Raw genomic sequence first — 461,373 nt, forward strand, 5'->3', positions numbered from 1 at the left:
AACAGTCAAAAAAAGAACTGTCCGGGTCAGATTGAACGCAGAAAGCCGAGCGAAACCCGGTCGGTGCGACATTTTGTAGTGCTGGCAGATTGTGGATTGATTATCTCGACAGGGTGCTGCATATAATAAGTATATAAAATACCTAATTTAGAGGTTACCATGTCTCTCAATGCCTATCCAAAGACATCTTCGGATCCGCTTCATCCGTCGATCACGGAAGAGCAGATCTCTGATCTTGTTGACTGCTTCTATGGGGCTGTCAGGCAGGACGAGCGCCTGGGGCCGGTCTTTGAAGGCCGGATAGCCGGACGCTGGGATGAGCATCTGGGGCGGATGAAACTGTTCTGGGGCTCTGTTCTGCTGCGCGATGGCGGGTACAAAGGGCAACCGATGGTCATTCACAAAAGGCTGGATACAGCTGCTCCGGATGACTTCAGGATCTGGCTGACCTTGTTTCGCGCCCAGGCGCAGAAGAGCTTTGAACCGGAGGCCGCAAGGCTTGTTATCGAAGCGGCTGAACGGATCGCCCAGAGCCTTTGGCTGGGCATGTTCGGTGATCCCTTCTCCAAGCCGCCGTGCTGGATGAAATCTGAAACGGTCGAACCATCAGTTGATGTGGAGTGTGCCCTATGATCCCCGCCATTGTTCTTATCGCAGAGGTGCTGTGTTTTCTCTGGTTTGCTGCTTTCTGCACGCTTCTGACAAGCATGCACAGGGAAGCGCGCCATATGAAACCCCCGGCAATGGACAGATTCGGGCGGGTTCTCTCTGGAAGTGCCCGTATAGCCTTTGGTCTGGGTGTTGCAGCCCTGTTCGTGCTGACAGGCACACAGGTCATAGAGTTCATTCAGGTCTCTTGATGGAAACAGGTGATCTGAATCCTGAAAACAGGAGAAAACAATGCTGAAGAAAGATATCCTTCTTCCCGCCTTTCTGGTCTTTGGTGCCGCGCCCATGCCTCTGTGGCTCTGGCTGGTGGTCTGGTTGTATCTTTAGGGTTTTGACCCTAGTCCCATAAATTCCATCCGTTCAGACCCATCAATCAACGGGATTTGACCACGCGATTGCCGCGTTGAAAGCAATCATGGCGGGATAAAAGGTTATGTTTGCGATAAAACTTAATAATAATATGTATATAATGTATATATATTAAAATATACTTGTATATTATTAATATAATTTAGCACTTTATACGAAAGTATCGCGTGGATATTCACCTTCTGGGCGTGTCGTGCTTTACTGATTGCGGTTTCGTATCGGGCGAAACTGTAAAGGGAGTACGGGGAGGCTATCAGCGCGGGGGCGTATTGCAAGTACAGGTCGTCGAATAACTGGTCTTACAGGTCTCTGCGGTCGGGAGCGGGGGAAACCTGTCATTGACTTCGAAAGGAGTTCTTTCGAAGGCGGGTTTGCTGTGTCTTGTATTGTGTGTCCGCAAAGAAGCTCCTCTTTCAGAAAAGAGGAAAACAGGATGAAGGATACATTTGATCCTCTTGTCACTGCAGAAGCTATTTCGGTCCTTGCAGATGATATTCGAGAGCAGAATCTTGAGATCAGGGTCGAGTATGATTTTGATCGGCTGAACGAGGTTTGCCAGTCCTTTGAGGGCAAGGAACTGTCAGAGCAGTTCCAGACACGTTATTTCGATTTTACGCCAGCCAATGCATTCTGGCTGGCCATTTCTGAACCGGGCGGGCGTATCATATCGGTTGTTGCTGCCCGGTTTGAAGACCTTTCGGGGATCAGATTGTCTGATCACTGGCTACAGCAGCAGAAACGGATCTATATCGACCCCTATGGTGGCGATGCCCGCCTGGCGGAGCAGTCCTGTCCTGGGGCCGAACAGATTACCGGTCGGGTCGTCTATCATGGTGATATGTGGCTGGAAAAGGAATATCGCGGCGGCCCGCTGGCGATGCTGATTACACGGCTCAGCCAGCTTATGGTCTACGCCAAATGGCAGCCGGACTATATCTACTGCTTCATGTCCGAAAAACTGGTTCAGCGAGGATTCTCGACCGGGCAGGGCTACGCCCATATGCAGCCTGTGGGGACGCACTGGCTAGTGGCACCGCATCATATACCTGCCGACGATTGGCTGCTGTGGAACGCACGGTCAGATCTGACCTATCTTGCGAGGGTTCTGTCGGGGAGAGCTGTAGCGGCGCAGTCATACAGCCAAGCACACGAGCCCCGCTTGGTGTCTGCATTGGCAGAATAAGCCGTTCATAAGTGATGACGGCCTCACCAACATCGTGAAGGATGGTATGGACCGACACGGTGTCGAAATTGGCTTCGCCGTTCTGGGCTGCAAAATAGCCCGGAGCGGCGAGCTTTTCCAGCTCGCTGTCAGGCGTGACATCATTATCCAGAACAGACTGTGCCCATTCCCTGCCATAACAGCGGGATACAAAGCTGTCTTCACCGATAAACAGAAATGGTGGCGACTGGAATTCCTGTCCCTTGGCTGAGCACAAGGTGAGCTTTGGCAGAAGATCCGACCATGCTTCATCCAGCCGGCCGTTCAAGGCACGCCAGCGCTGCCAGAACGCCACCACATCCGCCTGCGCGGTGCGGTTTTCCAGACAGCTCAATGAATCGGAATGGACAAAGTTCATTGCAGTGTACTGTTTCCGGCTTCCGTATCCGACATCAGTTTGGAAATCTTGTTGATGTAAAGCAGGGTCGTTTCCACTTCATCATCGGTCAGGTCATGCAAACTGTCTTTGCCGAATGACTGTTTGAGATAGGCCTGGCCTACGGCTTCCAGGCCAAGTGCATTCAGGTTCCGTTCGATTTGGCGAATCCTCGATGTTCGGGACGCAGGTTTGGCCTGATCCAGGATATTCCAAATCTCACGACGAATATTGGTCATATGGTTGTCCGCCTGTGATGGGTCATGCCGTCCCTCATTAATGCGCCCACCATAGTTTTAGGTGCGGTCAGGGTGAAAATCAACCTGTGGGGGAGTTGTCTCCCCGCCCTCGCAACCAGTTTGTCAGGTCACCAAGCGGCAGTTCGCCGTTGATTTGCAGCGTATCGGTATCAGACTGCATGCCTTGAAAATAGTCATACAGGCGAGAAACGAGGGCTGCAAAATGATGCGCCTCAAGAGACAGCTTTTCCTGCTCAAGCCATGACTGAACCGAATAGACCACTTCGGTCAGCAGCGCTGTATCAAGCGGATCGCGATCTCGAAGCCCGAACATTGTGTCGGTGGGCTCATCAGAAAGGCCGTAGAGATATTCAGCCGTGGTGTTGAGAGCCTGAGCAATCCGGGCAATGGATTCACCGGAAGGCGACTTGCTGCGACCACGCAGAATGTTGCGGATCGTATCCTTATCAACTCCGGCGACATCACAAACAGTAGATGCCTTAAGGCCGGAAGCCTCAAGGCTGATTTTCAGACGGTCTCTTAAAGTCTCTGACATTATCTGTTCCGGAGGTTGTAATTTACCTCAGTTGAATTTTTTAGCGGTACCTGTACCTTTTTGGTTGCGGTACCTGTACCGGTACGTTAAACTATTTGTAGATGGTCGTTCAAGAAAAACTTGAACAAGGTCTTGGTAAATTTGTGTTTTCTGCCCCGAATCGGAATTCGCGATTATTTTCGACCCTGAAACCGTCAACAAAGAAATAGTTAGCTCCGTACCCCCCTTTGGTACTGCAGAAACCGCTCATCTGGGCGGTTTCTGTCGTTTGGGCACTCGTTGTTGCGTTGAATGGGATTCCCGCAACATGCTCACCACTTTTGCTGAAGCGCGTTGTTTTCGCAAACCCGGTTCCTATTTTGGCGCAACGCGCTTTAGATACATCCCCGACAAGAGACCTGCAGCTTTGAAGGAGCGGTGTTCCGGATTTGCATCCGGAGATGCATTATAGCGTCAGGAATGTTTCGGTCTGTCGAGGGTGCGACTATGCCAGTGTTTCCGGCAAAGGGACATGTAGCGGTCATTCCCGCCAATCTCGATCTGGTCGCCGTCCTCGACCACCTCGCCATGATCATTCAGCCGGACAACCATGGTTGCCTTGCTGCCACACCAGCAGATCGTGCGGATTTCGCGTAGAGCATCTGCCAGGGCCAGCAGCGCGGCGCTGCCGGGAAAGAGCTTGCCCTGAAAATCAGTTCGGATGCCGTAACAGAGAACCGGAATACGCAGCTTGTCTGCCACATGTGCCAGCTGCCAGACCTGCTTTTCCGTCAGGAACTGGGCCTCGTCCACGAAGACCGCATCGATATGCGCTGCCTCATGAGCGTGGCTAACATGGGTAAAGAGGTCGCTGTCATTGTCATAGGTGTCAGCCTCGGCCTCGAGGCCAATCCGGGACGAAATCGTCCCCCGTCCGGCCCTGTCATCAAAGGCTGCGGTCAGCAACAGGGTCCGCATGCCGCGTTCCCGATAATTGTAGGAAGCCTGCAGCAGGGTCGTGGACTTCCCTGCATTCATGGTCGAGTAGTTAAAGTAAAGCTTGGCCATCAGATATCACTGCGTAACCTGAACCCCGGAACGATGGCAGTGAGAAAGGCCACAGTGGTGCGATTCTGTCAAATGAAGCTGTTTTGGTAGCTGCCGAAAGAACTGGTTCTAAAGTCTGCTTTGGCGTTCTCAGCCATACCAACTCCTCAGTTCAGTTCTGCCTTAATGTCCGTTAACGTTTCGCGCTGAACCCGGGTATCCAGATATGGTGTCTGAAGTCGCCTGACGAGCCGGGGAAAGTATGCGTATCCGGGGGTAGGGCAGTTGAATTCACACCTTTTGAGACAGACGTTTATTGCGGCAGGACTGTCTGCGACAGTGGCAAGTGGTGCCCTGGCACAATCCGCGCCGTCCCTGTTTGCTGTTCTTGCTCTGAGCCCCGGCGATACGATCAGCGGGCTCACGTGTAATCCTGACGGAACCGTTCAGAGCGTCACTGTGAGTGGGACCTTTCCCGGTGGTGCACCGTTTTCGTTCACCTCCAACACCACGGTTCCTGTTTCTGAATGTCTGACGGGCGGTCCAACCCCTCCAACACCAACTCCTCCAACTCCGGGTGGGGGAGGCTCGACGCCTCCCACACCGTCTTCCTCAAGTGCTGCGACATCCGAGCAGGAGAGCAATCTTGCTGTGGCGGACCAGACTGCGGGCAGTGGTGTGGATGACTGGAGTGATGATATTCCGGGTTTCGATGAAGGATCAGGCAAACTTGATCCGGAGAGTCTGACCGGGGCTGATGCGGATCTCTGGGCAATTTTGTCTGGCGAGTATGATGATGTGGTTGATGCTGAGCACGAGCTAGCGGATGCGAGAAACAATTTCGGACGTCAGAGCTCCATCTATCACATGGTCAAGTCTATCGAATTCGTCGAGGATACCTCACAACCGGGCACATTCGTCATCGTCTATGATGGGTATTCGAACGGCAAACGCGATCCGTTTGGCGAAGGAATTCAGATCAGCGATGAAGATGACCGGCAGAACTTTGAGGATCTCTATGGCATAGATACCGGCCCGCTGCTGGAGGCCCTCGAAAATGGTGATCTCGGTGCAGCTCAAAGTGCCTATGGACAACTGGTCCAGTCCCAGACGGACGCCTTGATTGCAGCCGATGACAAGCAGACCAACGCTGTTCTCAACTATAACCAGCTCGTGGATAACGGCCGGGTTCAGTCCTATAACAGTGCGGCTGAATCCGCCTCGACCAGCGGGCTGGCGGAACCTCTTCTGGGTTCTCTCCGTTACGCACCCGAAAGCGTTCCTTTCAGTGGTGAAGCGAACCAGGCTTTTGATGCGATCAATCAGGCGCTTGGCCTGCCCCGCAGCTCTGGCCCGGGAGGGCAGGGGGTCGCCTATGTCTCGTCCCTGTTGCCAGGGCAGCACGCGGCCGGGCTTAGCAAGGGTGCGCGCACCTTACAGGAACAGGTCAGGGATCCGGCGCGCCGTGCCGTGCTGAGGCGGCAGCTGCGGCAGGCCTTTGCAAGACAGGCAGCCGGACAACACGGGACCGGCGTCAGCTCACTTCAGACATGGGTCTCTACAAACCATAATTTCAGCGATGACAATCGCCGCGGAGCCGAGGCGGATGGCGATCAGACCGTGATTGAGGCCGGAGCTCTGATGCGGGTGCATGAGGATGTGGTGATTGGCGCAAAACTCCGTTATCGCCATCTGGATTCGCAGCGCAGGGACAGGAGCATCTCGACAGAAGCTGATGGCTTCGGTGGTGCCGTGTTTGCCCGGTTTTCCTTGCCGCAAGGCGCCGTGCTGACACCGCTTGTCGCTCTTGAATTCACCAGAACCGACCTTGACCTTACGGCGGGCGGTACAACGCTGACCGGTACATTCGACACGGATATCCTGACCATCGGCGGCACCCTGTCGCGGGAATTCACATTCGAGGACCAGGACAATAACCGCACTTTCTATATCGAGCCGAACCTGTCCCTGTCCTATGTCACGGCCCGTCGGAGTGCCTATACCCGCTCAGATGGAGCCCAGATCCCCGGCACGCGGGTTGATACGGGCACATTGAGCTTCAACCCCACCTTCGGCGTCCGGCTCTATGATGTGGGCACGATGCTGAAGAGCGCCGAGCCGTTTATCGGCGTGAGTGGTGTCTGGAATTTCGAAACACCCAATGACTTCCTGTCCACCAGCGGCACTCTGGTGGAAACGCCAGACCTGTTCGCCGGGATCAACGGTGGTATCTCGATTGAGACAGAAGGTGGCATGCGCGGCACACTCCGGGCCACCTATTCCGGCCTCGGCTCAGACATCCGCTCAACCTCCATCTTCGGCCAACTGACCATTCCGCTGGATGGGTTTTAGGGGTGTGTTTAGCTGGCCTTCGGAAAACCTCTTTGACCCTTAGCCGAGTATGACGTTTTATGTTTAAATAAAACGTGCAGGAGGGGGGCATGGCAGAAACTGAAAATGCAAGTATCGAACTTGAAAGAGTTCGTCAAAGGTACGGTCTGTACAAGGTTCTTGCGGGAAGTGCCGCAGTCGGCATTATATCTGCGATGCTGCCGTTCATAATTGAGCAGGCCAAGATCTCACTTGATACCGAGAAGTCTCGACGCGATTTTGTTGTAGAGTATGTTAGAATGCTCGAGGAAAAACCGGATTCTCAAATTGCACTAGCGGACTATTTTTCTTTTGTTTTGCCGAGTGAGAAGCAGCGCGGCTTATGGGCGGCGTATGGCAAACATCTGGCTGAGAAAAGTGCGGCGGAAAACGCGAAAAGCCAAGAGCTTGAACGACTCTTAAAAGAGAGCGATGGCAACAAAACGGCTGAGGTCAGTAAACTTCAGAGAGAACTGTTCACGTTAAGGCAACAACTCAAGCCGCTCATCTCCACTGGCAAGCAATGCTTAAGCAGCAGAGCATTCTCGAGAACCGCAAGTGAGTATGAACGATTATTCTGGAGCATAGAAGTCAGTCAGCGTAACAAGAAACAAGTCAAAGACTTGGCTGACAGGGTTTTGGCAGAACGTGCTCGTTATGAGAACGTGGTGCAAGACACGCTGGTTCCATGGTTTTTTGTTGGCCTGATCCATATGATGGAAAGCCAGTTCAATTTTTCCGGGCATCTTATTAATGGCGACCCACTCACAAGCAGAACAGTTAATATTCCTGCTAGTCGTCCACTATCAGGTACGCCACCTTTCACATGGGAAGAGAGTGCGAAAGATCTAATCGAATATAAAAAATACAGACAGTTGAAGGACTGGTCATTGAGCCGGATACTTTATCGGCTAGAAAAGTACAATGGATGGGGATATCGGCATAAAGGGGTTTGCTCGCCTTATCTCTGGTCCTTTTCTCAGCACTACAGAGGCGGCCAGTATGTTGCTGATGGTGTCTATTCGCCCAAAGCCATATCCAGGCAGATCGGCGCGGCCGTTGTTTTAAAAGAATTGGTGGATCGTGGGGCTATTTCTTTAGACTGAGTTTCCGCACGCAGACTGCTTGTTCTCACTTATACCCGATCCGGAAGCCGCCCCAGTGACGGCCGTTTACGCGGATGGTGCAGGAGGCGTCTTTCATCAGGACGAATTTGCCGCCACCCATATCGCGACGATAAGTCTGCAGCTGGCGGCCACTGGCGTTCTTGCCGGCACCCAGGCCGACAGGGTCGTTGAAGATGCGGCGGTTGCGGCAATGGCTGGCATTCCACACCGGGTCTGACCCCTGTTTCTGGGAGAAAACCAGATTATGCGTTGGCAGATAGCCATTCCTGTCCACCGCCGCGCAGAACACCATGGCGTCATGCTGCTGGAGCAGGGGCTCCTGAACATCAGGCAGAAGGCGGTCAGTGAGCTCGGTGAACTTTGTCATCACCTGCTCAGGGTTTGTACCAGGAACGGGGGTGTAGGTGAAGTCGAACAGGTCGTGCTCGCTGATGGTCCCGGATGCGATCGCGTCTTCAAACAGTTGACCGATCTGCGCCGCTGTCCGTTCTGCGCAGCCCAGCATACGGGCGTCCAGAGTTTCAATGCCGTCAACGGCTGTGGAGCTGATCAGGCTGTCTGCGGAGCGGACGGCCCCGACGGCTTCCTCTGAAGCCTTGGAGAGCGATGCGGCATCGGCCGTCAGCTGACTGTCGAGCGTGCGGACTTCGCCCGAGAAGTCGCTCAGCGTCCGACTGTTTTCATCCACACGACTGGAAATGTCTGATGATGAGGACTGAAGCTGTCCCATGGTCTCCTCAAGGCTGACCATGACATTCTGAACTGCTTCTGTTGTGTCCTTCACGGCACTCACCTGGGAGACAGCTTCGTCGCAGACACCGATCAGGGATCCTGTTTCCTCGTCCAGGGAAGCGATGGTCTCTGCAATCTTCTCTGTGGCCTGGCTCGTCTGCTGGGCAAGCGCTTTGACCTCTGAGGCTACCACCGCAAAGCCGCGTCCGGCTTCACCGGCGCGCGCTGCCTCAATCGTGGCATTTAGGGCTAGAAGGTTGGTTTGCCGGGCAATCCCGTCAATCACATCAGAGAACGAGCGGACGCCGGTCAACGCGTTCTGCAGATCCTGTAGCTGACTGCTGATATCTCCCACAGCCTGGGACAGGGTCGCAATCGTATCGACTGCGGTATTCACCTGGGAGCGGGCCTGTCGGGATTCCTCAATGGATGCATCGGACTGGGCTCGGGTTTCCTGGACAGCCGTTGCAATCTGCTCATTGATGGATTGCACACGGTCGATGGATGCCTGAAAAGACTGGAATGTTTTGCTGGTCGATGCAGAGTGTGCAGAAGCATCCTGAAGGACGCCTGCCACATCAGCAATCTGCAGGCCGAAATGGGACATGTTTTGCGCGAGGTCCCGCGCCAGATCCAGATGTGAGCTGCACGGATCTGTGGACTGGCCTTCCATGACCTCGACGGGCTGATCTGACACCTTTTGCTCCCCACTCGGCTGATCAAACTGAACGAGATATACTGTTTTATGGTTAACAAAGCGTGTGTTGAAGGCCGGTTCCGCTTGTCACTTATACGTATAAATATCTGGTTTCTAAGTTGATTTCCGATCGTGGTCTTGGGTGGTATGTCAGTGACGGGCATATGCCTGATGATGCAGTCATAACTGATGCTGATCACCTCATTTCACGATGGTGTTCAGCTACCTTTATTTTCACGGTTTCGAAACAATATGAAGGCAAGGGCACCGGGGCATCAAGTCAGGAGATCAGCATCATGATGAGACGCTCGGCATTTTCCACACTCGCCCTTGTAGCTGGATTGTCAGTTGCAGGGTTTGGTGCCCCGTCAGGGAGCAATGCAAAGGCAGCAGAAACCGGTCTGACCGGATCTTCCTTAGTCACCAAAGCGGCGCTGAAACAGAAATCCAAGCGGCAGAAGAGGGCAGCGAAGGCCAACAGCCTGCGCAAGGGGCATAATGCCCAGAACCGCCGACAGTCTCGCGGTCATTATATAGGGCCGCGCCGGGTTCTGCGTTTCTATGGTCATTATGACACCTTCGGTCGCTACGGTGCTCGCTGATCAGTCAAGTACGTTCACGATGGCGTTTACGTAAGCGTAATTTACAGAACCGCTCCCATATGAAGAACGTAGTTAACGAACAGGCAAGCAGGAAACACCAAATAGGAAAGGTTAGAAGACATGTTCATTAAGTCATTGTTCTCAGCACTCGCCCTCGCAGTTGGTCTTTCTGCGGGATCAGTCGGCTCTGCAGCGGCGGCGCCGGTTACCTTCACAGAGCTCGCGGCCAAGGATCGCGCAAATGTGGTGCAGGCTGGTTTTAAATATAAATTCAAACGCCATCGCGGCTTTAAGAAGCATTATGGCTTCCGGAAGCATCATGGTTTCAAACGCCATCACGGCTTTAAGCGCCATCATGGTTTCAAGAAGCGTCATGGGTTCAAGAAATACTATGGCTTCAGCCGTCACAGCAGCTTCCGCAGCCGTGGTTTCGGTGGGCATCGCGGTTTCCGTGGCCATCGTGGTGGTCGCGGTCACAGCAAGCACTAAGAGTGTTGGCTGAGCGATAAGCTTTACCATCTGGCCGGCTCGTCCCTTCTGGTGCGAGCCGGTGTCGTTTGAAGAAGCCTAAGCGACTAGAATAGCTGCCGCCTCGTCAATAAGGGCAGCAGCCAGAATATCGGAGCCGAAGATTGGCTGCTGCCGTCTCTTCTGGATGAGCGCCAGATCCCGTCCGGCCTGAGGTAGATTAAGAGGGCGTAACGCGATGTCCCGGCTGTGAACACCAACGGCGGCAGTATAGATCTCTGGCAGGATAGCAACACCAACACCGGTCGCTGCCATCAACCGGATGGTGTCAAGACTGCTTCCTGTATAATCCGCTGAAATGGATGCGCCACAGTCACTGGCCAGATCATGAACGATCCGGGACAACCGATGGGATCGGTCCAGGGTAAGAAGGATCTTGTCCTTCAAGTCAGTCATACCAACGGGCCCAGTCATGTCTGCTAGCGGATCATCAAGGGCAAAGGCAATCCAGAAGCGCTCGCTGAACAGAGGCGTCTGCAGGGTGTTGGGGTGATCCTGCGGTGTCGAGATGATCAGATCCAGCTCCCCATCACGCAGCCCTGCTTCCAGGGCCGAGGTGTTCTCATCCTTCAGCACAAGACGCAGGTTGGGGTGATCCTGATGAAGCCGTCTCACCACATTGGGCAGGATGTAAGGGCCGATGGAGGGCAGGACGCCAAGTCGTAACTGGCCGTCAAAGGGCCGTCGCCCTTTGGCAGAAATCATGAGGTCATCCATCTCGCGCAGGATAGTCCGCGCACGACGCACCACGTCCTGGCCAAGGGGCGTGACCTGAGCGCCGTTGCGGCCACGATCAAAGATCCTGAGGCCCAGTTCTGCCTCGCATTCCGCGATCTGTGCCGACAGGCTTGGCTGGGCTACGTTCAGCTTCTTTGCAGCAAGACCAAAGCGCTCCGTGTCTGCCACAGTCACCACATATTGCAATTGTCGCAGGCTGATCGACATCCATATTTCCAGACTATTGTTCTTATTGTTTATATATATTGGAACTATATCAAAAGACAAGATACCAGCAGCGCCAGACAGAACCGAGCCTGCTGCACAACGCCATATGCGAGGTGTCGGCAAGCCCTCACACCCATGCTGGAGCCCCTATGGACGCCATCTTGTCGATGCTGGCGGGAAATCTTCTCGCGCCCACCATCCTGTTTTTCCTCCTTGGTCTCATTGCGGCGGTCACCCGCAGCGATCTGTCCATGCCAGAGGGGGCGGCAAAGATCATGTCGATCTATCTGCTGTTTGCCATCGGCTTCAAGGGTGGGGCGAACCTCATCAGCAATGGCCTGACTTGGCAGACATTCGCGACCCTGGGGGCAGGGGCTGCCCTCTCCTTTGTCATTCCCTTCATTGCATTTTTCCTTCTGAAGCTGATGACCAGGCTGGATGACCTCAACGCGGCGGCAGTCGCGGGGCATTATGGCTCAATCTCGATTGTTACGTTCGTCACGGCCACAAGCCTGCTTGAGCTGAACGGTATGGAGTTTGAAGGTTACATGGTGGCCGTTGCGGCCGTGATGGAAGTGCCCGCTATTCTCTCAGCCTTGTGGATCGCGGGGTCAAAGGGCAATGCGACCCAGTCCAGAAAGAAACTGGTGCGGGATATCGTCGGCAATGGCTCCATTGTCCTGCTGGTGGGCTCGTTCATCATCGGTGCAATTACAGGCAAGGAAGGGCTTCAGGACCTCGATCCGTTTATTGTTGTGCCCTTTACCGGCATTCTCTGTCTCTTCCTGCTGGATATGGGCCTGTCTGCCGGGCGCAGCATCCTCGAGAACCGGCACTATCTGACGCCCGGCCTCTTCGGCTTCGGCTGTCTCATGCCGCTGATTGCAGCACTTCTGGGCTTCGGTATGGGGTCCCTGGTCGGGTTGTCAGATGGCGGTGTCTTCCTGCTCATGGTGCTGGCCGCATCCGCGTCCTACATTGCGGTGCCGGCTGCTATGAAAATCGCCCTGCCACAGGCCCAGTCCGGCATCTATCTCACCATGTCCCTTGGCGTTACCTTCCCCTTCAACATAGCCATAGGCATCCCGCTCTATCTATGGATCGCAACGCTTTGAGGCTTTCGTCTGCTGTTGTCTCAACAGCGCCATGATTAGGTCTTCATGTATGACAAAGTTCACATAGCGCTCCGTACGGGGCGCTATGTCGCAGTGTGTCTGGACCGTAGGCCGAATAGACTGAAATTATGACTTTGCTTCGAACCCTTTTCCTGATCCTGGCTCTCATCGTGTCTCAGACTGCGATGATGGCGACCGTGGGTGGTGTGCCTGCTGCAGCCAGCGTATCAGGCTCTGATCGCCATATGGGGCATACATCAGCGGAGATGGAGCACGGGGAAGCGACACCGGCAATGCCATGTTGCGTGGATATGTCTGATCTGTCGTCCCATGGAGCAGGGGGCTGTGTTTTCTGTGTTATGATGCTGTCTTCTGATATTGCTCAACCCGATGGGCGGGTTAAACAGGTCGTCTTGCCCACCGTGAAGCTCTTCCGGTCAAGGCAGAGCGCACAACTGCTACGACCTCCAATATCCTGATCTTTCTGAATAGACCCGCGTGTTGCTGCAACACGCACCTGATGATCCGGCGAAGGCTGCGTTCTGCTTGTCAGAGGCGTGCGATCAAGCTCTCAATCGGCTTCAGGAATAAATCCCGCTCCGCAGGCAGCACTCTGTCTCTGTGAGCAGGTTTGAAGTATCAGAAAGGTTTTAAAATGAAAAAGAGTAATCTTATCAAGGTGCTGTCGGTTCTGTTTCTCGTGACAGGGCTGTCAACAGCGGTCTCGGCAGAGACTCTTGGGAAAATGTCAGTGTTCAAGTCACCCTATTGTGGCTGCTGCACCGCCTGGATGCAGGCCATGGAGAAGGCAGGCTTCTCAATTGATGTCGAGAATATCGAAGATATGGACCCGGTCAAAAAGCAGGCCGGGATTCCTGAGGATATGCAGGCCTGCCATACAGCTGCAGTGGATGGATATGTGATTGAGGGGCATGTTCCCCTCGAAGCCGTCCACAAACTACTTGAGGAACGCCCCGACATCCGCGGTATCGCCGTTCCAGGAATGCCGATGGGCTCGCTCGGCATGGGGGACGATGAAAATGCCCGATACACGGTCTATGCGCTGCCCAGGGACCCGTCAAAGGATCCGGAGCCTTTCTTTGAGGCGGGAGAATAGGGATCTGATCCCAAGAGCACGAACCTGCGTTGGGAGGAGGCTAGAGAACTCCTCCCGGCCCTCAATACCATTCATCCGTCATCTCTGACTTGCGCCTTGCCACATAGTCTTTCAAAGCATCATCAACTGCCGGATCAATATCGGGGAGCTGATCGTCGCTCAGCATGGTTTTCCATATGCCGTTGGCACGTTCTGCTGCGGTGGGCGCGCCGCGTTCAGACCAAGTCTCATAAGGGCCTGTTTCCGGCAGGAGAGACTGATAATTGGCTGAGGCATAATGGACCATGGTGTGGCTGGTTGACAGAAACGCCTGACCCGGTCCCGCTTCTCTGTAAGCATCGCGGGCGAGACTGTCATCATTGACCGCAAGACCCTGCAGCATCGTCAGCATCATACCGCAATTGTCGAGGTCCATAATGAACTTCTCATAGGACATGGTCAGACCACCCTCGAGCCAGCCTGCAGCATGCCAGACCTGATGACTGCCTGACAGAAGCGCTGCCCACATGGCGCTGGTGCTGTCCTGCATGGCCTGGCCGTCCGGGGCGTTGGATGCGGTGATCTGTCCTCCGCCTGCCCGCGTGGGTACCCCGAGCCTGCGCCCCAGCTGCGCCAGCGCCATGGTGGTCAGATTGGCCTCGGGCGTGCCAAAGGTCAACGCGCCGGACTTCAGATTCATGGTGGAGTGGAAACTGCCGAAGACTGCCGGGCAGCCGGGCTTTACAAGCTGGGTGAGGGCGATGCCGACCATGCCTTCCGCCAGCGTCTGGGCAATGACTGCAGGCTGGGAAACAGGGCCCATGGCACCGCCGAAAATAGCCGGTGATACGGCCACACACTGATTGGCTGCCGCGTAGGTTCTGAGGACCTGGCTCATGACCCCGTCATAGACCAGTGGCGAATTGACGTTGATATTGGCCTGAATAACAGCGTGTCTGTCTATAAAGGCTTTGCCGAAAACAAGCTCCGCCATGGCAAGGCTGTCTCTGGCACGCTCCGGTGCTGTTACGCTCCCCATGAAAGGCTTGTCGGAATAGCGCAGATGGCCATAGACCATATCCAGATGCCGCTTGTTGACCGGCACATCCAGCGGCTCACAGACCGTGCCGCCGGAATGGTGGAGCCAGGGCGACAGCCAGGTTAGCTTGACGAAGGCGTTGAAATCCTCAAGCGTTGCGTAACGTCGCCCGCGATCAAGGTCGGTAACAAAGGGTGAGCCATAGCCGGGCATCAGCACCACATGGTCTCCGCCAAGGGTGACGGTCCGCTGTGGATTGCGACCATGAAGCCGGAATTCTGACGGTGCGGTTGCGCAAAGCGATCGAACATGGCCAGGCTCGAACCGGACCCGGCATCCCTGAACATCAGCCCCGGCTGCATGAAACAGGCGCAATGCGTCGTTATCCTCGTGAAACTCAACGCCAATTTCACGAAGGATCCAGTCGGCCTGGTCTTCCAGTCTTCTGAGGGCTTCTTCATGCAGCAGGCCGTAAGCAGGGACCTGTCGTCTCTGTGGGGTGGTTGCTGTTGTATTCAGGCCGCTTTGTCGCTGGCGCGACCGGGTACGCCCTGAACGCCTGTTTCTCTGGCGTCGCCCGGGTGCCGGGGGCGGGTCGGATGTCAGGGCGCTGTGGTCCATGTTCAGAAATCCTGATCGGCTTCACATGATGATACCGGATCACTTAATCCGATATCATCAGATTTGTGCGATTTTTGCAGATGTACAACGCAAAAGATTTGCACTATGCGTGCAGGAATTTTATACGGAGATATGTATTTCAGACATTTTGACACGCTGCGCGCCTTCGTTCTGATTGCACGGCATGAGAGTTTTGCTGCGGCAGCAGACGCCCTGAACATGACCAAGGGGGCGGTGAGCTATCGTATTCGCACGCTGGAGGAGCAGCTCGGGTTTCCCCTTTTCGAGAGGCAAGCGCGGGGCGTTGTGCTGTCTGCCAGAGGGCAGGAGCTGCTGGGGATGGCTGAAACTGCCTTCAGGCAGATGGAGGACAGGATTTCTGAACTCAGCCAGACTGAACCGCGCACGCTGACTGTTGGAGTCTCCACCTATTTTGCCTCTCGCTGGCTGTCACCGCGACTGATGGATTTCATGCGGGCCCATCCTGATGTTCGCCTGCGGCTGCAGCCGATGGTCGACCTGTCAGACCTGAAGGGAGAAGGTGTCGATCTGGCTATTCGCTGGGGGCGGGGAGACTGGACGGACCAGATCATAGAACCGCTTCTGGATTGCCCGGCCTGGCCCGTGGGCAACCGGCGGGCCGCCGAGATGGTCTCTCGCCTTGGCCTCCAGAATGCGTTCCGCAAATTCACTCTTTTGCGTGACAGACCAGACAGCGATGCCTGGTCTCACTGGTATGAGGCGGCAGGGCTGCCCTTCAGGAGCAGGGCCGATACGCTCATTATTCCCGATCCCAATGTCCGTGTGCAGGCCGTGATTGACGGGCAGGGGGTGGCCCTGAATGATGCTCTGGTCGCGCGTGAGCTGGAGGACGGAACCCTTACCCGCCTCTCCGATATTCAGGCACCGGGTTATGGCTATTTTCTTGCGTACCCGGGAGGAGGCCTGACAGAAGCCGCCACAGCCTTTGCTGACTGGTTGCGACAGGTCATAGAGCAGGGCTATAATTCAGGAATCAGGCGTGTTTGAGGGTCGGAAGTGGCCGCAAGAATCGCGAAAAAAATGAGAAAAAGGAGGGCTGTTTTGAAGGGTTTTTCTCATTTTGACTCCAGTAGAAACGGTCAATTCCTTTTTAATTTCAAGGAATTAACCGAGTATCTACTGTAGCAGATCAGAAAATACGGTCCAACCGCAACGTATCCGGCTTCCCGGCCTGTGGCTGCTGAAGAAGGAGATTTGAAGCTGTGAAGGTGGGCCTGCTATCGTTGCTGACTGCCCTATCAATTCATCACGATACGCATTATCCATGAAAGGGCTTTCCTGTCCTGATGGCGAATCGAGATGATTGAATGGCGAAGAAGTCTGTGTCCCTGGATCGCGATCTGAAAAAGGCTGCAAAGCTTGCAGCGGGTGGGCAGATTGACGAGGCCAGGGTGCTCTATCAGGCCTTGATTGACCGCTTTCCTGAAAACCGGCGTGCCCGGGAGGGTCTCAAACGCTTGAGCGGGCCGCAGGCATCGTTTCTCGACCAGATGAATGATCTGATCCGGCGCTATAAGGGCGGAGAGATTGACGAACCTCTGAACGAGGCCCTGTCCCTTCAGGCCACAATGCCGGAGCAGCCGGATCTGCAGACTCTTATCGGGGCGCTTTATGCTGCCAGACATGAGCATGAACAGGCTATTCAGTACTACAGAACGTCGCTGGCCCTGAACCCGGATCAGCCCAATACTCTGAACAATCTGGGTAATGCCCTTGGCGCGGTGGGCCTTCATGAGAAGGCCGTTGAAGCCTATGTCCATGCGATCCATCAGGTGCCCGACCGGGCTGAAACTCATAACAACCTCGGTGCCGCTCTCAAGGCAATGGGGCGGTTCACGGATGCAGCCCAGAGCTATATCTCTGCCATAAAACTGAAGCCGGACTATGCCGAAGCTCACCTCAATCTCGGGATTGTGCTGATGAGCCTTGGGCATTTTGAAGAGGGGCGCGAGCACTACGAATGGCGCATGGCACCGCAGAACTCCAGTCAGACGAGTAAGCCTCCCAGGCTCACATGCCCTGCCTGGCCCACTTCAAACCCGGCCCAGTCCCTGTTTGTCTGGCCTGAGCAGGGTATCGGCGATGAGGTGATGTTTGCAGCGCTTCTGCCTGCGTTGCAGGCACTGATCTCCGGACCGATAACGGTTGCAGCGGACCCGCGCTTTGCCCCTCTGCTGGCCCGATCCTTCCCGGATATCAATGTGGTTCTGCGCGATGGCGCAGGGGCATATGACGGGCTTGAACCCAAGCCGGATGCCATGATCGCCATGGGGTCTCTGCCAAGGCTGATGGGGCAGTTGAAGAGATCGGTGAAGGGAGCGCCCTATCTTGTGGTGGATGAGGCTTGTCGTGCCTTGTGGCAGGAACGGCTAAGCGCCTTACCCCGAAAGCCGAATATCGGCTTATCCTGGCGGGGAGGGGCTGCAACCACTTTTTCCCGGGCACGCTCGATTGATCTGCAGGACCTGGCTCCTGTCCTGTCTCTTGATGCCAACTTCATCAACCTGCAATACGGCTCTCACGATGATGAAATCGCGTCAGTATCCAAGGCGCTTGGCATCACCATTTACGATTGGGATGATGTAGACCCTCTGACTGACCTTGAGAGTTTCGCCGCGCAGATTGCATCGCTCGATCTTGTGGTCAGTGTCGATAATTCAACGGTGCATTTTGCCGGAGCCCTCGGGACGGAGTGCTTTGTTCTTCAGCCCTTTGTGCCGAACTGGCGGTGGCTGCCCCTTGGACAGGCCCCCGACTGGTACGGAAAAACGTTCCGCTTCTTCCAGCAGTCTGACCGGGACAGATGGGATACCCCGATCCTGACCGCGGCGCATGCTGTTCAGGAGTTTCTGGCGTCACGCCCCACGTAATGGGGCCTGCCTCTTGGCTATCCCGAGTATTTGAGACTAATCAGCAACCGAAATCATATCCAGCTTGTGCAGCAGGCCGACCCGGTTGGACACGCCATATTTCCGGAACAGGGTCGACAGGTGATTTTTCACGGTCGGCAGGGCAATGCCCAGATCGGAGGCGATCTGCTTGTTGGACTTGCCTTCAGCCAGCAGGGTCAGGATCTGCCGCTGTCGTTCAGGCATGGTGGTGACGTCCGGTTTCTGCATATCGATTGAGACGTTGCCATGGCCGATAATGGTGGGACTGATGAAACGCCCGCCACGTTCTGCGGCACGAATGGCAAACAGCAGATCCTCAAACGCATCCTGTTTCAGCGCGTAACCATCAGCACCGGCCTGCATGGCCCGCTCCACAGTGGGCTGGTCTCCGTGCATGGATAGAACAATGAGAATGAGAGCGGGAAACCGGTCTTTCAGCGTGCTGATCACATCAAACGTCATCCGCCCCTCAATAGACAGGTCCATGAGGACAACATCAGCCTTTTTCTGCTGAATGACCTGGTGGAGGCGGGACGGTTCTCCAAGACTGGCGGTAAACTCGTCCTGAGCTGAACGATCGATCAGAGCCTCAAGGCCTTCCCGAAAAATGGGATGATCATCAACCAGAACAATGCGTGCCATGTGCGACCGGAGACTCCTGAATGGTTTCCTGAGCATATCCGGTCTTTGTCGGGTCAAGTGGCTCAGGAAAGACCGGATATGCTCTCACCATTCGAGCGGAGAAGGAGGCCCTGTGTCAAGAGGGGCAGGTGGTGAGTTCTACAGTGAAGGAAGGATACCCTGCTGAGACGAGGTGCTCCGTACGATTGGTCAAAAAGTACGAACGGACCGACATGGAAAAGACGGCGTGCTGCGCACATCTTGGGGAAACACCGCTGATGAGAGCGGACAATGAACCAACACGGAGAGGGAGTGCGTCCCATGTCTATTCGTTTTGTCACAAAACAGATTCATGCCTATCTCGACTACCCGGTGGCCCTGGCTCTGATGGGACTGCCGTTCATTCTTCAGCTTGGCAGTTCAAATGAGCTTGCCCTGTGGCTGTCAGTGGTCACCGGCTTTGCAGCCCTGCTGCTGACCATTCTGACGGACCATCATCTCGGCGTCATTCGGGTCTTGCCCTATTCACTCCATCTGGCCGTTGACCTGGCTGTTGGTGTGGTCTTCGCCCTGGCGCCGTTCATCCTCGGCTTTGAAGGTATTGACGCCATCTACTACTGGGCTAATGGCATCGCTGTGCTGTGTGTTGTCAGCCTTCACAAGCCCGAAGATGAAGCCGTTGGCCAAATGGCTTAAGGCTTCTGGCAGACTATCCCGGACTGATGTCCGGGGTGTGGGGGGCGGCCTTTCGGGGTCGCCCTTTTTGGTGTGAGGCGTGTCACAAGGCCGGTTTCTGCCGCCAGCTTCTGAAAACAAGATAGAGCCCGCTTGCAACAATCAGCAGGCTTCCGAGGACTGTCAGAACATCGGGCCTTTCGCCAAAAACAACCATGGCCAGAATGGCGGCAAACAGAAGCCGCGTATAACGGAAAGGGGTGACGACAGAAACATCACCCGTCCGCATGGCCACAGTCAGACAGGAATAGGCCACAACGCCAATCGCGGCAGCAGCACTGACCTGCAACCAGGGTGTCAGAGGCAGGGCAAACTGAAGCGGTGTATCAGAGCTGAGCTGAAGTATGAGCCCTGCAACAACGAGCATCAGAAAGCCATAGGTTCCCAGCTGCGCGTTTGACATGGTCATCGGGCTGGCACGTGTGGCGAGATCCCGACCGGCAAACCCCAATGTGCCAAGAAGAGCAAAGAGCGAGGCAGGCTCAAAACTGCCAAAGCCGGGGCGCAGGATCATCAGGACACCGGCAAAGCCCAGAATAATACACAGCCAGCGTTGGAGCCCGACGCGTTCGCCGAAGAAGACCATGGCCCCGAGCGTGACAAACAGGGGAGCAGCCTGAAGAATGGCAGACGTGCTGGACAGTGGCGTCAGCGCCAGAGCCAGCCCGAAAAACAGCCGCCCGGCAATCTCACAGAGAGAGCGGAGGAGAAGCGTCCTGCCCATAAAGGCGGAATGCAGGACGGCCTCCTTGCGCAGGACGCTCCAGAGACCAAAGACCAGCCCGCCCAGTGCTCCGAACAGGATCAACGCCTGTCCCACCGGCATGCTGACTGTTGCCGCCTTGAAGAACATGTCCTCAAGGCTGAAGGCGGCCATGGCCGCAATCATGAACAGGCTGCCGCGAATGTTATCTGGCACGGGAAACTCACCGGAGTATTGAGAGGGCGGTTTAAAGCTCTGTTATCAATACCGGTTTTTGGGATTTTGGCCAGCCAGAAAGATTACAACGTGCTTCTGAGAAGTTGATAGACTTTTCAGATAAAAGCTCGCACAAAAACAAATTCTTGAAGCGCCACTACCAGTTCAGGTTAAAGGTCTGGTGCTTTAATACCCCAGAAAGTCAGGCACAGCCCGGCCTGGGTGACCAGGATAGGTCCAGGATTCGGGTAATTTCGAACGTTGCCGGATAATCTGCTGCAAACCCGTCTGCACTCTTGCCGTGATTGATGGCTTCAATCTCCACATAGAATTCCTGGTATGGGCCTCTCTGGAATGTCGAATACTCACCGACATGTTGCAGGACATTGCTGATCAGTTTGTCCGGGCTTGTCGCCCAGTACGTTTCTGTCTCCCCGCATTGGCGGAAGGAATAGGCTTCATGGCCCCAGACGTAGTAGCCTTGCAGTATCTTTTTCTCTCCCACCGGCATGATATCCGGAGCTTTGGCGATAGAGGGCGTTGCGAGGCCGGCAATAAACAGGCTGGCGACAAAATGTTTAATGAATTTCATGATCTTAATCCATCTCTGAAATGCAATAGAGAACGTATGCAGAATAAAAATATCTTCAGTACTCAGTCATTAGGCCGAGCATCATGTCTGTGGCAAAGCGTCATAAATATGACGCTCTACCGTTTGCCGCCTTTCACCCACTCCGGTGTAAACGTGGCGAACAGAATGGCCTGTTTGGAATCAAACTGGGAAATCGTTCCTTCGTAAAGCACCCCGATGCCACCGTTCTTTGTGGCGATTGAATCAGAGTAAGCGGTACTGCGTGCTCTGATCCTGCGGGAATATGCCCATGTCTGGCCTTCATCCTCCGATATCCGGACGGTGAGGTTTCTCCGGTGTTTGGTATGGGCCGGGTTGACGAATACAAGCATGGATGTCTGCCTCCGGGCGTAATCTCCTCCCTTTTGCAGGCTTTTTCCCTGACGCTGCTTGGGCCAGGAATAGCGGGAGAAGCTGCCATGACTTCGAGACGAGGGCAGGGACTTGTCAGGTGTTGCACGGGACAGGTTCGACATGTCTCTTGCAATGGAAACACGTCTGCTGAATGGCTTGCGGTCACCAACACGGCGAGAGTTGACCAGTATCGAGCCGTCGAGCAGCTCCACAGCCTGAGACTCGCTGACACCACCATTGGGCGTTGGTTTGCCAAGACGCCAGCGTTTGCCATTGTTATCACTGAAAGCCAGGCTGACCCGTGATTTCGCCTTGGGTCCATTGTTGTGATAGGTCGGGATGATAAGGCGGCCATTGCTGGCCTTCAGACCATGGCCAGGACCATGGGAATAGAACCGCCACTTGGGTTTCTTGACCTGTTTTGTGATGTTTTTGGGAGCGCTCCAGCTCTTGCCTTCATTTTTCGAGCTTACGATCCACGATGTCCTGAGAGCCGCGCCACGTGTGACCGCCTTCTGGCTGTTGTTGAAGCTGTATTGAGAGGTGGAGACATTGAACATGATATGCACACGTCCCCGTTTGTCGACGACCGGCACAGGATTGTTGACGGCAACCCAGTCACCAAGAGCCATCGCGGTGAAATCACCATGCTTGTAGCTGACGACAACCTGCTCCTTGGACCAGTGCTTGCCGTTATCTTTTGAATAGGCCGCAACAATATCAATCTTGCCATGATCGGAGCACAGCTTCCCCCAATACCCATGACGGCGCTCGGCCAGCGCCATGAGTTTGCCAGATGGAAGGCGGGAAATGGCCGGGATACGATAGCAATGCTGGTCGGTGCGGCGGAAAACAACGCTTTCGCGAAACCGTGCCTTCGGGCTCTTGACGATCTGGCGAGCCCCAGCCTTGCGGAGCTTTTTGATCTGTTTTGTTGTCAGACGGGCCTTGTAGATCCTGAGGCTGGCGATACGGCCTTTGAACAGCTGCCTGTCGGCATGTTTGGTATCAGGATTGCTGGCATATCCGATACGCAGGGGCTGGGGAGACTGGATAATCCGGTTTGAAAGGCGGTTGGATACGGCCCCTCCGCCCCCATCTGCTGATGGTTTGCCACGGCCATCCAGATAGAGCCTGACCTGGCCTTTTGCCCGGTCAATGACACCAACCACATGGTGCCATTTGTTGAGCTTGTAGGGTTGTTTCTGCGCGGCGGTTTTCCTGTCATTGGTGGTCACGCGGAAAATCAGCTTGCCGTCGTTGAGGAAAAACCGCCAGCCATGATGCTTGCTGAAATAATTCCCTTTGGAGAGAAGCGCACCATCCGCATCTGACTTGGCCTTGAACCAGAAACTGATGCTGTAATCCCCGTCAGCCGGTTCATCGTCCCTTGTCAGAGGATAGATCATACCATCACCGGGTGCGTTAAAATGGGTATTGAATGGCCGGTGGAAGACAAAATCCCTGAGGGAGGCGGAATATGCCGGCAGGGTGAGTGTAAGAAGCAAGAGTAGAGAAAAGACTGTTTTCAAAGAGCGCACGGTCAATATCCCTGATTTGAAAGGCCTGGGGCTGATAAAGGTTGGATTATAACCCATCAGGCTTTTCAGCAAAGACTGGATAAACCTCTGGGTCCTGATCCGGGGAGCCAGATGACCTGTTGACAGGGATTATCCGGGCATACTCTCCAGCCGCATGTCCACATGTGGAATGCCATCCTCGTCATACACCTCAGAGATGGCCTTGAAACCAAGCCCGCCATAAAACCCGGCCAGATGGGCTTGAGCCTGCAGCAGGATCGGGCGTCCCGGATTTGTCCCGGTCAGGTCATCAAGTGCCTTTTGCATCAGCTTTTGGCCGAGCTTCTCACCACGCGCGTCCGGATGAACCACCACACGACCGATCCAGAGCCCGTCAAGTGCATCCCTGACCCGGAGATAGGCAAGCGGCGGCATGCTGTCACCCTCCAGCAGAAGCAGATGCCGGGCATTCTGGTCAGCGTCATCCAGTTCCGGATAAAAACATCGCTGCTCAAGGATGAAAACATCAAAGCGCAGCTTCAGCGTGGCGTAGAGCTCTGCCGTGGTGAAATCCTCAAACTGCTTCCAGATGAACCGCATGACCTGTCCTGAACGTTGCAATATGAACAGGCAGGGTAGGGGGATTGAGCAAGGCACTCAAGACTCGATGGATCTGAATTCTGCCTATAAATTTTTATTTTCAATGATAATTATTTAGGGGGTTTTAACTGAAATTAACTCATTTTTTGTTAATTAATGATGTATCTGAAACGATATCAGAGCATCGCTGTTGAACTCGGGGGATAAAGATTATGAGACTGTTCCGGTTCTCAGACCTTAAAACAAAAGCAAAGGTATTGGTTGGTGTTTGTGCGCCGCTGGTTCTTCTTGCGCTGATTGGCGCTGTATCGATTTTCAGCATTGACCGGATTGCCGGGACGAACAAGTGAGTGGATCACACGCGCGTTGTTCTGGCTGAAGCGTCGAAAATTGTTGCTTCGGCTGTTGATATGGAAACTGGCATGCGTGGTTACCTGCTTGCGGGCCGGGAAGAGTTTCTTGAACCCTACACAAATGGCGAGCGGGCGACTTATGATGGTATCCGCGCGCTGCAGCAGACAGTGAGTGACAATCCGGGACAGGTTGCCCGACTGGGCGAGGTCGAACGCACCCTGCGCGAGTGGCAGTCCAATGTCACGTCCATGCAGATCGAGCTGCGGCGCCAGATTGGCGACGCGAAAACCATGAACGATGTGGCTCATCTTGTTGGAGAAGCCCGAGGCAAGGTCTATTTCGACAAGTTTCGTGAACAGATCGCGACGTTCGCCAAGCGGGAAGAGGTGCTGTTGAAAGATCGCCGGGAAATCTTCCAGATCAAGATGCAGAGCGGGATTGCAGCCGCGGCAGATATCCAGAACTCGCTGAAATGGGTTGAGCACACCTACAAGGTTCTTGCAATGGCGCAGGACCTGCTGGCATCAGCGGTTGATATGGAAACCGGTATGCGCGGCTATCTGCTTGCAGGCCGGGAAGAATTTCTTGAGCCTTATAAATCCGGCGGCGAGCGTTTCGGCAAGCTGTCTGACGAGTTGAAGGCAACGGTCAGTGACAATCCTGTACAGGTCAAGCTGATCGAGGATATTCAACAGAACATTGCCAACTGGCGGAAAGACGTTGTCGAGCCGATGATTGCCCTGCGTCGCGAGATCGGCGGTGCCAAGACCATGGACGATATGGCCGATCTGGTCGGTGAAGCGCGCGGAAAGCAGTATTTCGACAAGTTCCGGCAGCTGATGGCCGATTTCAAAGCTGAGGAAGAGGCTTTGATGACCGTGCGCCAAGACAGCAATGTCACCACGGTTCAGACCACCAATACGGTTATTATAGGCGGTGCCATTGGCGCCATTATCCTTGGGCTTGGTCTGGCCTGGATTATAGGTGGCAGCATCGGTACGCCGATTGGCCGGATGACATCGGCCATGCGCAATCTGGCAAATGGTGATCTGGCCGTGGACATCGTTGGCATAGAACGTCGCGATGAAGTTGGTGAGATGGCCCAGGCCACCCAGGTCTTCAAGGAAAACGCCATTGAGCAGAAGCGCCTTGAAGAAGAGCAGGCGCAGGCCGGAAAGCGCACCGAGGAAGAAAAGCGCCGGGCTCAGCTTGAGATGGCGGATAATCTGGAGACCAGCGTGAAATCCGTTGTTCAGACCATTGCTTCGGCCTCGTCGCAGATGCGGTCCACTGCTGAAGGCATGGCAACAACCGCTGACACAGCCGGACAGCAGTCTGTGGTTGTTGCAGGTGCAGCAGAAGAAGCATCAACCAATGTGCAGACCGTTGCGGCAGCCTCTGAAGAGCTGTCCAGCTCGATCTCCGAAATCCGCCGCCAGGTGGAGAATTCCCGTACCATCACCGAGCGGGCGGAGCAGACCAGCGGCCAGGCAACACAGACTATTCAGAACCTGTCTGACATGGCGCAGAAGGTAGGGGATGTGGTCAAGCTGATCAATGACATTGCCGAGCAGACCAATCTTCTTGCTCTCAATGCCACAATTGAGGCGGCACGGGCCGGCGATGCAGGCAAGGGCTTTGCGGTTGTTGCCGCAGAGGTCAAGGAACTTGCGAACCAGACCTCAAAGGCGACAGATGAAATCGCTTCCCAGATTGGTTCCATGCAGGCAGCGACGAATGACTCGGTGGCCTCAATCGGCGAGATTCAGACTGTGATCGGTCAACTGGGAGAGGCGGCCGTGCAGATTGCAAGTGCCATTGAGCAGCAGAGCGTCTCTACTCAGGAAATCTCAAGGAACGTGCAGCAGGCCGCCACCGGAACCAGAGAGATTGCAGACAATATCAGTTCCGTTCAGTCCGCTGTTTCCGAGACGGGTGAAGTCGCGGGCCAGGTTCTGGGTGCTGCCGGGGAGCTTGCGCAGAAGTCTGATACGCTCGACAGGCAAATCGACGTCTTCCTGTCCGACATCCGGGCAGCGTAAAGACCTCCAGCACGAAACCATATCTGACAGATACAAACCGCCCGGGCACAGCGTCCGGGCGGTTTTTTGTTTGGGGAGAAGGCGCACGGAGCAAGAAAGCACTGCGGCTTACCTCTGGCTGGATGCCGTACCGTAATCCATCAAGGAGCTGAAAATGGAGTATTCCTCCGCTTTCACTCCATCCGCCAGATTGCCACTCCGGCCCGAGCCAGGCTCCAAAACAGCCCCTCCAGATGAAGCAATGCTTGCGCTGGCGTGAAGTGAGGGGCACAGAAGTAGTTTATGGGATGAGTTTTTCCCCGATGGTGGTGGTTAGCCAACAAAAGGGCGAGGGTTGTTGTGTGTTCTTCTGTGGCTGAGAGAAAGGGAGTTGAGTAAACTGTTACGGTAATTTTTGGTAAGTAACTCTTCCCCTAACCATTGCTCGATCGCATGTGGAGGGGAAGGGTTACAAGTTTGACCACGACTATTGTGGGTTCAAGTCATTTATAAGTTCATTCTCTATAGACCGAAGAGTGCTGCGCGTTGCAGCATCTTGAAGTACTCTTTTTTCTTCGTCGGTCAATTGGCCTGCGGTTCTTTGTTCAGGGTTTCGCTTAATAGTATTCTTAGGCTCGGATACTTCCTCAGTAAATGTCGGGGTCGTACCATCGGAGAGAAAATTTCCGCCTTTAAGCTGTCTTTGGACAGTGCGTGTTCTATCGTCCTTCACCAAATACACAGGTAGAGGACATTTGCCATCCACCTCCTTGACCTCGCAGCTTGCTTTAGGAAGTTTGGCAAAGTTTAGCGCCAGGGTGTGGGTATCTGTTTGAGTGGCGGACCAGTTGAGGTTTCCGCCAAATGTTCGAGAGTTCCCGAGTGGAATTGCTGATAGCTGAGGATTTGCACCAGCGTCGACCGTAAGAGCAAAATTAACCGTGTAGGTTAGGGTGCTGATGTCAATTTTTGCTTTGTTTTTGGAGTCCAGCGCACCGCCGAGAAAGTCTGCAATCCGTAGATCACTAAGTAGAGCGCGCTTTCCCTTGCTGTCAGATGAATGGTCGCAGGCGAGTGGAGCAATTTCTCTGTTCAAGTCATTTATCCGCTCGCTGAATTGAATTCGCTCTGATCTTGTTGCGTCACCGGTCGTTCCAGCACTCAATCCGATTGTAAAGGTGCCGGGGTTCAATGGCACTACGAATGCAGCATCTGCAGATAAACCGCTCTTCTGGAACACCTTCAGTGTCAGATCGACATCAACTCCCCATCCATTTAGCAGGGCTTTGTTCTCAGGGTGTTTGCGCCAAGCGGCGTTCATGAGTTCACATCTGATATTCTTGATAACATCCGTAGTGGTTATGTTCCATGCTTTGGGTCTTGGTACGGATGCGCAACCCGCAAAAATGAACGATGCTGAAATTACGAAGAATGTTACCCTCTTCATTTATGCCTCCCAACTTAAGGGAGTAATTTAATAGTTATGAGTCATTTAATGCAACTATTTAGATGTATTAATAGGAAATTATTACAACTAAAGTGATCGCTTACTAATTCCATCTCACATTTCAGATGTGGCATTTTACCGGCTATCGTGGCTGTCTCGCAGCGATGCACTATCCGGCAGAATAGCACCGCATGAGAGGTCGAATTAAGTAAACTGCCGTCGTGATTTCGTCGTTCTAGCGGTTTGTAATGTGTGATTTAAGGGCTTCTCCAAGCATCCAGCTCGCCAGTCGGACCTGACAAGAGGCATCCTGGTTGTCATTATACAACATATTGAACCTGTCTCGCTCGTGGTCTGACCAATCGGGCTTGCCATATTCCTGGACAACCGGAACGTTGCAGGCTTTGTCTCTCGAGGTACGGATAACCTGATATTTTTTACGATCAAAACGAGTGAGAAAATCGGGAATGTACCTGAACGGTTTTGCAGGCCCGAGGAAGGCCTGAATCTCAGGGAGATCAGCAAGCAGCTTTTCGTTGAGGAGCAATGGATATCGCCGTCCGGTAAACGCATGATCGGAAGAACTGTCTTGCGCCAGAATCAAATCTCTGACTGATGAAAACCACCCCGCATCGTAGTCAAGATTACTCCACTCATAAGTCGCACCTGAAGAACTCCGGGGTTCGTGCGTCAAAAGAAGAGCAATGTACGGGAGTGTCGTCATTCTGGGCTGGGGGATTGTAACCGGTTCGGTAAGAACATGCGTCTGCTCATTGACCGTAACCTGCCAATGGGACAGAGAACTGAACTCAACATCATCACTATCCGATATTCTGCCAGGTTTTGGCGGGTAGATTGTCAGCTGGTCTTCCCGGAGACGGAGATGCAGATACGGGTAATGCCAGCGCTCCGCACAGGAGCTTTTAGTCTGTGCTCGAGGGCAGGAAAGAGAAGCGAGGTCATATCGCGCCCCAATGGGTAAAATCAGGTCGCAATAGCGCTCAACAGAAACGGTACTCGTCTCACCGGTCATGACGGCAATCTGGCAAGACAGCTCCATCCGTCTTTCCGCATTGAGGTGAGAAGACCTGCGTAGCGCGTGATGAAGACCATTAAAAAAACGGGTTATATTTTTAGATGATGATGCTTCCTGCACCTGTGCCGGCAAGCCTTCCTGATTCCTGTAAATCAACTCAATGGCATATGGTGTTGCGGGAAACGTGGCTTCAGTGTGAAACCGGGCTGCATATCTCTTCGCAGCTTCAAGCTTCTTCTCCGCTGCACGCCGCCGGGACCAGGCTTTAGAGTTCTGTTTGTGCTTTTCGCTGGCATCGCTTTGCAGTTTGCGAGCCATCTTCGGGTCAAATTCTTCAGATTTTTCCGGGTGCTGCTCTATATAGGCCTGGTGTGCACTCTCAGCCTGCTCAAAGAGAGACGCCGCTCTCTCTTGCTCTGCGATCAGTTGGTCTGCCTCTACCTGTATCTCTCTTAAATGTTGCTTCCACTCTTCTTCACTACGTTGCGTGAAAAACGATAACCAGGGGGCATCTGCAACGACCTCCGTGACTGGAACATCAGCGCGGAGAGGCGTGTCGAGCTCCAATGATATGGCCGTTTTCCATGAACCCGATTGCGTAGAACTGTAGGACCAGAAACTCGGATAGAAAACTTCAAACAGAGCAATAAAGACCAAGGCAGCGATGGTCTTGTAGACGTCCTGCCGACGCAGCTCTCTCCAGTGAACCCGCCTGATTGTCCGCCATATATAGCTGGCAAGGTGCCATATCCGCTTCAATATGGCCCAGATAATTGGCAGGAATATAATAAGAAGGACGATGTTCATGGGTGAAGTCGCGGAACCTGGTAGATCAGAAACACTGTAACGTTGCGTAACAACAGCAATCAGTAGGAACAGTTACTTGCGCCGCCTCTCGCCTCACAAAGAAAGCGAAACTTGGCAAGAACCTGATGCGATAGAAGTTTGATGAGGCGACGTGATGCGATGACACGCTCACAGTGGAGTTTACCGGACTTCCTGAGATAGACGCGATGCAGGCGCTCGTAAGCAGGGTCTGTTTCGATGTCTTGTTTCTCTGGAAGGTGGCGGCGCCCCCGATAAGTCGGGTCGCAATAACCATTGCCATAATAGCCGTGATATCTGACGAAGCTGTCGAGGTGGTCGAGATAATCGTCGAGACGCCTGTAGAGCGTCTTGTATTGCTGCTCGGAAGCGCCTTCTGAGACCGGAGCATCCAATGGCGTGAGTGGTTCCACCAGGAGGCGCAGCATCTGGAGGTCTGAGGTGACGGTGTACTGATGTGCTCGCTCAAGGAATGGCTGTCCCTCAAGCGTGTCAGGTACTGTTTGAGGCCTGGATAATGCGGTTTTCAGATCAAGCCCTGTGTCCAGATATAAACTCTGCCAGATCTGGGGTTTTCGATCTGGCTGACGAGCCTGATGTTTCAGCAGGAAGCGCTTGTGGTCCATCTGGTCCCATATATCCCACCCAATCAGTACGTGCTGATCCAGAAGATGGGATTTCCCGTCAACGATAAGAACCCATTGAGAAATTCCTGTTCGATTGTTCACCGGGCTGGATCTGTTCTGCAAGGGAAGAAACTCAATTCCCCTCGCGTCAAGCCTGAACTGCAACCGCGGCGCATTCCAGGATTCGACACACTGACGCGGGGCATCCCCGCTGGCAGCACAGTTAGACTGGGTCAAATCATACTGGATGGATAGGGGGATATGCGAGTTGCAGACCCGGCGCATCGCAAAATCCCGTGTGGCTGTTCCACTCAGTTCAAATCCGCAGGATGTCTCAAGATAGGTTATGGGTCGTAAAGAGAAATCCTGGCGCAATGCTGCATCAATCAACCGTCCAGTTCGACCAAGAGAATGGACGGGTCGCGGCGTGTTGTAATCAACACTCCGGATCTGCATGGATGTATAGAGAAATTCAATCAGATCAGGATAGTCGGGTAAAAAAAGATCAGCCGCCTCGGTTCTTTCCTTCTGTTCAAGGAACGCAAAACGTGAGGAAAGGCGATACATCAGAAAGCGATGTTTTTTGGAGCGCAACAGTTTGTAGAACTCCTGCGACGTCTCATCCAGATCTTTATATTCTGCTGTTTCAGCGTACCGTCCTTCCCGGTCATAATGCTGATGAATATAGGCTCGTCTCCCTTCGGCAAATTCGGCGAGTGACGAGAACTGTCTGGTCGTTGGACTGGCTCGTAAAATACGCTGGATCTCATATCTCAGAGTTTCCAGTTTCGACTTGAATGAGGTCTCGACGTCCTCCCATTCCCTTCGAAAGTAATCAGACGAATACCGGGCAAGATCCTTGAGGTCCGGGTCGACCGCAGCGAGGTCTCCCATTCTGATGCTGGTTTCGGGCCAATCCGCTTCGGTCTGACGCAGGTCATGACCCGGGCGGATATTTTCTATGACTGATACAATGCCGAATGTCGGGTAAAACAGCTCAAAAACAAGAATGCAGCTAAGTGCTGCCAGGTTCAGGCCTATATCCCTGCGGCGGAATTTGGTCCAGCGGACGGATCGAGCCCAGTTCGTCACTGGCTTCCACCATTTGAAAGCCAGATAAATCAGGACTCCCCAAAGAAAAAAACTGCCCATCATAAGGAGAGCCACGTTAGAGTTTGAAGAGCGCGAAAGCTGGCATAACCAGCCAGCAATGCGGCACCACTGAGAAACCACGGCATGGGTTGGTAGCCGAGATACTCAAAGCTTTTCTTGTCAAGGGTCTCCCAATTCTGGAATTTGGGCTCAATATCGGGCTTCTGTCTATGCGGCGCGATAATACGATGAAGCCAGCCATATTGCTCATGCTCCCAGTATGTTCGGCCATGCTGATTGTACCAGCCAAATGTATCATCCAGCAGGCAGATAAGTCGCGCACTCAGCCAACGTGGACGCTGTGGCGCGTCTTTGTCATTGAGGCCGGTCTTTTGACAGATAAAGTGGCGAAGTCTGTCATTCAGGGACTGGAACTGGTCGATAACCTGAAGCTCTTCCCGATTGAGGAGTTCACGCCATGCGTCCAGGTTATCAGACCCCCAGGGCGTCTCGCTGAGTTTTTCAGCATCCCGCAGCGCGACTGCAGCAGGCGACATATCCACCCACTCGTGGTTTTTCCGATCATAGAAAGAACCGTACTCGTCCTTGCTCTCCTCTTCGACATGTCTGGCATGGATAGCCTCCACATCGTGGCGGGTTACGGACGTGTCGAGATGACCATGCTTCAGAAGCGTCGGCTCAAAGAGCTCGATGATACAGTTGAGAACAGAGGCTTCGTAAGGATTCGACGGCTGTTCCTGCAACCAGTTGAACCTGGCCTCGATGGCAATGATCAAGTCATCTGAGAGCCATTCAGGCCTTGTAATCTCCGGCGGGTTTGTAAAATGATCATAATAATCGTAACAGTCAAAATCAGCTTGTTCGGACACCCAATACTGCAATTGCGTAGAGAGCGCGCGAAAATCTTTTGGATTCCGAAAGGCTGGCTCTGCCGACAACTTGGCCATAAAGTCTTCTGCCGAAGACTTGTCTTCATCCAGCGCCCAGCGGCAAAACTGCTCCAGTAATTGCCCGACGGATGATGAATTAAGCTGCAGTTGGAGGTCTTCATCATACCAGTAAGAGATCTCTTCAGATCCGTCATCCTCGGAGTCATTCTCCCGTCCCGCCTGCTCGGAAGAGGCCTCAGACGGCTCATCATCTACGACTGACTCCGCGTAACGCACAATGTTGCGCGCCTGATCGTAAGCTTCCCTAAGGGCAATAAAGCCAGCCGGGTCATCATCCGGCCTAACGATTTTCAAGCGGCGGGCATACGCTTTTTTCACATCCGACAGCGTTGCGCCCTTGCGCTCTATCTCAAGAACACTGAATGGGTCAGCTGAAGACATCAGAGTCCTCCAGGCTCTCCAGTTGAGCTGCCAGATGGTCTCTGAACTCGTCTATGGCGCGCTTGTCATAGCTGCTGAGTACAGTATTAAACTGCGAGAGAAGATCGCTTATATATTCCCGTTTCTCGCCAAGAGAATTCTCATAAACCGCAGCAAGCCGGGACAGAATGGCTTCATTGGCGGCCTCTTCGCGTGGATGGATCTTGATTTTCTCAAGCTCTTTGAAACGCTCTTCAATCTGTGCCTGTGTTAAGGCACCGGGATTGCCCTCAATGATGAGTTTCTTGTGGTTTCCCGTTGTTAGGCTCTTGGCAATGACTTCCAAAACGCCGGAATTATCATAGGTGAAACGAACCTCGATACTTTCCCGCTCTTTGCGATTGAGAGGCACTCTGATGCTGAAAGAACCGATCTGAATATTGTCTTTCACATAAGGAGCTTCGCCCTGGAAGATATTCAGCTGAATTTCTGTTTGCCCGGGCTTCAAAACCGACCCTTCTGTCGTTCGGCTTGCTGGTATGACCGTGTTACGCTCAATCAGCGGAGAAAACAGGCCGTCTTCCCATTTGTCATGCCCCGGAAGCTGCTTGGATACCTCATAGCCGAGCGTAAAGGGGCAGACATCTGTCATGACCATCTCGTCGAGAGCTTTGTCTCGCGCAACCAGACCGGCCTGGACAGCCGCGCCCAGTGCGACAACGCGGTCTGGGTCGAGATCATGCTCGGGAAAGCGCTTGAAAAGCCGGGTGATAAGCGTCCGAACAATGCCCATGCGGGTGGCGCCGCCAACCAGAACGATACGATCCACCTCATCCGCCCGCAAGCCAGCGTCAGAAATCGCTCGTTGGATCGGGATACGCATCCTCGCGACAAGGTCGCTAACCATCTCTTCAAAACTGGTTCGGCTCAGGGATAACGCATGTTCTGCGCCCTTATAGGCATAGGAGAACTCAACGGCAGACTGTTCAGTCAAAGCATGTTTGGCGCGATCAGCTAATGCTCTCAGGCGGGCCAGGTCATCGGCAGAGACTTTTTTGGCCTTGAGCTTCAATTTATCAAGGAAATGATTGAGGATTCGATCCGTGAAATCCTCTCCACCAAGAAAAGCATCGCCGGCAGAAGCTCTGACTTCCATGACCCCGGAAAACATTTCCAGGATTGAAACATCGAAAGTACCACCTCCCAGATCAACCACGAGGAAGGTATTCTCACCATCCTTGTCTTGCAGGCCATAGGCAAGGGCGGCTGCTGTGGGTTCATTGACCAGGCGTCGGACCTTCAGTCCGGCAATCTCAGCCGCTGCGATCGTGGCTTTTCTCTGGATGTCATTGAAATAAGCCGGCACGGATATTACAGCCTCCGTGACGGTCTCGCCAAGATGAACTTCCGCATCAGCCTTGAGAGATTTGAGGATCAGAGCGGACAGCTCTTCGGGACGGAAGTTCTGCTCTCCCAGCCGCGTCTGCTGGTTGGTGCCCATGTAACGTTTGAATTTCGACGTTGCGTCTTTCGGGTGGGTCACCAGATGATTTTTCGCTGAAGCCCCTGTTACAACTTCAGCTTTGTCTTTCAGATAAACTGCGGACGGCGTTAAATCCTGGCCGAGTGAATTCGGGATAAGCTTGGGACCTTCGTCAGTGAAATAAGCCGCCAGCGAATTTGTCGTCCCCAGATCTATACCAATTATCATCGTCTCGCCGTTCCCCGTCACCACATTCATAGAGTTGTGAGACGTTTAATCGCCCGGATCGGGTATTGCAAACCTGAATTGCAAAGACAGCGTCAGGCAATTACGGTGAGCAATTACCGTGACAGGGCCAGACTTCGATTCCGGCGCTATACGGCAGCCATGGTTGGTGCATTACAACCGGCCAGAAAGGCGTTCTACCTGTGGAAGGTGGAAACCAAACCCGATTGTGGAGGATGGGGGATCATTAGGTAAACGGTCACTGTAATTCAGATCGAAATTTTTTCGCGTCGTTTGATGGAAAAGCTAGCGATATCGGCAGTTTTTAGGAAGTAGAATGAAAAAAATCAGCGCCCTTAATATTTTGAAGAATAGAGATATATCTCCTCTATACTTGGGTATGTATTACAAAGAGATGCTGGATTTATGGGGAGAGCCATTTGATATTTTCCCTGTATCAGATTGTGACTCTACACCTTCTAAGATTTTTTATCCTGGAGTTAACCTGTACTTTGATTGGAATGATACGGGGAAGCTAGACAATGTGGGTTTGGAAAGTTTAGATATTTACAGTTATAGACCAGAAAAGAAGTTTGTAAGATTTTGCGGGTTTAAGAGGAGTTGGTTTAGGGATCGTAATGGTAGTAGGAAGTTTTTCAAATTTTTAGAACAGCATAATATTGAACACAAGCATTATATTAGTGATTTTAATGATTTAGTGACGGTGGTGAATGAAAAGACACTATGTCATCATTGCGGATGTGATTCGAGTTCCAATATAAATGACATACTGATGGATTCTCAGTTGAAATTTATTTATCTAAATGACGAGCTAACGAATACATTTACATGGACGAGAGCTTTTTTGTAAAAAGGCAAAATAAACTGTACATACAAGGTGTCAATTACGCAATTACGGTGCCCGTTTAATAATTACATCTCACATTTCAAACGGTGTATTTTACTGGCTAATGTGGATGTCTCGCAGAGACGCGCTATCTGGCAGGATGACGTGGGATGAGAGGCAGAATTACGTAAACTGTCATCGTAATGCAAATGGTGCACTTTGATAGCTGTTGTGTCTTGATCGCAGCGACAGACTATTTGGTCATCCCCAGTTTACCGGACAAGCTGCTGGAGAACCTCACTTCGATGTTGATGTCTTCAATGGTGAAGGTGTTAAGGTCGGAAGTATTCCGGGTGTCTCCGGGCGCTATGTGTTCAACGAGGAGGAGCGGGAGATGCTATTTGATCATCCAGAGTTAGAGGCGCGGCTTCAGCAAGTCCTTGGGTGTGACACACTTAATGATTTATCCGTTTTGAATATGAAGTTGCATTATAGATCAGCCACGTTAGAACTGAAAATGGCTTTTGTGGAAGGGAGTATTCCTCCGAACTTCCAGAATAAATCAAAGAATTGTCTGATCTTTTTTGTGCACATGCCTGATTTCAAATTGCAAGTGACTTACTTGCCCGATGGCGATCCGGCGGATCAGATTGAAAATCTAAGCTCAAAAAATTGTACTTTTAGATTGGGAAAGCATCGATATCGGCTTGATGCCGAGAAGGTGCACTTTGACACTTTCCAAAGTGTGAACGAGATGGACTTAGTTGATCAAGAATGGTGAGTGAAAATTACGGAATTACGAACTACGGTGCCCGTTTACTAACTACATCTCACATTTTAAACGGTGCATTTTATTGGCTGTCGTGGCTGTCTCGCAGCGACGCACTATCTGGCAGGATGATACGGTATTAGAGCTAGAGTTACGTAAACTGTCATCGTAGTTCCGGGAGGTAACGTTGTCGGCTGATCTAGAGGAATGCCTTGACTGTGGCGGGCGCGGTGAGTTGAAAACCGAAGGTTCGCTCTATGGGATTTATTGTGAAGCCTGCGATAAGTGGATTGTCGTGACTACGAACATTGAGCCAATTGAGGCAGACACTGAGCTTTATTCGGTCATTCTGGATTGCGGGGACTTTGAAAACAAAGAACATGTCAGGATTGTATCGCATGCTTCCGGCATGAATTTTTTACAGGCTAGAAAAGCGCTTCAAACGCGAGGCTCAGAACTCTTCTCAGGGTCGGCGACTACGGTTCTTGATTTTTTGCGACGATCGAAAGTTGTAGGCGTTGAGTGCCATACCGTCCCGCTGTTTCCTTACTCAGTATGACCTAAATCTATTGTCTCTTCTATTTAGCTGCCTGGTTAAGGCGTTGATTAAATTTGCTTTTGGCTGTGTTTGACTGTGTGCGATTGGATGCCTTCTAAATGCTATCTCTTTGATTATGTGGAATAATTTAAATTACGGTAAATTACGGTGACAGTTTACTAATTACATCTCACATTTCAAATGGTGCATATTACTGGCTAATGTGGATGTCTCGCAGCGGCGCACTATCTGGCAGGATGACGCGGTATGAGAGCTAGAATTACGTAAACTGTCATCGTAATCGAAAATCTGCTGAACAAACCTGGCAGCAAAATTGGAACGACCGTGTATCTGGGTGCTGGCTAGAGCGGAGCTGTATTGATGAGCGATAACCTTCTTATGGAATTAATAAAAAAGGCTTTGCTCCATCTCGAAGACCGCGGAGACATTGTGTTGTGTGCAGGCGAGGCTGATGCTCCTGCCAAGCATATTTATGAAGTGGTAAGCGAACTGGTTCCGAGCGATCAGCTAACCACCTCAGAGCTCTCCGGCCTTAGATCATTGATCTTTCAGGCTGTAGCAGATGATCGTTTCTTTGATTGGGAAATGCCAACTCTGACAGGGCTAACATCTGATCAATTCAAAGAAATGGCGAATAAGCTTCCAAAAGGATAGGGCGAATTACTGTAATAGTTTGCCAGTTACAAATTTAGCATTTTACTGGCTGTCGTGGCTGGATTGCAGCGACGTACTATCTGGCAGGATGACGCGGTATGAGAGCTGGAATTACGTAAACTGTCACCGAAATTCCCCGAAATTCCGCGTAACTCCGTAATTCTGACCGGGGTGATCAAGGTCGCAGGTTCTGAGCGTGTGGTTTATGCCCGACTGGATGCCGGATCAGGTCCGGCATGACAAAGAGGATGCGGTCATTCCCTTGCCTCAATCCCACCCACCAGATTGTCATCCCGGCCTCGAGCCGGGATCCAGAGCGGCTTTTCCTCACGATAGGGCGTTAAGCCTACAAACTCTGCATCCTAAAATAGTATTGGAATTACGGTGGAATTACGGTGACAGTTTACTAATTAGGAATTACGGTGACAGTTTACTAATTATCATTTTGTTCTTACAGTCTCAGCATGGCCCGCCTTGCACGTATTGTTGTTCCTGGTCTTCCGCATCATGTGACCCAGCGGGGGAACCGGCGTGAGCAGGTGTTTTTTTCTGGTGATGATTATCAGGCCTATGCTGACCTTCTGTCTGATGCTCTGAGAGTGAGTGGATCAGAAATCTGGTCCTGGTGCCTGATGCCCAACCATGTCCACCTAATCGTGGTGCCGGGGGATGAGGATGGCCTGCGGACGACGGTGGCTCACGTGCACAGGAAATATGCCGGGCGGATCAATGCACGTAACCGCTGGACCGGTCATCTCTGGCAGGGGCGGTTTGGTTCTGTTGTCATGGATGAGGATCATCTCCTGACAGCCTTTGCCTATGTCGCTCTTAATCCGGTCAGAGCCCGACTGGTAGAACGTGCTGAAGACTGGCCGTGGAGCAGTGTCCATGCGATTTTATCAGGGCGAGATGACGGGATCACCACATGTGAGCCTGTTCTGACCCGCATCCCTGATTTTAGGCGTTTCCTGTTGGATCATCAGGAGAGCGATGAGGTTTATGCCGTGTTGCGTCGGGGAGAGACGGCCGGGCGACCTTTGGGAAGTGCGTCGTTTACCCAAGACCTAGAGCGCCGTCTTAACCGCCGCCTGGCTCCTCAGAAACGAGGACCGAAAACGAAGCAGATTGTGGAGGATGGGAATAATTAAGTAAACTGTCACCGTAATTCTGGTAATTCTCACTATCTTTGAGGGTTCTAGCGGAGTTAATCCATGACCAGATTGATTGATGATGTTGTGGTTGGTTTGCAATGTAATTTGTCGCAGATCGCAGGATACTCAGACAAAGAGATCGAAAAAATTGAAAGTTTTTACTCTATCAAGGTAGGGGGTGACTTTCGTCTTTTTTTGCAAGAGTTTGGACGCTCATCAGGTGACGTTCTACTTCCTGACCTGATTTTTTATCAAGGCTACTATGCCGCCAAGACACCCGCTATGATAAGCGGGCACCTTGCTCAACAATTTGAGTTTAGAGAAGATTTAATCCGGAATAACCGCCCGTTCAGATCCGGAAGTCCGTTCCTGATCTCCATCGAAAGCGAAACTCAGTTTTTCTTTCTCAGGACTCGTGCGGACGAACCGATAAGAGTTACAACTGTTGAAGACGACTATGGCCAATTAAGCGATAATCCCGAAATCGTGTATCATTTTGACGAAAACACCGGCATGGTGAGCAATACCAAGCGGACCTTCCGCGAGTATCTGAAGTCTCAAGTGCGACTGTCAGAAACGGAGCGTGTTGGTACGGGTGAAATGATAAAGATTTGACGGATCATATTTTCTGATTACTCGGCTTGTTCTAATTCCTGATACTTCGGCATAGCAACAGCACAATACCAGTTTCCAGCTTCAACTTTTCGCGTTGCGTCCTCCAAAATGTGATGCTCGTGTGACTAGCTGTTTCCGCAGAGGTTGTTATCAATGAATGCCCGTCTTACGAAGGCCCGCCTATTCTGTGGCCTTCTCCTCCCTCTCTTCCTTGCTTCTTGCGTTTCCGTACAGGAAGAATACGGCCCGCTGTTTGCAGAGTTCACGGGTAAGCCCGTCTCGGCGGTCTCCGCTCGCTTGGGCGCACCTTCTTTCCGCCGCAAGGAAGAGGGTACAGTGGCCTGGCAAGTGCGTGAGCCCTATACAAGACGGGAGCCGATCCAGTCCTATATCAACGGCAAATGGGTAACGACGGGCTATCGCTCGATTGCGAGCCAGCTGACTTGTACCTACGAAGCCAAGGTTAAGCGGGGCGTGATCGTGGATGGCGAACTCTACGGCAGCCCCAGTGCCTGCCGCAGCCTGAGCGCCCGCCTGTGATGAGAGGGCTTCTCAAGCCCCTGATGTTTAGCCTGATCCTGGGCCTGATCTTGAGTCTGACCATGCTCCTTGGGGCGGGGGCTGTTGTTGTGGCAGAGCAAAGCATACCTGAGGCCCGTTATCTGACCGAGACCCGTCGTTTGCCTTTGTTCGCTCTGCCGGGGGGTGGATCTCTCGCAGATGACCCGCGCTGTTGCCGCCCTCCGGGCCTCTCGGGAGGAGATCGCCAGCCTGACCGATCAGCACTATGACCTGGCTCGGGGCAATCGGGTGCGCACGATTTTGTATCCGACTGAGGTGCTGGACCAGATGATCGCTCTGGAACGCCGGAGACGCGCCTTGTTCGGAGCATCAGATCAGGCAATGCTTCAGGCTTATCAAACCCAGCTTGAGACCACGATCAAGGCTTATCTGTCCTATCTCGCTCTCCTGCGCCCAGCCCTTGTCCTGACCAAAGGGGAACAGAATGTCTCCGGGCTGGAGTTCCATCTGGGGCGCAGCCGTTTTGATCATTTCCTGGCAGCGCTGGATCACTATGCGCGAGCTGGAGAGCAGGCGCTTGAGACAGCCAAGGCCCGCTGGGCCTGCGTTGAGGGAACCGCTATCGATTGCCCGGAACCACACTGGCCGCTTCTGCCCAGACCTTCCAAGAGCAATCTTGATGCTTCAGTTCTTCAGGGCGATGCCGCCCATATTGTCTCTTCTATCCGTAAGGGCAGTCTTGAAGGCGGCAAACCGGATTATCCCCAATGGGTTTTGACCACCAGCCATCAGTGCCAGCCACATCAGCCGCAGATGGCTTATTTCCTGTGGCAGTTCCCTATGCCTCTGTTTTTCGATAAGACGGGCTATGGTGAGAGAAACAAAACCTCCCCCATTAACCACGCCTCCGCTCAATCACGTGCCGGTGAAGTTTTTTCACGCCTTATCCTTGACACCTGCGCCCCGCCTTCTTAAATCATGCGACGCCTGTTAGCACTCTCTTATCATGAGTGCTAACAGTTCAGATCAACCCGGAAAGGTGCCGCAGGAAGGGCCTTTCCTAACTTAAGAGATTGAGGCTGACATGAGCTTTCGTCCTCTTCATGACCGCGTCGTAGTGCGTCGCGTTGAATCCGAGGAAAAAACCGCCGGTGGCATCATCATTCCGGATACCGCCAAGGAAAAGCCGCAGGAAGGCGAAGTTGTTGCTGTAGGCAATGGCGTACGCAACGACAAGGGTGAGCTGGTTGCCCTCGACGTGCAGGCTGGCGACCGCGTTCTGTTCGGCAAATGGTCCGGCACGGAAGTCAAGATCAACGGCGAAGAGCTGTTGATCATGAAAGAATCCGACATCATGGGCGTTCTGGCGTAAGCCCGCTCTGATCTCATCCGATATTGAAGAATTCCATCTCCCAGCGGAGAAAGTATTATGGCTGCTAAAGACGTAAAATTCGGCGCCGATGCCCGTGAGCGCATGCTGCGCGGCGTGGACATCCTGGCAAATGCTGTCAAAGTGACCCTCGGCCCGAAAGGCCGTAACGTTGTTCTCGACAAATCTTTCGGCGCACCGCGCATCACGAAAGACGGTGTTTCTGTCGCCAAGGAAATCGAACTGGAAGACAAGTTCGAAAACATGGGCGCTCAGATGGTCCGTGAAGTTGCTTCCAAGACCAACGACATTGCAGGCGACGGCACCACCACTGCTACCGTTCTGGCTCAGGCTATCGTTCGTGAAGGCGCAAAAGCTGTTGCTGCCGGCATGAACCCGATGGACCTGAAGCGCGGCATCGACCTGGCTGTGACAGCTGCTGTTGCCGACATCGAAGGCCGTTCCACCAAGATCAACACCTCTGAGGAAGTTGCTCAGGTCGGCACCATCTCTGCAAACGGCGACAAAGAAGTCGGCGACATGATCGCTGAAGCCATGCAGAAAGTCGGCAATGAAGGCGTTATCACGGTTGAAGAAGCAAAGTCTCTTCAGACCGAGTTGGAAGTTGTTGAAGGCATGCAGTTCGACCGCGGCTACCTGTCTCCATACTTCGTCACCAATGCTGAGAAAATGATCGCTGATCTGGAAGATCCGTTCATCCTGCTGCACGAGAAGAAACTCTCCAACCTGCAGGCCATGCTGCCTATTCTGGAAGCTGTTGTTCAGTCTTCCCGTCCGCTGCTCATCATTGCTGAAGATGTTGAAGGCGAAGCCCTGGCAACTCTGGTTGTCAACAAGCTGCGCGGCGGCCTGAAAATCGCTGCTGTTAAAGCTCCTGGCTTCGGCGACCGTCGTAAGGCCATGCTCGAAGACATCGCCATCCTGACCGGCGGCACCGTGATCTCCGAAGACGTTGGCATCAAGCTCGAGAGCGTTACGCTCGACATGCTCGGCACCGCCAAGAAAGTTGCCATCACGAAGGAAGAGACCACCATCGTTGACGGCGCTGGCGACAAGGGCGACATCGAAGGTCGTGTCAGCCAGATCAAGGCTCAGATCGAAGAAACCTCTTCCGATTATGACCGTGAAAAGCTTCAGGAACGTCTGGCGAAACTCGCCGGTGGCGTTGCCGTAATCCGCGTTGGCGGTGCAACGGAAGTTGAAGTGAAAGAGAAAAAAGACCGCGTTGACGATGCACTGAACGCAACCCGCGCTGCCGTTGAAGAAGGCATCGTACCGGGTGGTGGTACAGCTCTGCTCCGCGCCAAAGGTGCTGCTGAAGGCGTTGAGTCTGACAATGCAGACATCCAGGCAGGTATCAAGATCGTCACCAAGGCTCTGGAAGCTCCGATCCGCCAGATCGCCGACAATGCCGGTGTTGAAGGCTCCATCGTTGTGAACAAGGTTCTCGAAGGCGACGCGGCTCTTGGCTTCGACGCTCAGAACGAAACCTTCGTCAACATGGTTGAAACCGGCATCATCGATCCGGCCAAGGTGGTTCGCACCGCTCTGCAGGACGCCGCCTCCGTTGCTGGCCTGCTGGTCACCACAGAAGCCATGGTTGCCGACGCTCCTAAGAAAGACGGCGGCGCAGCCCCTGCAATGCCAGACATGGGCGGCATGGGCGGCATGGGCGGCATGATGTAATCTGCTACCCAGGCACAAAGTTTGAGAAAGGCCGTCCCCTGGGGCGGCCTTTTTTCGTAGCCTCGCCGCCCATGCTCATTGTTTTGCTTTGCGATGCGGGCATCGCGGGGGCGGCATGATGTAATCTGCTGCCTAGGCACAAAGTTTGAGAAAGGCCGTCCCCTGGGGCGGCCTTTTTTCGTTGCCAGGTGGCGGGCGGCCATGGGGATTATCTGTTTTGCGATGCGTGGCATCGCGGGGAGCGGGTGTTGTGGAGCAGAGAGGCACTCCGCCCTAAATGTCATGCCGGACTTGACCCGGCATCCAGCCGGGAAAGAGTCACACCCTCAGAGCTTGCCGCTCCTGGATCCCGGATCTGCGCTTTGCTTGTCCGGGATGACGGGCAGGGGTGATACGGAGACAGAAAGCAGTCATATCTTCGTTATCGTGCTGTCTACAGCCCCTGAAACCACTCGGCGTTCACATCCACATGCTCGATCATGGTGGTTTTGACGCCAAGTTCGTAGGTCTTCAGCAGTTCACACAGGCGGTCGCCATCAATGAGATCAATAGCGATTGCGCCGTCACGGGTCGCTTCTTCGGAAGCCTGACTGGTAAAGGTGCCGGTTGTGATGAACAGGCCCTTATCGGCACGGCCTTGCAGAGCACCGCGAAAATCCCGGATTTCTTTTGAGCTGACACTGCCTTTGTATCGTTTGCATTGGAAATAGATCTGGAAACTGACAAGGTTCACCCGCAATACACCCACGCCGTCGATGCCGCCATCGCCGGTCTTGCCACGCACTTCCACCTTCACAAAGCCAGCCTCCCGCAGCAAGCGCTGGGACAGGCGTTCAAAGGCGGATGGGTCCATGGCTTTTAGAACGTCGAGAAGTGTGGCTGTCCAACTCTCCTTGATATCCTCTTCCGGCAAAGCGTCGTCCAGTGTTGCTTCTGGTAAAGAGGCGTTTGTCGCCTGCTTTTTGTGCTTTGCCTTTTTGGCCGCAGCCGCCTGTCTTTTTTCGCGGGCGCGGTCTCGCTCCTCTTGATTGACCCGCTTGTGGATCGCCTGCATGTGCTCAAGGCTGGAAAGAGTTTCGCCTGTTGCTGTCAGTGCCCAGATCCCGCGTGCGGAATTTTCCAGCGCCTCGCCGCGTTTCAGAAAGGTTCGCGCCCAGGCCAAATAGTAATTCAGCTTCTGCCGATCGTCATTCGGCATGGTGTAGGATTGCTCTTCCTCAGTCACACCTTCCAACTCGATGACGGTTTCATCCAGTTCGTGGATGGACGCGGAACCACCGAGGTGGCGGAGGGCTTTGAGGGTTGCGAGCATCAAGTGCGGCAGGTCGGGGAAGCCGTCCTTTTCGATCGTGAAGGTGCGGGTCACAGATTGGCCTCCAGAAGGGTGATCTCGTCCGGTGTCAGCTCAAACAGCTCGTAAACGATGGCGTTGATGCGGTCTTCATGGGCGGCGATCTCTGCTGTCAGCCGATTGATGTCCGCCCGGTCACGGTTGATCCAGTCTTCCCAGTCATTGCGCTCGGACAGGGGAATGTCCGCCTTGAAGCTCTTTTTCACTTCAGCCTGAAAGGCGGCAAAGTCCGGCAATGCCCACCATTCTTTCAGCTTATTGTTGAGCTTTGGCTCCCGGCCATCCGGGCACAAATCCGGAATCCGGCGACGCAGACCCTGTTGCAGCCTGTAGCGCTCCTCGGCAGCCGTCTGGCAGGCCCGGGCGAGGGAGGCGAGTTCGGATTTTGGAGGCTCGGACAGCTGTGGAACTGGTAATTGCTCAACAAATTGCGAGAAAAATCGAACAAAACCACCGCGGATCTGGGCACTCATGCTGAGGTATGTAAACCAACAAATTTTCGAATTAAGAAAAGCTAGTAATGACCAATCCTCTTGAGGTATGAAATAACCGGTATTAGCGGAGTATGAACCCTCAATGTCGATGTGAAAGGGAGCGTGGTCTGCAATGTCTTTATAATAGATTTTGGGCGCGTCCAGTTTAGTATAGTACGCAATTGTATCTTGTACTTCATACCAATAGTAGGGGCCCGGTTTCCGGCCAGGCCATTTCTCACCATAGACATTAGCACGCCATCCCACCGGTTTTGGTTCCAAAATCTCCCGATACCGTTCAAGGTGCTGCTTAATGGCCGGATAGGCATCAATGTCGACCCCGCGTCTCGTGAAAATCAACCACAGATCCCGGCTCTCAGCTCGCCAGCGTTTAAGGTCCCGTCCCTCAAGCCATGGCTTTAGGATCTCTTCGGATTTTGGGTCTTCCGCAATCAGTCTGTCCCGGGTTTGCCGGTCTATAACAAAAGCTTCATTCCGGCCTGTTTTGATGCCATAGAGCGGCGAGCCATAAACCTCTTTGAGGGTTTTCCTGCCTGCTCTGATCTTGTCCCGCAGGGCTTTCAGGGCCGGGCTTTCCAGCTCCCATGACTCCGTACTCAAGTGCTGCTGGGCATAATGTTCAGCCGCTTGACCATAGGCAGCGGAGAAGTTGTCATTGGGTCGCTTGTCGACATTCCAAAACCGGGTTTGATGCTCCTTGCCTGGTTTCTCGGCCCGCATGGTCAGGATGGCCGGGTAGGTTGTCACCCCTTCAAAAATCTGTAGATCACCAAAATCAACGATGGTTTCAAGAGTTGCCTTGTTTCTGAGAAAATCCCGCAAAGGCTGGCCGGAGGCTGTTTTGAAAAAGGTGGCAGAGGAAATATAACCAAGTCGCCCGCCGGGCTTCAGAAGGCGCAAGCCGCGTTCGAAGAAATAGCAATAGAGGTCTGCCACGCCGTGATAGACATCAAAGCGTTTTTCGAGATAGGGCTTCATATCGCCCAGAAGTTCCTGACGCACATAAGGCGGATTGCCCAGCACCACGTCAAAGCCACCCTCGGCAAACACATGCGGGAAGGCGGTGGCCCAGGTGAAGCCGTGGGCCAGATAGGCATAGTTGGAATCCTCAATCAGGCTGTCGCCGACTTTCAGATTGTTGTCGAGACTGTCGAGAGCCTTGCCCTTGCGCGCCGTTTTGACCCAGAGAGACAGCTTTGCGATCTCAACGCTTTCCTCGTTCACATCCACCCCGTAGAGGTTATTTGTGAGGATGTCGCTGTCCGGGTCCAGCAGGTCGCCATAAAGGCCGGTGCCTTTCAGGCTGGCTATCTTATCGTTGACGCGGGTCAGCTCTGCCTTCATGAAATCAAAGGCCATAACGAGAAACACGCCAGAGCCGCAGGCGGGATCGACAATGCGCAGGGTCTTCAGCCGGTTCCGATAGGCCTCCCAGGCCTCAAACTCGGCGCTCTTCCGCTTCCAGGGGATGGTTTCATAGTCTGACAGGTCTGCATTCTTTTTGGCATGGCCTTTCAGAATGTCTGTGAAAATCTCTTTGAGATGGGTGCCGAGGGTCTGTTCAACAATGAAACGGGCAATATAATCCGGGGTATAGACCACGCCATCGCGCTTGCGGCGTCCCGATGTGCCGGAGGTCTTTTCCACCTCCACTGCGTCACCGCGGGCAATCGCCTGCTCCCGCTCCACATCGCTGATGGATTGCTCGAAGATGTGCCCCAAAACGGTGACCGAGACTTCCGAGCCGAAATCATAATCACCAATCCGCTTAAAGCCCTCACAGACCTCATCGGGCAGGTGGATGGCATCAATATCCGGGTCGGGTGCAAACAGGCCACCATTATACGGGGGCACATCCAGGGCCTTGTTACCCTTGTCTATGGAGGCAAACAGGCCCTTGAAATTATCCCAGATCGGCTTTGGATTAAACGGGTCTGAATGCTCAAAGGCCCGCTCCAGTATCCGGTCGGGTAAAAGGCCGGTATCCTCGGCAAAGGCTGTAAACAGAACCCGGTCGAGAATGGTCTGGGCGACCGAGATGCTTTTGAGCGGATCCATCGTCGGAGCCGCCGCGCGAACCGCCGCGATCAACTCGCTGCGCAGGATCTTGTAATGGCTATAAAGCCGGTTGGTGATGTCCTTATCTTCCCGGCGGCTCTCTGCCAGGAGTTCCGCCGTGCGGCCTGTTAAAAGGTTTTCAGCGCTCAACAATAGCATGAACCGGGCATATTGTTCAGGCTCTGTCAGCTTTGCCAGGTCAAAGCGCTCATAAGCCTGGGTGCCTTCGCCAAACCCGTAGAGCCTGATTTCCAGATAATTCGAGACCAATACCCATTTCACGCCAGGTGCATTGGTGGCATATTCCCAGGCCTGTTGAACCGGGCTTTTTGCTCGCCCGGGCATAATGGCGTCGAGATCTTTGGTCTTTGCGCCTTTCAATTCAAACGGGGCGATGATCTCTGCACGATCAGTTGAAAAGTGACCAAGCGCCAGATCAACCGAGCCCCGGAGAATGGCCTTCTCAGCCGCAACCGTGAAATCCTGCCCTTCCACCGGGCCACGATAGCCAAGAACGGTTTCCACAAGCCTGGTCTTGAACTCACCGTGGAGAGCGGTTTCCTTATAATCCTTGATCCGCGCTGATCTGATCAGTTCAGCCCAGTTCTCAAGAATCTCTCTGTGATGGTCGGGGCAGGCCTCAAAGCGCTCCGTATACTTCTTGAGTGTCTTAGGATTGAAGAGCGTCGCTTGAGCCACAGAAGAATCCACCAATCAGGAAAGTCATGCAACTTTGTGGATACATAGTTAGCCAATCAAGCGCAACACGCTGTTTGGCCATCCCTCACTTCGCCACCACATAGACGTTCTTGCCGTTGATGCGGATGACGGCGGGGTCGTCTGTGGTCATGGCGGTGTGGAGGAGTTTTTCGAAGGTCTGGCCGAGCATCATGGTCTGTTTGTGCCGGTCTCGGGTCTGAGCGCCAAGCGCCTTGCCTTGTTCTTCGAACTGGGCGTTGCGCTGCCAATCGGTCTTGAGATCTGTGTTGGTGATGTACCAGGTCGGTGACTGGTCGAACACAGCGTCCGGGCCCTTCACATCCGGGTCTGTCAGGGTAATCTCGGCGCCTGTCTGTTCTGCAAAATAGGTGACCGACTGGATGACCAGCGGCCAGCGCTCGGAATAGTCATCACCCGCCATGATGCCACCGGATTTCAGCTTGGGCAGCCAGTCGAAAAAGGTCTTGCCGCCTTCCTCGCCGCTATGGGCATAGCCATCGATATAGATGAAATCGAAATAGTCGTCGGGAAAGAGGCCCAGCGCCTCATCAAAAAACATCTTGAGAAGGGTGTAATTGCCCTCAAGGCCCACGCGCTTGACGGCGGCCTTGTATTCCTCGTGATTGTGATGGTCACCATAAACATCAACGCCAAAAAAGCGCTGGAACTTGCCGCTTTGTACCATGCGGGCGGAATAACCGCCGGATGCCACACCCAGCTCGATACCGATATTCTCCGTGCCGGACAGATGTTCAATGATGGAAAACCGGTCTTTCCCCTTGTCGATTGCGACCATGACCGTGCCTTGTGTTTCGGGTTAGGAATCCTGAAGAAGTAACCAGGTGCTCTGCGCCAGACATGCAGCATATGAGGCAACATTCTGCGACTCACCTTTGCGTAAAACGGTAGAGATGGAGCAGCGGATTGTCTAGGTTTTCAAGGACCTCCAACCAAGCGGGGCGGTAAAATGACTATCGCAGAATAGGCGTGAGCAATGGGGCTTGACCCTGGCAAACCCGGTTCTGTGTCTTGAGCTTGCCGCGCTGGAAGGCTAACCTCGGGAAAATGCTGTGACTCAAACAACAAGAACGCGCGATGGGGTCATGGTAACAGGAGGGAAGTCGCGGGGGAGTTTCATGATTAAAAGACTTGTATCATCACTGTGTTTTCTGCTGCTTCTGGGCGGCGTCGCATCTGCGGCTGTCGTCGGTAGTTTCCGGACCGGAAGCTGGAACGGCAACGCCTTCACCAATGACCAGACAGGGGCGTTTGATTCCTGCGTGGCCATTGCCAAATATCGCAGCGGCATTTCCATGAGTGTTCAGGTGGATGCCAATTACAGCTGGTGGATCGGCTTTTCTGCCCCTGGCTGGACGATGACGACGGGTGAAAAAATTGCCCTCCAATACCGTATTGACCGTGGCCCCTGGCAGCAGGGCACAGCCGAGGCGATTTCCCCGGAGCTGGCGCGGATGGCAATGCCTCAGGGCGGCTACATCATCACCCGCTTCCGGCGTGGGCGCACATTATATGTCTATGACGGTACCTACAATTACCAGTTCCGCCTGACGGGAACATCCCGACTGATGCGGCGCATGGCCCGCTGCGTAGATACCTATGCAGCCCGATACGGCACAGGCGCACCGGTTGTCGGCAGTGTGGCGCCGGGCAGTGCTGCAGACAGCGGGGCAAGCGCCAGCGCAACGCCAGAGCCGGAACCGGAAGAGCCGCCACATGCTGGCAATTCCGATGATCCGCAGCTCAAGATCGAAGCGGCTCAGAGCCTGTTCAACCTGATGGGCCGGACCGGAGCTCTGACCCTGCAGCTCCAGGCGGAAGACCAGCGCACCGATGATCTGAAGGGCTATCACGCGGTGGCCTATAGTGATGCCCGCACCATGACATCCCATATCCGCACCGCAGGCAGCTATGCCTCGGAACAGGCGCTGCTGACAGATCTGATCAGCATCTCTGCGAAAGGGTGCGAAGGAGATTTCTCGTCGGGTACGGGCCGGAAGACCGTGGGTGACAAGACCCTGTTTACGGGGCACGCCACCTGTGTGGCCGGAGATTTTGAACTGGCCCAGCGCTATGCCATTGCCCCGCGCGGCAAGGGCGGGGTCTACATGTTCTCTGTGGCGGACAGCTACGTGGGCGAGGGCGGTGGTGCGCCTGTGTCTCCGCCATCTGAGATTACAGCCGACGCGTTTAACCAGGCTGCAGCAGCTGCTGCGCAATAGAGGCGTCTGGACAGGCTTTGCACATCCTCCCTATACTGACGGCTGTGTCGTCATACGGGAGGATGATGCATGTGCCAGATTTTTGCGGGGCAGGACCCGCATAATTACGAGCCGGTCACCCGGCGTCTGCGCCTGAACGGCCAGAGCACCAGCATTCGGCTGGAACGATCCTATTGGGAAATGCTGGATACCATTGCCGAACGGGAAGGCCTGACCACACCGGGTTTTATCTCCAAGCTGCATTCTGAAGTGCTGGAATTGCGCGGTGAAGTCACCAATTTCACCTCGCTTTTGCGCTGTGCCTGTCTGATCCATCAGGGACAGGAAACGGGAGATACTGTTCCCGTTGCAGCCGAATAGGGCGCAAAAAAACCGGCGAAAGGGTCTGTAGTAGAGTGCTACTACCACGCCGGGTTCTGACTTCGTCAAACTGCCAGAGCGATCAAGACATCGCTTTGGGAGGATGCTTTGGCGAAAGCAATACACATGATGATCCGCGTTCTCGAAGAGGCGCGGTCCGTTCAGTTCTACAAAACAGCCTTTGATCTGGTTGTGGCGGAGCGCCTCGATTTCGAGACGTTCACGCTCGTCTATCTGCGCAACAGCGAAGCGGATTTTGAGGTCGAGCTCACCGTCAACAAAGGGCGGGAAGAGGCCTACGACCTCGGAGACGGCTACGGTCATATCGCCTTCTGCGTTGATGATCTGGATGCAGAACACGCCCGGTTCGAGGCGGAAGGCCTTGCACCTAGAAAAATCGTTGAGTTCGAACGGGATGGCGCTCTGCTGGCCCGGTTTTTCTTCGTGGCTGATCCCGACGGGTATCAGATCGAGGTGCTGCAGCGCCACGGGCGCTATCGCTGAACGGAAAAGACAACACGGCAAAAGCCGACTACGGGAAATGGAGGAGAAGGAAATGGACGCTCAACAACGCGGACTGACGCGAAGAGCGCTTCTGTCACGGTCTGTGGCCATGGGAGCGCTTCTGGTGGTGGGGAACGGCTTTGTTGCCGCTAATACGGCTGCCTGGGCACTGGAGGTCTCACACCTGAAGCCTGAAACCATGGCAACGCTTATCCAGATGGCGCGTGATATCTACCCCCATGACCATGTGGGAGATGAGTTCTACGCCACGGCTGTGAAGGGGTATGACACGGCAGAGCAGGCCGCCACTGTGGAGGCTGGCATCGCCGCGCTGAATGCGGCTGCGGTCGGTGCAGGCTTCTCCAGCTATCTGGGCACAGGCTGGGAGCGGGATCGTGTCGACCTCCTGCGAGGCATGGAAAACAGCCCCTTCTTCCAGATGGTGCGCGGTGGGCTGGTAACCGGCCTCTATAACCAGAAAGCGGTCTGGCCGCTGTTTGGCTATGAGGGCGAAAGCTACACCAAGGGCGGTTACATCGACCGCGGCTTTGACGACATCAACTGGCTCTGAGGGAGGACGGGATCATGACAGCACCATTTGACCTCAACGATGACAGTGTGGTCGTCATCATCGGAACAGGCGCAGGCGGCGGTGTGCTTGCCAATGAACTGGCCCAGAAAGGCATCAGCGTTGTGGCGCTGGAAGCTGGCGGGCGCTATCTGCCGGATGATTACATCAATGATGAGTGGGAAAGCTTCGGCCAGTTGGCCTGGCTGGACGGTCGCACCACCAGCGGCGACTGGCGCGTCTCAAAAGACTTTTCCGGGCTGCCTGCCTGGATAGTCAAGGCCGTCGGCGGAACTACCACACACTGGGCCGGGGCATCCCTGCGCTTTCAGGATCATGAATGGAAGGCCGCCAGTACCTATGGCAATGTGTCGGGCGCGAGCCTGCTTGACTGGCCGATTGATGCAGCCGAAATGGCTCCCTATTACGACAAGGCCGAAGCCAAACTGGGTGTAACCCGCACCGGTGGCCGGGATGGCCTGCCAGGCAACAACAATTACAAGGTGTTCGAGGCCGGGGCCAGGAAGCTCGGTTACAGCCAGGTTCATACCGGACGAATGGCCATCAACAGCGCCGAATATGACGGGCGACAGGTCTGTCAGCAGACAGGGTTCTGTTTCCAGGGCTGTAAATGGGGGGCGAAGTGGTCAGCCGCTTACACTGATATCCCCCGTGGCGAGGCAACCGGCAATCTGGAGGTGCGCGAGCGGGCCCATGTGCTGAAGATCGAGCATGATGCATCCGGCAAGGTGACCGGTGTCCTCTATGCGGACAAGGATGGCAATCAGCATCTGCAGAAGGCCCGTGTGGTCTGTGTGGCGGGCAATTCCATTGAAAGCCCGAGGCTTCTGCTCAATTCCGCCTCATCCCTGTTCCCGGACGGGCTGGCCAACAGCTCCGGCCAGGTGGGGCGCAACTATATGCGGCATATGACCGGCTCGGTCTATGCGGTGTTCGACAAGCCTGTGCACATGTGGCGTGGAACCACTATGGCCGGTATCATCCAGGATGAGTCCCGCCATGACCCGTCCCGCGGGTTTGTGGGCGGTTATGAGCTGGAAACCCTGGCACTGGGCCTGCCATTCATGGCGGCTTTCCTCGACCCGGGCGCATGGGGCAGGGAGTTTACCACCGCGCTGGATCTCTATGAGAACATGGCGGGTATGTGGATCGTCGGCGAGGATATGCCACAGGAAACCAACCGCATCACCCTCAACCATGATGTGAAAGACCAGTACGGCCTGCCGGTGCCCAATGTGCATTTTGATGATCACCCCAATGACATCGCCATGCGCGACCACGCCTATAAGCAGGGGGCGGCGGTATATGACGCGGTGGGTGCAACACGCACCTTCCCGACACCACCCTATCCCTCAACCCACAATCTGGGCACGAACCGCATGTCGGAGAAGGCGCGGGATGGTGTGGTCAACAAATGGGGCCAGACCCATGATATTGCCAACCTGTTCATCTCCGATGGCAGCCAGTTCACCACCGGGGCGGCAGAAAACCCGACCCTGACCATTGTGGCCCTGGCTATCCGTCAGGCAGACCATCTGGCCAGTGAACTGGGCAAAGGGAATCTCTAAAGCACCAGACTTTTAACCTGAATGGGTAGCGGTGCTTTAAGGGTTTGTTTTTGCGCGAGCTTTTAACTGAAAAGTCTGTCAACTTTTCAGAAGCACGCTGTAGACCAAACCTCCCGAAACGGCTTGCCCGCAAGACCGACCTTGGCCGCCCCTCGGGGCGGCTTTTTTGTTTGAGATGCCTGTAAGGTGTGTTGAGAGTCTGATCTCCGCTACCGCGACGATGTTTTGCGTCGTCGTCATCAAAGAATGTTCAGTGTGATAGTATCGGCGGAGATTCAGGTGGTTGATAGCATGACTCAAAACACATGTTTAAGAAGAGTTTGTCTCTTGTAGCAAGAGGAAGAACCGTGATAATTGTTGTCCATCGCCTTACCACAGTCAGGGGTGATGATCGTATCGTGGTAATGGATGAGGGGCAGGTTGCAGAAACCGGAACGCATAATGACCTGGTGAAAGCCGGCGGTCTCTATGCGGAGTTGGTCAGAATGCAATAGGGGGTCGTGATGCTGACAGCATCAGACGAGAATAGTGCAGGCGACAAAAGCGAAGCCGACAAGGGCCGCGCCACTGGAAGAGAACTGCGTATTCGCGTTGCGCAAGAAGCGGAAGAAGTCGTGAAAATCCTCCCCTTGGGTCGAGAGTTTCACGAGAAGAGCATCTATTCCGATATCACGTTCAGCGAAGACAAATGCCGTCGTCTGTTTACGGATGCGGTTTCGCATCCCAATCGGTCAGCCGTTTTGATGGCCGAGCTTCACGGACGCATTTTGGGCTATGCAGTCTCTGGTTCCAATTTTGAACGGTTAATTGGTTAGGATTTGTAAGGTGACGGAAGAGAAAAAAACTCTCGATATTGTTGGAGCTGGTTATCCTAGCTTAAATTTATTCTCTTTTTTTCAGCTCATTATTTTTCTGTCTCCGGTTGTGATTTCTTTTTTTATTTTTATAATTTACTTTGAAAATCATGATATTGGCCAGATAGTTAAATTGCCGGATTATTTATCTATATCTAAAAATATTGACATCCCTGAAAATATTTTAGTGGAAGATAATTTTTCGGCTATTTATGATATTTTTATTGCATTATGTATTTTTTCTAATTTATTTGGAATATTATTTTCTTTTATTTATCCTGTTGATAAATCTATATACGAATATAAATATCATCATGAAGGTGTGAACCACTACCTGTTTTTGATGATAGTTATTTGTATTTTTGTCTTGTATCTTTTTTTTATTCAACCTGATTTTGATTCAATATCAACGAAATTTATAAAATCTTATTTTTACTTAGGGTTCGCGCTCTGGATAAAGGATTATATTTTATTCTTGTTTGCTTTTGTTGGCTGTACGGCTGCGGCTCGAATGATTATCTCAAATATTTTCTTCAGTATAAAGAAGGGGTAAATATGAAAAATATTGATAATAGCACTTTAACTTATAAGAACCTGTTATTTGGAAAGATCGTAGCCACCGCATTATTTATTCTTTCTACTTTGGTTTTATTTTCTTTCTATAAGCTTGGTTTGAGTTCTGTTTATAGTAATGTGTTTCTCTTTTTTGGAAATTTTTGGTTATTATTATTGTCTATAGGTCTTATAAATTCATATTTCTTTAGTCCATCAGTATTTACAAGAGGCGGATGGATTTATGTAATTAATAATTTTGTAAAATTTAAATTACCTTTGAATTTAGTCGATGCAAATGATGGGGTTGAAATAATTTATTTTGCAAAAACATCTCTTATTTTTCAGTTTTTTATTTGGATTTTGTTTCCAGGTATATTTATTTTTTCTCTGTCTGGTCTTGCTGTAAACGGGTTTTTTGGATCATTTAGCCTAAGGGAGGGTTGTAATGTCTAACTTGATAGCTAATGGGATTGATCTTGCTGTAGGTGCGACTGGGTGAGCTCCATGAAGAACATAAGAAGAGAATACATTAATTTTCGAGATTTTTATATAGATGAAAAGTCTTTATCAGATATTTCATATCTGAAGATACTATTTTCAGTTTTGATAATTGTAAATTATATAATTTGTGTATCTAGTGATTTCTATATTTATTTATATGATTTGATAGACTTTAATTTTTAAAATATAATGACACCATTGTTTTATGAATTGAAGGCTAATAATGATTTATTAATTTTTAAAAAATTCTCTATTTTTGTTTCAATTTCCTATTTATTGTCAGTAATATTTGTTACTTTTTCCTTATTTAAAGCTAAATTAAAAGAAAAAATTAGAAGTGATTATCCTGAATTTGATATTTTTAATTATTTTATTCTTGTATGTGTTATTTTTTTAGTATTTTTTGGTATTTATATTTTCAGTATTGAGGATGGGTATTCGAATAGGCGATTTCTGATCTATTCAATGATAGGAAAAGGTGAGTTTTTCTTTATAAGGGATGCTTTCTTTATTAGTTGTTTAGGGATGATGGGAATTGATCTCATGGTTGTGGTAAGACTTGTTATGAGAATTCACATAAATAAGACTTGAACTCTAGTGACAGTTCATCCCATCCCGCCTCTCTAATGATGCTCCATTTGAGATGTGAGGCATAGATAGTAAGCAGTCATTGTAATGGTGATTCTGATCTATGCTGACGGTAATTCGCATAAATGAAATTTGTCCTGTTATCTGATTCTCATTGTATAGAATTTTGTTCTCAAACTCCAAAAGCCTGAACAATAGATGGCTTCGTCTCAGAAACATTGCCTGAGCGTCTCACATACCTTGTTACCCCCTGTTTTCATTTGTCTGCGCGCAATTTCTTCCTGTAGTGCGTTGAAGAACAACACATCCGGCTCTGCAATCTGACGGCACCCAAAACGGGTCTTTGTCGTCTAAAGCAAACAAAACCTGGGGAGAGGGTGCTGCGCAACACACTGGCCGTTTTGCAGCACTGATACGTCACTATGAAATCTATCCGTAAGAGTTCAGCGATCAAAAATAAGAACACATCATACCGGGTGTGGCAGGGGGCAGGAGCTGGGTCATCAGACGTGTCGAAACTGCGTCAATACGCTCAGGCGTGGTTGGCCAGGCTGGGTCTGATCTTCGCCGTTGTGAATTACGGTGACAGTTTACTTAATTATTCCCATCCTCCACAATCTGCTTCGTTTTCGGTCCTCGTTTCTGAGGAGCCAGGCGGCGGTTAAGACGGCGCTCTAGGTCTTGGGTAAACGACGCACTTCCCAAAGGTCGCCCGGCCGTCTCTCCCCGACGCAACACGGCATAAACCTCATCGCTCTCCTGATGATCCAACAGGAAACGCCTAAAATCAGGGATGCGGGTCAGAACAGGCTCACATGTGGTGATCCCGTCATCTCGCCCTGATAAAATCGCATGGACACTGCTCCACGGCCAGTCTTCAGCACGTTCTACCAGTCGGGCTCTGACCGGATTAAGAGCGACATAGGCAAAGGCTGTCAGGAGATGATCCTCATCCATGACAACAGAACCAAACCGCCCCTGCCAGAGATGACCGGTCCAGCGGTTACGTGCATTGATCCGCCCGGCATATTTCCTGTGCACGTGAGCCACCGTCGTCCGCAGGCCATCCTCATCCCCCGGCACCACGATTAGGTGGACATGGTTGGGCATCAGGCACCAGGACCAGATTTCTGATCCACTCACTCTCAGAGCATCAGACAGAAGGTCAGCATAGGCCTGATAATCATCACCAGAAAAAAACACCTGCTCACGCCGGTTCCCCCGCTGGGTCACATGATGCGGAAGACCAGGAACAACAATACGTGCAAGGCGGGCCATGCTGAGACTGTAAGAACAAAATGATAATTAGTAAACTGTCACCGTAATTCTCCGTAATTCCTTGCGGCGGAAAGAAGGTGCGCCCAGGCGAGCCGAGATCGCTGAGACTGGCTTACCCGTGAACTCTGCAAACAGCGGGCCGTATTCTTCCTGCACAGAAACACAGGAATTACGGTGAGAATTACGGAATTACGGTGACAGTTTACTTAATCTGTCTCTCATACGGCCAAATAGTGTGTCGCTGCGATCAAGTCACAATAACCATCAAAATGTATCATTTGAAATGTGATGCGTAATTAGTAAACTATCACCGTAATTTGAGTTCCTCGGACTGCTAACGGTATTATTTATGATCGAAATTTCATCTCTTGATCCAGGGATAGGTTATGTAACCTGCGGGTTTGGCTCGATATATGGAGTTGAGTATAAATTTGAAGTAAAGTCCATTGAATTTCTTCTATATTGTAGAGATATAGCGGAGTATATCTCTTCATATATTCAGAATGGAAATAAGATATCGCATAATGAAACTGTAAATTTAGGAATGTGGTCTTTGATAGCAAAGAGGATGGGGGGTTATATTTCGTTTTACGAGTACAATGATGATGTTAATGATTATGTGCCGGGAATAAATACATCTGCTGGAGTGTGGGGCGAGCAGAGAAGGTTTTGTGATGAACATAAATTGCTATTTTGTCCTCCAAGGCCAGATCAGCTAATTGTAATTACACCAAATGCTCTTTCCGGGAAAATCTGTGAAGGAGCAAGGTATTCCAGCGAAGATCATATGTCGGGATGGTGGATATTGTCTGATGATTACGATGAGGGGGATACTAGTAATTTAAGGCTAATTCATCCGCTGCATTTGAGTATAAGAAGCATCAATTTCACAAAATATCTAGCTATGCCAGAAGGCTATTGCTTTGATGAGCGCTCTGGTGAGATTTTCTTTGATGAAAGTGTATTATGACTTGTGTAAGAGTAAAACCTTAGTTGCAGATATAATGTCCGAGGCTATTGGTCGACTATTGTCTGTGAAACCTCTATCGACGAAGCCCCGTTCGAGAAGAACAACGGGTATGGCTGGCCTGTTTTTGATGACAGGAAGCGGGTAGGGGATAACAGCGCTGTAGTCCGCCCTACGCGCGCCTCAGAGTAGCCCGAGGGCGCGGTCGGCCAGGTTCATGTTGGTGGCTGAGCCGTTGATCGCGGCTTCGGCGTCTTTGCGGATGGTGCGCAGCTTTTCGATGACATCGTCACACTGGTCAGCGACGCTCTGGGTCTCCGCCTTGGTGCGATCAACGGAGGCGGTGGCTGTATCCACCACGGTCATGATGGTCTCGACGATGGTCACCAGTTCAAGACGGCTGTCGGTGGCCGAATTTATCAGGGTCATCAGCCCGTCAAGGCCGCTTTCAAGTTCCTGCACATGGTTGGTCAGTGGCACAAGGGCTTCGTTGATCTCGTGACTGGAGCCCTCTGTATTGGATGAAAGACGCTTGACCTCATTGGCAACGACTGTGAAGCCGCGCCCGTGCTGGGCAGCGCGGGCAGCCTCAATCGTGGCATTCAGTGCCAGCAGGCGGGTCTGGCGGGCAATAGCAGTAATGGCATCCGCCAGCCGGTTGATCTGCGCGAATTCGGTTGAGAACGCCTGAAGGCGCTCCCGGGAATTACGGCTGATCTGGGCTTCTTCCTGGGCGTCAGCTGCAGATTTGTCCGCCATCCCCTTGATGGTGCCGAGCTGGTTGACCACGTCGTTCAGGTTGGCGCAGGCCTGGGTGACAATCTTGTTTGCCCCGCAGAGGCGGGTTTTCACCCCTTCGGTAGAGGTGATCAGCTCATCAAGAAACTTTACCCGTGCATGGGAGGCTTCATGAACGTTGCGGGCATTGTTGCGGATGGTGGTGATGAGCGTTTCAAGCTCGTCGTGTCGTTCCCTGCGCTGGCTGTTGGCCATGTCTTTGTCTCCTAAAGCAGACTGATGGCCCGTTCCGCCAGTTCAATATTCTTTGCGGAACCCTTGATAGCGGCTTCTGCGTCCGTGCGGATGGTGCGGAGTTTTTCGATCACATCATCACACTGATCGGCGACGGTCTGTGTTTCTTCGCGTGTCTGATCAACAGAGGCGGTGGCTGTATCCACCACGGTCATGATGGTCTCGACAATGGTCACAAGTTCCATGCGGCTGTCTGAGGCGGTGTTGATCAGCGTCATCAGCTCGTCAATGCCGCCTTCCAGCTCCTGCACATGGTTGGTCAGTGGCACCAGCGCCTCGTTGATCTCGTGGCTGGACCCTTCCGTACGGGAAGACAGGCGCTTCACCTCGTTGGCAACGACTGTGAAGCCGCGTCCGTGCTCTGCAGCGCGAGCCGCTTCAATCGTGGCGTTCAGCGCCAGCAGGCGGGTCTGCCGGGCGATGGCTGTAATGGCATCGGCCAGCTTGTTGATCTGGGTAAATTCGGTTGAGAATGCATCCAGCCTGTCGCGGGACCCACGAGTGATCTCGGCCTCTTCCCGAGCATCAGAGGCTGACCGTTCTGCCATGTGTTTGATGGTGCCGAGCTGACTGACGACGTCATTCAGATTGGCGCAGGCCTGTGTGACAATCTGGTTTGCGCCACCAAGGCGGGTTTTGACCCCCTCAGTTGATGCAATCAGCTCGTCAAGAAAGGTGACACGGGCACGTGAGGCAGCATTCACCTTGCGGGCATTATCCCGAATGGTGGTGATCAACGTCTCAAGCTCGTCAGGCTGTTCCGCTGCTTGTCCCACTGGCAGACTGTCGCCCATATGGCTGCCCATCCTCAATCTGTCGCCCCAATGCCCCATAAAGAGCGCATTCCTCAGAGCCCCACAGTGTCGTGATATGGTTAAAGCTTGTTGAAGATCATTGCATATTTGCGGGTTTTAGCGTGAAATCGTATACTTCAGGCTCGCTTGGAGCGATCAATTACCTCCGTCTGACTTAATCTCATCCATAAGAGCGCCAGCAGAGTTTGGCGCAGCGGGGCGGCGGGCCACGACCACGCAGGCCAGAATAATCAGACCGGCGCCAGACAGAACCCACCAGCCTGGAACTTCTCCGAAGAAAAAATAGCCAATCACAATGGCCCAGAGAAAAGCCACGTATTCGATCGGCCCCAGGCGAGATGCTTCTGCGCGGGAAAAGCCCCAGGCCATCAGCAGGTGGCCGAATGTTCCAAGGCAGCCGACAATCAGCGCCTGTCCCCAGTCAAGGGTCGCAGGCGGAGTCCAGGCGCTGATGCCAAATGGCAGAACAATCAACGCGCAAAAACCCGTCTGTACCATCACCATGGCAGCCGGAGCGTCATGGGACGAATGCAGCCGGGTGAGAACAAGAGCCACGGCATAGCCAAGTGAAGCAAACAATGCAGCCAGGTAACCGGATAGAGAGGCTTCAGAGCCAAATCCGTTCACCAGCTCCGGTCCCATGATCAGAAGAACACCCAGAAGGCCGATAAAAACGCCTGCGATGGCCTGGACCGTAATCGGCTCTTTCAGAACAAGCGCACCCAGAAGCACAAGAAACAGTGGCGCGGTGAAGGCAATGGTGACGGCAACCGCCAGAGGCAAAACAGAAAGCGCATAGAAGAACGAGCTGGCCGTGGCAACAATGGCCAGCGAGCGCACAAAGCCTGTACGAAAGGCATTTGCCGAGAGACGCGGCGAGGTCAGCATGATGAAAAAGGGAACTGCTGCCAGCATGCCGAACCCGTAGCGCAGTGTTACGATCTGGGCGATGGTGAATGTGCCTGACAGATCCTTGATCAGCGCATCCATGATCGACAGAACAGACACTGCCGCCGCAACAGAATAAAGCGGCGCAAGACCCGACTCACTGCGCATGACAACTCCCCAATCCCAAAAAAGGGTGAGGTTAGAACCTGCGCCCACCAGGATGCAACGTGTTTGTGAGAGAAGGAATGCTGTTGCAGTCTCCGGTGGTAAAAGATAATGGTTGTAATTGATCTTGGTTGCGTAATGTGCAGGCAAACAGCTTATTGGTACCCCATGAGACAGCCAGGCAGCAGATACCGCAGAATACTCTGGTGGATATCAAACAGAGAGCTTGCGGCTATTGCCGTGATCTGCACGGTCGTAACAGCAGTTATCACTGTTATGTCGTTCTTCGGGTCTCATCTTTTCTCTTCCAGCGACCGCGCTCCGTTGGAGCAGGCGAGTAATCCTGTCGGGATTACCTGGGTCAATACTGCAATTTCGGATGAACGCAGATTGGTAGTCGACCAGGCTCTGCGCCAGTTGCTTGGTACCCAGAACTGCCAGCTTGCACTTGCCATTCAGGGTTACACCGAAATTCATCAGTCAAAAGACGAGACGTCTCATGGCTTTCAGTCCTCCTATCTTGAAGGGCGTTTTTCTGTTCAGGATGAAATGAAAAGAGAAACGGACTGGATGTCGTTGTCAGCTGCTGCAAAGGGTGATTATTCTGAAACCAGGGCGTTATCTGGTTTGATGGAAAAGCTTGAGGTTGCGTTCAGGGAAACGGGACTATGTCAATCTGAATAGGGGTGTCGAAGGGATGATTTGGAGTTCGGTTTACAAATTTCTGATTGTATCAGTTGTCTGTTCATTGGCGCTGACTGCAAAGATATCTCCGTCATATGCAGCAGGTTCAATCCTGGAGAGCGCAGACGAGCTGGCAAAGCTGATCGTTGAGAAAGCACTGCCGGACGGCAAGGGTACAATTGCAGTCTCGACGATTACGCATAGTGACAATACCTGCTCGGATCTCTCGAATTTTCTGTCAGAACAGCTTGTGGATTCGCTCTTCAACGCGAATGGTGGATCGTTCTCGATTATCGAGCGCAGCCAGCTCAACGCGATTTTTAAAGAGCTCAACCTCATCTACGACGGGACCGTTGCTCCCGACACGGCAAAGAAAATTGGTGAAATTGAAGGGGTCAATGCTCTGGTAACGGCGAAAATCACGGAATTCGGGGATCGAATTATTGTGCAGGGCCGTCTTATCAGCACGACTAATGGTAAGGTTTTCTCAACAGCCCGTTCGTCATTTCCGCGGACAGGAACCATTTCCTCAATGCTCAAGACCAGGTCACGTGCGACATGCGGGTTTGCCGTGGCGACTGGTGGTAACCCTGCCAGACAAACGGTAAGTGTTACGAATACCTCTTCGCAGATTGACGCAGGAAACACGTATGAGTCCTCGTCCTTTGATGCACATATCAGCAACATACGCCTTTCATCGGATGGTGAGACGATCAACGGAAGCATTCGGTTCGTCAACAAGTCAAAGAAACCCATTGGTTTGTCTTACATCAGTAACACGCTTCATGTGACCGGAGACGATGGGGAAGATCTGAAATGGAAAGATAAATGGAAAGGCCTGAGGACTTGTGGACGAAGTAACGGTTTCCAATATTGTACTGATCCGAACGGGCCAACGACAATTATGCTAAAACCTGGCAAGATTCTTCAGCATAATTTCAACGTCACGCGCAAGAGTGGCAAAGCTGTGTCAAACGTCAGTATCGGTATGGAGCTTGTCGTGGTTCCTGACGTTGCAAAGCTGGGAAAATGGCAGGTGGAAACCGTCAGTTTCTTCGATGTTCCAGTCCGTAACTGAATCAAACGCGAACGGCTAAATATCATCCACTACGGATTATTTTATGCAGCAGGGCATAACTCCGGTCAGGATGATGAGGGCGACCTTGCTCACTCATCAATCGTGAACGGAACAACCTGCTCGCCGGTTTTGCCGGACAGGCTGTCTTTGAGGCGGACAACCAGTTCATAAGACCCCTGTGGCAGGGCAGGGACATCAATGGAGATGTCGACACTGAGATCGTCACGACGGCTCTGGCTGTAGCCTCCGAACTTTGCAAAGTTCTCTGTTGTTCCCAGGATCTGACCGGTGGTGTTGCGGATTTCAACGTCTGCCGTCATACGGATTTCGTAACCCTGGTCCGTATGAGGCTGGCCATAGCCCACAGGTTCCGCGTAAAGGCGGATGGTATCACCAGCCTTGAACGTGGACTGGTTACTTGCCGTGTAGAGACCGTATCCATCAGATGAGGTGACAAACAGGGCCTTGGCAAAGCTTAAGGGCATTGCGGCGCGAATGGCGTCTGCAGCCTTGGTGAGTTCACTGAGCGCGGCCTGGTGATCGCCCTTGTTCAGATGGTTTTCTGCCAGCGCAGCTTTCGACTGAAGGTCGCCCGCATGCACTGCAAAAGGAACCAGGGAACCGGCAAAGGCCGCCGCAAGAACGATATGACGCATGACACCCAACTCCGTGCCTGATGCGGCCGGGATCAGTTTTCCACAGCGCGCAAGCTTTCTTATTGATATCTCGACGGCAAAATAACTGTGGAATCAAAAGGCGCAAGCCTGAATCGGCGCTATCGTAAACAGATCTGCCCATTTTCCGCCCCAAGATGGTCACTTTTGGCTGATCGGCGGGTTATTGGGGGTGTTGTCTGGCGGCTCATGCGACTTTTTCTGACCAGGTCGAGCGCTTGCGGTAAATGGTCGACGGACTGATTTCGAGCGCATTGGCAGCCGCTGTAATATTGCCGCCAAAGGCTGTGATTGCTGTTTCGATAATCTGCCGTTCCTGTTCCCAGAATGGTTTGATCGGCACGACACTGTCTGTGATCAAGGGGGCAGCATGCATAGGGTTGCGCGCAGTTTCGGGCACGTCAAAGTCAGCCAGCATCTCGGCTGTCAGAACGGGGCCATCATGCAGCATCACAGTCTGGCGGATAGCGTTCTGAAGTTCTCGCACATTACCAGGCCAGAGGTGATGCTGAAGCATCGCCATTGCGCATTGATCAAGACTTAGGAAGCGCTTGCGCTCGGCCCGGGTAAAGTCCGCCAGAAAATGCTCCGCCAGCGGGGCAATGTCATCACCCCGGTCGCGCAGGGGCGGGATATGAAGTGGGAAAACCCGCAGATGGTAATAGAGATCCGCACGAAGGAAACCGGTTCGGATCGCTGTTTCAGGAGACTGACTGTCGGCAGAGATAAGGCGCGGCGCTGAGGCAGCCTCTGCCGAAGTGGTATCTATCTGGCCAAGCAGGAAATGCTGTTCGTCCTCGTTCAGCTGGGTGATCCGGCGCAGGAACAGCGTTCCGCCCTGTGCTTCGTCCCAGGCTCTGGACAGATCACCTTCGCCACAAGTGAAACGGACAAAGGTTCTGTCTGATCGGGGAGACAGGCTGTGCAGCAGAGAGGCTGCAGATGATTTTCCGGCCCCATGCTCGCCTGTGAGGAAGACAGGAGTATCTGCCTTGGCAATCCGGCGGATTGATCGCTCAAGAGCCTGCATGGCCACAGAACAGCCAATAAAGGCCTGAGAAACTGTCTCTGAGGGAGTGGCATTGGCCTCCGCCGTATCAGGGGCCTGAGGCTGCAGAGCGTAGTTCAGCGCTTTGTTGAGCGTGTCGAACAGGTCGGTTCCCCGGAAGGGTTTACGCACCAGACCGGCTGCGCCAGCGCGGAAGGCCGCGATTTCGTCTTTCGGCGTCGGAAGTGTTCCCAGCAAGACAAGAGGGCAGTTCAGCCGCGCTTCCACCCGTTTGAAACGGGACAGATCACCAATATATTGAGGATCAATCAGAACAATGTCATAGGCGATTAACTGGCGCAGGGCTACCGCATCGTCAAGACTGTCTGCATGGTCGCAGAGAACAGGTTTTTCGGTGACTTTCAGAAGATAATCGCGGACGAGGCGATGGCTGGTGGGGTCCGTATCAACAATAAGAATACGTGTCGGCTTTGTTGCGCCCCGTTTCGCCCCCATAACAATCCTTACCTCGGTCTTTACGTCTTGACTGGTCTTCTACGCTTTCCCTATTTGTGACCGGGTTATGGTAAATAAACAGTTTCTTGCGCGGTATCAGGGTGGGCTGTTGATAAAATGATCAACAGTCGAGGTCGCTTGAGTGAAATACCGCTTAACGGCGGGATTTGAAAAACGTGCGCAGAAGAGTGGCCGATTCTGTTTCGGCCAGTGCCGAATAGACATCGGGTCGATGATGGCAGGTTGCGGCATTATAGAGCCGCACGCCATTCTCCACTGCGCCGCCCTTAACGTCTCCCGCCCCATAATAGAGCGTTTCAATCCGGGCAAAGGAGATTGCGGCAGCACACATGGGGCAGGGCTCAAGCGTGACGTAAAGACTTGAACCGGGCAAACGTTCACTACCCAGCGTCTCGCAGGCCGCCCGGATCACCAGAATTTCGGCATGCGCTGTGGGGTCCTTCAGCTCAAGGGTCCGGTTTCCGGCCTGAGCGATAATCTGATCACCCATGGCCAGTACGGCGCCAACCGGCACTTCGCCGCGATCAGCCGCCTGTCTGGCTTCCTCCAGGGCAATTTCCATAAAGGATTGTCGTTTCACGCTCGCACCATTCAAAAAGCTCTGCTATGCACGAGCCATGAAAGACAGAAGAGAACAAAAGACGCAAGCCAAAGCCCCAAAGATGGGCGAGGCAGCAGCAGGCGAACGCATTGCCAAGGTCCTGGCACGTGCGGGCCTCTGCTCGCGCCGGGATGCCGAGCGCTGGATTGAGGCAGGCCGGGTATCCGTCAACGGTCGCAAGCTTTCAAGTCCGGCGCTGAATGTGACCCCGACCGATACCATTCTGGTTGATGGCGAGCCCTTGCCGCAGCATCAGCGGACGCGCCTGTGGCTTTATCACAAGCCGCGCGGGCTGGTGACCACGACGCGCGATCCGGAAGGGCGGCCCACCGTCTTTGACGAATTGCCGGAGGACCTGCCACGGGTCATCACTGTCGGACGCCTGGATATCAACACCGAGGGCCTGCTGCTGCTCACCAATGATGGTGGCCTGGCCCGAGTGCTGGAACTGCCGGAAACCGGCTGGTTGCGCCGCTACCGGGTCCGTGCCCATGGCAAGGTGACGGAAGCCCAATTGAAGTCTCTCGCTGATGGCATCATCGTCGAAGGCGTTATGTATGGCGCAATTGAAGCCGAGATTGACCGTGAACAGGGGGATAACCTCTGGCTTACGCTGGGCCTGCGTGAAGGCAAGAACCGTGAAGTGAAAAAGGTTCTCGGTGCGCTGGGTCTGACGGTAAACAGGCTGATCCGTGTATCCTATGGACCTTTCCAGCTGATGGATCTGAAAGCCGGTGCCGCCGTGGAAATCCGCAGTCGGGTTCTGCGTGATCAGCTTGGTGAGCGTCTGGCCCGGGAATCCGGTGCTGATTTTGAAGCTCCGCTACCACCTGCGCCGAAAGCCCAGTCAGCCAAGGCCCAGTCTGCCAAAGCTCAACCTGGCAAGCAAAAGCGGGGACAGGCTGACGATGGCAAACCTGCCAGGGGCGGAAAGCACGCTGGAAAACAGGGCACAGGGCAGAGCGCAGGTCAGGGCAAAGAGGCCAAAGGCAAACCAGGCTCCAAAGGCAAGCCAGGTGGCCAGAAGCGTCGCAGCTCAGATCCGGTAGAAGAAATCATTCGTGAAGGAAAACGCCGCAATGCGCGTCGTCGGCGGTAAGTTTCGCGGCAAGGCGCTAGCAGGGCCGAAGACGGATGCCATTCGGCCAACGACGGACCGGATGCGGGAATCTGTCTTCAATATTCTCGAGCATCGCTTTGGCGGCCTTGAGGGCAGGCGGGTGCTGGATCTGTTTGCGGGAACCGGTGCACTTGGGCTGGAAGCCATGTCGCGCGGGGCAGAGCATGCCCTGTTCGTTGAAGAAGGTGTCGAAGGACGTGGCCTTCTCCGTCGCAATATCGAAAGCCTTGGCCTGATGGGGCGGACCCGGATTTTTCGCCGGGACGCCACAAAACTGGGCGAGGTGGGCACGCTTGAGCCATTCGATCTGGTCTTCCTTGATCCGCCCTACAGCCGGGGGCTTGGTGAACAGGCACTGGTTTCAGCTGCCGGTGGCGGCTGGTTGAAGGCCAGCGCGCTTTGTGTGTTCGAGGAAGCCGCAGGTGCCGAAGTGGCAATCCCGGATGAGTTCTCACTTGAAGACGAGCGCAAGGCCGGGGACAGCGTCGTACGCTATCTGGCCTATACAGGCTGAAGACTGGACTTCCCGAAATCTGATCTTATCTATGAGCGATAGGCGGGTGCGGGACACGCATCCGGTGCCCAAGAATTTTTCAACAAACAGGATGATGCCCGTGTCTGAAACCCGGTATGCCTCTGTCGCTGACTTTCCGATTTCCAAACGCTGGCCTGCCCAGCACCCGGACCGCATTCAGCTTTATTCCTTCCCGACACCCAATGGCGTCAAGGTTTCCATCGCTCTTGAGGAACTGGGTCTGCCGTATGAACCGCACAAGGTCACCCTGTCGGACGCGGATGTGAAAAGCCCGGAATTCCTGTCCCTCAACCCGAACAATAAAATCCCTGCCATCATCGACCCCAATGGCCCTGACGGTCAGCCTATCGGCCTGTTTGAAAGCGGTGCGATCCTCGTCTATCTGGCCCAGAAGACCGGAAAGCTGATGGGCAAGACGGAAGCTGAAAAACTGGAAGTCCTGCAATGGCTGATGTTCCAGATGGGTGGCGTCGGTCCGATGTTCGGTCAGCTTGGGTTCTTCTATGCCTTTGCCGGTAAGGAGATTGAGGATGACCGCCCGCGCAATCGCTATATCAACGAGGCCAAGCGTCTGCTGAATGTGGTGAATACCCGCCTTGAAGGCCGTGACTGGATCGTCAATGACTTCTCGATTGCCGATATTGCCATTGCACCTTGGCTCACCACGATCAACAAGTTTTACAAGGCTGGAGATGTGACCGGGTTTGACAGCTTTGAGAATGTTGCAGCCTATGTGGAGCGTTTCAATGCCCGCCCGGCAGCGGAAGCGGGATGGAAGATCCCGGCTCGGGATTGATCTTCCGATCTTAAATGTTGTGAAGAGGCGCCCGGTGAGGCGCCTTTTTTCATGACAACTGCCGAATATCTCCGGCTTTTCCCATCTCAATCAGCTTTGTATGAAGATTACACGGCAGATGGCGCGACTGCCCGGGTGTAACAATGGCACCATTCCACAAGAGATGGCCGTTGATGCCAAGGCTCAGATTGGTACAGCGTGATCTGATCGAGTTGAGAAGTGTCTGAAACTCTCCCTGGGTGAGCGTAATATAGGCCATGACTGGTTCTCCTCATAAACGAGTCCAAAGGCCCCCTTGAGGACAGATAAGAAGAGAAGTGTGGAGGTTCTATGGAGAGCTCGTCAAAAGACCGTCAAGACCAGTTGAACTGGTCCTGACCCTAGACGCGATCCTCCCCGTCCTTCATGCGCTCAAGAACAGGCGGTGATCTGAGGATGAACCAGCCACCGGCCAGAACCACGGCAGAGGCCAGAACAAAGCGAAGTGTAATCGCTTCTCCTGTGGCAAAAGCTGAAGCCAGTGTGGTGATAATCGGCACAGCCAGTGTCAGAGGGGCGAGGACGGAAACCGGGTGCTTCTGGAGCATCCAGGCCCATAGACCATGCCCCAGAATGCTGCCGATCAGGGCCGTATAGCAAAGCGCAATGAGCGCGGTCAGTGAGGCATTCTGCACCTCTGTCACCGGGCTTGCACCTTCCAGCATGGTCCCAAGCGCCATTATCGGAATGCCGAGAATGGAGGTCCAGCCGATAATGTTGACGGCGTTGACACCCTGACACCACTTGACCAGCACATTGTAGCAGCCAAGGAAAAAGGCACAGAGTACAGCCAGCAACAGCGCAAACTGGCTGCTCAGAAGCCCCGGATCATAATAGAGGATAATGATGCCGGAAAAGCCGACGCCAAGGCCGATAATCCGGCGAATGCCCGGAATCTCTCCCAGAAGCAGCCAGGCCATCAGAACGGAAAAGGCCGGTCCGAGCTGAACAAAGACCGCAATGCCCGCAACACTGGATGTTTCCTGCAATGCCCAGAAGAGGAAGCCGAAATGCCCGGCAACCAGAACCAGGGTCAGCAGGCAAAGCTGCCGGAAAGTCTGCCAGTCTGGCCACTTGAGAAATGGTGAAAGCAAAATCCCCACAAGGCAGAACCGACCCAGCAGGGTCGTTGTGACAGAAAGGTCAGTCACAGAGAAGCGGATTGCGACGAAATTACAGGCCCAGCTGAACAGAATCACGATCAGCACGGCGAAGTCACCGAGGCGCAGCGAAGACATAGATATCATCCGATAGAGAAGAGGACCGGCTCGAGGGAGCCGATCAGTTCTTGAACCCTAGTTGCCAAACAGGATGTTGCCAAGTGATTTAATGGCTTCTTCCTCAAGACTTCGCTGATCCTGCTGCTGGGGCTGTGCGCCGCCTGAATTCTGGTTGCCACCAGCCTGATTGTTGTTCTGATTGTTCGTCTGGCCCGTATTCTGATTTTTGTTACGTCCACCGGCCGCATCCAGAAGCTGGCCAAGGCCTTCGCCAATGCCGCCCGCACCTTCACCCAGCACATCTTTGACCACGGTGCCGACCTTGCCCGCACCTTCAACGCCTTTGAAAAGCTCCGAGCCGACGCTGCCACCCAGAGATTGAAGCTGACGGAACGCGTTGCCCGGATCTGTCAGAATGCCCTTGATATCCGGATAGATCTGCGGGTTGTCCCAGGATCCGCGAATGATGACCGGAACCGGCAGACCATCCAGCCCCACGCGGCCGCCCTGACCCGTCAGATTGGCCACGAGCTTCGGTTCAACACGATAGTCGATGGTCCGTGGTGGCATGGAAACCGTCCCGGAGCCTGAAACGCGCACAAGCGGGCCAAGCAGGCGCAGGTCGTCATTGCGGCCAATGCCATTGGTAAAGTTGAAGCTGGCGGCAAACTCGCTGAAATCCGTTTTCTCTGACTGGGTATTGGTCCAGCCTGTGAGAATGTCGGTCGTCAGTGCCCGCATCATTCGGGCGATATTGATCCCCACAATGGCACCGTCTGCAAAGGCAAAGGCAGCGCGGCCGTTCAGGGCAGAGACAAGTTGGGCTTCGCTTGCACCCGTTGTGGCAAAATCAAGAGCGATATTGCCTGTACCCTCGACGGAATCAAAGTTTGCAGCATCTTTCAGGAAGGGACGGGCATTCAGGCCGTTCAGGTCAAACTTTGCCTGTATGGCCGGGGAGGCTGACCGTGTGTCCAGAACGACCCGACCTGATCCGGCACCGCGATAGAGCGCCAGTTCCGCCAGATTGGCCTCGGCAAAGCCATCTTTGATGGTAACAGAGAGACGGCTTTGACCGGTCTTGATCTTGTTAGCCTTCAGGACCCGTGTGGTTACATCAAGAGACAGGTTGAGGCTGTTGAGAGCGGAGAAGTCTATTGGTTCAGTGCTCCAGCCACGTTTGCCGCCAGAGGATTGTCCGCCGGTTTGCGCATGCTCGCCTGCGCTTTCACCCGATCCGAGGAAGGGGGTAACATCAAGGGCATCGAAGACGAACTGCGCCTTGATATCGGGCTTGCCAGCCAGCCCGACGGACGCCTTGCCTGACCCTTTTGTCTCGCCAAAGGTGAGGCTTATCTGTTCAAGGCTGAGCGCCTTGTCGGAGGCGGCAAGCTGGGTTTTGAGGGACAGATCTCCATCTGGTGTGCTGTCACCGGTCTGTTGACCGACCCAGCCGAGGAAACGTTTTAGGGAATCGGCCGAAACAACCACTTCACCATTGGCCAGGGTCTGGCCCGCCGGGTGAAGACGCCCGTTATAACGAACCCAGATCGGGCGGCTCTTCAGAGACAGCTTGGCATTGGTCGGCTTGCCATCAAGAAGAGGGCGGGGGTCTGCTGTTGCATCCAGCGAAACGCGTTCACCATTCCACGTCAGTGCACCGTCAAGACGCACCGGCGAGGTGAGGGAAGTGACAGAGGCTGTAACGTCAAGATTGCTGACCGTATCAGCCTTCGGGTTGCCAAGAAGCGCGCCGACACCGCTGACAGAGGCATCATGCATCCGCAGTCCGGCATTCAGCTCCAGGGCATCTTTAAGAGCACTGGTCGTGCTGCCTGCTGCCTGAAAGCTCGCTTCTGCTGAAAGGCGGCCTTTTACCTTGAAGCCGCCGGTACCGGCAAGAGCAAGAAGTGGTGCGGCATCAAGACCGGAAAGGTTGGCAGAGCCTGAAAAGACCGGCACGCCATTCACCTGGAGTGCTGACAGATCCAGCGCTGCAGAGCCGCCCGAAAGCTTTGCCTGCTGCAGTTTGGCGCTCAGCGCTCCATCCTGAACCCGTGTGATAAAGACCACGTCTTTGACGGTCTGACCCATGCCTTTGAGGTCGGCAATCCGCAAGTCGACAAAGCCGTCAAAGGCCTGAAGCGGAGACAGATCGATCGGGCTTTCGGTTTCGCCCCCTGTCGTTGTCTGGGTGTTTTCGGAGGTGGTGGACCCGGAGGACGTGGTTCCGCCCTGACGCAAGGCGTCCAGATCCAGCTGAGGCACATCAACAGCCAGACGCACAATGGGTTTCGCTCCACCGGTGCTGATCCGGGCCGCCGCGACAAAAGGCAGATCATCGGCCTTGCCATCCAGCTGCAGGATCTTGATGTCCGGCCCGGCCATTTCCACCTGGCTTTCAAACGACAGGGCTCTGACAGGAAGGTCAGGACTGCTGCCGGAGAGCCATGAAGCGAGACCGGCAAGAGATGGCAAGGCACCGTTGACATCACCCTTGAACAGGGTTTCAGCTGCCATGGCCTGGCCATTGACGGTGAGACGCACAGTGTCGGAGGTAAGAGACACCGCGACCGCGCTCCCGGCCTTGCGGATCAGATCATATGGGTTGCCGACGGTCAGGCCGATATCGTGGCTCTTGCCCTTGAAGCTGAACCGCCCCTTGGCAAGCGCTGGTTCATTCAGGGCAGGCAGCGACAGGTCCAGAGCGAAGTCGTTGACCAGGGTTGCCTCGCTGCCATCCGCGCCACGCTGGACAAGCTGGCCGTTGCGGATGATAAATTTCTTCAGCCGGAATGTTTCAGGCGAAAGACCACCAAGCGGGTCATCATTTGAAGAGGCCCCGCCACCCGGATCAGAATTCTGCGTTGTATTGGCACCATCCCCGGACGGGGCGCTGCTCAGGGTGATGCGCGGCTGCTCCAGTTTGATCTGAGAAATTTCCACCACACCATTAAGAAGCGGGCTCAGCGCCAGGCCAAAATCCACTTCCTGAATGGAGAGGAGAGGCGTGCCGTCTGCTTCGGTCAGGGTGACTTGTTCCGCATTCAGCTTCAGGCCGGTAATGACGCTGATGCTGACATCCCCGTCAATGGACAGACGCTTGCCTGTTGCACCGGAAACCCGCTCGGTCACCTGGGATTTGACGAGATCTGTCGAGATGAACATCGGCGCAATAAGCAGCGCCAGAACTGAAATCCCGAGGACAGAGCCGAGAACGATAAACAACTTGCGCATGATCTAACCGGGGTCCGCGATTCTAATGGTTAAGGGAATTATAACAGAGGTTGTCCGTGAGTTCTCCCTTCTGGTTCGAGGATACTGCGGAAAACTGGCAAGGATATGGTTCCTGCCAGCCTTTGCAGGTGTTCGGGCTTCTTTGACGTCAAAAGCGGCCGGTGAAGATGCCGGTCAGCTTTTTTGCGCGGTCTGACAGGCATCCAGAAAGGCCCTTACCGGAGCCGCACTGCCTTTCAGTGAAAGGGACAGAGGGTCAGAAGCCTCGGTTGTGAGCGTCAGCGACTGTTCACGGATGACTGCAGTCCAGAAGGAATCGTCTGTTGAAAGAGTGAGGACAGGGTAGAAATACTCGCCATCGCCGAAATAATGGGCGACTTTCGCGGTCATCCCCTGCCGGTATTTGCCAGCGGCGACCTGCAGTACAATATCGTCATTGGTCTCGACGCCTTTGAGTTCCATAAGGAAATCGAGCTCAATCGTTGAAGAACCAGCCATACAATTTGCACGCAGATAGCGGGCATCTGTTTCCGGAATACCAAACTCCAGACTGTCATTGCCGGAATGCCACACAAACGGGGGTTCAGTGGCCTCGGATGCTGTGGGCATCAACGCCAGTGCTGAGGCAAGAATCGTCAGTGTCAGAACGAAAAACCAATCAAACGAACGCATAATAATAATCTCCAAATCAATATATGACCTGACTCAGAGAGGAGAAAATGGCGGTATTATGACCCTGTTGGGGTGAGTTTTGACCTTAGGGTCAAGACTCATTGCTCATGCCCATTCTGTTCATCAGGGAAGGGCAGAATGAGCGCAAACAAGAGCGCAGGACAGGTGGATCCTATTCAAGCTGTTGTTTGTGGTCAGGCTGAGCTTCCCTGATGAACCCAAAGGGCGGGGTCATTTTACCGTCCGGCTTTGTTGGAGGTCCTTGAAAACCGGAAGGTTTCCTGCGGACCTCCGCCGCGCCGGACGAAAAAATGACTATCGCAGAATGGACGTGAGCAATGAGTTTTGACCCTAACGCCGCCCAAACAGGCGTTCGATGTCTGTCAGTTTGAGTTCCACATAAGTGGGGCGTCCATGATTGCACTGGCCAGAATGTGGCGTTGCTTCCATGTCGCGCAGGAGGGCGTCCATTTCCTCTGCACGCAGCCGTCTGCCGGAGCGGACAGAGCCGTGGCAGGCCATGGTGGCAGCCACATGATCGATCCGTTCCTTGACGCTGTCTGCCGTATCCCATTCCGCCAGTTCATCAGCCAGATCGCGGATGAGGCCCTTTATATCCGGATTGCCCAGCATGGCCGGGGTCTCGCGCACGGCAATGGCACCGGGGCCGAAAGAGTCGATAGCCAGCCCGGCCTCCAGAAGATCTTCGGCCCGGTCAATCAACCGGTTTGCATCCTCTTCCGGTAACTCGACAATCTCCGGAATCAGAAGAGCCTGCCGGGCAATGCCTTTCTCGGCAATGGCGGCTTTCAGCCGTTCATAGACCAGGCGCTCGTGCGCTGCATGCTGATCGACAATCACCAGGCCATGGTCCGTCTGGGCGATGATATAGTTCTCGTGAATCTGGGCACGGGCCGCACCGAGCGGTCGTGAAACCCGCTCTCCATCCAGCGGACTGTCGGACGGGCGGGTATCAGCGCTGGGCTCAGCCAGCGGTGTGAGGCCATCTCCGTCATCCTGGGCAAAGCCACCTTGCTGCGGCATCAGCGGGCGTTGACCGGACTGTTGCCAGTCGTAATCCATCATCGGCGCAGCGCGATGGGATGAGGAGGCCTGATAGGCAGATGAAACACCCGTCGATTCCGCGTCGCTTGTAGACTGATGCAGGGACGGGGAGGTGACCAGCGCATCCAGTGTGGCCGAACCGCCAGTTGATGATGAGCGATGTCCTGCCAGGGTCAGAGCCTGTTTGATCGACCCCACAAGCAGGCCACGCACAAGGCCCGAATCCCGAAACCGCACATCAGCTTTGGCCGGATGGACATTGACATCCACCAGATGCGGATCAAGATCGATAAACAGCGCCACCATTGCATGCCGGTCTCGTGCCAGAAAGTCCATATAGGCCCCGCGAATGGCACCCAGCAGCAGCTTGTCCCGGACGGGGCGACCATTGACAAACAGGAACTGCATCATGGAATTGGCGCGGTTGAGGGTCGGAAGACCGACAAAACCCGTCAGACGGATATCTTCCCGCTCCGCATGAATGGGCAGGGCGTTGTCCTGAAAGTCCCGTCCCATGATCTGTCCAAGACGCACAAGCTGGGCATCGTCGCCTCTCGCAGCCGGATAGTCGGTCTGCGACCGGTCTGAGCCGCGAATGGTGAACCGTGTTCCCGGATGGGCCATGGCCAGCCGCTTGACCACATCGGTAATGGCATTGGCTTCTGCCCGGTCGGACTTGAGGAATTTCAGTCGGGCCGGAACCGAGAAGAACAGATCCCGCACCTCGACCCGGGTTCCTCTGGGCTGGGCGGCCGGGCTGACGTCGGATTGTGCACCGCCATCAACGCTGATCTGCAGGGCCGTATCGCTGTCCGCCTGCCGAGAGGTGATGGTCAGCCGGGCCACTGAGCCGATTGAGGGCAGGGCTTCGCCGCGAAAACCCAGCGTGCGGATATCCATCAGGTCGTCTTCGGTCAGTTTCGATGTACAGTGACGCTCCACCGCGAGCTGCAGATCGGTTTCGCTCATGCCGTGACCATCATCAGTCACCTGCAGCAGGGTCTTGCCACCGCTGGCAGTCACCACTTCAATCCGCTCGGCACCGGCATCAAGAGCGTTTTCAATCAGCTCCTTGGCCACGCTGGCCGGGCGCTCGATGACTTCACCGGCGGCGATGCGATTGATCACGGTTTCTGACAGACGGCGAACGGCCATAATGCGCTTGGGTCCCTGAAAAGGAGGTTCAGGTCCTATGTTGCCGGATTCGAGGGGAAAGACAAATCAGAATGGGTGTGAACGAGGAGCTTTGACCCTGGGTGGCACATCGTGATATTCAGCCGCTGATCAAGACTACAGAATCTCACTTCAACCCTCGGATAGCGTCATGAATGTTCTGTTGATAGGCTCTGGCGGGCGAGAGCACGCTCTGGCCTGGGCCCTGTCGAAATCTCCTCTGCTGACCACATTATATGCCGCCCCCGGCAATGCAGGTATCAGCGAACTGGCCGAATGCGTGACGTTGAATGTGGATGATCATGCCGCTGTCATCACCTTCTGCCGTGACAAGGGGATTGACCTTGTGGTTGTCGGCCCGGAGGCACCTCTGGTGGCCGGTCTGGCAGATGACCTGAAAGCCGCAGATATTCCGGTCTTTGGTGCATCCCGTGAGGCGGCAGCCCTTGAGGGGTCAAAGGGCTTCACAAAGGACCTCTGTGCCGAATTCAACATTCCAACCGCAGCCTACAAACGGTTTTCCGATGCTGATGAAGCATCTGACTACGTTCGCGAACGCGGCGCGCCTATCGTCATCAAGGCTGATGGACTGGCAGCCGGCAAGGGTGTTGTGGTCGCCGAAACGCTTGAAGAGGCCCTGGCTGCTGTCGACATGTGCTTTGAAGGTGGTTTCGGCAAAGCCGGTGCCGAGGTGGTTGTCGAGGACTGCCTGGTTGGTGAGGAAGCCAGTTTCTTTGCCATCTGTGACGGAGAAACCGCGCTGCCGCTTGCAACCGCTCAAGACCATAAGCGCGTCGGAGACGGGGATGTGGGACCGAACACCGGTGGTATGGGTGCCTATTCACCAGCACCGGTGATGACAGAGGCAATGATTGCCCGCACCATGGATGAAATCATCCTGCCCACTGTCAATGCCATGAAATCCCGCGGTATGCCCTTTGTCGGTGTGCTCTTTGCGGGCCTGATGATCACCGAGAAGGGCCCGGAACTGATCGAACACAATGTGCGCTTTGGCGATCCGGAATGTCAGGTGTTGATGATGCGTCTTAAATCTGATCTGCTTGACCTGATGGCAGCTGCCGCAAAGGGCGCGCTCTCGGGTAAAAGCGTCCAGTGGTCTGATGATGTGGCTCTGACCGTGGTTCTTGCCTCAAAAGGGTATCCGGGATCTTATGATAAAAATACCCCGATCAGCGGACTGGAGCAGGCCGAAGAAGACGATGTCGTACGCGTCTTCCACGCGGGAACCGCACGTGGCGATGAGGGCACTCTGCTGGCCACCGGCGGACGCGTGCTGAATGTGACCGCCCTTGGCACGTCTGTTTCCGAAGCCCAGAGCCGGGCCTATCAGGCTATTGACCGCATCACCTGGCCCAATGGCTTCTGTCGTCGTGATATCGGCTGGCGTGCTGTTGAGCGGGAAGAGGCTTAGGGTCAAGACTCATTGCTCACGTTCATTCTGCGATAGTCCTTTTTTCGTCCGGCGCGGCGGAGGTCCGCAGGAAACCTTCCGGTTTTCAAGGATCTCCAACAAAGCTGAACGGTAAAATGACCTCGCCCGTTGGGTTCATCAGGGAAGCTCAGCCTGACCACAAACAACAGCTTGAATAGGGTCCACCCGTCCGGCGCTCTTGTTTGCGCCCATTCTGTACTTCCCTGATAAACAGAATGGGCGTGAGCAATGAGTCTTGACCCTAGTATCCGCCTCTGGAGTGAAGCCGTTCCGGCTTGTGACATAACTTCAACACATTGATCTCAAGAATAGATCCTGTCCGGACACGATTATACCTGTGTCCGGACACGGAAAAAATTGCATCCGCATATTTCGGATCGCATGTCTGTGTCATTGAACGCGGAACAGGATATTGCCCTGAGGAGCGAGTGACCATGAGTAAGAAAACCGAGACAATTGAGGTCCGGATTTCTCCGGAAGTCAAAGCTGAGTTCAGCGCCTTGTGCAAAGCACGGGGAAAGCCGCTCAGCCAGATTGTCCGAACGCTTGTCGAACGGGAAATATCCACCTCCGCAGACGATCATTTCAGCAGAGGAATAAGCCCGATGACACAGGCGCTATCAGGAAAATGGAAATCTTTTGCACTGTCGACCGTCGCCGTCGCCACATTGGCGATTGGCTGGAATATTGCCGTACAAACCCCTGTCACCGCGCAGAGCGGGGTGCGGGTTACATTTGCCATGCTGGACCGTAACGAGGACGGAGTGATTTCCAGAGATGAATTCGAACTTGGCGATGAGGTCAGTGTAACCGTCACCGAGAACGGATCAGTCATCAGAGATGTGAAACATCCGGCAGCAGAGGTGCCGAAAGTATGCCGTGATGACTTTGAAAAATTTGAGGCAGACGCCGACATTCAGAAGACCGTTGAGACGCTCTTTACGGTTGATGCGGACAAAGACGGAACCATCACATATGACGAATTCCTGGCTGCGATGAAGGAGGATGCCCAAAAACAGTTCAAGCGTCTGGACAAGGACAAGAGTGCTTATCTCAACCGCAAGGAGCTTGCGGAGCTGGCGAAGCTTATGTGGTCTGAAGGAAGTTCCCTCAGCCCGGAATGTGAGCAGGCTCTGTTCAAAGGTCTGCCCGGATATCCGCCACCAGCCCAGGAGAAGATTTATGGCGTCCCGGCTGACGAGCTACGCGTCGTGTTTGCTATGATGGACGCTGACCGGAACGGGAAGATCAATTTCGCGGAGTTCTTTGATAATCTGCCGACGGTTGAAATAGACTTCGGAAGCAGTGTCCGCTGACCAGCAATGGTGGGTTTATCCCGCGGTTATAAGCGCATCGGCCAGAAGGCCAGCAAACAGGATCAGACCATAATCCCGGTTTGATTTGAACAGGCGCAGGCAGTCATCCGCATTGTCTATATCAAGGCGGATGGCTTGCCAGGCGAGATGGGCCAGCCCGGCCACAAGACCGCCAAAGGCAAACAGGCCCGCATCTGCAAGAATAAAACCCAGACCAAACAGCAGTGTCGCACCACCGTAGAACGCAATCAGCCAGTAGCGTGTTGCGGCACCGAACAGCAGAGCCGTGGAGCGGACGCCGACCACCGCATCGTCTTCCTTGTCCTGATGGGCGTAGATCGTGTCATAGCCGATGGTCCAGAGAATACCTCCGAGGTAAAGACAGACCGGCGCCAGGGACAGGCTGCCGAACAGGGCTGCCCAGCCCACAAGAGCCCCCCAGGAAAAAGCCAGACCCAGTACAAGTTGAGGCCAGTCGGTAATCCGCTTCATGAACGGGTAGGCGGCAACGAAGCCAAGGGATGCGATACCCAGCCAGATGGTGAAAATGTTGAATTGCAACAGCACCAGAAGCCCGGCAAGTGCTTGCAGGACAAGAAAAACCTTGGCTCCCGCAACACTGACCTGTCCTGATGGAATGGGACGGGAGGCAGTCCGTGCGACTGCTGCATCAATATCCCGGTCCACCAGATCATTATAGGTGCATCCGGCACCACGCATGGCCACAGAGCCGATCCAGAACAGGGCGATATGCCAGAGATTGGGCAGATAGAAGCCCTTTGCATCTGCAGCCAGGGTTGCGGACCACAGGCAGGGCAGAAACAGTAGCCACCAGCCAATCGGCCGGTCCCAGCGGGCAAGACGCGCATAGGGTTTGAGCCATTCCGGCGCAAAGCGGTCGACCCAATTGCTTTTGGGGGCGTCTGCTACCATTCCGCTCTGATTTGTCTCGTTCATTGCCGCTGTCTCTTTGTTTTCAAGCAGATTCTTATCCGAAAACCGCACACACTTTCGGGAATATGCTCGCTCTTCTTACCGGATTTTCAAACAGGCGGGAACGATCTTTTCAGCCATCAACAAGCTTGCGCGCAGCCTTGGCTATCGGTCCGACCATGGACGCGACCGCTGTGGCATTGCTGCTGCTGGCCGTGCCATCACGAACGCGGCCCGCAATCCCCTGAAAGATGGCTGCCAGGCGAAACATATTATAGGCCAGATAGACGGTGAGACGACCTCTGACGGCAAATCCCGTCTTCTCTTCGTAGGTTGCGCAATAGCGTTCCGCATCGGGAATGCCAAGGGCCGCAAGGTCATCTCTCAGAAGCGAACCGACACCTTGGCCGTTGCCGGAAGGGGGAAGATACCATTGCATGAGATGATAGGTGAAATCGGCAATCGGATCCCCGAGAGTTGACAGTTCCCAGTCAAGAACAGCCCGGATTTCAGAACGGACCGGGTGCAGGATGAGGTTATCCAGCCGGTAATCCCCGTGAACAATCCGCCCGGGTTGACCGGAAGCCTGATCCGACGGAAACGCGGATGGAAGCCAGTCAATCAGCCAGTCCATATCTGGCAGAGACACAGTCTCAGAGGCCGTGTACTGGCTTGACCAGCGTTTGATCTGTCGCGCCACATAATTCCGGGGCTTTCCGAAGTCGCCCAGCCCGACGCGGTCAGGGTCTATTGTATGAAGGCGGGCCAGCCCATCAATCATCGCTCCGAAGATCGCCTGTCGTTCTTCTACTGATGCACCAGGGATATGAGGCTGCCAGATAATGCGGCCATCCACTTTCTCCATCAGATAGAAAGCGGAACCTATAATGGTGTCATCTTCGCAGAGATGAAACGCTTCCGGCACCGGATATCCGATGCTGCCCAGCGCTTTGATGATGCGGAATTCCCGTTCAACAGCATGGGCTGATGGCAGCAAAGGCCCTGGTGGCTTGCGACGGAGAACAAAGGATTTCTCTGAATGTGCAAGCAGATAGGTCGGGTTGGACTGTCCACCTTTGAACTGCCGGATTGTCAGGGTGTCAGGTCTGAAGACTGATGAGAATTCGGGGAGTTGGTCGGCGAGATAGGAGCATAGCCCAGTGTGATCAAGTTGCAGAGCGGGAGGGCTATCCTGTGTCCCGCTGAACGCTTCTTGCCGGTCAAACTCCGTCATCCTGTCTCCTTCCTCCGATGAAAAGAGACACGGAATAACGGATCAGGTCAACTGGAAGCCGCAGCCGCTTTGCGATTGCAGAAGAGATCGTAAATGACCTTGATCATCTGCCGCGTATCATCGTTGGACAAGGAGTAGTAAATGGTCTTCCCGGCCCTGCGGGTGGACACGAGACCATCCATTCGAAGGCGGGCCAGCTGCTGGGAAACGGTAGGCTGTCTCAGATTCAGAATTGCTTCCAGATCTGTCACCGTCTTTTCGCCCTCTGCCAGTATGCAGAGGATGAGAAGGCGGCTTTCATGTGAAAGTGCTTTCAGGAAGTCGCTTGCAGACTTGGCCCGGTCAGCGAGATAATTCAGCTCATCTGAGGCTTGATAATTCTCTAGTTGCACTAGTCCCATAGTCGCCCGCTATTGCTCTTGATCTTCCATTGCCGGTTTCGCCCCATTTGCGGGATCTTGTGCCACTAAGGTGGGGTATACGATTATTATTTGCAATTCCTCTCAAGTAACGCTTTCGTTCACAAGTTTGAGAGACTTATTGCGAAACGCTTTCCAAAACAAAAAGCCACATAAGACCTGTGTCAGATCCTATGTGGCTAATGCGTTGGATTCAATTACAAACTAAAGAATTAGTACAAATTTCTCAGGAGTTTGTGGCGTATGCTTTGCGTTCCATGGCCAGAAGACCTTCCGGCAGATACATGGTTTCTTCCACGCCAAGCTCAAACGCGTAGATCACGGCCTGTGTACGTGTAAATACAGATAATTTCTTGAGAATCGACGCCACATGTGCCTTTGCAGTTGATGGCGCAATATCAAGAACCTTGGCGATCTGCTTGTCGACCATACCCTCACACAGGAGCATATAGGTTTTGATCTCCTGCGGGGTCAGCTTGCGCACGGCATCCAGACGGGCATGCTCTTCATCAGACAGGGTCGTCGGCTCTGACTGCTGCCAGCTTGGCCAGATGCCGCCCTCCAGAACATGGGACACCGCATTCTGCACACCATCGCGATCCGTGTTCTTGGGAATGAAGGAATGCGCACCAAGCGCAAAGCAGGTCTCGATGGTCTTGCGGGACGAATTGCCGGAAACAACGGCAAACCGCACATGGGGATAGCGTGTTTTAAGGTAGAGCAGACCAAACAACCCGCGAATATCGGGCATGCTGAGATCCATGAAGACCAGATCAACATCTGAATTGGTCTCAAGGCTTGCTGCCAGTTCGGTGAAGGAGCGGGCCTTGTTCAGCACCCGGCTTGGTGCAGCATCGCCCACCAGACCCACGAAATAATCGAGGAACATGGGATGATCGTCTGCAATAAGCAGCGGTGCCGCGTTGTGGACCTCCGCTACAGGGATAGCCAGTTGTGCCATAATGCTCTCCTCCACGGTATTAGCCGAATGGAAACGATAACAGGACATTTCGCACTGCACAATAGTTCGCCGGATTTTTTTGTTGCAGCACGGTATAGGACCTAGGTCGATAGAGGGGTGGACAGTATCCCTCGAAAGGCTCAAGATAGAATTTGAGATTTCCGAAACGGGGATAGAGAATTGATAAGTATAGCGATTATTGGTGCTGGAACGATGGGATCGGGAATTTCTATCGGTGCTGCATCATCGGGAAATCAAATCTATCTTATTGATGAATCTGATGCTGCACTCGACACCGCATTGCGGAAAGCGGATACGGTTCTCGCCCGTTGGGTCGAGAAGGAACGCCTTTCTGAAGAGGATGCGAAAGCTGCGCGCGCCAGGATGAAAACAGGGGTTCTGGAGGAGGTCATTCCGCGGGTCGACCTGGTGATTGAGGCCGTTTTTGAGGACCTGACACTGAAGCAGACTCTCTTGCGGCGGATTGATCCTCTGCTGAAATCCAGTGCGATTGTTGCCACCAACACATCCTGTCTGAAAGTGGCGGATCTGGCCGGAAGTCTTTCCCGACCGGAGCGTTTTCTGGGGCTGCACTATTTCAGCCCGGCGGAGGTCAACCCGCTCTGTGAACTGGTACGAGGCCCACAGACGTTGGATGAGGTGGCTGAGACAGCTCTGGCTTTCCTCAAAAGCACCGGAAAACAGCCACTTCAATGCAGGGATTCAAGCGGTTTTGCGGTCAATCGCTTCTTCTGTCCCTATACCAACGAGGCGGCCCGTCTGGTTGACGAGGAATTGGCAGAGCCTGCTGAGGTGGACCGGGTCTGCCGTGATGTGTTCGGTGCTGCGGCCGGGCCATTTTTGGTGATGAACATCATCAAGCCGCGCATCAACCTCAACGCTATCCGTAATCTGTCGACGCTTGGGCGGTTCTACGAACCGGCGGACGGTATGATCCGGACAGGTGATGCGGACCAGTTCTGGACCATTGAAGAGGGGGATGACACACCGGGTCCCAATGATGCAGCGATTGCTGATCGCATGGTCGGCGCAACATGTCTGGCCGTGCTGCAATTGCTCGATGAGGGTGTCGCCTCACCACAGGATATCGATATGGGTGCGTCCATGGCACTCAAGTTCGGCATACCACCCTGCACCCTGATGGACAATTGGGGACAGGACAGGATCCGTGCCGCTGTCGAGCCGATCTGCAAGGCCTATGACCTGCCAGTGCCGGACACACTTGAGAGAGTTGGCAGACTTTTCACATAAAAATTCGCGCAGAAACGAGCTCTTAGGGTCTCTTCTGATTGAAGGTCTGAGCCCTGGTTTATCCGTTGGCCTTCCGCCCAATAATCAGATGGCCGGGGATTGGCTCTCCCTCATCGTCACGCACGGTGATATCGCGGACAGCGAGGACAGAGAGCGCATTGCGTTTCATCAGGCTTTGGACATAGCTCAGACGATGGGCAAACCGGTGCTGTGGGGTGACCATGTAGTCAGCCCCGCCAAAGTCGGCATCCGGCAGGGTTTCGGTCGAGAAGGCCAGAACGCCGCCGTGATCAAGCCGGAGGGAGACATAGCGGAAGAACTCTTCCAGCTTGCCGATATAGGGCAGAACATCGGTTGCTGTGATCAGGTCCCAGTTTTCATCTTCCGCTTCCCGGATGAACTGCACAGCCTCGCCAGCGTAGAGATCGTCATAGACCTCCCGATCCCAGGCCTCGTTCAGCATGCCCTCGGACAGGTCAACGCCGGTTGAATGGTCAACCATGTCGTCCAGGGTCTCACCGCTGAGCCCGGTGCCACAGCCAAGGTCAAGCAGACGTTCAAACGTGCCGTCCGCATGGTCCGGCAGCATCTGGCGCACCATCATTGGCACGGCGTAACCGAGCTGTCCCACAAGAATGGCGTCAAACACTTCTGCATGCTGGTCGAAAAGGGTGGTGACATAGGCGTCCGATGCCTTTTCCGGCACCTCTCCACGGCGCATGGCCGCCAGTCGGACGGCTGCACCGCCATGGTCTTCCGGGTCGAGCAGCAAGACATCTTCATAAGCTTCCGCAGCCGCGTCGAAATTGCCGGACTTCTCCAGCTCCAGCGCCTTGTTATAAGCCTCTGCCAGCGCTTCATCTTCGATCTTTGCCATAATCCGACCCGTACTGTTATCCCGTTCAGACAGCGATACCCGGCAGGCGGCAGGGAGGCAATGGTTTTCTAAGGGTCAACAACGCGTTTTGACCCTGGAAGGTTATGATGCAGAATGGTCGTTGGCCGACAGGATCCAGTCCCGGAACAATCGCACTTCAGGGGTGATGGCGCCGGGGTCGGTCGGCATCATCAGATAGTGCGACAGGTCATTGGGCAGGTTTGCATCAACCGGCTGGATGAGGCGACCTTCAGCAATGGCCCGCTCGGCGAAGCAGGGGAGCACCATGATAAGTCCGCCGCCGCTGGCGGCCACTTCAATACCGGTAACGGAATTGTCCACCTTGATGGCCTGTTCGGACGGGCCTTGCGGCAGATCGTGCCGCCGTTTGAACGCCGGCCAGACCTCTTCGCAGCCAAGAATATCGATAAAGGGCAGGCGAACCAGATCAGCCACGGTTTCGATCCCGTGCTGTTTTGCCAGGGCCGGAGCGCAGACCGGGATAACAGGCTGGTTCAGTACGATTTCCGTATCAGTCCGTGACCAGCGACCGTCGCCATAGTGCACTTCCACATCAACATCGTCATGAAAGCCGGAATCAGCCCAGAGCGTGGAGGTGAGGCGCAAGTCGATTTCCGGATGCTCTGCCTTGAACCGGGGCAGACGCGGGGCCAGCCAGAAAACGGCAAACGAGGCGGAGCAGCGGACGGTCAGGGCCTTCTCACGCTTCGGTGTGAACAGGCCCGTCGTAGCAGTGGACAGTTCCCCAAAGGCCTTGCGCACAGAAGGCAGATAGGCCTTGCCCATATCGGTCAGCTTGATGGAGCGGGGCAGGCGGTCAAACAGGGCATAGCCAAGGGTCTTTTCCAGAGAACGGACCTGATAGCTGATCGCCGTCTGGGTCAGGCCCAGCTCGTCAGCGGCAGCGGTGAAACTCAGGTGTCGGGCTGCGGCTTCAAACGCCCTGAGCCAGTTGAGAGGGGGAAGTTGATAGGTCACGTCGTGCCTCAAAAAATTTGTGCCTATGAACCCTAATCCTTCATTTGATTTGCTGCTAGCGGTTTGTCATAAGCATTTGACTTTATCCTGAATCATGCGGAATCCCCCAATGAGCGCATCTCTTTCCCAACTGATCGAAGAAGCCCGCAGCACCGGAACTCTGTCCGGCCTGCCCAAGTCCAATTTCATCGACGGCCAGTGGGTCGATGCGGAATCCGGCGCGCGGATGGAGACCTATGATCCGGGTACAGGCAAGGCCTACGCGGACTTCGCTGCCAGTGGGGCTGCGGAAGTGGACAGGGCAATTGCAGCCGCTGAGCGGGAGCAATATGGCCGCTGGCGTGATGTCACGCCGCAGGAGCGCGGGGCTATTCTGCGCCGGGCCGCACAGCTGGTTGAAGAGAATGCCGAGCGTCTGGCTGTTGTTGAAACGCTCGATTCCGGCAAGAGCATCGGCGAAGCCCAGGGCGATGTGGCCGGTACGGCGCGTGTTATCAATTATTATGCCGGTCTTGCGGACAAAATTCACGGCGAGACCATCAATTCCCGACGCTCCCACCTGACCTATACATTGCGCGAGCCGCTGGGCGTTACAGCGCATATCATCCCGTGGAACTATCCGACCTCTACCCTGGCACGCGGCATTGCCCCAGCTCTGGCCGCTGGCTGTACGGTGGTGGCAAAACCGGCGGAAACCACGCCGCTCACCGCCCTGATGCTGGCTGACCTGTTCCAGAAGGCCGGTCTGCCTGATGGTGTGCTGAATGTGGTCACCGGCACCGGCTCTGAAGCGGGTGCTCCGCTTGTGGAAGACAAGCGCATCCGCCACATCACGTTCACGGGCTCGGTCCGCACCGGCGTTCAGGTGGGGCAGGTTGCCATGCGCAATGTGGCCAGCACCATTCTGGAACTGGGCGGCAAGTCACCGTTCATCGCGCTGGCTGATTGCGACATGGACCGGGCCGTGGATGATGCGGTCTGGGCCATCTATTCCAATGCGGGCCAGATTTGCTCTGCGGGCTCCCGTCTGGTGATCGACAGGGCCATTCATGAGGAATTCGTAGCGCGCGTGGTCGAGAAGGCCAGAGGCATTACCGTTGGTCATGGCCTCGGTGGCGCTGATGTTGGTGCGATCAACAACCCGATGCAGCTTGAGAAAGTCCACGGCTTTGTTGAACGAGCCCGCGAGCGTGGCCGCACGGTTCTGTGTGGCGGAGAGACAGCTACGGATGCCGAGAATGGTGGCGGCTGGTTCTACCGCCCGACCCTGATCGATAATGTGCCGTCTGATGATGAAGTGATCCAGGACGAGATTTTCGGCCCGGTTCTCTCCGTTCAGGTGGTCGATGGCATTGAAGAGGCGATTACGGCTGCCAACTGCACCGATTTCGGCCTCATGTCCTGCGTCTATACCCAGGATGTCTCAAAAGCTCTGCGGGTGGCCCGTGATCTGGATACAGGCCAGGTCTCGGTCAATGATTACTGGGCCAACGGCTGGGATGTTCCCTTCGGCGGCACCAAACTCTCCGGCATCGGCCGGGAAAAAGGCACCGAGGGCCTCGAAGGCTATCTGCAAACCAAAGGCGTTTCCATCCGTATTGACGGGTAAGATAAGGCGCATATCTGCGGATTGCCTTTAGGCGCTGAACACGTTCGATGGTATCCCGGCCTGCGAGCCGGGATCCAGTCAGAACGCCCCAAACAGCTGCCCGAATTGCGGCTTGGACTCGTGTATTCCTATTACGCAATTACGGTGGCAGCTTACTATTTGTAAATGGTGCATTTTACTGGCTATTGTGGCTACCTCGCAGAGGTGCTGTATTTGACAGGACGACACGGTATGAGAGGCAGAATTAAGTAAACTGTCATCGTAATCCGTAATTCCGCGTAACTCCGTAATTTGTTGTTACAAAGAGCCTGAGCGCGAATTCTTGACTAGATTGGCAAATGGCATCAGCTTCTTACTTTCATAGCTTCTACTAAGCTGTTTTGTTCTTTAAAGGACGAAAGCACTCGATCGCAAAAACATCTGACTTGTGGTGAACTGCTACATTTTTCAGCCAAGGGCGTTTCTCAGCTTCAGGCAAATGTGTATCCACAATTCGAATTATTGAACGTTTTTCCCAAGCATCTGCTCGGTCAAAGTACTCGCGAATTTCTAACGCATCGGAACGAGTACACAAACCGTTGAGTGCGTCAATAATGCTTCTTCCAACAAATGCTCCAGAATTTCGCCTGAGCTGCCGAAATAATGACACTAACTCATCTTTTCGTTCAAATCCTTTTGCGCCAAGAAGTTTAACTATTGATATCAATATGTACTCTGGTACGTTCTCGGATGTGTTCGCCTTTGAAAACAGTGCTTCACAAATCTTTGCTCTAGCACCTAAGTCCAAAAAACTTGAGTATTTTATTGCAACATCAACGTAGAGAGGTGTGAATTGGGGGAATTTATCAAGTAAATCAATTATTTCTGATAGAAGTGATAGTTTTTTCTGAGCAACAATTAGCTTTAGAATTTTCCTAAATTGCTCAGGCTTAACTAGAACTGTATTTCTGATTACCTCTAAATGACTGTCAAGGCTCTCTGCAGCTAATTCGGCGGTCTCTTTTTCAGATATTTTTCTGAACTTTGTCGGAACTATTCCTGAGTATCCAATAATAATCCTGTTTGGAGTCAGCTGTTTGGAATCATCTTCGCCTTGAATCGCGTCGTTTGATTGCGCATCTCCAGCGGTAGACCTTTGCCCACGATTGGTAATATCTTCTAAAACCGTTTTTGACGGGTTAATCGTGAGCCCCTCCCGGTATAAGCGCTCAACAAATAGCGTAAGCCATGCGTGTGCTTTCTCGGTCGTAGGTGCAAAAAATCTATAATCATCAACAAATCGACAAAAGTTTACTTTGTTAGAGATTAGAAATTCATCGACCGAAATCAAAGCTGCTTCTGCAAAAATCCTACTTGCATTGCCACCAATTGGTAGCCCGTAAGAGTCTCGTTTCGCCCAATAAAGGAGCACTTCATTGACCAACTTCACTCGCGTGCTGTCACTTAGCAGACTGTGCAAGGTGGACTCCAGTCGATGGATGTTCAATCTGTCGTAAAAACTCGCAATGTCGCACTTCACCAAAACTTTAAATTTCGTAGATTTGGCTTTTTGGCTCACGTGTTTGTTGAACGCAGTGAAATTGTATGCAGGGTCAAAAATAAACCCATCTTGAGGCTTGTAGCGATATGAAAAAACTTTCTTTTTTCTCTTTTCAGGGCGTGATTTTTCGACCTCTTGTGCAACCAATATTGCCAATGCCAGCGTTGTAATTGTATCCATCGGCTCTATCAACGCTGCTCTTCTAAAATCAAAAGGATCTTTTTTGGGAAATAACACATGCTGGATCGGATGAAGCAACAAGCCTTCTAACGAATTTGCTTTCAAGCGCTTTATGCAAGCGTTGGTTACGACAGTACGGAAAGGTGGATTCTTGAGAAGGTCAACTTCAAACGGCCTTTCAAAGATATCCGTCAGTCCCTCTTTAAGAACGTTGTCGATGGCAACCGCGACGGCTTTTTCAGGTTTCATCATCAAGGCACTTGTTTTAATGACATTTCACAATAAGCGAAATTCTACACCTAGTTGTATCTATCGTCATCAATAACTTATCAATTGAGTGCTTCAAATTTAGACCGTAAACTCATAGACTAACTTTTGTTGTTTCGCGCTTTGGGCAAATCAGATTCAATCTTCACAAAGGAGATTGGTATGGCCCGTTATGAGATGATATAGTTTGAATGGCGCGTTATTGAACCGCTTTTGCCACAGAATTCCAGAGGCGTCTCTCGCGTTGACGACAAACGGCATTTTCTGCAATTACGATGACAGTTTACTAATTCCGTCTCACATTTCAAATGGTGCATTTTACTGGCTATTGTGATTGCTCTTGCAGAGACGCAGTATCTGGCAGGGCGATACGGTATGAGAGACAGAATTCGATAAACTCATGTCATAGTCTTTTGTTTTTTCTCCTTGATACGCGTGAGTTGTTTCTGGCTCGTTTTGCCGGGCCTGAACGATGGCGAGATCCAGTCAGGACGCCCCAAACAGCTGCCCGAATTGTGGCTTGGGCTCGTGTATACCGGCGAGCTGGAGCATGTGCCAGCCGAGGGTGAGATTGCTGGAGAGGACGGGGATGCCGAGGTCTCTTTCAAGATCGGCAGCAAGACCGGCGACCCGCAGATTGGTACAGGAAATGAAAATGGCATCGCAGGCGGCCTGACTGGCAACGGTTCGGGCAGCCTGCCGGATAGAGGCCGGGGTAATCCGCGCGACAACCCGGTCGTCGCCTTCTTCAAAAGAGCCGAAAGCGCTGATGGTGAGGCCATTCTCTTCCAGAAGGCTGCGCATGGCGGCGGATACCTCTGCCACATAGGGCGTGACAAAGCCAAGGCGCTTGATGCCCAGGGCCGTGCAGGCCGCTATGGTTGACGAGATAGGGTTGGTCACCTGAACATCGGGGAAAATTTCGCGGATTGCGTCGCGCACACCATCCGGCCCGATCACGGTGGAGGCGGATGTACAACCATAGCCGATGACGTCAAAGGGCACGGATGAGGGCAGAAGACTGGCCGCAGTCGGAAGGTCAGCCCGCATCTGCCGCAAGGTGTCTGATGTGATGCTCGGCACCATCGGAATCCGGCTTGTATAAAGCGCCAGCCCGTCGGCATCCGCCATCCGGTTCAGCTCCCATTCGAGCGTCTCATCTGTGGACAGCGCGATGAGCCCGAGATTGGCCCGGGTGCCGATGCCATTGTCTGTCTCAAAAGGAAGAGGCATGGGACGAAATCCTATAAAACAGGCAGATGGTCAGGAGCGCGGGTGGTCAAAAGGCGCGGCGTCCCATCCTGAACGACGATATTCTCCTCATGCACCATGGTCAAACCATCCCCATAGGTCAGAGAGGGCTCCAGCGTCAGGACCATGTTTTCTTCAAGTACGGTCTCGTCAAAAGCTGCATGGGAGGGCCACTCGGTCAGCTGCATGCCAAGGCCGTGGCCGAACCGGCCGACATCGCCGATTGCATCATATCCTGCATCACCAAGGGCCTTTTGCATCGCGCGGAAAAGGTCGCTGCAGGTGATACCCGGACGTGCTGCTTCAAGCCCCGCATCCACGGCCTTGTGCAGAGCATCATAGGCGCGCCTGGCATCATCAGACGCGGAGCCAATCGCGAAATTCCGATCGAAATCACAGAAATACCCGTCAAAAACCGCACCCGTATCGAGCATCAGGATATCGCCGTTCTCAAGCGGGCGGGCTGAGGGAGGCGAGATGATATCCCGATAACCGCCCTGATCGGCCCCACCCACCAGATAGGGCACATCGTCAGCGCCGTTTCTGAGGCAGGCCATGCGGAACGCGCGGAAGCTTTCGATGAGAGGCTGCCCTTGATGAAACAATGCAGGCGCTTCCGCAAAACTCTCGGATGCAATGCCACAGATATGGGCAATCTTGTCGATTTCCAGCGACGATTTCACCATGCGCAGGCTGCGGATAATCTCCGTGCAGTCTTTGAATTGCAGGCCGGGCAAGCTGTTCTGCAGTCGTTCCAGATCGCCAAGAGGCATGCGGGTCAGGGTTTCATGACCTTTCAGAAGGCCGACAGAACCGCCCCGCGCTGCAATCGGCTGCAGTAAGTCTGCCAGAAGGGTCAGGCCATCATCATCCGGGCGCGGCGCGGGCCAGGTGCGGATGTCGTCAATCCAGGTCCGTTCCATCACAGCAAGCCCGATTTCCGGGATCACTGCCACAGGTTTTCCGTCCCCATCTCCATCCCCATCTTTGGGCACAAACAGGAACCAGGGTCGGGTGGGACTCTGCCAGAAGGCTGTATGAAACCCGCTGAAATAGCGGACTTCAGGCTCTGTCATCAACAACAGACCATCCAGCCCGGCCCTGTGCATATGCTGTTGGGCTCTGGTCAACCGAGCTTCATATTCGGCTGTCGGAAAGCCGCGTTCGGGAGCTCCTCGTGTCATGCAGCCATGATCTCCTGATAGATTTCAGGATCGGTCGCGCCTTCCGAGCCGATGAACAGCAGGCGAGACTGGTCTGTGAACCCGAAGGCAGCGCGCAGGGCGTCATCCTGTGCAATTGCGATTGCTGCAGCCAGCCCGGCAACAGCAGATTCCCCTGCAACAATTGACGGATCGCTCTCGAGCGGACGGGCCAGAAGGCGCATGGCCGGTGCCACCATTCGGTCCGGAATGGTGATAAAATCCGAGGCTTCCTCATCAAGAATGGCCCAGGCGAGCGGCGAGGGCTCCCCGCAGGACAGTCCGGCCATCATGGTTTCCTCTTCAATCTGCACGGCCCGCATGGCGCCAGCCCGAGCACTTTCATAAAGGCAGGCAGCAAGGTCCGGTTCCACAATCACCACCCGTGGTGCGCTGTCGCCCCAGATCTGCGTCAGGCCGGCTGTGACAGCGGCGGCCAGCCCGCCAACACCACCTTGGAGGAAAACATGGGTTGGCGGCTCGGGGCTCTGGTCAGCGATTTCATGAACCATGGCTCCATATCCGGCCATCACGGCGCGGGGTGGTTCCGTATAGCCCTCCCAGGAGGTGTCGGAGATGATGAACCAGCCATTGGCCTCCGCTTCCTCGCGCGCGATGCGGACGGAATCATCATAATCCCCGTCAATGCGGATAACATCGGCTCCGAAAGCCCGCATGGCTTCCGCCCGGCCTTCACTCACATCCCGATGGATATAGATACGGCAGGGAGCGCCAAAACGCTGAGCGCCCCAGGCAAGGGATCGTCCGTGATTGCCATCTGTGGCCGAGACGAGCGTAATTGATGCGGTGAGATCTTTATGAAGGCCCGCGCGGATATCGGCGAGAGAAACCGATGTGCCCAGTTGCTTGCTGCATTCTGTCTGCAGGGTCCGGGCGGCGGCATAAGCTCCGCCGAGCGCTTTGAAACTGCCAAGGCCAAAGCGCTCACCCTCATCCTTGTAGAGGAGGTCAGCCACATTCAGTTGCCCGGCAAGGATCTTCAAAGACCAGAGTGGTGTCGGCTGATAACCGTCCCAGTTTTTGATCTCGGCGACAGCATCGGAAAAGTCTGTCGGGCTCAACACCGTTGATGCGGCATTGCCACCCTTTGGTTCGCGGTGAATATGGGCAAGATCGCTCGGGGCAAACTGGTCAAGCATGATGGTCACTTTCCGGATTGAGCCGCTCTTCTGCAAGGCGGCACCAGAGCGCCGCGCCAATAGGGAGAAGGGCATCGTTGAAATCATAATCTGTAGCGTGAAGAGGCTGGCCGTTGGCACCTTCCGTGCCATTGCCGATCAGAGCAAAGCAGCCCGGCACAGCACTCGACAGATGCGCGAAGTCCTCAGAAAACGGCATCGGCTCGCGATTGGCGCGTGTTGTAAGGCCAAGGCTCCGGCTGGCTGCAGCAAGTGCTTCTGTGGGAGCTTCCCCGTTGAGGGTTTCAATGAACTCGGTTTCGAATGAAAACTGCACCGACACGTCATGGGCTGCGGCAAGCCCATCAGAAAGTCGCTGCATGGCATCTCTGATGGTCTCGCGTTCGGCGGGGGTGCGGGCCCGCACATCGCCTTTCAGTGTGGCTGTACCAGGCAGAACATTGCGACGACCGTCTGTGATGAATTCAGTGACAGACACAACACCACCCGAGCCCGGCTCAAGTTTGCGGGCGACGATGCTCTGAAGAGCCTGCACCAGTTCGGAGCCGACCAGAATAGCGTCAACACCCCGGTGCGGCATGGCTGAGTGCCCGCCGCGCGCCGCAATGGTGATCTCGAACAGGCTTTCGCTGGAACAGATTGTGCCGGGTCGCGTGGAGATTGCTCCGAGAGGTTCGCCGGGAAGGTTGTGGAGCGCATAAACCTCCTCAACGGGAAACCGTTCAAACAGACCATCATTCAGCATGGCCTGGGCACCCAGACCATTCTCCTCATTGGGCTGGAAGATAAAGACCACCGTGCCGTCAAACCGGCCGTGCTGCGCCAGATGGCGGGCCGCACCAAGCAGCATGGATGTATGTCCGTCATGACCGCAGGCATGCATGCGGCCCGGATGCCGGGATGCGTAGCCGGGTGTTCCCGTTTCATCAAGCGGCAGGGCATCCATATCGGCACGAAACCCGATAGCTCGATTGCCGCTGCCTTTTCTAAGAAGACCGACGACACCGGTGCCTCCAATGGATTCGTGAACCTCAAGGCCTGCCTGTCTGAGGCTGTCTGCAACCTTGCCTGCTGTTCGGGTCTCTTCAAAGCCAAGCTCAGGATGAGCATGCAGGTCATGCCGGAAAGCGGTCATGAAGGGGATCAGATCGGCCAGATCGTCGGGTTTTACCGTGTTCATTGAGAGTTCCTTGCGCTCTGAGTGTCGAGATTAGCAAGTTCTGAATCCGAATTTCGTTGAATCCAGGCTATTTGAAGATGAAAATCCGACGAAACAGGAGTCTGCATGATGGTGAATGTGAAGCTGGATGATTTTGACCGACGGATTCTGGATGCGGTGCAGCGTGATGGGCGCGTCACTGCAGACCAGTTGAGCGAGACAGTGGGCTTGTCGCCTGCGGCTGTGCAAAAGCGTCTGAAGCGTCTGAGAGACCAGAAGGTTATTCTCCAGGACATCGCGGTTCTCGACCCGCAGAAGCTGGGCCCTGCCATGACAGTCATTGTCGAGATTTCTCTTGAGCGGGAAAACCTCGGTGTTCTGGACCAGTTCAAGAGGAGAATGCGGGAAACCGACGAGGTGCAGCAATGCTACTACACCACGGGAGAAGCGGACTTTGTCCTGATCCTCGTTGTGCGGGATATTCACGACTATGAGCGGTTCACCCGGGACCATTTTTTCGGCAATGCCGAGATCAGAAAATTCAAAACCAACATCGTCATGGACACGGTCAAGGTCGGGTTGAGTGTCCCTGTGTGGGAGGAATAATGGCGTTGAATCAGAACATGAAGTGCTTGAATCAACCCCTGAAGATTGTTGAATCAGCCTGTGAGCAAGGGCCGGTAACCGATTCTTTCGACTCACAAAATTGGTCACGCCTCTTATATTACCTCACACCTTCACAGTAGAGAGTGGACGTGCTCTAGCCATTGCATTCAGGCACGGGGCAGGGCACCTTTGCTGGAAATCCGGGCAGGAGGGGTTCTGATGATCAAGACACGATTGACCAGCCAGTTTGATCTGGAGCATCCGATTGTCTGCGCGCCTATGGCGCTGGCGACCGGCGGAGCGCTCGCCTCGGCGGTAACCAATGCCGGAGGAATGGGTGTTCTCGGTGGGGGCTATGCTGGCACCCTTGGCGGAGAGCCCGATCTGGATGAGGAAAAGCGCAAGGCTGGCAATGCCAGAATAGGTATAGGCTTCATCACCTGGGCGCTGGAGAAAGCGCCTCACTGGTGCGATTGGGCGCTGGAACAGGAGCCGAGCTGTCTGTTTCTCTCTTTCGGCGATCCTGCCCCGTTCGCAAGGCGGGCCTTGGAATGGAATATTCCGGTTATCTGTCAGACCCAGTCTCTGGAGCATGTGGCACGTGCTGTGGATTCAGGCGCACATGTTATTGTCGCTCAAGGGACGGAAGCCGGTGGGCATGGGGCCAGCAGGTCGACCATGCCTTTTGTGCCGGAGGTGGCTGATTATCTGGCAAAGCATGCGCCGGACGTCTTGCTGCTTGCAGCTGGAGGTATAGCAGACGGGCGCGGGCTGGCGGCATCCCTGATGCTGGGAGCGGATGGTGTTCTGATCGGATCACGCTTCTGGGCCTCTGCCGAGGCCCTGTCCCCTGGTGAAGCCATCCGGCGGGCTATTGCTTCATCGGGTGATCAGACGGTCAGAACCACAGCAGTTGACGCCCTGCGTGGCGTCCCCTGGCCGGAGCCATACAGTTTCCGAATGCTACAAAATGCATTCACTGATCAGTGGGCTCATCGGGAAGATGAAGCAAAGACACAGATCGGGGCGTTCAAGGACACCTATGACAAGGCCCGAGAGGAAGGTGACTTTGACACGGTCGTAAGCGTGGTCGGAGAGGTGACAGGCCTCATCGAAGACCGCCCGCCTGCCGCTGACATCGTCAGGCGCATTGCGGAGGAGGCCGAGGCACTCCTTAAAAATGCCCCGTCACTTCTCGCGTAAATGTTGATAGATCATCTGACCTGTGCAGCAGGAAGCTGTCGGTAGCCACCTGCCGCGTTTTCAGAGAAACTGGATATGCTCTATCCGTTCAGGAGCGCGTTCAGGCTATCCATGAGCGGATCTGCCACTTCGATCCCTTCTGTAGGGGTGACGGCGCGATAGGACTGACGCCGGGAACCGGGCAGGCGGACGCCATCCTGGCTCAATAGCTCGGCGAAGACAGCTTCAGCGTGATCAGCCCAGCCGTCCGGGTCGCCAAAACGGGCCGGATCAAGCGCAAGCATCAGCTCGCCACCCTGGGGCGGGCCCGCATCGCCGTTGTGGCGGGCTCCAGCTTCAAAGCTGGCGGCTTCCCCGATCAGCGGACCAACGAGCAGTTCGATCATCAGAGCAATTGCTGATCCCTTATAACCGCCAAAGGTCAGCATGCTGCCCTTCAGAACCTCGTTCGGATCGGTGGTCGGCTGGCCATCAGCCGTGATCCCCGTGCCAAGCGGAACAGTTTTGCCATCACGGGCGGCAATCTGCACATCTCCGCGGGCCATGGCGGCTGAGGCCTGGTCGAACACCATGGGCGGTTGTCCGGAGCGTGGCCAGGCAAAAGACATGGGATTGGTGCCAAAGAATGGCTTGTTGCCGCCTGCGGGAGCAACGGCTGGCGTATAGGCTGTAAAGGCGAAGCAGGCCAGGCCTTCCTCGGCGATGATCTCGGTTTCGCGCCAGAGGGCCGAGAAATGATGAACGCCCACAAGAGCCAGAGCGGCGATGCCATTGGCACGGGCCGCCTCAACCAGAGCATCCTTGCCTGCGGTCTGTGCCAGAGGGGCAAAGCAGTTATGGCCATTCACCTGCACCACGCCCGGTGACAGCTTGCGGACCGTCGGCCTGGCCTTGCCATCGACAAGGCCGGATTTCAGAACATTGACATAGCCGGGAATGCGAAACAGCCCGTGCGAATGAGCATGATCACGTTCTGCAGCGATGACCGTGTCAGCCACAGCCTTTGCATTCTCGTCATCGCAGCCATACTTCTGCAGGATTGTCGTTGCGAGCTGGTGTGCCTCCTCCAGAGACATTTTATGAGGCATAGCAAGGCCTTTCTGTTGCAAGCCGAGGTGTCAATCGAGGGTGATTATTGAGGCCTCACCTGAGGATATGCAAGCCCGTTGGTTCAAGCGGGCGTTCTCTGAGTGCTTTGCGACAAAAACAGCCCATAAAGAGCGCAGATTTCTAACAGCACTAATAGTCTCTGGGATAAGGTGACAGGAAGAATCGATAAATGAGGCAATGCTGATGCCGTGGATGACCTTTCAGAGAGACCTGCCGCCCAGACGGCTTGACTGTGCAAGCGCCTGGCAAGGCAGTACGCTTCAGGAGCAGCCGGACCTCTGGACGACGCATTTTTCCGAGGCTGACGTCTCTGAACTGGAACAGGCAGCAGAGCATTTCGAACGCTCCGGCAGGGATATAGCCAGTATCACCCGGGAATCGTTTCCGCTGCCTCATCTGGAGACACGGCTGGCGGATTTGAGAGAGACTCTGGTCGAGGGGCTCGGGTTTCACCTGTTTCGCGGGCTTCCGGTCGAAAGACTGTCCCGCCTCAGAACTGCAATTATCTTTTGCGGGTTGGGGGCCTATATCGGTTCGGCCAGATCCCAGAATGCCGCTGGTCATCTGCTTGGCCATGTGCGGGATACAGGAGCGGATGCAAAAGACCCGAAGACACGGATTTACCAGACCGCCGAGCGGCAGACATTCCATACGGATTCAGCCGATGTTGTCGGCCTTCTCTGCATAAACGAGGCCAGGGAAGGTGGCGATTCCCTGATTGTCAGCGTTGCCACCCTGTACAATGAAATGATGCGGTGCCGACGCGAGCTTGTGCCTATTCTGTTTGATCCGATTGCCACAGACAGGCGGGGCGAAGTACCGGAAGGGGAAAAGCCATTCTTCGATATTCCGGTCCTGAACTGGCACGATGAGCACCTGACCGGTACCTATCAGAGACAATATATCGACAGTGCGCAGCGATTTGCTGAAGCGCCAAGACTGTCGGAGGCGCAGATTCAGGCTCTGGACCTCTTTGATGACCTTGCCAATGATCCTGCCTTGCATCTGCGTATGAGACTGCAGCCGGGCGACATCCAGTTTGTCTATAATCATGCCCTGCTGCACGACCGCACCGGGTTCACAGACTGGCCGGAACCGGACAAGAGGCGTCATCTTCTGCGCCTGTGGTTGTCGGTGCCCGGAGACAGGCAATTGCCGGAGTGTTTCAGACAGCGTTTCGGCTCCATCGAGCCCGGTAACAGAGGCGGCATTATCACGCGGGAAACGCAGTTGTCAGTGCCACTGGACTGACCTCATCGTAAGAGAACCAGTCGCTTGTGGAAGGGGTCAAAGCGATTGAACGTTACAATTCGGCTGTCGAAGTCAGCGTCCTTGAACGGAGCGTGCTTGCCGAACCCGACCCAGACCTGTGTGACCGGCTGCAGTTTTTTTGCCAGACTGTTGAGCGTTCCGGTAACTGCCGCCGGATCGGAACTGGTGATCAGGCTGACAACCAGCAGTTCTGCCTTGATGCGCTGGCAATGGGTCAGAAGTGCATCCCCGGGCATATTGGGTCCCAGATAGTGGCAATTGAAGCCTGAATTGGCTGCAATATGACAGGCCATCAGGGCTCCAAGCTCATGATGATCATCTGCCAGCGTTGTGAACAGGGCTACTGGTCCCGGATTGGTCCAGGACGGGGATGGCAGCACAGACATCAGACACTGTTTGATCACTGCCGTGAATGCATGCTCATCTCCGATATCCAGAGCATCGATGGACCAGCGGTCCCCGATAGTGCGGAGAATAGGGCTCAGAATGCGATCCGCCAGGTCATGGGGCGGGAGCAGGGTGATTGCGGAGCTGATGAGCTTGCCAAAGGCCTGCAGGTCGCTTCTGCCGACAGTCTCCTCCAGTTCGGTCAGAATTTTCTGTCGAAGATCCTGTGTGGCTGATACCGGGTTGGACGCACGAAGCGCATTCAGCTCGTCAGGGCTCAACGCCGCAAGATGGCTGATTGTATGTCCTGATTTTAGAAGAGCAGCTATCAGCGTCAGCTTTTCGACATCCCCGTCCGAATAGGTCCGCCGCCCGCTATCCGTGCGCTCCGGGCGCAGGAGATCATATCGGCGTTCCCATGACCTGATCGTGTCAGGATTGACACCGGTCAGGTTGGATAAGGTTTTGATCGTATACATGATGCCCGCAGTTGAACATGTTTTGCATAATATATTGCCTAGATAAAATGCGTTCAACTAAGCAATTGACCGTATCATTTGCCGGATCGAGCACGATTCTCAATCGTTTTTTGCTGCGTTTTTCCCGGAGGGGAAAAGTCTGTAAGCGATATCGCACAGGTCAAGGTGGTGCAAGATATGTGCAATCTGTGGTAATTAACTTAAATTAAGTTGATTAACTTGTTTTATGATAAGAATTCCATCTGACCTAAGGACGAATGACAAATGCTGTTAACGATTGCAGCCGGACAATTGACACCGATTGTACTTGTGTCCGTCGTTGGGGGTTGTGATGATTGGCCAGTTTGAACGTCATGTCAGTATATCCGGCAAGATCCTGACCGTTGTCTGTCTGTGCATCATGTTTGTCGTTGGGGTTGCGACCATAAGCATCTGGCAGATGAACAAAATCGGTAAGGAACTGGTCTCTATTGCGGAATCGGACATTCCGCTGACCGAGGTTCTCAGCCGGATCACCACGCATCAGCTCGAACAGGCCATCATGTTCGAGCGCGTCATGCGGCTCTATGGCGTCCAGTCTCCCGATAAAGCCAACAAGCTTGCCGAGGCCCGGTCTCGTTTCCTTGAGCTTGCGCACAAGGTTGATAAGGAGATCAAGCAGGGTGAAGAGGTTGCGGAAGCATCCATCGGCCGGGCCCATACGGATGCGGAACGCAAGGAATTCAAGCATGTTCTGACCTCCCTGAAGCGGATTGAGATTGAACACAAGGCCTATGACGACCATGCCATGGAGATCATGAAGCTGGTCGATGAAGGACGCCTGGCGGAGGCGGAAGCCCGCATCGATTCCGTTCAGGCAGAAGAAGACAAGCTGGATCATGAGCTTGAAGAACTTCTGCACGAGGTTGAAATGTTCACGCTCAATGCAGCCCGTACAGCAGAACTGCATGAGCAGCAGGCTATCGTTCTTCTGATTATCGTCTCCGTTGTGGCAACCGTGTTCGGCTTTGCCCTGTCGTGGTTCATAGCCCAAAGAACCATTTCACGACCCTTGAAGCAGATGACCAGCTCCATGAGGGGTCTTGCTGATGGCGACATGAACGTCGCGCTGGATGAGCAGGACAGGAGGGATGAAGTTGGTGACATGAATGCGGCCTTGCGTGTTTTCCGCGACAACGCGGTCGCCCGTCGGACCCTTGAGCAGGGTGTCCGTCGTGAGCGTGACCTGGACAAGATGCGCCAGCAGAAAATGTCGGAACTGGTTGGTTCGTTCCGCTCCACAGTGTCGGAAATCCAGACCCAGTTGACAGATGAAACCACGTCCATGGCTGAAACGTCCAATGGCCTGGTGGTGATTGCTGATGAGGCTTCGCAGTCTGCCCAGACCGCACATAATGCGTCTGCCAACGCGTCCGAGAACGTGCAGACAGTCGCATCTGCCGCAGTGGAACTGTCTGCAGCCATTCAGGAAATCGGCAATCAGTCGGCACGGGCGACGGAGATTACCGCCAAGGCCAGCGATGTTGCTGCCGAAACCGATGAAGATGTGTCTCGTCTGGCAGAAGTGGCTGACAAGATTGGTGAAGTGGTCGAGATGATCCGCGCTATCGCCGAGCAGACCAACCTTCTGGCATTGAATGCGACCATTGAGGCGGCTCGGGCCGGCGAAGCAGGCAAGGGCTTTGCCGTTGTCGCAGCCGAGGTGAAGGAACTCTCAACACAGACCGCGCGGGCAACTGATGAAATCGCCTCCCAGATTGGCGATATTCAGACATCAACCAAATCGGCTGTGACATCCATTCAGTCTATTGCCAAGCACATTGTCTCTGTGACCGAGGTCACCAATGCCATTGCGGCTGCGGTTGAAGAGCAGTCAGCAGCCACATCCGAAATATCCCAGAGTATTTCACGTGCTGCTGACGGCAGTACATCGGCGGCTGAGAACGTCACCATCGTCTCAAGTGCCATCGATCAGACCCGAGCACAATCCTCAACAGTGGGCCAGACAGCCGAGCTCTTGACCGGCGTCGCATCCACTCTGAACCACTCGGTGAATTCTTTCCTGGAAGACGTCATTCAGGATGTGACAGACCGTCGGGAAAATGCGCGTGAGCTGGCCCATGAGGAAATCCGGATTCTCAAGAATGGTGACAGCCGGATGGCCTATATGAGCGATATCAGCGCCACCGGTATGAAAATCTCAGGTGCGACAGGTCTGAAGAACAATGAAACGCTGGAGATCAAGACCGAAGCCGGGCACTGCAAAGTCAAGGTGGTCTGGGTCAAGGATGACATGGCCGGGGTCAGTATTGTTGAAGACATGCGCATCGCCCGGTCTGCTGCATAGCAGGCTGTAAAAGAGGCATGGGGCAGGCGAAGTCGGTGATGGCTTCGCCCGTTCTGCAGGTGTTTCAGGCATGCGTCGATAGGGCGCGGGAAAAGCCGACTATAGTCGTGTATAAATCGGCTCCAAGACCAGTGAGAATTCCCGCAAAACAAGGCAAGGCGCGGCAGAGTCGAACCGGTTTCTCAGGAAACGCCATGCGAGGAAATGGCATTCTCTGTTTGCCCGGCAATTTGAAATCGCATCGCTTGCAATCTGTCGCCGGGAGACAAATATTGGGCTCAACTGATGAGAGCCTCTGCTGACGACCCGCATCAAGGGCGAAAAGGGGCATAAAGTGAAGGACAATGAACCGATGAGCGCGATGCCTGCTGAAGCCGAATCCGTCACGGCATTTCCAATTCCGGCCAATGTTTATGCTGAGACAGTCGTGTCTGTTGAGCATTACACGGATCGTCTTTTCAAATTCCGCATCACCCGCCCGCAGAGCTTCCGCTTCCGCTCTGGCGAGTTTGTCATGATTGGCCTGCCGAATGCTGAAAAGCCGGTGTTCCGCGCCTATTCCATTGCCAGCCCGTCCTGGGATGAGGAACTGGAGTTCTTCTCCATCAAGGTTGAAAATGGTCCGCTCACCGAGCACCTGCAGAAAATCAAGCCGGGCGACACGATTCTTCTGAAGAAGAAAGCAACCGGAACCCTGGTTCTTGATGCTCTGCTGCCAGGCAAGCGCCTCTACATGTTCTCTACCGGTACCGGTGTTGCTCCATTCGCAAGTCTTGTGCGTGATCCGGAGACCTATGAGAAGTTTGACGAGATCATTCTGACCCATACCTGCCGCACGGTGGATGAGCTGACCTATTCCAAAAACCTGGTCGACGATCTGAAAAACGATCCGCTGATCGGTGAGCTGGTCGAAGGCAAGCTGTTCTACTATCCGACCACAACGCGGGAAGAGTCGCCCACCATGGGCCGGATTACCAATCTGATGCGTGATGGCACGGTTTCCCGTGACCTCAACGTGCCGCAGCTTAATCCGGAAACGGACCGTGCGATGATCTGCGGGTCCATGAACATGCTGAAAGACGTGAAAGAGGTCTGCGAAGAGTTTGGCCTTGATGAAGGGGCGAATAACCGTCCGTCCACATTCGTCGTAGAGCGTGCCTTCGTGGATTGATCCGGACCGACACAGTTTGAATACCAGAAAGCCGGGGCATTGTGCTCCGGCTTTTTTCGTCTCTTGAACTTGGCGTCTATCAGGCGTAGCGTCGGTCTCTTGCGCAGCCGAAGGGTGAGGCGCAGCAGACAACTATTCTATATCGAGAGACTGTATGGCACCGGTTTCAACACAACCTGCCGATAGCTGGTTTCGGCATGTAAAGTCGACGCTTGCCCTGGGCATTCCGCTGGTTGGCTCGCATCTGGCGCAGATGCTGACCAACACGACGGATATTGTCATGGTGGGCTGGTACGGTGTTGATGAACTGGCCGCTGTGGTGCTTGCGACCTCCGTCTTTTTCACCGTTTTCATTGTTGGATCGGGCTTCGCATTTGCGGTTTTGCCCACAGTTGCCAATGCCGTAGGGGCGAATGATGAGACCTCTGTACGGCGTGCCGTGCGCATGGGGTTCTGGCTTTCGATGATCTATTGCGCGCTGGTGATGCCGCCGCTCTGGTTTGTCGAGTCGATCCTCAATCTGCTCGGCCAGGAGCCGCGTATTTCGGCCATGGCACAGGACTATATGCGGATTGCCCAATGGTCGATGATTCCCGCCCTGCTGATCATGGTGCTGAAGTCTTATCTCTCCGCTCTTGAGCGGGCGCAGATCGTACTCTGGGCCACTGTGGCCGGTGCTGTTGCCAATGGGCTGGCCAACTATGCCTTTATCTTCGGCAACTGGGGTGCTCCGGAAATGGGCTTGCGCGGTGCAGCTGTGGCCACATTGATCACGACCAGCCTTAGCTTTCTGATGCTGTGGCTCTATGCTGCCAGACATCCGGTATTGCAGAAATACGATCTGTTCCGGCGCCTCTGGCGGTCTGACTGGCCAGCCTTCCGCGAAATCTACAAACTGGGCTGGCCCATCGGGTTGACGCTGCTGGCCGAAACGGGGCTGTTTGCTGCGGCCTCCCTGATGATGGGCTGGATCGGTGTGCGCGAGCTTGCGGCCCATGGCATCGTGCTGCAGATCGCATCCATTGCGTTTATGATTCCGCTTGGCTTGTCCAACGTGGCCACAATCCGCGCCGGGCATGCGCTCGGGCGGCGGGATATCCCCAATCTCGTGCGTGGCTCATGGGTTGTCGGCGCTGTCGGCCTGTCCATTGCACTCTGCTCGCTCAGTCTGTTCCTGTTGATCCCTGAGACGCTGATCGGCCTGTTTCTGGACAAGGCCGACCCGGAAGCGCCAGCCATTGTGGCATACGGTCTGGTGCTGATCCTGGCTGCTGCTGCGTTCCAGATTGTTGACAGCATGCAGGTCATCACGCTCGGGCTTCTGCGCGGCATAAAGGATACCTCAGTCCCCATGGCGCTGGCTGTGGTCTCCTACTGGATGATCGGCATACCGGTCGCCTATGTCTTTGCCTTCAAGCAGGATTATGGTGGTGTTGGAATCTGGAGTGGTCTGGTCGTCGGCCTGACCATTGCAGCTCTGACCATGCTGGCCCGCTATGTCTGGCAGATCCGCACTCTGGTTGATGCGCAATCGAGATCGGGCGAACTGCCGGACCGGACTCCATCAGGCATCGCTACGTCTTAAACCACCAGACCTTTAGTCTGGCTTGGCAGTGGTGCTTGATGAGTTTGTTTCTGCGCGAGCTTTTATCTGAAAAGTCTATCAATTTTTCAGAAGCGCGTTCTAGAGCATTTTGCGATGAACAGGATTCATGCGCATGCTCTATGTCTTTGATGACACGAGTTGTTTGTCGCCAAACCGGTTCCCACTTTGGCGCAACACGCTCTAGGCTGAATCGACATTCATCTCATCCATAGTATTGCAGCTGCGATTTGGACGAAACTGAGGAAGTATATGGCCCTTCGGTCGAAGCGTGTTGCGATACGTCGGAAGTGCTTGAGCTTGTTGAAGCATCGCTCCACCGTATTACGGACTTTATAAGCTTCGAAGTCGTAGGGGATGCGATGTTTTCGTGTCGGGTTAGACGGGATCACCGGCTCAGCCCGCATTGCGCGGATCAAAGCACGGATCGCATTGGAATCATAGGCTTTGTCCGCCAGCACACGCTTCGGTGTCAGGCCGTCCAGAAGATCAGGTGCAATCGGTGCATCTCCACGCTGGCCTGGCGTCAGGATGATACGCAGAGGACGGCCAAGAGCATCCGTCGCGAGGTGGATCTTTGTCGTCAGACCACCTCGGGAATGCCCCAAAGCCTGGTCCCCCCTTTTGAGCCCTTGCCTGTCGCCGCCTGTTGATGCGCGCGCACAAGGCTGCTGTCGAGCGAGACGTAGCTGTTATCAGGGTCCTTGATCAGATGCTCGAACACCCGTTCCCACACGCCCGCCTCGGCCCAGCGAGTGAAGCGTTTATGCACTGTCTTCCATTTGCCGTAGCGTTCAGGAAGATCATGCCAGTGCGCCCCGGATCGTAGAACCCACAAAACACCGTTTACGAACAGCTGGTTATCTCTGCCGCTACGTCCTGGATCTCCAGGCTTGCCCGGCAAAACCCCTTCAATCTTACGCCATTGCGAAACCGTCAATTCATAGCGCTTGGGCATCAAAGCATCTCCAGTTCATCGAATCTGGAAACCTATGAATCACATCTGTACCCAACTTGGGAAGACTGAATGTCGATTGAACCTAACGCAGCTCAAGCTTATTGAGCAGGCGATCCCGGCGGCTGAGCCACCAGCCGAATTCTTCATGCCAGCGCTGGTAAGACAAATCGCCATCCATCTGATCCATGGCGTGATGAGGCCAGTTCGGGTCTGTCAGGACTTCCCGGGCCAGTGCCACCAGATCCGCTGATCCGTTTGAGATGATCTCATTGGCCTTGTCTGGATCCCAGAGGAAACCAACGGCCATGGTAGCGATCTCGGCTTCTGTGCGGACTTTCTCTGCCAGAGGCGCCTGGAAGCCTTGCTCGAGTGGCATCCGGCGCGGGCGCTCCCGTCCGCCAATGCCGCCTGATGAGCAGTCAATCATATCCACCCCGCGCTGCTTCAGCGCTTTGGCGAGAGCCACAGAGTCCTCAAGCTCCCAGCCGCCATCCACCCAGTCGGTGGCAGAAATCCTGAAGATCAGCGGATAATCGTCTGGCCATACCTCGCGAATGGCGGAGGCCACCTCACAGGCCAGCCGGATGCGGTTGTCAAATGAGCCGCCATAAACATCGTTCCGCTGATTGGAGAGCGGCGAGTAGAACTGATGCAACAGGAAGCCATGGGCCGCATAGACTTCGATCACCTTGAACCCGGCCTCTTTCGAACGGCGGGCTGCATCGCGGAAGGCGCGGATGACAGCATTTATATCATCCAGCGTCATGTCTTGGGGTTCTGGCCATCCATCTGCATAGGGCAGGGCGGAAGGGCCTGATGCCTGCCAGGGGGCTTCACCTCGCGTTGTCCGGTCCTCTTCATCGACCGGAGTTTCCCCATGCCAGGGGCGGCGCTCACTGGCCTTGCGACCCGCATGGGCCAGCTGAATGCCCGGGACAGAGCCTTCTGCTTCAAGAAACCGGGTAATGCGTTGTAATCCCTCAATCTGACCGTCGTTCCAAAGCCCGAGATCACCATGTGTCCGGCGGCCATCTTCCGTCACAGCCGTGGCTTCGGCAAAGACCAGACCGGCTCCACCCATGGCAAAGCGACCCAGATGAACCAGATGCCAGTCATTGGCATAGCCGTCTTTGGCCCGGTACTGGCTCATGGGTGAGATGACGACCCGATTGGGAAAGGTGAGACCACGAAGGGTAAACGGAGAGGCCAGAGCAGAGGGAGATGACGACATGGCAGGACACAGCGGGCTTGTTAGCGGATTGAGATTGCAAGCCTATCACCGGTCCGGGCCGCCGCTCATCACATCTCTGTCAGACAGCTCAACAGCCGTTGTCCCCTGTCGCTGTCCAGAAAGCCGGAGCGGGCAATCAGCCAGTAAGCGCGGTCTGAGGAGAGAGGTTCCGGGAACACGGGCACCAGTGCTCCACTGTTGAGCAGATCTCTTATGACACCCGTCCAGCCGAGCGCCACGCCCTGTCCCTGAAGAGCCTGATAGATAGCGAGGCCGTGATTGGTGACAGTGAGGCTTGTATTGATCTGCTCTTGGTTCGGGGCAAAGTGGTCACGCCAGTGCTGCCAGTCGAACCAGCGTCGCTCCGGGTCCTGCAGATGGATAAGCGGTGCCTGTGCGAGCAGTGCCGCGGCATCATGACCTGTCAGGCTGCCAGCAAGGGCAGGTGAGGTGACCGGGACGACCTCCTCTGATATCAGCCGCATGTAATCCAGATCACCTGCCCAGTTGCCGGAACCGAACAGGATGGCGCAATCCACCAGATTGAAATCGACCTCCGCATCAAGCTCCATCGTGGTCACGGTCACGGGGCAGTCGGCAAAGAGATCAGGGTGCTGACCGAGCCGTGGCATGACCCAGTAAGCGGCAAGGCCGGGATAGGTGGCGAGCGTCAGGCCGTGATTTTCGGGCTTGTGGCGCAAGCTGCGGCTGGCATCGGCAATGCGCGAGAGGGCGGGGGCTATAACTTCGAAATAACTGTCAGCGTCAGGCGTTGCCTCAATGCGAGAGCCACGCTTGATAAACAGAACCGTGCCCAGATCCCGCTCCAGCTGCCGGATCTGATGGCTGATGGCCGGTTGGCCCACATTCAGCTGATCCGCCGCCCGGGTATAACTGCGGAGCCGGTAACAGGCTTCAAAGGCGCGCAGGGCTTTCAGAGGTGGTAGGTCTCGCATGGCTTCATCATTATTATTATTGATAATGAGATGAATCTTATACCAGTTCCCTTCCGCTCTTGCATCCGGTTATGTAGTCATTGTGTAATGAATTACGGCCCGCAGACCATGACGGGCATTCAAGGCATGTCAGCGGAACCGGAATGGCAGTAGACAGCGGACATCAGGAGCGGGCGAGCGGCCAGCAGGGCGATCTGATCTGGATCGGCCTCTATGGTACGATTCTGTGCTCCTGGCTGGCGCTGTTTGTGCTGAGCCTTGACCATGAGGCTGTTCCTTTGGCAGGGGTTCTCTCATCGGGGTTTGACCTTGAGACATGGATTGCCATCTGTTCGGTATCACCTGCTGAAGCACCGTTTTTTGCTGTTCTGGCCATGTGGGCGCTGATGGCACAGGCCATGATGTTGCCAACTGCCTTGCCGATGATCCGCTCTTACCAGACCCTGACAGAAGGCAGGGACATGCCCGGCAGACAGCAGGGTGTAGTCGGACTGGTGGCCGGTTATCTGTCTGTCTGGCTCGGCTTTGCGGTTCTGGCCGCTGCGCTTCAGGTGCTTCTGGCGCGATACGGATTGCTGTCGCCTCATGGCATTCTGCTGTCGCCCTGGCTGACCATTGGCTTTCTGGCTATCGCCGGGCTTTATCAGTTTTCCGCTCTCAAGGATGCCTGTGTCAGAGCCTGCCAGTCACCGCTCTTCTATCTGATGAGCAACTGGCGGCACGGTTTCAAAGGCGGCACCATCATCGGATTCCGGAATGGTCTGGCCTGCCTGGGCTGCTGTTGGGCGCTGATGATGCTGGGTTTTGTGGGTGGCACCATGAACCTGTTCTGGATGGGCTGTGCCATGCTGGTGATGATTGGCGAAAAACTGCCCGGTCCAGGGCGCTACATCACTGCACCACTCGGATATATCCTGTTGGCCAGCGCCGGCTATGCCGCCGCTCGCCTGCTGTTGTAACAAAAGGGAGAGACCCATGGGTTGGGCTATCAAGGGGGAGCTGATCCTCAACTGTAACTGCACGGTCTTCTGCCCGTGCGTGGTATCTCTGGGCAAGCATCAGCCGACCGAAGGCTATTGTCAGGCCTGGCTCGGTGTCCGTATTGATGAGGGACATGCGGATGATGAGGATCTCAGTGGCCTGAATGTGGGCATGATGATTGATATTCCCGGCAATATGGGGCGTGGCAACTGGACCGCCGGAGCCTTTATTGATGAGCGCGCCAATGATGCGGCTTATGAGGCTCTGGTTGAGATTTTTTCCGGTCAGCGTCGCGGAACCACCGGCCTGTTCACCATGCTGGTCAGCACCTTCCTCGGTGCCGAACGTGCTGCAATCACCTATGAAAACGAAGGCGCAAAACGACGTCTGACGGTGGGCAAAAAGATCATCGGTGAGGTCGAGCCTATTGCCGGAGGCAATCCGGATGAAGAGGTGAAGGTGGTCAACACCCAGTACTGGATGGGACCGGACATCACCATTGCCCAGGCCAACAAGGGGCGGGTGCGTGCCTTCGGACGCGTCTGGGATTTTGAAGGCCGCAGTGCCGAGATCTGCCAGATTGACTGGAAAGGCTGAGGCCTTTTCAAACCTTTTGAGTTTTTTTGTCGTTTTGCAGTCTGCAGCCTGAGTGATGGCTTCAGCTAAGGGGGTCCCATGACCAATCCGGTTCTCTCTGTTTCCAGTCGTACCCGTCGGACGCATTTCACACCGCGTGTGGAAGCCTGTGGCGTCAAAGGCTACACGGTCTATAACCACATGCTTCTGGCAACCGTCTTCCGCTCCGTCGAGGAAGACTATGAGCATCTGAAAAAGCATGTGCAGATCTGGGATGTGTCCTGTGAGCGTCAGGTCGAGATTACAGGCCCGGATGCCTATCGGCTTGTCCAGATGATGACCTGCCGGGATCTGTCAAAGGCTGTTCATGGCCAGTGCTTCTATGCGCCGCTGGTAGATGAAAGCGGAGCCATGATCAATGACCCGATCATCCTGAAGCTGGCTGATGATCGCTTCTGGCTGTCCATTGCGGACTCTGATGTGAAACTCTGGGCCAAGGGCATTGCCACGGGGCTTGGGCTCGATGTGTCCGTATTCGAGCCGGATGTGTCACCGCTGGCCATACAGGGACCCAAGGCAGATGACCTCATGGCTGAAGTTTTCGGCGAGGACATCCGTTCAGTGCGGTTCTTCCGCTATGCCTATTTCGATTTTCAGGGACATCCTTTCCTGATTGCCCGCTCGGGCTGGTCAAAACAGGGCGGGTTCGAGATCTATGTGGACCGGCCCGATCTGGCCTTGCCGCTCTGGGATGCAATCTGGGAGGCCGGTCAGGCCTACAATATCGGACCGGGATGTCCGAACCTGATCGAGCGGATCGAAGGGTCACTGTTCTCTTATGGCAATGACATGACGGATGAGCATAATCCGTTTGAATGCGGTCTCGACAAATATGTCAGCCTGAGCAGTGATGCCGATTTCATGGGCCGCAAGGCTCTGGAAGATATCGCTGACAATGGCGGCCCGACCCGCAAACTGCGTGGCCTGCTGATGGAGGGCAACAGCTGTCCGCCCTGTGTGGACCGCTGGCCGGTCATCGTATCAGATGCTGTGGTGGGCACAGTCAGCTCCGCCGCCTATTCCCCATACTTTGAGGCCGTGGTCGCCATTGCCATGGTGGACAAGGCCCATTGGGATGTCGGCAGTAAGGTAACCGTCGACACCCCCATCGGCATTAGATCAGCCACAGTGTGTGACCTGCCGTTTGTGTGAACCCTCGAGCATATTCCCGAAGAGTGGATGTACTCCAGTCAGGCCATACTCTTTTTCAAGAGTTCGGCGAGCTCCTCTGGATCATCATATTGTGGCAAATGACCACGCTGGAGAGTTGCGACTTTGATTTTCGGAGTAACGTTTGCATAGGCACTGATCATTTGGTCTTGTACCTTGATCGGGATGACATTGTCTTCCGTGCATCGAATGTAGGTGCGTCGCAAACCTTCAAACTCTTCAGTGCGTTCAAATGGGACAGGCAGAGGCCCCTTTGGTTGCTGAACCAGTGTTACTGACGGATGTGCGGTAAAAGTGGCGATGAATTTTTCCAGACTGAAGGGAGGCTCCGCTCTGGACATATTAATCAGATCAGAAATCGACTGCTTGTTGTCTGGCAGGAGTGCCGCAATATAGACGAGGTCTGCAATTCTGTCGGGATGTTTCCGGGCAACATGGGATATTACTGCGCCACCCATTGAATGACCAATCAGGCAGATATCCCGATCCGTTCCAGAGGGAAAAGCATCGACTACACTGTCAATGTAATCGGTCATTTCGACACTGGAGTCACTGAATCCCAGTTCTGCGAGATCATAAACTGAAATCTTGTTGGACAGATCATGTCCTGGCAGATCGACTGTCTTGACCGTGTTGTCGTTTGTTTTCAACAGCTTCGGCACTGTGTTCCAGCTTGCTGCTGTGGCGTTCATGCCGTGGACGAGAATAATATGTTTCATCTTATCGACCTCAAATGATGTTCAGAAGAGACGAGTGAATCCATTGATCATCGTCGACCTGGCACCAGCTTCCCTTCGTTCTGATAACAAAGACCCGGTCCCCGGGCTGATAGATGGTCTCGATTGCGAAGGCGGTGTCTGGACCAATGCGAACATTGGTATCCACTGTATTCACAACAGCTTCACGCACGGGTTGAGTATAGCGGCCGTAAACCCAGTATTGCTTTGTCTGAGAAATACGATACCAGCCAGATGCAGAGGTCTCGTAGACTCGTATGACCGAGCCATAATGAAGTGGACCATGATCTCCAATGGTTTTGAATGAGGAACCTGGCCCGGTGCGTATATTCAACGTATCGGATGCGACCCGTGCCCATTGTTGCAAGCCAACCGGGCCCGATACGCCTCCGGAACTCATGGCGGATTTTAGACGAGGCAGGAAGTTTGCTTCGAAATCATTGAGCTGATTGCCTCCAAAGAAAGCTGTTCCCGGACAGGATTTCTGCCCGCTGTTGTGATAGACGAGTTTGCCTGACCCGTTGTACCAGTGGTGATAGACCACATTGGTTCTGGATGGTGTGGAAATGCCGATCTTCTTCAACAGTGCAGCTGTTGTACTGAAAATGGAGTCAGCCTGCGCCGCATTCATTGTGTCGCCACCGGTATCAAAATTACCCAGGTTCTCGATGCAGATAGCGCCGCTGTTGGCTTTGTAGATACAGGCTGGTGAACTGTTGAGACGTCGTCCGGTGACAATGGCACCGTCTGGAAAAATCGTGAAGTGCTGCCCAATGTCAGACCAACCGTTGTGGTTCATGTGGAAGCGCTTCATGTTGTTTTGAAGTGTAAAGTGGTTGTTGCCGCTAAAACTCGAATATCGTGGCTTCCAGGTGTGGTGTTGCTGAACGCGCAAGCACGTTCTGCTGATCGATTGTGTTGCAAGCCATTGCGAGAACTCAGCTGCTGAAAGTTTGGTGAAGCCGTATTTCTGCTCCATTTTGGTTGCCCTCCCGGAAATAGATTACGTTTGGTGTGCGGTTGTATGTCAGGTTTTGCACCGGGGACCGCTACCCGGCTTCTGCAACAGCTATGGTGAGTTGATCGGGAGGCATCGTCATCGACCAGATGGGTTAAATTACTCGGGTCGTGCTATATAGTTGGTGCCAAAGCTCATCAGTAACCGGACGAACTGGGTCCGTGTTGAGCAATGGGTTTTAGACAATATTGATTTAACCTGAGCGTTGATCGTGGCAACGGATCTACTTCGCTGATCTGCAATCTGCTGGTTCGTCAGCCCTTCAGCAATAGATTCCACAATGGAAAGCTCTGTCTTGGTCAATCCATAGGCCATTTGAACGGGTAAGACCTGACAATTAACAGGCTTGCTTGTATCTGAACTGTAAACAATGTAGCCGTTGAATTCTGTCGTGCCGATCTCATCAGATCGTTGCAGCGGAACGACTTCAATACATAGAAATGTATCTCTCTTCGCAGAAATAGCTTCCTTGCGTGGTCTTGCGCCAAATCGACCATGATTGAGAGCGTCAGACTTTAGTTTCTCAAAAACAGCCTGATTTTCTGTTGATGAAAACTGAAGGGTTCCGAATTGATTGAGGCGAAATGCACTATAGCTGTCTCGTTGCCGCCGGAATTCCTCATTTTCAACAACCATACGGCTTTGGTTGTCAAGGATGCAGACACCAACAATAAGATGGTCCATAGCCGCAAGCATGCCTTGATGTTCTTCAGCAAGTTGCTTGGAAGGTCTGCCCAGATCGAACGCCTTGGCAATATGCGGTAGAACCAGCCCTATGTAATGTTGCTCCGCAGCACTCAAGCGACCGCGACTGGCATCAAGCTGGAGAGAAAAACGGGAGTTTGCCGAGTTGTCCTTGTTCAGAAGCCCCGCAGCACGATGCAGGATGCCCAGTTTCTGCAATGCCTGAACATTTTTTCGATTTTTAAGATCTTCAAGGCTTGTGGCGAGCACATCATCCTGAATGAGATCTATGGCATCACTTTTAAGGGAATGGGCCTCAAATACATCCTGGTCATGGGCTTCATCTTCAAACAGACGTTCGATGTAGGTCTCAATTGCATTGAGATCATAAGCACTAGAGGCAACAGAAACAGAAAGGCGACGCTCAAGAGCATGTGTTTGCCATTCGAAGACAATACAGCCAGCTGCATTGATCTGGTTAGCAAACTCCTGCAGTAAATCCGGCCAGAGTGAAGGATCAGCCACTGTATCATAGACTCTGAGAATAGTATCTCTGGCTAGCTCATGCATGACACGGTATTGCCCTTGCTGCCTGTGGTATTTTGATAATTTAAAACCACAACCGAGAGAAAGTAAATCGATTTGTATAAAACTAAAAAATGTATTTCTCGGCTGCCGTCACTATATTGCAGGTCTTGGTAATAGGATTTGTTTTATCTGATATGTTATCTTCAGGCAGGATTTAGAAGTTTTGTGCTTCAAAGCCGGTTTATAGATCTCTGTGAGGTCAGTTTATATCAACACCTCTATCCGTGTCCCCTGATCCGGGGCGCTGGTGATTGTCACCTGTCCGTTCATGCTGGCGGCGCGCTCCCGGATCGAGGTGAGGCCCAGGGAGTGGCGATTCTGTTTGGTTTCTGTGTCGAAACCGATGCCATTGTCTTTGATGGTCAGGCAAAGTCTGCCTTTATCGGTTTGGGTCAGGCTGATGGCAATCCAGTCTGCTGAGCCGTGGATGACCGCATTGTTGGCTGCTTCCTGAACAATACGATAGAGGTGATCGGCATGGTCGCCCTGCACGTGTACGCTTTCATCCAGATCAAGGTGGACGGCAATGCCATGATCATCATCCAGATAGCGCATATGCTCGGCAAGTGCCTTGAAGAATCCCTTGTGCTCAACTGAGGAGGGAGACAGATCATGTGCAATGCGGCGGGTGTCGTCGATTAGCACATCCATGTCACCGATCAGCTCGGCGAGACGGGGCTCATCGATTGCTTCACCACTCCGGACTTCCGCCCCTATAGTCTGCAGGCGCAGTTTGACCGAGCCAAGCCACTGGCCAACGGAATCGTGCATGTCTCGCGCCACGCGCTGGCGTTCATCGGCCTGAGCCCGCAGGACCCTGTCATTGGCGATCTGCTCCAGCAGACGCTTCTGTTCGACCTGAAGCCTGGCCGCCTTCAAGGAGAGACGTTGCAGGCGGAAAGACAGATGAACCATTACCGCAGCGTAGAGAACGATACAGAAAGCGTGAAAATAACCATTTGGAAAGCCGGTCAGGATGAATTGCAGGGCCAGACAGGCAAGAGAGACGGAAAAGGCAAGAATAGCGCCCCATGGGAGCATATGCTGGGTTGCCACGGCTCCCATGGACAGACCGCCTGCCGCAAAAGCCAGATAGATGATGGTGTAATCGGCGCTGGTGGGAAAAACGAGTGTAAACAACCCGGCCCAGGCAACCCCGATCAACAGCCCGCAAATTTCGAACACCCGTTTCACCCGCCTGGCACAGGTTTCGGTGATGCCCTGACCGCGCGTTTTGTGAACAAACACACCCTGTGCACCGACCGTCAGCGCAAGAGCGCCAAACCAGAAGAGGACAAACACCTGCTGTTCACCGGGCCAGAAAATGACGACAACGGTCAGGGCGGTGAGAACATGCGAGATAAACGGCGAAAGTCCCACATCAAGCGCCAGCCTGACAGCCTGTTTCAGCAGCCAGATTCGGTCATGATCCGATAAAGATGCCGATTGCTCCGATCTCTGCAGCATGGGTCTGAACCCTGAGTTCCTTTGGTCTTACTTCAGCGGGGTATCCTTGAGCATGTACCACTGGGTTATGTTGTCCCGGATAACAGGCTCATAGACTGCGTTAACCCGCTCCTTTATCGCAGCCTCGTAATCATCCTCCGGCAGGCTTTCAGGCATGATGGCGGGCAGAACGTGGATATCGACCCCGGGGCGTTCGCCGCGTAGCATATAGACCGGCACGACCGGCATACGGTACTTTTTCGACATATGGGCCAGGCGGCTGAGATTGCCGTGTTTGTAAGGCTTCCGACCAAAGAAAGGAAAGCGGGACTGGCCATCCACAACTTCATCCACAAAGATGTTGATGTCGGTTTTCCGGGCTTTCATCAGGGCGGCCACATGGCGGGCACTTTTCATGCCAGGCGGAAAGACATAGAGGTTCTTTGCCTCGCGCTTGCGGCTTACCATCCAGTTTTCAAAATTGGTTTTCTGCGGCTCGTAAAGGCCTATCGGTGAATGGGCACCCGGTGAGGCAACCGAGAAGTTGCCCATGGATTCCCAGTCTCCCAGATGAACGCAGGCAACGATAAAACGCTGGTCGCGTTCGCGAAGAGGCCAGGCGTTCTCCACTCCGTGAAGGCGCATCCGGTCGCCTTCGGTATAGCGATCCATCAGCCCAAAGCGGATATGAGTGACACCCTGCTGCTCAAACCATGTGCGGGCAGCGGCCTCGCGGTTTTCTGCGGAGGAAAGAGCGGGATTGATTGCTGCAATCCGATCCGGCAGTTCTCTTGCGAATTTCCGGCTCTTGCGCTGTTGAGCTCCGATCAATCGACCCAGCAGGCACCCGAACCGGTCAACCAGTGTGAGCGGGGTAAGCCAAAGGATACCCAGCATCAGAAGCTGGACAGGCACCAGAAGGCCAGACTGGATATACCACTTGAACCAGGCCTTCTTCGCCTTTCCATCTCCGAAAACGGATAAGAGCGGCGGGCGCGGGATCCATGGAGCCCGTGTCTCGCTAATCGGGATGTCATCAGGCGTCATGATGGTCTTCCCTCTTTGTGAGGATCATCGGCAACCGGTCTCCGGCCCTCAAGGTCAGTCGCGAGACGGCTTCGGGTTGATGTCCCGGTTTCAGGTCGAGAGAGAATTTCTGCGCCAGCCCGGCAAGGATCAGGATGGCTTCTGTCAGGCCAAAGGTCAGGCCGGGGCAGATGCGGGGCCCAATGGCAAACGGGATGTAGCTGTATTTGTGCGGCTTTGGCGCAATCGTTGTGTCAAAGCGTTCGGGAATAAAAGCGTCAGGTTCCGACCATATCCGCGGGTTCCGGTGCAGAAGCCAGGGCGAGATCAGCAGTATTGAGCCCTTCTTGTAGCTATGCTCCTCCAGACGACCATCTTCCAGCGCCCGGCGCGCCAGCATGGGCACCGGTGGATAAAGACGCAGGGTTTCCTCAATGATGAACCGCGTATAGCGCAGCCTGGCCACATCCTCGAAGCAGGGCGGGCGGCCGCCCAGAACCGTTTTGAGTTCTTCATGAAGTTTTTTGCGAACCCGCGGGCTCTGGGAGACATTCAGCCAGGCCCAGGACAGGGTGTTGGCCGTTGTCTCATGCCCGGCCATGAAAATCACGATGGCCTCGTTGCGAATAGCCCGTTTGGAAAGTGGCTCGCCGTCTTCCGTCCGCGCTGAGAACAGCTGAGCGATCATGGCATCTGAATCGTCGGCTTCGCCTTTGAAATGAGCCTCGATGATCTTGTCCACTTCCGCATGAACCCGCTTCAGCGGATTGCGAATGCCGATGCCGTGATAGGGCCGGGGCATCCAGTCCGGGGCACCGAGCAGGGACAGGAGGTCTACCTGATCCACGCGCTCCTGATAGGTCTTGAAACCGGCGACAATCTTGGATGTGCTGGCCCGGCCAAGCTTGCGCCCGAAGACGGTGCGCGAGATGATCTCTGCGGTCAGCTCCGCCATCTCGGCGATAACGTCAATCTCTGTTCCTTCCGGGTGCTTCTGCCAGAGGTCTGACCACTCGGCGATTGTTTCGCTCATCACGGGGGCAAAGCCCGGCACCCGACGGGTGTGAATAATCGGAGCCACCGCGCTGCGCCGCTGTTTCCACAATTCCCTGTCGCTGACAAACAGGCCATCCCCCAGAAGCGGTTTCAGGGAATGGACCATCTGGGCGGATTTCTGCTGGAATGTCTCATGCTGGGCGGAGAAGGTTTCCTGCACCAGCTCCGGGCAGTTGCAGATGATCACATCACGAAACAGAATCCGTCGGAAATAGATCCGTCGTGTAAAGTCATTCTTGTTGAAAACACTGAGCATATTGCGGCGGAAGGCAAGCATCAGCTCATAGAGCGATCTCTTCCGGCCGCTGCGCGGAGGAAAGGGAGGCACATAACTTGGCTCGCCTGCCTCAATGCGCTCAATCAGCTCTTTGCCCAGTTTCATGATCCAACCTTATACGCAGAAACCGGACCTTGGTCGCGGAGGATAAAAAAACCTGTCAGTGCTATAACAGTGGGCCAATAAAATTTGAATGCCACAAATGAAGATAAGGGAAAAACGCTACCCGGTGACACTGCCTGTAAAGGTGGCGCGGTATTTTGGCACATTGAGCAATGAATATACCGCTTTATAACGTGTTTACAAAACTGAATAACAATGACGCTTGGGAATCATGGAAGCCTTCCAGCACATTCTGGCACTGGGGGTTTAACTGGCTGACGGAAAAGAAGATTGTCAGCCCTTAAACAATGGAGAGAGATGTGAACTTCAAACTGACATCCTTGGCTTCGGCCGTTGTTCTGGCAATGATGGCAACGGGAGCTGCTGCAGAAGGCGACGCCAAGAAGGGCGCGAAGGTCTACAAGAAGTGCAAAGCCTGCCATGACGTGAAGAAAGAGAAAAACAAGGTTGGCCCGCACCTGGTCAACATCATGGGTCGCACAGCCGGCACCATCGAAGGGTTCAAATATTCCAAGGTTATGGCTGAGTCCGGCATTGTCTGGGATGAAGCTAATCTGGATGCTTTCCTGACCAAGCCGAAAAAGTTCATGAAAGGCACAAAAATGAGCTTCCCGGGCCTGAAAAAGGAAAAACAGCGTCAGGACCTCATCGCTTATTTCAAGAGCCTTCAGTCCGACGGCTAACAGCTGTATCCGGACAGCTCGACAGTTCGAGGCCCGCAGATGTCCTGCGGGTCTTTTTTATTGGTGTTTTATGCTTTGCGACCCATCGCACGGGCCGCCCGGCCGTAGAGCAGGCCGCCTGTCAGGGTCACTGCAAGGATGGAAGCCAGCATCAGGTCATAACCGCCAATACCCCAGATAAGAGACCCCAGATAGGGAGCCGAGGCAGAGCCCGCCAGATAGGGCAGGGCCAGCGCGCCGGATTTGGCACCGAACGCAACCTCTCCCAGAATATCGCGGGCAAGAAGCGGACGCAGAATGCTGACCGTTCCATATGCCCCGCCAAACAGCAGAATGAACAGCGACAGAAATGCAAGGGACGTGCCGCTGAGATAAAGCATCGGCACCGAAAAGCCGATAATGCCGAAGGCCGCCAGGGCAACGCCATGATGGGACAGCACGCGCTCTGAGGCCAGCATGGCAATCCGGCCCGCCACCTGCATAGGTCCGACGAAGGACGCGGCCAGCACGGCCAGTTCCGGCGCAACGCCCGCTTCATCAAGGAAGGGCAGCAGGTGATGCAGAAGCGCTCCATGAGCAATGGCGAGGCAGGCAAACCCCAAGGCCAGAAACCAGAACGAGGTGGTTTTGAGAAAATGGGATGACGGGGCGTGCCCTTCAACATTCTGCTCGCCTTCTGGTCGGGTATCTGCAGCCGGGCTCCTTCGCTCCAGAAGGCGGGCACCCAGATAGAGCAGTGGGGCAACAGCAGTGATAACCAGTCCCGCAACAATCTGAACAGCCGCGCGCCACCCCAGAGCTTCCGACAGGCTGTAGAGGGCCGGGAAACTGATCGTGCTGGCAAAGCCTGCCGCAAGAGTGATGAGAATGATCGCCTGCTTTGCGTCCGCGCCACGCGCCCGGGTGACAATGGCAAAGCAGGGCTCATAGAGGCAGCCGCCCATCGCCAGGCCGATCATCAGCCACACGGCCTGGAACTGCCAGAGTTCGGTCACAACAGACAGACCCACAAGCCCCAGACCGCCGAGCAGAGCCGACAGGGCCATCATCACCGCGCCATACCCTTTATCAATCAACCGCCCGGTCAGGGGAGAAACGGCGGCTGAAACGAACACGGCCATGGTAATCGCCAGCGTCAGCTCCGCCTTCGTCCAGCCCAGCTCCTGCTCCCATCGCAGCAGAAGCGCCGGGAAGACATAATAAATCGACGCCCAGACAAGTGTCTGACCAAGCGCCAGAAAAGCAACAGCCGGATCCCGTCTCATGAAAGTGGCCTGGATGGGTTTTATTTCGATAATTATAGAATTATCAATTTTACGGACGGCGTCAATGAGGGGAGCAGTGAAGATGTCTCGTGGAATCTGAAGAAGGGGTGTAAGAACGACCGTGAGGCGGTAATTCGTAAAGTACTGTCCTCCCACGGCTAAAGGTTTAACCAATATATTCGATATCCCATTTAACCTGTTGCTGATGATGTTACATTAAATTGATATGGAAACTCTTGGGCAGGTCAGAGATTTTGGCGACCCTTCTTCGTCCTGTCGTTTCTTCACCATTCGGTGTTTCAACAACGCCCAATTCGCTTTCTTTGTAAATGAAATCGCCGCCAATGCAGTAATACCAATGAAATTCTGATTGCATGAAGCAAGCATCGTCAACGGTATATGTCAGGAGGTTTTCACAAACAAAATGGATTTCCGATTCCAAATTTCTCCGTGAGTTTTCTACCCGGAAGTCATCTCGGCTAAGTGTGCTTTTTACTATCTGTACAGCGTATTTTGTGGTTGCAAACTCTGTAATATCAACAATTTCAAACTGGGTGATGTAGAAGTCAAAGCTTGAAGTTTTCAAGAGGTCTTTGGCTGCGTGGATGCAGTCGCGCAACTCGGATATCATATCGCATTTCTCATGCGACAAGCATGCTCGTAATTGTTTGCGTATATTTCTTATGTGACTTGAGAAATGCATCTGTTGACCCTATTGAAATACTTTCTTCAGCCGCTTCGGATCCTCGTGAGTTTTCTCAAACGTCTTTGTTGATTGCTCACCACGCGGTTCTTGCTCGACGCGAGTTTGCAAGGCAACAGACAGAGTTGCAAGATCGCGGGTATTGACTTTCGGATAGAGTGTTTTTTCGGCGTAAGTTCTCTCGCACTATAGGCGCTCCTGAAGGTGCAGAATGAGGTGCAGTCGACTATCAAGACTGTTGTGAACCCTGGTTGGGTCACTCATCACCACGTGATAAAATGCTTCAACATACGGAATTCAACCTGAAACTGACGCAGAATTTCGCGAAAAAATGAGAAAAAAGAGGCTCTTTTTTGAGGCAATGTTCCATTTTAACTCCAGTAGAAACGGTCAATTCTCTTTTTATTTCAAGGAATTGACCGATTATCTACTGTAGCAGATCAGAAAATACGGTCCAACCGCAACAGACAGCGCCCGCGATATGGCCGCTCGGCGACTGTAGCAGATCAGAAAATACGGTCCAACCGCAACGCCCGAGCTGTGGAATACCTGTTGACGTGCACTGTAGCAGATCAGAAAATACGGTCCAACCGCAACTCAATTTTAACGTGGAAGTGGATCTGGAGCACTGTAGCAGATCAGAAAATACGGTCCAACCGCAACCGAGACGCTTCTCTGTCATCCCTCTTTGCACTGTAGCAGATCAGAAAATACGGTCCAACCGCAACATTTGTCGCCGTAAATATCGGCTGCCTGAAACTGTAGCAGATCAGAACATACGGGCCAGCTGCAATGCAGCCAATCCCGTGTCTGACCAGTCACCCTACCTCAAAACAGGCCACGTCCCGTCCGGCCTTGTCCTCAAGTCCGGGGCGGCTGAGGCGGCATTGTTCGGTGACCATGGGGCAGCGCGGGTTGAAGGCGCAGCCTTTGGGCGGGTTCATGGGGGAGGGAAGCTCGCCCTTCAGCACGATCCGCTCTGACTGCCGCGTCGGGTCTGCCACGGGCGTGGCTGAAAGCAGGGCGCGGGTATAGGGGTGCTGCGGGTTGGCGAAAATGGCCTCCCGTGTGCCATGCTCCACCGGTGTGCCCAGATACATCACCATCACATCATCAGCGATATGCTTCACCACGGAGAGGTCATGGCTGATGAACAGATAGGCCAGGCCAAGCTCGCGCTGCAGTTCTGCCAGCATGTTGAGAATCTGCGCCTGAATGGACACGTCCAGAGCGGAAACCGGTTCATCCAGTACCAGAATTTTCGGACGCAGCATCAGGGCGCGAGCAATGGCAATACGCTGGCGCTGACCGCCCGAGAACATGTGCGGATAGCGGTCATAATGCTCGGGACGCAGGCCCACGCGGGCAATCATCGCCTCGGCTCGTTCACGCCTCTCATGGGCATTGAGGGAGGTGTTGACCTTCAGCGGTTCTGTCAAAGCATCGCCGATCTTCTGGCGCGGGTTGAGCGAACCGTAAGGGTTCTGGAAGACAATCTGCACATCAGAGCGCAGTTTCTTCAGCACATCCGGGCCGGCACCCGCCAGTTCCTGGTCATCAATAGCCAGCGTTCCGGCGGTGGGTGTCTCGATCATCGTCACCAGACGGGCGAGGGTGGACTTGCCGCAGCCGGATTCCCCGACCACAGCCAGTGTCTTGCCTGGTGCCAGAGAGAAACTTGCGCCATCCAGCGCCTTGACCGTCGCATCGTCGCGAAACAAGCCGCGGCTGACAGAGTAGTGCCGTTTCAGATCACGGGCGACGAGGACAGGTTCATGAGCAGAGCTTGGCATCAGTATGTGCCTCCTTGGCCCTGGGCGTGATCATGGGGAAGGGGAATATGGCAGAGCGCCTGCCCCCGGCTGTTGTCGGCCTTGGCAGGCGGCTCGCTCATGCAGCGTTCGGTGGCATGGGCACAACGAGGCGAGAACAGGCATCCGGCGGGCCGGTCAAACTGGCCCGGTACTACACCGGGAATGGTGGGCAGATGCTTTTCCGTCGCCCGTTCCGGCAGAGCAGACAGCAGCGCTTCCGTATAGGGGTGATGGGGAGACTTAAACAGGCCATGGACAGACTGGGTCTCCACCTGCTGGCCCGCATATTGTACAAACACCCGCTCGGCGGTCTCTGCCACCACGCCCATATCGTGGGTAATCAGGATCAGTCCCATACCATGATCCCGCTGCAGGCTGGTAAGCAGATCAAGGATCTGCGCCTGAATGGTCACATCCAGAGCGGTGGTCGGCTCATCGGCAATCAGCAGCTTGGGACGACAGGCGGTGGCCATGGCAATCATCACGCGCTGGTTCATGCCGCCGGACATCTGATGCGGAAAGGCGTTGAGACGTTTTTCCGGCTCGGGAATACCGACGGAATCAAGCAGCTCCACAGCCCGTTTACGGCGCGCCTTGCGGTCCAGATCCAGATGCACCTTCAGGGCTTCGGTCAGCTGGAAGCCGACAGTAAAGCAGGGGTTGAGGCTGGTCATCGGCTCCTGGAAGATCATCGAGATATCCTTGCCGATGATCTTGCGGCGCTGGCGCGGGCTCAGATGTTTCAGATCCTGCCCCTCAAACATCATCCGGTCGGCGGTAATGGTTGCGGTCCAGGGCAGAAGGCCCATCAGAGCCAGCATGGACACGGACTTGCCGGAGCCGGATTCCCCGACAATGGCAACAATTTCACCTGCATCCATGGACAGGGATACGCCATCCACCGCCTTGAAGGCCCCATGGGCTGTCTTGAAGGTAACCGAGAGATTTTCAAGTTCCAGAAGAGACATGATGCACCTCAAGACCGTTTGAGCTTCGGATCAAGCGCGTCGCGCAATCCGTCACCCACAAGATTGATTGCCAGAACCGTCAGCAGAATGGCCAGTCCAGGGAAGGTGATGACCCACCAGGCCCTCAGAATGAACTCACGGGCTTCTGCCAGCATGGTGCCCCATTCCGGGGTTGGCGGCTGGGCACCCATGCCAAGAAAGCCTAGTGCGGCAGCATCCAGAATGGCAGAGGAGAACGACAGGGTTGCCTGCACAATCAGCGGTGCCATGCAGTTGGGCAGCACAGTAACAAACATCAGCCGCAACGGGCCGACACCCGACACCTTGGCAGCGGTCACGTAGTCCTTTGTCCGCTCACCCATGACAGACGCCCGGGTCAGTCGCACATAGTGGGGCTGCAGCACAATGGCGATGGAAATCATGGCGTTCAGCAGGCTGGGGCCAAGAATAGCCACCAGAACCAGAGCCAGAAGCAGGCTGGGGAAGGCCAGGATAACGTCCATCACCCGCATGATCAGCGTATCGACCCAGCCACGGGCGAAACCGGCAATCAGGCCGATGAGAATGCCGCCGGTCAGGGCGATGGAAACCACCACACAGCCGATAAACAGTGAATAGCGCGCCCCATGGATCAGACGGGACAGGATATCCCGACCGACCGGGTCTGTCCCAAGCAGGAATTCCACACTGCCGCCTTCCATCCAAAAGGGTGGTTTCAGCAGGGCATCGCGATATTGCTCGTTTGGTGCATGGGGTGCGATCACATCGGCCAGAAGAGCCATCAGCACAATGAGGCCGAAGAAAATAAGGCCGACCACCGCACCGCGGTTCTCGCTGAAATAGCTCCAGAACTCCTTGAAGAGCGCCAGACGGCCGCCTTTACGGGTATCGACAGTATCAAGTGTTTCGCTGGACATGGCGCTTACCTCGTATGCCGGATGCGCGGATTGATCAGGCCATAGAGCATGTCGACAATCAGATTGACGATCATCACAATGCCAGCGATCAACAGCAGGCCGCCCTGAACAGACGGATAGTCACGGCGGAAAATGGAATCGACCATCCACTTGCCGACCCCCGGCCAGGCAAAGATGGTTTCGGTCAGAATAGCTCCGGCAAACAGCACACCAATCTGTAGGCCGATCACGGTAATGACCGGGATCATGGCATTGCGCAGGGCATGAAGACCGATGACGCGCCAGGGTGTCAGGCCCTTGGCCCGTGCTGTGCGGACGTAATCCTCGCTCAGCACTTCCAGCATGGCGGAACGGGTCTGGCGGGCAATCACCGCCATGGGGATTGTCGAGAGCACAATAGAGGGCAGGATCAGGTGAGCGAGCGCTGATTTGAAGGCCCCGGGCTGGCCGGAGAGCCAGGCATCAATCACATAGAAGCCGGTTACGCTGTCAAAGAAGTAGAGAACCGAAATCCGGCCTGAGACCGGCGTCCAGCCAAGCCAGCCGGAAAAGACGATAATCAGCAGCAGAGCCCACCAGAAAATCGGCATGGAATAGCCCACAAGTGCTGTGGTCATCACCGTATGATCAAAGGTGGAGCCGCGCCGGACCGCTGCAATCACTCCAGCCGGAACCCCAAGCGCAACCGCAATGATAATGGCGGCAAACGAGAGTTCCATGGTGGCGGGGAAGAGGGTCAGGAACTCTTCCAGAATAGGCTGCTTGGTGGAAAAGGACTTGCCCAGGTCTCCCTGGATGACACCACCGATATAGTCCAGATACTGTTCCCAGAGCGGGCGGTCGAAACCGAACTGGGCCATCAGCTCCGCGTGGCGTTCAGGCGTTACCCCGCGCTCTCCGGCCATCAGAAGGACCGGGTCGCCTGGCAACAGCCGGATGAAAAAGAAAGCCACAACGGTCACACCGATAAAGGTCGGGATGAGAAGACCGATGCGTGTCAGAAGAAAGCGTAACATAAGCGTCTAACCCAGCTCATTGGTAAAGACGAGATTTGAAATGGATCCGCCGAAGATGTGGTCTCAGTTTACCCGGAAGAAGAGGCCCGGAAGGGCAGGCCTTGTTTCCGGATCGGAACTGCTGGCAAGAACCATGCTCGATTGGCGTGATCTATGCGCATGATCTGAACCGGCAGGCCTTGATCTTGCGCAAATCCGCCCGGCTTTGATGCCATAATCGGGCGAACAAAAAAACCGGGGCGATCTGAATGATCGCCCCGGTCTTCGTCAGATTACTTCAGGTCTACGCCGTAGAAGATGTGACCGCCGAACGGATCGATGCGGAAGTCAACCACTTCATTGCGCACCGGCTTGAAGACAACCGAATGGGCAATCGTGTTCCACGGAGCCTGCTCCTTGAAGACGAGCTGGGCTTTTTCGTAAAGCTTCACGCGCTCGGCCTGATCGGAAACCTGCTTGGCTTTCTGGATCAGATCTTCAAACGGCTGGTGGCACCACTGGGCGCGGTTGGAACCGCCAACACCGGAGCAGCCGAGAAGAACGGCGAGGAAGTTATCCGGATCGCCATTGTCACCTGTCCAGCCCAGAAGAACAGCACCGTCGCGGTCTTCGTCCTTGGAACGCTTCAGATACTCGCCCCACTCGTAGGAGACGATTTCCGCTTCAACGCCAACCTTGGCCCAGTCTGCCTGGATAAGTTCAGCCATACGGCGGGCATTCGGGTTGTAAGGACGCTGAACCGGCATGGCCCAGATCTTGGTTTTCAGACCGGATACACCGGCATCTGCCAGCATCTTCTTGGCCGCTTCCGGATCATAGGCGTCATCAACGGTTTTCTCGTTGTAAGACCAGATGGTCGGCGGGATCGGGTTCTTGGCCACTTTACCGGCACCCTGGAACACAGCATCAATGATGGCGTTCTTGTTGACGGCCATGTTCAGTGCCTTGCGCACGTCTGCCCGGTCAAACGGAGGGGTCTTGGAGTTATAGGCCAGATAGCCCACATTCAGACCTTCCTGGCTCATCAGGTTGATGTCGGCATCAGCCTTCATCGCTTCGATATCGGCCGGGTTCGGATAAGGCATCACGTGGCATTCACCGGCTTTCAGCTTCTGATAGCGTACGGATGCGTCCGGTGTGATGGCGAAGATGAGATTGTCGATCTTGGCCTTGCCTGCCCAGTATTCCGGATGCGCCTTGTAGCGGATCACGGCGTCTTTCTGATAGGCAACGAGCTGGAACGGGCCTGTGCCGACCGGATCAAGGTCAACCTTTTCCTTGGTGCCTGCCGCATCCATGGCAGCGGCATATTCAGCTGACATGATGGACGCGAAGTCCATGGCCAGGTTGGCGATCATCGGCGCTTCCGGACGGTTGAGCACGAATTTGACCGTGTGATCATCCACCTTGACGATGTCTTTCATCAGGGCTGGCATGTCCATGCCGTTGAAATACTCATAAGAGCCGCCGGACACACCATGGAACGGGTGGCCTTTGTCGAGCTGACGACGGAAGGAATAGACCACGTCATCCGCATTGAAGTCGCGGCTCGGGGTAAAGCCCTGTGTTGAGTGGAATTTCACGCCCTTACGCAGGTGGAAAGTGTATTCCAGGCCATCCTCGGAGACGTCCCAACGCTCGGCCAGAGCCGGGACGATTGTGGTGGAGCCGCGCTCGAACTCGACCAGACGGTTGAAAATCTGACGGGATGACGCGTCAAATGTGGTGCCTGCCGTGTAGAGCGAGGGGTTGAAGCCTTCCGGGCTGCCCTCGGAGCAATAGACCAGCGTTTTTGCGGATACGGTGGATGCCAAAGCCAGCATCAGACCGGTTGCCGCTAAAGTTGTTTTGATAAGTTTCATGAATTCCTCCCACGGAATGGGCTTATCTAGATCACTAAAGCGCCGGTATCTTATCAACAATCACGAAGCCGTGAACTGGGTTTGAGGTAACTTTTGCTGTTTTGCACAAATTCGGAATAAATCTCGATTCCGCCGTGTGGAACAAAAAGAATATTCCGTTGGGATGCCATTTTGAAAAATTATTTTCATCTGTATGCAATTTGTTTCAGCCGTTTCCACCCCTATAAGCGTCAATCTGATGCCCGCTTTTGAGGTTTAAACGGGCTACAACTCCGAAGAATTTAGTTGGTGAGTCTGGCAACTGATGATGGTCTTGGCTTGTGCGTTGGGACTCTGACTCAATGACCCGGCTCAGGTGTGATTGTGCTGTTTCGCCAGGCGGGGCAAATCGTCTTGAATCAATGACGTGCCCATTTGGGCAAACTCAAAGCCAGGGGATTTGCAACCTAATTTTGTAAACAAAAATGTTTATTCCGTGTGAATGGTAACGTCGTCATAAATTGGCGTGGAAGTGATCCAGACTCTCCGGGGCAAAATATAACGTTGTAATCAATATGAGGTATTTAAATACCGTATATTGAGGATTTCGGATGGGGCCGAACCAACTTTTATTGTCGGAGAACAATCTTATGAATGAAGAAGAACTGAACCAGACCGCAGCCCTTGGTGCGGCCCTTGTTTCTCCTGCCTCTGCGGTAGAGACATCGACAACAGAAGCACCGGCTGTTGAACCTGCGCCGGAAGCTGAGGTTGCTGCTCCAGATATCCCGGAAATTGAGCCCGTAACACGTGTTGTAAGAAACAATGGTGATGTTGTTGTAACCGGCACAGATGCAGCTGACACAATTGATGAAGCGGCAACGACCGCCCGCGTTATCGTGCGTGCTGGCGACGGCAATGACGATATCACAACCGGATCAGGCAATGACCGTATTGTAGCTGGTGTAGGCAATGACGTGGTCAATGCCGGAGCAGGAGCTGATGATGTTCGCGGCGGTGCTGGCAATGATGAGCTGAACGGCGGCGCCGGCAATGACGAACTGAATGGCGGCTCTGGTGATGACGTTCTGAATGGCGATGAAGGTGCAGATATTCTGTACGGCGGCGGCGGTAACGATGAACTGAACGGTGGAATCGGCAACGACCTGCTCTTCGGTGGTGGCGGCAATGATGAACTCAACGGCGGTGAAGGTCGCGATCAGCTTGGCGGCGGCGGCGGTAACGACGTCCTGAATGGTGGTGCCGGTGACGATTCGATTGGTGGAGGCCGTGGTGCTGATGAGCTGAATGGTGGTTCCGGACGGGACTTCCTGAATGGTCAGCAAGGCAATGACGTGATCAATGGTGGTACCGGCGTTGACACTCTACGCGGAGAAGGCGGCAGTGACACTCTGGACGGCGGAGCCGACCTTGACATTCTGTTCGGCGGTGGTGGTAGAGATACCTTTATCTTCCGAGATGGTAATGATCGGGATGTTATTTTCGACTTCCGCCAGGGAGCTGACACACTGCAGATCGACGTGGAAGGTGTCGATGATTTTGAAGCGTTTCAGGCCGCCCAGGTGGAAAATGCTCCAGATGATGTGACGCAGTACGACTTCGGTGACGGAGACGTTCTGACCCTTATCGGCAATATAGAGCTGACAGCAGACGATCTGGCCTTCATTTAAGGGCTGCTCGAGCATTGAGAACAGGGACGGCGTCAGAATTGGCGCCGTCTTTCTGCATCTGTCTTATACCCGTACGGGATGGTGTCGTCCGGCTTGCAGCATTTAAGTGATCAGGACAGCAGCCCATACCCGGCCTGTAGTTGTGGTCGCCGTACGAACTCCGAAATGGTTATATTTTTCTTCCTTGTTGAAGCGACGTGCCAGGGAGCTTGTCATGAGTAAGTCCTTGCCTGCTCATGCCGTCGCGGGTTTTACCCCAAAGCTGTTTTCGCGATGGCGGACGAGGGCGGTCAGCATGTCATTATAGGGCGTTTCCACACCCAGCTCCCGACCCAGTTTCGGAACAATTCCATTGATGGCGTCAAGCTCAGACGGGCGCTCGGCCAGGTGATCGAGCAGCATGGACGGGCGGGCTTTCGGCATACCTGCTCCAAAGGCTGAGACATAGGCAACAGGGTCTTCAAAGCTTAAGGGAATCTCTTTGATCCGGGCGATCTTGTGGGCTTCCTGCATGGCGCCGATGGCAACGGCCCAGTGGTCAGGGTTCGCCATCAGCTCCCCGACGGTCTGGCCAAAAACGGTGCAGGGCGCGCTGAACGTGACATTGCAGAGAAATTTCTCCCAGATCAGCTGATGGATGTTTTCAAAGGCTCTGGCATCAAAGCTGGCACCCTGCCAGACAGTCTCGATTTCCTTCAGTCTTGATGTCAGGCCACCATTGAGCTCTCCGATCCGGATCAGCTTCATGGCATTGTGGTGAGCATGGCCAGGGCCTTTCATGGAGGCCCCAAAGCCGTCGGCGACACCCAGCAGCACATTATCGGGTGCCATATGTCGGGAGATGCGTTCTCCGGCCCCGAGGCCGTTCTGGATGGTCAGAACCAGAGCCTCCGGCCCGATGACTGGAGCAACAGCTTTTGCTGCTGCCTCAACAGCAGAAGCCTTCGTGGCTATCAGGCACAGATCACAGACCCCCACATCAGTCATGTGGGTGGTGGCCCTGATCGAGGTGACCACGCGACTGCCGCTGGCTCCTTCAAGCCGAAGCCCTTCTGTATTGATGGCATTGACGTGTTCTTCCCATGGATCAACGGCCCAGACCTCATGCCCGGCATCCGCCAGCAGAGCCGCATAGACGCTGCCCATCGCGCCAACGCCCATCACAACTATCTTCATAATTGCCCCATCCTGTTTCTGGGAAGTCTGATCGGGAATTCCGCCCGCAGAACCTTGTCCACATCTGGCGGAATATGGGTTGGAAAGTGTGTCTCCAGCACCGTTTCAACCCGCTGTCTGGCCGCGCTGTTGATGGTTGGCGATCCACTGGCAAGCCACGCCTCCGGCGCTTGTCGGTCCGCATGGTCCGGATAGATGAAATCCGATTTCATGCGGGCATAGGTTTCCGGGTGCCCGAGAAAATGGCCGTCTCCACTCACGGTCTGCGCGATCACGTCCAGATCGAGTGTGCTGTTGTTCACCTCAACAGGGACGGCAGATCTCAGAATTGCCCCCAACATGTCATTGTCGATGATATAGGCCTCAAAAGACGTGGCCATGAGACCCGCCTGAGTGCCTGCGGCCTGGGTAACCAGATTGGCCCCGGCCTGAACAGCCATGGTGACTGACAGGGATTTTTCATAGCCCGCCTGCGCATCGGCAATCTTGCTGTCCGTTGCCCCTGCAATCGTCGAATTGGGCAGAGTGTAGAAACGGGCCATCTGGGTTGCCGCTGCCGTCAGAATGGCCTGTTCACCGCTGCCCCCGGCCATGCCTCCGGACCGGAGGTCCGTGATCATCGGCCTTGCGCCATAGACCGCCAGACAGTCCGGGTTGGCCAGCCAGGCGATGATCATCCCCGCCAGGGTTTCGGCGTTGGTCTGGGCCAGACAACCTGCCATGGTCACCGGGCTGGATGCGCCCATCTGCCCGAATGTGTTGACCATGACCGGCAAGCCCAGTCGTGCAGCCTCCATGAGCGAGGCTGCAGCGTTAGTATCAAAGCGCAGAGGGGGAACCACGTGATTGATATTGAGTGACAGGAACGGTCGCGCCTTGAAGGCGTCAGCGGATCCGGCCACAAGAGCACAGATGCGCGCGATATCCCGTACATGGGCAACAGTGCTGACACTTGTCATCACATGTTTTGACGTGCCGGACAGCGCCGCATAGGCCGTGTTGATATCCAGATCGTAAGCGGTGGTCATATCCCCGGCAATCATGGAGCGCGAGAAAAAGCGGATATTCTCAAGACTGTCGACCAGTCTTGCAGCATCATAAAGGTCTGCCAGCAGAGCAGGGCGATAGGTGCCATCAAGCCGGTCGACAATCATCGGCGAGGCCCCGCCTGAACCGGCGTGCGCCCTGGCGTCTGTCAGCACCAGATCATGTCGGGATGTGCGCCCGTAAAGCGTGATATTCCGTCTGAGCCCTGACAGGGCCTCTTCGATCAGACTGAGAGGGAAGGTGAGCCGACCGGTTTCTGTCAGCTTGCCGCCACGTGCTGTCACGGCATCATGAACCGGGTCCGGTGCATCACTCAGGCCGATAGACGTAAGGATGTTGCGAGAGGCCTCATCGATCCGCCCCAAATCGTCAGGTGAAAGCGGCGACAATCGCCCGGCAATTGGAGCCAGCTGTTCTTGTTCTAAGGGTGCAGAAGCCGCCCGGCGACGACCACGTTTACGCGATGATCCTCCCTCCATAACCTGGACGTCCGCACCTTTCTATCCTGTTTCCTGAAGATAGGGTATTTGTGTGAAAACGGAGTCACCCCAAATGCTCTATCTCTTTGTTTCCAAGCATATTCTTATCCGAAAACCGCACACACTTTTCGGAAATATGCTCTAGACTATGGCATCTGTTCCCTCTCAGGCAATCCCCATAGTCAGGGTGTCCCCTCAAATAAATTTCCGGAACAGCCGCGTCTGGTTGAACAGGTCTTCAAGCTGGTTCATGCGGTCACGGGTGTCGTCCCAGGTCTGGGTCTGGACGGCAGAAATCATGGCTTCCACCAGGAACAGGATGACGACGGAGGAATCCCAGGCGGACGGGGCTTCGATGCGGATATTGAACTTGGAGGTTGCGAACTTCGCGGCAGGTGATCCCCACTGGTCGGTAAACAGGATCACCTCGACCCCGAGACCGCGCGCCATTTCCGCCAGTGCCATGATGTCGTGCTCATAACGGCGGATGTCGAACATCACCAGTACATCACCGGCCTTCATGTTCAAGACATAGTGCGGCCAGGCGTTTGAGTTTGAGGCAATCAGCGTCACATTAGGGCGAACAACCTGCATGTGGGTGAAGAAATAATCCGCGAGAGCCCGCGTAATGCGCCCGCCAACCACATGGACCGTGCGCTCTTCGTCAGAAAGGAGTGCGCAGGCCGTATCAAAGTCCTTCATATCGAGCTGGCCAAGTGTCTGGCGCAGGTTCTGCGATACAGCTTCAGCAAAGCGGTTGATGATGTGGGTGTCAGGGGCATCTTCAAACCAGCGGTCATGCTTGCTGATCGGGTTAGAGATTGTCTCTTCCAGCTCATCGCGGAGCCGGGCCTGAAACTCGGGAAAGCCCTTGAAGCCCAGCTTCTGCACCATGCGGGCGACGGTCGGCGTGGACACCTTGGCATTGTCTGCCACCGCCGTAATACTGCTGAGGCCGGAAACCGGATAGTTTTCCAAAAGGGAATTGGCCAATTGCCGTTCCGCCCGGGTCAGGCTGTCAAAGCTGGCCTGAATGAGTTCCGATACGGTCTGCGATTGTTCCGGCAAAACGGGCTCCCCAGTCTGAAACAATAAGTCTGAATCAATCCTGTTCAAAGGATCAGCTCTTTGGGTTTACCCCGATTTACCAAGGTTTGGAAGGAAGCAAATGGGCGGGGCTCCTGGTCGAAGAGATTTGGCCCTCTGTCTATCTGTGATTTGGACCAAGGCAAAAAACCGATGTCATTGTTAGGGTCAAGACTCATTGCTGACGCCCATTCTGTTCATCAGGGAAGTACAGAATGGGCGCGAACAAGAGCGCAGGACAGGTGGATCCTATTCAAGCTGTTGTTTGTGGTCAGGCTGCGCTTCCCTGATGAACCCGACGGGCGGGGTCATTTTACCGCCCGGCTTTGTTGGAGATCCTTGAAAACCAGAGGGTTTCCTGCGGACCTCCGCCGCGCCGGACGAGAAAATGACTATCGCAGAATGGACGTGAGCAATGAGTTTTGACCCTAGTTTCAGGATAGTTATCCCGAACCACATGGAGGGCACGTCATGAAACTGATTATTGGCAACCGCAACTATTCGTCCTGGTCCTTCCGTGCCTGGTTGGGCCTGACCATGGGCGGCGTGGCGTTTGAAACCGAGTTGCGTCCGTTTGATGAAGAAAACGACTTTCGTGACTATCTGGCGTTTTCACCGACGGGTAAGGTCCCGGTCCTTCAGGATCAGGGGCGGACGGTATGGGAATCTCTGGCCATTCTTGAATATGCCGCCGAAACGCACCCCGAAAAACCCTTCTGGCCGGAGGATGCTGACGCGCGAACATACGCGCGCTGCATTGCTCATGAAATGCATGCGGGCTTTTCTGGTATCCGCAACGAATGCCCTATGAACATGCGTCGCGCTCCGGGTGATCTTGTGGTCTCAGAGGCTGTGCGCAAGGATGTGGCACGGATTGAGACAATCTTGGACAATTGTCTGCAAACTTATGGCGGGCCGTTTCTGTTCGGCCCGTTCTCTATAGCTGATGCGATGTATGCGCCGGTGGTCAACCGCCTTGAGATCTATCGCCTCAGCACCCATCCTGCTGTCGAGCGCTACACGCAGGCGATGAAGGCTTTGCCTGCCTGGCAGGACTGGGTGGAGAAGGGCTGTGCAGAGCCGTGGGTGGTGGCGATGGATGAGGTGTGACAGACGGCACCAGTTGTCCACAAGCCGCTTGCCGAACAGGGGCCACGCCCTTACCGTGTCCGCACTGAAAACGTTCTGGGAGGATCAGGGTCAGTGTCTCACGGGTATGAAAGCGGGCGGTTGAATCTGCCTTTTGTCGGTATCTCAACCTTTGGCAAAAACGCCTATGTTGAGGACTGGGATGCGATTGAGGCAGACTTTGCTGTTCTGGGCGCACCATTTGACTTCGGCTGTCAGTGGCGGTCGGGCGCGCGGTTCGGCCCCCGGTCCATCCGGGAAGCCTCGACCCTGTTTTCGTTCGGCCATGGCGGAGCCTACGACCATGAGGATGACGTGACCTATCTGGACAGGGACAAGGTCACGATTGTCGATATCGGCGACGCGGATATCATCCACACGGACACCACAGGCAGCCACGCCAATATCGAGTTCGGTGTACGCAGGATCCTCAAGGCCGGCGCGGTGCCGATTGTTCTTGGGGGGGACCACTCGGTCAATATCCCCTGTATCAATGCCTTTGACGATCAGGACCCTGTTCATGTGGTTCAGATTGATGCACATCTGGATTTTGTCGACGAGCGGCATGGTGTCCGCTTTGGTCACGGCAATCCTATGCGCCGGGCGGCGGAAAAAGACTATGTGACCGGTATGACCCAGATCGGTATCCGCAATGTCTCTTCAACCGCAAAGGAAGGGTATGACGATGCACGGCGGATGGGCTCTGACATCCTGTCGGTGCGCCAGGCCCGCAAACTCGGCACCGAAGGCGTACTGGGCCGGATTCCGGAGGGTGCCCGGTATTACGTGACCATTGATATTGATGCCTTCGACCCGTCCATCGCGCCGGGAACCGGCACACCCAGCCATGGCGGGTTCCTCTATTATGATATTCTGGAGATTCTGGACGGTCTCACCAAACGTGGCGATGTTGTCGGTGTGGACCTGGTGGAAGTGGCCCCGGATTATGACCCGACCGGTTCAACCGCCATTCTTGCCGCCCAGATCCTGATGAATTTCATCGGCAGGATTCATCACAATCGGACGGCCTGAACCCGCCTGAAACATCATAACCAGACATGATTGGGGATATGTCGCAAAGCGGCTTGTGAGGACATGTGTGCTGTGATCCTTTTTAAGCACCACATAAATGCTCGGGGTGCCCCATGAAAATCCGCTCGATTGAAACATTCACCAATGAGTTTGTCTGCTTTACCCGTGTCACAACAGAGAGCGGCGCGCAGGGGTGGGGGCAGACGTCAACCTATCACGCGGATATCACAGCCAAGGTGGTTCACAGGCAGGTAGCACCCTATGCGCTGGGGCAGGATGCGTTTGATATTGCTCATCTGATGGACATCATCCCGCTGCGGGAACACAAGTTCCCTGGCTCCTATCTGAGACGGGCCATGTGCGGGCTTGATACAGCGCTGTGGGATCTGCGTGGAAAGCTTGAAGAAAAGCCTGTCTGTGCCCTGATGGGCGGAGCACCGGGACAGGTCCGCGCCTACGCCTCATCCATGCGGCGCGATATCACCCCTGAGGATGAAGCCGTCCGTCTGACCCGCCTGCGGGACGAATTCGGCTTTGATGCTTTCAAGTTCCGTGTGGCGTCTGAATGCGGTCGCGATGTGGACGAATGGCCGGGCCGGACAGAGGCTATCGTGCCTGCCATGCGCAAGGCTATGGGGGATGATATTGCCCTGCTTGTTGATGGCAATTCCGGTTATTCACCCCGGAAGGCCATCGAGGTTGGCCATATGCTGGAGGATAACGGCATTTCTCACTTCGAGGAGCCGTGTCCTTATTGGGAATATGAGCAGACCAAAGAGGTCACTGACGCACTGTCGATTGATGTCACAGGCGGCGAGCAGGATTGTGAGCTGCAGAACTGGCGGCGGATGATTGACATGCGGGCCGTGAACGTGATCCAGCCTGATATCTGCTATATGGGGGGTATGGAACGGACGCTGGAGGTCGCCCGGATGGCTGATGAGGCAGGCCTGCCCTGTACACCACACTGTGCCAACCTGTCTCTTGTGACCCTGTTCACTATGCACCTTCTTCGAGCCATCCCGAACGCGGGTAAATATCTGGAATTTTCCATTGAGGGCGCAGATTATTATCCCTGGCAGCAGGAGCTTTTTGTTCAATGTCCTTATGGGATTAAGGATGGAAAGGCCATTGTCACAGATGCGCCGGGCTGGGGAATCGAAATAAATCCGGACTGGTTGGCTCGTTCCACTTATGAAGTCAGCTACGTGGATACCTGAAATATGTAATCGAGCAGAATTAACCAGTTAAAATAACCTTAATAGCAACCTTTGATGGATGTCTTTGAGTAATTCTCTTATCCTTAGCTAATAACGCCGATTCGGGGGGAGAGACCGTAATGGCGACTAAGCTGGAATTAGAAGCTCTAAGAGACATGCGCCTTCTGGATATTGGTCAGATGGTTCTGGTTTTGGCCGGAGCATGGACCGAGCCGGACGCGGAAGACCGGGTCCGCCGCTATATGGGGCTGATTTCTGATCAACTAGGCAAGCGGCTGAAGAGCTATCGCTTCATGATTGACGGCAAGGAGATTATCCTGGCCAATCTCCGTCTGGAGCTGGTTTCCGTTGAAGATGGCAGCATCATCGGGCGCCTGAAGGTGGTCGGATCGTATTCCGTAGGCCTCTATGCCGCTGATTCCGCCTATCCATCCTTCATGACGGCCACACCTGAACTGGAGCGTGATCTTGAGATGGCTATTCGCACAGCCATCGACAATCACCCGGACAAGGATGGCTACCCGACCCCGGGCTATCACGTGCTTCTGCGCGATGATGATGATCTGAGCTGGCAGATCCAGAAGACGAAGAAGGTCAAGGCCCGACCTCAACCGATGGCAGATTTCAGGCAGCCATTGACGATCTGAATCTCAACAGACCCTAATCAGGATGCTTGAGGATTGTTGACCGTTGGGCCTTGTCTTCCGGGACGACCCGGCCTGTCAGCAGACATGAGAAGATATGGTCGAAGACCACGCCCGGCTGGCCTTTCTTGCGGCCGGAGCGGAAGTAGGAATGGCCTTTCGGAGTGTCATAAAGTGTGTTGATGTCGTCGCAATCCACCTGATAGACGTTTTTCGGCGTCTTATCGATGTCTTCAGGCCCGGTATGTCCCAGTCTGCGGGAGGCGATCTTGTTTTTCAGATTGGCGGCCTTGCTGGCTCTGAGTGCCAGATCGTCAGAGGCATAATAAACCACGACATTGCGCGATGCGTGGCAGATCAGTTCACCGCTCTCACCTTCATGCAGGCTTTCATTCACAACGTCAGCCGCAATCATAAAGGTGTTCCGGAAGATCATCGGCACACCGCGAGACAGATCATATTTGTCCCAGGCTTTCAGTGCGCCGCGCAGAACACGGTTGCCCATGGAATGGGACAGCATGTTGATGCGTTTCAGGCACGGATCGTCTTCGCTGTTATACTTGTCCGAGTTCCGCCAGCTGATGAATTTCTCAAGAACACGGGCAAAGGAATAGGCGCTCTGGTCTGCTGCCTTCTGGTCGTCCCAGTAATCCTGCACGACGCCCAGATCCCCATCGCAAGGCCAGATCAGCGGAATGACCAGAACCTCGTTCTTTTTCGCTTTGTCACAGAGTTTCTGAAACTCTTCCGCAGCTGAGAACACGTCGTCCGGCAGGTTGGAGAAGCCGTGAACATAGAGCAGGATCTGCCGATAGGAAGACGCTTTTATCTCCGCGAGAAAGGGAAGACTGCCAATCTCCGTATAGGACGCATCCCCATTCTTGCGGCAGAAAAAGACCGAATTGCTGGGCGCGTTGTTTTTCAGGTCGAAATCGAACTTTCTGTTGGTGCGCGACTTGATACTTTGCGTCGGAAACCGATTGGTGATGAACAGCATGACGTTTCCTCCCGTACTGCTGACAACGTCCCCCTATTGGCGACCATGATAGGGCGTTATGCCGTGTTCTACAATCAATCGTTGCTGTATCGGAATGTGTGATTTTCTCTGAAAACAGAGATCTCATCCACAGTTCCAGTTTATATGACTTCTAAAGTCATATTTTATTGTTGACTTCCGAAGTCAGGATATATAGCAAGGAACCTGTCCTGTTCTTCCGCATCTCGCGGCTTCCATTTCCCGGCTTCCAGGCCTTTTCAGGACCAACTTTCGGCTGGTTGTGTCACTGCAACCAGCCGTTTTTCTTTGTATTCCCTCCCTGTATCAAAAGACGGATTGTTTATTTCCGTTTGTACGGAACGAAGATTTGCAACCTGTCACTGTATTTTATACTCTGGTTTATCTGAGGGAGGGTGAGATATGGACTGTAAACAAATCAAGATAGCTCTGACAGCATCAGTGATTGCAACCGCTGTTATGGCGCCGAATGTGGCTCTGGCGGAAAAACCAAACTTCCGCAAGTTGGCATGCCCAGAAAATTCAGCAAGCTGGAGGATAAAAGACAAGAAAGCTGATGATCATAAAATGATCCTGCGTTCTGTCAGTGACAGGTTCTACAGTTACCGGGTCTGTAACAGCACTGCCAAGAATGAAGTGAATATCAAATTTCGGGCAGATTTTAATGGTGCAGATAATGACCTGGTTCTGATGCCGCGCAGTTGTGTGGACATTGTGGATGCTTCAGCAATTCATCTTGCTCCAGAGTTGGATAAACAGGAAATCCGCGGGTTTTACTGCCGGTTGTCCAACTGATCCGGCCATTGTCATTGGCTTGCTCGTGCTACTCAACCCGGGCAAGCCCTGATAGTTGAACACGGTGTTCTTCACGGCACCACAACAATATTCCCCACATGGCGCTTGCTCATGAAAGCGTCCTGTGCGTCTGCCAGTTTCTCAAGAGGGTAAGTGGCTGCCAGAAGGGGGCGCAGGTTTCCGGTTTCGATCAGGCGGGTGATGCGGGCCATGGTGCCGGGCGGGCAGATGGTCGCGCCGGTCAGCTGCAGATCCTTGTAGATCAGCTGGCGAAGGTCAAAAGAGACGATTGGTCCAGATATGCAGCCGGAGCTTGAGTAGCGACCACCCTGGCGCAGAGCGTCGATCAGGCTGAGGGACGTCTCTCCACCCACCACATCGAGAGCAACATCGACAGGGCCTTTTGCGACCTCCCGGATGGCATCGCCCAGCCGGTCCGTATTCCGGTCGATAATGGTTTCTGCGCCCAGCTCACAGAGTAGGTCTGCTTTTGCCTGAGATGCGATGCCGATCACCCGAGCGCCACGCAGGCGGCAGAGCTGGATGGCTGCGGAGCCGACGCCACCTGACGCACCGGCGATCACCACGGTTTCTCCGGGCCGGAGGCTGGTTCTGGCCACAAGGTTTTCTGCTGTTGTATAGGCGCAAGGGTAGGTGGCCAGTTCCGCGTCAGTCTGGTCGGTGGTGATGGATAAGGCATTGGCAGACCGCACACGTGTGTATTCTGCAAATCCGCCATCGCATTCCGAGCCGAAATAGTCCGAGTGCTCCGGGTTCTGCCAGTCACCATGACCAAGAAGCCAGGGATCGATAATCACCCGCTCACCAATGCGGCTGGTGCTGACACCGTCACCTACGGCAACAATGGAACCGGCTACATCGGCCCCCTGAATGCGCGGGAAGGTGAGTGAGCCGCTGCCCCATGTGCCGCAGTTATCATCCGCCTCATCAAACCCCTGACTGCCGCCCTCATCGGTAATGCCATCGGTCACCTGGGGGGAATACCAGCCGGTGCGCGTATTCACATCTGTATTGTTCAGCCCGCAGGCACCAACCTTCACAATAACATCACCGGGGCCGGGTTTAGGCACCGGCACGTCTGTGCGGTAGACCAGCTTGTCCAGGCCGCCATGTCCGGTCAACAGTACAGCAGCCATTGTGTCGGGGAGAGGTGATGTCATTGCTGGCTCCTGACCCTAGGGCTTCAGTGAAATGGGCGTATTGGCCCAGATGATAATGGTCTCCACCGTCCCCGGATTGTGGAAGCGGTGAGGGGTGGTGCTGGGGAATGAAAAGCTGTCACCCGCGTTGAGAAGAAACACCTGCTCGCCGAGGGTCAATTCGAAGGTGCCGCTCAGGACAAAGCCGGCTTCCTCACCCTTGTGCGTGTAAAGATCATCGCCGGTGGAGCTGCCCGGCGCATAGCGCGACATGGCCATAACCAGATCCCCATCCAGATTGGCAGACAGCAGATAGTCTTCAAAGCCCCAGAAATCCGTGGAGCTGGCCGGAGCGTAGGTCAGCCTGCGGCGATTATCTGCCCGCACTACAAAGGCCCGCTCTTCTTCCGGAACAGGACGTTCATTCTGGAAAAACCAGCCGGTCGAGACATTGAGCGCCGCTGCAATCTCCTGCAGGGCCGTGAGAGACGGATTGGCCAGGTCACGTTCAATTTTGGAGAGAAAACTGACAGACTTGCCGCACAGGTCAGACAGATCCGTGAGCGTCAGGCCGCGCGCCTTGCGGAGCTGGCGCATATCGTCCCCCAGGGCATGAGGTGCTGAATGGGTTTCACGCACCATACTCTACGCCTTTGCTGAAGCATGTTGTTATTCGCCAGGCCGGTTCCGATTGTTGCGCAATGCGCTTTAAAGACCGGATGTATGATCCATCACCTCCGCCCGACTTTGTACCGGCTTCCTGCCCCTGATCGGGAGAGTAGAGGGATTTGTGCTCTGCCATTCTCTCTGTCCGCTAGAATTCTTCTTGTGCTATATGAAAAATATGACATCATAATTTTCATGAGAAAACAAGTTATCACATAATTTGTCTTATTCGCTGTTATCTGTCGCCGTCAGATTGGGAGGTCTGCTGTGAAAATAACCAGAATTTCGGTCTATCAGGCCCGGTTGCCTTATGTGGGTGGCACTTATGTCTGGGGGCGCAACCAGCCTCTGACCGTAGCGCTTTCAACGGTTGTCACAATAGAGACCGATGCGGGGCTGACGGGATGCGGGGAATCCTGCCCCATCGGCAGCACGTATCTGGCCGCTTACGGGGAGGGGATCCCGGCCGCTGTCAGCCTGATGGCGCCGGCCCTGATTGGTGAAGATCCGCGGGAGCTGCATCGGGTAGAACGGCTTATGGACCAGGCCCTGAAGGGCCACCCTTATGCAAAATCGGCTATTGATGCGGCCTGTTGGGAGATTCTGGGCAAGGCCGTTGGCCTGCCTGTCTGTGTTCTGCTGGGCGGGCGGCTGACCGATGGCGCGCCCATGTACAGGGTGGTGCCGCAAAAAGGTCTTGAGGAAACCGCAGCCGAACTGAACGCTTATCGTCAGGCAGGCTATCGCCAGTTTCAGATCAAGGTGGGTGGCGACTGGGTCCGGGATATCGACAATATCCTGCAGGCCGCAAGCCTGTTGCAGCCCGGCGAGAACGCTTATGCGGATGCCAATACGGGCTGGACAGTGAATGAGGCTGTCAAAGTGGTCCACGCGGTCCGCGACACGGGCATCATGATCGAGCAACCCTGCATGACCTACGAGGAATGTCTGCACGTACGCGCCCGCACGGATCTGCCTATGAAGCTTGATGAATGCGTCACCGACATGCGTGCGGCACAAAGAATAGTGACAGATCGCGCGGCTGAAGTGGTCTGCCTGAAAATCTCAAATCTTGGCGGGCTCACCAAAGCAAGACGAGTGCGGGATTATCTGATGGAAAATGGCCTGTCTGTCGTCTCGGAAGATACCTGGGGCGGAGAAATCACCACTGCTGCCGTGTCCCATTTCGCAGCCTCCACTCCGTCGGAACTTCTCTACAACACCACCGATCTCCACAACTACGTGGTCGGCACCACAGGCCTGCCCGGCCCACACACGGAAAACGGCAACCTCTACGCTTCAACAGAACCGGGCCTTGGTGTGGAACTCGACTATGAAACACTCGGGGAGCCTGTGGTGGTATTTGGCGGGTGAGGGGAGTTGCGTTGTTATCCCCGGAAATCATCCCGGTTGAGATTATGGCGCTGCATTTTTTCATAGAGAGTCTTGCGGGATAGACCCAGGGCTTCGTAGGTCTCTTTCAGATCGCCGTTCTTTTCTGCCAGAGTTCTGGCGATCACGACCTTTTCCTGCTGGAGCAGGGCATCTGCGAGTGTCTCGTCGGATGCGGCTTCATAAGGCTCTTCCAGTGGAGAAAAGCCCATGACCAGCCTGTCTGCGGCATTACGGAGTTCGCGTACATTCCCTTCCCAGGTCTGTTCCATGAGAGCGGACAGCGTCTCAGCTGCAATTGTCGGAGCCGGTCGCTGCATCCGCAGGGCAGATGTGTTGACCAGATGCTGGAACAGACGGGGGATATCTTCCCGCCTGTCTCGCAATGGCGGGATGGCAAGCTTTATGACCGCAAGACGATAAAGCAGGTCCTTCCGGAATGCTCCGGTGTCCACCAGATGATCCAGATCCGCATTGGAAGAGCTGATAATGCGGGTATCAAGCGGAATCCGTTCGTGAGATCCGACCCGCTGAACGCAACCCTCTTCCAGAACGCGCAGAAGCTTGGCCTGAACGGGAAGCGGTACGGACTCGATCTTGTCCAGAAACAGTGTGCCATTCCGGGCATGCTCAAGTCGCCCTATGCGCGTTCTTATAGCGCCGGGAAAGGCTCCAGCCTCGCACCCGAAGAGCTCGACCTCGATGGAGGCGCTTTGCAGCGAGACCAGATTGACGGCGACGAACGGATAGTCCTTGCGGTCGGAATTCTCATGGATTGTACGGGCCACGAGTTCCTTGCCGGTTCCTGTTTCACCGGTGAGATGAACACTCAGTGATGAATCCGACAGAGCGTCGACCTGCTGGCGCACCTGCTCCATGGGAGCGGACCGTCCAATCAATACGAGCTCAAGAGGGTCCGTTGCTTCCAGCGTCCTTTCCATAGCACGCTTCTCAAGAACCAGATGGCGCAGGCGGCACGCTTTTTTGATGGCCTGGGGCAGGCGGTCAACCAGCGCTGGCTTCTCTATGTAATCATAAGCCCCGCTTTGAATGGCCTTTACAGCCTGGGCGATATCGCCATGACCGGTAATCAGAATAACTGGAATTTCATGGTCGATGTTCTGCACGGCCGCAAGAAGCTGCAGGCCATCCATGCCGGACATCCTTATGTCGGACACAACTGCACCATCAAAGCTTCTGCCAAGGCGGGCAACAGCTCTTTCAGCCCTGGCAAAAGACAGAACATCAATGTCCTGCAACTCCAGCACTTGCCCGGTCGATTGACGAACGTCCTCTTCATCGTCAATCAGAATGACAGCATAGTTCTTCAGAGCTTCCAAACCTATGCCTCCTTTGCCAGCTCGACGATGAACCGGGCACCGCCACGGTCACGGTTTTCCGCCCTCAGCTTACCGCCCAGTTCGTTAATGCTGTTATACGAAATGGACAGGCCAAGACCCAGACCCTGCCCCGCATCCTTGGTGGTGAAAAACGGATTGAAGGCCTGGCTGATCGCCTCGTCATCAAGGCCGGGTCCATTGTCTTCTATGACCACCAGGACAGAAGACGAAAGGTCGATTGCGCTGCAGGCAATATGAGGGTTTTCCATCTCCATGGTGGCGTCAATGGCATTGCTGATGAGATTTACAAAGACCGTATTCAGAAGGTTTTCCTCGCCATAGGCGCGGATATTCTCTCCCCAGCTCTTTTCGAGGTGAACATTCTGTTTCTTGAGCCGGGGGTGCAGCAGCTCCAGGCTGCGGTCAAGGATCGGACCAATATTGACCAGCTGTCTTCCTTCTTTTGGTTTCTGGGAAAACTTGGTCAATGCATAAGACAGGTTTTCCATCCGTCCGATAATCCGGCGCATCCGCCCGATATTATCTTCTGCCCGTTCATATTGGTTGCGATCCAGCAGAATTGCAGTGGTCTCCACATAGTTGCGGATGGCCGCCAATGGCTGGTTTATCTCATGGCGCAATTCGGCGGACATCTGGCCAAGGGCCGCCATTTTTCCGGCCTGTATCAGTTCTGTCTGGGTTCGGCGGAGTTTCTTCTCCGCCCGTATCCGGTCGTCAACCTGCGCTGTCAATTCCAGGTTGAGAGCCTGCAGATCGCGGGTTCTCTCCGCCACTTTCTGTTTCAGCATCTGCTGTGATTGCTCGCGCTCATGAACCAGATCGAGAAGACGTCTCCGACGCTGTAGAACGACAACAAAAACCATAGCGACAAGCAGAAAGGCCAGGACAGCGACTGCGAGTATTGTCAGAATCTGCTGCCGTACTGGCGCAAGCGGAATGAGGATGTTGAGCTCCCAGCCTTCCAGCGGCATCCATCGGGTCATCCTGAGAAATTCCATCGGTCTCTGGTCGGATCGATCGGCTACAGCGATGACTTTTGTAAAGTCAGTCGTGTCTGGAAACGGACGGATCTCTATTGGGGCCGGAACGGGGGCGTCCAGCGCGAAAGCCGCGAGGTCGTCCGCTGCGTATCGTTGCGCCAGGCGTGTTCCGCCAAGGACTTTCAGCCGCCAGTCAGGATGGCCCGACAGAACGATCAGATTATTGCGATCAGCAATGAAGATTTCATGGGTATTGGCGCGAAATTCCTGCTGCAGGTGGTCAAGGGGAATGACCAGCACAATCACACCAATTGTCTGGCCATTAAATCGAATGCCGCGCGCGAGATAATAACTGAGCTGACTGGTCAGAGGGTCAATGGCTATGGCCCGGCCAAGGCTGCCATTCCAGGCCCGGGCAAAGTAGTTCTGTTCCAGAAAAGATGGTGTCTGTCCAAAAGTTGCCGCTGAAGAGACAATCCGGCCATCGGCCCCGAGAAGCCGAATGTCTGACAGGCCCGAGACATTTCTCAGCTCGCTCAGGCGTAACTGAACACTGGTCCGAAAAACCTGCCCCGGGCGTGTTCCCGTTGCCTGACGATTGAGAAAGCGCTCAAAAAGCGGCTCTTGAGAGTAATTCACTGCAAGGGCTCTGAAACGGGATATTTCCGTTTCGACAATTTTGCTGTGCAGGGTAAGCAGATGAGAGTTGCGATTGAAGTACTCTGTGATGAGTTGTCCTTCAAGAAACCGCACCAGTAGAAATAGGCTTAAAATGAAGACGCCAAGAGCCGTGAAAAACATATAGGCAGATGTTTTTCTGCGTTGAATTATGTAAGGAGCAGCTTCTGGCATTTAGGGTCAAAGCCCTGGTTCTTGATTGTGGTTAGACCGTTGTAGAAGCGACGGAAGAAGCGGGTAATATACACCGCATCAGGTCTTCACACTTCAGTATTGATGATGACGTCTTGTTGCTCTCTTCTCAAAGCTTGCGGAAAACTATTGAAGAGTCAGAAAGGGGGCAAGAACGTACTGGTCTACGCTGCCCCCTTTCAGGTCACATTATCGTGTAGGCTGCTGTCCGATAATGATCAGAAATCAAGACGCAGGCCACCCTGGAAGGACGTGAAATTGTCCGTAATCCCGACAAGTGCGGTTGGCACGCGGCCAGCATCGTTTTCCAGATGCTCAACAGAGGTCCAGAAGCGCAGGTTCTTGTCGTAGTGATAGACATATTCCCCTTTGATGGACTGGACATCACCGCTCGTATCACAACTGTCAACAGCGTAACGGGCGTGGAACTGATGCTCTTTTACACGGGCACTACCGTAAATGCCGCTGGCTGTTCTGTCTTCACCAACGCAGGTAGGAATAAAGTTGATGTTTCCAAGCCCGCCGCCTGAAGCTCTCAGACGCAACGTACCGGTAGACCCGGCCCCTGAGGGGAAATCGAACTCGTCATCCTGCTGATGATGGTAGGCTGACAGAGTGAAAATGTCGTTGATTTTCCAGAAGGCACGTACGCCATAGAGGTTCCCCTGCAATGGGCCTTCCAGATCCTTTGCATAGGCGGCCTGCAGCTTTACAGGGCCGATTGAATATTCTGCACCAACCTGAACCTGGTCGAAATTATCGCCGTCCTGTCCTTCAAGCTGCGTGCCGATACCGAATTTGAAATTGCCGTATTTGAAGCGGTACTGCAGATAATCATCCTCACGAATGGTGGCCAGGCGGACCGTGTCTAGTCCATCGGAGAAGTAAGAGCCGCGAACAAAGCTGTGAAATACGGTTGTCTGTGATCCGAAGGACAGTGTGCCGTAATCCTTGTGACCAACGCCAACACTGGCAATACGAAGGGTCAGGCCGCCATTCTGGACAAAATCAACAACGTCGCTGCGGGTGCCGTATTCAAACTGACCGAAGACCGAAAAGCGATCGTTCAGCTGATATTTGGCTTTCACGCCGATACGGCTAAGAAAATCACGCCCGTTGAGACCATCCTGACTGACGCCAGCTTCAATGTAGTCGAACCCGACCCGGGCAGAACCGTAAAGGTCTACATCGAGTTTCGGCCCTACAGCATCTTCAATGGCTTTTTCGCCATTTGTGACAGCATCATCAAGTGATTTGGTCGCAGAAGAAAGGTCTGCGGCATTGGCGATGCCAGTCATTGCAAGAAGTGAAAGACTGAATGCTGTCGAACACAGCAGCTTCACTGAAAATTTAGTGTTAGAGAGCACCCTTTTGTCTCCTCCCGTTATTGTGATGGAGGGACCAAAGAGGAAACAGAGACCGCCTTTCAATGAATTTGGCTTGTCTCTGAGCAGATTTTCAGTGTGCTTCCGGGGCTATGTTACCTGATTTACCCCAAGTGCGAAATTTCATGTTCCGTATTTGAAACAAGGTCGATGTTGAGGCTCCGGCAAGCATCCGGCCTGTTGCCAGAGATCGGAACTGCATTGTTCAAACCCTCTGATGATTCTATGTCTGAAATGTGAAGAATGGTGTGCTGATGATACTGCAACTGATTTTTGACAAAACTGTTCTGGATTGATATCCTGATGGCAGGGGGCTTGCGAACGCCCCGTGAGGCTTAGACCCAAGGTTCGCTTCCAGAAGACCGGAGATTGTCTGCGCATACTTGCGCATGTCATTCGAGAGGAAGCAATCCATGCCTGCATTTAATGAAATTACCCCTGCACAGCTTTACCGCCTGATCGGCACACCCGATGCGCCTGGTCTTGTCGATCTCAGGATACAAGAAGACTTTGAAGACGATCCGCGTCTGATCCCCGGAGCCTTTCGCAGTCCGCATACGGATCTCGCAGCCCTAAAGGCACAGCTCGAGAGGCGACAGGCAGAGCGCGTGGTGGTTTATTGCCAGAAGGGGCGGAAGATATCGCAAGGAGTGGCAGCTCTGCTGCGATCGGATGGCTGGGCTGTTGAGGTTCTGCAGGGTGGACAGTTTGCCTGGAGGGATGCAGCGCTGCCCATGCGCGAGGAAATTGGCATGCTTCAGCGCACGGAAGAGGGGCAAACCCGGTGGGTCACCCGACATCGTCCGAAAATTGATCGCATAGCCTGCCCTTGGCTGGTCAGGCGGTTTATTGACCCCACAGCGGAATTTTTGTTTGTGCCGCAGCAGGACGTGGCATTGGTGGCCGAAAAGTTCAATGCCATACCATTTGACGTTGAGGGTGTTCGGTTCAGCCATCGCGGTGAGCGATGTTCTTTTGATGCCTTTATGGAGGATTTCGACCTGCGATCCAACGCCTTGGACCAGATGGCCGTTGTCATTCGCGGTGCTGATACCAATCGACATGATCTCGCACCACAGGCGGCAGGGCTGCTGGCCTTATCAGTCGGTCTGTCGCGTATGGTGCGAGATGACATGATGCAGCTTGATGCAGGCATGTTGCTCTATGATGCGCTCTATCGCTGGGCCCGGGATGGTATGGATGAAGGTCATGATTGGCCCGCACCAGGAAGCAAGCCATGACCCGCCCGGGTTTTTATGAAGCCTTCCGGGTCTGGTGGCAGATCGGGGTTCTGTCTTTCGGCGGGCCTGCAGCTCAGATTGCCCTGGTTCACCGGATGGTCGTGGAAGAGCGGAAATGGCTGAGTGAGCAGGATTACCTGAATGCTCTGTCTTTCTGCATGTTGCTGCCGGGGCCGGAGGCCATGCAGCTGGTGACGTACGCGGGATGGCGGCAACACGGAGTTCTGGGTGGTCTGGTGGCCGGGTTACTGTTTGTTCTACCGGGGGCGCTGGTGGTTCTGGCTTTTGCGGGCTTCTATGTAACCTTCGGCAACACACCATCTCTTGAAGCCCTGTTTCTCGGAGTGAAGGCCGCCGTTCTGGTGATCGTGTTTGACGCACTCTGGCGGATTGCCAGGCGCAGCCTGACATCGCGGCTGCACTGGTGGACCGCCGGGCTTTCCTTTGTGGCGCTGTTCTTTCTCGGAATTCCGTTTCCTGTCATCATTCTGGCGGCAGGCTGTCTCGGCTTTGTCACGGCACAGGCGGGTGAGAGGACGGTGATTGACCGACCTCATATCCCCTTGTCCAGAACCTGTGCCACTATTCTGGTCTGGCTCGCCATCTGGATGGTGCCGCTGGCTTTGGTTGAGCCGGTAACCGGTTTGCCCATTCTCACTGAGCTCGGCCTGTTTTTCTCCAAGCTTGCAACGGTGACCTTCGGCGGGGCCTATGCGGTTCTGGCCTATATGGCGCAGGACGCGGTGCAGAACCATGGCTGGCTGAGCACGACAGAGATGATTGACGGACTCGGTCTTGCGGAAACCACACCGGGGCCTTTGATACTGGTGACAGAGTTCGTCGGGTTTCTGGCAGCAGCACGGGCTGAGGGCGATGTTAGTCTATGGGCCGGAGTTCTGGGGGCAGGGGTAACGCTCTGGGCAACATTTGCACCCTGTTTCCTCTGGGTCTTTGCGGGTGCCCCTTATATTGCCTGGCTCACATCAAAACCCCGATTGCGGGCCGCGCTTGCATCCATTTCGGCGGCAGTGGTTGGCGTCATTCTCAATCTGTCCATATGGTTTGCAATCCACGTGCTGTTTGAAACTGTGACAACAGAGCGTCTGGCTGTCCTGACCCTGTTGCGGCCTGAGCTCGGCAGCTTCAATGATGCTGTTCTTATCTTCATCGCGCTGGCTATGGTGCTGCTGCTAAGCCTCCGTCGGAGTGTCCTTCTCACCCTCTGCGCCTGCGGAGGGCTTTCACTCGTGCTGGCCAGCCTTTCGCTCGTCTGAGCAGGTGCTTGGATAAACGGGATGATTTCATCTTGCTCCACCTCCTGAACGGGGTTATTCATCAACCGATGGTTTTCGGGAATCGAGCATATTTCCGGAATGAAAAGGGAATACGGTGAGGCTTAACCATCAGGTGCCTAATCCGTAGCTGCCCCCGCAACTGTGAGCGAGGAGCAAACCCGGCAAAACCACTGGCCTGAAACAGGCCGGGAAGGGTCGGGAGCGCTGTAATCCGCGAGTCAGGAGACCTGCCATCAGGAATTCACTCAACCCGGGCGGGGAAGTCCGGTTAAGGGGCTCCGGATGGCACATCTCAATGTCACCCGATCAATCTGCCTTTTGACCTGCCGCCGCCGGATCGCGGAGCACAAGGCAGATGGGATCATCTTTCCTGGAACTTGATGCTGTCACCGTTCACTCCGAGCGGGGCGACGCTTTGCTGTCTGACGTGAGCTTTGGGGTCAGCCATGGCGTACGGCTCGCTGTGGTCGGTCCGAATGGCGCAGGCAAAACCACATTGCTCCGGACCATCTGCGGCCTGTTGAGCCCGGATAACGGAGAAATCAGGCTGAATGGCCGCAGCCTGCAGACGCTCAGCTTTGAAGAGCGGGCCCGGCAGATTGCCTATGTGGGGCAGGCGGATGATCCAGATGGACGCCTGTCTGTCACGCAATATGTAGGGCTGGGAACCCGCGCCCGACAGGATCAGCTCAGCCAGGCAGAAACTGCGGAAGGCATGCATGCCATATTGGATGCACTCGGCCTTGGGTCACTTGCGGACAAGCGCATGGACCGGATTTCCGGGGGCGAACGCCAGAAGGCAAAGATAGCCCGCGCACTTTGTCAGAAACCGGACCTGCTGGTTCTGGACGAGCCGACCAACCACCTTGATCCAAGGGCTCGTGGCGACATTCTGAACCTTGTTTCAGGGTTCGGCATGGCGGTTATTGCTGCACTCCATGACCTGACCCTGATCGATAGTTTTGCCGACAAGGTTGCTCTGCTTGATGGCGGCCGGCTGATCGATCTTGGCTCCCCGTCTGAAACGCTCTCCACACCGAATGTGCGGCAGGTTTTTGACGTGGACCTGCTCCGGTTGGCGCATCCGGATGGGCGAGGTTTTCTCCCGACACTTGATCTTGGGAAGGCTGAAGCCTCTCGAGAGCGTTCCAACACCTGTATTCAAACCAAAGGATAGACTGATGATCAGATTTTACGGTGCAGCTCTTTCTGCATTGCTCATGGCCACAGCCGTGCAGGCCGAGCCTGTAACGGTTGATAATTGCGGTCAGCCACTCACATTCGAGACCACGCCTGAACGGCTGGTGGTTCACGATATCAATATGAGCGAGATGGCATTCGCGCTCGGCCTGCAGGACAAGATGGTCGGCGTGACCGGCATTTCCGGCTGGTACAAGACCAGCGCCGATTTCGAGAAGAAACGCGGGGACATACCGGAACTTGCCCCGAAATATCCGTCTCTGGAAAATCTCCTGGGCGCATCTCCGGATCTGTTCTTTGCCGGCTGGTATTACGGCATGAAGCCGGGTGGAGATGTGACGCCGGATATTCTGAAAGGACACAACATCAAGACCATGGTCTTGTCCGAGAGCTGTATCCACCTGGACAAAACACGTCCAGCTGCCTCAATGGACCTGCTGTTTGGTGATGTCCTGCGGCTTGGCAAGGTGTTTGACAAGGCCGATGAAGCGGAAGCTCTGGTCAAGGGTTGGAAGGAAGAACTGGCGGCCTTGAAAGACGCTGTGCCTGCTGAGGGTCGCAAGCGCGTCTTCCTCTATGATTCCGGTGCGGACAAGCCGTTTACCGCCGGGAAGTATGCCATCACCACGGCAATGATCGATGCTGCAGGCGGCGAAAATGTCACCGGTGACATGGAAACCAGCTGGGGAACCGCGTCCTGGGAAGCCGTTGCGGCTGCCAATCCGGAATTCCTGATCCTGCTGGATTACCAGAATGGCGATGGTGCCAAGGGCCTGATGAATTTCCTCAAGGAGCATCCGGTGATGAAGTATACGGATGCCGTGAAGAACGGGCGCTATGTCGCCCTTCGCTATGAAGAACTGACACCGGGACCGGCTAATATCAAGGCTATAGGCAAGATCACCAAAGCCATGTATCCGAAAGCGTTTTAATACCAAAGGACCTTAATATTGACCCATGTGATGCCGCCCAGCCGTTCATCGGCAAGGCGCTTTTTGAAGGGCGATGCGGGGCATCGGTCGAGAGAAGAAACGCTGTCCGGTGGGCGACTGGACGGCACCGAAGGCCGGATTTCTGCGCGTTCCAGGCGTCGTTGCAGATGGTTCATGGTATCCATACCACATCACCATCCGCGCCTTGCCGGACCGCGTATGAATCTCGGTCAAATGATTCAATATTTAGTTCCTTTGGTATCAGACTGATGGTGCGGTTCATTCTTGCAGTGCTGGCGGCAGGTGCCGGGCTTCTGGGGCTTGCCTTTCTGGCTGTGTCGGTCGGGGCGGTTGATATTCCGTTCGATGTCATCTGGAAAGCCATCCGGGGAGCTGTCTTCCCGTCCGGTCAGGATGAACCGCATCCGCTCTCTCGCATTATCCTTGACCTCCGGCTGCCCCGTGCATTGCTGGCGATCATGGTTGGGGCTGGCCTTGGGGTCGTGGGCTGTATTCTCCAGACCGTAACGCGCAACGATCTGGCCGATCCGTTTCTGTTTGGCCTGTCATCGGGCGCTGCCGCAGGTGCGGTACTGGTCATTACTGTTACTGGCGATGTTCTTGGAGTCTGGACTCTGCCGATTGCTGCCTTTTGCGGCGGGCTGATTGCATCAGCTACGGTCCTGCTGCTGATGGCTCGCGGTGTGCGTCAGGATCCTGCCAGACTGGTCCTGACCGGTCTGGCGGTGTCTTTCCTTTTCCTGTCGCTGACGAATTACATGGTGTTCGCCGGAGATCAGCGGGCCGCGCATTCAGTCCTGTTCTGGACAATTGGCGGCCTTGGGCTTGCCCGGTGGGATATCCTGCCCATTGCGCTTGCTGGTCTTCTGGCTGTTGGCGTCTATGGGGTCTGGAAAAGCCGGGACCTGGACGCACTTCTCTCCGGTGATGATACAGCCCAGACTCTCGGGGTTGATGTGAAGAATACCCGCAGAATGGCTTTCATGGTTGCCGCTTTTGCGACCTCGGCCTTTGTCTCCGTAACCGGTGTCATCGGCTTTGTCGGGTTGATGGTGCCGCATCTGGCACGTGCCATCACCGGGCCTCTTCATGGTCGGCTTATTATCCTGTCTTCTCTTATTGGTGCCTGTCTTCTGCTGGTCAGTGACAGCCTTGCCCGGACGCTTCTGACGCCGCAGGAGCTTCCGATTGGCATTATTACCTCAGCCATCGGGGCTCTGTTTGTAATGAGCATGCTGCGCCGCCTTTAAAGGCAGGCGACTGGAGCTTGACCCTAGGTGGTAGCAAAGACGATGTCGACCAAATCTAGCACCATCAAAAACCAATTCTATGATTTCTGTAACCAATAAGCAAAATTCGGTTTTGAACTGTGTTTCCGCTCAGGTTGTTTCTTGAATGATGCTGTCAATGAAGACTTTATTTACATGAATTCAGTTAAGTTTTTTACGGACGCACGCGTTTTCGCAAGAGATTGTTAGGTGTTTTTACGTATCGATCTCCAGGAAACAGTTCGCCGATCAAGAGCACGCTCGGGTATCGGCAGGTTGGGGACAAAAAATGCTGAAAAATGCAAAGATAACAACAAAGTTGATCGGTATGACAGTTGCAGCACTCACAGTGGTGCTTGCAGCTGGTGTCAGCGTGATCAGCTGGCAGGTCTCGGAAACAACAACAGGGCAGGCCCTCGCAGAAGCAGAAGCCGTTGCCCGCGAGCAGGCCGAGTTTGTAAAGAGGCAGATGGAAACAGGTCTGACCTCTGCGCAGATCCTTGGTGATACGCTCAATGGCCTGCGCGAGGCAGAAGCCATAGACCGCACCGCCTGGATGGCGCTGCTTGAAAAGACACTGCGTGAAAATGAGAACCTGTCAGGAACATGGGGCGTTATTCCAAAAAACAGGTTTGACGGACGCGACGCTGATTTTGCCGATACGGAAAAGTATGATGAGCACGGTGACTGGCGCCCTTATTATTTCCGTCTTGCTGATGGCAAGATTGGCTACAAGCCCACATCGGTTCCGGATGTCGGAAATCCCGAAGCGCAGAAATGGTTCAATGCGCCGTTTATCTCCGGTCAGGACTATGTGACCGAGCCTTACAGCTGGGAAGCGGATGGTCAGACAGTGACCGGCGTCTCCTTTGGTGTGCCGTTGAAAAACGGCTCAGAGACGATTGGGGTTGCGGGTACCGATATCCTGCTGACGCCGCTGGCCAATGCCCTGTCGCGGATCAGTCCGCTGGGAACCGGTTCTGTGCATCTTCTGTCTCAGAATGGCGTTTGGCTGTCACATCCGGATGCTGCTCTTCTTGGCAAGGACTGGGCTGAAGGACGGTCGGACGCTGATGCCGCTCATGAAAGTGCTGTCAAAGCCGCAGTGAAAAATGCGCAGCCCTATACTTACGAAGGGTATTCCAACAGCCTTGGCACGGAAGTGACCCGGATTATCATCCCGCTCCGCATTGGTGGAACGGATGCGACCATGTCACTTGTGGCCAATGTTCCCAACAACACGCTGACAGCAGCCTCGCGACAAATCACGGTGACCATTATCGGTATCGGTGTCGCTCTGCTGTTTGTTGTGGCAGGGGCAGTCTATGGGGTTGGGAACTCTGTCGTCCGCAAACCGATTGGCCGGGCAATCTCGACTATCAAGGCTCTGATCGATGGCAATTATACCATCGAGATTGCGGACACGGATCGCGGCGACGAAATTGGTGAGGTCAGCCGCGCACTCGAAATCTTCCGGGACAAGGCCCATCAGGCCGAGCAGCTGGCACATCAGCAGGCTGAAGCCCAGAAACAGGATGCCGCCCGTGCTGAACGGGTTCGTGAACTGTCGCGGAACTTTGACCAGCAGGTAACCAGCCTGACTCAGACTGTGCTGTCCCAGGTTCAGGATCTGAATGACGCCTCCATATCGCTTATGTCTGAAGCGGATGACACCAGTTCCAAGAGTGCGTCTGTGGCCGCATCCTCTGAAGAAGCATCGACCAATGTGGAAACTGTGGCCTCGGCTTCTGAAGAGCTGATGGCATCTGTCAATGAAATCAGTGGCCGGATGAAACAGTCCGTGGATGTGGCAAGTCAGGCTGTCGATCAGGCTCATTCCGCCAATGGCCGGATCGAAGGTCTGACTGATGCCGCCAACCGGATCAGTGAAGTGGTCAAGCTGATTACCGAGATTGCGGAACAGACCAACCTTCTGGCTCTGAACGCAACCATTGAGGCGGCCCGGGCCGGTGAGGCCGGTAAAGGCTTTGCGGTCGTGGCAGCCGAGGTGAAGGAGCTGGCCAACCAGACGGCCAAAGCGACAGAAGAAATCTCCATTCAGATCCAGTCTGTGCAGAACGAGACCAATGGTGCGGTCGATGCCATCAAGGGGATCACTCACACGATTGAGCAAATCAACGAGATCTCGTCCGATATCCAGTACTCTGTTGATGAGCAGAGCCAGGCGATTGAGGAAATTGCCCGCAGCATCCAGGAAGCATCCAACGGCACTCAGGAAGTGACACGCAACATTACCTCAGTGGCAACATCAGCCGATGAAACCGGGGCAAATGCGCGCAAGGTGAGCTCATCTGCCAATGTCCTGCAGTCTGAAACGGACCGCCTCAAGGCAGAAGTGGACGGCTTCCTGACTGGCGTGCGTGAAGTCGCATAGGGTCAAAGAGAAAAGGGGCAGGCGATGACAAACTGAGCCTGCCCGATTGCTTTGGTTGGTTTGAATGAACAGGGTGGCAGCGATGAGTGCGTTACCACCCTTTTTATATGCAGTATGCATTATATCGTCTTTTAATCGTTCCCAGGTTGCAAATAATGGGGTGAGGGATAACATAGCCTGTATCCGTCGCTCGGGGAGGAGCGCCGGCAGTCTCTGATAGAAGATGAGCAAGCGAATCTGGGGGGATTTCATGACGCTTATACAAAAGGCGCGGCGTGCCTTGCTGTCAGCTCTGGTGCTGGCACCGGTTCTGGCCTTGGAAGAGGCCAGTGCGCGGATTGTTGAACTGTCTCTCGGACCGGTATCACCGACACCGGTTTCCGGCTTCACCGGTCAGCGGGTCGAACGCCTTCTGAGGCCGGAAAACGCGATCCTTTACCGTCTGGATTTCGGAGAACGGGGTAACACACCCTGTTATGTCCGCGCATGGTGGTGGTTGATGGATGACGATCGCGCTCGTGCCCGATTGACGCGGACGCTCAATCTCTGTGGTGGTAATGCACGCAGCATCAAGACTGTCGAAGTGGATAGACAGACCCTGGGCTATCCCGGCATCGCTTCGCTGGCTGTCTGCAATAACCGTCGCTCCAATCGGCGGCTCAAAGGCGTCAATATTGTCAATGGAGGCCAGTTTCTGGCGCGGCTTGATGACTCGGTGGTGACCAGTGGCAGCCCGGAGCGGTTCCGCCGAACCAACTGCGCCAGATGGAGCCAGGCGGTAGCCTGTTCGCGCGGCGAGATTGCTGTTGGCCTCGATGTTCACCGTAACAATGACACGATTACCGGTCTGGCGCTGCGTTGTGCCCAGCCCCGGGCCGAGGTCTTTTCTGTCAACCGGGGTGACTTCACCTATTATCCGCTTGATTTCCGGCCAGAACATTGGGCCCTGCTTGAAGATGTGCACCCGTTGCAGCGCGCAGCCTTTGGTCGGCCGCTTGATGTGCTGATCTGCCAAGAGGATTTCCCGAGAGGGTCCCAGGCAGAACGTAATGTTCATCTGGCACTTGACCGGGTTGCCTCCATCCAGAACACGAAGATTGCATTTGAGCCGAGGACCGAGCCCTGTCTGGACAACGAAAACCAGACCTATGTGCGGGCAGATATTCCAGCTGATATTCAGATCCAGATTGTCGACAATGCCTGCCCGCGACGGCTCAACACACTGATCCAGCCTCTTAATGCCACGGCAGGTGTCTGTTATCTCAACAGGGGTGAAACAGAGCCCTGGCGGATCGGGGATTGCAATGGCTGGTCGGATTGCTGGGCAGACAGTTCACTGCTGATGCTGCGCCGGAGCAATTACCCGGATGCCAATAACATTCCGTCCGTAGGTGTCATCACCCATGAGCTGGGTCATCTGTTCGGGCAGGTGCATAATTATGATGATGACGCTGATGCCTGCTCAGGTGCCAGCAGCCACAGGTTTCGCAAGCCAAAGCTGTTTCACACCTTGCCGGGCTTTGCAAAAGGTGGCGGATTTGCCCGGTCCTTTATCCATCCGTTCCCCGGTACCGCCAATGCCGATATGCGTCAGCAGAACCCGACGGCCTATACCACAGCCTACTTTCAGTATCGCTATGGACGTCACCCCATGCAGCGAACCAGACCGACAACGCCGGAATGGGCCATTCACTCCACGCTCGTTCAGAGAAGCAATACCTGTGCACTGCCAGGCAATGCCAGTGGAAAAAATCCTGTGAACTTTCGGGCAACACGATCTTTTTTCGACACTGTCCCGGCCCAACTGTGCGGCAGGGGAGGTCGAGGCAACCTGACAGACTGTGCCACCGGATCTCTGCCGGTATACAGGCTGCAATTCTCTCTGAACGACCGGCAGAACTGTTCAACCGGCAGAACGCCCACACTCGCTGTGTCGGTGGCTGGCCGGATCGTCTATGAACAGCCAATTCCTCTGCCTACTGATTGCCGTCTTGCCTATTACGACTGGTCCGCAGCCATCCGGATCCCGGCGTCCAGCATTCGCGGAAGCAGCAATTCCACCCAGATACGCTTTCTGATCAACAGACAGGGGCGGAATACGGAGCATGTTCCGGGTAACAACATCACCACGCTCTCAACCCGGGTGGTGCGGTAGCAGATTACTATGTAGCCAGTATGGGAGTTCTGGGTAATGGAACTCCCATTGGCAGAAAAGGTAATTTTATCGGTTCAATTAGAGCCGCGCATGCTCCAGTAAAAGAGTTCTAGCTGCCTGCTGCGGGGGGCATCACCAAAGGTTGCTCTATATGCTCTATCAAGGAGTGAATCTGCTGTTGCAATCTCACGGTTCAGAATTTCATAAAAGCGCCCTATAAGGTGTGCTTTGCGTCCTTTGTTTCTCCGATAGTCGATATTGGCAAAAATAGCGTAGCGATCATTGGTGTAGGTTGTGGCACCTAGAGTCCATTCGCAGCCCGCGTGTTGACGGGCATAATCTGTGATGATCTCAAGATCACCCACGTAATAGGTAACAACATTGTCACAAAAGGCTTTTGAAACCTCTTCATGACTTAGGGCAGGCCAGATTACGGTTCCTTCCTTTTCATTTTGAATATCTTGCTTTTTCCTTATCTTGCTGGTTTGGTCTGATCGCATTGCTGTAATGATCTTTTCTCTAAAGCGACTCCATTCCCCGGAATTCAAAATGGCCTGAAGGCCAATGTGTCTGGAGGTTGTCGCGCCAACCAGTCCAATAAGAGCCCGGCCCGGGCCTGGAGTATGTTCGAGGTCCGGAGGTGTCGCATTCTTTAGTTGGAGGTATCCAATCCCAGTAACAAACAGGGGGGGGGAAACAGCATAACGTTTTACACGATCCCGTGTAATTGTGGCCGGATCGCAAAGTATATCGATCTCGCTCTCCAGAAAATCTATACGGTCCTGTTTCTTCGGATTCTGCCTGAGCAACTCATCCACATCAATGTGTTCTATATCTTCTGGCCCGAAAGGTTCTTCTGGCCCGCGCGGATCGGAAATAAACATCTCCTTCAACACTTCATCGCAGATATAGACCATATAGCCATCATAGCCCTTGGACCTGAGTGGTCCGGATTTTGAGGAATAGTTCCCGGATCTTGTTTCTGTCCGAAACGAAAACGGACGTGCATGCTCTCTTACACCGATGAGCAGTTTGCTATTGTTTCCTTCTTTATCTTCTGTATTTGAAGTGGTGGAAGGGGAGGCTTGCTTTATCCGAGCTTCTTCTGAAGCATGGCCAGAGATGGTGCCAGTGTGACACAGAACAAGGGAGGCAAAGAGAAACAACCTTACAGTGTTGCTCATTTTTGCTCCTTCTGGGATGATACAAACCACCATCCCTTGTCTTTTTCATCGGCCTCTGTGACTTCCAGGAAAATTGCAAAAAAGATTATAAAAAGAGACGACAGAGAGCCGGTTGTAATCATTTCTCGTAGTTCAAAACTGAGCCAGGATCCTTCAGGCTCCGGCAAAATAAACTCAGCGGGGTAACCAACGAGCACAATGATATAGAACCACCCAAAAATGAGTGCTGAAAATACTATGGAAATCAATACAGTTATTTCATTATGAAGCTTCTCGTGCTGATCCATTAGGACCAGCATAGCGATAGATAATATAAACCCAAGACCAAGGTGCATCAGGATGTATGATATCTGGCTATTGAAGAAGAATATTATTTGACTTTCGGTCAGCTGGAAGTTGGCATCAGCCCAAATTTTGATAAATTCCCCTGAAGTGATCCCTATAACACATAGAATAGATGGTACGAGTGCCATGAAGAAGAGACGCAAAAACGGAATGCGTCTTAATTTCCATTCTGGCCATGAATTGTCATCAAGGCGCGCGTCTCTCCCGAATATGGTTGCAATAGCTACAAATATTACAGGAATGATCGCCACAAAAGAGCGCCATAGAGATCTGTTTATCGTGACTTTTCTTATCTTATTTTCAACGTTATTTGTCGATATTTCATTTGTTTTTTCTTCGCATTTTTTCTTTTTTTCTTTATTCTCTGCAGGGCAATTTGTTTTAATTGCATTTATTTCTCTTTCAACCATGAGTTTTATATTATTTTCATCAGAGTAAACCCATTTTTGATATGTATTGAAGCAGAGGGTTAGCGATATGATTGAGGCGCACAATATTGCCATCGCGAAAGAATTCATTTCGATTTGGTAGTTTTTTTTAATTTTCTTATGAACATGATTTATTGTCTTGTTTTTATTGCTATTTTTTATGGATTTGTTGTTTCGAAGAAAATGCACGGAGAATAACGCGATAGTATCGTTGGCGGTCGCGTTAGTTGTTGCATAGAGCTTCTGACGCTCGGTTTCACTGTCAGCAAGAGGCGACTTCAGAGTATCCTTGATTGATCTTATCTGCTTCTCCAGTTTTTCTGACAGGCTCTTCATTGAGGAAATCTGTGTCAGCGGAAAGTGCTGTGTTCTGGACCTTTCAGTTATGATGGGGGAGAGGTAGTCGATTGTCCTGAGGGATGTTTCTATTGAGGCTAGGTATTCTTCATCATGGCTCCCCACAAAGGTGGCCTTGGCGTTCTTTTCAAAGAGCCGGGTCAGGGGAAGCGGATGGTCTGGGTCCAGGTCAGTCTTGTAGTTAATGTCATTCAGATGCTCTATGACCTGATACACTCCTCTGGGCACGCCTGCGATACGATGGGCCAGTGAGCGCATGGTATTTTCAAGAGGGCGCAAAGCTCCCACTGAGAAAACCGCTATTATCGCTGCGGATATGAAGATTGGCTTGCCGTATTGCGTGCCCGTCAACCCAAAGGGGGTATCCTCTTTTAGAAAGGGTGAACCGGTTGGGCCGACCATAGTATTCAGGTCTGAGGCTTGCTGGACAAGATCATATACTGTGCTTGAGCTCAATATAATGATGTATGTTAGAAGATAGATCAGAGAATAAAAGAAAAAACCAATATTCTTCTCTCTGGGAGTGCAGAGTTTTGCAACTTCTACATCCTGAAGAATTGCGTGTTCGCGAAACGGAATTGTAGCTAGTGACGAGTTGTAATTTCTATAAGCTTCAATAAGTAGAGTTAGCCCGCCAAAAATTACTACGCCGATATAAATGAGCGTATTCATAACTGAAGGTCACGATTTGACTAGTTAAACTAGAAGCAGGCGCTAATAGCCGGGTTGCAAGGGCCCGCAAGAGCCTCGCCACCAGAAAATATCTGTAGATAAGCGTGCCCGGAATAAAGGATGGATGACAATAAGACTATTCTGATAATGGTTTTCATTTCCCCCTCCTGCTCATAATTATCCATACAACTAGCATATTGCATTCATTTAATCAAATTAATTGTAGGTAGAGTTATGTGGTTTTAGATAAATGGCTTTCAATTTTCATTTTGCATGCGGCCGTATGGTTTTCACGTGCGAAATGTGGGTTCTTGATGCTTCCTCAGCTTGGAAGAGCTGATCGCCGGTTATATATGATGTCGGATAAGATCAAGCGTATGGCGGTCTTTCCAGTATTCAGTATGTCCGCTCTTCTTGACCGCATAGTTCAGAGGCCAATCACCTTTCGGGTTCCCGACTGTTGTGCCGACAAAGTCATCAATGCAGAAGATGTTTTTCCAGGTCGGAATTTTCTCTTTGAAGAGCCCATTGGGTACCGCGAATGTCGACCCGAAATAATGCTCAAACAGATGGGTAAGCGGAGATCCCATGGTAATAAGGGCACTCCATTCGAGGTCTGACCTGAAGTACTGATGGTTCTCAGATTCTGACAGGAGCTCCTTGATACTCTGAACCGCAACCAGTGTACCGAGGCTGTGTGACACAACGACAACCTTGTCGGCTTTGGTCGATTCAATCATTGTTCTTGCAACTGTCTTGAACCGCTGATGGATCCGTTCTCTTTGCGGATGGAACCAGATATTGCGGTTGGACGGGAGACGCTCCCGCTTGAGATAGGTGATGACATCCTTGCCAACCCCGAGCGCCATGGACAGACCTGAGCGTTGGGCGGAAAAAACATACCCGCAAACACCAACAAAGATGGGCACAGAGATAAACAGCCACTCATCAACCAGAGTACGCCCGAGCACGCCATAGAGCAAACCGAGCAGACCAACAATGATCACGGGCATTGCGCAGATGATGATGGAGAGACGACCATTCAGAAGCAACCGGTTGCGGGTAGCTCGGAAGCATTCTTGATCCTCTGTTTCTCTGATATCTGTCGCCTGATCTAGTGTGCCGTTGAGTTCGTTCAGTCTGGAATTCCGGAAGAGATAAATAACCACCAGAGACAAGATCACCAGCAGCAGGGCGACAACCAGGTAAGGGAAAACCATTAGCGGGATCTCAAACAGAGATGTGTTGATCCCGATATACCCCGTTTCAATTTCTGCCTGTATGTTTGTGTCGTCTTCCGTATGAGGTCTGTCCCCCAGCGCAGGAACTGCTATAGACCAGAAAGCCATGGACAGTGTGGCCCAAAGAAGAGCCATGATGGTGCAAACCGTTTCAAACATTACAACAGATTCCGCTTTGCGTGCAGGCCGGCCAGTCAGCTTCGCGCGGATGGTTCGGGTCAACGCATGCAGCATCAGGATTCCAACGACAAGAGCTGTTAGCGCGGAAAGCATCAAAAGGGCGGCAATCAAGGAGGCGCTCAACACATCCTGCTTGCCATCCAGCGGCAGAGATAGTGTCCTGTCACCGATTTGCGGGCCTGTAATTGCTTCAGGGATGGCCAGCGGGCAGATGGTCGCAACCAGTGCTATAAGGCTCAGGGCCATCGCGAAGATCACAAGACCTGCTTTGAACTGGTTGAAAAGATGACTGTCAAAAGGACCTTTTTTACCAAACAGCCAGGACACAATAAGCCCCAGCCAGATCAACCCCATGACCAGAAGCGGCTCCGTACGGACCTTCTCGTTGAGTTGAAGCAGAACAACAGCGAGCAGGAGCAGGTTGAGCGGCGCGATACAGGCATGCATGAGCCCGATGAACAGGCCTGCTAGTGAGGCGCTTGCAGACCCTTTTCCGTAAGCCGCGTAGACATTCTCCCGCACGATATTGCCCATGCCTAGCACAGTCAGGATTAACTCATAAAGAACGCCGACCATGCCATGACGCGGCCGTGATAGATCAGCCCAGAAAACCTCCGCATATGTTGTTCTCTGTTCGTTGGTATCAAAAGCCCTGATATGGCACTGAAAATGATCCTGAAACCGGCTTTCTACAGAGCCGGGTATCTTGTACTCATCCACTAGCCAACGGCATTCGCTTTCTACTCTCGCAGCTTCGTTCTTCTCAAGGGCAGCTGCCAGCGTGTCGATGGTGTCGCCCGCTTTCTGCTCGCCAATGCCGTGAACACAGAGAACAAGCGTGTTGGTTTTTTCATCGTTTTCGGCCATCTCTCTCCCCCCTTGAAAACACGGTGTGATGGAGATCTCTGCCTAACCTTTTGGATGACCACGGAATGGCAGCTATCCAATGACGTGATCTGCTCATCATGCTGCGCCGGACAGGAGACTTCTTGTCCGGCGCTATTGAGCCCGTAACTAGGTCCTGACCCTAATTCCGGAAATCGTTGTTGTGGTGTTGCAGGTGGTGTTTTCGGTCTGCAGAAAACTTGATGACCTGTCTCTTGTGAGAGAGAAACTCTCTCATCAGATTGACGATCTGTTTTGCCTGCTCATCGCTGATTGCTTTTTTATCAGAAGCAGAGTCTGCTTGTGCGGTGGTGGATGAGCCTTCAATCCTGATTTCTGCACTCGGTGCGCTGCTGTCTTCTCTGTTGTCGTTGATTGTTACGCCACTGCCACCGGCTGTAACCTTCGCTTTTCCGGCTGGTTTGTTCCCTGCCAGAGCATCAATTGCCATAACCATGGTCAGAGCCGTGTCGACATTGGTTATAATCCGACGGTAGTCGTCGCTTGAGATCGCACCATTCAGATAAGCTTCGCACAGGCGATAGTATCCGTCTCTCATGATCTGGATTGGCTGGGAGCGTGCCCCAAGTTCCGCTGCGGCTTCCGAAAAATTCCCTGCAGCCCGTGCACTGCCTCGATTGAGGATATCCCCTGATGCCGCAACTGTAGCTGCACTGGCCACCAGTGCATCGGGTGAGGGCTCTGCGCAGGCAACTTCCCGCCTTTCACCGTGCTCGCCTTCTTTGCGATACCCGACAGTAAAGAGCCTTTGCTTGGCGTCTATGCTGAGTGTTTGTACGCCCCCAACAGGCGTTTTCTTGTGGATTGTACTTCCACATCCGGCCAAAGTCAGCCCGGCAGCCAGCAATGCCCCTGAACGCAAACTAAACATAATTCCCCCCTATGATGTTGCGTTGATTTTCTCTCCTTATTTTCACTCTTTTTAAGTGTTAATTATTATTAATACTCTCATAGAGGTTATTTTGAGTCAAATATAAGGGCTTGGATTTTTTGGTAGTATGCAGGTTGTGTTGAATTAAGTATTTAAATTTCTAAAGATTAAATCTATTTCTACTATGCTTTACGTAATTCAGATTGCAGGTGTGTTTTTTGCATAGAAAACGCCAAAGTTTTTCTTCGGCGTTTTGTCTCCAGCGGATGGGGTATCGTGAGATGAATTCTGTTTATCGGAGGCCGAATACGGCGTGGAAGGGATAGAATGCCAGACGCGCACCTTCCTTTATGCCTTCATTGCCAATCGGCAGGGCTGCAAGGCCATCGGCATCAATCAGTGGATTAAGACGGGCAGAGCCGCCCTTGCCGAGTTTTTCAAGCCGTGGCAGGCCATCCTTGGCAAAGCCCGAGATCCGGGCCGGGACGAATTCGATCCGTTTGCCTCCATGGCGGGTGCTGAATGCAGCACGGCCCTGGAGCAGATGGTCAGACCGGTTCATGCCGCAGAGGTCGGCAATGGCCGGGCGGGCGAACAGCAGAAACCCGGTCAATGCGGCAAATGGATTGCCAGGCAGGCCGATGAACAGACAGCGGCCAAGTCGCCCGAAGCCAAGCGGTTTGCCCGGTTTCATGGCGACTTTCTTCACATCCAGCTCACAACCCTCTGTCTCAACCACCCGACGGATATAGTCCTCTTCTCCAACCGACATGCCGCCGGAGGTCAGCAGAAGGTCATGATCGGCTGCCAATTGCCGCACGGCTTGTCGAATGACCTCGAAATCATCTGTGACCGTGCGGTGAACCGTCAGGCTGATATGCGGCTGGTCGAGCAGGGCTGCCAGCATCGGGGTATTGGAATCGTAGATGGCGCCGGGGCTGAGGGCCTGTCCCGGCTCGGCCAGTTCAGCACCAGTTGCCAGAATGGCCACACGAACCGGGCGGATGACGTCCACATGGCGGGTGCCGACAGATGAGGCCAGGGCGATATGCCGTGCATCAAGCCGCGTGCCCTTGCGGATAATCACAGACCCCTGCGGCACGTCCTCGCCGCGAAACCGTATATGAGCGTGAGTGGGTGGTGCGTCTGAAAAACTGACTTCGGCTCCGCATTCTGACAGTGAACAGTCTTCCTGCATCACCACCGCATCCGCCCAGGAAGGCATGGGCGCGCCGGTAAAAATCCGTACGGCAGCGCGGGCTTCAATCACCTGTCCAGCGTCGTCACCGGCTGCCACCCGGCCCACGACAGGCAGGACATGAGGTCCATCACCGGTCAGGTCTGCCATTCGTACCGCATAGCCATCAACGGCCGAGTTATCCCAGAGCGGCAGAGGCATGGGGCTTGTCAGGTCGGTTGCCTGAATCCGGCCGGCGGCCTGTGTCAGCGGCAACGTTTCGGTACCCTCAATGACGCTGACCAGAGCCTCAATCCGCTCAATTGCCTCATCCAGAGGCGTCAGCGGCAGACCCTCCACCGGATCCCGGTCACAGGCCGAACAACAGGACGGATGAGCAACGGCAGATGCACCAGACATAATGTTTCCTCGTGTTTCAAAGTGAGGAAACGCTAGGGCAGGGCGGTATCGGGGGCATTGATGTGGGTCAAGGGGGGCATATGGTCACCTTACTCACGAGTGAATAGGGTTCTGGGTGAGGGTAAGAAACTCTATCAGAGAGAGATATGGCGTGGTTTCAAAGTGGAGGAAAAAAACATCTGAATCCGCCCCCGCATCAAGTGAGGGATAACAACCTGACTGGCATGCTCTGGACCCCGGCTCTGCGCTGCGCTTGGCCGGGGTGACGGTCTGTGGGTTGGCGCAGAGGCAGGGCGCGCCGGGGAGCTGAGAACCACCACCCCTTAGTGTTATACGGTTGAGCGTCACTACACCCCATGTCATGCCGGGCTTGATCCGGCATCCAGTCAGGAGGATGCCACACCCTCGGAGCGAGCCGCCTCTGATGCCTCAATCAGTGCTGTGCTTGGCCGGGGTGACAGTTGGTGGGGTCGCGCAGATGCAGGGAACGCCGGGGAGCCGAGAACCACCACTCCTTAGTTTTTATGAGGCTGAGCGTCACTCCACCCCGTGTCATGCCGGGCTTGATCCGGCATCTAGTCGGGAAGGTGCCACACACTCAGAACCTGCCGCCTCTGGACCCCGGATCTTCGCCTTCGCTCCGTCCGGGGTGACGGGGAGTGGGTGAGGCAAGGACAAAGAAAAAGGGTAAATGACAACACTTTTCCCTCGCCTGCAAAAAGTTTGGCTCTTGCCTCTTCTCTCTACCGCGATACCGATTTCAACCCCAGCAGAACAGCCGCCAGGATCATGAAGCTGCCGCCTGTGCGTTCGATCCAGAGTTTTGCATTGCCTTTAAAGCGGGCCGCGACCCAGCTGGCGCCTAACCCGTAAGCCGAAAGAAACAGGCCGTCCAGAGTGATGTAGGTGACGGAAAGAATGAGAAATTGCGGCCAGAACGGTGTATCCGCCTGGATGAACTGCGGGAAGAGCGCCGCAAAGAAGACAACGGCTTTCGGATTGGCGGCAGAGGTCAGAAAACCCTGCAACCACAGGCTTTTGAGGGAGGTTCGGGAGCGCGCCTGATCCAGTTCCGGATCGATCGCTCTGGCATTGCGGATCATTTTGATGCCAAGCCAGATCAGATAGGCAACACCAGCCCATTTGATGATGGAGAGCGCGGTGCCTGAGGCGGCGATAATAGCGGCGAGACCCAGACCTGCAGCCAGCATCTGCAGAGCGTTGGCCGAGAGGTCTCCAGCCGCTGTGGCGAGCGAGCGGCGGAACCCGTGAGCCCCGCTGTTCGACAGCATCAGCAACTGGCTCGGCCCTGGTGTGCTCATCAAAGCCAGAACTGTTGCAACATAGATGAGCCAAATCTCGGTGGTCATGATCCCCTCCAGATGTTCGGGATGATATTGGCTGAAATCTGAGGCGGTTTGCAATGGAATTTAGAGCGTGTTGCGCCAAAGTGGGAACCGGTTTGGCGATAAACAACTCGCGTCAACAAAGACATGGAGCATGCATAAGAGTCCTGTTCATCGCAAAATGCTTTAGTAGAACGTCCCGCGTGAGTTTGCTGTTTCGGAGCCTCGGGTCTGAGCAAGAACTTCGCGTTACCCAACCACAGCCTCAAAGGCTTCTGCTGCCGGGGATAATCTCTCACCACTGCGTTTCAGCAGTGTCAGGTCACGGCGGATGGTGCTGTTGGCGATGGGCAGGAAGGTGAGAATTGTATCCTCGGGGCTGATCACCAGCTCTGGCAAGACCGTAATGCCGAGACCATTGCGGACCATGGCCAGCAGGGATGTGGTGTTGTGTACAGTCAGGGTTGACCGTGTGAGGATAGCCTGGAAGTCTGGATCATCGATCTGACTGCAAAGCGCGTTGGCGATCAGCGGGAAGTCCTGCATATCAGCCCAGGTCAGCATGGCCCAGTCGCGGGCCAGCGGGTGATCCCGGCGGCAGATAACGCCAAAGGCATCATTCAGGAGACCTCGTTGCATAAGGCCGGGTCTTTTGATGATGCCCGAGGCAATCCCGAGATCGGCACGGTCCTGTTCGAGCTCGTTGATCACCGAGCGGGAATCCATATCCCTGATATCCACCAGCACGTCCGGATGCGTCTCGCGGAACCGGGCAACCGCCTGAGGCAGCAGAGCTTCTGCTGCAGAGGGCACTGTGGCGATACGCACCAGTCCGGTTTCGGACTTGGCCTGCCGCTCAATGGCGTGAACCACCTCGTCAAAATGGATGACACCGCGCCGGGCTTCCTGAAGGGTAAGGCGGCCCAGCGGCGTGAGCCTGCTTTTCCGGTCAGACTCAAACAGGGGCGCACCCAGATGAGCCTCCAGCTGCTTGAGGGTCATGGAGATGGCGGAGGGTGTGCGCCCAAGGCGGTCAGCGGCATCGGCCAGACGTCCGGTTTCCGCCACCTGGACAAAGCATCGGAGCATATCGAGTTTGATGGACATCGTTACAGTTTTTCTGAAATTAAATTCACTAATTTTAGATTGATTGAAATTGAATTCTATGTCCACTCTTAAAGCCAATGAATCGGCACATATCAGATAAACTGGGACCAGAAACGCATGGCTGAGCACACAAAAAACTATATTGCAGGCGAATGGCTTGAGGGCGTCAGCGACGTTGAAAACCGCAATCCGTCTGATTTGTCAGATGTGATTGGTCATTTTGCCCAGGCTGATGAAGCGCAGCTGAACCGGGCGCTTGATGCCGCCCGCGAAGCCCAGATTGAATGGGCCTCTTATGGTCTGGAACGTCGCCAGAATGTGCTGATGGCTATCGGCAATGAGATGATGGCCCGTGCCGAGGAGCTGGGTCGCCTGCTGTCCCGCGAAGAGGGCAAGCCGCTGGCAGAAGGCAAGGGCGAAGTCTTCCGCGCTGGCCAGTTCTTTACCTACTACGCGGCTGAAGTGCTGCGCCAGATTGGCGATACCGCAGACAGCGTGCGTCCGAATATCGAGATTGATGTGCGTCGCGAACCGGTTGGCACAGTGGCCATCGTCAGCCCGTGGAACTTCCCCACAGCAACGGCGAGCTGGAAGATTGCTCCGGCACTGGCTTTCGGCAATGCGGTTATCTGGAAACCGGCCAATATCACCCCGGCCTCTGCTGTGGCGCTGACAGAAATCATCAGCCGTCAGGATATTCCGAAAGGCCTGTTCAACCTGGTTATGGGGTCGGGCAGCTCAATCGGTCAGAAACTGGTGGAGAGCACCGGCATCAACGCGGTGTCGTTCACGGGATCAGTCCCTGTGGGCCGTCAGGTGGCGGCAGCTGCTGCGACCAATTTCACCAAAATCCAGCTTGAAATGGGCTCAAAAAACGCTCTGGCCGTGATGGATGATGCAGATCTGGATCTGGCAGTTGCGTGCGCGCTGAATGGTGCTTTCGGTGGAACCGGGCAGAAATGCACAGCCTCTTCCCGCCTGATTGTTCATGATGCGATCCACGATGCCTTTGTCGAGAAACTGGTGGCCGGTGCCGAGGCCATGGTTGTCGATAATGCCCTGAAAGAAGGCACCCAGCTTGGCCCGGTGGTCAGCGGTGAGCAATTGCAGGGCAATCTCGATTATGTGGCGCTGGCGAAAGAGGAAGGCTGCGACCTGCTGACCGGCGGTGGTCGTCTTGAGCGCGCAACAGAAGGCTTCTACATGGCACCAACGGTCTTTGCAGGCACCAGCAACGCCATGCGGGTCAACCGGGAAGAAATGTTTGCGCCGATTGCCTGTGTGATCAAGGTTGGGTCTTACGACGAAGCTCTTGCAACGGTGAATGACACCAGTTTTGGCCTCACATCCGGTATCATGACCCGGTCTCTGGCCCGCGCCAACCACTTCCGCCGTAACGCGAAGACCGGCTGTGTGATGGTCAATCTGCCGACCGCTGGCACGGACTATCACGTACCATTTGGCGGTCGCGGTGAGAGCTCCTACGGCCCCCGGGAGCAGGGCACTTACGCGCAGGAATTCTACACCACCGTGAAGACGGCCTATATCGCCTCTGGCACCCCGGAGTAAGACAATGACACGTCCGGTCCGCATTGATGGTCTGCAATATGCCAACTGGTCGGAAAAGATTTTCCGTCAGATGCAGGAGGGCGGGGTTGATGCCGTCCATGTGACCATTGCCTATCATGAGAATTTCCGTGAAACGGTCTTGAATATCGAGCAGTGGAACCGCTGGTTCGAGCAATACCCGGACCTTATCATGCATGGGCGGACCGGCGATGACGTGCGCACGGCCAAAGAAACCGGGCGCACGGCCATCATCTTCGGGTTCCAGAACCCGTCGCCGATTGAAGATGATATCGGGCTTGTTGAAATCTGCCATACGCTCGGTGCCCGCTTCATGCAGCTGAGCTACAATAACCAGTCACTGCTGGCGACGGGCTGTTATGAGGCGGAAGACCCCGGCATCACCCGCATGGGCAAGCAGGTTATTCGCGAGATGAACCGGGTCGGCCTTGTGGTGGATATGAGCCATTCCGCTGAGCGATCAACACTGGAAGCAATCGAGATCTCCGAGCGCCCGATTGCCATTACTCACGCTAATCCGTCTTTCTGGCATGAAGCGCTGCGCAACAAGTCAGACGATGTGCTGAGGGCGCTCGGGCAATCCGGTGGCATGCTGGGTTTCTCGCTCTATCCTCACCACCTGAAAGGCAAGTCCGATTGCACGTTGCAGAGCTTTTGCGACATGATTGCCAGAACAGCCGAACTGATGGGTCCGCAAAACCTCGGGATCGGGTCTGACCTCTGTCAGGATCATCCGGACAGCGTGGTGGAGTGGATGCGGGTTGGCCGCTGGTCCAAAGAAATCGATTATGGCGAGGGCTCAAAAGACAATGCAGGCTTTCCACCCATGCCGGACTGGTTCGAGGATAACCGCCATTTCGGCAATATAGAGCAGGGCTTAAGGGCGGCAGGCCTGTCTGATCAGGACGTGGCCGGGATCATGGGTGAGAACTGGCTGCGGTTCTTTGACGAGAACTTCGGCCCGAGACAGGTCTGAAACAGGCCCTAAACAGGCCTGATACAGGTTCCGGATAAACCGAAAGCGGAGCTTGTCCGTAACGATTGTGTAAGGGGAGGCGTATGATGGCTGATGCTGATCACAAGACACCAATCCGGATTGCCCGACGCAATCCGGACAAGGTGATGCGGCTCAAGCGCCTTGGCTCCCTTCATCAGTGCCGTCTTTCCTTCATGCGGACCCTGCTGCGCAGACTGCGCGATGAAAACTGGCGGTTTGAACGCCTGCGGTTTGACTTCGATGTAAGGGGAGAGGGAACGGCTGTCTATGCGGCCATTGGGCCGGAGCGCACCTATAGTCTTGTCTGTTTCGGGCATGATCTGCCCGCCGAGCAGCGCTCTGACCGGGTAATCGCGGAAGCCTGGGATTCCACCTTTACCCTGTTTGACGGCGTTCCGGATGATGCAGACATCGAACGGCTCCGTGCCAATGTGCCGAAACAGGAAGCCGGGCGGATTTCCGGTAAGGAATTGTCCCTGTCCCGCGCCAATCGGTCGGTCCGTCTGTTCGATGCTGTTGTCTCAGCGCTTGCGAACGGGCGGCAGCCGGATCGGGAAGAAATTGAGGCGGTTGGCTATCTTATGCGGACAACGGCTGTGTACGGGTCCGGAAAGTTCGGCGCGGCAGACAGGCAGGCCATTGAAGACCGGCCCGAATGTCGCGGACCGTTCCAGATCGAAATGCTGTCCGTCTATCTGACACGAACCTATGTGATGGACCTGGTGGAACATATGGCCCGCCTCAGAGCACCGGAGAAAGCCGTTGTTCTCGAGCCGGAATTGCGTCGGGCCTTTGGTGTGGGCAACTCCACCGGGCTCGGCATGGCTCCCTTCATCATCAATCACCCGAAACTGTTCAACAACTGGATTGCAGCACGTGAAGAGGCACTGGCACGGGTCAGATCATTGCCCGGGGCGTCGGAAGGTGAACGGTCCGATTTCCTTGAAAACCTGAAAAGAGCCGGGCGGATGGTTGCTCACTGGCAGTCCGGTCATCCACTGCAACTGGAGAAGATTGCTGATCTCAAGCAGGATCTCAGACTGCTGGATGCCCATCTGGCTGATGAGGCTGTTCTGGATGCAGACTATCCATGGGATGCTCTTCATGTCTGGGCAGAGGAAGTGTTGTCTCTTGAAGGGCAGGAATTACTCGTGTCCCTGATGATGGAGCCTTACGGACATCTGATTGATGAGCTGACCGGAACCATGGCGGCAGATGAAGGCGGGTCGACCGTATTGAACGGTGCAATGAGCATCGGTCATCTGCGCGGATTGATCTCTGAATTCTATGGCTGGGCGCTTGCTGTTGACTGGGAGGACCGCGGGGCCATTGCACGGGTCTGGTATACCTCTGAAGAGAAGCTGGAGCCGCGGCTGGGCGAGCGTTTTGAGGAGCCGATAGAGGCCTATGAGCAGCCGCTTGCACCGGGTCGGGACGTGGCGCGCCTGATGACAGCGCTTGAGGCCTGGGACTATGGCGAAACGGTTGCGGCCTTCCTCCTCAGCCATCCCGAACATCGGCACAGTGTCCGCCGGGTTCAACTGGCTGAAACACACGTTTATGCGGAAATCCGTGACAATACGATTTCTGCTGACCTGCTGCCCATCGATCTGCTGCGCTGCAAGCTGTCATTCTTCGGTGCCATCCATTTTGACCCGCGGTCTGATCGCTGGGTCCGGATCAACATGTTCAAGAGTGCACCATTCCCTCATGAGCTGCAGGCTCTAGGGGCTGATGACTGGAGCTATTCTGCATGATTGACCAGACCATGATGGATCTTTCACTGGGAGAGTTCGAAACCCTGATCAAGCGTGCAGCCAAAGGATGCGGGCTGGGCTTTGGCGAAGCGGATGACATGGCGGCATCGGCGCGCTGGGTTATGGCACACCGGATGGCTCCGGCAGGGTTTACCCATGAGTTCCTCCAGACACTTGAGCGAACCAGTGCAGAAAGCCGCAGGCCGGTGATTTCTGCAGAGGACTGGGCCACAGGCTGGGTGGGCACAAGTGGTGTATTCTGTTCATTATCCGCCGGAATAGCCCTGAGTGATCGTGAAAATCTGATCCGTGCCGGGTTGAACCTTTCTCTGGACAATGTGGTGTCTCCGGTCTTCCTGCTGCCGTTTCTGGCAGGCCTTTCCGGCCGCACGGGCCTGGTGGTCCAGGCCTGCTGGTACGATCTGTCTGTCAGTCTGAACGGAAAAGAGGCTCTGATTGACGGCGACTCTCAGCACTTGATGGCATCTGCAGCTCCGGTCCGGCTCCAGTTTCTGGGTGAAGGCACTACGACCGGGGGCGTCCCTATGAAGCCGCATGGTCGTGCGGAATTGTCACGGGAGGAGCTGGCGGCTCTTCAGGCGCTCGCACACCGGACCTATGCTCCGGCAACAGAGGAATCCCGCCTGAAAGGTGCTGGATAGAAGGCTGCTTTACAGCGCGGATCTTGCGTTTGTCGGTTGAGGCTGAAACAGTCATGAAAACATGACTCGGAGCCGATGATGCAGCCCCAGACCCTTGAGATGATTTCCCGCCTGGTATCGTTCAACACCGTCTCCTCCCGTTCCAATCTGGACCTGATGGTGTTTGTCGAGACCTGGCTAGAGAGCCACGGTGTTGCGTTCCACAAGATCTTCAGCCCTTGCGGGGAAAAGGCCAATCTCTACGCCACAATCGGCCCGATGGTGGAAGGGGGCGTTGTCCTCTCCGGTCATACAGACGTTGTGCCGGTGGAGGGGCAGGACTGGAGTACCGACCCGTTTACACTTGTTGAGAAGGACGGACGGCTCTACGGGCGTGGCACATGCGATATGAAGGGGTTCGTTGCCCTGGCTCTGGCCGCCGTGCCGGATATGGTGAAAGCTGACCTGAAACGTCCCATCCATCTTGCGTTGTCCTATGATGAGGAGGTGGGGTGTACGGGTGTCAGTTCCATGGTGGAGGCCATGGCTGAAACACTGCCGAAACCGTCCGCGGTGATTGTCGGTGAGCCCTCGATGATGGGGATTGTCAACGCGCATAAGGGAATTGAGGCGTACAGAACCCGCGTCACCGGCAGGGCAGCGCATTCCAGCCAGACAGATCGCGGTGTCAGTGCGGTCATGATGGCGTCCCGGCTTATAACCTTTCTGGATGACCTGGCTGAGGAATGCCGGTCGAATGCGCCGGAAGACTGTCCGTTTGAACCACCTTTTACGACCATACATTGCGGTGTGGTGAACGGTGGAACGGCGCTCAACATCATCTCGGAGCAATGCGAGTTCCTCTGGGACATGCGGACCATTCCGTCTGATGATGCAGCCGTGCTGTATGACCGGTTTGAAGAGGAATGCGCTCGTCTGCGGACCCGGATGCAGGCCGTGGCACCCGAGACGGATATCATCACCGAGTCTCTGGCTGATGCACCGGCGCTTGGTCCTGAAACAGAAAGCGAGGCAGAGCGCCTCTGTGCATCAGTCACAGGGCGGAACAGCACCGGCGTCGTCTCCTATGCCACAGAGGCCGGACATTTCCAGCGTGTCGGGTTCTCCACTGCAGTCTGTGGACCCGGTTCTATCGATCAGGCCCATCAGGCTGATGAATTCATTACCCTCGAGCAGGTGCGGGAGGGGGAAGCATTCATGCATAAACTGATCCGGTCTCTGGAAGGATAGAGCTCTCTTTACGTCTTGGCTGCGTCACTTCGTCTTTTTAGCCATTCAAATGGGTCAGGTAGACTTTGATCAAGTTGTACCGATGATTCCCTGCATATTCTAGGGTCAAGACACATTGCTCACGCCCATTCTGTTTATCAGGGAAGGGCGGAATGGACACAAACAGGAGCGCAGGACAGGTGGACCCTATTCAAGCTGTTGTTTGTGGCCAGGCTGTGCTTCCCTGATGAACCCGAAGGGCGGGGTCATTTTACCGCCCGGCTTTGTTGGAGATCCTTGAAAACCAGAAGGTTTCCTGCGGACCTCCGCCGCGCCGGACAAAAAAATGACTATCGCAGAATGGACGTCAGCAATGAGTTTTGACCCTAGGCGGTGCCGTTCAGGTGTGAATGGTATCTGACAGGAGTGCGTGATGAGCAAGACAATGGTTCATGAGACGCGGAATACTATCCCGGTTCCGGTATTTCTCACCGAGGGGTTTCGCTTTTTCTTTTTGATGGCGGGCCTGTTTGGATTCCTGTCTGTGGCATTCTGGCTTGTCTGGCTGGCTGTTCACGCGATGGATGGTGTTGTTCCTGCGCCGACAATTGGCATTGCGCCCCATTACTGGCATGCCCACGAGATGATCTACGGTTATGCGGTTGCTGTCATCTCGGGCTTTTTTCTGACCGCTGTGCCGAACTGGACCAATTCGAAACCGGCCCGAGCCCTATTCGTCACCAGTGTCGGCATGGTCTGGCTGGCCGGGCGGCTCGCTGTCTGGTTCTCGGCCTCTCTGCCGCTGGAACTTGTCGCCCTTATCGACCTGGCCTTTCTGCCACCACTGGCGGCGCGGATTGCCTGGAATCTCAGACGTAATCCGCAACCACGCAATCTGGTTTTCATTGGCCTCCTGGCAATTCTGTTCACTGGCAATCTGCTGATGCATCTGGGGTGGATGGACATCGTGGATTACGGAGCAGAGCAGGGTGCCCGTGTGGGTCTGCTGACGGTCTGTGGCATGATTGCCATTGTCGGTGGACGGATCGTCCCCGCCTTCACCCGTAATGCATTGCGCCGGATTGGTATTGAAGAGGCCGCGCGTCTGCCTGTGACCAACGAAAAGCTTGAGAAAGCCGGCATTCTCACGTCCATTCTGGTGCCGTTTCTGGTCCTGGCTGACCTGGGGGATCTCGCCGTCGGTTTCGCCGCGCTCGCTGCCTGTCTCGTCAATATGGTGCGGTTCTCCCGCTGGTGTTGGCGGGCAACACTGACGGACCCCATCCTGTGGAGCCTGCATCTCGGGTTCTTCATGCTTATCCTCGGCTATGCCAGTCTGGCGGGGGCATTGCTTCTGGACTGGCCCAATGAGGTTGCTGCTCTGCACATGCTGGGTATTGGTGCCGTCGGGGGCATGACCATGGCCGTGATGACCCGTGCCACTCTGGGGCATTCAGGGCGACCACTGAAAGTGTCACGCCTGACAGCCTGCGCTTATCTGATGATCGCCATAGCCGCCCTTATCCGCGGGGTTCTGGTTGACTGGTTCCCTGGTGCCTATAATGAAATCATGCTGGTTTCTGGCGCGATCTGGCTGCTCGGCTTTGCCTTGTTTCTGGTCCGCTACGGGCCATTGCTGACCACCCCGCGACCGGTAACGGGCAGCACTTAGACTGCATATCCAATGGCTCGATAAATGGCTTCCAACAGGGGCCGAACTGCTCTACCTTGCCCGCTCAAGAACAAGGGAGAGGCCTCATGAGCAATCATCATATTCCTGAGGATGCCGCCGACAGGCGTGCCGTTGAACCTGTTATCTGCTATCCGGTCAACAGCCTCTCACCGCCGGATCTGGATACATATCGAACGCTGCGGGAAACAGCGGAAAAGACCGATGAGGTGATTGCTCCGCCACGGGATGCCGCCTGCTTCCGGGTGCCTGCCGGGCATTTCTTCCGCATCACATCTGTGGAAGGGCCGCAGGTAGGCGATCTCAACCTGTGGAATGCCAACGATCTGAACGAGCGCTTCTATACGGGCAAGACCCGGGCCCTGCATGGAACCCATCTGACGGAAGGTCATCGGATGTGGTCATCCTTCCCGTACCTCCGCCCCATGGCCACGATCACCGGGGATAGCTTGTCCTGGTACGGCTTTGATGAGTTCGGCGGCGGTGTTCATGATGTGATCGGTACGCGCTGCGATCCCTACACCAACAACCTGCTGTCCGGCGGACATTACCATCATTGCTGTCATTCCAACCTGATCCGGGCCCTTTCTGAGGAAACCGGCCTGTCGCCGGATGAGGCCGAACCCTATGTGCATGACGTGCTGAACGTCTTCATGTGTACCGGGTTTACCCGTGACACTCATCAGTATTTCATGAAAGCCAGCCCGGTCAGGCCGGGGGATTATCTGGAATTCTTTGCAGAGATTGACCTTCTGGGCGCTCTTTCTGCCTGTCCGGGCGGTGATTGCAGCAGCGAACATTCAAGTGACACCGCCGCCTGTTACCCGCTCAAGATCGAGGTCTTTTCACCCTCTGATGCCGCCCTGAAAGACTGGTCATCTCCGGCTGTGAACGGGTATGACCGGAGCCATGGACTGTAAAAAAGGGGCCCTTGAAAGGGCCCCGATCTTTTGTCCTGAAGTCTGGCTTTAAGCTGCTGACTGGGCCTTGACCTCGGTCAGGAAGCCGTTGACCTGATTGCGCAGAGTGTCTGCCTGTTGCTGTAAGTCGACAGACGACTGATTGACCATTTCGGCAGTTTCTCCGGTATGTCGTGCCGCATCGGTCACATGAACGATACTGGATGAAACTTCCTGTGTGCCCTGCGATGCCTGGGTCACATTGGTTGCGATTTCCTGGGTAGCCATACGCTGCTGGTCGACTGCTGTGGCAATCTGCGCGGAAATTCCTGAAAGCTGTTCAATCGTGGCAGAGATGGAACCGATGGCTTCGACCGCATGATCGGTCTCGTTCTGGATGTCTGAAATCTGTTTATCGATTTCTTCTGTGGCCCTTGAGGTCTGGCTCGCCAGCTCTTTCACTTCTGATGCAACAACGGCAAAGCCGCGCCCCGCTTCTCCGGCTCTTGCAGCCTCGATGGTTGCGTTCAGCGCCAGAAGATTGGTCTGTTCGGCGATGTCCTGAATGAGAGACACCACATCGCTGATCTGCTTGGCGGATTCTGCCAGACGGCCGACCCGGTCATTGGTGGCGTTGGCTTCACCAGACGCCTGCATGGCCATGCCGTTTGACGTCTCTACCTGCCGGGCCACTTCTGCGACAGAGGCAGCCAGCTCTTCGGCTGCGGAGGCGACGGCTTCCACATTGGCGGAGGCCTGTTCGAGATCAGCTGCAACCTGCACAGTCTGTGCCGATGTGCTTTGGGCTGTCTGGCTCATGCCTTCTGACGCCCCGTGCAGCTGGTTAGCCGAGTGCGAAACCGTTGCCAGCATATCCGTAATTGTCTGGTCAAACTGATGACACAGGCTTTGAACCTTCTCGCCGCGGGCGAGGGCCTGTTCCTGCTGGGCTTTCTGATTGGCCACCAGGCCTCTGCGGCTTTGCTCGTTCTCAACAAAGACAGTCATGGCCTTGGCCATGGCACCGACTTCATCACCGCGGTCGGCACCGTCTACTGTGATATCGCAATTGCCGTCTGCAAGGTCACCCATATTGGTCACCAATCCGGCAATCGGCCTGTTGATCGAGCGGATAATGCCATAGGCAATGACACCTGAAACCAGTAGGCCGATAAGACTGACGATGATAACAAGCTCAGCCTGGTTCCAGAATTCAGCCTGCAGATCGTCAATGTAGACCCCTGTGCCAACCATCCATTGCCAGGCGGGAATGCCTTCAGACCAGCTGATCTTGTCAAACTCGCCCTCAAGGCCGGGCTTCGGCCACACGTAACTGACAGCACCGCCGCCATTGCGGGCCTGTGTGATCATTTCTTCAATCAGCTTAACGCCGTTCTTGTCTTTCAGGTGGATGATATTTTTTCCGACCAGTTCAGGCTTGACCGGATGGACCTGAGTGGTTCCTGTCCAGTCATAGATGAAGAGATAACCGGTTCCGCCATCAAAGCGCATGGCATTGACCGCGCTTTTGGCCTGGTGCTGTGCCTGTTCTCTTGTGAGTTCCCCGGCACGCTCTCGTTCTTGATAGTCTTCGATAATGGTCTTTGCCGAGTTCGTAATGTGCTTGATGCTTGCAAGACGCTCTGCGTTCATAACGGAACGCAGCTCAGAGAGATTAAGGGTTGCCAAGGACAGGGTGAAGAGAAAGACCACGATCGTCGGGATGGCGATCTTCCATGCGAGAGGGAGCTTTGAGAGGAACATTTTACTTGCGCCATTTGAGTTTCTGACGGTGTGGTAATGTCCTCTTATATTTATAATATACTGTTAATTTGAGGGGTCTAGATTTAGATATATTTGTTATTAGTGTAATTACTTATTTTTAGAGCTGTTTCAATTATCTGTATATAAGTATTTATATTGATATAATGTGTTTCAGTGCTTGTCTTTTGCTGTTCGTGCATCACGGCAATCCCATCATCGTTTCTATCTGGCCAACAGGTCAGATGAATGAAATCGGCATGGCAGATTTCATGGATAAAAATCCTCCCGAGTAAATTTCATAATCAACCATTTGACAGATCGGTAACTCCGTTTATTCGCCCCGAGAGGGGCGGTTAATGTAAGTAATTATCATTTTGATTCGACATTCGTATAATAAGCCCAATAATAGATGGTCGAGTTTCTGGGGAAAAGCTGGGGAGGTTTATTCAGCAAGCAGAATGAATACAATTTGTACAGACTGTTAGGGAGGCGTTATGTCTGAGACAAAGAAAAAAATGCTTGATCCTGATCCGAGGGTTCTTGATTTCGAGACGGAATACGAGTTGGGGCAAGACAATATCCGACCATTCGGGCTGGATATCCACAATCCGGTTTTTCTGATATCGGCTGTGGTCATTGTCGGCTTTGTTATGCTGGCCTTGGCTAATCAGGAAGCATCTGCCGCGTTTTTCGGCTGGCTGCGACCATTTCTGACCAGCACGTTCGACTGGTTCCTGATGCTGTCCGTCAACATCATGATCATCTTTTGCCTGTTCCTTGCGATTTCGCCTTTGGGGAAGGTGAGGATCGGCGGCAAGGACGCCACGCCTGACTATTCCTATGCTGGCTGGATTGCGATGCTGTTTTCCGCCGGTATCGGTATTGGGCTGCTGTTTTTCGGTGTTCTGGAGCCGATGTATTATTCCCTGCCGGAGTTGAATACTCTGCCGCTGGGCGCTGATCCATCCGTCCCGGGTAACGAGAATATGGGCATTGTGGGAACCGTGTTCCACTGGGGTATCAGTGGCTGGGCCGTCTATGTGGTGGTTGCCCTTGGCTTGGCTATTTTCTGCTATAATCTCGGATTGCCGCTTACCCTCCGTTCCGCCTTCTACCCGATCCTTGGCGAACGCGTCTGGGGCTGGTGGGGTCATATCATCGACACTCTGGCAGTGTTTGCGACCCTGTTTGGCCTCACCACATCTCTGGGGCTCGGGGCGCAGCAGATTGCAGCCGGTCTGAACGATGTCTTCGGCATCGCCAATTCCAGCACTCTGGTGGTGATCCTTATCCTCGGCATTACCGCAGTTGCGCTCGGTTCCGTGCTTATGGGCATGGATGCAGGCGTCAAGCGTCTGTCCGAGATCAACATGATCATGGCAGCATTGCTGTTTGTCTTTGTCCTGCTCTCGGGGCCGACCCTGGCTCTGCTGGGACGCTTCGGCAGTGTGATGGTGGATTATGCGGCGAACATCATACCGCTATCGAATCCGTTCGGGCGGGATGACCTTGGCTATATGCATGGATGGACCACATTCTACTGGGCCTGGTGGATTGCCTGGTCACCGTTTGTCGGCATGTTCATTGCGCGTATTTCCAGAGGGCGGACCGTGCGTGAGTTCATCATCTGTGTTCTCATTGCTCCATCTTTGGTTTGTGCTCTCTGGATGGCCGTGTTCGGCGGTCTGGCTCTTGAACAGCTGAATGACGGCTATACGGGCGTCAAAGAAGTTGTTGCGGCTTATAAGCCGGAGCTGTCTCTGTTCCGCATGCTGGATCAGCTGCCGCTCTACAACATCGTTGCACCGATTTCTCTGGTTCTGATCGTGGTGTTCTTCGTCACATCGTCGGATTCAGGTTCTCTGGTGATTGATACGATCACCGCGGGCGGCAAGATGGACGCGCCGGTTGCTCAGCGTGTGTTCTGGTGCACGTTCGAGGGTCTGGTAGCAATTGCCCTGCTTCTGGGCGGAGGTCTGAATGCTCTGCAGGGGGCTGCGGTGTCCATGGGCATACCGTTTACCCTGGTGCTTCTGACCATGTGTTACTGCCTGTATCTGGCACTGAAGTCCGAGCATGAAAAAATCTGACCGGTAAGTGCCGAAATTCGAGATGTTAGATCTGGAGCATCTCCGCGACCTCCAGATCTGCAATGCCTCACCCGGATCATTTGGTCCGGGTGAGGTTTTTCATTTTGAACAGTGAGGAAGAGATTCGGTCAGTTTCCAGGGCGTCACTCCCTCTGAAACAGGGGTGCAAGGTGCGCTGGAGGCGCGATAACAGTGCGGATTTTCTCTGAAATACGGTCAAAGATAAGAGGTGCTCTGCCAGGCCAAAGGAAAATCCGCTTATCTTTCAAGGATGTGGTTTTGGGGTGCCGCTTAACTTGCTCTGACCCTGACTAAGCATATCCCCTTAGACTTTAGGCTTAATCTCAAAGTGGAGTGGAAACTTACCGCGAACTGCTGAATGCTGGTAAAGCCCTCTAGTGCATTTGCATCAACGTCACATTCGGTTTGTTTTCGGGAGGAACACCATATGACGAATTGGAAGGACGGCGTCAGCCGTCGTAGTTTTATCAAGACAAGCGCAATCGGTGCTGCCGGTCTGGCGATGCCGACGATTTTCACAAGCGCAGCCCGCGCCGCCTATACCAATGAGCCGAAAGGGAGTTCGGTTACACTTGGTTTCAACGTGCCGCAGTCCGGCCCGTATGCGGATGAGGGCGCCGATGAACTTCGTGCGTTCAAGCTCGCCGTCAAGCACCTGAATGGTGAAGGCGATGGCGGCATGATGAACACCATGAAGCCGCTGAGCCTGAAAGGGAACGGCGTTCTTGGCAAGAAGGTTGAATATGTAACAGGCGATACGCAGACCAAGTCTGATGCTGCCCGTGCTTCCGCCAAGTCCATGATCGAGAAAGACGGCGCAATCATGATTTCCGGTGGTTCTTCCTCCGGCGTGGCGATTGCTGTGCAGGGTCTCTGTCAGGAAGCCGGCGTGATTTTCATGGCAGGCCTGACCCACTCCAACGACACCACCGGCAAGGACAAGAAAGCCAACGGCTTCCGTCACTTCTTCAACGGTTACATGTCCGGTGCGGCTCTGGCTCCTGTGCTTGAGAAAATGTACGGCAAAGAGCGCCGTGCCTACCACCTGACCGCCGACTATACCTGGGGCTGGACACAGCAGCGCTCCATTGCTGCCGCGACCGAGTCAAAAGGTTGGGAGACGGTCAACAATGTGCTGACGCCGCTGACGGCAACGGACTTCTCATCCTATATTGCTCCGGTTCTGAACTCCGGTGCCGACGTCCTGGTTCTGAACCATTACGGCGGCAACATGATCAACTCGCTGACCAACGCTGTTCAGTTCGGTCTGCGTGACAAGCAGGTCAACGGCAAGAACTTCGAGATCGTTGTGCCGCTCTACTCGCGCCTGATGGCCCGTGGTGCCGGTAACAACGTTAAGGGTATCTTCGGTTCCACCAACTGGCACTGGTCCCTGCAGGATGAAGGCTCCAAGGCCTTTGTTAAGTCCTTCGGTCAGGAATATGGCTTCCCGCCAAGCCAGGCTGCCCACACCTGCTATGTGCAGACGCTGCTCTATGCTGATGCGGCTGAACGCGCCGGAACCTTCAATCCGTGCGGTATCGTCGAGGCGCTGGAAGGCCACAAGTTCGACGGCATGGGCAATGGTCCGACCGAGTATCGCGCAGAGGATCACCAGTGCTTCAAGGACGTTCTGGTCGTGAAGGGTAAAGAAAACCCGACATCAGAATTCGACGTTCTGGAAGTGGTGGAAGTGACCCCACGTGCGCAGGTTGAATACGCTCCGGACCACGAAATGTTCGCAGGCGGTAACCTCGGCAAGTGTAACGCGGGCGCCTGAGCCTAGCACGTACAAGACGTCAAGAGAGGGCTGCTGCTTCTGGCAGCAGCCCTTTTTTCAAGACAGTCTACTGGCAACACACAATAATTGAATTGGGACGGAACAGACGATGGACGCGATCCTTCTGCAGATTCTGAACGGTCTCGACAAGGGCAGTGCCTATGCACTGATCGCCCTTGGACTCACACTCATTTTCGGAACACTGGGCGTTGTCAACTTCGCTCACGGGGCGCTGTTTATGCTGGGTGCCTTTTGTGCGGTGGTTCTGCGCAAAATTCTGACGCTTGAGAGTGTGGTCCTGAGTGAGACAGAACTCACCCCATGGGGAACCCCGAAAGAGATCAGAACACCCTATGCCGAAAGCTGGTTCGGCGATTACGGCGCATGGCTTGTGGATTTTTCCGTCCCTGTCTCGATCATACTGGCCATCCCCGTGATGATGCTGATTGGCATTGCCATGGAGCGCGGCCTGATCAAGCATTTCTACAAGCGGGCACACGCGGACCAGATTCTGGTGACCTTCGGGCTGGCCATCGTCCTGCAGGAAATCATCAAGGCCATCTTTGGTGCCAACCCGATACCGCAGCCGTCTCCTGAAGCCATGGGCGGGTCTGTTGATATCGGACTGATGCTGGGTTTTGCGGAGAATGTGATCATTTATCCGGTCTGGCGCATGGTCTACTTCTTCTTTGCCGCCATCATTGTGGGTGCGGTCTTCGCCTTCCTGCAGTTCACCACATTCGGCATGGTGGTGCGGGCCGGTATGGCCGATCGTGAGACCGTCGGGCTGCTCGGCATCAATATCGACCGGCGCTTTACGCTGATGTTCGGTCTGGCCGCCGTGGTAGCAGGCCTTGCAGGTGTGATGTATACGCCAATCCTGCCACCCAACTATCACATGGGCATGGACTTCCTGGTCCTAAGCTTCGTGGTGGTCGTGGTTGGCGGTATGGGCTCTCTGCCGGGTGCCGTTCTGGCGGGTTTCCTGCTTGGAATTCTCGAGAGCTTTGCCTCAATGAACGAGATTAAATCCGTTCTGCCGGGCATCGACCAGATCATCATCTATCTGGTGGCTGTGGCTATTCTCCTGACCCGACCGCGCGGTCTGATGGGTCGCAAGGGCGTGATGGAGGACTGATCTGATGCTATCCACATTCCAACGCAGCGACAAACTGCTCTTTGTCATCTTTGTCATCATGGTTCTGGCTGGCCCGATTATCCTTGCACCATTCGGTGCCGGTTATCCGGATCTTCTTCAGCGCTTTGCCATCTTCGGTATCTTTGCCATCGGCTTCAACATTCTGTTTGGCCTCACAGGGTACCTGTCCTTTGGTCATGCGGCCTTTCTGGGGGTCGGTTCCTACGCCTCGGTCTGGATGTTCAAGCTGCTGAGCATGAACATCATTCCCGCCATCATTCTGGCGGTGATCGTCTCCGGCCTGTTTGCTCTTCTTATCGGCTATGTCAGCCTGCGTCGCTCGGGGATCTACTTCTCCATTCTGACACTGGCTTTTGCCCAGATGAGCTACAATCTGGCTTACTCGGTCCTGACGCCGATCACCAATGGCGAGACCGGCCTGCAATTGTCTCTGGATGACCCGCGCATTCTTGACGGGGGTGGGGCGGCAGATGCTCTGCCATTGACCAATCTGTTCGGCCTGACGATGAACTCCACCTCCAAAGTTGAACTGATGGGGCTGACGCTTCAGTTCAATGTGGGCTTCTATGTCTGTGCCCTGTTCCTGATCATTGCCTTCTACATCTCTATGCGGATTTTCCGTTCTCCATTTGGCTTGATGCTGCGGGCAGTGAAAACCAACCAGAACCGGCTGAACTATACGGGCGTCAATACGCGACCCTATACACTGGCGGCCTTCGTCATCTCCGGAATGTATGCCGGACTGGCTGGCGCGCTTCTGGCCTCGACTGATCCGCTGGCCGGTGCCGAGCGCATGCAGTGGACGGAATCCGGTGCTGTGGTGCTGATGACCATTCTTGGCGGTGCAGGAACTCTTGTCGGTCCGGTTCTCGGAGCAGGTTTCATCAAGTACTTTGAGAACATCTTCTCCAAGATCAACGACAATGTGCTGGCTGGATATTTCTCCTTCATGCCGGACTGGCTGTCCGATGTGATGGTGTTCCTTGTGCATCCGTTTGTTGGCAAGGGCTGGCATCTGACCCTGGGTCTTCTGTTCATGATGGTGGTGATCTTCCTGCCCGGTGGACTGGTTGAAGGGGCGAACCGCATCATGAGATGGGTTCTGATTGCCAAAAGCGGCACGGTCGTTCGCGGCCAGCGTGCCTCCAATCCCGCTGAATAGGAGATGCGGATATGAGCATTCTTGAAGTTCAGGGTGTGAACAAGCACTTCGGCGGGCTGCACGCACTCAACGATGTCAATCTGTCTGTTGAAGAGGGCAGTGTGCATGCGATCATCGGGCCAAATGGAGCCGGGAAGTCGACCCTGCTCAACTGCTTTGTCGGACGCCTGATTCCGGATACGGGCACGGTCCAGTTTCAGGGAGAATCCCTCCTGGGTATTGCACCACACGAGATCAACCAGCTTGGCGTGTCGCGGGTGTTCCAGACCCCGGAGATCTTCTCCGATCTGTCGGTACTGGAAAATGTCATGATCCCCAGCTTTGCCAAGCGGGACGGCTCGTTTGAGCTTAATCCGTTCGGTGCGGTGAGAAGCGAAGCCGAAATTCGCGACCATGCCGAGGAAATGCTGGTGGATGTGGGGCTTGAAAACCAGAAGGGCCAGATGGCTTCCGCCATGTCACGCGGTGACAAGCGGCGTCTTGAGCTGGCCATGTGTCTGGCCCAGGACCCGAAGCTTCTGCTGCTGGATGAGCCGACTGCCGGTATGGCGCGGGCGGACACCAACAACACGATTGATCTCCTGAAGAAGATCGGCGAAAGCCGGGGTATCACCAAGGTGATCATCGAGCACGACATGCATGTGGTGTTCTCGCTGGCCGACCGGATTTCGGTTCTGGCCCAGGGAACGGTGATCGTTGAAGACGAGCCGGGCAATATCAAGGGCAATCCGAAGGTCAAGGAAGCCTATCTCGGGGAGGCACACTGATGGCTGAACAAATCGCGGTCTCGAAGGCCAATCTCAGTGCCAACCATGCGGCATCGGCTCCGGCCTTTTTCTCCGCCTGGGATGTGCATGCCTATTACGGCGAGAGTTATATCGTCCAGGGCATCAGCCTGAACATCCATGAGGGTGAAATTCTGGCTCTGCTGGGCCGGAACGGGGCGGGCAAGACCTCGACCCTCCGGACCATTGCCCGGGTGGATACGCCCGCTTTGACCGGTGGCGAGATCTGGCTTGATCACAAGCCTCTGCATCAGATGGCTTCTCATCAGGCCGCTGCTGCCGGGGTGGCGCTGGTGCCGGAAGACCGGCGGATCATTCCTGGTCTGACGGTGGAGGAAAATCTTGAACTGGCCCAGATCGCCGAGCCGAAGGGCTGGTCTATCTCGCGCATCTATGAGCTGTTCCCGCGCCTGGGTGAACGTCGCAATCAGGAAGGGGTGACCCTGTCCGGTGGAGAGCAGCAGATGCTGGCAATCGGCCGGGCTCTGGCCCGCGACATTAAACTCCTGCTGCTGGATGAGCCTTATGAGGGGCTGGCCCCGATTATCGTTCAGGAAATCGAACGCACTCTGAAGGAGATCAAGGCACTTGGCATCACCACGGTGATTGTGGAGCAGAATGCTGTGGCAGCCCTGAAGCTCGCAGACCGTGCCGTGATCATGGATACCGGTGAAATCGTTTTCTCCGGGACTGCTCAGGAAGTGCTGGATAACGAAGCGCTGCGTGAAGAATATCTGGCGATTTAGATCTGGATCTAGAGCAAATGCTCTGACTGTTTCCTCCGTACTGTATCCGCTGGCGAGTGATCGCCAGCGGTTTTTTTTAGGGTCAAAACTCATTACTCACGTCCATTCTGCGATGGTCATTTTTTCGTCCGGCGCGGCGGAGATCCGCAGGAAACCTTCTGGTTTTCAAGGATCTCCAACAAAGCCGGGCGCTAAAATGACCCCGCCCTTTGGGTTCATCAGGGAAGCTCAACCTGACCACAAACAACAGCTTGAATAGGATTCACCTGTCCTGCGCTCTTGTTTGCGCCCATTCTGCCCTTCCCTGATGAACAGAATGGATGTGAGTAATGAGTCTTGACCCTGAGGGCTTTACCGTTTCCTGAAACTGATCTGACTGAGCCTTCCCGACTTGCCACTCGTTGCAAATGTTCCGCGGGTTGAGAGAGTCACCTTCGACTGTGCCACGGTCCATGAGATCTGGCCGGAGAAGTGTTCTCCGGTTTCCGGCAGCTTGGTGCGGAATGACAGAGTGACAGTCTGGCCTCGGCGTTTGCCATTCACCGTAATGCCACCGATACCATTAGGATTGGTCCAGTTGCCGGTATAGGCTGTCCCGCCTGAGACGGACTGGAGCTGGCCGTTGATCTTGAAACTCTTGCCGGCAGTTGCACATTTGCCGTTTACAAACAGCGCGCCCGTGCGACCCTGAATCCGATTGCTGATCCTGCAACGCACGGCTTCCTTTGCAGCATCCGGCTCTGCCCTGGCCCAGCCTTTGCCGGTCCAGCTTCCCGCAAGCTGCTCAAGAAACGCGTCGGCACTGGCCGAAACAGGAACAAGCATAAGGAGAAGGGCGAGCGGAGGAAGGAGATATCGTGTCATTGGGCCCATTTTCTTCTTAGTAGAGCGGGAAGCAGCACCAGGTCCGCCAATAGTGCTGCAACAAAGGTTGTTGCCATCATCGCACCAAACAAGCGAACCGTGCCGAACGGGCTGAACTGTGTTGCTATCAGCCCGATGCAGATCGTGAGTGTTGTCGCCGTCATGATACGGCCTGTCTGGTCAATGGATATACGCAAGGCCTCATCAAGCGGATGACCATTCCGGCGCTCAAGCAGATAGCGATTGGTAAAATGAATGGCATCATCAATGGCAATGCCAAAAGCGACGGTCAGCGCCAGAACGGCTGGCGGGTTCAGTTGACCCGCATTCATCAGATGAACCAGCACAGCGGCAATCAGCAGGGGAAGCACATTGGGCAGCAGCAGGCAGATGACAAGCACAAGGCGTCGGAATGCCACAGCCACCACAAGAGAGGCGATCAGGCAGGCGGCAATTAGCCCGTTTCCGAGCTGAGACACCACATCAAGCGCATCGTGGCGCAGGATGATGGGAAAGCCCACATTGCTCTCGGCTCCGGCCTGAAGGGCGGCTTTCTCAATGCGGTCGTGGCGCGCAAAGGTCTCGGGACTGTGCATGGGTTCGGGCACAAAGGTGATGACGCGGGCTCTGGTCCTGTCGGGTGACAGCAATTGCGCTTTCAGACCCTGAGGCATATCCGCAAGGGCATCATCATCGGGCAGGCGGTCCGGCGTGCCCAGCCAGTCAGCTACACTTGCAAGAGAGAGGACGGAATAGTCCGGCGCTTCCCGGCGGATAACCTCTGTTACATCCCGGAGTTTCTGCCAGCCATCATCGCCAGAAATGTCCACATCACTCCAGATGCGGAAGAAACCACCGAAATGCTCTTCAATAACCCGATTGGCGCGGCGCACATCACTGGTCTCTGGCAGATTCTTGTAAAGGGGAAACCAGGCGCGTGTTTCCAGGTAGCTTGCAGCACCCAGCGCCGAAAGCAGCAGAGAGACGACCATAATCATCCGTGCGGACTGGCGGGAGTGACGGTGAAGAAAGCGTGCCGCCTGGCTCCAGAGGCGAGCCCCCCGTGGGGTCGACAGGGGTGGGGCCAGAGGCGCGATCAGCGTGAACCCGACCAGAACCACCAGATAGGAGACGAGGACACCCACTGCGCCAAGCAGGGCCAGCTCGTCCAGCTGATCGAATTCGGAGACAGAAATGGCTGTAAAGCCAATTGCAGTGGTGAGCGAGGTCAGGGCATTGGCTGGCCCCACATCCAGCAGGGTCTGGCGAAGCCTGTCGTCCCGCGTGCGTGCCGGGTCCATATGCTGGAAATGCATGGTGAGGTGGAAGCCGTCCGCTGCACCAAGCAACAGAATGAGAATGGGCACCACAACATTGAGGATGGTGATTGGATAGCCGAACAGCACAAAGACGGTCATCGCCACCAGTGCGCCGCATATGGCAGGAATGAACACCACCAGAGCCGCGCGGATGCTCCCCAGGAGAAATACGGCAAGAGTGAAGGAAAGAACGGTTCCGGCACCGTTCACCACCACCACTTCGCTCTTGAGATTGTCTACCATGTCAATCGCTATGGCTGCTTCCCCGGTGAGCGTCAGCCTGAGGCCGGGCAGGGGGTGACCTGCCAGAATATCGCGGACTGTCTCGACGCTTGTTTGTTCTCCATGGGCCTGGCCCGGCGGGTCCAGAGGCGCGATAATCAACGCCTTCCGGTGGTCTTCGGTGACGGGAAACCGGAGCGTGGGAACTGCCTCCTTATAGGCGTCAAGCCGTGTGTCCAGGGTTGCGAGATCAAGCTCCAGCGGAAAAACGGGCTGCTCCGCATAGAGGGGATGTGTTTTCGGAAACCGGGCCGAGAATGGAGAGAACACAGTCTGAACGCGATCGGCAAATTCCAGATCAAGAGCCAGGTCCCGCATGGCTTCATAGTCCTGGGTGGTGAAGGGCCGGTCTGCCTCAATCAGCAGGGCGGCAACCTGCGGCTTGCCGTTCATCGCGGCAACGAAGCGAGTGTAGCTCTTGGAGCGCGGGCTGTCTGAGATAAACCCGCGCTGGATATCATTGTCGAACCGGATAGAGGGAAGGACCAGAATGGACGCGGCCAGAACAGCTATCATGATCAGGCTCGCAGGCAGCCTGTATGCAAGGGCTGCCAACCCCGGAGCGACAACATGGGAACGCGAAATCAAGACCTTCTCCCGCAAAACTGATAGGGGATCAGACCCCAGGGCTGGCGCCAAGTAAAGGTCGGGGAGGCACCGTGATGGCCAAAATCACGGGCTGTTGTAGGAAGTTTATGAGAATGTGCCTCTGGGCAGTCCGCGCAGAGAAAAACGCTTAAAGGACCGCCGCCGATTCAGGTTAATGGTCTCGCTGTGCTTTAAGCAGCCTGACCGTCCGGGTTCATCCGTCTGAATGCGCCGTTGAAATAGGTCACAGGAATGCTGTCAGAGGTAAAGGCTTCCTGCACATGACCAATGAAAATGGTGTGCGAGCCCTGAACAACGCTGGATGTGGTTTCACAGAGCAGAACAGCGGATGCATTGGTCAGGACAGGAAGGCCCATGGGGCTGTCGAGCCAGTGCCCGTTATCGAACCGGCGATGTTCCTTTTCCGCTTCCCGGCCTGCAAAGGCGTTGGCCAGCAGGGTCTGTTCCTCAGAAATGACATTGACAGAAAACCGACCGCTTTCAGCCACCATCTTGCTGATATGGCTTGTATTGTTGAGGCAGACCAGGACTGAGGGCGGATCGGCGGAAACCGAACAGATGGCGCTGACGGTCGCTCCGTGAGGCCCGTCTGCGGTCTGTGTACAGACGATGGAAACCGGTGTTGCCACACGGCGCATCACATCTATGAACTGGTCGCGATCCATTCTATCGTGTCTTCCCCAGAAACCTGTAAGTCCGAAGCTGCTGCTCTGTCTTTTACCAGAGCGCGGTCCGGTGCAGATCATTTGACGGTTGATTTTGATGGTTTTTCCGAGTGTTTCTGCTTTAAAACCGTCATTGATTGCAAGAGATAGACAGTTTTGCACATCAGATCAATGAACCGCTGGCCAGGAGGGGATGGAGATGCAGGCAATTACCTCAATCGCAGAGCTTGAGGCTCTCTATGGCACACCGGCAGAGGCGTCCCTGATAAAAGTCGCCCGCCAGATGACACCGTCATATCGGAAGTGGGTCATGCAGAGCCGCTTCTGTATCCTGACCACCGTGGGACCGGAGGGGACGGACGGTTCGCCGCGCGGAGATGATCGCCCCGTTGTGGAAGAGCTGGATGAGAAAACCCTGGCCATGCCTGACTGGCGTGGCAACAACCGCATCGACAGCCTGCGCAATATTGTCCGCGACGGGCGCGTCTCGCTGATGTTCATGGTGCCCGGTTCAAACAACACGGTTCGCCTGAACGGAAAGGCGAGCCTGACAGCTGACCCGGATATGCTGGCCCGCTTCGATCGGAATGGAAAACAACCGCGTACGGTCATTCTGATTGCCATTGAGGAGATCTATTCCCAATGCGCCCGGGCTCTTATCCGCTCAAAACTCTGGACAAATGGTGATGAAAGTGCCGATCTGCCCAGCGTCGGCGATATGCTGCGGGAAATGACATCCGGCGCCTTTGACGGCGAGCGTTATGATGCGGACTGGCCTGGCAAGGCGGCAAAAACAATGTGGTAGGCAATGGGCAGGCGGGATTACGCTCCCGCCTGATATCTGCGTCTGATCAGACCCATTCAGCCGCGATCTGGCGCTGATGGGCGACAATGGCATTTCGCATCAGAATGCCAACCGTAACGGGGCCAACGCCACCGGGAACCGGCGTAACCCAGCTCGCCACCTGCAGGACAGCATCCGTATCCACATCGCCCACAATCCTGATGGTGCCATCCGGATCGGTGATCTGGTTGATGCCGATATCAATCACTGCAGCACCCGGTTTCACCATATCGGCACCAAGGAAATGCGGCTTGCCCACGGCTACGATCACCACATCGGCCCGGCGGGAATGAGATGCAACCGAACGGGTCATGTGATGACAGACGGTTACGGTTGCACCCTCTGCCATCAGCAGGAAGGCCGCAGGCTTGCCAACGATCTCGGAGTGGCCGATCATCACCACTTCAAGGCCCTTGAGATTAAGCCCGGTTGCCTTGATCAGTTCAACTGAGGCTGCTGCTGTACACGGGGCAAGGGCAACATCGTTATAGACAATGTTACCGATGGAGGCCGGGTTCATCCCTTCCACGTCTTTCAGGGGATGAATGGCTGATTGCAGTGCACGGACGTTGATATGCTCCGGTGTGGGGCGCTGCAGAATGACACCGGTGACGGTGGGGTCGTCATTCAGCTCGACAATCCGTGCTTTTGCTTCATCCTGGGTAATATCGGCAGGCCAGAACAGTTCCTGAAACGGGATACCGGCCTTTTCCGCCGCACGTGCCTGGTTGCGGATGTAGATAGCCACTTCCGGCACATCGCCGATGGAAATGGAGACCAGCTTGCCGATAGGTTTTGCTGAGGCCGTCTCTTCAACAAAGGCGCGGACTTCATTCAGTATCTTGGTCTGCAGGGCACGACCGTCCAGTAGTCTCGTATCCACGGATGGAAACTCCAAAATTGCAGGATGGTGATGATTGCAGTCTGATTATCAGTTTTTGTGCAGTGCAACCACCGAATTTGCGTCCGGATTTACAGTTCTCTGCCGCTATTCACATTGATCGGGATCAAGTGAGAACAGCGAAAGCGGAGGTGTTGTATCTATGCGTGTGGCGCAGGTGAATTTCTCTTTTTGATAAAGATGTGTTAACCTTTGAGGCAGTTGGAGGTTGCTTAGGGGGAGCGCCATGACTGTCCGCTACATATGCTGCAGTCTTGTCGGGCTGATTGCGGTATCCGGTTTCTGGATGGCCGTACTGCCCGGCGACGGCGCTAACGCCAATCCCAGTTTTTCCTGTGATGGACGCCTGACGCGAACAGAAGCTGCGATCTGTGATCATCAGCGTCTGGGTGCTTTGGACCGCAGGATGGTCGGCATTTATCGCCTGCGTGAGGCGCGGACCGAGGGGCGGCGAAAGCGACAGCTCCAGACAGATCAGAAGATCTGGCGTCGCTGGAGGGATACATGTGGCCGGGCAGTCGGCTGTCTTCAGCGTCGCTATGAACAGCGTATCATTGATCTTGCGGGCATCCGCAATCCGGACCCGGGCAGTGCGCGCAGCGCAGAGGAACCGGTCTCCCGCCGCCTCGTCAAAGGCCGCCTGCAGATGGCCTATCCGGATGGGCGGATCGAATGGGAAAGTGCTGATGGCAGCACCAGCGGCAGTTCCAGTAGCGACGGACAGCAGACCGTTGTGCAGAAGGCCCAGGTGGTGGATGCCGGTTTCCCGCAATTGCCCGATGCCTATGCCGACTGGGGCGATGGTCTGGAAGATGAGTTGCTGGGTGTTATCGACACGCTGCTGCCGCCTCAGGATCACCAGCCCTATCGTGACCTGCATCAGAACCGGATCTATTCAGACAGGGTCCTCAATCATATTCGGGCCATCCGCTTTCTGGTGTCGCCATAACAGTGAGGGCTGATCACATGCGTGCTGTATATGGCGGCCATCTCTCCGTTCTGCTTCTTGCCCTGGCCTGTGTTCTGCTTTTGGGGGGAGCCACGGTCATACCCAACCCGGCGGATGGGGCGGACAAGGATACATCCCGTCTCAAGCAGCTTGAGACCATGTTCAAGGCAGAGCAGCAATCCGGCAAGGCATCCGGACGTCAGAACTCAGGTGCCGGGCAGGGGGTCTCTGAGAGTGAAAAGGGCCCGAACCCCGAGATCCTGTTCCCCAACCTGCCGCAGAATTTCAAGCCGGATGCGGAAACTCTGGCTGCCGTACAGGCCGCGGTGAAGGGCTATTATGACTACCGCGAGCGGGCCTATCGGCATCGCCAGGACGTCTTCTCCTGGCAGCATCTCTCTTCGCGTATTATCTTCTTTGTGGTGATCATCATCGTGCTGGCCGGGCTTTACTTTTCCTGGATGCAGTTCCACGTCGACAAGGACCGCGAAAGCCGCGAAACTACCACACTGGAAGCTTCCCAGACAGGCATAAAGGTCTCATCTCCGGTTCTCGGCGTCATCATCCTCGTGCTGTCTCTGGCCTTCTTCTATCTCTATCTGGTGCACGTCTATCCGATAGCCGATACGTTCTGAAGCTCCCCTCAAGTCTCTGTGATACGCGTCTGCGCCTCTTCAAAACCGGGCTGGGCATCTCCATTTTGGACCATAAGGTCAAAAATCTACGAGGCCAGTTCAGCATTATCCGGGAGGTTTTCATGCTCAGACACACATTATTTGCGACCGCCATCCTTACCGCTCTGCCAATGGCCACACTGGCTGGCGAAGCCGTCAGCGGTGCTGACATTCCGGGCCTTGTTGGCGGAAAGACCATCCAGGGCAAAATGTTCGACAGTGGAGCCTATGCTGAATTCTACGATGCAGACGGCACAATCAAGGCGGACGGCTATACAGGCAAATGGTCCGTAAAAGACAACCAGATGTGCTTCCAGTACGGTTCAGACCCGGCAAATTGCTTTACCATCAAGAAAACCGGCGACGACGTATCCTGGATTGCCGATGGCAAACCGGTCGGTGACGGCCAGATTGTAGACGGCAACCCGAATAGGTTCTAAGTCTTTATGAGGTTTGCGTATATCAGGTGCTCTGAGAGAGCCCGAGGCAGTAAACTTCCTCGCGGCTCTCTTTGATCAATGGGTGATCTGAGCCCAGCTCAGGCCAAACTTGTCGAGATATTTCCGCAGGCGGTCAGCGTCATTGCGTGTTGTTCGAGTAGCAAGAGACGCAGAGAATAGAGTTCTTCCTGCGGCGCTGAGAGACTTGCTGGCCTGGCAGACACGGATAACTTCTGCCAGTTGAACACGGTCGAAAGGATCGATGGATCTGACATCAGGCCCGATAAACTGTTGAATCAGCAGCATGTCCGGATCTGATGTTGCGGCTGCCCACTGACCCTCAAGGCGCTCCACTTCCTGATTGACCATATTGAGCGTAATACGTCCTCTTGGTGCCAGAGTACACAAGCGTTGGATTGATGCGCTCAAATCACGAAAGTTTCCAGGCCATACCGTCGCCGGGTCGAGAGCAAAGCGCAGATAGCGTTGTGAGGCATCGGCATTAAATCCTGTTTGGTTGCCCAGAGTCCTTTCTGCGCGTGCCAGCTCGAATTCAATATTAGGTTCAATATCTTCCCTGCGGTCCTTCAGGGCAGGCAATCTAAATGTCCAGAAATTCAGACGGGCAAACAGATCCGCTCTGAACCTGCCGTCCGCCACCAGCTTTGCAAGATCCCGATTGGCGCCTGCAATGACATGAAACTGGCTTCTGACTTCATGATCCGATCCGAGAGGGAAGAACGTCCCACTTTCAATCGCGTCAAGAATCATGGCCTGCTCGTCAAGGCCAAGCTGATCTATCTCGTCCAGGAACAGAAGGCCATTATCAGCTTCGCGCAACAGACCTTTCCGGTCAGATCCGCTTGCACCAAAGGCACCTTTCTTGTGACCGAACAAGGTTGAAAGCGCGCGCTCACCGCGCAGTGTTGAGCAATTGACATGAACAAACCGTCCTCTCACCCTGCGTTGCTGACGTTTCAGATCATAGATGCGCGCCGCGAGTTCAGTCTTGCCGGTTCCGGTTGCGCCCAAGAGAAGGAGAGGCGCATCGGAAGCAACAGATATCTGTTCGATCTGATCTATTATCGCATTGAAATCCGCATTTCGCGTCTTGATCCCTGCCTTCAGAAGAGCCGTGTGATCTGCACTGACAAGATCGAAACGCTGCTGTAGAGCATTGTATTTCGACAGATCCAGATCAACAATCGTGAATGACCCTTTCAAACCATCCCTGTTCGGAGGTGGTGATGTCTGCAACAGACGGGCTGGAATATGACGGGATTCCGTCAGCAGAAACCAGCAGATCTGCGCCACATGCGTGCCGGTTGTCAGGTGAACGTGATATTCTTCCCGATCTTCATCAAAGCCGTAGGTCCGGGCGAAGTCGAACAGGGCACCATAGACTTCTTCGAAGTCCCACGGGTTCTTCAGATCGAGGCGGCGCAGCATGACCTCGGTGTCGGGTGAGGCCTCCTGAATGTCCTCTTTGACCCGATGAGCCAGTCTTCTGAACTTGTTGTCATGGAGGAGCTCAAGGCGATCAACCGGGAACGTCTCATGCATTGTGAGGGCCATGGATGGCCGCCATCGAACTTTCTTGCCTGCGTCGAGCTGAGTGCCGAGGAAGCCAATAACTACATTCTGTCTCATATGATGATTATTGATAAATTACGATATAAATCAATCAAAAAAATGAAAAATAAATCCAAGGATATGGATTTTTATTATTTAAAAACAGTTATTTATGAGGATTTTCAATTTTCATGGATTGAGGTCTAACCATTCTGCATGATGAGGGTGTGAAGAGAGAGCAGGAAGAAGAACAGGCAAATCCGTGCCTGTTATGTGGAGCACCGGCATCGTCATCTTGGGACGATGCCGGTTTGTATCCGGAACCTGCGAAGTAGCAGAGATTGACGATGACAAAGATTGAACTGACAAGTGATATTCTGAAATCCTGGGGGCATGTCCCGGGCAAGGCTTTTGGCGCAGCTCTTAGAGATGGCCTCAAGGCTGCTGAGAATGGTGCTGATCTCAATCAGATTCAAGCTCTTCTGGAGCCATATAAGCCAGCTCCGGTAATCCCGATCCGGGAGGCTGGCGCTCTGAAATTTTACAGTAATATTGATGCGGAAAGCTACGACGAGAAGCAGAATGTGGAGGCTGTTCACGCTACGATGACAGCCGTGATGCAGACGCCGACTGTAGAGGCTGGGGCAATCATGCCGGATGCCTGCCCGGCTGGTCCGGTTGGCACCATCCCGGTTGGTGGTGTTATTGCCGCGCGTAATGCCATCCATCCGGGAATGCATAGCGCCGATATCTGCTGTTCTGTTATGATGACAGATCTCGGGGATGCGGAACCGTCGAAGGTTCTGGATGCAGCGAACAGGATCACGCATTTCGGACCCGGAGGGCGACCCAACGGCAAGCGTTTTACGATGTCGCTCAAGCTTCTGGACCAGTTTCGTGAGAACAGGTTCCTGAACAATCCGAAAGTGCTGCGTGCGGCGCAGGAGCATATGGGAACTCAGGGAGATGGAAACCATTTCCTGTTTGTCGGTCGATCCCGAGCCACCGGTAGTACCGTAATGGTCACTCATCACGGATCTCGTGGCCCCGGTGCGCATCTCTACAAGCTGGGCATGATCACGGCAGAAAAGTATCGGAAGAAACTTTCGCCAAAGACCTTGAAGCAGAATGCCTGGATTCCCGCAGATTCAGAAGACGGGCAGGCTTACTGGGAAGCTCTGCAGCTGATCCGAAAATGGACGAAAGCCAATCACAATGCCATTCATACGGCGACCCGTGAGGAAGCGGATGTCAAGGTCATGTATGGCTTCTGGAATGAGCATAACTTCGTCTTTGAGCGGGATGGTCTCTATTATCACGGTAAGGGGGCAACTCCGGCCTGGGATGACTTTGCATCGGATTCTTCCGGCCTGACACTTATCCCGCTGAACATGGCTGAGCCGGTTCTGGTTGTCCGCGGTAAGGATGCCGAGCACGCACTTGGGTTCAGCCCACACGGGGCGGGGCGTAACTTCTCGCGAAGTGAGCATAAGCGTCGCATGGGCAATATGACTCCGGAACAGATGCTGCAGGCGGAAACAAAGGGGTTGGATATCCGGTTCTTCGAAGGCAAGATTGATCCGTCGGAGCTGCCGTCGAGCTACAAGAATGCGGATGCGCTGGTCGCCCAGATCAAGAAGTACGATCTGGCCGAAATCGTCGACTACATCGATCCTTACGGATGTATCATGGCAGGCGATATTCGCCCGCCCTGGCTCGACCGGAAGGAGAAGCGCCGTCGATAAATGTCCGGGCAGGGGCTTTGTCCCTGCCCAAACTCTTCATCCATCTGTCATAATCCCCGCTTATGGCATGTATGGAAAACCATGATTTGACGTATAGGGGATGTTCGTGGCTTGTTGCTTGTGTCTTTTTGCGAACCGGACCGGATGAACCACATGACCCAGCAAGCGCCCAATTATATGTTTGATGCTGCCGAAAAGCCGTCTCTGGAGCTGTTTCGTGTGCCGCTTGTCAAGGCGACAGATGAAAGTGTCAGGGAGTATGGCTACCTGGTGGATGATCCCGATAACTTCGAGATTGAGATTGTCCGTTGGCCTGCGCAGGGCTGGCGTCCGGTGGATGACGGTACGGGAGATGAGGCCGGTTGGGTCGAGGGCACATTCCACGGCGAGTGGAAAGGCGATATCCTTTACGGCGTCAACGAAGCCGTCAACGGCAACTACGTTCTGGGCTGGTCCACTGATCCGCAGAAGGCGTCAGACAAGGAGCAGACCGTACCGCGCGATCAGGTGCTGCTCTGGCATATGAACTATCACCCTGACGGCGGGCAGATGTTCTACCCGCTCGACAACAAGCCTTTTGTGGTGCCGGTGGCGCTGCCGGGTGATGATCTGACGCCGGACAAGGTGATTGCCTTCTGGTGCGATGGCTCACGCGGCCTCTATATCCATCCCAATATCTGGCATGAAGGCATCTTCCCGGTCCACGACCGCCAGCGCTTCCAGGACAGGCAGGGCCGTGTCCATGCCCGTGTTAGCTGTGATATCGGCAGGGAATTCGGCGTCTATCTGTCTGTGCCACTGGCTGAAAGCTGCGATTGACGACCTGGGCATCAGGAGCCTGTGACAAGGAAGTCAAACAGGGTCCGGGCCGCTGGCGATAGCATCCCGTTATTCTTGTAACACAGATAGTATGATTTTCGGGGCGTCAGCTGAAGGTCTCCAATTCTGACCAGACGCCCGCTGGCCAGTTCCGGTTTCTGAAGTTCCAGATTGGCGAGAAGAATGCCATGCCCCGTCAGACTGCGGCCTACAGACTGGCCGTAGCTGGCGCACTGGATGTGCTTGAGCTCTTCTATCGAGGGAAGCTTCATCCGCTTCAGCCATATGGCCCAGTTAATCCAGTCCGGGGTCAGATTGGTGTATTCCAGCAGAGGCGGGCTTCGTTCAAGGTCCCAGTTCTGTGTAAAAGCACCTGCTTCTATGGCCTCTTGAGCAATCCCGGGCGGGGCTGCAGGAGCGAGATCGCCCGAAAGCACCTGATTGCCAACCCAGCCCGACGGGGTACCATTGCTGTAGACTATTGCCAGATCATTCTCCTCGTCTGTCAGCTTTGACATATCGTCAGAGGAGGAAATGTTCACATGGCAGGCATGTTCACTGAGTGAGAATTGCTTGATCCGGTCATAGAGCCAGAACATCGAAATAGAGCTGACCGCCGCAATGCGGATGACCGGTTCTTCCGGTGTTTTGACCTTGGCGACCGACCGTTCAAGAAACTCCAGTGCCAGCTCTACATCGGCTGCGAGAGTCTTGCCTGCTGAATTCAGGGTTATCCGGCGGCCATTGCGGTCAAACAGCTGAGTTCCAAGCCAGTCTTCAAGCCTCTGGACACGCTTGCTGGCAGCGGCCTGGGTGACGAATAAATCCTTGGCCGCCTTTGAGAAAGAGCCATGTTTTGCCACGTGCTGAAAGAAGATTAGAGAGTCCAGTGGCGGTAACGTCTTGCGAAAAGTACTCATTCCAAAAAGTTATAAGAATGATGGACAATTTTCCAACTGTTTTTGACAACTCTCTTCCGTCAGTCTCGATGAGGAAAGGCGTCCTGACATTGGCGTTTTACAACACCGTCAGATTGCCTCTGCCAACACCGTGCGAGATGGATCAGTCCCTATAAGAATGAGACGAGTATGACCGTTCAGAATGACCCCTTAAAGGCAGGCAGCAGCCGGGAATGGAACTGGCACCCGGATCTGCCGGTTGCCGTAACGCCTGCATTTTCCTGGCCGCCACGCCCCGTTGAAACGGTCAGATGGTTTGTGAACAACTGGCTGCCTGTGACAGAATATGTGTTGTATACCCTGATGGCTTTTGCCACCTGGGCCTGGCTGACACCTGACCTTTCCGAGATGTCCAGTCTGGGTTTTGGCTGGGTGCTTTCTCTCTGGCTCCGTAATCTGCTTTTGATGACGCTCTTTGCACAGGGGCTGCATGTCTGGCTGTACGGATGGAAGCAACAGGGGGATGACTACAAATATGATCGCCGGGGACTGGCGCGTAATCATCGGATTTTCCTGTTCAATGACCAGTATTGGGACAATGTCTTTTATGCACTTGTCTCAGGCGTGACGATCTGGACAGCTTTTGATGCTCTGATCTGGATGGCCTATGCCAATGGTTGGGCCCCGATGATCACATTTGACAGCAATCCGATCTGGTTTGTGGCGCTGTTCCTGCTGATGCCGCTTATCCAGTCCTTTCATTTCTACTGGCTGCATCGGGCGCTTCATATTCCATTTTTCTATAAGCACGTGCATTCCGTTCATCATCGGAGTGTGTCCATCGCGCCCTGGTCCGGGTTCTCCATGCATCCGGTAGAACATGTGGGATATATGGGCCTGCTATTGATGTTTCTCGTCGTGCCGGCCCATCCCGTTCACTTTGTGTTTATGGGCTACTGGCTGGCATTGGCCACAGCCACATCCCATGCCGGATTTGAAAATTTGGTGCTGGGTGAAAAGGCCAAGCTCAAGATCGGTTCGTTTCACCATCAGCTCCATCATCGCTATTTTGAATGTAATTATGGAAATCCGGAAATGTCGTGGGACAACTGGTTCGGCTCCTATCACGACGGCAGTCCGGAAGCGACCATTGAAACCCGCAAACGCAAGGACAGGATGTATTCAAAGTCCTGATACCAACGGAACGACTTCCTGGCGCATTTGACCGGGCTTTCTTCGTGTATTGGCAAGAAGCGTTCGTCGATGTGGTGCGGGGTACCATAAGACGGACGCGCCGCTGTCCAAACCGCGAAGAAAGCCCGGCCTTCGGTGACGACAAATCGCCCGCTGAACTGCGTTGTTTCTCTTGACCAATACCCCGCATTGCCCTTCGAGAAACGCCTTGTCAGCAGATGATTTGACATCATCAAATGGGTTAGGAATTCATTCCGTTGGTATGAGTTGGTTGGCAAGGCAAAGTCTTGGGGTGTTCTACACCGCAGCGCCCGTTTCCGGATTGCCGGGGCGGGTTTGCCAGCCCAGGTCCGGCAGAGAGACAATGCGGTTGCCTCTGAGGTCGTTGGCGCAGACGAGGAAGCCGTTTTCTTCCATATAGGTCAGAAGCCACCGGGCCCGACCGGTAGAGCGGGTGCCATAGGCTGTGGCGATATCCAGATTGGACGGGCAGGGCTCATTCTGCACAGCCGCACGTGCCAGAAGCAGAAAGACGCCGCGCATGTCATCAGGCAACTGGGATGCGATGAGCGTGGCCTGTGACCAGTCTTCTTCCTGCACTTCTTCGGTTGCAACACCAGCACGGGCCACCGACAGAAGCTCGCGGAAGGCAGGCAGTTCCGGCGGGCGCGTGATCTTTTTGATGCGGCAGCGAACCTGAAAATCCTGATAGAGCACGGAAACCGGCTGATAGGCGGCTTCCGGGTCTTCCAGCATATCAGCCAGAATACCGTCAAGCGCCTGGTCCCGCTCTTCAAGCGACATACCATCTTCGATGAACAGATCTTCCCGTGGGGCCGGTTCGGGCTTGCTGGCGGCCAGTTGCTGCATCACCTGATTGGGATCCACCTGCACCGGAGCCGGTTTGTGAATGGGCGGTGGCATCGTGGTGACATCGGCAGAAAACAGCAGGTCTTCCATGGCCTCGGCTGCAGGCTGCTCGGGCAGGGGCATCAGCTTGGGGCTGAAGCCGGTGCCGCTGGTTTTGACTGCGCCAATGGTCACCTGCAGCGGACGGCGGCTGAGAGCCGGGCCAAGGGCAACAAACTGACCGCGGTCCAGATTGCGGAAGATCTCCGCCTGCCGTCGTTCCATACCCAAAAGGTCAGAGGCGCGGGCCATATCGATATCAAGAAAGGTCCGACCCATGAGGAAGTTTGAGGCTTCAGCGGCTACGTTCTTGGCCAACTTGGCAAGGCGCTGGGTGGCGATAATCCCGGCCAGACCACGCTTGCGCCCGCGGCACATCAGATTGGTCATCGCACCAAGAGAAGCGCGGCGGGCTTCTTCGGTGAACTCGCCGGATGCGACCGGTGCAAACAATTGCGCCTCATCGACAATCACCAGCATGGGATACCAGACAGAGCGATCCACTTCGAACAGGCCGTTGAGAAAGGCGCCCGCCGCTTTCATCTGCTTGTCCACGTCCAGCCCTTCCAGATTGAACACCACAGAAACCCGGTGCTGACGCACGCGGGCGGCGATCATCTGCAGGTCACGCTCGGTCCCGTTTGCATCCACCACCACATGGCCGAATTCCTCAGCCAGGCTGACAAAATCACCCTCCGGGTCAATAACAGCCTGCTGAACCCAGGGGGCACTCTGTTCAAGAACCCGGCGCAACAGATGTGACTTGCCCGAGCCCGAATTGCCCTGCACCAGCAGGCGGGTGGCCAGCAGTTCTTCCAGATCCATATGAACCGGCATTCCAGAGCCTTGGCCCGAATTTTGGCCCAAGCTTTGGCCCGTTTTCTGGACGCCGAGGTCAATTTGAACGGTCATGCGCGGATGGTCACAGTCTCATAAATGGAAAGATGGATGGGATTCGATCTTGTGGAAAAGGCCCTCGTGCATAGCAGGTGTGAGCCAAGCCCCGCAAGCCATATGGAAAAGGCTGTGAATAGTGGGTATCGCTTATGAAGTTCGGGGTTTCCGCCGCTTTTCCGCCAGGTCCAGCGTATACCGGGCGAGGTCATCCATCAGCGCCTTGGCGGAAGGCGCGTCGCGGTCAGAGAGAGCTGCGATCAGGTTGTCATGCAGGTCAGCCATGCGGGTGCGATCGCGCATCCGGTAGGTGAGCATGTTCATCAGTGGCAGCATCGCCTCAATAGCCCCCGCCATCTGGAAAGCCAGAACCGGATTGCCGGTCGCTTCTGCAATGGCCCGGTGAAACCGCACGTCGGATGAGCAGAAATCCTCGTCTGTCAGATTCTTGTCCCGCTGGCGGGCTGCTTCCGAGCGCATCAGGGCAAGATGCTCCTCGCTACGGCGTTCAGCAGCCAGAGGGAGGCATGATGCTTCAAGAGTAAACCGGGCCTCAATCACAGCTTCAAACGGAATATCGTTCATGCCGATCAGAAGTGTGTTTGTGGTGACCAGCGCATCATGCGCTTCCGACCAGCTCAGCCGGTTGACGAATGCTCCACCCGTCGGGCCACGCTGGGTGCGGATGAGATTCTGGGCAGCCAGCCGCTTGAGGGCTTCCCGGACTGTAGGCCGTGAGACGCCAAAGCGCTCGGCCAGCTCTGTTTCGCTCGGCAGACGCTCATCAACAATCAGATGGCCTTTCAGAATAGCATCGCGAATGGCGTCAGCAATCTGGGTCGAAAGCGCGTCCCGTTTCAGATTGTTGTAGGATATGACCATCCAGTCCCGGCCTTCTTCATGCATCCTTGGTCTAAGTCTCTATTTGTCAGACAAATAAACATTTGACAAGTGCCATTAGGCTGCGATCTATTCCCGGCATCAAAATCGGGGCGGCTCTCGGAGCTCGCCAGAGCTTTAAAATGATTGTGGCGCGCGTTCCTGTTCGAAACATCGGATAATGTTTCGGGAGCACGCTGTTAAAAGGGATCAGCATCATGGCGTTCAATGCACTGGTTGTTGAAAAGAATGACGAAGGCAAGACATCCGCATCAGTCGAGCAGATCGATGAGGCGCGTCTGCCGGAGGGAGATGTAACGGTGGCGGTGGAGTATTCCACGGTCAACTACAAGGACGGCCTGTGCATTGGCCCGGGTGGCGGTCTGGTGCGCAACTACCCGCATGTGCCGGGTATCGACTTTGCCGGAACCGTGGAAAGCTCTGATGATGATCGCTACAAGCCAGGCGACAAGGTGGTGCTGACCGGCTGGCGTGTGGGCGAAGTCTGGTGGGGTGGTTATGCGCAGAAGGCGCGAGTCAAGGCCGATTGGCTGGTGCCGCTGCCAGATGGGATCTCCACCCGCAATGCCATGGCCGTGGGAACTGCTGGTTTCACTTCCATGCTCGCTGTCATGGCTCTGGAGAGCCGTGGCCTGAAGGCCTCTGACGGTCCGGTTCTGGTTACCGGTGCTGCCGGTGGTGTTGGTTCTGTTGCGACCGCTATCCTCGCCAATCTCGGTTATGAGGTTGCCGGTGTAACCGGTCGCCCGGAAACGGCCGACTATCTCAAATCCCTCGGTGCAACCCAGATTGTGGCCCGCGAAGAGATCAATGAAGCGGTTAAACGTCCACTTGAAGCCGAAGCATGGGCAGGCTGCGTGGACGCTGTGGGTGGCGAAATGCTGGCGCGCGTTCTTGGGCAGATGAAATATGGTGCCTCGGTTGCTGCAGTCGGCCTTGCCGGTGGCGCTACTTTCCCAGGTACGGTCATCCCGTTCCTGCTGCGCGGCGTCAATCTGCTCGGCATCGACAGTGTTATGCGTCCCTATGAGGACCGCGTGGAAGCCTGGAAACGGATTGCCTCTGATCTGCCGATGGACAAGCTCGAATCGATGATCGAACCGGCAACCCTGTCCGATTTGCCGGATCTGGGACGAGCAATCCTGAAAGGCCAGGTCAAAGGACGTGTTGTTGTCGACGTGAATGCCTGATTTCCGTCAAAATATCTGATGACAGAGAAAGGGCTGGCACATTGTGTCAGCCCTTTTGCGTAAGTAGTCGTCCGATGTGGTAAAATGTCATATATGGCAAGGGGTTATTAGACCTAAGTCGGTACCTCTCTGTTAAGCTGTTGCTAACCATGGGTGCACAAGGATACCGCCAGATTCCATGGCAGTTAGGTATCCCCCATGTTCAGAGCACATCGCGCATCACAATCTGTGTCCAACTTTCACGAAGGCTATGGTGATGCCGGCAATGAGGCATTCCATTCTGTTTTGGCACAGTGCCTTTCAGACATTCTGGCTGGTCAGAGGCCGGACTGCAGCGGCCTGCCGACAGACATCGCAGGACCGGTGCAGAACCTTGCACAAGCCGTAGCTGATCGTGATGAGATTGATCTGGTCACACTGGTGGAGTTTTCGACCCAGGCCAGTGAGTCCATGGCTGCCGTATCTCGGATCACCGGTGACATCAGGGAAATTGACAGCAATGCCCAGACCATGGCTGCAGCCATTGAAGAGCTGGATGCCTCCATTCACCAGATCTCGCAGACCGCACAGGATTCGTCGCATGTCATGCAGGAAGCCAGCCAGCTGGTCTCGCAAGGGGCCGAGCATGTGCGGAACACCACTGAAGCAACCCAGGCAACAGCTGATGCGATGAGTTCGGCAGTGGATGAAGCAGAGAGGGTGGTTGATGCGGTCAACCAGATTTCCACATTCATCGGTACGATTGACGGGATTGCCCGCCAGACCAATCTGCTGGCTCTAAATGCGACAATTGAAGCGGCCCGGTCTGGAGAGGCAGGCAAGGGCTTCGCTGTTGTGGCCTCAGAGGTCAAAAACCTCTCGAGCGAGACACAGAAGGCAACTGAGGATATCGGAACTCTGATCGAAGGGCTTGAAGCCGTCGTCGGGAAACTGGTTCAATCGGTCGATGCGGCACGGTCATCGGTGGAGACTGCGGGTACATCAACACAGAAGGCGGATCAGGACATTTCATCCGTCCGCGAGATCGTCAGCACGAATGCTACGAATATGGATATGATCGCCAATGTGCTGTCGGATCAGTCCGGTGCCACTCAGGAGCTCTCACGAGGTGTGACAAAGGTTGCGGAAGGAACCGCAGTTGCTGCAGGTCGGGCCAATCAGGTTATCGACGCGGTTCGCCAGTCAGAAGCGCTTATCGAGCGCAAGTTTGCCACTCTGGATGGCCGACCCATCAAGGATTATGTGCTGCATCGTGCCAAGTCAGACCACATCCTCTGGAAAAAGCGCTTGTCTGAAATGCTGGTTGGGCTGAACAATCTGACGGCTGATGAACTGGCCGACCATCATTCCTGTCGTATGGGGAAATGGTACGACAAGGTGGAGGATCCGACCATCAAGGCGCATCCGGCATTCCGGTCACTTGAAACACCACATGCTGCAGTCCACAAGTTCGGTAAACAGGCGGCTTTGGCTTTCGCCCAGGGCGACAGGGAAAAAGCTTATGAGCTTGTGGCCAAAATGGAAGAATCATCCGTTGATGTTGTGCGGCTGCTCGATACGCTGCTGAAGCGATAGATGTGTTCAGAGTGCGGATGCATCAGTCTCTGATGTGGTGATGAACTCATATCGGTTGCGGCCGTGGTTCTTGGCCTGATACATGGCTTTGTCGGGCAGGGTGAACACGCCCTGTTTCAGATGCCCTGAATTGGCAAAACAATGGATGCCGATACTGGCACCGATGGTCAGTTCCAGGCCCTGGAAGGCAATTGGCTTGTTGATGAGCGAGATGACCTGCTCTGCCAGCCTGCAGCATGAGGCGGTAGAGGGATCGGAGCGCACAAGGATCATGAATTCATCCCCGGCAATACGGGCGACAAAATCATCCTGAACCAGATTCTCTTTCAGGCGCGTTGCAATAGTCTGAAGAACCTGATCGCCCGCCACGTGGCCATGGGTGTCGTTGATAAGCTTGAAGCCATCCAGATCAATCTGCAGGGCGCTGACGGGCGTGTCTGCAGAACCGTTGCCATTGCCCATCTTGTCGATGAAGGTTTCCAGATAGCGGCGATTGGGAATGCCGGTCAGACTGTCATGATGGGCGTTGTGCTCAATCATCTGATAAGTGTCGAGCAGCTTGGCGTGAGCGGTGATCAGCTCTGAATTGATTGCCTCCATCTCGCCGCGCAGAGAGCGTTCGAGTTCTGCCTCGCGCTGAGCGCTCTGATACTCGATATTGGACCTGAGCTCCGCCAGTTTTCGCCCGGTTTCCTGCGAGAACATCTCATCCTGAACTGTGCAGTAGTGCTTCAGATGGGTGAGTGCCATCCGCGGGTCACCGATGCGCTCGTACATCTCCGAAAGACTGTGATGAAAATTGCGTTGCCAGAGCGGATAACCGACGCGTGCTGCCACATCCAGGCCACGGAGAAAGGCTGCCACAGCCTTGTTGAAATTCCCCTGATGGCGCTGGCATTCACCGGTGAGATGAAGAATCTGGCAGGTGGCCCGCTGATCATTGATCTCTTCTGCAAGCGTTTCCCCGCGCTCAAGATGAAGAAGAGCTTCATCATGGCGTTTGAGCCCGATCTGGGCAGACGCAAGAACTTCCAGCGCATAGGGCAGTATGACCGTGTTACGAACACGGGTTGCCTCCTGAAGCGCTTCTTCTGCAGATGACAGGGCATCCTCAAGCCTGTTTGCACGGCGATAGGACCGCGACTGATTGTGGAGAATACGGGCCCGCTCGGCTGAAAGCTTGTGTTCCTTGGCAAGGTCAAGGGCCCGCTGCAGATAGGACAGGCTTTCGTCAAAATCCTTCGAATGCTGGTAAAGGGTGCTGAGTGTCACGTTGAGATCGATTTCAGCATCAGGAAGCTGTGCGGATTTAAGATATTCAAAGCCGTCTGTGACCAGCTTATGTGCCTCAGCATGATCGCCGCGCCCATAGCTGACAACAGCCAGTGTGGAACAGGTGTGAGCGCATTGTGCTGCATCCGGGGTGTCTTTTATCAACCGGATTGCACGACGACCATAAAGAGCGGCCCCGGTGAAATCTCCTGTCCAGCGCGCATGCCAGGCCAGAATATGGCAAAGCCATCCCTCAAGGGCTGATGTGTCCGTGTCTCCCGGTGTCAGCCTGTCCAGCGCCACCTCAGACAGATGTCTGCTGAAACGCGGTGAGCGCCAGCGTAACAGCCAGGCTCTGCGATAGTGGGTAAGGGCATCAGGGAGCTGATCAGATGAAGTCATGGGACCGGATACTAGCACGGTGCATTTAAAGGAGTCTTGTCTGTCCGACACCTGTTTGGTCAACACCGTCTAATAGCGACATATCGGAACCAGAAACGGGTAGTGCGGTTAAAAGCTACATGCTAGACGTGTTTGTGAGGTTGGGGGATACTTGGTATCAGCTGGTCCGATGAGATGGCAACAAAAGGTTGCAGTCGGAGCCCGGTCTGGTGTCCTGGTCTTGCGGAGGACAGGTTTTTGACTGATCAGGCGAAGGGAGTGCTGATTACAGCACTCGGCGTTCTTGCTATTGTTCCTGATACACTTTTTATCCGTTTGATTGACGCGGATATTCTGACAATCGTGTTCTGGAGGGCTTTTCTGGCAGCGATCTCGGTCACGTTTGGTATCTGTCTGTTTTATCGGAAAGATACCATTGTCATTATCCGTGGTATGGGCCTGGCCGGTTTTACCTACGCATTCTTCATGGGTATGGGGACAATATCCTTTGTTTCTGCGGTTCAGATAACGTCGGTCGCCAATGCGGTCTTTATCGTCAGCATTTCGCCGGTCTTTGCAGCATTGATAAGCAGGATATTCCTTGGTGAACAGATCAGTATGCGTATGGTGTGGACCATTGCCGGTGCTCTTGTCGGAGTGTGCCTGATTGCGGTTGAATCAATCCGTGGGGGCAGCTCGCATATCGGTGGAGACCTTCTTGCGCTGCTCACGGCTTTTTCGATGGCAGCGGCCTTTGTTGTTGCGCGGGCGGCAAAGCATATCTCGATGATCCCGGCAGCGGCTATGGCCTATTGCATCACATCGCTGATGGTTGCGCCATTTGCCTCGGTGAGTGCCATGGATGGTGCGGACTGGCTATGGGCGGTGCTGATGGGATGCTTCTTTGTTCCGATCGGTGCCAGTCTTCTCGCGATTGGTCCGCGTTACATAACAGCCGCGGAAGTATCTCTGCTTCTGCTGCTTGAAGCGATTCTGGCGCCCTTGCTGATCTGGGCTGTTCTGGGAGAGCAGCCGGGTTTGCTGACTATCCTCGGAGGGGCGTTGATTATTTCGGTGCTGGCCATGTCCAATCTGCTGGCGCTGAGACGAACGCCTGCTGTGGTTGCCGAATAGGCTGGCGGATTTTCTGGGTACTTATGCTGAAAAGTCAGTCGTCATTCGACCAGATATCCGGTGTGCGGATGGCATCAAGAGCAAACAGATCCCGCAGCGGCGGAATATCAATCAGAGCGTGATTGGAAATAAGATATTCCTTGCCGGGCTTCTCGGATGTGGCAATCGGGCGAATGGCCAGACGCGGATCGTGCGGTTGTTCCCTTGACAGGACACAGGACACGCCAAATCCCTGTACGACAGCTTCCGCTGTTGCTTCCCTTGTGGCGACTTCGAAAGAGACTTTCGGTTCCAGATTGGCGCGGCTCAGGGCTTCGCTGAGGAGAGCTCTGGTGTAGGAGCCTTTTTCACGCAGAATCAGGGTCTCTTCAATCATCTGCTCAAGTCGGATCTCATCCTGACCAGCCAGCGGATGATCGGCTGGAACCATGGCGAGAAGGTCCTGTTCAAACAGCAGATGGCAGTGAAATTCCGCCATCGGTGTCTGCAGCCCTGTCACCACTGTGTCCACTTCAAACGCTGCAAGCTTTTTGAGCAGAGTTTCCGTGTTGGCCATCACCAGGCTGACACGGGCACCGGGGTAGATATCCTGATAATGTTTGAGGATTCTGAGGCCGGTCTGAGGAGCACTGCAGCCAAGCCGCAGGATCTGATTCCCCGCCAGAGCTACATTCTGGATCTCTGCCAGTCCCTCATAATGCAGGGCGATCAGTCTGCGGGCGAGGAGGGCGGCTCGCCGGCCACTTTCCGTCAACTCCATGGTCCGGCCCCGGCGGATCAGTAGCTTTGTGCCGAGGGCTGCTTCAAGTGAGTTAATCTGTTGAGAAACTGCGGGTTGGCGAATGTTAAAATCACGAGCAACGTCCGACATGCTGAGCTTCTGAGCGACCGCATCGAGTAGCTCCAGCCGCCGGATTGTTATCGCGTCTGAGAGCTGTTGAAAGTCCTTGTCAGCGTCTGTCATTTACCCGTCCAGTCATCGTTCCCCTAGTCCGACCTTGCCTTGATCGTGAGGCGGTTTCAATAGTCAGGTTATCTAATATAATTCTTGAGTTATAGTTTTGTGACAGACATAATCAACATCATAAAACTGTCATGTGAAACAGTTAGTCCTTCACTAGGGAGGCTGGACAGGAATACCTGCCAGCCATGCGTTCGCTTCAGAGAGGAAACCCAGACGATGAAACGTATCCTTCTTATCGGTGCGGCTTTTTGTGCATTCACAGGAAGCGCATTGGCTGCAGACTGCCCGCCGGTTACCGTTGCCAATGATCAGGGAATCAAGGGTGAATTCCCCCAGCAGTTCGAGCTGGCCGAATTCCAGAGCCTGGCGTCCTGCACCTTGTCATTCAAGGGCAATCCGGAGGCTGCTGCGCTCAATGCAAAGATTGTCGGTAATCCGCAGGATCTGCCTGCTGTTGAAGACCGTCTGCCGAAAGAGCCCCTCGTTGTTGCACCATATGAAGAAATCGGCGTGCATGGCGGTATCCTGAACGGTATCTCCAAAGCAACGGAATCCGGTACATCTGATCTTCTCTCCGTCCGTCACGTCAACCTGGTCCGCTATTCGGATAACCTTCAGGACATCGTGCCGAATGTTGCGAAGAGCTGGGAATGGAATGCTGATTTCACCCAGCTGACATTTAAACTGCGTGACGGCCACAAATGGTCTGATGGCAAGCCGTTTACAGCTGATGATGTTGCCTTCTGGTACAACAATATGCTGATGGACAAGAACGTCATTGAGAAGCCGAAAGACCGCTTCCTGATTGACGGCAAGCCATGGACGGTTGAAGCGCTGGATGCGACCACGGTTCGCTTTACGCTGGCTGCTCCGAAACCGGGTCTTCTGGCCCAGTTCGCCACCGACTTTGCCCAGCCGTTCCAGCCGAAGCATTTCCTCGGCCAGTTCCACCCGGGGATCAATGCCGATGCCGACAAGCTGGCGAAAGAAGCCGGTTTCGAAAACGGTTACGAGGTCATCAAGTTCTACTACGGCGGTTCTGACTGGAAAGACGTGCCGAGCCCGTACCTGAAAGACGCATCCAAGACGACAGTTCTTCCGGCTGCCGTTGTGCCGACGCTCGAAAGCCACATCGTCTATGTGGATACCGACGAGAACCGCAAGGTTGTCGCCAACCCGTATTTCCATATGGTCGATACCCAGGGCAATCAGCTGCCTTACATCAATGAAATCGATGAGGTTTTCATTGCTGATGAGCAGGTTCAGACCCTGAAAATGGTCAATGGTGAAGTTGGCTACAAGCAGCAGGCCGTCAACCTGGCTCAGGCTCCGGTTCTTCTCGAGAATGCAGAGAAGGGTGGTTACAAGGTTGCCATCGTGCCGACCGTTGGTGAAAACGTTATCGTTTCCTTCAACATGACATCTGCCAATGAGGCAAAGCGGGCCGTCTTCAACGACTTTAATTTCCGCAAAGCCATGTCGATCGCCATTGATCGGGCTGAAATCATCGATTCCGTCTATCTGGGCGAAGGCAGACCAGAACAGTATACCGCCTGGGATGCCAACACCGTTGACTTCGTCACCGAGGCTCATCTGAAGGTGGCTACCGAGTACAATGTCGATGAAGCCAACAAGCTTCTTGATGCTGCCGGTCTCAAGGATGCTGATGGTGACGGTTTCCGTGATCTGCCAAATGGTGAGCGTCTGGTACTGAACATCCAGTTCTCGACCCAGGGCACGCCAGCCGGTATTCCGGAAATCCTGGCCACCAACTGGTCTTCTGTCGGTATCCAGGCCACAGCCAAGGAAGTGACATCTGACGAGTATCGTGCAGCCCAGTCTGCTAACGAGCTGGACGTTCACATCTGGACCCGTGTTCGTCCGGGTGCCGTTCTGGCTTACAATCCGGGCCTGCTGATCCCGCCATTCGATAACTACTTCACCCACCGCAACGGCATGCTCTGGGCCCAGTGGATCGATACAAAGGGTGCGGAAGGTATTGAGCCACCAGCAGACGTCAAGGCTGGCATGGCAAACATTGCCAAGTTCCAGAGCGCTGCTGCCGGTTCTGCAGAGCAGGCGAAGATTGGTGGTGAGATCGTGCAGACCCTGGTGGATAACCTCCGCTTTATCGGTCTGGTCGGCTCCATCCCGGCTCCGGTTTACCACAATGATGAGATTGGCAACTTCAAGCCGATGACAGCGAAGACATACGACTACTACCAGATGTATCCGTATCGTCCGAACCAGTATTTCATCAAGAAATAAGCTGAAAAGCGTGTCTTAAGGCCGGACCCCGGAGAAGAATCCCGGGGCCCGGTCTTTCTGTAAACGGGGATGGAAGCATGGGACAGCTTGTGCAGTTCACAGCCATACGCTTTGTTATGGCATTGTTGACGCTCTTTATCGTGTCCTTCATTGTCTTTGGCCTGATGGAGCTTGTGCCGGGGAACTGTGCAGAACGCTACGTCGCCTATAAGGCAACACAAGGTGCCAGTATTTCTCAGGCCGATATTGTTGCTGAAGAAATCCGCATGGGGCTGGACCGTCCGTTTGTTGTCCGCTGGGTTGACTGGACAACATCCATCTTCATTCATGGAGACCTGGGAGAAAGCTGCCTGCGCCGCCTGCCGGTTACACAGATCCTCAAAGACAAGGTCTGGATCTCGCTGGGTATCTGTTTTGCAGCTCTTCTTATTACCTACATGATTGCGGTTCCGCTTGGCATGCTGTCTGCCAACATCCGGAATTCCGTGACCGATTCTTCCCTGCGTTTCCTGTCTTATCTCGGCCTGGCTCTGCCGAATTTCATGATTGCGCTCTGCATCATGCTGATTGCCACCATCTATTTTGGAGATACGCTGACCGGGCTGTTTTCGTCCGAATACAGGGATGCTCCCTGGTCGCTCGCTAAACTGGGAGATTTCCTCAGTCGTGCCTGGCTGCCTGCCTTTATTCTCGGCTGGTCATCAACAGCGCTTCAGTTGCAGACGGTTCGGGCGCTGATGTCTGACGAGGTTGGCAAGCTGTATGTGACAGCCGCCCGGGCACGCGGGATTTCCGGCCCGAAACTGTTCTGGCGTTATCCGGCCCGCCATGCGCTGGGGCCTGTTGTGAATTCCGTTGGCTTCGACCTCAACCGGATCTTCAATGACCTGCCGATTGTGGCAGCCATCCTTGTGATGTCGGAAGCCGGCTTTGTGCTTCTGGAAGCGCTTGCCATTTCCAATGACCAGGAACTGGCGGGAGCCATCATCTTCCTTCTGACCGCCGCTATCGTGACGCTGAACTTTGCGTCCGACGTTCTGCTGGCCATCATCGATCCGCGCGTTCGGCGCGGTGTGGTTTAGGGGAGGGTGTGATGAGCACGACCGATGCCAACCTTGATCTTGAGGATCAAAAGGCGAAAGAGGCCTATTTCACCGCCTCTCAGACACAGTTGATCTGGTCTCGTTTCAAGAAGAACCGCTCTGCGCTGATAGCCGGAACCATCCTGATGTTCTTTGTGCTGGTGGGTGTGTTTGCACCATTCGTGGCGCCATACCAGCCGACCAAGGAAGGGTTTAACCCCGATTACCGCGATGGTCCGCCTCAGGCCGTTTATTTCTGGGATGAGGATGGATTGTCCTGGCCCTATGTGGCGACGTTTGAGAAGAAGCGGGACAAGAATTTCCGTGTTGTCTACAAGCCGAATTATGAGAAGAAGCGCTATGTGCAGTTCTTCGTCAAGGGCTGGGAATACAGTGTCATCGACACCTATGTGGACCTGCCGGGCAAGGCGCTGGACGGGCGTTTGAAGCTGCTGACCTTTGACCGGCATCTGTTTGGTGTGGACAAAGGCTTCATCCATCTCTTCGGGACGGACAGGCAGAAGAAAGATCTGTTCAGCCGGACTGTTTTTGCGGTGCGTGTATCGCTGGCCATTGGCGCGCTCGGTGTGGTTTTGTCCTTTGTGCTGGCTCTGATTATTGGCGGCATTGCAGGGTATTTTGGTGGCTGGATCGACCGGATTGTGCAGATGATCACGGATTCTGTGCGTGTGGTTCCGACCATCCCGCTGTTCATGGCGGTTGCGGCCTTCCTGCCCGATGAATGGTCGGCGGAGATGCGGTTCTTCTTCATATCGCTTATTCTGGGCCTGTTGGGCTGGCCAACTCTGGCGCGGCGGATCAGAACCCACATTCTGGCAGAGCGAACCGCTGACTATGTGCTGGCGGCCCAGCTTTGCGGGGCATCACCCAGCCATATTATCCGAAGGCACCTTCTGCCGAGTTTCACCAGTTACATCATTGTCGATCTGGTGATTTCCTTCCCCTATGTGGTTCTTTCCGAGACCGCCTTGTCCTTTATCGGCCTTGGCCTCAAGGACCCGGTGAACTCGCTTGGGGTACTGCTTCAGAACGTCACCAATGTGGATGTGATGCTGAACTATCAATGGTATTTCATTCCGGTTCCGATCTTTGTGATGATTGTGCTGGCCTTTGTGTTTGTTGGTGATGGCTTGCGGGATGCAGCCGATCCTTATTCGGAGCGCAAATGATGAGTGACACATTGCTCTCTGTCGAAAACCTGACCCTCAGGTTTCGCACTGATGAGGGACTGATCACAGCCGTTGATCAGGTCAGTTTTGATCTGAAGCCCGGCGAGATCATGGGGCTTGTGGGGGAATCCGGCTCCGGCAAATCGGTGACCGCGAAATCGATCATGCAGCTCAATCCGGGCAATGCATCCTATGATCAGGAGAGCCGCATCAAACTGACCACGGACGGTCAGACGCTTGATGCTCTGGCACTGAAGTCATCAAAGGAAAAGATGGTCATTCGTGGCGGGGCCGTCTCGATGATTTTTCAGGAGCCGATGGCCAGTTTCGCGCCAGCTATCACAATCGGCGACCAGATGGTTGAACAGCTCATCCTGCACAAGGGTATTTCCAAAAAGGAAGCTGCGGCCATCTCGATTGAAATGCTGGAACGAGTGGGCATCTCTGAAGCGGCCAAGCGTTTCAAACAATACGCCTTTGAACTGTCAGGCGGCATGCGCCAGCGGGCGATGATCGCCATGGCGCTGTCCACAAAGCCGAAATTGCTGATTGCTGATGAGCCGACCACCGCTCTGGATGTGACCATTCAGGCCCAGGTTATTGACCTGATGAAGGACCTGGTCGCTGAATTCGGTATGGGTATCATCTTTATCACCCATGATCTTGGCGTTGTGGCGCAGACCTGCGATACGGTGTCGGTCATGTATCTGGGACGACTGGTGGAGACCGGACCGGTGCGGGATATTATCCGCAACCCTCAGCATCCCTATACGCAGGGGCTTCTGAATGCCTTGCCGAAGCTGGATGATCTGGACGCGCCGCTGACACCTGTGCCTGGCGATATTCCAAGTCCGCTTGAGCGTCCGTCCGGCTGTGTGTTCCACACACGATGTCCGAAGGTCATGGATGCCTGTAGAGCCGGTACCCCGCAGCTCAGCGCTCTCACGCCAGAGCGCAGTGTTGCCTGTTTTGTCAGTGGTGCAGGGGAGGCTGCGTAATGTCGGGTGAAACTGTGAATATTGTCAGTGTTCGCGATCTGGCCGTGCATTTTCCCCTGCGGGGAAACTGGTTTCAGCCGACACAGATGATCAAGGCGGTTGAAGGGATTGATCTGGATATCCCGCGCGGGTCGTTTTTCGGCCTGGTGGGAGAATCCGGCTCCGGCAAGACAACCCTTGGCCGTGCCATCCTGAAGGCAGCGCCTATCACACGCGGTGATGTGACGTTTAATGATGGAGAGCGTGACTTCCATGTTCCCGAGCTCGACAAAGATGACGTCAAGGCCTATCGCAAGCGGGCCCAGCTGATTTTCCAGGACCCTTATGCCGCTTTGTCACCGCGTATGACGGTGCGTGACATCATTGCCGAACCGCTGGAAGTGATGGGTCTGACCCAGTCCCGAGAGGAAACCGACGAGAAGGTGAGGGAGATTGCCCGGCGCTGTCGCCTCAATATCGAACATTTGCGGCGGTTCCCGCATGCCTTTTCAGGCGGTCAGCGTCAGCGTATTTCCATTGCAAGAGCTCTGGTGATGCAGGCCCAGTTTCTGGTGGCTGACGAAAGCGTGGCAGCGCTGGACGTCTCCATTCAGGCGGACATCCTGAACCTGTTAAAAGCTCTGCAGAAGGAGCTTGGGCTGACCTTCCTGTTCATCAGTCACGATCTCAGCGTTGTCGCTCATACCTGCGACCATGTGGCTGTGATGTATCTGGGGCGGTTGGTCGAGACAGCGCCAACCCGTGCCTTGTTCTCAACCCCGCGCCATCCCTATACAAAGGCGCTTTTGTCGGCGATCCCGTCACTGGATCCGGACGACCGGGATAAGGGGCAGAAGCTTGAAGGCGAAATCCCGAGCCCGGCCAATCCGCCATCCGGCTGCAAGTTCCACACACGCTGCCCGCTGGCGACAGATCGCTGCAAGGCGGAAGAGCCGCATTTGCGGGAAATGGGGCCGGAGCACTTCGCAGCCTGCCATTTTGCAGAATAGAGCGTGTTGCGCCAAAGTGGCGGCCGGTTTGGCGACAAACAACTCGCGTCATCAAAGACATAGAGCGTGTTGCGCCAAAGTGGGAACCGGTTCGGCGACAAACAATTCGCGTCATCAAAGACATAGAGCATGCGCATGAATCCTGTTCATCGCAAAATGCTCTCAACACCAAAAAGGCACCCGATCGGATGCCTTTTCGCGTCTTCTGAACTGCTTTCGCAGAATGATCAGAAGCCAAGGATTGGCTGGAGAACCTTGCCCACAATGCCGCGGAACTGCAGCGGCGCATCGGTTACGATGAAGCAGATGCAGTCCTCTTCAGTGTCGGCTATTGGCTGGTGATCCACCTCGCCATCGGCTTCCTGAACATCGCCAACCTTGTATCGGCCGGATTCGTCGGAAAACGAGCCCTTGAGAACAAGCGTCATCTCATGACCGTGATGGCTGTGCATCGGGGTGACAAAACCGGGTGAAAGCTTCAACAGCCGTGCCTTTTCCCCGTCTTCGCAGGCGATGGGCAACTGATATTGCTTCACGCCCGGAGCAACGGTCTTCCACTGAAGCGCGTCATAATCCTGCCCCAGAAGCAGTTGCAGGGGCGCAGGAATATGGGAGAGGTCAGCAGAGGGTGTCATGTCCCCGGTCTGTTCCTCAGGCTCGGCATCAGCCTTGTCCAGCAGCGCTTCGAGATGGTCGAAGCTGTTGTCTGACAAAGGGGTCTCAGAAGCTGTTTCCAGCAGATGCCCGCCGACTAATGTGGCTTTTGCAACGCGATCCTCGCATCGTTCGCAAAGCTGCACGTGACTTGCCACGAACAGGCGGGCCGCATCAGACAACGCCCCGGCGGCATAGCTTACAAGCATCTCGTCGCTGATATGGTGATTGATCATCATTCAAACTCTGACAATTTAGACCTCAGCCGTCCAAAGGCGAGGCGTAAACGGGATTTCACGGTCCCAAGCGGCAGTTGCAGTCTTTGAGCAATATCCGCATGGGTCGCTTCTTCGAAAAACGACAGGCTGATCACTTCGGCCTGATTGGGAGGCAGTTCAGCAATCGCATCACGAACAATATTCATCAGTTCGGACTGATAAGTCGCGCGATCCTGGTCGCCGTCTTCAACCAGTGCTGCCTCGAAGAAGCTCTCGTCCTTCAGAACAAGGCGGTTCTGGTTGCGTGTCTTGTCGATACGGATATTGCGGGCCACGGTGAATATCCACGTGGAGGCTGCCGCTTTTGCCGCATCATAGAGATGAGCTTTTCTCCATATCTGAAGAAAAGTCTCCTGCACCAATTCTTCTGCAAGAACCTCGTCGGTTCCGGACCGCATATAGAAGGACTTCAGGCGCGGGCCAAAATGATCAAACAAGGTGCGGAATGCCGAGCGGGATTTTTCATGCCCCACCGACAACAGAAGAGTACTCAAGTGATCCGTTGTCAAAGCGGACGCCGTCCTCATACTGGGTGTTTGTGGCTGCGATTGTCCGAGCACGTTTCCATTCCACATTAGTGTGTCATGGCAAGGTTTACGACAGAATAATAACTGCGGATCAGTTTGCCGCAGATTTTCCCTCTCCATAACAAAAACTTTACAGTGATCCGCTTCGGCCTCGTCACCATAGAAGTCCACAACAGCATCTAACTGGATGGGATTTCATGCGTATTGCCATTATCGGATCAGGTGTTTCCGGCCTTTCGGCAGCCTGGCTTCTGTCTCAGAGGCACACGGTCAGTGTGTTTGAAAAAGACGACCGTCTCGGTGGCCACGCTAATACGCAGTCCATCCGGCTGGGAGACGACACGGTCGATGTGGATACCGGTTTCATTGTCTACAATGAGAAAACCTACCCCAATCTGACGGCCCTATATGAGCATGTGAACATTCCAACGAATGCCACTGACATGTCTTTCTCGGTTTCGATGGGGGACGGGCAGTTTGAATATGCAGGCTCCGATCTTGCGGGCCTCTTCGCCCAGCCTGGCAATCTGGTCAATATGCACTTCTGGGGCATGCTCAAGGATATCCGCCGGTTCTACGCGCGCTCCGTGGAATTTGCCGAAGACCCGGCGTCAGAAGGTGTCAGCCTTGGCCATTATCTGATGCAGGAAGGTTATTCCCAGTTCTTCATCCAGCGGCATTTGCTGCCCATGGGGGCGGCCATATGGTCCATGCCGGCAGAGAAGATGCTGGCTTTCCCATTCCGGTCCTTTGTCCGGTTCTGCAAGAACCATGGTCTCCTGCAGATCAGTGACCGACCACAATGGCGCACAGTGACAGGCGGTTCGAAAAACTATGTAAGCCGTCTGGCCCGGGACTTCACCGGCCCGACCTTCCTCAACTGCGCCATCGCGGCCGTGGAGCGTAAACCCGGACATGTGGAGGTCATTGACCGGGAAGGGGAGCGCATGGCTTTTGATCATGTGGTCTTTGCCTGTCATTCTGATCAGGCCCTTCGCATCCTGAGGGCAGGAGAATCCGGCGTAACAGAAGACGAGCAGGCCATCCTTGGATCCTTGCGCTACCAGAAAAACCTGGCTTTGCTTCATACCGATGAAGCTCTGATGCCGAAGAGAAAGCGGGCCTGGACGAGCTGGAATTATCTGACCGGTGATGCCTCTGACGATGGAACATCCCTGAGTGTCACCTATTGGATGAACAGGCTGCAGACCCTGTCAACGGACAAGGACCTCTTTGTAACGCTAAACCCGCTCAAGCAGCCGAGAGAGGGCTCCGTTCTCCGCAGCTATGTCTATGAGCATCCGATCTTTGATGGCGATGCACTTGCAGCCCAGCATCGTCTCTGGAGCCTGCAGGGCCGTCGTCGGGCCTGGTTCTGCGGGGCCTATTTCGGACATGGGTTCCATGAGGACGGCCTTCAGGCTGGCCTTGCGGTGGCGGAACAGCTGGGCGGTGTCCGCAGGCCCTGGTCGGTGGCCGATGAATCCGGGCGTATCCCGCTTGCCACAACATCCAGTTCCGGTGCGCGTGAGGCGGCTGAGTAATGAAGGGCCCCGACCATACGGATCAGCAGGTAAATGGCGTACAAGATGGTGCCCAAGGTGATGCCCAAGATGGTGTCCAAAATGATGCACTGGCCGTTGGTCACTGCCTGTATGAAGGGCAGGTCGTGCATCAGCGCCATGACCGGATATCACACCGGCTGACCTATTCGGTTTTCTCGGTATTGCTGGACATCGACGGGCTGGACAAGGCCCATGCCATAAGCCCGCTGTTTTCCGTCAACAGGCGCAATCTGTTCAGCTTCATGGAAGCCGACCATATGGATCAGGGGCATGCAGATCTGCGCGCCTATGTGGATGCGCTATTGTCTGAAGTGCAGGGGCTGGACAGGCCGCACCGGATCATGGTTCTGGCTTATCCGCGTTTTCTCGGCCATACCTTTAACCCGCTCACGGTCTTCTTTTGCCATGATGATGCGGACAGGCTGACTGCGGTTCTCTATCAGGTCAGCAACACATTCGGTCAGCGCCATCACTATCTCCACCGGGTTGATGGGGCGGATGAAGTTCTGAATCACTCCTGTGACAAGAATTTCTATGTATCTCCATTCATTGAGATGGATTGCACCTATCATTTCACCCTGCGTCCGCCGAACGCGGAGCGGGTCTCTATTCTTATTCGTCAATTCAATCAGGGCGGAAAGGTTCTGACGGCAGCTTTCAAAGGCCGTCATGTGCCATTGCGCACGGGGAAACTGATCGGTTTGGCGTTTCGATATGTCCAGAGCGGCTACAAGATTTTGGCGGCCATTCACTGGGAGGCGCTGAAACTCTGGTTGAAGGGAGCCAGGCTTGTGCATCGGCCTGATCCGCCTTCAACACCGCTGACGGACATGAAAAACAGCCGCGTAACCTTTGGCAGGGATCATCCATGACGACCGACAACAATCAGATGGCAGAAACCAATCTGGCCACTCCGCTTTCTCCATCCGTTCAAATGCCTGCGTTTGCCCCTTCAGTTTTTTCACCCTGGCAATCGATTGCGTTCAAGGCACTGGATGGCTGGTCAGAAGGCCATCTGACCCTGATTATGCCGGACAGGCGGGTTTGTTCATTCGGAACCCAGGCACCCGGCCTGCCCGATGTCACCGTAACCATTCATGCCCCCAGGGTGTTCCGCAGGCTGGTGCTTGGCGGTGTTCTGGCCTTTGCTGAATCCTATATGGATGGCGACTGGTCCTGCTCGGATCTGACGGACCTGTTCCGCCTGTTCCTGGCCAATGGAGCGCAGAGCCGGAAGGTCTATAATTTGGGACGCCTCGCACAGTGGAGCGATCGTCTGCGGCATTTCATGAACCGCAACACAAAGCGGGGCAGCCGCCGCAACATTGCCTACCACTATGATCTGGGCAACGATTTCTACAAAGCCTGGCTTGATGCCTCGATGACCTATTCATCGGCCTATCAGACCCGGGCAGAGGAGCCGCTTGAAGAGGCGCAGGCCCGAAAATACGAGCGTGTTCTGGATCTGGCCGGTTGTAAGGAAGGGCATTCCGTACTTGAGATCGGCTGTGGCTGGGGTGGTCTGGCGGAGCATGCCGCAAGACGTGGTGCCAGGACACATGGCGTTACCCTGTCACGAGAGCAGCTGGCCTATGCACGGGCGCGCAGCGTAGAGCACGGCTTTGCCGACAAGGCAAAGTTCGAGCTGTGTGATTATCGCGATACGAGCGGTCAGGTGGATAATATCATTTCCATTGAAATGATAGAAGCGGTCGGGCATGAGAATTGGAACCGCTATTTCTCCGTTATCCGGGATCGGTTGAAACCGGGAGGTTCTGCCGTTATTCAGGCAATTGTCATCGCCGATGACCGCTATGAAGACTACAAGAACGGCGTCGATTTCATCCAGCGCTATATCTTTCCGGGCGGCATGCTTCCCAGCCCGTCAGCGCTGCGAAATACAATAGAGGAAGCGGGGCTGTCGCTGGTTGAGGAAGAATATTTCGGCGAAGATTATGCCCACACGCTTGCGGTCTGGAACAAGGATTTCCAGAAAGCCTGGCCCTCCATCGCCCCGCTGGGCTATGACGAGCGCTTCCGTCGCATGTGGGAATACTATCTCACCTATTGTGAGGCCGGTTTCCTTGCAAAGTCCATCGATGTGGGCTTCTTCAAGATCGTCAAGCCCGCCTGAGGCGGGCGCGGGGTTTCTCTCACCCCACAGCGGCCTTTCTGGCAATGAAGCGGATCATCGGGCCGACGAGTGGCAGCTTGCTGTAGAAATGGCGGCTGGCGTCCCAGTAATCGTAGTGAGCAGAAACGAGGCTATCCTCTGAGAACTGAAGCTCTGTCATGCCGCGTACGGTCCAGTGGCCCAGCCAGCGCTGATGGCAGTCAAAATCCCAGCGCATGAAGCAGAGGTCCCCGGACCATGCCAGGTCAAGAATGGTGAAGGACGGCGCGTCCACATCCTCGAACATCCGATGGATGACCGTGACAAGCTTGTCCTTGCCGCGAATATCATTGAATGGATCGATGAAATGAATGTCATCCGTCACAAGCGGTAGAATATCTCCTGCGGTCTCCGGTGTCACACTGCCGAAATAGGCCGCATAGGCTTCAGCTGTCCGTTGGCGGACGGTTTCCGGTGACGAAGACATCAGAGCATACTCCTCATAACGCGGAAATAGAGCCTGTACGGCAGAAGTCGCAAGGCTTTCAGGCGACGGACAAGTGGTGCCGGGAAGGCGATTTCGAACTGCTTCCTGCGCAAGCCTTCCCACATGTGATCTGCCGCTTCTGCGGCCGAAATCAGAAACGGCATCTCGAAGGTGTTCTTGTCCGTCATCGGTGTTTTGACAAAACCCGGATTGATAATGGTGAGGTCCAGTCCCAGCCGCTCGAACTCCGGATAAAGCGTTTCTGTCAGGTTGATCAGCGCGGCCTTGGTTGGTCCGTAATGAACGGCGTTCGGCAGGCCTCTGTAACCGGTCAGGGATGACACAAGCGCCAGATGTCCTGTGCCGCGATCCCTGAATATCGGCATCACGGCCTGAATCACCCGGATAGCACCGATATAGTTGATGTTCATATGATCTGATGCTGCATCAGCATCCAGGATTGTCAGGCCGCCCGGTTCGTAGGTTCCTGCGCAAAAGACAACCAGATCAGGTACAAGGTTTTGATCTTTCAGGGCCTGTATTGCAATGTCAACAGACTGGCCGGACGACACGTCCATTGGTACAACCTGCAGGCCGGGCAAGTCATTCGCCATCGACCAGAGTGCATCCGCACGGCGTGCGCTGACGATCACCGACAGACCGTTCCGGTGGCAGTGTCGCGCAAAGGCTTCGCCAATACCGGAACTGGCACCGATAACCCAGACCGTGGACCATGGCATTGTCGTTTTGCTCATAAAGTTCCTGCTTGCATTCGTTCTCACCATCATACGACACTGATGTCGCGGCAGATTAGCAAAAACGCTGTTTTCATATGGATTTGAGACAGGAGAAACCGGTTTGGATCAGGATGCCTATATAGATCCGGAGCGCGCAGCGTGGGAAGCGTTCAAGGCGCTGCCACGTGATCATGATATTCATATGCTGAATCTGGTCCGGTTCAGAGACAAGGCGTGTTATCCCGATGATCATCCCAATGCTGACAAGGATATGTCCGGCGCAGAGGCTTATCAGCTCTATGGCGCCACAAGCGCTTCGGTTCTGAAGGACATTGGCGGCTCGGTTATCTGGAGCGGGGCCATGCAGACCATGGTGATTGGCCCGGAAACCGAACAGTGGGATGCTGTTTTTATCGCACATTACCCCAATGCTTCAGCCTTCATGGCCATGGTGAAACATCCTGTTTACAGCGAGGCCGTTGTCCACCGTCAGGCAGCAGTGCTGACATCACGGCTGATCCGGTGTCTGCCGAAAGGTGGCGGAGAAACCTTTGGCTGATGCCACTTCGGCATATCTGGGTTGATATGCCGAAGAGTAGTTGGTTAGCGAGGATTTTAGTCCGTTGGCAGCATGACCTTGTCGATCACATGGATCACACCATTGTCGGCGACAATATCCGCTGAAATCACATTGGCTCCGTCAACGGTTACACCATTGGATGATTTATCCACTGACAGAAGACGATCTCCATCCGCCTTGATGGTTTTCACATGGATGGTGCCGCCCGGCAGCTGGTTTGACATCAGTTTGCGAGGGAGGACGTGATAACTGAGGACAGCAGCCAGCTGAGCCTTGTTTTCTGGCTTCAGAAGGTTTTCGACAGTACCTTCAGGCAAAGCGGCAAAGGCATCGTCGGTCGGCGCAAACACGGTCAGGTTTTCTCCATCTGCCAGAGCACCTGCCAGACCAGCAGCCTTGGCAGCAGCAAGGAGTGTTTCAAACTGGCCAGCCCCAGCGGCTGTTTCAACAATATTTTTTGCCTGTGCTGCCGTTGCTGTAAGCAATGCTGCGGACAAAGTGGTAGCGATCGCAAAAATGCGCATAACAATCTCCCGGTTTTGCTTGGAATTCGTATTACGTATGAAGAATACGGGGAAATAAAACTTATGGATCAGATTTTTATTGCCAATTAATAAAATATTTATTTTGTCTATTCTTAAGGGGCTTGTTGGTTTTTTGGGCATCCAAGTTCATTGCAGATGCGTATAGACATGGTTAAGCCTAAGGGCTTGAACCCTAATGTACGTTCAAGCCAAGATAAGAGACGCCATCTGTGACACGTTCAGAAACTCAAGGAATACGCTGCCTGCACTGGTTCCGTCAGGATCTGCGTCTGTCTGATAATCCCGCTCTGTTGGAAGCGGCGGCGCGTGGTTCTGTCCTGCCAGTCTATATTCTCGATGATGAGAATGCCGGGGATGCCCGTATCGGTGGAGCAGGGCGCTGGTGGCTGGACAAGTCCCTGTCGGCCTTGAATGAAGCGCTGGGTGGCGGCTTGCGCTGTTATCGCGGGCGAGCCGAAGAGATTCTGCCGGATATCATCGACCGCTACGGGATTGAACACGTGGGCTGGAACCGGTGCTATGAACCCTGGCGAATTGCCAGGGACAAGGGCATCAAGGCAGGCTTGAAGGCGCGGGGGATCTCCGTTCACAGCCACAATGGATCGCTGTTATGGGAGCCACATGAGGTGCTCAAGGCAGATGGCACGCTTTACCGTGTTTTCACGCCCTTCTATCGTAAGGGCTGCCTGTCAGCCCGCCCGCCAAGAAAGCCTTTGCCTGCGCCCGGCCACATAGAAACGATTACCCCTGATGCGGATGATGCTGGTTTTAGCCCGGATGGTCTGACGTTGCGCGCCGACCATCCATGGGCCGAGCAGCTTGATCCGCATTGGCAGCCGGGCGAGGTGGGAGCCCGGCAGAGGCTTGAGGCTTTCCTGTCATCAGGGTTGTCCGGCTATAAGGATGGTCGGAACCGCCCGGCTGAAGCACATGTCTCTCGCCTGTCCCCCCATCTCCATTGGGGAGAGGTCTCGCCCAATCAGGTCTGGTCTGCCGCGTCTCATGGATATGAGGGGAGCGATCAGGATCATTTCCTCAGTGAGCTGGGCTGGCGGGAGTTTTCATATGCCTTGCTTTATCACGAGCCGAGCCTGGTCGAAAAACCGTTGCAACACGCTTTCGAGAATTTCCCGTGGCAGGAGGACAGCGGGCTTCTGAAAGCCTGGCAGCGAGGGCAGACAGGCATTCCGATTGTGGATGCGGGCATGCGGGAATTGTGGCAGACCGGCTATATGCATAACCGTGTTCGCATGATTGTCGGCTCATTCTTGGTGAAAAATCTGCGCCTGCACTGGCATCACGGCAGAGACTGGTTCTGGGATACGCTGGTGGATTCGGATCTCGCGTCAAACAGTGCCAGCTGGCAGTGGATAGCCGGGTGCGGCGCTGACGCCGCACCCTACTTCCGTGTCTTTAATCCAGTTTTGCAAGGGGAAAAATTCGACACGGATGGTCTCTATACCCGGCGGTTTGTGCCGGAACTTGAAGCTTTGCCGAACAAATATCTGTTCAAGCCGTGGGAAGCCCCTTCTGATGTGCTGAACAAGGCCGGTTTGCGCCTGGGTGTGACATATCCCTATCCGGTTGTGGACCTGAAACAGTCTCGAAACCAGGCGCTGCAGGCTTTCCAGCAGATGAAAGAGGCTCCTTCTTAACTGTTGCCGGACAGGCAGTCCCGAATGGACTTGGCCATATTGCGAATAAGCGTTCCATAGAGCGCCGGGCCTTCGGTAATTGTCGCACCGAGCGGGTCAAGCGTGCCGGAGCGGGCAGGGGTGCCCTCCACAACAGTCGTCACCAGCTTCGGCTCGAACTGCGGCTCGGCAAAGACACAGGTCGCACCCAGTTCTTCAATCGTATGACGAACTTCTGAAAGCTGCTCTGCGCCCGGGCTGCGGTCTGGGTGGAGGGTAATGGCCCCAGCAGACTTGAGGTCAAACCGATCCTCAAAATACTGGTAAGCATCATGGAACACCACAAAACGCTTCTCGTGCACAGGCTCGAGCTTGCTTGCAACCTCTTTGGTCAGTTCGTCAAGCATGTCAACGGCTTTGGCTGCATTGGCTTTATAGACTTCCGCCTTTGACGGGTTCTGCTCGCTCAGGGCTTTGGCAATGGCATCGACCATATGCTTGGCATTGACCGGATCCAGCCAGATGTGAGGATCAAGCGAACCCTCCGCATGATTGTGGCCGTCATGGTCACCGTGTTCTTTGTCGTCATCATGCCCGTGCTCATCCTTTTCGGCATGCTTGTCATGGTCATCATGATCTTTGTGGTCATCATGCCCATGATCGTCATGCCCGTGATCATCCTTCTTCGCATGCTTCTCATGATCATGATGATCATCATGGTCTTTATGCTCTTCCCCTTTGGCGTGGTCATCGTGATCACCGTCTTCGTCATGATGGTCATGCCCTTCCCGGAAAGGGCGGGCGGCAACGCCGGTGGCATCCATCATGGCATGCTGGGCAGCCTTACTGGCAATGGTCTCAAGCGGCTTTTCCAGAAAGGTCTCCAGCTCATGGCCAATCCAGAAAACCAGGTCGGCATCGGCGAGGGATCGGGCCTGGGACGGACGCATGGTATAGGTGTGAGGAGAGGCATTGCCATCGAGCAGAAGGGTCGGCTGTCCGGTGTCTCCCATGACCTGGGCAACAAGAGAATGGAGCGGCTTGATCGACACCACAACGGACGGATCGCTGTCAGCGGCCACAGCGCCGGATGGCTGCAAGAGGATGAGGGCAAGGCCGCTGGCCATCATAAGACGATTGATAAGAGATTTACGCATCATAACTGCATCGGGTCCGTAGCTGTGATGTTATAAGGTTACAGGATTGTGTAACCTTGTAACATCTGCCATATAGAGACGCAATACGAAACAGGGTGAGGCCTGACAGCAGGCCCCTGTGCCGGGTCTGATCAAACATGTCTCGGAATGTCAGGACAGAATGTTATGAGTAACGAGCATGGCGCTCTCATTTCCCTCAACCGTGCCGGGCTTTATCGCAGTGACCGCTGGCTGGTGCGTGGGGTGGACCTGTCTCTGAAGGCTGGTGAAATCGTCACGTTGATTGGGCCGAACGGCTCGGGGAAATCCACAACCACAAAGCTGGCGCTGGGTGTTCACAAACCTGATGAGGGGAGCGTGGCACGTCAAGCAGGCCTGACGGTTGGTTATGTACCCCAGAAGCTTGTGATTGACTGGACTTTGCCGCTGACGGCTGAGCGGTTTATGGGCCTGACAGGCTCTGTTCCGAAGCGGGATCGGGACATGGCTCTTGAACGGACAGGTGTCGCCCATCTGGCGCGCGCAGATATGCGCACCTTGTCGGGCGGGGAATTCCAGCGTGTGCTTCTGGCCCGTGCCATTGCCCGCAAGCCTCAGCTTCTGGTTCTGGATGAGCCGGTACAGGGTGTGGATTTTTCAGGCGAGATCGCCTTGTACGATCTGATCCGGGATATTCGGGATGAACTTGGGTGCGGCGTGCTGATGGTGTCTCACGACCTGCATCTGGTTATGGCAGCCACAGACCGGGTCATCTGTCTGAACGGACATATCTGCTGCCAGGGCACGCCAACCGCCGTTGCCGAGACGGCGGAATATCGGGACCTCTTTGGGGGGCAGGCCGCAGCGACGCTGGCGGTCTATGCCCATCAGCACGATCATGTGCACCTGCCGGATGGCCGGGTTCGTCATGCAGACGGCTCCATCACCGATCATTGTCATCCTGATGATGGCCATCATCATGACCATGATCATCACCAGGGGTGCGATAGCCATGCTCGATGATTTCTTTGTAAGGGCCTTGATTGCCGGGCTGGGCGTGGCACTGGTGGCCGGACCTCTCGGGTGTTTTGTTGTCTGGCGGCGGATGGCCTATTTCGGCGATACCCTGTCTCACGCCGCCCTTTTGGGCGTCGCGCTTGCTTTCCTTCTTGAGGTGGATATCACGCTGGCGGTCTTTGCGGTGGCGATCCTGATTTCGCTGGCCCTGCTGGGGTTGCAGAGGGCGGGAACCCTGTCATCGGACGTTCTGCTCGGGCTGTTGTCTCATTCAGCTCTTGCACTTGGCCTTGTGGCGCTCGCCTTCATGAGCTGGGTCAGGATTGACCTGCTGGGTCTTCTGTTTGGCGATATTCTAGCGGTCTCCAAAGGGGATCTTGCAATCATCTATGGCGGCGGGGCTGCCATTCTGGCCTGTCTGGTGTTCATTTGGCGGCCGCTGTTTGCTGCGACTGTCAATGACGAACTGGCCAAGGCTGAAGGCATGCACCCGCAACGCACCACGCTTATCTTTATGCTGCTGATGGCCGTGACCATCGCCATCGCCATGAAAGTGGTTGGCGTGCTTCTGATCACGGCAATGCTGATTATCCCGGCTGCCACTGCGCGCCGATTTGCCAGCGGACCGGAAATCATGGCCTTGCTGTCGGCGCTGATTGGTGTCATGGCTGTGGTGGGTGGCCTGTTCGGTTCTCTCCACTGGGATACACCATCAGGCCCGAGTATTGTTGTTGCCGCGCTTCTCCTGTTTGTGATCAGCCTGTCCCCGCTGGGGCGTATGATCGAGGCCGGACTGAAGCGTACTCACAAGGTTTGAACCACAGGTCCTGACCCTGGTTGCTTGTAAGCATAGTCTTGTCCGAAAACCGCACACACTTTTCGGGAATATGCTCTAACGGAGTTGAGAATGGCAGAAAGTGCTGGTGCAGAACGTGCACTGACAAAGAACCAGACACTGGTTCTGAATGCTCTTGAAGCAGCTGATGGACCATTGAGTGCCTATGGTATTCTTGACCTGCTGCGCGAGCATGGCTTCAGGGCACCATTGCAGGTCTACAGGGCTTTGGAACGTTTGACGGAGATCGGTCTGGTCCATCGCCTGGAAAGCCTGAATGCCTTTGTTGCCTGCTGTCACAAGGGCTGTTCGTCCCATGCCGAGGCCATTGTCTTTACCATCTGCGAAGACTGTGGTTCCGTTGCCGAAATCAGCGACAGCTCCCTTGCGGAGCAGCTTGCCCATGTGGCAGGCAGGGATGGATTCCGCTTGAAGAAATCAACCGTCGAGCTGCGCGGTCTATGCGCGGCTTGCCAGCAGCCTGCCGCCTAATTGAATTTTCAAATTTCTAGTGAAGCGAAATGTAAGCATTATTATTCAAGAGTCTGAAATATAAATAGAATGTGAGAATAGAAATTCTCGTTCATTTCAGAGTCAATGACAATAATAGTTGTTTCAGACCAATTTCCTGGACAGCTTTTCCAGTACAGAAAGAGCTTTTTCCAGCTCCGAAATGGCAATGAACTCATCAGGCTTGTGTGCCTGTTCAATGGAACCGGGGCCACAGACCACGGCACTGAGTCCAAGCCGCTGAAACAGGCCTGCTTCTGTGCCGAAAGAGACCACATCGGTGTGATTTGCTCCAGTCAGTTCAGAAAGGATCCGGACAGCCTCGTTGTCCGGCACAGGCTCAAGACCATCGATCTCGCTGATTGTCTCCGTGATGATGTCAGCCCTGTCGGAAACCGCCTGCATTTCTGGTCGAAGATGACCATCCACATAAGCCTCGATCTGCTCTTTGATGAAGTCGCGATCGCTGTTCTGGATAGGCCTCATTTCCCAGTCCAGCGTGCATTGACCCGGGATCACATTACGGGCAATGCCGCCTGAGATAGTGCCCACCTGAAGACTGGTCCAGGGCGGGCTGAACCGGGAGACGGATGGGGCCCGGGTCTTGACCTCATCTGCGAGTTCCATCAGCCGGGTAATGTACCGCACCGCATACGCAATGGCATTGACCCCGGCTTCCGGGTCTGACGCGTGACCGTCTGTGCCGGTGAATGTAGTGGTATATTCGCAGCCACCCTTGTGTCCTTCGATAAGACGCATCTCGGTGGGCTCGCCGATAATCGCCACAGAGGGCTGGATGCCCGCCTGCTGAAGGGCATCAATAAGCGCCATGCCCCCATAGCAGCCGACTTCCTCATCATAGGTCAGTGCGATGTGGAGCGGGCGTTTGAGGTCCAGGCTGGCATAATGGGGAACAGTTGCGAGAGCAGCCGCGATGAACCCTTTCATATCGCATGTGCCACGCCCGTACAGCCGTCCGTCAGATTCCCGCAGAGTGAAGGGATCGCTACTCCACTCCTGATTTTCCACTGGCACCACGTCAGTGTGACCGGAGAGGACAATACCACCGGGCCCATCAGGCCCGAGGGTTGCGAAAAGGTTGGCCTTCTTTCCGCTGTCATCTGCCCAGATGTTGAGCTTTGCACCATGTCCGGCAAGGTAGTCGGCAGCATAGTCAATCAGTGCCCGGTTGCTGTCGCTTGAGACAGTCGGGAAGGCCACCAGGTCTGTCAGCAACCTGATGGTTTCCTGCAGGCGCTCTGCTGCTGTCATGATTTCACCACCATGGCACGGGGAACATTGGCCAGGCATTCAGCCGGACCCTCATCGCGGATCAGGAGTGTCTCGGTAATTTCCATACCCCAGTCATCCATCCAGAGTCCGGGCATGAAATGAAACGTCATGCCGGGGCGCAGCTCTGTTGTGTCAGATGCGCGAATGGAATAGGTGCGCTCTCCCCAGTCCGGTGGATAGCTGAGGCCGATGGGATAACCACATCGGGCGTCCCGTTTGATGCCGAACCGTTCCAGAACCGCCTGAAAGGCCCGGGCAACATCGCCGGTCGTATTGCCTGCGCGGGCTGCCTGAATGCCGGCATCCAGTCCTTCGAGAACAGCCTCTTCAGCCCTGAGCATGTGGTCCGGTGGTGTCCCGAGATAAATCGTTCGGCAGAGCGGTGCATGATAGCGGCGATAGCAGCCGGACAGCTCGAAAAAGGTTCCAGCACCGGTCTCCAGCACTTTGTCGTCCCAGGTGAGGTGAGGGGCCGCCGCATCCGACCCGGTGGGCAGAAGCGGAACGATGGCAGGATAATCACCACCAAAGGCTCCCGCTTCATCTTCACTGCCGATGAGAGCCGTCCGGTAGATTTCCGCCACAAGCTCATTCTTGCGAAGGCCTGGCCGGATGGTTTCAGCCACAGAACGATGCATGTCCTCAACGATGCGGGCCGCGCGGCGCATATAGCTCAGCTCAGCGTCTGACTTGCAGGCCCGTTGCCAGTTCACAAGTGCCGTGGCGTCAGCAATCGACGGGCCTAGTTCCCGGCTCAGGACCGCATGAGCCCTGGCGGAGTAATAGTAGTTCTCCATCTCCACGCCCAGGCGGAGTGAAGACCAGCCGCGTTCGCGGATCAGGCCTGCCAGATGTTCCATCGGATGGCAATCCGTCGCCATCACGTAGTGATCCGGATAGCCGATAATGTTGTCTGCATCCATGTAGCAGGTGCGAAGGCCACCATTGGCATCCTGGCTGCGGCACCACAGAACCGGCTCACCGTCCGGTCCGATTAGAACGCCCTGGTGTACATAAAACGACCAGCCATCATAGCCGGTCAGCCAGGCCATATTGGATGGGTCTGCCACAAACAGCACATCGATTCCCGCCTCTGCCATGGCAGAGCGCGTACGGGACAGGCGGCTTGCATATTCTGTTCGAGCGAACGGCAGGGCGACGTCAGGCATGGATCACCTCCGGCAGGAAGAGTTATTCCTTTCGGGAACTCTACATCAATTCAGCCCGTTGAAAAGCAGCTTGTTCGTAGAGTGTATCCTGTGGATATTGCGGAGGAAAAATACAATCAGAATATGCGTTGAAAGCAGGGCATACATCTGATTCAGGAATCTTTAAAAGCTCTAAGCTACAAAAGGTCCGCGAGAATTTAAGGTCTGTCTTTGAGTGAATTGATCTAAGAAAGCTTTGTTTTGGGGCACGGTGGTCAGCTTCCGGGTGGACCGCAATTTGTAACAGCTTTCTTGTTGTTTGAGACGTCGCTGGGTGCTGCTTGAAAGCCGCCTGTGTTTGGCCATGACAAGGCCATGATGTCTTGGGACAATTCCTTGAGGTGGGCGTTGCATAACAAGGCCACGGGGAGGTCTGCAGACGTGCCTGAACCAGATAAAATGCCGGATAGCCGCCCGATACTTATTGTTCTTCACCAGGAGTGGTCCACACCTGGTCGCGTTGGCCAGATGCTTGAGGCAAAAGGCCGGAAACTGGACATCCGCAAGCCTGTTATGGGAGATCCATTGCCTGAGACAATGGATGATCATGCTGGCGCCATCATCTTTGGCGGCCCCATGAGTGCCAATGCCAATGAGGACTTTATCAAGAAGGAAATCGACTGGGTCTCTGTTCCGTTGAGAGACAAAGCCCCGTTTTTCGGAATCTGCCTCGGCGCGCAGATGCTGGCCAAGCAGCTTGGCGCAGGAGTGACCAAGCATGATACGGATTTTGCTGAGATCGGTTACTACCAGCTTGAGCCGACGGAAGAGGGCAAGACCCTGATGGCAAATTGGCCGGGCTGGGTCTACCATTGGCATACGGAAGGGTTCGAGCTGCCCAGTGGTGCGGAACTGCTGGCGCGTGGCGGCAATGAATTTCCCAATCAGGCCTATCGTTATGGACCGTCTGCCATGGCTGTGCAGTTCCATGCGGAACTGACCCTGCGGATGATGTATCGCTGGACCACACTTGGCGATCCGTGGCTGGTCCTGCCGGGCGCACGGCCAAGGAAGGAACATTTCGAAGGCCGTATGCTGCATGATGGTCCTGTCCGTGCGTGGCTGGACCAGTTTCTCGATCGCTGGCTGGAGACCGATCAGCGAGAGGCTGCATAAGCCTCCGGAATTTTCTGTACATATGTGTATAGACGCATCCCGTATTTTTTGCTTAGCTTCTCCCCGGGTTCACTCGGGGAGGGTTCAGCATGAAATCTCACTATCGTGTTGTGGTGATTGGCGGCGGGGTCGTTGGAGCCTCTGTTCTTTATCATCTGGCCAGGTTCGGCTGGACAGACGTCGCGCTTGTTGAGCGATCCGTACTGACAGCCGGGTCAAGCTGGCATGCCGCTGGTGGCTTCCATGCTCTGAATGCTGACCCGAACATCGCCGCGCTTCAGGCCTATACCATTGATCTTCTGGGAGAGATCGAGAAGGAATCCGGCCAGTCCATCGGTATGCATATGACCGGTGGTCTGACCCTCGCAGGGACGCCAGACCGTTGGGAATGGCTGCAATCCGCTTACCGTGTGTTCCAGACAATCGGCATAGATGATTGTCGTCTTGTCACGCCGGAAGAGGCCGGGGAGCTTTGCCCTGTCATGTCAACCGACGGGCTTCTCGGTGGTCTCTGGGCAGACCGGGAAGGCTATATCGATACCACAGGCACAGTGCACGCCTATGCAGGCGCTGCCAAAAAACGCGGCGCTGACGTTATCGAGCATAATCGCGTGCTGGAGCTGAACCAGACAGCAGACGGTTGGCAGGTTGTAACGGAAAAAGGCACGATCAGTTGCGAGCATGTGGTGAATGCCGCAGGTCTCTGGGCCAAGCAGGTTGGTCGGATGGCCGGAGTTGAGCTGCCGGTTTCGCCTCTTGAGCATCACTATCTCGTCACGGACAGCATTCCGGAAGTGGCCGCACTGGACCACGAACTGCCAATGACCGTGGATCTGGAAGGGTTCACCTATATGCGGCAGGACCAGAAAGGCATGCTGCTTGGTATTTACGAGATCAAACACCAGCACTGGATGATGGACGGCGCGCCCTGGGATTACGGCATTGAACTGCTGCAGGAAGATCTGGATCGGATCGAAAATGAGCTGACACTTGGGTTCAGCCGCTATCCGTGCCTTCAGGAGGCAGGGATCAAGACCTGGGTCAATGGTGCTTTCACCTTCTCGCCTGACGGCAACCCTCTGGTTGGCCCGGTCCCCGGCAAGCGCGGATACTGGTGCGCCTGCGCGGTTATGGCCGGATTCCTGCAAGGGGGAGGAGTTGGCAAGTCTCTGGCTGAGTGGATTATCCATGGTGAGCCGGAAGCCGATGTTTTTGGCATGGATGTAGCCCGCTACGGCGCATTTGCCACCAACAAACAGTATATCAGGGAAACCACCGGTCAGTTTTACACCCGCCGGTTTGTGATGAGTTATCCCAACGAGCAATTGCCCGCCGGGCGGCCGCTGAAGATGGCGCCAGCCCACGATGCGATGACGGAAGCCGGATGCAAATGGGGTGTGAGCTGGGGGCTGGAAGTTCCCTTGTATTTTGCACCGAGCGGCTTTGAGGAAACGCCATCGCTGAAGCGCTCCAATGCGTTTGATCTTGTCGGAGAGGAATGCCGGGCCGTGCGTGACGGTGTCGGGCTTCTGGATATTTCCGGCTTCTCGCGTTTTGAGATTTCAGGTCCCAACGCGGAACGCTGGCTTGACCGGCTTCTGGCCACACGTCTGCCCGGGCCCGGGCGCTCCCGCCTGGCGGTTATGTTGTCACCGGAAGGCCGCCTGAAGGGAGATCTGACCCTGTTCAACTGGGGCAATGGCACCTGGTGGCTGATGGGCAGCTATTACCTGCGTGACTGGCATATGCGCTGGTTCAATGATCACCTGGATGACGGTGTGATGGTGCGGGATATTGCTGATGACGTGGTCGGATTTTCTCTTTCCGGGCCGAAATCCCGTCAGGTTGTCGAGAACCTGACCGATCAGGATATCGGTAGTCTGCCCTTTATGGGCTGCGGCACATTCGATATCGGTCTGATCCGCGCCAGGGTCGGACGTCTCTCTGTAGCCGGAGAGCTGGGCTACGAGATCCATTGTTCGGCTGCAGAGCATATCGCGCTGCGTCGTCTGCTATTGGCTGCAGGTCATGACGTCGGCATCCGGGAGTTTGGTTTCAATGCGCTTCTAAGCCTGCGACTGGAGAAGAGTTTTGGCATCTGGTCGGCTGAATTTACCCAGGGCTACACACCGGGCATGACGGGCATGGATCGCTGGATAGACTGGAACAAGCCGGACTTCATAGGCCAGGCAGCAGCCAGGGCTGAGCGGGATGAGCAGAGTGCTGCCCAGGTTCTGGTGACGCTTGATGTGGAGGCCGATGGTGCCGATACCAGCGGGTATGAGCCCATCTGGTCGAATGGACAACGGGTGGGGTTTGTGACTTCCGGCGGATATGGCCACACCGTGGGTAAGTCATTGGCACTGGCTCTGGTGAACCGTGACCTGGCCAAGCCGGGAACCCGTCTGTCTGTCCATGTCGTGGGCGTAGAGCGTTCAACCACGGTTATCGAGGCCTCGCCCTATGATCCTGAGGGCAAGGCCATGCGTGGCTGATGGAGTGTCAGAAACTCGGGCCGAAGCTGTTGTCGGATGTATTCTGATACAGATTGACCGCCAGCGCTCCGGCCAGTGCGCTGCGCAACTCGTCCGGTCGGCTGAGGTTCGGTAGATGAAGTGTGCGGGTGTTGAGGTCTGCCGTTGCCACCGGATAACCAGCGCGTTTGAAGATATATCCGAGTGGCTTGTCAACCTGTAGAGCAACCCCTTGCGCTTTATGACTGGATGCAATGCTCAGTGCCTGGCCATTCACCCAGACGCGTCCTTCCAGCGCGCTTTTGGTGTCGAACTGAATGAGCCCGTTTGGTTTTGGTTCTCCAAGAACGAGTCCGCCGATTTCCTCCCCAGAACTGCTCTTGAACGTGCACTTGTAGGCGCCCTCTGCCAACTCGAAGCTTAGAAAATCAAGGGAAAGTGCCGAGTCGCGATAGGCGCACTGGGCGACAAGGCCCTGGTCAAAGCCTGGCCCCGAGATAGTGAAGCCGGATGACGACTTGCTGCTGGTGAACAGGTTATCAAATGCACCAAAGGCTGATGCGGATGTGGTGTATTCGCCCTGCCATTGCCCCACAGTATAACGCCCTGAAGATGAGCCCAGCCCTGTGAGGGCCAGGCGCTGGATGGAGCTGTCCTGAGCAATGGAGGAGGGAACATCAAGCTGGGCAAGCTGAACGGCCTGGCAGGCGGCAAGCAGGGACAATGCCAGCCCCGCGGTCATGATCTTGAGTGTCATGTTCAATCTTTCTGAAACAGGTGAATGTGAATGAGTTTGTATAGATTTTGACGAATAGCGGTACTCAAATGCAGCAATTGTGGCGAATTTATAACCTCTCTTTGCTGTTAACGAATGAGTATTTGAGGCCGGCTGTACTGCTTTCCTGGGTGCAACCTGGAAAATTTGATCGTTTCTGTTCTGAGCTTGTTAACCAGTTTCGTGGGTATGAGCTCCTGCCTCACCGCATTTAACTAAATTTGAATGGCTCCTGCTTATGGTGGTTGAAAGCAACAAAACCGGTCCGGTGAGAAAAATGAGCGTCGTTGAGCACGCAATAGCAGGGATGGATGGACAGGCCGCTGATGCCCGTTTGGCAGAAAGCCTGCGCCTTGGCCAGACGTGCGGATTGTCTGTTTCTCTAAGCCGGAATTTCCACGGTCTTGAAGGCCAGTGGGGGATGGTCTCCGCTGACGCTATTCACACGCCATTTCAAGAATTCGACTGGCTGGAAAACTGGCTGTCCGAGTATGACGCTTCAGAGCGACCAGAGCCAATTATTGTCATGCTGCGTGACAACGAGACGCTGGTTGGAATACTGCCACTGTGCCTCGAAAAAAAGATGGGCGCGACTGTGCTTGGCTGGATGGGCGGTGATATCAGCGATTATTGCGCTCCTATTCTTGCCCGAGACTGGCTTCAGAAACTGACAGGCGAAGATCTGGATGAACTGCTGAAGATGGTGGCGAAATCCGTTCCTGAGACAGACGCGATTGCACTTTGTTATCAGCCGGACTTCTTGTCGGGGCTCCAGAATCCTTTCGTGTCCTATGGTCAGTCCATCCGCTCTGGGGAGTCGCACTGTCTTGAGCTGAATGGACCCTGGTCAGACTATTACCCTGCGCTCCGGTCATCAAAAACGCGTCGGCGTCTGCAGCAGAAATGGAATCGTCTATCGAAGCGGGGCGTCCTGAGCTTCAGAACTGTCCGGGGCTCTGCTTCGCTCAAAGAGGCCATGGACAAAATCATTGATTGGAAAATCGAGCAGCTTGATGCACGTGGAAGCCGGAACCCGTTTCGCAGTAGTGACGGTTCAACGACGCCTCTGCGCTCGACAATCACGCGCTATGTGACCCGTCGCGGGTCTGGTCGCACGAGGCCAATTCGGATTTATGGCCTGTTCCTGGATGACGAGATGATCGCCGGTTATGTCACCTTTACAGAAGGGGGCAGAGTATCGGTCTTTATCAACGCCTATGCGGCTGATCAGCATACGGATTGCTCGCCTGGACAATTGCTGATGGTGAAAATCCTGGAACTTGCGGTGCGTGCGGGACAAAGCTCGTTTGACCTCATGCGGGGTGGTGAGCCTTACAAGATCGAGTGGTGCCGCTCCCACCATGTCCTCACGGATAATCTCAAAGCGTATTCAGCACTGGGCATCCTCTCCCTGAAGATGCACCTGGCCAAGAAGGCACTGAAAAACTACCTGCTGGCGAGGCCCGAGCTGATGAATATTCTGCAGAGCGGTAACCGCCTTGTTGGGGGGAGGGGCAACTGATGACAATTCAAAATGTCGTACCGACCTATGAAGCGGCCGCAGACAACCGCGGCAAGCTGACAATCATGCAGCGTCTTGTGGTGGCTGCACTGGCGATTGTTGCACCATCCATTCTGCTTGCCATTGTGTTCATGCAGCCCTGGGCAGAGCCAAAATGGATGTTCCTTGATACGCTGACGGCTGCCGAGCTGTCTGGTGATTGCTGCCATGTCTACTACGGGTTTCTCTCCAATATCGGCATTCTGCTCTGGGCTGGAACGGCAGCGGTCTGCCTGGTCGCCATGCTGATTTTCTTCCGTGTCGATGCACCAACGGATCTGAAGCGCTTTGCGATGACAGCCTGCTTCCTGACCGGCTGGCTCGCCCTTGATGACATGTTCCTGCTGCATGAATTGGTTTTGCCTTCGCTTGGTATTCCGCAGCTGGCCGTGATCGCTATCTATGGCGTGCTCAGCCTGTCCTATGTGGGGATGAACTGGCGGTTCATCCTTGGACAGGAGTACTGGATTCTGGGAGTAGGTTTTGCGACTCTCGGCTTGTCTGTGGCTGTTGATACGATCATGCATAGCCTGTTGCCTCACCTTGTCTATCTGGAAGACAGCGCGAAACTCATAGGGATCTGCTGCTGGGCCGGGTTCCATCTGGTGACTATCTACGCAAACAGTGCCGAGCTGATCGAAACCAGACAGTCGCATGATGCGTCAGGGAGGCACGCATGATCAGCCACCAGACAATCCTGCTTCTTGGCAACTACCGGCCAACCCTGACACTTGCGCGCACGTTTGGCGCGGCTGGTCACAGAGTGATCGTGGGTATGGAAGGCTGTGACGGTGGTGCTGAATTCTCCCGGTTTACCAACGAGAGTTGGAATCATCCTCTGATCGGTGAAGACGAAGGTGCGTTTCTGGATGCGCTGGAGAACTATGTCAGAGAACAGCGCGTCACGCTGCTGTTTCCCGTCTCCGAGGAGTTTGTGACACTCTTCGTCCGCCATCGGAAGCGGGTCGAACGTCTTGTTCCCATTGCCATGGTTGACCCGGATCTGGTGCGGTCCTGCCTCGACAAGATAAGCATGATGGAGCGGGTGACCCGCCTTGGTATTCCTTGTGCGCCGTTTGCGATGGTCAGGACGCCAAGACAATTGCGCGAACAGGCACAGTCAATCGGGTTTCCGCTTGTGGTCCGCTCCGAACGCTCCACCTGCCGTCTTGATGGCAAGAAGGCGCTGACGATCGAGAGCGAACAGGAGCTGGCATGGCTGCTTGATATCTGGCCTATGGAAGAGACCGGGCTGATTATTCAGCGGCAATTTGCCGGACGCCGCTACAATGTCTATTTCGCCGCTCACAACGGCAAGCTTATCCGCCATGTTCAGGCGTCCATTCTCCGCACAGACAATCCCGATGGCTCCGGCCTCGCTGTTGAAGGTCTGACGATTGAACCAATCAGCGGTCTTCAGGATTATACGGAATGGCTGGCGGCTGACATGAACTACACAGGTATCGGCTGTGCCCAATACCTGCTGAATGAAGAGACTGGTGCTGTCAGCTTTCTCGAAGTGAATGCCCGTATCCCTGGTAATCTCAATGTCCCGGAAGCAGCAGGTCTCGGGCTGAGTCCGATCCTTATGCAGCTGGCATTGGGTGAGGAGCCGGATCAAACGTTTGTTCAGGGCAAGAGCGGGCTGCGTTACGTGTGGGTCTCAGGCGAGATGATGGCAGCGATTGTCAACTATCTTCGGAATGAAATCTCCTTTGTAGAAATGTTGCGTCGAGGCCTTCGTGCTGTACGCAGTGGTATCGGCGCTGATCTGCATATGGTTTTTGCCCTGCATGATCCGGTGCCGGGATATCTTGCCATGGCTCGGTTGCTGCCGTCATGGTCCGGATTTGTCCGGCGCGTAAAAACAAAACTGGGCCTGCCTTCCGATGCCGACTCCAGCCAGGTGGAATTTCGATCATGATTCATGCAACAGTTGCCGAAGTTGAAGATGAGGTCCTGGGATCTGCCAAAGGTGAGCTTGCACCCGCAGAGACTGTTCGGCTGGAGCATCTGAGTGCTACGGACTGGGACGATCTTGTCGGCGAGTTCGACGATATCTTCCATGAGCAGATTGCCATGTTCAATCTGCTGCGCTGGGGTGAGAAACGCTGCGAGTTTATCCAGGTTCGGCGGAATGAGCAGATTATCGGCGGGGCCTGCATTATTGTTTTGACCGTACCGATGCTCAATGCAGGTCTTGCGATTCTGAAATGGGGCCCGGTCTGGCGTCGTCAGGGTGAGGAGGCTGATCCCAAAAACCTTGAGCTGATCCTTCAGGCTGTGAAGCAGGAATATGCGGTTGAGCGTAAACTCTATCTGACTGTCATGCCGCGGGCCGACGCGGATTATCAGGAAATTACGCCGAAGACACTCAATATGCTGGGCTTCCGAAGAGGCAAGAAACTGCCAGCTCCCGCGCGTTATCTGGTAAAAACCGGCCAGACGGATGACGAGCTTCGCAAATCTCTGTCCCAGAAATGGCGTTACAATCTCAAGAAGGCTGAGAAAAACAACTTTTCGCACAAAATCCTACCATCCAGCGAGGGTATCGAGCCCTTTATGGAGCTGTATGAGATCATGTTGGAGCGCAAAGGCTTCAGCGATCACTCGGCCATCTACACTCTGAGGGATTATGTGGCCAAGGCTCCGGCTCATCTGCAGCCAAAATTTGTCTTTACCTATTACGAAGGCGAAGCCTGCGCTGCCGGTGTTATTGATGTGAGTGGCGAATGCGCAATTTACCTTTATGGCGCCACCAATGATCGGGCTCTTGGCCTGAGAGCCGGTTACGCCATGCATTGGGAAGTGGTGAAGATGCTGTGCGCTGATCCCAAGTCCAAATGGTATGATCTGGGTGGCAACGATCTCGACAACGGGCTTCACCAGTTCAAGAGTGGCTTTGTTGGCAAAACCGGTGTTCAGTGTGACTGTCCGGAAAGCTATCACTATGGCAAAGCGCCTTTGTCCTGCCTCATCGGCAAAAGCGTCTTTGCCGCACGGGAAGCGAAACACGCCCTGTCCCAGCTTCAGAACCGGATTCCCCAACTCAAAAGCAGGCTCGGGAGCCTGATAAAGCGGTGACCGAAAGGCGGCGGCTGACCGGTCTTGCCGGACGTTTCCTGTCTCTGTCTGGCGGCCGTGTTATCGGCGCAGGTGCTGTTTTCCTGGCTAATCTGCTGATTGCCCGGACCTGGTCAGATGAAACACTGGGTATGTTCTCCGTACTTATGGCAATCAGCGCCATTCTTATCCAGATCTGTAGCGGCGGTTATCACAGCATTGCCACAGTCTATACCGCCCGCTATCGAGCCAATAAGCAATGGGGTTTGCTGAACGGCTTTATCCGTCAGGCGAGCAAGGTTCGTCTGATTGGAACAGTGCTGGCGGCCTTTATCAGCCTTGTCTATCTGCTTTGGGGCATGAATGCTGAGCTGACACCGACGATCCTGTCTGCGTTGATGATTGCCGCGTCTGTTTATATCGGAACCACGCTCTATTTCTGTTCTGGCGTTCTGGTGGGATATGAACAGCAGGAACGTGCGCTTCTGCCCGAGACAATCATCAGACCCTTGTTCTTTCTGGTCAGCCTTGGTGCTTTTGCAGCACTCGGTCTGGCTCTGTCTGCCAGCCTGATCTTTCTGCTCTTTACAGCTATCAATGGTCTGGCTTGTCTGACGATCTGGCATTTCTTCACGCGTGCCCGTCCTGAAACACGGGATGATACATCGGATAAGGATCAGAAATCCCGTTGGAACAAGGCGGCCACGCCCTGGATTATCACCAGCCTGGTTTGGGATTTCTTTGTTGAGCTTCACATTCTGGCGGCCGGCATGATTGTCGCTCCGGCACAGATCGCAATCCTGCATGTGTGCTTCCGCTTCCGGATTCTGGCGGGCTTCGGTATGCGGACGATCTATATGCTGATGTTGCCGGATGTTTATGCGGCACATGCCCGCAAAGAGCCGGTCGGTCATAAGATCCGTCGCATGTGTCTGGTTGGGACGGCCTATGCCCTCTGTGTCATGGCGGGTTTCTACGTTCTGGGCGAGCGGATGCTGTCTCTGTTCGGTCCCCAGTTTGCTCAGGCGCTCGATATTCTGCTGATCATGTCCGGGGCTATTCTGGTGCGAGGCCTTCTTGGTCCGGTTCCCGCGCTTTTGTCCATGTATGACCAGCATCTGCCGCAGTCCATCGTCATGTCGGCCTGTCTTGTTGCATCTCTCACGGCGATCCCGTTTGCCTATGATGCGATGGGTATCGCAGGCATCGCCTGGTGCTATGTCATTTCAAATGCGGTGGGAACGGCAATCCTGTGGCTCTGGCTCACCTGCGTGGTGATGCGGCGGCCGGTAGATGGTCAGGAACCTGCCTGATCAAGATGACGATCGGTCATTCTCAGCACGAACGGGATGAGAAAGCTTAGGAAGATCAGTCTTGAGACGTGATGCGCGGCAATAAAGGCCGGATTAGCGCCCAGCAGAACACCCATGGCGGCCATGGCTTCAAGCCCTCCCGGAGCGACAGCCACCAGTATCTGGGGCAAAGACATGCCGAGAAACCAGGACAGAAGCGCAGCAACACCCACTGAAACAAGCATTGAGACCAGCGTAATGTAACCGGCACCGGCCAGAGCAGCCCTGAGGCGCGGCCAGCTTACATTGCTGAACCGGGTTCCGATAATGGTACCCATGACGGCAAAAGCCGGAAAGGCCAGCCAGTCCGGTACGGCTCCGTGAGAGAACTCTGTTGCATGCGCGATTGCGGAGACAAAAAGCCCTCCTAGCAGGAGAGCTGCGGGTACATTCAGGCGCAAAAAAGTGAAGCCGATCAGAAGAGCAACGCCAGTCAATGGCAGCAATCCCCAAATGTCCATTGTGATCGCGGCTGGTGATCCGGTGTCCAGCGTTGAGCCGGACAGTGCAACCACCAGAAAAGGAACCACCAGAGTGAGAAACAGCACTCGGCAGCTCTGCATAATGCTGAGGGCAGTCAGGTCCGCTTTGACGTCAGTGCTGAGACTGAGAACAAAGCTGAGATGACCAGGTGTTGAAGAGAGCAGGGCTGTTCTGAGATCGTAGCCGAACAGGCGATTGAGGCCGATTGTACCAAACGCCATGATGAGGATGAGGCCCGCAAACAGCAGAAGAATACTGCCGGGCCAGCGCTGGGCTGTCTCAATGGCCTCAGGTGTGACACCGGCCCCCATGGTAAGGCCGATGATCAGGAAGCAGATATGTCTGAGGGGAACAGGGACTGCAGTTTTCAGCCCCAGAAGAGCGGCAAGCGTCACAAGAAGGGCAGGTCCGGTCAGCCAGGGAGCCGGAAAAGCAAGTGCCCAGGCTGCAAGGGCACCCACCATTCCGGTCAGAAGTGTCAGTCCGACTGCCCGGGCCCGCTCCAACTTAATCCCCTTCCAATTCCGGTTCTGATTTCGCCTGCCGCCAAGCCGCGATGCGGGCCGAGACGAACGGAGCAATCAGGCAAAGTCCGGCAATGACAAGAATGCTCAATGTCAAAGGACGCTCCCAAAGGAAGGACCAGCTGTCGTTGTTGATCAGCAAAGCCCGCCGCAGGTTCTCTTCCATCATGCCGCCGAGGATGAAGCCCAGAATCATCGGAGCCATCGGGAAGTCCAGGATCCGCAGAATAATCGCCGCAATCGCGAAGACAACCATCAGCTGGATGTCGAACGTGTTGAAGCTGACGAAATAGACGCCAATCAGCGAGAAGAACAGGATCAGCGGCAGAAGGAACCGGGATGGAATGGCCAGAATCCGCGCAATATAGGGAATGAGCGGCAGATTGAGGATCAGCAGAATGATATTGCCGATCCACATGGACACAATAACCGACCAGAACACATCAGGCTGATCGATATAGAGCCGCGGGCCCGGCTGAATACCATAACCGATCAGAGCACCCAGCATGATGGCAGTGGTGCCTGAGCCGGGAATGCCAAGGGTCAGCAGTGGCACAAAAGAGCCGGTGGCTGCTGCGTTGTTGGCGGTTTCAGGTGCGGAAAGACCGCGCACTGACCCTTTACCAAATTCCTTGCCTTTTTTCGGACCTGCCAGACGTTGCTCGGTTCCGTAAGCCAGGAAGCTGGCAATGGTGGCGCCTGCACCCGGGAGAACGCCAATCAGGAAACCGAGAAGGGATGACCGGCCAATGACAGGAGCCATTTCCTTCACTTCTTCCTTGCTGACGGCCATAGATCCCAGATTGGCCGAGGCTTCCTTTTCCTTCAGGCGATCAGCATCTCCTTTGGGTTTCAGAACAGCCATCAGGGCCTCAGACAGGGCAAAGGTGGCCATGACCAGAAGCAGGAAGGAAATTCCATCAATAAGGTCAATCATGCCAAGGGTGAAACGGGGAACCCCCTGGGTCTGGTCGGTGCCGACCGTTGACAGCATCAGCCCGACCACGGTCATCAGCAATGCCTTGGCCATATCCCCCTTGCCGGCAAAGGCGGCAACGGCCACAAGGCCCAGAACCATAAGGGCAAAGTAATCGGTTGACTGGAAGCTCAGGGATACGCTGGCAAGAAACGGAGCTGCGATCAGCAGGAACAGCGCTGCGATGACACCGCCTGAGAAGGATGAATAGGCTGCGATGGCCAGAGCCTTCCCCGCCATGCCCTTCTTGGCCATGGGGTAGCCGTCAAAGGATGTCGCTACCGTACTGGCCACACCCGGCGCATTGATCAGGATGGACGACGTGGAGCCACCAAAAATCGCACCATAATAAACCGCAGCCATGAGAATGATCCCTGCTGACGGTTCAAGGCTGGCTGCAATCGGAATCATCAGTGCGATCGCAGACATCGGGCCAAGCCCGGGGAGCATGCCGATAAAGGTGCCGACAAGACAACCGAGCATCACAAACAGCAGGTTTTGAAAGGTGAGGGCCGTTGAAAGGCCAATGAGAATACCGTCCAGCATGGCTTATCCTTTCTTCGTCAGGAAGGAGGGAAGCGGCTCGATGAACACATCAAGACCCTGTGTCATCAGCACCCAGAACGCCACAACCAGTGGCACGGCCACCATCAGCAGGACCGGAATCTTGCGCTCGCCGAGAAGGCGGAAGCCGATCATGAGAAACAGTGAGGTGGAGATAATAAAGCCAAGCGGTCGGATGGTCAGCCCGTAGGCAGACATCAGCACCAGGAAGACAATGACCTTCGGCCAGTCATAGCCTCGCATGTCGAGGCCCTCGGATGAACCTGGGAAGACAATGACGATCAGCGACAGACCAATACCCAGCACTGCCAGAACTTCCGGCATGGTTCGGGCATGAAACGCCACATTGGCCTGGAATGGCAGTAGGCGGATATCCTGGCTGAGATAGCCATAAGTCAGGCAGAACAACAGCAACAGGACGCCGCCAATCCGGTCTTTCGACAGCAGCATGATGGTGACTCCGGGAGATCGATTTGTTTGGAGAAACGGCCAAGGCTTGTACAAGCCTTGGCCGTCCGTTGGTCTCAACAGTGGTGCGCCCTCTTAGTGCTCAGTGTGGGGCGCTTAGTTGTTGATCAAAGGAAGCCAAGTTCCTTCATCAGGCCACCAATCTGGGCTTCCTGGGCTTCCAGGAATGTGGTGAAGTCATCACCTTTGTTGAAGATATCAACCCAGCCGTTGCGATCGCGAACTGTTGCCCATTCCGGGGTGGAGTACATCGCTTCCAGAGCTTTTTGATATCCCGCAGCCTGCTCGTCAGAAAGGCCAGGTGCTGCAAAGAAACCACGCCAGTTGACGAATTCCGCGCCTGTTGCACCAGCTTCACTGCAGGTTGGCGTATCTTTTGAAACTTCGAGCCGGGCCTTTGAGGTAACGCAGAGAATATTCACTTCACCCTGACGAGCAAGCTCAATTGCCTCGCCGAAACCGGTGGACAGTGCCTTGATCTCGCCGGAGAGAAGACCTGCCATGGCTTTGCCGCCAGCATCATAGGGGATGTACTTGACCTTGGTTGGATCTGTTCCGGCTGATTTCATCACGAGAGCGGTGACCAGATGGTCCATGCCGCCTGCAACAGACCCACCGCCGATAGCAACATTGGTCGGGTCCGCCTTGTAAGTATCGACAAGCTGCTGAAGGCTGGTAATGGATGAGCCCTTGTTGACCACGATGGCCGCATAATCACCAATCGTACCGGCAATCGGTGTCAGGTCGCGGAAGGACTGCGGAAAGACTTTCTGCAGGGAGCGGATAACGATCGGCGTTGAGTTCACCATCAACGTGCCGGAATCCTTGGTTTCGATCAGATGGGCAATGGCCTTGCCGCCGCCGCCGCCGGACATGTTTTCATATGTGGCATTAGCCACGATGCCGGATTTTGTCAGCGCTTCGCCTGTGCCACGCGCAGTGCCGTCCCAACCGCCACCAGCGCCACCTGGGATCAGGAAGTGAACCTTGTCGAGGGCCTTTTCAGAGCCAGCATAGGCACCGGACGTGGCCATGACAGCAAAAGAAGCCGCGACCGCAGCCGCTTTCAGAAGTTTGAGCATGATATCCTCCCAACATGCATCTCATCAGATGTGATATTCGGAGAAAATCATATGAAACTGTTATGAACCTGACGGTCTGTCAGGTTTATCACCTTTGCTGCAGGGTCTTGTTCCATTTGTTGATAAACCGTGCCCGTTTGACCTGATCCAGATAGACGAGAAGCCCGGGGCTGACGGAAATCGGTCGCAGTTGAAAGCCCGATTCCTGTTTGAGCGTTGCTGCCGTGTTCGGGCCGGTGACCAATGGATGGAGAGAGGGAATCTTGGCCTGACGTGCCATGACACTCTGTCCTTCAAAGGACATCAGGTAATCCATGAAGAGACGGCCAAGTGCCGGGTTGGATGCGGCATTGGGTACAAGGGCAATGCGTGACATGACAATGGTGTAATCTGTGGGGAAGACTATGCCGAGCGTCGGGTTGTTCTGGGCCCATGCTGCCGCATAGGAGCCGAGAATGTTATATCCAATGGCAAACCGCCCGTCTGCCACGCGTTCCAGAATGGCTGATGAACTTGAATAGAGTTTTACTCCGGCCTGACCCATGGCCTTGACCAGCCCCCAAAGATCACGATTGTGTTCCGCATCACGGGCCAGGAACAGGAAGCCAACCCCGGCCCGCTCGATATCGTAGGTGGCAACCCGACCGTAAAGAGCATCGCTGCGACGTTCCAGCAATCCGGTCAGAGCAGCTCGGGTGCGGGGGATATCCGCCTCACTCAGGCTTGGTTTATGATAGATAAGAACCGATGGTTCATAGGTCAGTGCAATAGCTGTGTCACGCCAGTTCGCCCATTTGGGCCATTGCCCGCCATTCGCGAGCTTTAGTTTCTGGGCGTAGCCGTCATTGGCCAGTTTCATCTGCAGATCCATGGCCGAAGAGATGACAATGTCAGCTGTTACCGAGCCCTCATCACTCTCTTCAAGAACCCGTTCGTAGATCTCAAGACTCTGCAGTTCATGATAGTGAACGCTGATACCGCGGTTCCTTGTCTGGAAGTCCCGGATCAGCGGTTCAGCAGCCTCAAGGTCTAGCGAAGAATAGATGTTCAGCCGCCGCTCCCCCGTGTTTCCGGCCTGAGCAGACGGGAAAATCGTCTGGGCCGTACCCGGAAGAATACTGAGAGTCAAAAGAATAAATGCCCCTGAAAGAGTAGAAAAAACAGAGTGATAACAGCATTTAAACACAGGCGTTTCCTCGTTTGGAGGCGGAAGGGCGGTTCACATTGCCGGATTATGGCAGTACCAATACCGACGGGAGGACAGAATGCGAATTCTTCTTGTGGAAGACAATTCAAAACTCGCGGCGGGCATTTGTGATGTTTTGCAGGGCGGTGGGTTTCAGGTGGATGTGGTGGAAAATGGCCTTGATGCAGATGCGGCTATTGCCACCACCACCTTTGATCTGATTGTGCTTGATCTGACCCTGCCGGATCTGGATGGCCTTGAAGTGTTGACCAATCTCAGAAACCGGGGTGTTGCGGTTCCTGTGCTGATCGTCACGGCCAGGGGGGATCTGGATGACCGTATTCGCGGGCTGGATCTGGGGGCTGATGACTATCTGACCAAGCCTTTCGACGTGGCAGAACTTGAGGCTCGGGTACGAGCGCTGATCAGACGAAGCTCCGGGCGGGCGCAATCCACCATTCGTGTGGCACAACTGACGCTGGACCTGAGCAGTAATGCGTTGAGCTCGGAGACCGGGTTGATTGAAATTCCGCCGCGCGAACTGGCGGTTCTGCGCCTGATGCTGCTGTCGAAAAGCGATGTGGTGCCAAAATCAAAACTGATGGAATCTCTTTCCACGTTTGACAGTGATCCGAGCGAAAATGCCATTGAGCAGATTATCAGCCGTTTGCGCAAACGGCTGGCACCGCACGGTATCAGCATCAAGACAGCACGCGGGATTGGCTATTTCATTCTGGTTGATGAGGAGCAGGAGGCGTGATCCCAAGACGCTCTTCTCCCAAACAGGTCACATCCAGGCGATTCTCTGTCAGGCGTTATTCTCTCCGGCGCAGATTGCTGGTCTTCCTTCTCGTTCCCCTGTCGGCAATTGGCGTTCTGGCCATCTACGGGGCCTATCAATCCGCCATTGATACGGCGAATGAAGTGTTTGATCGGGTGCTGTCCGGCTCTGCCCTGGCCATTGCTGAGCGGGTGTTTGTCAACGACGATGCAGCCCTTGATGTCGATATCCCGTATGTCGCGCTGGAAATGCTCACATCCTCGGCCCAGGATCGGGTGTTCTACAGGGTGGAGACTGCGGATGGTGCGCTTGTGACAGGCTATGAAGGCCTTGGAGAGGTCCTGTCAGGCGTAACAACCGATGACCGGTTCTCCTATGCGGACTCAGTCTATCGCGGGGCTCCCATCCGGCTTGCTGTGTATCACAGCGCCAGCTCTACCGGAGAACGTTCGATTTCCTATCGGGTGATGGTGGCTGAAACCACCAATGCCCGCACAGCTCTTGCCCAACAGCTGATCCTGAGGGCTGCTCTCAGACAATTGATGCTGATTGGCGCTGCTGCCGTTCTGGTCTGGGTCGCTGTGACGCGCTCATTGAGACCGCTCAAGCGTCTGGAAGAAGCCATTGATCGCAGAAGCCCGGATGACCTGCGGCCCATTGAACATGACGTGCCGGAGGAAGTCGGTGGGCTGGTGGACCGGATCAATGATTTCATGGCCCGGCTTGATCAGGCGCTGAATGCCCTGAGGCACTTCACCGGTAATGTCAGTCACCAGTTGCGGACGCCGATGACCATCCTCAGAACCCAGATAGCGCTGGCCTCGCGGTCCTCTGATCCCGAGCAGATCCGTGCGGTTCTGAAAGATGGTGATGAAGCGATTTCCGATGCTGAGCGGACATTGAACCAGCTTCTCCTGATGGCACGGGTGGATGAATGGTCTTCCACTGCGTTACTGAGTGAAACCGTCAATCTCAATCAGCTTGTTCGCGAGGTCGGTGCAGCACATGCAGTAGCCTGCGCACGGGCCGGGTTCGATCTGGAATTCCAGGGCGAGCAGGATGTCATGTGCTCTGGAGATGCTGTTCTTCTTCAGGAGCTTGTCGGTAATCTGATCGACAATGCGGTCAAACATGCAAAGGGTGGCTCACGGATCATTCTTGCTGTTGATCGAACGGATGATGAAGCCCGTATCCGGGTTGAGGACAACGGGGCGGGAATCCCGGAAGACAGGCGCGAGGCCGTTCTGTCACGGTTTCAGACGACCGGGCGCAACGGTTCTGGGCAGCATGGTCTCGGTTTGCCGATAGCAGTTGAGATTACGCGTCTATTTGGTGGTAAATTGTGTCTGTTCGAGACCACACCGGACGGAGGACTCAGCGTTCATATCCAGCTTCCCGCACAGACTTGCTAGCAAGCGGATCCGCATCGTGATTCTGCCTTATTTTAGGGTCAGATGCACAAGGAACGTATTTTGATTGGTAGAATGCTCATGGTGTTCAGAACTGCTTTTGCCCGCTTTGCGCGGCTTCTTGTTGCCCTCCTGGCGTTGAGTACAGGTGTGCAATCTATCGATCAGGCCGTTGCCCAAGACAAAGCGACAGACCGAAACAGCGGATCGGTGGTTTTGTCAGGAACACACTGGATTTTTCAGGCGATTGATCTGGGGGAAGTCTGGTGGGGACCTGCAAGAGGGACGGAAGTCTTCCTGAGATTCTCGGACAAACGCGTGACCGGCTCTTCAGGGTGTAATCGATTTTTCGGAGAGTATACGCAATCGGGAAAAGAGCTTGCACTGTCGGAGCTGGGCAAGACGCGCATTGCATGTGACCCGGAAATCATGAAACAGGAGAGCGCCTTTCTTGACCTTCTGAGCGGTGTCACAGAAGTCACGTTTGACGGACAATTGGCGACGTTCAGCAATCCGGACAAGGGCCACCTCGTGCTGCGCCGCAAGATTATTGGTGAGCCGAAGACACAGCACCAGAGCGATAGCCGGTATGACCGGTGCAAACAGGCTGGTGGTGCCCTGGTTGGTGCTCAGAACAGCCAGTGCGTCAGTCATGGCGAGGTAGCCTTTTCCGATGGCCGCACGCCAATCAGCCTTGATCAGTGCACCGGCTATTTCGATGGCTGTAACACCTGTCAGGTCGAGAATGGGGTTCTGAAAGGCTGTACGCGCAAAGCCTGTTCAGCAGAGCACAGCGCACCCCTATGCCTTGTCGGTGATGAAACTCTGCTTGATGGGGTTGGGCGGATTGTCGAACGGCGCGGCCGGTCCATCGAAATCGTCTTTGATGACATCGTCGAACGGTTCACCCTGAAAAAGGGGTTGAAGACAACAGGGCTTGAAAAAGGCGATGAGGTCTTCATCCGTTACCTGACGTCAGCCGCCAGACAGAGGCCGAAGATCATTGAAATCAGGCGCTGGAAGATGCCGGAAAATGGCACCGAACAATGACCCCGGCATTCTCCCCCTTTGCTAATCTAGTTCGTCAGCTGCGGAGGAGGAAGCTTTCGGTAAATGGCATCTGCAAGTTTGGATGTAAGGTTTCTGTTCCCATCTGTTACAGAACCGCCATGCTGGAACTGACTCCATTTCGTAACCGTTCGCCAGCCGTTGGCCTGTTTCGGACCGAATAAAACAGCAGTTTTTGTATCCTGTGGGATGGTGGCATTGCTATTCCACAAGGCGCGAAGACCTCTGTAGTCTCTCGGCATGCCAGTCGGGTATTTATGACCTCCGCGCAGAATGTTCAGTCGGTTGCCCGGGGAATCTGCCGGTGCATCTGTCCAGATTGCAATAAGAGGATAAACCAGTTCATCGCTGTTGCTGGGTTGCGTCCATTTGGATGTCATCGCTTCATAAAAACATTCGAGGCCAGATTCGGACCGGTCTCCACCGCCAATAGCGCGCTGTTTGGAGACGAAGGAGAAGAAGCGGCTTCTATCTGCCGGCAGCTTGTAAAATGGACCTGGTTGTAAAGCTACATACCCCAGTCGATCATATAGGGATCCCGGTCCTTCGGTATCAAAGTCTCTGTAATAGATTGGCCTGACGTTAATCTGATCCACATGGCGATTTCTGTCAGCAAGGGCCTGCCTGAGGTTCTGATCAAGTGCCAGCGCATTTTTCTTAACTGCGTTGAGCGTATTGGTCATGCTGCCAGTCGCGTCAATGCACATGGCAATGTCTACGATGATGGTTCGACCACTACCCAATCCCGTAGCGGTAACTGGAACATCGATATAGTCTTTCCCAAGCATGCCCATAAGGGTGAGTGGAACCCTGACAACAGCATCAACCGTTACCTGGTTCGTGTTCTGATCAATCGTCGACTTGAATTCGACAACTTGATATCGTCGCTGATCGTTGTAATTGGCTTCAAAGTACCGTTTTACAATGGCCTCTATCTGCGCTTTCGATGCGTCAGTTCCAATTTGAACCGATCCTGCAAGAACAGCACTGTCGATGGATTCCTGAACCTCTGCCCTGGAGTTCATCGTTCTCGTGTAATCGATTGCCGCGCCAATTGCTATGAGCAGCATACCTGCAATGGGAGCGAACATGATGACGACAGCGGCCTGAGAGTCCTGGGCGAAGCGTTTTGCAAAGGTGATAAAGCGTCTCATAATTTTGAATAATAGTATTCAAATCTTAAAATGTTTTTGCGGTTGAGACGGATTCGCTCCAAGAAATTCATAGAAATGCAGGCGGACTACCAGAGACTGGCTGAAAGCCGCGGTATGGAAATCGACGAAATGTCCTATGCACAGGCGGCAGCGCTTGTCGGGCTGACATGTGTCGGGGTATTGGTCGTGCCTGTTGAGCATTTTGATACATTGGAAATGAAGCAATATCCAATACCATGTATCGTCTTGATATAAATGGGTTCTGCAGGGTCCGGCTCGATTTTCTTGCGCAACCGCATGATATGAACATCGACGGTGCGGTCGCCCACATAGCACTCTCGGCCACGGGCTATATCGAGAAGCTGGTTACGGGAAAGAACCGCGTGAGGGTGCCGGACGAGCGCGTGCAGCAGTTCAAACTCTGTTGTGGTCAGCGGCATGTCTTCATTGTCTGCAACCGCGCGCAGGGTCCGGTCCTGAAGATTCATCTCCCAGTCACCGAACTGGAGCAGCGTCGCGTCTGTCTCAATCTGGCGAACGGCCAGTGCTTCCACCTTGCAGCGTCTGAGAATGGTCTTGATCCGGGCCAGAAGCTCTCGGGCCTCGAACGGTTTCACCACATAGTCATCGGCGCCGAATTCCAGTCCGATGACCCGGTCAAACGGATCGTCACGGCCGCTCAGAACAATAATCGGCAGGTTGGAATTGACGCGGAGATCCCGGGTGATTTCAAACCCGTCACGGTCCGGCAGATTGATGTCGAGAATGCAGAGATCAATTGCCTCGTTTTTCAGAATGCTATCCATCTCGGCACCGGTTGCGGCACACGAAACCTGATAGTGCTGTTTTTCAAGATAACGCTTTAGAAAGTCTGTGATTTGCGGGTCGTCATCAACAACGAGAATATGGTCGGCAGACATTGGGGCTCTCCTCACAATCCCGGAAACCACGTGGGGCCAGTGATGGTATCTCGGGAATGTTCAGACCCTAAACCCACGAGAAAATACGGACATTGACCTGAATCAACAGCAGACCAATCCAAGTCTGGCAGTATGCGGTTTTATACGGATAGCGCGGACAGGTGGAGTGGCGGCGTGACAACAACTGAGAGCGAGAGTGAAGCGGCGCGGTGGAGCACGCATATCCGGCCTATCGGTTTTCTTGTGGCAGTCCTGCTTTTGGCCATCGTGGCGGCTTCGGTCTTCCTGGGCAGTGAAACAAGCCGCCGTTTCAATGACATGAAAACCAGCTGGATAGGCTATGCGGATGAAGCCGGACGCAAAAGCGTCTGGATCAGCGATATCCGAGGCCATTTCGGTTATGGCGGCATGATCCACAATTTCAAGAACTATGTTCTGAGACAGGATCCGGCCTATCGCTCCACCATGAAGCGGGATTTCGCCAATCTCTACAGGACGATTGATGCATATGCGAGTAGCAACCCGACCGAGCGCGAGCGGGTGGCACTCTTTGCCATTCGTGACGTGGCCCGGGTTTACGAACGTCAGATCGACCGGATCGACAGCGGTATCAGTCGACAACTGGATGCAGAAGCCATTGATGCCCATGTCCGGGTTGATGACACAGAAGCGCTTGCGGCGCTGAAAGAGCTGGAACTGATCTGGCAGGAACAGAACGCTTCCCATGTTTCGCGAGTGGTGGGGGCAATCTCCGAAGGCGAACAGCTCACAGGCTGGGTCATCCTCGTGGTGACAGGAATGGCGGCTCTGGTGCTGATCATCTTCGGTCTTCTGCATCAACTTGTCCGGCATTCGCTGGATGCGACCCATCAATTGTTCCGGGAATTGTTTGAACGCAAGCGGGCCCAGGACGCCGAGAAAAAACTGGCCCGCGCCGTAGAGCAAAGCCCGAGCACGATCATCATTACAGATGTGAACGGGCGGATTGAGTTTGTGAACCGGAAGTTCGCCGAGCTGACGGGCTTTGGACCTCAAGAGGCAATTGGCAAGAGGCCGAATCTGCTCAAATCCGGTCACACCACGAATGAGGCCTATCGGCAGATGTGGGAGATGTTGAAGGCGGGCCGGGAATGGCGCGGTATCTTCAAGAACAGAAAGCGTGATGGTAGCCATTACTGGGCCTCCACCGCCATTCTGCCGCTGCTGGATGATGAAGGCGCAATCACCAATTTCATCGGTATCGGTGAGGATATCACTGAGAAAAAGATGGTGAAGGAACAGATAGCCCGTGCCCAGAAGATGGAAGCCGTGGGAGTGCTTGCAGGTGGCGTCGCCCATGATTTCAACAATGTGTTGATGGCAATCACCGGTAATGTGCAGCTGGCCCGCATGGGCGTTGAAGATGGAGACAGCCCGGCTGAAATCGACGAATCCCTCGGCCATATTGATCTCGCGGCTCGCCGGGCCCAGGGGCTGGTGCGGCAATTGCTGGCGTTTGCCCGCCGACAGCCCACACGGTCGCGCCCCATTGATCTGCATGATCATCTGGAAGCCACCATCAAGCTGCTGCGGGCGGCCATCCCCACAAACATTGCACTGTCCGTGGCAGGAAGCGCACCAGGGCTTGTCGTGGAAGCTGATCCAACCGTGATGGACCAGATCATCATGAATCTCTGTCGCAATGCGGCCGAGGCGTTTGGTGGCAAAGCGGGCAATATCCGGCTCAGCCTTTCTGTTGCCGAGGCCGGGTCTAAAGAGGCTTCCGAGCTTCTGCCGAGCTGTGAAGGAAATGTGGTCAGGCTCATCGTGGCCGATGATGGCCCCGGCATGCCTGAGCCGGTCCGTCAGCGGGTGTTTGATCCGTTCTATTCCACCAAGCCAATTGGCAAGGGCACGGGGCTTGGGCTTGCGGTTGTCAAAAATGCGATGGATGACCTTGGCGGTGCCATCGCGCTTGAAACCGAGCCGGGTGAGGGCACGCGCTTTACGCTGGCTTTCCCGCTCATCCATGGTGAAGTCCCGGAAAGAATGGCCCCTGCAGAGCTGCCTCGCGGTCATGAGGCGATCCTGCTTGTTGATGATGAAGAAGATGTTCTCTTCACCCTGCGGCGCATGCTGACCCGGCTTGGATACCGCATAGATGCATACTCCGATCCGCTTCTGGCCCGCCAGGCTTTCGAGGCTGATCCAGGACGGTTCGACATCCTTGTTACAGACATGATGATGCCGAATATGAATGGAACAGAGCTGATCGAAGTTCTGCGTCAGATCAGGCCGGACCTGCCGGTGCTGCTGTGCAGTGCCTACCACACTGAGCAGGGTGACATGGAGAGCGAACGAATCTGGCGGGTTGAGAAACCGGTCGATATGGCCGGGCTGTCAGAGGTGCTCCGCCAGATGATCACGTCCGGGAACACTCGATAGGAGAAGGGGGGCTGACTTTCCCTTATCGCGGGAGTTCAGCCGTTGTTTGTTACAAGTTTTAACAACTCGACATAATTCGTTACACAAACCGTTCGATCTCGAAAATTCCTCGTTACAGCGGCTTTCTAGGTTCCTCTTGTGGCTGATTTGCCGGGTGGTGTGTCACCCGGCGCCGGTCTGATCCAAGAGGATGTTTTCAATGACACCAAGAAAAACTGGACGGATCAGTCTTCTTGCAGCGGTCTCCGCAGCGGCTCTCATGGGCATGGCTGTCGTTTCCACTGCGCAGGCAGATGATCCGGGCCCGATCTCCCCGCTGGAGGTCGATGCCAAAAAAGCGGAATTGGGAAAACGACTGTTCTTCGATCCACGCCTGTCCGGCGACGGAGAACTGTCCTGCTCAAGTTGTCACCAGCCGGAAAAAGGCTTTACCGACGGTCAGGCATTGTCTGACGCCTATGCCGGTTCGCTCGGCTTCCGTAACGTGCCAACCCTGATCAACACCGCGATGCGTGAAGCCTGGTTCCATGACGGACGTTTGGGCACCAACCTGAACGACGTGACGCGTGAATCGATCACCGAGACCTACAACATGAACATGGACATGCGTCTGATGCAGGAGCGTCTGAAGCAGGATCCGGTTTATGTGAAGATGTTCAAGGAAGCCGGTTACGGCGAGCCGTCCAACGGTTCTGTCCGCAAGGCCATTCCGGAATATCTGAAAACGCTGACGTCTCGTGGCGCACCGTTCGACAAGGGCGAAATGTCCGAAGCGGCACAGGCCGGGTATGAGCTCTTCAAGGGCAAGGCCGGCTGTGTCCAGTGTCACTCCGGCAACCGTTTCACCGACGATCAGCCGCATAATATAGGCACCCCGGAAAATCCTGAAATCTTCAAGGACCCACTGCGGCACATCACATATGTGACCTTCACCAAGTTCCTTGGTGTTGAGAACTACATGAACCTGCGCCGTGACGTTGGTGCCTATGTGCGTGCGCATCCGTCCGACAGATCCACGGTCGGAAGCTTCATGACGCCAACTCTGCGCGAGCTGAAGCAGACAGGTCCGTACATGCACAACGGCATGTTCAACACCCTGTTCGAGGTTGTGGCCTTCTACAATCAGGGCGGTGGTGAAGACCCGAACAAGGATCCTCTGATCCAGCCGCTGGGCCTGACATTCGAGGAAGAGAAAAATCTCGTCGCATTCCTTGAAGCTCTGTCCGGTGATGTGCTGACCGGTCCGGAATTCGTCCCTGACGAAATCGACACCGACTATCAGCCGATCGCCAACTGGCGCAAAACCCCGAACTAGGAGGCAAGACAATGACACGTGAACTGTCACGACTTTTGAGCACGATTGCCTCCGCTGCTGTTATCACAGCACTTGGGGCAGGGACGATGACGCTCACCGCTCAGCCGTCAAATGCGGCTGAAAGCCTGAAAATCGAATCCGCCATCAAAGGCGGTGATCCGGATGTGGATCCGGCACTGGAAGCCCTCGGCCCACCGCCGATCCCGGCTGACAACCCCCAGACGCCCGAAAAGATCGAGCTTGGCAAAAAGCTGTTCTTTGATCCGCGTCTTGGCGGTAATCCGTCCACACCATGTTCTGCCTGTCACCTGCCATCTGTTGGCTGGGATGTGGAAGACAAGGTCTCGTTCGGTTATCCGGGCACCGTTCACTGGCGCAACAGCCAGACCATCGTCAACTCCGCTTACTATGGCAAACTGTTCTGGGCAGGCTCTTCGAAGTCTCTTGAATCCCAGGCCAAGTCTGCTGCAGGCGGCGCGGTTGCCGGTAACGGTGAAGCCGATATGATGGAAGCACGCTTGGCGTTTGTTCCGGAATATCGTGAAGCCTTCAACAAGGTCTTCGGCGATCAGTGGCCGAAAATCGGCAATGCATGGCGCGCTATTGCAGCCTTCGAGCGGACCATCGTCCAGACGGATACTCCGTTCGACAATTATCTGCGTGGCGACAAGAATGCCCTGACAGCAAGCCAGAAGCGCGGTCTTGAACTGTTCCGCGGCAAGGCAGGCTGCATCGAGTGCCACAACGGTGCGCTTCTCTCTGACGAGAAGTACTACAACACCGGTGTTCCGCCACTTGATCAGTGGAATGATGATGGCCTGAAACAGGTGACATTCCGCTACGAGCTTTATGCCAAGGGCTCAACGGAGAAGATGTACCGGCATACGAAAGATGATCCGGGCTTCTACTTCCGGTCCAAGGAAAAAGCCGACAAGGGCAAATTCCGCACACCATCCCTGCGCTACACCCTCTACACCGAGCCTTACATGCACAACGGCATGCTGGCGACGCTTGAGGATGTTGTCGAGTTCTACAACCAGGGCGGTGGCACAAACGAGTTCGCCAAGAACAAGACCAAGCTTATCAAGCCTCTCGGCCTGAAGAAGAAGGAAAAAGCTGATCTGGTGAACTTCCTCAAATCTCTGTCCGGCCCGGAAATCCTGATGGATGAACCGGAACTGCCTGACTACGCCCCGCTTCCTGACGCGGCGAACTAGAGAGGGACCCCCAATGACAAACGCAAAGTCCCATAAGTGCAGCTGTACGGGCAATGCCAAGAAGGCCTGCACCATCAACCGCCGACAGTTCCTGTTTGCATCAGGCGCGACCGCTTTCACCGTCATGGTGACAGTGCCGACCGCCGACGGCAAAGCGGAGCAGGTTCCGGCTCTCGTCTCCACCTATCCACGCAAGAAGATCGCCAAACTGTCCGATCTGAAGCAGGACGTTCCGGTTGAATTCGAATATCCGGACGAAGGTGACTACGCAGCCTCCATGCTGGTGAAGACCGGCGTTGAGTGCGGCGGTGGTATCGGCAAGGACAAGGACATCGTGGCCTTTAACCTGACCTGTACCCACCAGGGTGGCGATCTGACGGATACCTATGTGGCTGAACACAAGGCCCTCGGCCCCTGTCCGCTGCATCTGTCGACCTATGATCTGACCCGCCACGGCATTCTGATCTCCGGCCAGGCTTACCAGTCTCTGCCGCAGGTGCTGCTGGAGCTGGATGGCGACGATATCTACGCCGTCGGCATGTTCGGGCTGATCTACGGCCGCTACGACAACCTGATTTCGTAAAGGAGGAACGATCATGGCTACTCCATACTACGTTCCTGAGACCAACGTTCCGCTTCCCCCCAAGGGCGCCGACGTTATCTCAACAGCGTGTGACTACTGTATTGTCGCTTGCGGCTACAAGGTCTACCGCTGGCCGGTCACGGCCAAGCCGGGTGGTCCATCTGCAGATGAAAACGCATTCGGTGAAGATTTCCCGGTCGCGCCACTGGGTGCCTGGGTTGCTCCCAACCAGCACAACATCGTGCTGCACAAGGGCAAGCCACACCATGTGGTGATCATTCCGGACAAGGATGCGAAACACGTCAACACCGATGGTGACAGCTCCCTGCGTGGCGGCTGTATCGCTCAGAAGTGTTACAATCCGCAGACCCCGACTCGTGACCGCCTGAAAACACCACTGATGCGTATCTATGGTACGCTGATGCCGGTTCCGTGGGATCTGGCGCTGGATGTGGCGGCAGAAGTCGGTAATCACGTCATCAAGAAACACGGCACCAATGCCTATGGCGTGAAGACCTTCTCCTACCAGTATATCGAGAACACCTATGCGATCTCGAAATACGCGCTCCGTCACGTCAACACGGCCAACTTCACGTTCCACGACACACCGTCTGACGTGACATCCACACCGGGTTTCCGGGATGCCGGTTTCGACAATTTCGGTCCTGCCTATGAAGACTGGATGAATGCGGAAACGCTTCTGGTCTGCGGTACCGACCCGTATGAAACCAAAACCATCCTCTACACCCAGTGGATGATGAAGGGCATGCAGAACGGTCAGAAAGAGATCTATCTCATTCCGCGTCGTTCCGCAGGTGTTGCATATGCCGAGAAAATGGGCGGCCTGCACATCGACATCACCCCGGGTACTGACCTTCTGGTCGTCAACGCAATCGCTCGCGTGATTGTCGAGAACGGCTGGGAAGATAGCGACTGGATCCAGAAATGGGTCAACAACAAGTGGGAAAGCTCTTCAGGCTTCGGCCAGGGCACCCGCAACACGCCATGGCAGTGGCGGACAACCTGGGGCAAATTCCAGACCAAAGGCTTTGAGGACTGGAAGGAATGGCTCCTGTCGCAGGACGAGTTCAAGCCTGAAAATGCAGCAGAAATCGCTGAGATCGACGTTCAGAAGATCTACACCGCTGCTGAATGGATGGCCAAGCCGAAAGCTGATGGAACCCGTCCGAAGACATCTGTGATGATCGAAAAGGGCTTCTACTGGTCAAACAATACCGGTAACACCCAGGCGATTTCCGCTCTCGGTATCATCGTCGGTGCCGGTGGACGTCCGGGTCAGGTTATTGGTCGTGCCGGTGGTCACCAGCGTGGTGGCGTCAAGGGCGGCAAATATCCGCGCAACAAGTCGCCGGAGAAAGTCCCTGGTCGTCGTCGTCGCGCCATGGATACGGACCGTTACCTGATTTCAGGTCACACACGGTTCGCCCATGTGATCGGCACCACCTGGATCCAGTCCATGTGCGGCAGCCAGCAGCTTGCTGACAAGTTTGAGCAGCTGACGGTTCAGAACCCGCATCAGGTCCGGTCGTTCGACAAGAAAGACATTGTCGATACGCTCAAGGCTCGTGCGGACAGCGGTGGCATGGTCGTCATCAACCAGGATATCTACCTGCAGGATCCGATTGGTAACCGCTATGCGGATATCATCTTCCCGGCAGCGACCTGGGGTGAGGAAGACTTCCTCCGTGCCAATGGTGAGCGTCGCGTCCGTCTGTATCAGAAGTTCTATGATGCACCGGGTGCTGCGAAACCGGACTGGTGGATTATCGCCAACCTCGCCAAGCGTATGGGCTTTGACGGCTTCGATTGGGAAAACTCCAACGAAGTGGCTGAAGAGGCCGTCCGCTTCACCCGCGGCAGCCGCAAGGACTTCTTCGTCCTGAAGAAACTGGCACAGCAGGAAGGCAAGACACTTCATGCCAAGATCCGTGAATTCGGAACAGACGGCATTCAGTGCCCGGCCATGCTCGGAGATGACGGCAAGACCATCATCGAATCCAAGCGCCTGCATGACACGACCCGTGTTCTGCCGGTCAATGGGGCCGCAGGTGTCAACGTCATCGGCAAGAAAGCCACGCACTTCAACAGCCAGACCGGCAAGTGCAACATCCAGAAATCACCATGGAGCCTGTTCTCCGATTACTGGGCATGGCTGAAGCCGAAGAAAGACGAAGGCGAGCTGTGGTGCACATCTGGTCGTATCAATGAGCGCTGGCAGTCCGGTTTCGATGACCGCCGTCGTCCGTATATCGTCCAGCGCTGGCCGGAAAACTGGGTGGAAATCCATCCCGATGATGCCAAGGAACGCGGAATTGAATCCGGTGACTATGTCATGGTCTATTCCGAGCGTGTTCCAGGGCAGAAAAACACCATTATTGGTGTTGAGGGTGATGACTTCCAGTTCTCCAAGCTGATGGAAAACGGTCACATTGAAACCACGAAAGCTGCCATCACCGCAGTGGCCATGGTGACAACAGCGATCAAGAAGAACGTTATCTATATGGACTTCCTGCACATGCAGCAGCCCGCTAACGCTCTTGAAGGTCGTGTGGTCGACTGGATCTCCGGCAACTACAACTACAAGATGGGCGTTGCCAAGATCCGGAAGCTCGGACCGTCTCCTTACAAGACATCGTTCCGCACCATGTCATTTGCTCCGCGCGATATCGCATAGAGCAAGGAACGACACCGAAATTGGGGCTGGCTGATTGCCATGTTTGCCAGCCTCAGCACCGGGTTTGCTCAGTCATACGGCCGACCCGGACTGGCGGGAGCCTCTCAAATTGGGGGAGGGGCTCCCGTCCCCCCAATCCCCATATCCCCCAAGCAAAAACATGGCAGGTTTATCATGAGTGTTTCAGAAACTGGCAAAACCCCGTTCGGCCTTGATGATGCCAAAGCGGTTTTCCGTACTCTTGTCTCCAGTGACTACGATATCGTCCGCTTGAAAGCGGTCCAGGCGCTGCACCAGGTGCAGGCGACGGACAGTGCGGATTGTCTGGTGGAAGCTCTGAGAGATGATGATGAAGACGTCCGGATTGATGCGGTCAGCGCTCTTGCTGACCTTGGCGATGAGGCTGTTATTCCGGCCTTGCTTGAAAATCTGGTTTACGACCCCTGTGGTGAGGTGAAGCTGGCCTGCGTCAAGGCTCTTGGCAAGCTCGGCGGTCGCGATGCTATTCCCTATCTCAGAAAGCTTGTCACCTCCCGCAGTGATGATGATGAGATGATCTGGGATGAGGATGAAGCCTATCAGACGGAATGGGATGACTGGCTGGATATCCAGATTGCCGCTATTGAAACCCTTGGCCGATTTGGTGATGAAGAAGCCGTTGAGCCGATTGTCCTGGCGGTCAATGATGACGAGGCGCAGGATCTGGGGCCGGTGGCCATGGAAGCTCTGGGCCGGATTGGTGATGCAGCACTGCCGTCTCTTGGCATGTTCATGAACTCGACCCGCCGCAGGCTCCGCTATCAGGCAACCCGTGCCGTTGCGGGCCTGGACGGTGAAAAGGCCGAAGCCCTGCTGAACCGTGCACTGGACGACAAGGACGCGTCTATCCGTCTGGTCGCCTTTGAAACGCTGCTTGATCGGGACGCAAGCCTTGACCTGTTCGAGCGTGCTCTGGGTGATGCCCATGAAGATATCCGCATTGCGGCTTTTGCCCGGCTTGATCTGGCGGAGGAAGCCCTGCTGAACCGGGTTCTGAATGACCCGAGCCCCGTCGTCCAGCTTTCCCTCATCAACCGGATCGACCCCACAGAATCTTGCGAGAGGCGGGATGACACGCGGTTCCGGACCCTTGAGCTTCTGTCCCGCTCCGGCAATGGCGAAGTGGCTGCCACAGCCTTTGGCCGACTGGCGGCCATTGCAACGCCGCTTGTGAAGAATGAATTGATTGACCTCTTCGGTGATCGGGAAGACAAGCCCGATGATCTGGAGCGTCGCCAGTGGGCTGCCGTGGACGGGCTTGCCGCCTCTGCAAATCCGGACGCTATGGAATGGCTGCAGAAGGCCTGCCGGTCTGAGTTTCGTGCGGTTCGTCTGAAAGCGCTTACCGCTGTTGGTGTCTGCCTTGAACGTGGCGACAAGACACTGGTTGCCCGTCAGCAGGCCAGCGAGATTGTGCTCAGTCTGGCGCTACCGGCACCTGCCGCTGATCCGGGCGATGAAGACGCGGATATCGGGGAGCAGGAAGCTGTCAAGGATGACCGGCATGCACTGAAGGCGGCAGGGCTTGATATTGGTGACGGCGATGCCGATGCAGAGCAGGGCCCGACGTCAAGCCTTGGCGCTATTCTGGGCCATGAGGAAATCGCCGAGGAACTGGTGGAAGAGGCAGCGGCTGATAATTCGGCGACCATCCTGTCTCCCAACGAGGAAATCCTGCTGAACCGGGCGCGCCGCAACATCTCCCGCCGCAAAGTGGCTCTGGATGCAGATGCGGCTTCGCTTGATCAGGAAACACAGCTGACGGCAATCCAGCTTCTGGGAACCTTGCCGGACTGGCAGGGCAATCTGCTGTCTCTTGCAACAGAGACGGATGTAGATCGCGCAACGGCTGCTCTGGATGGCTTGTTGAGGTCGATTGACCGCTTTGGTCTGAAGGCTGGCGAAGATGCTCTCGCCGATGTCATTCCGAACCTGATTGTGGCAACGGATGCCGGTATCAGATTGCGGGCCGTCCGTCTGACAGCTTTCCTTCCCCTTGATAAGGCCTCTGACATCCTGCTGGCTGTGCTCGGCGATGAAGATGCCAATGTTCGGGCAGAAGCAATCCGGCTCCTCGGTGGAATGACGGTAACGGCAGAGGCTGTCACACCTCTCTTAGGCGACAGCTCTTCTCTGGTTCGCCAACAGGCCATGCGGACTCTTTGTGTGGTTGATCCCGCTCAGGCCCGCGACCATTTGCTCTCTTTCCTTCTGGACAATCCCGAGCAATCCTTGACGGCCTATATGCCTGACGACAGCAGTGCAGCACCGGTGATCGGAGCGCATATTGCTGACCGTCTGGCCAATGACAATGAACGTGCGACCTGGCCTGTGCTCCTCCCGGCTCTGGCCAGTCTGTATCAGACTAATGGATTGGCGGTGGCGTCATGATAAGCCCGGCAACCTATGATTCCTATGACGACGACTATGCGGATATCGTCACAGAGACGATTCTGTCCCGTCATTCTGTCTCCCCGAAGGTTCTGGAAGCACCAGGGCCTTCAACGGATCAGCTCCGGACCATGATCAAGGCGGCGGCTTCCGCTCCTGATCACGGTCTGATCCGCCCGTGGCGCTTCATCGATTTTCCGGGGCGGTCCCGGAAAATGCTGGCGGATGTGTTCGAACGGGCTCTGCTTGAGCGGTTCTCGGACGCAGATGATGAAGACCGCAGGCGGGCCCGCGAAAAAGCGGCACGCGCACCCACGTTGCTGGGGCTTGTGGCCCAGATTGCTGAAGATGAGATGCGCGTGACCCGCGATGACCAGATCGCGTCCTGCGGTGCTGCGCTTCAGAATATTCTGCTGACGGCCCATGCCATGGGCTATGGCGCACGCGCCATGAGTGGCCGGGCCGTGAGAACGGAATCGTTCCGTTCTGCTATCGGTCTGGCAGATAATGAAGAATTCCTTTGTTTTATCGCCATGGGCACGCCGTCACGATGCGGTCGCGAGCGACAGAGACCTGAGCCGGAAACCATTTTGAGTGTCTGGGAAGGCTGGAGCCAATGATCAAAACCACATTATCGGCCCTTTGTGTCGCGCTGAGCCTTGGGCTTGGCGCGGCTTTCGCTGCTGAACCGCAGCATGAAGTCAAACAGGTCATCGATCTTCAGGCAACATCAAGCCTGCATGCGTTCCGGTTTGAACCAAGCTATCTCAGGATTGCCAAAGGTGAGGTGGTCCGCTTCACAGGTTCAACCGGCAGACATACGGTGTCTTCCATTCCGGGCATGATCCCGGACGGGGCAAAGCCGTTTGAAATCCGTGGCAAGCCGGTGATGGATCTGGCCTTTGATGTGGAAGGTGTCTATGGCGTCCGCTGCCGCGTCCATGGCCGCCATGGCATGGTCATGCTGCTGGTGGTCGGTGAGGATCGCGCCAATCTGCCTACCGCACGTGAGCGGGTGAAACGGGTCAAGCCAGCGGAGCAGGTGCAGTTTATCGACCTGTTCAAGAAACTGGACGAGTAATCTCGAAGCTCTCAGGTGGCGGTCTCAAACGGAAACCATCACTTGTTTTCAATGAAGATACGTGCCGCCTCTGTGACCTTCTTGATCGGTTTTGACCAGTCTTCCGGTGTTTCCTGTCGGAAGAGCTGTAATGCACCCTGATACCAGTCTATCGGGTTCTCTTCAGGCATCCAGCGCCAGTCCGGTGCGGTTGGGAGCAGAGTGAAGCAGGTTTTTCCCAACGCGCCAGCAAAATGCACCGTTGAGTTGTCGATGCTGATTACCAGGTCAAGTGCGGCAACCTGCGCTGTGAAATTGTCCAGATCCTTCAACGGATCCGCATCATCCCAATCATGAATTGAAACTCCGAGTGCCTCTGAAACCCGGTCCGCGTCGGCCTTGTGCGCACCATATTGCAGATTAATGAAATTGGCTGGCAGATTGAGGATGGGAGCCCAGTCTTCGAGCTGGATGGATCGGGCAAGCCTGGTGGTCAGAATATTGCCGCCATACCAGGAAATCCCAATGGAAACCGGATGAGGCAAAGCCTCCAGACGGTCTTTCCAGAGAGTAAGCCGGTCTGTATCAGGCTTGAGATAGGGCTCAGCCCTGAGCGGCAGGCCTTTCTTCCGGGCCAGACGCAACAGAGAGCCGGACGCAATCATTCGGTCGGGCGGGGCAGGCAGGTGCGTATAGCGGTTGGTCTCATCCCGGCTGATAAACGTCATATCCGGAAAAGAGCGCTCAAACAGCGGTATCAGCCTTTTGTCACAGCCCGCGATTATGTCTGCGTTCACATGACTGGACAGGTGTTTGAACATGCTGGCGAACATTACTTCGTCACCGACGCCCTGTTCCGGCCAGACAAAGAGGCGTTCGACCTTCTCATCAAGGCTGTTCAAAGAGGGCAGAGGCAGTTGCGGAGGAGGGGCTGTCACCGACTGGCTTCTGCGATCCATACGCCATTCATACTCGTCCAGTCCCTGATCCACATGGCCCAGAGACAGAAGAACCCTCGCCAGACCATGGTGGGCGTCCGGGTAGTCCTGTCTTAGTTTCAGAGTGTGTATATAGGTTTGCAGAGCCTGCTGGTTTTGGCCAAGTGCATGCTGGACACAGGCCAGATTGTTGTAACCTTCTGCTCGGTCAGGGGCGGCTTTCACAGAGAGAACAGCGTGCTGCAAGGCGTTATCGTAATCAGCCTCTTTCAACAGAAAGGTTGCCAGATTGCCATGCGCTGCGGCGTGATCCGGTTGGAGTTGGACCGTGGTTCGCAATGCATCAATCGCCAGATGTGGTTGTTCAAGGCCATAGAGCGCAGTGCTGAGATTGAAATGAGCCTCAGCTTCATCTGGCTTGATCTCAATAGCATTTGCACAGCATCGCGCAGCTTCTTCATACCGCTTGAGATCATTCAGGGTGACCGCAAGGTTGATATGAGCATGATAATATTGCGGATTGAGCCGGATGGCTGCGATATAGTTGGGGATTGCCTCAAGACGTTTCCCCGCATCCTTTTGAGTGGCGGCCAGATTATTGAACAGTTCCGGCTTGTCAGGACTTTGCTTGATAGCCTGTTGAAAGATGTCTTCCGCATCCGCATAGCGCTTCAGTGCGCGGAAGGCGTTCCCGAGATTGTTGAGGATATTGGTGTTCTCGGGATCGAGCTTGAGTGCTGTCTGATAATGGTCAATCGCGCCTTGGGTCTGCCCCGCGGCAGCGTAGAGAATTCCAATCAGATTATGCAGCTCTGAACGATCTGGGTGCTGTTCTGCAAGTGAGACGGCATCAGACAGAAGTGTCGCATCTGAACCCGATTTGTATCGGTTCACGAGACTTGCGAACTGGCCTTCAAAGGATCCCGAGCCGCTGTCCTGTCCCAGCTGCCGTAAGCCGTCTTTGGCTCTCTGGTTTGAGGGATAGCGCTCTGCAATTGCTTCAAAAAGCGCGCGAGCTTCCTGAACCCGACCCTTGCGGGCGAGCTTGTTGGCCTTTTTCAGGTCTCGGTCGAGCGAAATGGCAGTCAGAGACATAGGTCGGCTCCGTTGAGCATTCTGTGTCAGGCCTTACTTTCTGAAACGTTCTGATTCTGTGTGGAAGCTTATCATTGTCGCAGGGGAGTGTCCTGCTGCAGCTGTCTGGCTCATCCGTCAGACCGACGGGATGACCCATCATCGCGTGGCAGGATCACCTGGGCCAGAAGGCCGGGATCCTGATTGGTCAGACTCAGATTGCCTCCATGACGATGGATGATGCCGTGCGCGATGCTGAGGCCCAGGCCACTGCCTTGCGGCATGTTGGCCCTCTGCCCGCGTACGAAGGGAAGAAGCATCTTCTCCATTTGACCATCAGGTATGCCCGGGCCATTGTCCTGAACAGAAACGAGAAGGCTTTCCGCACTGTCATAATGGACGGAAACCGTGACACGCGATCCGAACTTGAGCCCGTTGTCGATCAGATTGGAAAAGGCGCGTCGCAGGCTGTTGGGGCGCCCCAGCATCATGCCGTTCGGGGCATAATCCACGGGTGCCGCACTGCTGAGACTGAACACTGATCCCACATAGCCCAGATCAAGAGTGGCTTCTGGCTGGAAATCAACTGCGCGACCGGAATCCGTATAATCATCACACAGGCTCTCAAGCAGGGTGACAAGAGAAAACCGGGCCTGCTCCTCAGGGTCATGGCCGAGCGACAGAAGATCAAGAGCACCGCTGACCAGGTCAGACAATTCTTCAAGGTCATGACTGAATTTATTGCGCAGGGTCTCGTCATCAATCATCTCGGCCCGCAATCGCATCCGGGTGACAGGCGTTCTGAGGTCATGGGAAATGGCAGCGAGGCTGCGGTTCTGGGATTCCTGCTCCAGATCGAAATCCCGTTGCAATCGCCTTAGCATGTCGCCGACTGCCACGGCCTCCTCAGATGCCAGAGCGCCAAGATCGTCGGGAGAGCGAATGCCATCCTTGCGCGCCAGCATTCTGAAGGGTCGGGACAGAGAAACCGCCAACGGGATTGTTGCTGCCAGCAGAAGCGAGAAAATGACAAGACCAAGCAGAAGGCTCTGGGTCTCGGAATACCGGTTGGCCCAGAGCATTTCTGATTGAACCTCAACAACGTTTTCATCATCCAGGTAGACCAGAAGCCGGGCTCCCTTGTCCTGCCGGGCGATGTTGCGTGAAAGGTCTGCAAGGCGCTGCTCGCCCCTGTTCTCCTGTCTGCCCGCCTGCCTGCTGGCACGCAGAAGGTTGGGGCGAGGGGGCACACTGTCGAAAATCACAGCTGATCTGTAGCGGACTCCATCAAGAACCAGGATAAGCGGATAGATCTCTCCGTCGACCTGGCTGGGGAATTGATCCAGAAGCCGGGTTTGATAGAGAAGGGTGCTGCCGTTGAGCTTCGCTGATGCGGGACGTCGGACAAGGTCAAGCAGGGTTCGGCCAGATGAGAATGCTGTACTGAGGATATTCTGGCGCTGGTAATAATTGGCCACGGTCCAACCGGTTACGGCAGCGCCCGTCAGGAAGGCCGTAATGACCAGTAACGGCAGACGGGCTGTGAGAGAGTGCGGCAGAAGTCGCAGAAATCTCGAAAATACAGTCATTCCGGTTCGAACTCGGCGCAGAATTTGTAACCTTCATTGCGAACCGAGCGGATAAAATCGGCAGTCGGGTCCGTATCCATAAGCTTCTTGCGCAGACGGCTGACCAGAATATCGATGCGTCGGTCACCGGGAGAGACTTCAATACCATCCAGCAGCATGGAGATATGGTCTCGTGACACCGGCTCAGGTGATGCATGAACCAGCTCCATCAGAACAGACAACTCGCGTGTGCTGAGAGGAACAAGAACGGCATTAGGAGCATGGAGTTGCTGCCGGGCCCTATCAAGTGACCAGCCGGAAAAACGGATCTGGCCGTTGGGTTTCTGTGTGCTGACCTCAGTCTGCGCCCGTCGCAGCAGCGCGTTCATCCGCGCCAGAAGTTCCCTTGGGTTGAACGGCTTTTCCAGATAGTCATCCGCACCCAGTTCGATGCCGATAATTCGTTCCATATCACCTTTGACCGCTGACAGGATAATGATTGGAACGGAGGATGTCTGACGCACATACTTGCAGTAATCGAGCCCGGATTGTCCGGGGAGCATGATGTCGATGATCAGAATGTCAAAATCATCGCCGGAATGTGTCCGAGCTTCTTCAACCGATCCGGAAACCGTACAGTTAAAGTCCCGTTCTGACAGATACTCTGATAGCAATGAGGAGATTTCCGGATCATCCTCAATCACATGAACACGACGCACTTGCTCCTCCCGCGTCTGGTCTTGGTCACAGTATCTATCATATTTGTCCGCCTGTACGGCCAGTTTTGTAACACTTTGTAACGTCAGGCGGTATCGGGCGCATGGTCTGAAACAAAAACATACAAAAAGCTGCATCTGGCAGGCCCTGCCTTGCTGTACAAAGATAGCAAGACTCGGTCCGTTGATGGGTAACGGGCCGATCGGGATCAGATCTGGATTCTGGGAGGGAACCATGAAATCGCTGAAATTTGCCCTGATGGGCGCTGTTGTCATGCTGGCATCTGCGGCACATGCCGAGCCGAAGGCCGAAGTGCTCCATTACTGGACATCCGGTGGAGAGGCGAAAGCTCTGAAAGAACTTCAGAAAGCGTTCAATGCCCGCGGCGGAAAATGGGTGGATGCACCCGTTGCCGGTGGCGGCGGAGATGCGCAGGCTGCCGTTCTGCGGGCCCGCGTTCTGTCTGGTGACCCGCCTGCTGCTGTGCAGATCAAGGGGCCGAACATCAAGGAATGGGCGGAAGCAGGTGCTCTTGGCGATCTGTCCGAAGTGGCCAGTGCGCAGGGCTGGGATGATGTCCTGCCTGAAGCCATCAAGGACATCGTCAAGTATGAAGGCAAATATGTTGCCGTCCCGGTGAATGTGCATCGTGTTGACTGGATCTGGGCCAACCCCGCCGTATTGGCCAAGGTGGGAGCAAAGGTTCCGACCACCTGGGATGAGTTCAACGAAACCGCAGAAAAGCTGAAAGCCGCAGGCATTATTCCGCTGGCGCATGGTGGGCAGCCCTGGCAGGACGCAACTGTGTTTGAAACCGTTGTGCTGGGTGTTGGCGGTATCGATTTCTACAGAAAGGCGCTGGTTGAGCTCGATGAGGAGGCCCTCGGTTCCGAAACCATGGTCAAGGTCTTTGACCAGATGCGCAAAATCCGCGGCTTTGTTGACCCTGATTTCCCGGGCCGTGACTGGAACCTGGCAACAGGCATGGTGATGCGCGGAGAAGCCGCAATGCAGATCATGGGCGACTGGGCCAAGGGTGAGTTCGTCGCTGCTGGCAAGAAACCGGGCGTGGATTACATCTGTGCGCCAACACCATCCGCTGGGGGCTATCTTCTGAACTCGGACAGTTTTGCCATGTTCAATGTGTCTGGAGATGACAATGAGGCAGGCCAGGCGATCCTGGCTGAACTGATCCTGGGTGAGGAGTTTCAGGAGACCTTCAACCTCTTCAAGGGGTCTGTTCCGGCGCGGATTGGTGTGAAGCGGGACAACTTCGATGAATGCGCCATCCGGTCCATGGATGATATGGTGTCATCTGCCAAAAATGGCACACTTCTGGGCTCCATGGCTCATGAGATCGCGCAGGCCGGTGCTGTTCGCGGTGCCTTCATTGATGTGGCAACAGCGCATTTCAACTCGGATATGTCGTCGGAAGACGCGGCCAGCAAGCTGGTTGATGCAATCCGTCTTGCCAAATAATCGGCTCTGAACCATCACCACCAGTCTGCCCAGGTGCAGACTGGTGGTGAGACACAGCTGATAGTCTCTTCTGTCTCATGATCGGAGTCTGAAATGGCACGCCCGTCAGCCGGGGGTTCGTGGCGCCTTGATCGTCTGATCCCGCAAATTGTTGTCTCGCCGGGTTTTCTGGCCATCCTGCTCTTTGTCTACGGTTTCATTCTGTGGACGGGTTATGTCTCCATGACCAAGTCCCGCATGCTGCCGAAATACGACTTTGCCGGACTGATCCAGTATGAGCGCCTGTTTCAGATGGATCGCTGGAATGTGGCCATCAACAATCTCTTTGTCTTTGGGGTCCTGTTTATTCTGGTCTCGATTGTGATTGGTTGTCTCTTGGCCGTGTTGCTCGATCAGAAAATCAGAGCAGAAGGCTTTATCCGCACCGTCTATCTTTATCCGATGGCAATTTCCTTCATCATCACGGGAACGGCCTGGAAATGGATCATGAACCCATCTCTTGGCCTGGAAACCGTGGTCCGATCCTGGGGTTGGGAAAGCTTCTCCTTTGGCTGGACAGTGGATCAGGACCTGGCGGTCTATGCCCTCGTCATGGCGGCCGTCTGGCAGTCGAGCGGCTTTGTCATGGCTCTGTTTCTCTCGGCCCTTCGCAGTGTCGATCAGGATATCATCAAAGCGGCCAGCCTGGATGGAGCAACACCGTTCCGCATTTACACGCGGATCATTCTGCCCTCCATGCGTCCGGTCTTCATGAGTGCGGTGGTCATCCTCTCGCATCTGGCCATCAAGAGCTTTGATCTGGTGGTGGCGCTGACGGGCGGCGGGCCGGGTTATGCCTCAACCTTGCCAGCCAATTTCATGTACGAGATGACCTTCCGCCGCAATGAAATCGGTGTCGGTGCAGCATCCGCAATGGTCATGCTGGCAACGGTGGCGGCGATCATGGTGCCATATCTGTACTCGGAACTGAGGGGGCAGAAACATGATTAAGTCTGCACCATTGAATGGCGACGGCGGTATGTCAAAGCTGGCTGGCCGTTGTCTGATCTGGACCGCGCTTGTGGTCTTCGCGCTCTGGTTCCTGTTGCCCGCCTATGTGGTGGTTGGCACATCCCTCAAGGATCTGGAAGAGATACGCGGCGGTTCGCTGCTGGCTCTGCCACATGAAATCAATCTCGATGCCTGGCGGTTTGCCTGGAGTGAGGCCTGTATCGGTGTGGAATGTACCGGACTTGAACCCTATTTCTGGAACTCGGTGGCCATGGCGGTTCCTGCCGTTCTCCTGTCCACCTTCCTTGGAGCGATCACGGGTTATTCGCTGACGAAATGGCAGTTCAGAGGCGCGAATATCGTCTTTGCCCTGATCTTGTTCGGCTGTTTTGTGCCGTTTCAGGTCGTCATCCTGCCCATGGCCCAGACATTGGGTATTCTGAGGATCACGAATACGGTCTATGGCCTCATTCTGGTCCATACCGTCTATGGTCTGGCCTTCACCACACTGTTTTTCCGCAATTACTACGTCACCATCCCTGATGAGCTGGTCCGGGCTGCAACAATCGACGGGGCCGGGTTCTTCACCATCTTCTTCCGTATCATCTTGCCTTTGTCGCCGCCCATTATCGTGGTCTCGGTCATCTGGCAGTTCACCCAGATCTGGAATGACTTCCTGTTTGGCGCAAGTTTCACCACTGGCGGAACCCAGCCGATCATGGTGGCCATGAACAATCTGGTGAACACCACGACCGGGGTGAAACAATACAATGTGGATATGGCTGCCGCGCTGATCACGGCAGCTCCCACAATACTCGTCTACATCATTGCCGGGCGCTATTTCGTCCGCGGTCTGACCGCTGGCTCCGTGAAAGGGTAGAAATCATGGCTTCTCTTACCATCAAGAATGCAGTCAAGCGTTATGGCTCTGTCGAGGTTCTGAAGAATGTCTCCATCGATCTGAAAGATGGCGAGTTTCTGGTCCTTCTCGGTGCATCCGGCTGCGGCAAGTCCACGCTTCTGAATATGATTGCCGGGCTTGAAAGCGTGACGGAAGGCGAGATCATGATTGGCGATCGCGTCATCAACGATGTGCATCCGAAAGATCGGGATATCGCCATGGTATTCCAGTCCTATGCGCTCTATCCCAACATGACAGTTGCGAAGAATATCGCGTTTGGTCTGGAAATGAGGGGTGTTCCCAAGGCAGAGCGGCAGCAGGCGGTGCAGAGCGTTGCCAGCATGCTGCAGATCGATCATCTGCTGAACCGGAAACCGGCGCAATTGTCTGGCGGCCAGCGCCAGCGCGTGGCCATGGGGCGGGCCCTGGTCCGTCGCCCGGAAGTATTCCTGTTCGATGAGCCTCTGTCCAATCTGGACGCCAAGCTCAGACTTGAGATGCGTACAGAAATCAAACGGTTACACAAAGAACTTAATGCAACAATGGTTTATGTGACGCACGATCAGATCGAGGCGCTTACCTTGGCGGACCGGATCGCGATCCTGCGGGATGGTCACGTCCAGCAACTGGCGTCGCCGTCTGAGATCTACAACAGCCCGGCCAATATGTTTGTAGCTGGTCTGGTGGGCTCGCCGCCGATGAATTTCATCCCCGCCCGCATCCGTCAGACGGAGCACGAGCTTTTTGCTGACGTTGATATGGGCGAAGGGCAGACACTGTCTCTGTCTCTCGCTCGCAACGGCGCGGATGTCAGCACCTATATCAATCAGGAGGTTGTTGTGGGCCTGCGCCCGGAAATGATCACCTATACCGGCCGGGGTGATGCAGCAGGCGAACAGGGTGTGGACTGCGAGGTCAATGTGGTGGAACCGACTGGGGCGGATACGCTGTGTTTCCTGAAATGGGGAGAGCAGAATGTGATTGCCCGGGTAAACTCTGCCATTGAGCCCATGTCTGGTGACATGCTGCGTTTCACCATCGATATGAAGCGTGCAACCCTGTTTGATCCAGCCTCCCAGACCCGTATTGTATGAGTCCTGACCCTAGAGGGAGACCGGGATGGTTTGGGATCTGATCGCCGATATCGGCGGTACCAATATGCGCCTCGCTGCTGTCATTGATGGAGAAATTGCCCATCGTATCACCCATGAGACGTCCGGGGCTCTGGCTGTCACGGAGGGTCTGTCAGCGCTCTGTCGGCACATGGCAACATCACCGCGTCGGGTCTGGGTTGCAGCCGCCGGTGTTGTCAGGGGCGGATACGTGCAGCTAACCAATGGCGGGCAGGGGTTTTCCGAGAGAGATCTTCTGCAGGCAACCGGGGCTGAGACTGCCCGCATCATGAATGATTTTGAAGCCGCAGCCTGGTCGCTGGTCTCTCCCGGTCAGGCGGACCTTCTGGTCCTGCAGGGAGACGCCCCTGAGCCTGAAGGCCGAACGCCGAGGCTGATTGTCGGGCCGGGAACCGGTCTTGGTGTCGGGTCTCTGGTATGGCGCGGCGACTGCCCCGTTGTGGTGCCGGGTGAGGGCGGTCATGTGCGGATAGCACCGCGCCATGCGCAAGATATTCCGCTGTTTGAAACGCTCGGGAATCTTTGGCCGGAAACACGGATGGCCCAGGGGCAGGAAGGGCATCTGGCACTGGAAGCGGAAGCCATCATCAGCGGCACAGGCATACCGGTTCTGATGAGGGCGTTGTGTCAGCTTCACGGGCGCGAAGAGGAAGTCTGGGATGCTGCAGCTGTTTTTGAAGCCGCACGGCTGCAATCAGATCCGTTAGCGTCTGAGGCGGTTGAGCTGCTCTGTACGTTTCTAGGCGCAGTAGCCGGGGATCTGGCACTTGTGGTCAATGCGCGTGGGGGTGTGTTTCTCTGTGGCGGTGTTCTGGCGGGCAATGCCTGGATTTTCGACAGGCCAACCTTTCTTGATGCCTTTAATCAGGGTGGGCGTCATACGGTGTTCAGGAAGACTCTGCCAATCTACTTGTATCGAGATGCGAAATTCGGACTGAATGGTGTGCTGAACGCCATGAGTCATCAATGAGGCGGGAACAATGGAACGATCAGTACAGGACGTGGTGAAACGGGTGACGGATCGTGTGCGCGAACGCAGCAGAGCGACCCGCGAGCCTTATCTGACACGGATGGAAAAAGCACGGGCAGACGGGCCAAACCGAGCCCATCTGACCTGTGGTAATCAGGCTCATGCCTATGCCGCATCACCGGATGAGGACAAGGATCTGCTTGCCGGTGGGCGCGTGCCCAATCTTGGGATTGTGACGGCTTACAATGACATGCTGTCCGCCCACCAGCCTTATGAGGCCTATCCTGCTCTCATTCGCCAGGCTGCCCGGGAGATGGGGGCAACAGCGCAGGTTGCAGGCGGTGTGCCCGCCATGTGTGATGGGGTCACACAGGGGCAGACTGGAATGGACCTGTCGCTGTTTTCCCGGGATCTCATTGCCATGGCCAGCGGGGTTGCGCTGTCTCACAATGTCTTTGATTCAACGGTTTATCTGGGTGTGTGTGACAAGATCGTCCCCGGTCTCGTTATCGCGGCGGCCACCTTTGGCCATCTGCCAGCGGTCTTTCTGCCCGCCGGTCCCATGACATCCGGCCAGACCAATGATGAGAAGGCCAGGGTCAGGCAGGACTTCGCGAAAGGCCTTATCGGGCGCGACGAACTGCTGAAGTCCGAGATGGCATCCTATCACGGACCGGGCACCTGCACGTTCTATGGTACGGCCAACACCAATCAGATGCTGATGGAATTTATGGGTTTGCATCTGCCTGCGGCGAGTTTTGAAAACCCGGGCTCAGGTATGCGCGAGGCGCTGACTCTGGCCGGTGCCAGGCGGGCCGTGGAAATTTCTGCCCTGGGCGATGATTACCGCCCGGTCTGCCATATCCTCGATGAGCGGGCTTTCGTCAATGGCATCGTCGGCTTGAATGCAACAGGCGGGTCCACCAATCTGCTCATTCACCTGCTGGCCATGGCACGCGCGGCTGGTGTCGTGCTGGACTGGGAGGATTTTGAGGAGATCTCTGCCGTCACACCGCTTCTGGCGCGGGTGTATCCCAACGGGCTGGCTGATGTGAACCAGTTCCATGCCGCTGGTGGTCTTGGCTTTCTCATCGGCGAATTGCTGCACGCGGGCCTGCTGCATCCGGATACGGAGACTGTGGCGGGGCAGGGGCTTGAACTCTATACCCGTGAGCCGAGGCTGCAGGGGGACAAAACCCTGCACTGGGTAGCCGGGGTCGGAACCTCGCTTAACGAGAATATCGTGCGTGGCTATGACCAGCCGTTTCAGGAGACCGGTGGGCTCAAGCGACTGGATGGCTCTCTCGGCGCTGCCGTAATGAAGATCTCAGCCGTTGCAGAGGACCGGCATGTGATTGAAGCCCCTGTAAAAGTGTTTCGCACTCAGGAAGCGGTCCGAGCAGCTTTTCAGGCTAAAGAGCTTGATCAGGATGTGGTGGTCGTCGTCCGGTATCAGGGGCCAAAAGCCAATGGCATGCCGGAGCTGCACAATCTGACGCCCATTCTGGCCGTCCTGCAGGATCGGGGGCACCGTGTGGCCCTTGTCACCGATGGCAGAATGTCCGGGGCATCCGGCAAGGTGCCAGCCGCTATCCATGTAAGTCCGGAGGCTCTTGATGGTGGCCCCATCGCACGACTTCAAGACGGGGACAAGGTCCGCGTTGATGCCCGGAACGGTCGGCTTGATATTCTCGATGAAGCGGTTCTTGATCGGCCGGTTGAAGCGCCTGATCTGAGTGAACATCACACAGGCACGGGCCGGGAATTGTTTACGCTCTTCAGACAGAATGTCGGGACAGCGGAGTTCGGCGCAACCATTCTGTTTGGAGATTAGAGTGTACTCATCCGTCATCAAGTCCATGGTTGCGCTGGATGATTTCTGTTCCAGAGCGCCGATTATACCGGTCCTGTCCGTTGAGCGCGCCTCTGATGCGGTTCCTTTGGCAAAGGCATTGATTGCCGGTGGACTGCCGGTTCTGGAAGTGACACTCAGAACCGATGCGGCGCTGGATGTGATCCGGGCCATGGCCAGGGTGAACGGTGGTGTGGTTGGAGCGGGAACCGTTCTGACCTCATCCCAGGCCGAAGAGGTGAAGAAAGCAGGCGCGCGGTTCTGCGTGTCTCCCGGGGCGACTGAAGCGCTTCTGGATGCCTGCGAGATGCTCGAGCTGCCGCTTCTGGCCGGTGCAGCCACAGCATCGGAAGTCATGCGGCTTATGGAACGCGGTTACCGCTATGCCAAGTTTTTCCCCGCAGAAGCAGCAGGCGGCATCCCGATGCTCAAATCCCTGAATGGTCCTTTGCCGGATATGCGGTTTTGCCCGACTGGTGGTCTGACACCGGACAATGCCGCAGACTATCTGTCCCTGCCCAACGTGGTTTGTGCTGGCGGGTCATGGGTTGCGCCTGCCGCGCTGGTTCGTCAGGGGGGCTGGTCGGAGATTGAGGCACTGGCCCGTCAGGCGGCCGCGCTGCGATAACATCAAGACGAAGGAGGCGTCCTATGGTCGCGCAAGTCATCCCGGTTGAGGAATGCGATCTGGTTATCTTCGGTGGGACCGGCGATCTGTCGCGCCGCAAGATCCTGCCTGCTCTGTTTCAGCGGTTCAAGGCCGGACAATGGCTTGAAAGCGGGCGCATTATTGCGGCTGCCAAGAGTGAGCATTCAAACGAGCGTTTCCGGCAGATTGTGAAGGAGGCCTTGCTGGAATTTGCAGGGCTGTCTGATGCCGATGATCCGCATATGACAGCGTTTCTTGAGCGGATTTCCTACGTCCAGATCGATGCGACGGGAGACCTGGGCTGGAAGGCATTGCTCGACAGCATGCGGGCGGAAACGGTTCGGGTATTCTATCTTTCGGTTGGCCCATCCCTGTTCGCGCCCATTTGTCAGCAGCTCGTGGCCTATGGCATTTCTGATGAAGACAGCCGGATTGTGATGGAAAAGCCGTTTGGTCATGACCTTGAAAGCGCCCGAGCTCTCAATGCCCAACTGGCTGATTGTTTTGATGAGACGCAGATTTATCGGATTGACCACTATCTTGGTAAGGAAACCGTTCAGAACCTGATGGCTCTGCGTTTTGCCAACGCCCTGTTTGAGCCGCTGTGGAACTCGCAATATATCGATCATATCCAGATTACAGCCGCCGAAAAGATCGGTGTTGAGGGGCGAGGTGCCTATTATGACAGGTCAGGCGCCATGCGGGATATGGTGCAGAACCATCTGCTGCAGCTGATGTGCCTGATTGCCATGGAGCCGCCATCCGCATTCTCGCCGGATGATATTCGGGGTGAGAAACTCAAGGTTATCAACGCCCTGTCACCGGTTGGCCCGGAAGATGTGACCCGTGGCCAATATCGCGGCACGGACGACACGTTGTCCTATCTGGATGAGGTGGGAGACGCGACCAGTACCACGGAGAGTTTCGTTGCCTTCAAGGCTCATGTGGAAACCTGGCGCTGGGCCGGAACCCCTTTCTACATTCGCACAGGCAAACGCCTGCGGGCGCGCATGTCGGAAATCTCGATCCAGTTCAAGGAACCTCCACACAATATCTTCAAACCACTCGGCAAGGGATTGAGCGGAAACTCCCTGATTATCCGGTTGCAGCCGGATGAGGGCATCAAGCTTCATGTGATGATCAAGGAACCGGGACCAGGCGGTATCCGTCTTCTGGATGTGCCGCTCGACATGACCTTCATGGACCTCACTGACAAGACGGATGTGGCGATGCCGGACGCTTACGAGCGTCTGCTGATGGATGTGGTGCGTGGAGATCAGACATTGTTCATGCGCGGTGATGAGGTGGAAGCTGCCTGGCGCTGGACAGACCAGATGATCGCCCAATGGGAAAACCGTGCGGACAAACCCGACCCCTATGACAGCGGGTCATCCGGCCCGGAACAGGCCCTGATGCTGATGCACAGGGATCATCGCCGTTGGCGGGAGATAGAGGCATGACGGTTGAGGTTCAATATCCCGGCCGGGCCTCGCTCATGTCCGCACTGGCTGAGAAGGTTGCAGAAGAGCTTCAGGTCGCTCTGGATGCGGCAGGGCGTGCTACACTCGCAGTGCCAGGGGGCACCACGCCAGCTCCATTTTTCGAAATCCTGCGCAAGGCGCCGCTTGACTGGAGCAAGGTCATAGTCCTGCTGACCGACGAACGCTTTGTACCGGAAAGCTCGGACCGATCCAATACCCGTCTGCTGAAAGAGGCCTTGCTGCGGGACAAGGCTGCAGCAGCCTCTCTTGTGCCTTTCTATCAGATTGCAGATCAGCCTGAGGATGTCCTCGATCATATCAGAGCGGGCCTGGACGCGGCCCTGCCAATAGATGTCTGTGTTCTCGGCATGGGAGTGGATATGCATACGGCATCTCTCTTTCCCGGAGCAGATCTCCTTGAAGAGGCTTTATCCATGACAGCGCCCATTATTCTGCCCATGCGCGCGCCAGGTGCACCAGAGCCGCGATTGACCCTGACCGCTCCTGCACTTCTGGGCGCACGAAAAATCCATGTTCTGATTACAGGCGAGGAGAAGAAACACGCCCTGGCTTTGGCAATGAGTGACCTTGATGCAATTGCCGACGCGCCCGTTCGCCTGATCCTTCGGGATGGGGCAGAGGTGACCGTCCACTATGCAGATTAGGGTCAAGACTCATTGCTCATAGCAAGGCCGCACCGGTGATTGTTCACTGGTTCTGAATGTTGTGTTGAACGAATGTGTTTTGATTTAGGGTTCAGGCTGTGTCTTTCCCGTGGACCCGAAGGGCGGGGCTGTTTCCCAGTCTGGCTTTGTTGGAAATCTTTGAAAGCCGTCCAGGCTTCCTGCAGACTTCCGCCGCGCCCGACAGAAAAACATCCTCCGCAGAACGGACGGAATTTAGGAGTCTGAACCCTAGGGTTTGATGGCGCAAAAGAATTGTTATATTTGCAGAATATCAGTTTGGATCATTTTTTTATTTTATATTCTAATCACAGAGCGCATTCTTCGTTTGCGGATACTGATAACAATCCAGATGATGTTTTTATTCAACATAAAATCTGTCAACCGTCTGTGAACGCATTGTGAAAGGTATCAGGCCTGTGGTCTTGATGCTGCCCAAAATCATCAAAAACGGCCTAATTGTGATCGATCACCTTTAGTTGATGATAGAAATTCGATGCGAAATGAGGCGGATTTGACAGAATCGGGCATGATTCTGTCACAAAATCATATTGATTTTTCAGCATTTTTTATGTTTTTGAAAATTATTCGCCACATTTCTTTATTTGGTATTCAGGGAACGAAATGTGATCCAAATTGGCGATCACGCCCCGGCCCATCAGTCATATTTCTCATATTTTTGTCAGTTTAATACTCCTTAGGTACCTCATTATTGTCCGTCCTGTACAGCGATGAGCATCCGTTGTGGTTGCTCGAACTCAAGTATAGGTCAAAATCATGGATAGCATTGATCAGGGCCCAATCGTTCTCGATGAGGACGGGGCAAATAATATCCAGTCTAATGACGTTCAATCGGCCGAGGTCGGTATCCGGGTGGAGGGAAACCAGGTCAATCTTCTGAACAGTGGCACAGTCACTGCGGATGGTGACGGCGTTGTTGTCGCCGGCGATGAAGTCAATTTGACAAACTCCGGTTCGATCACGGGGGATCCTAACGGCGTTTCCATTGAAAGTAACGAAGCCGATCTGGTAAATTCCGGAACAATCACCGGCGAAGACGTTGGCGTCTCCATCTCCGGTCGTGATTTCAGTGTCCTGAATTCAGGAACGATCACCGGGGGTGAGGCGTCAATTGATGCGTCAGAATCCACCGGAACGAACAGCCTCACCAACTCCGGTACCCTGGAAGGTGACGTCATCCTCGGTTCAGGTGCTGATACCGTCGATTCCACCAACGGCACCATTAATGGTGAAGTTGATCTGGGTGCAGGTGATGACAGCTTCACCGGTACATCAGGAAATGACACGATTACCGGTGGTCTCGGTAACGATGTCATCAATGGTGGTCCGGGCATCGACACCGTACGGTTCGATGATATCGACGTACCGGTGACGGTCGATCTTGGTTCTGGTACCGCGACCCGGGAAACCGGCTTCTCTATCACGGTGACAGACCAGCCACTCGCTTCGCTGACAACAGATCAGTCTCCGGCTGATCTGGTTGAAGAAGCGGTCAATGATCGGCTCTACTACAACATTCACACCAATGACTTTAATGGTGGTGAAATTCGTGGCCAGCTGATCACTCAGACTGATGAAACAGCTGAAGACGGCACGCGTACCATCGTTCTGGAAGCCGAGCTTGATGCCGCTCAGGAGCCTGGACCAACCAGCGATTCTGAAGCAACAGGTACAGGTCGTGTGACGATCACCGTTTCTCCAAGCGGCTCTGTGTCCTACAGCTCCGTACTGGCTGTGACAGGTCTTGCGACATCTGACCTTCTGCCAGTGGCAGGTGTCAGTGCTATCCACATCCACAACGCTCCTGCAGGTCAGAATGGCCCTGTAATCACAGACGTTGTTCAGGATGCAGGTGGTGACATCAACGGTGTAGCCCAGTCCGAAGCCGCTGATACCGGTGATGGCAATGTGTTTGCTGAGGTAACCGAAACAGATCAGTTGATCGGTATTGAGAACGTCATTGGTTCCAATGATCCAGACAGCATCACGGGTGATGCGCTTGCCAACCGTCTTGAAGGTCTTGATGACAATGACACGCTGATCGGCCTCGGTGGCAACGATACGCTCGAAGGTGGTGAAGGGAACGACATCCTGCGTGGTGGCGGTGGCACCGATGTGATCCGCGGTGGTCTCGGTATCGACACCAACGATTTCTCTGACATCAACGCCAATGCGGAAAGCCCGGATGGCACCGGTGTTACGGTCACAGTCAATGCGGATGGTACAGGCACTGCCCAGTACATCGCGCCGAATGGCAATGAAATCAACGAAGAGTTCACCGGTATCGAGAACATTACCGGTTCCGTGAACAACGATGAGATCACAGCCGAAGGCGAAGCGAACAACGTTCTGATTGGCCTTGGCGGCAATGATACCCTGAATGGTGGTGCCGGTAACGACATCCTACGTGGTGGTGGTGGTACCGATATCATCAACGGTGGCCTTGGTATTGACACCAACGACTTCTCTGACATCAATGCCAATGCGGAAGACCCCGATGGCACTGGTGTAACCGTTGCACTCGGAGCCGATGGTTCTGGTACAGCCCAGTACATCGCGCCGAATGGCAATGAGATCAACGAGAGCTTTACCGGTATCGAGAACATCACCGGCTCCAACAACAATGACACGATCATTGCAAGCGGTGCTGCAGCCAACGAGATCTCCGGCGGAGACGGCAATGACTTTATTGCTGGCGGTGGCGGCGTCGATGTTCTGGACGGCGGTGCAGGTAGTGATACCAACAGTTTCCAGGGTATTGGTGCTCCGGTTATTGCTGATCTCGGGTCCGGCAGTGCCTCCTATCAGCCGAACGAAAACACGACCGTGTTCGAGAACTTCCAGAATTTCGAAAATCTGGATGGATCTTCAAACAACGATCAGCTGTTTGGCGATGGCGGTGCCAACACCCTGACGGGCAATGACGGAAACGATCTGTTGGCAGGCCGTGGCGGTAATGACATCCTTGAAGGTGGTATCGGCAACGACGTCCTGCGTGGCGGCGGTGGCAATGACAGCCTTGATGGCGGAGCGGATATTGATACGGCTGATTTCTCCGATATCGGTGTATCTGTTGATGTCAGCCTCGAGCGCGGTAATGGCCAGTATGAGGTAAATGGTAACCAGGTCGAGGATACGATCCGGAATATCGAGAACGTCACAGGTTCTGCCAATGATGACCGTATTGAAGGTGATGGTGGCAACAACCTGCTTGCAGGTGGTGCTGGTGCCGATACGCTGCTTGGCGGTGGTGGTGCAGATATTCTGCGCGGCGATTCCGTTGGCGATGGCGAAGCGATCACTGTAACGGTCACAAACACCCTTGGTGAAGGTGGAACCTTCCTGACCCCGGTCTGGTTCGGCTTCCATGACGGTCAGAACTTCGATCTGTTCAACGCTGGCGAAGCTGCAAGCACTGGTCTTGAGCGTCTGGCAGAAGACGGATCAATTGAAGGGATCGCCGCTGAATTCAACGCTCAGGTCGATGGCCGCGGTGTTGATGCGACAATCATCGGCCCGGATGGAGCTCCCGGCCCGATTGATCCGGGTGAGACGGCAAGCTTCACCATCAACGTCAATCAGGCACAGGTCGGTCAGGGCTTCTTCACCTGGGCAACCATGATCATCCCGTCCAACGACGCCTTCCTGGCGGTGCCGGATGATGCGCTTGCTGATCCGATCTTTGATGAAAACGGCAATTTCATTGGTCCGGTCATCATCGAACGCTTCGGTCGTGATGTTCTGGATGCGGGTACAGAAGTCAACAATGAAGAAGGCGCTGCCTTCCTCAACCAGACCGCTCGTGACCAGGGAACCGTAGAAAACGGCGTAGTCGGCGCGCATCCGGGCTTCAATGGCTCAGAAGGCAACCCGAACGGTGCACCGCAGAACATTCTCGGTGGAACAACGGCTGCCGGAACCATCGTTGACCCGGTCGAAGGCGACTTCACCCGTAATGGCGGCAATGAGCAGCTCCTGCGCATTGTGATCGACCGGGTTGCAGGCTCCGACGACATTCTCGATGGCGGTGCAGGCGATGATACGCTGGAAGGCGGCGGAGGTCGTGACACCTTCATCGTTCGTCGTGGTACGGGATCGGATACGGTTGTCGACTTCACGGTCGGTGCAGAATCCGGTGACTTCCTCGATGTGTCCGATTTCGCCAACCTCACCAATCTCCAGACTGTCCAGGCCGCTGCGGTTCAGGATGGTGATGACACAGTCATCACGCTTGCTGAAGGCGATCAGGTCCGTCTGGAAAACGTCAATGTCAACGAGCTCGTCTCTGACAACTTCGTCTTTGCTGAAGAGCAGGGCGGTGTAGACGTTGTCGGTGGCAACGATGATGACGACATCGAAGGTGGCGAAGAAGCCGACAACATCGACGGCGGCAACGGCGACGATGTCATTAACGGCAATGGCGGCAACGACATCCTTGCTGGCAGCAATGGCGATGATGACATTGACGGTGGCGATGGTGATGACACCATTACCGGAAGCCGTGGTGATGACGACCTTGATGGTGGCAATAACAACGACAACATCAGTGGTGGTCGTGGTGACGACGACATCGAAGGTGGTGCCGGTAACGACATCCTCGAAGGTGGCCGTGGCAATGACATCCTCAATGGTGGCTCCGGTGAAGATCTGCTCTGCGCCGGTATCGGTAATGACGAGCTGAACGGCGGTGAAGACAATGACCGTCTGGAAGGTGGTCGCGGTGCCGACACGTTCGTCTTCGAGCGTGGCACGGACAGTGATGTTGTCACCGACTTTGCCGGTATGGAAGACATTCTGGATCTGACGGACGAAGAACTGATGTTCGAGACCTTCGAAGACGTTCAGGAGGCTGCAATGCAAGACGGCAACAATGTGGTGATCGACCTTGGTGAAGGCGATCAGGTCACATTGCTCGGCGTCTCTCTCGCAGACCTCAACCAAGACAACGTCCTCGTTTGATGACGTGATCAGGCGGAGGCCGGTTATCCGGCCTCCGTTCTCCTTATTTCAGACAGGGGGTCGTTCCCATGACACAGAAAAACAAAGGTTATCGTTATCTCCAGCTCGCGTTTCAGCGGTGCAAGAGCGGCCTCTACGGCATTGCCGCATTCAGCTTCCTTATCAATCTGCTGATGCTGGCCGGACCGCTCTATATGATGCTGGTGTATGACCGGGTTCTTGCCAGCCAGAGTGTTCCGACACTTGTGGGCATCAGCGTTCTGATTGGTGGCCTCCTTCTGGCACAGGGCATTCTCACCATGATCCGTTCCCGTATGCTGATCCGTGTCGGCAACCGGTTGAGCCAGTCAATGGAAGAGGTGGTTTTTCATGCTCATGTGGAGAAATCGGTTCAGAAAGGCGCGTCATCGGCTCAGACCCTGCGTCAGCTGAAGACTCTCCGCGAATTTCTTGGCGGCTCGACCCTGCCGGTTCTGTTCGATGCTCCGTGGGCGCTCATCTATATCGGTGTGGTCTATCTACTGCATCCGGTCCTCGGTCTTATCTCCCTGGCGGGCTTTGTCGTCCTGCTTCTGTGTGGCATCGCCAATGAATTCTTCACCCGCGGTCGCCTGCGTGAGGCTGCCGAATGGTCTCATGAGAGCGGCAAGCTGCTGGGTGATACAATGCGCAATGCAGAAGTGGTCTCCGCTCAAGGCATGACCGCGCGTCTTTTCAAGCGCTGGACCAAACTGGAAAGCCGGGCTCAGTATCGCCAGAGCAAGGCCAGCGATGTGTCGTCTGATTTTGGCGCGATGTCCCGCACAGTGCGTCTGATCCTGCAGTCAATGATCCTTGGCACAGGTGCCTATCTGGCCATTCAGGGACAATTGTCTCCCGGCGCAATCATTGCGGCCTCTATCATCATGGCGCGTGGTCTGGCTCCGGCAGAGCAGGCAATTACCGGCTGGAAACAGTGGCTGACAGCCCGTGCGGCCTACCGGACCCTTAAGCTGGATCTGATGGAATTTATGCTTGAGCAGCCGCGTATGACGCTGCCGAAGCCAAAAGGCTCGCTGATCGTGCGTCAGGCCTATATTGCCGCGCCGAACAGCACCAAGCCGATCCTGAACAATGTCTCGTTCAGCCTTGCAGCCGGTGACGTGCTCGCAATTATCGGCCCGAGTGGCTCCGGCAAATCAGCCCTTGCCCGTTCACTGGTGGCGGCATGGCCTGCCATGCGGGGAACCATCCGCCTGGATGGGGCGGATCTGACCCAGTGGAGCAAGAACCAGCTTGGCGATGCCATCGGCTATCTGCCGCAGGATGTGGAGCTTTTCGATGGGACCGTTCGTGAGAACATCGCTCGCTTTGCTGATGAGATCGACGACCGCGAGGTGGTCGAGGCTGCCAAAAAGGCTGGCGCTCACGGGCTGATCCTGTCTCTGCCGAACGGCTATGAAACCCGCATCGGCGAAAGTGGACGGCATCTGTCCGGTGGCCAGCGCCAGCGGATCGGTCTTGCCCGTGCCATGTTCGGCAATCCCTGCCTCATCGTTCTGGATGAGCCGAATTCCAATCTCGACAGTCTGGGTGACGTGGCTCTGCATGATGCCATTCGCTCCTGGAAGGAGGAGGGACGGACCGCGATTATCGTTTCTCACCGTCCGAGTGCGGTGGAACTGGCCCACAAGGTTCTGGCGCTCGATAACGGTCGTGTCCGCGCCTTCGGGCCGAAGGACCAGATCCTCAAAACAACAGATCGCGGTACCATGATTGCATCTGGTATCGCATCCGGAATGAGCCAGAGCCGTACGGCTGCGGTTGCAGCAGAATAGAGGTTAGGACAATGAAAAAGCTGACACAGAAAAAAGCACCAACAGGCCTCCTGCGCTGGGGCTTCCTCGGGCTGGTCATTTCCGGCACCATGGTTGGCGGCAGTCTCGCCTGGTCTCTCACCACAAGCATTGACGGAGCGGTGATCGCCCCCGGACTGGTGATGGTGGAAAGCAACCGCAAGACCATCCAGCATCTGGAAGGCGGGATCATCCGCGATATCCGGATCAAGGAAGGGGATCTGGTCAAGGAAGGCGATACGCTGATTGTCCTTGATGATACGGAATCCAGCGGCGAATTGCTGGTGCTGAGGGATCGACTGGCCGATTTCAAGGCCCGAAAGGCGCGCCTCAGCGCCGAGCTCGAACTGGCAAGCGACGTGTCTTACCCGCAATCGCTTTTGGCCCGTGCCGATGAAGCCAAGATTGCCGCCCTGATCCAAACCCAGAACAGCCTTTTCCTGTCGCGCAGCGCAGCACGGGAGGCCCAGGCGGCCCTTCTTGGCAAGCGGATTGATGCGCTTAAGGCCGAGCGATCCAGTCTCACCAAACAGACCGCGTCCCTGCGCAAGGAAATGGCATTGCTTGAAGAGGAAAACGGGGTTCTGTCCAAGCTCAACAAGCGTAACCTGGTGCCGATCTCGCAAGTCCTGTCTGTCCGCCGCAATATTGCCCGGACGGATTCCCAGATTGCCAATAATGACGGACGGTTTGAAAGCCTTGCAGCACAGATCCTGCAGATCAAGGCCGAGAAGGCGCAGATGAAGTCCGGATTCCTTGAGACGGTGGCGACCGAACTTGCCAATGTGCAGTCGGAAATCCATACACTCAGCGAGCGTGAGGCGACCTTTATCGACCGTCAGGGCCGCAAGAAGATCATCGCACCCAAGACAGGCCGGGTTCTGAACCTGCAATATTACACGGTCGGTGGTGTTATTCCGCCAGCCCAGGCGATTATGGATATCGTGCCCAGTGCTGATGCTCTTGTTCTGACGGCTCGTGTGCCGGTGAATGATATTGATCTGGTTTCCGCCGGTATGGACGCCCGGGTGCGTCTCACGGCGTTCAACCGCAATGCAACACCGGAGTTCTCCGGCACGGTCGAGAGCATTTCCGCAGACAGCATTGTCAACGCGGAAGATGGCACAGCCCACTACAATGCCCGCATTTCCCTGAACAAGCAGGAACTGCAGGACGCGAAACTGGAGCTGGTCCCGGGCATGCAGGTCGAGACCATGATCCTGACAGGTGAGCGGCTTGTCGCATCCTATCTGGCCCGCCCGCTGAAAGACGGCTTCAGCCGATCCTTCAGGGACGAATAAACCGGAGCGGACAGCGGGCTCTCCAGCCGCTGGTCCTGATGTGACATCCGGTCAAGAGCGTATCGGTGTTTCTCCTGGCACCGATACGCTTTGCTGTTTGTCTACAACGGGTTTCGCCGCGCTGAGCCAATAGCCCAGTCCCATGATGACAGAACCAGACAGAGCGTTGCCGAGGGTGACATAGGCAAGATTGCGGATCGCGCCTGCCAGGGTGATGGTCTCGGGATGATCAGACAGCAGGGCGACGGAAAAGACCGTCATGTTGGCGACGCTATGCTCAAAGCCTGCGGCGATGAAGGCATACAGGCACCAGAAGATAATGATGCATTTGAAGACGTCATTACTGCTGCGGGATGAACACCATAACGCGAGACAAACCAGCCAGTTACAGAGAATAGCTCGTGCAATCAGCTCAAGAGCCGGGGCGTTCATCTTCTTTGCGGCAACCGCGTGAAGAAGCGCGGGATCTGAATGCCCGACAACCAGTCCGCCGCCGCCCATGATGAACAGGAGCGCAAGAAGGCCGGCACCAGCCAGATTCCCCACCCAGCTCATGCCCCAGCATCTGAAGAGATCAGGCAGGCGCACCTGTCGGGTGAGCCAGCCGATGGTCATATACATGGTATGGCCGGTAAACAGCTCCGCTCCGGCAAAGACCACGAGCGTCAGTGCGATCCCGAAGCTGGCCCCCATGACAAGAGGCCGGATTGAAGCGTCAACCCCTTGACCAACTGAAAAAATCAGCAGGATTCCGACACCGACATAGGCTCCGGCTTTCATGGCCAGAACGAGAAAAGCCAGCGGGTTCGTTTTCACGGAAACACTTTTGGCTTCCGCAAGATTGGAAAACAACAGAACGGTCTCTTTCAGCGTCATGAGAACCCTCGTTTGATAAGGCGTTCGGCAGGCAATGCACCAAACAGCAGGGGCCACCCCCAGAGAATGATCAACCCGGCAGCAAGGTAGAGAAAGCCATAGCCGAGCCGTTCCTGATCGGAGACCAGGTAGGAATTGCAGATGCGCACCGGCGCGTGAATATAGAGAAAGCCGAGAACTCCCAGCATGGAGAGCGCGTTTGCCTTGAGGAACCCGCGCAACATGGGGGTGAGTGATGACCAGCACAGGGTAAAAGGCACTCCAGCCAGAAGCGGTAGAGTGATGAATTTCGCTCCATCGACCCACAAGGAGCCAAGCGCCGCATCGATGCTTCTCGGAAGCATCCAGAAAGCCAGGGTGAACAGGGCTACAATCAACAGGCTGTAACGGTCCCTGCTGTTTTGGAAGCCCCAGGCCCCTGCGACGCCAATGCCGACCAGAAGAGGAATCTGGACGAGCACATGAATGACAGGATCCCGCTCCGCATGGGGGATGAGCCAGAGTGCGGCAATCAGCATGAGGAGGGCGAGGGGAAGACGGATCATCCAAGCCGTTCCTTCACCGCTTCTGCCACCTCTGCCACGGCATCAATGTCATAGAGGGCTGCAAACCGGCCTGTGCGGTCAATCAGAAGGATAGCGGCATTGTGCTGGAAACCGCCCCATTCATCCGGGATGACGGTCACCTCGAAAGTCGAAAGCAGGGCCTGGAGGTCTCTTGTCTCGGGTCGTGCGACTGTCCAGCGCCTGCCATCTGCGCCATGGGCTTCTCCATAGTGGCGGAGAGCATCTGGCGTATCCCGCTCCGGGTCAAAGCTGACAGACAGCATCCGAACCGGCAGACCCTGCTCCTCCAGCCTGTCCCGCAGGGTCGAGAAGTCTATGGCGGCCAGCTGGCAGATATCCGGGCAGGTGGTGTAGATAAATTCCACCAGAACGATCTCGCCGTTCTCGGGTTTCAGCGGAATGGAATGCCCGTCCATCGCCTGAAGAGTCACATCAGGCACCGAACGGGGGGCTTCGGCAATGGCAATCCGCCTGGCGCCTTCGGCTGTGACAGCACGAAGGCCGTCTGTTGCCTGCCAGAAAAGCCCGCCGCCCGTTAGGGCCAGGGCGGCGGGCAAGAGGAGGGAGCGGATCACATCTCCCTCCGGGGGGTTACAAGACGGATGGTATAGGCCAGTACAAACCACAGGGTGCCGAGCACAATCAGGATGGCAAACAGAGTGCCTATCTGGCTCTGCAGCATCCATTCTGGGAAATGCACAGCCCAGCGGCGGGGAATGGAGCTGGCGCCTGAGACGAGGAAGACCAGAACAAACCCGATGGCCCCGGCCACGTAGGTAATGAACGCAGCCTTGTCGAGGCCGGTCAAGGTGGCGGTCTGCTGACCACGGACCAGCCAGGCCATGAAGCCGAAGGCCATCGCCACTTCGCCCAGCAGCAGATAGGTGTGGAAATGCCCCGGTACCCACTGGGTGTTATGCATCACCTTGTTGACGGTGATCATACCGTCAATGGTGGCCGGGATGGACCCGATGGACCAGCCGATGACTGAAATGACGAGCAGGGCAGAGGCCAGATCCCACCTGATGCCGGACCCGCGCAGATAGATGCACAGAGAAAAGGCTGTGACTGCCAGAAGTGGAATGCCGCTGAAGTAGGAGACAAGCTGACCGATGACCAGCATCCACGGCGGCATGACCACATCCTGCAGCAGATGATGCCAGTAGACAGCCATGACGAAGAAAAGGATTGCGGTCCAGGCGAGGACAAACACCTTGGTGGTCTTCCACGGGCGCCCCGTATATTCGGGGATGATCTCATAGACAGCAACCACGGCCATGTAGATGGCAGCGTTGATGAAGACATGGCCAAAGAAGAAGATGAGGTTCTTTGCCAGAAGCGCATCCACCTCAAAGCCGGGGATCAGAAGATGAACAAGGCTGGCAACCAGTACGGCAGCCCCGAGAATAATGCCGATCGAGTTGAAGATTGTCACCGCAGCAGCAGCAACGATCGTCGGCGGTGGTACGTCATCGGTCTTGCCTGCGAAAACGAATGACCAGCCGAGCGCCTTGCCCAGCGAGCCGTAGCGCTTGATGATCTTGAGACCAAGCTCGAGATAGTAGAGCAGAAAACCAACCCCGATCAGCGTGTAGCCAATCATGAAAAGGGCAGCGGACCAGAGTTCCCAGACACCGCCGGACTGGGCAGGAAGGGGAAACAGGAAGGTCCAACCGCCAGCATATCCGCCAATGAAGATTGACGTGAGAATAGCAATGACGCCCGCCAGAAACAGGCCGATAAAGCCCCAGAAAATGCCATGATTAAGCGGCAGATGCCGTCCGGCGAAATACCAGAGGATGGCTGCACCGGAAAGGCCTGCAGTTCCAACCATACCTGCACCATGGGCCGTCAGGATCTGGTAGAACAGATCAGCTTCAAGTGGCAGCCAGCCAGCCTGAGCAGCCCTCATTGCGACACCAAGAACCATCATCAGCGCGAAAACGGCTCCGGATATCAGCATGGTGAATTTCACCGCACCGGCCTGCGGGGGAAGTTCCGTCTGCATCAGTTTTTCTCCTCTGATGATGTGGTTTCAGAGACCGTGAAACTGTTAATCATGTCGTGATGGGCGACACCGCAATATTCAAGGCACAGAATCTGATAGGTGCCCGGTTCCGTGAAGGTGTAGGTGATGGTGCTGGTATAGCCGGGTATGGCCTGGGTCTGGACCAGCAGACGCATGTCGCTGTTATAGATCCCCATGCCGTGGGTAACGTCTTCCGTTGTGACATCGAAATTGATCGGCTGGCCGAGAGGAACCTGCTCCTGATCAATCTCCCACCACCATTGCCCGCCTGTGACCGACACCGTGAACGCCTCGGATTCAGAAGCCGTGGCATGCGGCCATTCCCGCAGGGAGGCGACCGAGATGATGACACCGGCAATGGTCAAGGCCCAGATGAGGCGGGTTCTGAGACGATCCGGGTTGATATCGGGTGGTGATCCGTTGGCTGCGCGAACAGCACGCCAGAAGATCAGGGCAAGCGCGGCCATCAGGACCAGCGCTACCGCAAGAACGGTTGGCTGCATTGGTTTTCCCTAGCTTTATTAAATATGCTTTTATAATGCGTATTAAAGCGACGGGAAAGATTCTGTCAAGATAAATACGATTTTTAAATGCGTATTATATGTCTTTTAAATCCGGAGCAGATGTGCAACAAAGAGAGCATGCAAATTACCAAGTTCTCAGATTTCGCCCTGAGGGTGCTGATCCATCTGGCCGTTTCCGACGGTGAGTTACGCTCCACCCGCGAGTTGGCAGAGATGCATAATCTGTCCTTCAACCATCTGGCGAAGGTCACCCAGTGGCTGACCAGCGAAGGCTATGTAGACTCCATAAGAGGGCGGTCGGGCGGCCTGCGTCTTGCCATGGAGCCTAAGGATATCTCACTCGGTGCCCTGATGCGAAAGTCAGAACGGGGCTCGCCGCTGGTCGAATGCATGAAGGATGGCTACACCGGATGCTGTGTGATGACACCCGCCTGCGGGCTTCTGCCGGTGCTGCATGATGCGCAGGAGGCGTTTTTCCAGTCTCTCGATAAGCGCACCTTGGCTGATGTGATGGCAGGCAATCGCGGTATGATCAACCTGCTGAAAACACTGGAAAAGCATCGGGCAGAGGCTGAGACCTCTACCTGAGCTATCAGCAATGAGCCTTGATCCTAGCTCCTAGCTTTCTAGAAGAAGTCGGAAGGCATTGGCCAGCTCGTATTGGCCGCGCTGCCCTTGTAGCACCTGCTTCAGCTCTCCCTTGCCATCAAACAGCAGCAAGGTGACATGGGGAACCCGGTAGCGGCTGGCGAAGTCCAGCCCCTTGCTGGTGCGGATATCGGCGATCACATAGTCAATCCTGCCTTCATCAAACCCTTCAAGAGCGTTGCGGGTGGCTTTCTGCAGGGCCTGGCAGAGCGCGCATTCGGGATCATGAATCTGGACCACGGTCGGTGTGCCGTTGCCCACACGTGTCAGGTCATGATCATGGGCGGAACTGCTGATTGTCTGCCCGATAAGGAGACCGCCACCGGCCAGAACAGTCAGGCCGATGGCACCATTGCGCACCTTCCTGAGAAAAGCGCGCTTGTCCTCATCAACATCAGGCGACGCGGGTGCGGACGGAGCCTTGCGGCTCTTTGTCTGTTTGGGCTTGCGGGTTCTGTTGTTCTTTTTCATAGGTCACCTGCTGAAACAGGGGGTATCAGTTGAGGCATGCTGGCCGCTGGCGCGATGCGGCGACCAGATTGTACCGTGGGTCTGTCAGGTGACAAGAATGCGCGCACCCGGTTTGACCCGGTTATAGAGGTCGATCACATCCTGATTGACCAGCCGGACGCATCCACTCGAAACAGCTTTGCCGATGGAATGGGGCTCGTTGGTCCCGTGTAGCCGGTAGAGCGTGTCGACACCGTTCTGGAAGATGTAGAGTGCTCTGGCGCCAAGCGGATTGCGCAAACCCGGTGGCATGCCACCATTGCGAATGCTGTACTTCTCAAGCTCGGGACGACGGGCAATCATCTCATCCGGTGGTGTCCAGGTCGGCCAGGGGCGTTTCCAGGCCACATTGGCCCTTCCTGACCACTCAAAGCCCTGGCGACCAAGGCCGACCCCATAGCGCATGGCCGTTCCGTTCCGCTCCACCAGGTAGAGGTAGAAGCTGCTGGTATCGACCACGAGGGAGCCGGGCCGTTCATCTGTTTCATACCGGATCCGCCTGCGTCTCAACTGAGGTTTCAGAACAGAGGGGCTGATTGCCGGAAGCGGAAATTTCTCTTCAGGGCGTGGGCCGTAATCCTCAGCAAAATTGCTGATAAAAGACGGATCTCCATCACGTGTGGTCTGGCATCCGGCCAGCGCAAGTGCTGCTGCACTCGCACCGGCGCCGACAAACTGCCGCCGCGTCAGTGTTTTTCGCATTATTGTCACATCCAAAAAATCAGGAATTCATCGACCTGTTGATCACAGCACCACAACACGGGTTCCAAGCGGAACGCGATTGTAGAGATCAATCACATGGTCATTGATCATCCGGATGCAGCCATTGGACACCGACCGACCGATTGAAGACGGCTGTGTGGTGCCATGAATGCGATAGAAGGTGTCACGTCCGCCCTTAAACAGATAGAGGGCTCGTGCACCGAGCGGATTATTGATCCCGCCGGGAACGCCTTTGGCATATTTGGCGTATTTGCGCGGCTGACGACGGATCATGTTCTTTGTTGGCGTCCAGCGGGGCCATTCGGCTTTGCGCTTGATGGTCGCCGAACCTCTGAATGCGAGGCCTGCGCGTCCGACCCCGACACCATAACGGCGCGCCCGACCACGTGTCTCGATCAGGTAGAGGAAGTGGTTGCGCGGATCGACCACAATTGTGCCCGGATCATACTTGGTGGAGTAGGATACGGTCTGGGGCGCGAATTCGGGGTTCAGCTTGAAGGTCTTCTTGAACTTCTTGGTATGGTGCGCAAGGGCTTCATGAGACTGCGGTACCAACAGAGCAGCCAATCCCCCAAGCAGAAAATTACGTCTTGTAAACACGGGTAATCTCCAAAGTTGCCATATCGTCAAAGAGCCTGATGGCTCCGGATGTCACAACAGGATCAGGAGATTGGAGGGGGCAGGTCCACCGGCGGGCCAAGGGCCATGAGGCTTAGAGACTGGCCGAAATCGAAAATCCGGGCAGGGTGATAATCTGCGAAGATAACCGTTGGCAGAAGGGCCTTGCAATCTGATTTGCAGAGCGACGGCGTTGTATCAGCCACAGCCTCTGTCTTGCAGCAGTCACCGGTCTCTGCGTCTTGCAGCACAGCGGCCACTGTTTCGGTTGTCGTATTTGGAGGATCGGAAATGTCAGGCGCACCGCGCGGCACACTCTGTAGAGTGAGCACGACCATCAGGCTGACCATGAGCAAAATCCGTAACATCTTGGGAGCTTAACCCGAATCGGCTGTTTCGCACAAATCCTAGATTTCTCGCGCCTATCACACTCCTGTGAGCTTAGGGGTCAGCAATGAGTCTTGACCCTTGGACTCTAAAGGCCTGAAAGACCATTGACGACCTCTTTTACCCGCTCTGCATTGTCCCGGGCAACGGATCCATCGGCATTCCAGAGTGAGTTTTCAAACCCGACCCGAAGTTTGCCGCCGAGACTGGCGGCGTACAGGAGACAGGGTGTCTCGGCCACACCAAACGCGCAGATACCCCAGTCAGGACGGATGCCCAATGTCTCTGTTGCTTTCAGGAAGGGTGCCAGATCATCCGGTGTGCTGACCTGGCCCGGCGTATACCGACCCAGCACATAGAGGAGCTGCAGGGTATCGTCCGTCAGCAGCTCTGAAGGCAACACTTCGGAGAGCAGCCTGATGTCCGTGTCACTGTAGAGAATGTGCTGCACAGCAATAGTGCGCTCGGCACAGGCTGCGTAGAAGGTTCGGGCAGATTGATGGTCACCATCAGAGGTCATTTCACGGATGGAGACAGAGACGAGGTCTGCTCCGGTCTCGAGAGCAACCTGGCGCTGTTCCGGCGGGCTGTAGAGCCCAACGGCTTCCGTGGTGATCTGAATGGCCATATCCGGCACAGCAAGATTCAGCTCGGCCAGAGCCTCACGGTAGAGCCCGGAATCCAGAAGGTGCCCGCCTTTGTTGTCTCGAATATGCAGATGAAGACCATCGGCCCCGGCCTTATGGCAGGCCTTTGCGGCTTCAACAGAGTCTGCAATGGTCAGAGGCAGGGCTGGATGATCTGCCTTGGTTCGTCTTGCCCCATTGGGAGCAACCATCAAGCGGGGGAGAGCCATCAGAAAACAGCCTCAAAGGCAGTGGACAGTTTATCGATCATCTCATCGATATGCCGGTCCTCGAGAATGAATGGCGGGGCAAGCAGAATGTGATCGCCGTTTTTCCCGTCAATGGTTCCACCCATTGGATAGCAGATAAGGCCTGCCTCGAATGTTGCCCGCTTCAGGGCCTTGTTTTTCGCGTCTTCAGCGGGGAAGGGGGCCTTGCTCTCCCTGTCCTGAACCACTTCTAGACCGATAAACATGCCCCGGCCTCTGATGTCACCGATATGAGGATGCTGACCGAAAGCTGACCGCAATGCATCCTGAAGCCTGTCGCCGACAGCAGCTGCGCGCTCGACCAGACCGCCGTCGGTCAGTTTGGTCACAACGGCATTTGCCGCAGCACAGGCCGTCGGATGGCCGATATAGGTGTGTCCATGCTGAAAGAAGCCGGACCCCCCTTCAACCGCTTTATAGATGTCAGCCGAACAGAGCATGGCCCCGATGGGCTGATAACCCGCTCCGAGACCTTTGGCGATGGTGACAATATCGGGTCTGACCTCATCATGTTCTGACGCAAACAGGCGTCCGGTCCGGCCCATCCCGCACATCACCTCATCAAGGATCAGCAGGATGCCGTATTGATCGCAGATCTCCCTGATGCGTTTGAAATAGCCGGTGACAGCGGGCACGCCGCCCAGGGTCGCGCCGACCACAGGCTCAGCCACAAAGCCGATAACCGTCTCCGGACCCAGACGCAGAAGTTCCGCCTCCAGCTCATCGGCCACCCGGCGGCCATATGTTTCAGGCGTTTCATCAGGGCGCTGATCTCGATAAGCGTAACACGGAGCAATATGGGAGGTTTCGACCATCAGCGGTTCAAAGGGTGCCCGCCGCCAGGCATTGCCGCCGGTGCCGAGCGCGCCAAGCGTATTGCCGTGATAGCTCTGCCTGCGGGCGATAAACCGTCTGCGTTCCGGCTGACCCGTTTCAAGACAATATTGCCGGGCCAGTTTAAGGGCGGACTCAACCGCCTCAGAGCCGCCTGAGACAAAATAGACCCGGTCAATGCCCTCGGGTGCATGGGCAATCAGCCTGTCGGCAAGCGCCTCTGCCGGTTCGGATGAAAAGAAACCCGTATGAGCAAAGGCAAGTGTTTCAATCTGATTGCGGATTGCACCGATCACATCCGCATCTGAATGCCCTAGGCAGGAGACAGCGGCACCGCCTGAACCATCAAGGTACTGTTTCCCAGATTTATCAATGAGATAGACACCGTCACCACGCATGGCAACAGGCGGGGCGGCTTTGGTGTGGCGAGGAAAAATATGGGACATGTAGAGGCTCCGGTCATTTGCTGCATTGAAACAAATAAATCAAACGTTGACAATATATGAAACAAATGAAACAGTGCGCCGAAGTTTGGGAGGACTTTCTTGACGCGTATCATCGAACAGGCGCTGGCAGAGCGCTACGATTCCCTGAGCACGAAGCTCAAGGAAGCCGGGGATTTCATTGTGGATCACCCGGTGGACGTGGCGACCCGCAGCCTCAGGGTTATCGCGCATGAAAGCGGGCTTGCTCCGGCCACCTTTTCACGCCTTGCCCGCGCCCTTGACTATGAGAGTTTCGAAGATCTTCGCGAGTCCGTCCGCCTCAAGATCGGACGGCGGGTTGACAATTTTGCCGACAGGGCAGAGCGGTTGCAGGCACAGCACGGAGGAGGTCGCACAGGAGGCTTTTTCGATGCTCATGTGCATGCCTGCATGGAAAATGTCCACAGATTACAGCAGGATATTGATCAGGAACTGCTTGCGCACACTGTGGAACAATTGCATGCTGCCAATCGGGTCCTTCTCGTTGGGGAGTTGGGCTCCATGTGCGTTGTGGAATATCTTTCCTATGTTGCGAATTTCTGCACCGGAAACTGGACGATGACAGGGACGCCGGGCACCTCGATAGGAAGTTCACTCGCGGGCCTTGGAAAACAGGATGCGCTTTTGACGATTACCAAGCCGCCGTTTTCCGCCCGATCCATCAGTGCGGCCCAACGCGCCTTTGAACAGGGGGCCTATGTGGTCGTCATTTCCGACACCCATACATGTCCGGCGCTGAAATATGCCTCTGCCGGTTTTGTGGTTCCCACAGGGAGCCCGCATTTCTTTTCATCCTATGCGGCCACCATGGTTCTGATTGAAGCCATGATTGGCATGCTGGTCGGTCTGTCCGGGCCGGAAGCCCGGGCACGTATTGCCGAAATCGAAGAAAACAATCGTCTGCTGGATGGTGCATCCGGCAGGTGAGTGTTCCAATAATTTGAAGACAACAAACCAGGGAGAAACACCATGTTGTCCACATTCAAAAGCCTGATGGCTGGTGCTGCATTGGCTGCAATGTCCGCGTCCGCTGTCTCTGCTGCCGAGTTCGTTACCATCGGTACAGGCGGTGTAACCGGCGTTTATTATCCGACCGGTGGCGCGATCTGCCGTCTGGTAAACAAAGGCCGTAAAGATCACGGTATTCGCTGCTCTGTGGAATCCACAGGCGGTTCTGTCTACAACATCAACACCATTCGTGAAGGTGAGCTCGAGTTCGGTGTGGCCCAGTCTGACTGGCAGTTCCACGCTTATCACGGCACATCCAAGTTTGCCGATGCCGGCAAGTTTGAAGACCTGCGCGCTGTTTTCTCCGTGCATCCGGAGCCGTTCACTGTTGTGGCCCGTAAGGATTCCGGCATCAAGAGCTTTGATGACCTGAAAGGCAAGCGCGTCAATATCGGCAACCCGGGTTCCGGTCAGCGGGCCACCATGGAAGTGGTGATGGATGCTGTGGGCTGGAAAACCGACACATTCGCTCTGGCAACCGAGCTGAAGCCTGCTGAGCAGTCTGCTGCACTCTGCGACAACCAGATCGATGCCATGATCTTCACCGTTGGTCATCCGTCCGGCACCATTCAGGAAGCCACAACAGCCTGTGACTCAAACCTGGTGAACGTATCCGGTGCGGCCATCGACAAGCTGATTGATGACAATCCTTACTACCGTTCTGCTACGATTCCGGGCGGCATGTATCGCGGTAACGATGCAGACGTGAACACCTTTGGTGTTGGCGCGACCTTCGTCACCTCTGCAAAGGTTTCCGAGAAAACCGTTTACACGCTGGTCAAGTCTGTCTTTGAAGATTTCGAAGCCTTCAAGAAACTTCACCCTGCATTCGCCAACCTGAAGCCGGAAGAAATGGCAACCGCTGGTCTGTCTGCTCCGCTGCATCCGGGTGCTGCGAAATACTACAAGGAAAAAGGCTGGATCAAGTAATTCGGCTGACCAAAAAGAGAGGGGCGGTGCTAGCCGCCCCTTTTGATTTCTTTCCTGAACAGGACAGAAAAATCCGAGGCACAAGAATAACAATCTGAGACGTAATCCGGGCAGGAAGGGCGACAGATGGCAGAGTCAAATCAACAGAAAAGCGGGATGAGCGAAGAGGAACTTCAGGACCTCGTTGCTTCTACAGATGCAGGTGCGCGAAACCCGTCCCACGCGGTTGGCCTTCTTCTGGCAACCATTGCGGTGGTCTGGTCGCTGTTTCAGGTGCTGCTGGCCTCACCGATTGCCAATTATGTGCTGCCGGGTGATGTTATCAACAATTCCCGTCAGATCCATCTGGCCTTTGCCATGTTCCTGGCCTTTATGGCTTATCCGGCTCTGCGGACTTCACCGCGCCATTTCGTGCCCATACAGGATTGGGCCATGGCGTTTATCGGTGCTTTCATCGCGCTCTACGGATTTATTTTCTACGACAAGATCGTCAATGCCGGTGGCCTTGCGGATGACACAGACAAGTGGATCGCTCTTCTGGGCCTGATCCTGCTGTTCGAAGCGGCCCGGCGGGCTCTTGGCCCGGCAATGGCCATTATTGCCACGATCTTCCTCGGCTATGTGTTTTTCGGCTCCTCTGAATGGGTGCCGGATGTCATCCAGTGGAAGGGTGCATCTCTCAAGAAGGCCATGTCCCATATGTGGATCACGTCTGAGGGCGTGTTCGGTATCGCGCTCGGGGTTTCCACCAAATTCGTCTTCCTGTTCGTGCTGTTTGGGGCTCTGCTGGATAAGGCGGGGGCTGGAAACTACTTCATCAAAATGGCCTTCGGTGCGCTTGGGCACCTGAAGGGTGGTCCGGCCAAGGCGGCTGTTGTCGGCTCTGCCGCAACCGGTCTGATCTCAGGCTCATCCATCGCCAATGTGGTGACCACCGGCACCTTCACCATCCCGCTGATGAAGCGCGTCGGCTTCTCGGCTGAAAAGGGCGGCGCGGTCGAGGTGGCCAGTTCCGTCAACGGTCAGATCATGCCGCCTGTCATGGGGGCTGCTGCCTTCCTGATGGTGGAATATGTGGGAATTTCCTATGTGGACGTGATCACTCACGCCTTCCTGCCTGCGGCTATTTCCTATATCGCGCTGGTTTACATCGTGCATCTGGAAGCGGTGAAGAACAACATGCCGACCCTCGGCAACCGGGTTGTCTCCACCGGTCGGACCATTGGCGGTATGGCGCTGTTCTTTGCCGGATTTGCCGGGCTTTGCTACGGCGTGAAATTCCCCATCCAGTGGATTACGGCGCTTGTGCCGGACAGTGCAAGCTGGATCCTCGCGCTGCTGCTGTTCCTCGCTTATGTGGGGCTGCTCTATCTGGCTGCGCAGACCGAAGACCTGAAGCCGGATGATCCCAACGCCAAGGAAGTCGAGCTTCCGGTGGTGAGCGAGATCTATAAGGCGGGTCTTTACTTCCTGCTGCCGATCATCGTGCTGGTCTACTTCCTGATGATCGAGCAGAAATCACCTGGCCTGTCCGCCTTCTGGGCAACCGCACTTCTGTTTGTCATTCTGTTGACCCAGCATCCTCTGAAAGCTCTGTTCCGGGGGACGGGAGCTCTTTCTGACGCGACAAAGCAGGGGATCGTCGATCTGAAAAACGGTCTGGTGGACGGTGCCCGGAACATGATCGGTATTGGCCTTGCAACGGCGACCGCCGGTGTGATCGTCGGTACCGTGACACTGACCGGCGTCGGTCAGGTGATGGCTGATCTGGTCGAGTTCCTCTCTGGCGGCAATCTTATCCTCATGCTGGTCATGGTCGGGCTTCTGAGCCTTATCCTTGGCATGGGCCTGCCGACCACTGCCAACTATATCGTGGTCAGCTCGCTGATGGCCGGTGTTGTGGTGGAACTGGGCGCGCAGTCCGGTCTGATTGTGCCGCTCATTGCCGTCCATCTGTTCGTCTTCTATTTCGGCATTATGGCGGATGTGACGCCACCTGTGGGGCTGGCATCGTTCGCTGCGGCAGCTGTTTCGGGTGGTGATGCCATCCGTACCGGTTTTACGGCTTTCTTCTATAGTCTCAGAACCGTAGCTCTGCCGTTTGTCTTCATCTTCAACACCGATCTGCTGTTGATTGATGTGACGCTGTTCCAGGGCATTCTGGTCTTTGTGGTGGCATCCATAGCCATATTGGTGTTCACCGCCGGGACCATGGGATGGTTCCTGACCAAGTCGCGTATCTATGAAAGTGTCGCACTGGTTCTGGTGGCGTTTGCCCTGTTCCGGCCTGACTTCTTTATGGACCGCATTCAGCCGCCTTATACTGATATCGCCCCGGCAGCGCTCGCGAGCGCCGTGGGAGGTGCAACGGATGGGGATGCCATTCGCGTGGTGGTCTCGGGTCCGGATTTTGATACGGGCCAGATCAAGGAAACCACTCTGGTGCTCGATATCAAGGGAGCGGGCAGCCAGGATGAGCGGCTGACAGCCTTCGGCCTGACCCTGATCGAAGAGGGTGATGTGGTGAAGATGGATGAGCCGCTGTTCGGCACACCTTTTGCCGAAACCATGAGCGGTTTTGATTTCTATGGTGACGATCCTGTCCGGATCGCATCGGCCAAGGCGGCTGCGGATCAACTGCCGAAAGAACTGATATTCCTGCCCGCACTTCTGTTGCTTGGCCTGATTGCCATGCTGCAGCGCGGACGGATGAGAAAGGAAGAGGCCACGGCATGAGCAAGACTGTTCTCTGTGCTGTTGATATCAGCAACAAGACCCAGGACACCAACGTGCTTGAACAGGCCGCACGGCTGGCCGAAATGGATCAGGCGCAACTGGATGTCATCACCGTTGTTCCGGATTACGGGATGAGCATTGTCAGCGGCTATTTTGATGAGCAACATCATGAAAAGCTGGTGGATGGCACCCGCAAGGCGCTTGAAGAACTGGTCGCGGGGGTGCTGGGCAAGGATAAGGCTGCCTCAGTCCGACATATCGTTGCCACTGGCAATGCCTATGAGGAAATTCTGCGCACTGCGGATGCGGATGGTGCGGAGCTGATCGTTATTGGCGCACACAAACCCAACTTCCGTGATTTCCTGCTCGGCCCCAATGCGGCGCGTGTGGTGCGGCATTCCAATTGTTCGGTCTACGTGGTCCGGTAGCTCACCATTGAAACAGGTTTCAGCTGAGAGGCGGTTATGACATCGCAGTTCAATCAGCCCCTGGGCGGCAACGACATGGCGCGGTTCAGTGGTCCGGCCACCATGATGCGCCTGCCAACGCAGGAAACTGCTGAAGGACTGGATGCCTGTTTCTGCGGTATTCCACTCGATATCGGGGCGTCCAACCGCTCCGGTACCCGCCATGGTCCGCGTCAGATCCGGGCTGAATCCTGCATGCTGCGCCCCTATAATATGGCCACTGGAGCAGCGCCGTTTGAACAGTTGCAGGTGGCGGATATCGGTGATGTGCCGATCAACACATTTGACCTGAAGGACAGCGTCCGCATTATTTCGGACTTCTATGACGGCATTCTCGCTCATGACTGTGTACCGCTGACCCTTGGCGGTGACCACACGCTGACCTATCCGATCCTGCAGGCCATGAAGCGTAAATACGGGCCTGTGGCTCTTGTCCATGTGGATGCCCATGCGGATATCAATGATGAGATGTTCGGGGAGAAGATCGCCCATGGAACACCGTTCCGTCGGGCTGTGGAAGAGGGGCTTCTGATCTGCGACAAGGCCTGGCAGATCGGTTTGCGGGGAACCGGTTACTCGCCGGATGATTTCAACTGGTCACGCCAGCAGGGGTTCACGGTGGTTCAGGCGGAGGAGTGCTGGCACAAGTCGCTGGCTCCGCTGATGGAACAGGTGCGATCTGAGACCGGCCCCGATGTCCCCGTTTATCTGAGTTTTGATATCGATTCTCTTGATCCAGCCTTCGCACCAGGCACTGGTACGGTCGAAATCGGCGGTCTGACCATCTGGCAGGCGCTCGAGATCGTGCGGGGCTGTGCAGGGCTTAATCTGGTTGGCTGTGATCTGGTCGAGGTCTCACCACCTTATGACCCGAGCGGCAACACGGCTCTTGTTGGCGCAAATCTGCTCTACGAAATGCTGTGTGCCCTGTCCCAGACACGCCGGCAGGTCTGAGAGTAATCGGGCGAAGACCGGAGAAGGCTCTATCTGCGTTGACCCAATCGGTATCCTCGACCACGGACCGTGACGATAAGCTTGGTGTTGGAGCCGTCATCAATCTTTGTGCGTAGCCGTTTGATATAGACATCCACGACATTCGTCAGTGGATCCTCGTGCATACCCCAGACATTTTGCAGAATGCGCGCGCGACTGACGACCTTGCCGGCCTGTGTCATCAGAAATTCCAGAAGCGCGTATTCCAGTGATGTCAGCTGTATCTCACGACCATTCCGATTGACGACAAGAGCCTCAAGGTCAAAGAACAGGTCATCGACCTGCAATGTGCTGACCTGCGTAGACCGTGGCACGACCATGTTGTCACGCTGGGTGATGGTATCGAGCCTTGCCAGCAGTTCATCAAATGCAAAAGGCTTGCTCATGTAATCATCGGCTCCGAGGCGCAAGCCGGTGACGACGTCATCAGTACTGTCGAGGGCGGTCAGCATCAGGATTGGTGTTTTATTCTGCTCCAGACGTAATGTGCGGCAGATTTCGCGCCCGTCGATCCCCGGCAACATGACGTCCAGGATAATGGCTGTCCACGAGCCTCTCCGTGCCTGGTCCAGACCGCTCACACCATCCTCAACGGCGGAAACGTTGTGACCCTCGTTGCGCAGACCACGCGCCAGAAACTCTGAGATCCGGTGATCATCTTCTACCAACAGAAGGTTCATGCAGCCTCCTCTTCATGCTTCGCATGCCGGGCGTGAGCCGGATCTGCGGTGAATGCGGGGAAGGCGGCTGTCACCCGCATTCCCGTGGTCTGGCGTTTGCTGATCCAGATGCGGCCGCCATGTGCTTCAACGATGGATTTGGCTATGGGCAGGCCGAGGCCGGTGCCATGAGCGCTTTTGCCTTCCCCCTGCGTCGGTCCTCGATAATAGCGTTCAAAAACCTGATCGGTCTGCTCTGCGGAAATACCGGGTCCGTCATCTTCAACAGATAGCAACCAGTTTCCCTTCTCCTGTTGAAGACTGACGGTGATGTTCACCGGATCTGGTGAGTGATGAATGGAATTGCCAATCAGTATCTGGATGAATTGGCAGATCCGCTGTGCGTCACCCTTTATCTGAGCCTCACATTCGGGCAGATTCGTATAAATTGCAGCCATGTTTTCAACCGCGCATGCATGGGTCTGCTCAATTGCAGATCTGATCGGAATCTTCAGATTCAGACGGCTCTGTCGCATGTCAAGAACACCGGCTTCCTGACGGGCAATCAGAAAGATGTCGTTGATAAACCGGGTCAGCTGGTCAGTCGCAGCTATGATACGCTCCAGTGCGGCACGATAGGCATCGCGCTGATTTTTACGCGTCCGAAGCGCAACTTCAGCTTCCCCGCGCACGGCGGTAATCGGAGTGCGCAGTTCATGGCCGATATCAGCGAAGAGGAGGGTTCGCATGCTGTCCCGCCGTTTCAGCCTGTCGTTTGCAATGCGGAGCTGTTCGGTCCTTTCAGTAACCCGGTGCTCCAGTGAGGCTCTCGCATATTCAAGCTCGGCTCTTTGGTCCTGAAGCTGTTGCGCCATGGTGTTGTATCGTTTCGACAGGGTCGCCAGTTCGTCATTCCCCGTTATAGGGATACGATGGTCCAGACGTCCTGACGCGAACAGACGAGCCCCATTCTTCAGATGGCTGAAGCCGATGCTGACAGGATACGCAATCACATACAACGCGATTCCGGCGAACAGGAAGGCGAGTGTAGCGGCTCCTATGGCGACCCAGAATTCAATGCGATTGATCTGTTCTATTTCAGCCAGGGCAGTGGCAACTTCGTTCTTTTCATCGGCTATTGCACTCTGAAAAGTCTTGTCAATCGTGCCATCAACACGCTGTTTCAGGCTCGTTGACAGAAACTCGCGGCCTTCTGCCTCCTGACCACTGGCTATCATGGCCAGTGCCGTACGCACATCCGTGAATGCAGCCTTGAGCTCTTGAGAGAGAATGTCGATACGCTCAACATCATCGTCATCTTCATCCTCTCTCAGACCCACCTCGGCTTCGGCTGTAGCCTCGGTCTCAATCTGCCCGACTGTGTAGAAGATGGATTTTTCCAGCTTGTTCAGATCAAAGGAGATTTCTCTCTCATCAAACATGAGATCGCGTCGGATCTGCTTGAATGCTCTGAAGGTCTGGCTTGAAAGCTGCAGGTAGCCTGCCAGTTCCCGGTATGCCAGGTCAGTTCGCTTGTCATTGTATGACGTGCTGTAGGTATGCCACACCAGCAGGCTGGTACAGAATATAACAATACCGGTGAGAGAGGCGATGCAGACAGTCAGTTTGGCGCGTAATTCCATAACATCAATATAGGGTTGCTCATTGCGGTCCTGAAGGCTCTGAACATGAACAGTAGATTAAAAATGTGGTATAAGTTGTCCCTGCTCAATGCGCAGATGCCGATCAGCAAACCTGTCGAAATGACCGGTGTCGCAAGCAATCAGAACGGTTGCTTCAGTTAAATCCAGAAGTCTGCCGATAGCTTCGACCGTGGCTGGATCAAGCACGATATCAGCTGCATCAAGAACAATGAGTTCGGGTCTGGTGAATTCTGCGCGGGCGAGCAGGACACCTGTTCGTTCACTGCTGCTGAGGTTCCGTCCGGCTTCGCCCACGCGTCCGTCCAGACCTTCAAGCCGCTGGACGAGCGCCTCCAGACCATATTTGCCAAGAACAGACAGGATTTCGTTGTCTGATGGTCGTGGCTCCACACCAAGACAGAGCGCCCTGCGCAGGCTTCCCTGTAGAATTGGTGCCTGTGATCCAATGATTGCTGAGACCGGTCGCAAGGTCCTGTCACCGAATGACACTGTGCCGGTTTCAGCAATATTAAGTCCGATAGCAAGGCCGAGAATGCTTGATTTGCCCGAGCCGGGCCCGCCACTGATCAGCACCTTCTCGCCAGCATCGATCGAGAAATCGAGATTAAGTCCCCGATAGGTCACCTGGTCAAACTTTACAATGGCGGCCCCGCTGCGTGCTCGCTCCCCTCGGGGGTGGGATGGCTTTGCGAAAACAATCTCGCATTTTTGCCGTGCAATCATCCAGGCGCACCGTCTGTCCCAGACACCCGCAAGGTCTCTGACAGGAAGAAACAGAATACTCAGGACAGCAAGTGCTCCGGCCACCTCTGCGGCAGGCGCGGACACCAGGAAGGCGGTAGCCATGACTGAAATGCCGGCAACGGCGAGCCCGATTTCGGGTACCGCACGTAAGCACGCAACTGTTCGGGCCCGCGCAACGGCAACGGACTTCAGTTGCTTGTTGTCCTTTTCCAGCCGGGTTGTTTCCATGGGCAGGCGACCCAGAACGTTGAGATTGGCTGCGACCGCGACCCGCTCCATCATTGATGTGGCTATGCTTGCTCGCTTGGACCTTAGATTACTGTGTAAAGGCGCGATCTGCCGTGCAACAGCCAGCATCACGACAACGGTGAACAGAATTGGCCACAGAGCCGAAGTCGCGAGTGAGATGTTCAGCCAGTACAGCGCTATGATGGCCCCGGGCAGAACAACTGTTGCAGAATAGAGCTGCGTCAGGCCGAGTCCAACCCATAACCGGGCGGCTGACAGATCGCCGACGAAACGCAGTCCCATTGCACCCATGCGGCGTCCGGCTATGTCGGACTGGTTCATATTGCTCAGGTGTCTGAAAAGCGCGTGCCGCAGTGATGCAGCAAAATCCTGTCCGAGCCGTTCCGCTATGGTGCGGTTGACGATGCGCAAAAGGGCGATCAGCAGCCAGGCAAGCATCAGCACAGCGAGCGCTGTTTTGGGGGCCGGGCTACTGTTCTGCAGCGCTCCAAAAATGTCTCGTGTTGCAAACGCGGCAAGCCCGGCACCAATGGCCTGTCCAATGCTTGCCGCTGTGACCAGGGCTACGTCCTTGCTGCGGCCCTGGTCCAGAATTGCGGGTATCATGTCAAGCAGCCCTTGCCAGTCTTTCTGTTGACCCTGGCAGGCAGGATTCAACCATCTCCCGGACTAGGCGGGGATCTCTCAGGTCATTCTTGCTCATAAAGGGAACACCGGTTGCTGCTTCTGCTTCGCGAAGAGCCAGCGGTGAGTTTGTTACCGTGCCTGAGACAGCCAGCGGGGTAAGACCATGCTTGCGAAGCGTCTCAACACCACCTGCCGCGCTGAGGGCGTCTGGAGCGGCAAAGAGAACGGCATTCATCCGGTCTATGATGCTCGACCCTTTCAGAATGGAGGCTGTCTCATTCTGGAAAACGCCATCAGCAATTTCGACCACGACCATTTGCGCGCCACGGTCAGCCGCAGCTCCTACCAATGTACGGAAGCCTTCTTCAATCCGCTTCATTGGCATTTTGTAAGTCGTCGGCATGCCTGCATCGGTGAAGTCGAGCGCTGGCACACCAGCATCAAGAAACGCATTGTAGTCACCAAATGCGCCGGTACCGGTGGCCTTGACGCCAGCGACCTGATAACCAGCGCGCTTCAAGCCGTGGGCAAAACTTGCTGCGGTGGTTGTTTTCCCGGCATTCATAGACGTGCCGAAGACACCGAAAACATAGACATCATCAGGAATCTCGCGTGGCATCAGACCATAAGAACTGATGTTGATGACATCGCCATTCTCGTTGGTCAGAAGGCCCAGCGGCTTGAGGCGTGTTGGTCGCTCCATCATGCCATGAGATGCGACAGCCTTGCCCACAATGCCACCCGCCGCGATCATATCGGCACCGGTCTCGTCAATCTGGGCGAAGCCTTCAAACTGGTCGGGTGCATAACGATCGCCGACAACCATGACCGCAATATCACCGATATAGCTCTCGGAGTAACGCCCACTGGACAGCTGAATCCGCTTGTGCTGTCCGATAGCGGTAACCTGACCAAGCATCAGATCGCCAGGGGTTGCGGTTTCGAATGCTGTTGTCACACCAAAAAGATCCGCTCTGTTGACGCGTCTGGTCGTAAACGCCCATTTCGTGGATGCGGGGATGGGGTGATAGCGACATGTACCGTGAAGGGTTTTGGAAGTCATGAAATCCTCTCCTGCCTTTATCGAAACGTTGAGTTGGGTCCGTGTGGTTCATCGAAGTGCAGCTCGTTGCACAGCTTTGGAGATAGACCTGCCCGGATGCTCAGGAAAGGCGCTTAACCGACAGGTAATTGGTTGCTCATCGCCTGCTCATCAGATGCTCATCTGCTGTTCATGAATGCCGCAATTTCAGCAGATTTTCGGCGGTTTTGACTTGATTTCGGCACAATCATGCCGGATTGAGCAGCACGTGCTGTACAAGCTGAAGCTCGACTTCGGAACCAGGCCGGGTGCGTTTCAAAGGCCGATTCCAAGATCCGAGGTTTTGTAATGCTGAGATTTTTGTTATCTACCCTGTCAATGGCGCCTACAGCTCAGGATCAGGCATAGGCTTTGGCAATCTGATCCGGACAGGGTTTGCGCATTTGACCCCGGACACTTTGAAGACAAGCAAGACGTGACTGACTATCAACGACATAGATTCTCTGTTGCACCGATGATGGACTGGACGGATCGGCACTGCCGGTTTTTCCATCGCCTGTTGACGCGGGAAACGCTGCTCTACACAGAGATGGTGGTCGCTGATGCGGTCATTCACGGAGACCGGCAGCGGTTGCTCGGCTTTTCCGATGAAGAGCATCCCATTGCTCTGCAGATTGGCGGGTCGGAGCCTGACAAGCTGGTACAGGCCGCAGAGATTGCGACCGGTTGGGGATATGACGAGATCAATCTCAATGTGGGTTGCCCGTCAGACCGGGTTCAATCGGGTCGGTTTGGGGCCTGCCTGATGCAGGAGCCGGACCTGGTTGCCGATTGCGTCCGGGCCATGAAGGGGGCAACCGACCTTCCTGTTACGGTGAAATGCCGTATCGGGGTTGATGACCAGGACCCGGAAGAGGCACTCGACAGACTGGCAGACAAGGTTCTTGAAGCAGGCTGTGATGTGCTCTGGGTGCATGCTCGCAAGGCCTGGCTTGACGGTTTGAGCCCGAAGGAGAACCGGGATATTCCGCCGCTGGATTATGACCGTGTCTACCGGCTGAAAGAACGACTGCCTGATGTCTGGATCGGCATCAACGGCGGAATTGAAACGCTTGAGGCATCGGAAGAGCATCTGCGCCACGTGGACGGTGTCATGCTCGGCAGGGCGGCCTATCACAGCCCGGCATTGCTGGCCGATGTGGATCAGCGGATTTATGGAGCGGAAACTGTCTCGCCAGTCCTGAACAGGGTGGTTGAAGAGATGGCCACCTATACAGACCGCCATGTGGCGCAGGGCGGGCGCGCCAATCAGGTCGCACGGCATATGCTGGGTCTGTTTCAGGGCGTGCCTGGCGCGCGGCGCTGGCGACAGATCCTGTCGAGCGAGTCTGTTCTGCCAGGCGCTGACGGATCCGTTTTTCTGCGCGGTCTCGACAGTCTGGCAGAGGCCGCAGAGAGCTTGTCCCGAGATCGTGTATCTGCATAGGCCCGCTTTTCTTATGGGTTTCAGAAAAAGGGTGGGTATGTGAGCGTGCTTCTGGAAAACTGGGCACTGATCCTGGCTCTTTTAGGCTGCGGTGCTGTTGCCGGGTTCATGGCCAGTATCTTTGGTGTCGGTGGCGGTGCCGTGGTGGTGCCGGCACTCTATCAGGCGCTGAGTTTTCTTGGCGTGGACGAAGGCGTCCGGATGCATATTTCCATCGCGACCTCACTTGCCATCATGATCCCCACATCTGTCCGGTCTTATCTGTCTCACTTGAAACGTGGTGCGGTGGATACAGATCTGCTGAAGGGGTGGCTCCTGCTCATTCCGCTCGGAACCGTTCTCGCCTCCCTGATTGCGGCACATCTCTCGGGCGATGTGCTCAAGGGTATTTTCGGGGTAATGGCTCTGATGGTTGCCTTCAAGCTGCTGTTCAGCAAGGACAACTGGCGGCTCGGGTCAAATCTGCCAGGGCAGCCGGTGCGCGGGCTTTACGGCATGCTTATAGGGTTTCTCTCGACCTTGATGGGGATTGGTGGCGGAATTCTCTGCAACACCTTCATGACCCTGTTTGGCCGCCCCATCCATCAGGCCATCGCCACCTCATCCGGTGTTGGCGTACTCGTCTCGCTTCCGGGTATGATCGGACTGCTGCTTGCGGGCCTGTCTGCCGAGGGGCTGCCGACCTTCTCGCTCGGCTTCGTCAATCTGCTGGCTGTTATCTTGATCACGCCGGTCGCGGTTCTGGTCGCACCTCTGGGGGTGAAGGCAGCGCATGCCCTGTCAAAACGCCAGCTTGAGCTGGCCTTCGGTCTTTTCCTGATTGTGGTCGGTCTGCGGTTCGCAGCAGCGCTTTTCTAGAGTATTTTGCGATGAACAGGATGCATGCGCATGCTCTATGTCTTTGAAGACGCGAGTTGTTTGTCGCCAAACCGGTCTCCACTTTGGCGCAACACGCTCTAAGGCCTCAGGGTCAGACGATCCCCTTCCACTTCCCAGCCGGAGAGCTGCGATAGAAAGGACATGCCGAGCAGGCTGGTTCCGAGAGCACCTTGTTTTGCCACAAGCGCATCAATGCGGTAACGGCCGATCGGGCCGATGGCCAGATGCCCGATCCGGGTTATCGCGGCCTCGGCGCGTCCATTGGCCGTGGCAACAGGAAGAGAAAAGACCAGTCGGTCCATATCGATGCCGATGGCTTCAGCATCCTCGTAACTCAACACCACAGAGGAGGCACCGGTATCCACCAGCATGGAGACCGGGACGCCATCGACCCGCGTATCCACATGAAATTGGCCGTCAACAGAGCGGAAAATGGTTACACCATCACCGGTCTCCACACTCAGGGACTGCGCCAGTTCCGATCCTGGTGCCAGTGCTGCAATAGTGCGAGCCGCAATGGCCTGTAGCTCGAACCGGTAGGCATACGCTGCCACGATAACGAGGAAAATCCCTACCCAGTGTAGAAAGTTCTTGATGTGATCTGATATGGCCACCCGCCCGGAGAACAGGCCGCCGCCAATAACAATGGCAAGGGCTATCATCGTGGCGATGCTGGCAAAGCCTGTCAGACGTTCAAAGGAAACAAAATCACCATAATAGAGGACCATCAGGGCGATCATGGTGATAATCAGAATGGCAATGCCAAGACCATATCGAAAGTTACGCGACATCCATGCTGTCCGTGTCTGTCATCCGTCGCTCGGGCAGAGCTTCCATGACCTGAAGACGTTCGTCATGACTCATGGACGACCAGCGACGGATCTCGTCCATTGTTCTCTGACACCCGGCGCAAAGGCCACTTGATGTTTCAATCGCACAGAGCTTTACGCACGGGCTGACTATGCTCATTCAGGTCGTCCTACAAAACCATAACAAGGCCCAGCAAATAGGCAAGTTCACAGCATTGCTGACAAGCCCCTAAAACGTCGCCTGTCTGCCCGCCGATCTTCCGCCGCGCCACGGATGCGCAGGCAAAAGCAACAGCGAAGGCCAATATAAGACCGAGAATCGCACCGCCCGATGTGACAAAAGCGATAGGAATAACGCCGACTGCGACACTGAGACCTGCTGCACTCAGCGCTGACAGGCGGTCAGGACGCCCAGCGTCATGGGAGAGGCCCGACGCGCGTGCATTGCCCAGCCTGTGCCACAGCCAGACCATCGGCCCGCGGGAAACAGGAAAGGCCGCAAGATAGAGCAGCGCAGCGATGCCGGGGGACATCACTGGAGACGCACTTTCTGCCAGCCCTGCAAGCAGGCTGGTCTTCAGGATAAGGCTGGCCACAAGACCAAGCACACCATAGCTGCCAACACGGCTGTCTTTCATAATCTCAAGGCGTCTTTCGCGGGTCATACCACCCCAGAAACCATCGAGAACATCCGCAAGGCCGTCTTCATGCAATGCACCTGTGAGGAACAGCTGCACGATGATGGCAAGGATCGCGGCAGATAAGGGCGGTAGAGACAGCGTCAGCCCAAGCCACAGGGTGAAGGCGGGCAGAAGACCAATCAGCAATCCGGCAAGAGGCACGACGCCGGCACCCCGTTCGAAAGCGGGCATGGCCTGGGGATTGCCGAAGCGGTCAGGCACCGGAAGGCGGGAGAAGAACCGCACCTGATCGGCTATATCGCCCGGCGCAGCAAGAAGCCGTCCCGTAAAGCCGTTGAGCTGGTTAGCCGTCATGATCCGGAATCCCTGATTGCGCTTTTGGAGCATTGTCGTTAGAACGCGGCAAAATACACAAAAATCAGGATCTGTCCTATGTCCAATACTGCCATGCCGTCTCCGTTCGCAGATTTTCGTGCCATTGTCGGTTCCATGCCGGGGCCGGACCAGTGCGCGATCGACGCGGTGCGGGAGCGTGACGGGCAGTTGACCAAGCCTGCCGGGGCACTTGGGCGTCTGGAAAATCTGGTGGAATGGCTGGCAGGTTGGCAGGCCAAGACCCCGCCAACAGTGCAGAAACCGCTCGTCGCTGTCTTTGCGGCAAACCATGGTGTTGCTGCAAAGGGGGTCTCTGCCTATCCGTCCGATGTGACGAAACAGATGGTGGCCAATTTTGCGGCCGGTGGTGCGGCGATTAATCAGCTCTGCAAAATGCATGATATCGGTCTGAGAGTGTTCGAGCTGGCGCTTGAAATGCCAACCCCGGATATCTCGGAGCAGGACGCGTTCACTGAGCAGGAATGCGCCGCCACCATGGCTTTTGGTATGGAATCAATTGCCGGTGGGACGGATCTTCTCTGCCTTGGTGAAATGGGTATTGGCAATACGACCGTTGCGGCTGCCATCTATCATGCGCTCTATGGCGGAGAAGCTGCTGACTGGGTCGGTCGCGGTACCGGGATTGATGATGAAGGTCTTGAGCGCAAGCGGGCTGTTGTTTCCCAGATTGTAGAGCGTCTGGACGGTGAAAAAGATCCGCTTGAAATCCTGCGTCGTGCCGGTGGCCGTGAGATTGCTGCGATGGCCGGTGCCATTCTGGCCGCAAGGGTGCAGCGCATTCCGGTCATTGTTGACGGTTTCATCGCAACCTCAGCGGCCGCAATCGTTCATGCCATGGGACCAGGCGCAATCGATCACTGCCTGATTGCCCATGCTTCTGCGGAAGCAGGACATGCCGCAGTGGTGAAGCGTCTGGATAAGCGCCCTGTGGTGGATCTGGATATGCGTCTGGGCGAGGGCTCTGGCGCTGCTCTGGCTGCTGTTATTCTCAAATCAGCGGTTGGACTTCACACCGGCATGGCGACTTTTGCCGAAGCTGGTGTCTCAGGGCCTGCCGACGAGTAATTCAGGCAGTGTTGGTTGCCACCAGACCGGTCGCCTCACACCCTCTAGGCCATCTTGTAGAGCTTGACCTTGTTGCGTTCCTTGTCCGCTTCCAGGCGGTCCATGACGCGAGTCCGTGGGAAGATCGCGATTGTTTCTGTGCCTTCCCGCAATTTTGAGCGGAGCTCAAACGAACCATTGTGCATGGACATAAGCGCCTGAACAATGGGCAGACCAAGGCCTGTACCGCGTTCATCCGTCTCATTGGCGAGGGAACCCTGACCGAACTGGGAGAGGATGACCGGGATTTCATCTTCCGGAATACCAGGACCTGTATCTCTCACTGAGACATATTGGCCGCCATTGGCTGTCCAGGCGATGGTAATGGTGACCGAGCCACCGGCAGGCGTGAATTTCACCGCGTTCGACAGAAGGTTGAGCATGATCTGTCGGACGGACCGTTCATCGGCCCAGAGTTTGGGCAGCTGCGACTCGTAATTCTCGACCAGCTCGACGCCCTTGCCCTGCGCTTTCAGATCCATCATGTGCACGCAATCCTCGGCCACTTCAGACAGGGAGACAGGCTCTTCCTGCAGGGTATAGCGACCGGCCTCAATCCGTGACAGATCAAGAATCTGATTGATGAGGTTCAGGAGATGGTTGCCTGAGCTGTGAATATCACCTGCATAGTCCTTGTAGGTGTTGTTTTCCATTGGCCCGAGCAGCTCGGTTTTCATCACCTCTGAAAAGCCGAGGATCGCATTCAACGGTGTGCGGAGCTCATGACTCATGGTGGCGAGAAACTTGGATTTGGCCAGATTGGCTGCTTCGGCCTGCCGTCTTGCCTCGTCAGACACGGCCTTCGCCTGTTCCAGCTCGACAATGAGGGAATCTTTTTCAGCCCGGAAGGACAGACTGACAATGGTTGCCGCATAAAGCCTGTTGGCAATGGTGATAAAGAACAGCAAGGCCCCGAATGACAGAACGGTCATGGTCCAGGCCATGATGTCGCCTGCGGGCAGGAACCGAATGGCTGCCGCAATCACCGCCGGTGCGCAGGCCAGGGTCACACTGAGAGGCAGGTTGGCGCTCAACAGGGTGGTCATGGCAATCATCACCAGCAAGGTGATGACAATGAAGATGCCAATAAGATCCTGGGTCAGCCCCAGATTGACGATCGGGCTATCTGTGACCGGAAGAACAGCAAAGCCGGACCAGGCCAGACCATAGATTGCCTGGGCAATCAGGAATCGTGTCCGCCAGGGCTTGATCTGAACCGTCTCAAGGTCGGTCTGGGTAAATTTCTGACTAAGAAACAGCAGTCCGGTATGGGCGGTGAACACAGCAAGCATCCAGCCGCCAATCGCCCATGTCGGCGACCAGAGCATGGACAGAAGAGCCGTGGTCAGAACGATCACCGGAACCGGCAGAATGCCGCTCAGCTGGTGCTGGGCGAACATCAGAAGCAGTTCGTGATCAAAGGCCAACCTGAGGCCCGTCGGCGAGTTCAGCCGTTCGCGCACATCCTTAACGGTCCGCGTCACATTGCGACGGCGGTCCGACCGTTTTCGGACAGATGCGGTCTCAGCCGATATCTTCACAGACGCGTTCTGTTCGCTCATTCAACCCGGAACCTTGAGAGATACTGTGTCTCCAAACTGCGTCCAGTGTGTAAGCAAAGTCTTAAAAACACTCTTACAATCGGAATAATCTCGCTTATCTTTTAAAGAAAACACAGAAGATCCACAGATCTGGATAAGAGACTGAAAAACAGACAGCCGGGGTACTGATGAAGCTCTATGACAGCGCGTTTGCGCCCAACCCAAGACGGGTTCGGGTGTTTCTGGCCGAAAAGGGACTGGAGATCCCCCGGGTTGTTCTGGATATCGGAGCAAAAGACCATAAACAGTCGGATTATGCCGGAGTGAACCCGTTTCAGCAGGTTCCAGCTCTTGAGCTGGATGATGGCACGGTTCTGACGGAAACCATGGCCATCTGCCGATATCTTGAGGAGCTGCATCCAGAACCCAACCTGTTTGGCCACACGGCTCTTGAGCGGGCACAGATCGAGATGTGGAACCGGCGGCTGGAGCTGATCTTCTTTGCGCAGGTCGCCCATACATTCCGTCATGCCCATCCGGCGATGGCAGAACTGGAAATCCCGCAAATCCCGGAATGGAGTGCCGTTAACCGCGAACGTCTGGGGCAGACTTTACATCTTCTCGACAGGGAACTTGCTGACCGGCCATTCATAACAGGGGAGCGCTTCACTATTGCTGATATCACCGGCTATTGCGCACTGCTGTTCATGAAACCTGCCAGGATAGAGATTCCGGACACCTGTCCGAATGTCTCTGCATGGTTTGACCGCCTGAAACAACGCCCGGGAGCTGATGCATGACCACGATTGATGAACTCGTTGGCGAAATCACCAGATGTCGTCTGTGCGTTGAGAGCCCGGATAAAACTCCCTTGCCACATGAGCCGCGCCCGGTGGTTCGTCTGTCCTCAACCGCACGACTGTGTATTGCCGGACAGGCACCGGGCACCCGTGTGCATGCCTCGGGAATACCGTTTGATGATCGCAGCGGAGACCGCCTGCGCGACTGGCTCGGTGTTGATCGGGAGACATTTTACGACACGTCGAAACTGTCCATTGTGCCGATGGGGTTCTGTTTTCCGGGGCTTGATGCCAAGGGAGGCGACCTGCCACCACGTAAGGAATGCGTTCGTCAGTGGCATGACCGGATTTTCCCGCTGATGCCACAGCTTGAGCTGATCCTTGTTATCGGGCAATACGCCCAAGCCTATCATATGGGCAAGGAACGGCAGAAAAGTCTCACTGATACGGTGAAAAACTGGCGCAGCTATTTCGAGCAGGACCGTTCGCCGAAAATTCTGCCTTTACCGCATCCGTCCTGGCGGAATACGGGGTGGCTGAAGAAAAATCCGTGGTTTGAAGCGGAGCTGCTGCCGGTCTTGCGCAGAACGGTGACTGAACTCACCGGATAGGGTATCCGGATGGGATTGCTCTTTGGAAGGATTCTATTTCAACTCAATTCGCCTTGATGGAAATCCATACTCTCTATAAGGTAAGGTGGAGTTCATAGTAGAATATTCTTCCAGAAAGTGCCGTCATGATTGATCGCCTCGACCGCAAGATCCTGTCTATTCTGCAGGAGGATTCAACCGTCCCCGTGGCTGAGATTGGACGTCGGATCGGCCTGTCGACAACACCATGCTGGCGCAGGATCCAGAAGCTGGAAGAGGACGGGGTTATCACGGGCCGTGTTGCGCTCTTGGAACCCAAGCAGGTGAACGCCCATGTGACGGCCTTTGTGGCCATTACCACCAGCCAGCATTCGGAAGACTGGCTGAAACGCTTTGCCTCCACTATCAGCGAATTTCCCCAGGTGGTTGAGTTTTATCGCATGGCCGGGCAGGTGGACTATCTGCTGCGCGTGGTGGTGCCCGATATCGAAGCCTATGATGCCTTCTACAAAAAGCTGATTGCGAAGATCGATATCGCCGACGTCTCGACCACCTTCGCTATGGAACAGATCAAATACACCACCCAGCTGCCGCTTGAATATGTGAAAGAAGCCAAGGACGGCGGTAAGTCTTGACCTAAGGCGGCGGTATCCGATGTTCGAGCGAAAACACTTCCTTGCCATGTCGCTCCTGGCGGTGGCAGGCATGATTGTCATTCTTCTGTGGATGGGGCGCTCGCCCATCTGCATCTGTGGCTATGTGCTGCTGTGGAGCCCGGACGTGATGAGTTCGGATAATTCCCAGCATATCGCAGACTGGTACACGCCATCCCATATTGCCCATGGTTTTCTGTTTTTCGGCTTTTTCTGGCTGATTGGCCGCAGCTGGGCCTGGGAATTACGGCTGTTTCTGTCCGTCCTGATCGAGGCGGCTTGGGAAATTGCCGAGAACACCAATGCGGTGATTGAGCGCTATCGGGAAGCGACCATTGCGCTTGATTATTATGGCGACAGCGTTCTGAACTCCTTTGCTGATCTTGGCTTTATGGTTGTTGGGTTCTGGCTGGCGGCGAGGCTGGGGCTAAAGTGGTCCATTGCTGTGGTGCTGGCGATGGAACTGGCAGCAGCCTGGGTCATCCGGGATAATCTCACCCTCAACGTGATCATGCTGATCCATCCGCTTGAGAGCATCAAGGCCTGGCAATTGGCTGGCTGATTGAGAAAGGGCCGCATCGATGATGCGGCCTTGAAAGAAACGGGTGTTGTTCAGCGTTCCGTCACTCATCCCGTTCCAGCAGGGCGAGGAGGGAGGATGTGTCCCAGCGACCACCGCCCATTTTCTGGACAGAGTGGTAGAACTGATCCACCAGAGCCGTAACGGGGAGGGAGGCGTCCACCTGGTTGGCCATGTCGAGACAGATGCTCAGATCCTTGCGCATCCAGTCCACAGCAAAGCCGAAGTCAAACTCTCCACGAGACATGGTCTTGTTGCGGTTGATCATCTGCCATGAGCCTGCCGCGCCCTTGTCGATGACGTCAAAGACCACATCGGGGTCAAGCCCGGCTTTCTTGGCGAAATGCACCCCTTCGGCCAACCCCTGAACAAGGCCGGCGATACAGATCTGGTTGACCATCTTGGTCAATTGTCCGGCACCGGATCCACCCATCAGGCGGGAGGCCTTGGCGTAACACATGATCAGTTCTTCCGCGCGGGTGTAGGCTGTCTCATCACCACCCACCATAACAGTGAGAATGCCGTTCTCGGCCCCGGCCTGACCGCCAGAGACCGGAGCATCCAGAAAATGGAAGCCGCCTGCCTGGGCTGCTGCATAGAGCTCGCGTGCCACATCGGCACTGGCTGTGGTGTTATCGATGAAAACGCTGTCGGCCTGCATGGATTGGAAGGCGCCGGTCTCGCCGGTGGTGACGGACCGCAGGTCATCATCATTACCCACGCAGCAGAAGACGAAATCGGCTCCCTTGGCGGCTTCCGCCGGGGTGGTGGCGTAGCTGCCGCCAAATTCCTTTGCCCAGGCCTCAGCCTTGGCTGTGGTCCGGTTATAGACCGTAACCTCATGGCCACCCTTGGTCTTCAGATGCCCTGCCATGGGGTAGCCCATGACGCCAAGACCGATAAAGCTCACCTTTGCCATATAAACGCCTCCCGAATACGGCTGGAAATCGTGCCAATGTTCTATCCCGATTGGGAAAACCTGTCATGTGCTATCCTAAACAGGCACACAAAAAGGGGCGCGGCATCGCGTGCCGCGCCCTTGTCGGAATATCTTCGCGTGTTAGTAAGAGATATTCTCGGCCTTCATCATGAAGCCCATATGCTTGTTGGAGGCTGCAAGGCCACCTTCGCCCTCTTTCCAGGTGATTTTGCCGTCACCATCCTTGTCTGTGCCTTCGATAAGGGCTTTGGCGAGTGTATGCAGTTTTTCCATGTGCGGTTTGGCGTCTTCGGCTGTTGTTGCCGCATCAATCGCCTTGATATGTTTCATCATGTAGTGGACACGGCCTATCGTATTCTGGGCAGAGGTTGCCACATGAACCGCATGGGTCTTCACCGCCTTTGAGGCATCCTTGCTGTCTGCGGCCAGGTTGACATGCTGTACAACCCCCTTGGCGGCGCGCTTGACGCCAAAGCCGGAGCCGACGGCAACATCGCCTTCAGGAGCAATCGCGTCGCGAACATGGCCAGCATGCAGTTTCATGGAGGTGAGATCGGATGTGTCAGCAGCGCCATAGCCTGCATGTTTCGCCGCCACTTCAGCATCAGCCAGAGCAACCGGCAGAAGGCCTTCCGCATTCGGCGTTTCGCCCCAGTTTTTCATCACATGACTGATATGCTGATGGGCTTCAATGGTTCCGGAGACAGCTGGTGAAAGGGAAAAGGCAAGGCCTGCTGCAAGGGCAGTTGCGCCCAAAAAGTGCTTGATCGACATAGGGTGTCCTCCCGCTTAGACATTTGACTATCAAGCTAACACCTCAGAAGGTTTGTTATGTGCTCACGATCCGGTGAAGCCTCTATCGACTATAGTTGCATGAAGGTGCGGCTGCCCGATAGTCTGGGAGAGATCACTGAAAGGAATCGCGATGAAATCCTGGAATGAATGCGCAATTCGGCTGACCGATGTGGCCATGGGCCGTCAGCCTGCCGATCTTGTTATCACCAATGGGCGTTGGGTGAATGTGCATTCGGGCGAGATTATCCCCGCAATGGATTTCGCGATTGCCGATGGCCGCTTTGCCTATGTGGGGCCTGATGCATCCCATACGATCGGGGAAGAGACCAGGGTCATTGATGCTGGTGGGCGCTATGCGGTTCCCGGTCTCTGTGACGCGCATATGCATGTGGAATCCGGCATGGTTACGGTGACCGAGTTTGCGCGCGCTGTCCTGCCGCACGGCACCACCAGTATGTTCATTGATCCTCATGAGATCGCCAATGTGCTGGGGCTTGAAGGTGTCCGGTTGATGCATGACGAGGCCATGAGCCTGCCCATGACCGTGTTCGTGCAGATGCCAAGTTGTGTGCCCAGTGCTCCGGGGCTTGAGAATGCGGGGGCATCCATCGGCCCGTCAGATGTGGCCGAGGCCATGGCTTGGCCAGGTATTATCGGGCTGGGCGAGGTGATGAACTTCCCCGGCGTGGCCCATGGAGACCCCACCATGCATGGTGAAATGGCTGAGACCATGCGAGCGGGCAAGACCATTGGTGGTCACTATGCCTCGCCGGATCTTGGTCCGCTGTTCCATGGCTATGTGGCTGGTGGTCCGGCTGATGATCATGAGGGTACGCGCAAGGAGGACGCCATTGCCCGGGTCCGGCAGGGCATGCGCGCCATGCTGCGGCTCGGTTCAGCCTGGTATGACGTTGCCGAGCAGGTGAAGGCGATTACTGAGGACGGGCTTGATTCCCGCAATTTCATTCTCTGCACCGATGACAGTCATTCAGGCACTCTGATCCATGAAGGGCATATGAACCGGGTGGTGCGCCACGCCATCGCGCAAGGGCTGAAGCCGATGACCGCCATCCAGATGGCGACCCTCAATACGGCCCAGCATTTTGGGCTTGAGCGGGAGCTCGGGTCGATCACACCGGGTCGTCGCGCCGATATGATTATCACGTCAGACCTGCCGACCCTGCCGGTGGAGCTGGTTCTGGCCCAGGGGCAGCTGGTGGCGCAGGACGGGGCTCTCGTGACGGACATTCCAGCTTACACCTATCCGGAATTTGCCAAGGGCACGGTGCGTATGGGGCGCAGCCTTGAAGCCGATGATTTCGATATTCCGGCACCGGCGGGCACGGAAGGGGTCAAGGCACGGGTCATCGGGGTGATTGAGAATCAGGCCCCGACGCGGGCGCTGGAAGAGACGCTCCCGGTCAGAGGTGGCATCGTACAGATGGACCAGAAGAAGGATGTCTGCCAGATCGCCCTGGTGGAACGGCACAAGGGCACGGGCCATCTGACCAATGGCTTCGTATCCGGCTTTGGCTATAACAAGCCCTGCGCCATGGCATCCACCGTAGCCCACGATAGCCATCATATGATCGTGGTCGGCACCAGCAAGGCGGATATGGCGCTTGCGGCCAATCGCCTGAAGGAGGTCGGAGGCGGTGTTGTGCTGTTTTCTGAGGGCGAAGAACTGGCCTTGGTGGAAATGCCGATTGCCGGACTGATGTCAGATGAGCGATCTGAAGTGGTGGCAGGCAAGGCGGATCGTCTGGTCGAGGCCATGGCCCAGTGTGGCTGCACCCTCAACAATGCCTATATGCAGCATTCCCTGCTGGCTCTGGTGGTTATACCGGAGCTGAGGATTTCCGACATGGGACTGGTGGATGTGACAAAGTTCCAGATGACGGAACTACTCGTCAGCGAGTAACACCAACGGAACGAATTCCTGACGCATTTGACCGGCCTTCGGTGACGACAAATCGCCCGCTGAACTGCGTTGTTTCTCTTGACCAATACCCCGCATTGCCCTTCGAGAAATGCCTTGTCAGCAGACGATTTGACATCATCAAATGGGTCAGGAATTCATTCCGTTGGTATAAGCGCCTGCTCGAGGTCCGCGATAAGGTCGTCGGAATGCTCAATGCCTACCGACAGGCGGAGCATGGTTTCCGGGACGCCGGTGCCGAGGTCTTTCTCAATCGTATGACGATGCTCAATGACGCTTTCAACGCCGCCAAGGGATGTGGCACGGATGATCGTCTTCAGACGCCCCGCCACGGCCAGGGCGTCAGCTCCATCACCGGTGATATCAAATGACATCAGACAGCCGAAACCGCCCGGCATCTGCGTGCGGGCCAGGCTATGGTGCGGATGGCTCTGCAGGCCGGGATAGCGCACCAGCGCAACCCTGTCATGACCATCCAGAAACCGTGCAACGGCAAGCGCATTGGCGCTGGCACGTTCTATCCTCAGGGCCATGGTGCGCATACCGCGCAGCAGAAGCCAGGCCTCAAACGGGCCAAGCATCGCACCAGCCAGATTGCGGTCTGCGCGTATAGCGGCCCAGCGTTCTGTTTCCCGCGCAGCAATCAGAGCGCCAGCCAGCACGTCGGAATGCCCGTTCAGGCTCTTGGTGGCGGAATGCAGAACGTAGTCCGCGCCAAAGGAGAGAGGCCTGCTGAGAATGGGAGTGGCCGCTGTTGAATCAATCGCCAGCTCAGCGCCGACGGCATGCGCCTCATCTGCAGCCCGCTTGATATCAACAAGGCCTATCCATGGATTAGACGGCGTTTCCAGCAGAACGAGGTCCGGTTTTTCGGAGCGGATTGCGGCGCTGAGGGCATCTCCATCAAGGGCATCCACTGTAACCAGCCGGACTGCGCGCCGCTCACAGAAATTCCGCATCCACACTGTCGTGCCATGATAGATGCCCTCTTGAAGCAGAATGGTTCCGCCTGTCCTGACAGTGCGTCCAAGGGCTGCAATCGCAGCCATGCCGGATGAGAAGAGCAGGGCGTCTGTGCCGCCTTCCAGCCGGGTCAGAATATCCTCTGCAAGTCTGTGAACCGGCGCACCATAGCGGGAATAAGTATTGTCCGGGTTATGCAGGGCATACGCCTCATCCCGGGCAAAGGTGGTTGAGGGTTGCAGCGGCGGCACAACACCGCCGGTGGCCTCGTCCAGATAATGATCCAGCTGCGCTGTGATGGTTTCCGGCCTGAGAGGACGGTCAGTCATGAGAAGATCCTCTTGATCAGTCCGCAGACCGTCTCAGATGGCGTGTCAGATAGAGCTCAAGTCTGTCCCAGAGACGGCGAAGGGTTTCCACCATGGCCAGATAGAGCAGGGCAGCCCAGAGATAGACTTGGAAGTCGAAGGTCCGGGCATAGGCCAGACGTGTATTCCCCATCAGGTCATAGACCGTGATGATACTAGCCAGGGCCGAGCCTTTGATCATCAGGACAATCTCGTTGCCAAACGGACGCAGAGCGATGATGGCTGCATTCGGAACTATGATCTTCCAGAAGATCACAACGCGATGCAGGCCGAGTGCCTTGCCTGCTTCCACCAGGCCTTTCGGGACGGATTGGATAGCGCCGCGGAAAATCTCGGCCTGATAGGCTGCCGTATTCAGGGAGAAGGTGAAGATTGCGCAATAATAAGCATCGCGGAAAAACCACCACAATCCAACACTTTGCAGTTCAGGGCGGAAGATTCCTGCCCCATAGTAGATAAGGAAGATCTGGGCCAGCAAAGGTGTGCCGCGGAAAAAATACACATAGGCAAAACAGAGCGAGCCGATCAGCCTGTTCTCAGACAACCGACCCAGTGTCACGGGAATGGCCAGCGCAAAGCCAATGGAGATCGAGAAGATAATCAGCTCAAGCGTAGTCAGAACACCGGTCAGAACCCGCGGGGCATATTTCTGATAGATCTCGACGTCATAGCCATCAATCAGGACCTTGATCAGCATTGCCCCGATCAGGGCCCAGACAGCAAGAATGGCAATGCCGCAGATCTTCGAACGTGTAAGGCCGGTTGAAACGGCCGGCGGCGGCGGGCGCGAGGTGATATCTGTCATGAGCGCGCTCCCATGTCACCCTTGCTCGACCAGCGCTCAAGGCCGCGAATGCCGATAGAGGAGATCATTGCCAGGGCCACATAGACAAGGCAGGCAAGGAGGTAGAAGAAGAAAGCTTCCTTGGTCACGCCCACTGCAATACGGGTCTGGCGCATGAAATCACTCAGCGCGATAACGGAAACAAGCGAGGTTTCCTTGACCAGAATAAGCCAGAGATTCGAAAGACCGGGCAAGGCCAGGCGGATGAGTTGTGGCAGGATGATAAGGCGCAAGGTCTGAAACCGCGACAGGCCAAGGGCGTCGCCCGCTTCATATTGACCCGCCTTGATGCCTTTGAAGGCACTGAGAAACACTTCGCTTGCAAAGGCGGAAAAGACGCAGCCGAGTGCCACCATACCGGCAACAAAGCCGTTAATCTCGATATGGGCATCGTCCGAGAAGAATTTGATGAAACTCTGAAGAGCGATCTGGGCGCCGTAATAGACGATGAACAGGGTCAGCAGTTCCGGCAGGCCGCGGAAGATCGTTGTGTAGATATTGGCGGCAGACCGCAGGGTTGCCTCTTCGGAATTCTTGCCCAGCGCCAGCAGAAAACCGGCCAGCAGACCAAAAGGCAGCGTGGCAAGGGCCAGGCTGACGGTAATCCAGAGCCCGGATGCAAGCTCATCTCCCCAGCCTTCCGGTCCGAAAGAGAGCAAAGCAATATACTCAGACATGGGGCAGACTGTCCCGCTGTGCGCTTGTGGAAGGAGGCTCGCCTGCCGGAGCAGACGAGCCGTGCGTTAAATCAGCGGATCAGTAAACGTCAAACGCAAAGTATTTTGCGTTGATTTTCTGATAGGTGCCATCTTCACGGATTTCTTTGATGGCTTTTGAAAACGCGTCAGCGAGGTCCTGATCTTCCTTGCGAACGCCGATGCCAGCGCCTTCACCGTGAATAGCGACAACGCTTTCAAGCGGGGTCAGGATTTTGCAGCAGGAACCTTCTTCGGTGGCCAGCCATTCGCTGAGCACAACGATGTCGTCCACAACAACGTCAATACGGCCGCTGGCGAGGTCAAGCTTGTATTCATCCGCGGTCGGGTAGAGCTTCACTTCAGAGCCTTCACCGAAGAACTGCTCGGCATAGTTGCCATGCGTGGTGGAAGACTGTGCGCCAACCAGACGACCCTTCAGGGCGTCAGCTGTGCCAGCTGTCAGGTCGGAATCTTTCGGTACAGCAAGCGCTGGCGGAGTGTTGTAGTATTTTTCGGAGAAGGAAATCTGCTTCTTGCGCTCATCGGTAATCGACATGGATGCGATGATTGCGTCATATTTGTTGGCAACGAGAGCCGGAATGATGCCATCCCAATCCTGGGTGACGAATTCGCATTCTGCGCCCATCTTTTCGCAGAGAGCGCGGGCAATATCGATGTCGAAGCCCTCAAGTTTGCCGTCAGACGTCAGGTTGTTGAACGGAGGGTAGGCGCCTTCCGTACCGATACGGATTTTCTTCCAGTCTTTTGCTTCAGCAACGCTGATAGCAACAACCAGCGCAGATGCGGCCAGAGCGAGTTTTTTAAAGAGTACCATGGTATTCCCCTGTGAAGGCTCTTCTTAGATTTTTTTGTCAATGTGGCCCGATTGGTATCGGGTCCAGCATCCCGGCGCAATAATCCCATTATTTTTCTTCATATTGCAAGCCTGTCCGACGAAAACAGCGCTTTGAGCACGAAATTGGGGATTAAATCGCCATCACAAAAGATTCTGCGCAAAAGAAAACGCTTATCGAAGGACGCCCAGCTCGGAGAATGGCAGAAAGGCCACGGGTTCTCCGTCAGCTAATGCCGTCACATGCTCAGGAATCATGATCAACCCGTCAGCTTCCCTCAGGCTGGAGATGAGACCGGAACCATCCCGCTGATATTTCCGGGCAACCAGTTTGCCTGTTTCATCGATGGCCAGAATCCCGCGCAGGAATTCTGTCCGATCCGGTTTCTTCTTGCCAATGGAAAAGGCGGCTGGAACAGGAAAGGCCGGGACATCCCGCCATGTGGCCCCGGCGAGGGCAAGAATGGCCGGTCGTGCGTAGAGAAGAAAACAGATCATCGCGGCTACCGGATTGCCCGGCAGACCGATCATGGCGCAATCACCGATCTCACCAAAACTCATCGGTCGCCCGGGTTTGATGGCCAGTTGCCACAGGTACCGTTTGCCCAGCCGGTCCATGGTATCGATAATGTGGTCTTCCTCACCACGGCTGGCTCCGCCTGACGTCAGGATGATGTCATGGTTGCTCGCAGCCTTTTCAAGCGTCGAGCTGATCACCGGTGCCTGATCGGGCAGAATGCCATAATCAGTAATCTCGACGGGGAGGGTGGCCGCGAGGCTGTTCAGGAGATAACGGTTTGCGTCATAAACCTGGCCTGGCTGAATGGGCTTGCCCGGCAGAACCAGCTCATCACCAGTAGACAGAATAGCAATGCGCAGCTTGCGATAGGCTGAGACCTGATGACGCCCCACGGATGCGAGGGCCGCCACATCCTGAGGCCGCAATCTGTCACCGGGGGAGAGGAGTGTGTCACCCTCCTGAAGGTCTTCACCAGCCTTGCGACGGTTTGCACCATTTTTCAAGCCTTGAGGCACGCTGACCATATCGCCATCATCAGTGCAGTCTTCCTGCATCGCCACCGTATCGGCACCCTCTGGCATGACGGCTCCGGTGAAAATCCGCGCAGCGGTGCCGGGAGCAAGGGGGGAGCCGTCCAGATCTCCGGCCGCAATTCGGCGGGAAACGGGCAGTTGACCCTCTGTTGAGATATAATCCTCGTGGGCAAAGGCATAGCCATCCACGGCAGAATTATCCGTCAGCGGCACATTGCGCGGGCTGGTAATGGTTTCCGCCAGAATACGTCCCGCACACGCTTCAAGAGTGACTGTTTCCGGCTCGGCAATCCGCTTGACCTGCCGTTTCAGGATGTCCAGTGCCTCTGCGTGTTTCAACCGGTCCTTGTCATGAAGAAAACAGTCATCAAGCAGCTTGCGCATGGCCTTATCGCTCCAGTCCGCATTTGGAGATGATCAGATCAGCCAGTCCGGGAATGTCATCAAGATCATAGACCGGGCGATCAGCATTTTCGACCTCATGATCCGCTGCGATCGCAACAATCTGCGGATCGTCAGGAGCAAGAGGCACGCGCTTTTTTGACTCTGTCCGCCGGGCTTCAATCTTCATGTGGCCTTCGCGTTTGAAACCCTCCACCATGACGATGTCACTTGGCCCAAGGCGGCTGATGATTGTCTCAAGCGATGGCTCCGGCTCTCCGGCCAGCTCATGCATGATAGCCCAGCGGGACCCTGCAACGAGCGCCACTTCCTGAGCCCCTGCCTGCCGGTGGCGATAGGAGTCCGTTCCCGGAGTGTCAATATCAATGGTGTGATGGGCATGTTTGACAGAGGCCACACGATAGCCGCGCTCAGTCAGCTCGGTAATCAGCCTTGTCACAAGAGTTGTCTTGCCGGAGTTTTTCCAGCCGGTCACGCCAAAGACAGGTGCGCTTGCCATCACTGTTCCTTCAGATGCTTCTTAGGTGATTGAGAGCTGCATCCAGATCGTCCGGACGGTTGATGTTGAAAAACGGGTCCAGATCTGAAGCCGGATCGTCAAAAGACACCAGATCGAAACCATGCCTGTCTGTCCAGGCGAGAACCTTGCGATTGTCCTGACTGGTCAGCCAGTCCCGCAGATCATGGCGGAGTGCCACAGGCCACAGGCCGAAGACTGAATGGGTCTTGCCGCCGGTTGAGGCCAGAAGAATGGCGTCTGACCTGTCTCCGGCTGCCGCAGACAGTCGCTCGACCAGGTCTTGCGGGAAAAAGGGCGTGTCAGCTGCGGCTGTCACAATGTGACTGGCGTCAGGATGTGCCTCTGCCGCCCAGTCCAGCCCGGTCAGAACACCAGCCAGTGGCCCGGCAAAGCCCTCAATGCTGTCCGGTATCACACTATATCCCAGATAGGAGAACCGATCAGACGGGCCGTTTGCATTGATGGCGATATCCGTGACCTGGGGGCGAAGGCGTTTCACCACATGGTCGATCAGATTAAGGCCGTTGAGGTCAAGCAGGCTCTTGTCGCCGCCACCCATCCGTCTGGACAGGCCGCCTGCGAGAATGACACCGGGGAGAGGAGGGCGCATCGTCATGGTCTTCAGCTATCCTTGCCGCTGCCTTTGCGGCGGTGTTTGGGGTCTTCATCGCCGATTTCGGCCGGATCACTGTCAAAGACAATCCGATCAGCACCGGAGAGGGCTACAAAGCGTTTGCCGCGCGCGCGGCCTATGAGAGTCAGACCCACCTCGCGAGCCAGCTCCACCCCTGATGCCGTGAAGCCTGAACGGGAAACGAGGATGGGAATACCCATCATGGCTGTCTTGATGACCATTTCAGACGTCAGCCGACCGGTGGTGTAGAAGATCTTGTCAGACGGGTCGACCCCGTTCATGTGCATCCAGCCGGCGATTTTGTCCACCGCATTGTGACGACCCACATCTTCCATATAGACGAGCGGGCGGTCTTCAGCACACAGAACGCAGCCATGAATGGCACCTGCCGAGAGATAGAGCGAGGGCTCCGTGTTGATTTTCTTTGTCAGCGCATAGAGCCATGAGGTCTTGAGGCTGGCATTCTCGGGCAGATTGATCGACTCAAAACTGTCCATGATATCGCCGAAGACAGTTCCCTGTGCACAGCCTGAGGTGCGCACCTTCTTCTTCAGCTTTTCCTCGTAGTTGGTTTCCCGCTCGGTGCGGACAATGACCACTTCAAGATCATCATCATAGTCAATGCCCGTGATCACATCGTCCGGCTTCAGCATGTTCTGATTCAGCAGATAGCCCACAGCCAGCAGATCAGGATGATCACCGATCGTCATCATGGTGACGATTTCCTGTGCATTGAGAAAGAGTGTCAGGGCCCGCTCACTCACCACATTGACCTGAACGGCCTGGCCGTCATGGTCGACACCATCGACCGTACTTGACAGCTTCGGATCATCGGGGGTCGGGCGTATCAGAAATTCATCCAACCGGAAGGCTCCTCTGGTGCATCATCCGACCGCGAAAAAGTGAATGGCTTTCGGATGACAAACTGATTTGATGACTTACATAGAACATAGAGCGCGGGATTTATACGTCGAGAGCATGAGTGCGACATTGACACCATTTTTTCGCCGGTTGGGCATTATCGGTGCAGCACTCGGCCTTTTTGTTATTGTGGGGCCGGGGCTCTCGGTCTTTACAACGCAGAAAACCTCACTCCAGAGATGGCGGGCGGACTTTGCAAGACCTGAGACCGTTCCCTATCCGACTCACAATCCCTATACGGCCGAGAAAGCGTCTCTTGGAGAAGATCTCTTTTTTGATCCACGCCTGTCCCGCCTTCAGCGTATGTCCTGCGCCCGATGCCACAATCCGGAACTGGGGCTGGAAGATGGCATCCCTGTTGCCGAAGGTGAGAACGGCCTTCTGGTTGACCGCAATACCCAGACCGTATGGAACCTTGCCTGGACGGAGCCTTTGTTCTGGGACGGACGCGTCCAGACGCTGGAAGACCAGGTCAAACATCCGATTACAGAACCCCGCGAGATGAATTTCAGTTTTGAAGGGGTGATAGAACGCCTGTCGCTGGATGCGGAGATGGTGGAGTCGTTCAGAGCGGCATTTCCGGAACGGGACAGGATTACGGCGCAGTCAATCGAAGAGGCTCTGGCCACATACCAGCGCGGCCTCATCTCTCCACCAACCCGGTTTGATCAATGGGTTGAGGGGGATGATGCAGCATTGTCTGAGGCGGAAGAGAGAGGACTGGCGCTCTTTGTTGGTCGTGCCGGATGCGTTCAGTGCCATTCAGGCTGGCGCTTTACGGATGACCAGTTCCGTGATGTAGGGGTCGGCAATCACGATAAAGGACGCTTTGAGGTGACAGGGGACAAGAGGGACCTCTATGCCTTCCGTACCCCGGGGCTCCGGGAAATCACGAAAAGAGCGCCTTATATGCATGATGGGTCGCTGAAAACCCTTGACGATGTGATCCGGCATCATACATCCGGATTTGTACGCAGATCGTCTGTTGATCCGGTGTTGAAGCCTGTGGAGTTGTCTGATGCTGAAATCGGACACCTGACGGCTTTTCTGGGCACACTGTCTGCGACACAGGAAGCTATTGATGCGGCTCTGGCCGCGGAGTAGTCTCCCGCAAATTCCTCTGGCACGGGATAGACCCTGTGACGCTCATAAAAAAACTGATGAAGGCATTTGGACAACGCGCTGATGGACAGCGATCCGGTCCGAATGAAGGGAAAGACGGCGCAATGACTGGTGTGACCCGTGACGATGTTCTTGATGCGCTCAGTCAGGTCAAAGGACCGGACCTGAAGGGTGATATTGTCTCAATGGGATTGGTGTCCGATCTCCTTGTCTCTGACGGCAAGGTGATTTTTTCCGTCAAGGTGCCCGCCGAACGGGCCCAGGAGCTGGAAGGCATGCGTCTGGCGGCAGAAAAGGTCGTAAAGGCAATCCCCGGCGTTCAGTCGGTTATGGCTGCAATGACAGCGGAACGGAAACCGGGAAGTGCAGCTCAGAAATCTGCAGCACAGGCCCCCAAAGCGCCGGGTGGCGGGCGTGGCAAGGCTGGCATTCCGGGCGTTGGCGCAATCATCGCTGTCGCGTCCGGCAAAGGCGGGGTGGGAAAATCCACTACCTCGGTCAATCTGGCTCTGGGCCTTCAGGCCAACGGGCTCAGAGTGGGCATCCTGGATGCTGATATCTACGGTCCGTCCATGCCAAAGCTGCTTGGTCTGAAAGGTCGTCCGGATACGATTGACGGCAAGATCATGAAACCGATGAATGGTTATGGTCTGTCCGTTATGTCGATCGGCTTCATGGTGGATGAAGAAACAGCCATGATCTGGCGCGGCCCCATGGTCATGTCGGCCCTGACCCAGATGATGCGGGAAGTGGCCTGGGGTGAGCTGGATGTGCTGATCGTCGATATGCCTCCCGGAACGGGTGATGCTCAGCTGACCATGGCGCAGCAAGTGCCGCTGGCGGGTGCCGTCGTTGTTTCTACTCCGCAGGATCTGGCCCTGCTTGACGCGCGTCGAGGCATTGCCATGTTCGAGAAAACCGGCATTCCGGTCCTTGGTCTGGTGGAAAACATGAGCTATTTCCTCTGTCCGAGCTGTGGTGAGCGGTCAGACATTTTTGGCCATGGTGGTGCACGGGCGGAAGCCGGGAAGATGGGTGCTCCCTTCCTTGGTGAGGTGCCGCTTCACATGGATATCCGGGCCTTCTCAGACGCGGGTACCCCCATCGTGGCAACCGAGCCTGACAGTCAGCATGCCGTGATCTACAAGGACATTGCCAAAGCCCTGTGGGACCGTCATCTGACGGTTTCCGGTCAGGCCTCAGCGCCGAAGATCGTCTTTGAATAGAAAACAAGATCGGGCGGTGCTATCCGGTGCCGCCTGATGCTTCTGCTGTCTCGCGAGGCTCAAGAGCCCGGCTCCATAGGGAGCAGAGGGTTCCAAGCACGGTGACCAGTGCGAGGACGATCAGCAGCGGCCAGATTGACGCATAAGCCTCGACGGCTGTTCCTGCGATAATTCCGAAAATCATGCCTCCGCCGACTTGCAGTGAGCCGGTCATGCCGGAGGCTGACCCCGCTAGGTCGGGTCGAACGCTGATGGCACCAGCCGTGGCGCTGGGCAATACCATGCCATTGGCAATGCTTGTGAGCACCAGAGGGCCAAACAGGGCCATCGGATGCAGGGAGCCACCGGCAATGAGAGCGACGGAAATCCCGACACCCGCAAGGCAGAGCATGTTACCGGTCAGCATCATCCGGTGCAGACCGGCATGTTCGGCAAAGCGACCCGAGAGAAAGTTGCCGATGATGTAACCTCCCGGCAGAAGGCAGAAATAAAGGCCGTACTCGCTCGGCGTCATTCCGTAGATGCGGTTGCACACATAGGGTGCTGCTCCGAGGAACGCGAAGAAGACGCTGGTGGTGAAACTGGTTGATCCTGAAAAAGCCCAGTAGCGGGCATAGGTGAAAAGATGTCCCCATTCCTTAAGGATGGTCGCCATGCTGCGAGCTGACACGCTGGCCGGGCGGGTTTCCACAAGGGTCAGGAACACGGCAATCAGCGTCAGTCCGCCAAACGCCAGAACCAGTTCGAAGGCTGCCTGCCAGCCGTAGAGCTCGTCGAGGAACCCGCCGATTGCCGGTCCGATCAGCGGTGCAACAGCCATGCCCATGGTTACATAGCCGATCATGCTGGCAGAGCGCCGGTTGTCATAGACATCCCGGATAATGGTTCGGCTGAGTACAATCCCCACTGCTCCGCCGCTGCCCTGTACGAGCCGCCCGAAAATCAGCATTTCAATAGAGCCCGAAAACAGGCAGATCAGAGTGCCGATGAGAAACAGGACAAAGCCCCAGAGGATCACCGGCCGTCTGCCAAAGCGGTCGGCCAGAGGTCCGACGATCAGCTGGCAGATACAGATGGCACCCAGATAAACGGACAGAGTGAGCTGCACCATGCTGTAGGTGGTGCCAAAGAAATCTGCCATGCCCGGCATGGACGGGACAAAAATGTTCATCGCCAGCGGGTTCACCGCTGTAACCGCGACCAGAACAAGGATGGACGGACGACGGACAATGCCGCCGGGTGTGGGAGCCGAGACTGACATGAACCTGAGACAGAAAAATGGTTGAACAATCTGAAGACTATATCCCGGATTAAGGTGCCGATTGATCAATTCTTCACCGCAATTCATCAGCTCCGTGAATGAATGTCTCAGGTAGCAAGATTCAGGTGACAAGATTCTGCCTCTTGCCGTCTTGCCACTTTCGCGACATTCTGTGATGTCCGGTCATATGGGAGGATGGATGAAGCGAGGAGAGTGGATTACAATTGTACTTCTGGGGGGCGTCTATGGTCTCTGGGGCCTGACGACAATCTTCTGGCACAGTCTTGGTCTGTGGGCATTGCCGGTTCTGGCTTTGCTGATCGCTCAGCACTCGTCACTGCAACACGAAGCCTTGCACGGGCATCCGACCCGGTCACGCAGTCTGAACGAGTTGCTTGTCTTTCCTGCCGTCGGGCTTTTCATTCCCTATCGCCGCTTCAGAACGCTCCACCTGAGACATCATAATGACGAGCGGTTGACCGACCCATATGATGACCCGGAAACCGCCTATTGCACCGAGCGCCACTGGCGGACATTACCACGATGGGTGTGTCATCTTCTGATGTGGAACAATACTCTGTTTGGTCGCCTTGTTATCGGTCCTGTTCTGACATGCCTATTCTTCTGGCGCGATGAGTTGAAGCTTATTGTGAAGGGAGACAGGGAGGTTCTGTCTGACTGGCTGATGCATGGTCCCGCTGTAGGCCTGGTGCTGGGCTGGTTGGTCTACTGGCAGGTGGACCTCTGGATTTATGTCCTCGGCGCGGCCTTGCCCGGTCTGGCATTGCTGAAAATCCGAACCTATGCGGAGCATGTGGCGAAGGAAAATGTGCTGGAGCGCACTGCGATTATCGAAAGCAGCTGGTTCTTCTCTCTGCTGTTTCTCAACAACAATCTGCATGCGGTTCATCATCGGAACCCGACAGCAGCCTGGTATGAGCTGCCGCGCCTGTATCGTGAGCGCCAGCAGGCATATCTGGATGACAACAATCACTATCGTATCAGGGGATATCGGCACCTGTTTCGCGCCTATGCCCTGAAGCCCAAGGAGAGTGTAGTGCACCCGTTTATCGATGACCGGCAGACCGGGAGCCGGCCTCTGTGATTGGTGCCTATGCCATGTATGCCTGGCCGGAAGTGGCTGACGAGGTACAGGCGTTCTGGTCTGAACTGGCTGAGCGGTGCAGGGGAGCAGGATTGGCATTCCCTGCGCAGCCGTCAAACCGCGCTGATGTGTCGGCGGTCTGGCGTGATCCAAAGATGATCCTGTCCCAGACCTGCGGTTACCCTTACACAATGCTGTACCGCGACGAGCTGCAGCTGGTGGCCACGCCGCATTATGTCGTTCCGGGCTGTGATGGTCCGGCTTACAGAAGTGTGCTCCTGCAAAGAGACGACGACACGCGCGGGATCCTTGGCGCATTCAGGGGGAGTGTTGCCGCGATGAATGACCGGCATTCCCAATCCGGGATGAATGCATTTTTCGGTACGTTGGTCCGCGAGGGGCAGGAGGGGCCATTCTTCGAGCGGATTATATGGTCAGGCGGGCATCGGCAGTCCATGCGACTTGTAGCGGAAGGGCAGGCAGATCTCTGTGCCTGCGATGCCGTCTGCTGGCAACTGCTTCAGGATGTGGAACCGGAAACTGCAAGAAAGCTTAAACCGCTCACATGGTCTGGTTCTGTTCCCGGCCTGCCTTTTGTCACCAGCAAAAAGACTGACAGCGAAACACTTGCCGCGCTGCGACGGGCACTCGCAGAGTGCCTGGCAGAGGGGCAATGGGCGCAGTCCCGTCTTTATCTCTCCGATGTCACCGTGCTGCAGGAGGCGGATTACGATGTCATTCCTGCCATGTCGGAAAACGCGCGGCTAAAAGGTTTTAGTCTGACTGATTGAGTTTGGCCTCACGAGCCCGCACCTGTTCCCTATGCAATGAATAGAGCCCGGTCGACACGATAATCAGAACACCGATGATCATGGGCAGGTCCGGAATGTCTCCCCAGACAAGGAAGCCGAGGATGATCGCCGCCAGAACGCTCGTATAGCGGAAGGGCGAGACAACCGAGAAATCGCCAAACCGGGTGGCCATGACAATCAGTAGCTGGGCGGCAACCAGCATAACGGCTGCTGACAGCAATATTCCCCACTGCCACAATTCCGGTATCGACCAATCCTCGTTCAGTCCAAGCAGCAGGCCAGTGGGTGTAACAAAGGCCAGTGTTGTGAATGAAATCAGCAATGTGGGCAGGTCAGGCGTCAGAAGGCGTGTCGACAGATCACGGGCGCTGGCCGCAAAGACGGTACCCACCACAAAGAGGGAAAAGACCGTAAAACCGTCAAACCCAGGCCTGATAATCAGCAGCACACCTGCAAAACCGATCAGGATTGCGCTCCATCTGCGCCAGCCGACCTGCTCCTTGAAGAGAAGTGCGGAACCTGCTGTCACGACCAGCGGCATGGCCTGCAGGATAGCCGTTGCCACGCCAAGCTGCATTTGAAACAGGGCGATAAGAAACGTAACGGTCGCGATTGCCTCGAAAACCCCGCGAAAGAGATTGGGTCTCTGAGCCATGGCCCGATAGGAGTGATGTGCACCGGTTGCGAAGATGATTGCACCGAGCAATGTCATCGCCATGACGCCGCGTATGAAGATAATCTGTCCGAGCGGCAGGCTTTCACCAATGAACTTGATCAGGGTATCGTTCAGAGTGAAGCTGATCATGGCCAGAACCATTGCCAGAATCGCAAACGGATTGCCGGTTTTACCCTTCGACAGGATTCCTGGAGAGGGCACCAGCCCCCTAATCGATGTAAACATAGCGAATCCGCCCTCCCAACGGTTGGTCAGGCATAGCGTAGAGACAGACAGATGTCATGTCTCTGTAAAAGCGGGGGTGACGGATTATCGGTGCTAACCGCCTGTCACAGACATATGGCGGCCAACGCTTGGCTGACGGGTGTTGCGGTCAATGATAAAGTCATGACCCTTCGGCTTCCGCGCGATGGCTTCATCAATGGCCTGATAGAGCAGCTCGTTACCTTCTGATGCCCTAAGTGGTTCCCTGAGGTCCTTGGCGTCTTCCTGACCAAGGCACATATACAGCGTACCGGTGCAGGTGAGGCGGACGCGGTTGCAGCTTTCGCAGAAATTATGGGTCATCGGTGTGATAAAGCCGAGACGGCCGCCTGTTTCCTTGATCTCCACATAACGGGCCGGGCCGCCGGTCTTGTAGGGAATATCATTCAGGGTCCAGCGCTCTGACAGCTCGTCACGGACCTGGGAGAGGGGCAGATACTGGTCTGTACGATCTCCCTCAATCTCACCCAGAGGCATGGTCTCGATCACGGTGAAATCATAGCCCTGACCATGAGCCCACTCGATCATCTGCGGCAGTTCCTGATGGTTGACTTCCTTCAGTGCCACAGCATTGAGCTTGACCTGCAGGCCAGCTTCTTTGGCGGCCTGGAGCCCTTCAAGAACCCGGCCAAGATTGCCCCAGCGGGTCACAGTCTTGAACTTGTCATGATCAAGCGTATCGATAGACACGTTGATCCGGCGGACACCACAGTCGTAAAGCTCGGTCGCATATTTTGCGAGCTGGGACCCGTTGGTGGTTACAGTCAGTTCTTCCAGAGCGCCAGTATCGATATGGCTGCCAAGCTGACGGAACAGGGACATGATGTTCTTGCGGACCAGTGGTTCCCCGCCGGTGATCCGGAGTTTGCGCACGCCTTTTTCAATAAAGGCAGAGCAGACTCGCTCCAGTTCCTCAAGAGACAGAACCTCTTTCTTGGGCAGGAAGGTCATGTGCTCGGACATGCAGTAAACACAGCGGAAGTCACAACGGTCTGTAACCGAGACACGCAAATAGGTCACCGCGCGCCCAAACGGGTCGATCATCGGTTCCGGCTTGGATGATGGTGACAAGAGTTCGTGTGCCATTCTGTGCTCCAGACCTTTCAGGCGATTCATCAGGGTCCCGTGCCCCGAAGTACCGTAAGGTGTATTACATAGGAACGAGTTTGTACTTGATCCACCTCAACAGTCAATCACACCACAGGCCGATTTAGGTCGTAGATCAAGGGGAATTTAGACCTCTGGTCAATCCGGGTCAGAATGTCTATCTGTGGCAGGAGTTTTGACCGTCCGGAGGACCATATGTCAGCGCAATCCCCGCAACCGACCGAACTTCGAGTGTCGCAAGACAAGCGATGTCTGACTGTCTCGTTTGACAACAACGAGCGGTTTGAACTGTCTGCCGAATATCTGCGGGTCGAAAGCCCCAGCGCAGAGGTGCAGGGCCATGGAGCGGATCAGAAGCAGATCGTGTCCGGCAAAAAGCATGTAAGCATCAGCAATATCGAGCCGGTCGGCAACTACGCGGTACGGATTACCTTCAGCGATGGGCACAATACCGGCTACTACATGTGGGAGACATTCCTTGCGCTCGGCAGAGAGCGGGAGCAGATCTGGCAGACCTATATTGACGCGCTTGACGCGCGTGGCCTGTCTCGGTGAACCGCCACCTGAAAACTGACAATCCAGAAAGAAAGCCAAAAAAAAGGCCGCTCCGAAGAGCGGCCTTGATAGCGTTCCCCTTTGAACTAGATCTAGCGCTGGACGATAACCTTGGCGCCGACTCTGATCTTATCATAGAGGTGGATCACGTCCTCATTGGCCATACGGATGCAGCCGGATGAAACGGCCTGTCCGATGGTGCGCGGCTCGTTTGAGCCGTGAATACGATAGATGGTTGAGCCGATATAGAGCGCCCGCGCGCCGAGCGGATTACGCGGTCCGCCTGGCATATAGGCCGGAAGTTTGCGGCCCTTGCGGGCTTCACGCTTGCGCATGGCAGGCGGTGGTGTCCAGCCTGGCCATTCCGCTTTGCGGGTTACACGATGGGTGCCCGCCCACTGAAAGCCCGTCCGGCCAACGCCGACGCCATATTTCAGCGCCTTGCCACCTTCAAGCACCAAATAGAGGCGACGCTCCTTGGTGTTGACAATGATTGTGCCAGGCTTGTGCTTTGTCTGATAGCTGACAGTCTCACGCTTGATGGGAGACTTGCCATAGTGGGCACCGGCTTTCTGCCAAGTCCGTGTGACCGGATCAAAATAGGTCAGTGCAGAGCTGGTCTCAACGCTTGTTGCCATAACGCCGAGTGAGGTCAGCGCGCCCAGCGCCAAAGTCCAAAATTTACGCATTTCTCTTCCCCTAAACGTGCCCCGGGCCCCATCCTCAAGGCGTAAAATATTCAAGACTCGTGAAAACTACAGAATCCTTGTTAACAGAATGAATCCGGTACACAAGGTTTTCACGGCATCTCACAAAATTTTTACCGGTAAAATGATGTGTATAGGTTGAGCAAAAGATAGTCAGGCCGCCTTTGAATTGTATCGGCGGCCTGGGGTGTTTTGGGACGGCTCGACCGTCCTATCCAAGATTGAGCGCCTGGAAAAAGTCGTTGCCTTTGTCGTCAACCACGATGAAGGCTGGGAAGTCTTCCACTTCAATCCGCCAGATGGCTTCCATGCCAAGCTCTTCAAACTCGACGCACTCCACCTTCTTGATGCAGTCCTGGGCAAGACGAGCTGCCGGGCCGCCGATTGAGCCGAGATAGAAACCGCCATGCTTCTGACAAGCTTCACGCACCTGGCGGGAGCGGTTGCCCTTGGCCAGCATGACCATGGAACCGCCCAGAGCCTGGAACTGATCCACATAGGCGTCCATGCGTCCGGCTGTGGTTGGTCCAAAGGAGCCTGATGCATAACCTTCCGGTGTTTTGGCAGGGCCTGCATAATAAATCGGATGGTTCTTGAAATAGTCCGGCAGATCACCGCCTGATTCAACCCGATCCCGCAGCTTGGAATGGGCCAGGTCACGAGCCACGATGATTGTGCCGCTGAGAGATAGGCGGGTCTTGATCGGGTGCCGCGTCAACTGACCGAGAATCTCGCTCATGGAACGATTGAGGTCGACCTTCACCACATCGCCGGACAGATCGTCATCCTTGATGTCCGGCATGTATTTGGCCGGGTGTTCCTCAAGCTGTTCAAGGAATACGCCATCCTTGGTGATCTTGCCCAGGGCCTGACGGTCAGCAGAACAGGAGACACCGATACCAATGGGCAGAGATGCACCATGTCGGGGCAGGCGGACAACGCGTACGTCATGACAGAAATATTTGCCGCCAAACTGAGCACCGACACCCGTTTTCTGGGTCAGCTTGTGAATCTGCTCTTCCATCTCAAGGTCGCGGAAGGCGTGTCCGGCCTCAGAACCTGCCGTGGGCAGTCCATCAAGATAGCGGGTGGAGGCCAGCTTGACGGTTTTCAGATTCTGCTCAGCCGACATGCCACCCACGACCACTGCAAGGTGATAAGGCGGGCAAGCTGCGGTTCCGAGCGTCAGGATTTTCTCTTTGATGAAGTCAATCAGCCGATCCGGGGTCAGCAGGGACGGCGTACCCTGGAACAGAAATGTCTTGTTGGCAGACCCGCCCCCCTTGGCGATGAACTGGAACTTGTAGGCGTCTTCACCATCCGCATAGAGTTCGATCTGGGCCGGCAGATTGGTGCGGGTGTTCTTCTCCTCAAACATGGAGATAGGCGCAAGCTGGCTGTAGCGAAGATTGCGCTTCTCATAGGCATCCAGCACACCCTTGCCAAGCGCGGCTTCATCGCTTCCATCTGTCCAGATGCGGCGACCTTTCTTGCCCATGACGATGGCTGTTCCGGTATCCTGGCACATCGGCAGGATGCCCCCCGAGGCAATATTGGCATTCTTCAGGAGGTCATAGGCGACAAACCGGTCATTGTCGGTTGCTTCCGGGTCTTCCAGAATCCTTCGGAGCTGGGCGAGATGCCCGGGACGCAGCAGATGGTTGATATCCATGAATGCCTGCTCGGACAGAAGCCGCAAGGCTTCCGGTTCCACAGTCAGGATCTCCTGACCCTGAAACTCGGTCGTCGACACATAGTCGGAGGTGAGTTTCTTGTATGGAGTCTCGTCAGCTCCAAGCGGAAAGACAGGCGTATAGGTAAAAGTCATGGATATCGGCTCTTCTGTTTCAGACTCAGATTTTGGGTTGAGTCGTGGTCCCGGCAACAGATTGATCCCTTATATCAAAGCTTCGACACAATGCCATGCTTCCTTCGGCGAGACACTGGATTGCATCGGCTCTCGCATTTTCAAGTCCCTGTGAGAACACGAATAAAACCTGATCGATCCTGTTAACTAATCGTTATGAATGAATTCAGGTTGTCGCAACTTGTGCCGACGACTTAGCTAAAATTGACATCAAATTAACAGCCGGTCTGTACCGTGTACCGAGATCAAAACAACAAATGCGTCAAACAGGACACTGTCATGAGTACGCTAGATATTCAGACAAGTCATAATCCGGAAGCAGGATATATCGAGCCTGTGGTCATCCAGCGTCTTATGAAGCTGGGTGACCTGGTCGTCTTCGCGCTTCTGTCATTTGCGCTTACGCGCTATTTCGTTGGCATGGTCAATGTGTTCGAGCTGACCGTAGCCGTCTTCAATGCATGGCTGGCGGCAACGGCCAATGTATTTCTGCTGCGCCAGACCTATCACTACGGTATCAGGAAACTCCTGTCTCCCTGGCCATCGGTCCTGACAGCAGGTGTTGTCGTCATCGCTGCAGGTGGCGGTGTCTGGTGTGTCCTTCATTTTGGTTTCTTTGGCCTGACGCTCGACTGGTTCTGGGGGTGGTGTCTTTCGGCGCTCGCCTATGTTTTTGCCTCGCGCGCCCTGTTCAAGTTTATGGCTCGACCGGCAGAACGCGATGGGCGGTTTGTCCGGCGTATCGCTATTGTGGGCGGTGGCCAGCATGCGGAAGATGTGTTGAATCTGCTTGAGGAATCAGCTCGCAACCAGATTGAAGTCATTGGTATCTTTGATGATCGGAAGGATAGCCGGTCACCGGATTCTGTGAAGAAATACCAGAAGCTGGGTACCGTATCCGATTTGCATGATTACGCGCGGCATAACCGTATTGACCAGATTATCGTAACCATTCCTCAGACTGCAGAAGTGCGACTGCTTCAGGTCCTGAAACGTCTCTGGGAGTTGCCTATTGATATTCGTATCAGTGCGCTTTCGAGCAAGCTGCGGCTGCAGCCGAGATCCTATTCTTATATCGGGTCTCTGCCGCTGTTGGATGCGTTCGACAGGCCGCTTGCTGGCTGGAACGAGTTCACCAAGAATATCTTTGATCGCTGTGCGGCCACTCTGATGCTGATCATGCTGAGTCCTGTTCTGGCTGCGGTTGCCATTGCAATCAGGCTTGAGAGCAAGGGGCCGGTTATCTTTCGTCAGAAACGCTACGGCTTCAACAATGAACTGATCACCGTCTTCAAGTTCCGTTCCATGTATACGGATCTGTGTGACCGTAATGCCAGCAAGCTGGTGACAAAGGATGACCCGCGTGTCACGCGTGTTGGCCGGTTCATCCGCAAGACATCTCTGGACGAGCTGCCACAGCTGGCGAACGTTGTTCTCGGCACTATGTCACTGGTCGGACCGCGTCCTCATGCGATCTCTGCCAAGGCGGATAACCACCTCTATGAAGATGTGGTCGACGGTTATTTTGCCCGCCATCGCATCAAGCCGGGTATCACCGGCTGGGCACAGGTGAACGGCTATCGCGGTGAGACTGATACCCGCGAAAAGATTGAGGGCCGCGTGAAACTCGACCTCGAATACATCAACAAGTGGTCCATCCTGTTTGATATCTACATCATTCTGATGACACCGTTCTCCCTGCTGTTCAAAAACGAGAATGCCTACTGAGGCAAATCCCGGCAGACAAAATCAGGAGCCCGCCAAGATCTGGTGGGCTTTTCTGTTTGCGGGGTGAGGGACACAATCATATATTTCAGAAAGACACGCTCTCTATCGATTTGTGTAACATGGAGCAGGCAGGACGCGCGCAATGACCGAGGCCTATATCTGCGATTACATCCGAACGCCTATCGGTCGTTTTGCCGGTGCCCTGTCGTCTGTGCGGGCAGATGACCTGGCCGCCATCCCGATCCGCGCTTTGAAGGACAGGCAACCGGATGTGGACTGGGCTGAAGTGGATGACTGCATTCTGGGATGTGCCAATCAGGCGGGGGAAGACAACCGCAATCTGGCGCGTATGGCCGTGCTTCTGGCCGGGTTGCCGATTTCTGTTCCCGGAACCACCGTCAATCGGCTTTGTGGCTCAGGCATGGATGCAATCACCATGGCAGCCCGTGCCATCAAGGCAGGCGAAGCGGATCTGATGATAGCCGGTGGCAGTGAGAGCATGTCGCGGGCTCCGCTGGTCATGCCCAAGGCCGAACAGGCCTTTTCGCGCTCAGCAGAGCTTTTTGATACCACGATTGGCTGGCGCTTCGTCAATCCGCTGATGGAAGCGCAATATGGCATCGATTCCATGCCGGAAACGGCTGAAAATGTAGCTGAGCAGTTCGGAATAAGCCGGGCCGATCAGGATGCCTTTGCCCTCCGCTCCCAGAAGAAAGCGGCTGCAGCGCAGGATGATGGGCGTCTGGCAGAAGAGATCACGCCTGTTACGGTTTCGGCGCGGAAGGGCGCATCCGTTCAGGTCACGTTGGATGAGCATGTGAGGCCGAACACCACCGCCGAGATGCTGGCCGGGTTGAAAGCGCCGTTCCGTGAGGGCGGCAGCGTGACTGCAGGCAATGCGTCCGGTGTCAACGATGGGGCAGCTGCACTCCTTATTGCGTCTGAAGAAGCCATCGCGCGCTATAATCTCAGGCCGATAGCACGAATTCTTGGTGGTGCTGTAGCGGGTGTTGAACCGCGTATCATGGGCATGGGACCCGCTCCGGCATCGGAAAAGCTGATGGCCCGTCTTGGACTGGATATTGCTGACTTCGAGACTATTGAGCTGAACGAAGCCTTTGCCGCACAAGGGTTGGCCGTTATGCGTGCCTTGGGACTTGCTGATGATGCCGAGCATGTGAATCCGAATGGTGGTGCCATAGCCCTGGGACATCCTCTCGGCATGTCTGGTGTCCGACTGGTTGGAACAGCGGCTCTGGAGCTGAAACGGCGATCGGGTAAACGGGCTCTGGCGACCATGTGTATCGGCGTCGGGCAGGGGATTGCACTGGCCATTGAGGCCGTGTGACAGAGCACTTGAGGCTGCTTCGTCCAGGACCCCCGATTGAGCAGATGACAAGTCTCTGCGAGAATCGTACTATATAAAGAGCGTGCTGTGCCGAATTGGGAAGCCATATGGTGACTTGCGGCGCGTTTGAAGAAGAGATCGCGACTTGACGTCTTCGCATCTATGCGGGGAAGTCGAACAACAGGTATGATCGATGCGTTTAACAAAACAGACCAGCTACGCGCTGCGCATTCTGATGCATTGCGCCATGAAAGGCGATGAATACGCCAAAATCGCAGAGATCGCGAAAACCTATGCGATTACTGAATACAACGTGTTCAAGATCGTACCACTTCTCGTTCAGGCCGGATTCCTGGACACTGCACGCGGTCGCAATGGCGGTATTAAGCTTGCGATGCCTGCGCCTTCCATTCGCATTGGTGATGTGGTTCGCGCCACGGAAGAGACCTACATCCAGGCAGACTGTTTCGGATCGGGTGTGGAAGAATGTGCAATTCAGCAGGCCAGCCCGCTGAACAGAATGCTCGACCGGGCACTTGATGCATTTGTGACCGTTCTGGACGAACACACGCTCGAAGATATCATGCCCCATCGCGCGCGTGCCGGACAGGCTCCGGCTGAGGTTGTTGCTGCTCTTGATGCCTGACCCTAAAGCGGCGGGAGTACCTGGTCGACGGCCTCGATCAGCTGGTCAAAATGATCGATGATGCTATCAGGCCCCAGCTCGGTCACCGGAATATCCGTATAGCCGAAGGTGACCGCGACAACGGGAATGCCCGCGGCCTTGGCTGTGGCGATATCGGTTTTTGAATCACCAATCAGTACACTCCGCTGCGGATTGCCACCCGCAGCCTTTATCGTGCCAAAAAGATGGTCCGGGTTTGGCTTGCAGACCGGAAATGTATCCCGGCCAGCCACAGTTTCGAAATAGTCCGCAAGCTGCAGATTATTGAGCAGAGTCCGTGACAGGCTTTCCAGCTTGTTGGTGCAGACGGCAAAGCGGCAACCGTTCTCACGCAGCCAGTCCATCGCATTGATGACGCCTGGAAAAGGGCGACTGTGATCAGCGATATGGCTGCCATAATAGGTGAGGAAGTCCTGAAACAGCCGGTCAAGTTCTGTGTCGGGCAAGGAGATATTATTCAACTCCAGCCCGCGTTCCAGCATCTTGCGCGCACCCTGGCCGAGCAGAAAACTGATCTGCTCCCGCGAGGCAGGCTGGTAACCCTCTGTAGCCAGGACATGGTTCAACGAGGTCAGGAGATCGGGAGCCGTATCCACAAGGGTTCCGTCCAGATCAAACACCACGAGGCGGTCATCAGCCATTGATAACTCCAGTTTCAGAGCGAAAATTGACAATGGACTGATAGCGGGATTCTGGCAGATCGACAAATCATCTGCGCGGACCGTGTTTATGCCTGCCAACTGGTGGCCTTTGGTAAAAAGCCGTGCTAAGGAGCAAGTCGTTTGTGTTTCTGTTCCGGAGTGCCGAGATGAAGCTGAGTGACCCCTCTCTCCTGAAAAATCAGTGCTATATCGATGGTCAGTGGGTTGGTGAACCGACCGACGCCATTTATGACCCGGCAACCGGGGATGAGATCTGCAAGGTTCCCTATCTCGGTGGAGATGAGACCCGGCAGGCGATTGAAGCTGCCGATACAGCGTTCAAGACCTGGTCTGCGAAACTGGCGAAAGAGCGCTCCACGCTCCTGCGTAACTGGTTCAATCTGATCATGGCCAATCAGGAAGATCTGGCCATCATCATGACCACCGAGCAGGGCAAACCTCTTGCCGAAAGCCGCGGAGAGGTGGCTTACGCAGCCTCTTTTGTTGAGTTCTATGCAGAAGAAGCCAAGCGTGTTGCCGGGGAAACCCTGCCGACATTTGCGACCAATGCCCGGATTGTCTGTATTCGTCAGCCGATCGGGGTCATCGCAGCTATCACGCCGTGGAACTTCCCTGCTGCCATGATCACCCGCAAGGTGGCTCCAGCGCTGGCCGTAGGCTGCACGTCAGTCTGCAAACCTGCCCCGGAAACGCCGCTGACGGCTCTGGCTCTTGCCGAACTGGCTGAGCGGGCTGGTATTCCGAAGGGTGTTTTCAACTGTATCACGGGTGATGCACCGGCAATCGGTGATGAGATGACCAGCAATCCGACGGTCAAGTTCATCGGTTTCACCGGCTCGACCGCTGTCGGCAAGCATCTGATGCGGCGTGCGGCTGACACGGTGAAAAAGGTCGGCCTTGAGCTGGGCGGTAATGCGCCTTTCATCGTTTTTGACGATGCGGATGTGGATGCGGCCGTTGATGGCGCAATCCTGTCCAAATACCGCAATATGGGCCAGACCTGCGTTTGCGCCAACCGCATCTACGTTCAGGACGGTGTCTATGATGCCTTTGCGGAAAAACTGGCTGCTAAAGTGGCTGAATTCAAGATTGGCAATGGTCTTGAGGATGGCGTCATTCAGGGACCGCTGATCAACAAGAACGCTGTTGCCAAAGTGGAAAGCCATCTTGCTGATGCTGTCGAGAAGGGTGCCCAGGTGGTGACTGGCGGCAAGCCTCATGCTCTGGGTGGAACATTCTTCGAGCCGACAGTTCTGACCGGTGTCACATCCGACATGAAAGTGGCTACGGAAGAAACCTTCGGTCCATTGGCTCCTCTCTTCCGCTTCTCTGATGAAAATGAAGTGATAGAGCAGGCAAATGCGACGCAGTTCGGTCTGGCGGCCTACTTCTATGCCCGTGATCTCGGTCGTGTCTGGCGTGTGGCCGAAGCTCTGGAATATGGCATGGTGGCCATCAATTCCGGTATTCTGTCCACGGAAATGGCACCGTTCGGTGGTATCAAGGAATCAGGCCTTGGACGTGAGGGGTCCCATCACGGCGTGGAAGAGTTTGTGGAAATCAAATATATGCTGATGGGTGGTCTGGACCGCTAGGGGTCGACCGGACACGGAAATTCAGGATCAGTCTCAGAATGAGCGATATGATGAAACGCCGCTCGGCGGAAGCTGCAGCGGACCATGTAAAGTCCGGAATGAAACTGGGCATTGGCACAGGATCCACGGCAGAACAGTTTGTTCGTGTGCTGGCTGAAAAGATTTCGGATGGTCTTGAGATCATCGGTGTCCCGACATCCGAGCGCACAGCTGCCCTGTGCCGTGAGCTCGGGGTGCCGCTGACAACACTGGATGAGACACCGCATCTGGATCTGACGGTGGATGGTGCCGACGAAATCGGTCCTGATCTGGCTCTGGTCAAAGGTGGTGGCGGTGCGCTTCTGCGCGAAAAAATCGTGGCTGCGGCCTCCGATGAGATGATTGTTATCGCCGACGAGACCAAGATTGTCGGGACATTGGGGACTTTTCCCCTACCAATTGAAGTAATGCCGTTTGGACTTGGTGCAACAGAGCTTGCCATTCGCTCAGCAGCAGGCAATATAGGCCTTACTGGTACTCTTGCCTTGAGGCAGGATGCTGCCGGACAGAATTTTATGACCGACGGTGGGCATTTCATTCTCGATGCATCTTTTGGCCGCATTCCGGATCCAGAAGCTCTGGCACTTGAACTGTCTGCAATTCCCGGTGTTGTTGAACATGGCCTGTTCATCGATTTGGCCAGACTGGCGGTTGTCGCTGGTGCAGACGGCATCCAGACATTGACGCGTTAAACGGGGCTGTCCCCGATCTGTGAGAGTTAGGAGATACAAATGAAGAAGAGTGGACTGGGAGGCCTGTTTGCGGCTTTGGTCGTAGCAATGAGCCTGCAGACAACTCCGACCTCAGCCCAGCAGGGAACAGAAATCGCAGAAAGCCATTTGTCTGCCGCGAAAGAGGCCGTTCTGGCTTACCGCGCGACCGGTGGTTTCTCCAGCCTTCTGGAGCTTGTGGCTCTGCAGACGAAAAATACTTTTATCCGGACCAACCCAGGTCTGGAAAAGGATATCGTTGAAGTAACCGACATTGCGGTCAAGGATTTTGAGGATCGCAAGACTCAGATCGATAGCAACATGGCTGTGCTCTGGGCAAGTCGCTTCACAGAAGCTGAGCTTAAAGACATTTCGGCATTCTATCAGACAGAAACCGGACGTAAGCTAGCGGTGGAAGCAAGCTTCCTGCTGCAGGAAACTTTTCGGCAGGCCGATGCTGTGGGTCGGGAGATTTCCAACGAGCTTCTGGTCAAGGTCCGGGCTGAGATGAAGAAGCGCGGCCACGATCTCTAGGCGGCCATCACGCCAATGTGAAGGTCATGGGGTGGTGCCGGTAGCCATTCACCCCTAGCTACGCTGTGTTACGGGGTATTTATGCCCCGGATGGGCCGCATCCTTTCATTGCGGCCCGTTTTTGTGACGGAAACAATCTTGAGGCGGAATTGGGGGCCACCATGTCCACATATGATTATGATCTTTTTGTCATTGGTGCTGGTTCGGGCGGTGTTCGCGCAGCGCGTATTGCGGCTGGCTATGGCGCCCGTGTCGCTGTTGCAGAAGAATACCGGGTTGGCGGAACCTGTGTCATTCGTGGCTGTGTGCCGAAAAAATTGTTTGTCTATGCCTCTAAATATCGCAGTGATTTCAAGGATGCAGCCGGATTCGGCTGGACCGTGGATGGCGCGCGGTTTGACTGGAAAACGCTCCTTGGCAACAAGGATGATGAAATTGCACGGCTGAACGGTATCTACATTCGTAACCTTGAGAATTCCGGTGTTGGGATCGTCAACTCCCGCGCCGTGATTGAAGGGCCGAATACGGTGCGCCTGGTGCAGGAAGACCGCACAGTAACCGCCGAGCGTATTCTGATCGCAGTCGGGGCAACACCGAAGCTGGATGACAGCGTTCCCGGTATCGAACATGCGATCACGTCAAACGAAGCCTTCCATATGGATGAGGTTCCGAAAACGGCAATTGTTGTTGGCGGTGGTTATATCGCAGTTGAGTTTGCGGGCATTCTGAACGGCCTTGGTGCCAAGACAACGCTGCTCTATCGCGGTGAGGAAATCCTGCGTGGATTTGATGATGACCTGAGAACCCATCTCCATGCTGAGATGGAGAAGAAGGGTATCACCATCATTACCGGCGACAATATTGCTGAACTCGACAAGACCGAGGGTGGCATTTCCGCCCGTACCGTGAACGGCAAGGCACTGGTCGCCGATCAGGTGCTCTATGCAATTGGCCGTGTGCCTTATATCGATGGTCTTGGGCTTGAAAATGCCGGCGTTGAAACCGATCGCGGTGCCATCAAGGTGGATCAGTATTCCAAAACCAATGTGGACAGCATCTACGCGGTTGGTGATGTGACCAACAGGGCTCAGCTGACACCGGTTGCCATTCGGGAAGGTCATGCCTTTGCTGATACAATTTATGGCGGCAAAGAAGTGATCGTTGACCATTCCTGTATCCCGACTGCGGTCTTTTCCCAGCCGGAAATCGGCACAGTGGGCCTGACTGAGGCGGAAGCCCGGGCGAAGCACAAAATCGTCGATGTTTACAAGTCGACCTTCCGTCCGATGAAGCACACCCTGTCTGGTGGTGAAGAGAAGACTATGATGAAGATTCTGGTCGATGGTGAAACCGACAAGGTGCTTGGTGTCCACATCATCGGTCCTGATTCCGGTGAAATGGTTCAGATCCTTGGCATTACGCTGAAGATGGGTGCCACGAAGGCAGACTTTGACGCGACCATTGCGGTGCACCCGACGGCTTCTGAAGAACTGGTGACCATGCGCCAGCGCACGGAGCGTCACGTTCAGGGCGAATAGAGCCGGTCCTGATCCGCATCGCGAAACGTTTCAAAAAGCCAATCCCGGAACAGAATAGCTTCCGGTTTTGGCTTTTTTTGTGCTTCTTTTTCAAGAAGATAAAGCGCCTGATCTGTACTGGCCTTGTGGTCGAACGGCATGACCAGACGGCCTGACTCGATATAAGGCTTGAGAAGCCGCGTTTGCATCAGTGTGAAACGATTGCTGTTGGCTGCCAGCTCTGCACCCGTGGTCGATGAATCGACCCGTATCATGTGTCTCTGCGGGTTGAATGTCAGGTCTTGCGACGTGAAATATTTCTCCCACAGATCTTCAATGCCCATGACGTGAATAAGCGGATGGTCGAGCAGGTCTGCGACGGTTGGATGGTCCGGGAGAGCCTTCAGGGTTGACGGGCTACAGACAACGATGACCTGATCCCGGTAGACCAGATAGGAGCGATAGCCGGGCCAGAACCCGTAGCCCAGCCGGATGTCGATATCCACGTCATCATTCGCCAGTTTGTCGGCCCAGACAGACGAGGTAATGCGAAGCTCTATGTTGGGATAAAGCGATATGAAGTCGTCAATTACCGTGGTCAGCCAAAGCGAACTGTAGGAAATAGGCATCCGGATTGTCAGAAAACCCTGTGATCGCGGGCCGAAAATTGCTGATGTTGAGCCGAGAATTTCATCAAAGGCCTTCCGCACAGACGGCAGGTAGGCCTTGCCGGATTCCGTAAGACGCAGACCACGCGGCAGGCGCTCAAACAAGGGATAGCCCAGATTTTGCTCCAATTGTCGGACGCGTTGACTGACGGCTGAATGGGACAGGTTCAGTTCCTCAGCGGCTGCAACGAAGTTTTCGTGCCGCGCAGCAGCTTCAAATGCCTGAAGAGCTGGAAGTGGAGGGAGAGCATATCGCATGAGCTATCGTCCTTGAAACATGCTGCCCTGAACAGGGTTCACGCAACATGCTCACCGCTTTTGCAGCAGTGAGTTGCCTTCGCCAAACCGGTTCTCGCCGTAGTGCAACACGCTTTAGCTGCCACATTTTTAAGGTCATAGGCCTTTAAGATTTATCTTTTTCGTCTTCTCATCATGGGCCAATCTGTCATGAAAGCAAGAGGAGAGCGATCCATGACCGATAGGAAAGGGCAGGCAGGCCTCAGCGAGACGCAATTGCAGGCCTTCAGGGAAAAAGGCTTCCTGGTGATCGACCAGTTACTGGACGATGCTGACATTGTGCCAATTGAACAGGAATATGAAGCGCACCTTGAGGAGGTGGCCAGGCTGCTGCTGGCACGCGGCGATATCAGCGAAACCTATCCGAACCTTGGTTTCAGGGATCGTTTCACCCGATTGCTGGCGGACTATCCCGATCTTCATAACTTCCTGAATATCTCACTGCCACTTGAGAACGGGACCGTTAACGAGGCGACCTATCACGGGCATTTCGGGCCTGCCATTCATGGTCTCCTGCGAAACGAAAAGCTTCTGGATGTGGTCGAGAGCGTGATCGGTAGCGAGATCGAAGCGAGCCCCGTCCAGCAGCTCCGCATGAAACCGCCTGAAGCACATCTGAGCGGAAGCAATACAGAGCATTCCAATGTCGGACGAACGACCTGGCATCAGGATGTCGTAGCCTTGTTTGAGGATGCAGATGACACGGACCAGCTCACGGTCTGGGTGGCGATAACCGATGCCGCGATTGAAAATGGCTGCCTTGTATCCATACCGGGCAGCCACAGGCGGGGGGCTGTCGCGCATTGCACGGGCAAGGAGCTGGCGAGAGAACCCAATGTGCCACAGGTGCTGGTCGATGGTTTTGAAGAAGCGCCGCTGCCGGTCAAACGGGGTGGAGCGGTTCTCTTCCACAAGCTGAATATCCACCGGGCCATGCCGAATGTCTCGAACCAGCTGCGATGGAGTTTCGATCTGCGCTTCCATCCAATCGGCCAGAAGTCAGGTCGCCCGGCATTTCCCGGTCTTGTGGTCCGCAGCAGGGAAAACCCGTCTCGGGAAGAACGAGACCCAGCACGCTGGGCCCGCACATGGGAGGATGCCCGACAGCGGATCCTGGCGGGGCAGCATCAGGGAAAAGTGTTCGCCGCTGATCGGTTCAGCGATTCTCCGGTGTGTTGATGCCGAGAGGCTTATGCGTCCCGGAGCGTCTGGCAGAAGCGTTCTATTTCCTGCTCCGTATTGTAATAGTGCACGGAAGCGCGGACCAGCGCGTCATAGCCACGCTGAGGTAGATCCAGTTGTGCCGATCCCGCTGATGAGACCCGCACATTGATGTTTCTGGCCGCCATACGGTCCTTGATTGCTGCAGGGGATTCATCGCTTTTCGCGAAAGTGACAATGCCTCCGCGACGTACGCCAAGGTCAGTCACTGTGATCCCCGGCATGGCGGACAGGGCACCACGCAGGGTATCAGCCAGATGACAGACACGCTTTTCAATATTGGCCATGCCGAGGGTCAATGCATAGTCGACGGCTTTTGCCAGGCCAATCTGGCCACCCATATAGCGCTCCCAGTTCTCAAACCGGCGCGCACCGGCCTTCCATTCAAACTGATTGGGCGCAACCCAGTCGGCGCTGCGGAGATCAATGAAGGGCGGCTGCAGTTCATCCAGCCTGTCTTTATTCACATAGAGAAAACCGGTGCCGCGCGGGCCACGCAGATATTTTCGCCCTGTGGCTGACAGCATGTCGCAACCGATTGCCTTGACGTCCAGGTCAATCTGGCCTGCAGACTGACAGGCGTCGAGCAGAAACAGAATGCCGTGCTTCCTGGCAACAGCACCAACAGCCTCGGCCGGATTGATCAGCCCACCCTGTGTGGGAATGTGAGTGATGGATATCAGTCTTGTCTTTGGAGTGATCGCCCGTTCCAGTGCGGCCACATCAACCTGACCATGGGCGTCGTCATCAATAACGTCAATTTCAATCCCCACCCGCTGCTGCATCTGCAGATAGGCCACATAGTTGGATACATATTCGGCCCGTGCGGTGATGATGCGGTCACCTGGCTGGAAAGGGATACTGTAGAATGCCATGTCCCACGCCCGGGTCGCATTCTCCACATAGGCAATCTCGTCAGGCTCTGCGTTGAGCAATGTCGCAACAGAGGAGTAAAAGCCGTTGAGAAGATCCTGAGAGGCGTCTTCCGTTTCATAGCCGCCAATCAGGGCTTCGCGATCCAGATAGGATTTAACCGTCTCAAGCACCGGACGTGGTGGCAGGGACATGCCGGCATTGTTGAAATGCAGAACAAGCTCGGCTCCCGGTGTCTCTGCGCGAATGGCGGCTATATCCAGCATGGTCATCTCCTTGTTTGAAGGAAATCTGCATGATTCAGGCCAGCCTGTATAGTCTTCAGGCTGATGGCAATCAGGGCTTGTCATTGGCAGCCGCAGACGGCAAACATCTCTCCGGCAAGAGGGATAAAAGATGTCAGATATAATCGCCTATTTCGGCTATGGATCGCTGGTCAACAAACAAACGCACAGAACACCGACCCGTAGGATGATCCCCGCGCGGCTGAAGGGGTGGCGGCGTGGCTGGTTTATCCGGGGGCAGGCGGCCTGGGCAGAAGCGGGCGGTGTCTGTGCCCTGACAGCAGAGCCGGACGCGGCGTCAGCCATTGATGGCGCGCTGATCCTTGATCATGTGGACAGTCTTCCTGCGGTCGATGAGCGTGAAATGCGCTATAATCGGCACCAGCTTACGGCAGATATGCTGGAAAGCCCGGAGGCGCTGCCGGATATCCCGCTTTATGTCTACAGCGCCAAAGACGCGTTCCGGGGATATGGAGACGAGGATTGTCCGGTGATCCGCAGCTATGTGGATGCCGTCCTACAAGGCTATATGACCCTGTTCGGGCAGAGTGGGCTGGAACGCTTCATGACCGAGACATTCGGCTGGCATGTGCCTATTCTGGACGACCGGAATGCACCGAGATATCCGCGTGCAGTGACGGTAACTGAAGAAGAGCAGAAGCTTTTCGACCGTCTCATTCAAAAGGCTACTGCAGGATAAGCGGATTTCACGGCGCTTTTTGTGGCACTGTCACAGAGTTCTGTGTATAACCGCTGTCCATCCGGACTGCGAAAGACACTGTGCCGGATTAGTTGACGATGACAGACAGGAAGTGAGTAACACGTTATGTCGAGCAAATGGACACCCGATAGTTGGCGCGCAAAACCAATCGTCCAGGTTCCGGAATATTCCGACCAGGATGCATTGAAGGATGCTGAAGGCCGTCTTGCGAGTTATCCACCGCTCGTCTTTGCGGGTGAGGCGCGCAAGCTGAAGAAGCAACTGGCAGACGTGGCTGAAGGCCGTGGTTTCCTGCTCCAGGGCGGTGACTGTGCCGAGAGCTTTGCCGAGCATCACCCGGATCATATCCGTGACTTTTTCCGGGTCTTCCTGCAAATGGCCGTGGTGCTGACCTATGGTGCCAAACAGCCGGTGGTCAAGGTTGGCCGGATTGCCGGTCAGTTTGCCAAGCCGCGTTCCGCCCCGACTGAAAAGCAGGGCGATGTGGAGCTGCCGAGCTACCGCGGTGATATCATCAACGAGATTGATTTCGAAGCGGTTGCCCGCGAGCCTGATCCGCGCCGCATGCTGATGGCTTACCGTCAGTCTGCTGCAACGCTGAACCTGCTGCGTGCCTTTGCATCTGGCGGTTTCGCTAATCTGGATCACGTTCACCAGTGGACACTGGGCTTTGTCAACGATGGTGCCATGGGTGCCCGTTACAAGGATCTGGCTGACCGTATCTCTGAATCGCTGGACTTCATGCGGGCTTGTGGCGTTGATCCTGAATCCGCACCTCAGCTGCGCTCGACGGATTTCTTCACCAGCCACGAGGCTCTGCTGCTCGGTTATGAGGAAGCGCTGACCCGTGTGGATTCAACAAGCGGTGAATGGTACGCCACATCCGGTCATATGATCTGGATCGGCGATCGGACCCGTCAGCTTGACCATGCTCATGTGGAATTCTTCCGTGGCATCAAGAACCCGATCGGTATGAAATGCGGACCGTCTCTCGAGCCGGACGATCTGATCAGATTGATCGATGCACTGAATCCTGAAAACGAAGCCGGTCGTCTGACCCTGATCGCCCGCTTTGGTGCGGACAAGGTCTTTGACCATCTTCCGGCTCTGGTCCGTGCTGTCGAGCGTGAAGGCAGGAAAGTGGTCTGGTCCTGTGACCCGATGCACGGCAATGTCATCAAGGCATCCACCGGCTTCAAGACCCGCCCGTTCGACCGTATCCTCAAGGAAGTTGAGGCCTTCTTCGCTGTTCACCGTGCGGAAGGCACCCACGCTGGTGGTATCCACGTGGAAATGACCGGCAAGAACGTCACAGAGTGCACGGGTGGTGCCAAGGCGATTACAGATGAAGATCTGTCCGACCGCTATCACACCCATTGCGACCCGCGCCTCAACGCGGATCAGGCGCTCGAACTGGCTTTCCTGATTTCCGAAAATCTGAAGTCAGAGCGGGATACCCGTCTGGCGATCAACGCCTGATCGCGATATCAGATTTACAAGATTTGAGCCGGGCTTTTTGCCCGGCTTTTTCATTTGATGGACACCAAACAGGTGACAGTCCGTCAGCAATTTTCGCTCTTATCTGAATGTGGTGGCAGGCTCATCTTGAGGGCGGAGGTATTTTGCTATGCTGCCAAGCCTGTTTGTGTCTCATGGGGCGCCTAATCTGGTGCTGAGAGACTCTCCCGCGCGCGATTGTCTGTCTGTGCTCGGACGCTCCCTGCCACGTCCTGACGCCATCCTGTGTATTTCCGCCCATTATGAGACGGAACGAATTTCGGTCTCCTCTGACCCCTGGCCTGAAACCGTCTATGACTTCGGTGGCTTTGAACCGGAACTGTATACGCTTACCTATCCGGCACCGGGGAACCCGGAACTGGCCAGTGAGGTTGTCTCGTTGCTGACAGAAGCAGGCGTGGACGCAGAGCTTGAGCGGGGCAGGGGTTTTGACCATGGAGTCTGGGTGCCGCTCATGCTGATGTACCCGGATGCAGATATCCCGGTGGTTCAGATGTCGGTGCGTAAAGAGGGAGCCCCTTCTGAACACCTGGCAGTCGGACGGGCGTTGAAGTCACTGCAGGGCAGGAACATCCTGATTCTCGGCAGTGGTTCCATGACCCATAATCTCTCCGAGGCGTTTCGCTGGATACGGGCAGGAGAGGATGGAACAGACACGCCGGACTGGGTCGATGGCTTTGCTGATCGCATGATTGAAGAAAGCCTCTCCGGCAATCTGGCTCAAGTGGCTGAGAACCCTGATTCCATTCCTGGTTATCGGGACAACCATCCGACAGATGAGCATATCCTGCCTTTGTTTGTTGCGGCTGGTGCAGGGGATGGAGAGGGTGACACCCGACTTATCCACAGCAGTGCGCAGTACCATGTCCTGCGGATGGATATTCTCGCTTTTGGTGGGCAGGAATTGCAAACAGCGTTAATGCGATCCTAACGTTTCGGACCGATCCTGACTCTAACGGGAAGCGCTTTGCTTGCTTCTGGGGAGCCAAGGGGAATTTGATTAATGTCTGATCGCTCAACGTCACTTCTGATCGTCGCACCAGCGGGCATCAGGCGGTCAATCGTTGAACAGATGGTGGATGGAGCGGGTGTAAAAGACGTTCGAATAGCCTCAAATTCAGAAGAAGCTCGTGATCTCCTTGAAGCACGGTTGCCGGCAGTGGTGATCGTTGACTGGTCTCTTCCAAATGGTGACTGCGAAGAGGTGCTGCGTTATCTGCGCGGTGATCGCCGCCCGGAACGCCTCTATCTTCCCATTGTGACGCTCAATGCCGAGACTTATGGCTCCGGGCCGCACCTCGATAGAGGGTTTGGTGTGCAGGCAAGTCTGCCGTCTCCGCACTCAGCGCAAGACCTGATGGTGGCCATTGCCAAGGCTATCGGTCATGTGCCGGATATGGTTCATTCCGAGGCCCTTCTGCCCTGGACTGCCAACGCCGAAGCGCTACGGATTCGTCTGCACTGATAAGCCGTTGCCGATCAGAGGCAATCGCGCTAAATCAGACCCATGACACATTTGCTTGAAAACCGCATTATTCTGTCTCTTGCCCAGATCAATCCGACGGTCGGGGATATCGATGGCAATATGGAAAAGGCCCGGGCTGCCCGTCTGAAGGCAGCCGAGGATGGTGCCGATCTGCTGGTCCTGCCGGAACTTTTTGTCTCCGGTTACCCGCCTGAGGATCTGGTTCTGAAACCGGCCTTTCAGCGCGCGTGTCGCGAGGCGGTTGAAGCATTCGCCAAAGAGACAGCCGATGGCGGCCCCGGTGTTCTTATCGGAACCCCCTGGGTGACAGATGATGCACTGTGGAATGCTGTCTGTCTGCTCGACAATGGCACGGTGGAATCCGTCCAGGGCAAGGTGGAACTGCCAAATTATGGCGTCTTCGATGAAGTGCGGGTGTTTGATCAGGCTCCGCTTCCGGGCCCGATGGGATTTCGCGGCCTGCGCCTTGGGGCGCCCATCTGTGAAGATATCTGGTTCGATCAGGTTTGCGAATGCCTGATGGAGACCGGCGCTGAAATGCTGATTGTCCTCAATGGGTCTCCTTACGCTCGTGGCAAGGCCGATCAGCGGATGCAGGTTGCTGTGGCGCGGGTGGTCGAGACCGAGTTGCCTCTGGTCTATCTCAATCAGGTCTGCGGACAGGATGAGCTGGTTTTTGAGGGGGCTTCCTTCGGTCTCAATGCTGACCGGACCTTGGCTTTCCAGATGGCGCCTTTCCAGGAAGAGCAGGTCAATGTGGTCATGGAACGGGCGGACGATGGCTGGCGCTGTACGGGTGGACCTGTCGCTGCCCTGCCGGATCGCAACGAGGAGACCTGGCAGGCCTGTGTTCTGGGCTTGCGGGACTATGTGAACAAGAACGGTTTCCCAGGTGTGGTTCTGGGATTGTCCGGCGGGATCGATTCCGCTGTTTGTGCTGCCATGGCGGTGGATGCGCTTGGTGCGGACCGGGTGCACAGCATCATGCTGCCTTATCGCTATACGTCGGATGAAAGCCTGTCAGATGCGGCCCGCTGTGCGGAAGCGCTTGGCATTCGCTATGACAATGTGCCGATTTCAGAACCGGTCGAAGGCTTTCTGTCAGCGCTTGACCCGCTGTTTTCAGATACGCAGGCGGACACAACAGAAGAAAACCTTCAGTCCCGGACCCGGGGCACCATCCTGATGGCGGTATCCAACAAGTTTGGCGCCATGGTGGTGACCACCGGCAACAAATCAGAAGTATCAGTCGGTTATGCCACGCTTTATGGAGATATGAACGGCGGGTTCAACCCGATCAAGGATCTCTACAAGACCGAAGTCTATGCATTGGCCCGCTGGCGGAATGCCAATCATCCCACCGGTCTTCTGGGGCCGGAGGGTGAGGTTATTCCAGCGAATATCATCGACAAGGCTCCGACGGCTGAATTGCGGGAAAACCAGACCGATCAGGACTCCCTGCCGGATTATGACGTGCTGGATGATATTCTCGATTGTCTGGTCGAGCGGGAGATGGCGCTGGATGACATTGTTGCCAAGGGGCATGACAAGGCTGTCGTCGAGCGCGTCCAGCACCTGCTTTACATCGCGGAGTACAAGCGTCGCCAGGCTGCGCCAGGAGTGCGGGTGACAGACAAGAATTTTGGTAAGGACAGACGATATCCGATCACAAACCGGTATCGGGATCGCGTCAAAGGATAACTCATGACCCCAGTGGTTCGCTTTGCTCCGTCTCCGACGGGCCGCCTGCATATTGGCAATGCCCGTACGGCCCTGTTCAACTGGTTGTATGCCAAATCCAATGGCGGTCAGTTCATTCTGCGTTATGACGACACAGACAGGGAGCGCTCGACACAGGAATTTGCCGACGGTATTGCGGAAGATCTGGCTTGGCTTGGTATCAGGCCGGACAGGGTTGAGCGCCAGTCAGCCCGGGTCGAGCGCTATGATGCTGTGGCGGATGAGTTGCGGGCCAGAGGGTTGCTTTATCCTTGTTATGAAACCCCGGACGAGCTCGATAGAAAACGCAAACGCCAGCGTGCGCGCGGCCTGCCACCGATCTATGATCGGGCGGCTCTTGATCTGACCGATGAAGAACGGGCCGCCTTTGAGGCCGATGGCCGACGCCCGCACTGGCGGTTCAAGCTAGAAGGCCGCACGGTAACCTGGACGGACCTTGTGCGCGGAGAGCAGTCCATCGACACCGCCTCCCTGTCAGACCCGATCCTGATCCGGGAAGACGGAACCTATCTCTATACCCTGCCGTCGGTCATTGATGATATTGATATGGGTGTGTCTCATGTGGTGCGTGGCGAGGACCATGTGGCCAATACCGGTGCACAGATCGAGATTTTTGAGGCTCTTGGCTCAAAGCCAACCGGGTTCGGTCATCATAACCTTCTCACCACAGCAAGCGGTGAGGGGCTTTCAAAGCGCCTTGGCTCGCTGTCCCTCAAGGGGCTGCGGGATGACGGGTTCGAGCCTGGAACGGTTGCGTCTCTGGCAACACTGATCGGAACATCAGAAGCGGTCGAGCCATTTGCAGCCCTTGAGGGTCTTGCAGATCATTTTGCCTTCAGCAAGGTATCGCGTGCCCCAGCCAAGTTCGACCCGGATGACCTGAAGAACCTCAACATGAGATTGCTGCAGACCCTGTCCTATGATGCGGTGGCAGAGCGTCTTCAGGAGATGGGTGTCAGCAGTGATGCCTTCTTCTGGGAAACAGTGCGCGGCAACATCGCCACGCTTCAGGATACAGCGCTCTGGTGGCAGGTGGTCACCGGGCCGGTTGAGCCTGAGGTCGATGGTGACGATCGCGCCTTTATCTCTGCAGCCCGTGAGGCTTTGCCCGCAGAACCCTGGGATGAAACCACGTGGTCAGCCTGGACCAAGGTGCTGAAGGGTGAAACCGGACGCAAGGGTAAAAGCCTGTTCATGCCGCTGCGCAAGGCGATTACTGGACTGTCGCACGGTCCGGAGCTTGGTCGGCTTCTGCCACTGATCGGCCGTAAAAGTACTGAGGACCGACTATCCTGATCTTTTTGCCGGAGCGCTCGGCAACCAGTCCATTGCTGTCGCTGCCGATAATCTGTGGGAAGAAGTCACCACTCAGAGCCAGAAGTGTTTCCGGATCCTGCATCGGGTCCGGGCGCAGGTCCGGAATAGGGATCGACGGGTCGCCGAGATTCTCTTCAAAGCGGAATGTACCGCCGATGATGCTGGCATTGACGCCGTTACCGGTCCCGAGCAGGCGGCCGGGACGATCGACTGCACCGCAGGTGCAGGATGAATTATACTGCTTGCGATAGGCGAAGGCATTGGGAAGGTCCGCATAGGGTTCCTCGTTCAGAGAAACCATGTCTTCGCTTTCCTGTCCCGGGTTGCGGTGCTTGTAGAGCGAAACCTCTGCTGCAGGGCACATGTTCCGGCAGATAGCCTCATCACGTTCGAAATTGCGCGACAAGGTGGAGAAGCTGATCGGGAAATAATATCCGTCACAGGCTCTTACGCAGAGTGTGCGAAAGGTTCCGATTGAGGTGAATTCGTCATCATAGAATTCCCGGGCGAAAGACCCGCCACGGAATCTGTCATCCCTGTCCCTGCCACCAAAGATAGGCAAGCCGAACAAGGTCCGGCCCCTGTCGCGACGGGCATAGCGCTCATATTGAGGGCCACAGCGATTGCGAGCCAGAGCCGCGAGAACTTCCCGCTTCTTGCGGTCCTGACTGCCAGGGTTGTTGGCAAACCGGTTGCGCTTGTCGAGCAGCGCATCAAGGCGTCGGGTTTCCTTCTTCAGCTGACGATTGATGCCGCGACACTGAGGCCCTGGTTTTTTACGGAAGAACAGAAAGCCTCCGCCGTCACAATTATGACGCTTGGCCTGCCGTCGCAAACGGTCAACCTTGGAACGCTGCTTGTGGCTGGCACGGTCATACTTCTGGAACTGGGCCCGTCTGGATGCGGATTGCCGGTTGTTCTGAAGGCTGGCCAGACTGTTCTCAAGCTGCAGACAGACGCGATGCTGCTGGGGGAGAGTCTGCGCATGAACCGGATCACCAAAACCGATGAAGCTGGTTATGGCAACAACAGATGCAACAAGGGTGTAAGCAGATTTCATGCGTAACTCTGTCGAGACAGTCCGGTGATCGGCATACTGAGGCGAGACAAGACACTCTTGCAATCCATTGCGACAAGAACACGGCAAACCGGTTCTATCTCTGCCCCAGACAATCAATCATGTGATTCAATCAAATTCTGCCGGACTTTAGCAAATCAAAAATGACTGGTCGATGAACAGTTGATGGAAATGAAAAGCCATTTTCAGGGGAGGTCGGGTATGCTGTGGTAAGGGGCAGGGAATTCAGCCGGGTCTCATGCCCGATCTTTGCGTGAGGCCAGCGTTTCCGCTCTCTCTGTCAGGCTTGAGAGCAAATCATCCAGAACGGTACGGGTGTCTGTATCAAGTGTGTCGAGCAGCGCGGTTTCAAAGGCCAGCGCTTCAGGGGCTACCGCTTCATAGGTTTGCCTGCCAGATGTGGTGAGAGACAGGAAAGATTCGCGGTTGTCATCGGCATTGACCGAGCGGGCAATGAAACCTCTGCACTCCAGCGCGGTAACAGCCCGGCTGACTTTGGTCTTGTGCATATGGCTGTGCTGGCCGATCTGTTTGGCGGTCATGCTGTCATATTGTCCCAGCGTTGCCAGTACTCGCCATTCGGGGATGCTGAGCCCGTAGCGCTTCTGATAGAGCCGGGAAAGGGACTGGCTGACCGTTTCCGCCAGTACATTCAGCCGGTAGGGCAGAAACTGCTCAAGGTGAAGAGGGGCATCGGCCATCAGGAGACTCGCAAGATGAGACATGGATGATTATTAGTCTCATATGAAACCGGTTTTGACAATTTCTTGAAACACGTAACCCCTGCCAGTTGCTGTATCGTATAACCCTCAGAATGTTCTGACTGGCAAGATCCTCTGGTATACTATGCGACTGTTCCTCATCCTCCTTCTGATTGTCTGTGTTCTCTACGGCGGGGCGCTTGCTGCTCTCTATTTCAAACAACGGCAATTGCTCTATTTCCCTGATCCGCAACGTGTGTCTCCTGCAGATATCGGTCTTGCGCAGTTCAGTGTGGAAGAGCTCCAGACCCCGGATGGGGAAACTCTGATCGCCTGGTACGCAGAGGCGCAGAATGGTTTGCCCACATTGCTGCGTTTTCATGGCAATGCCAGCACGGTGGACTATGAGGCGAAGATTCTCAGCCATTATCTGGATCACGGCTATGGTCTGATGATCCTGTCCTATCGCGGCTTTGCAGGCTCAACCGGAAGTCCCAGCGAAGACGGACTGATTCTGGACGGGCTGACAGCTTATGATGCACTTGCTGCCAAGGGGGTGCCTCCGGAGCAGGTCATTGTATCCGGTCATTCTCTTGGTGCAGGCATTGTGGTGCAGATTGCCGCGCGCCGTCCCGTCCGCGCAGCCATTCTGGTGTCACCCTTTACTGCAGCGTCCGATGTGGCTCAGGAGCGTTACCCCTGGGTGCCGGTTTCCCTGCTGATGAAAGACCAGTACCGCTCTCGTGAGCAGATCGGAAAAATTACTGCGCCTATCCTGATTATTCATGGAACTCAGGATCAGACGATCCCGGTTGCTCATGGAGAGCGGCTGTTCGCACTCGCAAATGAGCCGAAAGAGCTGGCTATCCTGGAAGGGGCAGGGCATGCAAACCTGATGGACTACGGCTCAGAAGAGCGGGCGCTTGCATTCCTGTCTGATCTGGTGGCTGCGAAAGCGGCCGAGTAGAGACATAGGGAGAGGGGGAACCGCCCGGTCAGGCCGGGCGGTACATATTTCGGGTCAGGACTTTTCCGTGCTCAGCGAGGTGCTGTAATCCACCGCCACTGCGTAATCCGGATCTTCAATGACCGAGACCTCCACATAGGCACCAGCCTTATGCAGAAGCTTGCGGCAATCTCCGCTCAGGTGGCGCAGATGCAGGGTCTTGCCTGCTGCATCATAACGGGCTGCCAGCGCATCGATGGCCTGAAGGCCAGACTGGTCCCAGACGCGGGAGCCGATGAAGTCGATAATCACGTCATCCGGATCATTCTTCGGGTCAAACAGCTCGTGGAAGCTCTCGATTGAGCCGAAGAACAGTGGGCCGTGCAGGACATAAACGCGGCTTCCGTCTGCTGTATCCTTCTGGTCCGCTTCAATCCGTTTGGCACTCTGCCAGGCAAAGACAAGTGCAGAAACGATAACTCCAACCACAACAGCAACCGCAAGGTCACTGTATACTGTCACGCCTGTCACCAGAATGATGACGAAAGCATCCGCACGCGGAATCTTGGTCAGGATCTTGAGGCTCTTCCAGGCGAAGGTTCCGATCACCACCATGAACATGACACCGACCAGGGCAGCCAGCGGGATCTGCTCAATCAGGCCGGAGGCGAAGACGATAAAGGCAAGCAGGAACAGGGCCGCGCTGATGCCCGACAGCCGGGTCCGACCACCGGATTTCACGTTAATCATGCTCTGCCCGATCATGGCGCAACCGCCCATGCCGCCGAAGAAACCGGTGACCAGATTGGCCACGCCCTGACCCACACATTCTTTCGAAGCACCACCGCGTGTCTCGGTCATGTCGGCCACGAGGTTCAATGTCAGAAGGGATTCGATGAGGCCAATGGCAGCCAGAATGATGGAATATGGCAGGATGATCTGCAGTGTTTCCCAGGTCAGCGGAACCATCGGAATATGGAATTCCGGCAGACCGCCCTTCACTGAGGCCAGATCACCAACCCGCGGGCTGTCGAGGCCAAGACCGATAACCAGTGCCGAAACCGCCGCAATAGCCAGCAGAGGCGCAGGGATTGCCTTGGTGATCTTCGGGGCAACATAGATCAGGGCCATGGTGGCCGCGACCAGCGCCAGCATGATGTAGAGCTTGACGCCTGACATCCATTCAGCTCCGCCCGAACCCGGTGCCTTGAACTGGCCAAGCTGGGCGAGAAAGATCACGATTGCCAGGCCATTGACAAAGCCGAGCATGACCGGGTGCGGCACCATGCGGATAAACTTGCCCCAGCGCATCACACCCGCGAAAATCTGGATAATGCCCATCAGAACAACGGCCGCGAACAGGTATTCCACCCCATGCTGAGCAACGAGGCTGACCATGACGACGGCCAGGGCACCGGTCGCACCGGAAATCATGCCCGGACGGCCACCGATCAGGGCCGTAATGAGACCAACGATAAAGGCTGCATAGAGACCAACAAGCGGGTGAACCTGGGCTACAAAGGCAAAGGCAACGGCTTCAGGCACCAGCGCAAGGGCAACCGTCAGGCCAGACAGAACTTCCGTCTTAACCCGGGCTGGCGAAAAGGATGTGTCGCCGCGCTCCAGCACAGAGGCGAGGGTTTTCGTGAACATTCCGAATTTCTTTTCTTGAAAACGACCGGACCGGCAGCTTCGCCTGATGATCCAGATCATGTATGACGACGTTTGGAGCTCTTCTAAACCGCCTTTGTAGCAAGAGCAAGTCACACCAGCCATGCAGACATCACATGGGGCATCGCATGGGGCTCAGATCTGCTCAAAAAGCCCGATAATCACCGCATACCGGCTCATTTTCGAAAGGCTGACCAGCAGCAGGAACAGGCTGAACCGTACCTTCAGGACGCCGGCAGCCAGAGTGAGAGGGTCGCCGATAACAGGAACCCAGGCCAGAAGCAGTGACCATTGTCCGTAGCGTTGAAACCAGGTCTGGGCTTTACCAAGAGCGTCTTCTGAAACCGGAAACCAGCGGTGATGCTGCCAGTGCAGACACAGACGTCCCAGGCCGTAATTGGTCACGGAGCCCAGAATATTGCCTAGGCTTGCTGCAAGAAACAGGAGCAGGGGAGCGTGACTGCCTTCCGCCAGAAGCCCGGCCAACACCAGTTCTGACGAAAAAGGCAGAATGGTTGCAGCCAGATAGGCGATGGCAAAAAGAGAGGCAAGAGCAAACAAGCGGGTGGTTCCCAGCGATCAGCATCTGTTCACGTGTTCACACCATTCGGAGAACAGAGACCTGTAACACTTGGCCTTTTTAGCGATTCAGGCAAGAATAACAAGGGAATACCCAACTGACACGGATTGTGATCCGTTGGATGGAAACAATTGGCTATCTGGAGTAGGGGCATGCTGGCATTGCTGGGCAACAAGTGGACCGGGTTTATATGCTTTGTCATCATGATGGGCCTGTTTGCCGTGATCAACCTGATCACATTGCCAACGCTGCAGGCCTATGCCGGTGGGCTGGAACCGTTTGACCTGCGCTATACAGGCTATAAGCCGGATGATGCCCGGGATCTGCTGGCGGCACTCGCTGGTGAGGGCGTGACTTATTACCGCTCCGTGCAACTGCCACTCGATTTTATCTTCCCCGTCTTCTTTGCTCTGGGGGTCGGCCTTCCCACCTGGCGGGTCAACCAGTCGGACAGCCAGAGCCGCATCATGCAGACTCTGCGGTCTATCTTTATTGCCGCACCGATTTTCACGGCCTGTGCCGATCTCTGGGAGAACTGGCAGATTATCCAGATGCTGGCTGACGGACCCAATGCGTCAACGGAACTGATCCGCTCGGCAAGCCGGGCAACCACCTTGAAATTCGGCTTTGGAGCCATATCGTGGCTTGGCCTGCTCTTCGGTGTTATCCAGTCCCGTGCCCGGCGACGGGTCGGCTAATCCATATTCCCAGAAAGCTATAGTCCCAGATGCATGATGTTTCCCGAGAAGAGGTCTTTCGGAAAACATTCCAAATCCTATATGTCTACAGCGTGCTTACAGTCCAAGGAGACACCTATGCTGCGTCGAGGTCTTGCAATTCTGGCTCTGGTTCTGACCGGTGCCATATCCGCACAGGCAGCCGATGATGATCCCGAGCTGATCTTCAAGAAGTCCACTGTTTTCAAACTGCTGACACCGGACCATAAACTGGCCACCTATGCCATTGATGACCCGATTATCGATGGTGTGTCCTGCCACTTTACGGTGCCGGAAAAGGGCGGCGTAGCAGGCTTCTTTGGTGTTGCGGAAGAACTGTCAGATGTGTCTCTGGCCTGCCGACAGGTTGGCCCGGTCAGCATCAAGGAAAAATTTGAACAGGGCGATGAAGTCTTCCGTCAGCGCCGGTCTCTGTTCTTCAAGAAAATGCAGATTGTCCGGGGGTGCGATACAACGCGTAACGTTCTGGTTTATCTGAGTTATTCAGATAAAATCATCGAAGGAAGTCCGAAGAATTCCACCTCAACCGTGCCGATCATTCCATGGGGCGATCAGCCTGCTCCCAAATGTGCCGACTGGCTTGATGAATAAATCAGCTCACGGTTCGGCAACAGGCTTTCATCCAGCCGCGTGATTGATGTGAAGCGTTGCGGACATGGACTGCCGCACCGTTTCCAGATCACCAGGCAGGCCGCCGCAGTCTTCACGAGCCCGCTCAAGCAGCTGCAGGGAGAAATGTCTCACCAGTTCTGCGGCGCGGGAGCCAAGCGGTTTGCGGTCCAGTTCGGTTACCTGGCGGGTAAAGCGCAGGCTGTTGGTGATGAAAACCACCTGTGCACTGGTCAGATCTTCCCGAAGCACCGGTCTCTCCTCAAACGGCACGTTCAGAGTTTTGGCTTCGGTCAGCAGCATCTGCCGCATAATGCCTGGGAGGACCCCTTCAAACAGCGGCGGTGTCACCAGTTTCTTGCCATCAAAGAGGAAGAGATTGGCGATGGTTGTGCAGCAGACCCGGCCAGCGGTGTTGAGAATAAGCGCATCACCGGCACCAAGCTTGGTCACTTCACGCTGGGCCAGAATATTGTCCAGATAACCCAGAGACTTGATGCGGGAAACCGGAGACCGGTCGTTGCGGCGAATGGTTGATGTGGCCAGTTTTACGGGTTCAAAGGCGATACCCGGTGTCCAAGGCATCAGAACCGCAAAGATAGAAGGCGATGCCGTCATGGGTGGCGTCAGTCCACGACCACCGCTGCCTCGGGTGACTGTCAGGCGAACAATGCCATGACCGTTCGGGTTCTTCTTCGCAACGGCCTGAACCGCATTGCGCAGAACAGCTTTCTCAATAAACAGTCCAAGCAGAACGGCAGCTTCTGACAGCCGCTTGATATGCTCGTCGAGCTTGAACGGCACACCGTTGAAGACGGGCAGGGTCTCGAACAGGCCATCTCCGAGCAGGAGCCCGCGATCTGTCAGATCGACAGCCTGTTCGGTCGTGTCCAGAAGACGTCCGTTTGCCCAGACTGCAAGAGGTCCGCTCATCGTGCATACTCCAGAAAATTCTTCAGCATGGTGTGACCATGCTCGGTCAAAATTGATTCAGGATGAAACTGCACCCCGACTGTCGGATGAACGCGATGGGCGGTGGCCATGACCTCACCATCTTCCGAACGGGCCGTAACTGTCAAAGGGCTATTCGTCTCATCCTGCATTTCTACAATCAAAGAGTGATAGCGGGCGGCGCGAAACGGCGTCGGGAGACCCCGGAACATATCCGTTCCATTATGATAGATCTGTGACGATCGTCCATGCATGGGTCGCTCCGCTCGGGTAACAAGATGGCCGAATACATCACCGATGCATTGATGTCCAAGACAAATTCCGAGGATCGGCAGGGCGCCGGAAAACGCCCGGATCACGTCACATGAAATTCCAGCCTCGGCGGGAGAGCACGGGCCTGGAGAAATGACCAGAGCGCTTGGTTGTAAATCCTTGATTTCATCGACAGAAACCGCGTCATTCCGGATGACGGTAACAGGGTGCCCCAACTCTTCGAAGTAGCGGGCAACGTTGAAAACGAAGGAATCGTAGTTGTCGATCAAAACTATCATGCGGTGTCTCGCAGGCAGCTCGCATCAGCACCAAAGGACGCAAAAAGACGCTGCGCCTTTGTAAGTGATTCGTCATACTCGGCTGACGGTTCAGAAAGGGCTGTGATGCCACCGCCCGCATGAAAGGCGATCTTGCCATTACTGAACAGTACGGTCCGGATCACAATGTTGGTGTCGCTGTGACCGGAGAAGCCAAGATATCCGATAGATCCGCAATAGAGAGTGCGTTCAAGAGCCTCAAGCTCTGTAATGATCTCCATGGCCCGCACCTTGGGCGCACCGGTAATGGAGCCGCCGGGGAAACCTGCAGACAGCAGATCAGCAGCGGTGTGGCCCGGTTTCAGGGTTCCGGTCACAACAGAAACCAGATGATGAACCGAAGCATAGCTTTCCAACCCGCAGAGAACGGGCACATCAACGCTTCCTGCTTCGCAGACCTTGGAGAGGTCGTTGCGCAACAGGTCGACGATCATCACGTTCTCAGCCTTGTCCTTCTCGCTGTTCAAGAGAATCTGTGCAGCTTTTTCGTCTTCCAGGAGATTCGGACTGCGCTTGACTGTCCCCTTGATCGGCCGCGTCTCCACATGTCTGTCAGAGACCTGGAGGAACCGCTCCGGTGAGCTGGAGGCGACAGTTATGTCACCAAACGCCAGATAGGCTGCAAAAGGTGCCGCATTCATCTGGCGCAAGGTCTTGTAATAAGCCCAGCGATCGAATCCCGCCGGCTCATCTGCCATGAAGCGCTGTGTGATGTTGGCCTGAAAGATGTCACCGGCCAGAATGTAATCGACAGTCCGCGCAATGGCGGCCTCATAGTCAGGCCGCGTCTTGTTGGATTGCCAGCCAGTGACCGGCGGGTTGCCAAGGGGGCGGTCTGATGATGCCGAGCCGGTTTCCGAAGCTTCAATAAGGGTCAGAAACATGTCTGCCCGCGCCTGGGCATGTGTCTTTCGCCTGTCAGAATCGGTTTCCGGCCAGCCGGTCGAGATAAGCCAGCAGCGACCCAGGCTGTGATCATAAGCAATCACAACATCATAAAAGGGCAGCAGAACCGGTGGGATTGATATCTCGTCTTCAGGTGCATCCGGCAGCGCTTCAAGACAGTGCGCGAATTCATAGGAGAATGTGCCGATGGCACCGCCTTGCAAGGGAGGCAGGTCCGGATCATGGTCCGTGCGATAACGCTCCAGGCAAGCATTCAGACAGTTCGCGGGAGAGCCCTTAAGCGGAGCGTTATCCCAGAAGGCGGTTCCATCCTGAACGGAGAACACACCAAACGGATCAGCAGCAATAAAGGAATATCTCCCAAGCGTGTCGTGACGCATGGCGCTGTCCAGAAATACGAGATAGGGGAGGTGCATAAGCGCCTCGACCAGCTGTTCCGGGTCTCGCTGTCTGATTTCCACCGCATACATGGCTGTGTCTGATCCTGATTCAGGCTTATGCCGTAAACGGTTCCTCATACATTGGTCCTGATCGGAGAGCAAAAGAAAAGGCGCCACAAGGACGCCTGAGTTTGACGGGGATCTGAAATGGAGAAAACTGTGTTCGACACAAGTGCCGGAAGTTAAAATAAACCTAGTGAGTGGGAGGCAGAACAAGAGCCAGCTCGTCCGGCTCATGGCTTGATAGTCTTGCACTTGACGGTTCAGGACTGACGATGGCTTCCGCGAAGGCCATGATGATATCACTGTTGGCTTCATCTTCCGGAAGTTCCTGACCAAGACGGTCGACAAGGATATCTGCGAATATCTGATCGATCTGGTGGTCTTGCATAATCACTCTCCTGTACAGCCTGCATTGAAGGGGTGAAGCAGTGCCGTTAACCATGATATGGAGAGTAACCCGCCAGATTTTAACCCCTGCTGAAGTGTTTGTTCATCTGGTGTTAATATTTGTGATAAGTCGTGAATGCGTGAGCCGCAGTAAATTTTCTGCTGTCTTGTTGTGCCTTCAGCCGATCTCAACACCGGGAATACGCATGATAACTGCTGAAAACAGAATACACCCCCGTATGAAGGGGGCAGAACCCTAAGCGCTCTTTTCGTCTTCCTTGCAGAACTTGTCGTGCAGGAGGCCGATAAGGTCCTTCATCGTATCATTGGCGAGTGAGTAATAGATCGTTGTACCGGACCGCCGTGTTGCAACAATGCTCTGGGCACGGAGCAGGGCCATATGCTGGGATACAGCAGACATACGCAGGCCTGTCGCCTCGGATAATTCACCCACCGCCCGCTCGCCATCCGTAAGCTGGCACAAGATCATCAGCCGCGGTGCAGAAGCCAGTAGTTTCAAGAAACCTGAAACATATTCGGCTTTCTGTTCAAGTTCTGTCGTATTCATTTTGTTCTTGTCTCAAATCAACTTGGGGCCCCGGTGCCAGCGAGCTGGCATGATGACCTTGCAAAAGCACGTCATTATTGCAGATTTTGATCAACGCTTCTTGGTAAGCTCCAATCCGCCAGATGTAAAGGGAATGTGATAACGGAAATGTGATCGGGAATCCTCCGGGCGCAATGAGGTATCCATTCATTCAGTATCTGAGAAATAATAATCCAGAAATGTGGTGTTATCGGGAATTTATATACCCATATGGAGGCATTCAAGAATATATAATTTATTTTGCCATTTGCAGAATCGCCGTCTAGGGTCCTGACGCTGTGCTCTGCCGGTTGAGGGGAACCGTGCGCAGAAAGACCTGTACCAAGAAGGCGGGAATTGAATGTCGGATGTTACGATTTATGTTTGCAAGACCTGTGGCTTCAAGCAGGACGGTGAAGTCACTTATACCGGAGAAAGCCTTCTTGCGGCGACCGACCAGGCGGCGAACGGCATGGAAGGTATCTCTGTTCGTCCTGTCTCATGCATGAACAATTGTGACAGAGGGTGTACAGTCGCGTTCACAGGTCCAGGCAAGCTGACCTATGTGTTTGGTGATTTTTCCTCAGATGATATCGCGGTCGACCTGGCCGCATATGCCGAAATCTACCGCGACAGGGAGGGTGGGGCCGTCAAGCTGGGTGAGCGTCCGCAGGGTCTCAAAGGCAAAATCGTCACCCGGGTTCCGCCTTTTGGCTTTTCCGGTTTTCCGGTGATGGACCCGAAAGACGCTGAGGCAGACGCATAGCTTGTCGTCTGCTAATCGCTCAGCTTGCCAGTACATCCCCGATCAGAAGCTCGGGTGTGACATTGGTGAAGTTCGGTATGTCTTCCATGACAGGGCCTGAGGCTGCCAGTGCTGCATCAAAAGCAGCCTGATCTGCGAAGGTGATACTGGCAATGGCATGATAGGCGGGCGGTGCGTTCGGGCCACCGGCAAGCCCCTTTGTCACAAGGACTGACTGGACATGTGACCCGAGATATTCTGAGACAATTTCCATATGGCGACCAGTGTAGTAGTCAAAGTCGAATGTTGATCCGTTCGAGATCGGGTAAAGCACTTGTAATGAAACCGGCATGTTGTCCTCCCTCTATATAGAAATATTTTACTGATCGAACCATCAACGACCACCCCGACCAAACGGTTGCTTTTGGTCTTTTCAATCCCATATCGAAGCCATGATTTACGTTCTTCTCGCTCTTGTTGGTCTCGCTGTGATCTTCGGGCCCAGATACTGGGTCCAGTGGGTCATCAAACGCCATTCTGATGAGCGGCGAGACTTTCCCGGAACAGGTGGTGAGCTGGCGCGGCATCTTCTGGATGAAGCCGGGCTGTCCCATGTCCGCGTTGAGCGGGTGCCTGAGGGAGATCACTACGACCCGGACGCGCGGGCTGTCCGGCTTTCTGCGCCCAATTATGACGGGCAGTCGGTGACTGCCGTCGCCATTGCCGCCCACGAGGTTTCTCACGCCTTGCAGGATGCCAATGGGTATACACCGCTTGCTCTTCGGACCCGGATGGCCAGAAATGTTGCTCGTATACAGCGCCTCGGCAGCATCATCCTCTTTGCGGCACCTATCCTGTTCATGGTCATCAAGGCTCCGGTTCTGATTGGCGCGCAGGTGGTGGCGGGGTTGATGTTGCTGGGCTCGTCCATTGTGTTTCATCTGCTCACGCTGCCTGTAGAGCTGGATGCGAGTTTCAATAAGGCTCTGCCGATCCTGTCGGAAGGCGGTTATCTGTCAGAGGAAGACCTGCCAGCCGCCCGCCATGTTCTGCGCGCGGCTGCCTTCACTTATGTGGCAGCAGCGCTCACAACGCTGCTGAACGCGGCCTACTGGCTCAGGATCCTGCGATAGCCCAAAGTTGAGGCTTGACGGCGCTTGTGCAATCGCGCAATGTCCGCGCCATGAAACAGGCCACGCGGACCTCCGCGACTTGCATTACGACCATCATTATTTGCGGCTAGCTTGATCGCTGGCTGTGGCCGTTTCCTCGTTCCCAGATTGTTAAACGAAGGACGACCCAGCCAGGGGGCAGGGCTCATCGCTTGTCTGGAAACGGGACCAACAATGACACTCAGGCTCTACAACACGCTCTCACGGACCAAAGAGGGTTTCGAGCCCATCGATCCGGACAATGTGCGGATGTATGTCTGCGGGCCGACGGTTTATGACACAGCCCATATCGGCAATGCCCGTCCCGTTGTGGTTTTCGACACGCTCAACAGGCTGCTGCGCCACGTCTATGGAGACGATAAAGTCACCTATGTGCGCAACATCACGGATGTGGATGACAAGATCAACGCACGCGCTGCAGAGCGGGGGATTTCCATTGGTGAGCTGACGCAGGAGACCACAAAGGTTTTCCATGCGGATATGGATGCGCTCGGCACCCTGCGGCCTGACAGGGAACCACGGGCGACCGAATTCATCGAGCAGATGGTCGAGATGATTTCAGTGCTGATCGACAAGGGCCATGCCTATGCGGCTGATGGGCATGTGCTGTTCCATGTGCCATCCATGAGTGATTACGGCAAGCTCTCCGGCCGCTCTCTGGATGAGATGGAAGCCGGTGCCCGTGTGGAAGTGGCGTCTTACAAGAAAGACCCGATGGATTTCGTCCTCTGGAAGCCGTCGAAAGAAGGCGAGCCAAGCTGGCCGTCTCCCTGGAGTGATGGTCGCCCTGGCTGGCATATTGAATGCTCGGCCATGTCGAAAAGCTATCTGGGCGAGACCTTTGATATTCACGGCGGCGGGCTGGACCTGGTCTTCCCGCACCATGAAAACGAGATTGCCCAATCTCGCTGCGCCCATGGCACAGCGCATATGGCGCGTGTCTGGATGCATAACGGCTATGTGCAGGTGGAAGGCGAGAAGATGTCGAAGTCTCTCGGTAACTTCATCACCGTGCATCAGCTGCTTGAAGACTGGCCGGGTGAAGCCATCCGGCTGGCCCTGATGTCGACCCATTACCGTCAGCCGTTCAACTGGACAGCAGATGGTGTGCGGGATGCCAAGAAAACCCTCGATAGCTGGTACGCGATAACCGGTGATGCGGAGGCGGGCGAAATCAGTACGGCTGTTCTGGACGCTCTGTCTGATGACCTCAATACACCGAAAGCCATTGCTGAACTGCACCAGCTTCGCAGTAAGGCTCAGGCAGGCGACAAAGAGGCCGCAGCGCAGTTGAAGGCTGGTGCGCAGATGCTTGGTCTGCTTGGTGGTTCTGCTGAAGACTGGGCCAATTGGCGTCCAAGCACCTTTGCTGTTGATGAATCCAGGATCGAGGCGCTGGTGGCTGAACGTCTTGAGGCACGCAACAACAAGGATTTTGCTGCATCTGACCGTATCCGGGATGAACTGGCAGCCATGGGCGTTGTTCTGAAGGACAGCCGCAACAAGGAGACGGGTGCGTTTGAAACCACCTGGGAGGTGGCGTCGTGAGCGATGGCCCCGTCTATCGCCATTTTCTCGGCGCCTGGGTTCTGGATGTGGATACCTGTTCCTTTGATCAGGGTTCACCTCCACGGGCCGGAACCTGCCGGTTTGAAGAAGAGGGCGACGAGCTGATCATCTCGATGAACTGGGTGGATGTGGAAGGCGAAATTCACAATATGGCGTTCAAGGGTGTGCCCAATGCTGACCCGGCCCCGTTTAATGGGGGAGAACTGGCCGATGCGCTGTCCATGGACGCACCATCCGAGATCGAGCTCAATTCATCCGCCTATCTGAAGGGCGTTGAACTGATGACGGCCCGCCGCACCCTGTCACGTGATTACACCAGCATGGAGCTTGTTCAGCGGGTCATTCTGCCTGACGGGACAATGCCCGAGAACCGCTCCACCTACCGGCGGGAAAACTGACTGCGCCGACTGACCCGTTTGTCTGAGAAAAGAAACAGAGCCGATCCGATGACCAAAGACCGCCTTTACCTGTTCGACACCACCCTGAGAGACGGGGCACAGACCAACGGTATTGATTTCTCTCTGGAAGACAAGATTGCCATCGCGCGGATGCTGGATGAGCTGGGCGTCGATTATGTGGAAGGCGGTTATCCCGGAGCCAATCCGACCGATACGGAGTTCTTTTCCAAAAAACGGGTGGAGAAGGCCAAATTCACTGCGTTCGGCATGACCAAGCGGGCCGGGCGGTCTGTTGCCAATGATCCGGGTGTTCAGGAATTGTTGCGGTCGCAGTCGGACGCCATCTGTTATGTGGCCAAATCATGGGATTTCCAGGTCCGCGTGGCGCTCGGCTGTACGAATGAGGAAAATCTGGAAGGCATCAAAGAGTCTGTGGAGGCCGCTGTGGCTGCTGGCAAGGAAGCCATGGTCGATTGCGAGCATTTCTTTGATGGCTACAAGGGCAATCGTGACTATGCACTGGCCTGTGCTAGAACGGCATACGAGTCCGGTGCCCGCTGGGTGGTGTTGTGCGATACCAATGGTGGCACCCAGCCGGATGAGGTGTACGACATCGTCACAGATGTAACCTCTGTCATTCCCGGTGCCCATGTGGGTATCCACGCGCATAATGATACGGAGCAGGCTGTGGCCAACTCACTGGCTGCGGTTCGCGCCGGGGCCCGTCAGATACAGGGGACGCTTAACGGCATCGGAGAGCGCTGCGGCAATGCCAATATGGTCAGCCTCATTCCAACCCTGAAACTGAAACCGGCCTATGCCGGGCAATTTGAAATCGGCATTGCCGAGGATGGCCTGAAGAAACTGACGTCTGTTTCCCGCGCGTTTGATGAATTGCTGAACCGTGCGCCGGATCGTCATGCGCCTTATGTGGGCGAGGCGGCATTCGCGACCAAGGCAGGCATTCATGCCTCTGCCATTCTCAAAGATCCAAGCACCTATGAGCATGTGGCCCCTGAGACCGTGGGTAACCGGCGTCGTGTGCTGGTCTCCGATCAGGCGGGCAAGTCCAATCTTCTGGGTGAGCTGGAGCGGATCGGTCTTGAGGTGGACAAAGCCGACCCGCGCCTTGACCATCTGCTGCGGGCTGTGAAGGAGGCCGAGACCGAAGGGTTCTCCTATGAGGCTGCGGATGCATCTTTCGAGCTTCTCGCCCGTCGTCATCTGGGAACCGTGCCAAAGTTCTTTGATGTGGATTCCTTCCGGGTTCAGGCCGAACGACGCTATAACGCCAGAGGTGAGCTGATCACCATGTCGGAAGCCGTGGTGAAGATTTCCGTCGGTGGTGAACTGCTGATGTCAGTGGCCGAGGGCAACGGTCCCGTCAATGCCCTGGACAGTGCCTTACGCAAGGACCTGGGCGTCTATCAGTCTCATATCGATGATCTGGAACTGGTGGACTACAAGGTGCGCATTCTGAACGGCGGTACCGGAGCTGTGACCCGTGTTCTGATTGAAAGCCGTGACAGCGAGCGAAACCGCTGGTTCACGATTGGTGTGTCCTCAAACATCATCGACGCATCGTTTCAGGCTCTGATCGACTCGGTCACCTACAAGCTGGTGCGGGCGGGCGTGAAAGCGGTTTAGAGCAAGCGCTGGACGAGGGCGTCAGACATGAACAAAGCCGTTATCGTAACCACCGTGGTTGCCGTTTCCGGATGGTTTATCTTCAATGAGATCAAACAGAACGTGAAAGCGGTCGAGAGAGAAGACATCACCACGCCGATTTACACCATTGGCGAGGCTGAGGACTATTCTGCAGCTCTTGCCGAGGGAAAACGTGTGGTGAAGTTCGGCCCCATGTTCTGGGGACTCTATTCGGGCGGACTTGCATTCCGAACGATAGATGCGGCGCGGGCTTATATGGACAACAACGACTGGGATCAGAAAACCTGGTCCGTCTATCAGCTGTCAGGCGACTATGCCCTTGATGTAACAGACGGATTTACCAACAAGACGCTGCTGGTTGTCGAGGAAACTTCGTCATCCCGTTTGACACAGTAAGGATCTTCCATGTCGAATGAGGACAGGATGCATAGCCTCGGCCTTGCAGCGGCCGCATCTGCCTTCACGATCTGGGGGCTGAGCGTCATTTTCTTCAAGTTTCAGGCCCATATTCCAGCCCATGAGGTGATTGCGCATCGCATTGTCTGGTCAGTGGTCTTTGTCGGGCTTTATCTGGCTGTTCAGCGGCGGGGCGGAGAAATCGTCTCGGTGTTGCGCAATCGACGTCTGGTGCTGATGCTGCTGGTGTCTTCGCTGCTGGTGGCCACCAACTGGCTGCTGTTTGTCTGGGCGGTGGGCCAGGGCAAGATCCTTGAAACCAGCTACGGCTATTTCATCAATCCCCTGACCATCATCCTGTTGAGCTTTGTGGTGCTGAAAGAAAAACTCTCTCCACCACAATGGCTGGCTGTCGGGCTGGCCTTTATTGCGGTTCTGGTCCAGGGGGCATTGCTCAGCGGTTTTCCGTGGATTTCCATCGCGATTACCGTGACGTTTGCGCTCTACGGCCTGATGCGCAAGCAGCTTGATGTGGGCGCTAATCTTGGTCTGTTCGTTGAAGCGCTGCTGCTGTCGCCGCTGGCATTGGGTTATCTTTTGCTGCTTGAGTTTGGTCAATCAACCTCGGGCCATTTCGGTGCTAGCGTTTCAGATACGATGCTGCTGATGGCAAACGGACCGGTGACGGCCACGCCACTGATCCTGTTTGCTTATGCGGCACGACGCCTGAAGTTTTCGACGGTCGGATTATTGCAATATATCACGCCATCCCTGTCGTTCCTTCTGGCTGTTCTGATTTATGGGGAGCCGCTGAATACGATCAAGCTGGTCAGCTTTGTCATCATCTGGGTATCGCTGGTGGTCTTCACCTGGGATCTGCTACGAAAGGCAAAACAACCGGCTCAAGATTAGCGGAGCCCCCGCATCCTGAGGGAGAATGCCATGTGGTTCGCCGTAATGACCCTGGCCGTGCTGGGCCTGTTCATCATTATTCCAATGATCATGAAAGTGCTGATCACATCCTGGGATGCCTATCGCCGGGCTCTTTTGGGTTTCGTTGTGGTGCTGGTGTTCGGCTGGTTCTGTCTTGAAACATCTCTTTCCCCCACTCAGGCCCTGCCAATGGATGTTCAGATCTGGATTGGCCTGATATCCGGCCCGCTTTTGGTCGGTGTCACTGTCGGTTTCGCCTATGTAGCCTTTCGCATGGTGTGGAGAAGACGTTGGGCTGAAGTCGCATGAATGCCTGACGACCAGAATGAACGAAATTAATAGGTCATGACCCTATGGAGTGATAGCACTGTTCCGATAAGGATTATCGGGGGAGCATCATGCCGTCACTTCTCGTCAGGAACGCCACGATGCTGGTCACAATGGATGATCAGCGCCAGGAAATCCCGGATGGTGGATTTTTCGCAGAAGACGGGGTAATCCGGCAGGTGGGGCCAAGCGAGACCCTGCCTGATGACGCCGATGAGGTGATCAACGCGTCCGGAGCAATTGTTGTTCCGGGTCTCGTCAATACCCATCATCACCTCTACCAGACCCTGACCCGAGCCTACGCACAGGACGCGCCGCTGTTCGGCTGGCTGCAGACGCTTTATCCGGTCTGGGCACGGATGACGCCGGGTGCGATCAGGACCGGCACCCAGACCGGTATCGCCGAGCTGCTGCTGTCCGGCTGTACCACCACGTCCGATCATCTCTATCTTTTCCCCAATGGGTCGCGACTGGATGATTCAATCGAAGGGGCGATGGAACTGGGGATCCGTTTTCATGCCACACGCGGCTCCATGAGCATTGGCGAATCCGACGGAGGACTGCCGCCAGACAGCCTGGTGGAACGGGAAGAGGCCATTCTGAAAGACAGCCAGAGGCTGGTTGAGACTTATCATGATCCATCAGACGGAGCCCGGCTCAGGGTAGCGTTGGCCCCATGCTCGCCATTCTCCGTCAGCCGTGACCTGATGAGGGAAACTGCTGTTCTGGCCCGCTCTCTTGGTGTCGGTCTTCACACTCATCTGGCGGAAAACGTGGAAGATATCCTCTATTCAGAGGAAAAGTTCGGATTGAGACCCGGTGCTTATGCGGAAGAACTGGGCTGGACCGGGCCGGATGTCTGGCATGCCCATTGTGTCCAGCTCAATCACGACGAGATCAGTCTTTTCGCTCATACTGGCACCGGTGTTGCCCATTGTCCGTGCTCCAATATGCGGCTCGGGTCGGGCATTGCTCCGGTCAGGCAGATGGTGGATGCGGGCGTCAAGGTTGGCCTTGGTGTCGACGGGTCTGCATCCAATGATTCCGGCCACCTTCTGGCAGAGACCCGGCAGGCCATGCTGCTGCAGCGGGTAATGCTCGGTGCTGAAGGTCTGAAAGTGCGCGAGGCGCTTGAACTGGCGACACTGGGTGGCGCACGTGTGCTCAACAGACAGGATATCGGTGCTCTGAAACCGGGCCTTCAGGCTGATTGTGCTGTCTTTCCACTGACAGGGCTTGCCCATGCGGGTGCCGAGATTGACCCGGTGGCAGCCTTGCTGCTCTGTCAGCCGGTCAACGCATCAACAACCATCGTTGGCGGTGATGTCCTGGTTCGCGACGGCCAGCTGACCCGGCTTGATCAACAGAAACTTATTGAGCGGCACAAGGCCCATTCCATCCGGCTCATAAACGGCGAATAGGTTCCACATCTGCCCCAAGTTCCAGATCGGTCCGGTCCAGATGACTGGCTTCACCGGTCAGGATAGGGATGATGTCTTCTGCCTTCTTTGCCTCAAGAAACTGGATGTCGCTGTCCGGTCTGATGAATTCTTCCCGCCGCATGTGATTCAACAACTGGATAAGCGGGTCCCAGAACTGGTCGATATTGGCAAGCAGAACCGGTTTCTTGTGCTGCCCCAGCTGTGCCCAGGTCAGCATTTCAACGGTTTCCTCAAGGGTGCCGATGCCGCCCGGCAGGGCCACAAAGGCTTCCGCCTTGTCAAACATCAGCCGTTTGCGCTCGTGCATGTCATCCGTGACAATCAGTTCCTGCACGTCGCGCAGCATGACTTCCCGTTCTTCGAGAAACTTCGGAATGATTCCGGTGACCTCTCCGCCATGTTTGAGAACCGATTTCGCCACCGTTCCCATCAGGCCGATGGAGCCGCCTCCATAGACGAGGCGAATCCCTGCATGCGCCATATGACGGCCCAGGATCTTGGCCGATTCCTTGTATTCCGGGTCGATACCATGGCCGGAACCACAATAAACACACACTGAGCGTAAAGGCTGCATAACGGGAACGTGCTCCAAATTCAGTCGCATTAGTAACTACAATAAGTCACCATCCTTGCCGATCTCGTAAAAGAACGTTAATGAGGCGCATAAGGTTTCATCAGAAGGAAAGCCTCGCGGCTCGCCTGTTCATAAAAGGACATAGTGCGAAACTCTGGCGGGGCAAAGGGTGGCGAGCGAATGAAAAGCACACCGGTATCAATCGGCTTCGCAATTGTGGGCATCATTATTGCGGCCTTGATCGGCTATTATGGCTTCATGTCGGAGGACGCCACCTTCAAGCCGGTGGTGACTGAGACGGCATCGAAAGACCAGACCAAGGTTGCCGAAACCCCGGAAGCTGAAAAGACTCAGGACGAAACGCCGTCTGAGGATGCTGCTGCGACTGAAGCCATTTCGCCGAGTTTCGATGTGGTCCGTGTCGAGCCCGATGGAAGCGCTGTGATTGCCGGACGGTCAGAGCCTGAATGGACCGTTGAGCTGAATGACAACGGAACCGTTATCGGTAAGGAAAAAGCCGGTATTTCCGGTGAGTGGGTGATCGTCCCGAACAAGACCCTGACGCCGGGTGATCACGAACTGACCCTCTCTGCCAAATCCCCTGACGGAGAAAAGACCGTTGCCTCCCAGGACAGTGTGACCGTTGTTGTGCCGGAGACTGCCGAGGGTGATCTGCTTGTCGCGCTGAACAAGCCGGGTGAGGCGATCCAGATTCTCAACAAGCCCGAAACAGAACAGAAAACTGTTGTCGCTGATAGCGGGCAAAGCTCTGATTCCAATACGGAAACAGCCGAGGTAACAGAGGAAGGCAATCAACCGGTCTCTGATGAACAGCCAACAAGTGTCGCATCCGGTGAGGCCGAGACCACGGCAGAGGAGACCGCTGGTATAGAGCAGGGTGAAGAGACGAACACAACTGTCGCTCATAATGATAGTGGCAACGGTGTCACCGCCGAGGCTGATGGTCAGGCTGTAAGCCAGCAGGCGACTGTCGAAGAACCCGCTGCATCAACGGAAGCCGAAACGTCTGTTGCCGATTCTGGTGCTGGTGCCGGTGCCGAGGGCGAACAGACACCTTCTACCGAAGAACTGGATGTGGCTGAACTGCGTGGCTCAACTGACGAGACCTCTGCAGGACAGGATAACTCCGGAGCCGATACCGACAGCGTATCAGATGCAGGTACGGTGGAAGAGCAGACCGAGGTCGCTGGCCAGTCCAATGAGACACAGGACGACAGCCAGTCTGTTGCGAGCACCGAGACGGCTCCTGCTGAAGAAACATCCGGAGAGCAGTTTCAGGTGGCCGCTGGCGAAAGTGACGCCGATACCGGTAGCGATGTGGACACAACAGTTTCAAATCAGGGTGAAGGCAGTGCGACAGCGCCTGCTGAGACGGAAAGCGCCCAAGAGGAAACCACTGAAACGGCTCAATCCACCGAAACCGATGCGTCCGCAGAGCCGTCAGTTTCAGAGACGACCACCGCAGTGGCTGATGCTGACACGGGTTCCCAGGAAACTGCTGCGCCAAAGCCTGAAGTCTCCGTTGAAGCAGTCGAGCTTGAGAACGGCCAGCGTCTGTTCGTTGCGGGCAAGGCCAAGACGCCGGGCACCATCCGCATTTATGTGAATGACAAGCCTGTCGGTGATGTGAATCCCCGTGGCGGCCACTGGCTGCTGGACGTGGAACTGGCTCTGGTTCCTGGAAACCATCAGGTTCGCGTTGATCAGCTCAATGACAGCGATGGCAAGGTTGTTGCCCGTGCTGAAGTCACGTTTGAACGTCTTGAAGACGCTGTTGCTGAAAGCACGGATCAGGCCCCCATCCGCCTGACGGGAAGCGGCACGGTTTCCACAGGTTCTGGTGAAAAGGCAAAGGCCAATGTCGGCGCACCAGGCAATGTGATCATTCGCAAGGGAGACAATCTCTGGACGATCTCCCGCCGCCTTTATGGTCAGGGCATCCGGTTCTCTACCATTTATCTGGCCAATACGGACCAGATCAGAAATCCGGACCTGATTTATCCAGGGCAGGTCTTTGTTCTGCCTGAAGGTGATGCTGCCTGGTCGAACTGATGCGGTTCTGATTTCAGATTCCAGGTCTGTTTTTAAAGAAAAATCACGCGGCGGGCTTGGCCCGCCGTTCTTTTCGGCCTATCTATCGTAAAAATACGATGAAAGAGGCCGGGATATGGGCAAGACGACATGCTGCGAGAAGGGATTACCCCGGAACGCAGAAGAACTGGCAAACCGTCTGAAAGCGATGGGGCATCCGGCACGGCTCATGATCCTGTCCCTGCTGGCGCAGCGGGATCAATGCTGTTGTGGGCAGGTGGTGAGTGATCTGCCACTGGCACAGTCAACGGTTTCCCAGCATCTGAAAGTTCTTCAGGACGCTGGCTTTGTATCCAGTCGGGCGGATGGGGTCAGATCATCCTATCAGTTCGATCTGGATATGCTGAAGGCATTCCATCAGCAACTCGGCTCTTTCATTGATACGCTTGAGGCGGATTACAAATCCTGCTGCGCAGCGCAATCCGGCAACACGGTTCACGCCGTAGAAGAAGGCGAGGGCCAATCATGACAGCATCCGCTGACCAGACAACAAAGACATCTGCGAAAGGGAGAGTCACTGCCGACAGCGGTGAAACATTCTCCGCCATTCGTGCGCTCTGGCCTTATATGTGGCCCAGTGACCGGGCAGACCTCAAGGCCCGGGTGGTGCTGGCGATTGCGGTGCTGGTCGTCGCCAAAATCATCACGGTGCTGGTGCCTTATCTCTATAAATGGGCAACCGATGCGCTGACAGGCGAGGGAGGCGGCCCTGCCTATCTGCCGATTTTTCTGGCAACCCCGTTGATGCTGGTGATCGGCTACGGCATCGGGCGTATTCTGATGATGGGTTTCACCCAGTTGAGAGATGCGCTGTTTGCTCAGGTCGGCCAGCATGCGGTCAGGCAGCTTGCGCAGGAAACCTTTGTTCATATGCACAACCTGTCCCTGCGGTTTCATCTGCAGCGCCGCACAGGTGGTCTCAGCCGCGTCATTGAGCGTGGCACCAAGGGCATCGAGACGATCGTCCGCTTTACGGTGTTGAACTCTGCACCGACCGTGCTGGAATTTGCCCTGATGGCTGCTGTCATCGCCTGGCAGTTTGATTTCTCCTATGTGGTCGTGTTGTCGGTCACGGTCTGGCTCTATGTCTGGTTTACCGTAAAGGCCAGCGACTGGCGCATTGCCATCCGGCGACAGATGAATGATTCCGATACCGATGCCAACACCAAGGCAATCGACAGCCTGCTGAACTTCGAGACCGTCAAATATTTCGGCAATGAAGAGATGGAAGCGCGCCGCTTCGGGCGGGCGATGGCGCAATATGAAAAGGCGGCGGTCAAGACCTGGACATCGCTGGCCTGGCTGAATATGGGGCAGACGGTTATTTTCACGATCGGCATGATCGTCTGTATGGGCCTGTCTGCCCGCGCTGTGGTGGCAGGAGAGCAGACAATTGGTGATTTCGTCATGCTCAATGTGCTGCTCATGCAGCTCTACATGCCGCTTAACTTCATCGGGTTTGTCTATCGCGAGATCAAGCAGGGGCTGGCGGATATCGAGACCATGTTCGATCTGCTGGATGTGGCTCCCGATATTGTTGATGATCCAAAAGCCAAAGTGATTTCCGTGACCGACGGTCATATCCGCTTTGACAATGTGCACTTTGCCTATGAGCCTGAGCGTCCGATCCTGAAGGGCGTCAGCTTTGAGGTGCCGGCTGGCAGGACACTGGCGATTGTCGGGCCATCAGGTGCAGGCAAGTCCACCATCTCCCGGCTTCTGTTCCGCTTCTATGATGTAACGGATGGCTCGGTGACCGTGGATGGTCATGATGTGCGGGATGTGACCCAGAAAAGCCTGCGTTCTGCTATTGGCAATGTGCCTCAGGATACGGTACTGTTTAATGACACGATCCAGTACAATATCCGCTATGGCCGTCCTGACGCCACAGATGAAGACGTTCGGGATGCGGCAGGCATGGCCCAGATCGGTGAGTTCGTCGACGGCCTGCCGGATGGCTATCAGACCCAGGTGGGTGAGCGCGGCCTGATGTTGTCAGGCGGAGAAAAGCAGCGTGTTGCCATCGCCCGCACTATTCTCAAAGCGCCGCCAATCCTTATCCTGGATGAAGCCACGTCGGCACTGGATACCCATACAGAGCGTGAAATCCAGTCGGCGCTTGATCGGGTGTCTGCCAACCGCACCACTCTGGTGATCGCCCATCGCCTGTCGACCGTGGTCAATGCAGATGAAATTCTGGTCCTTGAAGCCGGGCAGATTGTCGAGCGTGGCCGCCATGCGGAACTGCTCGACAAGAACGGGCTCTATGCATCCATGTGGTCGCGCCAGCGGGAGGCGGATGAGGCCGCTGAACGTCTCCGCAAGGCGCAGGAAGAAGACGAATTCGGCATTGTCAGGCGGGGAGCGCCTGCTGAAACCACACTGGCCGAATAGTGATATATCCGCCGCGCGGTGCCGCCATGACTTGACGGGAGCCGTGCGGTGATGAATAGGTTATCCCCTTCAAAAGGCAACAGATCATCCGAGATCTCCTTCGGGGCAGATAACCGACTATGACCATTATCGACAGCATCAAGGCATCCATGGTTCCCATTCACCGCGAGGGCTGGCCGTTCATCGCCATTGCTGCGGTGACAAGCGTGGTGCTGGGCTACTTCGCTGATCCTCTGTTCTGGATTGGCCTGATCATAACCGCTTGGGTATGTTACTTTTTCCGTGACCCACCCCGTGTAACACCGGTTGGCAAGGGCCTGGTCATCAGCCCGGCAGACGGAACGGTTTCTGCGGTTGGCCCGGCTGTTCCCCCACCGGAGCTTGGATTGTCAGACACGCCGCTGTTGCGGGTCTCGGTGTTCATGAATGTCTTCAATTGCCATGTGAATCGCGCACCGCTGGGTGGTATCATCACCAAGGTTGCCTATAAGCCGGGCAAATTCCTCAATGCCGAGCTCGATAAGGCCAGCGAAGACAATGAGCGGAACGGCGTTGTGATTGATGCGGATGGCACGTCTATCGGTGTGGTCCAGATTGCCGGTCTTGTTGCACGCCGTATCGTTTGCTGGTCAAATGAGAATGACGCCATTCAGGTGGGTGATCGCTTTGGCCTCATTCGTTTCGGCTCCCGTCTGGATGTGTATCTGCCGGTTGGAACACCAGTTCAGGTCGCCGTTGGCCAGACGGCGATTGCCGGTGAAACCGTGCTTGCAGATCTGGTCGCCACAGAGGCACCCACCTCTACCTATCGGGAAGGATAAGCCGGATGGCAGACACGGACCAGACTGAGCCGAAGCTCGCACGACGACGGTTCCGCAAAATCCCGCTCCGGGTGATGGCTCCCAATCTGGTAACGCTGCTGTCCATCTGCGCCGGTCTTACCGGCGTTCGCTTTGCGATTGAGGGTCGGTTCGAGGCTGCGGTTATTGCAATTCTGGTGGCCGCAGTTCTGGACGGTCTCGACGGGCGGGTGGCACGCCTGCTCAAATCCGCATCCCGTTTTGGTGCCGAGTTGGATTCCCTGGCAGATTTCTTCAATTTCGGTGCTGCACCTGCCATTGTTCTGTATGCCTGGGGGCTTGGAGAAACGGGATCGTTCGGCTGGATAGCCTGCCTGATCTATGCCATTGGCATGGCTCTGCGGCTGGCGCGGTTCAATGCAGCGCTTGATGATCCGAAGAAACCGGAATGGCAGGCAGGTTTCTTTACCGGAGTTCCGGCACCTGCTGGAGCCCTGATCGTCTTTCTGCCCATCTATTTCACCATTCTGGGTATGGAGCGCTGGCCGGGCCTTGAGAGCCTGGTGGCCGTTTACACGATGATTGTCGGACTGCTGCTTGTGAGCCAGCTGCCCACATTCTCGACAAAGCGTGTCAGCGGACGTATCCCGCGTGAGCATGTATTACCGTTCCTGGTGTTGACTGTCGCCGCTATCGCACTTCTGATGAGCTATCCCTGGACTGTGCTGACCATGATCAGCATGGGCTATCTGCTGACCCTGCCGGTGAGCTTCTTTTTCTGGAAGAAATACGAGAGAGAGCATGCGGAAGAGCTTGCTCTGGTCGATGAGGATGACGGCCTCGGTGATGGAGAGGATGATAGCGACGGGGAGAGTGAGAGGGATGCGGCTCCAGTCGAGACTCCATCTGTTACCAAACCGGACCAGACCATCGTTCATTGATGTATCGTTAGAGCATATTTCCGAAAAGTGTGCGCGGCTTTCGGTCAAGAATATGCTTATAAACAAGGAGATAGAGCATTTTGGACGACCCCGTTTAAACTCAAAATACTCTAGAGACAGAAAAGCCGGTGAGGGTAATGGCCCCACCGGCTTTTTACGTTCGTAACACGGGGAATTATTCCGCCGCGTGTTTCAGCTCGACCAGCTCACCCATTTCTTCATGGACATCCGCTTCATCTGACTGGTCATCATCATCGCGTTTCTTCTTTCTGGACGAGAAGGCGCGCGCCACGTTGCCGGGCATGGCCAGCATGGATGGAATGACAATCAGCGTCAGCAGGGTCGAGAAAGCCAGGCCGGAGATGATGGCGGTTGACAGCTGCACCCACCAGATGGCCGTGACGCCACCAACCGCAACGATCTGGTCGAAGAAGTTGAAGTTCACCTGTGTGGCCATCGGCACCAAACCGGCAATCGTCGTGATCGTTGTCAGCAGGATCGGACGAATACGCTGAGCCGAGGTTTTCAGAATAGCCTCAAGCGGCTCCATACCATCATGACGGAAGCGGTTATAGGTATCGATCAGAACAATGGCATTGTTCACCACGATCCCCGCCAGAGCCACAACGCCGGTGCCGGTCATGATGATTGAGAACTTCTGTCCCGTCACCATCATGCCAATGAGAACGCCAACCACCGACATGACCACGGTCGAGAGGGTGAGGAAGGTCTGGTAGAAGCTGTTGAACTGTGTCACCAGAATAATGAACATCAGGAACAGCGAGCCAAGCATGGCCTTCATCAGGAAGGCCCCGGATTCCTTTTGTTCCTCATCCGCACCGCGGAACTTGAAGAACACGTTCTCCGGCCATGTCTGGGTCTTCAGCCATGCATCCAGTTCGTTCACCTTGTCATCTGGCGTCAGGCCCAGTTCCTCGATCACGTCGGCCTTCACATCCATGGCGTAGAGGCCGTCCCGACGGATGATCTGTGAAACCTTCTGCTGTGGCTTCCGCTCGACGAAATTCCGGATTGGCACCTGTCCGTTCGGCGTGCGCAGTTTGAGCTGCTCGAACCGGTCCAGCGTCCGCTGTTCCTCCGGCAGGCGGACACGGATGTCAACCTCATCCTCGGAATCATCCGGACGGGATGTGCCAATCAGAATGCCGTTGGTCACGAGCTGCACCATAGCGCCCACAGAGGCAATGCCTGCATTGAAACGACCGGCTTCTTCACGATCAATGGCCAGTTCCCATTCAATACCGGGCAGGGGACGGGAATCCTCCACATCGCGCAAGCCGTCCATGGTGTTCACATGGGCGCGGATGCGACCGGTAACCTGAGCCACGAGATCATAATTGGTAGAGGTGACCTGAAGGCGCAAATCCTTGCCGGTTGGTGGACCACCCTCGATCTTGCGGACTTCCACCTTGATACCGGCAAGTTTGGCAGTGCGCTCGCGGATATCGGCAAAGACCTCAACCGCACGACGACGGCAGCAATAGCTGGCCAGCTCTACATTCAGCTCACCGATCACATCAGCAGGCTTGTCCTGCACGCCACCAAGTTCCGGGCCGCTGCCACCGCCGCCAACCGGATGCGATGTGGTGACCACATTCTTGACGCCGGGAACCTGCAGAACCTGCTGTTCCACTTCAGCAACAAGGTGGTCGGCCTCAAGAGCCGACAGGTTGCCGCGACCGGAGACCAGAACAATGGCCTGGTCCGGTTCCTCGTCGACGAAGAATTCAACGCCCGCATTGTTGGAACCGAACAGGTAGAAGACCATAAAGCTCGCGCCAAGAACGGCGGCCAGAACCACCACATTGCCCACAAGCGTGCCTGCAGCACGGTTAAGGAAGCGCACATAGACGCCGGTCAGACCCTTTACTGCTTTCGGATCGAAATGGCCTTTTGCTGACAGGATGCGTGCATTCTCGTCAATATGCTGTGGCTTGTCTGCATTGCGTGCCTTCCGCCAGTCATAGAGCTTGAGCGCAAACAGAATGCTGACCAGCGCCAGAGCCAGAGGCAGAACATAGAGCAATACCATTGGCAGAATGGACTGGGCTGCGACCGGCAGGGCAGGCCCTGCCTGGGCGGACAGGGCTCCAAGATTGGTCGAGGTGATGTTGTAGGCCATGAAGCCAACCAGAAGCGCGATTGTTCCGGGGAACAGCTTGCGTCCGTGGCGACCGCACCAGGCAACCAGCCGTGCCGTGGCAATGCCGGAGGCTGGCAGGAAGACCATGGCTGTGACCAGCGAGGCTGACAGCACGATGATCACCATGATTGGCAGATAGCTCATAAACTCGCCTGGAACACCCGGCCACAACAGCATGGGCAGGAACGCGGCCAGCGTTGTGGCTGTGGAGGAGACGATCGGCCAGAACATCAGCTTTGAGGCACGGATATAGGCGTCCTCCGGATCAAGGCCTTCAGCCAGTTTCCGGTCGGCATATTCCGTCACAACAATTGCACCGTCCACCAGCATGCCAACGGTCAGCACAAGGCCGAACATCACCATCATGTTGACCGTGAACCCGGCCAGTCCAAGGATGAGGAAGCCAACCATGAACGAGGCAGGAATTGCCAGTCCGACCAGCAGTGCCGAGCGGAGACCAAGAGCCGCGACGACCAGGATCATGACCAGGAAAATGGCAGTCAGGATGGACGACTGCAGGGACCCAAGCACTTCATAGATGAAGGTGGACTTGTCCAGCAGGTAGTTCACCTGAATGGCGCTTGGCCAGTCGGCTGAGGCCTGCTCAACAACCGCCCGAACAGCTGTGTTGTTCTCGATGATATTGGTGCCAATCCGCTTGACCACCAGAAGCGCAATCGCCGGTTTGCCGTTTACACGGGTAAACTGGCTGGCATCCTTGAAGGTGTAGCGGATATCGGCAATGTCGCCGAGGGTTACGACACCTTCGCCATTCTGCTTGATGGGAAGCTGGTAAACGTCCTGTACCGTTTCAACCAGACCCGGCACCTTGACGTTGAAGCGTCCTTTGCCCGTATCCAGAAAACCGGCAGGAACAAGCTGGTTGTTGTTGGTCAGTGCCGTCAGCAGTTCCTGCTGGGTGACATCATAGGATTCGAGTTTCATCATATCGATGATAACTTCGAACATTTCTTCACGATGGCCACTGAGATCGGCAGACCGGACAGAAGAAATGGCTTCCAGCTCGTCCTTCAGGCGGCGGGCATGCCGATAGAGCGTCCGCTCTGGCACGTCGCCGGAAAGCGTGATGATAATCGTTGGCTGCAGCGCGAAATTGGTTTCCGTAATGGTCGGCTCTTCTGCCTCTTCCGGCAGTTCGGCCTTGCCCTGGTCAACCTTGTCGCGGATATCGGCCAGCGCCTTGTCCTTGTCGAAGTCAGCATCGAATTCCAGCACGAAACCGGCGTGACTTTCCGATGCGATGGCCGTCAGTTCCTTCAGGCCGTCAAGGCTGCGCAGGGTGGTTTCCATCGGTCGAACCAGCAGGCGGTCCGCGTCTTCCGGCGAAATGCCCTGCTGAACAACCGAGACATAGAACACCGGAACGTCGATATCCGGGTCAGCCTCTTTTGGGATGGCGATATAGGTGGCAATCCCGGCAACAATCATCACCACCATCAGTGTGAGGATGGTTCGTGGCCGGTGCAGAATGGTTTCGAGAGCGGAAATCATGACTGCGCCCCGTTCTGTTCGGTGACATCCTGTTCGGCAACCGCTTCAACAGCCTGACCGTCAACAACATAGTCCTGTCCGACGGTGATCAGGGTCAGCGTGTCCGGAAGACCGGCAATCCACACACCGTCACCCGTGTCACCCAGTATCTTCACCGGGTAGAATTTCACCATGCCGTCTTTCACCGTACGAATGCCGACCCGTCCGTTATCAGACAGTGTCAGCAGGGCAGGGGAAATCAGATGACCCTTGACGTCCGGCAGCTGGACAAAAGCAACGGCAGTGACCCCATCCTTGATCGACAGGTCCGCATTATCGATGTGGATTTCAACCCGGAAGGTACGTGTCTGTGCATCTGCCGCGCTGGCAATATGCCGAATGGTTCCGATGGTGCTCTGACCGGTGATCAACTCAGCCTTGGCCTTATCCCCGATTTTGAGCTGGGCCACATCGCGCTCCGAGACCTGGCCGATCAGCATCATCGGATTGGCGTCCATAAGGCTGATGCACGGATTGCCCGCTTCAAGGAGTTCGCCGACATCGGCAATCGGGTCAAGAACAACGCCATTTGCCGGAGCGTAGACTTCGGTCCGTTTCAGCTCCAGTTCTGCTGCAGCCAGATTGGCCCGGGCGGCATCAAGATTGGCGCGTTCTGCAGAAACGCGGGTTTTGGAGGCAAAACCCTTGTCGCTCAGGGTGCTCTGGGCCTCATAATCCAGCTCAGCGCGGGCAAGAGCGGCTTTGGCACGCGCAACTTCAGCATTACGGGTCCTTGGGTCAAGACGGCAGACCAGGTCACCTTTTTTGACGTGATCACCACGGCTGACAAAGCGCTCCATCAGCAGGCCTGTTGTCTCCGCCCGAACCGTCATCCGGATATCCGCCTCGGTCCGGCCGCGAATTTCCAGAACCGGCTTGCGGATTCCGGCTTCGATCTGCTTGACCCGAACCTTGAACAGGTCGGTCTTTCCATCCTGTCGCTCTGCCGGTGGTGGCGTCGCATTCGCCCCGTCACCCTGACCGCCGATCACCACGTCTCCGGCAGCCATCCACGCGCCCAGACCGGCGGTAATCGCCAGAGCAATGATATATGATCCTTTGATACGGAAGCCCATATCCGTCCCTCTGTTCTTTCAATGGCCGTTATTCGGCCGCGTCCCTTGCTGCTGCGGCCTGTTCGGCAATTGCCTCAAGCCGCGCTCTATTCTTGGTCAGATAGTCTTTTGATGAGCTGATGCAGTGCAGCCCGTATTCGCAGACCCAGCGTGTGCCGGGGTGTTCACAGTCTTCCAGCACCGAAGTGATGTGCTCCAGCTCGGCATCAAGCTGCCCGAGCCGTGTTTCGATGGCCGCGGCAATCCGCGGTGCATCAACCAGCTCTGCACACATGCCGATCATCAGAAATTCGGATCGGAACACGTCCTGAGATGGAGGCTGGTTGAGTTCTTCAATAAAAGTCTGTCGTCCTGCCTCGGTAATCGAGAAGATCTTGCGCGCCGGTTTGCCAATCTGGGTTTCTTCCCGGGAGGTGACCAGCCCGTCCTGTTCCAGACGCCCCAGCGCCGGATAAATGGACCCGAAGCTCGCATCAACGAAATGGCTGAACCGACCTTCTGTCGACAGCTTGCGAATTTCGTATCCCGTCGCTTCTTGGAAATAGAGGATCGACAGGCACAGCGTGCGAACATTCATACCCATGTGATAACCCGGCAGTTTCTGATTGTCATATATCCGGTCATTATATGACGAACCGATATATGGTGTCTATCTATATTCTCGTTTGATATATTTCAAGCCGTCATATAGTACCGCGCGCCATTTTATTCAGACACGCCTCGTCTGGATCAAGCTATGACCCTAGACCCTGACTCCAACTTTTCCCTCTGGATTGATTTTGCCTTCAAGCTGCGTTGCGGTTTCTCTTAAGTGAGGCCACACTGAGGGGGAAATCGCCCGAGACCAAGACCATGCTGAATACGCCGCTTCTTAATCCGCTGCTTACCGCCTACCACCGACGCACGCCAATTCGGGCCTGGTCGCTGATTGTTTCCTTCTATGGAGATGCCGTGCTGCATCGGGGAGGATCGCTGTGGCTCGGCAGCCTGTTGTCCGTGATGGAGGCCTGCGGCGTTGAGGCCGGTGTAGTTCGGACGGCCATGTCACGACTGGCTGCAGACGGGCTTCTCGTCAGAAATCGTGTCGGGCGAAACAGCTACTACCGCCTGTCCGACACTGGTGAAACGCTGTTTTCGGAGGCATATGGGCGGATTTATCATGCCCGCTATCCCGGAGAAGATGCACCTTGGCTGCTTGTCATTCTTCCTGATGAAGCGGAGAGGCGGGCTGAACTTCGAAAGATGCTGGAGCGGACGGGAGCCGGGCAGATTAACGGCTCGGTGATGGTGATTTGCGCGCCGTCTGACGAGCTGATCAAGGCTTTGCCTGATGATGTCACTCAATGTGAAACGACACATATCCGCCATGCACAGGGCCTGACGGACAAGGCATGGGACCTCACACCGCTGGCAGAATCCTACCGGCAGTTCAGCACTCTCTATCGGCCGGTTCTGTCAGCGCTTGAAGAGGGATATGACATTGGAGACGAAGAGGCGCTGATCCTCCGGTTGCTGCTGATCCACGATTTCAGACGTGTTGTGCTGCGCGACCCGCTTCTCCCGGAACACATGCTCCCGGAGCGCTGGCCGGGGTATGAGGCACATGCACTGGTTGCCGCGATCTATCGCAGGGTGGTCACGCTGGCAGAGGCATGGCTTGATGAGCATGCCAGGTGCGAGGAGGGTGCTCTTCCCCCGGAAGCCGGGCGTCTGGGCAGCCGGTTCTCCAGTCTTAGACAGGGGATCTAGAGAAAGTATATCGCTATATGTTACGGAAAAATTTGTAATTAACAAATTTCGTGACATATTATGTAAGAGGAGAGCAAAGCCGGGAGAACTCCATGTATACGCAAGGGTTGAATCAGCCTGAAACTGCGGCAGCTGCTGAGGATGAAGACCGGCTTCGGCATTTTCAGGCGCGCATTGATCGGGAAGAGAAAATCGAGCCGAATGACTGGATGCCGGAGGCATATCGCAAGACTCTGGTCAGGCAGATCTCTCAGCATGCGCATTCCGAAGTTGTGGGCATGCTGCCGGAGGGCAACTGGATCACCCGTGCACCGACCCTGCGTCGCAAGGCGGCCCTATTGGCCAAGGTGCAGGATGAAGGCGGTCATGGCCTTTATCTCTACTCGGCCGCCGAAACACTCGGGGTTTCACGCGAAGAGCTGGTTGACCAGCTTCTTTATGGCACGGCCAAATATTCCTCCATCTTCAATTATCCGACCTTGAGCTGGGCGGATATAGGCATGATTGGCTGGCTGGTGGATGGCGCGGCTATCATGAACCAGATCCCGCTCTGTCGCTGTTCTTACGGCCCTTATGCGAGGGCGATGATCCGGGTCTGCAAGGAAGAAAGTTTCCACCAACGGCAGGGGTATGAGCTTCTGCTGACCATGATGAAGGGGACAGAAGCCCAGCGGCAGATGGTGCAGGAGTCCCTTGACCGCTGGTGGTGGCCGGCCCTGATGATGTTCGGTCCGTCCGACAGCGACTCCCGGCACAGTGCCCAGTCTATGGCCTGGAAGATCAAGCGGTTCACAAATGATGATCTGCGCCAGAAATTTGTCGATGCCACCGTGCCGCAAGCGCAGGTTCTGGGTGTTGAGGTGCCGGACCCTGATCTGAAGTTCAACGCCACATCCGGCCATTGGGATTATGGCGCGATCGATTGGGACGAATTCAATCGCGTCGTCAGGGGAGGTGGTGTCTGCAATCGTCAGCGGATGGCGGATCGTCGCAAGGCGCATGAGGATGGTGCATGGGTTCGCGATGCTGCCCTGGCATTTGCCGAAAAGCAGGCTGCGCGCCGCAAGGCTGCATCCGTTGCAGCAGAATAGGGAGAGGTGGGCATGAGTGATCAAACCGGTTCTGCGGGGGCATCTGCCAAAACCCCGCCCAAAACCCCGCTCTGGGAAGTGTTCATCCGCTCCCGCAATGGTATGGCCCATCGCCATGCAGGAAGCGTTCATGCAGCAGACGCGGAAATGGCGCTTCAGGCAGCCCGTGATGTCTACACCCGGCGGGGTGAGGGACTGTCTATCTGGGTTGTTCCATCTAGTGCGATCAGCGCCAGTGATCCAGACGACCGGGATATGCTGTTCGAGCCCGCAACAACCAAGATCTATCGCCATCCCACATTCTATGACCTCCCCGAGGAAGTGGAGAATATGTGATGAGAGACCCTGTGGTTGAATACAGTCTGCGTCTGGCAGACAATTGCGTCATTCTCGGCCAGCGTCTCAGCGAATGGTGTGGTCATGGGCCAACTCTGGAAGAAGATATTGCGCTATCCAATATCGCGCTTGATCTGATTGGTCAGGCTCGCATGCTCTATGCTTATGCAGCTGAGCGGGAGGGTGAAGACCGTGATGAGGATCAACTCGCCTTTCTGCGTGACTGCCGGGAGTTCCGAAATATCCTGCTGGTGGAGCAGCCCAATGGCGACTTTGGCAGGACCATCATGCGCCAATTGTTGTTTTCCGCTTTCATGCATCCATTCTGGCAGGCGATGACGGGTTCACGGGATGAGACCCTGGCAGCTATTGCCGCCAAGGCCGAAAAGGAGATGGCCTATCATCTGCGTCACAGTGCCGAATGGGTGATCCGTCTCGGGGACGGGACGGATGAGAGTCACAGGCGATGCCGGAACGCGCTGGAAGAGTTGTGGGATTATACCGGTGAGCTGTTCGAGACTGATGCCATTGAGAACGCCTTGATAGGAAACGGCGTTGCGGTTGACCCTGCCAGTTTAAGGGAACAATGGCAGAAGACTGTTGAGAATGTCCTGGCGCAGGCAACCCTCACATGTCCGGCTGACGGCTATATGCAGACGGGTGGCAGGCAGGGGCTCCACTCGGAGCATCTCGGCCACATCCTGTCTGAAATGCAGTTCCTGCAACGGGCCTATCCCGGCGGCACATGGTGAGGCGCTCATGCATCAGAGAGCATTTCCAGACACCGATTGTGACAGACGTGCCTATGAGGCAGCCGCCACGGTCTGTGATCCCGAAATCCCCGTCCTGACCATTGCTGATCTGGGGGTTCTGAGGGATGTGTCCGTTGATGAGGATGGCAAGGTGCTGGCCGTTATCACACCGACCTATTCCGGCTGTCCGGCCATGTCGATGATTGCTGTTGAGGTGGAGGCCGCTCTGCTGAAGGCCGGTTTCCCGGATGTATGTGTGAAAACAGTTCTCTCGCCCGCCTGGACAACGGACTGGATGACTGAGACCGGCAAACGGAAACTGCGGGATTATGGCATTGCACCACCGGTCGGGAAGGCCGGGCGCGGGGTTCTGTTTGGCATTGACGATGTGCCATGCCCCCGTTGTGGCAGTTCTGATACCGAACGGGTATCGGAGTTTGGTTCAACGGCCTGCAAGGCGTTTTACCGCTGCCAGTCATGTGCGGAACCGTTCGACTATTTCAAATGCATCTGATGTCAATCAGGTACTGACGAGGACCAGGCCATGAGCCCGCAATTTCATACATTGACCATCAAGGATGTCCGGCGGGAGACATCCGATGCCGTGTCTATTTCCTTTGATGTGCCTGACGATCTGAAAGGCGCCTATCGTTTTCTTCCCGGGCAATATCTGACCCTTCGTTCAGAGATAGACGGAGAGGATATCCGGCGCTCCTATTCAATCTGTTCAGCTGGTGCGGAAGATATCCGGGTGGCGATCAAGGCAGTCGAGAGCGGGCGGTTCTCATCCTTCGCCAACAATGGACTTGAGCCTGGAATGGACCTGCAGGTCATGACGCCGATGGGGCGGTTCACTCTGCCGGAACGAGAGCGCGAGAACGAACAGGATGATGCTCCGGTTTATGCGGGTTTTGCCGCCGGGTCCGGCATTACACCGATCCTGTCGATGATCAAGACCGCGCTGGCCAGTCATGCAGAAAGCCGATTTTTCCTCTTCTATGGCAACCGCACGGCTCAGAGCATTCTGTTCAAGAGCCAGCTTGATGATCTGAAGGACAGGTTCATGGGTCGCCTGTCGGTCTATCATGTGCTGTCAGGCGAGGATCAGGATCTGCCTATTCTGTCCGGCCGACTGGACAGGGAGAAGATTGCTGCGTTCCTCACTTCGGTTCTCCCGGCCTCCCGGATTGATCATGCTTTTCTCTGCGGCCCCGGCACTATGACAGAGACGGCTGCGAAGGTTCTGGCAGAGGCCGGGTTGCCTGAGGGGCGCATTCATACGGAGCTGTTTACCCCGGCAGAGGGCGCAGAGCCCCAAAGAGCCGGGTCAGTATCAAAGAATAATGCTTCAAAGAGTAATGCACCGCATGAGGTTACTCGCGTTGACATGATCATGGATGGAGCGCGGCAGACCATTTCCCTCAAGCCGGGAGAGACCATTATTGATGGTGCAATCCGCGAAGGTGTTGAAGCGCCGTTTTCCTGTAAGGGCGGCATGTGTTGCACCTGTCGTGCCAGGCTGGTCGAAGGGGAGGCCGATATGGCTGTCAACTACTCGCTTGAGCCCTGGGAAGTCGAAGCAGGCTATATCCTGACCTGCCAGACCCGCCCCATCTCCGGTCATATTCTGGTGGATTATGACGATGTCTGACGTGTGATCGGAACCTGCTGATCCACCCTGGCATTTCCATGATGGATTGATGCCTTTTCTTGGGCAGATTTCGGGCACATACTCTCGGCGGAGGGCTGATTCCGAGAGGCAGACATGACAGGTCATACAGTTTGGGAAAACATCTTTATTCCGTTGGCAGATGGACGCAGGCTGGCTGCGCGGGTCTGGATGCCGGATGGGGCTGAGAATAACCCGGTTCCGGCAGTTTTTGAGTATATTCCCTACCGCAAGAGAGATGGCACAGCGCCCCGTGACGAGAGTACCTATCCGGTGTTTGCGGAGGCTGGTTTTGCCGGTGTACGGGTCGATCTCTCAGGCAATGGTGAATCGGACGGGGATTGGGATGACGAGTATTCCCCCAGAGAACTGTCGGACGGGGTTGAGGTCATCCATTGGATTGCCGCCCAGAACTGGTGTTCCGGCTCCGTTGGAATGATGGGGATTTCCTGGGGCGGGTTCAATGGTCTCCAGATTGCAGCACTTCAACCTGAGCCGCTCAAGGCCGTCATCTCCATCGGGTCTACGGTTGATCGGTTCAATGATGACATCCATTACAAGGGTGGTGCGCATCTCTCGTCGAATTTCGGCTGGTCCAGTGTCATGCTGTCCTATGCCTCACGCGCGCCGGACCCGGAGCTGGTGGGTGATCAATGGCGGGATATGTGGCTCAACCGCCTGAAGAGCCAGCCGTTTCCGCTTGATATCTGGCTCAGGCATCAGGCCAAGGATGCCTATTGGAAACATGGTTCAATTTCCGAGGATTACAGCAGGGTTCGGGTCCCGTGTCTGGTGATCAGCGGGTGGGGAGATGGCTATATCAACGCGCCGCCTGCCTGTGCTGAGCATCTTCCGACCCACAGCAAGGCCATCAACGGCCCGTGGATTCACAAATATCCCCACTTTGCCTATCCCCATCCCCGCATTGATTTTCACAAGGAGGCAATCCGCTGGTGGGGGCAATGGCTGCGCGGTGAGGAGAATGCCTGTGAAGATATCCCGGCCTACAGGGCCTATATCTCGGAAGATGTCGCTCCCGGTGGCTGGCGAGAGCGGGAACCGGGCCGATGGGTCGCAGAACCTGACTGGCCGCCCAAAGACCGCGCGATCAAGACGCTCTACCTGGGCAAGCATGGCCACCTGACCGAAGAAGAAGGCCCGGACGGAGAACTGCAGGTCAGGTCACCACTTGAATGCGGCATGGCCTGCGGTGAATTCTTCAGCCTGAAACCGGATGCAGACCTGCCCGGCGACCAGACCATGGACGATGCCGGTTCGCTGACCTTTGACACGGCTGTTCTGGAAGAAGGCGTTGAAATTCTCGGCAGGCCTGTGGTCAGACTCCGCCTATCGATAGATGGTCGGCGTGGCAATATTGCTGTCAGGCTTAATGATGTGCGGCCAGACGGTCAGGTCAATCGGGTCAGCCTCGGCATTCTCAACCTTGCCCACCGTCAGGGCAATGAGGCGCCTGAGCTGATGACACCGGGGGAGCTGGTCGATATTGCCATCCCGCTTGATGAATGCGGCTACCGTTTTCTGCCTGGTCACAGGATGAGGATTGCCATCTCCACCCAGTACTGGCCGTTCATATTGCCACAAAGCGAAGATCCGACGGCTACCATTGTGGTGGGCTCAGTCAGCGCACTCGATCTGCCGACACGTTCGGGCGGAGATGATTACACCATGCCAGAGCCCGACAATCCCGATCCGCTGCCGCAATACAAGAGCCATGTTTGTGCGGATGATCAACGCTGGGTCGAGCATGACCTGCAGACCGGTGTAACCCGCTATCGAGTCATGTCTGATACGGGTGAAAGCGAAATGCCGGAGCATGGTCTCTGCACGCGGCATGTGCGGGATGAGACGTGGATTATCAATCCGAATGACCCACTCTCTGCCCGGGCCACCTCCACCTATACGTCAGCCTTCCGGCGTGGGCACTGGTCTGTGAAAACCATTGCCTATTCTACAATGCGCTGTGATGGCGAGCGGTACTACCTGTCTGCCAATGTTTCCGCTTTTGAAGGCGATGAGCTGATCCATGAACGGACCTGGGAAACCGAGATCGAAAGAGACTGGCTATAGGGAAACCACATCCAGGGCCTGGGCCCTAAAACCGGCTTCAGGCTTTGGCCTCTTGACTGGAGCACCGTACCTCGCGTTCGACTGCCTCTACGGCCAGACGGATATCATCTGATGTGGTGCGGTGGTTGACGAGTGCGGCGCGCAGGCAGTTTTCGCCGTTGATCCGGGTGGTGGAAAAGACCACCTCACCGGACAGCTGAAGTCTGGCGGCGATGGCGCTGGCATCGCCTTTTATGGGCCGGATACAGCAGACATTCGAAACAACAGGGCAGGCGAGTTCCAGAACGTCTGAGGCCGTGGCGAGTTCACCCATCAGCCTTGCCTGTCTGCAATTGTCTGTCACATAGGCCCCGAGTGCGTCTGTGCCATAGCCCTGCAGGGTTGCCCAGACCTTCAGTGCCTTGAATCCTCTCGACAGTTCCAGCCCGTAGTCACAGAACCAGAGATCCCCGCCACCCAGGCCACTGTTCTGAGATTCCAGATAGGAGGGGCGGGAAAGGAAGGTGTCCCGGTGAAGTTGGCTGTCTGAAATCAGGCAGGCCCCGCAATCATAGGGAACCGACATCCATTTGTGAAAATCGCAGGCAATCGACTGTACACGGCCTATCCCGGCACAGAGGTCAGACCATGGAGCCTCTGCCAGCAGTGCCCAGAAGCCGAAGGCGCCATCCACATGCAGCCAGATATCTTCTGCCTCACAGAGGTCGGCCAGGTCTGCAATCGGGTCGAAATTGCCCGTATTGACGGAGCCGGCCGTGGCAATGACGGCGAGCGGTGCTATCCCCGCTGCACGGTCCGCAGCAATCCGGGCCTGAAGCGCGTCGAGGTCCATTTGCCCTTTGCCAGTCAGGGGAATGGTGCGGAGTGCGTCAGATCCATAACCCAGAACTTCCAGCGCTTTCTCAAAGCAGGAATGTGCTCCGGCTGCTGCATAAAGGCTGATGTCAGGGAAGGCTTTTACGCCCTTGGTGCGGATGTCCGGCCCGAAAAGTCTGTATCGAGCTGCTGACAAGGCCAGAATGGTGGCATGTGATGTGCCGGAGGTCAGAATGCCAAAGGCTGTTTCCGGCAATCCGGCCAGACCGCAAAGCCAGTTGATGACAGACCGTTCCACTTCTGTTGCGCCATGGTCCCGGCCACCGCAATTGCTGTTCATGGTGGCCGCCACAAGTTCTGCAGCCACACCCAGCGGTGAGCCACCACCCTGGACCCAGCCGAAAAACCGGGGATGAGTGTTGCCTGTGGCATAGGGCATAATGTCCTGGCTGATCCGGTCAAACAGTCTGTCCGGGCTCTCCGGCTCGATCATGGGAGGCAGGGAAACCTGATCACCCATATTGTCCGGTTTGGGGTGCCAGGGCAGGTCCCGGGCTGAGGACAGACGGTCAAGGCATGTCTCAAGGAGATCATGCATGCTCTTGCGATAGTCGTCCCAGTTGGCTGGGTCGAGCCGGTTGCCTTCTTTGGTCATGACAGGAGCCTGATTGCGAGTCTTGCGTCGGGGCGACAAGACGGCGTTCGACGGGGGAAGTCAATGCCGTATGCACAGCTTTCTATTTTCAAAACCGGGGATTAGGCCCAGCAGAAAGAAGTGGTCTTCAGATGTTGCGGGCACCGTCAGCAATCAGCCGCATGACCATCTCGGCATAATCCTCGCGGCTGAGGTCACCACCGTCCTGAAACCACAGATAATGCCAGTTGAGCATGCCAAAGAGCGACATGGTCACAGGCTTCAGCTTGGGACTGTCTTTCAGGGAAGGGTGAACAGCACTGATGCTCTCCGCAAACAGTTTGACCAGCTTGCGCTCCATGGCCCTCAGCTCCGATTGTTGATGGTCCGGCAGGCTGGAGAGATGGTTGATCTGGACCTTGTGTTGGGCATCCGCATCCCGATAGGCCTCAAGCAAAGCTGAAATCAGTGCTTTCAACCGGTCTTCCGGAGTGGCCGCCCCTGCTTCACTCTTTTCCGTTTCACTGGCGGCTGTTGTCACCCGGATCAGATGTTCCAGATGAGAGCGGACAATGTCATAGAGCAGCGCATCCTTGGCGCTGTAATAATGATAGAGCAGGGCCTTTGACACGCCACAGGCCTCCGCAATCCTGCTCATCGATGCCCGGTCAAAACCATGTATGGCGAATAGTCTGGCCGACTGATCAAGAATGGCCTGGCGTTTGTCATCATAATCATCAGCGCGGGCTCGGGCCACGTGGTCAGTCCTTTGATCTCAGATCAACAATGCGTCTGGCTTTGCCGAGGGAACGTTCAACACTTCCCGGTTCATCAACCACAATCCGCGCTCCGATGCCGATATTGTTTCTGATATGCTGTCCCAGTTCATGACCGAGATGGGAACGGGCATCGGCATCGCTATGGTCCATACGTGATTCCACATAAACCGTCATCACGTCGAGACGATCCTCACGGCTGAGCTCTATCTGGTAGTGAGGGGCAAGTCCGTCACAGCGGAGGAGTTGTTCCTCAATCTGGCTTGGAAAGACATTGACGCCCCGAATGATCATCATATCGTCCGAACGACCCGTGACTTTTTCCATCCGCCGCATGGAGCGGGCTGTGCCAGGAAGAAGGCGGGTGAGATCCCGTGTCCGATACCGGATAATCGGCAGACCTTCCTTGGTCAGGGTGGTGAAGACAAGTTCTCCTTCCTCACCGTCTGCAACGGGCTGACCGGACACGGGGTCGATAATCTCCGGGTAGAAATGATCCTCCCAGATATGCAACCCGTCCTTGGTCTCCACACATTCATTGGCAACACCGGGGCCCATGATTTCCGACAGGCCGTAAATGTCGACTGCGTGCATGTCGAAGGCCTGTTCGATTTCCTGCCGCATGGAATTGGTCCACGGTTCCGCGCCGAAAATACCGGCTTTCAGAGAAGTTTCGCGCGGGTCCAGCCCTTCCTTTCGGAACTCATCCAGAATGGAGAGCATGTAGGACGGGGTGACCATGATGATATCCGGTTTGAAATCCCGGATCAGCATCACCTGGCGCTCTGTCATGCCACCGGAAATCGGCACGATTGTGCAGCCCAGTCGTTCCGCGCCGTAATGGGCTCCAAGTCCGCCGGTAAACAGGCCATAGCCATAGGCGATGTGAACGATCATGCCGGGTCGACCACCGGAAGCGCGGATGGATCGTGCCACCAGATCAGCCCAGTTGGAAATGTCCTGCTCTGTATATCCCACAACCGTCGGCTTGCCGGTTGTTCCGGATGACGCGTGCACACGAAGGATTTTCTCTCTGGGAACGGCGAACATGCCGAACGGATAATTGTCTCTGAGATCAGCCTTGGTGGTGAATGGGAAGCGTCGGAGATCCTCAAGGCTTTTCAGATCATCGGGATGAACACCGGCCTCATCAAAGGAAGAGCGATAGAAGGGCACATTCTCATAGGCATGGCGCAGGGACCACGCCATACGCTCGAGCTGCAGCGCTGAAATGGCGTCACGGGATGCTGTCTCGATCGGGTCGAGATCACCTGGTTTCGGGCTGAGATCCAGCATTCAACAGTCCTCCTCTGTGGCCTCTGATGCGACGTCCTCCGGCGGCAGCAGTGTGCCTTTCACTGTGCGGCAATGGCCGCGAAACTCGGCAATGGTCATGTCCTTCTCCGTCCGGACTACAATGTCGTAGATGCCGGACCGTCCTTGTCTCTGGCGTTCTGTTGCCTCTGCCACAAGCCGGTCTCCCAGATAGGCCGGGGTCAGAAAAGTAACGCTGCAATGCTGGGCCACCGTCCGCTGATTGTAACTGTTGCAGGCAAAGGCAAAGGCTGAATCGGCCAGCGTGAAGATGACACCACCATGGCAGGTGCCGTGACCATTGACCATAACGTCTGTCACCAGCATGGAAACGCAGGCCTTGCCGGGTGAGACCGCATCCAGCTGCATGCCCATGGACTGGCTGGCCTGATCCGTTTGCCAGAGCGCGGCCGCACAGGCTTTTGCCAGCTCGTCTGCTGTCTGGGCCATCTAGCGTCTCCCTGTGAACTTGGGTGGACGTTTGGCCATGAAAGCCCGGACACCTTCCGCATAGTCCGGAGAGCGTCCCGCTTCGCCCTGCAGGCGGCATTCAAGTTCGAGCTGGTCGTCCAGCGAATTGGTTTCCGCAGCGTCGAGAGCCTGTTTGATGAAACTGTATCCCAGTGTCGGGCCTTCTGCGAGACGGGCCACCATTGTCAGGGCTGTGTCCATCAGCACGTCATCATCCACGGCTTTCCAGATCATGCCCCAGTCCTCGGCCTGTTCCGCTGAAACTGGCTCAGCCAGAAGCGCCAGGGCCCGCGCACGCGGCATGCCCACAAGACGCGGCAGAAGCCAGGTGCCACCTGAATCCGGCACAAGGCCGATCTTTGAGAAGGCTTGAATGAACTTGGCTGAGCGGCCCGCGAGAACAATATCGCACCCGAGTGCCAGATTGGCACCGGCACCAGCTGCAACGCCATTCACCGCGCAGACTATGGGGAAGGGCAGAGAGCGAAGTTTTCGCACCAGTGGATTATAACGGGTTTCAATGCTCTCGGAGAGGTCCGGCGGGCCATCTGATGCATCCGGCGAGACGCGATCTCCGAGGTCCTGCCCGGCACAGAACCCGCGACCGGCTCCTGTCAGGACAATTGCCCGGCATGCATCATCATTTTCTGCTGTCACAAGCGCAGCCATCAGCTCGGCATGCATTGCATCATTGAAGGAATTCAGTTTGTCCGGTCGGTTGAGCGTCAGGAGATGGAACCCATCCCGTCTGTCCACAAGCACCGTCTGTTCTGCCATGACAATCCTCCCGCCGGGCTCCTTGATTTGCTGACCGCCCGGTCAGTGAATTGTTCACGGAAGAAGAATGCCTGTCAACGCCAGAGCCGTTAGACGCGAAAGCACCAGACGTTTAACTTGAATTTGCAGTGGTGCTTTAAGAGTTTGTCTCTGCGCGAGCTTTTGTCTGAAAAGTCTATCAACTTTTCAGAAGCACGCTGTAAAGCTGCGGAAAAGATACCAGAGAGAAGGAGAGATTAGGGTCAAGGCTCATTGCTCACGTCCATTCTGCGATAGTCATTTTTTCGTCCAGCGCGGCGGAGGTCCGCAGGAAACCTTCCGGTTTTCAAGGATCTCCAACAAAGCCGGGCGCTAAAATGGCCCCGCCCTTCGGGTTCATCAGGGAAGCTCTGCCTGACCACAAACAACAGCTTGAATAGGGTCCAACTGTCCGGCGCTCTTGTTCCTGCCCATTCTGTACTTCCCTGATGAACAGAATGGGCATGAGCAATGAGTCTTGACCCTAGTCTTTGTCTTTCAATGCTGACCAGGCGCCGTAGGATGACACGCAGAAGGGCACCAGATAGGTGAGGACCAGTTTCAGCAGGTCAGGGTCACCCGTCACGAAGATACGGTCACCCTGGTTGATGAGGTTGAGCAGGGTACCAACAATCACGGCCACCTTGATGGACCGGTTTAAAATGGGCGGACGGAAGACGCGGGACAGAGTCGTATCCGGCATTCAGGCTCTCATTTGGTACGAAGCGATAGATCCCTCACACCATATTCGCCCACCAAAGGCAAGTATTTCAGGCCACTTGCGTTACGATTTCACCGCTTTTGCCAATTTTCTAACCGCTGCATCCGATGCAATGACGCCGTCATTGGAAAAAGCCTCGTGATTCGCTTCGATATCCTTGCGGTCATAGAGGTAGTTCACCATCAGCCCGGCAGACTGGTCGAGACCGCGATCTGAAACATCCCCAAGCCAGTTCAGCCGCTCAAGGCGTGCGCCGTTCCCCAGATGAAACCGTGCCACAGGATCTGGCACCCGGCCACGATGATCCCTGGCGGCGAGGAAATAATGCGCTGCCAGTGGCATTAACAGGTCTTTGAGTGCCTGTTCCGTGCCCGGATCGTTCATCCAGTGACGGGAATTGAGAAGCTGTAGCAGGTCATCATCTGAGTCTCCGTTATCACCGCTCTTTTCAGACGACTGTCGGGACAGCCATTGTCTGAAACCGGGAATGGGAGACAGGGTCACGAAATTCTTGAGGTTTGGCAGTTCACGGCTCAGCTCTTCCACCACCTGCTTGATCAGGAAGTTGCCAAACGACACACCCTTGAGGCCTTCCTGACAGTTGGAGATTGAATAGAATACCGCAGTGCCGGCCTTCTCGGGCTCGATGACGTCGCGGTCATCAGCCAGAATGCCTGCAATCCTGTCAGGGATATCCCGCGTCAGGGCCACTTCGACGAAAATCAGCGGGTCATCCACAAGGGCAGGGTGGAAAAAAGCGTAAAGCCTCCGGTCCGGCAGATCGATCCGGCGGCGGAGATCATCCCAGTCCTGAATGGCATGAACTGCCTCATAAGTGATGATTTTCTCAAGGATCGCCGCTGGCGTCTGCCAGTCGATACGCCGCAGAACCAGAAAACCCCGGTTGAACCAGGCGGTGAACAGCCGGGCAAAGTCATCATCCACTGTTTTCAGGTCCGCATGAGATTTCAGCCGTTGAAGCAGGTCTGCGCGCATCTGCACCAGATGCCGGGTCCCGTCAGGAGCCATATTGAGGCGGCGGAGCAGTTCTGCCCGGCGGGGTTCACTGGCATCCCGCAGCCGGGCCTGGTTCCTCGCGCTCTGGTCTGCAAGGTAGGTTTCTGCCGCTTCTGTCAGCTTGTCCCGGTCAACATCGAAATCGGTCAGAAGTGCCCGGAAAAAACCGGTACAGGCAGCACTGTCGAGCGTGCTGTAATGACAGAGCAGGTCATCTGCACGGGCCACATTGCCCGCTTCCCCGGTCTTTGACAGCAATTCGTCGGCAAGGCTGTGCATGTCTTTGGCCGACAGCCGTCGCTCCCGATCCAGACCCACCATGCGGCGGCCCCGTTCAGCAATGGTAGACAACATATCGATGGTGAAGAGGCTGTTCATGTCTCGCGGTCCTGTGTCTGGTCTATCCCTTGCCGGTTCCGGCTGGAGGTTCTGTCAGACTTATGCACATCTATGTGGCGTTTTAACCGTCAAAACCAAACTCTTGACCCTAGACCTGTGACGAGGGGTTGACGTGGATCGAATCCGGCTATAGATACCCGTCATCCAAAGCGCCACAGCGCACCTCTTTACGAGGTTTGTTCTACTGGGGAATAGTTTAATGGTAGAACAGCGGACTCTGACTCCGTCGGTCCTGGTTCGAGTCCAGGTTCCCCAGCCAAAAGACAAACTAGTCTTTACAATGCTTTGTTAAAGTCCCATATATAGTATGAAAGTAAGTTAGCTTTTATCGATGAAACCTTTGCTATCAACCGGTTTCTGAGAGTTGAGTGAAAGGCGAAGATGATGATTCTTGCGACAAAAGAAGGTTGGGGCGGTCTGGTCTGACAAGGCCATTGACAATACTCTGTCATATTGTGTTCTATCAAAGGCTTTCAACGGTACGTTGTGAGCCTTTTGTGTTTTGGGGGACGCTGTGGCTGAGGTTTGGGCCATTTACATTTCCGCCGGTATCGCGGCAGCGGTTGGACTTGTTGCCGCAGCAATAGCCATCTGGGGAATTCGCACGCAAAGAGAGATTGCCCTCAAGCGTACGACCCTCGATATGATCAGCCAATCAGAACGTGACAAGGATATCATTGAGGCTCAGGCGCGTTTCAATGATCTTGCAAAGCAACCCGCGGGCCTCGCTCCCTATGCGGAAAAGGACAAACTGGCCACTGATGATGTTGAGAAGATACGCGTTGTCCTGAACCAATATGAGATTTATGCCATTGGCATCAAACGCGGAATTATTGATGAGGAACTCTATTTCCTCTGGTTCAAGAGCGGGCTACTGACCCATTGGCGGCATGCTGAGCCGTTTATTACACGTCTTCGTGCCCTTACGGAGTCAGATGTCCTGTTCCGTGAATTTGAGTGGTTGGTTGAGAGAGCGCGTAATCATGGATGATCAAAGCGATTCATAATCATTCCCTTTCCGATTTAACCCGCTACAATTCCCCCAATTTGGCTCTTTCAAAGCCTCTGCGCAGATGCCATAGTCTGGCACTGGAAGCTGGTGTGTGGAGAGGTGAATTGACCGTGCGCACCGGAAGAAATCTCAAAGAATATAAACAGGCTGACTGGTGTAACCGGTTGGCACAAAAGTGAGACCTGGAATGCGATTTGAAGCTCCTCAAACGGTGGAGGCGGCGGTTGGCCTGCTTTCATCGGAAGGTGGCGTGACGCGGGTTCTGTCCGGCGGCACGGATGTTCTGGTGCAGTTGCGCAGCGGTATGGTTGAGCCGGATCTGATTGTCGATATCAAGAAGATCCCCGGCATGCGCGATATTGTCGAAGATGACGAGGGTTTCCGCATCGGCGCGGCTGTGGCCTGCGTCGAACTGGGGGAGCATGATGCTCTCAGCAAGGCCTGGCCGGGCGTTGTGGAAGGGGCCGAGCTCATCGGTTCAACCCAGGTGCAGGGCCGGGCCACCATGGTGGGCAATCTCTGCAATGCTTCTCCCGCTGCTGACAGCGTGCCGGGTCTCGTAGCCGCCGGTGCCACGGTTGAAATCGTCGGTCCCGATGGGCGTCGCCAGATAAAGGTTGAAGATGTGCCGGCAGCACCCGGTCGTACCAGCCTTGCAAAAGGTGAGATGATTGAAGCCATCCGTCTGCCAAAGCGGGCACCACGCTCGGGCGATGCCTATCTGCGGTTCATTCCGCGGACGGAAATGGATATCGCCGTTGTTGGCTGTGCCGTTCGTCTGGCGCTGGATGAAACCGGCACCTGCACGGAAGCCTCTGTCGCACTTGGCGCGGTGGCTATCACCGTTCTCAACGTCAAGGATGCGGCTGACGCGCTGATTGGCACGAAGGTTGATGACGAAGCGCTGGCCAGAATGGCCGCAGCCGCATCGGCTGCCTGCAAACCCATTGACGACAAGCGCGGCACCAGAGAGTTCCGCATTAAGATCGCCGGTGTTCTTGCCGAACGGGCCGCGCGCATCGCACTCGAACGCGCACGGGGATAATCATGTCTGGCATTCACGTAACAACCACCATCAACGGTGATGAAGCTGAATTCATCTGCCAGCCGGATGAAACCCTGCTGGATGTTCTGCGGGATCGCATGGGCATGACGGGCAGCAAGGAAGGCTGCGGCTCAGGCGATTGCGGGGCCTGCAGTGTCATGGTCAATGACCGTCTGGTCTGTTCCTGCCTGGTGCTGGGAGCCGAAGCGGAAGGGGCAAGGGTCGACACGATTGAAGGCATGGCGGATGGTGAAACCCTGCACCCGCTACAGAGGAAGTTCCTTGAGCATGCCGCCCTGCAGTGTGGCGTTTGCACACCGGGTTTTCTGGTGGCGGCGAAGGCTCTGCTTGAGAAAAATCCCGATCCGTCTGAGATAGAAGTCCGGTACTGGCTGGCAGGCAATCTCTGCCGTTGCACCGGTTATGACAAGATCATCCGCGCAGTCATGGATGCTGCTGCAGAAATGAGAGGAGCCTGACCCATGTCCAGACTCACGGAAAAAGCCCGCGATGGTGCACTGAAACAGGTTGGTACCCGCCCGCTGCGTCCCGACGGGATCGACAAGGTGACGGGCCGCGCTCGCTTTGGAGCCGATGCGGTTGCCCCCGGCATGCTGGTTGGCAAAATTCTCAGAAGCCCGCACGCGCATGCCCGCATCAAGGCAATTGATACAACAAAGGCGGAAGCGCTTTCCGGCGTCAAGGCCGTTATCACCGCTGATGATTTTGGTGATGTGGATGAAAGCCTGACCGATACGCTCCACAACATCATGGCCCATGGCAAGGCGCTTTATGAGGGGCACGCTGTTGCTGCGGTTGCCGCCGTCAACATGTCTGTCGCCCGTCAGGCCCTGAAGCTGATCGAGGTCGATTATGATGTTCTGCCGCATGTAACGGATGTGGAAGAGGCGGCCCAACCGGACGCGCCACTGATCCGTGAGGATCTTCTGACGGTTGGCGTCAACCCGCCTGCCACAAAGCCGTCCAACATCTCCGCCCGGCATGAATTCGGTCATGGTGATGTGGGTAAGGGATTTGCGGAAGCTGACATTATTGTCGAACGGACCTTCCGCACAGAAGCCACCCACCAGGGCTATATTGAGCCACATTCCTGGCTCGGCAGCATGGGGCCGGATGGTCAGGCAGAACTCTGGGGTTGTACCCAGGGGCATTATATGGTGCGCGATACCTGCGCCGGACTTCTGGGCATTGACGTGTCCAAGCTCCGGGTGACAGCGTCCGAGATCGGCGGCGGCTTTGGTGGCAAGACGACGGTCTTTGTTGAACCGGTGGTGCTGGCGCTCTCCCGCAAGGCCAATCGCCCGGTGAAAATCACCATGAGCCGTGAAGAAGTGTTCAAGGCGACAGGCCCCACATCCAGCTCTGCCAATCGGGTGAAGATCGGCATTACGAAGGATGGCCGGATCACCGCAGCAGACGCGGAACTGTTCTATCAGGGTGGGGCATTCCCGGGCTCTCCGGTGGAATTCGGGGCCATGGCAGCCTTTGCCTGCTATGCGCTGGAGAATGTGCGTGCCGTGGGCTGGGATGTGCTGGCCAACCGACCGAAACAGGCGGCCTATCGTGCGCCTGGCGCGCCGATGATCGTCTTTGCGGTTGAAAGCGTCATTGATGAACTGGCACGCCGGATTGACATGGACCCGGTGGATTTCCGTCTGAAGAATGCCCCTAAGGAAGGGGATCGTTCGTCCTACGGCCCGAAATTCGGCCCGATAGGCCTGATCCAGACGCTTGAAGCCGCGAAGGCACATCCGCATTATTCAGCGCCACTCGGCCCCAATCAGGGACGTGGCATTGCTGCGGGATTCTGGTTCAATTTCGGCGGTATGACCTGTTCCAACATCAATATCGGCAATGATGGCACCGTGACGATTGCGGTTGGTACGCCGGATATTGGTGGATCACGTGCCTCCATGTGCCTGATGGCGGCGGAAGAGTTCGGCATTCCTTACGACCGGGTGAAGGCGATTGTTGCTGATACCTCTGCGCTCGGCTTCAACGATGTGACCGATGGCAGCCGTGTGACCTTCTCAAGCGGTTATGCCACCATCCAGTCAGCACGGGCTGCCATTGGGGAAATGTGTAAACGTGCCGCACAAATCTGGGGTATTCCGGAAGAAGCGGTGGACTGGTCAGACGGTCATGCCCGTCCGTCCGGCCCGAATGCCGGTGATTTTGAACCGCTGTCTATGGCGGAGATTGCCGCAAGCGCCGCCCGGACCGGAGGCCCGATTGCCGGTCATCACGAGGTCAATGTGGATGGGGCCGGTGTCAGTTTCGGTGTTCACATCGCTGATGTGGAGATTGACCCGCAGACAGGCCGCAGCACGGTTACCCGCTATACAGTGCTTCAGGACGCGGGCAAGGCCATCCATCCCGCCTATGTGGAAGGGCAGTATCAGGGTGGCGCGGTACAGGGTATCGGCTGGGCCCTGAACGAGGAATATATCTACGGCGAAGACGGCCGCCTGCAGAATGCCGGTTTCCTTGATTACCGCATGCCGGTTGCCTCAGACCTGCCGATGATTGATACGCAGATTATCGAAATCCCCAATGAGGGACATCCATACGGCGTGCGCGGTGTGGGTGAGACGCCAATCGTGCCGCCACTTGGGGCTATCGGTAATGCGGTTTCCCAGGCGATTGGTCTGCGGGTGACTGAAACACCTATGTCTCCGCCGCGCCTGCTGGCCATGATGAGCAGCTATCGCGAAGCGGCTGAATAGAGGACAAAGGGCGGGAATGGTCAAAGTGGTGCTCTGGGGAGCTCTGACACATGCAACGAACGGCGAGGCCGAACTGGACCTTGATGTTCGTACGGTGAAAGAGCTTCTGACCCGGCTTGAGACTGATTATCCCGCCCTCGCACCGCAATTGAAAAAGGGCGTCTCGGTGGCCATCGATGGCCAGATCTACCGAGACGCCTGGTTCGCGCCTATCCCTGAAGGAGCCGAGGTCTTCGTGCTGCCGCGCATGGTTGGTGGTTAGGCAGCCAGCGTCTGATTTATTCCGCTGTTTCTGTAAAGCGCCGGATGGCCTCTCCAAGGCAGGTGGCCATGCGCTCGGACAGATCAATTCTGCCGGCAAAACCGTGGCCCTTTTCGCTCATCTTCGGCAAGGTCTTCAGCAGGATATTGATGACCTTTTCGTCCTCATGATCAGCCGCAAAGACATCAGCGTAATAGGTGAGGAAGACCAGGCAGGCCACATCTTCGATGCATTGCGTATCTGTGTCCGTCTTCAGATGCTTCTTCTGAAGAATGCTGGAGACATGTTCGCAATCGTCAGTGCTGTAGCCATGCTCTGACATCATCTCTGCCACGCGTGAACCATGTCGTTTCTTCTGCGCTCCCCGCCAGCGATGATAACCGGGCTTGTTGCGGGGATAGGAATCGCGCGGAATGACCCAGCGTTCAATATGTTGGCCCCGGGCGGCAATCTGTAAAAGTTCACTGGCATCCGGTTCGAACCCGGCCAGCACGTCTGACATGCGCCGTCCATAAAGCAGTTCATAAGGCCATGTTTTGCCATCGGCTTCAATGGAGCGGGGATCCGCGCTGTTTGCTGCGTCTATCTGCTCAAGAACGTTGGCCAGTTGAGACATAGAAGCTCCTCGATCTTTTGGAATAGTTATGATGTACGGTCATCAATGTGCCGCATGCCATCAGCTGTTGCATGATATCCCGACAGACGGCGATCCGCATAGGTCATTCTATGGTCAAGCAGAGCTCGGGTCATCCGTGCAATTGTATCGCGATGCTCTGGCTGTTCCGCAAGGTTGGTCATCTCATTGGGATCTGCATCCATATCAAACAGAAGTGGCGGCAGCCCGCCGTTAAAATGGATGTATTTGTATTGGTGTTCACGCAGGATACAGACATTGAGCTGATTGAACGGCAGGCCAAACTTTGTTTCATAAATGCTGGTGCGTGCCGGGTTGGCAAAATCCAGCTCCATATAAGCGTAATCCCGGAGGCTGGATGCATCCTGATCCGTAAGGAGTGGCAACAGAGATTGCCCGTCCAGCTGATAGGGGATTTTGAGGTCGAGCCAGTCGAGAATGGTCGGGACGACATCAATCGACTGGGTGATCTGCTCAACAGAACGCCCGGCAGTTTGGCGCCGTTTTGGATCCCGGATGATCATTGGCGTGTGAAAGGCCCGCTCATAGACACTTTCCTTGCCCCACATCAGATGGTCACCCAGCATTTCGCCATGATCTGCTGTGAGGACTATCAGCGTCCGGTCATATTGGCCTGTCTCTTTCAGATAAGCGATGATCCGCCCGATATGATCATCCAGCTCCTTGATGAGGCCTATATAGACAGCCCGGATTTCCTGCGTCTGCTCCGGTGTCAGCGTGTGAGCGTCAGTTCCGGGCAGCTGGGTCTGATAGTTCTGGCCGGCCTTTGAGAAGAAGGCCTTAAAGACCGGATGAACAGCCATTTCCGCATCAAGTGATCCATGATGAGCGGGCTTTGGTGCCGCTTCGGGAGTGCAGAACGTGTTATAGGGTGCAGCCGCCGCAAATGGCGGATGTGGCTTGATATAGGATAGATGCACACTCCAGCTCTTATCGCCCAGAAGCTTCAGGTGGTTGAGAAGCTGATCGGTCAGATAGGCGGTTTCGCTGTAGTCCCTGTGGAAGAGGGCCGGGTCATTGATCCTGGCATCCCGCGATGGATCAGGTGATTGAGGCACCTGAATGCTGGCTGCATCCGGTGCGTCATAGCCAAGAGCGATCAGATAGCGTCGCCAGTCTGCATTGTCATCGGCACGCATCCGGGCAACTTCCGTGAAACCGGGGAGAAGCCCCTCATAGTCGGTCAGGCTCGGGTCATTGGGATCCAGGCCACGTGGGTCTGGTGTGGCATCCGTATAGCCGAACAGAAGCGGCTCACGTCCTGCCTTCCTCAGCTCAAGGGCCAGATTGGTGTGATCTGCCGCGAGCGGCGTGCCGTTGCGTACAGACCGGTGGTTCATGGCATAGAGCCCGGTTAGCAGGCTGGCACGGGAGGGGCCGCACGGTGTGATAGCGCAAAAGTTCTTGCGAAAAGAGACACCGTCAGCTGCCAGAGATCGCATGGTCTCAAAGGCCGGGTCATTGTCAACAAGGTCGAAGAAGATGTCAGCCCGGAGCTGATCCAGAGTGATGAACAGAATATTGGGTCTGCTGTCAGTCATGGCGGAACCTGATCAATCTGCCGAGAAGAATGGTGTGTTGAGAAGGGAGAGTAGCGACCACCGGGGTGCCTGTCATCCGTTTTGACCCTAATGCAGGATTATGAAGTTGACGATGATAATTATCTATGGGAACTGTATCCAATGCTGGAATACCACCTTCATACTGCCTTCGGTTATCGCGTCTCACGGATGGCGCGGGGAATAGAGCGACGGTTTGAGATTGCGCTCGGGCGTTATGACCTCACGCGTCTGACCTGGTGTCTGCTCTCCGCCATAGGTCACGAGAAGCTGCGCCGTCCGTCAGATGTGGCGGATTACATCGGTGTGGCCCGTCCAATCGTGTCACGATCGCTTCGTGCCATGGAGCAGAAAAAGCTCGTGGCCCGCACATCCTCTGAAAAGGACAAGCGATATGTGGAAATCGTCCTGACGGAAGAAGGCCAGTCCCTGCTGGAAACCATTACACCGCTGGCCCAAAGTGTTGCGGAGCATTTCACCAGCAAACTCAGTGCAGAAGAACTTGCCGTCTTTCAGACCTGCATAGACAGTCTCTCTGACAAGGAAGCAGATGACCTGCCGTCCATTTGACGAGTGGGACGGAGTATAGGGGGAGAGGAGCCAGCATGCGTTTGTTCTCGTATCGTAACCGTCCGGTTCATCTCGGCCCGTTCCCTCTGGAAAGACTGACACGCACAGAGAGTGCTCCGTCACTGGCCGGAATGGTTCCCGACCCATTGCTCGATTTCGATGCGCCCGGCCTGCAGGGGACACTGGCACCGTCCATTCGCACATTCCTGAGTATGCTGGATGTGTTGAGAGATGGAGAGGTCTGGTCATCACGGGCCGAGATTCCCGATGATCCCTGTCTGCGCAGTGAGAATATTAAATCGACCGGCTATTACTTTGATGCCTCCATGATGGGTATCGGTACTCTTTCAGACGATCTCCTGTTGCCTGAGCCGAGAGAGAACCCGGCGCTTGATGATCTGGCGGCCATGATTGAGGCCGGGCAGGTCAACACATTTGCATCTGGTATTGATGTTGTTCTCGCTGATGTGCTGTCCTCTGCGCGGGCGGAGCGTGGTTCTATCGACCATCATAGCCATGTCATTGCCTGCCTGACTGAATACCCTCGTGATCCCGGCGACACAGAGGAGGGGACAGACTGGATTAGAGGTCTGCAGACGCACAGAGCGGCGCTCAGAAGTGCTGAGACTGCGGTCGTGCTTTCCAACTACATTCGCATTCTTGGTTATGAGGCGCGGGCGCATACAGCAACCGCATCTGATATTGCTCTCAATCGTGCGGCTGTTTCAGCCGGCCTTGCCTGTGTGGATAAAGAGGCGGGCGATATTTGTAATCCCTATCTCGGCAGGCGATTTGGTCTGGCCGCAGTGACCACCACACTGGATCTTGCATGCGATCAACCTCTGGCAGTGGAAACCGCAGCAACCCGACGCTGGTCCCACGGAGCCCGCTGGTGGCTGGGTTATGACAGTGCACGCGGTGGGGCAGTGAATGGCCAGCCTTATGCAAAGCGTCTCTACAAGGATGGTCTGCATCCGCACGAAACCCTGAAACGTCGCGAGACACCCACAACCTATATTGATGAAGAGCGGGTTAGGCGGGTTCCCAAACGGGCGGATATGTTTGCCCGTGCGCTCTTTGGCGATCTGGGGAAGAAGGTCCAGGATCGCGCAAAGGGCGGGCGATATGTGATCGAAAACCCGCTTGGCTATTGCGCCAGACGGCCTCTGGGTGCGCTTAGCCTGTTGCAGGACGGACCAGTTGGAGAGAACGCGGACAAGGGACGTTCCGATGCCAATGCAGCCCGGATCAAGGCGGCATTGAACTTTCTGGGTGCGGATGCGGTCGGGCTCAGTCGTTGTCCGGACTGGGCTTATTACTCTCATGATGCATCGGGCAAGGAAATCACGCCTTATCACAGCGATGCGGTCTCTATTATTATCGATCAGGGACACGAGACGATGGAGGGGGCAAGCGGTGATGACTGGATTTCGGCTGCTCAGTCCATGCGGGCCTATCTCAGGACATCGCTGATCGGCGGTGTCGTCGCTGATCATATTCGGCGGTTGGGCTATCCTGCGATGAACCACACCGTTCTGCATGGGGAGGTTCTCCAACCGCCTCTGCTGCTTCTTTCTGGTCTTGGCGAGGTAAGCCGGATTGGTGAGGTGATCCTTAATCCATTCCTGGGACCGCGCCTTAAATCAGGTGCCATCACCACCACAATGCCGATGGCGCACGACAAGCCCATCGATTTCGGCATGCAGAGCTTCTGTGAGGCGTGCAACAAATGTGCGCGGGAATGCCCGTCAGGTTCGATCACAGCAGGGCCCAAGCGCATGTTCAACGGCTATGAAATCTGGAAGTCGGATGCCGAGAAATGTGGTCGCTACCGCATTACTAACGCCTCCGGCAGCATGTGCGGGCGCTGCATGAAAACCTGCCCCTGGAACCTTGAGGGCCTGTTTGCAGAAGCCCCGTTCCGCTGGATGGCGATGAACTGGCCCGGAGCGGCCAAAACCCTTGCGGCCCTCGACGACTGGCTCGGTAACGGCTCGATCAATCCCGTGAAAAAATGGTGGTGGGATCTGGAGCTGACCGATGACGGGCATTATCGGCAGGCCGAAGCCGTCAATCAGCGGGGATTGAACCGTGACCTGACCCTGCGCCATGAGGATCAGACGCTGGCCTGCTACCCCGCAGATAGTGTGCCCGCACCGTTTCCTGCACCATCCCCCATCAATCGGCAGGAAGGTATTCAGCGTTACAAGACATTGCTGTCACCGGAGGATTATCGCCGCCGCCTGAACGAGGGAGACACAGCGGAACTGGCTCCACCGTTTCAGATGCCAGAGGGAGAACCGCCTGCCTTCCCGGTCATTCTCAAGGAACGCAGGACGCTGACGGACAAGGTCGACACATTTGTGTTTGAGACCGCTGACGGACGGCCTTTGCCCGCCTTTGAACCCGGCGCTCATATCGATGTTGTTGTTGCGCCGGAATATTTCCGCCAGTTCAGCCTGGCTGGCGATCCAAATGACCTTCGCCGCTATGAGGTTGGCGTTCTGCGAGAGGATACAGGGCGGGGCGGATCGCGATTGATGCATCAGGTGTTCAGGCCTGGCCGCAAGGTGTTCATCTCGCCTCCGCGCAATCACTTCCCGCTTCTTGATGATGTGGGCAAAAGCCTTCTGTTTGGTGGTGGCATCGGGATTACGCCATTTATTCCCATGGCGTGGGCACTCCATAGGGCGGGGCGCCCGTTCCATCTCCATTATGCTGTAAGAGACCGTTCAGAAGCTGCCTACTGGCCCCTGTTGCAGACCATGCCGTGGAAGAGCCATGTGAGCCTGCACGTCTCTGCTGAAGGGACACGGCTTGATCTGACCTCAGCGATTGGGAACTGGAGCGAGGGGCAGCATGCCTATACCTGCGGCCCGGTCCGCTTCATGGATGGCGTGTTTGATGCGGCAAGAGTCAATGGCTGGTCTGAAGCCAGTCTGCACCGGGAATATTTTGCGGTTCCGGATGCAGAAGATTACGAGAACCATCCCTTTACCCTGAAACTTGCTGAAAGCGGTCGTCTGGTGCCTGTCAGGGCAGATGAAACGGCGACAGATGCCCTGATGGAAGCGGGCGTCGCCGTTGATGTGAAATGCAGCGACGGGCTGTGCGGTGTGTGCACGGCAGAGGTTCTGGAGGGTGACGTCGAGCACCGGGATTATGTACTGAGCGATGACGAGCGCAAGACCCGAATGGTTCTCTGCTGCTCACGCGGCAAAACCCCGGATGGGACGGTAACCGTTCAGCTTTGACCTTCCTGCCGGATTGTTTCCGGAAGAAGGATCTTGTGCCGATCCCGTATCCGCCTGTCCTGGGCTGCACTCAGATAATGGGGGTGGTGCCGGGTCAGGATCGAACGAGCCTCCTCGCGGGCAAGCGACCAGATGTCTTCCGCACCGTTTTCAGCCCAGCTGCGCGGGTCCACCCTGTCGGCGAGCTTGGGGTAGAAATAATCCCGCTGCATGGCATTCATTGTATGCGTACCACCAAGGAAATGACCTTCACCGGTCACGGCTTCCCTGATTGCATCAAAGCCCAGCGTTTCCTCATTGACCTCTATGCCGCGTATGGCCCGGTGGACATGGCCGAGCATTTCATTATCGAGGACGAAGGCCTCAAAAGATGCGCCCAGCAGGCTGGCCATCATACCGGAGGACTCATAGATCATATTCGTGCCTGCCAGCCCTGTGGCGAGGGCGCTCAGAGCCTTCTCCATGCCCATCTGGGCATCCACTGCCTTGGCATCAGCCATGGAGCAGGCGGCTCCTGTGGGCAGGCCAAGCCAGTTGCCGATCTGGCCGGATGCTGCATTGAGAAGCGAAATCTCGCCGCCACCACCGCAGAAAGCTCCGGTTCTGAGATCAATCACAAAGGGCCAGTTGGAAAAAATCATCGGATAGCCGGGCGAGAACAGGTTGACCATGATCAGAGCTGCCAGCGTCTCGGCCGTTGTCTGGGCCAGCATGCCAGCCAACGGGGCAGGGGCTGTTGCACCTGACTGAGCGGCAATAATGGCATTGATCGGCACCTTGCGACGAATACAGGCCAGCGTCACATCCACCGCGTCCTCCCCATAACGCAGCGGGGAAATAATCGGGCTGATATGCGCCTTGCAGAATGGCCGTTCGGCGAACCGTCCCGGCCCGCCCAGGGCCTCGTCAAAGATATCAATTACCGGGTCCACATAGTCGCCAATGGTGAAGCTGGTCCCGACCGGTTTGGTTGTTGCGGCCACGAGGGCATAGGCCGTGTTGATATCGAGGTCGTAGGGCTCGGGCACGTCGGTGGCCACACAGCAGCGGGTGAACCAGCTCACATTGGGCAGGGTGTCGATCAAGCGCGTGAAGTCATAGAGATCCCGCAAGGTCGACGGGCGGTAGAGGCCGCTATCAAGATCGAGTGTCTGGACGGCTGCTCCGCCTGTGCCGAAATAAACCCGGTCTCCGCCTATCTCGAAATCATGTTGGGGGTCCCGTCCATGAAAGACAAAGCTCTTTGCCGCGCCGTCAATGATCTCTTCGACCAGTGCCCTGGGATAAGACAGGCGGCCCAGGGCATTGATGGTTGCTCCGCGTTCCAGAGCAGCCTCACGCACCACAGGCGGCACGTCTCCCATACCAACCTCGTCCAGAATGCGGAGAGCCGTTCTGTATATGGCCTCAACGTCTTTTTCGGACAGGGGGCGATACTGGCCTCCGGACTGGCCGGCTGGTGCCGGATTGATTTCCGCCTTTGGGGCTTTCCGCTTGGCTACCCGTGCAGCACGTCCACCGCTGCGTCGTCTTTCCCGTTCTGCCATCAGGTCTTGTCCGGTCTTGTAATATGGATCATGCGCAAAGAGTGATCCGAAACAGGCCATTCGAAAACGGAAAAGACGAACGTCCCGGAAAGCTGAACCGAAGCTTAGACTTCTCTGAACAGGAAGTGGATGTGCTCTAGATAAAAACAACCCCGCCACCGGGACGAGGTGACGGGGAAAAAGGATCTTTTTATTTTTTTTATATTGCTCTGTCGGTTGGGGTTGCGACTTGAGCTGGGGAGATACTGCCACCGAAAATAGGTCTTGGGGAGGGGGAGACAGCTCCACGGTTTTGATTTTTTGGTACTAAATCTTTCGTTAAGCTTTTGAAATGGTTGAAAAATGGCAGGTTTATGCGGTTTTTCGCGTGGGTTGCAAACGGTTTTAGACTGACCGATTGGTCTAGAATTTATGGGAGGACCACAGTCAGGGACTGAGCAGCCCGGGTAATTCCGGTATAAAGCCACCTGTCCCGGTGCTCGCGGAAGGCACCGCTTTCGTCAAAAAGAATCACGTTATCCCATTGTGACCCCTGTGCCTTGTGCACGGTCAGGGCGTAGCCGAAGTCGAATTCATCGGAGTTCCGGCGCAATTGCCAGGGCATTTCATTTTCCCGACCTTCAAAGAAGGCCTCATGAACGCTGATTCGAAGCCTGCGGACGCCTTCGCTCTGGTCATCTGAGGCAATATGCATGCGATAGCGATCACCACGACGGGCCATCATCTTGATCACATGCCAGATACTGCCATTCAGAAAACCTTTCTGATGGTCATTACGCAGACAGACCAGTCGATCATCCCGCTGGGGGCCGTCCGTAAGAAACCCCTTGAGCTCCCGGATACGCTGATTGTAGCGACGGCGGGTGCGGTTGAGCCCCACAAGGATCTGGTCAGCTTCAAGCACATCTTCTGATGTGATGTCCTGCTTGCGGATAACCCGGCTGTCACCATAGGTGCCGGGAGAGAGGCGACCGCCATTGCGGATGGTCTCTGCAAGCTGAATGATCGGGTTGTCGGCAGACTGACGATGAATCTCGGTCAGCATGACATCCGGTTCGTGATCCGTGAAATACCCGCCACCGGCCACAGGGGGAAGCTGTGCCGGGTCACCCAGCACCAGAACCGGCGTCCCGAAAGACAGAAGATCGGTCCCCAACTGTTCGTCCACCATGGAGCATTCATCAATGATGACAAGGGACGCATCTTTCACCTTGCTCTGCTTGTTGAGACGGAATTCCGGGGTGCCTTCCTCATCATCCTCACCATCCAGCCGATAGATCAGGCTGTGGATGGTGCTGGCATCGGGACATCCCTTCTGGCGCAGAACATCGGCTGCCTTGCCCGTATAGGCGGCGAACAGCACATTGCCATTGACGCCTTCTGCCAGATGCCGGGCAATGGTCGTTTTGCCGGTACCTGCATAGCCAAACAGCCGAAAGATGCCGCCGGACCGGCCTTTCAGCCAGTCTGCAGTCTCTTTCAATGCTCGGTCCTGTTCGGTGGACCATGTGAGAGCGGTCATGGCAAGCTGCCTGTTTGTGCACTGTCTGTTCTCGGTTATGTCTGATTCCTCGTCCTGACGCTAAGGAAAAGCAAACAGGCTTTCTTGGGATGTGGGAACGGAAGTGCTTTGCCTCACTGGTCTTGCCTGATACACTTGTCGCCAAGTGAGACACTTGCCGCACGCTGCGCCAGAACTCTTGAGCTGCAGGCGTCCGGACGAGGAGAAATGGGTTGGTCGATTCGGCTGAGGATCCGCGTACAGCGGGTCGCCCGGCCGTATCATCCCTTCGTGACGGTCAGAAACAGGCTGGTCATAGTGATGATAGAGGTCGCTCCGGGGGTGGGAAACCATCTAAAGCCGGTGCGAAATCCGGGAAAAAATACCGGAGACGGTTCAAGAAGAACAAACCGTCTCCTGAACATGAAGACAAGAATGCAGCCGGACAGAACAAGCCGGCAACTGCAAAGACGGAACAGCGACCAGCGCCTGCGCGTCCTTCTTCTGCCAAGGCAGACAAGGACCGCAAGAGGCCACCACGCTCTCCACGGTCTTCCCATCGCAGGCCAGACAGCCGCCCGGCTGATCGCTATGCTGCGCTCGATCTCGGGACCAACAATTGCCGATTGTTGGTGGCTGAGCCAAAAGGCATGAGCTTTCGGGTGGTGGATGCCTTCTCCCGTATCATTCGTCTGGGTGAGGGAATTTCCCGCACTGGTGCCCTGAATGGTGCGGCAATGGAGCGTGCCATTGAGGCGCTGAAGGTCTGCCAGGACAAACTTCAGGACCGGAAGGTCCGTCATTTCCGCCTTATCGCAACAGAGGCTTGCCGACGTGCGGCCAATGGCGAGGAATTTCTTGAGCGGGTCAGGTCTGAAGTGGGTATGACCCTTGAGATTGTTGACCGGCAGACTGAGGCGCGTCTGGCGGTCGCTGGTTGTGCCTCTCTTGTCCATCCAAAGGCGGAAGGCGCGCTGTTGTTTGACATTGGTGGCGGGTCGTCAGAAATCGTCTGGCTGGATTCCCGTCGTGAGCGCGAGCGCCGTTCCCGTACCCTGTCACGCTCAATTCGCGACTGGGCGTCATTGCCAGTTGGTGTGGTCACCCTGTCGGAATGGCATGGTGGTGAGCATGTGACGCGCGAGAGCTTTGAGGCCATGGTAGCGGAAGTTATTACCATGCTGGACGCCAATTCATTCGGTGGCGAGGCGTTGGGCCGGGCGATCGACCGCGGTGGCATGCATATGCTGGGCACGTCCGGAACAGTGACAACACTGGCAGGTATCCACCTCAATCTTGATCGCTATGACAGGCGGCGGGTCGACGGGCTCTGGATGCGGGAAACCGACGTGGACCGGATGACGCAAACCCTGCTGGACATGTCATTTGAAGAACGGGTGAACAATCCCTGTATCGGTCGGGACCGGGCGGATCTGGTTCTGGCGGGCTGTGCAATCCTTGAGGCCATACGTCGTAAATGGCGGTGCGAGCGCCTGCGGGTGGCCGACAGGGGGCTACGTGAGGGCATTCTGACGGAACTGATGGACCGCAATGGTGTCTGGCGCAGACCTGGCCGGAGCCAGAATGGCCGACAGGCCAAGGGACGGCCGAGGAAAAGGACTAAGACGAACGGAGAGGCGACGTGAGCAAGAAATCATCCGGTGGCGGAAACCTCTCCGGCAGAAGCCTGCATGTGAAAGTGAAAACGGCCAAGCGTCGCAAGCTTGGTTCGACCCTGTGGCTGCAGCGTCAGTTGAACGATCCCTATGTGGCTCAGGCCAAGAAAGATGGCTACAGATCCCGTGCGGCTTACAAGCTCATTGAGATGGACGAGAAACACAAGTTCCTGACCCCTGGTGCCCGGATTGTTGACCTGGGCGCAGCACCTGGTGGCTGGTGCCAGATTGCGGCTCAGCGTGTGGGGTCCACTGATGAGGATATCCGCGTTGTGGGAATTGATTATCTTGGTATGGACCCCATGCCGGGCGTTACCATTCTGCAGAAGGATTTTCTCGACGATGATGCCCCGGACATGCTGATGGAAGCCCTGCGCGGGCATAAGGCTGATATTGTCATGTCCGATATGGCTGCACCAACCACGGGCCATCGCAAGACCGATCACCTGCGCACAACGCATCTCTTTGAGGTGGCCGCAGACTTCGCCCGTAATGCACTTGTGCCTGGCGGTCTCTTCCTCTCCAAGGTCTTCCGTGGTGGTACAGAACATGAGCTGCTTCAGGAGCTGAAGCGGGAATACAAGTCAGTCGCCCACATCAAGCCACCGGCCAGCCGTAAGGAAAGCCCGGAACTCTATGTTCTTGCCAAGGGTTTCCGAGGGGCTGAGGATGATGAGGACTGAGGTTGTGCTCAGAAGGTGAGCGGCTGACCGGTCAGGGCCTGTTCCGCCTGCGGCAGAACATCGAGGCTTGGCCAAAGACCAGACTTCAGGCAATCCGCATAGCCGTTGACCAGTCCCTTGGCTTTCATGGTTGCAGCAGCGCCCTGATAATCATAGTCGAGGCCATGAAAAGTCACATCAACGGTGCCGGTCTCTTTCACCGTAATCAGGGCATACCAGACCCTCGGGGTGCCGTCATTGGCAGGCATGCCAAGAGCACCGGAATTGATCCAGCTCCGCGCGCCAACCCGGCGGTGAAACGGGATACCGGAATGCCCGGCCAGAACGTGGTCGAAATCCTCAGAGGTGAATTGCCCGGCAAGGTGTGCTTCATCAACGGACGGGAAGACAAATTCGTTGATTGAGCTGGTTGTCCCGTGCACCACGCGAAATGTGTGAGAGCCAAGTGTCACGGTAATTGACCGGGGCAGAGACGCCATCCACTCTGTCTGATCCTGACGTAGTTCCGCTCGACAGAACGCATACCATTGCGCCGACAGGAGCGAACAGGCTGTGCCATCGTCAAAGCCGCAGCCGCAATCATCAGACCCCTGTGCCAGAGAATCCTCGCAATTGCCCTGGATTGTTTCAATACCGCTTTGGCGAAAGGCGTCGACCACCTCTGACGGATCACCACAATAGGCAACCAGATCGCCGGTGCAGATCATCTGTGCCGAAGACAGGCCCAGCCTGCGGGCCTCAGCCATCAGAGCCTCGAACGCCTGCAGGTTGCCATAAACGCCGCCGAAGACCAGCATACGATCTCCGGCGATAGCGATATTTTTATGCGGTAACAGCATCGGTTCAGGCTGGTGACAGGCGTGGTTGCGTCCGCTTCAAACCCAGAGCAAAGGCGAGGTTGCCAATAGCCAGAACCGCAACACAGATCACCAGAAGTTTGGTGTATTTATGCTCGATACCCAGCAGAGGTGTCATAAGGGAGGAGGCGCCGCCCGCTTCAACGAAGTAGAGCGCGGCACCGCCAAGGGCTGCAGCAAAGGAGGTGAGATAGGCCCAGAGCGCTACTTCACGATTGCCCCAGATGCAGAAGAAAATGACGGGCGCCAGGTACATGGAGGCCGTGCCGCTGACAGCGACAGCTGAGTAGAGGTCTTTCGAACCGGCAAACAGGAAAACAAGACCACCGAGCATGGCAACAACCATGGCCAGACGGCCATTGAGCACGGTTTCCGGTACCAGTTTCATATCCACCACGGCGAGCTTCGCAGAGCTCGACAGGGTCGAATCCAGCGTTGAAAGCGCGGAGATGATCAGCACGATGTTCAGAACGGTCATGGATGTGGTGCCGAGAATGCGGGTCAGCGTGTCATTCAGCACTTCGCCTTCGACAGCAACCTGACCGGCATGAACACCAAGAAGGGCAAAGATCAGGATGCACAGCATGGAAATCCAACCCGCATGGAAGAAGCTGCGGCGGGTGGTCTGCTGGTCAGCCAGGAAGCCGCGATCCATCATCACCGGATCATGCATCGGATAACTCCAGACCTGCAGCAGAGCGACGACAAGAAGATGCCAGCCTGCATCAAAGCCGAGTGTTTTGGGTTCAAACAGCGGAGTGATGGACCAGTCGCGAAGATCAAGCAGAACCACAAAGAGATAGGCCAGAAGCGCGCCGAACAGGCTCATCTGAAACACGTCTGTTCTGAGAGACGCGCGAAGACCACCCATCATTGAATAAACCAGGATAACAGCGGCCAGAATAAGAATGGCAGCCAGATATTCCGTACTGCCAGCCACGCCGAAGATTGCCCCGACAACCAGCATATTGGCAAAGACCTCGCTGAGAAGGCGAATGCCAATGACAAAGTTATAGGTGGCGGTTCCTGTCTTACCAAAGCGGTCTCTCAGGAAATCCTGAACGCTGCTGTAACCGTGGCGAAAGCGGATGGACTGAACGATTGCGCCGCCCGTGAAAAAGGAAAGATAATAGGCCGTATAGGCCAGAGCCCCGGCAATGCCGTAATAATACCCCAGAATGGCTGCGGTCAGCAGGGAGCGGGCAAAAATCCAGGTGGTGACCTGAGAGAAGATCAGCGTACCGAGATTGGGCGGGGTGCCGTCCTCTGTATAGCCGCGAAAAAAGCCCGATGTGGTTCTGACCCGCGGCGACAGAATCATTGATAGAGCGACAATGAGTGCGGTCGCGATCAGCAATGTGGTGATGTCCATATGGAATGGGCTCCGTTACAGCCGTAAGACTACTTATCTGGGCTCTGCTTTAGCTCAATTCGACCCCGATTGGGGACACATCTTCGCGAGAACAGAAACTTTTTGTCTCTGTCAGGTGGCTTTGGTTCGGATTCCTGTCTCTGTCATCAACTCTTTGCTTTGCAAGTGCATAAAGCCGTGGTAATGACCCGCGTCAACTTCAACCGCTTAGACGACTCATGCGTGATCAGTTCAAAATGACGGTCAGGCAGGGGTCTGGTATTTCCTTTTGAGGAGTTGGCAGCAATGGCGACCTTTTCCGAAACAGCTTTTGGGCATGAAGCCCTGACGTTTGACGACGTGCTTCTCCAGCCGGGACATTCCGATGTCATGCCGGGGCAGGTGGATGTCAGCACACGGGTCACCCGCACGCTGTCGATCAATCTGCCCATTCTTTCCGCTGCCATGGACACCGTGACAGAAGGCCGTCTGGCCATCGCCATGGCCCAGGCCGGAAGCATGGGAGTTATTCACCGTAACCTGACGCCTGAACAGCAGGCGAAAGAAGTCAAAATGGTGAAGAATTTCGAAAGCGGCATGGTGGTCAATCCGGTGGTGATCGGACCGGATGCGACCCTGCAGAATGCGCTTGATCTGATGGCGCACTATAAGATTTCCGGTATCCCAGTTGTTGAAAATGGCGGCGATGGCGGCCGTGTAACAGGCAGGCTCGTTGGCATTCTGACAAACCGTGATGTGCGTTTCGCATCAAATCCGGATCAGAAAATCTGCGAACTGATGACCCATGAGAACCTCATCACCGTTGATGAGGGTGTGGATCAGGACCAGGCCAAGCATCTCTTGCATCAGCATCGGATTGAAAAACTTCTGGTGATTGATGGCGACCGGAACTGCATTGGTCTGATTACGGTCAAGGATATCGAGAAGGCCCAGCTCAATCCCAATGCCTGTAAGGATGACGATGGCCGTCTTCGGGTCGCTGCTGCATCAACAGTTGGCCCGGACGGCTATGACCGTGCCCAGCAGCTGATCGATGCCGGTGTTGACCTTCTGGTCATCGACACGGCTCACGGCCATTCCCAGAAGGTTCTGGATGCAGTCAGTCGTCTGAAGAAAGAGCGTAACTCTGTTCAGATCGCTGCCGGTAACGTGGCGACTGCTGACGGGACCAAAGCGCTGATTGATGCCGGTGCGGATGCTGTGAAAGTCGGGATCGGCCCCGGTTCCATCTGTACCACCCGTATTGTGGCGGGCGTCGGTGTCCCTCAGTTGTCTGCCATTCTTGATGCCGTTGAAGTGGCTAATCAGTACGACGTTCCGGTGATTGCCGATGGTGGGATCAAGTTCTCAGGCGACTTGGCCAAAGCCATTGCCGCCGGTGCATCCTGCGCGATGGTCGGCTCACTGCTGGCAGGCACGGATGAAAGTCCGGGTGAGGTCTATCTGCATCAGGGCCGGAGCTTCAAATCCTATCGTGGCATGGGCTCCGTTGGCGCCATGGCCCGCGGCTCTGCTGACCGCTATTTCCAGGCCGAGGTCCGGGATAACCTGAAACTGGTGCCGGAAGGCATTGAAGGGCAGGTGCCTTACAAGGGGCCGCTGTCCGGTGTGCTGCACCAGCTTGCAGGCGGCCTGCGGGCTGCCATGGGCTATACGGGCGGTGCGACCATTACGGATTTCCAGGAGCGGGCCCGTTTCGTCCGGATTTCCAATGCCGGTCTTCGCGAGAGCCACGCCCACGATGTCTCCATCACGAGAGAGAGCCCGAATTATCCGGGTGGTGTCTGACACCGTTGAATGCTCTTGGAAACCGGCAGATTTCTGCCGGTTTCTTTTTTTATCTAATCATGATGTCGCAGAAGATCATTCATAGAGGTCTGCTGTAAGAGATTGGAGCTATCTGGCTTCAAGTCTTTCAGGAGAACCTGAACGAATGATCATGAGAACGTCAAACGGATGATTAGCGTCGCGGGCTGGTGATGACGCAACAGGCCTGCATTGTGGGCACTTTGTGACCAATCGAGATCGTTGCAGACCGCTCGTCTTGTCAGCAGACGCAGAAAACCGGGTCAAGTCGCCCGACAAAGGCCGGATACGCTCCTGCTGGCTGGCCAGACAGGTGACAATTCACCAACATTGGAACTGTTTTAAGTTGCCTTTGTTTCTCCCAATTATAGTCCCTCTTATTCCAAATTATAGTCCATCTTACCCCCAATTGTCGGGTCATCCTCTTGAGGACAACAAAGCGCGGTTGAGCTGATGACCCTGTGATTCAGCCCCCGCAGACCCAAAGGGCGGGCTGTTTTCCAGCCTGGCTTTGTTGGACATATTTGAATGCGATTTTTGAAAGCCAGTCCGGCATCCTGAAGATTTCCCACACGCCGGACAGCAAGCCATCCTCAGCATATCGGATGGAATTTATGGGTCTGACGCTTGGCTCTTCGAACAGAAAAATGAGGCAGTGAGAGACGCCGCGAGCAGGCGGGGTGGAGCAAGACAAGCCATTTTTGTTCGAGCCAGGGCACCGATGAAGGAGTATTTACTGTGAAAATTTTTGATGCGGGTAATTTCTTCAAGTTCGACCAAGAATTGGATATGTATAGAGGAAGGACGGTTATTTCTAAGTATATGGCTGATTACGCCAGAGAGATTTATGATAAGTCTGATAAAGGCTATTTTAAATCCGATCCTCAACCCCCCATCTACATAAATGCGAGATATTATAATATTAGCCCAAATTGTGTGGGAATAACGCAGTGGTTCTTGAGAGAGTATGCTGCTGGAAATTCAAATGGGGGTGGAGGACTAGAAAGCGGGATCAGTTTTCTTCAGTTTCTTAAACAGGCCGCTGAGTCTCGCGATGAATTTTATATGAACCTGGATTACCCAGGTGGATCGGTCGAAAACAACGAGGACTCAGCTGATTTTGGAGATAAATCACATGTGAATATGGATTCACAAGGATCGATCGATAGGAGTAAAGAATATCATGTTGATTTAATCCGCACACATTTTGAAAGGCAGTATCTCAGAGAAAATTCTCGCGAATTCCTGAAGCCTATAGTGGATGTTTCTGCCGGTCAGCGCGCTGAATTTCACCCCACAAAACTTACTTCCGACGGTAGCCGGATGACGAGAGTTGATGATTTTAACAGTAGAGATCAAGAGCATGGTCTTCAGCGTATTACACCATTCCGAAATAAATACATGGTAAATAATGTAGATTATTATGGTATCGAAGAATTTTTCGATAGAATAAAGAAGATAGACGATACTGTTTATTTCAAATTAATTGGATCTGGTCATGCTTATTCTGTAATAGTTGATTCTTATTATAACGATAATGGTAGTAAGAGTTTACGGTATATAGTTTTCGATCCAGATGAAGGCGTTAAAATAAATAATAATATAGTAGAATTTAATAAATTTTTTAGACATAGAATTGAATCGGATAAAAATGACCCCAATAGGCGTGTGCTTTCGTACAACACTAATTATATTCCTTTAGATAGAGATATCGGTTCTAATAGGCTTCCAGACTCTGAAAGGCATCCATATGCGGTCGGATTAATTGAATATAAGCCTGGAAATGTAAATAGTCTTTCTTTGTTTCAGAATTACAGAAAACAGCTGAATAATTATGTTCTAAAAAAGCTCGTCGATCATGATCTGAATATTCGTTTTACTGCAGATTTCGCAGGAAAAATAGTTGATTTTGATGATCATCGTATAAAGCTGGTCATTCGGGATCTGGGTAGCCGGACCAGAAAATTCCTGAATGTAGTGGTTCCGCGTTCAGACTTTTTGCGTCTGCCAGATAATAATGACCTGAGTGAAATTTCCAAGATTCTCAGAAGTACCAATTCTCGGGCTCTTTTTGACGGTCGGGAGAGCGGGGCAACCGTCGCGTTTTCTGCGAATGAAGGCAGTTGGTCCCTGGTTGATAATGAAAAGTCTTCCGATAAGGCCGCTGGCGCTGACAAGGCGTCCCAGTCGGTGGAGGTCAGTTTCGAAAAAGGCATCCCTGTCTACAGAGATCCTGATGACCCGACACGCCGGATACGTTTGACGCGATCTGTTGTCACAAAGCTCGTTCAGTCACCCGGAGGTGAGGCCGTCCTGAAAGCCATGCACGACGGGTTTACAGGCACGGTTCGCCTGGATGGCGTTTCTCTTGAGGCTGATCTCCCGGCCTTGCAAGAGAAATTGTCCAAGGTGAAGAACGCCCGTGTGCCTTTCGCTGATCCAGTTGCCCGAGACAAGGTTTTTGGGTCCCTTGACCCTGTGCAGCTTTTGAAGGGAATTCGAGACAAGCAGGTGTCTTTTGGTCGCCTGACTGAAGCCCAGAAACATATACTTGCAGAATATTTTCCCGATAGCTCGGGTGAAACGTATGATGAAGCAGAGGTTCTGCGCCGCGCTCACGCCGAGGAAGAGACAAAGCGTTTTGAACGGAGTGTCAAGCAAGCTGAACAGGAAAAACCGAGTGGGCTGATCAGTGCGTTAGAGAGATTGAAAGTTGGACCCAGAGCTTTACGGGTTTCCAAAGCGGGGGCTGACAATGAGGGTCCAAGTACGGCACCTCGTAGCATTTTCGATATTGATCCGCATTCACCGGATTCAAAAGAAATTCTAAGATTTAATCAAAATAAGATCCTCAAGGGCGGTGATCTCCAAAAGACGCAGCAACAAATTGTCGACTATTTTTATAAAGGTCACGTGCGAAAACATGCTCGAGAAATTGATGGTTTATGCTTCGGGTTGTCCCATCAGTTCCTCAGGGAATACCGAACTGGCGGAGAGCGTGGTGCGAGAAACTTCCTGGCATGGCTACAGGAAATCCAAAGAGCATATGCCCGTCATGAAAATCCTGGAGGCCTGCTGAAGCGCGACAGCGCGAAACCCGACATTATTTTAAACATCGTCAATGATGCAAGAGCTGCTTATGCCAGACAGACGCTTTACCAGGCTTTATTTCCTATCCTAAAGGATCAGATTTTCCAGATTAGTTCAGATTTCAAATCGCCGATCGATCCTGAACTGACAGGTAAACGCGCAACTGAAGTTCTGGAAGTTCTTCATAATAGACAAGGCCTTCAGTCTAAACGCTCTTTTGATCTCGGGAAGAAATTCAGAACGAATGACGATTACGAGGCATACGGTGTCGAAGAGTTGATGAACAAGCTCGATAGTCTCACGGAATCACAATATGTCACCGTGAAGACCCCAATACATATGATGGCTATCGTCGTTGATGTCACGCAAGATCATTCCTCTGGTGAATATAAGAGAACGTTCACTTTTTTTGACCCAAATCATGGAGTGAGAAAATTTAATAATATCGATATCTTCAGAAAAACTATTGTTGGCTTTTATGGAATGAGCCATGTTCGAGAAGAACTGGGTGTTGTTTCTGCAAATAAATTGAATGTACTGCAGCTTATTTTTAAAGGAGGTTTGAAGAGGAAGACTATTAGAAATACTAAAGATCAGAGCTTTGGCTTGGGTGTGAAGTTCTATTCAGAAAAAAGTATAGAAAAAGAATCTGTTTATGAGAATTTGATTCGAAAATCGAAAGATTATATTCTCAATAAAATAAAAAATGATAAATCAAAAATTCAAATTGATAAGGATTTTCATGCGGTCTTAAAGTATTTTGATGATAATTCTGTTGATATGCATGTGCGGCATAAGGATGGAACCTACATAAGGGTTCTTGGTGCGCGCAACTCAGCTCATGAGATTGAGTCATCTCTGACGCGAATAACTAATCATATATCTCAGTTATATCTTCGAAAGATGCTGATCGAAAGAGGTGGTGCACGATTTGCAAAATTCGCCCTTCTTACAGCTGGGCGCATGCTTCATGCTGTTCGTATTGAACCTGGAATAAGCTATTTGGGTTCGCTGCGATACAAAGATTCTGTTCTGATTTCGGATCAAGAAGGTCGTTTGAGTCCGTTTGTCAGAAATTTTGATGCAATAGTAAATGATAACAACAATCGTCAGCTTATACAGCGGCTGTTTGAAGTGGATTCAGGATTTCGTCGTGTTTTTGCAAATGAGATTGTGAACAAGATAGAGAGGAATATCCTTGGCAAAGGAATAAATGATTTAGATCGCGGCGATGTTCAAAAATTAATAAATGAAATTCGCATCAAGTTTGGAAATATATCATCAGATTTATCTGATGTAAAATTTAATGAACTTGAGAAAAATAATATAAAATCAGAACATTTGTTAGGTATAATTGAAAGCATTATTGATGATGAAACCAAGAAGAAATTCAAGCTACTTCAAGAGGTTCACCAAGAGTATTTAACGCGTTCGAGGGCTGCTTTTGAGGACGGTGACCGTCAATTTAGAACATTCCGGCTTCGGGACGGTTTTTTGCTTGTCGAGGACGGCAAGAACTGGCGGGTCGTTCCAGCTTCTATTCGCAACGAACTCCTGGAACGGGAAGGTTCCCGCCTAGGCGATCTCATTCGTAATGGTTATTCAGGCGAGTTCAAGGTCGTCAAACCGTTAAGTACATATAGTATATCGCAGCTTCGAAATCTGTCTGGCTTGCCGCTGGAATCAAGTATTGACTTTGATCGCATCGCGGCATCGCCTTATAAAGGCGATGATTTTAAACAGATTTTGATGGCGAATATTGATGTATCAGCATTGAATGCACGCCAGATTCTGATCCTTGAGGCTCAATTCCTGAAACTGTCACAAGGTGATAGCGACTATCACAATATTGATGCTGCAAAGTTGAAGGCTGCTTTGACCAATGCAGCTGAGCGTGATCAGGCGATTGAAGCCTATAACAAAAAAGTAACCGATGAAATTAAGCAGAGAAAATCATCTGCTGAAGTTTTGTATAAGGGAAGGGGGCGTGCGGAGGCGGGTGGCGTTTCATCGCTTGACCCAGTAGAGATTTTGAAGGGGATCAGAGACAAACGAGCGTCTTTTGATGATCTGTCTTACAATCAGAAACGTGTCCTGGCGAAACATTTTCCTGACAGTTCGGGTAAGACTTATGATGAAGCGGAAGTTTTACGCCGTGCTCATACCGAAGGCGAGATAGAGCGTTTCGAGCAGGATATAAAGCAAGCTAAGAAACCTTCCGATAAGGCCGCTGGCCCTGATAAAGCGCCACAATCGGTGGAAATCAGTTTCGAAAAAGGCATTCCTGTCTACAAGGATCCGGATGACCCGGCACGCCGGATACGTTTGACGCGGACTGTTGTCAGAAAGCTCGTTCAATCCCCGGGAGGTGATGCTGTCCTGAAAGCTATGCATGATGGATTTACGGGGAATATTCGCCTGGATGGTGTCTCGCTCGAGACTGATATCCCTGCCTTGCGAGAGAAGTTGTCCAAGGTGAAGAACGCTCGCAATCCTTTCTCAGACCCGATTGCCCGGGACAAGGTTTTTGAATCCCTTGATCCTGTGGAGGTGTTGAAGGGAATTCGAGACAAGCGCGTGTCTTTTAACGGTCTGACGGAAGCTCAGAAACATATACTTGCAGAGCATTTCCCTGATAGGTCAGGTGAAACTTTTGATAAAGCAGAAGTTTTGCGTCGCGTTGAAACCGAGGGAGAAATAGAGCGTTTCGAAGAGGACGTTAAAAAACTCAAGAAGGCAAAGCCAGTTGGGGAAATTGATACGCCAGAGAAGACTCAAGCCGAATCTGAAACTCCCAATACCAAAAAAGCAGGGGCAAATGTTGGAGATCGCGATACCAAGCCATCACCCGATCCTCAATCAAAAGGCCAGGCCAAAGTAGGGGGCCAGGAAACCCCTGATAAGAGACAGGACGTTCAGCCAATAAGATGGGGTGAACGCCAGATGCCAAACCGCAGCCGAAGTAGCAACCCGTTCTTTCCTGCCCCGACGGAATATGAAGTTCGTTATAACCAGAATGATTTCATGCGAAGGAGCGGGCTATTTACGCCAGTTATCAGGAGAAAGTTCTTTTCAGGGATCGATGACCCTGGATCCGGAGTTTCTCCTCTCCGTTGCGGCTCATGTGCGGCCTTGTCGAATTTGTATAACTTGAGTCTTCGGCTCGGCGGCCTCAAAGGGGCAACGGAGTTTCTCGAGGGGCTTGAGGCGGCATTGCGCGCGATGGAGGAGCCAGACTCCAACATAGATGCTACGCAACCAAATAGCATCGCCGAGTGGGAAAAGTTGTATCTAATGAAGGCGCGTCGAGCCAATACGCAAGACTTTCTTGTGGATGTGTTGGCTCTTCAGGTTTTCCAGCGTTTTGACTCGATACCTTTCGAGACGTCTCAATCGGGCAGAGAGCCTACAGATAGCGCCGCCTTTCTGAAGAAGTTCATGAGAGACCATGGTCTCGAATTGGTGTCTAGGGACGTATCGGGCGCGTCCGGGTCTGACTCGCGAGTGAGGGATACGGGCTCCTTTTTTGAGCCAATGACGTTTCGGGAAATCCTCAATCAGTTGGCTTCAAGTAACAAGAATCTGCATTTTAATATAGAAAACAACTTCCACTCGATGTCGATCAATCTCTTGGTTGATGAATCAGGGGGCAGGAAATTTGGTTTCTTCGACCCGAACCATGGGTCGAGATGGTTTGACGACATAGAAAACTTCCGCCGATTCTTTACTGATTACATAAGGAGCCCTGAGTTTATAGCCCTCAGTGGCGAGTCTACGGTAAAAAGCGTTACAGAGTATATTCGCCGAGGCCTCCATGGCAGTTTAGGCGGCTATAGCAACTTCGGTGCGGGGATGCAGCCGACCGATCTGGCGCTAATGGTGCATAAATACGAAGCTACGGTGACGCAAAAACAAAGTATCTTTGGAGAGAAATTCTATAAGGAGAAGAATTACTTCCTTTCGCAGATGTTGACTGGAGAAAAGCGCATCGTAATCAAAGATACGGTGGGCCGCAGAATGACAGCAAAGGTCATAGGGTTTGATGACGTCAATGTCACGCTGCGGGTTTTCCTGGGTACGGATTCCGCAAGTAATAACGGGAGATATATAGATATCACCACCAGCCGGGGAGACTTGTACAGCCCGTCATCGGCTCTGACCGATTTCGATCTTCAGATTTATACCCGTGAAGATCAGGTACGGAAGCTGGTTGCGGAATCTCCGGGCGGACGTTTCACCCTGTTACCGGCGGGTGCAAACAAGAGTTCTGAATTCGTGTTGGGTCGGCCGATTACTTCGGCGCAGGAGACCATGCTGATTCCGATTGAGGAGATCGCACGTCAGTCCCGTTCGAGAACCGATAGTCTAATCAAGGCATTTTTTCAGACGTCTCCAGACGATGGCGATCGGTACGAATATTTCAAGAAGATTTTCGAGACCGATTCTGGTTTTCGCCGGAGACTACTCGCCTCGGCGACTATGGAAACGGAACTCCGTTCTGCTTTGGTGACCAGTGGCTCCCTTCGTCCAGGCGAGGACTGGTCTGCAGTCTTTAAGCGCATAGTCGATTATTATACTGAAATTCCGGCTGATACGGATAGGCTAAGGGAGAGGCCGAGACATCTTGATGTAATAGCAAACAATTTGCCGGGCCTGCAGAGAGTTAATCGTGATCTCGTGCGCAGACTTGAGATGGTCTCGAGGGTTCGTAATGATGTTGCGACGCAAATCAGTCGCGCGGGTGGTGTCGATGTGCCGCCAGCCCTAAGGCGCAACGAAATCCTGATCGATCGAGGCCACATGGTCTTGTCCGTCAAAACGACGCGGGACGGGCAGTCGACCTGGGTGAAAGTCCGTCTGCCCGTTAACCTGCATCATGAGATTTTTGCGCTTGAGGGACGTCGCCTGGTCAAAGCCCTGAGAGATTCCCTCGACGCCGGCGGCCAGTCGGCAACGCGTTTCATCTTGCGCGAGGGCCTGATCACCCAGAATGTGCGGAATGAGCTTGAGGCCCTCGCGGAGCGCCGCGGTGCCAAAGGTGACGCCGCATTCGATCAGGCATTGTCGAAGCGCTTCAGCGCGATGAAGAAGTCGGGCTACAAGGATTTTGATCCGACCGAGCTAATAAACAGGGTTGCGGATGGTCGCCTTCCGGTACCGGATCTGAGTCCGGGCCAACTCCTGATTTTGAATAAACTTTTCCCGCCGAAGGGTGAGGTAGGTTCGAACGCATCGCCCGATGGCTGGTTTAGCATGCACACTCTGCGGGCCAGGGCAGGTATGGAGACGAATCGCCTCAGGACAGAGTGGGAAAAATGGTCGCGCTACGTGTCGGGTCAAGTCACCAGGAAGGACGTAGGGGCACCGCCGGACCCGGCACCGCAATTGCCGGGGACACCTGATCAAGGCCGCAAGAACCTGCGTGACCGGGTGTTGCGAAAATATCTGAAGTCGAGGAAGACGACGAGATTCACGATCGAACTCAAGAATGGCAAGCCCTTCTTGGACGGTATCGCTTTGACGGACGATTTCATGGAGTTTTTGGCGGAGCGGGTTCGGCCGGGAGTGTACGACGCGCTGGCAGATACGATGAAGGCCAAAATCAGCGTATCCTTCCCCATCGACTCCAAGCAACTTCCTTCAGTCAAAGTGCTTAAGCGTCTGGCCACGGAAGAATTCGGCGGCCAGCAGAAGGGCTCTCCGAAACCCGGTACGAGCGGCGGCGATGGACCGCGTCTCCTGGGCTCGAACCGGAGGGTTTATTTAAAGGAGGTTGTCAAGGAACTGAAGGCCGGGACTCGGAACTGGGACACGCTGTCCTCCTATCAAAAAATCCTGCTGAGCCATGAGTACGGCAGTATCGAACAGGCTCACAGCGCCCTGATGAAAACAGGCGAGGCATTGCCTGACAGTAAAATACCCTCTGCACAAGAGAGAATCCAGCGTCTGGCTGCATGGCAGGATGTGGGACAGGAAGCAACACTCGGGTTTGGCCGTATTATCGATCGTATAAAGGGCCTGTCATCGCGTCCGAAGGTGACTTACGCTCCTCAGTCCATTTTCATTGGTGCCGTTGATGACAGATCATCCCGGAATTTGAAAGGTGAATGCAATCATCTTGGGCTCGCTTATCTGAGCACTCTATCTCATGGCTCGGACGGGGACGGGCGAACCCGGTTCCTGGAAGGTCTGTTTGTTCATTCCGATATTCTGTCCCGGATTGGGGATGGCAACAGAAATGTTTCTTCTCGGGAATTTGAAGAGGCGGAGAAATTCAGAAAGAGATTGGCCGCTCTTGGTCAATATGACTATGAGAATAGCTCGGCCGGGGTTTTGACATCCGAAGGCGACCTGTCGCTGAAGCAAATTGTCGATAAATTGGCCCAGGCCAATGGGGATGCGTATTACCAGGTTAATACAGGCAATCATGCCATGGTACTCGGTAAGCGCACCATCAACGGGCAGGATCATTATTACTTCTATGATCCCAATTTTGCTGAAGTTGAATTTACAGATAAGAATAGCAAGAAAGCCGCTGATGCGCTGAAAAAGGCTATTGACGGTCACCTGAAGCAAACGAGCGCCAAACAATCCTGGAATGGTACTCTTGGAGAGTTTTATGATGCACGTCGCAGTGCGTCAGGTGGATACAAGTTCAATGCCTATTCTTTCGACCCTGCGAAAGCGAAATCCTTACAAGCGTTCAAAGATCTGAACAAGTTTGTCTTGAAGGATGAATTTGCCAGTGAGGTCGATCGCCTTGAGGCGCTTGATAAGCGAAACGGGAAGCTGATTATCGATGGTGTCGAGATTTCCCGTGTTGACCTGTATAAACTTGGCGCCAGTGTTGACGGCAAGCTGATCACTGCGGACACGGATTTCAGCAAGGCCAGCGTCATCAGGGAGTTGAAATTCTCCTCGGAAGGCATTGAAGCGCTCTCCGGTCGTTCCATCAGTGATGAAACCGCTGACCAGATCCAGCTTATCCGCGAACGCCTGGAAGGATATAGCGATCCGAAACAGCTTCTTGCTGACAGGTACGTATCGAAATCCGCAGATTTAGCTGAAAAAATTCTGACAACCATCAGAAACAATGTTGATGTCATTAAGGCCGGTAAAAGGAAGGCAATCAAGGGTTCCTTATGGACAAAGTTAAATGCAGCGAATGTTAGTGGAGAGCCGTCAAAGCGGCTCGAGATTGCAAACTCGGTCAGTGAGAAAATGGGCCGAACACTGCAAGGTTATGGTTATCTACAGACCTTTCGAGCGATCGCCAATTATGACCGTCGGAATTTGACGGAACAACAGATCAAAGAGTTGGACAAAGACATCGGACTGGCCGGTGGTGGTGTGGCTCTGGATCTTAGTGACTATGCCTTCACCAAACTTGGTGAAAAGCTCCACACTGTCGGGCAGAAATCACAAAATCGAGGCTTCTATTCGGTCAGTGGTGCAGGAACCACGGTTGGTGAAATCAGTGAGCACATTACGAAGCAAAAAACACGGTTAAGTCGCGGAGTTGGTCGTGCAGCTTCACGCCTTGGTAGGTTTGCTGCCCGGTATGCAGGCCCGGTAATCGGGGTTCTGTCAGCGGGAATTGATATCTACGAGGCCTATCGTTCATTCTCTAAAGTGGCGTCTACCACTGGTAAGAAGCGCCAGGACGCGATTTTTGGTGGTACTCTCGCAGTGGCCGGGGCTACGGTTGCTATCGGAACCGGTGTCGCAACGGGGGCTGCTGTTGCCATGGCGGCGGCGAAGTCGGTTCTCTTTAAAATTGGCGTGGTTGGGATGGTTGCCGCCGCGGCTCTCGCCATTGGTGGCGCGATCTATTCTGCTGTTCGACAAGTGGAGCAGTATGACAAATACCTAAATCTTTCGAGCGGACAAAAAGTGTCTCTTGGATTCAGACTGTTCTTCGGATTTGGTTTAACGGAGGCAGAGAAGAACAAGATTACCCAGATTCGTACTCGTAAGAAGGGGCGAGAATTATACGATAAGGCACTTGCGGAAAGCTCCGACAAGATACTGAAAGAAACTGTGGGGCAAGGCGTTACCCGACATGTTTACAGCAGGGGAAAAATCGACCTCTCCAGGGCATATGGTCTGTATACGATCATGGCCGATAACCCGAATGCAGATAATACCGACTGGGATAGTGCTGACTCCAGTTTGCTGGTACTTAAACGCAATGTTCGGGGGCGTGATCTGGCAGGGCTTATGGCCCAATACAGGAGGCAAGGCCATCGGGGCGTTTTCTCCACAAAAAGAACAGGGACCGCATATGATCCTCTTCTCGTGGACATCGATGACAAGGTTGATCTGAATAAGCAAAAAGTACCGTTTTCAAATGGTGTCGTAAAAGACAAGCAGAGCTTGGCTCACGGTATTAGGAGCGCTATTCAGCAAGTTGTAAATACGTCTCTTTTCAGCAGTGTTGTTGTTCGAGATAAGGGGACTTTTTCTCAGGATTCAACCGCATTAATTAACTTGGGTGGCGGTAACGACACTGTTGTTGGTTATAAAAGTAGAAAGAATACTTTCATTTCCAGCTCTGGGAAGAAAAATTTCCTCGGAGGAGATAAAGACGACACATTCATCTTTATAGATAACCCGACAAAATTCAGCAGGTATGCTGGTGGTGGCGGTGTGAACACTATGGTTGTTGAGGGGAACGTTCATTTCACGGAAATTAACATTCTCTATAATTCCAGGTATTTCCCTGCATATACCAATGCCAAGCTTAGTAACGGTGATCTTATCTATCTTGGTGGTATTGATAATGTGTTTGGCAATGCGAAATTTGCTGAGCGTATTATCGGCTCCGATGCCACGAACATATTGGATGGTCGAGGTGGCGCCGATGATATAGATGGCAGAGGCGGTAATGATATTATTATTGTCCGGGCCGACAATACGGTACGTGGCGGTTCCGGCAGTGATATCTTCCGGGTTCAGAAGGAGGGGCAAAAAGATACGACGATCACCATTCATGAGACAGCTTCGACGAAGGATCACAATACAATCTTGTTTGAATATGAAATTGCAGATCTGAAGGATGTCAAACTGAACGGAAATAATGTCGAGATTTACTTAAGGAATGGTGCGCATACGACAAAAATCATTCTGATGGATATATACACGGATTCTGGCTCTGGCGGAAAGCGCAGAACAGATCGCCTGTTCTCCCTGGTTACCAAGGATGGGTTTACGCTTGTCCCGCGTTGGCAGCAGGAGCTGTCCAGAAATGCAAATGGTCTACTGGAGCCGTTCAATAACAAGTTTTTTGCGCGCTATATTCCAGAGGCTGACAGAGTGAAAGACGGAACTGTTACCGCTGTCGAATTGTATGAATCAGCCTTTGTAGATTTCAGTAGTACAGGTGTTGTGAATGTCGACACTGATAAGCAAAGGCGCATGATCAAGTTACCGAAGCTGGCAACTTTGATGCTTGAGGGCAGTTCTCAAAACGACACGATTGTCGGAACCAAATCAGCCAACTTAATTCGAGGGTTTGGAGGAAATGATCGTTTCGTAGGCGGGGAAGGAAGCGATACCTATGCCGTCTATATCAATGAAGCAGAGGTCAATAACAAAAAGCTGGCTGTTTCTAAATTCACCAGAACAGATACCGGTGTCAAAACTATTGATAACTCTGCCAAAGGCCGATCCGTGCCAGACAAGAAAGGCGGAAGCAAAACTGAATATGACCAGGATTATCTTGTCTATTCGGTAGATCGCTCAAAGATCGGATATAGAACAGAGGGTAATGATCTCGTTATCTTCTATAAGCCAAATGAAGATCGGGCCGCCAAGGTCGTATTGAAGAATTTCCTGCTTGGCGAGCAATATCGTCATATCTCCCTGATTGATGCTTCCGGAGCTTCGTTCAAAATCGGGGTAGACAAGGATGGCTCAGCATATCTGTCCAAAGCCGGCCTCCTGCTTGGCTCCAGCAAAGCTGATAAGATAAAAACCTCCTTTGCTTCGACAAGAGTCCTGGCAGGTGACGGGCATGATCGCATCGAAGGGCAGTCCAGATTGGGTGTCGAGGGTCACTCCCTGTACGGTGGACGTGGTGACGACAAAATGGCCACGACAGACGGTGACGACACGCATATCGGCGGTGAAGGTAAAGACATTATGGTCGATACGCGCGGGGATGGTATTTTTGTCGGCGGGAAAGGAGCTGATGAAATACGCTTCGCGGCGAACGCAGAGGGACTAAAACTGGTTGATGTCTCAAGTAAAGACAAGGAGATCGATATTATATGGCTGCCATTTGCTTTGGAGAAAGCGAACTTTGTTCGCCAGGGCGATAATCTGCTTATCCAGGGTCAGGCAGTTGAAGGGAGGAAAGGTAAACTCCTGAATGTTGCAATCAAGGATTATTTCCGTTCGGAGAAGTACCGTAGAGTCGAACTGCGATCATATGACGTGAAATCACTGGACAAGAATGCATCTTACCCGGATCGGTATTGGGGGAAACTCAAGTCAGTGGATCGTATCACGTCAACAGAGCTTTATAAAACTTCAAAAGTCGCAAGTGTTTATGGGAAAGTTCAGGAGGATACTTATTATGCGGTGAATGGTACCAGCGACAATGATGTCATGGCCATTCCAGATAGTGCTCCGAAAACCAAGGATGGAGTAGTCGTCTTCAATGGTCTTGGCGGAAACGATCGGGTCCGCGGAAGTAAGCACAATGATCGTATTAATCCTGGTGCCGGTGCCGACACAGTTGATGGCGGTGCAGGCGATGATGAGTTCATCCTGACAGGCGCAAATGTTTACAGTGACAACAACAAAGATGGATTGTTGCGCAGTCATGTAGACGATCTGTCAGGCGGAACTGGCACCGATACTGTGTCGATATCCAGCTCAGGATTGTCCTATCGTCCAGGTGCGCGGTTTGCTCCGACAACAACGTATTATTCTGCACCTGCCGTCGGCAAGGGCGAGATCATTGAGACGCACCTCACAGGGCATTCCTATCGCATTGATCTGAAGGCAGGAACGATCGACTATTCCTATAACCGTTTCTACAAGAGGTATCGGGCAGGTGTATTCTACAATTATGCAGACACTCAAGTGCTTCGGATCGCAAAACTGAAGGGTATTGAGAATGTAATAGGTTCTGATCTGAACGACTATATTGTCGGAAATGCAGCGAAGAACCATGTCAGGGCCGGTGCCGGTGATGACTATATCGAACTTGGCGCCGGTGACGATCGAGCAGATGGAGGGGCGGGTAATGATACTTATGCGTTCTTCCGTGGCGATGGGAGCGACCAGATTACCGACAATTCGGGTGATCATGACAAAATCATCTACAAGGATGGTAAGTCGGGTTCCTTTAAAGCCAGCGATTTCTGGTTTAGGCGAGCTGGCGACGATCTCGAGATACTGTTGAAATCGAGCAAAAGCGCTATTGGTTCCACGCCGTCAGATCGTCAGTTGGTTCGAGGTTATTTTGCGTCGGACAAAAATAAAATTGAGACAATAGAGGCCGGTGGCAAGAGGCTCGCCTCTGCCAATATTGATCAATTGGTCTCGGCTATGGCAGGGCATTCCAGCTTTGATTATTCCGCCACAGCTACAGGGTCTCAAAGAACGGTTCAGCAAGAAGTCAATCGACTTTGGTCAAGCGTGACTTCTTCATGAGCTTATCAATCACAATCCAAAACCGGGAGATTCTGCTGAATACGATTTTTTTCTAATAAAATTAGAGAGAGATATTTATGTCGATCAAACTTTTTTTGAACCCTAATGCAGGGATTAGCGCTTCTAACCCCATATTTTCGATGAGAAAAGCGCGATTTTTCACAAAGTGCTTAGTGCTTCAGCCAGGGCTTGTGGCGCTGAACACCCTGTCAAATGCTGTTCATTCGAGTTGTCTGAGGGCAAGCAGGCGCTCGGGCGCTCGACATTCGAGATTAGCCGAATTGCGCCATTTCTGAACCTGGTGATCTGGCAGCGCCCCTGCATGTGAGTTCGCGTAAATAATACGCCGTTTGCTATATTATTTAGTATAATTAAGGTTTGTCATGTATATTGAAAATTATCATGCCGTTAATATTACGGATAAGTCTCTTTTTTACTCTAAGGCCGCATTCTCGATTCTGGCGGGCACTATGTTTGTGCTTTTGACGAGTGCGGCCAACAGCGCAGATATCATTGAACACCAAGCGACAGCTGATGCCCCGGCAGTTAGCGAAATCGGTCCGGTATATGAGGGAAGTGTGTGGGGAGGCTATCTTTCGCGCAGCGGTAGCGGTCTGAATGAGTCTGGTCCCCCACGAACAGAGATCGAGGATTTTCCGCTCATGGGCGCGGGTGTGTTGCTGTCATTACCTGTTCATGAGAACTGGCTGGTTCAATTTGAGCTCGCCGGTGAAAATGCGTTCAATAACAGCGATATCAGGGGTGTACCCGCTAATGATACCTACAACGGCGGTTTTACTGGCGGCGGCCATGTAGCCTATATCCATGGCAACTTTCTGTTTGGCGTCTTTGGTGGAGCCGGACGGACTTACTTCACCGCCGCGAGTGCAAATCAGGATGCCACCCAATGGCTGGCAGGCGGTGAAGCCAGATATATGGTGGACAAATTTTCGTTTGCTGCCCAGATTGGATACCTTGATACCAACTCCCAAAATCAGGAAACACTGGCGGACACAGCCTTTGTAAAACTCTCCGCAAAAGGCTTTTTTAATGACGGACGCTCCTCGATCGGCGGTGGTATCGGCTATGCGGATGGAACACAGGACGCTGATAATCGTCCTGGGGCAAAGGATCCGACAACTCTGGTGATGTGGGACGTGACGCTGGAGCATCAGCTGGACATGCTCTCAATTGGGGACACCGCGGGTTCGGTGTTCGTTTCTTATCAGGGTGTCCATGTCGATGAGAATGGTAGCACCGGAGCTTCAGATAGAGTGACAGATCAGGGCATATATGCCGGTCTTAGGTTTCGCTTCGGCGCCAACCAGAGCCTCCATCAGCGTGAAAGGCAAACTGCGCCCAGCCTTCCCAATGTTCATCGTTGGCTTGGAGCTGTGCCAGCGGTTGACTGAAGCGTAGCGCTATAAGCGTGATCAGTCTGCTAGCCCTCTATGGCAGGACATCGAGCTTTGAATATTCTGCCAGATGCCATGCATTTGGGTGCCCTGGGAGCAAGCAAGCTCTTGGGGTTCTGGCATCCGGAATTATCAGAATTGCGCTATTTCTGAACAGGCCGTTTGGCAGCGCTTTTGTGTATGACGCTCAAACAAGCGATACGCAGATCTCTGAGTGGCACGACAATACTCAAGGTGGCTTTGCAGATTCATCCGGGAAGTTCTTGAAGGCCAGGCTTTGGGCGGCAGCTTGTAATGGTCTTGTCTTTGAGACGCTTGCCCGATTCTTTTCCGCCGTTCGTGAGCCGGATATCGAGCCGTTCGGATTATGACAGGGATATCATATGGCTGACCTCAATTTAAATGTGTCGTACTCAGTTTCCGGTGGAGTGCCTGGAGCTGATGCGAAACAGGATGGATCTGGAGGCGCTCATGACTCTGTAGGAACTGAACCGGTCGCACATAATCAGGTTGATGAGACCTCAAGCCTCCTCGGATGTGTGATCATTCTATGTATCATTTTCAAGGAGATTGATGATCCGGCCGCCGCTGAAACACTGGGGCAGCGTTTTCTGGATTTACCTGTCAAATCAGCATTCAAGCAGTTTACCAAAGCGCTCGGTGTCAAAGGAACGCTCGGGACGCGAGAACTGCGTTCGATTCAGGATGCGGATTGCCCCTTGGCCTTCAGGATGAAGGGTGGTGAATGGGCTATGCTGGCGCGGGTAAACCCGAATGAGGCCTTGTTGCAGCGCGTGCACAGCGATCAGGCTGAAGTCATACCCGTTGAGGAGTTGAACTCCTTTTGGTCTGGTCAGGTTGTGACAATCAAGGGTCGGCAAAGAGAGATCGGTGATAGTCGACCGTTTGATGTGACCTGGTTCATTCCTGAGTTTCTGCGCTACCGCAAATTTGCATTGGAAATCCTTCTGGCTTCCGCCTTTATCCAGTGTCTTGCCCTCGTGGTGCCGCTTTTTTTCCAGGTCATAATGGACAAGGTACTGGTCAATACCGCGCTGAACACCCTGGATGTACTGGTAACTGTTCTGATCGTTGTTGCTGTCCTTGAATTTTTCCTGACCGGTTTGCGTCAGTATATCACGACCCAAACAGCCACCAGGATAGACGCCCGACTGGGTGGAAAGTTATTCGAACGCCTCACTGAACTTCCGATTTCCTATTTCAAAGCCCGCAGTGTAGGCGTGACCGTCATGCGGGTGAATGAACTGGGGTCAATCCGTGAATTCCTTACCGGTGCTGCAAATACGCTCATAATTGACGTCGCATTCACCGGCATTTTCTTTCTGGTTATGTATTACTATTCGCCTTTTCTGACGCTCATCGTTGCAGCGTCATTGCCGTGTTATTTTTTGACCTCGTTTCTGATCACCAGACCTCTCCAGGCAAAGATTGAGCAGCTCTATCAGGATGCGGCAATCAACAATGCGTTTCTGACGGAGGTTTTGACCGGGGTGGAAACGGTCAAGGCGATGGCTCTTGAACCTCAAATGGTGCAGCGCTGGGAACGTCAGACGCGGAAATTTGTCGAGGCCAATTTTGATGTTCAGCGCCTTATGCAGATCTCGGCCCAATTAACGGCATTCATCCAGAAAGCAACAATGGTCGCCGTTCTCTGGTTTGGTGCCCGGATGGTCATCGGGCTGGAGCTGTCCATTGGCCAGCTTATTGCCTTCAATATGATGGCAAACCATGTGAGCCAACCGGTTATGCGTCTAGCGGAGCTTTGGCGCAATTACGTTCAGGCTCGGGTGTCCATTGACCGCCTTGGTGATGTGCTCAACACACCGACCGAAATCAACACGAACCAGCAAGAGCTTCCCGAGCAACTTTGCGGGCATGTCCGATTTGAGAATATCCATTTCAGATATGCCCCGGATCAGGAGAAGATATTCGAGGACTTCAGTCTGGATATTCCCGCCGGTTCCATGGTCGCCTTTATTGGGGCATCAGGCTCGGGAAAGAGCACGCTGACCAAGCTTATCCAGAAGCTCTACGTGGTCGAAAGCGGTCAGGTCACGATTGATGGTCTGGATATAAGGAGCCTGAACCCGGATGCGCTGCGGCAGCGGATGAGCATCGTTCTCCAGGAGAACTATCTGTTCAATCGATCCGTCCGGGACAATATCGCCCTGATGCAGCCTGACGCACCACTCTCTGATGTGATCAAGGCTGCGGAAAAAGCCGGAGCGCATGATTTCATTCTGGAACTTGAGGACGGATACGACACCATCCTTGCGGAAGGAGGCATGTCTCTTTCGGGAGGACAAAGGCAACGTATTGCGATAGCGCGGTCTCTGGTCAGTAGTCCCTCGATTTTGATTTTCGATGAAGCCACCAGCGCGCTGGACGACCATTCTCAGGAAATCATCAAAGCGAACATGACCCAGATCCGGGAAGGCCGGACCGTGATTATCGTCGCGCACCGGCTGTCCACGGTACGGGACTGCGATCAGATTTTCGTACTGGATAAAGGCGGTCTCGCGGAAGCCGGAACGCATGATGAACTTATGCGCAAACATGGGGCTTACGCGCACTTGTGGCGATTGCAGGCCGCTGAACTCAACAGGCATGTCTGAGACGTTTGGCAGCATCAGAGGACAGATATCCGCTGACGGCCAGATCATCCATTCTGACAAAGGAAAGGTGTACCAATGATACGTGGAATAACCGCTCACTTCCGAGTGGCTTCTTCATCCATGAAGCACCTCCAGGCGGAAAAAAGCAGTCTGAAGCGCAAGGATGAGCAACTGGATTTTCTCCCCGGTTATCAGGAAATCATTGAACGGCCTCCGTCGCGTGCCGGACGGTTATTTGCCTGTGCCATTATGGCTCTGTGCGCCTTTGTTGTTCTTTGGGCATTCCTGGGTCGAATTGATGTGATTGCATCGGCACCGGGTAAGCTCATCGTCAGTGAGCATTCCAAGAAGATTCAGGCATCAGAACAGGGAGAGATTACCCATATCGCTGTAAGGGACGGACAACGGGTCAGTGAAGGCGATGTTCTGATAGCGCTTAATCCGGTGTCAGCCCAGGCAGACAAGTTACGTCTGCGAGAGCAGATAGTCTCAGTTGATCTCGAAATTGCCCGTCTCCGGGCCTTGCTGTCAGAAAATCCGATAGCCGATTTTGTCAGTCCCGCAGGTGTATCCCCAGAGAAAAGCAAAGAGGCGAAGGCTCACCTCGAACAGGAATATCGGCAGGCTCAAACCCGGCTGCAGACATTGGAGTCCCGGCTGCAGGAAAACCTGGTCCGGCAGGAGGCTACCTCTTCGATGATTGAGGGGACGCAAAAGCTCTATGACAATGTATCCATTCGCTATGAAGCACGTCAAAAGCTTCATGAACAGGGGCATTTTGCCAAGATGAGCCTCTATGAAATGGAAAAGGAAGTCCTTGAGCAGAAACGCGAGTTGAGCGATCAGAAGGCAAGACTTCAGGTGCTTGAGGCTGCGGCCGACATTCTGCGAATTGAGCAAATTCAGATACGGGCTGATTGGCGCAGTGATCTGTTGCGTCGTCTTGAGACGTCCAGGCGACGGTCTGTGGATCTGAAACAGGAGCTGGTGAAGGCGCAGGAAGTGTCACGCTTGCGAACAATCGTTTCCCCGGTCGCGGGGGTCGTTCAGGACAGCAGAATGCATACCCTCGGAGGGGTGGTGAGCCATGGTCAGGAACTCATGACGATTGTTCCGGACGATGCGCATCTGATTGTTGATGTCAAAGTTCTGAACAAGGATGTTGGATTTATTCGACCCGGGCAGCCGGTGGAAATCAAGATAGACAGTTTTCCCTATACGGAGTTCGGAACGATTAAAGGTGCGGTTGCGCAACTGTCGCGTGACGCAAGTCCAGACGAGCAGCTTGGTCTTGTGTACTCAGCCAAGGTCACGATGGAAAAAACAGAGGTTGCCGTGAACGGCCGGTATATCCCGTTGGCTCCGGGCATGAATGCAACTACGGAAATCAAGATCGGCAAAAGACGGATTATCAGCTATGTGCTGAGCCCGCTGAAGGCTTATCAGTCTGAAGCCCTGCGTGAACGTTGAGGTTGAGTGATATGCGAGGTGGATCGACGAACACGACAGTTGAGGGGTTGAGAGAAACGTCCTGGACGGCCGACGGTGTGCAGACAGTCGATCCGGAAGGTGACAGCGGTCTCTTGTGCCTGATTGCCGCTGCACGACAGCTCAAGCGGGTTGCTGATCTCAAGCAGGTCTGGCATGTCTTCGGGCGTAAAGATGTCTTCTATGATGAGATGGATATTTTACGCTGTGCCGGTCAGCTCAACCTGCAGGCCAAGTCTGTGAAGGTAGAGACAAAAGATCTGCTCGGCACCCCTGCACCTGCAATTGTTGCCCGGAGAGGTAGGGGCCAGTTCTGCCTTGTAACAAGGATTGGCGAAGACGGCATGACCGTACACAATCCCATTGAAGGCCGGACGAGGAACGTTGCCTTTGAGGATTTTCTGACCGTGTTCACCGGCGACATCATTCTGATCGGGAAGAACCGACCTGAGAAGCGAAGTGACAAACCATTTGGATTGTCCTGGTTCGTTCCCACAGTCATGAAGCATGTGATTGGCTTTCGTCGCGTAATCATTGCCTCTCTGGTTCTGCAGTGCATGGCTCTGGCATGGCCAAAACTGTTTGAGGTGATCATCGACAAGGTGCTCGTCAATCGGGGTTTGCAAAGCCTTGATGTTCTTGCTGTTGCGCTGGTCGCGATTGTTTTTTTCGAGCCGTTGATGACCTTCTTTCGTTCGCTGGTCTTTGCCCATATTGCCAGCTGCGTGAACTCAGAATTGTCAGCGCGTCTTTTTCGACATCTCGTCTATCTGCCGCTTGGATATTTCGGGTCACGGTTATCCGGTGAAGTTATTGCCCGCGTGCGTGAGATGGATAACATCCGAAATTTTCTGACCGGCTCTGCCCTGATGATGGTAATCGACCTGGTCTTTGTCGGTGTGTTTCTGGCTGTCATGTATGTTTATTCGCCGCGACTGACACTGATTGTCGTTATTTCCCTTTTGGTTTTTCTCATGATCTGGATAGCCGTTGCTCCGTTCCTGAGAAAACGGGTTGAGGCTGAATATGAAAGGAATGCGGAAAACACAGCCTTTCTGACAGAGGCTGTCACAGGCATGGAAACGGTCAAGTCGCTGGGTGCTGGCAGGCAGTTTCGTGAGCATTGGGAAGAGAAGCTCTCCGCCCATCTGAAGGCGTCGTTTAGAACAAGCACATTCGGTATCTGGGCTGGCGGCACGATTGGCTTGGTTCAAAAGATCTTCAATGGTCTTATTCTATGGTTTGGCGTCCATCTCGTAATCGATGGTAAGCTGACTTTGGGGCAGTTGGTGGCTTTCAACATGCTGTCAAATCACGTCACAATGCCGATCCTGCGTCTGGCTCAGATCTGGCAAGACTTTCAGCATACCGGCGTCTCAATCAAGCGTCTGGGCGATATTCTCGATGAGAAGCCTGAAGCGGAGACAAGCGCCGGGCGGTCGTCTTTGGGGCGCGTGCGCGGGGAGATTGAGCTGCGCAAGGTGACGTTCCGGTACAAGGATGATGGGCGAGAGGTCCTGCGGCATCTTGATTTGCATATTCCGGCTGGTCAGAAAATCGGGATTACAGGCCTGAGTGGATCAGGCAAGAGCACGATTACCAAGCTGGTGCAGCGGCTCTATGTCCCGCAAAGCGGGCAGGTCCTTGTTGACGGAGTGGATTTGGTCATGGCGGATCCGGCCATGTTGCGGCAATCCATGGGTGTCATTCTGCAGGAGAACTTTCTGTTCAACGGCTCGATCAAGGACAATATCCTCATAGGGAAGCCATCTGCGGGGGAGGGCGATGTGATGCGCGCTGCCGCTCTTGCCGGAGCGCATCAGTTCATCAGTGAACTGCCCTATGGGTATGATACCCAGGTTGGAGAGCGGGGTGGTAATTTGTCTGGTGGCCAGCGGCAGCGTGTGGCGATCGCCAGAGCATTGATATCTGATCCAGCCATTCTCATTTTTGATGAGGCGACCAGCGCGCTGGACTATGAAAGTGAAGCGGAAGTTCTCAGACAATTGCCCGATGTTCTGGAAGGCAGGACGGCCCTCATAATCGCTCACAGATTGAACAGCATGACCCAGTGCGATCGCGTTATTGTAATGGAGCATGGCGGGCTTATCGAAGACGGGAGCCATGAAGAGCTGCTTGAGAAGGGCGGCCGCTATGCGGAACTCTGGAATCTGCAGCACAGAGCTTAGGGTCCAGCCCCTAGGATGACTGGGCTGACAACCTGATCTCGCCGTCCAATTTCAGTCCCGGATATGCTCCATTTCCATATCAAACTGATCTTTGCCTCATTGACCTTTTGCGGGGCGGGCCTTATGGCTCGCCCTTCGCATATGAAAATCTGCAAGGAAAACCATCATGAGACCCGGTGGACGGCTCGCGGCAGCGATTGAAGTTCTGGATGATATCGAAAAGCGGAAACGCCCCGCCGGTGAAGCCCTCAAGGACTGGGGCCTGTCCCATCGTTTTGCAGGGTCCGGTGATCGTGCTGCGATCGGTAACCTTGTCTATGATGCGCTCCGCAAAAAAGCATCCCTTGCCTGGCAGATGAAGGCTGAAACCCCGCGCGCGCTTGCTATCGGTGTGATGACCCTGGAATGGGGCCAGACCGGCGAAGCACTGAACGCTCTGCTGGATGGGGACCGTTTCGCGCCGGAACTCTTGTCCGAGGCAGAACTCAGCCAGGTCTCGAATGCCTCTCTGGAGGATGCACCCGACTGGGTAAAGGCAGATATTCCGGAATGGCTTGAGGAAAGCCTGCGTGGAAACTTCGACGAGGACCTCGTGGCTGAAGGGCAGGCTCTTGCCGCGCGACCTCCTGTGGACCTGCGTGTCAATACGCTGAAAGCTGATCGTCAGAAAGTGCTGAAAGCTCTTAGTCGTTTTTCACCGAAGGCTACACCGATCTCGCCGGATGGTATTCGTCTGAGTGCCAACCCCCGCGATGGACGCACACCCAATGTGCAGGCTGATGGAGCCTTCCAGAAAGGCTGGTTCGAAATGCAGGATGAAGCCAGCCAGCTTGCCGCTCAGCTGGTCTATGCGCGCCCGGGCGAACAGGTGCTGGATTATTGTGCCGGTGCCGGTGGTAAGAGCCTGGCCATTGCAGCCGCGATGGAGAACAAGGGGCAGCTTTATGCCTATGATGCAGACCGTGGTCGGCTGTCGGCTATCTGGGAGCGCCTGAAGCGATCTGGTGCCCGGAATATCCAGGTGCGAGAACCTGAGGCTGGTTGCCTCGATTCCCTGCTTGGGCGCATGGATAGAGTGATCGTTGATGCTCCATGCTCGGGAACAGGAACCTGGCGCAGACGGCCGGATACCAAGTGGAAACTGACTCAGAGCGCACTGGATGGTCGTCTTGAAGAGCAGCAACAGGCGCTGGCTGAGGCCCGTGAGTTTGTCAGGCCCGGTGGTTATCTGGTCTATATTACCTGTTCAATTCTGCCGGAAGAAAACGAAGACCAGATCTATCGCTTTATCGAGAATAATCCGGATTTCGAGCTTTTGTCTGTTGGTGAGGTCTGGCAGGACCTCTATGGGTTCGACAAGCCTCAGCCATGGTCTTCCGACATGATGACCATTACCATGACACCGGCTTCCACAGGGACAGATGGTTTCTTCTTCTCTGTACTGGAGCGCCGGGACAACTGATCGCTTTCGGCTCGATAAAGCCTTGTCGCGCTTCCTGTGAGGTATAAAAACTTTTCCAATGAAATGATTGTCAATTGCCGGGCTGGACTATCTAGTTTAGTGATGATGAAAATTCGCTGGTGAGAAGCCTGCGAATCTAGTAAATTAACAGGAAGATGGTTATTCAACTGGGACTGGGGCAATGGCCAGGAGAATAAAGTCAGAAGCGCCGGGCGAGGTGCTCGATCTGTTCGGGTCATCGTCTGGCAAAGAGGCGGAAGTAGAACGACTGGAGAATGTGCTCTCCTTTCGGATCATCTCCGCAGCACGCGCAATTTCGAAAACCGTATCAGATACCCTGGCTGAGGATTACGACCTCGGTCTGGCTGAATGGCAGGTTCTGTCGGTGATCAATCACGACAGCGCCTTGTCGGTTCGCGAGATTGTTCCGCGCACGACGCTGGACGCAGTTGCGGTCAGCCGGGCTGCGAGAAGGCTGACAGACCGCAAGCTTCTCAAGCGTTATGATAATCCTGCCGATCGTCGTCTGATCTCTCTGAAGGCGACCAAGAAGGGGCGGGAGATGTTCGATATGGTCACCCGCAGCATAGCCGCACGGGAGCGCGCCTATCTGAAGTCGCTGTCTTCGCAGGATCGTATCCGGCTTCTCAATCTGCTGACAGGTATTGAGCAAGAACTGGACTGACTTTTCAGCGAGATACGTTTATCGATTGCAGCAATACTGCGATGAGCATCTCATAAGCAGTTGACCAGGCCGTGTTGACAGCCGGAGACTGGGCCGTCTCGGGCAGGGCGTGCAGCATGGTGTGAAGCACCTTCGCTCCATTTAGCAGATCCATTTGCCCGATGCTATGGGCTCTGGCACCGGCCAGCATGTTGCCGGTCAGGCTGTTGAACTGATCCAGACTGGCAAACCCGTCTGCCAACTGGTCAAGAAGTGTGGAGAAATCCATGCAGGACGCAGAGACATCACCAACGGTCAGGCAGAGAGAGGGAAGGGAACTTTCCAGAGTTTCCCTGAACAGGGCGTCATAACGTGCCATATCTTCCCGAAACAGATCGGCAGTCCAGAGAATGAGGGCATAGTCCTCCGATTTGAGGACAGGTTCTGGCAGTGCAGCGAGTTCGGGGGCAGTGAGGGGTGCTGACGTAGTCTCAGATGGATCCTCTGGTAGGGGCTCCGAGGAGGCTTCCGGTAGAGGCTCTTCTGGCTGGATTTCTTGGCTTTCGGTCTCTTCAAAAAGAACTTCCGGACCACTGGAAGAAGTCTCGGGGGCGTAAAGTTCTTCCAATATCTGCGGTTCAGGATCGTGCGTATCGTGTTCGCCTTCCGGAATCGCTGCCGGACCCAGATCAAGCCTGGACAGGCGATCTGTATGCTCGGTCAGGCTCGACAGGGTTTCAGATATTTCTTTGGTGGCCTGGGCTGTCTGGCGGGCCAGTTCCTTGACTTCCCGGGCAACCACCGCAAATCCGCGGCCTCGTTCGCCTGCATGCTCAGCTTCGATTGTCGCATTCAACGCCAGCAGATTGGTATGCTTTGCAATCGTCTGAATCTGATCGGCCACATGGCCAACTTTGGCGATTTCCGCGCGCAATGCCGCAAGCTCATGTTCTGATTCAGACAATGCCTGATCAGCATGCTTCTGCTCAGCGTCAATTGCGGGTATTTGCGGCATCGTAAACCGAGGTTACTCTATCGACTCAAATCTCTGAAAACTCTACCCAAACGTGGTGAACGAAGTATGAACCAGCGTTACCTTTCGGTGTTTTGAGGCTTGCAGTTCTGCGATGTCTGTAGATTGTTACAGTCGCCTTATTTTAACCGAACTTGGTTGTTTCGTTCCCACGAGGGGCTGAGTAAATCTAGATGGAGGATCCTGTGCGTCAGACAGGAAAAGCACTGATTATCGGGCTGGCCGCAACATTCATGGTGCCTCCAGCGGCAACCATTGTCCTGACTGCTGCCTCGACAGAAGCAGAAGCAGCGCGTTTTGTCTGCGAGAACTATCGTGGCCATCGCATTCCCGGACGCTTCACCCGTCGCGAAGCGGAACTGGTTGAACTCGGTGGTGGTCATTGCAGCCGCCGCAATGGAGGATATCGTCCTGTCGACCCGGGTGTCGGGTACAATCAGGGTGATATCAGTGCGGCAACCAACGGCGGCGTATCGGCAAAGGTCGTTCACAAGTCAATCCGCCAGGCCCGGGAACAGTTCCATTTCGGTCGCCGTGTCAGGTTTCTTCACGTTACGGATTTCAAGCTGTCGGGAATCAAAAACGCCAAGTACACGCTGGTCTTCAAGAAGCGACACAAGCACATTCGCGTTCGGGTCAAGGTCAATTTCTGGACAGAAAAGATCAAATCGCTCGGCTTGATCTGATTTTTTGCCCTTGGAGGGCCTTTGGCCCTTCAAAAAGTGCTGCCTATCCGCTAAACGGTCGTCTTTGGTGGAAAGAGGCACAATGACCGATACAATCCTTATCATTGATTTTGGCTCTCAGGTGACGCAGCTGATCGCGCGCCGTGTGCGTGAAACCGGCGTCTATTCTGAGGTCGTACCGTTCCAGTCTGCGGAAGCGGCTATCGAACGGATGAAGCCGAAGGGTATCATCTTCTCAGGTGGTCCTGCATCGACGGGTGATATCGATTCACCGCGTGCACCGGACAATGCGTTTTCCTGCGGAGTGCCGATCCTCGGCATCTGTTATGGCCAGATGACCCTCTGTGTTCAGATGGGTGGGCAGGCTGAAAGCTCCGATCATCGTGAATTCGGCCGGGCCTATGTCAATGTCAAAGGCAAGAGCCCGCTGTTCGACGGGGTCTGGGATGATGTGGACAGTGCTCACCAGGTCTGGATGAGCCACGGTGACCGTGTCATCAATCTGCCGGAAGGTTTCGAGGTCATCGGAACATCCGAGAATGCTCCATTCGCAGCGTTTGCGAATGAAGAGCGGCAGTATTACGGCCTGATGTTCCACCCGGAAGTGGTGCATACGCCGGATGGCGGCAAGCTGCTGGCGAATTTCGTGCACAAGGTTTGTGATATTCCCGGCGACTGGTCCATGGCTGCTTTCCGCGGGCAGGCGGTTCAGGCCATCCGTGATCAGGTTGGCGACGGCAAAGTCATCTGCGGCCTGTCCGGCGGTGTCGATTCGTCCGTTGCCGCAGTTCTGCTCCATGAAGCGATTGGCGATCAGCTCACCTGTATCTTCGTTGACCACGGTCTGATGCGGATGAATGAGGCCGATCAGGTGGTTTCCCTGTTCCGTGAGCACTACAACATTCCGCTGGTCCATGTGGACGCGAGTGAAATGTTCATCTCCGCCCTGGAGGGAGAGACAGATCCGGAGACGAAACGCAAAACCATCGGCAAGCTGTTCATTGATGTGTTTGAGGACGAGGCCAAGCGTATTGGTGGTGCCGAGTTCCTCGCCCAAGGGACGCTCTACCCGGATGTGATCGAATCCGTTTCCTTTACCGGCGGACCGTCGGTGACCATCAAGTCTCACCACAATGTGGGCGGCCTGCCTGAGCGGATGAACATGAAGCTGGTGGAGCCACTGCGCGAACTGTTCAAGGATGAGGTCCGTGATCTGGGGCGTGAACTGGGTCTGCCGGACAGCTTTGTCGGCCGTCATCCGTTCCCTGGACCGGGTCTTGCTATCCGCTGCCCGGGCGGCATAACACGCGACAAGCTGAATATTCTGCGTCAGGCGGATGCGATTTATCTGGATGAAATTCGCAAAGCCGGTCTTTACGATGCCATATGGCAGGCATTTGCTGTTCTTCTGCCGGTTCAGACCGTCGGTGTGATGGGCGATGGCCGAACCTATGAATATGTCTGCGCGCTCCGCGCCGTTACATCAGTGGATGGCATGACAGCGGATTTCTATCACTACGATATGGAATTTCTGGGTCGCGCTGCAACGCGCATCATCAACGAGGTCAAGGGCGTCAATCGTGTGGTCTATGATGTGACCTCGAAACCTCCCGGAACCATCGAATGGGAATAAGACGTCCAATTCACCTGGGCGCGTAAAACAGAGCTGTGGCATGGCGCGGGTCGGAAGCGACCCTTTCTCAGGCCGTGCCGCAGGTTTCTCTCAGCCGTTTTCCCGTATGCGGGTTTCAAACAGTTCCGTAAGATGGCGTTTTACATCGTCCTTGAACGGGGCACAGCCGTCCAGAATGGTCTTCGCCTTGAGGAAGTCCAGAACCCGGTAGTCATCTATAGGGGGCTTGAACACCAGATTGGCTGTCTCGGTTACAGCCTTTGCCGAGGAAATGGCCTGCATCAGAATCTGGGTTGACCCGAATGCGGACTCCATCGGAGTGGGCATCACCGCAGGATCGCCTACGGGCTCCCCGGCAACATCAACACCAACAATGATATCGGCGGACCCTGTCAGATGGTCCGTGGGCAGAGGATTGGTGAGGCCGCCATCAACTAAGTAGCGATTGTTGACGAGAACCGGTTTGAACAGCATGGGAATGGCAATGGATGCTGATATGGCCTGCCTCAAATTGCCGGCTGTCAGCACCACTTCGCTTGCCCCATAGAAGTCGGTCGCGATAATGGCGAGCGGAATGTCCAGGTCGCTGAAGTCCCGTTTGATGGCTTTTGGCAGGAAGTGTTCGACGATCTTTTCCGCGTCAATATGGCCAAGTGTCAGGCCATTTGACCACAGCTCACGGATGGAGCCGGGGCGCAGTTTCCAGAAACGGGCAGCCAGTTCTTTCTGATTGGAGAAGAGAGACAGCACTTCCTCTCGAATGGCTGCACCTGAAAGGCCGGACGCATAGCCCGCTCCGATAATGGAGCCGATAGACGTGCCGGACAGAGCTGTCGGTTTGATCCCCAGCTCATCCAAAGCTTCAAGCACCACAATATGTGCCAGCCCTCGTGCACCGCCGCCGCCAAGAGCAAGAGCCAGTGTTTCCGTCATTCAAGCCGCCTTTATCTGAAGTGCCCGGGACAGAATGCCGAGGACAGATGCCTAAGACAGATGTATGTGGCTTTATGCTTGTCTTCAATAACAAAACCCGCCGCAGGGGAGGACTGCAGCGGGTTCTATAACGTCACAAAATGACCTCTGAAGGTCAGGCTGTCTGAAGACCTGTCGGTCTTAGATGAAGGCAGACAGAAGGCCGAGAATGATGATCGCGGCGAACTGAACTTTGGCGGACTGCTCAAGAAGCGTCATGATTACTCTCCGTTGTAAGTGTGTGCGTTTGACTTGAGAGTGATATACGCCTGATCAGGCCAGAGGAAAAATGCTGAAATCGCGTTCCTGATATGCAGTTTGTGCATGCCCGCACATGGCCCGCGCATGGCCTGCGAATAGTCAGAGATAGGAAAATGCATGCAACGTGGCGGAAAATCGTCATGAAACAGGCCAGAGTGCCGCTTGTGGCATCATCCTTTTAACGGAATCGGAGTATGCAAAAGCCCAAAGCAAGACCTGCCCGGGAGAGTCACTGTCATGAAACATTATGATCTTGTCGTCATCGGAAGCGGCCCGGCTGGTCGCCGTGCAGCCATCCAGGCAGCAAAGCTCGGGCGGGATGTCCTTGTTATTGAAAAGGGAACGCGGGTCGGTGGCGTCTCGGTTCACACCGGCACGATCCCCTCAAAAACCCTGCGCGAAACGGTTCTGAACCTGTCAGGCTGGCGTGAACGCGGCTTTTATGGCCGGTCGTACAGGGTCAAGACTGATATTACGGCATCCGATCTGTTGAAACGGCTTCACATCACGCTCAATCATGAGGTTGAGGTGCTGGAGCATCAGTTTGCCCGCAACCGGGTTCAGACCAAGCGGGGAATGGCGCGGTTCCTGGACAAGAACCGGATCGAAGTCACCTCTGAAGAAGGTGAGCAGGAAGTCATTTCCGGCGAAAAGGTGATCATCACGGTTGGTACCAAGCCGTTCCGTCCTGACTATATCCCCTTTGACAACGACCGGATTATCGACAGCGATGAAGTGCTGGAGTTGAAAGAGCTTCCCCGCAGCATTGCTGTCATCGGTGCGGGGGTTATCGGCATTGAATATGCCACGATCTTCAGCGCGCTGGATGTGGCGGTTACCGTTGTTGAACCGCGGGATACGGTTCTCGATTTCATCGACCGGGAACTGGTTGCAGAATTCCTTCATGATCTGAGAGACCGTGGCGTGGTTCTGCGACTTGGTTGCGCTGCCGAGAAGGTGGAGCGCCTGGACTCTGGCGGGTGTCAGATTACGCTCGCAGGCGGGCGGTCCGTGAAAACGGATGTGGTTCTGTTTGCAGCCGGTCGTATGGGAGCAACCGACAGCCTTAATCTTGATGCCTGCGGGCTTGAAAGCGATCATCGCGGCCGCCTGACCGTGGACGCCGAAACGTTCCAGACCTCTGTGCCGAACATCTATGCTGCGGGTGACGTTATCGGGTTTCCGAGCCTTGCCTCAACCTCAATGGAGCAGGGCCGTATTGCCGCCTGTCACGCGTTCGAAATGGAAGCGCCGGAGCCGCCTGAATATTTCCCCTACGGGATTTATGCTGTCCCGGAAATTTCCACCTGTGGCATGTCCGAAGAAGAGGTCAAGGAACGGGGGATTGCCTATGAGTGTGGCGTAGCCCGGTTCCGTGAGACCTCGCGCGGGCATATCATGGGTATCAATTCCGGTATGCTGAAGATGATTGTCTCCCTGAAGACCCGGCGTCTGCTGGGCGTGCACATTGTGGGCGAGGGGGCGACCGAGCTGATTCATATTGGACAGGCCGTTCTCAATCTGCGTGGCACGGTGGATTATTTTGTTGAAAACACGTTCAACTACCCCACATTGGCGGAAGCGTACAAAATAGCCGCGCTGGATGCCTGGAACCGGATGCCCGCGACCTGATCCGCTACGGCCAAGGTGACGAGGACAGAGCGTGGATTCCATTACTCAGGCCACATTGGGGGCCGCTGTCGGCTATGCGATTGGCGGTCCGGTTCTGGGACGCAAGGCAGCTCTGTGGGGCATCGGGCTTGGCACACTTCCGGATCTGGATGTGCTCATCCGGTTTGAAGACCCGGTTGCCAACTTCACCTATCATCGCAGTTTTACCCATTCTGTCCTTGTGCTCGCGGCCATTACTCCGGTGTTGGCAGCCGGTATCAGACGGTTTCACAAGCTGTCAAAGGATGCCAGTCTGACCATCACCCTGATGGTTCTGCTGACGCTTGTGACCCACCCGCTGCTTGATGCCTTTACCTCCTATGGTACCCAGCTCCTGTGGCCCTTGACAGATTATCCGTTCTACCTGGCCTCCATCTCCATTATTGACCCGATCTATACACTGCCGATGCTCGGCGCGGTTATCATGGCCTTGATCCGGCCGCGATCTCCGCGCAGTCGGGCGGCTGTTCTCGGTGCGATCGCTTTGAGTACGGCCTATCTGGGATGGACGCAGGTGCTTCAGGCCCGCATGACCACTTATGCAGAACAGCAGCTGGCTCAAAATGACATCCGGCCTGATCGTCTGTTTGTGACCCCAACCCTGTTCAACTCACTGCTCTGGTATGTGGTCGCTGTGGAGGGGGACACGATCCACTACGGGTTCTCATCGTTGCTGGATAGGCAGGATAAACCGCTAAACCTGATTGCGACGCCGCGCAATGAGGCCCTCTTGGAGGATCTGCAGGGCAGCTGGACCGTTGACCGCCTGAAATGGTTCTCCCATGGCTTTTATCAGGCGGAAGTCGAGGACAAGCAGGTGGTGATGAGCGACTTGCGCATGGGGCTTGCCCCGCATTTCTCCTTTCGGTTTGCAGTGGCCCCCGAAGATACCAAAGACGGGCCTCTGCCAATCAGTCAACGCGTGCGCAAGCCGAGACCTGAAGGGGCTGTCGGATGGATTTTTGACCGGATGACCGCAAAGATCTCCTGTGCCAGCTGGAAAAATTGCTGACAGACCTTCGAGACTGATCCACAAGCGACATTCCGGTCGCGACAAAGCAAGACAATACAAAAAGCTCTGTACAATAGTGCCTAGGCTAACAGGGTAGAGAACTGCCCGGCCTGGAGGACTGCACAATTATGAGCGCGTTTGACAATCCGTTTTCTGTCTCCAACCGCAAGATTGATCCCACCCGCCGTCAGCATCTGAAGCCGGATGGGACGCCTGACAACAATGACCGGGTAGAAATCGGCCCGACGTCTCTGGCTTTTCAGGAATGGACCGATCTGGGATTGACGGCTCCGGATATGCCGAGTTTGCGGGAATACCGCCTGAGCCGCATCCGGGCAGAGCTGAAGAAGCGGGATTATGCGGGAATCCTGATGTGGGATCCGCTCAACATTCGTTATGCGACTGATTCCACCAATATGCAGCTCTGGATCACGCATAACTCGGCCCGCGCCTGTTTCATCGCCACAGAGGGCCCTGTGGTTCTGTTTGACTTCCACAGCTGCAACCACCTGTCGGAACATCTGCCTCTGGTCGATGAAATCCGTACGGTAACGTCGTTCTTCTATTTCGAATCGGCCCAGCGTACGCCGGAAATGGCCAAGAGTTTTGCCGCCGAGATTGACGAGCTGGTGCGCAAATATGGCGGCGGCAATCGCCGTCTCGCGGTCGACAAGATGGAAATTGCAGGCGTCTGGGCTTTCCAGGAGATCGGTCTGGAACTGATGAATGGTCAGGAAGTCACCGAGTTCGCCCGCCTGGTAAAGAACGACAATGAAGTCAACGCGATGCGTTGCGCAATCGCTGCCTGTGAAATCTCCATGCAGGAAATGCGAGACGCCTTCTATCATGGCATTACCGAAGATGAGCTGTGGTCGCACCTCCATGCGGGTAACATCAAACGTGGAGGCGAGTGGATTGAAACGCGCATCCTGTCATCAGGTCCGCGTACAAACCCCTGGTTCCAGGAATGCGGCCCGCGTCACATCTCGGAAGGTGACCTGCTGTCGTTTGATACGGACCTGATCGGCCCTTACGGGTATTGTTCTGATCTGTCGCGCTCCTGGATTTGCGGCGATGGCAAACCCACAGATGAGCAGAAGCGGCTCTATCAGTATGCCCATGAGCATATTATGACCAACACAGAGCGCCTGAAGCCGGGCATGAGCTTTGAGGAACTGACCTTTGGCGGTCATAATCTGGCGGAGGAGTTCGTCCCGCTCCGTTATGGCGTCAAATATCACGGCGTCGGCCTGTGCGATGAATATCCATCCATCCGCTATCCGCAGGACTATGAGCATTGCGGTTATGAAGGCGTAACCGTGCCGGGCATGGTTTTGTGTGTTGAGGCCTATATCGGCGTTGTTGGCGGTACTGACGGCATCAAGCTGGAAGATCAGGTTCTGATTACGGACACAGGCTATGATCGCCTGTCAAACTTCCCGTTTGAAGATGACTTCCTGAAATAGAGACCAGTCTCTGTACAAGGTGCAAGCCCGGGTGAACCGTCATCCGGGCTTTTTGTATTGTTTCAGCAGCACCCCATGAAAGGGCCTCAATCAGGAGATATCGGCGAATACATGGCTGGCGGATTGGTCGGTCATTTGTAGATATTTCTTGAGGTTCTTATGCGTATTTTATCAAGTAAAACATTTTCTTATGTGAAAGTTTTCAACCAGGTGGCAGGGGCATGTGTCATCTGCCTCGTCGCGCTTCTTGCTGTTGTGATGCTGTTTGAGCGGTTCCGCCATTACACCCGCTCTGTCTACGCACAGAACGTCTTGAATACGAGTGAAGTCGCGGAAATATCGCAGAACCTGAAACTCGGATACCCTGAAGCGGTCTCAGGTCAGAATGTGTTGATGATCCCGCTTTATTCCGAGCAGACATATACGCAGGGCTTCCGCGACAAGCATGCTCTTGGCAATGCCGTAAACTATCTCTTCTTTGACGGACGCTCCAAGACCTCGAACTGGCTTTTCGAGACATCAGATGATCTCATCGTCGATGTGAACAGGGTCCCGTCCGGTACCAATTCAGCCCAGCCAACCAGGGTGATCGTTTATGCTCTTGCCAGACGCGACACCAACGGCAATGGCAGACTGGACCCGGAAGACGCGCTGACAATCGGTATCTCCAGGCCAGACGGCAAAGGTTACAAGACGCTGCTTGAATCTGTATCCGACTATTCCGGTCTGCAGATGCTCAATCCCATGGAGGTTTCTCTGGTCTTTGCGTCAGACGGCAAGAACAGGATTGTCACCGTCTCTCTTGATGACTTCACGACCATCGATGAGCAGGTCATTCCGGATACCCGCTAGCTAAAACCTGTCATCAAAGTCTGGATTGACTGTTCATCCGGGCTTGGGAGCCGTGCCTGCTTCATAGTGCGGAAGGTTGTCGTCAAGAGCGTAGTAGTCGCCCTTGTCTGCAACAAAGATGTGTTTGGCCAGTCTCAGGTCCGTCGTCTGATCCAGACAGCCTGCTGAGATGCCGATGCCGTCCTCATCATTCTCCTGATAGAACAGATTGGACCCGCAGAAGCGGCAGAAACCACGCCTTGCCCAACTGGAAGACTGATACCAGGTCAGGCCTTCCTCACAGGTAAAGGTAACCTTGTTCATTGGTGCGTGGGTTGAAGCCCATACATGCCCGCTCAGTCGGCGGCATTGGCTGCAATGACAGGCTGTAACGGTTTCCCGAATGCTGTCTTCTTCTACCTCAAAACTTACCTGACCACATTCGCACCGACCTGTCAGCATCACTTGCTCCCCGTTTTGGAAAGGCATAGAGGAGCATGAATTGTGCAAGAGGCCAAGGTGGTTTTATCGTGTAATTCTCGGGCGTCCGGAGGCGGTGGCGATTAGAGTGCATTCCACCAGGATTTCCTTGCCGTCAATGTTCACACGCTTGACATTCTTGTCCAGCTTGACGGTGACATCCTGCGCGCCCGCTTCGACAGCCTTGTCGTAAGCTTCCGCTTTCAGGGTTGCTTCCGCCGTTTCAATGGCCAGATCCAGATTGGCAAAATCTCTGGGTGTATCGCCATGGTGGAGCCTGAAACGGCCTTCCATCGGTTCGGAAATCATGGTGTCGAGCCGTACCTGAACCCGACCAACCACAGCACCAAGAGCATTGGCTACGCCGGCATGTTCCGGCACGATTGCTGAGGTGCTCAGGCGCTCGGCCACCTGATTGTAGTAAAGCCCGGCAGATGCTCCGAGACCGATAACGGGCTGGGTCATGCTGAGGGTCAGATTAACGAGGCCGGATCGGCGGGCCAGTGCGGCGCGTGCCAGGTCATGGCGCGCCAGGTCGGGGATTTCATAACCATCCTCCCGGAAAGCCACATCAAGCAGTGTGTCGGCAGTCTCTGAAATCAGCGTATCAACAATCCAGCTGGCCATATGCTCGGGGTCTTTGCTGATACCGTCCCCATAGGCATTGCGCTTGCGCCCGAACAGGCTGGCACCCAGGCGGGCGATTTCAACATCCCAGGCCTCATACAGACCCAGAATGTGCGCTGCATCTGTCGGGGTAAGGCCGGACATAAGCACCAGACCGCGTGACACCAGGCGATTGAGCACGCTCATATCCCGGCGGTTTTCGATCAGTTTATCGAGGGCGATCGGTGTATCGCCGATTTTTTCGAGAAGAGCATCATCTGTAGCGCGACCAGTCGTCTGGTTCTCATCCTTGTGCACCCGAAATACGAACTGGCCGTCATAATCTCCGGGGCGTTCGGCACGCAATTGCCGCTCCAGTGTGTCCCGGACAAGGTCCGGATGGTTGCTGGCCAGAAGGGTAAGCGGCACCACCCGACGCGGACCGAGTGCGATAGAAGGTGTCAGGCCTTCACGCACAACATGCACCTGGCTGTCACCACCCAGACCAACAGTATGCATGGCGACCGCTTCCACCATGGTCTGCCAGCCACCCACGCGGGCACCGTTCTCGTCAAGCCTGGGCAGGCCGTCGCTCAGGACAGCGACATCGGTGGTCGTCCCGCCAATATCAGAGACCAGTGCATCCTTCTCCCCGGTCAGGTAGGAGGCGCCTACCAGACTGGCTGCCGGGCCGGATAAAATAGTCTCGATAGGCTTGAGAGCGGCTACGTCAGCTGAAATCAGAGCACCATCCCCCTGAACAACCATAAGCGGTGCATCAATGCCGCGTTCTTTCAGCAGGTTTTCTGCGCTTGAAATCAACCGGTGGATCATGCTGATCAACCGCGCATTAAGCAGAGAGGTCAGGGCCCGTTTCGGGCCGTTGAGCTTGCTTGACAGTTCATGGCTGCAGGTGACAGGCAGGCCTGTTTCTGCATGGATCAGATCGCGCACTGCAAGCTCGTGGGCCGGATTTCTGACGCCGAATTTCCCGGCAATGGCAAAGGCGGACACCTTCTGTGCAAGGGCGGGCAGGGCGTCCCGTAATGTCTGCAGGTCAAGATCTTCGACCGCATTGCCCAGAGCATCGTGACCGCCAGACAGAACCAGCAGAGGGTCGTCTCCGAGGGCTTCGCCGAGCCCGGCTTTCTGGGCATCAGCTTCCTTGAAACCAATGAAGATCAGACAGGCAGCTCCCCCTTGCCCTTCCACAAGTGCATTAGTGGCCAGTGTTGTTGACAGGGAAACGAGAGAGATATTCGTGGGATCAAGCGCGCTTTGCTGCAGAGCTCCGTCAATCGCACCACTGATGCCAATGGACAGGTCATGACGTGTGGTCAGAGACTTGGCAGTCGATTGAATACCGGCATCTTCATCAAACAGAACAGCATCCGTGTAGGTTCCACCCGTATCGATCCCCAGCAGCAGCGCCATAATTGTCTCCTCAAACCTTAGGGTCCACCCGTCCGGCGCTCTTGTTTCTGCCCATTCTGAACTTCCCTGATAAACAGAATGGGCGTGAGCAATGAATCTTGACCCTAGTCAGACCGTGAGGAGGAGTACGAGACTTGCTCATAAGGCACAATGCAGAAAACGACAAAGATGGCCGTAAAAACGCGTATAGAGCTGATAAGGCAGGCAAACTTCCGTTCACCTGCCTCCTGGGCGTGAGCCGTGAGTTTTCACTCTAAGCCCGCTGATTCTAGCGGGTGATCTTGATCCGCGCATTGCGCATGCCGACGCTGCGAACCAGCGAATAGAGTTTCCTGGCATTGCTGGGATGCAGACGGACGCAGCCGTGAGAGGCGGGGCGGCCAAGATTCTTGATGGCCGTAGTACCGTGAACCGCATATCCGCCGTGGAAGAAGATCGAGTTTGGCATGGGCGAGCCGTGATACTTCTTGGAGAAATAACGACGATACATCCGTTTCGGACTGTACGTGCCGATTGGCGTGCGATAGCCGCGCCGGGCGGTGGAGACCTTCCAAGCATATTTGCGCTTGCCATTGACACTCACATACATGCGCTGCTGCGACAGGTCGATATGAGCGACAACCTTTGACGCAGCCATGGCATGGGGCGCAGGCCAAAGGGCTATACTTATTGCTATAACGAAGAATAAAGAGGGGAGTCTACGCAATACTGAACGGGTCATTCTCTGCCTCATGGGTTTGAATGTTGCCTTGGCCTCCTGATGCAACGGTAGCGCGTGTCCGCAATTTTGGCAAATTCGGGTCGGTAAAGGTCTGGATTTATTGGGTAGAGGCGCAGCTTACGCACTGGGTTGCCGTCGGATCGATATCCAGCCGCTTGTCGGCAATGTCATCGCCACAGCTGAGGCAATAGCCGTAATCGTCGTGATTGATGCGCACCAGAGCCGCTTTGATGCGTTCCAGCATCACCAGTCGGTTTTCTTCAGACGCTTTGGCCATTGCCTGCTGCTGCATGGCATCCATACGAGACAGACGCCCGACACTCTGCTGGTCGAGGGTGACCGTGGAGCGCGCGTCCTCTGACATCGCCTGAAGCTGTTCCAGCTCTGCTTTCAAGGTGAGGAGCTGGTCTCGTCTGGTTTGAAGATCTGTCATCGTGCGTTTGCCGAAACATGTTTCCTGTCTGGTATAAGATGAGCATGACCTGTGCGACAAGCCTGTGATATAGCAAACACTCGATTCAGACCTCCAACAGGCACCGGGAGCGACGAAATGACGATGCTGATCGCCGGATTGGTTCTTTTCATTGCTATTCATACACTACCCATACAGACGGACAGGCGCGCCGCCTTGCAGGCCCGTCTTGGCGCAAATGGCTACAAGGCCCTGTTTTCCATCCTGTCTCTGGCGGGCCTGGCGCTGATTGTCATCGGCTATGGTGAGGCTCGGCTTGAAACCGATTTCCTCTGGGACCCGCCCGTCTGGACGCGTCATCTGGCAGCTCTGTTGATGCTGGTTGCCTTTATCATGCTGGCAGCAGCCTATGTCCCGGCGGGTAAAATCAAGGCACGCCTCAAGCACCCCATGATTCTGGCGGTCAAGATCTGGGCGCTGGCCCATCTTCTGGCCAATGGCACTGTGGCGGATGCGATCCTGTTCGGCAGTTTCCTTGTCTATGCCATCGTTGATCGGATTTCCCTGAAGCGTCGTGATGCGGCCACCGGAACAATCGCTGTAAGCGGCCCGGCTCGAAACGATCTGATTGCCGTCATTATCGGGTTGGTTGCCTATGGTGTCTTTTCAGCAAAGCTGCATGAGATCCTGATCGGCGTGCCACCCTTCTCTTAAGAGCATGCCGGATCAGCCCTTTTGCCAAGTCTGGAGCTCTTTGTGCAGTGCAAACTCTGTGCTAAGACGTCCGCTCAGAGAATGAGGGCAAATCGTCATGAGTACTTCAGGGCGCATCAAGCGACTGTCAGTCACCGATGTAAGGGCGCGCAAGGGTGAAACACCCGTTGTGATGCTGACAGCCTATGATGCCAATACTGCGCGAATCGCTGACCCGCATGTGGATGTGCTGCTTGTTGGCGATTCAATCGGCATGGTCGTTTACGGGTTTGAGTCCACACTTCCGGTAACGCTCGACATGATGATTGCCCATGGCGGCGCCGTGATGCGTGGCTCGCAGAGCTCCATGGTCGTGATCGATATGCCATTTGCTTCCTACGAGGAGAGCAAGGAGCAGGCCTTCCGCAATGCCGCGCGGGTATTGGCGGAAACCGGTGCAGCAGCAGTCAAGCTGGAAGGTGGTGTGCGTATGGCAGAGACCATCCGCTACCTGACAGAACGCGGTATTCCGGTTGTTGGTCATATCGGACTGACGCCTCAGTCGATCCATACTCTTGGCGGGTTCAAGGTTCAGGGTCGTGAAGAGCATCATGAAACGTTGCTTCATGCTGACGCTCAGGCGGTGACAGAAGCTGGTGCATTCTGTGTGGTGCTGGAGGGAATCGTCGAGCCGATTGCCCGCGCAATCACCGATGCAATCAGCATTCCAACCATTGGTATAGGGGCATCGGCTGCTTGTGACGGTCAGGTTCTTGTGACAGAGGATATGGTCGCCATGTCCGGTCGCAAGCCGAGATTTGTCAAACATTTTGGTGATATGGGATCTGAACTGGACAGGGCTGTGAAAGCCTATTCGGAGGAAGTGCGTAACAGATCTTTCCCGGCTGACGAAAATACCTATCCCGCCCAGAAATAGCCACGAGTCGGGTCTATCCCGCCCGGACGTTGCCGCTTTTGCAGGATTGTCATTGACGGTCGGCCTTGAGCGGTCTATCCCGCTAACAGCCTTCGGGTTATAAACATCGCAGGATGGCATAAGCTGTTTGGTGCGGGTTCAAGAGAGTACACGGTTCAGCCGTTGGGCAGGAAATAGATGTCAGATAGCAATTTTATCCGTGAGGTTGACGAAGAGCTTCGTCAGGATCAACTGCGTAGCCTGTGGGACAGGTTCGGCCCGTTCATTTTGCTGACGGCGGTCCTGATTGTGGTTGGCACCACCGGATATCGTGGATGGCAATACTGGCAGGCTTCAGAAGCTGCCACGAATGGGGACAAATTCCTCGCTGCGCTTGAACTGGCAGAGAATGGTGATCATCTTGGCGCGGAAGCCGCTCTTCTGGCACTGGCCAGTGATTCATCCGGCGGTTATCCGCTGCTCGCCCGCTTCCGTGCCGCCTCCGCAAAGGCAGAGGCCGGTGAAAAGGAAGCTGCCATAGCCGATTTTGATGCTGTTGCTTCTGCTGCTTCTGACAGTGCTCTGCTGCGCGATATGGCATCGCTCCGTGCCGCCATGCTGGCTCTTGATGTTGTCGAGGATCGCAAGGCTGTTGAAGCGCGCCTGTTGCCGCTGTCTGAACCCGGAGCGGCATACGTACATTCCGCGCGCGAAATTCAGGGGCTTCTGGCCTACAAGCATGACGACTTCGCCGCCGCTACCACTGTTTTTGAAGGATTGGTCAATGATGCGACCACGCCTCAGGGCATTCGGGTCCGGTCAGAGCGCATGCTGTCGCTGATTGCCGGTCTCTCCGGCAAGGGAGGCGAATAGGTGATGAGGAAGACATTGCGTCCTGTTCTGATCTGCATACTGGCTGCCTCTGCGCTGGCTGGTTGTTCATCTTTTGATCTTGAAGACTCGCTTGAAAAGGTAAACCCCTTCGCCAAGGAAGAGGTGATCCTGTCTGGCGAACGCCGTGATCTGCCGACGGTGGGCGACCCGGTTGCTGTTCAGGGCGACGGCCAGCCGATTGCTGTGCCGGCTGCGGTAACCTATGAGAACTGGCCGCTGCCAGGCAACAATACCGGCAATGCCAGCCACAGTGGCGGAGCAACCCGTACGTTCTCCACGCGAATTTCCTCTGATGTGGGGGATGATGATTTCCGTTCAGCAGCAGCCCCTGTGATCCATCAGGGCAACGTTCTGTTCTATGAGCCGAATGGTGACATCTCTGCTTTCTCACTGGGTGGCGCCCGTCGTTGGCAGAAGACGCTGCGGCCTGAGAATGAAGATGATGAGGCTGTAGGCGGTGGCGTTGCTGCTGTGAACGGCACGGCCTATGTGGCATCAGCCTATCGCAAGGTTGCAGCGTTCAACGTGGCAAGCGGCGCTGAGATCTGGTCCGTCGATCTGGATTCTCCGGCGCGTAACGTGCCGGCGGCTTCTGGAAGCCATGTGTTTGTCGTAACGGTCAACAATGATGTTCTGGCACTGAATGCTTCAGATGGTTCCGAGCTCTGGCGCTCTCCGGGTATTCAGGAACAGGCAGGTCTCCTGCCAAGTTCAGGTCCGGTTATCTCCGGCAATATCGTAGTTGTTCCCTATTCATCCGGTGAAGTTGTCGCCTTTGATGTGAAAACCGGCAAGATCCTCTGGTCAGACAGTGTTGTCCGCGCCAGCCGTCGCCTCGCTGTTTCTGGTCTCTCCGATGTGGCAGGACGTCCTGTTGCCGATAACGGTGTTGTTTATGTATCCGGTGTCGCGGGACGAACCGTCGCTATCTCGCTTAAATCCGGAACCCGTGTGTGGACCAAGAATATCGGCAGCGCTTATTCGCCGATTGTCACGGCCAATGCGGTCTACGTGCTGGACCTGAACAGCCGGGTGGTTGCTCTTGACCGGAAGTCTGGTGAAATTCGCTGGATCACATCACTGCCAATCACCAAGAAGAAAAAGAAATCGTCCACCTGGGCCGGTCCGGCTCTGGCTGGCGGGCAGCTCTGGTTCGGTTCATCTGATGAGAAACTGGCAACGGTCAACGCATCGACCGGTGCAATCACGTCGACCCGTGACATCAACGAGCCGGTCTATGTTCAGGCAATTGCAGCATCTGGCCGTGTCTTCATCATGACAGGTGACGGAGTTCTGCAGGGCTATTGATGAACTGTGAAGAGCCCGGACATGTCCGGGCTCCCTGATCAAATTGTAACGGCATGTTCCGGGGCGGGCTGAAAGGTCGCCCCGTTTGTGCGAAAGAAAGAAACGCTTATGTCCCTGAAGGTCGCGATCATCGGTCGGCCGAATGTAGGCAAATCCACGTTGTTCAACCGGCTGGTTGGCAAACGTCTTGCGCTGGTTGATGACCGGCCAGGCGTAACCCGGGATCGCCGTGAGGGTGAGGCGCGCATTGGCGACCTCAAGTTCACGATCATTGATACTGCCGGTCTGGAACAGGGTGATCCTGACTCCCTTCAGGGCCGCATGCGTGCCCAGACGGAAGAAGCCATCGAGGAAGCGGATCTGTCGCTCTTTCTGGTGGATGTCCGGACCGGTGTCACACCACTTGACCAGCATTTTGCCGACCTTCTGCGGAAATCAGGCAAGCCGGTTTCTCTGATTGCCAACAAGGCCGAAGGCCGCATTGGTGAAAGCGGTTACTACGAAGCCTTTTCCCTTGGCTTTGGGGAGCCTGTCCCGATCTCGGCAGAGCACGGGGAGGGCATGGGTGACCTCTATGACGTTATCTCGGACTTCAAGGACGAACACGGCTTTAATGACGAAGAGGTCGTGGCTGTTCACAATGTGACGGTTACGGAAGATGGTGAGGCGGATATTGACCTGTCCCGTCCCATGCAGGTGGCTGTTGTCGGTCGTCCGAATGCGGGCAAGTCAACCCTCATCAATCAGCTACTGGGTGAAGACCGCCTGCTGACCGGGCCTGAAGCGGGCCTGACGCGCGATTCTATTGCAGTCGACTGGCAGTGGAGAGGTCGACCCTTCAAGCTGTTTGACACCGCAGGCTTGCGCAAGAAGGCCAGGGTTCAGGAGAAGCTGGAAAAGCTGTCTGTTGCTGATGCTCTGCGGGCGGTCCGCTTTGCCGAGGTGGTTATTGTCACGCTGGATGCGACCATTCCGTTCGAGAAGCGCGATCTGCAGATTGTCGACCTGGTCGAGAAAGAAGGCCGTGCCGTTGTCATCGCCCTGAACAAATGGGATCTGATTGAGGATCGGGGGGCGACACTGAAAGAGCTGCGTCTTGAAGCAGAACGCCTTCTGCCCCAGCTGCGTGGTGTGCCAATGGTACCGATTTCCGGTATCAACGGGCAGGGGCTTGATAAGCTGTTCAAGGCCGTGACCGAGGTTCATGACACCTGGAATGCCCGTATATCAACGGCCCGGCTGAACAAATGGCTGGCGCATGTGGTGGACCACCATCCGCCCCCCGCGATTGCTGGCCGCCGGGTGAAGATCCGCTATATGACGCAGGCCAAGACCCGCCCGCCCACCTTTGTGGTGTTCTGCTCAAGACCTGATGCTCTGGCGGAATCCTACAGGCGCTACTTGCTGAATGGAATCCGGGAAACATTCAAGCTTTCAGGTATTCCGCTCCGCGTTATTATGCGCAAAGGCGATA

The 461,373-nt window shown here is 55.0% G+C and carries 396 protein-coding genes, 1 tRNA gene, 1 pseudogene, 1 CRISPR repeat array and 1 riboswitch (1 of these 400 running past the window's edge); of the genes and pseudogenes, 221 read left to right on the forward strand and 177 right to left on the reverse strand.

The window, feature by feature from the left end:
- The first annotated feature begins 159 nt into the window (after nucleotides 1–159).
- From RA157_RS12305 to RA157_RS12320, 4 genes are all read left to right on the forward strand, one after another.
- Nucleotides 160–633: a group III truncated hemoglobin gene (locus RA157_RS12305; protein ID WP_350333420.1), complete on the forward strand. Its 474-nt coding sequence runs from the start codon at nucleotides 160–162 to the stop codon at nucleotides 631–633.
- Nucleotides 630–860 (forward strand): hypothetical protein, encoded by a 231-nt coding sequence (locus RA157_RS12310; protein ID WP_350333421.1) that lies wholly within the window; start codon nucleotides 630–632, stop codon nucleotides 858–860. The genes RA157_RS12305 and RA157_RS12310 overlap by 4 nt, the downstream gene beginning before the upstream one ends.
- A gap of 611 nt (nucleotides 861–1,471) precedes the next feature.
- On the forward strand, nucleotides 1,472–2,221 hold the full coding sequence (locus tag RA157_RS12315) for a hypothetical protein (protein WP_350333422.1): 750 nt from the start codon (nucleotides 1,472–1,474) through the stop codon (nucleotides 2,219–2,221).
- A gap of 46 nt (nucleotides 2,222–2,267) precedes the next feature.
- A complete protein-coding gene (locus tag RA157_RS12320; protein WP_350333423.1) occupies nucleotides 2,268–2,471 on the forward strand; it encodes a hypothetical protein in 204 nt (67 codons plus the stop codon).
- 143 nt (nucleotides 2,472–2,614) lie between these two features.
- Here RA157_RS12320 and RA157_RS12325 read toward each other — a convergent pair whose 3' ends face one another.
- The 3 genes from RA157_RS12325 to RA157_RS12335 form a co-directional block, all read right to left on the reverse strand.
- Nucleotides 2,615–2,875, reverse strand: a complete 261-nt coding sequence (locus tag RA157_RS12325) for a hypothetical protein (protein WP_350333424.1) — start codon at nucleotides 2,873–2,875, stop codon at nucleotides 2,615–2,617.
- Nucleotides 2,876–2,954: 79 nt separating this feature from the next.
- On the reverse strand, nucleotides 2,955–3,431 hold the full coding sequence (locus tag RA157_RS12330; protein ID WP_350333425.1) for a helix-turn-helix domain-containing protein: 477 nt from the start codon (nucleotides 3,429–3,431) through the stop codon (nucleotides 2,955–2,957).
- 453 nt (nucleotides 3,432–3,884) lie between these two features.
- On the reverse strand, nucleotides 3,885–4,478 hold the full coding sequence (locus RA157_RS12335; RefSeq protein ID WP_350333426.1) for a thymidine kinase: 594 nt from the start codon (nucleotides 4,476–4,478) through the stop codon (nucleotides 3,885–3,887).
- A gap of 279 nt (nucleotides 4,479–4,757) precedes the next feature.
- Between RA157_RS12335 and RA157_RS12340 the strand changes: the two genes are divergently transcribed.
- Both RA157_RS12340 and RA157_RS12345 read left to right on the forward strand, forming a co-directional pair.
- Nucleotides 4,758–6,809 carry an autotransporter outer membrane beta-barrel domain-containing protein gene (locus tag RA157_RS12340; protein ID WP_350333427.1) on the forward strand — a complete coding sequence of 684 codons (2,052 nt, stop codon included), beginning with the start codon at nucleotides 4,758–4,760 and terminating at the stop codon, nucleotides 6,807–6,809.
- Nucleotides 6,810–6,898: 89 nt separating this feature from the next.
- Nucleotides 6,899–7,933, forward strand: a complete 1,035-nt coding sequence (locus tag RA157_RS12345; RefSeq protein WP_350333428.1) for a hypothetical protein — start codon at nucleotides 6,899–6,901, stop codon at nucleotides 7,931–7,933.
- A 25-nt stretch (nucleotides 7,934–7,958) separates the two neighbouring features.
- On the opposite strand, the gene RA157_RS12350 is transcribed toward RA157_RS12345, so the two are convergent.
- On the reverse strand, nucleotides 7,959–9,383 hold the full coding sequence (locus RA157_RS12350) for a methyl-accepting chemotaxis protein (protein WP_350333429.1): 1,425 nt from the start codon (nucleotides 9,381–9,383) through the stop codon (nucleotides 7,959–7,961).
- Between the two features lie 296 nt (nucleotides 9,384–9,679).
- Here RA157_RS12350 and RA157_RS12355 point away from each other — a divergent pair, with 296 nt between their 5' ends.
- On the forward strand, nucleotides 9,680–9,985 hold the full coding sequence (locus RA157_RS12355) for a hypothetical protein (protein WP_350333430.1): 306 nt from the start codon (nucleotides 9,680–9,682) through the stop codon (nucleotides 9,983–9,985).
- Nucleotides 9,986–10,162: 177 nt separating this feature from the next.
- Here RA157_RS12355 and RA157_RS12360 read toward each other — a convergent pair whose 3' ends face one another.
- Nucleotides 10,163–10,504 (reverse strand): hypothetical protein, encoded by a 342-nt coding sequence (locus RA157_RS12360; RefSeq protein ID WP_350333431.1) that lies wholly within the window; start codon nucleotides 10,502–10,504, stop codon nucleotides 10,163–10,165.
- A 48-nt stretch (nucleotides 10,505–10,552) separates the two neighbouring features.
- Nucleotides 10,553–11,458: a hydrogen peroxide-inducible genes activator gene (locus RA157_RS12365; protein ID WP_350333432.1), complete on the reverse strand. Its 906-nt coding sequence runs from the start codon at nucleotides 11,456–11,458 to the stop codon at nucleotides 10,553–10,555.
- A gap of 149 nt (nucleotides 11,459–11,607) precedes the next feature.
- On the opposite strand from RA157_RS12365, the gene RA157_RS12370 reads away from it, so the two are divergent.
- The 3 genes from RA157_RS12370 to RA157_RS12380 all read left to right on the forward strand — a co-directional run bounded on the left by RA157_RS12370 (nucleotide 11,608) and on the right by RA157_RS12380 (nucleotide 13,690).
- On the forward strand, nucleotides 11,608–12,573 hold the full coding sequence (locus RA157_RS12370; RefSeq protein WP_350333433.1) for a sodium-dependent bicarbonate transport family permease: 966 nt from the start codon (nucleotides 11,608–11,610) through the stop codon (nucleotides 12,571–12,573).
- Nucleotides 12,574–12,701: 128 nt separating this feature from the next.
- Nucleotides 12,702–13,052 (forward strand): hypothetical protein, encoded by a 351-nt coding sequence (locus tag RA157_RS12375; protein ID WP_350333434.1) that lies wholly within the window; start codon nucleotides 12,702–12,704, stop codon nucleotides 13,050–13,052.
- Between the two features lie 176 nt (nucleotides 13,053–13,228).
- Nucleotides 13,229–13,690, forward strand: a complete 462-nt coding sequence (locus RA157_RS12380; RefSeq protein ID WP_350333435.1) for a DUF411 domain-containing protein — start codon at nucleotides 13,229–13,231, stop codon at nucleotides 13,688–13,690.
- A gap of 61 nt (nucleotides 13,691–13,751) precedes the next feature.
- Here RA157_RS12380 and RA157_RS12385 read toward each other — a convergent pair whose 3' ends face one another.
- A complete protein-coding gene (locus tag RA157_RS12385; protein ID WP_350333436.1) occupies nucleotides 13,752–15,329 on the reverse strand; it encodes a trimethylamine methyltransferase family protein in 1,578 nt (525 codons plus the stop codon).
- A 132-nt stretch (nucleotides 15,330–15,461) separates the two neighbouring features.
- On the opposite strand from RA157_RS12385, the gene RA157_RS12390 reads away from it, so the two are divergent.
- Nucleotides 15,462–16,358 carry a LysR substrate-binding domain-containing protein gene (locus RA157_RS12390; protein WP_350333437.1) on the forward strand — a complete coding sequence of 299 codons (897 nt, stop codon included), beginning with the start codon at nucleotides 15,462–15,464 and terminating at the stop codon, nucleotides 16,356–16,358.
- A gap of 320 nt (nucleotides 16,359–16,678) precedes the next feature.
- Nucleotides 16,679–18,241, forward strand: a complete 1,563-nt coding sequence (locus RA157_RS12395) for a tetratricopeptide repeat protein (RefSeq protein WP_350333438.1) — start codon at nucleotides 16,679–16,681, stop codon at nucleotides 18,239–18,241.
- Nucleotides 18,242–18,277: 36 nt separating this feature from the next.
- Here the strand turns inward: RA157_RS12395 and RA157_RS12400 are convergent, their stop codons facing one another.
- Nucleotides 18,278–18,904 (reverse strand): response regulator, encoded by a 627-nt coding sequence (locus RA157_RS12400; protein WP_350333439.1) that lies wholly within the window; start codon nucleotides 18,902–18,904, stop codon nucleotides 18,278–18,280.
- A 300-nt stretch (nucleotides 18,905–19,204) separates the two neighbouring features.
- On the opposite strand from RA157_RS12400, the gene RA157_RS12405 reads away from it, so the two are divergent.
- Nucleotides 19,205–19,579, forward strand: a complete 375-nt coding sequence (locus RA157_RS12405) for an SPW repeat domain-containing protein (RefSeq protein ID WP_350333440.1) — start codon at nucleotides 19,205–19,207, stop codon at nucleotides 19,577–19,579.
- A gap of 82 nt (nucleotides 19,580–19,661) precedes the next feature.
- Here the strand turns inward: RA157_RS12405 and RA157_RS12410 are convergent, their stop codons facing one another.
- The 4 genes from RA157_RS12410 to RA157_RS12425 form a co-directional block, all read right to left on the reverse strand.
- Nucleotides 19,662–20,537, reverse strand: a complete 876-nt coding sequence (locus RA157_RS12410; RefSeq protein WP_350333441.1) for a DMT family transporter — start codon at nucleotides 20,535–20,537, stop codon at nucleotides 19,662–19,664.
- 202 nt (nucleotides 20,538–20,739) lie between these two features.
- Complete coding sequence (locus tag RA157_RS12415) at nucleotides 20,740–21,129, reverse strand: COG3650 family protein (protein WP_350333442.1); 390 nt, start codon at nucleotides 21,127–21,129, stop codon at nucleotides 20,740–20,742.
- Nucleotides 21,130–21,245: 116 nt separating this feature from the next.
- Nucleotides 21,246–22,931 carry an exo-alpha-sialidase gene (locus RA157_RS12420; RefSeq protein ID WP_350333443.1) on the reverse strand — a complete coding sequence of 562 codons (1,686 nt, stop codon included), beginning with the start codon at nucleotides 22,929–22,931 and terminating at the stop codon, nucleotides 21,246–21,248.
- Between the two features lie 261 nt (nucleotides 22,932–23,192).
- Nucleotides 23,193–23,642 carry a GNAT family N-acetyltransferase gene (locus RA157_RS12425; RefSeq protein ID WP_350333444.1) on the reverse strand — a complete coding sequence of 150 codons (450 nt, stop codon included), beginning with the start codon at nucleotides 23,640–23,642 and terminating at the stop codon, nucleotides 23,193–23,195.
- A 212-nt stretch (nucleotides 23,643–23,854) separates the two neighbouring features.
- On the opposite strand from RA157_RS12425, the gene RA157_RS12430 reads away from it, so the two are divergent.
- A complete protein-coding gene (locus RA157_RS12430) occupies nucleotides 23,855–23,992 on the forward strand; it encodes a hypothetical protein (protein WP_350333445.1) in 138 nt (45 codons plus the stop codon).
- Nucleotides 23,993–26,038 (forward strand): CHASE3 domain-containing protein, encoded by a 2,046-nt coding sequence (locus tag RA157_RS12435; RefSeq protein WP_350333446.1) that lies wholly within the window; start codon nucleotides 23,993–23,995, stop codon nucleotides 26,036–26,038.
- Nucleotides 26,039–26,504: 466 nt separating this feature from the next.
- Here the strand turns inward: RA157_RS12435 and RA157_RS12440 are convergent, their stop codons facing one another.
- The 5 genes from RA157_RS12440 to RA157_RS12460 all read right to left on the reverse strand — a co-directional run bounded on the left by RA157_RS12440 (nucleotide 26,505) and on the right by RA157_RS12460 (nucleotide 34,085).
- Complete coding sequence (locus tag RA157_RS12440; protein WP_350333447.1) at nucleotides 26,505–27,464, reverse strand: hypothetical protein; 960 nt, start codon at nucleotides 27,462–27,464, stop codon at nucleotides 26,505–26,507.
- Between the two features lie 235 nt (nucleotides 27,465–27,699).
- Nucleotides 27,700–29,307 (reverse strand): hypothetical protein, encoded by a 1,608-nt coding sequence (locus tag RA157_RS12445; protein ID WP_350333448.1) that lies wholly within the window; start codon nucleotides 29,305–29,307, stop codon nucleotides 27,700–27,702.
- Between the two features lie 59 nt (nucleotides 29,308–29,366).
- A complete protein-coding gene (locus tag RA157_RS12450; RefSeq protein ID WP_350333449.1) occupies nucleotides 29,367–31,043 on the reverse strand; it encodes a hypothetical protein in 1,677 nt (558 codons plus the stop codon).
- A 59-nt stretch (nucleotides 31,044–31,102) separates the two neighbouring features.
- Complete coding sequence (locus RA157_RS12455) at nucleotides 31,103–32,395, reverse strand: hypothetical protein (protein ID WP_350333450.1); 1,293 nt, start codon at nucleotides 32,393–32,395, stop codon at nucleotides 31,103–31,105.
- Entirely contained in the window at nucleotides 32,382–34,085 is a 1,704-nt protein-coding gene (locus RA157_RS12460) for an Hsp70 family protein (protein ID WP_350333451.1), read from the reverse strand. Before RA157_RS12460 ends, RA157_RS12455 begins: the two co-directional genes overlap by 14 nt.
- A 334-nt stretch (nucleotides 34,086–34,419) precedes the next feature.
- On the opposite strand from RA157_RS12460, the gene RA157_RS12465 reads away from it, so the two are divergent.
- The 10 genes from RA157_RS12465 (at nucleotide 34,420) to groL (ending at nucleotide 42,275) form a co-directional block, all read left to right on the forward strand.
- A complete protein-coding gene (locus RA157_RS12465; RefSeq protein WP_350333452.1) occupies nucleotides 34,420–34,953 on the forward strand; it encodes a hypothetical protein in 534 nt (177 codons plus the stop codon).
- Nucleotides 34,954–35,158: 205 nt separating this feature from the next.
- Nucleotides 35,159–35,710: a hypothetical protein gene (locus RA157_RS12470; protein WP_350333453.1), complete on the forward strand. Its 552-nt coding sequence runs from the start codon at nucleotides 35,159–35,161 to the stop codon at nucleotides 35,708–35,710.
- Nucleotides 35,711–35,885: 175 nt separating this feature from the next.
- Complete coding sequence (locus RA157_RS12475; protein ID WP_350333454.1) at nucleotides 35,886–36,257, forward strand: hypothetical protein; 372 nt, start codon at nucleotides 35,886–35,888, stop codon at nucleotides 36,255–36,257.
- A 360-nt stretch (nucleotides 36,258–36,617) separates the two neighbouring features.
- The gene (locus RA157_RS12480; protein ID WP_350333455.1) at nucleotides 36,618–36,911 is read left to right on the forward strand and encodes a hypothetical protein; all 294 of its coding nucleotides are present in this window, start codon (nucleotides 36,618–36,620) and stop codon (nucleotides 36,909–36,911) included.
- 464 nt (nucleotides 36,912–37,375) lie between these two features.
- Nucleotides 37,376–38,059 carry a transposase gene (locus RA157_RS12485; RefSeq protein WP_350333456.1) on the forward strand — a complete coding sequence of 228 codons (684 nt, stop codon included), beginning with the start codon at nucleotides 37,376–37,378 and terminating at the stop codon, nucleotides 38,057–38,059.
- A 63-nt stretch (nucleotides 38,060–38,122) separates the two neighbouring features.
- On the forward strand, nucleotides 38,123–38,677 hold the full coding sequence (locus RA157_RS12490; RefSeq protein WP_350333457.1) for a hypothetical protein: 555 nt from the start codon (nucleotides 38,123–38,125) through the stop codon (nucleotides 38,675–38,677).
- 336 nt (nucleotides 38,678–39,013) lie between these two features.
- Nucleotides 39,014–39,217 carry a hypothetical protein gene (locus tag RA157_RS12495; protein WP_350333458.1) on the forward strand — a complete coding sequence of 68 codons (204 nt, stop codon included), beginning with the start codon at nucleotides 39,014–39,016 and terminating at the stop codon, nucleotides 39,215–39,217.
- Nucleotides 39,218–39,397: 180 nt separating this feature from the next.
- The gene (locus RA157_RS12500; protein WP_350333459.1) at nucleotides 39,398–40,174 is read left to right on the forward strand and encodes a hypothetical protein; all 777 of its coding nucleotides are present in this window, start codon (nucleotides 39,398–39,400) and stop codon (nucleotides 40,172–40,174) included.
- A 109-nt stretch (nucleotides 40,175–40,283) separates the two neighbouring features.
- The gene (groES, locus tag RA157_RS12505; RefSeq protein ID WP_350333460.1) at nucleotides 40,284–40,571 is read left to right on the forward strand and encodes a co-chaperone GroES; all 288 of its coding nucleotides are present in this window, start codon (nucleotides 40,284–40,286) and stop codon (nucleotides 40,569–40,571) included.
- A 57-nt stretch (nucleotides 40,572–40,628) separates the two neighbouring features.
- A complete protein-coding gene (groL, locus tag RA157_RS12510) occupies nucleotides 40,629–42,275 on the forward strand; it encodes a chaperonin GroEL (RefSeq protein ID WP_350333461.1) in 1,647 nt (548 codons plus the stop codon).
- 433 nt (nucleotides 42,276–42,708) lie between these two features.
- Here groL and RA157_RS12515 read toward each other — a convergent pair whose 3' ends face one another.
- The 3 genes from RA157_RS12515 to RA157_RS12525 all read right to left on the reverse strand — a co-directional run bounded on the left by RA157_RS12515 (nucleotide 42,709) and on the right by RA157_RS12525 (nucleotide 47,694).
- Nucleotides 42,709–43,641: a restriction endonuclease gene (locus RA157_RS12515; protein ID WP_350333462.1), complete on the reverse strand. Its 933-nt coding sequence runs from the start codon at nucleotides 43,639–43,641 to the stop codon at nucleotides 42,709–42,711.
- Nucleotides 43,638–46,877: an Eco57I restriction-modification methylase domain-containing protein gene (locus RA157_RS12520; RefSeq protein WP_350333463.1), complete on the reverse strand. Its 3,240-nt coding sequence runs from the start codon at nucleotides 46,875–46,877 to the stop codon at nucleotides 43,638–43,640. The genes RA157_RS12515 and RA157_RS12520 overlap by 4 nt, the downstream gene beginning before the upstream one ends.
- An 85-nt stretch (nucleotides 46,878–46,962) precedes the next feature.
- Nucleotides 46,963–47,694 carry a class I SAM-dependent methyltransferase gene (locus tag RA157_RS12525; protein WP_350333464.1) on the reverse strand — a complete coding sequence of 244 codons (732 nt, stop codon included), beginning with the start codon at nucleotides 47,692–47,694 and terminating at the stop codon, nucleotides 46,963–46,965.
- A gap of 340 nt (nucleotides 47,695–48,034) precedes the next feature.
- On the opposite strand from RA157_RS12525, the gene RA157_RS12530 reads away from it, so the two are divergent.
- The 9 genes from RA157_RS12530 to RA157_RS12570 all read left to right on the forward strand — a co-directional run bounded on the left by RA157_RS12530 (nucleotide 48,035) and on the right by RA157_RS12570 (nucleotide 54,021).
- Entirely contained in the window at nucleotides 48,035–49,138 is a 1,104-nt protein-coding gene (locus tag RA157_RS12530) for a hypothetical protein (RefSeq protein ID WP_350333465.1), read from the forward strand.
- 69 nt (nucleotides 49,139–49,207) lie between these two features.
- Complete coding sequence (locus RA157_RS12535) at nucleotides 49,208–49,498, forward strand: ribbon-helix-helix domain-containing protein (protein WP_350333466.1); 291 nt, start codon at nucleotides 49,208–49,210, stop codon at nucleotides 49,496–49,498.
- A gap of 108 nt (nucleotides 49,499–49,606) precedes the next feature.
- Nucleotides 49,607–50,002: a VOC family protein gene (locus tag RA157_RS12540; protein ID WP_350333467.1), complete on the forward strand. Its 396-nt coding sequence runs from the start codon at nucleotides 49,607–49,609 to the stop codon at nucleotides 50,000–50,002.
- Between the two features lie 52 nt (nucleotides 50,003–50,054).
- Entirely contained in the window at nucleotides 50,055–50,573 is a 519-nt protein-coding gene (locus RA157_RS12545; RefSeq protein WP_350333468.1) for a Twin-arginine translocation pathway signal, read from the forward strand.
- A gap of 14 nt (nucleotides 50,574–50,587) precedes the next feature.
- A complete protein-coding gene (locus RA157_RS12550) occupies nucleotides 50,588–52,159 on the forward strand; it encodes a GMC family oxidoreductase (RefSeq protein WP_350333469.1) in 1,572 nt (523 codons plus the stop codon).
- Between the two features lie 347 nt (nucleotides 52,160–52,506).
- On the forward strand, nucleotides 52,507–52,653 hold the full coding sequence (locus RA157_RS12555) for a hypothetical protein (RefSeq protein WP_350333470.1): 147 nt from the start codon (nucleotides 52,507–52,509) through the stop codon (nucleotides 52,651–52,653).
- Between the two features lie 9 nt (nucleotides 52,654–52,662).
- Nucleotides 52,663–52,974, forward strand: a complete 312-nt coding sequence (locus RA157_RS12560; protein WP_350333471.1) for a hypothetical protein — start codon at nucleotides 52,663–52,665, stop codon at nucleotides 52,972–52,974.
- A 10-nt stretch (nucleotides 52,975–52,984) separates the two neighbouring features.
- The gene (locus tag RA157_RS12565) at nucleotides 52,985–53,566 is read left to right on the forward strand and encodes a hypothetical protein (protein ID WP_350333472.1); all 582 of its coding nucleotides are present in this window, start codon (nucleotides 52,985–52,987) and stop codon (nucleotides 53,564–53,566) included.
- A gap of 2 nt (nucleotides 53,567–53,568) precedes the next feature.
- Nucleotides 53,569–54,021 carry a hypothetical protein gene (locus RA157_RS12570; RefSeq protein WP_350333473.1) on the forward strand — a complete coding sequence of 151 codons (453 nt, stop codon included), beginning with the start codon at nucleotides 53,569–53,571 and terminating at the stop codon, nucleotides 54,019–54,021.
- 1,230 nt (nucleotides 54,022–55,251) lie between these two features.
- Here the strand turns inward: RA157_RS12570 and RA157_RS12575 are convergent.
- Nucleotides 55,252–55,935 carry a transposase gene (locus tag RA157_RS12575; RefSeq protein ID WP_350333456.1) on the reverse strand — a complete coding sequence of 228 codons (684 nt, stop codon included), beginning with the start codon at nucleotides 55,933–55,935 and terminating at the stop codon, nucleotides 55,252–55,254.
- 349 nt (nucleotides 55,936–56,284) lie between these two features.
- Here RA157_RS12575 and RA157_RS12580 point away from each other — a divergent pair, with 349 nt between their 5' ends.
- The gene (locus RA157_RS12580) at nucleotides 56,285–56,905 is read left to right on the forward strand and encodes an immunity protein Imm33 domain-containing protein (RefSeq protein ID WP_350333474.1); all 621 of its coding nucleotides are present in this window, start codon (nucleotides 56,285–56,287) and stop codon (nucleotides 56,903–56,905) included.
- 180 nt (nucleotides 56,906–57,085) lie between these two features.
- On the opposite strand, the gene RA157_RS12585 is transcribed toward RA157_RS12580, so the two are convergent.
- The 3 genes from RA157_RS12585 to RA157_RS12595 all read right to left on the reverse strand — a co-directional run bounded on the left by RA157_RS12585 (nucleotide 57,086) and on the right by RA157_RS12595 (nucleotide 59,805).
- Nucleotides 57,086–57,895, reverse strand: coding sequence for a methyl-accepting chemotaxis protein (locus tag RA157_RS12585; RefSeq protein ID WP_350333475.1), 810 nt, complete (start codon nucleotides 57,893–57,895; stop codon nucleotides 57,086–57,088).
- 11 nt (nucleotides 57,896–57,906) lie between these two features.
- Nucleotides 57,907–58,728 (reverse strand): methyl-accepting chemotaxis protein, encoded by an 822-nt coding sequence (locus tag RA157_RS12590; RefSeq protein WP_350333476.1) that lies wholly within the window; start codon nucleotides 58,726–58,728, stop codon nucleotides 57,907–57,909.
- 156 nt (nucleotides 58,729–58,884) lie between these two features.
- Nucleotides 58,885–59,805, reverse strand: coding sequence for a DMT family transporter (locus tag RA157_RS12595; RefSeq protein WP_350333477.1), 921 nt, complete (start codon nucleotides 59,803–59,805; stop codon nucleotides 58,885–58,887).
- A gap of 273 nt (nucleotides 59,806–60,078) precedes the next feature.
- Between RA157_RS12595 and RA157_RS12600 the strand changes: the two genes are divergently transcribed.
- Nucleotides 60,079–60,486 (forward strand): hypothetical protein, encoded by a 408-nt coding sequence (locus RA157_RS12600; RefSeq protein ID WP_350333478.1) that lies wholly within the window; start codon nucleotides 60,079–60,081, stop codon nucleotides 60,484–60,486.
- Between the two features lie 13 nt (nucleotides 60,487–60,499).
- Nucleotides 60,500–61,564 carry a CsgG/HfaB family protein gene (locus RA157_RS12605; protein WP_350333479.1) on the forward strand — a complete coding sequence of 355 codons (1,065 nt, stop codon included), beginning with the start codon at nucleotides 60,500–60,502 and terminating at the stop codon, nucleotides 61,562–61,564.
- A gap of 89 nt (nucleotides 61,565–61,653) precedes the next feature.
- Here the strand turns inward: RA157_RS12605 and RA157_RS12610 are convergent, their stop codons facing one another.
- The 3 genes from RA157_RS12610 to RA157_RS12620 all read right to left on the reverse strand — a co-directional run bounded on the left by RA157_RS12610 (nucleotide 61,654) and on the right by RA157_RS12620 (nucleotide 64,343).
- Nucleotides 61,654–62,220, reverse strand: coding sequence for a hypothetical protein (locus RA157_RS12610; protein WP_350333480.1), 567 nt, complete (start codon nucleotides 62,218–62,220; stop codon nucleotides 61,654–61,656).
- A gap of 205 nt (nucleotides 62,221–62,425) precedes the next feature.
- Nucleotides 62,426–63,742, reverse strand: a complete 1,317-nt coding sequence (locus RA157_RS12615; RefSeq protein ID WP_350333481.1) for a sigma-54-dependent transcriptional regulator — start codon at nucleotides 63,740–63,742, stop codon at nucleotides 62,426–62,428.
- Nucleotides 63,743–63,896: 154 nt separating this feature from the next.
- The gene (locus RA157_RS12620; RefSeq protein ID WP_350333482.1) at nucleotides 63,897–64,343 is read right to left on the reverse strand and encodes a nucleoside deaminase; all 447 of its coding nucleotides are present in this window, start codon (nucleotides 64,341–64,343) and stop codon (nucleotides 63,897–63,899) included.
- 82 nt (nucleotides 64,344–64,425) lie between these two features.
- Here RA157_RS12620 and RA157_RS12625 point away from each other — a divergent pair, with 82 nt between their 5' ends.
- From RA157_RS12625 to RA157_RS12635, 3 genes are all read left to right on the forward strand, one after another.
- On the forward strand, nucleotides 64,426–65,463 hold the full coding sequence (locus RA157_RS12625) for a pseudouridine synthase (protein WP_350333483.1): 1,038 nt from the start codon (nucleotides 64,426–64,428) through the stop codon (nucleotides 65,461–65,463).
- Nucleotides 65,444–65,998, forward strand: coding sequence for a 16S rRNA (guanine(966)-N(2))-methyltransferase RsmD (gene rsmD / locus RA157_RS12630; protein WP_350333484.1), 555 nt, complete (start codon nucleotides 65,444–65,446; stop codon nucleotides 65,996–65,998). Before RA157_RS12625 ends, rsmD begins: the two co-directional genes overlap by 20 nt.
- A gap of 100 nt (nucleotides 65,999–66,098) precedes the next feature.
- Nucleotides 66,099–66,815, forward strand: a complete 717-nt coding sequence (locus RA157_RS12635; RefSeq protein WP_350333485.1) for a glutathione S-transferase family protein — start codon at nucleotides 66,099–66,101, stop codon at nucleotides 66,813–66,815.
- A gap of 49 nt (nucleotides 66,816–66,864) precedes the next feature.
- On the opposite strand, the gene RA157_RS12640 is transcribed toward RA157_RS12635, so the two are convergent.
- The 5 genes from RA157_RS12640 to mutL form a co-directional block, all read right to left on the reverse strand.
- Nucleotides 66,865–67,074: a hypothetical protein gene (locus RA157_RS12640; protein ID WP_350333486.1), complete on the reverse strand. Its 210-nt coding sequence runs from the start codon at nucleotides 67,072–67,074 to the stop codon at nucleotides 66,865–66,867.
- A gap of 121 nt (nucleotides 67,075–67,195) precedes the next feature.
- The gene (locus RA157_RS12645; protein WP_350333487.1) at nucleotides 67,196–68,092 is read right to left on the reverse strand and encodes a DMT family transporter; all 897 of its coding nucleotides are present in this window, start codon (nucleotides 68,090–68,092) and stop codon (nucleotides 67,196–67,198) included.
- A 57-nt stretch (nucleotides 68,093–68,149) separates the two neighbouring features.
- A complete protein-coding gene (locus RA157_RS12650; protein ID WP_350333488.1) occupies nucleotides 68,150–71,311 on the reverse strand; it encodes an AsmA family protein in 3,162 nt (1,053 codons plus the stop codon).
- 174 nt (nucleotides 71,312–71,485) lie between these two features.
- Complete coding sequence (locus RA157_RS12655; protein WP_350333489.1) at nucleotides 71,486–71,983, reverse strand: hypothetical protein; 498 nt, start codon at nucleotides 71,981–71,983, stop codon at nucleotides 71,486–71,488.
- A gap of 351 nt (nucleotides 71,984–72,334) precedes the next feature.
- The gene (mutL, locus tag RA157_RS12660) at nucleotides 72,335–74,203 is read right to left on the reverse strand and encodes a DNA mismatch repair endonuclease MutL (RefSeq protein ID WP_350333490.1); all 1,869 of its coding nucleotides are present in this window, start codon (nucleotides 74,201–74,203) and stop codon (nucleotides 72,335–72,337) included.
- Between the two features lie 169 nt (nucleotides 74,204–74,372).
- Here mutL and purD point away from each other — a divergent pair, with 169 nt between their 5' ends.
- Both purD and RA157_RS12670 read left to right on the forward strand, forming a co-directional pair.
- Nucleotides 74,373–75,653: a phosphoribosylamine--glycine ligase gene (purD, locus tag RA157_RS12665; RefSeq protein ID WP_350333491.1), complete on the forward strand. Its 1,281-nt coding sequence runs from the start codon at nucleotides 74,373–74,375 to the stop codon at nucleotides 75,651–75,653.
- A gap of 455 nt (nucleotides 75,654–76,108) precedes the next feature.
- A complete protein-coding gene (locus tag RA157_RS12670; protein WP_350333492.1) occupies nucleotides 76,109–76,990 on the forward strand; it encodes an EF-hand domain-containing protein in 882 nt (293 codons plus the stop codon).
- Between the two features lie 15 nt (nucleotides 76,991–77,005).
- On the opposite strand, the gene ubiA is transcribed toward RA157_RS12670, so the two are convergent.
- The 4 genes from ubiA to RA157_RS12690 form a co-directional block, all read right to left on the reverse strand.
- Nucleotides 77,006–77,947 (reverse strand): 4-hydroxybenzoate octaprenyltransferase, encoded by a 942-nt coding sequence (ubiA, locus tag RA157_RS12675; protein ID WP_350333493.1) that lies wholly within the window; start codon nucleotides 77,945–77,947, stop codon nucleotides 77,006–77,008.
- A 109-nt stretch (nucleotides 77,948–78,056) separates the two neighbouring features.
- On the reverse strand, nucleotides 78,057–79,157 hold the full coding sequence (locus RA157_RS12680) for a phosphotransferase family protein (protein WP_350333494.1): 1,101 nt from the start codon (nucleotides 79,155–79,157) through the stop codon (nucleotides 78,057–78,059).
- A 47-nt stretch (nucleotides 79,158–79,204) separates the two neighbouring features.
- Nucleotides 79,205–79,558 carry an ArsR/SmtB family transcription factor gene (locus RA157_RS12685; protein ID WP_350333495.1) on the reverse strand — a complete coding sequence of 118 codons (354 nt, stop codon included), beginning with the start codon at nucleotides 79,556–79,558 and terminating at the stop codon, nucleotides 79,205–79,207.
- A gap of 244 nt (nucleotides 79,559–79,802) precedes the next feature.
- Nucleotides 79,803–80,537 carry a response regulator gene (locus RA157_RS12690; RefSeq protein WP_350333496.1) on the reverse strand — a complete coding sequence of 245 codons (735 nt, stop codon included), beginning with the start codon at nucleotides 80,535–80,537 and terminating at the stop codon, nucleotides 79,803–79,805.
- Nucleotides 80,538–80,717: 180 nt separating this feature from the next.
- Between RA157_RS12690 and RA157_RS12695 the strand changes: the two genes are divergently transcribed.
- Nucleotides 80,718–81,809 carry a 3-hydroxyacyl-CoA dehydrogenase gene (locus RA157_RS12695; protein ID WP_350333497.1) on the forward strand — a complete coding sequence of 364 codons (1,092 nt, stop codon included), beginning with the start codon at nucleotides 80,718–80,720 and terminating at the stop codon, nucleotides 81,807–81,809.
- Nucleotides 81,810–81,867: 58 nt separating this feature from the next.
- Here the strand turns inward: RA157_RS12695 and RA157_RS12700 are convergent, their stop codons facing one another.
- Nucleotides 81,868–82,686 (reverse strand): class I SAM-dependent methyltransferase, encoded by an 819-nt coding sequence (locus RA157_RS12700; RefSeq protein WP_350333498.1) that lies wholly within the window; start codon nucleotides 82,684–82,686, stop codon nucleotides 81,868–81,870.
- A gap of 102 nt (nucleotides 82,687–82,788) precedes the next feature.
- Nucleotides 82,789–83,685 (reverse strand): LysR substrate-binding domain-containing protein, encoded by an 897-nt coding sequence (locus RA157_RS12705; protein ID WP_350333499.1) that lies wholly within the window; start codon nucleotides 83,683–83,685, stop codon nucleotides 82,789–82,791.
- A 109-nt stretch (nucleotides 83,686–83,794) separates the two neighbouring features.
- Between RA157_RS12705 and RA157_RS12710 the strand changes: the two genes are divergently transcribed.
- Complete coding sequence (locus RA157_RS12710; RefSeq protein ID WP_350333500.1) at nucleotides 83,795–85,294, forward strand: aldehyde dehydrogenase family protein; 1,500 nt, start codon at nucleotides 83,795–83,797, stop codon at nucleotides 85,292–85,294.
- 370 nt (nucleotides 85,295–85,664) lie between these two features.
- Here RA157_RS12710 and RA157_RS12715 read toward each other — a convergent pair whose 3' ends face one another.
- Nucleotides 85,665–87,266 (reverse strand): RNA-directed DNA polymerase, encoded by a 1,602-nt coding sequence (locus RA157_RS12715; protein ID WP_350333501.1) that lies wholly within the window; start codon nucleotides 87,264–87,266, stop codon nucleotides 85,665–85,667.
- Between the two features lie 177 nt (nucleotides 87,267–87,443).
- Between RA157_RS12715 and RA157_RS12720 the strand changes: the two are divergent.
- Nucleotides 87,444–87,539: pseudogene (locus RA157_RS12720) on the forward strand (IS5/IS1182 family transposase); the annotation flags it as partial.
- A gap of 228 nt (nucleotides 87,540–87,767) precedes the next feature.
- On the opposite strand, the gene RA157_RS12725 reads toward RA157_RS12720, so the two are convergent.
- From RA157_RS12725 to RA157_RS12740, 4 genes are read right to left on the reverse strand one after another with little or no spacing between them, the layout of a single operon-like run.
- Nucleotides 87,768–88,514 (reverse strand): maleate cis-trans isomerase family protein, encoded by a 747-nt coding sequence (locus RA157_RS12725; protein ID WP_350333502.1) that lies wholly within the window; start codon nucleotides 88,512–88,514, stop codon nucleotides 87,768–87,770.
- An 11-nt stretch (nucleotides 88,515–88,525) separates the two neighbouring features.
- Nucleotides 88,526–89,716, reverse strand: coding sequence for a M24 family metallopeptidase (locus RA157_RS12730; RefSeq protein WP_350333503.1), 1,191 nt, complete (start codon nucleotides 89,714–89,716; stop codon nucleotides 88,526–88,528).
- Nucleotides 89,713–90,894 (reverse strand): diaminopropionate ammonia-lyase, encoded by a 1,182-nt coding sequence (locus RA157_RS12735; protein ID WP_350333504.1) that lies wholly within the window; start codon nucleotides 90,892–90,894, stop codon nucleotides 89,713–89,715. The genes RA157_RS12730 and RA157_RS12735 overlap by 4 nt, the downstream gene beginning before the upstream one ends.
- Complete coding sequence (locus RA157_RS12740) at nucleotides 90,887–92,074, reverse strand: M20 aminoacylase family protein (RefSeq protein ID WP_350333505.1); 1,188 nt, start codon at nucleotides 92,072–92,074, stop codon at nucleotides 90,887–90,889. The genes RA157_RS12735 and RA157_RS12740 overlap by 8 nt, the downstream gene beginning before the upstream one ends.
- Nucleotides 92,075–92,179: 105 nt before the next feature.
- Between RA157_RS12740 and RA157_RS12745 the strand changes: the two genes are divergently transcribed.
- On the forward strand, nucleotides 92,180–92,659 hold the full coding sequence (locus RA157_RS12745; RefSeq protein ID WP_350333506.1) for an Lrp/AsnC family transcriptional regulator: 480 nt from the start codon (nucleotides 92,180–92,182) through the stop codon (nucleotides 92,657–92,659).
- 219 nt (nucleotides 92,660–92,878) lie between these two features.
- Complete coding sequence (locus RA157_RS12750; RefSeq protein WP_350333507.1) at nucleotides 92,879–93,862, forward strand: NAD(P)H-dependent flavin oxidoreductase; 984 nt, start codon at nucleotides 92,879–92,881, stop codon at nucleotides 93,860–93,862.
- An 80-nt stretch (nucleotides 93,863–93,942) separates the two neighbouring features.
- Here RA157_RS12750 and RA157_RS12755 read toward each other — a convergent pair whose 3' ends face one another.
- The gene (locus tag RA157_RS12755) at nucleotides 93,943–94,950 is read right to left on the reverse strand and encodes an Ldh family oxidoreductase (RefSeq protein ID WP_350333508.1); all 1,008 of its coding nucleotides are present in this window, start codon (nucleotides 94,948–94,950) and stop codon (nucleotides 93,943–93,945) included.
- 214 nt (nucleotides 94,951–95,164) lie between these two features.
- On the opposite strand from RA157_RS12755, the gene RA157_RS12760 reads away from it, so the two are divergent.
- Nucleotides 95,165–96,223: a TauD/TfdA family dioxygenase gene (locus tag RA157_RS12760; protein WP_350333509.1), complete on the forward strand. Its 1,059-nt coding sequence runs from the start codon at nucleotides 95,165–95,167 to the stop codon at nucleotides 96,221–96,223.
- 2 nt (nucleotides 96,224–96,225) lie between these two features.
- On the opposite strand, the gene RA157_RS12765 is transcribed toward RA157_RS12760, so the two are convergent.
- Nucleotides 96,226–97,110, reverse strand: a complete 885-nt coding sequence (locus RA157_RS12765) for a MerR family transcriptional regulator (protein WP_350333510.1) — start codon at nucleotides 97,108–97,110, stop codon at nucleotides 96,226–96,228.
- A gap of 331 nt (nucleotides 97,111–97,441) precedes the next feature.
- Here RA157_RS12765 and RA157_RS12770 point away from each other — a divergent pair, with 331 nt between their 5' ends.
- The 3 genes from RA157_RS12770 to RA157_RS12780 all read left to right on the forward strand — a co-directional run bounded on the left by RA157_RS12770 (nucleotide 97,442) and on the right by RA157_RS12780 (nucleotide 102,213).
- Nucleotides 97,442–99,457, forward strand: a complete 2,016-nt coding sequence (locus tag RA157_RS12770) for a methyl-accepting chemotaxis protein (RefSeq protein ID WP_350333511.1) — start codon at nucleotides 97,442–97,444, stop codon at nucleotides 99,455–99,457.
- A 352-nt stretch (nucleotides 99,458–99,809) separates the two neighbouring features.
- Complete coding sequence (locus RA157_RS12775; RefSeq protein ID WP_350333512.1) at nucleotides 99,810–100,628, forward strand: ferredoxin--NADP reductase; 819 nt, start codon at nucleotides 99,810–99,812, stop codon at nucleotides 100,626–100,628.
- A 154-nt stretch (nucleotides 100,629–100,782) separates the two neighbouring features.
- Nucleotides 100,783–102,213, forward strand: a complete 1,431-nt coding sequence (locus RA157_RS12780; RefSeq protein ID WP_350333513.1) for an MATE family efflux transporter — start codon at nucleotides 100,783–100,785, stop codon at nucleotides 102,211–102,213.
- Nucleotides 102,214–102,431: 218 nt separating this feature from the next.
- Here RA157_RS12780 and RA157_RS12785 read toward each other — a convergent pair.
- The 3 genes from RA157_RS12785 to RA157_RS12795 form a co-directional block, all read right to left on the reverse strand.
- A protein-coding gene (locus RA157_RS12785) for an IS5 family transposase (protein ID WP_350333514.1) occupies nucleotides 102,432–103,189 on the reverse strand; the annotation gives its coding sequence in 2 pieces (ribosomal slippage) (nucleotides 102,432–102,854 and nucleotides 102,857–103,189; 756 coding nt in all).
- 82 nt (nucleotides 103,190–103,271) lie between these two features.
- Nucleotides 103,272–104,420 carry an NADH:flavin oxidoreductase/NADH oxidase gene (locus RA157_RS12790; protein ID WP_350333515.1) on the reverse strand — a complete coding sequence of 383 codons (1,149 nt, stop codon included), beginning with the start codon at nucleotides 104,418–104,420 and terminating at the stop codon, nucleotides 103,272–103,274.
- 68 nt (nucleotides 104,421–104,488) lie between these two features.
- Nucleotides 104,489–105,376, reverse strand: a complete 888-nt coding sequence (locus tag RA157_RS12795) for a LysR substrate-binding domain-containing protein (protein ID WP_350333516.1) — start codon at nucleotides 105,374–105,376, stop codon at nucleotides 104,489–104,491.
- Between the two features lie 143 nt (nucleotides 105,377–105,519).
- Between RA157_RS12795 and RA157_RS12800 the strand changes: the two genes are divergently transcribed.
- The 3 genes from RA157_RS12800 (at nucleotide 105,520) to RA157_RS12810 (ending at nucleotide 108,145) form a co-directional block, all read left to right on the forward strand.
- Entirely contained in the window at nucleotides 105,520–106,335 is an 816-nt protein-coding gene (locus RA157_RS12800) for a DUF2182 domain-containing protein (protein ID WP_350333517.1), read from the forward strand.
- A 16-nt stretch (nucleotides 106,336–106,351) separates the two neighbouring features.
- Entirely contained in the window at nucleotides 106,352–106,954 is a 603-nt protein-coding gene (locus RA157_RS12805; protein WP_350333518.1) for a DUF1326 domain-containing protein, read from the forward strand.
- A 78-nt stretch (nucleotides 106,955–107,032) separates the two neighbouring features.
- Complete coding sequence (locus tag RA157_RS12810) at nucleotides 107,033–108,145, forward strand: dimethylsulfoniopropionate demethylase (RefSeq protein WP_350333519.1); 1,113 nt, start codon at nucleotides 107,033–107,035, stop codon at nucleotides 108,143–108,145.
- Between the two features lie 38 nt (nucleotides 108,146–108,183).
- Here RA157_RS12810 and RA157_RS12815 read toward each other — a convergent pair whose 3' ends face one another.
- From RA157_RS12815 to RA157_RS12840, 6 genes are all read right to left on the reverse strand, one after another.
- Entirely contained in the window at nucleotides 108,184–108,882 is a 699-nt protein-coding gene (locus RA157_RS12815; RefSeq protein ID WP_350333520.1) for an alpha/beta fold hydrolase, read from the reverse strand.
- A gap of 10 nt (nucleotides 108,883–108,892) precedes the next feature.
- A complete protein-coding gene (locus RA157_RS12820) occupies nucleotides 108,893–109,879 on the reverse strand; it encodes an N-acetylmuramoyl-L-alanine amidase (RefSeq protein WP_350333521.1) in 987 nt (328 codons plus the stop codon).
- Between the two features lie 138 nt (nucleotides 109,880–110,017).
- The gene (locus tag RA157_RS12825; protein WP_350333522.1) at nucleotides 110,018–111,127 is read right to left on the reverse strand and encodes a helix-turn-helix transcriptional regulator; all 1,110 of its coding nucleotides are present in this window, start codon (nucleotides 111,125–111,127) and stop codon (nucleotides 110,018–110,020) included.
- A 267-nt stretch (nucleotides 111,128–111,394) separates the two neighbouring features.
- Nucleotides 111,395–112,657 carry a sensor histidine kinase gene (locus RA157_RS12830; protein ID WP_350333523.1) on the reverse strand — a complete coding sequence of 421 codons (1,263 nt, stop codon included), beginning with the start codon at nucleotides 112,655–112,657 and terminating at the stop codon, nucleotides 111,395–111,397.
- A 27-nt stretch (nucleotides 112,658–112,684) separates the two neighbouring features.
- On the reverse strand, nucleotides 112,685–113,683 hold the full coding sequence (locus tag RA157_RS12835; protein WP_350333524.1) for a lysophospholipid acyltransferase family protein: 999 nt from the start codon (nucleotides 113,681–113,683) through the stop codon (nucleotides 112,685–112,687).
- Complete coding sequence (locus RA157_RS12840) at nucleotides 113,673–115,100, reverse strand: cytochrome P450 (protein ID WP_350333525.1); 1,428 nt, start codon at nucleotides 115,098–115,100, stop codon at nucleotides 113,673–113,675. The genes RA157_RS12835 and RA157_RS12840 overlap by 11 nt, the downstream gene beginning before the upstream one ends.
- A gap of 317 nt (nucleotides 115,101–115,417) precedes the next feature.
- On the opposite strand from RA157_RS12840, the gene RA157_RS12845 reads away from it, so the two are divergent.
- Nucleotides 115,418–115,801 (forward strand): c-type cytochrome, encoded by a 384-nt coding sequence (locus tag RA157_RS12845; RefSeq protein ID WP_350333526.1) that lies wholly within the window; start codon nucleotides 115,418–115,420, stop codon nucleotides 115,799–115,801.
- Nucleotides 115,802–115,869: 68 nt separating this feature from the next.
- On the opposite strand, the gene RA157_RS12850 is transcribed toward RA157_RS12845, so the two are convergent.
- From RA157_RS12850 to RA157_RS12880, 7 genes are all read right to left on the reverse strand, one after another.
- Complete coding sequence (locus RA157_RS12850; protein ID WP_350333527.1) at nucleotides 115,870–117,066, reverse strand: MFS transporter; 1,197 nt, start codon at nucleotides 117,064–117,066, stop codon at nucleotides 115,870–115,872.
- Nucleotides 117,067–117,277: 211 nt separating this feature from the next.
- Nucleotides 117,278–117,697: a hypothetical protein gene (locus RA157_RS12855; protein ID WP_350333528.1), complete on the reverse strand. Its 420-nt coding sequence runs from the start codon at nucleotides 117,695–117,697 to the stop codon at nucleotides 117,278–117,280.
- Nucleotides 117,698–118,198: 501 nt separating this feature from the next.
- A CRISPR array of direct repeats spans nucleotides 118,199–118,563; the repeat unit is 36 nt; unit sequence ACTGTAGCAGATCAGAAAATACGGTCCAACCGCAAC.
- Between the two features lie 24 nt (nucleotides 118,564–118,587).
- A complete protein-coding gene (locus RA157_RS12860; protein ID WP_350333529.1) occupies nucleotides 118,588–119,562 on the reverse strand; it encodes a peptide ABC transporter ATP-binding protein in 975 nt (324 codons plus the stop codon).
- A complete protein-coding gene (locus RA157_RS12865; protein ID WP_350333530.1) occupies nucleotides 119,562–120,551 on the reverse strand; it encodes an ABC transporter ATP-binding protein in 990 nt (329 codons plus the stop codon). The genes RA157_RS12860 and RA157_RS12865 overlap by 1 nt, the downstream gene beginning before the upstream one ends.
- A gap of 8 nt (nucleotides 120,552–120,559) precedes the next feature.
- Complete coding sequence (locus tag RA157_RS12870) at nucleotides 120,560–121,468, reverse strand: ABC transporter permease subunit (protein ID WP_350333531.1); 909 nt, start codon at nucleotides 121,466–121,468, stop codon at nucleotides 120,560–120,562.
- A 5-nt stretch (nucleotides 121,469–121,473) separates the two neighbouring features.
- On the reverse strand, nucleotides 121,474–122,484 hold the full coding sequence (locus RA157_RS12875; RefSeq protein WP_350333532.1) for an ABC transporter permease subunit: 1,011 nt from the start codon (nucleotides 122,482–122,484) through the stop codon (nucleotides 121,474–121,476).
- 272 nt (nucleotides 122,485–122,756) lie between these two features.
- The gene (locus RA157_RS12880; protein WP_350333533.1) at nucleotides 122,757–124,346 is read right to left on the reverse strand and encodes an ABC transporter substrate-binding protein; all 1,590 of its coding nucleotides are present in this window, start codon (nucleotides 124,344–124,346) and stop codon (nucleotides 122,757–122,759) included.
- 629 nt (nucleotides 124,347–124,975) lie between these two features.
- Here RA157_RS12880 and RA157_RS12885 point away from each other — a divergent pair.
- Nucleotides 124,976–126,016 (forward strand): calcium-binding protein, encoded by a 1,041-nt coding sequence (locus RA157_RS12885; protein WP_350333534.1) that lies wholly within the window; start codon nucleotides 124,976–124,978, stop codon nucleotides 126,014–126,016.
- Nucleotides 126,017–126,250: 234 nt separating this feature from the next.
- Here the strand turns inward: RA157_RS12885 and RA157_RS12890 are convergent, their stop codons facing one another.
- From RA157_RS12890 to RA157_RS12900, 3 genes are all read right to left on the reverse strand, one after another.
- Nucleotides 126,251–127,192 (reverse strand): ketopantoate reductase family protein, encoded by a 942-nt coding sequence (locus RA157_RS12890; protein ID WP_350333535.1) that lies wholly within the window; start codon nucleotides 127,190–127,192, stop codon nucleotides 126,251–126,253.
- Complete coding sequence (locus RA157_RS12895) at nucleotides 127,189–128,718, reverse strand: trimethylamine methyltransferase family protein (RefSeq protein ID WP_350333536.1); 1,530 nt, start codon at nucleotides 128,716–128,718, stop codon at nucleotides 127,189–127,191. Before RA157_RS12895 ends, RA157_RS12890 begins: the two co-directional genes overlap by 4 nt.
- A 195-nt stretch (nucleotides 128,719–128,913) precedes the next feature.
- Nucleotides 128,914–129,786 carry a MurR/RpiR family transcriptional regulator gene (locus RA157_RS12900; protein WP_350333537.1) on the reverse strand — a complete coding sequence of 291 codons (873 nt, stop codon included), beginning with the start codon at nucleotides 129,784–129,786 and terminating at the stop codon, nucleotides 128,914–128,916.
- Between the two features lie 489 nt (nucleotides 129,787–130,275).
- On the opposite strand from RA157_RS12900, the gene RA157_RS12905 reads away from it, so the two are divergent.
- The 4 genes from RA157_RS12905 to RA157_RS12920 all read left to right on the forward strand — a co-directional run bounded on the left by RA157_RS12905 (nucleotide 130,276) and on the right by RA157_RS12920 (nucleotide 133,831).
- Nucleotides 130,276–130,914 carry a glutathione S-transferase family protein gene (locus tag RA157_RS12905; RefSeq protein WP_350333538.1) on the forward strand — a complete coding sequence of 213 codons (639 nt, stop codon included), beginning with the start codon at nucleotides 130,276–130,278 and terminating at the stop codon, nucleotides 130,912–130,914.
- Between the two features lie 93 nt (nucleotides 130,915–131,007).
- Nucleotides 131,008–131,964 carry an agmatinase gene (gene speB, locus RA157_RS12910; protein ID WP_350333539.1) on the forward strand — a complete coding sequence of 319 codons (957 nt, stop codon included), beginning with the start codon at nucleotides 131,008–131,010 and terminating at the stop codon, nucleotides 131,962–131,964.
- Between the two features lie 113 nt (nucleotides 131,965–132,077).
- Nucleotides 132,078–133,184 carry a mandelate racemase/muconate lactonizing enzyme family protein gene (locus RA157_RS12915; protein ID WP_350333540.1) on the forward strand — a complete coding sequence of 369 codons (1,107 nt, stop codon included), beginning with the start codon at nucleotides 132,078–132,080 and terminating at the stop codon, nucleotides 133,182–133,184.
- Between the two features lie 119 nt (nucleotides 133,185–133,303).
- On the forward strand, nucleotides 133,304–133,831 hold the full coding sequence (locus tag RA157_RS12920; RefSeq protein ID WP_350333541.1) for a hypothetical protein: 528 nt from the start codon (nucleotides 133,304–133,306) through the stop codon (nucleotides 133,829–133,831).
- A gap of 13 nt (nucleotides 133,832–133,844) precedes the next feature.
- On the opposite strand, the gene RA157_RS12925 is transcribed toward RA157_RS12920, so the two are convergent.
- Nucleotides 133,845–134,825 (reverse strand): alpha/beta hydrolase, encoded by a 981-nt coding sequence (locus RA157_RS12925; RefSeq protein WP_350333542.1) that lies wholly within the window; start codon nucleotides 134,823–134,825, stop codon nucleotides 133,845–133,847.
- A gap of 420 nt (nucleotides 134,826–135,245) precedes the next feature.
- On the opposite strand from RA157_RS12925, the gene RA157_RS12930 reads away from it, so the two are divergent.
- Nucleotides 135,246–135,638 (forward strand): hypothetical protein, encoded by a 393-nt coding sequence (locus RA157_RS12930; RefSeq protein WP_350333543.1) that lies wholly within the window; start codon nucleotides 135,246–135,248, stop codon nucleotides 135,636–135,638.
- A gap of 71 nt (nucleotides 135,639–135,709) precedes the next feature.
- Here the strand turns inward: RA157_RS12930 and RA157_RS12935 are convergent, their stop codons facing one another.
- Entirely contained in the window at nucleotides 135,710–136,819 is a 1,110-nt protein-coding gene (locus RA157_RS12935) for an alcohol dehydrogenase family protein (protein ID WP_350333544.1), read from the reverse strand.
- 15 nt (nucleotides 136,820–136,834) lie between these two features.
- Nucleotides 136,835–137,440 carry a cupin domain-containing protein gene (locus tag RA157_RS12940; protein WP_350333545.1) on the reverse strand — a complete coding sequence of 202 codons (606 nt, stop codon included), beginning with the start codon at nucleotides 137,438–137,440 and terminating at the stop codon, nucleotides 136,835–136,837.
- Between the two features lie 291 nt (nucleotides 137,441–137,731).
- On the opposite strand from RA157_RS12940, the gene RA157_RS12945 reads away from it, so the two are divergent.
- A complete protein-coding gene (locus tag RA157_RS12945) occupies nucleotides 137,732–138,838 on the forward strand; it encodes a mandelate racemase/muconate lactonizing enzyme family protein (protein WP_350333546.1) in 1,107 nt (368 codons plus the stop codon).
- A 14-nt stretch (nucleotides 138,839–138,852) separates the two neighbouring features.
- Here the strand turns inward: RA157_RS12945 and RA157_RS12950 are convergent, their stop codons facing one another.
- From RA157_RS12950 to RA157_RS12960, 3 genes are all read right to left on the reverse strand, one after another.
- Entirely contained in the window at nucleotides 138,853–140,196 is a 1,344-nt protein-coding gene (locus tag RA157_RS12950) for a sigma-54-dependent transcriptional regulator (protein WP_350333547.1), read from the reverse strand.
- A gap of 2 nt (nucleotides 140,197–140,198) precedes the next feature.
- Nucleotides 140,199–141,836, reverse strand: coding sequence for a sensor histidine kinase (locus RA157_RS12955; protein ID WP_350333548.1), 1,638 nt, complete (start codon nucleotides 141,834–141,836; stop codon nucleotides 140,199–140,201).
- Nucleotides 141,837–142,285: 449 nt separating this feature from the next.
- Nucleotides 142,286–143,365, reverse strand: a complete 1,080-nt coding sequence (locus RA157_RS12960; protein ID WP_350333549.1) for a porin — start codon at nucleotides 143,363–143,365, stop codon at nucleotides 142,286–142,288.
- A gap of 500 nt (nucleotides 143,366–143,865) precedes the next feature.
- Between RA157_RS12960 and RA157_RS12965 the strand changes: the two genes are divergently transcribed.
- The 7 genes from RA157_RS12965 (at nucleotide 143,866) to RA157_RS12995 (ending at nucleotide 153,959) form a co-directional block, all read left to right on the forward strand.
- Nucleotides 143,866–144,693 (forward strand): chromate resistance protein ChrB domain-containing protein, encoded by an 828-nt coding sequence (locus RA157_RS12965; protein ID WP_350333550.1) that lies wholly within the window; start codon nucleotides 143,866–143,868, stop codon nucleotides 144,691–144,693.
- Entirely contained in the window at nucleotides 144,690–145,967 is a 1,278-nt protein-coding gene (chrA, locus tag RA157_RS12970; protein WP_350333551.1) for a chromate efflux transporter, read from the forward strand. The genes RA157_RS12965 and chrA overlap by 4 nt, the downstream gene beginning before the upstream one ends.
- A gap of 52 nt (nucleotides 145,968–146,019) precedes the next feature.
- Nucleotides 146,020–146,237, forward strand: a riboswitch (cobalamin riboswitch).
- A 106-nt stretch (nucleotides 146,238–146,343) separates the two neighbouring features.
- Nucleotides 146,344–147,165, forward strand: a complete 822-nt coding sequence (locus tag RA157_RS12975) for an ABC transporter ATP-binding protein (RefSeq protein ID WP_350333552.1) — start codon at nucleotides 146,344–146,346, stop codon at nucleotides 147,163–147,165.
- 4 nt (nucleotides 147,166–147,169) lie between these two features.
- A complete protein-coding gene (locus RA157_RS12980; RefSeq protein ID WP_350333553.1) occupies nucleotides 147,170–148,120 on the forward strand; it encodes an ABC transporter substrate-binding protein in 951 nt (316 codons plus the stop codon).
- 269 nt (nucleotides 148,121–148,389) lie between these two features.
- Nucleotides 148,390–149,391 (forward strand): FecCD family ABC transporter permease, encoded by a 1,002-nt coding sequence (locus RA157_RS12985; protein ID WP_350333554.1) that lies wholly within the window; start codon nucleotides 148,390–148,392, stop codon nucleotides 149,389–149,391.
- A 307-nt stretch (nucleotides 149,392–149,698) separates the two neighbouring features.
- A complete protein-coding gene (locus tag RA157_RS12990) occupies nucleotides 149,699–151,804 on the forward strand; it encodes a methyl-accepting chemotaxis protein (RefSeq protein WP_350333555.1) in 2,106 nt (701 codons plus the stop codon).
- 250 nt (nucleotides 151,805–152,054) lie between these two features.
- A complete protein-coding gene (locus RA157_RS12995; RefSeq protein ID WP_350333556.1) occupies nucleotides 152,055–153,959 on the forward strand; it encodes a hypothetical protein in 1,905 nt (634 codons plus the stop codon).
- Between the two features lie 74 nt (nucleotides 153,960–154,033).
- Here RA157_RS12995 and RA157_RS13000 read toward each other — a convergent pair whose 3' ends face one another.
- From RA157_RS13000 to RA157_RS13030, 7 genes are all read right to left on the reverse strand, one after another.
- On the reverse strand, nucleotides 154,034–155,143 hold the full coding sequence (locus tag RA157_RS13000; protein ID WP_350333557.1) for a type 2 periplasmic-binding domain-containing protein: 1,110 nt from the start codon (nucleotides 155,141–155,143) through the stop codon (nucleotides 154,034–154,036).
- Nucleotides 155,140–156,945: a hypothetical protein gene (locus tag RA157_RS13005; protein ID WP_350333558.1), complete on the reverse strand. Its 1,806-nt coding sequence runs from the start codon at nucleotides 156,943–156,945 to the stop codon at nucleotides 155,140–155,142. The genes RA157_RS13000 and RA157_RS13005 overlap by 4 nt, the downstream gene beginning before the upstream one ends.
- Nucleotides 156,946–157,292: 347 nt before the next feature.
- Complete coding sequence (locus RA157_RS13010; protein WP_350333559.1) at nucleotides 157,293–159,233, reverse strand: hypothetical protein; 1,941 nt, start codon at nucleotides 159,231–159,233, stop codon at nucleotides 157,293–157,295.
- Nucleotides 159,234–159,393: 160 nt separating this feature from the next.
- A complete protein-coding gene (locus tag RA157_RS13015; protein WP_350333560.1) occupies nucleotides 159,394–160,143 on the reverse strand; it encodes a hypothetical protein in 750 nt (249 codons plus the stop codon).
- A gap of 292 nt (nucleotides 160,144–160,435) precedes the next feature.
- Nucleotides 160,436–161,740, reverse strand: a complete 1,305-nt coding sequence (locus RA157_RS13020; protein ID WP_350333561.1) for a molybdopterin molybdotransferase MoeA — start codon at nucleotides 161,738–161,740, stop codon at nucleotides 160,436–160,438.
- A gap of 743 nt (nucleotides 161,741–162,483) precedes the next feature.
- On the reverse strand, nucleotides 162,484–163,110 hold the full coding sequence (locus RA157_RS13025; RefSeq protein WP_350333562.1) for a LysE family translocator: 627 nt from the start codon (nucleotides 163,108–163,110) through the stop codon (nucleotides 162,484–162,486).
- 225 nt (nucleotides 163,111–163,335) lie between these two features.
- Nucleotides 163,336–164,193 (reverse strand): LysR family transcriptional regulator, encoded by an 858-nt coding sequence (locus RA157_RS13030; RefSeq protein WP_350333563.1) that lies wholly within the window; start codon nucleotides 164,191–164,193, stop codon nucleotides 163,336–163,338.
- Nucleotides 164,194–164,310: 117 nt separating this feature from the next.
- On the opposite strand from RA157_RS13030, the gene RA157_RS13035 reads away from it, so the two are divergent.
- The 7 genes from RA157_RS13035 (at nucleotide 164,311) to RA157_RS13065 (ending at nucleotide 173,015) form a co-directional block, all read left to right on the forward strand.
- Nucleotides 164,311–165,762, forward strand: a complete 1,452-nt coding sequence (locus RA157_RS13035; protein ID WP_350333564.1) for an aldehyde dehydrogenase family protein — start codon at nucleotides 164,311–164,313, stop codon at nucleotides 165,760–165,762.
- Nucleotides 165,763–165,766: 4 nt separating this feature from the next.
- Entirely contained in the window at nucleotides 165,767–166,756 is a 990-nt protein-coding gene (locus tag RA157_RS13040; protein WP_350333565.1) for a membrane dipeptidase, read from the forward strand.
- A gap of 83 nt (nucleotides 166,757–166,839) precedes the next feature.
- On the forward strand, nucleotides 166,840–168,534 hold the full coding sequence (locus RA157_RS13045) for a hypothetical protein (protein WP_350333566.1): 1,695 nt from the start codon (nucleotides 166,840–166,842) through the stop codon (nucleotides 168,532–168,534).
- Nucleotides 168,531–169,196, forward strand: coding sequence for a DUF3726 domain-containing protein (locus RA157_RS13050; protein ID WP_350333567.1), 666 nt, complete (start codon nucleotides 168,531–168,533; stop codon nucleotides 169,194–169,196). The genes RA157_RS13045 and RA157_RS13050 overlap by 4 nt, the downstream gene beginning before the upstream one ends.
- A 75-nt stretch (nucleotides 169,197–169,271) precedes the next feature.
- Nucleotides 169,272–170,426 carry an acetylornithine deacetylase gene (gene argE / locus RA157_RS13055; RefSeq protein ID WP_350333568.1) on the forward strand — a complete coding sequence of 385 codons (1,155 nt, stop codon included), beginning with the start codon at nucleotides 169,272–169,274 and terminating at the stop codon, nucleotides 170,424–170,426.
- Nucleotides 170,427–170,838: 412 nt separating this feature from the next.
- Nucleotides 170,839–172,077, forward strand: coding sequence for an NnrS family protein (locus tag RA157_RS13060; protein WP_350333569.1), 1,239 nt, complete (start codon nucleotides 170,839–170,841; stop codon nucleotides 172,075–172,077).
- An 86-nt stretch (nucleotides 172,078–172,163) separates the two neighbouring features.
- Nucleotides 172,164–173,015 (forward strand): urea carboxylase-associated family protein, encoded by an 852-nt coding sequence (locus RA157_RS13065; protein ID WP_350333570.1) that lies wholly within the window; start codon nucleotides 172,164–172,166, stop codon nucleotides 173,013–173,015.
- Between the two features lie 48 nt (nucleotides 173,016–173,063).
- Here the strand turns inward: RA157_RS13065 and RA157_RS13070 are convergent, their stop codons facing one another.
- Nucleotides 173,064–174,758: a methyl-accepting chemotaxis protein gene (locus RA157_RS13070; RefSeq protein WP_350333571.1), complete on the reverse strand. Its 1,695-nt coding sequence runs from the start codon at nucleotides 174,756–174,758 to the stop codon at nucleotides 173,064–173,066.
- A 494-nt stretch (nucleotides 174,759–175,252) separates the two neighbouring features.
- Here RA157_RS13070 and RA157_RS13075 point away from each other — a divergent pair, with 494 nt between their 5' ends.
- The 6 genes from RA157_RS13075 to RA157_RS13100 all read left to right on the forward strand — a co-directional run bounded on the left by RA157_RS13075 (nucleotide 175,253) and on the right by RA157_RS13100 (nucleotide 182,501).
- Nucleotides 175,253–176,848, forward strand: a complete 1,596-nt coding sequence (locus RA157_RS13075) for a BCCT family transporter (protein ID WP_350333572.1) — start codon at nucleotides 175,253–175,255, stop codon at nucleotides 176,846–176,848.
- Nucleotides 176,849–177,296: 448 nt separating this feature from the next.
- Nucleotides 177,297–178,649, forward strand: a complete 1,353-nt coding sequence (locus tag RA157_RS13080) for a substrate-binding protein (RefSeq protein WP_350333573.1) — start codon at nucleotides 177,297–177,299, stop codon at nucleotides 178,647–178,649.
- A 109-nt stretch (nucleotides 178,650–178,758) separates the two neighbouring features.
- On the forward strand, nucleotides 178,759–179,787 hold the full coding sequence (locus tag RA157_RS13085; RefSeq protein ID WP_350333574.1) for a branched-chain amino acid ABC transporter permease: 1,029 nt from the start codon (nucleotides 178,759–178,761) through the stop codon (nucleotides 179,785–179,787).
- 4 nt (nucleotides 179,788–179,791) lie between these two features.
- Nucleotides 179,792–180,970, forward strand: coding sequence for a branched-chain amino acid ABC transporter permease (locus RA157_RS13090; RefSeq protein WP_350333575.1), 1,179 nt, complete (start codon nucleotides 179,792–179,794; stop codon nucleotides 180,968–180,970).
- A gap of 11 nt (nucleotides 180,971–180,981) precedes the next feature.
- Nucleotides 180,982–181,737, forward strand: coding sequence for an ABC transporter ATP-binding protein (locus RA157_RS13095; protein WP_350333576.1), 756 nt, complete (start codon nucleotides 180,982–180,984; stop codon nucleotides 181,735–181,737).
- Nucleotides 181,737–182,501 (forward strand): ABC transporter ATP-binding protein, encoded by a 765-nt coding sequence (locus RA157_RS13100; RefSeq protein ID WP_350333577.1) that lies wholly within the window; start codon nucleotides 181,737–181,739, stop codon nucleotides 182,499–182,501. The genes RA157_RS13095 and RA157_RS13100 overlap by 1 nt, the downstream gene beginning before the upstream one ends.
- 351 nt (nucleotides 182,502–182,852) lie before the next feature.
- On the opposite strand, the gene RA157_RS13105 is transcribed toward RA157_RS13100, so the two are convergent.
- The 3 genes from RA157_RS13105 to RA157_RS13115 all read right to left on the reverse strand — a co-directional run bounded on the left by RA157_RS13105 (nucleotide 182,853) and on the right by RA157_RS13115 (nucleotide 186,240).
- On the reverse strand, nucleotides 182,853–183,365 hold the full coding sequence (locus RA157_RS13105; protein WP_350333578.1) for a hypothetical protein: 513 nt from the start codon (nucleotides 183,363–183,365) through the stop codon (nucleotides 182,853–182,855).
- On the reverse strand, nucleotides 183,362–185,554 hold the full coding sequence (locus RA157_RS13110) for an efflux RND transporter permease subunit (RefSeq protein ID WP_350333579.1): 2,193 nt from the start codon (nucleotides 185,552–185,554) through the stop codon (nucleotides 183,362–183,364). The genes RA157_RS13105 and RA157_RS13110 overlap by 4 nt, the downstream gene beginning before the upstream one ends.
- A 191-nt stretch (nucleotides 185,555–185,745) precedes the next feature.
- The gene (locus tag RA157_RS13115) at nucleotides 185,746–186,240 is read right to left on the reverse strand and encodes a flavin reductase family protein (protein WP_350333580.1); all 495 of its coding nucleotides are present in this window, start codon (nucleotides 186,238–186,240) and stop codon (nucleotides 185,746–185,748) included.
- Nucleotides 186,241–186,439: 199 nt separating this feature from the next.
- Between RA157_RS13115 and RA157_RS13120 the strand changes: the two genes are divergently transcribed.
- Nucleotides 186,440–187,045 carry a pyridoxamine 5'-phosphate oxidase family protein gene (locus tag RA157_RS13120; RefSeq protein WP_350333581.1) on the forward strand — a complete coding sequence of 202 codons (606 nt, stop codon included), beginning with the start codon at nucleotides 186,440–186,442 and terminating at the stop codon, nucleotides 187,043–187,045.
- A gap of 46 nt (nucleotides 187,046–187,091) precedes the next feature.
- Here the strand turns inward: RA157_RS13120 and RA157_RS13125 are convergent, their stop codons facing one another.
- On the reverse strand, nucleotides 187,092–187,982 hold the full coding sequence (locus RA157_RS13125) for a bifunctional 5,10-methylenetetrahydrofolate dehydrogenase/5,10-methenyltetrahydrofolate cyclohydrolase (protein ID WP_434058441.1): 891 nt from the start codon (nucleotides 187,980–187,982) through the stop codon (nucleotides 187,092–187,094).
- Nucleotides 187,983–188,211: 229 nt separating this feature from the next.
- Here RA157_RS13125 and RA157_RS13130 point away from each other — a divergent pair, with 229 nt between their 5' ends.
- From RA157_RS13130 to RA157_RS13140, 3 genes are all read left to right on the forward strand, one after another.
- On the forward strand, nucleotides 188,212–188,934 hold the full coding sequence (locus tag RA157_RS13130; RefSeq protein ID WP_350333583.1) for a lysozyme inhibitor LprI family protein: 723 nt from the start codon (nucleotides 188,212–188,214) through the stop codon (nucleotides 188,932–188,934).
- A gap of 17 nt (nucleotides 188,935–188,951) precedes the next feature.
- Nucleotides 188,952–189,569, forward strand: coding sequence for a hypothetical protein (locus RA157_RS13135; RefSeq protein ID WP_350333584.1), 618 nt, complete (start codon nucleotides 188,952–188,954; stop codon nucleotides 189,567–189,569).
- Nucleotides 189,570–189,691: 122 nt separating this feature from the next.
- Nucleotides 189,692–190,048, forward strand: a complete 357-nt coding sequence (locus RA157_RS13140) for a hypothetical protein (RefSeq protein WP_350333585.1) — start codon at nucleotides 189,692–189,694, stop codon at nucleotides 190,046–190,048.
- A 75-nt stretch (nucleotides 190,049–190,123) separates the two neighbouring features.
- On the opposite strand, the gene rtcR is transcribed toward RA157_RS13140, so the two are convergent.
- Nucleotides 190,124–191,698 (reverse strand): RNA repair transcriptional activator RtcR, encoded by a 1,575-nt coding sequence (gene rtcR, locus RA157_RS13145; protein ID WP_350333586.1) that lies wholly within the window; start codon nucleotides 191,696–191,698, stop codon nucleotides 190,124–190,126.
- A gap of 269 nt (nucleotides 191,699–191,967) precedes the next feature.
- Between rtcR and RA157_RS13150 the strand changes: the two genes are divergently transcribed.
- Both RA157_RS13150 and RA157_RS13155 read left to right on the forward strand, forming a co-directional pair.
- The gene (locus tag RA157_RS13150; RefSeq protein WP_350333587.1) at nucleotides 191,968–193,365 is read left to right on the forward strand and encodes an RtcB family protein; all 1,398 of its coding nucleotides are present in this window, start codon (nucleotides 191,968–191,970) and stop codon (nucleotides 193,363–193,365) included.
- A 153-nt stretch (nucleotides 193,366–193,518) separates the two neighbouring features.
- Nucleotides 193,519–194,184, forward strand: coding sequence for an ureidoglycolate lyase (locus RA157_RS13155; RefSeq protein WP_350333588.1), 666 nt, complete (start codon nucleotides 193,519–193,521; stop codon nucleotides 194,182–194,184).
- An 11-nt stretch (nucleotides 194,185–194,195) separates the two neighbouring features.
- On the opposite strand, the gene RA157_RS13160 is transcribed toward RA157_RS13155, so the two are convergent.
- Nucleotides 194,196–195,104 (reverse strand): LysR family transcriptional regulator, encoded by a 909-nt coding sequence (locus tag RA157_RS13160; protein ID WP_350333589.1) that lies wholly within the window; start codon nucleotides 195,102–195,104, stop codon nucleotides 194,196–194,198.
- 168 nt (nucleotides 195,105–195,272) lie between these two features.
- On the opposite strand from RA157_RS13160, the gene RA157_RS13165 reads away from it, so the two are divergent.
- Nucleotides 195,273–196,277, forward strand: a complete 1,005-nt coding sequence (locus tag RA157_RS13165; RefSeq protein ID WP_350333590.1) for a sterol desaturase family protein — start codon at nucleotides 195,273–195,275, stop codon at nucleotides 196,275–196,277.
- A 297-nt stretch (nucleotides 196,278–196,574) separates the two neighbouring features.
- Here the strand turns inward: RA157_RS13165 and RA157_RS13170 are convergent, their stop codons facing one another.
- Together RA157_RS13170 and RA157_RS13175 are read right to left on the reverse strand one after the other, a co-directional pair.
- Complete coding sequence (locus tag RA157_RS13170; protein WP_434058442.1) at nucleotides 196,575–198,098, reverse strand: helicase HerA domain-containing protein; 1,524 nt, start codon at nucleotides 198,096–198,098, stop codon at nucleotides 196,575–196,577.
- 132 nt (nucleotides 198,099–198,230) lie between these two features.
- A complete protein-coding gene (locus RA157_RS13175; RefSeq protein WP_350333592.1) occupies nucleotides 198,231–198,986 on the reverse strand; it encodes a FadR/GntR family transcriptional regulator in 756 nt (251 codons plus the stop codon).
- Nucleotides 198,987–199,177: 191 nt separating this feature from the next.
- On the opposite strand from RA157_RS13175, the gene acuI reads away from it, so the two are divergent.
- Both acuI and RA157_RS13185 read left to right on the forward strand, forming a co-directional pair.
- On the forward strand, nucleotides 199,178–200,170 hold the full coding sequence (gene acuI / locus RA157_RS13180) for an acryloyl-CoA reductase (protein ID WP_350333593.1): 993 nt from the start codon (nucleotides 199,178–199,180) through the stop codon (nucleotides 200,168–200,170).
- 198 nt (nucleotides 200,171–200,368) lie between these two features.
- Complete coding sequence (locus tag RA157_RS13185) at nucleotides 200,369–201,745, forward strand: methyl-accepting chemotaxis protein (RefSeq protein WP_350333594.1); 1,377 nt, start codon at nucleotides 200,369–200,371, stop codon at nucleotides 201,743–201,745.
- Between the two features lie 6 nt (nucleotides 201,746–201,751).
- On the opposite strand, the gene RA157_RS13190 is transcribed toward RA157_RS13185, so the two are convergent.
- Nucleotides 201,752–203,419, reverse strand: coding sequence for a diguanylate cyclase domain-containing protein (locus tag RA157_RS13190; RefSeq protein ID WP_350333595.1), 1,668 nt, complete (start codon nucleotides 203,417–203,419; stop codon nucleotides 201,752–201,754).
- A gap of 237 nt (nucleotides 203,420–203,656) precedes the next feature.
- Here RA157_RS13190 and RA157_RS13195 point away from each other — a divergent pair, with 237 nt between their 5' ends.
- The gene (locus tag RA157_RS13195; protein WP_350333596.1) at nucleotides 203,657–204,532 is read left to right on the forward strand and encodes a DMT family transporter; all 876 of its coding nucleotides are present in this window, start codon (nucleotides 203,657–203,659) and stop codon (nucleotides 204,530–204,532) included.
- Nucleotides 204,533–204,566: 34 nt separating this feature from the next.
- On the opposite strand, the gene RA157_RS13200 is transcribed toward RA157_RS13195, so the two are convergent.
- Nucleotides 204,567–205,496, reverse strand: a complete 930-nt coding sequence (locus tag RA157_RS13200) for a LysR family transcriptional regulator (protein ID WP_350333597.1) — start codon at nucleotides 205,494–205,496, stop codon at nucleotides 204,567–204,569.
- Nucleotides 205,497–205,712: 216 nt separating this feature from the next.
- Between RA157_RS13200 and RA157_RS13205 the strand changes: the two genes are divergently transcribed.
- The 5 genes from RA157_RS13205 to RA157_RS13225 all read left to right on the forward strand — a co-directional run bounded on the left by RA157_RS13205 (nucleotide 205,713) and on the right by RA157_RS13225 (nucleotide 212,023).
- Complete coding sequence (locus RA157_RS13205) at nucleotides 205,713–207,764, forward strand: ABC transporter substrate-binding protein (RefSeq protein ID WP_350333598.1); 2,052 nt, start codon at nucleotides 205,713–205,715, stop codon at nucleotides 207,762–207,764.
- 77 nt (nucleotides 207,765–207,841) lie between these two features.
- Nucleotides 207,842–208,846 (forward strand): ABC transporter permease, encoded by a 1,005-nt coding sequence (locus RA157_RS13210; protein WP_350333599.1) that lies wholly within the window; start codon nucleotides 207,842–207,844, stop codon nucleotides 208,844–208,846.
- An 11-nt stretch (nucleotides 208,847–208,857) separates the two neighbouring features.
- Complete coding sequence (locus RA157_RS13215) at nucleotides 208,858–210,036, forward strand: ABC transporter permease (RefSeq protein WP_350333600.1); 1,179 nt, start codon at nucleotides 208,858–208,860, stop codon at nucleotides 210,034–210,036.
- Entirely contained in the window at nucleotides 210,036–211,034 is a 999-nt protein-coding gene (locus RA157_RS13220) for an ABC transporter ATP-binding protein (protein WP_350333601.1), read from the forward strand. Before RA157_RS13215 ends, RA157_RS13220 begins: the two co-directional genes overlap by 1 nt.
- Nucleotides 211,034–212,023, forward strand: coding sequence for an ABC transporter ATP-binding protein (locus tag RA157_RS13225; RefSeq protein WP_350333602.1), 990 nt, complete (start codon nucleotides 211,034–211,036; stop codon nucleotides 212,021–212,023). Before RA157_RS13220 ends, RA157_RS13225 begins: the two co-directional genes overlap by 1 nt.
- A gap of 227 nt (nucleotides 212,024–212,250) precedes the next feature.
- Here RA157_RS13225 and RA157_RS13230 read toward each other — a convergent pair whose 3' ends face one another.
- Together RA157_RS13230 and RA157_RS13235 are read right to left on the reverse strand one after the other, a co-directional pair.
- Nucleotides 212,251–212,916, reverse strand: coding sequence for a ChrR family anti-sigma-E factor (locus RA157_RS13230; protein WP_350333603.1), 666 nt, complete (start codon nucleotides 212,914–212,916; stop codon nucleotides 212,251–212,253).
- Entirely contained in the window at nucleotides 212,913–213,449 is a 537-nt protein-coding gene (locus RA157_RS13235; RefSeq protein ID WP_350333604.1) for a sigma-70 family RNA polymerase sigma factor, read from the reverse strand. Before RA157_RS13235 ends, RA157_RS13230 begins: the two co-directional genes overlap by 4 nt.
- A gap of 230 nt (nucleotides 213,450–213,679) precedes the next feature.
- Here RA157_RS13235 and RA157_RS13240 point away from each other — a divergent pair, with 230 nt between their 5' ends.
- From RA157_RS13240 to RA157_RS13250, 3 genes are read left to right on the forward strand one after another with little or no spacing between them, the layout of a single operon-like run.
- The gene (locus tag RA157_RS13240) at nucleotides 213,680–215,026 is read left to right on the forward strand and encodes an NAD(P)/FAD-dependent oxidoreductase (RefSeq protein ID WP_350333605.1); all 1,347 of its coding nucleotides are present in this window, start codon (nucleotides 213,680–213,682) and stop codon (nucleotides 215,024–215,026) included.
- Nucleotides 215,026–215,919 (forward strand): DUF1365 domain-containing protein, encoded by an 894-nt coding sequence (locus RA157_RS13245; protein ID WP_350333606.1) that lies wholly within the window; start codon nucleotides 215,026–215,028, stop codon nucleotides 215,917–215,919. The genes RA157_RS13240 and RA157_RS13245 overlap by 1 nt, the downstream gene beginning before the upstream one ends.
- Nucleotides 215,916–217,181 carry a class I SAM-dependent methyltransferase gene (locus RA157_RS13250; RefSeq protein WP_350333607.1) on the forward strand — a complete coding sequence of 422 codons (1,266 nt, stop codon included), beginning with the start codon at nucleotides 215,916–215,918 and terminating at the stop codon, nucleotides 217,179–217,181. The genes RA157_RS13245 and RA157_RS13250 overlap by 4 nt, the downstream gene beginning before the upstream one ends.
- Nucleotides 217,182–217,200: 19 nt before the next feature.
- Here the strand turns inward: RA157_RS13250 and RA157_RS13255 are convergent, their stop codons facing one another.
- Together RA157_RS13255 and RA157_RS13260 are read right to left on the reverse strand one after the other, a co-directional pair.
- Complete coding sequence (locus RA157_RS13255; protein WP_350333608.1) at nucleotides 217,201–217,647, reverse strand: nuclear transport factor 2 family protein; 447 nt, start codon at nucleotides 217,645–217,647, stop codon at nucleotides 217,201–217,203.
- Entirely contained in the window at nucleotides 217,647–218,402 is a 756-nt protein-coding gene (locus RA157_RS13260) for an SDR family NAD(P)-dependent oxidoreductase (RefSeq protein ID WP_350333609.1), read from the reverse strand. The genes RA157_RS13255 and RA157_RS13260 overlap by 1 nt, the downstream gene beginning before the upstream one ends.
- A gap of 103 nt (nucleotides 218,403–218,505) precedes the next feature.
- Between RA157_RS13260 and RA157_RS13265 the strand changes: the two genes are divergently transcribed.
- Nucleotides 218,506–218,943 carry a DUF1330 domain-containing protein gene (locus RA157_RS13265; RefSeq protein WP_350333610.1) on the forward strand — a complete coding sequence of 146 codons (438 nt, stop codon included), beginning with the start codon at nucleotides 218,506–218,508 and terminating at the stop codon, nucleotides 218,941–218,943.
- A gap of 56 nt (nucleotides 218,944–218,999) precedes the next feature.
- Here the strand turns inward: RA157_RS13265 and RA157_RS13270 are convergent, their stop codons facing one another.
- Nucleotides 219,000–219,488: a fasciclin domain-containing protein gene (locus RA157_RS13270; protein WP_350333611.1), complete on the reverse strand. Its 489-nt coding sequence runs from the start codon at nucleotides 219,486–219,488 to the stop codon at nucleotides 219,000–219,002.
- A 230-nt stretch (nucleotides 219,489–219,718) separates the two neighbouring features.
- On the opposite strand from RA157_RS13270, the gene RA157_RS13275 reads away from it, so the two are divergent.
- Entirely contained in the window at nucleotides 219,719–221,164 is a 1,446-nt protein-coding gene (locus RA157_RS13275; RefSeq protein ID WP_350333612.1) for a cryptochrome/photolyase family protein, read from the forward strand.
- On the opposite strand, the gene RA157_RS13280 is transcribed toward RA157_RS13275, so the two are convergent.
- Nucleotides 221,161–222,303 (reverse strand): zinc ABC transporter substrate-binding protein, encoded by a 1,143-nt coding sequence (locus RA157_RS13280; RefSeq protein WP_350333613.1) that lies wholly within the window; start codon nucleotides 222,301–222,303, stop codon nucleotides 221,161–221,163. The two genes, RA157_RS13275 and RA157_RS13280, sit on opposite strands and share 4 nt — an antisense overlap.
- A 162-nt stretch (nucleotides 222,304–222,465) precedes the next feature.
- Here RA157_RS13280 and RA157_RS13285 point away from each other — a divergent pair, with 162 nt between their 5' ends.
- The 3 genes from RA157_RS13285 (at nucleotide 222,466) to RA157_RS13295 (ending at nucleotide 224,623) form a co-directional block, all read left to right on the forward strand.
- The gene (locus tag RA157_RS13285; RefSeq protein ID WP_350333614.1) at nucleotides 222,466–223,302 is read left to right on the forward strand and encodes an ATP-binding cassette domain-containing protein; all 837 of its coding nucleotides are present in this window, start codon (nucleotides 222,466–222,468) and stop codon (nucleotides 223,300–223,302) included.
- Nucleotides 223,292–224,113, forward strand: coding sequence for a metal ABC transporter permease (locus tag RA157_RS13290; protein WP_350336199.1), 822 nt, complete (start codon nucleotides 223,292–223,294; stop codon nucleotides 224,111–224,113). Before RA157_RS13285 ends, RA157_RS13290 begins: the two co-directional genes overlap by 11 nt.
- A gap of 90 nt (nucleotides 224,114–224,203) precedes the next feature.
- A complete protein-coding gene (locus RA157_RS13295; RefSeq protein WP_350333615.1) occupies nucleotides 224,204–224,623 on the forward strand; it encodes a Fur family transcriptional regulator in 420 nt (139 codons plus the stop codon).
- Nucleotides 224,624–224,746: 123 nt separating this feature from the next.
- Here the strand turns inward: RA157_RS13295 and argE (RA157_RS13300) are convergent, their stop codons facing one another.
- Together argE (RA157_RS13300) and doeA are read right to left on the reverse strand one after the other, a co-directional pair.
- Entirely contained in the window at nucleotides 224,747–225,913 is a 1,167-nt protein-coding gene (argE, locus tag RA157_RS13300) for an acetylornithine deacetylase (RefSeq protein ID WP_350333616.1), read from the reverse strand.
- Nucleotides 225,910–227,103, reverse strand: coding sequence for an ectoine hydrolase DoeA (gene doeA / locus RA157_RS13305; RefSeq protein ID WP_350333617.1), 1,194 nt, complete (start codon nucleotides 227,101–227,103; stop codon nucleotides 225,910–225,912). The genes argE (RA157_RS13300) and doeA overlap by 4 nt, the downstream gene beginning before the upstream one ends.
- Nucleotides 227,104–227,541: 438 nt before the next feature.
- On the opposite strand from doeA, the gene RA157_RS13310 reads away from it, so the two are divergent.
- Nucleotides 227,542–228,258, forward strand: coding sequence for a glutamine amidotransferase (locus tag RA157_RS13310; RefSeq protein WP_350336200.1), 717 nt, complete (start codon nucleotides 227,542–227,544; stop codon nucleotides 228,256–228,258).
- A gap of 89 nt (nucleotides 228,259–228,347) precedes the next feature.
- Entirely contained in the window at nucleotides 228,348–230,753 is a 2,406-nt protein-coding gene (locus RA157_RS13315; RefSeq protein WP_350333618.1) for a GcvT family protein, read from the forward strand.
- 7 nt (nucleotides 230,754–230,760) lie between these two features.
- On the opposite strand, the gene RA157_RS13320 is transcribed toward RA157_RS13315, so the two are convergent.
- Nucleotides 230,761–231,489, reverse strand: a complete 729-nt coding sequence (locus RA157_RS13320) for a hypothetical protein (protein ID WP_350333619.1) — start codon at nucleotides 231,487–231,489, stop codon at nucleotides 230,761–230,763.
- A 295-nt stretch (nucleotides 231,490–231,784) separates the two neighbouring features.
- On the opposite strand from RA157_RS13320, the gene RA157_RS13325 reads away from it, so the two are divergent.
- The 5 genes from RA157_RS13325 to RA157_RS13345 are packed head-to-tail and all read left to right on the forward strand — an operon-like array spanning nucleotide 231,785 to nucleotide 237,444.
- Nucleotides 231,785–233,029 carry a GNAT family N-acetyltransferase gene (locus RA157_RS13325; RefSeq protein ID WP_350333620.1) on the forward strand — a complete coding sequence of 415 codons (1,245 nt, stop codon included), beginning with the start codon at nucleotides 231,785–231,787 and terminating at the stop codon, nucleotides 233,027–233,029.
- Entirely contained in the window at nucleotides 233,029–233,748 is a 720-nt protein-coding gene (locus RA157_RS13330) for a DUF8692 domain-containing protein (protein WP_350333621.1), read from the forward strand. The genes RA157_RS13325 and RA157_RS13330 overlap by 1 nt, the downstream gene beginning before the upstream one ends.
- On the forward strand, nucleotides 233,745–234,992 hold the full coding sequence (locus RA157_RS13335) for an ATP-binding protein (RefSeq protein ID WP_350333622.1): 1,248 nt from the start codon (nucleotides 233,745–233,747) through the stop codon (nucleotides 234,990–234,992). Before RA157_RS13330 ends, RA157_RS13335 begins: the two co-directional genes overlap by 4 nt.
- Nucleotides 234,989–236,152 carry a lipid II:glycine glycyltransferase FemX gene (locus RA157_RS13340; RefSeq protein ID WP_350333623.1) on the forward strand — a complete coding sequence of 388 codons (1,164 nt, stop codon included), beginning with the start codon at nucleotides 234,989–234,991 and terminating at the stop codon, nucleotides 236,150–236,152. The genes RA157_RS13335 and RA157_RS13340 overlap by 4 nt, the downstream gene beginning before the upstream one ends.
- The gene (locus RA157_RS13345; RefSeq protein ID WP_350333624.1) at nucleotides 236,149–237,444 is read left to right on the forward strand and encodes a lipopolysaccharide biosynthesis protein; all 1,296 of its coding nucleotides are present in this window, start codon (nucleotides 236,149–236,151) and stop codon (nucleotides 237,442–237,444) included. The genes RA157_RS13340 and RA157_RS13345 overlap by 4 nt, the downstream gene beginning before the upstream one ends.
- On the opposite strand, the gene RA157_RS13350 is transcribed toward RA157_RS13345, so the two are convergent.
- The 5 genes from RA157_RS13350 to RA157_RS13370 all read right to left on the reverse strand — a co-directional run bounded on the left by RA157_RS13350 (nucleotide 237,429) and on the right by RA157_RS13370 (nucleotide 242,709).
- Nucleotides 237,429–238,472, reverse strand: coding sequence for an AbrB family transcriptional regulator (locus RA157_RS13350; protein WP_350333625.1), 1,044 nt, complete (start codon nucleotides 238,470–238,472; stop codon nucleotides 237,429–237,431). The genes RA157_RS13345 and RA157_RS13350 overlap by 16 nt on opposite strands.
- Nucleotide 238,473: 1 nt before the next feature.
- Complete coding sequence (locus tag RA157_RS13355; RefSeq protein WP_350333626.1) at nucleotides 238,474–240,012, reverse strand: tripartite tricarboxylate transporter permease; 1,539 nt, start codon at nucleotides 240,010–240,012, stop codon at nucleotides 238,474–238,476.
- Between the two features lie 3 nt (nucleotides 240,013–240,015).
- A complete protein-coding gene (locus RA157_RS13360; protein ID WP_350333627.1) occupies nucleotides 240,016–240,480 on the reverse strand; it encodes a tripartite tricarboxylate transporter TctB family protein in 465 nt (154 codons plus the stop codon).
- 125 nt (nucleotides 240,481–240,605) lie between these two features.
- Nucleotides 240,606–241,580, reverse strand: coding sequence for a tripartite tricarboxylate transporter substrate binding protein (locus RA157_RS13365; RefSeq protein WP_350333628.1), 975 nt, complete (start codon nucleotides 241,578–241,580; stop codon nucleotides 240,606–240,608).
- Between the two features lie 88 nt (nucleotides 241,581–241,668).
- Nucleotides 241,669–242,709: an ABC transporter substrate-binding protein gene (locus RA157_RS13370; RefSeq protein ID WP_350333629.1), complete on the reverse strand. Its 1,041-nt coding sequence runs from the start codon at nucleotides 242,707–242,709 to the stop codon at nucleotides 241,669–241,671.
- A 136-nt stretch (nucleotides 242,710–242,845) separates the two neighbouring features.
- Between RA157_RS13370 and RA157_RS13375 the strand changes: the two genes are divergently transcribed.
- The 3 genes from RA157_RS13375 to RA157_RS13385 are packed head-to-tail and all read left to right on the forward strand — an operon-like array spanning nucleotide 242,846 to nucleotide 246,006.
- Complete coding sequence (locus RA157_RS13375; RefSeq protein WP_350333630.1) at nucleotides 242,846–243,526, forward strand: response regulator; 681 nt, start codon at nucleotides 242,846–242,848, stop codon at nucleotides 243,524–243,526.
- Complete coding sequence (locus RA157_RS13380; protein WP_350333631.1) at nucleotides 243,523–244,959, forward strand: sensor histidine kinase; 1,437 nt, start codon at nucleotides 243,523–243,525, stop codon at nucleotides 244,957–244,959. Before RA157_RS13375 ends, RA157_RS13380 begins: the two co-directional genes overlap by 4 nt.
- Before the next feature lie 60 nt (nucleotides 244,960–245,019).
- Entirely contained in the window at nucleotides 245,020–246,006 is a 987-nt protein-coding gene (locus RA157_RS13385; RefSeq protein WP_350333632.1) for an META domain-containing protein, read from the forward strand.
- A gap of 26 nt (nucleotides 246,007–246,032) precedes the next feature.
- Here the strand turns inward: RA157_RS13385 and RA157_RS13390 are convergent, their stop codons facing one another.
- Both RA157_RS13390 and RA157_RS13395 read right to left on the reverse strand, forming a co-directional pair.
- Complete coding sequence (locus RA157_RS13390; protein WP_350333633.1) at nucleotides 246,033–247,178, reverse strand: TadE/TadG family type IV pilus assembly protein; 1,146 nt, start codon at nucleotides 247,176–247,178, stop codon at nucleotides 246,033–246,035.
- A 134-nt stretch (nucleotides 247,179–247,312) separates the two neighbouring features.
- Nucleotides 247,313–248,098 (reverse strand): response regulator, encoded by a 786-nt coding sequence (locus RA157_RS13395; RefSeq protein WP_350333634.1) that lies wholly within the window; start codon nucleotides 248,096–248,098, stop codon nucleotides 247,313–247,315.
- A 174-nt stretch (nucleotides 248,099–248,272) separates the two neighbouring features.
- Between RA157_RS13395 and RA157_RS13400 the strand changes: the two genes are divergently transcribed.
- From RA157_RS13400 to RA157_RS13435, 8 genes are all read left to right on the forward strand, one after another.
- Nucleotides 248,273–250,522: a hybrid sensor histidine kinase/response regulator gene (locus RA157_RS13400; protein WP_350333635.1), complete on the forward strand. Its 2,250-nt coding sequence runs from the start codon at nucleotides 248,273–248,275 to the stop codon at nucleotides 250,520–250,522.
- Between the two features lie 199 nt (nucleotides 250,523–250,721).
- Nucleotides 250,722–251,837: a cytochrome-c peroxidase gene (locus RA157_RS13405; RefSeq protein ID WP_350333636.1), complete on the forward strand. Its 1,116-nt coding sequence runs from the start codon at nucleotides 250,722–250,724 to the stop codon at nucleotides 251,835–251,837.
- An 11-nt stretch (nucleotides 251,838–251,848) separates the two neighbouring features.
- The gene (locus RA157_RS13410; protein ID WP_350333637.1) at nucleotides 251,849–253,054 is read left to right on the forward strand and encodes a cytochrome-c peroxidase; all 1,206 of its coding nucleotides are present in this window, start codon (nucleotides 251,849–251,851) and stop codon (nucleotides 253,052–253,054) included.
- A gap of 13 nt (nucleotides 253,055–253,067) precedes the next feature.
- Nucleotides 253,068–253,637: an arsenate reductase (azurin) small subunit gene (locus RA157_RS13415; protein WP_350333638.1), complete on the forward strand. Its 570-nt coding sequence runs from the start codon at nucleotides 253,068–253,070 to the stop codon at nucleotides 253,635–253,637.
- A gap of 13 nt (nucleotides 253,638–253,650) precedes the next feature.
- Nucleotides 253,651–256,332, forward strand: a complete 2,682-nt coding sequence (locus RA157_RS13420) for an arsenate reductase (azurin) large subunit (protein WP_350333639.1) — start codon at nucleotides 253,651–253,653, stop codon at nucleotides 256,330–256,332.
- Between the two features lie 174 nt (nucleotides 256,333–256,506).
- Nucleotides 256,507–258,762: a HEAT repeat domain-containing protein gene (locus tag RA157_RS13425; protein ID WP_350333640.1), complete on the forward strand. Its 2,256-nt coding sequence runs from the start codon at nucleotides 256,507–256,509 to the stop codon at nucleotides 258,760–258,762.
- A complete protein-coding gene (locus RA157_RS13430) occupies nucleotides 258,759–259,382 on the forward strand; it encodes a nitroreductase family protein (protein ID WP_350333641.1) in 624 nt (207 codons plus the stop codon). The genes RA157_RS13425 and RA157_RS13430 overlap by 4 nt, the downstream gene beginning before the upstream one ends.
- Nucleotides 259,379–259,843: a plastocyanin/azurin family copper-binding protein gene (locus tag RA157_RS13435; RefSeq protein ID WP_350333642.1), complete on the forward strand. Its 465-nt coding sequence runs from the start codon at nucleotides 259,379–259,381 to the stop codon at nucleotides 259,841–259,843. Before RA157_RS13430 ends, RA157_RS13435 begins: the two co-directional genes overlap by 4 nt.
- 38 nt (nucleotides 259,844–259,881) lie before the next feature.
- Here RA157_RS13435 and RA157_RS13440 read toward each other — a convergent pair whose 3' ends face one another.
- The 3 genes from RA157_RS13440 to RA157_RS13450 form a co-directional block, all read right to left on the reverse strand.
- A complete protein-coding gene (locus tag RA157_RS13440; RefSeq protein WP_350333643.1) occupies nucleotides 259,882–261,855 on the reverse strand; it encodes a tetratricopeptide repeat protein in 1,974 nt (657 codons plus the stop codon).
- A gap of 110 nt (nucleotides 261,856–261,965) precedes the next feature.
- Nucleotides 261,966–263,423 (reverse strand): sensor histidine kinase, encoded by a 1,458-nt coding sequence (locus RA157_RS13445; RefSeq protein ID WP_350333644.1) that lies wholly within the window; start codon nucleotides 263,421–263,423, stop codon nucleotides 261,966–261,968.
- The gene (locus RA157_RS13450) at nucleotides 263,420–264,121 is read right to left on the reverse strand and encodes a response regulator (RefSeq protein ID WP_350333645.1); all 702 of its coding nucleotides are present in this window, start codon (nucleotides 264,119–264,121) and stop codon (nucleotides 263,420–263,422) included. The genes RA157_RS13445 and RA157_RS13450 overlap by 4 nt, the downstream gene beginning before the upstream one ends.
- A gap of 232 nt (nucleotides 264,122–264,353) precedes the next feature.
- Between RA157_RS13450 and RA157_RS13455 the strand changes: the two genes are divergently transcribed.
- From RA157_RS13455 to RA157_RS13510, 12 genes are all read left to right on the forward strand, one after another.
- The gene (locus RA157_RS13455) at nucleotides 264,354–265,598 is read left to right on the forward strand and encodes an ABC transporter substrate-binding protein (protein ID WP_350333646.1); all 1,245 of its coding nucleotides are present in this window, start codon (nucleotides 264,354–264,356) and stop codon (nucleotides 265,596–265,598) included.
- 93 nt (nucleotides 265,599–265,691) lie between these two features.
- On the forward strand, nucleotides 265,692–266,588 hold the full coding sequence (locus RA157_RS13460) for a carbohydrate ABC transporter permease (RefSeq protein ID WP_350333647.1): 897 nt from the start codon (nucleotides 265,692–265,694) through the stop codon (nucleotides 266,586–266,588).
- Complete coding sequence (locus tag RA157_RS13465) at nucleotides 266,581–267,468, forward strand: carbohydrate ABC transporter permease (protein ID WP_350333648.1); 888 nt, start codon at nucleotides 266,581–266,583, stop codon at nucleotides 267,466–267,468. Before RA157_RS13460 ends, RA157_RS13465 begins: the two co-directional genes overlap by 8 nt.
- Before the next feature lie 5 nt (nucleotides 267,469–267,473).
- On the forward strand, nucleotides 267,474–268,583 hold the full coding sequence (locus tag RA157_RS13470; protein ID WP_350333649.1) for an ABC transporter ATP-binding protein: 1,110 nt from the start codon (nucleotides 267,474–267,476) through the stop codon (nucleotides 268,581–268,583).
- 25 nt (nucleotides 268,584–268,608) lie between these two features.
- Nucleotides 268,609–269,592: a glucokinase gene (locus tag RA157_RS13475; protein ID WP_350333650.1), complete on the forward strand. Its 984-nt coding sequence runs from the start codon at nucleotides 268,609–268,611 to the stop codon at nucleotides 269,590–269,592.
- A 10-nt stretch (nucleotides 269,593–269,602) separates the two neighbouring features.
- A complete protein-coding gene (gene edd, locus RA157_RS13480) occupies nucleotides 269,603–271,426 on the forward strand; it encodes a phosphogluconate dehydratase (protein WP_350333651.1) in 1,824 nt (607 codons plus the stop codon).
- A gap of 1 nt (nucleotide 271,427) precedes the next feature.
- Nucleotides 271,428–272,072 (forward strand): bifunctional 4-hydroxy-2-oxoglutarate aldolase/2-dehydro-3-deoxy-phosphogluconate aldolase, encoded by a 645-nt coding sequence (gene eda / locus RA157_RS13485; RefSeq protein WP_350333652.1) that lies wholly within the window; start codon nucleotides 271,428–271,430, stop codon nucleotides 272,070–272,072.
- A gap of 23 nt (nucleotides 272,073–272,095) precedes the next feature.
- The gene (gene zwf / locus RA157_RS13490; RefSeq protein WP_350333653.1) at nucleotides 272,096–273,553 is read left to right on the forward strand and encodes a glucose-6-phosphate dehydrogenase; all 1,458 of its coding nucleotides are present in this window, start codon (nucleotides 272,096–272,098) and stop codon (nucleotides 273,551–273,553) included.
- On the forward strand, nucleotides 273,550–274,239 hold the full coding sequence (gene pgl, locus RA157_RS13495) for a 6-phosphogluconolactonase (protein WP_350333654.1): 690 nt from the start codon (nucleotides 273,550–273,552) through the stop codon (nucleotides 274,237–274,239). The genes zwf and pgl overlap by 4 nt, the downstream gene beginning before the upstream one ends.
- Nucleotides 274,240–275,034: 795 nt before the next feature.
- Nucleotides 275,035–279,237, forward strand: a complete 4,203-nt coding sequence (locus RA157_RS13500) for a spondin domain-containing protein (RefSeq protein WP_350333655.1) — start codon at nucleotides 275,035–275,037, stop codon at nucleotides 279,235–279,237.
- 68 nt (nucleotides 279,238–279,305) lie between these two features.
- Nucleotides 279,306–281,054 carry a type I secretion system permease/ATPase gene (locus tag RA157_RS13505; RefSeq protein ID WP_350333656.1) on the forward strand — a complete coding sequence of 583 codons (1,749 nt, stop codon included), beginning with the start codon at nucleotides 279,306–279,308 and terminating at the stop codon, nucleotides 281,052–281,054.
- Between the two features lie 11 nt (nucleotides 281,055–281,065).
- Nucleotides 281,066–282,373: an HlyD family type I secretion periplasmic adaptor subunit gene (locus RA157_RS13510; RefSeq protein ID WP_350333657.1), complete on the forward strand. Its 1,308-nt coding sequence runs from the start codon at nucleotides 281,066–281,068 to the stop codon at nucleotides 282,371–282,373.
- Between the two features lie 51 nt (nucleotides 282,374–282,424).
- Here RA157_RS13510 and RA157_RS13515 read toward each other — a convergent pair whose 3' ends face one another.
- Genes RA157_RS13515 through RA157_RS13535 form a run of 5 tightly spaced genes read right to left on the reverse strand, consistent with a single transcriptional unit; the run spans nucleotide 282,425 to nucleotide 286,347 of the window.
- Nucleotides 282,425–283,249: a formate/nitrite transporter family protein gene (locus RA157_RS13515; protein ID WP_350333658.1), complete on the reverse strand. Its 825-nt coding sequence runs from the start codon at nucleotides 283,247–283,249 to the stop codon at nucleotides 282,425–282,427.
- Nucleotides 283,246–283,794, reverse strand: a complete 549-nt coding sequence (locus RA157_RS13520; protein WP_350333659.1) for a hypothetical protein — start codon at nucleotides 283,792–283,794, stop codon at nucleotides 283,246–283,248. The genes RA157_RS13515 and RA157_RS13520 overlap by 4 nt, the downstream gene beginning before the upstream one ends.
- Nucleotides 283,791–284,390 carry an SCO family protein gene (locus tag RA157_RS13525; RefSeq protein WP_350333660.1) on the reverse strand — a complete coding sequence of 200 codons (600 nt, stop codon included), beginning with the start codon at nucleotides 284,388–284,390 and terminating at the stop codon, nucleotides 283,791–283,793. The genes RA157_RS13520 and RA157_RS13525 overlap by 4 nt, the downstream gene beginning before the upstream one ends.
- Nucleotides 284,387–285,823 carry a cbb3-type cytochrome c oxidase subunit I gene (locus tag RA157_RS13530; protein ID WP_350333661.1) on the reverse strand — a complete coding sequence of 479 codons (1,437 nt, stop codon included), beginning with the start codon at nucleotides 285,821–285,823 and terminating at the stop codon, nucleotides 284,387–284,389. Before RA157_RS13530 ends, RA157_RS13525 begins: the two co-directional genes overlap by 4 nt.
- Nucleotides 285,823–286,347, reverse strand: coding sequence for a cupredoxin domain-containing protein (locus RA157_RS13535; RefSeq protein WP_350333662.1), 525 nt, complete (start codon nucleotides 286,345–286,347; stop codon nucleotides 285,823–285,825). The genes RA157_RS13530 and RA157_RS13535 overlap by 1 nt, the downstream gene beginning before the upstream one ends.
- Nucleotides 286,348–286,485: 138 nt before the next feature.
- Here RA157_RS13535 and RA157_RS13540 point away from each other — a divergent pair, with 138 nt between their 5' ends.
- Entirely contained in the window at nucleotides 286,486–286,956 is a 471-nt protein-coding gene (locus tag RA157_RS13540; RefSeq protein WP_350333663.1) for an RrF2 family transcriptional regulator, read from the forward strand.
- A 30-nt stretch (nucleotides 286,957–286,986) separates the two neighbouring features.
- Here RA157_RS13540 and RA157_RS13545 read toward each other — a convergent pair whose 3' ends face one another.
- The 6 genes from RA157_RS13545 to RA157_RS13570 all read right to left on the reverse strand — a co-directional run bounded on the left by RA157_RS13545 (nucleotide 286,987) and on the right by RA157_RS13570 (nucleotide 291,429).
- Complete coding sequence (locus RA157_RS13545; protein ID WP_350333664.1) at nucleotides 286,987–287,487, reverse strand: thioredoxin domain-containing protein; 501 nt, start codon at nucleotides 287,485–287,487, stop codon at nucleotides 286,987–286,989.
- Between the two features lie 84 nt (nucleotides 287,488–287,571).
- Entirely contained in the window at nucleotides 287,572–288,228 is a 657-nt protein-coding gene (locus tag RA157_RS13550; protein ID WP_434058443.1) for a L,D-transpeptidase, read from the reverse strand.
- A 42-nt stretch (nucleotides 288,229–288,270) separates the two neighbouring features.
- Nucleotides 288,271–288,849 (reverse strand): L,D-transpeptidase, encoded by a 579-nt coding sequence (locus tag RA157_RS13555; RefSeq protein ID WP_434058444.1) that lies wholly within the window; start codon nucleotides 288,847–288,849, stop codon nucleotides 288,271–288,273.
- A 62-nt stretch (nucleotides 288,850–288,911) separates the two neighbouring features.
- Nucleotides 288,912–289,217: a hypothetical protein gene (locus RA157_RS13560; protein WP_350333665.1), complete on the reverse strand. Its 306-nt coding sequence runs from the start codon at nucleotides 289,215–289,217 to the stop codon at nucleotides 288,912–288,914.
- A 125-nt stretch (nucleotides 289,218–289,342) separates the two neighbouring features.
- Entirely contained in the window at nucleotides 289,343–290,110 is a 768-nt protein-coding gene (locus RA157_RS13565; RefSeq protein ID WP_350333666.1) for a beta-keto acid cleavage family enzyme, read from the reverse strand.
- The gene (locus RA157_RS13570; RefSeq protein ID WP_350333667.1) at nucleotides 290,110–291,429 is read right to left on the reverse strand and encodes an aspartate aminotransferase family protein; all 1,320 of its coding nucleotides are present in this window, start codon (nucleotides 291,427–291,429) and stop codon (nucleotides 290,110–290,112) included. Before RA157_RS13570 ends, RA157_RS13565 begins: the two co-directional genes overlap by 1 nt.
- A gap of 99 nt (nucleotides 291,430–291,528) precedes the next feature.
- Here RA157_RS13570 and RA157_RS13575 point away from each other — a divergent pair, with 99 nt between their 5' ends.
- The 5 genes from RA157_RS13575 (at nucleotide 291,529) to speB (RA157_RS13595) (ending at nucleotide 297,563) form a co-directional block, all read left to right on the forward strand.
- Complete coding sequence (locus RA157_RS13575) at nucleotides 291,529–292,395, forward strand: MurR/RpiR family transcriptional regulator (RefSeq protein WP_350333668.1); 867 nt, start codon at nucleotides 291,529–291,531, stop codon at nucleotides 292,393–292,395.
- Nucleotides 292,396–292,440: 45 nt separating this feature from the next.
- Complete coding sequence (locus RA157_RS13580; RefSeq protein ID WP_434058506.1) at nucleotides 292,441–293,406, forward strand: TAXI family TRAP transporter solute-binding subunit; 966 nt, start codon at nucleotides 292,441–292,443, stop codon at nucleotides 293,404–293,406.
- A 126-nt stretch (nucleotides 293,407–293,532) separates the two neighbouring features.
- The gene (locus RA157_RS13585; protein ID WP_350333669.1) at nucleotides 293,533–296,142 is read left to right on the forward strand and encodes a TRAP transporter permease; all 2,610 of its coding nucleotides are present in this window, start codon (nucleotides 293,533–293,535) and stop codon (nucleotides 296,140–296,142) included.
- The gene (locus RA157_RS13590) at nucleotides 296,139–296,570 is read left to right on the forward strand and encodes a universal stress protein (RefSeq protein WP_350333670.1); all 432 of its coding nucleotides are present in this window, start codon (nucleotides 296,139–296,141) and stop codon (nucleotides 296,568–296,570) included. Before RA157_RS13585 ends, RA157_RS13590 begins: the two co-directional genes overlap by 4 nt.
- Before the next feature lie 36 nt (nucleotides 296,571–296,606).
- Entirely contained in the window at nucleotides 296,607–297,563 is a 957-nt protein-coding gene (gene speB, locus RA157_RS13595; RefSeq protein WP_350333671.1) for an agmatinase, read from the forward strand.
- Between the two features lie 29 nt (nucleotides 297,564–297,592).
- On the opposite strand, the gene RA157_RS13600 is transcribed toward speB (RA157_RS13595), so the two are convergent.
- From RA157_RS13600 to RA157_RS13615, 4 genes are read right to left on the reverse strand one after another with little or no spacing between them, the layout of a single operon-like run.
- On the reverse strand, nucleotides 297,593–298,282 hold the full coding sequence (locus RA157_RS13600; RefSeq protein WP_350333672.1) for a response regulator transcription factor: 690 nt from the start codon (nucleotides 298,280–298,282) through the stop codon (nucleotides 297,593–297,595).
- Nucleotides 298,279–299,904, reverse strand: coding sequence for a sensor histidine kinase (locus RA157_RS13605; RefSeq protein ID WP_350333673.1), 1,626 nt, complete (start codon nucleotides 299,902–299,904; stop codon nucleotides 298,279–298,281). The genes RA157_RS13600 and RA157_RS13605 overlap by 4 nt, the downstream gene beginning before the upstream one ends.
- 57 nt (nucleotides 299,905–299,961) lie before the next feature.
- Nucleotides 299,962–301,524, reverse strand: coding sequence for an ATP-binding cassette domain-containing protein (locus RA157_RS13610; RefSeq protein ID WP_350333674.1), 1,563 nt, complete (start codon nucleotides 301,522–301,524; stop codon nucleotides 299,962–299,964).
- Nucleotide 301,525: 1 nt separating this feature from the next.
- Nucleotides 301,526–302,608, reverse strand: coding sequence for a P-loop NTPase family protein (locus RA157_RS13615; RefSeq protein WP_350333675.1), 1,083 nt, complete (start codon nucleotides 302,606–302,608; stop codon nucleotides 301,526–301,528).
- A 454-nt stretch (nucleotides 302,609–303,062) separates the two neighbouring features.
- Here RA157_RS13615 and dusA point away from each other — a divergent pair, with 454 nt between their 5' ends.
- Together dusA and RA157_RS13625 are read left to right on the forward strand one after the other, a co-directional pair.
- Entirely contained in the window at nucleotides 303,063–304,073 is a 1,011-nt protein-coding gene (gene dusA, locus RA157_RS13620; RefSeq protein WP_350333676.1) for a tRNA dihydrouridine(20/20a) synthase DusA, read from the forward strand.
- Between the two features lie 39 nt (nucleotides 304,074–304,112).
- Nucleotides 304,113–304,931 (forward strand): sulfite exporter TauE/SafE family protein, encoded by an 819-nt coding sequence (locus RA157_RS13625; RefSeq protein ID WP_350333677.1) that lies wholly within the window; start codon nucleotides 304,113–304,115, stop codon nucleotides 304,929–304,931.
- Nucleotides 304,932–305,029: 98 nt separating this feature from the next.
- Here RA157_RS13625 and RA157_RS13630 read toward each other — a convergent pair whose 3' ends face one another.
- From RA157_RS13630 to RA157_RS13640, 3 genes are read right to left on the reverse strand one after another with little or no spacing between them, the layout of a single operon-like run.
- Nucleotides 305,030–305,743, reverse strand: a complete 714-nt coding sequence (locus RA157_RS13630) for a retropepsin-like aspartic protease family protein (protein ID WP_350333678.1) — start codon at nucleotides 305,741–305,743, stop codon at nucleotides 305,030–305,032.
- Nucleotides 305,733–305,921 (reverse strand): DUF1289 domain-containing protein, encoded by a 189-nt coding sequence (locus tag RA157_RS13635; RefSeq protein WP_350333679.1) that lies wholly within the window; start codon nucleotides 305,919–305,921, stop codon nucleotides 305,733–305,735. Before RA157_RS13635 ends, RA157_RS13630 begins: the two co-directional genes overlap by 11 nt.
- A gap of 10 nt (nucleotides 305,922–305,931) precedes the next feature.
- Entirely contained in the window at nucleotides 305,932–306,756 is an 825-nt protein-coding gene (locus RA157_RS13640; protein ID WP_350333680.1) for an adenosylcobinamide-GDP ribazoletransferase, read from the reverse strand.
- A gap of 78 nt (nucleotides 306,757–306,834) precedes the next feature.
- Between RA157_RS13640 and cobT the strand changes: the two genes are divergently transcribed.
- Nucleotides 306,835–307,863 carry a nicotinate-nucleotide--dimethylbenzimidazole phosphoribosyltransferase gene (gene cobT / locus RA157_RS13645; RefSeq protein ID WP_350333681.1) on the forward strand — a complete coding sequence of 343 codons (1,029 nt, stop codon included), beginning with the start codon at nucleotides 306,835–306,837 and terminating at the stop codon, nucleotides 307,861–307,863.
- Nucleotides 307,864–307,907: 44 nt separating this feature from the next.
- On the opposite strand, the gene RA157_RS13650 is transcribed toward cobT, so the two are convergent.
- The gene (locus tag RA157_RS13650) at nucleotides 307,908–309,464 is read right to left on the reverse strand and encodes a sensor histidine kinase (protein WP_350333682.1); all 1,557 of its coding nucleotides are present in this window, start codon (nucleotides 309,462–309,464) and stop codon (nucleotides 307,908–307,910) included.
- Between the two features lie 167 nt (nucleotides 309,465–309,631).
- Between RA157_RS13650 and RA157_RS13655 the strand changes: the two genes are divergently transcribed.
- From RA157_RS13655 to RA157_RS13670, 4 genes are all read left to right on the forward strand, one after another.
- Nucleotides 309,632–310,243, forward strand: coding sequence for a glutathione S-transferase family protein (locus tag RA157_RS13655; protein ID WP_350333683.1), 612 nt, complete (start codon nucleotides 309,632–309,634; stop codon nucleotides 310,241–310,243).
- Nucleotides 310,240–310,854, forward strand: coding sequence for a uracil-DNA glycosylase family protein (locus RA157_RS13660; protein ID WP_350333684.1), 615 nt, complete (start codon nucleotides 310,240–310,242; stop codon nucleotides 310,852–310,854). The genes RA157_RS13655 and RA157_RS13660 overlap by 4 nt, the downstream gene beginning before the upstream one ends.
- Nucleotides 310,855–310,979: 125 nt before the next feature.
- Nucleotides 310,980–311,468 carry an Lrp/AsnC family transcriptional regulator gene (locus RA157_RS13665; RefSeq protein WP_350333685.1) on the forward strand — a complete coding sequence of 163 codons (489 nt, stop codon included), beginning with the start codon at nucleotides 310,980–310,982 and terminating at the stop codon, nucleotides 311,466–311,468.
- A 19-nt stretch (nucleotides 311,469–311,487) separates the two neighbouring features.
- Nucleotides 311,488–312,048 (forward strand): DUF2585 family protein, encoded by a 561-nt coding sequence (locus RA157_RS13670; protein ID WP_350333686.1) that lies wholly within the window; start codon nucleotides 311,488–311,490, stop codon nucleotides 312,046–312,048.
- A 61-nt stretch (nucleotides 312,049–312,109) separates the two neighbouring features.
- On the opposite strand, the gene RA157_RS13675 is transcribed toward RA157_RS13670, so the two are convergent.
- Entirely contained in the window at nucleotides 312,110–312,985 is an 876-nt protein-coding gene (locus tag RA157_RS13675; RefSeq protein ID WP_350333687.1) for an NAD(P)-dependent oxidoreductase, read from the reverse strand.
- Nucleotides 312,986–313,126: 141 nt separating this feature from the next.
- Nucleotides 313,127–313,780, reverse strand: a complete 654-nt coding sequence (locus RA157_RS13680; protein ID WP_350333688.1) for a hypothetical protein — start codon at nucleotides 313,778–313,780, stop codon at nucleotides 313,127–313,129.
- Between the two features lie 151 nt (nucleotides 313,781–313,931).
- Here RA157_RS13680 and ade point away from each other — a divergent pair, with 151 nt between their 5' ends.
- Entirely contained in the window at nucleotides 313,932–315,722 is a 1,791-nt protein-coding gene (ade, locus tag RA157_RS13685) for an adenine deaminase (RefSeq protein ID WP_350333689.1), read from the forward strand.
- A 155-nt stretch (nucleotides 315,723–315,877) separates the two neighbouring features.
- On the opposite strand, the gene RA157_RS13690 is transcribed toward ade, so the two are convergent.
- From RA157_RS13690 to fdhD, 8 genes are all read right to left on the reverse strand, one after another.
- Nucleotides 315,878–317,032, reverse strand: a complete 1,155-nt coding sequence (locus RA157_RS13690; protein WP_350333690.1) for a trans-sulfuration enzyme family protein — start codon at nucleotides 317,030–317,032, stop codon at nucleotides 315,878–315,880.
- 16 nt (nucleotides 317,033–317,048) lie between these two features.
- The gene (locus RA157_RS13695; protein WP_350333691.1) at nucleotides 317,049–317,876 is read right to left on the reverse strand and encodes an ABC transporter permease; all 828 of its coding nucleotides are present in this window, start codon (nucleotides 317,874–317,876) and stop codon (nucleotides 317,049–317,051) included.
- Complete coding sequence (locus tag RA157_RS13700) at nucleotides 317,873–318,592, reverse strand: ABC transporter permease (RefSeq protein WP_350333692.1); 720 nt, start codon at nucleotides 318,590–318,592, stop codon at nucleotides 317,873–317,875. The genes RA157_RS13695 and RA157_RS13700 overlap by 4 nt, the downstream gene beginning before the upstream one ends.
- A gap of 79 nt (nucleotides 318,593–318,671) precedes the next feature.
- Nucleotides 318,672–319,448 carry a lysine/arginine/ornithine ABC transporter substrate-binding protein gene (locus RA157_RS13705; RefSeq protein WP_350333693.1) on the reverse strand — a complete coding sequence of 259 codons (777 nt, stop codon included), beginning with the start codon at nucleotides 319,446–319,448 and terminating at the stop codon, nucleotides 318,672–318,674.
- A 192-nt stretch (nucleotides 319,449–319,640) separates the two neighbouring features.
- Nucleotides 319,641–320,903 (reverse strand): molybdopterin molybdotransferase MoeA, encoded by a 1,263-nt coding sequence (locus RA157_RS13710; protein WP_350333694.1) that lies wholly within the window; start codon nucleotides 320,901–320,903, stop codon nucleotides 319,641–319,643.
- 4 nt (nucleotides 320,904–320,907) lie between these two features.
- Nucleotides 320,908–321,420: a molybdopterin-guanine dinucleotide biosynthesis protein B gene (gene mobB, locus RA157_RS13715; RefSeq protein ID WP_350333695.1), complete on the reverse strand. Its 513-nt coding sequence runs from the start codon at nucleotides 321,418–321,420 to the stop codon at nucleotides 320,908–320,910.
- Between the two features lie 10 nt (nucleotides 321,421–321,430).
- Nucleotides 321,431–322,051, reverse strand: coding sequence for a molybdenum cofactor guanylyltransferase MobA (mobA, locus tag RA157_RS13720; protein ID WP_350336204.1), 621 nt, complete (start codon nucleotides 322,049–322,051; stop codon nucleotides 321,431–321,433).
- Between the two features lie 11 nt (nucleotides 322,052–322,062).
- Nucleotides 322,063–322,938, reverse strand: a complete 876-nt coding sequence (gene fdhD, locus RA157_RS13725) for a formate dehydrogenase accessory sulfurtransferase FdhD (RefSeq protein WP_350333696.1) — start codon at nucleotides 322,936–322,938, stop codon at nucleotides 322,063–322,065.
- A gap of 115 nt (nucleotides 322,939–323,053) precedes the next feature.
- On the opposite strand from fdhD, the gene RA157_RS13730 reads away from it, so the two are divergent.
- Together RA157_RS13730 and apbC are read left to right on the forward strand one after the other, a co-directional pair.
- Nucleotides 323,054–324,100, forward strand: coding sequence for a cytochrome-c peroxidase (locus tag RA157_RS13730; RefSeq protein ID WP_350333697.1), 1,047 nt, complete (start codon nucleotides 323,054–323,056; stop codon nucleotides 324,098–324,100).
- A 122-nt stretch (nucleotides 324,101–324,222) separates the two neighbouring features.
- A complete protein-coding gene (apbC, locus tag RA157_RS13735) occupies nucleotides 324,223–325,344 on the forward strand; it encodes an iron-sulfur cluster carrier protein ApbC (protein ID WP_350336205.1) in 1,122 nt (373 codons plus the stop codon).
- A 19-nt stretch (nucleotides 325,345–325,363) separates the two neighbouring features.
- Here apbC and RA157_RS13740 read toward each other — a convergent pair whose 3' ends face one another.
- Nucleotides 325,364–326,605 carry a multidrug effflux MFS transporter gene (locus RA157_RS13740; RefSeq protein WP_350333698.1) on the reverse strand — a complete coding sequence of 414 codons (1,242 nt, stop codon included), beginning with the start codon at nucleotides 326,603–326,605 and terminating at the stop codon, nucleotides 325,364–325,366.
- Between the two features lie 199 nt (nucleotides 326,606–326,804).
- On the opposite strand from RA157_RS13740, the gene RA157_RS13745 reads away from it, so the two are divergent.
- Together RA157_RS13745 and RA157_RS13750 are read left to right on the forward strand one after the other, a co-directional pair.
- Nucleotides 326,805–327,710 (forward strand): fatty acid desaturase, encoded by a 906-nt coding sequence (locus RA157_RS13745; RefSeq protein WP_350333699.1) that lies wholly within the window; start codon nucleotides 326,805–326,807, stop codon nucleotides 327,708–327,710.
- On the forward strand, nucleotides 327,707–328,501 hold the full coding sequence (locus RA157_RS13750) for a phosphate/phosphite/phosphonate ABC transporter substrate-binding protein (RefSeq protein WP_350333700.1): 795 nt from the start codon (nucleotides 327,707–327,709) through the stop codon (nucleotides 328,499–328,501). The genes RA157_RS13745 and RA157_RS13750 overlap by 4 nt, the downstream gene beginning before the upstream one ends.
- Here RA157_RS13750 and RA157_RS13755 read toward each other — a convergent pair.
- Together RA157_RS13755 and moaA are read right to left on the reverse strand one after the other, a co-directional pair.
- Nucleotides 328,485–329,423, reverse strand: coding sequence for a DMT family transporter (locus RA157_RS13755; protein WP_350333701.1), 939 nt, complete (start codon nucleotides 329,421–329,423; stop codon nucleotides 328,485–328,487). The two genes, RA157_RS13750 and RA157_RS13755, sit on opposite strands and share 17 nt — an antisense overlap.
- Before the next feature lie 93 nt (nucleotides 329,424–329,516).
- Nucleotides 329,517–330,548, reverse strand: a complete 1,032-nt coding sequence (gene moaA, locus RA157_RS13760) for a GTP 3',8-cyclase MoaA (RefSeq protein ID WP_350333702.1) — start codon at nucleotides 330,546–330,548, stop codon at nucleotides 329,517–329,519.
- A gap of 216 nt (nucleotides 330,549–330,764) precedes the next feature.
- Between moaA and RA157_RS13765 the strand changes: the two genes are divergently transcribed.
- Nucleotides 330,765–331,124 (forward strand): gamma-butyrobetaine hydroxylase family protein, encoded by a 360-nt coding sequence (locus RA157_RS13765; RefSeq protein WP_350333703.1) that lies wholly within the window; start codon nucleotides 330,765–330,767, stop codon nucleotides 331,122–331,124.
- 92 nt (nucleotides 331,125–331,216) lie between these two features.
- Here RA157_RS13765 and RA157_RS13770 read toward each other — a convergent pair whose 3' ends face one another.
- Nucleotides 331,217–331,813, reverse strand: a complete 597-nt coding sequence (locus RA157_RS13770; protein ID WP_434058445.1) for a L,D-transpeptidase — start codon at nucleotides 331,811–331,813, stop codon at nucleotides 331,217–331,219.
- A 229-nt stretch (nucleotides 331,814–332,042) separates the two neighbouring features.
- Nucleotides 332,043–333,659, reverse strand: a complete 1,617-nt coding sequence (locus RA157_RS13775) for a fumarate hydratase (protein ID WP_350333704.1) — start codon at nucleotides 333,657–333,659, stop codon at nucleotides 332,043–332,045.
- A 318-nt stretch (nucleotides 333,660–333,977) separates the two neighbouring features.
- Here RA157_RS13775 and RA157_RS13780 point away from each other — a divergent pair, with 318 nt between their 5' ends.
- The 3 genes from RA157_RS13780 (at nucleotide 333,978) to RA157_RS13790 (ending at nucleotide 337,420) form a co-directional block, all read left to right on the forward strand.
- The gene (locus tag RA157_RS13780; RefSeq protein ID WP_350333705.1) at nucleotides 333,978–335,426 is read left to right on the forward strand and encodes an undecaprenyl-phosphate glucose phosphotransferase; all 1,449 of its coding nucleotides are present in this window, start codon (nucleotides 333,978–333,980) and stop codon (nucleotides 335,424–335,426) included.
- Between the two features lie 142 nt (nucleotides 335,427–335,568).
- Nucleotides 335,569–336,774 carry a 3-oxoadipyl-CoA thiolase gene (pcaF, locus tag RA157_RS13785; RefSeq protein WP_350333706.1) on the forward strand — a complete coding sequence of 402 codons (1,206 nt, stop codon included), beginning with the start codon at nucleotides 335,569–335,571 and terminating at the stop codon, nucleotides 336,772–336,774.
- A gap of 193 nt (nucleotides 336,775–336,967) precedes the next feature.
- The gene (locus RA157_RS13790; RefSeq protein WP_350333707.1) at nucleotides 336,968–337,420 is read left to right on the forward strand and encodes an Rrf2 family transcriptional regulator; all 453 of its coding nucleotides are present in this window, start codon (nucleotides 336,968–336,970) and stop codon (nucleotides 337,418–337,420) included.
- 2 nt (nucleotides 337,421–337,422) lie between these two features.
- Here RA157_RS13790 and gph read toward each other — a convergent pair whose 3' ends face one another.
- Nucleotides 337,423–338,100 (reverse strand): phosphoglycolate phosphatase, encoded by a 678-nt coding sequence (gph, locus tag RA157_RS13795; protein ID WP_350333708.1) that lies wholly within the window; start codon nucleotides 338,098–338,100, stop codon nucleotides 337,423–337,425.
- 167 nt (nucleotides 338,101–338,267) lie between these two features.
- Between gph and RA157_RS13800 the strand changes: the two genes are divergently transcribed.
- The 4 genes from RA157_RS13800 to gor all read left to right on the forward strand — a co-directional run bounded on the left by RA157_RS13800 (nucleotide 338,268) and on the right by gor (nucleotide 342,537).
- The gene (locus RA157_RS13800; protein WP_350333709.1) at nucleotides 338,268–339,716 is read left to right on the forward strand and encodes an NAD-dependent succinate-semialdehyde dehydrogenase; all 1,449 of its coding nucleotides are present in this window, start codon (nucleotides 338,268–338,270) and stop codon (nucleotides 339,714–339,716) included.
- Between the two features lie 38 nt (nucleotides 339,717–339,754).
- The gene (gene rpiA, locus RA157_RS13805; protein WP_350333710.1) at nucleotides 339,755–340,447 is read left to right on the forward strand and encodes a ribose-5-phosphate isomerase RpiA; all 693 of its coding nucleotides are present in this window, start codon (nucleotides 339,755–339,757) and stop codon (nucleotides 340,445–340,447) included.
- 39 nt (nucleotides 340,448–340,486) lie between these two features.
- The gene (locus RA157_RS13810; RefSeq protein ID WP_350333711.1) at nucleotides 340,487–340,999 is read left to right on the forward strand and encodes a DUF2059 domain-containing protein; all 513 of its coding nucleotides are present in this window, start codon (nucleotides 340,487–340,489) and stop codon (nucleotides 340,997–340,999) included.
- A 161-nt stretch (nucleotides 341,000–341,160) separates the two neighbouring features.
- Entirely contained in the window at nucleotides 341,161–342,537 is a 1,377-nt protein-coding gene (gene gor, locus RA157_RS13815; RefSeq protein WP_350333712.1) for a glutathione-disulfide reductase, read from the forward strand.
- Here gor and RA157_RS13820 read toward each other — a convergent pair.
- Complete coding sequence (locus tag RA157_RS13820; protein WP_350333713.1) at nucleotides 342,525–343,442, reverse strand: LysR substrate-binding domain-containing protein; 918 nt, start codon at nucleotides 343,440–343,442, stop codon at nucleotides 342,525–342,527. The genes gor and RA157_RS13820 overlap by 13 nt on opposite strands.
- 213 nt (nucleotides 343,443–343,655) lie before the next feature.
- Between RA157_RS13820 and RA157_RS13825 the strand changes: the two genes are divergently transcribed.
- Nucleotides 343,656–344,660, forward strand: a complete 1,005-nt coding sequence (locus RA157_RS13825; RefSeq protein WP_350333714.1) for a phytanoyl-CoA dioxygenase family protein — start codon at nucleotides 343,656–343,658, stop codon at nucleotides 344,658–344,660.
- Between the two features lie 11 nt (nucleotides 344,661–344,671).
- Here the strand turns inward: RA157_RS13825 and RA157_RS13830 are convergent, their stop codons facing one another.
- Nucleotides 344,672–345,841: an aminotransferase class V-fold PLP-dependent enzyme gene (locus RA157_RS13830; protein ID WP_350333715.1), complete on the reverse strand. Its 1,170-nt coding sequence runs from the start codon at nucleotides 345,839–345,841 to the stop codon at nucleotides 344,672–344,674.
- 130 nt (nucleotides 345,842–345,971) lie between these two features.
- On the opposite strand from RA157_RS13830, the gene RA157_RS13835 reads away from it, so the two are divergent.
- The 6 genes from RA157_RS13835 to gltX all read left to right on the forward strand — a co-directional run bounded on the left by RA157_RS13835 (nucleotide 345,972) and on the right by gltX (nucleotide 352,620).
- Complete coding sequence (locus RA157_RS13835) at nucleotides 345,972–346,559, forward strand: gamma-glutamylcyclotransferase family protein (RefSeq protein ID WP_350333716.1); 588 nt, start codon at nucleotides 345,972–345,974, stop codon at nucleotides 346,557–346,559.
- A 126-nt stretch (nucleotides 346,560–346,685) separates the two neighbouring features.
- The gene (locus tag RA157_RS13840) at nucleotides 346,686–348,059 is read left to right on the forward strand and encodes a class II 3-deoxy-7-phosphoheptulonate synthase (RefSeq protein ID WP_350333717.1); all 1,374 of its coding nucleotides are present in this window, start codon (nucleotides 346,686–346,688) and stop codon (nucleotides 348,057–348,059) included.
- A gap of 148 nt (nucleotides 348,060–348,207) precedes the next feature.
- On the forward strand, nucleotides 348,208–349,029 hold the full coding sequence (locus RA157_RS13845; RefSeq protein ID WP_350333718.1) for a DODA-type extradiol aromatic ring-opening family dioxygenase: 822 nt from the start codon (nucleotides 348,208–348,210) through the stop codon (nucleotides 349,027–349,029).
- A gap of 72 nt (nucleotides 349,030–349,101) precedes the next feature.
- The gene (locus RA157_RS13850) at nucleotides 349,102–349,563 is read left to right on the forward strand and encodes a hypothetical protein (protein WP_350333719.1); all 462 of its coding nucleotides are present in this window, start codon (nucleotides 349,102–349,104) and stop codon (nucleotides 349,561–349,563) included.
- A gap of 42 nt (nucleotides 349,564–349,605) precedes the next feature.
- A complete protein-coding gene (locus RA157_RS13855; RefSeq protein ID WP_350333720.1) occupies nucleotides 349,606–351,285 on the forward strand; it encodes an NAD+ synthase in 1,680 nt (559 codons plus the stop codon).
- 3 nt (nucleotides 351,286–351,288) lie between these two features.
- Nucleotides 351,289–352,620, forward strand: a complete 1,332-nt coding sequence (gltX, locus tag RA157_RS13860) for a glutamate--tRNA ligase (protein WP_350333721.1) — start codon at nucleotides 351,289–351,291, stop codon at nucleotides 352,618–352,620.
- Here gltX and RA157_RS13865 read toward each other — a convergent pair.
- Together RA157_RS13865 and RA157_RS13870 are read right to left on the reverse strand one after the other, a co-directional pair.
- Nucleotides 352,538–353,701, reverse strand: a complete 1,164-nt coding sequence (locus tag RA157_RS13865; RefSeq protein WP_350333722.1) for a DUF2865 domain-containing protein — start codon at nucleotides 353,699–353,701, stop codon at nucleotides 352,538–352,540. The two genes, gltX and RA157_RS13865, sit on opposite strands and share 83 nt — an antisense overlap.
- 254 nt (nucleotides 353,702–353,955) lie before the next feature.
- Nucleotides 353,956–354,444: a MarR family winged helix-turn-helix transcriptional regulator gene (locus RA157_RS13870; RefSeq protein ID WP_350333723.1), complete on the reverse strand. Its 489-nt coding sequence runs from the start codon at nucleotides 354,442–354,444 to the stop codon at nucleotides 353,956–353,958.
- A 121-nt stretch (nucleotides 354,445–354,565) separates the two neighbouring features.
- On the opposite strand from RA157_RS13870, the gene RA157_RS13875 reads away from it, so the two are divergent.
- Nucleotides 354,566–355,387 (forward strand): alpha/beta hydrolase, encoded by an 822-nt coding sequence (locus tag RA157_RS13875; RefSeq protein WP_350333724.1) that lies wholly within the window; start codon nucleotides 354,566–354,568, stop codon nucleotides 355,385–355,387.
- A gap of 54 nt (nucleotides 355,388–355,441) precedes the next feature.
- Here the strand turns inward: RA157_RS13875 and RA157_RS13880 are convergent, their stop codons facing one another.
- Both RA157_RS13880 and RA157_RS13885 read right to left on the reverse strand, forming a co-directional pair.
- Complete coding sequence (locus RA157_RS13880) at nucleotides 355,442–357,019, reverse strand: SulP family inorganic anion transporter (protein WP_350333725.1); 1,578 nt, start codon at nucleotides 357,017–357,019, stop codon at nucleotides 355,442–355,444.
- 153 nt (nucleotides 357,020–357,172) lie between these two features.
- Nucleotides 357,173–357,598 (reverse strand): YqaA family protein, encoded by a 426-nt coding sequence (locus RA157_RS13885; RefSeq protein WP_350333726.1) that lies wholly within the window; start codon nucleotides 357,596–357,598, stop codon nucleotides 357,173–357,175.
- A gap of 171 nt (nucleotides 357,599–357,769) precedes the next feature.
- Here RA157_RS13885 and RA157_RS13890 point away from each other — a divergent pair, with 171 nt between their 5' ends.
- Both RA157_RS13890 and RA157_RS13895 read left to right on the forward strand, forming a co-directional pair.
- Nucleotides 357,770–358,315 (forward strand): hypothetical protein, encoded by a 546-nt coding sequence (locus RA157_RS13890; protein WP_350333727.1) that lies wholly within the window; start codon nucleotides 357,770–357,772, stop codon nucleotides 358,313–358,315.
- A gap of 117 nt (nucleotides 358,316–358,432) precedes the next feature.
- Nucleotides 358,433–358,945, forward strand: a complete 513-nt coding sequence (locus RA157_RS13895; protein ID WP_350333728.1) for a CreA family protein — start codon at nucleotides 358,433–358,435, stop codon at nucleotides 358,943–358,945.
- 27 nt (nucleotides 358,946–358,972) lie between these two features.
- Here RA157_RS13895 and RA157_RS13900 read toward each other — a convergent pair whose 3' ends face one another.
- From RA157_RS13900 to RA157_RS13920, 5 genes are all read right to left on the reverse strand, one after another.
- Nucleotides 358,973–359,896 (reverse strand): aminotransferase class IV, encoded by a 924-nt coding sequence (locus tag RA157_RS13900; RefSeq protein WP_350333729.1) that lies wholly within the window; start codon nucleotides 359,894–359,896, stop codon nucleotides 358,973–358,975.
- Complete coding sequence (locus RA157_RS13905; RefSeq protein ID WP_350333730.1) at nucleotides 359,893–360,465, reverse strand: anthranilate synthase component II; 573 nt, start codon at nucleotides 360,463–360,465, stop codon at nucleotides 359,893–359,895. The genes RA157_RS13900 and RA157_RS13905 overlap by 4 nt, the downstream gene beginning before the upstream one ends.
- Nucleotides 360,462–361,928: an aminodeoxychorismate synthase component I gene (pabB, locus tag RA157_RS13910; RefSeq protein ID WP_350333731.1), complete on the reverse strand. Its 1,467-nt coding sequence runs from the start codon at nucleotides 361,926–361,928 to the stop codon at nucleotides 360,462–360,464. Before pabB ends, RA157_RS13905 begins: the two co-directional genes overlap by 4 nt.
- Before the next feature lie 115 nt (nucleotides 361,929–362,043).
- On the reverse strand, nucleotides 362,044–362,241 hold the full coding sequence (locus tag RA157_RS13915) for a hypothetical protein (protein WP_350333732.1): 198 nt from the start codon (nucleotides 362,239–362,241) through the stop codon (nucleotides 362,044–362,046).
- A gap of 255 nt (nucleotides 362,242–362,496) precedes the next feature.
- A complete protein-coding gene (locus RA157_RS13920) occupies nucleotides 362,497–362,808 on the reverse strand; it encodes an ArsR/SmtB family transcription factor (RefSeq protein ID WP_350333733.1) in 312 nt (103 codons plus the stop codon).
- 379 nt (nucleotides 362,809–363,187) lie between these two features.
- Between RA157_RS13920 and RA157_RS13925 the strand changes: the two genes are divergently transcribed.
- Nucleotides 363,188–363,592 carry a DUF1636 family protein gene (locus RA157_RS13925; protein ID WP_350333734.1) on the forward strand — a complete coding sequence of 135 codons (405 nt, stop codon included), beginning with the start codon at nucleotides 363,188–363,190 and terminating at the stop codon, nucleotides 363,590–363,592.
- Nucleotides 363,593–363,611: 19 nt separating this feature from the next.
- Here the strand turns inward: RA157_RS13925 and RA157_RS13930 are convergent, their stop codons facing one another.
- On the reverse strand, nucleotides 363,612–363,923 hold the full coding sequence (locus RA157_RS13930; RefSeq protein WP_350333735.1) for an EthD family reductase: 312 nt from the start codon (nucleotides 363,921–363,923) through the stop codon (nucleotides 363,612–363,614).
- A 100-nt stretch (nucleotides 363,924–364,023) separates the two neighbouring features.
- Here RA157_RS13930 and RA157_RS13935 point away from each other — a divergent pair, with 100 nt between their 5' ends.
- The 8 genes from RA157_RS13935 to RA157_RS13970 all read left to right on the forward strand — a co-directional run bounded on the left by RA157_RS13935 (nucleotide 364,024) and on the right by RA157_RS13970 (nucleotide 371,455).
- A complete protein-coding gene (locus RA157_RS13935) occupies nucleotides 364,024–364,704 on the forward strand; it encodes a zinc metallopeptidase (RefSeq protein ID WP_350333736.1) in 681 nt (226 codons plus the stop codon).
- Nucleotides 364,705–364,917: 213 nt separating this feature from the next.
- Complete coding sequence (gene cysS / locus RA157_RS13940; protein WP_350333737.1) at nucleotides 364,918–366,291, forward strand: cysteine--tRNA ligase; 1,374 nt, start codon at nucleotides 364,918–364,920, stop codon at nucleotides 366,289–366,291.
- Complete coding sequence (locus RA157_RS13945; RefSeq protein ID WP_350333738.1) at nucleotides 366,288–366,710, forward strand: hypothetical protein; 423 nt, start codon at nucleotides 366,288–366,290, stop codon at nucleotides 366,708–366,710. The genes cysS and RA157_RS13945 overlap by 4 nt, the downstream gene beginning before the upstream one ends.
- A gap of 48 nt (nucleotides 366,711–366,758) precedes the next feature.
- Nucleotides 366,759–368,357, forward strand: a complete 1,599-nt coding sequence (gene cimA / locus RA157_RS13950) for a citramalate synthase (RefSeq protein WP_350333739.1) — start codon at nucleotides 366,759–366,761, stop codon at nucleotides 368,355–368,357.
- A gap of 27 nt (nucleotides 368,358–368,384) precedes the next feature.
- The gene (locus RA157_RS13955) at nucleotides 368,385–368,774 is read left to right on the forward strand and encodes a hypothetical protein (RefSeq protein ID WP_350333740.1); all 390 of its coding nucleotides are present in this window, start codon (nucleotides 368,385–368,387) and stop codon (nucleotides 368,772–368,774) included.
- Between the two features lie 9 nt (nucleotides 368,775–368,783).
- Nucleotides 368,784–369,686, forward strand: coding sequence for an EamA family transporter RarD (gene rarD / locus RA157_RS13960; protein ID WP_350333741.1), 903 nt, complete (start codon nucleotides 368,784–368,786; stop codon nucleotides 369,684–369,686).
- 30 nt (nucleotides 369,687–369,716) lie between these two features.
- The gene (locus RA157_RS13965) at nucleotides 369,717–370,016 is read left to right on the forward strand and encodes a hypothetical protein (protein WP_350333742.1); all 300 of its coding nucleotides are present in this window, start codon (nucleotides 369,717–369,719) and stop codon (nucleotides 370,014–370,016) included.
- 89 nt (nucleotides 370,017–370,105) lie between these two features.
- A complete protein-coding gene (locus tag RA157_RS13970) occupies nucleotides 370,106–371,455 on the forward strand; it encodes an 8-oxoguanine deaminase (protein WP_350333743.1) in 1,350 nt (449 codons plus the stop codon).
- Here RA157_RS13970 and RA157_RS13975 read toward each other — a convergent pair.
- Nucleotides 371,439–372,050, reverse strand: coding sequence for an LOG family protein (locus tag RA157_RS13975; protein WP_350333744.1), 612 nt, complete (start codon nucleotides 372,048–372,050; stop codon nucleotides 371,439–371,441). The two genes, RA157_RS13970 and RA157_RS13975, sit on opposite strands and share 17 nt — an antisense overlap.
- 180 nt (nucleotides 372,051–372,230) lie before the next feature.
- Here RA157_RS13975 and RA157_RS13980 point away from each other — a divergent pair, with 180 nt between their 5' ends.
- From RA157_RS13980 to RA157_RS14000, 5 genes are all read left to right on the forward strand, one after another.
- The gene (locus RA157_RS13980) at nucleotides 372,231–374,123 is read left to right on the forward strand and encodes a LysM peptidoglycan-binding domain-containing protein (RefSeq protein ID WP_350333745.1); all 1,893 of its coding nucleotides are present in this window, start codon (nucleotides 372,231–372,233) and stop codon (nucleotides 374,121–374,123) included.
- Nucleotides 374,124–374,238: 115 nt separating this feature from the next.
- The gene (locus RA157_RS13985) at nucleotides 374,239–374,631 is read left to right on the forward strand and encodes an ArsR/SmtB family transcription factor (RefSeq protein WP_350333746.1); all 393 of its coding nucleotides are present in this window, start codon (nucleotides 374,239–374,241) and stop codon (nucleotides 374,629–374,631) included.
- Nucleotides 374,628–376,556: an ABCB family ABC transporter ATP-binding protein/permease gene (locus RA157_RS13990; RefSeq protein ID WP_350333747.1), complete on the forward strand. Its 1,929-nt coding sequence runs from the start codon at nucleotides 374,628–374,630 to the stop codon at nucleotides 376,554–376,556. The genes RA157_RS13985 and RA157_RS13990 overlap by 4 nt, the downstream gene beginning before the upstream one ends.
- 119 nt (nucleotides 376,557–376,675) lie before the next feature.
- Nucleotides 376,676–377,377 (forward strand): phosphatidylserine decarboxylase, encoded by a 702-nt coding sequence (locus tag RA157_RS13995; RefSeq protein ID WP_350333748.1) that lies wholly within the window; start codon nucleotides 376,676–376,678, stop codon nucleotides 377,375–377,377.
- Nucleotides 377,378–377,382: 5 nt separating this feature from the next.
- A complete protein-coding gene (locus RA157_RS14000) occupies nucleotides 377,383–378,297 on the forward strand; it encodes a CDP-alcohol phosphatidyltransferase family protein (protein WP_350333749.1) in 915 nt (304 codons plus the stop codon).
- Nucleotides 378,298–378,472: 175 nt separating this feature from the next.
- On the opposite strand, the gene RA157_RS14005 is transcribed toward RA157_RS14000, so the two are convergent.
- From RA157_RS14005 to RA157_RS14015, 3 genes are read right to left on the reverse strand one after another with little or no spacing between them, the layout of a single operon-like run.
- The gene (locus RA157_RS14005; RefSeq protein WP_350333750.1) at nucleotides 378,473–381,973 is read right to left on the reverse strand and encodes an efflux RND transporter permease subunit; all 3,501 of its coding nucleotides are present in this window, start codon (nucleotides 381,971–381,973) and stop codon (nucleotides 378,473–378,475) included.
- Nucleotides 381,970–383,088, reverse strand: a complete 1,119-nt coding sequence (locus RA157_RS14010; protein WP_350333751.1) for an efflux RND transporter periplasmic adaptor subunit — start codon at nucleotides 383,086–383,088, stop codon at nucleotides 381,970–381,972. The genes RA157_RS14005 and RA157_RS14010 overlap by 4 nt, the downstream gene beginning before the upstream one ends.
- Before the next feature lie 28 nt (nucleotides 383,089–383,116).
- Nucleotides 383,117–383,671, reverse strand: a complete 555-nt coding sequence (locus RA157_RS14015; protein ID WP_350333752.1) for a PadR family transcriptional regulator — start codon at nucleotides 383,669–383,671, stop codon at nucleotides 383,117–383,119.
- Between the two features lie 269 nt (nucleotides 383,672–383,940).
- On the opposite strand from RA157_RS14015, the gene RA157_RS14020 reads away from it, so the two are divergent.
- The 7 genes from RA157_RS14020 to RA157_RS14050 all read left to right on the forward strand — a co-directional run bounded on the left by RA157_RS14020 (nucleotide 383,941) and on the right by RA157_RS14050 (nucleotide 390,773).
- The gene (locus RA157_RS14020; RefSeq protein ID WP_350333753.1) at nucleotides 383,941–384,837 is read left to right on the forward strand and encodes a PaaX family transcriptional regulator; all 897 of its coding nucleotides are present in this window, start codon (nucleotides 383,941–383,943) and stop codon (nucleotides 384,835–384,837) included.
- 92 nt (nucleotides 384,838–384,929) lie between these two features.
- Entirely contained in the window at nucleotides 384,930–385,928 is a 999-nt protein-coding gene (gene paaA / locus RA157_RS14025; protein WP_350333754.1) for a 1,2-phenylacetyl-CoA epoxidase subunit PaaA, read from the forward strand.
- 12 nt (nucleotides 385,929–385,940) lie between these two features.
- Nucleotides 385,941–386,264: a 1,2-phenylacetyl-CoA epoxidase subunit PaaB gene (gene paaB, locus RA157_RS14030; protein ID WP_350333755.1), complete on the forward strand. Its 324-nt coding sequence runs from the start codon at nucleotides 385,941–385,943 to the stop codon at nucleotides 386,262–386,264.
- Nucleotides 386,264–387,016: a 1,2-phenylacetyl-CoA epoxidase subunit PaaC gene (paaC, locus tag RA157_RS14035; protein WP_350333756.1), complete on the forward strand. Its 753-nt coding sequence runs from the start codon at nucleotides 386,264–386,266 to the stop codon at nucleotides 387,014–387,016. Before paaB ends, paaC begins: the two co-directional genes overlap by 1 nt.
- Nucleotides 387,017–387,023: 7 nt before the next feature.
- Nucleotides 387,024–387,530: a 1,2-phenylacetyl-CoA epoxidase subunit PaaD gene (gene paaD / locus RA157_RS14040; protein WP_350333757.1), complete on the forward strand. Its 507-nt coding sequence runs from the start codon at nucleotides 387,024–387,026 to the stop codon at nucleotides 387,528–387,530.
- Nucleotides 387,531–387,560: 30 nt separating this feature from the next.
- Entirely contained in the window at nucleotides 387,561–388,667 is a 1,107-nt protein-coding gene (paaE, locus tag RA157_RS14045) for a 1,2-phenylacetyl-CoA epoxidase subunit PaaE (RefSeq protein ID WP_350333758.1), read from the forward strand.
- A gap of 114 nt (nucleotides 388,668–388,781) precedes the next feature.
- Nucleotides 388,782–390,773: a CocE/NonD family hydrolase gene (locus RA157_RS14050; protein ID WP_350333759.1), complete on the forward strand. Its 1,992-nt coding sequence runs from the start codon at nucleotides 388,782–388,784 to the stop codon at nucleotides 390,771–390,773.
- A 37-nt stretch (nucleotides 390,774–390,810) separates the two neighbouring features.
- On the opposite strand, the gene RA157_RS14055 is transcribed toward RA157_RS14050, so the two are convergent.
- The 7 genes from RA157_RS14055 to RA157_RS14085 form a co-directional block, all read right to left on the reverse strand.
- On the reverse strand, nucleotides 390,811–392,244 hold the full coding sequence (locus RA157_RS14055; RefSeq protein WP_350333760.1) for a pyridoxal phosphate-dependent decarboxylase family protein: 1,434 nt from the start codon (nucleotides 392,242–392,244) through the stop codon (nucleotides 390,811–390,813).
- Nucleotides 392,245–392,371: 127 nt separating this feature from the next.
- Entirely contained in the window at nucleotides 392,372–392,980 is a 609-nt protein-coding gene (locus RA157_RS14060; RefSeq protein ID WP_350333761.1) for a TetR/AcrR family transcriptional regulator, read from the reverse strand.
- 4 nt (nucleotides 392,981–392,984) lie between these two features.
- Nucleotides 392,985–394,295, reverse strand: coding sequence for a phenylacetate--CoA ligase PaaK (gene paaK, locus RA157_RS14065; RefSeq protein ID WP_350333762.1), 1,311 nt, complete (start codon nucleotides 394,293–394,295; stop codon nucleotides 392,985–392,987).
- Entirely contained in the window at nucleotides 394,296–394,763 is a 468-nt protein-coding gene (paaI, locus tag RA157_RS14070; RefSeq protein ID WP_350333763.1) for a hydroxyphenylacetyl-CoA thioesterase PaaI, read from the reverse strand.
- Complete coding sequence (paaG, locus tag RA157_RS14075; protein ID WP_350333764.1) at nucleotides 394,764–395,561, reverse strand: 2-(1,2-epoxy-1,2-dihydrophenyl)acetyl-CoA isomerase PaaG; 798 nt, start codon at nucleotides 395,559–395,561, stop codon at nucleotides 394,764–394,766. It abuts the gene before it with no gap.
- Between the two features lie 502 nt (nucleotides 395,562–396,063).
- The gene (gene nrtS / locus RA157_RS14080; RefSeq protein ID WP_350333765.1) at nucleotides 396,064–396,282 is read right to left on the reverse strand and encodes a nitrate/nitrite transporter NrtS; all 219 of its coding nucleotides are present in this window, start codon (nucleotides 396,280–396,282) and stop codon (nucleotides 396,064–396,066) included.
- Between the two features lie 81 nt (nucleotides 396,283–396,363).
- A complete protein-coding gene (locus tag RA157_RS14085; RefSeq protein WP_350333766.1) occupies nucleotides 396,364–397,695 on the reverse strand; it encodes a malonyl-CoA decarboxylase in 1,332 nt (443 codons plus the stop codon).
- Between the two features lie 206 nt (nucleotides 397,696–397,901).
- On the opposite strand from RA157_RS14085, the gene RA157_RS14090 reads away from it, so the two are divergent.
- The 6 genes from RA157_RS14090 (at nucleotide 397,902) to RA157_RS14115 (ending at nucleotide 402,782) form a co-directional block, all read left to right on the forward strand.
- Nucleotides 397,902–397,975, forward strand: a tRNA-Gln gene (locus RA157_RS14090).
- 255 nt (nucleotides 397,976–398,230) lie between these two features.
- On the forward strand, nucleotides 398,231–398,707 hold the full coding sequence (locus tag RA157_RS14095) for a DUF4760 domain-containing protein (RefSeq protein WP_350333767.1): 477 nt from the start codon (nucleotides 398,231–398,233) through the stop codon (nucleotides 398,705–398,707).
- A 208-nt stretch (nucleotides 398,708–398,915) separates the two neighbouring features.
- Entirely contained in the window at nucleotides 398,916–399,773 is an 858-nt protein-coding gene (locus tag RA157_RS14100) for an FAD binding domain-containing protein (RefSeq protein WP_350333768.1), read from the forward strand.
- Between the two features lie 2 nt (nucleotides 399,774–399,775).
- Nucleotides 399,776–400,252, forward strand: coding sequence for a (2Fe-2S)-binding protein (locus RA157_RS14105; RefSeq protein ID WP_350333769.1), 477 nt, complete (start codon nucleotides 399,776–399,778; stop codon nucleotides 400,250–400,252).
- A 3-nt stretch (nucleotides 400,253–400,255) separates the two neighbouring features.
- The gene (locus tag RA157_RS14110; protein ID WP_350333770.1) at nucleotides 400,256–402,520 is read left to right on the forward strand and encodes a xanthine dehydrogenase family protein molybdopterin-binding subunit; all 2,265 of its coding nucleotides are present in this window, start codon (nucleotides 400,256–400,258) and stop codon (nucleotides 402,518–402,520) included.
- Nucleotides 402,521–402,536: 16 nt separating this feature from the next.
- Entirely contained in the window at nucleotides 402,537–402,782 is a 246-nt protein-coding gene (locus RA157_RS14115; protein ID WP_350333771.1) for a MoaD/ThiS family protein, read from the forward strand.
- A gap of 16 nt (nucleotides 402,783–402,798) precedes the next feature.
- Here RA157_RS14115 and RA157_RS14120 read toward each other — a convergent pair whose 3' ends face one another.
- Together RA157_RS14120 and RA157_RS14125 are read right to left on the reverse strand one after the other, a co-directional pair.
- Nucleotides 402,799–403,398, reverse strand: a complete 600-nt coding sequence (locus tag RA157_RS14120) for a DUF4202 domain-containing protein (protein ID WP_350333772.1) — start codon at nucleotides 403,396–403,398, stop codon at nucleotides 402,799–402,801.
- Between the two features lie 26 nt (nucleotides 403,399–403,424).
- A complete protein-coding gene (locus RA157_RS14125) occupies nucleotides 403,425–404,978 on the reverse strand; it encodes a sulfatase-like hydrolase/transferase (protein ID WP_350333773.1) in 1,554 nt (517 codons plus the stop codon).
- 141 nt (nucleotides 404,979–405,119) lie between these two features.
- On the opposite strand from RA157_RS14125, the gene RA157_RS14130 reads away from it, so the two are divergent.
- Nucleotides 405,120–405,566: a MarR family winged helix-turn-helix transcriptional regulator gene (locus RA157_RS14130; RefSeq protein WP_350333774.1), complete on the forward strand. Its 447-nt coding sequence runs from the start codon at nucleotides 405,120–405,122 to the stop codon at nucleotides 405,564–405,566.
- A 35-nt stretch (nucleotides 405,567–405,601) separates the two neighbouring features.
- Nucleotides 405,602–408,820, forward strand: a complete 3,219-nt coding sequence (locus tag RA157_RS14135) for a 2Fe-2S iron-sulfur cluster-binding protein (RefSeq protein WP_350333775.1) — start codon at nucleotides 405,602–405,604, stop codon at nucleotides 408,818–408,820.
- Here the strand turns inward: RA157_RS14135 and RA157_RS14140 are convergent.
- Both RA157_RS14140 and RA157_RS14145 read right to left on the reverse strand, forming a co-directional pair.
- Nucleotides 408,811–410,367, reverse strand: a complete 1,557-nt coding sequence (locus tag RA157_RS14140) for a trimethylamine methyltransferase family protein (RefSeq protein WP_350333776.1) — start codon at nucleotides 410,365–410,367, stop codon at nucleotides 408,811–408,813. The two genes, RA157_RS14135 and RA157_RS14140, sit on opposite strands and share 10 nt — an antisense overlap.
- 409 nt (nucleotides 410,368–410,776) lie before the next feature.
- Entirely contained in the window at nucleotides 410,777–411,889 is a 1,113-nt protein-coding gene (locus RA157_RS14145; RefSeq protein WP_350333777.1) for an ATP-dependent DNA helicase, read from the reverse strand.
- A 212-nt stretch (nucleotides 411,890–412,101) separates the two neighbouring features.
- Here RA157_RS14145 and RA157_RS14150 point away from each other — a divergent pair, with 212 nt between their 5' ends.
- Both RA157_RS14150 and RA157_RS14155 read left to right on the forward strand, forming a co-directional pair.
- The gene (locus tag RA157_RS14150) at nucleotides 412,102–413,514 is read left to right on the forward strand and encodes a Ppx/GppA phosphatase family protein (RefSeq protein ID WP_350333778.1); all 1,413 of its coding nucleotides are present in this window, start codon (nucleotides 412,102–412,104) and stop codon (nucleotides 413,512–413,514) included.
- Entirely contained in the window at nucleotides 413,511–414,227 is a 717-nt protein-coding gene (locus tag RA157_RS14155) for an RlmE family RNA methyltransferase (RefSeq protein ID WP_350333779.1), read from the forward strand. The genes RA157_RS14150 and RA157_RS14155 overlap by 4 nt, the downstream gene beginning before the upstream one ends.
- A gap of 8 nt (nucleotides 414,228–414,235) precedes the next feature.
- Here RA157_RS14155 and RA157_RS14160 read toward each other — a convergent pair whose 3' ends face one another.
- A complete protein-coding gene (locus RA157_RS14160) occupies nucleotides 414,236–415,066 on the reverse strand; it encodes a metallophosphoesterase family protein (RefSeq protein WP_350333780.1) in 831 nt (276 codons plus the stop codon).
- 4 nt (nucleotides 415,067–415,070) lie between these two features.
- Nucleotides 415,071–416,456, reverse strand: a complete 1,386-nt coding sequence (locus RA157_RS14165) for a hypothetical protein (protein WP_350333781.1) — start codon at nucleotides 416,454–416,456, stop codon at nucleotides 415,071–415,073.
- A gap of 285 nt (nucleotides 416,457–416,741) precedes the next feature.
- Between RA157_RS14165 and guaB the strand changes: the two genes are divergently transcribed.
- The 8 genes from guaB (at nucleotide 416,742) to RA157_RS14205 (ending at nucleotide 442,891) form a co-directional block, all read left to right on the forward strand.
- Nucleotides 416,742–418,244, forward strand: coding sequence for an IMP dehydrogenase (gene guaB, locus RA157_RS14170; protein WP_350333782.1), 1,503 nt, complete (start codon nucleotides 416,742–416,744; stop codon nucleotides 418,242–418,244).
- A 756-nt stretch (nucleotides 418,245–419,000) separates the two neighbouring features.
- Nucleotides 419,001–433,016 (forward strand): Mcf1 protease effector domain-containing protein, encoded by a 14,016-nt coding sequence (locus RA157_RS14175; protein WP_350333783.1) that lies wholly within the window; start codon nucleotides 419,001–419,003, stop codon nucleotides 433,014–433,016.
- A gap of 383 nt (nucleotides 433,017–433,399) precedes the next feature.
- Nucleotides 433,400–434,428, forward strand: coding sequence for a hypothetical protein (locus RA157_RS14180; protein ID WP_350333784.1), 1,029 nt, complete (start codon nucleotides 433,400–433,402; stop codon nucleotides 434,426–434,428).
- Between the two features lie 386 nt (nucleotides 434,429–434,814).
- Nucleotides 434,815–437,067 carry a peptidase domain-containing ABC transporter gene (locus tag RA157_RS14185; RefSeq protein ID WP_350333785.1) on the forward strand — a complete coding sequence of 751 codons (2,253 nt, stop codon included), beginning with the start codon at nucleotides 434,815–434,817 and terminating at the stop codon, nucleotides 437,065–437,067.
- Nucleotides 437,068–437,187: 120 nt separating this feature from the next.
- Nucleotides 437,188–438,537, forward strand: a complete 1,350-nt coding sequence (locus tag RA157_RS14190; protein ID WP_350333786.1) for an HlyD family type I secretion periplasmic adaptor subunit — start codon at nucleotides 437,188–437,190, stop codon at nucleotides 438,535–438,537.
- An 11-nt stretch (nucleotides 438,538–438,548) separates the two neighbouring features.
- On the forward strand, nucleotides 438,549–440,744 hold the full coding sequence (locus tag RA157_RS14195; RefSeq protein WP_350336207.1) for a type I secretion system permease/ATPase: 2,196 nt from the start codon (nucleotides 438,549–438,551) through the stop codon (nucleotides 440,742–440,744).
- A gap of 166 nt (nucleotides 440,745–440,910) precedes the next feature.
- Nucleotides 440,911–442,206 (forward strand): RsmB/NOP family class I SAM-dependent RNA methyltransferase, encoded by a 1,296-nt coding sequence (locus RA157_RS14200; protein WP_350333787.1) that lies wholly within the window; start codon nucleotides 440,911–440,913, stop codon nucleotides 442,204–442,206.
- Nucleotides 442,207–442,387: 181 nt separating this feature from the next.
- On the forward strand, nucleotides 442,388–442,891 hold the full coding sequence (locus RA157_RS14205; protein ID WP_350333788.1) for a MarR family winged helix-turn-helix transcriptional regulator: 504 nt from the start codon (nucleotides 442,388–442,390) through the stop codon (nucleotides 442,889–442,891).
- 4 nt (nucleotides 442,892–442,895) lie between these two features.
- On the opposite strand, the gene RA157_RS14210 is transcribed toward RA157_RS14205, so the two are convergent.
- Entirely contained in the window at nucleotides 442,896–443,885 is a 990-nt protein-coding gene (locus tag RA157_RS14210) for a methyl-accepting chemotaxis protein (RefSeq protein ID WP_434058446.1), read from the reverse strand.
- 203 nt (nucleotides 443,886–444,088) lie between these two features.
- Between RA157_RS14210 and RA157_RS14215 the strand changes: the two genes are divergently transcribed.
- Both RA157_RS14215 and guaA read left to right on the forward strand, forming a co-directional pair.
- Nucleotides 444,089–444,589, forward strand: coding sequence for a hypothetical protein (locus tag RA157_RS14215; protein ID WP_350333789.1), 501 nt, complete (start codon nucleotides 444,089–444,091; stop codon nucleotides 444,587–444,589).
- A gap of 82 nt (nucleotides 444,590–444,671) precedes the next feature.
- A complete protein-coding gene (gene guaA / locus RA157_RS14220; RefSeq protein WP_350333790.1) occupies nucleotides 444,672–446,222 on the forward strand; it encodes a glutamine-hydrolyzing GMP synthase in 1,551 nt (516 codons plus the stop codon).
- Nucleotides 446,223–446,312: 90 nt separating this feature from the next.
- Here the strand turns inward: guaA and RA157_RS14225 are convergent, their stop codons facing one another.
- Nucleotides 446,313–447,155, reverse strand: a complete 843-nt coding sequence (locus RA157_RS14225) for a patatin-like phospholipase family protein (RefSeq protein WP_350333791.1) — start codon at nucleotides 447,153–447,155, stop codon at nucleotides 446,313–446,315.
- A gap of 537 nt (nucleotides 447,156–447,692) precedes the next feature.
- Between RA157_RS14225 and sthA the strand changes: the two genes are divergently transcribed.
- The 4 genes from sthA to RA157_RS14245 all read left to right on the forward strand — a co-directional run bounded on the left by sthA (nucleotide 447,693) and on the right by RA157_RS14245 (nucleotide 452,456).
- The gene (gene sthA, locus RA157_RS14230; protein ID WP_350333792.1) at nucleotides 447,693–449,087 is read left to right on the forward strand and encodes a Si-specific NAD(P)(+) transhydrogenase; all 1,395 of its coding nucleotides are present in this window, start codon (nucleotides 447,693–447,695) and stop codon (nucleotides 449,085–449,087) included.
- 31 nt (nucleotides 449,088–449,118) lie between these two features.
- Nucleotides 449,119–450,138 (forward strand): metal-dependent hydrolase, encoded by a 1,020-nt coding sequence (locus tag RA157_RS14235; RefSeq protein ID WP_350333793.1) that lies wholly within the window; start codon nucleotides 449,119–449,121, stop codon nucleotides 450,136–450,138.
- Nucleotides 450,139–450,266: 128 nt separating this feature from the next.
- Entirely contained in the window at nucleotides 450,267–451,604 is a 1,338-nt protein-coding gene (locus RA157_RS14240; protein WP_350333794.1) for a M24 family metallopeptidase, read from the forward strand.
- Between the two features lie 159 nt (nucleotides 451,605–451,763).
- A complete protein-coding gene (locus RA157_RS14245; protein WP_350333795.1) occupies nucleotides 451,764–452,456 on the forward strand; it encodes a PDDEXK family nuclease in 693 nt (230 codons plus the stop codon).
- A gap of 33 nt (nucleotides 452,457–452,489) precedes the next feature.
- Here RA157_RS14245 and RA157_RS14250 read toward each other — a convergent pair whose 3' ends face one another.
- The 4 genes from RA157_RS14250 to RA157_RS14265 form a co-directional block, all read right to left on the reverse strand.
- Nucleotides 452,490–452,897, reverse strand: coding sequence for a GFA family protein (locus RA157_RS14250; RefSeq protein ID WP_350333796.1), 408 nt, complete (start codon nucleotides 452,895–452,897; stop codon nucleotides 452,490–452,492).
- Nucleotides 452,898–452,960: 63 nt separating this feature from the next.
- Entirely contained in the window at nucleotides 452,961–454,955 is a 1,995-nt protein-coding gene (locus tag RA157_RS14255) for a hydantoinase/oxoprolinase N-terminal domain-containing protein (protein ID WP_350333797.1), read from the reverse strand.
- A gap of 268 nt (nucleotides 454,956–455,223) precedes the next feature.
- On the reverse strand, nucleotides 455,224–455,592 hold the full coding sequence (locus RA157_RS14260; protein ID WP_350333798.1) for a L,D-transpeptidase: 369 nt from the start codon (nucleotides 455,590–455,592) through the stop codon (nucleotides 455,224–455,226).
- Nucleotides 455,593–455,773: 181 nt separating this feature from the next.
- Complete coding sequence (locus RA157_RS14265) at nucleotides 455,774–456,109, reverse strand: TraR/DksA family transcriptional regulator (protein WP_350333799.1); 336 nt, start codon at nucleotides 456,107–456,109, stop codon at nucleotides 455,774–455,776.
- A 117-nt stretch (nucleotides 456,110–456,226) separates the two neighbouring features.
- Between RA157_RS14265 and RA157_RS14270 the strand changes: the two genes are divergently transcribed.
- The 5 genes from RA157_RS14270 to der all read left to right on the forward strand — a co-directional run.
- Complete coding sequence (locus tag RA157_RS14270; RefSeq protein WP_350333800.1) at nucleotides 456,227–456,802, forward strand: NnrU family protein; 576 nt, start codon at nucleotides 456,227–456,229, stop codon at nucleotides 456,800–456,802.
- Nucleotides 456,803–456,899: 97 nt separating this feature from the next.
- Complete coding sequence (gene panB / locus RA157_RS14275; protein WP_350333801.1) at nucleotides 456,900–457,718, forward strand: 3-methyl-2-oxobutanoate hydroxymethyltransferase; 819 nt, start codon at nucleotides 456,900–456,902, stop codon at nucleotides 457,716–457,718.
- Between the two features lie 177 nt (nucleotides 457,719–457,895).
- The gene (locus RA157_RS14280) at nucleotides 457,896–458,570 is read left to right on the forward strand and encodes a tetratricopeptide repeat protein (protein WP_350333802.1); all 675 of its coding nucleotides are present in this window, start codon (nucleotides 457,896–457,898) and stop codon (nucleotides 458,568–458,570) included.
- Nucleotides 458,571–458,573: 3 nt separating this feature from the next.
- A complete protein-coding gene (locus RA157_RS14285; protein WP_350336209.1) occupies nucleotides 458,574–459,899 on the forward strand; it encodes an outer membrane protein assembly factor BamB family protein in 1,326 nt (441 codons plus the stop codon).
- Nucleotides 459,900–460,007: 108 nt separating this feature from the next.
- Nucleotides 460,008–461,373: the 5' portion of a ribosome biogenesis GTPase Der gene (gene der / locus RA157_RS14290; RefSeq protein WP_350333803.1), read on the forward strand. 26 nt of this gene lie beyond the right edge of the window; 1,366 of the gene's 1,392 nt are visible here — the first part of the coding sequence; the start codon lies at nucleotides 460,008–460,010; its stop codon lies off the right edge, out of view.

The organism is Coralliovum pocilloporae (assembly GCF_030845175.1).
Classification (GTDB): domain Bacteria; phylum Pseudomonadota; class Alphaproteobacteria; order Rhizobiales; family Cohaesibacteraceae; genus Coralliovum; species Coralliovum pocilloporae.

Excerpts from the sequence above, each read along its gene's own strand:
- RA157_RS12305 (WP_350333420.1), top strand. The coding sequence starts at position 160 with ATGTCTCTCAATGCCTATCCAAAGACATCTTCGGATCCGCTTCATCCG.
- RA157_RS12310 (WP_350333421.1), top strand. The coding sequence starts at position 630 with ATGATCCCCGCCATTGTTCTTATCGCAGAGGTGCTGTGTTTTCTCTGG.
- RA157_RS12315 (WP_350333422.1), top strand. The coding sequence starts at position 1,472 with ATGAAGGATACATTTGATCCTCTTGTCACTGCAGAAGCTATTTCGGTC.
- RA157_RS12320 (WP_350333423.1), top strand. The coding sequence starts at position 2,268 with ATGGACCGACACGGTGTCGAAATTGGCTTCGCCGTTCTGGGCTGCAAA.
- RA157_RS12325 (WP_350333424.1), bottom strand. The coding sequence starts at position 2,875 with ATGACCAATATTCGTCGTGAGATTTGGAATATCCTGGATCAGGCCAAA.
- RA157_RS12330 (WP_350333425.1), bottom strand. The coding sequence starts at position 3,431 with ATGTCAGAGACTTTAAGAGACCGTCTGAAAATCAGCCTTGAGGCTTCC.
- RA157_RS12335 (WP_350333426.1), bottom strand. The coding sequence starts at position 4,478 with ATGGCCAAGCTTTACTTTAACTACTCGACCATGAATGCAGGGAAGTCC.
- RA157_RS12345 (WP_350333428.1), top strand. The coding sequence starts at position 6,899 with ATGGCAGAAACTGAAAATGCAAGTATCGAACTTGAAAGAGTTCGTCAA.
- RA157_RS12355 (WP_350333430.1), top strand. The coding sequence starts at position 9,680 with ATGATGAGACGCTCGGCATTTTCCACACTCGCCCTTGTAGCTGGATTG.
- RA157_RS12360 (WP_350333431.1), bottom strand. The coding sequence starts at position 10,504 with ATGGTAAAGCTTATCGCTCAGCCAACACTCTTAGTGCTTGCTGTGACC.
- RA157_RS12365 (WP_350333432.1), bottom strand. The coding sequence starts at position 11,458 with ATGTCGATCAGCCTGCGACAATTGCAATATGTGGTGACTGTGGCAGAC.
- RA157_RS12370 (WP_350333433.1), top strand. The coding sequence starts at position 11,608 with ATGGACGCCATCTTGTCGATGCTGGCGGGAAATCTTCTCGCGCCCACC.
- RA157_RS12375 (WP_350333434.1), top strand. The coding sequence starts at position 12,702 with ATGACTTTGCTTCGAACCCTTTTCCTGATCCTGGCTCTCATCGTGTCT.
- RA157_RS12380 (WP_350333435.1), top strand. The coding sequence starts at position 13,229 with ATGAAAAAGAGTAATCTTATCAAGGTGCTGTCGGTTCTGTTTCTCGTG.
- RA157_RS12385 (WP_350333436.1), bottom strand. The coding sequence starts at position 15,329 with ATGGACCACAGCGCCCTGACATCCGACCCGCCCCCGGCACCCGGGCGA.
- RA157_RS12390 (WP_350333437.1), top strand. The coding sequence starts at position 15,462 with ATGTATTTCAGACATTTTGACACGCTGCGCGCCTTCGTTCTGATTGCA.
- RA157_RS12395 (WP_350333438.1), top strand. The coding sequence starts at position 16,679 with ATGGCGAAGAAGTCTGTGTCCCTGGATCGCGATCTGAAAAAGGCTGCA.
- RA157_RS12400 (WP_350333439.1), bottom strand. The coding sequence starts at position 18,904 with ATGGCACGCATTGTTCTGGTTGATGATCATCCCATTTTTCGGGAAGGC.
- RA157_RS12405 (WP_350333440.1), top strand. The coding sequence starts at position 19,205 with ATGTCTATTCGTTTTGTCACAAAACAGATTCATGCCTATCTCGACTAC.
- RA157_RS12415 (WP_350333442.1), bottom strand. The coding sequence starts at position 21,129 with ATGAAATTCATTAAACATTTTGTCGCCAGCCTGTTTATTGCCGGCCTC.
- RA157_RS12420 (WP_350333443.1), bottom strand. The coding sequence starts at position 22,931 with ATGATCTATCCTCTGACAAGGGACGATGAACCGGCTGACGGGGATTAC.
- RA157_RS12425 (WP_350333444.1), bottom strand. The coding sequence starts at position 23,642 with ATGCGGTTCATCTGGAAGCAGTTTGAGGATTTCACCACGGCAGAGCTC.
- RA157_RS12430 (WP_350333445.1), top strand. The coding sequence starts at position 23,855 with ATGAGACTGTTCCGGTTCTCAGACCTTAAAACAAAAGCAAAGGTATTG.
- RA157_RS12440 (WP_350333447.1), bottom strand. The coding sequence starts at position 27,464 with ATGAAGAGGGTAACATTCTTCGTAATTTCAGCATCGTTCATTTTTGCG.
- RA157_RS12445 (WP_350333448.1), bottom strand. The coding sequence starts at position 29,307 with ATGAACATCGTCCTTCTTATTATATTCCTGCCAATTATCTGGGCCATA.
- RA157_RS12455 (WP_350333450.1), bottom strand. The coding sequence starts at position 32,395 with ATGTCTTCAGCTGACCCATTCAGTGTTCTTGAGATAGAGCGCAAGGGC.
- RA157_RS12460 (WP_350333451.1), bottom strand. The coding sequence starts at position 34,085 with ATGATAATTGGTATAGATCTGGGGACGACAAATTCGCTGGCGGCTTAT.
- RA157_RS12465 (WP_350333452.1), top strand. The coding sequence starts at position 34,420 with ATGAAAAAAATCAGCGCCCTTAATATTTTGAAGAATAGAGATATATCT.
- RA157_RS12480 (WP_350333455.1), top strand. The coding sequence starts at position 36,618 with ATGAGCGATAACCTTCTTATGGAATTAATAAAAAAGGCTTTGCTCCAT.
- RA157_RS12485 (WP_350333456.1), top strand. The coding sequence starts at position 37,376 with ATGGCCCGCCTTGCACGTATTGTTGTTCCTGGTCTTCCGCATCATGTG.
- RA157_RS12490 (WP_350333457.1), top strand. The coding sequence starts at position 38,123 with ATGACCAGATTGATTGATGATGTTGTGGTTGGTTTGCAATGTAATTTG.
- RA157_RS12500 (WP_350333459.1), top strand. The coding sequence starts at position 39,398 with ATGACCCGCGCTGTTGCCGCCCTCCGGGCCTCTCGGGAGGAGATCGCC.
- groES (WP_350333460.1), top strand. The coding sequence starts at position 40,284 with ATGAGCTTTCGTCCTCTTCATGACCGCGTCGTAGTGCGTCGCGTTGAA.
- groL (WP_350333461.1), top strand. The coding sequence starts at position 40,629 with ATGGCTGCTAAAGACGTAAAATTCGGCGCCGATGCCCGTGAGCGCATG.
- RA157_RS12525 (WP_350333464.1), bottom strand. The coding sequence starts at position 47,694 with ATGGTCGCAATCGACAAGGGGAAAGACCGGTTTTCCATCATTGAACAT.
- RA157_RS12530 (WP_350333465.1), top strand. The coding sequence starts at position 48,035 with ATGATTAAAAGACTTGTATCATCACTGTGTTTTCTGCTGCTTCTGGGC.
- RA157_RS12535 (WP_350333466.1), top strand. The coding sequence starts at position 49,208 with ATGTGCCAGATTTTTGCGGGGCAGGACCCGCATAATTACGAGCCGGTC.
- RA157_RS12545 (WP_350333468.1), top strand. The coding sequence starts at position 50,055 with ATGGACGCTCAACAACGCGGACTGACGCGAAGAGCGCTTCTGTCACGG.
- RA157_RS12550 (WP_350333469.1), top strand. The coding sequence starts at position 50,588 with ATGACAGCACCATTTGACCTCAACGATGACAGTGTGGTCGTCATCATC.
- RA157_RS12560 (WP_350333471.1), top strand. The coding sequence starts at position 52,663 with ATGCTGACAGCATCAGACGAGAATAGTGCAGGCGACAAAAGCGAAGCC.
- RA157_RS12570 (WP_350333473.1), top strand. The coding sequence starts at position 53,569 with ATGAAAAATATTGATAATAGCACTTTAACTTATAAGAACCTGTTATTT.
- RA157_RS12575 (WP_350333456.1), bottom strand. The coding sequence starts at position 55,935 with ATGGCCCGCCTTGCACGTATTGTTGTTCCTGGTCTTCCGCATCATGTG.
- RA157_RS12580 (WP_350333474.1), top strand. The coding sequence starts at position 56,285 with ATGATCGAAATTTCATCTCTTGATCCAGGGATAGGTTATGTAACCTGC.
- RA157_RS12585 (WP_350333475.1), bottom strand. The coding sequence starts at position 57,895 with ATGGCCAACAGCCAGCGCAGGGAACGACACGACGAGCTTGAAACGCTC.
- RA157_RS12590 (WP_350333476.1), bottom strand. The coding sequence starts at position 58,728 with ATGGGCGACAGTCTGCCAGTGGGACAAGCAGCGGAACAGCCTGACGAG.
- RA157_RS12595 (WP_350333477.1), bottom strand. The coding sequence starts at position 59,805 with ATGCGCAGTGAGTCGGGTCTTGCGCCGCTTTATTCTGTTGCGGCGGCA.
- RA157_RS12600 (WP_350333478.1), top strand. The coding sequence starts at position 60,079 with ATGTCGTTCTTCGGGTCTCATCTTTTCTCTTCCAGCGACCGCGCTCCG.
- RA157_RS12605 (WP_350333479.1), top strand. The coding sequence starts at position 60,500 with ATGATTTGGAGTTCGGTTTACAAATTTCTGATTGTATCAGTTGTCTGT.
- RA157_RS12610 (WP_350333480.1), bottom strand. The coding sequence starts at position 62,220 with ATGCGTCATATCGTTCTTGCGGCGGCCTTTGCCGGTTCCCTGGTTCCT.
- RA157_RS12615 (WP_350333481.1), bottom strand. The coding sequence starts at position 63,742 with ATGGGGGCGAAACGGGGCGCAACAAAGCCGACACGTATTCTTATTGTT.
- RA157_RS12625 (WP_350333483.1), top strand. The coding sequence starts at position 64,426 with ATGGGCGAGGCAGCAGCAGGCGAACGCATTGCCAAGGTCCTGGCACGT.
- rsmD (WP_350333484.1), top strand. The coding sequence starts at position 65,444 with ATGCGCGTCGTCGGCGGTAAGTTTCGCGGCAAGGCGCTAGCAGGGCCG.
- RA157_RS12640 (WP_350333486.1), bottom strand. The coding sequence starts at position 67,074 with ATGGCCTATATTACGCTCACCCAGGGAGAGTTTCAGACACTTCTCAAC.
- RA157_RS12645 (WP_350333487.1), bottom strand. The coding sequence starts at position 68,092 with ATGTCTTCGCTGCGCCTCGGTGACTTCGCCGTGCTGATCGTGATTCTG.
- RA157_RS12650 (WP_350333488.1), bottom strand. The coding sequence starts at position 71,311 with ATGCGCAAGTTGTTTATCGTTCTCGGCTCTGTCCTCGGGATTTCAGTT.
- RA157_RS12655 (WP_350333489.1), bottom strand. The coding sequence starts at position 71,983 with ATGCGTTCGTTTGATTGGTTTTTCGTTCTGACACTGACGATTCTTGCC.
- mutL (WP_350333490.1), bottom strand. The coding sequence starts at position 74,203 with ATGGCCGTTCGCCGTCTGTCAGAAACCGTGATCAATCGCATCGCCGCC.
- purD (WP_350333491.1), top strand. The coding sequence starts at position 74,373 with ATGAATGTTCTGTTGATAGGCTCTGGCGGGCGAGAGCACGCTCTGGCC.
- RA157_RS12670 (WP_350333492.1), top strand. The coding sequence starts at position 76,109 with ATGAGTAAGAAAACCGAGACAATTGAGGTCCGGATTTCTCCGGAAGTC.
- ubiA (WP_350333493.1), bottom strand. The coding sequence starts at position 77,947 with ATGAACGAGACAAATCAGAGCGGAATGGTAGCAGACGCCCCCAAAAGC.
- RA157_RS12680 (WP_350333494.1), bottom strand. The coding sequence starts at position 79,157 with ATGACGGAGTTTGACCGGCAAGAAGCGTTCAGCGGGACACAGGATAGC.
- RA157_RS12685 (WP_350333495.1), bottom strand. The coding sequence starts at position 79,558 with ATGGGACTAGTGCAACTAGAGAATTATCAAGCCTCAGATGAGCTGAAT.
- RA157_RS12690 (WP_350333496.1), bottom strand. The coding sequence starts at position 80,537 with ATGGCACAACTGGCTATCCCTGTAGCGGAGGTCCACAACGCGGCACCG.
- RA157_RS12700 (WP_350333498.1), bottom strand. The coding sequence starts at position 82,686 with ATGGCAAAGATCGAAGATGAAGCGCTGGCAGAGGCTTATAACAAGGCG.
- RA157_RS12710 (WP_350333500.1), top strand. The coding sequence starts at position 83,795 with ATGAGCGCATCTCTTTCCCAACTGATCGAAGAAGCCCGCAGCACCGGA.
- RA157_RS12715 (WP_350333501.1), bottom strand. The coding sequence starts at position 87,266 with ATGATGAAACCTGAAAAAGCCGTCGCGGTTGCCATCGACAACGTTCTT.
- RA157_RS12725 (WP_350333502.1), bottom strand. The coding sequence starts at position 88,514 with ATGCCTCTTCCTTTTGAGACAGACAATGGCATCGGCACCCGGGCCAAT.
- RA157_RS12730 (WP_350333503.1), bottom strand. The coding sequence starts at position 89,716 with ATGACACGAGGAGCTCCCGAACGCGGCTTTCCGACAGCCGAATATGAA.
- RA157_RS12735 (WP_350333504.1), bottom strand. The coding sequence starts at position 90,894 with ATGCTTGACCAGTTTGCCCCGAGCGATCTTGCCCATATTCACCGCGAA.
- RA157_RS12740 (WP_350333505.1), bottom strand. The coding sequence starts at position 92,074 with ATGAACACGGTAAAACCCGACGATCTGGCCGATCTGATCCCCTTCATG.
- RA157_RS12745 (WP_350333506.1), top strand. The coding sequence starts at position 92,180 with ATGATGGTGAATGTGAAGCTGGATGATTTTGACCGACGGATTCTGGAT.
- RA157_RS12750 (WP_350333507.1), top strand. The coding sequence starts at position 92,879 with ATGATCAAGACACGATTGACCAGCCAGTTTGATCTGGAGCATCCGATT.
- RA157_RS12755 (WP_350333508.1), bottom strand. The coding sequence starts at position 94,950 with ATGCCTCATAAAATGTCTCTGGAGGAGGCACACCAGCTCGCAACGACA.
- RA157_RS12760 (WP_350333509.1), top strand. The coding sequence starts at position 95,165 with ATGACCTTTCAGAGAGACCTGCCGCCCAGACGGCTTGACTGTGCAAGC.
- RA157_RS12765 (WP_350333510.1), bottom strand. The coding sequence starts at position 97,110 with ATGTATACGATCAAAACCTTATCCAACCTGACCGGTGTCAATCCTGAC.
- RA157_RS12770 (WP_350333511.1), top strand. The coding sequence starts at position 97,442 with ATGATTGGCCAGTTTGAACGTCATGTCAGTATATCCGGCAAGATCCTG.
- RA157_RS12775 (WP_350333512.1), top strand. The coding sequence starts at position 99,810 with ATGAGCGCGATGCCTGCTGAAGCCGAATCCGTCACGGCATTTCCAATT.
- RA157_RS12780 (WP_350333513.1), top strand. The coding sequence starts at position 100,783 with ATGGCACCGGTTTCAACACAACCTGCCGATAGCTGGTTTCGGCATGTA.
- RA157_RS12790 (WP_350333515.1), bottom strand. The coding sequence starts at position 104,420 with ATGTCGTCATCTCCCTCTGCTCTGGCCTCTCCGTTTACCCTTCGTGGT.
- RA157_RS12795 (WP_350333516.1), bottom strand. The coding sequence starts at position 105,376 with ATGCGAGACCTACCACCTCTGAAAGCCCTGCGCGCCTTTGAAGCCTGT.
- RA157_RS12800 (WP_350333517.1), top strand. The coding sequence starts at position 105,520 with ATGGCAGTAGACAGCGGACATCAGGAGCGGGCGAGCGGCCAGCAGGGC.
- RA157_RS12805 (WP_350333518.1), top strand. The coding sequence starts at position 106,352 with ATGGGTTGGGCTATCAAGGGGGAGCTGATCCTCAACTGTAACTGCACG.
- RA157_RS12810 (WP_350333519.1), top strand. The coding sequence starts at position 107,033 with ATGACCAATCCGGTTCTCTCTGTTTCCAGTCGTACCCGTCGGACGCAT.
- RA157_RS12815 (WP_350333520.1), bottom strand. The coding sequence starts at position 108,882 with ATGAAACATATTATTCTCGTCCACGGCATGAACGCCACAGCAGCAAGC.
- RA157_RS12820 (WP_350333521.1), bottom strand. The coding sequence starts at position 109,879 with ATGGAGCAGAAATACGGCTTCACCAAACTTTCAGCAGCTGAGTTCTCG.
- RA157_RS12830 (WP_350333523.1), bottom strand. The coding sequence starts at position 112,657 with ATGCTGCAGAGATCGGAGCAATCGGCATCTTTATCGGATCATGACCGA.
- RA157_RS12835 (WP_350333524.1), bottom strand. The coding sequence starts at position 113,683 with ATGACGCCTGATGACATCCCGATTAGCGAGACACGGGCTCCATGGATC.
- RA157_RS12840 (WP_350333525.1), bottom strand. The coding sequence starts at position 115,100 with ATGAAACTGGGCAAAGAGCTGATTGAGCGCATTGAGGCAGGCGAGCCA.
- RA157_RS12850 (WP_350333527.1), bottom strand. The coding sequence starts at position 117,066 with ATGAGACGGGATCCGGCTGTTGCTTTTCTGGCGCTTGGTCAGACACTT.
- RA157_RS12855 (WP_350333528.1), bottom strand. The coding sequence starts at position 117,697 with ATGATATCCGAGTTGCGCGACTGCATCCACGCAGCCAAAGACCTCTTG.
- RA157_RS12860 (WP_350333529.1), bottom strand. The coding sequence starts at position 119,562 with ATGCCAAGCTCTGCTCATGAACCTGTCCTCGTCGCCCGTGATCTGAAA.
- RA157_RS12865 (WP_350333530.1), bottom strand. The coding sequence starts at position 120,551 with ATGTCTCTTCTGGAACTTGAAAATCTCTCGGTTACCTTCAAGACAGCC.
- RA157_RS12870 (WP_350333531.1), bottom strand. The coding sequence starts at position 121,468 with ATGTCCAGCGAAACACTTGATACTGTCGATACCCGTAAAGGCGGCCGT.
- RA157_RS12875 (WP_350333532.1), bottom strand. The coding sequence starts at position 122,484 with ATGTTACGCTTTCTTCTGACACGCATCGGTCTTCTCATCCCGACCTTT.
- RA157_RS12880 (WP_350333533.1), bottom strand. The coding sequence starts at position 124,346 with ATGAAACTTATCAAAACAACTTTAGCGGCAACCGGTCTGATGCTGGCT.
- RA157_RS12885 (WP_350333534.1), top strand. The coding sequence starts at position 124,976 with ATGAATGAAGAAGAACTGAACCAGACCGCAGCCCTTGGTGCGGCCCTT.
- RA157_RS12890 (WP_350333535.1), bottom strand. The coding sequence starts at position 127,192 with ATGAAGATAGTTGTGATGGGCGTTGGCGCGATGGGCAGCGTCTATGCG.
- RA157_RS12895 (WP_350333536.1), bottom strand. The coding sequence starts at position 128,718 with ATGGAGGGAGGATCATCGCGTAAACGTGGTCGTCGCCGGGCGGCTTCT.
- RA157_RS12905 (WP_350333538.1), top strand. The coding sequence starts at position 130,276 with ATGAAACTGATTATTGGCAACCGCAACTATTCGTCCTGGTCCTTCCGT.
- RA157_RS12915 (WP_350333540.1), top strand. The coding sequence starts at position 132,078 with ATGAAAATCCGCTCGATTGAAACATTCACCAATGAGTTTGTCTGCTTT.
- RA157_RS12920 (WP_350333541.1), top strand. The coding sequence starts at position 133,304 with ATGGCGACTAAGCTGGAATTAGAAGCTCTAAGAGACATGCGCCTTCTG.
- RA157_RS12925 (WP_350333542.1), bottom strand. The coding sequence starts at position 134,825 with ATGCTGTTCATCACCAATCGGTTTCCGACGCAAAGTATCAAGTCGCGC.
- RA157_RS12930 (WP_350333543.1), top strand. The coding sequence starts at position 135,246 with ATGGACTGTAAACAAATCAAGATAGCTCTGACAGCATCAGTGATTGCA.
- RA157_RS12935 (WP_350333544.1), bottom strand. The coding sequence starts at position 136,819 with ATGACATCACCTCTCCCCGACACAATGGCTGCTGTACTGTTGACCGGA.
- RA157_RS12940 (WP_350333545.1), bottom strand. The coding sequence starts at position 137,440 with ATGGTGCGTGAAACCCATTCAGCACCTCATGCCCTGGGGGACGATATG.
- RA157_RS12960 (WP_350333549.1), bottom strand. The coding sequence starts at position 143,365 with ATGACTGGCATCGCCAATGCCGCAGACCTTTCTTCTGCGACCAAATCA.
- RA157_RS12965 (WP_350333550.1), top strand. The coding sequence starts at position 143,866 with ATGCCTGCATTTAATGAAATTACCCCTGCACAGCTTTACCGCCTGATC.
- chrA (WP_350333551.1), top strand. The coding sequence starts at position 144,690 with ATGACCCGCCCGGGTTTTTATGAAGCCTTCCGGGTCTGGTGGCAGATC.
- RA157_RS12975 (WP_350333552.1), top strand. The coding sequence starts at position 146,344 with ATGGGATCATCTTTCCTGGAACTTGATGCTGTCACCGTTCACTCCGAG.
- RA157_RS12980 (WP_350333553.1), top strand. The coding sequence starts at position 147,170 with ATGATCAGATTTTACGGTGCAGCTCTTTCTGCATTGCTCATGGCCACA.
- RA157_RS12985 (WP_350333554.1), top strand. The coding sequence starts at position 148,390 with ATGGTGCGGTTCATTCTTGCAGTGCTGGCGGCAGGTGCCGGGCTTCTG.
- RA157_RS12990 (WP_350333555.1), top strand. The coding sequence starts at position 149,699 with ATGCTGAAAAATGCAAAGATAACAACAAAGTTGATCGGTATGACAGTT.
- RA157_RS12995 (WP_350333556.1), top strand. The coding sequence starts at position 152,055 with ATGACGCTTATACAAAAGGCGCGGCGTGCCTTGCTGTCAGCTCTGGTG.
- RA157_RS13000 (WP_350333557.1), bottom strand. The coding sequence starts at position 155,143 with ATGAGCAACACTGTAAGGTTGTTTCTCTTTGCCTCCCTTGTTCTGTGT.
- RA157_RS13005 (WP_350333558.1), bottom strand. The coding sequence starts at position 156,945 with ATGAATACGCTCATTTATATCGGCGTAGTAATTTTTGGCGGGCTAACT.
- RA157_RS13010 (WP_350333559.1), bottom strand. The coding sequence starts at position 159,233 with ATGGCCGAAAACGATGAAAAAACCAACACGCTTGTTCTCTGTGTTCAC.
- RA157_RS13015 (WP_350333560.1), bottom strand. The coding sequence starts at position 160,143 with ATGTTTAGTTTGCGTTCAGGGGCATTGCTGGCTGCCGGGCTGACTTTG.
- RA157_RS13020 (WP_350333561.1), bottom strand. The coding sequence starts at position 161,740 with ATGTCTGGTGCATCTGCCGTTGCTCATCCGTCCTGTTGTTCGGCCTGT.
- RA157_RS13025 (WP_350333562.1), bottom strand. The coding sequence starts at position 163,110 with ATGACCACCGAGATTTGGCTCATCTATGTTGCAACAGTTCTGGCTTTG.
- RA157_RS13030 (WP_350333563.1), bottom strand. The coding sequence starts at position 164,193 with ATGTCCATCAAACTCGATATGCTCCGATGCTTTGTCCAGGTGGCGGAA.
- RA157_RS13035 (WP_350333564.1), top strand. The coding sequence starts at position 164,311 with ATGGCTGAGCACACAAAAAACTATATTGCAGGCGAATGGCTTGAGGGC.
- RA157_RS13040 (WP_350333565.1), top strand. The coding sequence starts at position 165,767 with ATGACACGTCCGGTCCGCATTGATGGTCTGCAATATGCCAACTGGTCG.
- RA157_RS13045 (WP_350333566.1), top strand. The coding sequence starts at position 166,840 with ATGATGGCTGATGCTGATCACAAGACACCAATCCGGATTGCCCGACGC.
- RA157_RS13050 (WP_350333567.1), top strand. The coding sequence starts at position 168,531 with ATGATTGACCAGACCATGATGGATCTTTCACTGGGAGAGTTCGAAACC.
- argE (WP_350333568.1), top strand. The coding sequence starts at position 169,272 with ATGATGCAGCCCCAGACCCTTGAGATGATTTCCCGCCTGGTATCGTTC.
- RA157_RS13060 (WP_350333569.1), top strand. The coding sequence starts at position 170,839 with ATGAGCAAGACAATGGTTCATGAGACGCGGAATACTATCCCGGTTCCG.
- RA157_RS13065 (WP_350333570.1), top strand. The coding sequence starts at position 172,164 with ATGAGCAATCATCATATTCCTGAGGATGCCGCCGACAGGCGTGCCGTT.
- RA157_RS13070 (WP_350333571.1), bottom strand. The coding sequence starts at position 174,758 with ATGTTCCTCTCAAAGCTCCCTCTCGCATGGAAGATCGCCATCCCGACG.
- RA157_RS13075 (WP_350333572.1), top strand. The coding sequence starts at position 175,253 with ATGTCTGAGACAAAGAAAAAAATGCTTGATCCTGATCCGAGGGTTCTT.
- RA157_RS13080 (WP_350333573.1), top strand. The coding sequence starts at position 177,297 with ATGACGAATTGGAAGGACGGCGTCAGCCGTCGTAGTTTTATCAAGACA.
- RA157_RS13085 (WP_350333574.1), top strand. The coding sequence starts at position 178,759 with ATGGACGCGATCCTTCTGCAGATTCTGAACGGTCTCGACAAGGGCAGT.
- RA157_RS13090 (WP_350333575.1), top strand. The coding sequence starts at position 179,792 with ATGCTATCCACATTCCAACGCAGCGACAAACTGCTCTTTGTCATCTTT.
- RA157_RS13095 (WP_350333576.1), top strand. The coding sequence starts at position 180,982 with ATGAGCATTCTTGAAGTTCAGGGTGTGAACAAGCACTTCGGCGGGCTG.
- RA157_RS13100 (WP_350333577.1), top strand. The coding sequence starts at position 181,737 with ATGGCTGAACAAATCGCGGTCTCGAAGGCCAATCTCAGTGCCAACCAT.
- RA157_RS13105 (WP_350333578.1), bottom strand. The coding sequence starts at position 183,365 with ATGACACGATATCTCCTTCCTCCGCTCGCCCTTCTCCTTATGCTTGTT.
- RA157_RS13115 (WP_350333580.1), bottom strand. The coding sequence starts at position 186,240 with ATGGATCGCGACCAGTTCATAGATGTGATGCGCCGTGTGGCAACACCG.
- RA157_RS13120 (WP_350333581.1), top strand. The coding sequence starts at position 186,440 with ATGCAGGCAATTACCTCAATCGCAGAGCTTGAGGCTCTCTATGGCACA.
- RA157_RS13130 (WP_350333583.1), top strand. The coding sequence starts at position 188,212 with ATGACTGTCCGCTACATATGCTGCAGTCTTGTCGGGCTGATTGCGGTA.
- RA157_RS13135 (WP_350333584.1), top strand. The coding sequence starts at position 188,952 with ATGCGTGCTGTATATGGCGGCCATCTCTCCGTTCTGCTTCTTGCCCTG.
- RA157_RS13140 (WP_350333585.1), top strand. The coding sequence starts at position 189,692 with ATGCTCAGACACACATTATTTGCGACCGCCATCCTTACCGCTCTGCCA.
- rtcR (WP_350333586.1), bottom strand. The coding sequence starts at position 191,698 with ATGAGACAGAATGTAGTTATTGGCTTCCTCGGCACTCAGCTCGACGCA.
- RA157_RS13150 (WP_350333587.1), top strand. The coding sequence starts at position 191,968 with ATGACAAAGATTGAACTGACAAGTGATATTCTGAAATCCTGGGGGCAT.
- RA157_RS13155 (WP_350333588.1), top strand. The coding sequence starts at position 193,519 with ATGACCCAGCAAGCGCCCAATTATATGTTTGATGCTGCCGAAAAGCCG.
- RA157_RS13160 (WP_350333589.1), bottom strand. The coding sequence starts at position 195,104 with ATGAGTACTTTTCGCAAGACGTTACCGCCACTGGACTCTCTAATCTTC.
- RA157_RS13165 (WP_350333590.1), top strand. The coding sequence starts at position 195,273 with ATGACCGTTCAGAATGACCCCTTAAAGGCAGGCAGCAGCCGGGAATGG.
- RA157_RS13170 (WP_434058442.1), bottom strand. The coding sequence starts at position 198,098 with ATGACCGTTCAAATTGACCTCGGCGTCCAGAAAACGGGCCAAAGCTTG.
- RA157_RS13175 (WP_350333592.1), bottom strand. The coding sequence starts at position 198,986 with ATGCATGAAGAAGGCCGGGACTGGATGGTCATATCCTACAACAATCTG.
- acuI (WP_350333593.1), top strand. The coding sequence starts at position 199,178 with ATGGCGTTCAATGCACTGGTTGTTGAAAAGAATGACGAAGGCAAGACA.
- RA157_RS13185 (WP_350333594.1), top strand. The coding sequence starts at position 200,369 with ATGTTCAGAGCACATCGCGCATCACAATCTGTGTCCAACTTTCACGAA.
- RA157_RS13190 (WP_350333595.1), bottom strand. The coding sequence starts at position 203,419 with ATGACTTCATCTGATCAGCTCCCTGATGCCCTTACCCACTATCGCAGA.
- RA157_RS13200 (WP_350333597.1), bottom strand. The coding sequence starts at position 205,496 with ATGACAGACGCTGACAAGGACTTTCAACAGCTCTCAGACGCGATAACA.
- RA157_RS13205 (WP_350333598.1), top strand. The coding sequence starts at position 205,713 with ATGAAACGTATCCTTCTTATCGGTGCGGCTTTTTGTGCATTCACAGGA.
- RA157_RS13210 (WP_350333599.1), top strand. The coding sequence starts at position 207,842 with ATGGGACAGCTTGTGCAGTTCACAGCCATACGCTTTGTTATGGCATTG.
- RA157_RS13215 (WP_350333600.1), top strand. The coding sequence starts at position 208,858 with ATGAGCACGACCGATGCCAACCTTGATCTTGAGGATCAAAAGGCGAAA.
- RA157_RS13220 (WP_350333601.1), top strand. The coding sequence starts at position 210,036 with ATGAGTGACACATTGCTCTCTGTCGAAAACCTGACCCTCAGGTTTCGC.
- RA157_RS13225 (WP_350333602.1), top strand. The coding sequence starts at position 211,034 with ATGTCGGGTGAAACTGTGAATATTGTCAGTGTTCGCGATCTGGCCGTG.
- RA157_RS13230 (WP_350333603.1), bottom strand. The coding sequence starts at position 212,916 with ATGATGATCAATCACCATATCAGCGACGAGATGCTTGTAAGCTATGCC.
- RA157_RS13240 (WP_350333605.1), top strand. The coding sequence starts at position 213,680 with ATGCGTATTGCCATTATCGGATCAGGTGTTTCCGGCCTTTCGGCAGCC.
- RA157_RS13245 (WP_350333606.1), top strand. The coding sequence starts at position 215,026 with ATGAAGGGCCCCGACCATACGGATCAGCAGGTAAATGGCGTACAAGAT.
- RA157_RS13250 (WP_350333607.1), top strand. The coding sequence starts at position 215,916 with ATGACGACCGACAACAATCAGATGGCAGAAACCAATCTGGCCACTCCG.
- RA157_RS13255 (WP_350333608.1), bottom strand. The coding sequence starts at position 217,647 with ATGTCTTCGTCACCGGAAACCGTCCGCCAACGGACAGCTGAAGCCTAT.
- RA157_RS13260 (WP_350333609.1), bottom strand. The coding sequence starts at position 218,402 with ATGAGCAAAACGACAATGCCATGGTCCACGGTCTGGGTTATCGGTGCC.
- RA157_RS13270 (WP_350333611.1), bottom strand. The coding sequence starts at position 219,488 with ATGCGCATTTTTGCGATCGCTACCACTTTGTCCGCAGCATTGCTTACA.
- RA157_RS13280 (WP_350333613.1), bottom strand. The coding sequence starts at position 222,303 with ATGATGCGTAAATCTCTTATCAATCGTCTTATGATGGCCAGCGGCCTT.
- RA157_RS13285 (WP_350333614.1), top strand. The coding sequence starts at position 222,466 with ATGAGTAACGAGCATGGCGCTCTCATTTCCCTCAACCGTGCCGGGCTT.
- RA157_RS13290 (WP_350336199.1), top strand. The coding sequence starts at position 223,292 with ATGCTCGATGATTTCTTTGTAAGGGCCTTGATTGCCGGGCTGGGCGTG.
- RA157_RS13295 (WP_350333615.1), top strand. The coding sequence starts at position 224,204 with ATGGCAGAAAGTGCTGGTGCAGAACGTGCACTGACAAAGAACCAGACA.
- argE (WP_350333616.1), bottom strand. The coding sequence starts at position 225,913 with ATGACAGCAGCAGAGCGCCTGCAGGAAACCATCAGGTTGCTGACAGAC.
- doeA (WP_350333617.1), bottom strand. The coding sequence starts at position 227,103 with ATGCCTGACGTCGCCCTGCCGTTCGCTCGAACAGAATATGCAAGCCGC.
- RA157_RS13310 (WP_350336200.1), top strand. The coding sequence starts at position 227,542 with ATGCCGGATAGCCGCCCGATACTTATTGTTCTTCACCAGGAGTGGTCC.
- RA157_RS13315 (WP_350333618.1), top strand. The coding sequence starts at position 228,348 with ATGAAATCTCACTATCGTGTTGTGGTGATTGGCGGCGGGGTCGTTGGA.
- RA157_RS13320 (WP_350333619.1), bottom strand. The coding sequence starts at position 231,489 with ATGACACTCAAGATCATGACCGCGGGGCTGGCATTGTCCCTGCTTGCC.
- RA157_RS13325 (WP_350333620.1), top strand. The coding sequence starts at position 231,785 with ATGAGCGTCGTTGAGCACGCAATAGCAGGGATGGATGGACAGGCCGCT.
- RA157_RS13330 (WP_350333621.1), top strand. The coding sequence starts at position 233,029 with ATGACAATTCAAAATGTCGTACCGACCTATGAAGCGGCCGCAGACAAC.
- RA157_RS13335 (WP_350333622.1), top strand. The coding sequence starts at position 233,745 with ATGATCAGCCACCAGACAATCCTGCTTCTTGGCAACTACCGGCCAACC.
- RA157_RS13340 (WP_350333623.1), top strand. The coding sequence starts at position 234,989 with ATGATTCATGCAACAGTTGCCGAAGTTGAAGATGAGGTCCTGGGATCT.
- RA157_RS13355 (WP_350333626.1), bottom strand. The coding sequence starts at position 240,012 with ATGCTGGACGGTATTCTCATTGGCCTTTCAACGGCCCTCACCTTTCAA.
- RA157_RS13360 (WP_350333627.1), bottom strand. The coding sequence starts at position 240,480 with ATGCTGCTGTCGAAAGACCGGATTGGCGGCGTCCTGTTGCTGTTGTTC.
- RA157_RS13365 (WP_350333628.1), bottom strand. The coding sequence starts at position 241,580 with ATGCTCAAACTTCTGAAAGCGGCTGCGGTCGCGGCTTCTTTTGCTGTC.
- RA157_RS13375 (WP_350333630.1), top strand. The coding sequence starts at position 242,846 with ATGCGAATTCTTCTTGTGGAAGACAATTCAAAACTCGCGGCGGGCATT.
- RA157_RS13390 (WP_350333633.1), bottom strand. The coding sequence starts at position 247,178 with ATGAGACGCTTTATCACCTTTGCAAAACGCTTCGCCCAGGACTCTCAG.
- RA157_RS13395 (WP_350333634.1), bottom strand. The coding sequence starts at position 248,098 with ATGTCTGCCGACCATATTCTCGTTGTTGATGACGACCCGCAAATCACA.
- RA157_RS13405 (WP_350333636.1), top strand. The coding sequence starts at position 250,722 with ATGACACCAAGAAAAACTGGACGGATCAGTCTTCTTGCAGCGGTCTCC.
- RA157_RS13410 (WP_350333637.1), top strand. The coding sequence starts at position 251,849 with ATGACACGTGAACTGTCACGACTTTTGAGCACGATTGCCTCCGCTGCT.
- RA157_RS13415 (WP_350333638.1), top strand. The coding sequence starts at position 253,068 with ATGACAAACGCAAAGTCCCATAAGTGCAGCTGTACGGGCAATGCCAAG.
- RA157_RS13420 (WP_350333639.1), top strand. The coding sequence starts at position 253,651 with ATGGCTACTCCATACTACGTTCCTGAGACCAACGTTCCGCTTCCCCCC.
- RA157_RS13425 (WP_350333640.1), top strand. The coding sequence starts at position 256,507 with ATGAGTGTTTCAGAAACTGGCAAAACCCCGTTCGGCCTTGATGATGCC.
- RA157_RS13430 (WP_350333641.1), top strand. The coding sequence starts at position 258,759 with ATGATAAGCCCGGCAACCTATGATTCCTATGACGACGACTATGCGGAT.
- RA157_RS13435 (WP_350333642.1), top strand. The coding sequence starts at position 259,379 with ATGATCAAAACCACATTATCGGCCCTTTGTGTCGCGCTGAGCCTTGGG.
- RA157_RS13440 (WP_350333643.1), bottom strand. The coding sequence starts at position 261,855 with ATGTCTCTGACTGCCATTTCGCTCGACCGAGACCTGAAAAAGGCCAAC.
- RA157_RS13445 (WP_350333644.1), bottom strand. The coding sequence starts at position 263,423 with ATGACTGTATTTTCGAGATTTCTGCGACTTCTGCCGCACTCTCTCACA.
- RA157_RS13455 (WP_350333646.1), top strand. The coding sequence starts at position 264,354 with ATGAAATCGCTGAAATTTGCCCTGATGGGCGCTGTTGTCATGCTGGCA.
- RA157_RS13460 (WP_350333647.1), top strand. The coding sequence starts at position 265,692 with ATGGCACGCCCGTCAGCCGGGGGTTCGTGGCGCCTTGATCGTCTGATC.
- RA157_RS13465 (WP_350333648.1), top strand. The coding sequence starts at position 266,581 with ATGATTAAGTCTGCACCATTGAATGGCGACGGCGGTATGTCAAAGCTG.
- RA157_RS13470 (WP_350333649.1), top strand. The coding sequence starts at position 267,474 with ATGGCTTCTCTTACCATCAAGAATGCAGTCAAGCGTTATGGCTCTGTC.
- RA157_RS13475 (WP_350333650.1), top strand. The coding sequence starts at position 268,609 with ATGGTTTGGGATCTGATCGCCGATATCGGCGGTACCAATATGCGCCTC.
- edd (WP_350333651.1), top strand. The coding sequence starts at position 269,603 with ATGGAACGATCAGTACAGGACGTGGTGAAACGGGTGACGGATCGTGTG.
- zwf (WP_350333653.1), top strand. The coding sequence starts at position 272,096 with ATGGTCGCGCAAGTCATCCCGGTTGAGGAATGCGATCTGGTTATCTTC.
- pgl (WP_350333654.1), top strand. The coding sequence starts at position 273,550 with ATGACGGTTGAGGTTCAATATCCCGGCCGGGCCTCGCTCATGTCCGCA.
- RA157_RS13500 (WP_350333655.1), top strand. The coding sequence starts at position 275,035 with ATGGATAGCATTGATCAGGGCCCAATCGTTCTCGATGAGGACGGGGCA.
- RA157_RS13505 (WP_350333656.1), top strand. The coding sequence starts at position 279,306 with ATGACACAGAAAAACAAAGGTTATCGTTATCTCCAGCTCGCGTTTCAG.
- RA157_RS13510 (WP_350333657.1), top strand. The coding sequence starts at position 281,066 with ATGAAAAAGCTGACACAGAAAAAAGCACCAACAGGCCTCCTGCGCTGG.
- RA157_RS13515 (WP_350333658.1), bottom strand. The coding sequence starts at position 283,249 with ATGACGCTGAAAGAGACCGTTCTGTTGTTTTCCAATCTTGCGGAAGCC.
- RA157_RS13520 (WP_350333659.1), bottom strand. The coding sequence starts at position 283,794 with ATGATCCGTCTTCCCCTCGCCCTCCTCATGCTGATTGCCGCACTCTGG.
- RA157_RS13530 (WP_350333661.1), bottom strand. The coding sequence starts at position 285,823 with ATGCAGACGGAACTTCCCCCGCAGGCCGGTGCGGTGAAATTCACCATG.
- RA157_RS13535 (WP_350333662.1), bottom strand. The coding sequence starts at position 286,347 with ATGCAGCCAACCGTTCTTGCGGTAGCGCTGGTCCTGATGGCCGCGCTT.
- RA157_RS13540 (WP_350333663.1), top strand. The coding sequence starts at position 286,486 with ATGCAAATTACCAAGTTCTCAGATTTCGCCCTGAGGGTGCTGATCCAT.
- RA157_RS13545 (WP_350333664.1), bottom strand. The coding sequence starts at position 287,487 with ATGAAAAAGAACAACAGAACCCGCAAGCCCAAACAGACAAAGAGCCGC.
- RA157_RS13550 (WP_434058443.1), bottom strand. The coding sequence starts at position 288,228 with ATGCGAAAAACACTGACGCGGCGGCAGTTTGTCGGCGCCGGTGCGAGT.
- RA157_RS13560 (WP_350333665.1), bottom strand. The coding sequence starts at position 289,217 with ATGGTCAGCCTGATGGTCGTGCTCACTCTACAGAGTGTGCCGCGCGGT.
- RA157_RS13565 (WP_350333666.1), bottom strand. The coding sequence starts at position 290,110 with ATGGCTCTCCCCCGCTTGATGGTTGCTCCCAATGGGGCAAGACGAACC.
- RA157_RS13570 (WP_350333667.1), bottom strand. The coding sequence starts at position 291,429 with ATGTCCCATATTTTTCCTCGCCACACCAAAGCCGCCCCGCCTGTTGCC.
- RA157_RS13585 (WP_350333669.1), top strand. The coding sequence starts at position 293,533 with ATGGCAGAGTCAAATCAACAGAAAAGCGGGATGAGCGAAGAGGAACTT.
- RA157_RS13590 (WP_350333670.1), top strand. The coding sequence starts at position 296,139 with ATGAGCAAGACTGTTCTCTGTGCTGTTGATATCAGCAACAAGACCCAG.
- speB (WP_350333671.1), top strand. The coding sequence starts at position 296,607 with ATGACATCGCAGTTCAATCAGCCCCTGGGCGGCAACGACATGGCGCGG.
- RA157_RS13600 (WP_350333672.1), bottom strand. The coding sequence starts at position 298,282 with ATGAACCTTCTGTTGGTAGAAGATGATCACCGGATCTCAGAGTTTCTG.
- RA157_RS13605 (WP_350333673.1), bottom strand. The coding sequence starts at position 299,904 with ATGGAATTACGCGCCAAACTGACTGTCTGCATCGCCTCTCTCACCGGT.
- RA157_RS13610 (WP_350333674.1), bottom strand. The coding sequence starts at position 301,524 with ATGATACCCGCAATTCTGGACCAGGGCCGCAGCAAGGACGTAGCCCTG.
- RA157_RS13615 (WP_350333675.1), bottom strand. The coding sequence starts at position 302,608 with ATGACTTCCAAAACCCTTCACGGTACATGTCGCTATCACCCCATCCCC.
- RA157_RS13630 (WP_350333678.1), bottom strand. The coding sequence starts at position 305,743 with ATGTCGCGTAACTTTCGATATGGTCTTGGCATTGCCATTCTGATTATC.
- RA157_RS13635 (WP_350333679.1), bottom strand. The coding sequence starts at position 305,921 with ATGAGCATAGTCAGCCCGTGCGTAAAGCTCTGTGCGATTGAAACATCA.
- RA157_RS13640 (WP_350333680.1), bottom strand. The coding sequence starts at position 306,756 with ATGACGGCTAACCAGCTCAACGGCTTTACGGGACGGCTTCTTGCTGCG.
- cobT (WP_350333681.1), top strand. The coding sequence starts at position 306,835 with ATGTCCAATACTGCCATGCCGTCTCCGTTCGCAGATTTTCGTGCCATT.
- RA157_RS13650 (WP_350333682.1), bottom strand. The coding sequence starts at position 309,464 with ATGAGCGAACAGAACGCGTCTGTGAAGATATCGGCTGAGACCGCATCT.
- RA157_RS13655 (WP_350333683.1), top strand. The coding sequence starts at position 309,632 with ATGAAGCTCTATGACAGCGCGTTTGCGCCCAACCCAAGACGGGTTCGG.
- RA157_RS13660 (WP_350333684.1), top strand. The coding sequence starts at position 310,240 with ATGACCACGATTGATGAACTCGTTGGCGAAATCACCAGATGTCGTCTG.
- RA157_RS13665 (WP_350333685.1), top strand. The coding sequence starts at position 310,980 with ATGATTGATCGCCTCGACCGCAAGATCCTGTCTATTCTGCAGGAGGAT.
- RA157_RS13670 (WP_350333686.1), top strand. The coding sequence starts at position 311,488 with ATGTTCGAGCGAAAACACTTCCTTGCCATGTCGCTCCTGGCGGTGGCA.
- RA157_RS13675 (WP_350333687.1), bottom strand. The coding sequence starts at position 312,985 with ATGGCAAAGGTGAGCTTTATCGGTCTTGGCGTCATGGGCTACCCCATG.
- RA157_RS13680 (WP_350333688.1), bottom strand. The coding sequence starts at position 313,780 with ATGTCGATCAAGCACTTTTTGGGCGCAACTGCCCTTGCAGCAGGCCTT.
- ade (WP_350333689.1), top strand. The coding sequence starts at position 313,932 with ATGAAATCCTGGAATGAATGCGCAATTCGGCTGACCGATGTGGCCATG.
- RA157_RS13690 (WP_350333690.1), bottom strand. The coding sequence starts at position 317,032 with ATGACTGACCGTCCTCTCAGGCCGGAAACCATCACAGCGCAGCTGGAT.
- RA157_RS13695 (WP_350333691.1), bottom strand. The coding sequence starts at position 317,876 with ATGACAGATATCACCTCGCGCCCGCCGCCGCCGGCCGTTTCAACCGGC.
- RA157_RS13700 (WP_350333692.1), bottom strand. The coding sequence starts at position 318,592 with ATGTCTGAGTATATTGCTTTGCTCTCTTTCGGACCGGAAGGCTGGGGA.
- RA157_RS13705 (WP_350333693.1), bottom strand. The coding sequence starts at position 319,448 with ATGGTACTCTTTAAAAAACTCGCTCTGGCCGCATCTGCGCTGGTTGTT.
- RA157_RS13710 (WP_350333694.1), bottom strand. The coding sequence starts at position 320,903 with ATGCGCAAGCTGCTTGATGACTGTTTTCTTCATGACAAGGACCGGTTG.
- mobB (WP_350333695.1), bottom strand. The coding sequence starts at position 321,420 with ATGGCAAGCGCACCTGTCTTTGGCGTGACCGGCTGGAAAAACTCCGGC.
- mobA (WP_350336204.1), bottom strand. The coding sequence starts at position 322,051 with ATGCGCCCTCCTCTCCCCGGTGTCATTCTCGCAGGCGGCCTGTCCAGA.
- RA157_RS13730 (WP_350333697.1), top strand. The coding sequence starts at position 323,054 with ATGAGTGCGACATTGACACCATTTTTTCGCCGGTTGGGCATTATCGGT.
- apbC (WP_350336205.1), top strand. The coding sequence starts at position 324,223 with ATGACTGGTGTGACCCGTGACGATGTTCTTGATGCGCTCAGTCAGGTC.
- RA157_RS13740 (WP_350333698.1), bottom strand. The coding sequence starts at position 326,605 with ATGTCAGTCTCGGCTCCCACACCCGGCGGCATTGTCCGTCGTCCGTCC.
- RA157_RS13745 (WP_350333699.1), top strand. The coding sequence starts at position 326,805 with ATGAAGCGAGGAGAGTGGATTACAATTGTACTTCTGGGGGGCGTCTAT.
- RA157_RS13755 (WP_350333701.1), bottom strand. The coding sequence starts at position 329,423 with ATGTTTACATCGATTAGGGGGCTGGTGCCCTCTCCAGGAATCCTGTCG.
- moaA (WP_350333702.1), bottom strand. The coding sequence starts at position 330,548 with ATGGCACACGAACTCTTGTCACCATCATCCAAGCCGGAACCGATGATC.
- RA157_RS13765 (WP_350333703.1), top strand. The coding sequence starts at position 330,765 with ATGTCAGCGCAATCCCCGCAACCGACCGAACTTCGAGTGTCGCAAGAC.
- RA157_RS13770 (WP_434058445.1), bottom strand. The coding sequence starts at position 331,813 with ATGCGTAAATTTTGGACTTTGGCGCTGGGCGCGCTGACCTCACTCGGC.
- RA157_RS13775 (WP_350333704.1), bottom strand. The coding sequence starts at position 333,659 with ATGACTTTTACCTATACGCCTGTCTTTCCGCTTGGAGCTGACGAGACT.
- RA157_RS13780 (WP_350333705.1), top strand. The coding sequence starts at position 333,978 with ATGAGTACGCTAGATATTCAGACAAGTCATAATCCGGAAGCAGGATAT.
- pcaF (WP_350333706.1), top strand. The coding sequence starts at position 335,569 with ATGACCGAGGCCTATATCTGCGATTACATCCGAACGCCTATCGGTCGT.
- RA157_RS13790 (WP_350333707.1), top strand. The coding sequence starts at position 336,968 with ATGCGTTTAACAAAACAGACCAGCTACGCGCTGCGCATTCTGATGCAT.
- gph (WP_350333708.1), bottom strand. The coding sequence starts at position 338,100 with ATGGCTGATGACCGCCTCGTGGTGTTTGATCTGGACGGAACCCTTGTG.
- RA157_RS13800 (WP_350333709.1), top strand. The coding sequence starts at position 338,268 with ATGAAGCTGAGTGACCCCTCTCTCCTGAAAAATCAGTGCTATATCGAT.
- rpiA (WP_350333710.1), top strand. The coding sequence starts at position 339,755 with ATGAGCGATATGATGAAACGCCGCTCGGCGGAAGCTGCAGCGGACCAT.
- RA157_RS13810 (WP_350333711.1), top strand. The coding sequence starts at position 340,487 with ATGAAGAAGAGTGGACTGGGAGGCCTGTTTGCGGCTTTGGTCGTAGCA.
- gor (WP_350333712.1), top strand. The coding sequence starts at position 341,161 with ATGTCCACATATGATTATGATCTTTTTGTCATTGGTGCTGGTTCGGGC.
- RA157_RS13820 (WP_350333713.1), bottom strand. The coding sequence starts at position 343,442 with ATGCGATATGCTCTCCCTCCACTTCCAGCTCTTCAGGCATTTGAAGCT.
- RA157_RS13825 (WP_350333714.1), top strand. The coding sequence starts at position 343,656 with ATGACCGATAGGAAAGGGCAGGCAGGCCTCAGCGAGACGCAATTGCAG.
- RA157_RS13830 (WP_350333715.1), bottom strand. The coding sequence starts at position 345,841 with ATGCTGGATATAGCCGCCATTCGCGCAGAGACACCGGGAGCCGAGCTT.
- RA157_RS13835 (WP_350333716.1), top strand. The coding sequence starts at position 345,972 with ATGTCAGATATAATCGCCTATTTCGGCTATGGATCGCTGGTCAACAAA.
- RA157_RS13840 (WP_350333717.1), top strand. The coding sequence starts at position 346,686 with ATGTCGAGCAAATGGACACCCGATAGTTGGCGCGCAAAACCAATCGTC.
- RA157_RS13845 (WP_350333718.1), top strand. The coding sequence starts at position 348,208 with ATGCTGCCAAGCCTGTTTGTGTCTCATGGGGCGCCTAATCTGGTGCTG.
- RA157_RS13850 (WP_350333719.1), top strand. The coding sequence starts at position 349,102 with ATGTCTGATCGCTCAACGTCACTTCTGATCGTCGCACCAGCGGGCATC.
- RA157_RS13855 (WP_350333720.1), top strand. The coding sequence starts at position 349,606 with ATGACACATTTGCTTGAAAACCGCATTATTCTGTCTCTTGCCCAGATC.
- gltX (WP_350333721.1), top strand. The coding sequence starts at position 351,289 with ATGACCCCAGTGGTTCGCTTTGCTCCGTCTCCGACGGGCCGCCTGCAT.
- RA157_RS13865 (WP_350333722.1), bottom strand. The coding sequence starts at position 353,701 with ATGAAATCTGCTTACACCCTTGTTGCATCTGTTGTTGCCATAACCAGC.
- RA157_RS13870 (WP_350333723.1), bottom strand. The coding sequence starts at position 354,444 with ATGTCTCATCTTGCGAGTCTCCTGATGGCCGATGCCCCTCTTCACCTT.
- RA157_RS13875 (WP_350333724.1), top strand. The coding sequence starts at position 354,566 with ATGCGACTGTTCCTCATCCTCCTTCTGATTGTCTGTGTTCTCTACGGC.
- RA157_RS13880 (WP_350333725.1), bottom strand. The coding sequence starts at position 357,019 with ATGTTCACGAAAACCCTCGCCTCTGTGCTGGAGCGCGGCGACACATCC.
- RA157_RS13890 (WP_350333727.1), top strand. The coding sequence starts at position 357,770 with ATGCTGGCATTGCTGGGCAACAAGTGGACCGGGTTTATATGCTTTGTC.
- RA157_RS13895 (WP_350333728.1), top strand. The coding sequence starts at position 358,433 with ATGCTGCGTCGAGGTCTTGCAATTCTGGCTCTGGTTCTGACCGGTGCC.
- RA157_RS13900 (WP_350333729.1), bottom strand. The coding sequence starts at position 359,896 with ATGAGCGGACCTCTTGCAGTCTGGGCAAACGGACGTCTTCTGGACACG.
- RA157_RS13905 (WP_350333730.1), bottom strand. The coding sequence starts at position 360,465 with ATGATAGTTTTGATCGACAACTACGATTCCTTCGTTTTCAACGTTGCC.
- pabB (WP_350333731.1), bottom strand. The coding sequence starts at position 361,928 with ATGAGGAACCGTTTACGGCATAAGCCTGAATCAGGATCAGACACAGCC.
- RA157_RS13915 (WP_350333732.1), bottom strand. The coding sequence starts at position 362,241 with ATGCAAGACCACCAGATCGATCAGATATTCGCAGATATCCTTGTCGAC.
- RA157_RS13920 (WP_350333733.1), bottom strand. The coding sequence starts at position 362,808 with ATGAATACGACAGAACTTGAACAGAAAGCCGAATATGTTTCAGGTTTC.
- RA157_RS13925 (WP_350333734.1), top strand. The coding sequence starts at position 363,188 with ATGTCGGATGTTACGATTTATGTTTGCAAGACCTGTGGCTTCAAGCAG.
- RA157_RS13930 (WP_350333735.1), bottom strand. The coding sequence starts at position 363,923 with ATGCCGGTTTCATTACAAGTGCTTTACCCGATCTCGAACGGATCAACA.
- RA157_RS13935 (WP_350333736.1), top strand. The coding sequence starts at position 364,024 with ATGATTTACGTTCTTCTCGCTCTTGTTGGTCTCGCTGTGATCTTCGGG.
- cysS (WP_350333737.1), top strand. The coding sequence starts at position 364,918 with ATGACACTCAGGCTCTACAACACGCTCTCACGGACCAAAGAGGGTTTC.
- cimA (WP_350333739.1), top strand. The coding sequence starts at position 366,759 with ATGACCAAAGACCGCCTTTACCTGTTCGACACCACCCTGAGAGACGGG.
- RA157_RS13955 (WP_350333740.1), top strand. The coding sequence starts at position 368,385 with ATGAACAAAGCCGTTATCGTAACCACCGTGGTTGCCGTTTCCGGATGG.
- rarD (WP_350333741.1), top strand. The coding sequence starts at position 368,784 with ATGTCGAATGAGGACAGGATGCATAGCCTCGGCCTTGCAGCGGCCGCA.
- RA157_RS13965 (WP_350333742.1), top strand. The coding sequence starts at position 369,717 with ATGTGGTTCGCCGTAATGACCCTGGCCGTGCTGGGCCTGTTCATCATT.
- RA157_RS13970 (WP_350333743.1), top strand. The coding sequence starts at position 370,106 with ATGCCGTCACTTCTCGTCAGGAACGCCACGATGCTGGTCACAATGGAT.
- RA157_RS13975 (WP_350333744.1), bottom strand. The coding sequence starts at position 372,050 with ATGCAGCCTTTACGCTCAGTGTGTGTTTATTGTGGTTCCGGCCATGGT.
- RA157_RS13980 (WP_350333745.1), top strand. The coding sequence starts at position 372,231 with ATGAAAAGCACACCGGTATCAATCGGCTTCGCAATTGTGGGCATCATT.
- RA157_RS13985 (WP_350333746.1), top strand. The coding sequence starts at position 374,239 with ATGGGCAAGACGACATGCTGCGAGAAGGGATTACCCCGGAACGCAGAA.
- RA157_RS13990 (WP_350333747.1), top strand. The coding sequence starts at position 374,628 with ATGACAGCATCCGCTGACCAGACAACAAAGACATCTGCGAAAGGGAGA.
- RA157_RS13995 (WP_350333748.1), top strand. The coding sequence starts at position 376,676 with ATGACCATTATCGACAGCATCAAGGCATCCATGGTTCCCATTCACCGC.
- RA157_RS14000 (WP_350333749.1), top strand. The coding sequence starts at position 377,383 with ATGGCAGACACGGACCAGACTGAGCCGAAGCTCGCACGACGACGGTTC.
- RA157_RS14005 (WP_350333750.1), bottom strand. The coding sequence starts at position 381,973 with ATGATTTCCGCTCTCGAAACCATTCTGCACCGGCCACGAACCATCCTC.
- RA157_RS14010 (WP_350333751.1), bottom strand. The coding sequence starts at position 383,088 with ATGGGCTTCCGTATCAAAGGATCATATATCATTGCTCTGGCGATTACC.
- RA157_RS14015 (WP_350333752.1), bottom strand. The coding sequence starts at position 383,671 with ATGGGTATGAATGTTCGCACGCTGTGCCTGTCGATCCTCTATTTCCAA.
- RA157_RS14020 (WP_350333753.1), top strand. The coding sequence starts at position 383,941 with ATGCTGAATACGCCGCTTCTTAATCCGCTGCTTACCGCCTACCACCGA.
- paaA (WP_350333754.1), top strand. The coding sequence starts at position 384,930 with ATGTATACGCAAGGGTTGAATCAGCCTGAAACTGCGGCAGCTGCTGAG.
- paaB (WP_350333755.1), top strand. The coding sequence starts at position 385,941 with ATGAGTGATCAAACCGGTTCTGCGGGGGCATCTGCCAAAACCCCGCCC.
- paaC (WP_350333756.1), top strand. The coding sequence starts at position 386,264 with ATGAGAGACCCTGTGGTTGAATACAGTCTGCGTCTGGCAGACAATTGC.
- paaD (WP_350333757.1), top strand. The coding sequence starts at position 387,024 with ATGCATCAGAGAGCATTTCCAGACACCGATTGTGACAGACGTGCCTAT.
- paaE (WP_350333758.1), top strand. The coding sequence starts at position 387,561 with ATGAGCCCGCAATTTCATACATTGACCATCAAGGATGTCCGGCGGGAG.
- RA157_RS14050 (WP_350333759.1), top strand. The coding sequence starts at position 388,782 with ATGACAGGTCATACAGTTTGGGAAAACATCTTTATTCCGTTGGCAGAT.
- RA157_RS14055 (WP_350333760.1), bottom strand. The coding sequence starts at position 392,244 with ATGACCAAAGAAGGCAACCGGCTCGACCCAGCCAACTGGGACGACTAT.
- paaK (WP_350333762.1), bottom strand. The coding sequence starts at position 394,295 with ATGCTGGATCTCAGCCCGAAACCAGGTGATCTCGACCCGATCGAGACA.
- paaI (WP_350333763.1), bottom strand. The coding sequence starts at position 394,763 with ATGGCCCAGACAGCAGACGAGCTGGCAAAAGCCTGTGCGGCCGCGCTC.
- paaG (WP_350333764.1), bottom strand. The coding sequence starts at position 395,561 with ATGGCAGAACAGACGGTGCTTGTGGACAGACGGGATGGGTTCCATCTC.
- nrtS (WP_350333765.1), bottom strand. The coding sequence starts at position 396,282 with ATGCCGGATACGACTCTGTCCCGCGTCTTCCGTCCGCCCATTTTAAAC.
- RA157_RS14085 (WP_350333766.1), bottom strand. The coding sequence starts at position 397,695 with ATGAACAGCCTCTTCACCATCGATATGTTGTCTACCATTGCTGAACGG.
- RA157_RS14100 (WP_350333768.1), top strand. The coding sequence starts at position 398,916 with ATGCGATTTGAAGCTCCTCAAACGGTGGAGGCGGCGGTTGGCCTGCTT.
- RA157_RS14105 (WP_350333769.1), top strand. The coding sequence starts at position 399,776 with ATGTCTGGCATTCACGTAACAACCACCATCAACGGTGATGAAGCTGAA.
- RA157_RS14110 (WP_350333770.1), top strand. The coding sequence starts at position 400,256 with ATGTCCAGACTCACGGAAAAAGCCCGCGATGGTGCACTGAAACAGGTT.
- RA157_RS14115 (WP_350333771.1), top strand. The coding sequence starts at position 402,537 with ATGGTCAAAGTGGTGCTCTGGGGAGCTCTGACACATGCAACGAACGGC.
- RA157_RS14120 (WP_350333772.1), bottom strand. The coding sequence starts at position 403,398 with ATGTCTCAACTGGCCAACGTTCTTGAGCAGATAGACGCAGCAAACAGC.
- RA157_RS14125 (WP_350333773.1), bottom strand. The coding sequence starts at position 404,978 with ATGACTGACAGCAGACCCAATATTCTGTTCATCACTCTGGATCAGCTC.
- RA157_RS14130 (WP_350333774.1), top strand. The coding sequence starts at position 405,120 with ATGCTGGAATACCACCTTCATACTGCCTTCGGTTATCGCGTCTCACGG.
- RA157_RS14135 (WP_350333775.1), top strand. The coding sequence starts at position 405,602 with ATGCGTTTGTTCTCGTATCGTAACCGTCCGGTTCATCTCGGCCCGTTC.
- RA157_RS14140 (WP_350333776.1), bottom strand. The coding sequence starts at position 410,367 with ATGGCAGAACGGGAAAGACGACGCAGCGGTGGACGTGCTGCACGGGTA.
- RA157_RS14145 (WP_350333777.1), bottom strand. The coding sequence starts at position 411,889 with ATGACCGCTCTCACATGGTCCACCGAACAGGACCGAGCATTGAAAGAG.
- RA157_RS14160 (WP_350333780.1), bottom strand. The coding sequence starts at position 415,066 with ATGCTGTTACCGCATAAAAATATCGCTATCGCCGGAGATCGTATGCTG.
- RA157_RS14165 (WP_350333781.1), bottom strand. The coding sequence starts at position 416,456 with ATGGACATCACCACATTGCTGATCGCGACCGCACTCATTGTCGCTCTA.
- guaB (WP_350333782.1), top strand. The coding sequence starts at position 416,742 with ATGGCGACCTTTTCCGAAACAGCTTTTGGGCATGAAGCCCTGACGTTT.
- RA157_RS14180 (WP_350333784.1), top strand. The coding sequence starts at position 433,400 with ATGTATATTGAAAATTATCATGCCGTTAATATTACGGATAAGTCTCTT.
- RA157_RS14185 (WP_350333785.1), top strand. The coding sequence starts at position 434,815 with ATGGCTGACCTCAATTTAAATGTGTCGTACTCAGTTTCCGGTGGAGTG.
- RA157_RS14190 (WP_350333786.1), top strand. The coding sequence starts at position 437,188 with ATGAAGCACCTCCAGGCGGAAAAAAGCAGTCTGAAGCGCAAGGATGAG.
- RA157_RS14195 (WP_350336207.1), top strand. The coding sequence starts at position 438,549 with ATGCGAGGTGGATCGACGAACACGACAGTTGAGGGGTTGAGAGAAACG.
- RA157_RS14200 (WP_350333787.1), top strand. The coding sequence starts at position 440,911 with ATGAGACCCGGTGGACGGCTCGCGGCAGCGATTGAAGTTCTGGATGAT.
- RA157_RS14205 (WP_350333788.1), top strand. The coding sequence starts at position 442,388 with ATGGCCAGGAGAATAAAGTCAGAAGCGCCGGGCGAGGTGCTCGATCTG.
- RA157_RS14210 (WP_434058446.1), bottom strand. The coding sequence starts at position 443,885 with ATGCCGCAAATACCCGCAATTGACGCTGAGCAGAAGCATGCTGATCAG.
- guaA (WP_350333790.1), top strand. The coding sequence starts at position 444,672 with ATGACCGATACAATCCTTATCATTGATTTTGGCTCTCAGGTGACGCAG.
- RA157_RS14225 (WP_350333791.1), bottom strand. The coding sequence starts at position 447,155 with ATGACGGAAACACTGGCTCTTGCTCTTGGCGGCGGCGGTGCACGAGGG.
- sthA (WP_350333792.1), top strand. The coding sequence starts at position 447,693 with ATGAAACATTATGATCTTGTCGTCATCGGAAGCGGCCCGGCTGGTCGC.
- RA157_RS14240 (WP_350333794.1), top strand. The coding sequence starts at position 450,267 with ATGAGCGCGTTTGACAATCCGTTTTCTGTCTCCAACCGCAAGATTGAT.
- RA157_RS14245 (WP_350333795.1), top strand. The coding sequence starts at position 451,764 with ATGCGTATTTTATCAAGTAAAACATTTTCTTATGTGAAAGTTTTCAAC.
- RA157_RS14250 (WP_350333796.1), bottom strand. The coding sequence starts at position 452,897 with ATGCTGACAGGTCGGTGCGAATGTGGTCAGGTAAGTTTTGAGGTAGAA.
- RA157_RS14255 (WP_350333797.1), bottom strand. The coding sequence starts at position 454,955 with ATGGCGCTGCTGCTGGGGATCGATACGGGTGGAACCTACACGGATGCT.
- RA157_RS14260 (WP_350333798.1), bottom strand. The coding sequence starts at position 455,592 with ATGGCTGCGTCAAAGGTTGTCGCTCATATCGACCTGTCGCAGCAGCGC.
- RA157_RS14265 (WP_350333799.1), bottom strand. The coding sequence starts at position 456,109 with ATGACAGATCTTCAAACCAGACGAGACCAGCTCCTCACCTTGAAAGCA.
- RA157_RS14270 (WP_350333800.1), top strand. The coding sequence starts at position 456,227 with ATGACGATGCTGATCGCCGGATTGGTTCTTTTCATTGCTATTCATACA.
- panB (WP_350333801.1), top strand. The coding sequence starts at position 456,900 with ATGAGTACTTCAGGGCGCATCAAGCGACTGTCAGTCACCGATGTAAGG.
- RA157_RS14280 (WP_350333802.1), top strand. The coding sequence starts at position 457,896 with ATGTCAGATAGCAATTTTATCCGTGAGGTTGACGAAGAGCTTCGTCAG.
- RA157_RS14285 (WP_350336209.1), top strand. The coding sequence starts at position 458,574 with ATGAGGAAGACATTGCGTCCTGTTCTGATCTGCATACTGGCTGCCTCT.